Consider the following 460,122-nt stretch of genomic DNA (forward strand, 5'->3'; position numbering starts at 1 on the left):
GCCGCGGTCAGCGCCGCGGTCGCGTCCGCCAGCGCCTTCGCCGCGTCGCCGCCGCCCAAGATCGCCCGCGCCGCCACCCCCAGCGCGCGGGGCAGCGCCACCGCCTTCTGACGCTCCTCGGGCAGCAGGTAGACGTTGCGCGACGACAGCGCCAAACCGTCGTCCTCGCGCTGCGTCGGCACGCCGGTGACGTCGATGTCGAAATCGAGGTCGGCGACCATGCGGCGGATCACCGCCAGCTGCTGGAAATCCTTCTCGCCGAAATAGGCGCGCGCCGGGCGGACCTGGTTGAACAGCTTCGCGACGACGGTCGCCACGCCGTCGAAATGGCCGGGGCGCGCCGCGCCGTCCAGCCCCTCGCTCACCCCCGCGACCGAGATGTTGGTCGCGAACCCCTCCGGATACATCGCCTCCACCGGCGGCAGCCACAGGATGTCGCAGCCCGCATCGGTCAGCATCGCGATGTCCCCCATCTCCTTGCGGGGGTAGCGCGACAGGTCCTCGTTCGCGCCGAACTGCTTCGGGTTGACGAAGATCGATGCCACCACGCAGGCGCCGGGGCGCCGCGCGGCCTCCACCAGCGCGATGTGCCCGGCATGCAGCGCGCCCATCGTGGGGACCAGCGCGACCTCTCGCCCGTCGCCGCGCGCCGCCCCCAGCGCCTCGCGCAATGCGGCGAGCTCCCGATATACTTCCACCCGTTACCCCCGGCATTACCACTCGAAACTCGCGGCGGCGCGTTCTATGATCGCGACCAAGGGCAGGCAATCAGGGATGCGACGAATTGACGGAAAGTGTGCCGAAGACGCACGTCATCGTGTTCGCCAACGAGAAGGGCGGCACGGGCAAGTCGACCACCGCGGTCCATGTCGCGATCGCGCTGGCGGCGAAGGGGGCGCGCGTCGCGTGCATCGACCTGGACCATCGCCAGCGCACGCTGGGGCGCTACCTCGACAATCGCGAGGCGACGGTGGCGCGGTCGGGCATCGACCTGCCCACCCCCCGGCACGAAACCGGCGACGGGCGCGCGGACGGCAATTTTCCCGGACTGTTCCAGGAGTTCACGTCCGGCTACGACTTTCTGGTGATCGACACGCCGGGGCGCGACGATCCCGCCGCGCGGATCGCGGCGGCGCTGGCGGACACGCTGGTGACGCCGATGAACGACAGCTTCGTCGACTTCGACCTGATCGGGCAGGTCGACCCGGAGACGTTCAAGGTCGTCCGCCCCAGCTTCTATTCGGAGCTGATCTGGGACGCGCGCAAGGCACGCGCGCGCGAGGACGGGACCACGATCGACTGGGTCGTGCTGCGCAACCGCCTGCAATATCTGGAGGCGCGCAACATGCGCCGCGTGTCGGAGGCGCTGGACCAGCTGGCGCGGCGCGTCGGCTTCCGCATCATCCCGGGTCTGGGCGAGCGCGTGATCTACCGCGAGCTGTTCCCCAAGGGGCTGACGCTGCTTGACGCGAAGGCGTTCGGCGGCATGGGGCTGAGCCACGTCGCGGCGCGCCAGGAGCTGCGCGAGATGATGGCCGCGCTGGCGCTGCCCGAGGTGGCGATGCCGCTGTTCGCGGATTGATGCGGTGAGCCCGCCCCTATGAAATGGATCGTCGCCGCCGCGATCATCGCGGTCGTCTGGCTGCTCCTGCGCAAGCCCGCGCGGCGCAAGCCCTCCGCCGTGGCGACCGCGCGCGGGCTGCTGGGGGTGGCGAAGGATGCGGATGCTGCGACGATCCGCGCGGCGCATCGCCGGCTGGTGGCCGACGTCCACCCCGATCGCGGCGGTTCGGCGGAGGCGACGCGGCGCGCGAATGCGGCGCGCGATCTGTTGCTGGAGCGGTTGCGACGGGAATGAGCCTCGTCCCGATCCGTTCGGACTGAGCGCCATCGAAGGCCATGCGACACGGCGGCAGCATGGCTTGCGGCTGGTACGCAGATCGGACGTTAGGACCCCATGACCCACCATTTCGACCCCGTCATCCTGCGCGAATACGACATCCGCGGCACCGTCGGTGCGAACCTCCACCCCGCCGATGCGCATGCGATCGGGCGCGCCTTCGCCACGCGGGTGCGGGCAGCCGGCGGGCGGCGGGTCGCGGTCGGTTACGACGGGCGGACGCATTCGCCGATGCTGGAGGCGGCGCTGATCGCGGGGCTGGCGGCGTCGGGCGTCGATGTCGTCCGCATCGGCCTGGGCCCCACGCCGATGCTGTATTATGCCGAGGCGACGCTAGAAGTGGATGGCGGCATCCAGGTAACCGGCAGCCATAATCCCCGCGAGGACAATGGCTTCAAGCTCGTACTTCGCCGCGACAGCTTTTTCGGCGAGGACCTTCAGGACCTGGCGCGGATCGCGGCGGCGGGGGCGTTCGGCGAGGGGGCGGGGACGGTCGAGCAGGCCGATGTCCGCGATCTCTATGTCGGCCGGCTGATGGCGGGCTATGCCGGCGGGACCTTCCGCATCGGCTGGGATGCCGGCAACGGCGCCGCCGGCCCGGTGATCGAGCAGCTCGTCCGGCACCTGCCGGGGGAGCATCATCTTCTGTTCTGCGACGTCGACGGTGAATTTCCGCATCATCATCCCGATCCCACGGTCGAGGACAATCTACGCGATCTCCAGGCGCTGGTGGCGGACAGAAAGCTCGATTTCGGACTGGCTTTCGACGGCGACGGCGACCGCATCGGACTGGTCGACGGGCGCGGGCGGATGCTGTGGGGCGACGACATCCTCGCCATCCTGGCGCGGCCGACGCTGGCGGAGCTGCCCGGCGCGACGATCGTCGCCGACGTGAAGTGCAGCGACGCGCTGTTCGAGGGGATCGCCGCGGCGGGCGGGCGCCCCGTGATGTGGCAGACCGGGCACAGCCGGATGAAGGCCAAGCTGAAGGAGCTGGGCGCGCCGCTGGCGGGCGAGCTGTCCGGGCATATGTTCTTCGCGCACGATTATTACGGCTTCGACGATGCGCTGTACGCCGCGGTGCGGCTGATCCGCGCGATCCACCTGTCGGGCCGCTCGCTGGCGGAGCTGCGCGATGCGATGCCGCCGCGCTGCGCCACGCCCGACCTGCGCGTGCCGGTGGCGGAAGCGCGCAAGGCGGCGGTGGTGGAGGAGGTCGCGGCGCGGCTCGCCGGTACCGACGCGCGGGTCGATACGACGGACGGGCTGCGCGTGTCCGACGACGACGGCTGGTGGCTGCTCAGGGCATCGAACACGCAGGCGGCGCTGACGCTGCGGGCCGAGGCGCGCGACGCCGCGGGGCTGGCGCGGCTGCTGGCGGCGGTGGATGCGCAGCTGGGGGAGAGCGGGGTGCGGCGGGAATAGGGTGGGGATCGTCGGGGCCGCCCGACGCGGCGTCGACCCGGCCCGGCCTGGTGGAACACAGCGTTCGCTTCCTTGCCGTCACCCCCGGGTCAGGCGGGGCCTTTGCAAAACAGGTGCAGCACGGTGCAGCCTTTTGCAAAGGTCCCGCCTTCGCCGGGGAACGAAGGAGGTTGCGGACTTATGGAAACGTCCCGGTCAGGCCCGGGACGGTATCCAGGAGCCGAAGTCCTTGTTGGGGGGACTAGGCGCCGGTCGCCGGCAGCCATGACAGGTCCACCCCCGCCAGCCGGTTGACGTAGTTCGCCGCCCGCATCAGCGCGGGTTCGTCGAGCACGGTGACGCGGCCCGCGGTGCGCGCGATCATCCCCTGTTCCTCCAGCTGGCGCAGCATGCGGTTGACGTGGACCGCGGTCAGCCCGGTGGCGTCGCCGATCTCCTCCTGCGTCAGTCCCAGCATGAAGCTGGCGCCGATGGTCGGGTCGCAGCGGCGCATGCGGTCGCGGATGTCGAGCAGCACCGCCGCGACGCGCGCGCGTGCCGACAGCCGCCCGACCCCGGCGAGCCGGTCGGTCAGCGCGGTGCGCTCGACCTGCTCCAGCGCCACCATCGCCATCGCCAGACGCGGCTGGCGGTACATCAGCGCCGCCAGCTGGGTGCGGTCGACGACCGCGATCACGCTGTCGGCCAGCGCGACCAGCGTCTGCGGCGCCTTGCCATAGGCGCACACCGCGGCCCCCACCATGTCGCCGGGAAAGAGGAAGCGCAGCACCTGCCGGCTGCCGTCGTCGAGCAGGACATAGCCGAGCATCATCCCGCTCTTCACCGCGAACAGCTCGGTCGAACGCTCGTTCTCGCGGACCAGCGTCGCGCCGCGCCGGACGGCGCGTTCGCGCTCCAGCAAGCGGTCGAGCGCGCGTCGCTCCTCCGCCGTCACGTCCAGAATGCCGCCGATCTTGTCGGCGAAGCTACGCACTGGCACCCGTCTGCTGTCCCCCGGTTTGTTCCGGATCGTTACGCGGGGGCCGGTCCGGTGCGCATTAAAACCGATCAAGCGGCCTGTCGCGGCCTGCCGGGCGGTCGCTTGGCGACACCGGCGGGTTTGGATACAGCGGGCGGATGGACCGTATCCTCATCCGCGGCGGCCGCCGCCTGTCCGGCAAGCTGCCGATCTCCGGCGCGAAGAATGCCGCCCTCACGCTCATGCCCTGCGCGCTGCTGACCGACGAGCCGCTGACGCTGCGCAACCTGCCGCGGCTGGCCGACGTCGACGGGTTCGGGCACCTGCTGAACCAGCTGGGCGCGTCGACCACGATCGAGGGCAGCCGGCCGGAGGATTTCGGGCGGGTGATGACGATCCGCGCGGGGCAGCTGACCTCGACCGAGGCACCCTACGACATCGTGCGCAAGATGCGCGCCTCGATCCTGGTGCTGGGTCCGATCCTGGCGCGCGCGGGGCAGGCGCGGGTGTCGCTGCCGGGCGGCTGCGCGATCGGCAACCGCCCGATCGACCTCCACCTGAAGGCGCTGGAGGCGATCGGCGCGACGCTGGAGATGAGCGCGGGCTATGTCACCGCGACCGCGCCGGGCGGACGGCTGTCGGGCGGGCGCTACAGCTTCCCGGTGGTGTCGGTGGGCGCGACCGAGAACGTTCTGATGGCCGCCGTCACCGCGAAGGGCGGCAGCCGCATCCAGAACGCCGCGCGCGAGCCGGAGATCGTCGACCTGTGCCGCTGCCTGGTCGCGATGGGCGCGCAGATCGAGGGCATCGGCACCGAGACGCTGGAGATCGAGGGCGTCGACGAGCTGCACGGCGCGACCTATGCCGTGATGCCCGACCGGATCGAGGCGGGCAGCTATGCCTGTGCGGCGGCCGTCACCGGGGGCGAGGTGGAGCTGATGAACGTCACCCCCGCCGACATGGGCGCGACGCTGGACGCGCTGCGCGAGGCGGGCGTGGGGATCGAGGAGCGGCGCCACTCGATCCTGGTGACCAGCGATGGCCGGCTGAAGCCACTGACGCTCTCGACCGCGCCCTATCCGGGCTTCGCCACCGACATGCAGGCGCAGTTCATGGCGATGCTGTGCAAGGCGGCGGGGGCCAGCATGCTGACCGAGACGATCTTCGAGAACCGCTACATGCACGTGCCCGAGCTCGCGCGGATGGGGGCCGACATCCAGGTGCGCGGGCGTACCGCGATGGTGCGCGGGGTCGACCGGCTGGTCGGCGCGCCGGTGATGGCGACCGACCTGCGCGCGTCGATGAGCCTCATCATCGCGGGGCTGGTCGCGGATGGCGAGACATCCGTGTCGCGCGTCTATCACCTCGACCGCGGCTACGAGCGGCTGGAGGAGAAGCTGTCCGCGGTCGGCGCCGATATCGAGCGCGACGGGGGCGGCTGATTTGATAACCGGACATCTTGTCCGCTTAAGAGCGGGCGCCTAGATGCGCGCGCATGACCGACGCGACCGATGACGATGCCGACGATGCGCCGCCGCCCCGCCGCCAGCTGAGCGCGCGCGCGAAGCTGATCCTGCTCGCGCTCGCCGCGATCGTGCTGGTGGCCGGCGGCCTCTGGTTCGTGCGCTACCAGACGGTCGGCCGATACGCCCAGGAAACCGACGATGCGCGGGTCGAGGCGGACATGGTGACGGTCGCGCCGCGCGTCGCGGGCAATGTCGCCGCGCTGCTGGTGGCGGAGAATCAGGACGTCGCCGCCGGCCAGCCGCTGCTGCGGATCGATCCGCGCGACGCGCGCGCGCAGGCGGCGCAGGCGCAGGCGCAGATCGCGGTCGCCGCGGCACAGGCCGATGCCGCGCGCGCGCAGGTGGCGGAGCAATATGCCACCATCGCGCAGGCGCGCGCGCAGCTGGACGCGGCCCGTGCCAAGGCCGCCTATGACGCGGGCGAGGTCGCGCGCTATCGCCCGCTCGCCGCATCGGGCGCGGAGACGCGGCAGCAGCTGGCGCAGCTGGAGGCGACCGCGCGCCAGTCGGCCGACAATGTCCGCGCCCAGTCCGCCGCGCTCGCCACCCAGCAGCGCCGCGTCGCCGCGCTGCGCAGCCAGATCCGCCAGGGCGAGGCGCAGGGGCAGGCGGCGCGCGCGCAGCTGTCCGCCGCCGATGTCGATGTCGGCGCGACCGTGCTGCGTGCGCCGATCGCCGGGCGCGTGGGCGACCGCACCGTGACGGTCGGCCAATATGTCCAGCCCGGCATGCGGCTGATGTCGATCGTCCCGCTCCAGTCGCTGTACGTCACTGCCAATTTCAAGGAGACGCAGCTGGCGCTGATGCGCCCCGGCCAGCCCGCGCGGATCAGGGTCGATGCGCTCGACGGGCTGGAGATCGACGGCCGCGTCGCCAGCATCGCGCCGGGCACCGGCGCGCAATTCTCGATCCTGCCGCCGCAGAACGCGACCGGCAACTTCACCAAGATCGTCCAGCGCGTGCCGGTGCGGATCGCGATCGCGGCGGCCCCGGCGGCGCGCCGGCTGCTCGTGCCGGGGCTGTCGGTGACCGTCACCGTCGACACGATCGGCGCCAAGGGCGATCTGGACCGCATCCGCGCGCAGCAGGAACGCTGACGTGGCGAGCGCCGCCGCCGCCGCCGCCGCCGCGACTCCGTCCGCGGAGCGTGCCGACCTCACCGCCTGGCTGGCGGTGGCGGCGGGCACGCTGGGCGCGTTCATGGCGACGCTCGACATCTCGATCGTCAATTCCGCGCTGCCCACGATCCAGGGCGAGATCGGCGCGAGCGGGACCGAGGGGACGTGGATCGCCACCGCCTATCTGGTCGCGGAGATCGTCATCATCCCGATGGCGGCGTGGCTGGAGCGGGTGCTGGGGCTGCGCACGTTCCTGCTGCTCGCCGCCGGGCTGTTCACCGCCTTTTCGGTATTGTGCGGGGTGTCCACCACGCTGTCGATGATGATCCTGGGTCGCGTCGGGCAGGGGTTCACCGGCGGCGCGATGATCCCGACCGCGCAGGTCATCATCGCGCAGCGGCTGCCGCCCGCCCAGCAGCCGGTCGGCATCGCCGCGTTCGGCGTCACCGCGATCCTGGGCCCGGTGCTGGGGCCGCTGATCGGCGGCTGGCTGACCGAGAACATCAGCTGGCATTATGCCTTCTTCATCAACGTGCCGATCTGCGCCGTGCTGGTCACGCTGCTGCTCGTCGGGCTGCCGCACCGGCCCGCGAAGCTGCACCTGTTCGCGCAGGCCGACTGGCTGGGCATCGCCGGGCTCGCGCTCGGGCTGGGCGGGCTGACCGTGTTCCTGGAGGACGGCCAGCGCGAGCAATGGTTCGCCTCCGGGCTGATCCGCGCGATGTTCGTCACCTCCGCGGTCGGCTTCCTGTTGCTGGCGCTGGGGCAGCTGACCGCGCCGCGCCCGATCATCAAGCTGCGCCTGCTACGCGACCGGCAGTTCGGCGCGGTCGCGCTGATGGGGATGGTGCTGGGCGTCGTCCTGTACGGCACGAGCTATGCCATTCCGCAGTTCCTGGCCACGCTGGCGGGGTACAATGCGCTGCAGGCGGGCAAGGTCGTGCTGCTGTCCGGGCTGCCCAGCCTGTTCATGATGGCGATCGTCCCGATCCTGCTGGTGCGCATCGACATCCGGATCGCGGTCGGCGCGGGGCTACTCATCATGGCGGGCTCCTCCTTCCTCGATGCGCACCTGACCGCGACATCGACCGGGGCGGACTTCACCATCGGGCAGCTCGCGCGCGGCGTCGGCCAGATACTGGGAATGCTGTTCCTGAGCCAGGCGACGGTGCGATCGGTGCCGCCGGAGGATGCCGGGGACGCCTCCGGGCTGTTCAACGCGGTGCGCAACCTGGGCGGCAGCTTTGCGCTGGCGGGCATCTCGATCATCCAGGACAAAAGGGTCTATTTCCACTCGCGCCGGCTGGAGGAGAGCATGTCCGCCAACGATCCCGCGGTGCAGGCCTATGTCGACGGACTGTCGCGGCAGCTCGGCGATGCGACCGCCGGGATGCGGCTGCTGGGGCAGCAGATTCAGGCGCAGGCGCTGGCGATGACCTATAACGACATTTTCTGGATCATGGGGATGGGTACGCTCGCCGTGCTGCCGCTGGTCCTGTTCCTGCGGCCCCTGCCCCGGCGCAGCGGCCCGGCCATGGTGCATTGATGCGATACCCGTCCCTCCTTCTCGCCACCGCTGCGCTTGCGGGGTGCACCGTCGGCCCGGACTATGCCGGACCGCCTGCCACGGCCGCCGATGCGGTGACGCGCGGCACGTTCGTGCGCGGCGCGCAGGCCGCGCCCGTGCCGCCGGTCGCGCGCTGGTGGGAGACGCTGGGCGACGCGACGCTGACCGCGCTGGTCGACGACGCGCTGGCGCACAGCCCCACCATCGACCAGGCGACCGCGCGCCTGCGCGAGGCACAGGCGAAGCTGGGGCAGCAGCGCACCGCCGCGCTCCCCTCCGCGAGCGCGAACGCCACTGTCCTCAACGCGCGCGTGCCGGGGATCGGCGGGGGCGGCGGCAGCACCGACCTGACCTTCTACAATGCCGGACTCAACGCCTCGTGGGAGCCCGACCTGTTCGGCGGCACGCGGCGTGGCACCGAACAGGCGAAGGCGAACGTCGGCGCGCGCGTCGCCGATCTGGCGGATGCGCAGGTGTTGCTGTCCGCGCAGGTGGCGCAGGCCTATGTCGACCTGCGCGACGTGCAGGAGCGGATTCACCTCAACACCGCGTCGGCCGGGCTGCAACGCCGGCAGCTGGCACTGACCCGCCAGCGGTTCGCGCAGGGCACCGCCTCGCAGCTGACGGTTGAGCGGCTGGGCAATCAGCTGGAGAATACGCAGGCGCAGGCGATCCCGCTCGCCGCGCAGCGCGACGGGCTGCTCGACCGGCTCGCGCTGCTGACCGGGCGGACACCGGGTGCGCTCGACGCGACGCTGACCCCCGACGCCGCGATCCCGCTGCCGCCGGCGCGGGTCGCGGTCGATACGCCCGCCGCGCTCATCGCGCGCCGTCCCGACGTCCGATCGGCGGAGCGGCAGCTCGCGGCCGTCACGGCGGGCATCGGGGTGAGCAAGGCGAAGGAACTGCCCGGCATCCGGTTCCTGGGGCTGCTGGGGCTGGGGGGCACGTCGCCGGGCGACGTGCTCGATCCCGCCAAGCTGACGACGCTGCTGGCGCCGTCGCTCAGCTGGCCGTTCCTCGATTTCGGGCGCGCGCGGGCCGCGACGCGCGCGTCGGAGGCGCAGCGCGATCAGGCGGATGCCGCCTATCGGCAGGCGGTGCTGGCGGCGTTGCAGGATGCCGAGGCGTCGCTGTCCCGCTTCGCCAACGCCCGTTCGCAACTGGCGCAGCTGCTGGAGGCGGAGGCGAGCGCGACGCGCGCGGCGACGCTCAACCGGCAGCGTGTCGCCGCGGGGACGAGCACGGTGATCGATCAGCTGGAGATCGAGCGTCAGCAGCTGGCGGCGCGGATCGCGGTGTCTGAGGCGCGGGCCGGGCTGACCGACAGCTATATCGCGGTCAACAAGGCGCTGGGTCTGGGGTGGAGCGAGCCGGGCGGCTGAGGGGCTCCGGCCACGCCCGGGACATCCGGCGTGGGCTGGGCCTCAGCAAAGATCATGGTTCCCCGGCGGAGGCCGGGGCCCAGTTTGGGCTCGGTTTCAGCATCTTACGAGCATGTCGATACTGGGCCCCGGCCTCCAAGCGACCTTCGCAAAACAGGTGCAACGGCATTGAACTCACGCCGTGCTCCTGCGAAGGCACGAGCCCAGGGACCCAGCAGAACAACGCCTTATGGGACCCGCAACTCCGGGCTCCTGCCGTCGCAGGAGCACGGCGTAGCATTTTGCAAGGGTCCCGCCTCCGCCGGGGCACAGACAGGGGCTTCTTGCAACGTTCCTGCGAGGCCGAAAGCCAGTCGGGCGAACTCTTTTGGTCGAAGGCCACTGCCCCCCCGCCACCCCGGCCTGCGCCGGGAGGCGTGGGTTGGGGGACCGTTTCTTCTCGAACCCCGCTTATTGCGGCGGGGTCGTCGGGGTTCCGGTGGTCGCGCCCATGCCGCCGCTCGCGCCCATCGGCGGGGTCGTGACGGTCGCGCCCGCGCTGCCGGTCGTGCCCGACATCGTACCGCCCGGCGTCATGGTGGTGGAGGTGTCCGCGCCGATCGTCGCATCGGCGCTGGTGCCGGTCGTCATGTCGCGCGTGCGATCCGTGGCGCTTCGCGCGGTATCGCGGGTACGACTGGTCGTGCGGGCGGCGCGATCCCTCGTGCGCTGCGTGGCGCGGGTCGTGGTGTCCTGCGTGCGCTGCATCGTGGTGGCGGTGTCGGGGACGCCGACCTGTCCGCCCATCGCGCCGCCGACGGTGCCGCCGGTCTGACCCATGGTCGAGCCGACCGTGCCGCCTACGCCGCCGCCGGCGGTGCCGCCGGCCAGCTGTGCCGTCGCTGCGCCCGGCAGCATCACCACGGCGGCCGCGGTCGCCAGAATATAGTTACGCATCGTGATCTCTCCTACGTATGCGGGGAGATGAACGAGGCCGGTGCGCCGATGTTCCCCGAGGCGACAGGAGTCGCCGACGTGGATCATCGATGTCGCTGTTCGTCGCGTGACGATCGCACGACTTCGCCGGGTCCGCCATTTACCTTGGGCCCGACGAGCGAACGTTTGCCGTCGTCTCAGCCGCATTGTGCGCGGTGCAGCAGCATCTGGTCCGCCAGTACGAGCGCCATCATCGCCTCCACCACCGGCACGCCGCGGATGCCGACGCAGGGGTCGTGGCGTCCCTTCGTCATGATCTCGGCCGCCTCGCCGGTCCGGGTGACGGTGGGGACGGGGGTGAGGATCGAGCTGGTCGGCTTGAACGCGACGCGCACGCGGATCGGCTGTCCGGTCGCGATCCCGCCCGCGATCCCGCCGGCATGATTGGCCATGAAGAGCGGGCCGTCGTCGCCGGGGCGCATCGCGTCGGCGTTCTCCTCACCCGACAGCGTTGCCGCGGCGAAGCCGTCGCCGATCTCGACCCCCTTGACCGCGTTGATGCTCATCATCGCGGCGGCCAGTTCGCTGTCCAGCTTGGCATAGAGCGGGGCGCCCCAGCCCGCCGCGACGCCCGTCGCCTCGCACGCGATCACCGCGCCCAGCGAGGAGCCGGCCTTGCGGGCGGCGTCGACCTTCGCCTCCCAGCGCGCCGCGGCGGCGGCGTCGGGGCAGAAGAAGGGGTTGGCGTCGATCTGCGCATCGTCGAAGGCGGCAGGGTCGATCGCGTCGCCGCCGATCGCCTCCACCCAGGCGCGGACGCGCACCTGCGCAATGACGGCGCGCGCCACCGCGCCGGCCGCGACGCGCGCCGCGGTCTCGCGCGCCGACGAGCGCCCGCCGCCGCGATAGTCGCGAAAGCCGTATTTGGCGTCATAGGCATAGTCGGCATGGCCGGGGCGATAGGCCTTGGCGACCTCCGAATAATCCTTCGAGCGCTGGTCGACATTCTCGATCATCAGGCTGATCGGGGTGCCGGTGGTCCGCCCCTCGAACACCCCCGACAGGATGCGGACCCGGTCCGGCTCCTGCCGCTGCGTGGTGAAGCGCGACTGGCCCGGGCGGCGCCTGTCCAGCCACGGCTGGATATCGTCCTCCGACAGCGCGATGCCCGGCGGGCACCCGTCGACCACGGCGCCCAGCGCGGGGCCGTGGCTCTCCCCCCAGGTGGTGAAGCGGAAGACGCGGCCGAAGGTGTTGAAGCTCATGGGCGTGCGCCATGGCAGATTGCGTGCCATTGGGACAGGGGGGCGGGTGTCGCCCCCCTTCCGTCATCCCCGCCTGCGCGGGAATGACGAAGAAGGGTCAGCCCAGCGCCGCGAACGCCCCGGCATGGTCCGCCGCGCCGCGCACCCCGCACGGCATCAGCCCGCCTTGCAGCGGCAGCGCCATGAAGTAATCGCCGGCGTAGGGCGAGGCGAAGTTGCGTGCGTAATCGGCGTGGAAGCCGAAGCGCGCGTAATAGTCCGGCTCGCCCAGCACGAAGCACAGGACGACGCCGGCGGTTTCCAGCGCCTCTAGCCCCGCCTGCACCAGCGCCTCCGCCACGCCCTGCCGCCGCCACGCGGGCGCGACCGCGAGCGGGGCGAGCGCGACGGCGGGGACGGCCTGCTCGTTGACGACGACCTGCATCCGGCTGAACGCGATCGCGCCCGCCAGCGCGCCCGCGTCCTCGTCGATCGCGACGAGCATCAGCACCATGTCGCCGTCGACGCACAGCCGGCGCACCAGATCGGCCTCGTCGGGCGCGGGGAAGCTGGCGCGCAGCAGCGCGTCGATCGCGGCGACGTCGGGCGCGCCGGCGGGGCGGATCGCGATCGCCATGTGGCGGTCAGGCGAGCGCGATGTCGGGCGCGTCCTCCGCCTTCATTCCGATGACGTTGTAGCCGGCGTCGACGTGGTGGACCTCGCCGGTCACGCCGCTCGCCAGGTTCGACAGCAGGTACAGGCCGGCGCCGCCGACATCCTCGATCGTCACGGTGCGGCGCATCGGGGAGTTCAGCTCGTTCCACTTCAGGATGTAGTTGAAATCGCCGATGCCGCGCGCCGCCAGCGTCTGGATCGGGCCGGCGGAGATGGCGTTGATGCGGATGTTCTCCGGCCCCAGATCGACCGCGAGATACTTCACGCTCGTCTCCAGCGCCGCCTTCGCCACGCCCATGACGTTATAGTGCGGGATCACCTTCTCCGCGCCATAGTAGCTGAGCGTCAGGATCGCGCCGCCCTGGGGCATCATCTCCCGCGCGCGCTTCGCCACCGCGACCAGCGAATAGGCGGAGATGTTCATCGTCATCAGGAAATTGTCGAGCGTGGTGTCGTAGAACTTGCCGCGCAGCTGCGACTTGTCGGAAAAGCCGATCGCATGGACGACGAAGTCGATCGTCGGCCATTCCTGCGCCAGCGCGCCGAACGTCGCGTCGAGCGCCGCCATGTCCGACACGTCGCAATCGTACAGCCGCGCGACGCCCAGCTGCTCCGCCAGCGGGCGCACGCGCTTCTCCATCGCCGCGCCCTGGTAGGAGAAGGCCAGTTCGGCGCCCGCCTCGCTCAGCTGCTTCGCGATGCCCCAGGCCAGCGACTTGTCGTTCGCCAGTCCCATGATGAGCCCGCGCTTGCCCGCCATCAATCCGTTCACGCCGTCACCGCCTCTTCGTTCGTTACCGGCCCCTCTACAATCGGTTCCGGGGGCTCCGCCAGCGCCGCGTTCAGATGCGCGCCGAAGACGAGGCCCAGGCCGATCAGATAGAAGAACAACAGCATGACCACAACGCCGGCGAGGCTGCCGTAGGTCAGGTCGTAGCCGCCCAGCTGCGCCAGCACGAACGGCAGCGCGGCGGTCATGCTGACCCACCAGATGGTCGTGAACAACGCACCGGGCCATTTGCGGCTGTCGGAGCGGCGATACCTGCCCGGCGTGACCGAGTAGAACAGCATGTAGAGCGCGCCGAACATGATCGCCGCGGGCACCAGCCGCGCGATGCCCAGCCAGCTGGCCACCTCCTGCGCGACGGGCAGCAGGCGATAGATGAACTGTTCCGCCGCGGTCAGCAGCCCCTGCACCAGGAAGGCGACCAGCGCGATCACCACCGAGCCGATGATCGCAAGGCTGAGGCCCAGCCGCGCACGCCACAGCGACTGCGTGCTGCGCGTGCCGTAGGCGCGGCGGAAGATGTCGCGGATCGTCTCCGCGAAGCTCCCCACCGTCCACAGCCCGACGAGCGCGCCCAGCCACAGCAGCGAGCCGGTCCGCGCGACGAGCACATCGGCGATCGGCTTGCGCAGGATGTCGGCGACGTTGGGTGGCAGCACCGACAGGAAGCTGGCGACGCCGTGCTGCACCTCCGCGCTCTGCCCGAAGACCGAGGCGATCGCGGCGGCGACGATGAAGAACGGGAATACCGTCATCAGCGCCAGATAGGCGAGGTTGCCGGCGTGCATGAAGCCGTCGTTATAGACCCCGATCAGCGCGCGCTTGAGCACTTCCCGGGCGTAGGTGCCCGGCCGCACCCGCGCCAGCTGACGGTCGAGCCGGCGCCGCGCCGCGCCGTGATGGCGCGCGCGATCCTCCGGGGTCAGCGCGATCGGGCCGTCATCGGTCACGGATCGTCAGACGCCCATCCCCTCGCGCGGGTTCCCGCCGCCGTCCCAACCGGCCACGAACGCCTTCAGCGCAGCGTCGTCGGCGGGCACGTCGACCACCAGCGTCACCAGCTGGTCGCCACGCTCGCCGCCCTTGCGGTGGAAGCCCTTGCCCTTCAGACGCAGCGTCTTGCCCGACGTGCTGCCGGCGGGAACGGTAATCATCACCGCGCGCTCGACCGTGGGGCATTTCACCGCCCCGCCCTCTACCGCTTCCCTGAGCGTGATCGGCAGGTCGAGGCGCACGTCGTCGCCGTCACGCGTGAAATAGCGGTGCGGCAGGACCTCGATCGTGACGATCGCATCGCCGGCGCCGCCGGGTCCGGGCTCGCCCTTGCCGGCGAGGCGCATCTGCGTCCCCGTCTCGACCCCGGCGGGCAGCTTGAGGTCGATGGTGCGACCGTCGCCCAGCGTCACCCGCTGCGGCGCGAGCGCGGCGGCATCGGTGAAGGAGACCGGGAGGCGATAGGCCAGGTTCTCGCCCTTGGGCGGTGGCGCCGCGCGCCGCCCGAACCCGCTGGCGAAGCCGCCGCCGGTGCGCGCGCCGAACAACCCCTCGAACAGGTCGGAGACGTCGGGCCCTTCGCCGCCGCCGAAATCGAACTGCTGCGAGCGGAACCCGCCGCCGGGCGCGCCGCGCGGGGCCCCGCCGCCCCCGTACCCTCCGTAGCCGAAGGGCGAGGTGGGGTTGCCGTCGCCGTCGATCTCCCCGCGGTCGAAGCGCGCGCGCTTGTCCTTGTCGGTCAGCAGGTCGTAGGCGGACGTGACCTGCGAGAAGCGCTCCGACGCCTTGGGATTGTCCTTGTTGCGATCGGGATGCAGCTCCTTGGCGAGCTTCCGATACGCCTTCTTGATGTCAGCTTCGCTGGCGCCGCGCGCCACGCCCAGCGTCGCATAAGGATCGGCCATAGAGTCCCCGGTTGGTGTGTTACTCAGCTATGTGGGGCAGCCGCGGCCACAGCGCAATCGTTCGCGGGTGCCAGCGGGGCGACATCGACGCTGACGTCCATGTCCTGCGCCCCCGCGCCCAGCACGACGCCGTCGACCGGCGCGATCTCCGCATAATCGCGCCCGATCGCGACGACGATATGGTCGCCCGCCATCCAGATGCCGTTGGTGGGATCGACCCCGACCCAGCCGCGCGCCGGCCCGCACCACAAAAGTACCCAGGCGTGGGTCGCGTCCGCCCCGACCAGCCGTTCCTCGCCCGGCGGCGGGATGGTGCGGATGTAGCCCGAGGCATAGGCCGCGGGCAGCCCCGCGGCGCGCAGCCCGGTAATCATGATCTGCGCGAAATCCTGACACACCCCGCGGCGCTTCAGGAACGCCTCGTGCGGGGGGGTGTCGACCATCGTCGCGGACCCGTCGAAGACGAAGTCGCGCTGGATCCGCTGCGCGAGCGCGATCCCGGCCTCCAGCGCGCCGCGGCCGGGCGACAGGTCGGGCGCGCAATAGTCCGCGATCGCGCGGTCGAGCGGGATCAGCGGGGACGGGTAGAGATAGGCCGCCGGTCCGGCGGCGGACAGGTCGCCCGAGGCGCGCGCCATCGCCGCGATCTCGCCCAGCGTCGGATCGTCGGCGGCGGGGACGGGGACGAGGCGGTCGACCGCGATCCGCGCGCGGCTCTCGATCGTCAGCCGGCGGACCGGCTCCTCCACCACCAGCCGGGTGACGTGCGCCAGCCCGGCCTCCGCGCGCGCGGGCATCGCCCGGCCGGACGGGGCGACGATCAGGTCGTAATGCTCCAGCGTCTGGCCGGGCCAGTCGATCGGCTTCAGCCGCAGGTTGCAGCGCGCGAACCGCACCGCATTGCCGTAGTTGAAGCGGGTGACGTGGCGGATGTCGTAGCGGATGATGGTCATGCCAGCGTCAGTCCGCCGGCACGCAGCGGCTCCGCGCCCTGGAGGAAATAGCGCCGCGCGATCGCGTCGGACACGCGCCCCAGCCGTCGCTCGACCTCGTACAGCGTGGTGATGTCGAGCGTGGTGGCCTGCGCGGTGGACACCAGCGCGTGGAGCGCGGTCGCCTCCACCTGCTGCGGCTCCGCCATGCCGTCGTCGTCGAGCACCGGGAGATGCGCCAGATGATCGCGGATCGCCTCCACCTGAAAGGCGAGCGCGCGCGGGTTCCCCGGATCGAGCAGCGTCAGGTCGACCACCGGCACGCGCGCGATCCCGGTCAGATAGCGCTGGCGATAGCTGATCTGGCTGTTGCCGAGGTCGAGCAGCGTCGACAGATCGTCGAGCGACGCGCCCGCCATGCCGAATGCGCGCGCGGCTCGGGCGATCGCCATCGCGCGCTCGATCCGCCGACCCAGGTCGTGGAACCGCCACACCGCGGTGCGTCCCATATGCTCCGCCGACAGCCCGGCGATCGCGGCATAGCGGCGCTGGAGCGAGCCGGCGCGGTCGAGCATCCCGCGGTGCGTGGGGAAGGGGGCGTCGAGCAGGCGGAACATGTCCGCCGACAGCCGGTCGCGCGACCCCGCGGCGATGCGCCGCGCGTGCGCGTTGATCGCGGCGACCGACTGATGGTCCTCCGCGGGCGCCTCCATCGCGGTACGCGCCATCTGGGTCAGGTCGGCGCGGCGCAGCGTCTCGGGGTGCGGTGCGGCGCCCGCATTGACGATCTCCCCCACCAGCCGCCCGACAGTGGGCGTCCCCAGCGCCGCGCCGGCATCGGCGTCGATCGAATTGCCCAGCATCACGCGGATGACCGCCAGCAGCGCCTCGCCCCGCTCCAGATAGCGACCCAGCCAGAAGAAATTGTCGGCGACGCGGCTCGGCAGCGTGCCGGGGTTGCGGCGGACATGGACCGAGTCGGTTGCAGGGAGCAGCGAGACGGGGGCGACCGGATCGGGGCCGTGGACGCAGACGTCGGCGGACCACGTCCCCTCGCCCAGCACCGCGGCGCGGGGGTCGGGATGCTCGCCGATGCGCGCGAAACCGCCCGGCAGCACCTGCCAGTCGCCGTTCGCATCGCGCGCGGCGAAGACGCGCAGCGTGAAGGGGCGTGGCTCCAGCGCGTCGCCGATCACGACCGGCATGGTCGACAGCCGCACGACCTCCTGCCCGACGTAATCCTGCGGGCGGCGGGTCATGTCGGCGAGCAGCGCGGCGCGCTCCGCACGCGACAGGTCCGCGCCGGCGACCTGCGCCGCCTGCGGCAGCCCGAGCGTGCGCGCGCCGAACGCGGAGGACAGCAGCATCGTGTCCAGCTCCGCGGCGACATGCTCCGCCTCCGCCGGCTGGCCGCACCACCAGGTCGCGATATTGGGCAGGATCAGGTCGGCGCCGGTCAGCCGCGTGGCGAGCTGCGGCAGGAAGGCGCCGAACGCGCGGCTCTCCAGCGCGCCCACGCCTGGCGCGTTGGCGAGCACGACATTGCCCTGCGCATAGCTGTCGATCAGCCCGGGCACGCCGATGCGCGACTGCGAATCGAACGCCAGCGGGTCGAGCAGCCGCGGGTCGAGCCGCCGCCACAGCGCGTCGATGCGCTTCAGCCCGCCGATGGTGCGGACGTAGAGCCGGTCCTCCAGCGCGGCGAGGTCGTCCCCCTCCACCAGCAGGAAGCCCAGGTACCGCGCCAGATGCGCCTGTTCGGCATAGCTGGGGTTCCACCGCCCCGGCGTCAGCAGCCCGATGCGCGGATCGGCGCGGTGGCACGACGCCGCCAGCCCGGCGCGGAATGCGGCGAAGAAGGGCGCATGGCGGCGCACGTTGAGGCGGTTCTGCAGGCCCCCCAGCGTGCGGCTGACCGCGAGCCGGTTCTCCAGCGCATAGCCCGCACCGACGGGCGCGCGCAGGTGGTCGGCCAGCACGCGCCACTCGCCGCCGGGGCCGCGCCCCAGGTCGAAGGCGACGAAGTGCAGGTGTCGCCCGCCCGGCGGCTCCAGCCCGACCAGCGGGCGCAGGTAATAGGGGCTGCCGGTGACGACGGTCGCGGGCAGGTGGCCCCGCGCGACGAGCGTGGCCGGGCCGTAGAGATCGGCGAGGATCGTCTCCAGCAGCCCGGCGCGCTGCACCACGCCGCGCTCGATCGTCGCCCAGTCGTCGGCCTCGATCAGCAGCGGCACCGGGCTGACCGGCCAGGGGCGCTCCGCCTCCTCGCCGATGATGCGAAAGCCGGTGCCGATGTCGGCGGCATGGCGCTGCACCCGCTCGCGCGCATGGCCCAGGTCGTCGCCGGCGACCGCGGACAGCTCCTCCAGCATCGCCAGCCACGCCGGGTCGGCGGCGTCGTGCAGCACGTCGGCGGACGCACCGCCGGCGCAGTAGCGCTCCGCCCAGCGGCGCGCATGGATCGCGGCATCGAACAAGGCGGGCTGGGTCGCCAAATCACTCCCCCCTATGGCGGCGTGCGACCGTAGGGGATGCTGCGGTGCAAGACAAAGGAATTGGTGTCCCGTCACCCCGGACCTGATCCGGGGGCACGCTTTCGTACCAACGTCGCGCAAGAAGCGGGACCCCGGGTCGAGCCCGGCGTGACGACGTTGGCGCACCCCTCTCCCCCAGCGGTCATTCCCGCGAAGACGGGAATCCATAACCTCTGACGTTCCGCCCCTTGCGAAAACCTGCGCGTATGGATCCCCGCCTCCGCGGGGATGACGATGGTTGGTGGTGTCGAGCGGGTGGCCTCACAAATCCGGCAGCACCTGCTCCGCTGCGCCCCACCCCTTCAGCGCGCGCCCGCCGGCGCGTTCCAGCAGCTCGTCCAGATCGGTCACGTGCCAGCGCGCCGCGGTGTCGAGGTCGCGCAATTCGCTCCACGTCACCGGAACGGCGACCGGCGCGCCGGCGCGCGCGCGGGCGGCATAGGGCAGGATCGCGGTCGCGCCGCGCTGGTTGCGCAGCCAGTCGATGAAGATGCGGCCCTTGCGCTTCGCCTTGCTCATCGTCGCGGTGAAGCGGTCGGGCTCGGCCTGCGCCAGCGCGCGCGCGAAGCGATCGGCGAAGTCCTTCACCGCGGGCCATTCCGCCTGCGGGGTCAGGGGCACGACGACATGGACGCCCTTGCCCCCCGACAGCATCGCGAAGCTCGCCAGCCCCAGTTCGGACAGCTGCGCGTTCAGATGCGCGGCGGCCTTCTTCGTATCGGCGAAGTCGAGCCCCTCGTCGGGGTCGAGATCGAAGACGAGGCGGTCGGGCTTCTCCACGTCGGCGACCAGCGAACCCCAGCCGTGGAACTCGATCGTCCCCATCTGGACGCAGGCGACCAGCCCTTCGGCGCTGTCGACGTAGAGATAATCCTCGGTCGACCCGTCCTTTTCGCGGATCGGCACCTTGTGGACCTGCTCGCCGAACGACCCGGCGTCGTGCTTCTGGAAGAAGCATTGCTTCGCGCGCCCTTGCGGACAGCGCACCAGGCTGACCGGGCGATGCGCGACCCACGGCAGCATCGCGGGCGCGATGCGGGCGTAGTAATCGGCCAGGTCGCCCTTCGTCACCTTGCTCTCCGGGAAGATCAGGCGGTCGGGGCTGGATACCTTAACGGTGGTGACGGGCGGCGGCGCGGGGGCGGGCTGCTCCACCACCACCTCGCCGGCGGACTTGTCGCCGCGCAGCCCCAGGAAACCGGGGTGGCGCAGCACGCCGTCGGGCGTCGTCTCGGTGAAGGCGACCTCCGCCACCAGCCGGGGCGTGACCCAGTGTGCGCCCCGCACCGCCGCGCGTGGCGCCTCGACCGTGGGGGTCTTGCGCGTCAGCCGGTCCAGCCGCCCGCGCAGGTCGTCGATCATGGCGGCGGAGAAGCCGGTGCCGACCTTGCCGGCGTAGCGCAGCCTGCCGTCCTCGTGCACGCCCAGCAGCAGCGAGCGCAGCCCGCGGTTCTTGGCCGAAGGGAGCCAGCCGACGACGACGAATTCCTGCCGGCGGGTGCATTTGATCTTCAGCCACGCGCTCGTGCGCTGCCCGCGATAGGGGGCGTCCGCCTTCTTCGAGACGACGCCCTCATAGCCCTCGCGGCACATCGTCTCGAACAGCTGCTCGCCCGAGCCGAGGATATGCTCGGCGAACTGGAGCCGGGGGTCGGCCCCCGCCAGCAGGCCGCGCAGCCGCTCCTTGCGCTGGACGGTGGGCAGGGCGCGCAGGTCCTTGCCCTCCAGCGACAGCAGGTCGAAGGCGAAGAAGGTCATCTCGCCGCCGGTCGATATGGCCTCCTTCAGCGTCGAGAAATCGGGGCGCCCGTCCCTGAACGCGACGATCTCGCCGTCGATCAGCGCGGGCGGCAATCCCGCCGCGGCCGCGGCGACGCCGGCGAACCTGTCGCTCCAGTCGAGCCCGGAGCGGGTGTGCACCACCGCCTTCCCCCCGCCGGTCGCGATCAGCGCGCGATATCCGTCGTACTTCACCTCGTGGATCCAGCCGCTGCCGGTGGGGACGGCGTCGACCAGCGTGCACAGTTGCGGCGGTTCGAACGCGGGCGGCGCGCCGGTCGCGCTGCGCGTCTTCGCGGTCGCCGCCCGCTTCCTCGCCGCCTTGCCCTCGGCGATCTCCTGCATCGTGCGGCCGGTCGCGACGCTGGTGAGCGCGGTCTCGGTGAGTGCGTCGGTGCCGCCGGCGTGCGCATCGTCGATCTTGCGCAGCAGCCAGTTCTCGCGCTTCTCCCTTCCGCGCGGCTTGAGACGGACGAGCAGCCACTCGCCCTTCATCCGCTCCCCCTCCAGCACGAAATGAAGGTGTCCCTTCTCCAGGTCCGTCGCGCTCTTCCCCGCGATCGGTGCCCAGGTGCCGCGGTCCCAGAGCATCACCGTGCCGCCGCCATATTCGCCGTCGGGGATCGTCCCCTCGAACGTGGCGTAGGACAGCGGATGATCCTCGGTACGGACCGCCAGGCGCTTCTCGTCGGGATCGAGGCTGGGCCCGCGCGTCACCGCCCAGCTCTTCAGCACGCCGTCGATCTCCAGCCGGAAGTCCCAGTGGAGCCGGGTGGCGTCGTGCTTCTGGACGATGAACGCGTTGCCGTGCCCCGGCGCGAGCGTGCCCGCGGGCTCCGCGGTGCGGGTGAAATCGCGCTTCGCGTTATAGCGGGCGAGGGGGTCGCTCACGCTCCCCTCTCTGTCGGAGATCGTCGCGAAGCTGTCCGCATCACGACCCCGCTACCACCCCGGCGCAGGCCGGGGTCCAGTGGCGCCAGCGTTTGCTGGCTGTCGGCAACGTCCCCCAACTGGACCCCGGCCTGCGCCGGGGTGGCACAAGGATGAGCAGCGGAGGGGAGAAGGTCGCGTCAAGCACGTTTCTTCGCCGGGGCTTTGGCGGGGGCTTTCCGGGTCGCCGGCTTCTTCGCGGGCGCCTTCTTCGCCGCCGTCGTGGCGCCGCCCTCCATCGACTTCTTCAGCGCCGCCATCAGGTCGACGACGTTCGAGCCCGAGCGACCGCCGCCGTCGTCCTTGTCCTCGATGATCTTGCGCCCCTTCGCCTTGCGCTTGCGCTCGATCAGGCCCTTCAGCGCATCGACATAGCGGTCGTGGAAGCCCTGCGGGTCGAAGTCGCCCGACTTCTTCTCGATCAGCGCCTCGGCCAGTTCGAGCAGCTCCGCATCGGGCTTCGCATCGGGGATGTCGCGGAAATATCCCTGCGCCTTGTGGACCTCGTCGGCGTAGCGCAGCGTCTCCAGCACCATGCCGCGCCCGCATGGCTTCAGGCTGACGACATATTCGCGCCCGCGCATCGCCAGCTGCCCCAGCCCCACCTTCTTCGTCCGCTTCAAGGCCTCGCGCAGGACGATGAACGCTTCCTCCGCCAGGTCGTCCGCAGGAACGACGAAATAGGGTTTTTCGTAATAGAGGACGTCGATGTCGCCGGCGTCGACGAACCGGGTCAGCTCCAGCGTCTTCTTCGATTCCAGCTTCACCGCGTCAATCTCGTCCTGATCGAGCAGGACATATTCGCCCTTCTCGATCTCGAACCCCTTCATGATCTCGTCGGTGTCGATCGCGCCCAGCCCGGGGACGACCTTCTCGTACTTCACCGGCTTGCCGCTGGGCTCGTGGATCTGCCGGAACGCGATCGACGCGCCGGAGCGGGTCGCGGTGTAGATCTCCACCGGGATCGACACCAGCGCCAGCCGGATCTGCCCCTGCCAATATGCACGCGCGGCCATCGTCACGGTCCCTCGTTGCGAGGGCGATTCAATCCGTCGCGGGCGCTGCGGTTCCGCGCCCTCCCCCCGCCCGCGGATATGCCGCGATCCCGACGGGTCCGACGGCGATCGTCCCGTCGTCGCGAGGGATTGATCGGGATCAATCCGTCGCATTTCCGGCGATGGACGGCGCGCAGGGCTGGACGCGGCGCGATCAACCTGTTCCTGCGCTGTCATGCTTTCCGCGCCCGCCCCCAGCGACGATCTCGGCTTCCTGGCCGGCGGGGGGAAGGCGACGGCGCTGATCCGCGCGCGCGACTGGGCCGCGCACCCGCTCGGCCCGCCCGCGACATGGCCGGTGCCGCTCAAGACCGCGCTCAGCCTGATCCTCAATTCCCCCGAATCGATGATCCTGTGCTGGGGTCGCGAGGAAATGTTCTTCTTCTTCAACGAGACGTATTTTCCGCTGCTCGGCCCCCGGCTGCCCTGGGCGATGGGCACGCCGATGCGCGAGGTGTGGGCCGACGGCTGGGATCAGGCCTGGCCGATCATCGAGGACGCCTATGCCGGGCGCAGCCAGCGCTTCGTCGACCTGCCGTGGAAGCTGGCGACGGATCGCGGCGCGGAGGATACGTGGTGGAGCTTCTCCTATTCGCGCATCCTGGATGACGCGGGGGACATCGCGGGCCTGTTCATCTTCACCAACGAGACGACGACCCGCGTCCTCTCCGACCGCGCGCTGATCGACAGTCAGCACCAGCTGCGCATGCTGAACGACACGCTGGAGCAGCAGGTCGAGCAGCGGACCGCCGAGCGCGACCGGATGTGGAACACCTCGCCCGACCTGATGGTGACGCTGGATCTGGAGGGGCATTATCGCCGCGTGAACCCGGCGTGGGCGACGATCCTGGGCTATGACCCGGCCGAGATGATCGGGCGCCACGCCTTCGACCTGGCGCATCCCGACGACATGGAGGCGACGCGTGCCGCGCTGGGCACCGTCCGCGCGGGGACGCTGCCCAGCTTCGAAAACCGCTTCCGCCACAAGGACGGCAGCTATCGCTGGATCCAGTGGGTCGCGGCGCCCGGCGAGACCGAGATCTTCGCGATCGGCCGCCACGTGTCCGCGGCGAAGGACGCCGAGGCGCGGCTGCGGGAGGCGACCGAGCAGTTGCACCAGGCGCAGAAGATGGAGGCGATCGGCCAGCTGACCGGCGGGGTCGCGCACGATTTCAACAATCTGCTGACGATCATCCGCGGCTCGGTGGAGCTGCTGCGCCGCCCCCACCTGACCGAGGCGCGGCGCGAGCGCTATATCGACGCGATCGGCGAAACCGCGGATCGTGCCGCGCGGCTGACCGGGCAGCTGCTCGCCTTCGCCCGGCGCCAGGCGCTGACCCCGCAGCGCATCGACGTCGCGCAGGAGGTGACGGCGGTCGCCGGGCTGATCGAGACGCTGGTCGGGGTCCATGTCGCGGTGCGCGTCGGGCGGCCGCCGCACGCCTGCGTCGCGGAGGTCGACCGCAGCCAGCTGGAAACCGCGATCGTCAATCTGGCGATCAACGCGCGCGACGCGATCGAGAACGGGCAGGGCGAGGGGCAGGGGGAGATCGCGATCCTCGTCGGCTGTGCCGACGCGATCCCCGCCGCCCATGGCCGCGGGCACGTGGCCGGGCGGTTCGTCACGATCGCGGTGCGCGACGACGGCACCGGGATCGATCCCGACGCGCTGCCGCGCATCTTCGAGCCTTTCTTCACCACCAAGGGCGTCGGCAAGGGCACCGGGCTGGGGCTGAGCCAGGTGATCGGCTTCGCGCAGCAATCGGGCGGCGACGTGGTGGTGGAGAGCGTGCCCGAATGCGGCACCACCTTCACGCTGTTCCTGCCCCGGATCGACGGCGCGGTGGAGAGCGGCGACGCTGCCGCGATGCCGGAGGCGGCGGCGGACACCGAGGGCCTGCGCATCCTGCTGGTCGAGGATCACCCCGATGTCGGCGCCTTTGCCACCGAGGCGCTGGCGGAGCTGGGGCACAGCAGCGTCCATGTCGCCGCCGCGACCGAGGCGATCGCGCGGATCGAGGCGGCGCCGGGGCGGTTCGACGTCGTCTTTTCCGACGTGATGATGCCGGGGATGAACGGCGTCGCGCTGGCGCAGGTCATCGCCGCGCGCTTCCCGCAGCTGCCGGTCGTGCTCAGCAGCGGCTATAGCGAGGTGCTGGCCGATAATGCGCATCACGGCTTCGACCTGTTGCAGAAGCCGTATTCGGTCGAGCAGCTGTCGCGCGCGCTGCGTCAGGCGGTGGCGCAGCGGCGGGGGTGATCGGTCGCGGGGCGGATCAGTCCCGCTTCGCGCCGTGACCGCGCAGCAAGACGCCGTCGCGATGCGGCGTCGCCTCCAGTTCGTCGAGCCGATCCAGCAGATCGGCGAACATGTCGTCGCGCGTGACCGGGAACAGGCGGTCGAACCCGGCGCCCAGCACGTGGAGGTCGTGCCGGGTCAGAAAGCCAATCGCCACAACGGGTTCTCTCTCCGACATGACGTCAACAAAGCGCCAATGCGACTTTTGTTGCGGCACATCAGGCGCCTGAGTCGCAACGTTGCCGCGCGTGTCGCGGCGGTCACACCGCCGTCACACCGCGAGGCAGCACTTCTTGTGCTTGCGGCCCGATCCGCAGGGGCAGGGATCGTTGCGCCCCGGCGCGCGCGCCGCCGGCCCCTGATCGTGCGACAGCCGCCAGCGATCGAGCATCGCGATCCACCCTGCGATCAGCGTGGTGGCGGTGCGATCATAGTCGTCGATCTCCGCATCGGTCAGCTCGACGTTGCGATCGGCGGTCGCGATCAGCCGGCTGATGCCCGCCATCGCCGCCGCGCCATCGGCATCGCGCGTCACGCGCAGCCGGTTCCACCCGGTGGGGGCAAGCGCCATGCCCTCGGCGAAGCCCTCGATCCAGATCTCCCACATCACCTCGCCGGTGCGGTCGTCGATGTCGACCAGCGGTTCGAACGTACCGTCCGCGATGGCGATGCGGACCCCCTCGTAATGGTGCATCACGAGATCGAGGAAGCGCTGCACCTCCGCCTCGTCCGCCAGCGGCACGGCGCCGCCGTCCCAGATGCGCGGCAGCCAGCGCGACGGCGGCACCGGATCGGGCGCGATCACGAGCGCGGTCAGATAGCCGTCCAGCTCGGACAGGATCATGCCGCTGTCGAGCCGGTCGAGCAGCACATGCTCCAGCGCGGCGAGCGGATCCTGCTCGCGCGCCGCGCCGGCAGGGGTCATCGCGCGATGCCGCCGGCGGCCAGCACCGCCAGCGTCACCAGCTCGCTGGCGGTCGAGACCATCGGCGCGATCTGCACCGGCTTCTCCATGCCGACCAGCATCGGGCCGATCATCTCGTCGCCGCCCAGCTCGCGCAGCAGCTTCGCGGAGATGTTGGCCGATTGCAGCCCCGGCATGACCAGGATGTTGGCCGGACCCGACAGCCGCGCGAAGGGATAGTTCGCCAGCTGTTTCGGGTTCAGCGCGACGTCGGGCGACATCTCGCCTTCATATTCGAAGCCGACCTGCCGGTGGTCGAGGACGTTCACCGCCTCGCGGATATTGTCCAGCCACTGGCCCGCGGGGTTGCCGAAGGTGGAGTAGCTGAGGAAGGCGACGCGCGGTTCGTGCCCCATGCGACGCGCGACCGCGGCGGTCTGCTCCGCGATGTCGGCCAGTTCCTCCGCGTTCGGACGCTCGTTGACGGTGGTGTCGGCGATGAAGACGGTGTGCGACTGGCCGACCAGCACGTGGATGCCGAACGCGGTGCGACCCGGTGCGGGGTCGATCACGCGCTTCACCTCGCGCATCGACTGCGCCCAGGGGCGGGTGACGCCGGTAATCATGGCATCGGCCTCGCCCAGCTGGAGCAGCACCGCGCTGAAGATGTTGCGGTCCTGGTTGATCATCCGCTCCACCTCGCGGCGCAGGAAGCCGCGGCGCTGGAGGCGGGCGTAGAGGAAGTCGACCATCCTGGGCACCAGCGGCGACACGCGGCTGTTGTGCAGCTCGTATTCGTCGGGGTTTTCGACCCCCAGGGCGCGCAGGCGGTCGTACACGTCCTCGCGCCCGACCAGCACCGGGGTGCCGTAGCCGCCCTCCTTGAACGCGATCGCGGCGCGCAGGACCACTTCCTCCTCGCCCTCCGCGAACAGCACCCGCTTGGGATGCGCCTTCGCCCCCTCGTAGGCGAGGCTGAGCACCGACGTGGTCGGGTTCATCCGGGCGCGCAGCGCGTCGCGGTACGCGTTGATGTCCAGGATCGGCTTGGTCGCGACCCCCGAATCCATCGCCGCCTTCGCGACCGCAATCGATACCACTTCCATCAGGCGCGGGTCGAAGGGGGCGGGGATGATGTAATCGGGGCCGAACGAGTGGCGCACGCCGTAGGCCGCAGCGACCTCTTCGGGCACGCGCTCGCGCGCCAGCTCGGCGATCGCCTGCGCCGCGGCGATCTTCATCTCCTCGTTCACCGCGGTCGCGCGCACGTCCAGCGCCCCGCGGAAGATGAACGGAAAGCCCAGCACGTTGTTGACCTGGTTGGGATAATCCGACCGGCCGGTGGCGATGATCGCATCGGGGCGCGCGGCCTTCGCCAGTTCGGGGCGGATTTCCGGCTCCGGATTGGCCATCGCGAAGATGATCGGGGCGGGGGCCATGTCCTTCACCATCTCCGGCTTCAGCGCACCCGCCGCCGACAGGCCCAGGAACACGTCCGCGCCGTGCAGCGCCTCGGTCAGCGTGCGGCGATCGGTGCTGGCGGCATGCGCCGACTGCCACTGGTTGACCCCGTCGCGCCCCTGGTAGATCACGCCGGTGCGGTCGCAGATCAGGACGTTGTCGTGGCGCACGCCCATCGCCTTGATGAGGCTGGTGCACGCGATCGCGGCCGCGCCCGCGCCGTTCACGACGACCTTCACGTCGGCCAGATTACGCCCGGTCAGCAGGCAGGCGTTGATGAGCCCCGCGGCGCAGATGATCGCGGTGCCGTGCTGGTCGTCATGGAAGACGGGGATGTTCATCCGCTCGCGCAGCGTCTGCTCGATGATGAAGCATTCGGGCGCCTTGATGTCCTCCAGGTTGATCCCGCCGAAGCTCGGCTCCAGCAGCTCGACCGCGTCGATGAAGCGGTCGACGTCCTCGGTCTTCAGCTCCAGATCGATCGAATCGACATCGGCGAAGCGCTTGAAGAGGACCGCCTTGCCCTCCATCACCGGCTTGGACGCGAGCGCCCCCAGATTGCCGAGCCCCAGGATGGCGGTGCCGTTGGAGATGACCGCGACCAGATTGCCCTTGGCGGTATAATCGTAGGCGGTGGCGGGGTCGGCGGCGATCGCCTGCACCGGGACCGCGACGCCCGGCGAATAGGCCAGCGCCAGGTCGCGCTGCGTCGCCATCGGCTTGGATGCGACGATCTCGATCTTGCCCGGGCGTCCTTCGGAGTGGAAGAGCAACGCCTCCCGCTCGGAAAATTGCAGGTTGCGGTCTTCGGTCGGAACCGGGGCGGGCGCGCGATCGTCGGTCATGCTGCTGCCCTTAGGGAAGGCGGCGGAAAATGGAAACGGGCGCGCGCTAAGTATCTCGGCTTTCGAGGCCCAGCAGCAGACGTTTTGTCGCGAGCCCGCCCGCGAATCCGGTCAGCTTGCCCGACGCGCCGATCACGCGGTGGCACGGCGTCACGATCGAGATCGGGTTGCGCCCGTTCGCCGCCCCGACCGCGCGCGAGGCGGAGGGCCGCCCGATGGCGCGCGCGATATCCGCGTAGCTGCGCGTTTCGCCATAGGGGATCGCGTCGAGCGCGCGCCAGACCGCGCGCTGGAAGTCGGTGCCGATCGGGGCGAGCGGCAGGTCGAACGTCGTGCGGGTGCCCGCGAAATACTCCGCCAGCTGCACCGCGGTGGCGGTCAGGACGGGATGGTCGGGCGTATCCTGCACGTCCGCCAGTCGGACGCGGCCGGGCGGATCGTCGGGCCACAGGATCGCGACGAGGCCCATGTCGGAAGCGACCAGCGTCAGCGTGCCGACGGGCGAGGGGATGGTGGTGCGGTGGAGCATGACGCCGGGTGTACCGGCTCGCGCGGGGTGGTGCATCCCGTTGCTTGCGGTCAAACCGGCGATGGTCAACGCGCGGCGCGCGGCGTATGGTGCCGGCATGAAGCACGAGCCCGGCATCTTCGAGGAGTCCGATCCTGCGGCGGAGGCCGCCGCCATCGCCCGCGCCCGCGCGGACGTCGCCGCGGGGCGCATTCACTCGCACGAGGTCGTCAGGGAATGGCTGATGACCTGGGGTACGCCGGGCCGTCTGCCGTTCAGGGAGTGGCTCGCCGCGCGCAATGGCGAGCGTTGAATGGGCCGATCAGGCGCTCGACGACGTGGACCTGATCGTATCCTATATCGAACAATTCAATCCCGCCGCCGCGCGCCGAGTGGCTCAGCGGCTTCATGCCCTCGGCAACAGCCTCTCCGATTTTCCGCGGCGTGGTCGGCCCATGGATGACGGAACGCGGGAAATGGTGACCGTGGTGCCCTATGTTCTGCGCTACGATACCGACGGCGATCACGTCTTCATCCTCTCCGTTCGTCATGGTGCGCGACTTCCGGACTGACCCCGCATGACCGATACCCCCGCTCCCACGCCGATGATGGCGCAGTATCTCGCGCTCAAGGCGGACGCCGAGGACTGCCTGCTGTTCTATCGCATGGGCGATTTCTTCGAGCTGTTCTTCGACGATGCGCGCATCGCCAGCCAGGTGCTCGACATCGCGCTGACCGCCCGCGGGGAGCATGCCGGCGAAAGGGTGCCGATGTGCGGCGTGCCGGTCCATGCCGCGACCGCATATCTGCAACGCCTCATCAAGGCCGGGCACCGCGTCGCGATCGCGGAGCAGACCGAAAGCCCGGAGACGGCGCGCAAGGCGCGCGGGTCGAAGGCGCTGGTCAACCGCGCGATCGTGCGCGTCGTCACCGCGGGCACGCTGACCGAGGAGACGCTGCTCGATGCGCGTGCCGCCAATTGGTGCGTGGCGGTGGGCGAGGCGGGGGGCGAGGTGGCGCTGGCGGCGGCGGACGTGTCGACCGGGCGGTTCGAGGTGATCGCCGCCACCCCCGCGGCGCTGGGCGCGGAGCTCGCCAGGCTGGCCGCGGCGGAGGTGGTCGCGGCGGAGGGGGGCGACGTGCCCGCGACGGTGTGGCGACCGCGCGGTGAATTCGACAGCGCAGCGGGCGAGGCGCGGCTGAAGCGGCTGTTCGGGGTCGCGACGCTCGACGGCTTCGGGCAGTTCGGGCGCGCGGCGCTGGCCGCGGCGGGCGGGCTGGTCGCGTATCTGGACCATACCGCCAAGGGGCAGCTGCCGTTTCTGCGTCCGCCGGTCCTGGCCGCGTCGTCCGACACGATGGCGATCGATGCGGCGACGCGCGAGAGCCTGGAGCTGACCGCCACCGCGGCCGGGCAGCGCAGGGGCAGCCTGCTGGATGCGGTCGATCGCACCGTTACCGGGGCGGGCGCGCGGTTGCTGGCGGCGGACATCGGTGCGCCGCTGATGCAGCGCGCGGCGATCGACGCGCGGCTCGATCTGGTCGCGCTGTTCCATGACGATGCCGCGCTTCGGGAGCGGACGCGCGCGGCGCTGCGCGCGTTGCCCGACGTCGGGCGGGCGCTGGGGCGGCTGGCGGCGGGGCGGGGAAGCCCGCGCGACCTGGGGCAGCTGCGCGACGGGCTGGATGCCGCCTGGGCGCTGGGCGACCGGCTGGACGCGGTCGCGCCCGCGCCCGCCCTGCTGGCGGAGCTGACGCCGCGGCTGCGCGGGCATGGCGCGCTGATCGACCTGCTGAAGCGCGCGCTGGTGCCCGCGCCGCCGATCGATGCGGGTGACGGCGGCTATATCGCGGCCGGGTACGACAGCGCGCTGGATGCGCTGCGCGAGACGGGCAGCGGCGGGCGGCGGGCGATCGCCGCGCTGGAGGCGACGTTCCGCCAGCGCACCGGGATCGCCGCGCTCAAGATCCGCCACAACGGCGTGCTGGGCTATCACATCGAGGTGCCGGCCAGGGTCGCCGATCCGCTGATGAAGGCGGACTCGGGCTTCACCCATCGCCAGACGCTGGCGGGGGTTGTCCGCTTCAACGCGCCCGAACTGCACGAGGTGGCGGCCAGCGTGACGCAGTCGGGCGCGCATGCGCTGGCGGCGGAGGCGGCGCATCTGGAGGACCTGACCGCACAGGCGCTGGCGGTGCGCGAGGGCGTGGCCGCGACCGCGGACGCGCTGGCGCGGATCGACGTCGCCGCCGCGCTGGCGGAGCGTGCGGTCGAGGGGGCGTGGACGCGGCCGGCCTTTGCCGAGGATGCCTGTTTCGACGTGCGCGACGGGCGGCATCCGGTGGTGGAGGCGGCCCTGTCGCGCAGCGGCGACCGCTTCGTCGCCAACGACTGCGTGCTGGGCGAGCGGTCGCGATTGTGGCTGGTGACGGGCCCCAACATGGGCGGCAAGTCGACCTTCCTGCGGCAGAATGCGCTGATCGCGGTGCTGGCGCAGGCGGGCGCCTATGTGCCCGCGTCGGCGGCGCGGCTGGGGCTGGTCGACCGGCTGTTCAGCCGCGTCGGCGCGTCGGACAATCTCGCGCGCGGGCGCTCGACCTTCATGGTCGAGATGGTCGAGACCGCCGCGATCCTGGCGCAGGCGACGCAGCGCAGCTTCGTGATCCTGGATGAGGTGGGGCGCGGGACGTCGACCTATGACGGGCTCGCCATCGCCTGGGCGGTGGTGGAGGCGATCCACGAGGACAATCGCTGCCGCTGCCTGTTCGCCACGCACTATCACGAGCTGACCCGGCTGGCGGAGCGGTGCGACGCGCTGTCGCTGCATCACGTGCGCGCGCGCGAGTGGAAGGGGGAGCTGGTGCTGCTCCACGAGGTCGCCGACGGGCCGGCGGACCGAAGCTACGGCCTCGCGGTGGCGCGCCTCGCCGGGATGCCGCCGGCGACGGTGCAGCGCGCCAAGGCGGTGCTGGCGAAGCTGGAGGCGGGGCGGGCGAAGACCGGCGGGCTGGCGGCAGGGCTGGACGACCTGCCGCTGTTCGCCGCGGCGGCGCAGGCGGAGGAAGCGCAATGCGACGCCATCCGCGCCGAGGTGGAGGCGATCGACGTCGATGCGCTGACCCCGCGCGAGGCGCTGGAGACGCTGTATCGGCTCAAGGCGCTGGCGCGGGAGGGTTGAGGTTAGCGACGCGGGGGGGATAATCCTTATCCGTCATTGCGAGCGTAGCGAAGCAATCCAGAGTCCAGCGCGCGACGCCCTGGATTGCTTCGCTACGCTCGCAATGACGGTATTACCCATCCAGTTCGCGCAGGTCGCGCCCGCGCGTCTCGCGGCCGAACCAGACGATCAGCGCCAGCGACAGCGCGGTCGGGATCATCGCCAGCAGCGAGGCGGTGCCCATCGACAGCGCGATCCCGCTGATCGTCAGCGCCTGTGCCAGCAGCCCGCCCGCCTTGGTACATGCCGCGACCCAGCCGGTGGCGCGCGCACGGACGCGCAGCGGGAAGCTCTCCGCGGCATAGGGCAGGACGATCGCGATGATGCCGTTGGTTCCGACGATCAGGAGCGCGACCGGCCAGACCGGGCTGCCGCTGCCCGCCAGTTCCAGCCGCAGCACCAGCAGCAGCCCGGCCAGCGTCAGCGCGATCATCGTCGCCAGCGCCCATTTGGTGCTCCACCGGCTGTAGAGCAGCGCCGCGACGAAGACGGTCGGGAAGGCGATCAGCGCGCTTTCCGCCAGCAACCGGCTGGACACGCCGACGGAATAGCCCTTCGCCACCAGATCGGCGGGCAGCCACAGCAGCAGCCCGAAGTTGATGAGCCCCCAGGACAGCGCGCAGATGCTCAGCGCAGCGAGCTTTCCGTGCAGGTGCAGCCCCGTCAGCGGGTGCGATCGATCGCGCGCGGCGACCACCGCGGCACCGCGCCGCGCGGTCGCGCCGAAGCGGCGCATCACCGCCTCCGCCTCCGCCACGCGCCCGCGCGCCAGCAGGAACTTCGCCGATTCCGGGATCAGCCCGCCCAGCAGCACCAAGGTCAGCCCGGTGGGCAGGTTGGACAGCCACAGGATGCGCCAGCCGAAGATCGGTTGCAGCACCGCGGAGATGCCGCTGGCGGCGAAATAGCCCCCCACCGCGCCCAGCCCGCCGACCAGCACCAGGCTCCACCCGCGGTGGCGGCTGGGCATCATCTCCGCGAGCAGCGCATAGGTGACGGGCAGCATCCCGCCCGCCGCGGCCCCCATCATGAAGCACATCGCGATGTTCCACGCGAGGCTGGGCATCGCGCCGCAGATCGAGGTGCCGACGAACATCACCGCCGACAGCAGGATCGTCGCCTTGCGGCCGTAGAGGTCGGCGACCCAGCCCCACAGCACCGATCCCGTGACGGTGCCCGCCAGGGCGAAGAAGGGGACGAGCGACACGGTCTTCTTCGGCACGCCGTATTCGGCCACCATCCCGGGCACCGTGAAACCGAGCGAGGCGGGCTTCATCACGTCGATGACGAGCGCGACGACCAGCACCGCCATCAGCCGCCAATGCGCGGGCGACAGCGCCGCATCCTCCGGTGCGGCGACGACGATGTCCGCGGCGGCGGCGCGCTGTGCGGCGACATCGCGGGGCAGCAGCCCCCAGGCGGCCACCAGCGTGCCCGCGACGATCAGCCCCATGCCGACCAGCATCGGCGCGTCCATCGGCATGCCGGCGAGGCGATAGTTCATCGCGCGCGCCATCGCGAACATCGGCAGATGTGCGACGACGCCGATCGTGACCGCGACGCAGCCGAGCACGAACGCCCATATTGCCTGGCGGTCCGACAAGGTGGATTTCATTCGACTGTCCCGATTATCGCCTCGTTCGTCATTGCGACGAGAGATAGCCGATAGCAGCGCCCGCGCTCCGCGTGGAGGGGGGCGACGGCGCGGCGGCGATCCTTTATGGCGCACCGCATGAGCGGCCGCTTCGATCACCTTCCCCACCGTCGTGCCATCGTCGACCACCGCGCGCTGGGGGAGTCGCTGGGGCGGATCGACCCCGGCGACAAGGCGGCGGCACGCAAGGAGGCGGGGACCGTCCTGCGCGCCGCACTCGACGCCGGTCGCGCCGAGATCGCACGCCGGCTGCTGGCGAGCCCGTCGCGCGGGCTGGAGGCCGCCAACGGTCAGGCGTATCTGGTCGACCGGCTGCTGATCGCGCTGGCGGACTTCACCACGCAGCGGCTGTATCCGCTGAGCAACCCGACCGCGGCGGAGCGGCTGCTGCTGCTGGGCGTGGGCGGATACGGGCGCGGCGAGATGGCGCCGTTCTCCGATGTCGACATCGGCTTCGTCACGCCGTGGAAGCAGACGCCGTGGGCGGAGCAGGCGATCGAATCGATGCTCTACACGCTGTGGGATCTGGGGCTGAAGATCGGTCATTCCAGCCGCTCGCTGGACGATGTCGTGCGGCAGGCGAAGGCGGACGTGACGGTGCGCACCGCGCTGCTGGAGGGGCGCTACGTCTGGGGCGACGAGGGGCTGTATGCCGAGGTCGCCAGGCGTTTCCGCGACGACGTGCGCGCGGGCACGGAGCGGCAGTTCATCGCCGACAAGCTGGACGAGCGCAACCAGCGCCACATCCGCATGGGCGACACGCGCTACGTCGTCGAGCCCAATGTGAAGGAGGGCAAGGGCGGCTTGCGCGACCTGCACGCGCTCTTCTGGATCGGGAAATACGCTTATGACGTCCAGCGCGCGGTCGAGCTGGTCGAGCTGGGGCTGTTCACGCGCGAGGAATATCGCCTGTTCCACCGCGCGGAGAACTTCCTTTGGGCGGTGCGCTGCCACCTGCACCTGATCGCGGGGCGGGGCGAGGACCGGCTGACGTTCGACTATCAGCGCGAGATCGCGGAGCGGATGCGCTACGCCGCGCGTCCGGGGAAGCCCGCGGTCGAGCGGTTCATGCAATTCTACTTCCTGCAGGCGCGTACCGTCGGCTCGCTGACGGGGCTGTTCCTGGCGCATCTGGAGGAGCGCTATTCGCGCCGCGCGCGGCTGCCGAAGATGACGCGCGCGCCGCGGCGGCTGAACGGGTTCGTCATCGATCGCGGGCGCATCGCGCTGCCCGACGATGCGTTCTTCCGCGACGATCCGGTGCGGCTGGTCGAGGTGTTCGCGATCGCCGCGCAGGAGAAGAAGGAGATCCACCCGCTCGCACTGCGCTGTGCGACGCGCGATGCGAAGCTGGTGGCGGCGGTGCGGCGCGACGCGCGCGCCAACGCGCTGTTCCTGGAGGTGCTGACCAGCCGCAACGACCCCGAGCTGGTGCTGCGCTGGATGAACGAAACGGGCGTCCTGGGGCGGTTCGTGCCCGATTTCGCGCGCGTCGTGGCGCAGATGCAGTTCGACATGTACCACCATTACACCGTCGACGAGCATACGATCCGCGCGATCGGCCTCGTCGCGCGGCTGGAAAAGGGCGAGTTGAAGGAGGCGCACCCGCTGCCGACCGCGCTGATCGAACAGATCGTGTCGCGCCGGGTGCTGTATGTCGCGGTGCTGCTGCACGATATCGCCAAGGGGCGGGGCGGCGATCACTCGATCCTGGGCGCGGAAGTGGCGGAGCGGCTGTGCCCGCGATTCGGGTTGACGCGGGCGGAGACGGAGACGGTGGCGTGGCTGGTGCGCTGGCACCTGCTGATGTCCGCCACCGCGTTCAAGCGCGACCTGGCCGACTTCAAGACGATCCTCGATTTCGCGGAGGTGGTGCAGAGCCCGGAGCGGCTGCGGCTGCTGCTGGTGCTGACCGCGGTCGACATCCGCGCGGTGGGGCCGGGGACGTGGAACGGGTGGAAGGGGCAGCTGCTCGGCGACCTGTACGACGCGGCGGAGGAAGTGCTGCGGCTGGGGCACAAGCAGCGCGGGCGCGGCGAGCGGCTGGAGGCCAAGCAGGACGGATTGCGCACCGCGATGGGCTGGGACGCGGAGACGCTGGCCGCCTATGCGCGCCGCCTGCCCGAGGCCTATTGGATCGCGGAGCCCGGCGACGTGCTGGCGCACAACGCCGGCTTCGTCACGCAGGCGCAGGACGTGCCGTTGTCGATCGATGCGCAGGTCTATCCCGATCGCGGCGCGACGCTGGTGACGGTCTATGCCGCCGATCACCCGGGACTGTTCAGCCGCATCGCGGGCGCGATCCACGTCGCGGGCGGCAACATCATCGACGCGCGCATCCACACCACCCGCGACGGCATGGCGCTCGACAATTTCCTGGTGCAGGATCCGCTGGGGCGTCCGTTCGACGAGGCGGGGCAGCTCGACCGGCTGAAGACCGCGATCGCCGACGCGCTCGCCGGGCGGGGCAAGATGACCGACCGGCTGAAGGCGAAGCCGCTGCCGCGCACCCGCGCCGATGCCTTCCGCATCGAGCCGAGCGTGCTGGTGGAGAACAAGGCGTCCAACCGCTTCACCGTGGTGGAGGTGGCGGCGCGCGACCGCCCGGCGCTGCTCAACCAGCTGGCCTATGCGCTGTTCGTGTCGAAGGTGACGATCCACTCCGCGCACGTCGCGACCTATGGCGAGCGCGCGGTCGACGTCTTCTATCTGACCGACCTGACCGGCGACAAGCTGGCGCCGGGGGCGCGGGTGCGCACGCTGGAGAAGCGGCTGCTCGCCGCGGCGGCGGGGGTGCCCTACGAGGAGGTGGCGTAGGGCGACGGCGCCTCCATCGCCACCTGCGCGCGCCGGCGGAACAGCGCGTCGGGCATGTCCTCGCGGATGTAGGCGAGCAGCGCCTCCCGCACGTCGCAGCGCAGGTCGAACGCGGTCGAGGCGTCCTTCGCGGTCATCAGCCCGCGCACCTCGATCGAGCCGTCGGCCTTCGTATCGGTCACCTGCAGGTTCCAGAAGCGGCCGTCCCAGCGCGGGTTGGCGGTGACGATCAGCCCCAGCCGCTCGCGCAGGCGCGGGATGTCCGCGGCGGGATCGAGATACCAGAAGACGCTGCCCAGCAGCGCGCTCGACTGCCGCGTCCAGTTCTGGAAGCTCTGTTCGAGGAATTTGGACACGGGAACGACCAGCCGGCGCTCGTCCCAGATCTTCACCACGACATAGGTCAGGCGGATTTCCTCGATCCGGCCCCACTCGCCGTCGATGACGACCACGTCGTCGATGCGGATCGGCTCGGTGAAGATCATCTGGAACCCCGCGATCAGGTTCTTGAGCGCGGGCTGCGCCGCGGCACCGACCGCGAGGCCCGCCAGACCGGCGGAGGCGACCAGCGTGACGCCGAGCGTGCGGACGCTGGGGATCGTCATCAGCATCGCGCAGATCGTGACCAGCAGGATGACCGACACGATGATGCGCTGGAACAGCCCCAGCCGCGTGCGCCGGCGACGCGCGCGCAGATTGTCCGCGACGCTGATGTCGGCATGACGGATCATGACGTCGATGACGGTGCCGACCGCGACGATCGCGCACCAGCCGAGCAGCCCGGGCACGATCAGGGCGGCGGCGCGTGCCCACAGGGTCGCGGCGGTGCGCGTCAGGTCGAGCGCGGGCTGAACCGCCGCCAGCGCGATGACGATCGCGAGCCAGCGCAACAGCTTGCGGATACGCTCGATGAAGACCGCGCCGGTCCCCTCCGGTCGCGAAGCGGTGGCGCGCCGCGCGAGCCAGATGAGGATGCGGTGGATGACCAGCGCGGCCCCGACGGCGGCGGCGACGTAGAGGATTCCCGATGCCCAACCGGGCACGTCGCGCAGCCACGCCTGCGCAGGCTTCGACCACCCCGCCATCGGCTCTCCGTAGATCATCCCGAACGGCGGCAACGTCGCGGTGCGGCGGGTGTTCCCGGGGACGCCGGACACGGCCTGCGCGCCCCGTCACCCCGGACTTGTTTTAAGGCGTTGTTCTGCTTGGCCCAAGGCTCCTGCCTGCGCAGGAGCACGGCGTGGGCTCGATGCCGTTGCACCCGTTTTCGCAACAGCCCCGCCTCCGCCGGGGAACGGCAAAATTGTCGAGCGATCCACGACTTTCGCAGAGGTTTCGACTTGTTCCGGGGTCCAGGGTTCCGCAAACCGTCAGGCGCGAGGTGCGCGGCGCCCCGGATGCCGGAACAAGTCCGGCATGACGGATGAGACTCAATCCCTGAGTTCGATCACGCCTTCGCCCGCCGGGTCCGCATAGAGCGCGGCGACCGTGTCGGCCCGCGCCTCCAGCGTCGCGCGCTGGTTGACGTAACCCTTGTCGGTGATCTCGCCCGCATCGATCGAGGGCGGCGTGCGCAGCAGCGTGAAGCGCGCGACGCGGCGCGAGCTGCCGCCGGCGGCGTCGTTGTGCGCGCGCAGCTTCTCCGCGACCAGTCCCTCCAGCGTGGGGAAGGGGTCGCTGCCCGGCGCGGCCTCGGCCAGCATCTGGAGCGCGGCGGCGGACGGCCAGGCGAGCACCGCGACGAAGGGGCGGTCCTGCCCCGCGATCACCGCGTCCTGCAGATAGGGCGAGCAGGCGGCCAGCAGGTCGGGGCGCAAGGTGCCGACCGACACCCATGTGCCCGAATCGAGCTTGAAATCCTCCGTCACGCGGCCGTCGAAGATCAGCCCCTGCGCGGGATCGTCCGGATCGATGAAGCGGGCGGCGTCGCCCAGGCGGTAGAAGCCTTCCTCGTCGAAGGCGGCGGCGGTTTTTTCCGGGTCGCGGTGATAGCCGGTGGTGACGGTGGGGCCTTTCACGCGCACCTCCATCTTCGCGCCCGAGGGCACCAGTTTCAGCGTGGTGCCCGGCAGCGGCAGCCCGATCAGCCCGACGCGCTCGGTGATCCAGTGAACGACGGTGACGCCCTGCGTCTCGGTCGCGCCGTACATGGTGGTCAGCGGAATGCGCCGCCCGGTTTCGGCCACCGCCAGCGCCTGGATCCGGCGCGCGACATCGTCCGACAGCGTCGCCCCGCCATAGCCGAGATAGGTGAGATTGCGGAAGAAGGAGGCGCGCAGCGTCGCGTCGCGCTCCATCGCCTCCGCGAGCATCGCGAAGGCGATCGGCGCGGAGCCGAACACCATCGGCGAAATCTCGTAGAGGTTGCGGATCGTCGTCTCGAACAGCCCGGGCACCGGCTTGCCTTCGTCGAGATACAGCGTGCCGCCGGCGGCGATATTGCCGTTGAACGCGATATTGCCCGCGGAGATGTGGCTCCACGGCATCCATTCCAGCGACTGCGGCACGGGGCGGTCGGCGGGATCGTCGTCGCGCAGCCCCTCCTGCCCGGCGATGACATGGACCATCATGCCGTGCGTCTGCGGCACGCCCTTGGGCAAGCCGGTGGAGCCGGAGGTGAAGAGATATTTGGCGACGCTGGCGTGGGTCAGCGCCTCGCGCGCGGCGGCGACCGCGGCGGTCGGCTCGGTCGCGGTCAGTTCCGCGAGCGCGGTGGTGCCGGAGCCGCCATCGACGGTGACGAAGGTGAGCTGCGGGTCGAGTTCGCGCAGCGTGTCGAACGCGCGGGCGAAGGCGGCGGAATCCTGCGCGAAGACGACGCGGGGACGGACCGTCCGGAAGGCGTGGCGCAGCTTGGCATGATCGGTCGAGATCAGGCTGTACGCCTGGCTGATCGGGGTGACGGGAACGCCCGCGGTGTAGCAGCCGAGCGTCACCAGCGCGTGCTCGACCGAATTGCCGGACACGACCAGCACCGCGTCATCGGCGCCCATGCCGCGGTCGAGCAGCCACTGCGCGATCCCCTCCGCCGCGCGCAGCGCCTCGCCATAGCTCAGCCCGCGCCAGGGGCCGTGGCCGGGCTCGCGCTGGTGGATGAAGGGGCGCTCGGGGTGTTCGGCGGCGCGCTCCGCGAAGAGGTGCGCGATCGAGCGCGCGCGCGGCGCGAGCGGGTGGCGCTGGCGGATCAGGACGCAGCCGTCGTCGCGCCGCTCCACCTCCACGTCGGGCGCCTTCTGCGGCAGCGGTCGGAAGGGGACCGTTTCGATCGGGTCGGCGCGCGACATCGGCTATCCTCTCGTGGGCGCTCCCGGCTCTCGGGGAGTCGGTGGAGAGGGTAAGCCGGGCGGCTTAACGGGGCAAGGGGGTGGGGTGGCGCTTCGGACGCGTGGCGGGGGAGAAGCGGCACCCCCGGGGCGAGCCCGGGATGCCGGGGTGGGGTTTTGTCGCGCACTTCGTCATGCCGGGCCCGTCCCGGCATCCAGGGCGCCGCGCACCGACCAATGGCGATGCGTGCGGAACCCTGGACCCCGGTACAAGCCGAGACCTCTGCGAAACTCGGTTCCTTGTTCCCCGGCGAAGGCCGGGGTCCAGCTGGGGGACGGTGGTAACAGACGGAGAAGCCACGCCAACTGGGCCCCGGCCTTCGCCGGGGAACGGCGCAATTATCGAGCGATCCACGACTTTCGCAGAGGTCTCGGACAAGCCCGGGGGCACGGGCAGAGGGGGCTAGGCCGCGAGTTCCGGCAGGCGGTAATCGGCCATCTGCTGGCGCAGCAGCTTCTTGTCGATCTTGCCGGTCGCGCCCAGCGGGATGGTTTCCAGCACGACGACGTCGTCGGGCATCCACCATTTGGCGATCTTGCCGTCGAGGAACGCCAGCAACGCGTCGCGCGACGGCGTGGCGCCGGGGGCGGGCTGGACCAGCAGGATCGGGCGTTCGTCCCATTTGGGGTGGTGGACGCCGATGACCGCGGCGATCGCGACGTCGTCGTGCGCGACCGCGATATTCTCGATCTCGATCGAACTGATCCACTCGCCGCCGGACTTCACGATGTCCTTCGCCCGGTCGGTGATCTGCATATAGCCGGACGCGTCGATGGTGGAGACGTCGCCGGTATCGAAGAAGCCTTCCTCGTCCAGCACGTCGCCGCCTTCGCCGCCGAAATAGCCCGAGGTGATCGTCGGCCCCTTGATCTTCAGCCGGCCCGCGGTCTTGCCGTCGTGGGGCAGGCGGTTGCCGTCGTCGTCGGTCAGCTTCAGCTCCAGCCCGCAGACCAGCCGCCCCTGCATCCCCTTGCGGCGGACCTGCTCGTCATACGGCTGCTCCAGCACCTGCGCGGTCGCGGTCGACAGCGTGGCGAGCGGGGACGTTTCGGTCATCCCCCAGCCCTGGATGACCTCGACGTTGTAATCGTCCTGGAAGGCGCGGATCAGCGCCTCGGGGGGAGCGGAGCCGCCGATGACGACGCGCTCCAGCGTGGAGAATTTCTGCCCCGTCGCGCGCAGATGCTGGAGCAGCCCCTGCCACACCGTCGGCACCGCGGCGGAGAAGGTGACGCCTTCCTGCTCGATCTGGTCGAAGATCGACTGGCCGTCCATCTTCATCCCCGGCAGCACCAGCTTCGCGCCGACCGCGGGCGCGGAATAGACCACGCCCCAGGCGTTGGCATGGTACATCGGCACCACCAGCAGGATCGAGTCGCGCTGCGACAGGCTTAGCGTGTCCTTCTGCAGCGTCATGAGCGTGTGCAGATAGTTGGAGCGGTGCGAATAGAGCACGCCCTTGGGATTGCCCGTCGTGCCCGAGGTGTAGCACAGGCCGCACGCCAGCCGCTCGTCGAACCCGCCCCACGCGAATTCGGGCGCGTGCGGCGCGATCCAGTCGTCGAAGGCGACGGCGGGATAGTCGGTCGCGGGGAGCTGATCGGCGGCGCACAGGAAGATCACGCGCTCGATCGAGGGCGCTTCCTTCAGCAGCGGGCCGACCAAAGGTGCGCAGGCCGGATCGACCAGCAGGAGCCGGTCGCCGGCATGGCTGGCGATATAGGCGATCTGCTCCGGGAACAGCCGCGGGTTCAGCGTGTGGAGTACCGCGCCCATGTTGGTCGCGCCGTACCAGGCCGCTAGGTGACGCGCGCCGTTCCACGCCATGGTCGCGACCCGGTCGCCGCGCGCGATCCCGGCGGCGGCGAGCGCGGCCGATACCTGTTTGGCGGTGCGATGCAGCCCGGCATAATCGGTGCGCTCCACCGCGCCATGGGCATCGCGCGAGACGATCTCGCGCGTGCCGTGCCATGTGCCTGCGTGATCGAGGATACGATCCACCGTCAGCGGCACGTCCTGCATCAGACCGAACAATTCAGACATCGGCTCTCCTCGGCTTGGTCGCCCGATCAGGCTTGGGCGTGTTTCCAGTCGCGCTTGATCTTCTTCGCGAGGCTCCATTTGTGGACCTCGGTCGGGCCGTCGTAAATGCGGAAGGCGCGGATCTCGCGGAAGACCTGCTCGACGATGGTATCGCCGGTCACGCCGGTGCCGCCCATCACCTGAACGCAGCGATCGGCGATCCGCATCAGCGCCTCGCTGACCGCGACCTTCGCCATGCTGCTCTCCGCGGTGCCCAGATGCCCCTCGTCCAGCACGCGCGCGCACCAGTCGATCATCAGCTCGGCCTGCTTCAGGTCGATCAGGTTCTCCGCCAGCATGAAGCCGACGCCCTCGTGGTCGATCAGGGCCTTTCCGAAGGCGTGGCGGCGGTTGGCATAATCGGTCGCGATCTCGTTGGCGCGGATGCACGCGCCCAGCCACCTCATGCAATGCGTGAGCCGCGCCGGCGCGAGGCGGACCTGCGCCAGCTGGAAGCCCTCGCCCGGATTGCCCAGCATCTGGTCGGCGGGGATGCGCAGGTTCTCGATCGCGACGACGGCATGGCCGCCGGGCATCGAGCTGTCGATCGTGTCGAGCACGCGTTCGATGCGGATCGCCGGATCGGGCAGGTCGACGAGGAACATGGTCGCGCCCTCATCGGCCTTGGCCATGACGATGCCGACCTGCGCGCCTTCCGCGCCGGTGATGAACGCCTTGCGCCCGTTGACGACCCAGTGGTTGCCGTCCTTCACCGCGGTCGTCTGCATCATCGACGGGTCGGATCCCGCGCCGCCGTCCGCGGCGGGCTCGGTCATGAAGAAGGCGGAGCGCGCCTCTCCGCGCACCATGGGGTCCAGGAAGCGGGCCTTCTGCTCGGCACTGGCGCGGCGGCCCAGCAGGTACATGTTGCCCTCGTCCGGGGCAGCGACGTTGACCGCCACGGGGCCGAGCGGGGAGAGGCCGGCGGCGCGGAGCACCACGGCGACGTCGGTATGGTGGAGGTGGGTGCCGTCCGACAGGACGTGCGGGGTGAGCACGCCGGCATCGCGGGCGAGGCCGCGCAACTCGGCGACCATCTCGTCCGACGGGCCATGTGCGCCCTGTCGGGGATCCTTCTCATACGGCGCCACGATGTCGCGCACGAAGCGCTCCACACGGGCCGCGATCGCCGTTGCGTCCGTCATCATCCTCTCCCCCAGCTACATACCGATTCCGCGCCGCTGTGTCGTGTTTCGTTTCGTGTCGCTAGGGGGGTGGCGTAACTTTTGTTCGGGCTGAGTTTGGATCCCACCGCCGTTCGTGCTGAGGAGGCATCGAGCAACGTCGAGTGATCGGGTGAACATGCCCCCGGCATGTTCAGGATCGTCCGGGGGACGATCCGACCCGATCACCCGTCTCGAAGCACAAGCGTGACGCTTGCCCTTCGAGACGAGGCTTCGACAAGCTCAGCCTCTCCTCAGGGCGAACGGAAGGGGGTGGGCGGTAGGGGATTACTCTTTTGACGCCGCGGCCTTTTTCTTCGCAGGCGCCTTCTTCGCGGCTGGCTTCTTCGCCGCAGCCTTCCTGGCGGGCGCCTTCTTCTTCGCCTTCGCCGGTGCCGCGGCGGCGCGATCGTCGATCAGTTGCGCGGCTTCCTCCAGCGTCAGCTGGTCGGGCGCGATCGTCTTCGGCAGGGTGGCGTTGGTGGTGCCGTCGGTGACATAGGGGCCGTAGCGCCCCTCCATCAGCCGCAGCTCCGCCTCGGTACGCGGGTGCGCGCCCAGCACCCTGAGCGGCGCGCGGGCCGCGCCGCGCGCGGGGCGGCCACCGCCGGCGGCGGCCTCGGCCAGCTTGACCACGGCGGCGTTCATGCCGGTCTCGAACACCTCCGATGTTGACGAAAGTCGCGCATATTTGCCGTCGTGCAACAGGTAGGGCCCATAGCGGCCGATCGCCGCCGTGATGGGGAGCCCCGTCTCCGGATGTTGCCCGATGGTGCGCGGAAGGTTCAACAACCGCAGCGCCATGTCGAGATCGAGCTCGCCGATGTCCTTCGGAATGGAGGCGCGCTTCGCCTCCTTCCCGTCGCCCAGCTGGATATAGGGGCCGAAGCGACCCGACTTGCGCTCGACCGGCAGCCCGGTGTCGGGATCCTGCCCCAGCGTCTCCGGCCCGGCTGTATCGGCCGCGGCGTCGCCGCCCTGCGCGAAGCGGCGGGTGAACTTGCACTCGGGATAGTTGCTGCACGCGATGAACGCGCCGAAGCGGCCGCCGCGCAGCGCCAGCTGGCCTGCGCCGCACGCCGGGCACAGCCGGGGATCGCCGCCGTCCGCCTTCTCCGGGAAGAGATAGGGGGCGAGGAACTGGTCGAGCGCGGCGGTGACCTCGCTCGGCTTCTGCTCCATCACCTCCGACGTGCGCGGCTTGAAATCGCGCCAGAAGGCATCGAGCACCGCCTGCCACTGCGCGCGCCCGCCGGACACGTCGTCCAGCTCCTCCTCCAGCTCGGCGGTGAAGTCGTAGCCGACATACTTCTCGAAGAAGCGCTCCAGGAACGCCGTCACCAGCCGCCCGCTCTCCTCCGCGAAGAAGCGGTTCTTCTCGACGCGGACATAGGCGCGGTCCTTCAGCGTCTTGATGATCGAGGCGTAGGTGGAGGGGCGGCCGATGCCGAGCTCCTCCATCCGCTTGACCAGCGACGCCTCGGAGAAGCGCGGCGGCGGCTGGGTGAAATGCTGCTCGGCCAGAACGTCCTTCTTCGCGGGCGCGTCGCCTTCGCGCATGCGCGGCAGGCGCTTCGCATCCTCATCCTGCGAATCGTCCTGTCCTTCCTCGTACAGCGCGAGATAGCCGGGGAAGAGGACGACCTGACCCGTCGCGCGCAGGACGTGGCGGCCGGTGCCGTCGGCCATGTCGACGGTGGTGCGCTCCATCCGCGCCGACGCCATCTGCGATGCGAGCGCGCGCTTCCAGACGAGGTCGTAGAGGCGGGCGTGGTCGCCCGAGCCGACGCGGTCCTTCGTGAAATCGGTCGGGCGGATCGCCTCGTGCGCTTCCTGCGCGTTCTTCGCCTTGGTCTGATAGTGCCGCGGCTTGTCGGGGACGTAGCCGCCGTCGTAGCGGTCCGCGATCGCGGCACGCGCGGCGGAGATGGCGCTGCCGTCCATCTGCACGCCGTCGGTCCGCATATAGGTGATCGCACCGTCCTCGTAGAGCTGCTGCGCGATCCGCATCGTGTGATCGGCGGAGAAGCCGAGCTTGCGCGCCGCCTCCTGCTGGAGCGTCGAGGTGGTGAAGGGGGGCGGGGGGTTGCGCGTGGCGGGGCGCGTCTCGACCGACTGGACCGAGAAACGCCCGTCCTGCACGGCCTGCTTCGCCTTCTGCGCGTCGCCCTCGTTGCCGATCGACAGGCGGTCGAGCTTCTTGCCGTCCCATTGCACCAGCCGCGCGGTGAAGGGGGTGCCGTCCTGCTCCATCGCGGCGGTGACGGACCAATATTCCTGCGCGCGGAACAGCTCGATCTCGCGCTCGCGCTCGACGATCAGCCGGAGTGCCACCGACTGGACGCGACCCGCCGACTTCGCGCCGGGCAGCTTGCGCCACAGCACGGGCGAAAGCGTGAAGCCGACGAGATAGTCGAGCGCACGGCGCGCGCGATAGGCGTCGATCAGGTCGGTATCGAGCGCGCGCGGCTCCGCCATCGCCTTCAGGATCGCCGGCTTGGTGATGGCGTTGAAGGTGACGCGCTGGACGTCCCTGGGCAGCGCCTTGCGCTTGGCGAGCACCTCCTGCACGTGCCACGAAATCGCCTCGCCCTCGCGGTCGGGGTCGGTGGCGAGGATCAGGCGGTCGGCGGACTTGGCGGCATCGGCGATCGCCTTCAGCTGCTTGGTCTTGTCGGCGTAATTCTCCCATTCCATCGCGAACCCCTCGTCGGGGTTCACCGACCCGTCGCGCGGCGGCAGGTCGCGGATATGGCCGTAGCTCGCGAGGACGCGATAGTCGGAGCCGAGGTATTTTTCGATGGTTTTCGCCTTGGCGGGCGATTCGACGATGACGAGCTGCATGGTGCCTTAAATGGGAAGCCTCACGTATACGCGCGAGGGTGGCGGGGTGCGGTGGGGGGCGTCAAGCGGTTCGGACCGTGGAAGACAATGGTTCACGCGAAGACGCGAAGCCGCGAAGATGTCCCCCGCGCGTCAGCGCGCCGTCCCTTCGACAACCACAACGCCTTCGCGTCTTTGCGTCTTTGCGTGAGTCGTCGACGTTCCGGCCCGGGGGACGGTGTTGATTCACGCGAAGGCGCGGAGGTGTCGGGGGGACCGCGAAGGCGGTCTGTCTATCGTGGGCGTCGGGCGGGCGTCGTCTCTCTGCGCCCTCTGCGTGCTCTGCGCGCATCGATGTGTTCGCGCAGAGCACGCGGAGGACGCAGAGGGATTGGGGGCGCTTCGCGCCGGGCGACTCTCCGCGCCTCCGCGCGAACCCGTTCTACCCGCGCGGCGTGGCGCGCCAGGCGGCGAGGAAGCCGGCGCCCAGGATCAGGTCGATCGTGCCGAACAGCGCGGCGGCGGGCTCGGCGCTGCCCTGTGCGGTCAGCCACAAGGCGGGGACGCCGAACGCCAGTTTCTCCGCGACGCCCGCCAGCATCAGCGGGCGGTAGCGGACCGGCTCCACGCCGACGACCCAGAACACCGCCTGGAACGCGAGCGCGGTGAAGGTGAAGCCCAGCTGCGGCAGCCGTCCCGGTGCGGGGATGGCGGGGGCGAGCAGGCTGAGCGTCAGCGCGATCGCGCCGTAGATCGCGGCCCCCTTGAACCACAGCGATACCCAACGCGGCGCGCGTGTCAGCACAGGCTTACCCTCCCTCCGGCATGCCGCTCCAGCCGGGCGGCGAGTTCCAGCTCCAGCAATACCATCTGCACCACCGCGGGCGCGAGCGCGGACTGGCGTACCAGTTCGTCGACCGCGACCGGCACGGGGCCGAGCAGGCGCGCGACCGTGCGGCGGTCGGTGTCGGTGGCGTCGGCGGGCGGGGGCGCGCCCCAGCCGGCGGCGGGGCTGCGCACCGCGGAGAGCCGGGCGGCGCGTGCGTCGATCGGGCGGACCTGTTCCAGCACGTCGTCGGCGTTCTGCACCAGCGTCGCGCCGTCGCGGATCAGCAGGTTGCAGCCCTGCGCGCGCGGGTCCGACGGGTGGCCGGGGACGGCCATGACCTCGCGCCCCGCCTCCCCCGCCAGCCGCGCGGTGATGAGCGAGCCGGAGCGGGGCGCGGCCTCCACCACCACGGTGCCCAGCGACAGCGCGGCGATGATGCGGTTGCGGTGCGGGAAGTGGCGCGCGCGCGGCTGCGTACCGGGCGGCATCTCCGCGATCAGCAGGCCATCGGCGGCGATGCGCTGTTGCAGTTCCTCGTTCTCGGGCGGGTAGAGCGTGTCGATGCCGCCGGCGATGACCGCGATCGTGGCGGGCAAGGCGCCCTGATGCGCGGCGGTATCGATCCCGCGTGCGAGGCCGGAGACGACCGTCGCGCCGCGCTCCGCCAGCGACTGCGCCAGCTGGCGCGCGAAGCGGCAGGCGGCGGCCGACGCATTGCGCGCGCCGACCATCGCGACCGGCGCGCGTGTCGCCAACGCGATGTCGCCGCGGATGGTGAGGACGACGGGCGCATTGTCGGCCTGCGCCAGCAGCGGCGGATAGTCCGCGTCGTCGAGGAACAGGTGGCGCGCGCCGGCGCGGGCGAGCAGCGCCTGTTCGCGCTCGGCGACCGCGGCGGGCGGCACCACGGGGGGCGGGCCGCCGCCCGCGCGTGCGAGATCCGGGATCGCGTCGATCGCCGCGGCGGCGCTGCCGAAGCGGCGGACGAGCTGGCGGTAGCTGACCGGCCCGATCGACGGCGTGCGGATCAGCCGCAGCCGCGCGGTCGCATCATCCATCGACGGGGGCGGTCTCGACCGACTTGCCGCCGCCGACGCGCGGCTCGGTCCCGTCGATCAGCCGCGCGATATTGGCGCGGTGCTTCCACAGCACGATCCCCGCGAGCGCCATCAGCAAGGGCACGAGGTCGAACCGTCCCAGCATCGCGGCGGTGACCGGCGTGCTGAGCGCGGCGCCGATCCCCGCGAGCGAGGAGATGCGCGTGATCGCAAGCAGTCCCAGCCAGAGGAGCGCGAAGACGAGGCCGAGCGGCCAGAACAGCCCCAGCACCACGCCCATCATCGTCGCCACGCCCTTGCCGCCGCGAAAGCGCAGCCAGACGGGGTAGCAATGGCCGACGAAGGCCGCGGCGGCGGCGACCGGGCCCATGCCGGGCAGGACGTGCTCGACCAGGAGGACCGCGACCAGCCCCTTGGCGAGATCGAGCAGCAGCGTCGCGGCGGCCAGCCCCTTGCGCCCGGTGCGCAGCACGTTGGTGGCGCCGATATTGCCCGACCCGATGCTGCGCAGGTCGCCCGCGCCGGCCATGCGCGTCAGCAGCACGCCGAACGGGATCGCGCCCAGCAGATAGCCGAGCACGACGGCGACGAGCAGCGGTGTCCAGGCGATGGTGGTCGTCAAGCTTGCCCCCCTTTTGTTCGGTTCTACTCCATATGGAGGGGGTGTGCCAACTCCCCCGCGCTCCCCTCGCCGCCGCGGGTCACGTCCGGGGTGACGGCGGGGGCGGTTCGCCGTAAGCGCACCGCATGCGCGACGCCCGCCCGATCCTGTTCTTCGATTCCGGTGTCGGCGGGCTGTCGGTGGTCGCGCCGACCCGCGCGCTGCTGCCGCAGGCGCCGATCGTCTATGCCGCCGACTCGGCCGGTTTTCCCTATGGCACCCGCAGCGAGGGCGAGATCGCGGCGCGCGTGCCCGCGCTGCTGGGGCGGCTGGTGGAGCGGTATCGGCCGCGGCTGGCGGTGATCGCGTGCAACACCGCCTCCACGATCGCGCTGCCGGCGGTGCGCGCGGCGCTGGACGTGCCGGTGGTGGGCACGGTGCCCGCGATCAAGCCGGCCGCGGCGATGAGCGCGACGCGCGTCATCGGCGTGCTGGGGACCGAGGCGACGGTGCGCCAGCCCTATGTCGACGATCTGGCGGCGCGGTTCGCGGGCGATTGCACGGTGCTGCGGCACGGCTCGGCGGCGCTGGTCGAGCTGGCGGAGGCGGCGCTGGCGGGGGAGGCGCCGTCCCCGCAGGCGGTGGCGGCGCAGCTTGGGGGACTGTTCGGCCAGCCCGGCGGCGAGCGGATCGACGTGATCGTCAACGCCTGCACGCATTTCCCGCTGCTGGAGGCGGCGATGGCGGCGGCGGCGCCGGGGGTGCGCTTCGTCGACGGCGGGCCGGGGATCGCCCGGCGGATCGCGGCGTTGACGCAAGGACAGGACTGGCCCGAATCGGTGCCGTCCGCGCGGCTGGTCTTCACCCGCGTGGGCGACCGCGAGCGCCGGATCGCGCGGCATCTGGCGGCGCGCGGATTCGGCGATGCGGAGGCGCTGTGACGGGGGCGGGGCGATGTGTCCGGCCGCCCGATCGCCGAAAGCGCGCATCGGCGCTGGAAATCGCAACCTTTGCCGGGTAATGCGGCGCGCATGATAAGCGAGGGCAGAGAGGCGCGCGCGGTGGATTATTCCCGCGTGTTCACGCAGGCGATCGACCGTCTCCACGCGGAGGGCCGCTATCGAGTCTTCATCGACATCCTGCGCAACAAGGGCATGTTCCCCAATGCGCGCTGCTTCGCCGGGCACAACGGGCCGAAGCCGATCACGGTGTGGTGCTCCAACGACTATCTCGCGATGGGGCAGCACCCCAAGGTGATCGCGGCGATGGAGGAGGCGCTCCACGACGTCGGCGCGGGCTCCGGCGGCACCCGCAACATCGGCGGCAACACGCATTACCACGTCGACCTGGAGCATGAGCTGGCCGACCTGCACGGCAAGGAAGCCGCGCTGCTGTTCACCAGCGGCTACGTCTCCAACGAGGCGACGCTGTCGACGCTGGCGAAGGTGCTGCCGGGCTGCATCATCTATTCCGACGAGCTGAACCACGCCTCGATGATCGCGGGCATCCGCAACGCGGGCTGCGAGAAGCGGGTGTTCCGCCACAACGACGTCGCGCATCTGGAGGAACTGCTGGCGGCGGACGATCCCGCCGCGCCGAAGCTGATCGCGTTCGAGAGCGTCTATTCGATGGAGGGCGACGTCGCGCCCGTGGCGGCGCTGTGCGACCTGGCCGACAAGTATAACGCGCTGACCTATCTGGACGAGGTCCATGCGGTCGGCATGTACGGCCCGCGCGGCGGCGGCATCTCCGAGCGCGACGCGGTCGCGCACCGGCTGACGATCATCGAGGGGACGCTGGGCAAGGCGTTCGGGGTGATGGGGGGCTATATCGCCGCCGATCGCACGATCGTCGACGTGATCCGCAGCTACGCGCCCGGGTTCATCTTCACGACGTCGCTGTCGCCGGTGCTGGTCGCGGGCGTGCTGGCGAGCGTGCGCCACCTGAAGCAGTCGAGCGTCGAGCGCGACGGGCAGCAGGCGGCCGCCGCCACGCTGAAGGCGATGATGCGCGACGCCGGGCTGCCGGTGATGATCGGCGAGACGCATATCGTCCCCGTCATGGTCGGCGATCCGGTGAAGGCGAAGAAGATCAGCGACATCCTGCTCGCCGAATACGGCGTATACGTGCAGCCGATCAATTACCCGACCGTGCCGCGCGGCACCGAGCGGCTGCGCTTCACGCCGGGACCGGCGCATGACGAGGCGATGATGCGCGACCTGACGCAGGCACTGGTCGAGATCTGGGACCGGCTGGAGCTGCGGCTGGCGGCATAATCCGCCGCAGGTCCCGGCCGCGTGGCAGCCGGCCGGGGTTGCCGGGGCGGCGCGGGGACGCGATGGTGCGGCCTCGAAGAGGAGCCTCGCCATGCGTGCCATGATCGTCCGTACCCCCGCCACGCTCGATACGCTGACGGCGGTCGACCTGCCCGATGCCGGCGCGCCGGCGGCGGGGGAGATCGCGGTGCGGCTCCATGCCAGCTCGCTCAACTTCCACGACTATCTGGTGGTCAACGGGACCATCCCGACCGGGGATCGCCGTATCCCGATGTCGGACGGCGCGGGCGAGGTGATCGCGGTCGGGGACGGCGTGAGCGAGTTCGCGCCCGGCGATCGCGTGGTGTCGATCTTCCACCCGCGCTGGCAGGCGGGCGCGATGCCGGAGGCGCATTTCCGCCACGTGCCGGGCGACGGCGTCGACGGGTATGCGCGCGAGGCGGTGGCCGCCCCGGCGACGTGGTTCACGAAGGCGCCGGAGGGCTATTCGCATCTGGAGGCGGCCACGCTGACCTGCGCCGGGGTGACAGCGTGGCGCGCGCTGGTCCCGGACGGGCCGACGCTGGCGGGGCAGACGGTGCTGGTGCAGGGCAGCGGCGGCGTCTCCATCTTCGCGTTGCAGTTCGCGAAGGCGATGGGGGCGAGGGTGATCGCCACGTCGTCCAGCGAGGCGAAGCTGGAGCGGCTGACCGCGCTGGGTGCGGACCATGTCATCAACTATCGCACCACGCCCGACTGGGGCCGCGCCGCCTTCGCGCTGTGCGGCGGGGTCGACCATGTCGTCGAGATCGGCGGGCCGGGGACGCTGCCGCAATCGATCGAGGCGATCGGGATCGGCGGGCATATCGCGCTGATCGGGGTGCTGACCGGGGTGTCGGGCGAGATCCCCACCGCGCGACTGATGGGCAAGCAGGGCCGGTTGCAGGGGGTGAGCGTCGGATCGCGACGCGACCAGCGCGACATGATCGCCGCGATCGAGGCCAACGACCTGCGCCCGGTGATCGATCGCAGCTTTCCGCTGGAGGCGCTGGCGGACGCGTTCCGCCATCAGGAAAGCGGGGCGCATTTCGGCAAGATCGGGGTGGAGATCGGCTAGGTCGAATCGATATCGGGGCACGAAGCAGCCCCGTGATCGGGGATATCGGCTGCCGTCGACCCGGCGCCGGTCGGGACCTTTGCAAAAAGGCCATACCGTGCTCCTGCCTGCGCAGGAGCACGGCGTAGGCCCGGAGCTGGCTCGATCGCCCTGCCGCCGCCGTCCGGGCCGGTGCAGGCAAGAATCGCTGCCGATCGGCATAGCGGCGCTGCACCGCGGCGCGACGAAAGGCTGGTAGGAGGCGGCATGGCCGATCCGCTTTCGTCCACGACACCGCTCCTCCGGCTCTCGTCCGGCACCTTCGCCGGCACGCTGAACGCCGGGGTCGAGGTGTTTCGCGCCATCCCCTACGCCCTGCCCCCGGTCGGCGAGCGCCGCTTCGAGCCGCCGGTGCCGGTGCCGGCGGGCGATGCGCGGCACGACGCGACGCAGCCGGGCGCCACCGCGCCGCAGCGGACGCGCGCGGTGCCGGGGCTGGATGTCGTGCCGCTGATCGGCACCGGCTGGCGCGAGGGCGACGATTACCTGACGCTCGACCTGTACCGCCCCGCGGTGCGCGCCGCGCCGTGCCCGATCATGGTCTTCATCCATGGCGGCGGCTTCGTGGTCGGGGCGAAGGACGCGCCGGTGCAGGACGGCGCCACCTTCGCGCGCGACGGGGTGATCCATGTCGCGCTCAACTACCGGCTGGGGGTGGACGGGTTCCTGCCGATCCCGGGCGTCCCGACCAACCTGGGGCTGCGCGACATGATCGCGGGGCTCCGGTGGGTGCGCGAACAGGCCGCGGCGTTCGGGGGCGATGCGGGGAACATCACCGTCTTCGGCGAATCGGCGGGGGCGATGGCGATCGCGGACCTCGTCACCTCGCCGCTGGCCGAGGGGCTGTTCCGCCGCGCGATCATCCAGAGCGGGCACGGCGCGATGACGCGCGACATCGCGGTGGCGCGGCGGCTGGTGACGAAGCTGGCGGGGCTGCTGAAGGTTGCGCCCGACCGCGCGGGCTTCGCCGGCGTCGCGCCGGGCGAGACGCTGGACGCGGTGGAGGCGGTGTCGGCGCCGACGATGCGGCTCGACCTGCGCGACGGCGAGGGCCGCGAGCCGGTGTTCGGGATCAGCCGCTTCATTCCCGTCCACGGCGACGACGTGCTGCCGCGCGCGCCGCTCGACGCGCTGAAGGACGGTGTGGGGGCCGGGATCGACGTGCTGGTCGGCAGCAATGCCGAGGAGATGAACCTGTATTTCGTTCCCGCCGGGGTGCTGCCCAAGGTGAACCGGCTGCTCGCCTGGGCGATCCTGCGCAAGTCGCAGCCGCGCGCGTGGCGCGTGCTGAAGGCATACGGGCTGGGGCGGGAGCCGGCGGGGCGGGTGCTGTTGCGGGCGCTCAGCGATCTCGTCTTCCGCTGGCCGGCGCGGCGCTTCGCGGAGGAGCATCGCGGGCGGACGTGGATGTACGAGTTCGACTGGCGCAGCCCGCGCTACGATGGCGCGCTGGGCGCGGGGCACGGGATGGAGCTGCCGTTCGTGTTCGACAGCCTGGCGACGGCGACGGGCGCGCAGGGGCTGTGCGGCGAGGCGCCGCCGCAGGCGCTGGCGGACCGGGTGCATGCGACCTGGGTCCGTTTCGCCACCGACGGCACGCTGCCATGGCCCGAGTTCACGCGCGAGGCGCGGCACGTGCACCAGCTGGCGGCGGATCGGACGGTCGAGGAGCCGGTGATGCCGGCGGCGCGGTTCCTGCCGTGAGGTCGGATGGCGCTGCGGCCGTGCTCCTGCGCAGGCAGGAGCCCAGGGCCCGGCAGAACAACGCCTGACGGGGCCGGCAACCCTGGGCTCCTGCCTCCGCAGGAGCACGGGCAAGCGCCGGATGCAGGCATGACGACGACAGACGAAGGACTTTCTCCCATGTATCTGAATCGTTTCCATGTCGAGGGGCGCACCGCCTTCGTGACCGGGGGCGCGCAGGGGATCGGCTTTGCCTGTGCCGAGGCGTTGAGCGAGGCGGGGGCGCGGGTGACGATCGCGGACCGGGATGCCGCGCTGCTGGAGCGGGGCGTTGAGAGCCTGCGGGGCAAGGGATATGCGGTGGAGGGCGTGATGCTCGACGTCACCGATGCCGCCGCGGTCACCGCGATGGCGGAGCGGCTGGGGGCGCAGGACATATTGGTCAACAACGCCGGGATCGCGCGCAGCGACACCGCGGCGGAGGAGGTCGCGGACGAGCATTGGCTGAACGTGATCGACGTGAACCTCAACGGCACCTTCTGGTGCGCGCGCGCCTTCGGGCGGCACATGCTGGCGGCGGGGCGCGGCAGCATCGTCAACGTCGGGTCGATGTCGGGGTTCATCGTCAACCGTCCGCAGCCGCAGAGCTATTACAATGCGTCCAAGGCCGCGGTGCACCAGCTGACGCGCAGCCTAGCGGCGGAATGGGCGGCGCGCGGGGTGCGGGTGAATGCGGTGGCACCGACCTATATCGCCACCCCGCTCAACGCCTTCGCCGACCGGCAGTCCGAGATGTACCGCCGCTGGATCGACGGCACGCCGCAGGGGCGACTGGGCGAACCGGAGGAAGTGGCGAGCATCGTCCTGTTCCTCGCGTCCGACGCGTCGAGCCTGATGACGGGCAGCATCGTGCTGGCGGACGGCGGCTATACCTGTTGGTGAGGGCGGATCGGCGAACGGGTTGATCCGATCGGCACAGCGGCGACACCTTTCAGATAGGTTGCGGATGCGATAGACCTTTCAGACAGGTGGACGAGCGATCCACCCGCCACAGGAGAGGTTTTCGTCCATGCGTCTGGTTCTGCTCGCCTCCACCGCCGTCATTGCCCCTTTCTCTCTCGTGGCCGCTTCGCCCGCGCTCGCCCAGACCGATCAGCGCGCCGCCGCCGCGACCGGGCAGGATTCGCCGCAGCAGACGCAGGCGCAGGCCGCCGCCTCCACCTACGATTCGGGCGAGATCGTCGTCACCGCGCGAAAGCGCGAGGAGACGCTGCTCGACGTGCCGATCGCGGCGACCGCGATCACCGGCACGGTGCTGGAGAACCGCGGCATCACCTCCGTGCGCGAGGCCGCGGCGCTGACCCCGGGGCTCAACATCAATTCGGACGGCGCGGGGCGTGCCTTCGTCGCGATCCGCGGCGTCGGCGTGACGCTGGTGCAGACGGTGCAGCCGGGCGTCGGGCTGTTCATCGACGGCGTCTATCAGCCCAATACCTCTTACCTGAACAACCCGCTGCTCGACGTCGAGCGGATCGAGGTGCTGCGCGGGCCGCAGGGGACGCTGTACGGCAAGAACACGCTGGGCGGCGCGATCAACGTCATCACGCGCCAGCCCGGCAACGAGCTGGAGGCGCGCGTCATCGGCAGCTATGCCGGGCCCGACGACAGCTGGCTGCTGTCGGGATCGATCGGCGGGCCGATCGTGAAGGACGTGCTGGCGGTGCGCGTCGCCGCGTCGCACCGGCAGCAGGACGGCTTCCTGCGCAACACCGTGATCGGCGGCGACGCCAACCCGTTCAACACCGATTCCGTCAACGCCACGATCCGCTTCACCCCCGGCGAGACGACGCGGCTGACGATCAAGGGCGCCTACGACTGGGTCGACGGCGTCAACACGCCCTATGCGCGCGTGACGGGGCCGACCGACTATTCGCGCAACGTGCAGTTCAATACGCCCAACCGCGTCACCTTCCGCTACAAGGATGCGAATGCGCGGCTGGAGCAGGACCTGGGCGACAGCACGCTGACGCTGATCGGCGCCTATAACGAGCGGACCAGCCGCGTCGCGGACGGCGAGGGCGACTTCGGCCCGGTCGACTTCGTGCGTTCGCGTGGGGGAGACGTGCTGCGCACGCGCACCGCGGAGGCGCGGCTGGACAGCAAGTGGAGCGACACCGTCTCCTCGCTGGTCGGGCTGTTCTACAGCCGCGAGACGTTCGACGCGGCGAGCACGACGACGATCGTGCCGATCGCGCGCTCCGTGCCGCAGACCAGCGCGACGAAGGCGGACACCTATGCCGCGTTCGGCACGCTCTTCTGGAAGCCGAACGGCGATTACGAGGTCGCGCTGGGGCTGCGCTACGATCACGAGGATCGCACCGCCGACGGCACGGTCGGCGGCGCAGCGGTGCCGCAGGCGGCGATCAAATCGGACCAGTGGGAGCCGCGCATCACGGTGACGCGCCACTGGGATCCGGAGTTCATGACCTATGCCTCGATCTCGCGCGGGTATCGCGGCGGCGGGTTCAACGCACCGACCGCGCCGACGCGGACGTACAAGGGCGATTCGGCCTGGGTGTACGAGGCGGGCGCGAAATACGCCTCCGCCGACCGGCGGTCGTCGCTGTCGGCGGCGCTGTTCTACAGCGATTACCGCGATTACATCGGGCTCAACTCGATCGCCCCGTCGTCGGCGGGCGGGCTGGTGACGGTCGATCTGAACGCCGGCGACGTCGCCAGCTACGGCATCGAGGTCGAGGGATTCTTCAAGCCGGTGCCGGCCTGGACGATCAGCGGCGGGCTGACCGTGATGCACGCGCGGCTGACCGACAGCAGCCCGTACACCGCGATCACGCGGCGGCGGCTGTCGTCCGACCGGCTGACGTTCCAGCCCGACGTGTTCGGCAACATCAGCAGCGACTATACGATCCCGCTGGCGAGCGAGCGCTCGATCACGCTGTCCGCGGGGCTGACGGGCAAGAGCAAGCGGCTGGCCGCGACGCTGAACGAGACGACGCCGACGCTGCTCGACGGCTATATCCTGGGCAACGCGTCGGCGACCTACCGGGTCGGCGCGGTCGAGGTGGGCGCGTTCGTCAACAACCTGTTCAACACGCGCTATTTCGAATCCTATATCGAGAAGACGACGCTGCTGCTGGCGGGGATCAACTTTCCCGGCGCGCCGGCGAGCGACCTGGGGATCATCGGCGACCTGCGCCGCTACGGCGTGCGCGCCTCGATCCGCTTCTGACCGCGAAGGGCGACCCGCCATGCATCACGACGCCATCCCGCCGCGCGCACCGCTCGCCCCCGATCTGATCGCGGCGCTGGAGGCGCGGTTCGGGCTCCAGCTGCACCTGACCGATGCGATGCGCGAGCAGCATGGCCGGTCGGAGGCGCATTTCGCGACCGCGCTGCCCGATGCGGTGGTCTATGCCAGGTCGACCGAAGATGTCGTCGATCTGGTGCGGTGGTGCACGCAGCATGACGTGCCGATCGTCCCCTTCGGCGCGGGCACCTCGATCGAGGGCAATGCGCTGCCGGTGCGCGGCGGGGTGAGCGTCGACCTGTCGGAGATGAACGCGATCCTCGCGGTCCATGCGGAGGATTTCGACTGCACGGTGCAGGCGGGGTGCCGGCGCGAGGAGCTGAACCTGCACCTGCGCGACCAGGGGCTGTTCTTCCCGATCGATCCCGGCGCCAACGCCACGATCGGCGGCATGGCGGCGACACGCGCGAGCGGGACCAATGCGGTCCGCTACGGCACGATGCGCGAGGCAGTGCTGTCGCTGACCGTCGTCACCCCCGATGCCAGGGTGATCCGCACCAGCCGCCGCGCGCGCAAGTCGGCCGCGGGCTACGACCTGACGCGGCTGTTCGTCGGGTCGGAGGGGACGCTGGGCATCATCACCGAGGTGACGCTGCGGCTGCACCCGATCCCGGAGCAGATCTCCTCCGCGGTCTGCGGGTTCGCGACGTTGCAGGGCGCGGTCGATACCGTGGTGCAGTCGATCCAGCTCGGCGTGCCGCTGGCGCGGGTCGAGATCCTCGACGCGATGCAGATCCGCGCGGTCAACCGCTGGTCGAAGCTGGCGCTGCCCGAGGTGACGACGCTGTTCTTCGAATTTCACGGCTCGCCCGCGGGGGTCGCGGAGCAGATCGCGACCGTCGAGGCGCTGGCGGCGGACAATGGCGGCGGTGCGTTCGCCTGGTCCAACCTGCCCGAGGAGCGCGCGCGGCTGTGGAAGGCGCGGCACGAGGCCTATTATGCCGCGGTGAACCTGCGCGCGGGCGCGGTCGGCTGGACCACCGACGTGTGCGTGCCGATCAGCCGGCTGCCCGATTGCATCACGCAGACGCAGGCCGATCTGGCCGCGTCGGGCGTGCCCGCGACGATCCTGGGGCATGTCGGCGACGGCAATTTCCACGTCATCTTCTCGGTCGACCCTACCGCCCCGCACGAGATGGAGGAGGTCGCCGCGATCAACGCGCGACTGGTCGAGCGCGCGCTGGCGATGGACGGCACCTGCACCGGCGAGCACGGCATCGGCCTGGGCAAGCAGGAATGGCTGGTCGCCGAGCTGGGTGACGCGGTCGACGTGATGCGGACGCTGAAGCGCGCGCTCGATCCGCGCGATCTGTTCAACCCCGGCAAGATCTTCGCGCTGTGAGCGAAACGGGTGCGCCGCGCGCCGGCTGGTCGCTCGGCGTGCTGGCGCTGGGGCTGGCCGCGGGGTTCGCGGCGATGGGATCGTTCGGAACGATACAGGACAGCGCGAAGGCGGAGCTGGCGCTCAGCGACCAGACGCTCGCGCTGGTGCAGGGCGTCGCCGCGGCGGTGCCGCTGGCGCTGCTGTCGGTGCCGGTCGGCATCCTGGTCGACCGGCGCAACCGGGTCCGGCTGTTCCTGGGGCTGGCGGTGCTGTGGACGCTGGGCACGCTGCTGACCGCGGTCGCGTCCTCTACCGCGATGCTGTTCGCGGCGCGGATGATGACGGGGACCGGGACCACCGGCGCGCTGACCGCGGCGCTGTCGCTGGGGGCGGACCTGTATCCGCCCGGCAGGCGCGGGCGCGCGATGCTGGTGATGACGCTGGGCAAGTCGCTGGGGATCGCTGCCGGGTTCGCGCTGTCGGGCACGCTGTTCGGCTGGGTCGGCGGCGGCGCGTTCGGGGTCAGCGGGTGGCGCGCGGTGCACCTGGTGCTGGGCGGTCTGTTCGCGCTGTGCCTGCTGCCGCTGCTGACGTTGCGCGAGCCGGTGCGGCGCGAGGTCGTCGCCGCGGGCGCGCCGCTGCGCGTGGTGGCGAAGGAATTGTGGGCGCGGCGCGGGTTCCTGCTGCCGTTGTTCGTCGGGCAGGTGAGCGTGGTGATGGCGGACAATTCCGCGCTGATCTGGGCCGCGCCGGTGCTGGGGCGACGCTATGGCCTGACGCCGGACCAGTTCGCGGGCTGGATGGGGGCGCTGGTGTTCGCCACCGGCATCGGCGGCGCGGTCCTGGGCGGCGTCGCCGCCGACTGGGGGCAGCGCAGCGGGCGGCGTGGCGGCGTCCTGCACGGCGCGCTGATCGCGGCGGCGCTGGGTGCGCCGGCGGCGCTGTTCCCGGTCGCGGGATCGGTGCCGCTGTTCGCGCTGTGCCTCGGCTGGCTGGTGCTGTGCGGGACGGTCACGGGGCTCATCACCTCGGTCGCGCTGACGGTGCTGATCCCCAACGAGGCGCGCGGCCTGTGCATCGGGCTGTTCATCGCGGTGGCGGGGGTGATCGGGTTCGGCGTGGCGCCGAGCGCGGTCGCCTGGGTCAGCGCGTGGCTGGGCGGCGAGGTGCATCTGGCGACCGCGCTGGCGGCGGTGGGACTGGCGACCGGCGTGCTGGCGATCGCCGCCTTCGCGCAGGCGATCCGCGCAGCGCCGGTGCAACCTATCAGATAGCTGTTGACCGGCACCTATCAGACAGGTTACGTCCGTCTGCGAGAGGATGCCGATGACCAAGCAATGCGTCGACGTATCGGGCGAGATGCGCTCCTATATCGGAGCGGGCGCCGCCATGCCGGCGGTGCCGCACGGGTGGCGGCTGTTCGCGCTCGGCGGGCTGGCGGAGGCACCGGCGCGGGTCGCGATCGTGGCGGCCGAGGCAGGGGCCGAATTGTGCGCCGCCGATCTGGTGCTGGCGGTCGATGCCGCGGCGTGCCGGCGGCTGGTCGGGGACGCGCCGGGGGGCGCGTGCCGCTGGTACCTGCCGACCGACCTGCGCAGCGTGGCGCTGGCGATCACCGACTGCGCGCTGCCCGAGCCCGCGCGCGCGACCCTGCGGCTGGCCAAGAGCATCGAGCTGCTGCTGGCGCTGCTGACGCGGGCGGCGGCGGGGGAGCTGGTGGCGGCGGATGCGGCGGGGGAGCTGCTGGAGGGGGATGCGGTGCGCATCCTCGCCGCGCGGCGGCTGATCGACGAGAACTGGCGCGAGAAGCTGACGCTGGACGAGATCGCGCGCAGCTGCGGCGTCAACCGTGCCAAGCTGACGCGCGGGTTCCGCGCGATGTTCCGATGCTCGGTCGCGGATGCGCTGACCGAGAACCGGCTGACGCGGGCGCGCCACATGCTGCGCGAGACCGATCTGGCGGTGTCGTCGATCGGCTATGCCTGCGGCTACCGCAACAATGCCAGCTTCACGCGCGCCTTCTCGCGCCGCTTCGGCATGCCGCCCAGCCAGTTGCGGCAGGTGGCGGCGTGAGCGCGATCGACGCGGGCGGCTCGCTGGCCGATCATGCCGCGCGCCGCGTGCGCGAGCATATCCGCGCGCACGACCTGAAGGTGGGCGATCCGCTGCCCGGCGAGGGCTGGTTCGCCGCCGACCTGGGGGTCAGCCGCGCGGTGATCCGCGAGGCGTTCGGCGCGCTGGCGGCGCTGCGGCTGATCGATGTCGCCAACGGGCGGCGCGCGCGGGTGGGCGCGATCGACGGGTCGGTGATGGCGACCTCGATCGAACATGCGGTGGCGACGGCGCAGGTGTCGGTCGCGGAGGTGTGGGACGTCCGCCGCACGCTGGAGATGCGCACCGCCGAGCTTGCCGCGCGGCATCGCACGCCGGCCGACGCGGACGAGATCGCGCGCGCGGCCGACGCGATGGTGGCGGCGGGCGATGCGTTGCAGGAGGTGACGCGCCACGACATCGCCTTCCACCAGGCGATCGCGCGCGCCAGCGGCAACGCGCTGTTCCGCCAGATCGTCCGCTCGTTCGAGCCGCTGATGACGGTCGCGGTGCCGGTGGCGTGGCGCACCCGCGTCACCCCGGAGCAGCGCAGCGACATCCTGCGCACGCACCAGCAGATCGCGGACGCCATTCACCGCGGCGACGCCGCCGCGGCCGCGGCGGCGATGGACGCGCATTTCGTCGCCTCGATCAGCGAGCTGCTCGATCGCTGACATTTGCCCCGCGTCAGGGGCCTCGCATCTGGGGCCCGGCCTCAAACGGCGCGGCGGGACGCGATCCAGTCGTCCACCTTGCGCTCCAGGATCGGCAGCGGCAGCGAGCCGGATCCGATCAGCAGGTCGTGGAAGCCGCGGATGTCGAACCGCGCGCCCAGCTCGCGCTCCGCCTTGCGCCGAAGCTCGACGATGCGGATCATGCCGATCTTGTACCCGGTCGCCTGCCCCGGCAGCGTGATGTAGCGCCGCACCTCCGAACGCCCCTGGTCGGGCGCGGCGCGGCCGGTCCGGACGAGGTAGTCGATCGCCTGCTGCTCGGTCCAGCCCTTGGCATGGATGCCGGTGTCGACGACCAGCCGCGCCGCGCGGAACAGCTCGGCATCGAGCCGCATGAAATCGTCGGATGCCTCCGGGAAGGCGCCCATCTCCTTGCACAGCGCCTCCGCATAGAGCCCCCAACCCTCGCCGAAGGCGACGTAGCGCGTGCTCTGGCGGAACTGCGGGCCGCCGCTCTGCCCGACCTGGATGTCGCCCTGCATGACGTGCCCGGGCACCCCCTCGTGGCACATCAGGTCGCGCATGGCGGAGGGCGGGGTCGCATCGGTCGTGCCGAGCAGGTGGACGTAGACGCGGCCGGGACGTGCCCCGTCGCGGCTGGGGCCGGCGGCATGCGCCGCGCCGCCCGCGACCTCGCTGAACGACGGCTCGCGCACCACCTCCATGGCGTGGACCGGCAGCTTGTTGAAATAGTTCGGCAGCAGGGTGCGGTTGAACGCGATCGCGGCGTTGGCATCCCGGAGGTATTTTTCGCGCAGCGCATCGGTCCACGGCACGACGGGGAAGCGGCGCGCGATATCGGCGTAGAAGGCGTGGCGGTCCTTCATGCCGACGCTGCGCGCGAGCGCGTCCTGCTCGCCCTCGATCCGCGTCACCTCGGCCAGCCCGATGGCGTGGATCTGATCCGCGGTCAGGTCGGTGGTGGTGTTGAGCCGGAGCGCGGCGGTGTACCAGGCCACGCCGTCGGGCAGCGTCAGCGCGCCGACGCGCCCTGACGGCGCGGTGGGCAGGTCCGCCTGCGCCCAGGCGATGACCCGGTCGTAGGCGGGACGGATCGTCAGCAGCGCGGCGCGCGTGTCGGCGAGGAGCGCGGCGGCCTGCGCCGCATCGACCGTGCCCGCGGATTGCAGCCGGGCGACCTTCGCCTGCGCATCGGCCCACAAGGGGGAGGGCGCGCCGCCGTCGAACGGCGCGCCGGTGACGATCGCGCGGCTGCCCGCGATGACGCGCTCGATCTGGAACTTCGGCGCGCGTACGCCCGCGGCGTCGGCCTCCCTGCTCTGCCGGATCGCGGTGTCGAGGACCGCCGGGATCGCCCGGATGCGCGCGGCATAGGCGCGCATGTCGGCCGCATCCTTCACCGTGTGCGTGTTGATGAGGAAGTCGGGCAGCTGCGCATGGATCGAATAGAGGAAGGAATAGAAGGGCGGCGCCTGGCGGCGGAAGCGATAGCCCAGCTCCGCCCGGTCCAGCTCCAGCGCCCAGATGTCGTAATTCTCACGCCCCTCCGCCGACAGCCGGCCGCGATCGAACGCCGCCTTCATCCGCGCGACGCTGGCGCGGCGCCATTCGAGCCGGCGCAGCGCGGCGGCGTCGCTTATGTCGTCGAGCCGGTCCTGCCCGGTCTTCAGCCCCAGCCGGGTGGCAAGCTGCGGGCGGTCGCGCAGCTCCTCGGCGAATTCCCGGTCGAGGAACGCGTAGAGGCGCGTATCCTCGGCGTTCGCGCCGGGGGATGCGGGCGTGGCCGGCGTCGTCGCTGCCGCAACCGCGCCCGGGGCGGCGAGTACGAGGGCGGCGGGCAAGAGGGCGGCGGTAGCCAGCAAGGCGAGTTTCGTCATTGGAATCCCTCGATAGTCCGAGGTCAGCCTATCGACGGTCGTGCCTCCGGTGAAGACGCAAACCAGCGCCGCGCGACGTCACGCCGCAGCGGCGGCGGTGGCCTGATCGGCGTTCAGGAAGGAGACGAACAGGTCGGTGGACTGTCGCAGCGCCTGCGCGCTGCCGGCGAGGTCGCGCGTGCTGCCGCGGACCTGCGTCGACAGGTTGGACGCCTCACCGATCGCGGTGGCGGCGCGGCCGATCTCGGTCTTGATCAGCGAGGTCTGCCGCACGACGCGCTCGGCGCCGTCGTTGACGGCTTCGGTGCCGCGGCGATGCTCGACGATCGCGGTGGCGATCGACGAAGCGGCGGCGGAGACTTCGCCGATCGCGCCGTTGACGCCGTTCAACCGCCGGCTCGTCTCCGCCACGCCGTCGCGGATCGCGGCGACCAGGTGGCGGATACGGTCGCTCGCGCGGCCGGTTTCGCCGGACAGCGACTTGATCTCGCCCGCGACCACGCTGAAGCCGCGGCCGGCGTCGCCGGCGCGCGCGGCCTCGATCGTGGCGTTGAGCGCGAGCAGCGTGGTCTTCGCCGCGATCTGCTGGATATCGTCGAGGAACCCCTCGATCTGGACCGCGCGCTCCTCGAGCGAGTGGATCGTCGTCACCGTCCGTTCCGCCTCCGCGCTGGCGACGGCGGTCACCTTCGTCTGCGCATCGGCGGTCAGCGCGACGGTGCGGATCGACCCCGACAGCGTGCGGATCGAGGCGGCGACCGCGGCGATCTCGGTCGCGGTCTGCGACGCGCCCGCGGCGACGTTCACTGCGTCGCGCGTCGCGTCGCCGCTCACGCTTTCCAGCCGGACTGCGGCTTCCTCCAGCTTGTCGATCGCCTGCCCGATCACCTTCACCACCGACGATACGGACGCGTCGAACTCGTGCGCCAGCGTGACCAGCTCGCCGCGGCGTTCCTCCGCCAGCCGCGCGGCCTGCGCCTCGCGCGCGCGGCGCTCCTGCGCGGCGACCTCCTGCGCGACGCGCGCCTCCTCCATCGCCAGCTCGGTGCGGCGGCGTTCCTGCTCCGCCTGCGCCGCCGATTCGCGGGCCTGCGCCAGCGACCGTCCGTGCGAGCCGAACAGCCGCACCAGATGCGCGGTGACGAGCGACAGGGCGCCGAACTGCAGCAGCACCGCCACCGCGTGGAAGATCACGCGCGCCAGATTGCCGCTGCCGGCGAACACCCATTCGGGCGCCAGCCATTCGAGCGCCAGATGATGGAGCGCGGTCAGCAGCGTCGCGACCAGGATCGGCCGCCAGTCGGCGACGACGACGAGCGCCGCCATCGCGACGAAGAAATACATGTGCGCGTCCATCTGCCACGCATGCCCCTTCAACAGGAACACGAGCAGCGCGGGCAGCATCGCCGCGGGCACGCCCAGCGTCAGCCGCGCCTGCGCATCGTAGCGCCGCCGCAGCGCCATCAGCGTCGGCACCGCGTTCACCAGCGCGCCGATGACGAGGATGGGCAGGACGATACCGCGATCCATCACGACGGCGGCGGCAACCATCAGCAGCAGGACGGTCCAGCCCATGACGGCCCAGGCGCGCACGCCGAAGCGGCGCAGCCGGTCGACCTCGGGCAGGCGGGTGCCGGTAGCGGCGTCGGTCATGCCGTCACCCCCGCAGCGATGGACGTACCGCAGCCGGCGGGTGTCGGTGCCAGCATCACCACGCTCCCGGGCGCGAACAGCGCGGCGATCGCGGCGCGGTCGCCGCGCACGACGAGCGATCCCGGCAGCCAGCCGCGGCCCATGACGGGGACGTGCCCGTCCAGCATGCGGACCAGCGTGCGGTCGGCGTCCGCGCCGTCGATGGGGACGATCGTCATGCTTCCCGTCGCAGGCGGCCACAGCGCCATCGCCAGCAGTCCGGCGACCGCAACCGCCATCTGCGACGCGATCAGGATGATGGAGGCGTGTCGGCGCATGGCGCGGATATCGCCCGGAATGGTAAAGAATTGCCGACCGGAATGGCACTATTTATCCCCGTTATCCATTCGATGTCCTGTATGACGGGGGCACCGGGGAACCGGCGCGCGCCGTTAGCCTGGATCAGGAAATCCGCGTGCGACAGGAGGCGATTTGGTGGCTAGATCAGCCCCTTGGCTATTCGGGAGAGGTGGCTGGTGGATGCGCTGATCCTGATCGTCGAAGACCAGCCGCTGCACGCGAAGCTGTTCGTGGAGGTCGCGCGCGCCAACGGGATGAAGGCGATCGCCACCGCCAGGGGCGAAGAAGCGCTCAAGCTGATGGCCAGCGTGCGGCCGACACTGGTGCTGATGGACGTCTATCTGCCTGACGGCGACGGGCGCCACGTCATCGCGCACATGCGCGGCGACGACCGGATGCAGGCGATCCCGGTCGTCGCGATCTCCGCGCTGTCCGACCGCGACACGATCGACGGCAGCCTGTCGGCGGGCGCGGACGGTTTCCTGTCCAAGCCGGTGTCGATCAAGGCGCTGTCCGCCGAACTGCGACGCCTCGCCCCGCCGCGCTGACCGGGCGGACGGCCGGCGCGGGTTCGATCCGGATCAGCGCAGGATGACGTCGGCGCCGTGCTTGTGCGCGCGGATTTCCTCTTCGCTCAGGCCGTTGATCTCGTGCGGGAAGATGAGCCATTCGCTGGTTTCGTGGACGAAATAGTCGGGCCGCCGCCCGGTCACGTTGCGCGACGGCTTGAAATAGACGGTCGCGACCTTCACCTCGCGCGGCAGGTTGTTGCGGCAACGCTCCGCGAGCTCCTTCAGCACGGCGCGGATCGATCGGCCGGAATCGAACACGTCGTCGATCAGGAGCAGGCGATCCTCCGGGTTGAGCACGTCGATCAGATAGCCCAGGCCGTGGATGCGCACCTGCGGCTCCTGTCGGTCGATCCCGGTATAGGAGGCGGTGCGGATCGCGATATGGTCGCTGTGGACGCCGCGATATTCGAGCAGTTCCTGGACCGCGATGCCCACCGGCGCGCCGCCGCGCCAGATCCCGACGATATGGGTCGGCCGGAATCCCGAATCGAAGACCAGATTGGCGAGGCGGAACGAATCCTCGAGCAGGCGGTCGGCGGACAGATAGACTTTGGTGACCACGGAATTTCCATCATGGTTGCAGGACCGGGGGACGGGCATGTTGTCCAGCGACGGCCCGGAGAGCAACCGCGGAGACGGGCCGGGAGTCGTGGGCGGGGACGGCCGCCCTCTCGCACGATAGCCGAAGAAAATCGGGACCCCGGGTCAAGCCGAGACCTCTGCGAAACTCAGCTCCTTGTCCCCCGGCGAAGGCCGGGCCCAGCTGGGGAACGGCAGTAACAGACGGAAAAGCCACGCCAACTGGGACCCGGCCTTCGCCGGGGAACGGCGAAATTGCCGAGCGATCCGCGACGTTCGCAGCGGTCTCGGTCAAGCCCGGGGTGACGGCAAGGAACCGAACCTCTGTTCCACCAAGCTAAGCGAGCAGGCGGCGCACGATCGAGTCGAAGCGCGTGGCGATCGCGTCGCGGTCGTGGTGACGACCGTTCGCGACCACCTCGACGCCGCGCCGCCAGACGCGATCCACCGACCCGCGCGCGAAGACCCATGCGTCGAGCGCGCGGTCGCCGGCGTCGCAGGGCACGGCGCGGAGCGCGACCAGATCGGCGCTCTCGCCCACCGCGATCCGGCCGCCCGCCCCCAGCGCGGCGCGACCGCCCGCCCCCAGCGCGGCGCGACCGCCCGCCCCCAGCGCGGCGCGACCGCCCGCCCCCAGCGCGGCGCGACCGCCCGCCCCCAGCGCGGCGCGACCGCCCGCCATCGCCTCCTCCACCAGCAGCCGGCCGGTGGAGCGGTGGCCGCTCGCCAGCACGGTGCGTCGCTCGCGCGTCAACCGCTGGCCATATTCCAGCGTACGCAGCTCCTCCGCCGCGTCGATCCGGACGTTGGAATCGGTCCCGATGCCGATGCGCCCACCCGCCGCGACGAACTCTTCCGCGGGAAAGATGCCGTCGCCCAGATTGGCCTCGGTCACCGGGCACAGCCCCACGACCGCCCCTGCCGCGGCGATGGCGTCGCGCTCCGCCGGCGTGACATGGGTGGCGTGGACCAGGCACCAGCGCGCATCGACCGATTGCGCCTCCAGCAGCCATTCGACCGGCCGCCGCCCGCTCCATGCGACGCAATCCGCCACTTCCCGGCGCTGCTCGGCGATATGGATGTGGATCGGCGCGCCGGGCGCCAGCGACGCCAGCGCGCCCAGTTGCCCCGGCGCGACCGCGCGCAGCGAGTGCGGCGCCACGCCCACCACCGCATCGGGCAAGGTACTGCACGCGCGGACGCTGGCGGCATGCAACCGCGCATAGCCGTCGAGATCGGTGACGAACCGCCGCTGCATCTCCTGCGGCGGCTGTGCACCGAAGCCGGAATAGGCATAGAACACGGGCAGCAGCGTCAGCGCGATGCCGGTCGCCTCCGCCGCGCTCGCCACCGCCGCCGCCATCTCCGCGGCGTCGGCGAAGGGCGTGCCGCCCGGCGCGTGATGCAGATAGTGGAACTCGCCCACGCGAGTGAACCCGCCCTCCAGCATCTCGCAGAAGGCCATCGCCGCGATCCCCGCCAGATCGTCGGGAGCGATCGCGCCGACCAGCCGGTACATCAGGTCGCGCCAGCTCCAGAAATCGTCGCCGGCCGGGCCGGAGCGCGCCTCCGCGTATCCCGCCATCAATCGCTGGAACGCGTGGCTGTGGAGGTTGGGCATCCCGGCGACCGCGGTGGCGTATCGCGCCTCGCCCGCGGCGGGCGGCGCGTCCGCCTCGATCCGCGCGATGCGCCCGTCCGCGATGCCGATCCGCACATCGCGCGCCCAGCCGTCGGGAAGCAGTGCCTGCCCGAACCACATGCAACTCGCCATCGCTCACTCCCGCCGTGTCGGGGATGGACAATATCTTCGACTCGTGGTTTTGTATATACAATTGGAGGCGGGATGATCGAGCGACTGTGGCATAATGCGCGGCTGGCGACCATGGCCGACGATGCGCTCGGCCTCGTTGAGGACGGCGTGGTCGCGTGCGCGGGCGGCCGGATCGTCTTCGCCGGTCCGGCCGCCGGGGCACCGTCCGCCGCGGGAGCCGAGCGCATCGACTGCGGCGGTCGCTGGATCACCCCCGGGCTGATCGATTGCCACACCCATCTGGTCCACGGCGGCGACCGCGCGACTGAATTCGCGATGCGGCTTGCCGGCGCGAGTTACGAGGACATCGCGCGCGCCGGGGGCGGGATCGTCTCGACGATGCGTGCGACCCGCGCCGCGGGCGAGGAGGAGCTGGTGGCGCAGGCGCTGCCCCGGCTCGATGCGATGCTCGCGGAGGGCGTCACCACGATCGAGGTGAAGTCGGGCTATGGCCTGTCCACCGACGACGAGCTGCGGATGCTGCGCGCGGCGCGGGCGCTGGCGACCGCGCGCGACGTGCGCGTCGCCACCACCTTCCTCGGCGCGCATGCGCTGCCGCCCGAATATGCCGGCGATGCCGATGGCTATGTCGCGCTGGTTTGCGACACGATGATCCCCGCGGTCGCGCGCGCCGGGCTCGCGGACGCGGTCGACGCGTTTTGCGAGGGGATCGGCTTCACCCCGGCGCAGACCGAACGTGTGTTCGCAGCCGCCAGGGCGCATGGACTGCCGGTCAAGTTGCACGCCGAGCAATTGTCCGCGCTCGGCGGTGCCACGCTCGCCGCCCGCCACCGCGCGCTGTCGGCGGATCATCTGGAGCACGCCACCGATGCAGACGTCGCGGCGATGGCCGCGGCGGGCACGGTGGCGGTGCTGCTCCCCGGCGCCTTCTACTTCATGCGCGAGACGACCTTGCCCCCGGTCGCCGCGCTCCGCGCCGCCGGGGTGCCGATCGCGCTCGCGACCGACTGCAACCCCGGCACCTCCCCGCTTACCTCGCCGCTGCTGGTCCTCAACATGGCGGCGACGCTGTTCCGGCTGACCGTGGTGGAGGCGTTGCGCGGCATGACCGTCAACGCCGCCCGCGCGCTGCGCCTTTCGGACGAGATCGGCACGCTGGAACCGGGCAAGGCGTGCGACCTCGCGATCTGGTCGATCCGGGATCCCGCGGAGCTGGTCTACCGGATCGGCTTCAATCCCCTCCACTCCCGTATCAGGAACGGTCGATGATCCTCACGCCGGGGCACGTCCCCTATGCCGACTGGCGCGCCATCTATCTGGGCGCCGCCCCCGCGCTCGACCCCGCATGCCACGACGCGATCGCGGCGAGTGCGGCGGCGGTGGAGCGGATCGTCGCCAGGGGCGCGCCGGTCTATGGCATCAACACCGGCTTCGGGAAGCTGGCGAGCGTGCGGATCGACGCCGCCGATCTCGCCACGCTCCAGCGCAACATCGTGCTCAGCCACGCCGCGGGCGTCGGCGCTGCCATGCCGGTTCCGGTCGCGCGGCTGATGATGGCGCTGAAGCTCGCCAGCCTGGCACAGGGCGCGTCGGGCGTCCGCCCCGCCACCATCGCGCTGCTGGAGGCGATGCTGGCGCGCGGACTGACCCCGATCGTGCCCGCGCAGGGGTCGGTCGGCGCCTCGGGCGATCTCGCCCCGCTCGCGCATATGACCGCCGCGATGCTCGGCGTCGGCGAGATCGACGTCGGCGGCGCGGTGATGCCGGCGGATCGCGCGCTCGCCGATGCGGGCCTGACGCCCCTGGAGCTCGGACCCAAGGAGGGTCTGGCGCTGCTCAACGGCACGCAGTTCAGCACCGCCTATGCGCTCGCCGGACTGGTCGAGGCGGAGCGGCTGTACCGCTGCGCGCTGGTGACCGGGATCGTCGCGACCGAGGCCGCCAAGGGGTCCGATGCGCCGTTCGACCCGCGCATCCACGCGCTGCGCGGGCACCGCGGGCAGATCGACACCGCCCACGCGCTGCGCGCCATGATCGAGGGGTCCGCGATCCGCGCCAGCCACCGCGAGGACGATGTGCGCGTGCAGGATCCCTATTGCCTGCGCTGCCAGCCGCAGGTGATGGGCGCGATCCTCGACCTGCTGCGCCAGGCCGCGACGACGCTGGTGACGGAGGCGAACGGCGTCAGCGACAATCCGCTGATCTTCCCCGATACCGACGAAGCGCTGTCGGGCGGCAACTTCCATGCCGAGCCGGTCGCCTTCGCCGCCGACACGATCGCGATGGCGCTGTGCGAGATCGGCAGCCTGTCGGAGCGCCGCATCGCGATGCTGGTCGACCCGGCGCTGTCCGCGCTGCCGGCGTTCCTGACGCCGCGCCCGGGGCTCAACTCCGGCTTCATGATCCCGCAGGTGACCGCCGCCGCGCTGGTGAGCGAGAACAAGCAGCGCGCCTATCCCGCCAGCGTCGATTCGATCCCCACCTCCGCCAATCAGGAGGATCACGTCTCGATGGCCGCGCACGGCGCGCGCCGGCTGCGCGACATGGCGGCGAACGTCGACGCGGTGCTGGGCATCGAACTGCTCGCGGCGGCGCAGGGGTGCGACTTCCACGCGCCGCTGACCTCCAGCACCTGCGTGGAGGCGGTGCGCGGCGTGCTGCGCGCCGCGGTGCCGATGCTGGGCGAGGACCGCCACATGGCCCCCGACATCGCGCACGCCACCGCGCTGATCGCCGGCGGCGCCGTCGTCGATACCGCCACCACCGCCCTGGGGCACGCGCTGCCGGGGGTCGCGGCATGACGCCCGACTGGCTGTCGGTGCGGCGCGCCGACACGCCGCTGATCCTGTGCATGCCGCACGGCGGCACCGACCTTGCGGGTCTCGACGACGTCTACGTGTCGCCGTGGCTCGCCCGGCGCGACGCCGACTGGCACATCGCCGCGCTTTACGACGGGCTGGCGGAGGCGACCGTCGTGTCGACCGCGATCTCGCGCAGCGTCATCGACGTCAACCGCGACCCGTCGGGCGCGTCGCTCTATCCCGGGCAGGCGACGACCGAATTGTGCCCGACCACGACGTTCGACGGTGAGCCTCTGTATCGCGGCGAAGGCCCCGGTGCGGCGGAGATCGCGCGCCGCCGCGCCGCCTTCTTCGACCCGTATCACGCCGCGCTCGCGCATGAGATTGCGCGGCTGCGCACACGGCACGAGCGCGTCGTCGTCTACGATTGCCATTCGATCCGCAGCGTCGTCCCGCGGCTGTTCGCCGGTCTGCTGCCCGTCTACAATATCGGCACGAACGCGGGCACCACCTGCGATCCTGCGCTGAGCGATGCCGTCGCGACGGTCTGCGCCTCCTCCGGGCGCAGCTATGTCGTCGATGGTCGGTTCCGCGGTGGCTGGACGACGCGCCATTATGGCCGCCCATCGGAGGGCGTGCATGCGATCCAGATGGAGATCGCGATGCGCGGCTACGTGCGGTCCGATCGGTCGCCCACGCCCGACGTCTGGCCTCCCGACTACGATGCGACCGCCGCGACGCAATCCCGCGCCACCCTCGCCAATATTCTGTCCGCCTGCCTGGAGTTCGCCCGATGAGCCGCCACGACCCGTCCCGCGTCATTCGCCCCGCCACCGGCACCGCGCGCACCGCCAAGAGCTGGCAGACCGAAGCCGCGCTGCGCATGCTGATGAACAACCTGCATCCCGATGTCGCCGAACGGCCGGAGGATCTGGTCGTCTATGGCGGGATCGGGCGCGCCGCGCGCGACTGGGACAGCTACGACCGGATCGTCGACACGCTGCGCCGGCTCGACGACGACCAGACGCTGCTGATCCAGTCGGGCAAGCCGGTCGGCGTCTTTAGCACCCATGCCGATGCGCCGCGCGTGCTGCTCGCCAATTCCAACCTGGTGCCCAAATGGGCGGACTGGGAGCATTTCGACGAGCTGGATCGCAGGGGGCTGGCGATGTACGGCCAGATGACCGCGGGATCGTGGATCTACATCGGCACGCAGGGCATCGTTCAGGGCACCTACGAAACCTTCGTCGAGATGGGGCGCCGGCACCACGGCGGCGACCTGTCGGGCAAGTGGCTGCTGACCGCCGGCTTGGGCGGGATGGGCGGTGCGCAGCCGCTGGCGGCGGTCATGGCGGGCGCGTCGTGTCTCGCGATCGAATGCCAGCAGAGCCGGATCGATATGCGGCTGCGCACCGGCTACCTCGACCGCGCCACCGCCGATCTGGACGAGGCGCTGGCGATCGTCACCGGCGCGACCACGCCGACGTCGGTCGGGCTGCTCGGCAACGCCGCGGAGCTGCTGCCCGAGATGCTGCGGCGCGGCATCCGACCCGATCTTCTGACCGATCAGACCAGCGCGCACGATCCCGTCAACGGCTACCTCCCCGCGGGCTGGACCGTGGAGCGCTGGGTCGCGACGCGCGAGCAGAACCCCGCCGCGGTGGCGGAGGCCGCGCGTGCATCGATGGCGCGCCATGTCGAGGCGATGCTGGCCTTCCAGGCGCAGGGCGTTCCCACGGTCGATTACGGCAACAACATCCGACAGGTGGCGAAGGACGAGGGCGTCGCCGATGCCTTCGCCTTCCCCGGCTTCGTGCCCGCCTATATCCGCCCGCTGTTCTGCCGCGGCATCGGTCCGTTCCGCTGGGTTGCGCTCTCGGGCGATCCGGAGGACATCTACCGCACCGACGCGAAGGTGAAGGAGCTGCTGCCCGACGACGCGCCCCTCCACCGCTGGCTCGACATGGCGCGCGAGCGTATCCGCTTCCAGGGCTTGCCCGCGCGCATCTGCTGGGTCGGGCTGGGCGATCGCCATCGCCTGGGCATGGCCTTCAACGAGATGGTCGCGTCGGGCGAGCTGAAGGCCCCGGTGGTGATCGGTCGCGATCATCTCGATAGCGGGTCGGTCGCGAGCCCCAATCGCGAAACGGAGGCGATGCGCGACGGCAGCGACGCCGTCAGCGACTGGCCGCTCCTCAACGCCCTGCTCAACACCGCCAGCGGAGCGACCTGGGTGTCGCTGCACCACGGCGGCGGCGTCGGCATGGGCTATTCGCAGCACGCCGGCATGGTGATCGTCGCGGACGGCACGCCGGAGGCGACCCGGCGGCTGGAACGCGTGCTGTGGAACGACCCCGCGACCGGCGTGATGCGCCATGCCGATGCGGGATATGACATCGCCCGGGATTGCGCGCGCGCGCGGTCGCTGGACCTGCCGGGCATCCTGGCTTGAGGCTCCTGCCCGCGGCCGGACGATCGACCGTGTCGTGGAAGAATGGCGGCGGCACGACGGAGGAAGTCTGCCGCTCGCCGCTCGTCGGGATGCCCGACTGGCGCGTGAGCATCGCCACGATTGCCCAAGACGGCCCATTCTCACGGTTCGACGACCTGGACCGTCACCTTGCCGTCCTGTCGGGACGCCTGCTGCTGCAAGGGCTCGGACACGGACCCGTGCTCCTCGAACCGGGCAGCGCCCCGGTGCGCTTCCCGGGCAGCGCGCCGGTCCTTGCGCGGCCGCTCGGGGGCCATGCGATCGCGCTCAACCTGATGACCGGACGCGGGCGATTCCTCGGTTCGGTCGTGCCGCTGCGAGACGACGGGATCGTGACGGGCGCCGCGGCGACCGTCATCGTCGCTTCCCGCGACGCCCGCTTCCGGATCGACGGCACGACGCATCACCTGAAGCGCCTCGATGCCGCCGCGGTCGGGATCGGCCGCCATCTGGCGGGGGACGCGTCCGTCCTGATGGCGGAGATCGACCCGCTTCATCCTTGAAGGTCTCGCGACGAGGTCCCGGCCAGCGCGAAGAAGGCCGAGCACAACCAGCGCAGCGTGCTGCCCCTCCGCTGAACCCCTTCGCAAACGAACCCGTTGCGATGGGCGGCAGATAGGCATAGGGGGTATGGCTATGTCGCACCTTACCGGGACCAACTCCGATCTCGTCGCGCGCGTTCGTCGCATCGCAGGTCAGGTGAACGCCGTGGAACGCGAACTGATCGCCGACGCCTCGTGCACCAAGGTGCTGCATCTCGTCGCCGCCGTTCGTGGCGCGGTGAACGGCCTGATGGACGAGATCATCGCCGAGCACCTGGAAGCGCATGTCGCGCGCGCCGGGCTGAGCGACGAGGAGCGTGCCGAGGGCGCAGACGAACTGCTGGCGGTGATCCGCCGTTACGCGAAGTAGGACCGCCGATGGCCACCCTGTCAGAGCTCGACCCCCATACCCACGATCACGTCTTCCTGGGCGCGGCGCACGATGAACATGCCCGCCGGACGCGCTGGGTCGTCGCGCTCACGGCCGTCATGATGATCGGCGAAATCATCGCGGGCTATGCGACCGGCTCGATGGCGCTGCTGGCGGACGGCTTTCACATGGCGACGCACGCCGGCGCGCTGACCGTTGCGGCCGCCGCCTATTCCTATGCGAAGCGCCATGCCCGCAATCCGGCCTACAGCTTCGGGACCGGCAAGGTCGGCGATCTCGCCGGGTTCGCGTCGGCCATGGTGCTGGGCCTGATATCGCTTGCGATCGGCGTCGAGTCCGTCGCCCGCCTCTTCCAGCCCATCGACGTCGCCTTCGGTGAGGCCATCTGGATCGCGGTCGTCGGCCTGCTCGTGAACATCGCCTCCGCCTTTCTGCTGTCGGGCGGACACGGGCACGATCATGGTCACGACCACCATCACGGGCACGGGCACGGGCACGGGCACGGGCACGGGCACGGGCACGGGCACGGGCATCATCACGGTCATGCCCATGCCGGCGACAACAATCTGCGCTCGGCCTACATCCACGTCCTTGCCGATGCCCTGACCTCGGTGCTCGCCATCGGTGCCCTCGTCGCGGGGCGATATCTGGGCTGGGTCTGGATGGACCCGGTCATGGGGATCGTCGGCGCGATCGTCATCGCGCGCTGGTCGTGGACGCTGATGCGCGACACATCGGCCATCTTGCTCGACCGGACGGACGATCACGTCGCCGACGAAATCCGCGAGCTGGTCGAGGCATCCGGCGATGCGCGGATCACCGATCTTCACGTCTGGCGGGTGGGCCCGCAGGCGCATGCCGCCATCGTCAGCGTCGTCGGACAGGCCGACGTGACGCGCGATCTGATCGAACGCCGGCTCGCGCCGGTCCACGAACTCGCCCACCTCACGATCGAGCGGCGCTAGTCTGGTGGAACAGAGGTTCGGTTCCTCGCCGTCACCCCGGGCTTGACCCGGGATGACGGTAGTGCAGCGTCCCTCCGGGACGCGGGCACCGCACAGCGCGCGGAACCGCCGTTTGCAGGCGGTAGGGCCGAATGTCGATCCGGCCCGGGTCGCTACCAGGAGGGGCGGAACTGCCCCTCCAGCCGATGATCCCCGCCCGGATACCAGAAGCGCACCAGCGTGACCGGGACCTCCTCGTTCCAGGTCCGGCGCTCCACCACCAGGCAGGCGTCGTGCTGCGGGAGGGCCAGATGCGCGGCCACCTCCGGCGGTGCGCCGCGCGCCGTCACCGCATGGCGTGCCTCCGTCCAGGGGACATTCGCCAGCAACCATTGGCCGGGGCTGACGTCGTCGAGCGGCTGGCAGGTGATGCGCGGCGCGGCGGCGATGTTGATGAGCCGCTCCTCCAGCTGAAACGGGCGACCGTCCGAGGAATGCAGGCACAGCATGCGGATCGCGGGCACCCTGGCGGCCAGTCCGAGCTCCTCGCGCATCGGTTCGTCCGCGCCCGCCATGCCGCATTCCAGCAGCCGGTATCCGTAATGGCCGCCGACCCGCCGCACGGCATCGGCCGCATCCCAGATCTCGAACACCGGCCGCTCGCGCGCCCGCGACGTGACGACGGTGCCCAGCTTGGGCCGGCGCGCGACCAGACCCTCCGTCGCCAGGCTCTGGATCGCCTTGTTCACCGTCATGCGCGAGGTGTCGTAATGCCGGGTCAGCGACAGCTCCGGCGGCACCTTCGTTCCCGCCGGCCAGTCGCCGCTCAGGATCGCCTGCGCCAGCGAACGGCGGATCTGGAGCCACAGCGGTCCGTCGCCGTCCAGTCGCGGGATGCGCAGGTCGGCCCCGCCGTTGCCCGTCGCGATCTCGTCGGGTGTATGCGCCAGCATCCAAGCTCCTAAATTCCGATCGGCGGCCAGCGACGATGCTGCCGCGTTCGCCGCCCGCCCGCAAACGGCATCGGGCGATTATTTCGCAGGTGCGACAATTCCCGCCTTGACGACCGGCCTTAGCCCGGTCACGCTCTATTGACTATACAAATATAAGAATATCGCAGCCGGGGAATGATTCGATCACCATCGGGGGGTTTGACGATGCATGCCTTGCTTAAGAACCACGTCGTGCGAACATCTTTGTTCGCCCTTGCCGCCTGCATCGCCGGTCCGGCGCTGGCGCAACAGGCGCCGCGGGACACCGCCGGCGCCGGCGATCAGGCCGACAGCGAGATCACGGTCACCGGATGGCGCCTGCGCCAGCTGGACGAGGAGACGGGGACGGGAAGCCGTCTGGGCCTGTCGATCCGCGAGACGCCCGGCACGATCGACCAGATCGGCGCGGACGAAATCCTGACGCGCGGCTTCCGCACGGTGGAGGAGGCGACGGTCAGCCTGCCGGGCGTCACCTCCGGCGGGACACCGGGCGGCCCGGCGATCTTCTCGATGCGCGGGTTCGAGGGGAGCCAGATCACGCTGCTGCGCAACGGCCTGTACGTCGGCCCGGCGGATATGATCAACCGGCCCGGCAACACGTTCAACCTGGCCAGCATCGACGTGCTGAAGGGGCCGGCGTCGGTCCTCTACGGACAGGGTGCCGTCGGCGGCGTGGTGAACGTCGTGACGAAGAGCCCGGACTTCCGCGCCGACAGCCTGCAGGCGCTCGCGTCCTACGGCACGTTCGACACGGTCAGCCTGGGCATCGGCGGCAACCACATCCTGAGCGATACGCTCGCGCTGCGCACCGACGTCAGCTACCATCGCTCCAGCGGCTATGTCGACGATTCGGGCTCGAACTCGTTCAACGCCACCGGCGCGCTGCTGTACAGGCCGGGCAGCGACCTGTCGGTCGAGCTGAGCGTCGATTACCTCCAGGACAATCTGTCCAATTACTTCGGCACCCCGCTGGTGCCCGCGTCGTTCGGCACCGATCCGATCCGCGGCATCCTGTCCTCGTCGAAGGGGCTCGTGGTCGATGCGCGCACCCGCTTCGTCAACTACAACGTGTCGGACAGCCGCGCGCACAGCTGGCAGGTGTGGCCGCGGCTGGTGGTCAACTGGTCGCCGTCTGACAGCGTGACGCTGTCGAACACGGCCTATTACTTCCATGCCGAGCGGCAATGGATCAACGCCGAGAACTTCGTCTTCAATCCGACGACGCAGAGGATCGACCGCGATCGCTTCTTCGTCTTTCACAACCAGGACATCGTCGGCGACCAGCTGTCCGCCACCTTCGCGCACAAGCTGGCGGGGCTGGACAACAAGCTGATCGTCGGCATCGACTACAGCCACCTCGACTTCGTCCGCTCGCGCGGCTTCCCCGATGGCGACAGCGTCGATCCGTTCCGCCCGACCCCGGGCACGTTCGGTCCGCTGGTCAAGCGCGTCAGCCCGACGCGCTGGGATCAGGGCGCGCTCTTCGCCGAGGACATCCTCAGCCTGACCCCGGCGCTGAAGCTGGTGACGGGCGGGCGCGTCGAGCGGCTGATGCTGACGCGCGAGAACTACAACGTCGACGGCAGCTTCAATACCGGAAGCAGCTTCCAGCGCACGTACAAGCTGTTCAACGCGCGCGTCGGCCTCGTCTACGACGTCGCGCCGGGCGTCAGCACCTATGCCTCGTTCACTACCGGCAAGGACCCGGTCGGCAACAACATCTTCCTGGTCAACGCAGGGCAGAACTTCGGCCTGAGCAGCTCGCGCCAGTTCGAGGCGGGGGTGAAGGCGGACCTGATGGGCGGGCGCGGCTCCGTCACCTTCTCCGCCTATGACATCAGGCGCAACGACATACTGACGCTGATCGGGACCGACACGCTCAGCAACGTCGGCAGCCAGAAGTCGCGCGGGCTGGAGCTGTCGAGCGAGTTCAAGGCGACCCCGACCTGGACGCTGATCGCCAGCGGCGCCTACACCGACGCCGAATACGGGCGCTTCGTCGATCCCAATGCCGGGATCGATGCCACCGGAAACCGTCCGCCCAACGTGCCGATGTGGACCGGCAACCTGTGGACCACCGTCCAGAAGCTGGCCGGGCTGCCGCTGGAGGCGGGCGGGGGCGTGCGCTACATCGGCAAGCGCTACGGCAACACCGCCAACGACCTCGTGCTGAAGCCGTATGCCACCGGCATCGTCTATCTGACATGGGCGATCGATCCGCGCTGGTCGATCACGGGACGTGTCAACAACGTGTGGGACAAGAAGTTCGTGCAATGGGCGAGCGTCTTCTACCCCTCGCAGGTGATGCTGGGCGAACCGCGCCGCTTCGAGGCCAGCCTCCTTGCGCGCTTCTGACCTGCGGCGGCTGAAGGAGCGGGCGACGCGCAACGTCGCGTGGCTCCACCGCTGGCTGGGCGTCGCCACCTGCGTCATCTTCGCCTTGTGGTTCGCGAGCGGCGCGGTGCTGCTGTTCATGCCGTTTCCCTCGCTGCCGCGCGCCGATCAGCTCGCGCTGGAGCGTGCGGTCGACGTGGCTGCGGTGCGGGTGTCGCCCGGCACCGCGATCGCGGCGGCCGGAACGCGCGCTGCCGGCGTACGGCTGGTGCAGCGTGGCGAGCGCCCCGCCTATGTCGTGACGGGGGAAAATGATATTTCCCGGGCGATCGACGCGCGCACCGGGGCCGCGCTGCCGCTGCTGTCTGCCGGTGCGGCGCGGCGGATCGCCGTCGACGCGATCGGGCCCGGCGCGACGGTCGGTCCGCCGGCGGACTACGATCAATGGATCGTCCACAACCGCTTCGACGCCTTTCGCCCCTTCTACCGCATCGACGCGAACGATGCAGCGGGCACGCGTTACTATCTCTCCGCGCGCAGCGGGGAGCTGATGCAGCGCACCGATGCCGCGGGGCGGGGCTGGAACTGGATCGGTGCGGTACTGCACTGGGCCTATTTCACGCCGCTGCGCGCCGATTTCACCGCCTGGGACCGGACGGTCTGGTGGGTGTCGCTGGTGGCGCTGATCGTCGCGGTCACCGGCACCGTGCTCGGCATCGTCCGCACGATCGCCGCGCAGCGGCAGCGGCGGCCTTCGCTCACCTTCTACCGGCTTCGCTGGATGCGCTGGCATCACCTGCTCGGCCTGTTCGCCGGCATCTTCGTGCTGGGCTGGATCCTGAGCGGCTGGCTGTCAATGGATCACGGCAGGCTCTTCTCGCGCGGGCAACCGCTAGAGGCGCAGGCGCGCCGGTACCAGGGCATGACGGCAGGACGAGGCTTCGCGATCGATCCGCAGGCGTTGCGGGCCCTTGGCGGTGCGCACGAGATCGGCTTCACCCAGGTCGCCGGACGTGCGCTGGCGACCGGATGGTGGCCCGCGGGCACCGCGCGCCGCGTCCTGGGCGACGGAGTTGTGGTCCCTGACGCCGCGCTGCTCGATTTCGCGCGACAGGGCGTCGCTGCCGGGTGGCCCGGCGGCCCTGGATCGGTTTCCCGACGCGTCCCACCCACCAGCCTCTATGCGCTGGCCGAGGGCTGGCCCGCGACGGCCATCCTGATGACCGATCCCGGGGGTATCAGGCCGGACATCGCCATCGACGGCGCGGACGGCAGGATCCTGACGGTGATGGATCCCAGTCGCAAGGCATATGCCTGGATCTACTATGCGCTTCACACCTTCAACGTGCCGGGGCTTTCGGACCACCAGCGTTGGCGGAAGGCGACGGTTCTGGTTCCCCTGGTATTCGGCTTTATCTTCAGCGTGACCGGCGTCGTGCTCGGGATGGAGCGGATAAGAAAACAGCTTCGACAAGGAAAAGTTAGATGAAAGATGCCCTGTTTCTCATGAAGCCCGGTTTCGTCAATGCCGGACTGGGCCCGTTCTATTGCGGCGATTCCGTCTCGGTCGAGGGCATGCTGGGCTTCTTCCCCGAACTTCGCGATCGGATCGACGTGCATTACATCGACTTTCCCAGGCCTCGCCGGGCCATTGCGGACCTGATCGGCGCCGATCACCAGTCGGTGCCGGTACTGATCCTCGCCGACGACGCACAGACGGACGACGACATCGAACATCGTGTCGGAAACGGCCGACGGTTCATCGATGACGAGAAGGTCATCCGGCACTATCTGTCGCGGTCCCATGGCCTCCCCGAAGCGGGCTGAGGGAATTTTCCGTAAAGGGCCGCTGTCATGCCGGGCAGGCTGGATCGCCATTCGGCCCTGACGGCCTGCCGCATCCCGGCCTGTGGCCGATCCGGGCAGCGACGGTGAAAAAGCGACATCTATATGCCAGCACTATGCGATTTCCCGGAATCGCTCTCGAAATGCTACGCGATATGGGCCTAATCGCGCGTCCCTGAAGGCGGTCGTCACGTGACGATCGCTCCGTAAGGGGTGCAGGAATGAAGGTGTATCAAGCGGTCGTCGCCGTCGCGGTTCTCGCGCTCCCGGCGGCGGCTCAGGCGCAATCGACGCCCGACGACAAGGCGGAGGCAGCGGCCGAGACGGCGCCGCCCCCCGCCCTTACCGTCAGCGGCTCTGCCACGATCGCGTCGGACTATCGATTCCGCGGCGTGTCGCAGTCCGACCAGCAGATGGCGGTGCAGGGCGGGATCACCGTCGCGCATGAAAGCGGCCTCTATGTCGGCACCTGGGCGTCGAACCTCGCGGGCTGGGGCACGTTCGGCGGTGCCAACATGGAGCTCGACCTGATCGGCGGCTACAAGGCGGAGCTGGCCGACAATGCCACGCTCGACGTCGGACTGACCTGGTACATGTACCCGGGCGGCGCGGACAGGACCGACTTCGCCGAGCCCTATGCCAAGCTGACCGGCACCGCCGGTCCGGCCACGCTGACCGCAGGCGTCGCCTATGCGCCCAGGCAGCAGGCGATCGGCAAATGGTACGACACCGGGAACGATGCCGCGAACGGGGTCTACAACCATCCCGGCGCGAAGGACGATAACCTCTACCTGTGGGGCGATGGCGCCGCGGCGATCCCGGGCACGCCGGTCACGGCGAAGGCGCATATCGGGCATAGCTGGGGACAGGATGGCCTGGGTCCGAACGCGACCGCCGTCTCGCCGACGGGCAGATACTGGGATTGGTCGCTCGGCGCCGATGCCACGTACAGGAACCTGATCGTCAACGTCAGCTACGTCGACACCGACATTTCCGACCGGGAGGCGACGTACCTCCGCCCCAGCTTCAGCAAGGGCCAGGACGGCACCGGCAACATCGCCGGCGGCACCGTCGTGGTCTCGCTGACGGCCGCCTTCTGACCATCGGAGGACTTCCATGCAGGACCTGCTCTGGATCGCGATCATCATCGGGCTGTTCGCGCTCACCCTCGCCTATGCCCGCCTGTGCGACAACGCGTGAAGGAGGCCCGGCCATGACGCTCGATCTCTGGCTGGCGGCGCTGACCGCGATCGGCCTTCTCGTCTATCTGGTGGCGGTGCTGATCCGCCCCGAACGCTTCTGAAGGGAGGCGATCCATGACACTCCAGGGCTGGTTCCTGATCCTTCTCTTCGTCGGCATCCTGCTGGCGCTCACCAAGCCCATCGGGCTATGGCTCCACGCGCTCTACGAGGGGCGGCGGACGCCGTTGCACATGGTGCTCGGCCCCGTCGAGCGCGGCTTCTACAGGCTGTCGGGCATCGATCCGGACGCCGAGCAGGGCTGGCGCCGCTATGCGATCCACATGCTGCTGTTCAACGTGGCATTGCTGATCCTGACCTATGCGGTTCTCCGCCTGCAAGGCGTGCTGCCCGGCAACCCGCAGGGGCTGGCCGGCCTCTCGCCCGACCTCGCGTTCAACACCGCGGTCAGCTTCACGACCAACACCAACTGGCAGAGCTATGGCGGCGAAAGCACCATGTCGAACCTCAGCCAGATGCTGGGGCTGACGATCCACAACTTCCTGTCGGCCGCGACCGGCATCGCGCTCGCCTTCGCGCTGTTCCGCGGGTTCGCGCGGCGCAGCGCGGCGACCATCGGCAATTTCTGGGCCGATGTGACGCGCGTCACGCTCTACCTGCTGCTGCCGATCTGCATCGTCTACACGCTGTTCCTGATCGCGTCGGGCGTGCCGCAGACGATGGCCGGCGCCGTCGACGTGAACACGCTGGAGGGTGCGCGCCAGTCGATCCTGCTCGGCCCCGTCGCCAGCCAGGAGGCGATCAAGATGCTCGGCACCAATGGCGGCGGCTTCTTCAACGCGAACAGCGCGCATCCGTTCGAGAACCCGACCGCGCTCACCAACCTGGTCCAGATGCTGTCGATCTTCCTGATCGGCTTCGGCCTGACCTGGACGTTCGGCAAGGCGGTCGGCAACACGCGGCAGGGCTGGGCGATCCTCTCCGCCATGGTCATCCTGTTCCTCGCCGGCGTCACCGTCACCTACTGGCAGGAAGCCGCGGGCAACCCGATCCTGCACCAGCTCGGCGTCGCAGGCGGCAACATGGAGGGCAAGGAAGTCCGCTTCGGCATCGCCGCCAGCGCGCTGTTCTCGGTCGTGACCACCGCCGCCTCGTGCGGTGCGGTCAACAGCATGCACGACAGCTTCACGGCGCTGGGCGGCATGATCCCGCTCTTCAACATCCAGCTGGGTGAGGTCGTCATCGGCGGCGTGGGCGCAGGGATCTACGGCTTCCTGCTGTTCGCCATCCTGGCGGTGTTCGTCGCGGGCCTGATGGTCGGCCGGACGCCCGAGTACGTCGGCAAGAAGATCGAGAGCCGCGAGGTGAAGCTCGCGGTGCTGGCGATCGCGGTGCTGCCGCTCGTCATTCTGGGGCTGACGTCGCTGTCGTCGGTACTGCAACAGGGTCTGGCCGGGCCGCTGAACAAGGGGCCGCACGGCTTCTCGGAGATTCTCTACGCCTTCACCAGCGCGGTCGGGAACAACGGTTCGGCGTTCGCGGGTCTGACTGCCAACACGCCGTACTATAACGGCCTGCTGGGCGTCGCGATGTGGTTCGGGCGCTTCTTCGTGATCGTGCCGATGCTGGCGATCGCCGGCAGCCTGGCGGCGAAGAAGTACACGCCGGAAAGCGCGGGGTCGTTCCCGACCACCGGCGGCCTGTGGGTCGGGCTGCTCGTCGGCATCGTGCTGATCCTGGGCGGTCTCACCTTCCTGCCGAGCCTCGCGCTCGGTCCCATCGCCGATCATCTCGCGATGATCCGCGGCCAGCTGTTCTGACACGGGGGCCATCATGGCAAAAGCCCAATCCAAGAGCCTGTTCACCGCCGACCTGGTCGTGCCGGCGATCAAGGCATCGTTCCTGAAGCTCGATCCACGCGAGCTGGTCCGCAATCCGGTCATGTTCGTGACCGCGGCGGTCGCGGCGCTGATGACGATCCTGCTGGTCATCGGTCATGACGACCTGACCTTCGCCTTCAAGGCGCAGCTGGCGGTCTGGCTGTGGCTGACGGTGCTGTTCGGCACCTTCGCCGAGGCGCTCGCCGAAGGGCGCGGCAAGGCGCAGGCGGCGTCGCTGCGCGCGACCAAGGCCGAACTCGTCGCCAGGCGGCTGAAGGGTGACGGGCGGCACTATGACGACGTGCCCGCCAGCCAGCTGAAGGTCGGCGACATCGTGCTGGTCGAGACGAACGACCTGATCCCCTCCGACGGCGAGGTCGTCTCGGGTGTCGCAAGCGTCAACGAGGCCGCGATCACCGGCGAAAGCGCGCCGGTGATCCGCGAGGCGGGCGGCGACCGTTCCGCCGTCACCGCGGGCACGCGCGTCATCTCCGACGAGATCCGCGTGCGAGTGACGGTCGAGCCGGGCAAGGGCTTCCTCGACCGCATGATCGCGTTGGTCGAGGGCGCCGAGCGGCAGAAGACCCCCAATGAGGTCGCGCTGACGATCCTGCTCGTCGGGCTGACGATCATCTTCCTGATCGCGGTCGGCACGATCCCGGGGTTTGCGAGCTATGCCGGCGGCGGCATCCCGGTCGCGATCCTGGCCGCGCTGCTCATCACGCTGATCCCGACGACGATCGCCGCCCTGCTGTCGGCGATCGGCATCGCGGGCATGGACCGTCTCGTCCGCTTCAACGTGCTGGCCAAGTCGGGCCGTGCGGTCGAGGCGGCGGGGGACGTCGACGTGCTGCTGCTCGACAAGACCGGGACGATCACGATCGGCGACCGGCAGGCGAGCGAGTTCCGCAGCGTCGGGGGCACCAGCGACGCCGAGCTGGCCGAGGCGGCATTGCTCGCCAGCCTGGCCGACGAAACGCCCGAAGGCCGCTCGATCGTCGTGCTCGCCCGCGACAGGTTCGATCTGCAGCGGCCGATGCCGCAGGGGGCGGAGGTCATCCCGTTCACCGCGCAGACCCGCGTGTCCGGCGTCCGCTTCGGCGACACGCTGATCCAGAAGGGCGCGGTCGATTCGATCCTGCGCGCCAACGAAGGGTCGGGTGCGACCGCCGCGGCGACCGAGTTGCGCCGCATCACCGACGAGATCGCGCGCGCCGGGGGCACCCCGCTCGCGGTCGCCAAGGACGGCCGGCTGCTCGGCGCGATCTTCCTGAAGGACGTGGTCAAGGCGGGCATCCGCGAGCGCTTCGGCGAACTGCGCACGATGGGCATCCGCACGGTGATGATTACCGGCGACAACCCTTTGACCGCCGCCGCGATCGCCGCCGAGGCGGGGGTCGACGACTTCCTCGCGCAGGCGACGCCGGAGGACAAGCTGGCGCTGATCCGCAAGGAACAGCAGGGCGGCAAGCTCGTCGCGATGTGCGGCGACGGCACCAACGACGCCCCCGCGCTGGCGCAGGCCGACGTCGGCGTGGCGATGAACACCGGCACGCAGGCCGCGCGCGAGGCGGGGAACATGGTCGACCTGGACAGCGATCCGACCAAGCTGATCGAGGTCGTCGGCCTCGGCAAGCAGTTGCTGATGACCCGCGGCGCATTGACGACCTTCTCGGTCGCGAACGACGTGGCGAAATATTTCGCGATCATCCCGGCGATGTTCGTCGCGCTCTATCCGGGGCTCGGCGTGCTCAACGTCATGGGGCTGGCGACGCCGCAATCGGCGATCCTCAGCGCGATCATCTTCAACGCGATCATCATTCCGCTACTGGTGCCGCTGGCGCTCAGGGGCGTGGCCTACAAGCCGATGGCGGCCGGGCCGCTGCTCGCGCGCAACCTCGCCGTCTATGGCCTCGGCGGCCTCTTCGCCCCGTTCGTCGGCATCAAGATCATCGACCTGGTGGTCGGTGGCCTCGGCCTCGCGTAAAGGACGCATATCATGGGTAAGGATTTTTCCTCCGCACTCCGGCCCGCGATCGTCATGACGATCCTGTTCGCGGCGCTCCTCGGGCTCGCCTACCCGCTGGCGATGACCGGCATCGGTCAGACGCTCTTCCCCGCCCAGGCGAACGGCAGCCTGATCCGCGACGCCGGTGGCAAAATCGTCGGATCGACGGTGGTCGGTCAGGCCTTCGTCGCCGATCGTTACTTCCAGACCCGCCCGTCTGCCGCCGGCAAGGGCTATGACGGGCTGGCGTCGTCGGGCTCGAACCTCGGCCCGACCGCGCAGGCATTGGTCGACCGGGTGACGCCCGATGTCGCCAGGCGTCGGGGCGAAGGCGTGACCGGATCGTTGCCGGCGGATCTCGTCACCGCGAGCGGTTCGGGCCTCGACCCCGATCTGTCGCCGGCCGCGGCGCTGGCACAGTCCGGGCGCATCGCCCGGGTCCGCGGGCTGCCCGTCGAGCGCGTTCGCGGCCTGGTGACCGCGAATACCGGGACATCGCTGCTCGGCGACCCGCACGTCAACGTCCTGGCGCTCAACCGCGCGCTCGACGCCGCGGCGCCCGCGCGCTGATGCCGGCGGGGTTGGGACCAGAAGCGGGCCGCCCCGATCCCGACGCCCTCCTGCGCGCCGCCGCGCAGGAGGGCAGGGGCCGCCTCAAGATCTTCCTCGGTGCCGCCCCCGGCGTCGGCAAGACCTACGAAATGCTGTCGGAGGGCGCCGCGCGGAAACGCGACGGCGTCGACGTCGTCATCGGCGTGGTCGAGACCCACGGCCGGGCCGAAACCGAAGCCCTGATCCGCGGACATGAGATCATCCAGCGTCGCCATGTGCCCTATGAGGGGCGCACGCTGCGCGAGATGGATATCGACGCCATCCTCGCCCGCCGTCCGCGGCTCGCGCTCGTCGACGAGCTGGCCCACACCAATGCACCGGGCAGCCGCCACCCGAAGCGGTATCAGGACGTCGAGGAACTGCTGGCAGCCGGCATCGACGTCTATTCGACCGTCAACATCCAGCACGTCGAGAGCCTGAACGACATCGTCGCCAGCTTCACGCGCGTGCGCGTCCGCGAGACGGTGCCCGACAGCATCCTCGAAGCGGCGGAGATCGAGGTCGTCGACATCCCGCCCGACGAGCTCATCGATCGGCTGAAGGCCGGCAAGGTCTATCTCCCTGCGGAGGCGACCCGCGCGCTCGGCCATTTCTTCTCCAAATCGAACCTGTCGGCCTTGCGCGAACTCGCGTTGCGCCGCGCGGCACAGGTGGTCGACGCGCGGATGCTGGACGATGTGCGCGCGCTGGGCCTCGGCGGCACATGGGCGGGCAGCGAGCGGATCGTCGTCGCGATCAGCGAGCTGCCGGGATGCGACGCCCTCGTGCGCGCCGCCAAGCGGGTTGCCGATGGCCTTCGCGGCCCATGGACGGCGGTCTTCATCGAAACGCCTCGCGCCGCGCATTTCACCGACGAGCAGCATGCCCGGGTCGCCGCGACGATGACGCTGGCCACGCAATTGGGCGGCGCGGTGGCCACCGTCCCGGCCGAAAATGTCGTGACCGGCATCCAGTCGGTGCTGCTCGACCTGCGCGCCACGCAGCTGGTGCTCGGCAAATCGAACCGATCGCGCTGGTTCGAGCTTCGCCATGGTTCGGTGGTCGACACGTTGGTCCGCGACACGCCGGACGTCACCGTCCACGTCCTGCCGATGCCGGCCGCCCCGCAACCGCGACCGTCGGCGCCACGTCGGGCGGGCCAGTGGGGCTCGCCCTGCGGCTATGCGATCACGACCGCGATGGTCGGGGGCGTCACCGGGCTCGCCACGGCGCTGTTCCAGATCCTCAATCTCGGCAACGTCGCGCTGCTGTACCTGCTGCCGGTGATGGCGGCCGCCAGCTTCTTCGGCCTGAGGACGGGACTGTTCGCCGGGATCGCTTCGAGCCTCGCCTACAATTTCTTCTTCCTGCCGCCGACCGGCACGCTGACGATCAACAACCCGGAGAATGTGATATCGGTCCTGGTGCTGCTCGGCATCGCCGTCGCCACCAGCCAGTTGACCGCGCGGGTGCGCGCGCAGGCTGACCTCGCCGCGGCCAGCGCGCGCACCAACGCCATCCTCGCGGGCTTCCTGCGCCAGATCGCCGGGGTCAACGACCTCGACCTCGCCGCGCAGATGATCTGCGACGATGTCCGACGCTTGCTCGATGTTCAAGTCGTGCTGCTCGGACGGACGGACGGTTCCGAACTGGAGATGCTGGCAGCCAGCGATCCCGGCTATCGCCTCGATACGATGGACCATGCCGCTGCCAGCTGGGCGTTCGATACCGGCAGCCCGGCCGGCAAGGGTTCCGGCACGCTCGCCGCGTCTGAGTGGCTGTTCCAGCCCATGAAGGCAGGGGATCGCGTGCTCGGCGTGCTGGGTGTCGCCAGCGACAAGGCCGGTAGTCCGGTTCGGGCCGACCAGTTGCCGCTCCTCAGCAGCCTGATCGACCAGTCGGCCCTCGTCCTCGAACGCCTGCGCCTGCAGACCGAGATGCGCGACGTCGACGTGGTGCGCACCCGCGATCGGCTGCGCGCGGCCTTGTTGTCGTCCGTCAGCCACGACCTGCGCACGCCCCTGACAGCCGTGATCGCCGCCGCGGCGCAGCTGCGTCACGGCGCGACGCCCGATCTGATCGGCACGATCGAGAGCGAGGCGCAGCGGCTCAACCGCTTCGTCGCCAACCTGCTCGACATGGCGCGGGTCGAAGCCGGGGCGCTGAAGCTGAATATCGAGGCGATCGACCTGAGCGACGCGGTGACGAGTGCCGCGCACGATGCCCGGCGTGCGCTGGAGGGGCATGCCGTACGCCTCGATGTCCCGCCCGACCTGCCGCTGGTGCGCGCCGATCCGCAGCTGCTGCACCATTGTCTGCTCAACCTTCTGGACAATGCCGGGCGCTATGGCGAGCCGGGTACGGACGTCGTCATCGAAGGCCGCAACCGCTTCGGCGAGCTGCGGCTTGCCGTGCTCGACCACGGCCCCGGCCTGCCGCCCGGTCGCGAGAGCGAGGTGTTCGAGACCTTCAGGCGCCTCGAGGGGTCCGACCGCGCGATCGGCGGCACCGGGCTGGGTCTGGCCATCGTCAAGGCATTCGCCGAGGCGATGGGAATGATCGTCGAGGCGACCAACCGGCCGGACGGCAGCGGTGCCGCCTTCGCGCTGGTCTTTCCACCCGCCCTCATCGTTCGCGATATCGCGCCGGAAAGTACCTCCTGACATGCCCGCCAAAATTCTCGTGGTCGATGACGATGCGGCGATCCGCCGCCTGTTGCGCACCACGCTGATCCGGGCGGACTATACCGTCGTCGAGGCCGAGGATGCCAAGGGCGCGCTTCGCCAGGCTGCGGTCGAACATCCCGGCGCGATCCTTCTCGACCTCGGCCTCCCCGACCGGGACGGCCTGGCCATCATCCCGCAGCTCCGCGCGCACGGCGACCTCGTCATCCTCGTGGTGTCGGCCAGGGACGCCGTCGACGAGAAGGTCACGGCGCTCGATCTCGGCGCCGACGATTTCGTGACCAAGCCGTTCGACACGGAAGAGCTGCTTGCCCGCCTGCGTGTCGCCTTACGTCATCGGGGATCGTCGGAGACGACGCAGAAGATCGTGCGCCGGGGCGATCTGAGCATCGATCTCGATCGGCGGATCGTCTGCCGCCATGGGGAGGAGCTCCACCTGACGCGCAAGGAGCACGAGGTACTGGGCATATTGGCACGCCACATCGGGCGCGTGGTGACCCACGAACGCATACTCGCCGCGTGCTGGGGGGCGGAAGAGGATCCACGTGTCGAATATCTGCGGATCGTCATCCGCAATCTGCGCCAGAAGCTGGAGTCGCCGGGCCCGGTCGGCAGCGTCATCGCCAACGAGCTCGGCGTCGGCTACCGGCTTCGATCCGACCTCTGATCGTGACACCGACAGATTCCCCTGCCTTGACGGGGAAGGTCCGACATCGCGGCCGGTGGCCCTTGCGGCGGATCTGGACAAACCATCCATCCGCCCGCTTGCTGATCGCCGCCCCCTGGCACGCCCCTGTGTCCGGTCGGTGTCACGGAGCCATCAAAGCTGCCGATCGCCGGGGGCGTCCGTCGGCAGCGCTGCGGAAACCGCCTTGAAACGGCAACCTGGGCAAGGATGGTGCTGGCGCACCCGACAGGATTCGAACCTGTGGCCTCTGCCTTCGGAGTGCAGGGGGTAGCCGTTCGGGGTGGTTCGCCGCCGTCCAGTTTCCCTTGTAAATCAGTCGTTATCATTCATAGATGTTCGCCTACGTTTTACCGGACGGCTACCGGATGTTACCGGGCGTACGAATGGAGACAGATGGATGGCAGGACGCGACCTAAGTCGGGTCAAGGATCGAGAGGCGCTGCGCGCGAATGCCAACGCTGAGCCATACTGGCAGCGGCTGCGCCCCGGTTGCTTCGTTGGCTACGCGCCATCGGCCAAGGGTGGTGACGGAGCGTGGTTTGCCCGAGCCTATGACGCTGACACCAGCCGCTACCAGAAGAAGCGGTTGGGCGCGTTCCCCGGCGTACCCGGCAGCGCCAAGTTCGCAGCGGCGAAGCTGGAGGCGGAGCGCTTTGCGGAATTGACCGAGGCGGGCGGACACACCGAAGAGAAGATCGAGACCGTGGGCGATGCTTGCCGCGCTTACGCCGCCGATCGTCCAGAGACGGCGGCGCGCTTTCGTCGCTATGTGTACGACGATCCTATTGCCAAGCGTCGCCTCGATAAGCTGCGCCGCAAGGACTTGGAGGAGTGGCGTAAGCGGCTGGCGGATCAACCGTCGTTGGTGAGCCGGAACAAAGATGGGGAGCGGCGCACCCGCGACCGCGCGCTGTCCACGATCAATCGCGATATCGCGGTGCTGCGGGCGGCACTCAACCGCGTGCTTCGTCCCGGACTGCCGGGCAGCGCGGGCGCGTGGCAAGAGGCGTTGAAGGCGCATAGCAATGCCGATGGTCGGCGCACCCTGTATCTCGACCGGGCGCAGCGGCGTAGCTTGCTCGACCACCTCGACGCTGAGGCAGCGCCGTTCGTCAAAGCGCTGTGCCTGCTGCCGATGCGTCCGGGCGCGATGGCGGCCCTTGATGCGGGCAGCTTCGACAAGCGCACTTCCGAACTGACTATCGGCAAGGACAAGGCTGGCAAGGCTCGGCGGATCAAGGTTCCGGTGGAGGCCGCGAAGCTACTGGCGTCACAGATCGCCGGGAAGTTGCCTACGGCTCCCTTATTTATGCGGGCCAACGGCAGCCGGTGGAACAAGGACAATTGGAAGCAGCCGATCGGAAAGGCGGTTGCAGCGGCGGGGCTGCCCTCCAACGCCACCGCGTACACGTTGCGGCATAGCACCATCACCGACTTGGTTTCGGCTGGCCTGCCGTTGCTCACCATCGCGCAGATTTCCGGCACAAGTGCGGAGATGATCGAACGTCACTATGGGCATCTCGCAAGCGACGCCGCCCTCAACGCGCTAAGCGGGTTGGCACTGTAAGCCTATTCACGACCGGAAACGTTGTTACTGCTTATATCTTTTATATCTGGGATTTGGTGACTTACCGGGTAAAATAGTAAATCGCAGCACGTTAAATGCTGTTAGGTCTTGGGTCTTTTCGAAATCGCCTAGTTACCCGGTAGGTTCGTCGGCGCGATGTTCCCATTCATTGGACCTGTGCGTATTCGCTCGATCACAGGAGATCGAGAATGAACAACGATAACGAACCTCGTAGCGGCACGCCGGATGGCCTTGGCAAGCTGGCCTACAGCGTAATGGAGGCCGCCGCCGTCACCGGCTTAGGCAGGACCACGTTGTATGCACTCATGCGCGACGGCACGCTTTCATCTTTCACCGTCGGAAAGCGCCGCCTGATTGCCACGGCAGACCTCGAAAGCATGATCGCGCAGGCACGCCGGGCGGCGTGAGACGCGGCAATCACCGCCGCCGTCAGGGCACAAACTTGATGGCTTTACCGCTCGCCTCCCGCGCTCCGACCTTGCCCAGCTCCGTTTCAGGTGCGGCATAGTCAGCGAGGATGACCGCATCCGCACCCATGCGCCGCGCTCGCTCCCACAACTCCCTGTAGACCTTCACCTCTGACACGGGCTTGTCGAAGATCGTTGTTTTCCGGACCGTCGCGCGTACCGGTCCGAGAACCCGGTAGGGACGATCTAAAATGTCGCCAGCTGTCACGGGCTGGGGCTTGGCGAGAACTGCGGCCACCGGCTCATTCGCGCGCGGCGTCACGTCCTGCGCCGCCGCCGGGGAGGCGAGCAGCACGGCGGCGAGAAGGAACGGCTTGTTCATATAATGCTCCCGACCATTGTCAGGGGCAGCCCGGTCGAGCCGGGTGTTGGATTCCCGATACGCTGCATCAGGCCCGCCGCTTTTGGGACGAGTCCTTGGACAGCACGACGGCACCCGGCCGAGAAACTCGACCGAGCAGCGTATCAAGGGGAATCCACGCCCCACGCGCGGGACAGACCGCAGCGCGTCACTGTCGTTGCACATGATGTCGGGTACATCAACGAAGAACTCGATCGACAATAAAGAACTTAAGAACTATTTGCGCAACCACGCGCAACCACGCAGTCACTACAATATTCACGAAGAACTATGCGCGTTACAGCCCCGTCCGACACAATCGTGATGGAGCTTGCTATGACTGAATCACCCTTTTTGACCGAGGCCGCCGCCGCTGACTATCTCGGTCTTGCGCCTGCTACTCTAGCCCGCTGGCGTTCTGTTGGCGCACAAGGCCCTGCCTACCGGAAGTTCGGCGGCGCGGTGCGCTACGCCAAGGCCGATCTTGATGCCTATGTGAGCGCGGCGGAGGTGCGGCGATGAGCCGGTCACCTACCGCCCCACTCTGGGCTGACGACATGAACCTATGGTTCACCGAAGAAAGCTACGCCGAGCATGTCGGCTTGGTACCCCGTCTATGGCAGACGCTTTGGATGGAACATGAGCACCCGCGACATGCGCGGAGCTGGCTTCGCCAGCCGTGGTTCAGTCAAACGAAGCCGACAGCTAACGGTGAGTGGTTCAGCTTTCGCGCCATCGACAGATTTCTTTGTGTGAGGCAACTGCCGAGCGGACCGATCCGCAAGCTGTCAGACTGGGAACAACTCGACGTCGGAAGGTCGATCCTGTGGCATCCCGAGGCGGATGACGGAGCGATCAGCCTGGCAGAGGGACGCGCTGCCCGCCTGCGAAGGCAGGGCCGGGGGCACTTCGACGTTCAACACCGCGACGATGGAACTTTGTGGGTCACCCGGACTGAACGGCTGCAAAGCGACCTTGCTACGGAGTGCCAGCGATGACGGCGAAGGTGGAGGCGGTCACGGCGCGCTGGCGAGCGCCTTACCTTCGCAGCATGCTGGACCTGCAAGTAGGCGACTCCGTCGACCTGCGCCCAGATGAGGGCGACACGCTGAAAGCGCTCTGGGAACGGGTGAAAAAGCAGTCGGCAAGGTATCGGCCAGCCGGATACCATTTCCACCTTCACAAGCGAGCCGATTACATTTTCGTGCAGCGGGTTGAGTCCGAGCAACGCAGGAAATTGGCACCATTCTTTCGGCTGCGAGTGGGCGATAAAATGCGTTGCACAGAGCCGTTCGAGACAGAGCAGCAACAAAGAAATCTCCGCCGCAAGCTCTTATACCTTTGCGACGAAAAGGGCTATTTCATTTGGGTCGAGCAGCACAGTGACGGGCTTTTGTATTATCGCTGCATTGACCGTCGAGATAATCGATTGGCACTTTGGTATGAGCAGCCATCGGATGACGGTTCGGTTTCACGAGGGACAAGGCTTGTTTGCTGCCCGTCCGAGCTAATGTGCTTTCAAGCCGAGTTTGAGCGGGTCAAGGCCGCTATCCTCGCCAGCCGTGCCGCCGCTGCCGCCGCTGCCGCCGACATTACAGGTGCTATATCTGAGTGATACACTCGGGTACTTTTCTCGGTGTTCTATACCTACTCTCCCCATTCGCGACCATAATTACAAAAAAGGGACAAAGAGATAGGAGTGTAATTATGGGTCATACAGAGAAGGAGATATGTTCGTGATCGCTCCCTCTGGTCACTGCCCCGGAGAGTTTGACGACCGTTGCCGCCAAGAGGCGACATGAAGCGGTTCAGGAAGGCCGTACAAGCCTATTACGCAACGGCCCGCCCGGATTTCCCCGCCGCCGCCGATCGGTGCTCCTGAAGAATCTGAGCGGTCACCGCGACCATCTCGTGATAGCCTGCCAGAAAGGGGACGCCGGGAATGTCGTTACGCAGTGCTGGCATTGGATTTCTCGGTGCGGTCATCGGCGGCGCGATCGTGTGGATCGGGCAGGCTGGTAGTTTCAGTCTCCGCCCGGTGGGCATGTCATACGCCGATCTGGCCGCGACGCTGCTGTCAGCGGTAGGCGTCATCGTTGCCATTTTCGGCGGCGTGCTGGCGCTGGCTGCACTCTGGGGCTTCAACCAACTCAAGCGCGATGCGATTGCCGCCGCAGAGAACGCGGGATCGACCGAGATACGCGAACAGATTGAGAACGGCGCGATCCGAGATTATATCAAAGGGGAAATCGAGCGGCTGACCGCTGAGGAGGTCAACTCCGAGCGGATGGATCAGCGGATCAAACAGCGTGTGGACGCTGTGACCTTTGGCCGACCCGATGACGACAGATTGTTGGAGGAAGACGAATGAGTCCGGAATGGAACAGGCTGGACCCTGCCGTCCGCGCCCAGATTGAGGCGTTTCAAGATGCGCCGCCGGTGAGGCTACCCGAGCTAGCGCGTGCCTTGGGCGTGCCTATCAAGGCCGCGACGTTGGGGCCGGGCATATCCGGTGAAATCCGACCTGACGACGGCGGGGGCTTTGTGATTCGGATCAACCGGCACGACCCTGCCAAGCGGCAGCGGTTCACCGTGGCGCACGAGCTTGCGCACTACCTCTTGCACCGGGACGAGATTGGCACCGGGATTGAGGATGACGTGCTGTACCGGTCAAGCTTGTCCGATCGCCGTGAGCAGCAGGCGAATCGCTTGGCAGCGGACATTCTGATGCCGGGAGAGCTATTGGCAGAAGCTCGTGAGGCAGCGGAAGAGAAAGGCGTCGGCGACGTGGTTCTATATCTTGCTGACCTGTTTGCGGTTTCCGAAGCCGCGATGCGCATCAAGGTGGGGCAATAACAGGGAGAGAAGCCGGTGCCAGTTGAATGGAGTGACGTCCCCTATCTGCCATTGCTTTCGATCCGGCCAGCCGAAATGAGGGCGCTGGAGGAGCTACCAAACACGACCAAGGACCGACTTCTACCGATTGTTCATCTTCGGCCTTGGGTTGGCTCGCATCGACTAGAGAACGCAACAGGACGCATTGCAGAGGCATATGGTGAGCGTCGGGTCGTTATAGCGATGGGCGAGCGCGAGCAGCCCAATGAACGCCCCGTCCACGCTGAGCTAGCGACACTTCGTCAACCCGCCCACGGCTTCCGTGAATGGTGCAGCTTCTTCGAGCGAAACGAGAATTACATCCCCGCGATGCAGTTCTCGCCCGAGGTGCCAGAAGAAGAAGCTCAGATTGCAAGATTGTTCGGCTTGGAGCGCGGGCTTGTCGTCATCATCGAACGCCCAGCGTTCGGCTTCATGAGCGTTATCGCGCGACGCGTGGGAGAACGGTCAGACGGAGGTCAGGACGTTTGCTTCGTTATCGACTTCGGCATCGCCAGTCGTGACCACCTACAGGTCGCCGCAATCGCAACCGGCTATATCAACACGATACGGGAGCACGCACCCGCAGCTTTTGTGGCCCTCTCAGCGTCGTCGTTTCCAGACAGTTTTGTGGGCGTCAGCGATCAGCCGATCTACGAACGCCGCTTGTTCGACACGATGGCTGGCACCGACCGCTTGATCTACAGTGACCGGGGTAGCGCCCGCGTCGAACGGCAGACGGGTGGCGGGGGCCAGCCTGCGCCACGCATTGACTATCCGTTGTTCGATCTTTGGGACTTCTACCGCTCGGACGACCTCGTCGGCTTTCCCGGCTATCAGCAGCAAGCCATCAACGTCATGGCAGGGGCCAACTGGAATCCCGCACTGCGGGTCTGGGGGACGCAGATGATCGAGCGGACCGCCGCAGGTGACATGTCGGCGATCGGAAGCCCACAGAAAGCGACCGCCGCCCGGATCAACCTGCATCTGCAACTGCAAACGTTCTATGGTGCCCCCGACGACGCCGAGGACACCGACGAAGATTGGAGTGGCTAGAGATGGCCACCTCTTGTTTCATTTCAAATCTTGGACCGCGAAAATGGCAAATTACATCGTGTCATATGATCTTAATGGTCCATCCCCTTCGCACAAGCAGATGGATGACCACATCGGTAAGTCCGGCTGGACACGAGGGCGACTACTAGAAACCGTATGGTACGTTGCGACAAACCAAACAGCCTCTGAGGTTTACGCTTACATAAATTCTATTCTAGGCTTGAATGACAGACTGATTGTCATCAAAGCCGAAACCGCCTCGTTTAGAAATCTCTTGATAAACAACGACAGCCTTAAGAACGCGTGGATGTCTAATGGAATGTGATTACGGGGGCGGCCATCGCCCCCGTGGCTATATCATTTCAGCTCGACATGGTGGCATGCACGAGCTTGATGGTTGTTTACCGGCTCTCGCCAACGGTCATCAAGCACCATCTCCCTACCCATTCGCCTCGCAAGCCTTTGCGCGGTATCCGCGACTTTTAGAATCGTTTCGACGTTGCGGGCGTCGTCATATGGCATCATTTTTTCTCCCCAAAGCGCTTGCGTTCGTAGCGCGTCCGACGTTCGGTACGCTAGCGCCTTATCGCTCAGGGGGTTCCTTTGTCCGACGAATTTGAAGCAAGCCTGTTTCCCGAGTTGGTCGTTGGGATCGCCGGGCCGATCGGAATCGACATCGATGAGATCGCAGGCACATTGGACAAGGCGCTTAAAGGTGTGGGCTATAGCTCGTCCACCATACGGATTACTGACGAAATAGCATCCGAAACAACTTCCATTGAACTGCCAACTTCGTCCGATTTCTACGATAAAATGGTCTACAAAATGGATCATGCTAGCGAGGTTTGTCGCAGACGCCAGTCGGCTGATACCCTTATGAGGATTGCTATAAGAGCGATCCGGAGAGAGCGGGGATTGCTAGCTGAGGCGAAGTCGGCCCAGCCGGGCCAACAGCTTCTGAAAGCCGATGACGAACCTGAGGATCAAGTTCAAGCACGGCACGCGTTCATAATTCGACAGCTTAAGAGACCTGAAGAAGTCAACCTTCTACGGAAGGTTTACGGAAAGCAATTCATTCTCGTATCTGCATACGGATCAATCGAGAGCCGCAAGGCAATTATTGAGACAAAGATACGTCGTTCCGCACCGCTAAACGTAGCAGATCACGACATCAGCCACAAAGCCGATATGCTTATTGATCGAGATGCCAATGAGAATGCGGATGCGCATGGGCAGCATCTCCGTGAGACGTTTCATTTGGCTGACGTATTTATCGATGGCATTCAAAAATCTGCTATGACGCAAATGTCGAGGCGGTTTGTAGAGGCGTTGTTTGGTCGGAACGACGTCGCACCATCTAAGGCAGAGTATGGCATGTACGCCGCCAAGGCCGCTTCATTTAGGTCTTCCGACCTTTCGCGACAGGTGGGCGCAGCCGCATTCAGCCCCGAGGGCGAGATCATAGCACAGGGGTGCAATGAAGTACCAAAGGCGTTTGGCGGCACCTACTGGGATGGTGAAAGCCCGGATTTTCGGGATGTGAAGTTAGGGCATGACCCAAATGACATTCTGAAGAAAGAGGTTATCCGCGACTTTCTTGAGCGGCTTGAAAACTCATCTCTGTTATCACCGAATGCGAAGAAGTTTGGCGACTCAGCGAGCCTTGTCGAAGCGTTGATAACTAAGAAGTCTATTCTACCCCCAATGCCCGGCCAAGGGGCATTGGTGGGTGCAAAAATCAATGACTTGACAGAGTACGGGCGCGTGGTCCATGCAGAGATGAGCGTTGTCTGTGACGCCGCTAGGCTGGGCAAGCCTCTTAAGGGGGCCACGCTTTATGTTACCACCTTTCCGTGCCATAATTGCACCAAGCATATTTTAGGCGCAGGTGTCGCACGGGTCGTTTTCATGGAGCCTTATCCGAAGAGTAAGGCAAAAGAATTGCATGAGAACGAAGTGGAACTGGAGAAGGAAAGTCAAGATAGAGTAAGCTTTATACCATTCCTTGGAATATCCCCGGAGATATATCAAAACATTTTCAAAAAGGGGAAAAGAAAAAGGGATGGTTATGCAACGGCATGGTATCATGGCGAACCTAGACCGATGATAGGACCGAAATATGCTTCATATGTTCAGACAGAAGCGCTTGAGGTGTTTTCTCTATACAGCAGCTTGAAAAAGTCATCGAGCACCCAATCAGACGCATTATTGGATGCGATCACACCCGATCCAGCAGAACAACAAGGCCCAAGTGAGGGAGAAGATATAACGCAGTAGTGTAAAGCTTTATGCGGCGATGGTGGCGAGGCTTGAGTTCTGCGCCTCAGCCCATTGTACCCAGTATGCCATGCGCTCTTCGACAAGCTTGCGAGCTTGCATCCTGCCTTCTGCGAAACGGCTCAACAGCGGCAGGTCTGCCGATCGTATCGACCGCCGGGACACAGCGGCCCAGAACTGGCGGCTAGTAGCGTCGTACCGCGCCGCGATCGCGGCGCGGAAGTCGCCCCTGCGCCGCTCGGCCTGCGTCATCAGGTCGATTAACGCTTCGTCAGCGACCACGTTGACCTGTCCGTCCACCAGCGGTTGCAGGACGCCATCCTCATCATACGTCCAAAGCGAACCGCCGTGCAGCGCGTCCGGTGCGACGTTCGGCACATGGCATGGCGCAACGATCGCAACAGCATGATCGAAGTATCGGGCATATGCCGCCATCTGCGCTGGCAAGCGACGCAACGTGTCCTTGGCCGTCTTGATCTCGAACCCGATGGAGGTCTCTGCAAACACTGCGAGGTCCGCACGCACACCGCTGCTACCCAGCGTAAACTCCGCAGTGACGATCGGCTTCCGACGGCGGCCAGTGGCTTCCCGCACGTGCGTCAGTACCGCAGTCTTGACCTGTCCTTCGTTCATCGGTTCTCCCTCGACGCGGGCGTTTGATAATCTGCCCTTTGGCCGTCAAGGCGCAAGCGCTGATGCGAGTCCCAAAAACGCCGAAAAATATAACGCGACCGGCTGGCACACTATTGCATTAGGCGTGGAGTTTATCCGGAAATAAGGGTGTTACCCTTCCTGGCACGTCCGCGCTGGTCGCCGCCTGTCGATAATTGGCAGCAAGGATTCGAGGGGTTACCGACCCGAGAGCACCCGCTAGCCCGACCCGCAGCCATCCTCATGCCGCAACACACCCCAATTTACCGGATCATTACCGGAAAAGCTGTGCTGCGACCGCTAAGTCGTTAATTAGTGGCGCACCCGACAGGATTCGAACCTGTGGCCTCTGCCTTCGGAGGGCAGCGCTCTATCCAGCTGAGCTACGGGTGCCTGGGGCGTCGCGTAGCAGGCAGCGGCCTGCCGCGCTACCCCGCTTTTAGCGTCGGCGCGCGATCGTTACCGGCTGGAACGGGGCGAGGCCGCAGCTGGCGCCGCGCATCGGCGGGTTCTGCGTGAAGACGGTGATGATGTCCTGCGCGCACAGCTGGCTGAGCGAGGTGGCGTAGGAGAAGCGGCGCTCGAAGCCCAAGCCGGGGCAGGATTGCGGCAACGTCACGCGGTAGAAGCGGTCGCCGTTGGTGCGGAAGTCGATGACGCGGTCGTTGCGTACCAGGCTCTCGCGGATCGACTGGATCGGGATGCAGGTCTGCGGCTTTCCGGCGGGCGTCGCGGCGGGCGCGGCATTCCGGTCGCGCGCGACGCTGGGCGCGGCGAGTGCGGCGGCGGCGATGCAGGCGAGGAGGATCGGGGCACGCATGGTCACTCTCCCTTGCCGGCGTTCCTCGCTGCGGATCGGGGGGCGGGCGCCGGGGTCTTGGGCTTGAACGCGCACAGGTCGATCTCGATGCATCGCCAGCATTCGGGCCGTCGCGCCTTGCAGACGTAGCGACCGTGCAGGATCAGCCAGTGGTGCGCATGGACGCGGAAGGGGGCGGGGGTCGCCCTGTCGAGTGCCCTCTCGACCGCCAGCACCGTCTTTCCCCTGGCCAGCCCGGTGCGGTTGCCGACGCGGAAGATGTGGGTGTCGACGGCGAACGTCTCCGCCCCGAAGGCGACGTTCATGACGACATTGGCGGTCTTTCGCCCCACCCCGGGCAGCTTTTCCAGCGCGTCGCGGTCGGCGGGCACCGCGCCGCCGTGGTCGCGGATCAGCGCCTCGCTGAGCGCGATGACGTTCTTGGCCTTGGTATTGAACAGCCCGATCGTCCTGATGTGGTGCCTCAGCGCGTCGAGGCCGAGCGCCACCATCTTCTCGGGCGTATCGACCTCGGCGAACAGCCGCCGCGTCGCCTTGTTGACCCCGGCGTCGGTCGCCTGCGCGGAGAGCACGACGGCGACCAGCAGGGTGAAGGTGTTGACCGATTCCAGCTCGGTCTCCGGGTGCGGGTTCGCCTCCGCCAGCCGCCGGTAGAATTCGACGATATCGGCTTTTTTCACGGGGCCTTCTTCACCTACAGCCCCAGCACTTCGGCCATCGCGTAGCGGCCCGGCGCGCGCCCGGCGAGCCACAGCGCCGCCTTGACCGCGCCGCGGGCGAAGATGCTGCGATCCTCGCCGCGGTGGCCGATCTCGATCCGCTCGCCCTCGCCCGCGAAGACGACCATGTGATCGCCCACCACCGAGCCGCCGCGCAAGCTCGCGAAGCCGATCGTCCCCTCGCTGCGCGCGCCGACCAGGCCCGCGCGGCTGTCGACGCGCACCTCCGCCAGCCGCGTGCCGCGCCCGGCGGCGGCCGCCTCGCCCAGCAGCAGCGCGGTGCCCGACGGCGCGTCGACCTTGTGGCGGTGGTGCATCTCCGCGATCTCGATGTCCCAGTCGGCGCCGAGCCGCGCCGCGGCCTCGCGCACCAGGATGTTGAGGAGCGTGACGCCCAGCGAGGTATTGCCGGTCTGGAGCACCGCGATTTCGTCCGCGGCCTGCTCGATCAGCGCCTGATGCGTCGCGAGCAGCCCGGTGGTGCCGATGACGATCGGGGTGCGGGCGGCGACCGCCGCGGCGAGGTGCGGCTCCAGCGCGGCGGGGGTGGAGAAATCGACCAGGACGTCCGCGCCCTGCGCCAGCGGCAGCGGATCGCCGCCCGCGTCCACGCCGCCGGCGATGCTCGCGCCCTCCGCCTCGGCAATGGTCGCGATCGCGCGGCCCATGCGGCCGTTGCTGCCGTAGATGCCGATGCTGGTCATGCGCGGTGCCCGGTGATGGTGGGGAGGTAGGTCATGGTGCGCGCTCCATGACACAGGTGGGCGCCGGGGGACAGGGTGCGACGCGGGTTTGCGCGTCCCACCCGCGCGATCACCCCACCGACAGCGCGAGCCGGCCGTCGCCCTCGTCGACATGGACCGTCGCCCCGTCCTTCACCTCGCCCCGCAGGATCAGCTCGGCGAGCGGGTCCTGGAGGTGGCGCTGGACCGCGCGCTTCAACGGACGCGCGCCGTAGACGGGATCGTAGCCGACGCGGCCGAGCCACGCGCGCGCGGCATCGGTCAGGTCGAGCGTCACCTTGCGGTCCGCCAGCAGCTTGCCGACGCGGCCCACCTGGATGTCGACGATCGGCCCCATGTGCGCCTGCCCCAGCCGGTGGAACAGGATGATCTCGTCCAGCCGGTTGAGGAATTCCGGGCGGAAGTGCGCGCGCACCACGTCCATCACCTGCGGCTCGACGGTGGCCACGTCCTCACCCTCGCCCATGTTGGCCAGATACTGGCTGCCCAGGTTCGACGTCAGGATGATGAGCGTGTTCGAGAAGTCGACCGTGCGCCCCTGTCCGTCGGTCAGGCGACCGTCGTCCAGCACCTGCAGCAGGACGTTGAAGACGTCGGAATGCGCCTTCTCCACCTCGTCGAACAGCACGACCTGATAGGGACGGCGCCGCACCGCCTCGGTCAGCACGCCGCCTTCCTCGTAACCGACATAGCCCGGGGGGGCGCCGATCAGGCGGGCGACGGCGTGCTTCTCCATGAACTCGCTCATGTCGATGCGGACCATCGCATTGGCGTCGTCGAACAGGAACTCCGCCAGCGCCTTGGTCAGTTCGGTCTTGCCGACGCCGGTGGGGCCCAGGAACAGGAAGCTGCCCAGCGGCCGGTTGGGGTCCTGAAGGCCTGCGCGGGCGCGGCGCACCGCGGTGGAGACGGCGCGCACCGCATCGGCCTGCCCGATGACGCGCCGGCCGATCACCTCCTCCATGCGCAGCAGCTTCTCGCGCTCGCCCTCCAGCATGCGGTCGACCGGCACCCCGGTCCAGCGGCTGACGACGCCGGCGATATCGTCGCTGGTCACTTCCTCGCGCAGCATCGCGCCCTTGGTCGCGCCCGCCGCCTCCGCCAGCTCGCGTTCCAGCGCGGGAATGCGGCCGTAGGAGAGCTCGCCCGCCTTGGCGAGGTCGCCCTGGCGCTGCGCCTGCTCCAGTTCCAGCCGCGCGGCGTCGAGCTGCTCCTTCAGCTTCGCCTCGCCCGCGATCTTGTCCTTTTCCGCCTGCCAGCGCGCCGTCAGCTCGGCGGACTGCTGCTCCCAGTTGGCGAGCTCGCCCTCCAGCGTCTCCAGCCGGTCGAGCGAGGCGGCATCGGTCTCGCGCTTCAACCCCTCGCGCTCGATCTTGAGGCGCAGGATGCGGCGGTCGAGCGTCTCGATCTCCTCGGGCTTGCTCTCCACCTCCATGCGGATGCGGCTGGCGGCCTCGTCCATCAGGTCGATCGCCTTGTCGGGCAGGAAGCGGTCGGTGATGTAGCGGTTCGACAGCGTCGCGGCGGACACCAGCGCACCATCGGTGATGCGCACGCCGTGGTGCAGCTCGTACTTCTCCTTGAGCCCGCGCAGGATGCTGATCGTATCCTCGACCGTGGGCTCGCCCACGAAGACGGGCTGGAAGCGCCGCTGGAGCGCGGGGTCCTTCTCGACATGCTTGCGATATTCGTCGAGCGTGGTCGCGCCGACGCAGTGCAGCTCGCCGCGCGCGAGGGCGGGCTTGAGCAGGTTGGACGCATCCATCGCGCCGTCGCCCTTGCCCGCGCCGATCAGCGTGTGCATCTCGTCGATGAAGAGGATGATGTCGCCCTCGGCCTGCTTCACCTCGTCGATGACGCCCTTCAGCCGCTCCTCGAACTCGCCGCGGTATTTCGCGCCCGCGATCAGCGCGCCCATGTCGAGCGCCATCAGCGTCTTGTCCTTGAGGCCGTCGGGCACGTCGCCGTTGGCGATGCGCAAGCTCAGGCCCTCGGCGATCGCGGTCTTGCCGACGCCGGGTTCGCCGATCAGGACCGGATTGTTCTTGGTGCGGCGCGCCAGCACCTGGATCGTGCGGCGGATTTCCTCGTCGCGGCCGATCACCGGGTCCAGCTTGCCGTCGCGCGCCGCCTGCGTCAGGTCGCGCGCGAACTTCTTGAGCGCGTCGTAGCGATCCTCGGCCGACTGCGTATCGGCGGTGCGGCCGCCGCGCAGCTGGACGATCGCGGCATTGAGCGCCTCGGGCGTCGCGCCTGCGGCCTTCAGCGCCTTGCCCGCCGCGGTATTGAGCGACAGCGCGAGCGCGACCAGCAGCCGCTCGACGGTGACATAGCTGTCGCCGGCCTTCTGCGCGATCTGCTCCGCCTGATCGAGCACGCGGACCGCATCGGCGGACAGGCCGGGCTGGTTCTGTGCGCCCGAGCCGGATACCGCGGGGATCTTCGCCAGCGCGGCGTCGGTTTCGGTCAGCGCGCGCTGCGGGTCGCCGCCGGCGGACCGGATCAGTCCGGACGCCATGCCCTGCTCGTCCTCCAGCAGCGCCTTCAGCAGGTGCTCGGGCGCGATCTGCTGATGCGACAGCCGGATCGCGACGGTCTGTGCCGACTGAAGGAAGCCGCGTGCGCGGTCGGTGAATTTCTCTAGGTTCATCTGTAAGCCCTGTTGCTCTTGGGTGTCAGATGGTGTTGCTATCGGGCAACACAAGAGCGGAGTGCGATCGCCTCATCGAAGATCTCCAGATAGCGCCGCGCCGACGCGTCTGCCGTGTAGCCCGCGACGATATGGGGGCGCACCCCGCCCGAGGTGAAGGGCTGAGCGAGGGTCGCGCGCATCGCGGCGGCGAGCGCGGGCGCCGTGGCATGATCGACGATGGTGCCGTGGAGCGGGGTAGGGAGCAGCCCGCGCAGGACGGGGGAGCAATCCGTCGCGACCACGGGCACGTCCGCGGCCAGCGCCTCGACCGGCGCGGCGGGGAAGCCTTCGTAGCGCGAGGTCAGCAGCAGCAGCGACGCCGCCGCCAGATGCGGCGCGATGTCGTCGACGAAGCCCGGCATGGCGACATCCGCCGCGATGCCGAGCCGCCGCGCCAGCGCCTCCAGCCGCGCGCGTTGCGGGCCGTCGCCCAGGATCGTCAGCGTCGCGGGCCGGTCGCGGCGCAGGACCGCGAAGGATCGTAGCGCGAGCGCGAGGTTCTTTTGCCGCTCCATCCGTCCGATCGCGAGGATGTGGGGGATGGCGGGGGGTGCTTCGCGCGACAAAACATGGTGGTCGGTGGCGAGATTGGGCTCCGGCGCGATCCGGATCGGGCGATGGGGAATGAGCGGACGGTCGCGCGTGGCCAGTTCGGGCGACATCGCGACGAACACGTCGATCGCATCGGTCAGCCGCCGCAGCGTCCGCTGCGCGATTCCCGAAACGACGCGCGGCAGGTCGGGCAGCAGCGGATTGCTGATCTTCGCGACGATCGGCAGGCCGGGCAGCGCCCGGCGCAGCGCCGGCGCGATCCAGAAGTGGAAGTTGCCGGTGATATAGGCGACGTCGGGCGCGACTTCGCGCAGCACCGGGGCCATCGCCGCGCCCAGCCGCAGCCGCGACGTGGCGGCGCGCGGGATCTCGGGCGAGAGGAGGCGGAGGTCGGCGCCGGCGGGGACGCGGTCGCGCATGGCGCCGCGATCCGCGCCGGCGACGATCGTGACGCGGTGACCGAGCGCGATCCATGCCGTGGCGAGGCGGAAGGCGGTCGCTTCGGTGCCGCCGGAGTTGAAGTCGTGGATCAGGATCGCGATGGCTTTGGTCGTCACGCTCATGGTGCTAACGGGCCGCATCATGAAAGTCGCGATCTTCCTGCCGTCTCTGGCCGGCGGCGGTGCCGAGCGGATCGCGCTGTTCGTGACCGGGCGGCTGGTCGCGGCGGGGATCGATGCGCGGCTGGTGGCGGCGGTGGGCGAGGGGGCGCTGGCCGGGCATCCCGTCTATCGCGCGCACGGCGTCGACCTGCACGCGCCCAACGAAATGCTGAGCCTGCCCGCGCTGCTGCGCTACGTGGATGCGGAGCGGCCCGACCTGCTCTTCGCCTTCGTCCACAGCGCGAAGATGATGGCGGGGCTGGCGGCGAAGCGGCGCGCCTGGCTGCGTCTCGCGATCAGCGTCCACAACGCGCTGGAGGTGCCGCGCCGCGCACGCTTCTGGCCGCGCGCCGCCTTCGGCTATGCCCCGGAGCGGTGGCTGTACCGCGACGTGGTCGCGGCGCATGCGGTGTCGCGCGATCTGGCCGCGCAGGTGGTGCGGCAGTTCGCGCTGCCGCCGGAGCGCGTCCACACGATCTACAACCCGCTGCCCGACCGCCCCGCCGCCGGTGCGATCGACCCGGCGCATGAGCCGCTCTTCGCCCGCCCGGTAATCGCCAACGCGGGGCGGATGGTGGCGCAAAAGGATCAGGCGGCGCTGCTGCGCGCGTTCCAGGCGAGCGGGCTGGCGGGGAACGCTCGACTGCTGATCCTGGGCGAGGGACCGCTGCGCGGCTTGCTGGAGGCGCAGGTGCGCGAGCTGGGGCTGGCGGACAGCGTGGCGATGCCCGGGTTCGTCCCCGACGTGCGGCCGTACATGGCGCGCGCGGCGGGGTTCGTGCTGTCGTCGCGGAACGAGGGCTTTGGGCTCGTGCTGGCGGAGGCGCTGTCGGTCGGCTGCCCGGCCGCCTCCTTCGATTGTCCGAGTGGCCCGCGCGAGCTGTTGGCAGATGGCGCGCTGGGGCGATTGCTGGCGGCGGGGGACGAAGGCGGGCTGGCGCAGGCGATGCGGGACATGGTCGCGGGGACGTTCCCGCGACCATCGGACGAGCTGTTGGCCGCGCATCTGCGGCAATTCGATCCGGAGACGATCGCCGCGCAATATGTCGCGCTGATCCGGAGCATAGGTCCGTCGCCGCGGACGTGATCGGGACCTTTGCGAACGTGTCACCGTGCTCCTGTCTGCGCAGGAGCACGGCGTAGTCGTTTTGCAAAGGTCCCGCGAAGGCCGGGGTGACGGGTCAGCGCGTGACCTGTACCGACAGCAGTGCCGCCACCAGCGCCTTGTCCTCCGCCGGCGCGATCGGCGCCTTGTACGCCTCGCGCATCTTGGTGACCGTCGCCTGCCATTTCGCGGCATCCAGCGGCGGCTGGCGGGTGATGAGATCGGCGGAGTGGCAGGCGGTGCAGCGCGCGGTCAGCAGCTCGCCCGCGGGGGTTGCGGGCAGCGCGGCGGTCTCCGCGGGCAGCCGGATCGACGATATCGCCGCGGTGTTCGCCGCCGGCGCATCGGGCTGTGCCGAGCAGGCGGCGAGCGGTAGCAGGAGCAGGAGCGCCCTCATGCCGCGCGCACCGCGATCGACGGGGCGGGGTTGCGCATATAGCCGCCGGGGTTCCAGATCGGCTTCATCCCCTGTACCTCGCCGGCGGTGTTCACCGCGCGCGCCCACAGGCGATAGCCGCCCGGGCGCAGCGCTGGCAGCGTCGCCTCCCACAGGCGGAAGCCGTAGCGGCCCCTGTCCGGGCCCAGCGTCGCGGCGTGCCACGAGGCGCCGGCGTCCATCGACAGATCGACCCGCGCCACGCCGTGCGCGCCGCCCATCGCCAGCCCGCGGACGTAGAAGGGGTCGCCCGCGACGACCTTCGTGTCGCCGGCGGGGCCGGTGAAGAAGGCGCGCGGCACCATCCGGCCGATCGGCACGGTCGCAAAGTCCTTCGATCCCGGGGCGACGTCCGCGCCCGGCGTGGCGGGAATGCGATACGCCTTCGCCATCCAATATCCGGCGTCGGGCGCGGTCAGCACCTCGATCCGGTCCAGCGCCTTGATCCAATAGGTCGAATACCAGCCCGGCACGACGAGCCGCAGCGGGAAACCGTTGAGCAGCGGCAGCGCCGCGCCGTTCATCGCCCAGGCGATCATCACCTCGCCGTCGCGCGCATGGTCGATCGCCAGCGACTTCTCGAACCACGGCGCGCCGGGCGGCGGGCGGTCGAGCCCCGCGACGCGCACCTCCACCGCGCCCGGCGCGATGCCGGCGAGGTCGAGCACGTCGCGCAGCCGCACTCCCGTCCACAGCGCGTTGCCGATCGCGCCGTCGCCCCATTGCGCGCCGGGCACGCGCGGGGTGAAGAGCCCGCGCGAATTGCCCGAGCATTGATTCACCGCCGCGATCTCGACGCGCGGCAGCCGGCGCAGCGCATCGAGCGACAGCGCCAGCGGCCGGCGCACCGCGCCGCCGACGCGCAGCCGGAACGCCGCCGGGTCGACCGACAGCGGGATGTCGTCATAGTGCCAGCGCACGAAGAAGCGGTCGTTGGGGGTGAAGACCTCCCCGTCCATCGCGCTCATCGGGGTTTCGAGCAGCGGCGCGCGCTCGCGCAGGACGATCATCGCGCCCTTCTGCGGCCAGTCGCCCGACAGCTGTCGCGTGCCGCCGGCAAAGCCCAGGTCGACGGCCTGCCCAAAGGCCGGGGCGCCCGCGCCCGCCGCCAACCCCGCGCCGCCGAGCCCGATCAGGCCGAGCGCACGCCGACGACCCGGCAGCGCGCGGTCAGGCATGAGCCGCGACGGGGGCGAAGCGCGCGACCTGCTTGCCGACCAGCCGCAGCTGCTCGACCACCGCGGGGTCGCTGGCGCCGCCGTCCGCGTCGAACTTCGTCTGCGCGGAATTGACCGCGGCGGCGAACGGCGTCGGCCAGCCGCGCAGCGCATGGACGATCGAGCGCAGCGCCGCGATCGTCGAGCCCGTCGCCTGCCAGCCGTAGGCGGTCGCGATCAGCCCGACCGGCACATCGGCCAGATACGGGCGCGGCGTGTCCTTCGACGTTTCCTCCAGCAGGTCGAGCGCGTTCTTGACCACGCCGGAAATGCTGCCGTGATAGCCCGGACTGGCGATGATGACCGCGGAGGCGTCGCGCACCGCGGCGACGAACTCCTGCTCCTCTGCCGTCCGCTCGGGTGCGCGCGGGTCGTACAGCGGCAGGCGCCCCAGCGCCTCGCCCCCGAACAGGACGGTGCGATACCCCTCCGCCTGCGCCGCGGCGAGCGCGATGCGCAGCGCATGTTCGGTGGAGGAGGGCCCGCCCACCGTGCCGCCGATCCCCACGACCAACGGCTTCGTCCCGGCGTCACTCACGGCATCTTCCCCTTATAGCGGTGCGTGGTCGATGTTCGGCAGCACGTGGCGTGCGAACAGATCGGCTTCGGCGGCGTGAGGGTAGCCCGACAGGATGAAGGCGTCGATTCCCATCTCGCGGTACATCTCCAGCTTGGCGCGAACCTGGTCCGGATCGCCGACGATCGCCGCACCGCAGCCCGAGCGCGCACGCCCGACGCCGGTCCACAGATTCTCCTCGGCATAGCCGTCGTCCGCCGCATTCTCGCGCAGCGCCGCCTGGGCGGCGACGCCGACCGAGGTCGAATCGAGCGACTTGGCGCGGATTTCGGCGCCCTGCTGCGCGTCCAGCTTCGACAGCAGGCGGTCGGCATAGGTGCGCGCCTCGGCCTCCGTCTCGCGGACGATGACGTGCGCGCGGTAGCCGAACTTCAGCTCGCGGCCGTATGTCGCGGCGCGCTCCTTCATGTCGGCGATGATCGCGGCCACGTTTTCCTTCTTGTCGGGCCACATCAGGAACACGTCGCACGCGCGCGCGGCGGCGTCGCGCGCGTCGGGCGACAGGCCGCCGAAATAGAGCGGCGGCGCCTTGCCCGACACGGTGCCGACGCGCGGCGGGTCGATGTCCAGCTTCCAGAATTCGCCCTGGTGGTTCAGATGCTCGCCGTTCAGCATCGTCTTCAAGATCTCCATCGCCTCCACCGTGCGGCGATAGCGCGGCGCGGACGCCAGCGTCTCGCCGGGCATGTCGGAGGAGATGATGTTGATCTTCAGCCGCCCGCCGGAGATGCGGTCGATCGTGGCGATCTGGCGCGCCAGCTGCGGCGGCCACGCCTCGCCGATACGCGTCGCCATCAGCAGGTGGATCCTGCGGGTCAGCGTGGCGATCGCCGCGGCGAAGGCGGTGGTGTCGATGCCCAGCGCATAGCCCGACGGCAGCAGGATGTTGTCGAACCCGCCGGTTTCCGCCTGCATCACGATGTCGCGGCAATGCTCCCAGCTGGATTGCAGCCGCGGATCGGGCTGGCCCAGGAACTCGTAATCGTCGTCGCACAGCGCGGAGAACCACGCGATCTCGCAAGGGGTGCTCACATCCGTCTCCCTGTCTTGGTTATCGTCACCCCGCCCGCCGTCATTCCCGCGAAGCCGGGAATCCAGAGGCGCTGACCGTCGCGGGACTGAATGAGGTCGGCCTGTCTGGATCCCCGCCTTCGCGGGGATGACGGGAGGGCAGGAAACTACGGCAGCTTCTCGCCGCGCGCCGCGACCAGCACGTCGTACCAGTCCCGGCGCGTCCACGTGATCCTGAAGGCGTCCGCCAGCTCCGCGATGCGGCCCGCGTTCTGCGTCCCAACGATCGGGATGACGCGCGCCGGATGCGCCATGATCCAGCTGTAGGTCGCCGCCGCGCGGCTGACCCCGGCGCGCTTCGCCACCGTGTCGAGCGCCGCGGCGACCGCTTCCTCGCGCGGCGTGCCCGGCGTGCCGATGCGCCCGCCGCCCAGCGGCGACCAGGCGAGCACCGCCAGGTCCAGCTCCATCGCCTGATCGATCAGCCCGTTGGTCAGCGGATCGAGGAACAGCGGCGAGAATTCCGGCTGCTGCGACGACAGCGGCACCGACAGGAACGACGCCAGCGTGCGCGTCTGGTCCGCGGTATAGTTGGATACGCCGATCGCGCGCACCTTGCCCGAGGACACCATGTCCTCCAGCGTGCGCGCGACCTCCTGCGGGTGGGTCAGGATGTCGGGGCGGTGGATCTGGTAGAGGTCGACCTGTTCGGTCCGGAGGCGGCGCAGCGAATCCTCCAGCGCCTTCGTCAGATAGTCGCGGCCCGAGTCGTAGGGCACCGGCGGGGTGATCCCGCCCTTCGTCGCCAGCACCATGGCACCCCGCAGCGACGGCGTCCCGGCCAGGATGTGGCCGAGCAGCGACTCGGCATCGCCGAACCCGCCGTCGCCGTCGAAGCCGTAGATGTCGGCGGTGTCGAACAGCGTCACGCCCGCGGCGAACGCCGCCTCGATCAGCGCGCGTCCCTCCTTGGGGCCGACGCCGGCGAAGCGCCACATCCCCCATGCAATCGGGCTGACGGTGATTCCGCTCTTGCCGAGCGGTCTCGAATCGGGCGATAGGATCATTTCAGACATCGTTGTCATACATAGGGACAAGAACCTTGGGAGAGCAAGTCCGCTACGGCCTCGTCGGCACCGGCATGATGGGTGTCGAGCATCTCAACAACCTGGCGATCACGCCGGGCGCGGTCGTGACCGCGATCGCCGATCCGGTCGAGCGCTCGCTCGGCTGGGCACGCACGGCGCTCGGCGACAAGGCGGACGGCGTGCAGGCGTTCGACTCGGCCGCCGCGCTCGCGCAAAGCGGCCTCGTCGATGCGGTGATCGTCGCCAGCCCGAACAACACGCACCGCGAGGTGCTGACCCCGCTGTTCGACGCCGGCCTCGCCATCCTGTGCGAGAAGCCGCTGGCGACGACGATCGAGGACGCGCGCTGGATCGTCGAGCAGGCGGAGGCGAGCCAGGCGCCGTTCTGGACCGCGATGGAATATCGCTACATGCCGCCCGCCGCGGAGTTCATCGCCGCGGTGCACAGCGGCAGCGTCGGCGCGCTCAGGATGCTGTCGATCCGCGAGCATCGCTTCCCGTTCCTGGAGAAGGTCGGCGACTGGAACCGCTTCAGCGCGAACACCGGCGGCACGATGGTGGAGAAGTGCTGCCACTTCTTCGACCTGATGCGGCTCATCACCCGCTCGGAGGCGGTACGCGTCTATTGCTCGGGCGCGATGGACGTGAACCATCTGGACGAGGCCTATGACGGCCGCCGCCCCGACATCATCGACAACAGCTATACCACGGTCGATTTCGCCAACGGCGTGCGCGCGATGCTGGACCTGTCGATGTTCGCGGACGGCGCGGAGAACCAGGAGGAGATCACCGCGGTCGGCGACCAGGCGCGGCTCGACGTGCTGATCCCGGAGGGGGCGATCGTGCGCAGCCCGCGCGTCGGCTTCATGAATCCGAAACAGGTCGAGCGCCGCGTCGTCCATGTCGATGCCGCCGCGCTGAACGCGGGCAGCCATCACGGTTCCACCTTCTACGAGCATCAGCGCTTCAACGCGGCGGTGCGCGGGGCGGGCGAGGTCGAGGTGACCGCGCGCGACGGCCTGATGGCGGTGGCGATCGGCACCGCGGCGGAAATCAGCGCGCGCGAGAAGCGCGTGGTGGAGATGGCGGAACTGGGTTTCACCGCCTAAAGATCAACTTGGATGACACCGTAGTCAGACGTGATACCCCACCGACAGAGTGGGGTTTCAACCGATACGTTCTCGGGGAGGTAAGATAGTGAAGAAGCAGATATTGATGGCCGGCGCGGCGCTGGCCGTGCTGGCGGCGCTGCCCGCGAGCGCGCAGGGCGCCGCTTCGCAGGAGGGCGGCACCGCCACGGGTGCCGCGACCGCGCCGGAGGAAGCGACGGAGCCCAACGCGGGCGACATCGTCGTCACCGCGCAGAAGCGCTCGGAGCGGTTGCAGGACGTGCCGGTCGCGATCTCGGTCGTGTCGGGCGATGCGCTCGCCGCGCGCGGATCGGTCAATCTTGAGGGCGCGCAATATCTCGTCCCCACGCTCAACTTCCGCAAGTCGGGCACCGCGATCAACCAGTCGCTGTTCCTGCGCGGCGTTGGCACCTCGACCTTCTCGATCGCGGGCGAGCCGTCGATCTCCACCGTCGTCGACGGCGTGGTCTACAGCCGCGCGGGCGAGGCGTTCAGCGACCTGATCGACATCGACCGGATCGAGGTGCTGCGCGGCCCGCAGGGCACCTTGTTCGGCAAGAACACGTCGGCGGGCGTCATCAACATCGTCACCAAGCGTCCGGGCAAGGACCTGGGCGGCTTCGTCGAGGGCGGCTATTACTTCGGCAACGGCAACGAATATCGCGTCCGCGGTGCGCTCGACCTGCCGGTCACCAGCGATGTCGCGCTGCGCGTCACCGGCTTCTACGGCAATTACGACGGCAACATCCGCAACCAGGCGTACGGCAACCGCCGCGTCAACGGCTACGAGCATTACGGCGCGCGTGCGATGCTGGTCGCCAATCTGGCCTCCAACTTCACCGCGACGATCATCGCCGATTATCGCGAGTCGAAGGACGATTGCTGCGCCGAGGTGATCGGCACGACGCCGACCGGCGCCGTCGGCAGCGCCGGTGCGTTCGCGGCGACCGTGCTGCCGCCCGCACAGGGGGACCGCACGCGCTTCATCAATCAGGACCTCATCACCCGTACCACGGAGAAGAGCTGGGGCGTCAGCGGTCAGTTCGACTGGGAGCTGGGGAACCAGACCGTGACGTACATCGGTTCGTACCGCGAGTATGACAACACCGAGATCCGCGACGGCGACTGGCTGTCGCAGGCGTATTCGGGCCTCAACCAGCTGCACGATTTCGGCCCGCAGGTGTCGAACACGATCACGCAGGAGCTGCGGCTGACCAGCCCGGCGGACCAGTTCTTCAGCTACGTGCTGGGCGCGTTCTATTCGCGCGCGGAGACGACGCGGACGTTCACCCGCAACGACATCGTCTGCAACAGCGCGCCGGTCGGCACGCCGTGCAGCACCGTGCCCGCGCTGACCACCCGTCCGACCGGCACCGCGGTGTTCGGCTCGGTGTTCAAGAACTTCGCGCTGTTCGGGCAGGGGACGCTGAACTTCACCGATCGCTTCCGCGGCATCGTCGGCATCCGCTACACCACCGATCAGCTCGATGTGTTCCACAGCCGCAACACGACGCTCGCGGGGCCGGGCATCCAGCCCAGCTTCGGGCCGTTCACCGGCAAGACGACCAACGACAATTGGTCGGGCAAGGCGGGCGTCCAGTACGACCTGCTGCCGCAGTCGACCAGCTACGCCACCTATGCGCGCGGCTACAAGGGGCCGGCGTTCAACATCTTCTACAACCTGACCGCGACCGGCACGAACGTGATCGAGCCGGAGACCGCGGACAGCTACGAGATCGGCCTGAAGAACACGCTGTTCGGCGGCAAGCTGGTCGTCAACATCGCGGGCTATTACGCCAAGTACAACAACTTCCAGGCGAACAACCCGGACGAGGTCGCGGGCGTGCTGGTGACGCGCTTCACCAATGCGGGGCGCATCTCGACCCGCGGCGTGGAGCTGGACATGCTGTTCCAGCCGGCGCGCGACATGACGTTCAGCGGCGGCCTGGCCTATACCGATGCGCGCGTCGACCAGTTCAGGGTGCCGACCAACGGCGTCGTGACCGGCGTCGTGCCCTCGGGCACGCCGCTGGGCTATGCGCCGAAGTGGAAGGGGTCGCTGGGCGCGGACTATCGCGTGCGCACCGGCGGTCCGGTCGACGTCGCGCTGGGTGCGCAGGGGTCCTACCAGTCGAGCCAGCTGTCGCAGCTCGATGCGAGTGCGGCGGTACGCGCGGCGACCACGATCAAGGCCTATGGGCTGGTCGATCTGTCGGCGGGGCTGGTCGACAGCGAGGACCGCTACCGCGTGACCTTCCAGGTCAAGAACCTGTTCGACCAGAGCTTCGCCGCGGCGATCACCTCGGGCGGGCCGGGCGGCAGCTACCGCTACATCATCCCGCGCGACGCCGATCGCTATTATGGCGTGACCGCGCGGGTGAATTTCTAGGGCACCCCGACAGGCACAATTTCGTCACCCCGGATCAAGTCCGGGGTGACGTGTTTCACGGCTCGCTCAGTGCCCCACTACCAGCGGCGCGCTGCCGTCGCTTTCCACCGCGACGATACGCGGGATCAGCAGGTGGACCGCCAGCAGTGCCAGCAGGTACGACGTCGCGCAGATCACCAGCGCGGGCGTGTAGCCGAGGCCGTGCCCCAGCGCCCACGCCTGGAACTGGATCATCCCGATCGAACACAGATTGCCGCAGAAGGCCGCGATCCCGATCGTCGAGCCGACCGCGCGCGCCGGGGTCACGTCGGTCGCCACGCCGAACACGTTGGTGGAGAAGCCCTGATGCGCGAACAGCCCTAGGCCCAGCAGCAACGCGGCCGCCCACGGGCTCTCGACCGACAGCACCAGCGGCACCGGGGTGACGAGCAGCGCGTAGATCAGCATCGTCGTCTTGCGCGCGCGGTTGACGCTCCACCCCCGCGCCATCAGCCGCGTCGGCAGCCATCCGCCGGTCAGCGCGCCGCACGCGGCGAGGCCATAGGTCAGCGCGATCGGCCAGCCCAGCGTCCCCTGCGGCAGCCCGAACAGGCGATGGAACAGGTCCGGCAGCCACAGCAGCATGAAGAACCACACCTGATCCGACAGGACCTTCGCGATCGCGATGGCGAGCGTGGTGCGGCGGCGCAGGATGTCGCCCCAGCGGATCGGGGCGGCCTCCATCGCGTCGAGGGCGACCGGCGTCACGCGCAGCGCGAACCACACCGCGACCCAGACGAGCCCCAGCCCGCCCGCGAGCAGGAACGCCGCCTGCCAGCCGAAGGCCACCGCCAGCGGCGGGATCAGCGCCGGGGTCAGCACCGCGCCGACATTGGGCGCGGTATTGCCGATGCCGAGTGCGATCTGCCGGTCGCGGTGGTTGAAATAGGTCGCGGCGGTCTTCACCGCGGCGGGCGTGCCGATCGATTCGGCCACGCCCAGCACGACGCGCGCGCCCAGGAATCCGGCAACGCTGACCGCGAAGGCATGGGCCATGCCGGCGAGGCTCCAGACGCCCACCCCGATCCCGAACCCGCGGCGCAGGCCGACGCGATCGATGAACCAGCCCGTGCCCAGGAACGCAAACGCGGTCGCGATCTGGAACGCGGTGCCCATGTTGGCGTAATCCTGGTCCGACCAGCGGAATTCGGCCTCCAGCGTCGGCTTCAGCAGCGCCAGGATCTGGCGATCGACATAATTCAGCATGATCGCGAGGAAGACCATCGCCACGATCACCCAACGTGCGCGGTTTGCGCTTTCCGTCATCCTCTTACCCCTGCTGTCCGGCTTTCAGATAACGTTGTCATATGCGGCCTGCCTGCGCTAGTCCTGACGGCATAGCAAAAAGACGGTACAGGGGCGGCCATGACGATGACGCGAACGCGACCCACCTTGCCGATGGCGGCGGATCTCTACGGCGACCTGACGCCGCTGCCGCACGCGACGTGGCGCGACCATGTCCCCGGGCTGGTCGTGGTGGCGGCGGGTACGCTGTCGGCGGCGTTCATCTCCGACCATTACGGCGCGCCGCTGACGCTCATGGCGCTGCTGATCGGGCTGGCGCTCAACTTCCTCTCCGCCGACAAGAGGCTGGCGACGGGGACGGCCTTCGCCAGCCGCGCGCTGCTGCGCTGGGGGATCGTGCTGGTCGGGGTGCGCGTCACCTTCGGGCAGATCTGGGCGCTGGGGCCGGTGGCGCTGCTGTCGGTGCTCGCGATCGTGGCGCTGACGATCGGCGCGGGCGTGCTGATCGCGCGACGGCTGGGGTTCAGCGACGCGTTCGGGACGCTGGCGGGGGGCGCGGTCGCGATCTGCGGGGCGAGTGCGGCGCTGGCACTGGCGACGACGCTGGGCGAGCGGCGCGCGAACCAGGCGCAGCTGACGCTGGTGCTGGTCGGCATCTCCGCCCTGTCCGCCACCGCGATGGTGACCTATCCCTTCGTCGCGCACTGGCTGCACATGAGCGACCTGAAGGCGGGGTTCCTGCTGGGGGCGTCGATCCACGACGTCGCGCAGGCGCTGGGTGCAGGCTATTCCTATTCGGACGGCGCAGGCCAGATCGCCGCGATCGTCAAGCTGACGCGGGTCGCGCTGCTGGCCCCCGTGCTGGCGGTGGTGGCGCTGTTCCTGCCGCGCGGCGAGGCGGGGAAGGGGCAGGGGCTGCCGTGGTTCGTCGTCGGCTTCTTCGTGCTGGCGGGGGTCAATTCCACCGGCATCATCCCGGCGATCGTGACGAACGCGGCGCAGACCGCGGCGACCGCGCTGCTGGCGGCGGCGGTGACGGCGACCGCGATCCGCTCTCCGTTGCCGCAACTGCTCGAAGCGGGGGTGCGGCCGATCATGGTGATCGCGGGGGCGACGGTGGTGGCGTTCGCGCTGTCGCTGGCGGCGGCGGTGTTCCTGGTGGGGTGAATAGTAGGTAGAACCTCCGTTCGCCCTGAGCGCAGTCGAAGGGCAGGCGTAACGGCTGTGCTTCGACTTCGCTCAGCACGAACGGATGCCACGCCTATCGGCTAGGGTGTGTGGGGATACACGAAGCTGCGCGGATGTGATTCACGCTGTGGATGGATCGAGACGTACTGACGGATGCGCAATGGGCGAAGATCGAGCCGCATTGCCTGGGCAAGCGGAGTGACCCTGGACGGAGCGGTCGGGACAACCGGCTGTTTGTAGAGGCGGTGTTGTGGATTGCGCGTACGGGCAGCCCGTGGCGCGATTTGCCGGAGCGGTTCGGGAACTGGAGCACGGCGTTCAGGCGTTTCCGCGACTGGCGCGAAGCCGATGTTTTCAGGCGGATATTCGATGCCCTGTCTGACGATCCTGACCTTGAATATGCAATGGTCGATGCGACGATCGTTAAAGTCCACCGTCACGGTCAGGGCGCAAAAGGGGGACTCAGAGCCAGGCCATCGGTCGCTCCAGAGGCGGCATGACGACCAAGATCCTCGCGTTGACCGACGCGCTGGGCAACCTCGTGCGGTTCCGGCTGATGCCGGGCCAGCGCTACGACAGCGTCGAGGTGCCGCCGCTGATCGAGGGCATCGCCTTTGACGGGTTGATCGCCGACAAGGCTTTCGACAGCAACGCGCTCGTCGCCGAGTTGAACGAACGCGGCGCCAGGATCGTCATCTCACAGCATCCCGGCCGTGCGCAGAAGCTCAAGATCGATGCTGCGATTTACGCGTGGCGACACCTGATCGAGAACTTCTTCTGCAAGCTCAAGGAGTTCAAGCGCATCGCCATGCGCGCCTGCAAGACCGACCGCAGCTTCGAGGCCATGATCTACATCGCCGCAGCCGTCATCAACTCACGATGAATCCCCACAGACCTCAGCGTGGCTCGCGCGGCGTCGCCGTCGAATCGCGCAGCACCAGCACATGCTCCAGCCGACGCTGCTCGTGCGTGTCCTCGGGGGCGAGCAGCAGGTCGGCGGCATGCCAGGCCAGGTCGCGGACCGGCTGGCGCATCGTGGTGAGCGCGGGCCAGACGTAACCCGCCAGCGGATCGTCGCCGAACCCCGCCACCGACAGATCGTGCGGGATCGCGACGCCGCGGCGATGCGCCGCCGCCAGCGCGCCCGCGGCCATGTCGTCCGACGCGGCGAAGATCGCGGTCGGCGCGTCCGGCAGGTCGAGCAGCGATTCCGCCGCCGCCGCGCCGCTGGGGAAGTCGTAGAAGCCGGTCCGCACCAGCGCGGGGTCGAGCGCGACGCCCGCCGCCGTCAGCGCCGCCTCATAGCCCGCGCGACGCTGCGCGCTGGTGGCGTAATCGGGATGGCCGGCGACATGGCCGATGCGGCGGTGCCCCAGCGCGAGCAGATGCGCGGTCATCTCGCGCGCGGCGGTCTGGTTGTCGATCGATACCGAGGCGCTGGTTTGCGCGTGCGTGCCGGGGGAGACGCGCACGATCCGCACCTCGCGCCGGGCGAGCAGGTCCAGCACCGCCGCGTCGTCGCTGGCGGGCGGGGTCAGCACGACGCCGTCGGGCCGGCTGGCGTCGATCAGCGCCTCGACCTCCTCGACCAGTCGTTGCGACGCGCGGTCGTAGGGCTGCGCGATCATCCGCACGCCGTCGGCCTCGCAGCGGTCGCGGATGCCGGTCTGCATCGCATAGACGTAATTGGGGCTGGGATTGTCGCACACCAGCGCGATCTGGAAGCTGCGCCGCCCCGCCAGCGACCGGGCGGCGAGGTTGGGGCGGAAGTTGAGCGCCGCGACCGCATCCTGCACCCGCGCGCGGGTTTCGGCGCCGACGTAGCGTTCGTTGTTGAGCACGCGGCTGACCGTCTTGATCGAGACGCCCGCACGCTGCGACACGTGCCGGATCGTCGCGCGGCGCGGGGTGGCGGGCGGTTCGTCCATCGCTGCGGCTCTGCATGACCCGCGCGGTCGCGGCAACCGCCGGGTCGCTACGATTCGGCGAGCGCGGCGATTTCACGCTCGATCAGGTCCATCAGCATGTCGACCACGGGTGCGGCGGGGCCCTTCCCCTCGGACAGCCAGTGGTGGAAGCTGCCGCCCCCCATGATCCGCACCGCATCGGTGAGGCAGGCGACCCGCTCCGGCGCGGCCCCCGGCGGCGCCAGCGCGGACAGCGCCGCCGTCAATTGCGCGCGCATCAGCGAATCGACGCTGCGAAACACCTCCTTGATACGGTCGTTGCGCGCGCTTTCGGCCATGATCTCCATCACCAGCCGCACGTCGGTGACCTCGGAACCCGCCAGATAATTGCGCAGCCATGCGCGAATCGCGTCGCGATCGCCCGACCCGCCCGCCGCGCACAGTTCGTTCGGCCGCAGGCAGCGGTCGAGATCCTCCACCACCAGCGCGGCGACGATCGCCTCCTTATTGGCGAAATCGCGGTAGATCTGCCCGACCAGCACCCCCGACGCCTGTGCGATCCGTGCGATGCCGGTGGCGTGGAACCCGTGTTCGATAAAAAGTTCCCGTGCCGCCTGAACCACTTTCATGCGTCGTGCGTTGACTTTGCCGTCCCGGTTCCGGGGCGAGGTGCATGCGTCCCGGATCGCTGTCCCCACTATCTTCGACGTCTCGCCGATCATTGCCTCTTCCATATTGACGTCGCCATTTCTTCGCAGTAGCAGCATTTGTGAGTGAGCGATCACTCACGCCATCATAAAAGAGACACACATGCCGAACAAGGGGTTTGCGCTCTCCGCGCTGCTGTTGCTGCCGCTCGCCGCCTGCGGGGGGAAGCAGGATGCGCAACAGCAACAGCCGGCGGGTCCGCCGCAGGTGGGCGTGGTCACGGTCGCGACTCAGCCGGTGACGCTGACGACGACGCTGCCGGGCCGCACCACCGCCTACGAAATGTCGGAGGTGCGCCCGCAGGTCAGCGGCCTCATCACCGCGCGGCTGTTCACGGAGGGCGATTCGGTGCGCAAGGGGCAGGCGCTCTATCGCATCGATCCGCAGCCCTATGTGACGCAGGTCGCCAATGCGCGCGCGGCGCTGGCCCGCGCGCGTGCCGCCATCTCCTCGACCTCCGCGCTCCAGCGCCGCTACGGCGAACTGGTGAAGATCAACGCGATCTCGCGGCAGGACTACGACAATGCGATCACCCAGGCGCAGCAGGCGCAGGCCGATGTCGCGGCGCAGTCCGCCGCGCTGCGCAGCGCGCAGATCGACCTGGCGCGCACCACCGTCCGCGCGCCGATCTCGGGCCGGATCGGGCGCTCGGTCGCGACCACCGGGGCGCTCGCGACCGCATCGCAGACCGACCCGCTGACCACGATCAGCCGCCTCGACCCGATCTATGTCGACGTGCCGCAGTCGAGTGCGGACCTGCTCAGGCTGCGCCAGCAGATCGCCGCCGGCGACCTGTCGCGCGGCGGCGGGGCGGCGCGCGTCCGGCTGCGGCTGGAGGACGGCTCGGTCTATCCGGTCGAGGGCACGTTGCAGTTCGCCGATGTCAGCGTCGATCCCGCGACGGGTACGCAGACGATCCGCGCGCTCTTTCCCAATCCGCGCGGGCTGCTGCTGCCGGGCATGTACGTCCGCGCCGAGCTGGTCGAGGGAACGCAGAGCGACGGCATCCTGGTGCCGCAGCGCGCGGTGTCGCGCGACGAGAAGGGACGCGCCACCGCCATGATCGTCGGTGCCGACGGCAAGGTGCAGCCGCGCCAGCTGACGACGTCGCGCACGATCGGCGACAATTGGCTGGTCACCGCCGGGCTGAGGCCGGGCGACAAGGTGATCGTGGAGGGCGGCATGATGCTGCGCCCCGGCATGGCGGTGAAGGCCATGCCGTGGTCGCCGAACGCCCGGCAGGCCCAGCAGCCCGGCCAACCGCAACAGCAGCCGTCCGCGGCGCCAGCGAAGTAACGCTCCATGTCACGCTTTTTCATCGATCGGCCCATCTTCGCATGGGTCATCGCGATCGTGCTCATGCTCGCGGGCGGGATCGCGATCCGCAGCCTGCCGATCGCGCAATTCCCGCAGATCGCGCCGCCCGCGGTGTCGATCACCGCCACCTATCCCGGCGCCGATGCCGAGACGCTGGAACGCACGACCACGCAGGTGATCGAGCAGCAGCTGAAGGGCATCGACAACCTGCGCTACTTCTCGTCCTCGTCCTCGTCCGCGGGGCTGGTGACGATCACGCTGACGTTCGAACAGGGCACCGACCCCGACATCGCGCAGGTTCAGGTCCAGAACAAGCTGCAGGCGGCGACCCCGCTGCTGCCGCAGGAAGTGCAGCAGCAGGGGCTGCAGGTCCAGAAATCCACCGCGAATTTCCTTCTGGTCGTCGGCCTCTATTCGCAGGACGGGTCGCATAGCGCCAACGACCTCGCCGACATGATCGTGTCGCGGATGCAGGACCCGATCAGCCGGGTGAGCGGCGTGGGCGAGATCCAGACCTTCGGCTCGCAATATGCGATGCGCATCTGGGTCGATCCGCTGAAGCTCAACAGCTACCAGCTGACCATCGCCGACGTGCAGGGCGCGGTGCAGGCGCAGAACGCGCAGGTCTCCGCCGGGCAGATCGGCGCGCAGCCGGCCCCCAAGGAGCAGATGCTCAACGCGACCGTCTCGGTCCAGTCGCGGCTCCAGACGCCGGAGCAGTTCGCCGCGATCCGGCTGAAGAGCGGGGCGGACGGCGCGATCGTGCGGCTGGGCGACGTCGCGCGGATCGAGCTGGGCGCGGAGAATTACGGCTTCGACAGCCGCTACAACGGCAAGCCCGCGGCGGGCTTCGGCGTGAAGCTGGCACCGGGTGCCAATGCGCTGTCGACGGTCGAACTGGTGAAGGCGCAGACCGCCGAGCTCGCCAAGCAGCTGCCGAGCGACGTCAAGGTCGTCTATCCCTATGACACCACGCCGTTCGTGCGGCTGTCGGTGGAGCAGGTGGTCCACACGCTGATCGAGGCGGTCGTCCTCGTCTTCCTCGTGATGTTCCTGTTCCTCCAGAACTGGCGCGCGACGCTCATCCCGACGATCGCGGTCCCGGTCGTGCTGCTGGGCACCTTCGCGGTGATGGCGATCGCGGGCTATTCGATCAACACGCTGACGCTGTTCGGCATGGTGCTGGCGATCGGCCTGCTGGTCGACGACGCGATCGTCGTGGTCGAGAACGTCGAGCGCCTGATCGTCACCGAGCATCTGAGCCCCAAGGAAGCCGCGCGAAAGTCGATGGACGAGATCAGCAGCGCGCTGATCGGCATCGGTCTGGTGCTGTCCGCGGTGTTCCTGCCGATGGCGTTCTTCGGCGGGTCGACCGGGGTCATCTACCGTCAGTTCTCGATCACGATCGTCTCGGCGATGGTGCTGTCGGTCCTGGTCGCGCTGATCCTGACGCCGGCCCTGTGCGCCACGATCCTGAAGCCGCACGACCCGGCCAAGAAGGAGGGCAACGGCCCGCTCGCGCGCTTCTTCCGCTGGTTCAACGAGAAGTTCGACAACGGCCAGCGCCGCTACGAGGCGGGCGTGAAGCGCACCGCGCGCAGCTGGAAGCGGTCGCTCCTGGTCTATGCGCTGATCGTCGCGGGCGTCGCGGTGCTGTTCGTCCGGCTCCCCTCGGGCTTCCTGCCCGACGAGGATCAGGGCACCGTCATCGCGCTGGTGCAGGGGCCCTCGGGCGCCACCTCGGCGCGGACCGACAAGGGGCTGAACCTCGTCCTCGATCACTTCCTGGGCGCGGAGAAGGCGAACGTCGACGGCGTGTTCACGATCAACGGCTTCAGCTTCGCCGGACAGGGGCAGAATACGGGCCTCGCCTTCATCGCGCTGAAGGACTGGGGGGATCGCTCGGGCGCGCAGAACAAGGCGCAGGCGATCGCGGGCCGCGCGATGGGGGCGTTCAGCCAGTACAAGGACGGCATGATCTTCGCGCTGGTGCCGCCTGCGGTGCAGGAACTGGGCAACGCCACCGGGTTCGACGTCCAGCTGGTCGATACCGGCGGCATCGGGCACGAGCGGCTGATGCAGGCGCGCAACATGATGCTGGGCATGGCCGCGCAGGACAAGACGCTGGCGCAGGTCCGCCCGCTGAGCCTCGACGACGCGCCGCAGCTGAAGGTCGACGTCGACCAGGACAAGGCGCGCGCGCTGGGCCTCGACCTGTCGCAGGTCAACAGCACGCTCGCGGCGGCCTGGGGCGGGGCGTATATCAACGACTTCATCGACCGCGGTCGCGTGAAGCGCGTCTATGTCCAGGCCGATCAGCCGTTCCGCGTGAAGCCGGAGGACATCGGCTCCTTCTTCGTGCGCGGCACGAACGGCGGGATGGTGCCCTATACCGCCTTCTCGACGCTGGAATGGGCCAATGCCCCGGTTCAGCTCACGCGCTACAACGGCCAGCCCGCGATGCAGATCCAGGGCAGCCCCGCGCCGGGGCAGAGCACCGGCGCGGCGATGGACGCCCTGGAGGCGATCCATGCCAAGCTGCCGCCGGGGACGACGCTGGAATGGACCGGCCTGTCCTATGAGGAACGGCTGTCGGGGGGGCAGGCGCCCGCACTCTACGCGCTGTCGCTGCTGATCGTGTTCCTGTGCCTTGCCGCGCTGTACGAAAGCTGGTCGGTGCCGATCTCGGTCCTGCTGGTGGTGCCGCTGGGCGTGCTGGGCGCGCTGCTGGCGGCGGCGATCACCGGGCTGAACAACGACATCTACCTCCAGGTCGGGCTCATCACCACGATCGGCGTGTCGGCCAAGAACGCGATCCTGATCGTCGAATTCGCCGAGGAGCGTATCGCCGAGGGGATGAGCGCGTTCGATGCGGCGGTGGAGGCGGCGAAGCTCAGGCTGCGCCCGATCCTGATGACCAGCCTCGCCTTCATGTTCGGCGTGCTGCCGCTGGCGGTTTCGACCGGCGCGGGCGCCGGCGGGCAGAATGCGATCGGGCGTGCGGTGGTGGGCGGCATGTTCACCGCGACCGTGCTCGCGATCTTCCTGGTGCCGATGTTCCTCGTCGTCGTGCTGCGGCTGTTCGGGCAGCACGAGAAGGAGCCTGCCCGCGACGAGCACGCCGGCGGCGACCATCAACCGGCTCATGAAGGGGCCTGACGTGACCAAGCGTATCTCCACCCTGGCGCTGCTGGCGCTGTCCACCGCGCTCGCCGGGTGCAATCTGGCACCGAAATACGAGCGGCCGACCGGCGCCGTCCCGGTGGCGCTCCCCTCGGGCGGGGTGTACCCGGCCGCGGCCAGCGACGCGGCCGACGTCAGCCGGATCGGCTGGCGCGACTTCTTCCTCGACGACCGGCTGCGGCAGGTGATCGACACCGGGCTCGCCAACAACCGCGACCTGCGGGTGGCGGCGGCGAACGTGCTCCAGGCGCGCGCGCAATACCGCGTGACCCGCGCCGATCTGGTGCCGAATACCACGCTCAGCGGCTCGGCCACCTTCACCAACAACCTGTTCGGTGCGGCGGGGGCGCAGGGCGGGGCGGCGGGCGGCGGTACCGGCGGCAGCGCCGGCGGCGGCGCGGGGACGGGCGGCAATGCCGGCGGCGGCGGGGTCGGTGCCGGGGTGGGTGCCGGTGTGGGCGCCACCTCGTCCAACATCGAATTCTATTCGGTCAACGCCGGTTTCTCCGCGTTCGAGCTCGACCTGTTCGGGCGCGTCCGCAACCAGAACCGCGCCGCGCTGGAGAGCTATTTCGCGTCCGAGGAAGCGCAGCGCGCCGCGCGGATCAGCCTGATCGCGGAGATCGCCAGCGCCTGGCTGACCCTGGCGTCGGACCAGGAGCAGCTGCGCCTGGCGCGCGAGACGCTGAAGGCGTTCGCCGAGACGCAGCGGCTGACCAGCGCGCAATTCCGCATCGGGGTCGCCTCCGAGCTGGAGGCGCGGCAGGCGGAGACCAACTATCAGTCGGCGCGCAACGACATCGCCGCGCTGACCGCGCAGATCGCGCGCGACCAGAATGCGCTGAACCTGCTGGCCGGGACCACCGTCCCCGCGGAGCAATTGCCGACCGGGCTGGCGGTGGAGACGGTGACGCGCGACGCGCTGCCCGCGGGCATCTCGTCCGACGTGCTGCTGCGCCGCCCGGACGTGCTCCAGGCGGAGCATCAGCTGATCGCACAGAACGCCAATATCGGCGCGGCGCGCGCGGCGATGTTTCCGACCATCTCGCTCACCGCGACGCTGGGGACGATCTCGACCGCGCTGTCGGGGCTCTTCGGCGGGGGCAGCTTCACCTACACCGGATCGCCGTCGATCGGGCTGCCGCTGTTCGACGGCGGGCGGCGGCAGGGCAATCTCGACTATGCCCGCGCGTCGCAGCAGGCGGCGGTCGCCACCTATGAGAAGACGATCCAGACCGCCTTCCGCGAGGTGGCGGATGCGCTGGCGCAGCGCGGCACGATCGGCGAGCAGGTGTCGGCGCAGACCGCGCGTGCCAATGCGGCACAGGTGGCGGCGCGGCTGTCGGACGCGCGCTACCGCGCCGGGGTCGATTCGTTCCTCGTCTCGCTCGATGCGCAGCGCACCGCCTATGCCGCGCAGCAGCAGCTGGTGACGACCCGCCTGACGCGGGCGAGCAACCTGGTGGAGCTGTACCGTTCGCTGGGGGGCGGGCTCGACTGAGCCTCTTGCGTGGGGGAGCGTTTGGCGTACTCTCTCGTTCGTCTTTACAGGACGAGGAGAGAGCCGATGATGCCGCAAGAGCGCAACGGCGACGAAGCGATGGTCATTCTGCAGACGCTGCTATGCATGCTGCGGGAAAAGAACCTGCTGTCGCGCGCCGATATCGAGGAATTGTGCGACCGCGTCGCCATGCGCGCGGCGCAGGCCGAACGCGACCCCATCCCCTGCTGCGCCACCGCCGCGCGCGCCGCCGCCGACGAAATGGCGAAGATCGGCACGTATATCGGGCGGCATTACGGGGGCAAGCACCGGCGGATGTGAGGGGCGCCTGACCTCCGTTTTCACGTCACTCCGGACGTGTTCGAAACCTCTGCGAACGAAACCTCTGCGAAACGTCGTGGATCGCTCGACGATTTTGCCGTTCCCCGGCGCAGGCTGGACCTTTGCAAAAGCCCTTTCCCATGCGCCGGCGCAGGCCGGGGCCGAGCATCGGCACGCTCGTACGATACTGAAACCGGGGCCCGACGAGCCCCCGGCCTTCGCGGGACGTTTGCAAAATGCCATGCCGTGCTCCTGCGAAGGCAGGAGCCCAGGGTTGCAGGTCCCATAAGGCGTTGTTCTGCTGAGCCCTGGGCTCCTGCCTGCGCAGGAGCACGGTGCGGGCTCGGTGCCGTTGCACCTGTGTTGCAAAGGTCCGGCCTTCGCCGGGGAACAACGATCTGAGTTTTGCAGAGGTCTCGATCAAGTCCGGGGTGACGAGAGTGCCCTCAATCCAGCCGCTTCGCCAGTTCCACGTTCAGCCCCAGCGCCAGCAGCGTACCCAGCGCGCCCGACAGCAGGTAACCGCCCGCCGCGACCAGCCCGAACGCCTGCGTCAGCGCCAGCGCCGCGAGCGGCGCGAAGCCGGCGCCGAACAGCCAGGCCAGATCGGAGGTGATCGCCGCCCCGGTGTAGCGCGCGCGCTTGGGGAAATTGTTGGTCACCGCGCCCGACGACTGGCCGAACGAGAGCCCCAGCAGGATGAAGCCCATCACCATGAACAGCACCTCGCCCGCGCTGCCCGCGCCCAGCAGCTGCGGCGCGAAGCCGCTGAACGCCGCGATGCCCGCGGCGGTATAGCCCAGCAGGCTGCGACGCCCGATCCGGTCCGCCAGCACGCCCGACAGTACGATCGCGCCCAGCCCGAAGGCGGCGCACACCATCTCGATCACCAGGAAGCGCGCGATGCTCTCCTGCGTGTAGAGCGCGACCCAGGACAGCGGGAACACCGTGACCATGTGGAACAGTGCGAAGCTGGCGAGCGGGGCGAAGGCGCCGATGATGATGTTGCGCCACTGCGCCTTCACGGTCGCGGTGACGCGCGACGGGGTCAGCTCGCGGTTCTTGAACATTTCCGAATATTCGGGCGTCACGACGATGCGCAGTCGCGCGAACAGCGCCACGACGTTCAGCGCGAAGGCGACGAAGAAGGGATAGCGCCAGCCCCAGGACATGAAATCCTCCGGCGGCAGCACCGACACGAAGAAGGCGAACAGCCCGCTGGCCACCATCAGCCCCATCGGCGCGCCGAGCTGCGGCACCATCGCCCACCAGCCGCGCTGCCTGTCGGGCGCGTTGAGCGCCAGGAGCGAGGGCAGACCGTCCCATGCGCCGCCCAGCGCGATCCCCTGGCCGATGCGGAACAGCCCCAGCAGCACCGCGGAGGCGATCCCGATCGAGGCGTAGCTGGGCAGGAACGACATCAGCACGGTCGAGGTGCCGAGCAGGAACAGCGCCATCGTCAGCTTCGTGCCCCGGCCGTAGCGGCGGTCGAGCGCCATGAAGATCTGCGTGCCCACCGGGCGCGCGATGAAGGCGAGCGGGAAGATCGCGAACGACCACAGGGTCGCGCTGATCCGGTCCATGAAGGGAAAGACCACGGTCGGGAACACCAGAACCGAGGCGATGGCATAGACGAAGAAGTCGAAGAATTCCGACGTCCGCCCGATGATGACGCCGATCGCGATCTCGCCCGGACGGACCTGATGCTCCGCATGGGTGTTGACGGCGCGGGCGTCGCGTTCAAGCGATGCGGATGAGGCGGTGGTCATCGACATGGTTCCGATCGGACGTAATAGGCTCGCTGTAGCGCAACGCCCACAACGATGGGATGGGACAAAATGTCCTATTCCGCTGCACCGCACAAAAGCCTAGGCGCCGGATCATGACCCGCCGTCCCCTCCGTCGCCCGTCGCCCGCCCGCCTGGGCGCGGTGGCGGCGCTCGTCGCGCTCGCCGGCTGCAACACCGTGGTGATGAACCCGGCGGGCGATGTCGCGCGCCAGCAATCGTCGCTGATCGTGTGGTCGACGGTGCTGATGCTGCTCATCATCGTCCCCGTCATGGCGCTGACCGTGCTGTTCGCATGGCGCTACCGCGAGGGGGCGAAGGACGCCAAGTACGAGCCGAACTGGGACCATTCGACCGGGCTGGAGCTGGTGATCTGGGCCGCGCCGCTGCTCATCATCATCGCGCTGGGTGCGCTGACCTGGGTCAGCACGCATTTGCTCGACCCCTATCGCCCGCTCGACCGGGTCGCGCCGGGCAAGCCGGTGACCGCCGCGATCCGCCCGCTGGAGGTGGAGGTGGTGTCGCTCGACTGGAAATGGCTGTTCATCTATCCCGAACAGGGCGTCGCGACCGTCAACGAGCTGGTGGTGCCGGTCGACCGCCCGGTGCGGTTCCGCATGACCTCGTCCAGCGTCATGAACACGCTGTGGATTCCGGCGATGGCGGGAATGATCTATACGATGCCGGGGATGGAGACGCAGTTGCACGGCGTCCTCAACCGCACCGGCAAGTTCGAGGGGCGGTCGGCCAATTACAGCGGCGCGGGCTTCTCCGACATGTGGTTCTGGACCCATTCGGTGACGCCGGCGCGGTTCGACCAGTGGGTGGCCGGCGTGAAGCGCCAGCCGCGCGCGCTGAACCGGGCGACCTATCTCCAGCTGGAGAAGCCCAGCGAGAAGGTGCGCCCGATCGGCTTCGGCACGGTCGACCCCGGGCTCTTCCGCCGCGTCGTCGGCATGTGCGTCAAGCCCGGCACCGACTGCATGCAGGGCATGTCGCACGGCGGCCCCGCGGTGAACGACCGCGCGCCGCGCGCGGGCGAGGCGGAGGGCGCGCTGACCCGCGAGCCGGGTGAGAAGGGCGACAGCCCGCACTTCACCGCGCCGCGCGGCCAGCCCGGCGGCGCCAGCGACACCGATAGCGGCGCCAACCGCAACATGACGCGCAGCATCATTCACCTTCCCGCGCCGATCGCCGGCGCCACCGCCCGTACGGAGGGCTGAGGACACCATGTCGGACGACCTCATGAAGACGATCTTCGGGCGCCTCTCGCTCGACAGCCTGCCGCTCCACGAGCCGATCGTCGTCGGCACCTTCGTGGTGGTGGCGCTGGGCGGGTTCGCGCTCGTGGCTGCGCTGACCTACTTCAAATTGTGGCGCTACCTGTGGACCGAATGGTTCACGAGCGTAGACCACAAGAAGATCGGGATCATGTACATCATCCTGGCGATCGTGATGCTGCTGCGCGGCTTCTCCGACGCGATCATGATGCGCATCCAGCAGGCGATCGCGTTCAACGGCAGCGAAGGCTATCTGAACGCGCATCACTACGACCAGGTGTTCACCGCGCACGGCGTCATCATGATCTTCTTCGTGGCGATGCCGTTCGTCACGGGCCTCATGAACTATGTCGTCCCGCTCCAGATCGGCGCGCGCGACGTCAGCTTCCCCTTCCTCAACAATTTCAGCTTCTGGATGACCGCGGCGGGGGCGGTCACGGTGATGGCCAGCCTGTTCGTCGGCGAGTTCGCGCGCACCGGCTGGCTGGCGATGGCGCCCCTGTCGGGGCTGGACTATTCGCCCGACGTCGGCGTGGATTATTATATCTGGGCGCTCCAGATCGCGGGCGTGGGCACCTTGCTGTCGGGCGTCAACCTGATCGCGACCATCGTGAAGATGCGCGCACCGGGCATGGGGCTGATGAAGATGCCGATCTTCACTTGGTCGGCGCTGGTCACCAACGTGCTGATCGTCGCCGCCTTCCCGGTGCTGACCGCGGTGCTCGCGATGCTCAGCCTCGACCGCTACGTCGGCACCAACTTCTTCACGAACACCGGCGGGGGCAACCCGATGATGTACGTGAACATGATCTGGATCTGGGGCCACCCGGAGGTGTACATCTTGATCCTGCCCGCGTTCGGCGTGTTCTCGGAAGTGGTCTCGACCTTCTCGGGCAAGCGGCTGTTCGGCTATACGTCGATGGTCTATGCGCTGATCGTCATCTGCATCCTGTCGTATCTCGTCTGGCTGCACCATTTCTTCACCATGGGGTCCGGCGCCAGCGTCAACAGCTTCTTCGGCATCACGACGATGATTATCTCGATCCCCACGGGGGCGAAGATCTTCAACTGGCTGTTCACGATGTACCGCGGGCGCATCCGCTTCGAGCTGCCGATGATGTGGGCGATCGCCTTCATGCTGACGTTCGTGATCGGCGGGATGACCGGGGTCATGCTGGCGGTCCCGCCGGCCGACTTCCAGTTCCACAACTCGCTGTTCCTGGTCGCGCACTTCCACAACGTCATCATCGGCGGCGTGCTGTTCGGGATGTTCGCGGGCGTGAATTACTGGTGGCCCAAGGCGTTCGGGTTCAAGCTGGACAGGAAGTGGGGCACGATCAGCTTCTGGTGCTGGGTCGTCGGCTTCTGGGTCGCGTTCGCGCCGCTCTACCTGCTCGGCCTGATGGGCGTGACGCGCCGCCTGCGCGTCATCGGCGACCCGTCGCTCCAGCCGCTGTTCGTCATCGCCGGGATCGGCGTCGCGATCGTCGCAGCGGGGATCGGCGCGATGCTGATGCAATTCTACGTCAGCATCCGCGACCGCGAGCGCCTGCGCGACGTCACGGGCGATCCGTGGAACGGGCGCACGCTGGAATGGGCGACCTCCTCGCCCCCGCCGGCGTACAATTTCGCCTTCACGCCGGTCATCCACGACCTGGACGCCTGGTACGACATGAAGGAGCAGAAGGCGGCGCGGCCGACCAGCGGCTACCGCGCGATCCACATGCCGAAGAATACCGCCGCGGGCGTGGTGCTGGCCGGGCTGTCGCTGGTCTTCGGCCTCGCGATGATCTGGTACATCTGGTGGCTGGCCGCGGTGTCGTTCGTCGGCATCGTCGGCTACGCGATCTGGCACACGTTCGACTATGACCGCGACTTCGACATTCCGCAGGAGGACGTGACCCGCGCCGAGGATGCGCGCACCCGCGCGCTCCAGACGGCGGAGGTGTAGGGCGATGAGCACGCAGACACCCCCCGCCGCCCACGCGCCCGTCTACTACGAACTGGACGAGCATCCCCATGCGCCGGGCGCCAGCACGATGCTGGGCTTCTGGCTGTACCTGATGAGCGACTGCCTCATCTTCGCGATGCTGTTCGCCGCTTACGGCGTCTATGGGGGCAGCTTCGCGGGCGGGCCGGGGCCGCGCGAGCTGTTCGACCTGAGCCTCGTGGCGGTCAACACCGCCATGCTGCTGCTGTCGTCGATCACCTACGGCTTCGCGATGATCGCGATCGACGAGAAGCGGCAGAAGGCGGTGCTCGGCTGGCTGGCGGTCACCGCGCTGTTCGGTGCGGCGTTCCTCTGCATCGAGCTCTATGAATTCAACCACCTGATCCACGAGGGCGCGGGGCCGACGCGCTCGGCGTTCCTGTCGTCCTTCTTCCTGCTGGTCGGCACGCACGGGCTGCACGTCACCTTCGGCATGATCTGGCTGGCGGTGCTGATGGTGCAGGTGGTGCGCCGCGGGCTGATCGCGGACAACGTGCGCCGGCTGCAATGCCTGTCGATGTTCTGGCATTTCCTGGACGTCGTCTGGATCGGCGTCTTCACCTTCGTCTATCTGCTGGGAGTGCTGCGGTGAGCGCGCGCAACGATACGCCGTTCCACGGCGCCGACGATCATCAGCACGGGCATGACGCGCACGGCGGTGCCGCGCACGGCACGCGCCGGGGCTATGTCATCGGCTTCGTCCTGTCGGTGCTGCTGACGGCCCCGGCGTTCGCGCTGGTCATGACCGGGGTGATCGCCGATCCGCGCATCACCGCCGGGATCGTCACCGTGCTGGCGGCGGTGCAGATCGTCGTCCACATGGTCTACTTCCTCCACATGAACAGCAAGTCGGAGAGCGGCTGGACGCTGATGGCGCTGATCTTCACCGCGATCATCGTGCTGATCGCGATCGCGGGATCGCTGTGGGTGATGTTCAACATGAACTTGAACATGATGCCGAAGGGAATGATGGACGCGATGTGATGCGCGCGCGCTGGCCCCTCGTCGCGCTCGCGGTGACGGCGGCGGTGCTGCTCGCGGGGCTGGGGGTGTGGCAGGTCGAGCGTCGCGCGTGGAAGCTGGCGCTGATCGCGCGGGTGGAGGCGCGGCTGGCGGCCCCGCCGGTCGCCGCGCCCGGCACCGCGTCGGCCGATGACGCCTATACGCGGGTGCGCGCCACCGGGCGCTGGGTGCCGTGCCCGCCCGTCTATGTGCAGGCGGTGACCGATCTGGGCCCCGGCTTCTGGATCGTCGCCCCGCTCGCGACCGGGCGCGCGACGATCCTGGTCAACCGCGGCTTCGTGCCCGCGGGGATGCGCGTCCCTGCCGCCACCGGACCCGCGGCCGTCACCGGCCTGTTGCGCGTCAGCGAGCCCGGCGGCGCCTTCCTTCGCCGCAACGATCCGGCCGCCGACCGCTGGTTCTCGCGCGATGTCGCCGCGATCGCGGCGGCGCGGCGGCTCGGAGCCGTAGCACCCTATTTCATCGACGCCGATGCGCGCACGTCGCCCGCGTGGCCGCGCGGTGGGCTGACCGTGGTGCGTTTCCGCAACAGCCACCTGGTCTATGCGCTGACATGGTTCGCGCTGTCGGCGATGACCGCGTGGTTCGCGTGGCGGCTGGCGCGGATGGGGCGGCTGGCGCGGATGGAGCGGGTGGCGCGCGGATGATGCCGCTGCGCGCCTCGCTGCCCGCGGGGGAGGGCAACGTCCGCCTGCTCGCGATCCTGCGCTGGCTCGCGGTCGGCGGGCAGCTGGCGACGATCCTGAGCGTCCATGTCGGGTTGGGCGTACGCCTGCCTCTGGCGCCGATGCTGGGCGCGCTGGGGGTGCTGGTCGCGCTCAACCTCGCGTTGCTCGCCTCGCCGTGGCTGGGCGCGCATGCCGGGCCGCGGCGGCTGTTCGCGATGCTGCTGGTCGACGTCGCCTGCCTGACGACGCAATTGTACCTGAGCGGGGGCGTCGCCAACCCGTTCGTCACGCTGTATCTGTTGCAGGTCGTGCTGGCGGCGGTGCTGCTGCCCGCCTGGGCCAGCTGGACGCTGGTCGCGATCACGGTCGCGCTGTTCGCATGGCTGGCGATGTTCGCGCCGCCTTTCGCGCTGCCGCCGCAATGGGCCTCCACCCTGTCGGTGCCCTATGTCGCGGGCAGCTGGTTCAACTTCGCGCTCGCCGCATCGCTGCTGGTGCTGTTCGTCACCCGCATCGTCCGCAACCTGTCGCAGCACGACGCGCGCCTCGCCGCGCTGCGCCAGCGCGCGGCGGAGGAGGAGCATATCGTTCGCATGGGGCTGCTCGCCAGCGGCGCGGCGCACGAACTGGGCACCCCGCTCAGCTCGATCGCGGTGATGCTGGGCGACTGGCGGCACGAGCCCGCGATCGCCGCCAATCCCGCGCTGGTCGCCGATCTGGCCGACATGGCGGCCGAGGTCGCGCGCTGCAAGGACATCCTGTCGCAGGTGCTGCTCGCCTCGGGCGAGGTGCGCGGCGACGCGCCGGTGCGCGCCACGCTGCGCCATTTCCTGTCCGGACTGGTCGCCGACTGGCGCAACCCGGGGGTGGAGGCGGTGTACGAGCATCTGATGTCGGGCGATCCGCGCATCGTCGCCGATCGCGCGCTGGCGCAGACGATCACCAACCTGCTCGACAATGCCGCGGAGGCGGGCGCGACGCGGATCGCGCTGTGCGCGGCGCTGGACGGCGACCGGCTGATCCTGTCGGTGCGCGACGACGGGCGCGGCTTCGCACCCGACATCCTAGAGGGCATCGGCAGGCCCTATGTCAGCACGAAGGCGCGCCGCGGTGCCGGGCTGGGGCTGTTCCTGGCGACCAACGTCCTGCGCACGCTGGGCGGCACCGTCGCCGCGCGCAACCGCGCCACCGGCGGCGGCGAGGTGGTGCTGGCGCTGCCGCTCGCCGCGGTCGCGGTGCCGGGGGAGGGCGCATGACCGCGGCGCGACGCCTCATCGTCATCGAGGACGACGCGGTCTTCGCGCGCACGCTGGCGCGATCGTTCGAGCGGCGCGGCTATGACGTCGTCGCGATCCCCGGCCCGGCGGCGCTGGACGAGACGCTGGCCGCGCTGCGTCCCGATCATGCGGTGGTCGACCTCCGGCTCGGCAACGCCTCCGGCCTGACCTGCGTCGAGCGGCTCCACGCCTTCGACCCCGCGATGCGGATCGTCGTGCTCACCGGCTTCGCCAGCATCGCCACCGCGGTGGAGGCGGTGAAGCTGGGCGCGACCAACTACCTCAGCAAGCCCGCCAATTCCGACGATATCGAGGCCGCGTTCCAGGCGACGACGGAGGGCGACGCCAGCGTCGACGTGGTCGCCGCCCCCACCTCGCTGCGCACGCTGGAGATGGAGCATATCCACCAGACGCTGGCCGACTGCGACTTCAACGTGTCCGAGGCCGCGCGCCGGCTGGGAATGCACCGCCGCACGCTGGCGCGCAAACTGGGCAAGCGGCACCTGTGATAAGCCCTTTCTCACTAACACAGGCTAGCGTCGCGTCCCATCTTGCGACATCATGCGGCTCCAAGCGTTGATGCGGCGACCGGGCGTTTACTGGTCGTCAACGCGCTCGGGAGTAGACGAGTGATGTAAGGGCACGCAGAAGGACCGTCTCATGGCATTGGTAGCCACTCTCTACAGCGACGATGTCCGTGGGTCGGAGCGCCGTCAGGTGGAGCTGGACGGCACGTTGCGCGGCCCCGCGCACACGCCGCACGACGTTCTGGTCAGCGAACTGTCCTCCACCGGATTTCGCGTTCCCGCCACCGGCGCGCTGGCGGTCGGCTCGCGCATCACCCTGGGGCTCAGCGGCGTCGGCGCACGCGCGGCGCGGATCGTCCGCCTGGCCGGCGACGAGCAGTTCGGCTGCGAATTCATTTCGCCGCTGTCCCCCGGCGAGCTGGCGGCCGCGCTGGAGGCGCCTCCGGCAGAGCTGATCCGCTTTCCGCAGACCGCGATGGTCGCCCCGGCCGACGTCATGCCGGAGCCCGACGTCGGGCAATTCCCCGGTCCGGTGCGGCTCGCCATCCTGATGGGCGGCGGACTGGCGGCCTGGGGCATCACGATCGCGGCGGCGGTGGCGCTGTTCTGACCCGCGAGGCGGGTTCGACAGGCGCAGGATGACGGGCCGGAAACGGTGATGCCGCCGGAACCGCCGTGCGGCTCGTCCGATCTGCGCGGCCCTCCGGGCGTCAGGCCGCGCCGGTCAGCATCCGCGCGACCTGCGCGGTAAAGGCGTCGATCGCGAACGGCTTCGTCGTCAATTCCATGCCGTCGTCCAGAAAGCCGGAGCGCAGCCGTGCCTGCTCGGCATAGCCGGTGACGAACAATACCTTCAGTTCCGGCATCGCCGCGCGCGCGTGATGCGCGACCGCGCGTCCGCTCACCCCCGGCAGCCCGACATCGCTGACCAGCAGGGACAGGTCGGGCCGCGCGTCCAGCAGCGCGATGGCATCATGCCCGTTCGCGGCCTCGATCACGCGGCATCCCAACCCTTCGAGCAGTTCGACGATCAGCATCCGCACCGCGGGCTGGTCCTCGACCACCATCACCAGCGGCTCGCCCACGATCCGCTCCGGCGGGGCCGGCGGGGCCGGCGGGGGCGGGGCCGGCGGCTCGTCCGTCGCATCGTCCGTCGCGCGTCGCAGGTAGAGGGTGACGACCGTGCCGGCGCCCGGTCGCGAGGCGATCCGCGCGCGCCCGCCGGTCTGGTGCATGAAGCCATAGATCATCGACAGACCCAGCCCGGTGCCCTGACCGATCGGCTTGGTGGTGAAGAACGGCTCGAACGCCTTGGCGATGGTCTCGGGCGACATGCCCGCGCCTGTATCGCCGACGCTCAGCGCGACATAGTCGCCCGGCTCCAGCGCGTCCGGCGCCGCTGCCTCGTGCCGGGCGACGTGGTGGATCGCGGTGGCGATCGTCAGCCGTCCCCCCTGCGGCATCGCATCGCGCGCATTGATCGCCAGGTTCAGCAGCGCGCTTTCCAGCTGGTTGGCATCGGTCGAGGCGGCGCCGGCGTCCACGGCCAGGTCCAGCTCCAGCTCGATCGCCTCGCCCAGCGTACGGCGCAGCAGGTCCTCCAGCGACACGACGGCGCGGTTCACGTCGACGACGCGCACATCGAGCGACTGCCGCCGCGAAAACGCCAGCAACCGCTGCGTCAGCCCGGCGGCGCGCTGCGCGGAACCGGCCGCCGCATCGATATAGCGGTCGACGCGCTCCAGCCGCCCGTCGCCGATGAAGCGCCGCACCAGCTCCAGGCTGCCGATCACGCCGGTCAGCAGATTGTTGAAATCGTGCGCGATCCCGCCCGTCAGCTGCCCCACCGCCTCCATCTTCTGGCTCTGGCGCAGCTGGTCCTCGGCCTGCGCCAGCGCGCTGCGCTGGCGGTGCTCGACGGTCACGTCGCGCAGCACGGCATAGGTCATCCCGTCGCGCGGCACCGCATGCCAGGCCAGCCGGCGATAGTCGCCATCGCGCCGCCGGTACCGCACCTGCAACCCGGTCACGCGCTCGCCGCGCGCCAGCATCGCCAGCGCATCGGCGACCGCGGGCCGATCCTCGGCGTGGACGTGATCGGCGACGCGGCGGCCGGTCAGCTCGTCCAGCGTCCAGCCCAACGTGTCCTGCCACGCCGGGTTCAACTCCACGTAGCGGCCGTCCGCGTCGATGACGCACAGCAGGTCGGGGGTCGCCTGCCAGATCTGGTCGCGCTCGCGGGTGCGCTCCGCTACCGTCTCCTGCAGCGCGCGTTCGAAGTCCTTGCGATCGGTCTGGTCCAGCATCGCGCCGATCATCCGCAGCGCCCGCCCCGCGGCATCGCGGATCACATAGCCGCGGTCGCGCACATCGGCGTAGCTGCCGTCGGCCCGGCGGAAGCGATATTCGCCCGACCACGCGCTGGCGCTGCCGTCGATCACCGCATGGATGCTGTGGTCGATCCGCGCGCGGTCGTCGGGGTGGATATGGTCGAGCCACCATTGCCCGCTGCCCTCCGCCCCGGCGCGGTCGTGGCCGTAGGCGGAGGTCAGCGCCTCGTTCCACTGCACCTGGTCGCGCACCAGATCCCAGTCCCAGATCGCGTCGTTGGTCGCGCGATTGGCCAGCCGCAGCCGCTCCTCGGTCTCGCGCAGCGCCGCCTCCGCGCGGCGCTCCGCGGTGACGTCCTGCACCGTGCCGATCAGGCGGACGGGCATGTCGCCCTCGAACATCACGATGCCGCGCGCGCGGACGTGGCGCTCGATGCCGTCGGTCAGCCCGATGGTGCGATAGCCGTGATCGAACAGCCGCGATCCGACCGGGTCCAGCGCCGCCTGGACCGCGGCGACCGCCCCCTCGCGATCGTCGGGATGGAGCGCCGCGACGAACGCGCCCTCGTACGTGACGGGGGCGCCCGGCGGCAGCCCGAACAGCTCGCGGCAGCGATCGTCCCATTCCAGCCGGTCCTGATGCGGCGCATAGTCGAACTGTCCCAGCCGCGCCGCGCGCGTGGCCAGCTCCAGCCGCTCGCGGTGCGCCGCCAGCGATGCGCGCGCGTCGTGCTCGCGCGTCACGTCCTGCGCAAAGCCGAACCACTCGACCAGCGTGCCGTCGCGGTCCAGCATCGGGACCGCGCGCGACCGCGCCCAGCCGATCGACCCGTCGGCGCGGCGGACGCGATGCTCCATCTCCAGCGCGCGTCGTTCGCGCAGCGCGTCGGCGGCCTGTGCCATCACCGCGTCGCGCTCGGACGGCAGCAGGTAGCGCTCGGTCCAGTCGGTCGACGGCGACAGCGTGTCCGCCAGCAGCCCGCGCCCCTCCAGCATCCGCAGCTCGCGCCAGTCGGGGCTCATGCGATAGATGATGTCCGCGCCGGTCGCCGCCAGCGCGCGGAACCGCGCCTCGCTGTCGCGCAGCCGCTCGGTCTCGCGCTCCAGCTGCTGCGTGAGGCGAACCCGCCCGGTCACCTCGGTCACGCAGTCGAGGAAGCCGACCACCGCGCCCTGCTCGTCGTGCAGCGGGCTGAAGCCGAAGCTCCACCACGTATCCTCGCGCCCGTCGTCGCGACGCGTACGGAACGGCACGTCCTCCAGCAGCATCGCGCGCCCCGCCAGCGCTTCGGCGATGAGCGGGGAGAACGACGCCCACACGTCGTCCCACACCTCGCGCACCGGGCGGCCGATCGTATCGGGGCGCCGGCCCTCGATGATCGCGGCATAGGCGTCGTTGTAGAGGAAGGTGAGCTCGGGCCCCCAGCCGATGCACATCGCGATGCGCGACGACAGCATCATGTCGACGATCGCGCGCAGCGACGCCGGCCAGACGGCCATCGCGCCCAGCGGCGTGCGCGACCAGTCGAACGCCGCGATCGCCGCCCGCATCGTCGGGCGCGGCGAGGCGCCGCCCGTCGCAATAGATTCGCTGTCCGACCCCGGCGCCATGCGCGGATCATATCGCCTGAGTCATAACAAGCTACTCGAATCGGACCTTTTGTACGCTTGTCTTCGCCGGGACCGGCGATACGCTGACGCGGAACGACGATGACGAGCGTCGGGACGGATTTCGGGGGCGCGGCGATGCGATACGGGACGACGATGATGATGGTGATGATGGCGGCGGCAGCCGGGGCGGTCGCCGCCCCGGCGTCCGCCGCCCCGGGTGCCGCCCCGCGCGCCGGCGGCGATGCCGCGGCGCAGGCGCAGGCGCTGGACATCGCCCGCCGCGCGATCGCGTTCCGCAGCGTGGCCGGGCCGGGCAACCAGACGCCTCAGCTGGCCGCCTATCTGAAGTCGGTGCTGGTCGCGGGCGGGTTCGCCGCGGACGAGGTGACGGTCACCCCGCTCGACGACACCGCCTATCTGGTCGCGCGCTGGCCGGGCAGCGATCGCACGGCCAAGCCGCTGGTCGTGTCCGGCCATATCGACGTGGTCGAGGCCAAGCCCGCCGACTGGCAGCGCGATCCCTTCACCCCGGTGGTGGAGAACGGCTATCTCTACGGTCGCGGCGCCACCGACATGAAGCTGGACGCCGCGGTCGCGATGGCGGCGCTGATCGCGATGAAGCGCGACGGCTACCGCCCGCGTCGCGACATCGTGCTGGAATTCTCCGGCGACGAGGAAACGCGCATGAAGACCAGCGCGATCATCGCCGAGCAGCTGAAGAACGCCGAGATGGTCATCAACATCGATGGCGGCGGCGGTCGCTTCGGCGAGGACGGCAAGCCGCAATTCTTCACCTGGAACGGCGCGGAGAAGACCTATGCCGATTTCGAGCTGACCGTCACCAACCCCGGCGGCCATTCGTCCGCGCCGCGCCCGCTCAACGCGATCAACCAGCTGTCCGCCGCGCTGGTGCGCATCGGCGACTATCGCTTCACCCCGCAGCTGTCGGACCTGACCCGGACGTTCTTCCTGGAAGCCGCCAAGCAGAAGACGGGCGAGCTGGCCGCGGCGATGCGCGCCTTCGCCGCCGATCCGACCGATCGCAAGGCGATCGCGACGCTGGCCGCGGACCCCGCCTATGTCGGGCAGATCGGCACCACCTGCGTCGCGACGATGGTGTCGGGCGGCCATGCGATCAACGCCCTGCCGCAGCGCGCGACCGCCAACATCAACTGCCGCATCTTCCCCGGCGTGAAGCCCGCGGACGTCATGGCGACCCTACGCCAGGTCGCCGCCGATCCAGCGGTGACGATCCGCGACGTGACGGAAGGGTCGGTCGCCAACGACGCCTCGCCGATGCGCCCCGATTTCGTCGCCGCGGTGACGAAGGCGATGGCGAAGACGCGCCCCGGCGTTCCCGTCTTCCCCAGCATGTCCGCGGGCGCCAGCGACAGCATGTGGTTCCGCTACCACCATGTGCCCAGCTACGGCGCCAGCCCGACCTTCATCAAGGAATCGGACGATTTCAGCCACGGCCTGAACGAGCGGACGCCGATCGAGAACATCGCGCCGGGCATCGCCTACTATCGCTCGCTGTTCACCGATCTGTCAAAATAACGTATTGATCCCCATCAGCTTTCTGGAGAAAGCCGGGAACCGACGATCGACCCCTCCGGTTCAGCGCGCACCATCGCTGCACAGGAGGGATGATCCATGAAAGCCGTATCGATCGCCATGATGGCCGCCATCGCCGGGTTCGCCGCGCCCGCGGTCGCGCAGGCGCCCGCCACACCCGCGGGCTATGTCGCCGCCGCGGGGGCGGGCGACCTCTACGAGCGCCAGTCGAGCCAGCTGGTGCTGCAGACGACCGCCGATCCGAAGGTGCGCTCGTTCGCGCAGATGATGCTGACGGACCACGCCAAGAGCACCGCGCAGGTCAAGGCCGCCGCGGCGCGCGCGAAGGTGCCCGTCGCGCCGCCGAAGCTGATGCCCGATCAGTCAAAGATGATCGCCGACCTGCGTGCGCAAAGCGGCACCGCGCGCGACGCCGCTTATGTCGCACAGCAGAAGACGGCGCATCAGAAGGCGCTCGCGCTCCACCGCGGCTATGCCGACGCGGGCACCTCCGCACCGCTGAAGGCGGCCGCGGCGGGGATCGCGCCGGTGGTCCAGCATCATATCGAGATGCTGAACGCGATGTGATCGCGGCAACAGGACTGTTGCATAAGTCCGAAACCTCCGTCGTTCCCCGGTGAAGGCGGGACCTGCGCAAAGGGCTACACCGTGCTCCTGCGCAGGCAGGAGCCCAGAGTTGCAGGTCCCATAAGGCGTTGTTCTGCTGGGCCCTGGGCTCCTGCCTGCGCAGGAGCACGGTGTAGCCTTGCGCCAGGGTCCCGCCTCCGCCGGGGCACGGGATGGAGCGCCCGCGGCGGTGTCGATCGAGCCCGGCGCCGCGATCAGCTCCGTAACCTACGCCGGGGCGCCCACCACGGTCTTCACCTCCATGAAGTCCGCCAACCCGTACTTCCCGTTCTCGCGCCCGTTGCCCGACTGCTTGTAGCCGCCGAACGGCGCTGCGATGTCGGGCGACCAGCTGTTGATCGTCACCAGCCCGGCGCGCAGCTTGCCCGCGACCTCCGCCGCCTTGGCGGGATCGCCTGAGACGGTGGCCGACAGCCCGTATTCGGTGTCGTTGGCGATCCGCACGCCCTCCGCCAGATCGTCGTAGGTGGTGATCGTCGCCACCGGGCCGAACGTCTCCTCGCGCGCGATGCGCATGTCGGGGGTCACGTCGGTGAACAGCGTGGGCTGGATGAAGAAGCCGGAATTGCGTCCGTCCGGCCGCCCCGGGCCGCCCGTGACCAGCGTCGCGCCTTCGTCGATCGCGGACTGGATCAGCCCCTGGATCTTCTCGTATTGCGCCTTGTTGACGACCGGCCCGATGTGCTGCCCCTCCTCCAGCGGGTTGCCGACCTTCGTCTGCTCCATCATCGATTTCACGATCGCGGTCGCGTCCGCCACCTGCGTCTTGTGGACCAGCAGGCGGGTCGGCGCGATGCAGCTCTGCCCGGAATTGGCGAGCACGCCCGCGACCGTCGGCGGCAGCACCTTCGCCAGGTCGGCGCCCTCCAGCACCAGGTTCGCCGCCTTGCCGCCCAGTTCCTGATGCACGCGCTTCACGGTCGCGGCGGCGGCCTGCGCCACCGCGATCCCGGCGCGGGTCGATCCGGTGAAGCTCACCATGTCGACCTGCCGGTGCGCCGACAGCGCCGCGCCCACGCCGGGCCCGTCGCCGTTGACCAGGTTGAACACGCCCGCGGGCACCCCCGCCGCGTCCATGATCTCCGCCAGGATCGCCGCGCAGCCCGGCGCTTCCTCGCTCGGCTTCAGGATCATCGTGTCGCCCGCCGCCAGCGCCGGCGCGACCTTCGCGCAGATCTGGTTGAGCGGCCAGTTCCACGGGGTAATCATCGCGACCACGCCCAGCGGCTCGTGCACGACCTTCGCCTTGCCGACCGTCTCCTCGAAGGTGAATTCGTCCAGCGCCTTCAGCGTGGCGGCGAAATGCGCGAGTCCCGTGGGCGCCTGCGCCGCCATGGCGAGCCCGAGCGGCGCGCCCATCTCCTGCGCCATCGACCTGGCGAGATCGGGGATGCGCTTCTTGTATTCGGCGATGATCGCGCTCAGCAGCGCCTTGCGCTCGTCGATCGAGGTCTGCGACCACGTCTCGAACGCGCGCCGCGCCGCGGCGACCGCCTTGTCGACGTCGGCGGCGGTGCCCAGCGTGATCTCGGTACAGGGCTGCTCGGTCGCGGGGTCGATCACCTGATAGGGGCGCCCGCCCTCGCTCTCGACCCACGCGCCGTCGATATATTGCTTCAGATAGCTCTGCATCGCTCTCTCCATGATCGATTTGGTGCGATCATGCGGTGCGGGCGATTGGGTTGCAAGGCGAAACGGGATGCCGCGTGTCGGCCCCGAAGGCCACTACCGACCTCGCGCCCGGCCGTCATTCCCGCGAAGGCGGGAATCCAGACACGCATGTGGAGCGACCCGGTCCGCGACCTGAGCGTATATGGATCTCCGCCTCCGCGGGGATGACGAAGGGAGGGGGGGCGGGGCTGCGCCCTCGACCTGCTACGCCCGCCGCAAGGCCCAGCGCACCACCCGGCTCATCCCTCCCGCCCCCGCGCGGATCGCGGGGCGCGCCAGCCGCGGCGGACGCCGCCCGTGCATCGCCGCGGCCCAGTCGGGCAGCAGGTCGACCGCCGCCGCGCTCGCCAGCGACAGGCCCGCGGCCTGCGCCGCGTCCTCGCCCGGCGCCAGCAGCGCGTCCGCCACCGCGCGGACGCGGTGGTCGCCGCGCAGCTGCGGGCGGACCCGCGCGAAATAGGCCGCCACCTCGGCGCGCGACCGCGGCACGTCGCGCGCGCCCAGCCGCTCGGCGACGATCGCGACATCGGCGAGGTAGCGGTCCTGTTCGCCCCCGCCCAGCGCCGGGTCGCGGTAGCGCAGATAGGCGCGCAGGAAGCTGTCCACCTCCGCGACATGGACCCAGGTCAGCAGCGCGGGGTCGTTGGCGTCATAGGCGGTTCCGTCGGGCAGCGTGCCGTGGACCCGGTCGTGGATCGCGCGGACGTGGGCGATCGCCTGTTCTGCCGCCGCGGTCGCGCCGAAGGTGGTGACCGCGATGAACTGCGCGGTCCGCCGCAGCCGCCGCAGCCGGTCGTGGCGGAAGTCGCTATGGTCCCACACGCCTGCCAGCGCGCCGGGGTGGAGCATCTGGAGCAGCAGCGCGGAGATGCCGCCGATCATCATCGCGGCGAAATCGCCATGGACGGCCCAGGCGGGCGACCCGGGCGCGATCAGCCCCGGGTCGCCGGGCGGGCGGGTGAGGTCGAGCTCGCCGCTGCCCACCAGCTGTCGGAGCCGGGCGGCCACCGCGTCGCGCATCGGGGTCGCGATCGCCATCCACCCGGCTCCCCATCCGGCTCCGTCGCCGTCCTTATGCCTCCGTCGGCGCCGCCTTGCGGCGGCCGCGCGGTGCCGGGGCCGCCGCGGTGGCGTCCGCCGCGCCGCCCTCGCCGCCGCCGCGGCGCTGGCCGGGCTTGCGGCCGAGGCCGATCTTCTTCGCCATGTCGCGGCGCGCCTGCGAATAGCTTTCCGCGACCATCGGGTAATCCGACTTCAGCCCATAGCGCGTGCGATAGTCGTCCGGGGTCAGGCCATGGCCGGCCAGATGACGACGCAGCGTCTTGTACGGCTTGCCGTCGATCAGCGAGATCAGGTGATCCTTCGACGCAAGCGACTTACGCACCGACACCGCGGGCGTATATTCGGTCGCGCTTTCCTCGACCGGGTCGGGCGAAGTGGTCGACGACAGGTTCGTCACCGCGTCGTGCATCGTGCGCAGAAACGCCGGCACATCCTCACCCGACGCGCGGGTGTTGGGATTGGACAGCCACGCGATGGTCAGTTCGGTGGCAAGCTCCACCGCGTTGGTGCCGGTCGGATCTTCGGACATATGGGTGCTCCTGAAAGAGAATGGACGTCGTCTAGTCATACGTCCGGGCAGGGTCAACGGTGCCCGTCAAAGAAGCTGATCGACATTTATCTTTCCCTATAAAGTAAAACATTTCGGGATGTGCAGGAGGTCGGCGATGCGGCTTGACGTCGGCGCGGGCGCACCGGATGTCGTGAAGGATGGCCGATCCCCTCGTCTCTTTCCTCGCCGATCGTTTCGCCCGCGTTCCGCTGGCATCGGCGATCGGTATGCGGCTGGAGCAGGCGGACGATACCGGCGCGCGCGCCCGACTGCCGGCGACGGCGTCGGTGGCGCTGGCAGGCGGGCGGGCGATCGATCCGCTCGCGCTGCTGCCCTTCGTCGACCAGCTCGCCAGCGCGCCGCTGATGGCGCGGGGCGGCGCGGAGGCGACGATGGCGACGATCGATCTGGCGGTCCACATCGCCGCCGCGCCGGGCGAGCGCGACCTGATCGGCAGCGCGCGGGCGGTCGGCCCGGTCGCGGCGGGGGCGGGGCTCGTCACCGCGCACGTCCACGACACCGCCGGGACGGCGATCGCGACGGGCACCGCGTGGTTCGCCATGGGGAAGCCGCCGGGCGGCGGCGGGAGCGTCGAGCGCGTCGATCGCGCGGTGGTCGCGACCGGCCCGTTTGAGGCGCTGATCGGGCTCGCGGGCCACGGCGAGGACGGGGCGACGCTCGCCCCGCGGGTGTGGGAGGCGATCGGCTGGACCGGGCTGCCCGCGCTCCACGGCGGCGCGGTCGCCGCGGCGCTGGCGCGCGCCGGGCAGCAGCGCGTCGCCACGCTGGGGCGCGGCGACCTGCGGCTGGCGAGCATCGCGGTGCGCTACCTGCGGGCCGCGCACGACAGCGGCGCGCAGGCGGTGGCGAGGGTCGATGCGATCGGTCGGCGCACCGCGCGCCTCTCCGCCGCGCTGACCATCGCCGGCGACGTGGCGGCCAACGCGCAGCTGCTGTTCGTCGCCGACGCTTGACCTGCGGCGACGGCGCCATGCATGGTCGCGCGCATCAGGGAGCGCCAAGACAAAAGATGTTGATGTGCAGCAGGATGGCGCGGGCGATGCTCGCGCTGACGATCGTCGCCGTGCCGCTGGCGGGGTGCGCCGGGAAGAGGGAGCGGCCGCAGCCCGCCGCAGCGAAGGCGCCCCCGGTGCCCTATGCGCGCGATCCCTATCCCTCCACCTACCGCGCCTATCCCGGCGTGCCGACGCTGGTGCGCAACGTCACCGTGTTCGACGGCGAGGGGGTGCGGATCGACGACGGATCGGTGCTGTTCGCGGACGGCAAGGTGGTCGCGGTCGGCCGGGCGCTCGACGCCCCCGCCGGCGCGCAGGTGATCGACGGGCAGGGCAAGTATCTGACCCCCGGCATCGTCGACATCCACAGCCATCTGGGCGACTATCCCAGCCCCGGCGTGCAGGCGCATTCCGACGGCAACGAGGCGACCGCCGCGGTCACCGCCGACGTCTGGGCCGAGCACAGCGTCTGGCCGCAGGACCCCGGCTTCGGCCGCGCGCTCGCCAACGGCGGGGTGACCACGCTCCAGATCCTGCCCGGCTCGGCGAACCTGATGGGCGGCCGCTCGGTCGTGGTGAAGAACGTCTACGCCCGAACGATGCAGGCGATGAAGTTCCCCGGCGCGCCGTACGGGCTGAAGATGGCGTGCGGCGAAAACCCCAAGCGCGTCTACGGCACCCGCAACCAGAAACCGTCGACCCGCATGGGCAATGTCGCGGTCGATCGCCAGACCTGGGCCCGCGCCGCCGCCTACAAGCGCAAGTGGGACAAATATGAGAAGGAAGGCGGCGACCCGCCCGAGCGCGACATCGCGATGGACACGCTGCGCGGCGTGCTGGCGGGCGAGATCCTGGTTCAGAACCACTGCTACCGCGCCGACGAGATGGCCATCGTCCTCGATATGGCCCGGGAGTTCGGCTACAAGGTCACCGCGTTCCACCATGCGGTGGAGGCGTACAAGATCGCCGACCTGCTCAAGGCCAACGGCACCTGCGCGGCGGTCTGGGCCGACTGGTACGGGTTCAAGATGGAGAGCTTCGACGGCATCGGCGAGAATCTCGCCATCCTCGACCGCGCCGGGGCCTGCGCCTTCATCCATTCGGACGACGCCAACGGCATCCAGCGGCTCAACCAGGAGGTGGCCAAGGTCATGGCCTCCGCGCGCCATGCCGGCATGCCGGTGACGCCGGAGCATGCCTGGACCTGGCTGTCGATCGGCCCGGCGAAGGCGCTCGGCATCGACCGCGTCACCGGCAGCCTGCGCCCCGGCAAGATGGCCGACGTGGTGCTGTGGAACGGCGATCCGTTCAGCGTCTACACCCGCCCCGAAAAGGTATGGGTCGACGGCGCGCTCCTCTACGATGCGAACGATCCGCGCCGCCGCCCGGTGAGCGACTTCGAACTCGGCCAGCCGGGCATGGGAGACGTCAAGTGACGCGCGCGCTCCTGCTGCTGGCGACCATGCTCGCCACCCCCCGCCGCCGCGCAGACGGTGGCCATCACCGGCGGCACCGTCGCGATCGGCGACGGCAGCGCGCCCGTCGAGCGCGGCACCGTCGTCATCGCGAACGGCCGCATCGTCGCCGCCGGGCGCGGCGTCGCGGTCCCCGCGGGCGCGCAGGTGATCGACGCGACCGGCAAATGGGTGGCGGCGGGCATCGTCTCGGCGATGAGCGACCTGTCGCTGATCGATGCCGATGGCGTGTCCGAAAGCAACGACGTCGGCGCACGCAACTCGCCGTACAAGGCGTCGATCGACGTCTCCGTCGCGGTCAATCCCGCCGGCGTGAAGGTCGCCAACGAACGGCTCGGCGGCGTCACCCGCGCGATCGTCTCGCCGTCCGCCGGCGGCTCGATCTTCGCGGGGCAGGGTGCGGTGATCGATCTCGGCGCGGATGCCGATGCGGTGACGCGCCCGCGCGCATTCCAATATGTCGAGCTGGGCGAGGACGGCGGGCGTCTGGCGGGGGGCAGCCGCCCCGCCGCCTATGCGCTGCTGCGCGATTCGCTGGCGCAGGCGCAGGACTATCGCCGCAGCCCGGCCGCGTTCGACGGCCGCTCGGGCGATGCGCTGCTCAAGCGTGCCGATGCGCAGGCGCTCCTGCGCGTGCTCGACGGCACGGTGCCGCTGCTGGTCCATGTCCAGCGTGCCAGCGACATCCGCATCGTGCTGGGGCTCAGGCGCGACTATCCGCGGGTGAGGCTGGTGCTGGTCGGCGCCAACGAAGGCTGGCTGGTCGCGCCCGAGATCGCCGCCGCCGGCGTGCCCGTCATCGCCGACGCGCTCGCCGACCTGCCGATCGCGTTCGAGAGCCTGGCCGCGACCGAATCCAACGTCGGCCGCCTGCGCGCCGCGGGCGTTCGGGTCGGGCTGATGGGCGGGGGGACGCAGTCGGGCGATCACGTCCTGCGCCAGTTCGCGGGCAATCTGGTCGCGATCACGCGCATCCCCGGCGCCACGGGGCTGGAGTGGGGACAGGCGTTCGCCGCGATCACCAGCGGCCCGGCGGCGGCGATCGGCATGGACGGCGAGATCGGCTCGCTGCGCCCGGGTCGCCGCGCCGACGTCGTGCTGTGGGACGGCGACCCGCTGGAACTGTCCAGCGCGGCGGAGGCGGTCTGGATCGACGGCCGGCCGCAACCGATGGACTCGCGCCAGAAGCAGCTGCGCGACCGCTATCTGGTGCCCGTGGAGGGCGCGCTGCCGAAGGCGTACGAGCGGCGCTGACTCTTTCCCCGTCACCCCGGGCTTGACCCGGGGTCCCGCTTCTTCTGCAAGGGTGGTGAGAAAGCGGGACCCCTGCTCAGGGCGGGGTCTTTGCAAACGGGTGCGACGGCATCGAGCCCGCGCCGTGCTCCTGCGAAGGTCCCGCTCAAGGCCGAGGCGACGCGGATACCTGTCACCCGGTGAGTTCCGACAGATCGCGCCACTCCGGGTTCCCGCGCTCGATCAACGCGAACTTCCATTCGCGCCGCCACCTTTTCAACCGCTTCTCGTGCGCGATGCAGTCGGCGATATCCTCGCTGCGTTCCGCCCAGACCAGCCGATGAAGCCGATAGCGTGCACAGAAGTCCGACCCGTCGCCAGTCCTGTGCTGATGCACCCGTGCAGCGAGGTGGGCGGTGACGCCGACATACATGGTCCCGCGGTAACGGTTCGTCATGATGTAAACCCAGCCCCCGCGCCCCATCCGCGAAGGGTGGAGAGAAGCGGGACCCCGGGTCAAGCCCGGGGTGACGCGGTACGAGAGGGAACATCACCCCGGCCTTGAGCCGGAGTCCCGCTTCTTCTCTCAGCCACCCACCTTCCGCCCCCCGCATTCCCCCGCTACAGCACCCGGCGTGACCACCCGCCGCCGCCCCGCATGACCGCCGAGACCGGCCTCGCCGCGCTCTGGCTCGCCGCTGCGCTGGCGGCGTTGCAGGTGTTGCTCGCCGCGCTCGCGCTGCGGCGCGACGACGGGGACGCCGCGGCCGCGATCCGTGCCGTCGCGATCGTGCAGGGTGCGCTGAGCGCGATTGCGATGGGGGCGCTGATCGCCGCCTTCCTCGCCTCCGACATGTCGGTCGCGCTGGTCGCCGCCAACAGTCATTCGCAAAAGCCCTGGCTCTACAAGTTCGCCGGTGCTTGGGGTAACCACGAAGGCTCGATGCTGCTGTGGGTCACCATCCTGGGCATCGCGGGCGCTGCGGTGGCGCGGTTCGAGCACCGTCTGGCGACGCGCACCCTCGTCGCCACGCTCGGCGCGCAGGCGGTGATCGCGCTCGGCTTCTTCGCCTTCCTGCTCTTCGCCTCCAACCCCTTCGCGCGGCTCAGCCCCGCGCCCGCGGACGGCGCCGGCCTCAACCCGCTGCTCCAGGACCCCGGGCTCGCCTTCCACCCGCCCACGCTCTACGCCGGCTATGTCGGCCTGAGCGTCGCGTTCAGCTTCGCGGTCGGCGCGCTCGTCACGCGCGACGTCGGGCCGGCCTTCGCGCGCGCGATGCGGCCGTGGGTGCTGGGCGCGTGGGTGTTCCTGACGCTCGGCATCACCGCGGGCTCCTACTGGGCCTATTACGAGCTGGGCTGGGGCGGCTGGTGGTTCTGGGATCCGGTCGAGAACGCGTCGCTGATGCCGTGGCTGGCCGCGACCGCGCTGCTCCATTCGGTCACGGTGCTGGCGACCCGCGACGGGCTGCGCGCCTGGACCGTCATGCTCGCGGTCGTCGCCTTTTCGATGAGCATGATCGGCACCTTCCTGGTCCGCTCGGGCATCCTCACCAGCGTCCATGCCTTCGCGGTCGATCCCACGCGCGGGTCGTTCATCCTGGCGCTGCTGGTTCTCTATATCGGCGGTGCGCTGGCGCTGTTCGGCGCGCGTATCGGCACGGTGCGGCAGGGCAAGCTGTTCGAGCCGGTCAGCCGCGAGGGCTCGCTGGTCGCCAACAACCTGCTGCTCACCGTCATCCTGGGCATCGTGCTGATCGGCACCTTCTATCCCATCGTCGCGGGTGCGTTCGGGACGCAATTGTCGGTCGGGCCGCCGTTCTTCGACAAGGCGACGGGGCCGATCGCGCTCATCCTCGTGGCGATCATGGCGGCGGGGCCGCTGATGCGGTGGCGGCGCGACGACGCGAGCGAGGTGCTGTCGCGGTTGTTCCTGCCGCTCGCCGCCGCGCTGTTCGCGGGGGCGGGCGTGTTCGTGCTGGGCGGCGCGATCGGCGTCCTGCCGCTCGCGGGCGTCGCGCTCGCCGCCGGGCTGGCGGTCGCCAGCGTCGCGCCGCTGGCGAAGCGCAACCTGCGCCGCGCGCCGCTGCACCTGTGGGGCATGGTCGTCGCGCACCTTGGCATCGCGGTGTCGCTGGCCGGGATGGCGATCAGCAGCGCCTATACGCAGGAGACGCTGGTCGCGGTCGGCATCGGCCAGCCCGCGCGCGTCGGCGACTTTACCGTGCGGCTGGCCGGGGTGCGCCCGGTCGTGGGGCAGAACTGGTCCGCGCTGGAGGGCCGGCTGGAGGTGACGCGCGGCGAGGATGCCGAGCCGTTCGTGCTGCGCCCGCAGGTCCGCTATTTCACCGATCCCGTGACGACCACCAACGAAAGCGCGATCGCGACGCGCTGGGACGGCCAGCTCTACACCGTCCTCGGCACGCTGGGCGATGACGGACGCTGGCAGCTGCGGCTGTGGTGGAAGCCGTTCGTGACGCTGATCTGGGCCGGCGGCGCGCTGATCGCGATCGGTGGCGTGCTGTCGCTGGTCGGGCACCAGTGGCGCCGTTTCCGGCTGGGCCGCCGGCAGGAGGGGTTCGCATGAAGCGCTGGGTCATCTGGGTGCCGCTGCTGTTCTTCGTGCTGCTGGCCGGCGTCATCGCCTGGGGGCTGTACAGGCCGGCCGACCGCACCGTCTGGTCGGCGATGGTGGGCAAGCCCGTGCCCGATTTCGTGCTGCCCGCGATGATCCCCGGCAAGCCCGGCGTCGCCGGCGCCGATTTCCGTCAGGGCAAGCCGCGTCTGCTCAACGTGTTCGCCAGCTGGTGCGTGCCGTGCGTCGCGGAGGCGCCGCAGCTGATGGCGCTGAAGGCCGCGGGCGTGCCGATCGACGCGGTCGCGATCAAGGACACGCCGGGTGCCATCACCGATTTCCTGCGCCGCAACGGCGATCCCTATGCCCGGATCGGCAACGATCCGCACAGCCGGGTGCAGCTGGCGCTGGGCTCGTCCGGCGTGCCCGAGACGTTCGTGGTCGACGGCCGCGGCATCATCGTGAAGCAGCACGTGGGCGACATCCGCGCCGATGACGTGCCCGAGCTGCTGCAGGCGCTGGCGGAGGCGAAGTGAGCGGCCTGTCCCAAAGCCGTCATTGCTTCGCTGCGCTCGCAATGACGATCATGGTCGCTCTCGCCGCGCCCGCCGCGGCGCAGACCTCCAACGCGCCGCTCGCCTATCAGCAACTCCGCGATCCCGCGCAGGAGAAGCAGGCGCGTGCGCTGATGGAGACGCTGCGCTGCCTGGTCTGCCAGAGCCAGTCGATCGCCGATTCGGACGCCGACATGGCGGGCGAGATGCGCGCGCTGGTGCGCCAGCGGATCGCCGCGGGGGAGACGCCGGCGCAGGTGCGCGACTGGCTGATCCAGCGCTACGGCGACTATGTCACCTACGATCCGCCGCTGGGGCGCGCCACGCTGGCATTGTGGCTGGCGCCGCTGGCGCTGCTGGCGCTGGGCGGCTGGCTCGCACGCGGATCGTTCCGCCGCCGGCGATAGCCGCGACCTCATTTTTCTCTTGGACTCTGCCGCCGTCCGACATAGCATAAGTACCAGAACAAAACTTATGCTGAGGATTGCGGGATGGCCGATCGGCTGCGCTTCGGGGCGTTCATCGCGCCGTTCCACCCCCTGGGAGAGAACCCCACGCAGGCGATCGAACGCGATCTCGACCTTGTCGTCCACATGGACAGGCTGGGCTATGACGAGGCGTGGATCGGCGAGCATCACTCCGCCGGCTACGAGCTGATCGCCAGTCCCGAACTCTTCATCGCCACCGTCGCGGAGCGGACGAAGCACATCCGGCTGGGCACCGGCGTCTCCTCGCTGCCCTATCACCACCCGCTGATGCTGGCGGATCGCATCAACCAGCTCGACCACGTCACGCGCGGGCGCGTGATGTTCGGCGTCGGGCCGGGCGCGCTGCCGTCCGACGCGTTCATGATGGGCATCCCGGTCGCCAAGCAGCGCGACCGCATGGACGAGGCGCTCGACGTGCTCGTGCCGCTGCTGCGCGGCGAGGTGGTGACGAAGGAAACCGAGTGGTTCACCCTGAACGAGGCGCGGCTGCAGATGCGCCCCTTCACCCGCCCCTCGGTCGAGATCGCGGTGGCAAGCCAGGTGTCCCCCACCGGCGCGCAGGCGGCCGGGCGGCACGGCGTCGGCATGCTGTCGATCGGCGCGACGCAGGCGGGCGGGTTCAACGCGCTCGCCAGCAACTGGGCGATCGCGCAGGCGCAGGCGGAGGAGGCCGGGCGGACGATGGACCGCGACGCGTGGCGGCTGGTCGGCCCGATGCACGTCGCCGCCACGCGCGAGGAGGCACGCGCGCAGGTCCGCTACGGCATCGGGCAGTGGCTCTATTATTTCCGCGAGGTCGCCGCCCTGCCGCTCGCGCCCGATGACGGCAGCGATCCGGTCGATGCGCTGGTCAACAGCGGCATGGCGGTGGTCGGCACCCCCGAGGATGCGATCGCGCAGATCGCGCGATTGCAGGAACAGTCCGGGGGCTTCGGCGCGTATCTGACGCTCGACACCAACTGGGCGGAATGGGACGCCAAGAAGAAGAGCTACGAGCTGATCGCGCGTCACGTCATGCCGACGTTCCAGGGCGCGAACGCCAACCGCGACGCCTCGCTGCGCTGGGCCGCCGACAACCGTCCGCGCTTCATCGGCGAGGCGCAGGCCGCGGTCGGCGCGCGCGTGGCGCAGCATGTCGCCGCCAGGGGCACCGGGAACATCCGGCCCGAGATCCTGGCCGCGATGGGTCTCGACAAGAAACCCGAGGCCGCGGAATGAAGGCCGTCGTCCGGCGCGGCCCCGCATTGGTGGTCGATACGATCGCCGATCCGGTGCCCGCCGCCGGACAGGTGGTCGTCCGGACGCTGTGCTGCGGCATCTGCGGCTCCGACCTGCATGCGGTCCACGCGATGGAGGCGATGGTCGAGCTGGGCCGGCGCAGCGGCGAGCCGTCGCCGGTCGATCCCGCGCGCGACATCGTCTTCGGCCACGAATTCTGCGCGGAGGTCCTCGATCACGGCCCCGGCACCGACCGCCGGCTGAAACCCGGCACCCGCGTCGTCGCGCTCCCCGTCATGCCGACCGCGCGCGGGATGGAGACGATCGGCTATTCCAACACCTTCCCCGGCGGTTTCGCGGAGGCGATGCTGCTGGCCGAGCCGATGCTGATCGAGGTGCCCGGCGGCCTGTCGGACGCGCAGGCGGCGATGACCGAGCCGTTCGCGGTCGGCGAACATGCCGTCGCCGAATCCGACGCCGGCCGCGACACCGTCCACCTCGTCGTCGGCTGCGGCCCCGTCGGCCTCGCCGTGATCGCCGCGCTCAAGGCACGCGGGCTCGGCCCGGTCATCGCCGCCGACTTCTCGCCCGCGCGCCGCCGCATCGCCGAGGCGTTCGGCGCCGATGCCGTGATCGATCCGGCGCGCGAGAATCCGCACGCGCGCTGGGCCTCCTATGGCGTGCCCGTCAGCCGTGCCGAGCGCTCCGTCCTCGCCCAAAGAGAGATGGGGTCCGGCCAGCCGGGCAAGCGCGCGATCGTGTTCGAATGCGTCGGCGTCCCCGGCGTCATCCAGTCGCTGGTGGAGGCGGTGCCCCCGGCCACGCAGATACTGGTCGCGGGCGTCTGCATGCAGACCGACACGATCGAGCCGTTCCTGTGCATCAACAAGGCGATCGAGCTGAAGTTCGTGCTGGGCTACACCCCCGACGAATTCGCCGCCACGCTGCGCCACATCGCCGATGGCCGCATCGACGTGGCGCCCGCGATCACCGGAACCGTCGCGCTGGACGGCGTGGCGGGCGCCTTCGCCGCGCTCGCCGACCCCGACCGGCATTGTAAAATTCTGGTGCGGCCATGATGCCGCACCGGGGCAAGATCCTCGTCACCCCCCAGGAGTGAATCCATGCGCCTCGTCAGCGATCATATCGTGGAGGGCCGCGCCGGCCCCACCTTCGGCCAGACCTATCCGACGCTGCCCGGCGTCGACCTCATCGACATCAAGGGGTTTACCCGCGGCCAGCCATGGGCCGATTTCGCCCGGATGCGCGAGCAGGCGCCCGTCATGTGGCACCCCGAGCCGCGCGGCGGCACCGGCTTCTGGGCGCTGACCGGCTATGAGGACGTGAAGCGCGTCAACGGCGATCCGGAGACCTTTTCCTCGGAGACCGGCGGCATCCTGATGGCGCTCGGGCCGCAGGAGACTCGGCATCCGACGCTCTTCTCCGCCTCGACCAACAGCATGATAAACCTCGACGGCCGCCCGCACCGTCAGCTCCGCAAGGAGCATATGCCCTATTTCACCGCCACCTACATGCGCGGGCTTCGCGACCGTGTCTCGGCGGAGGTGACGCGCCTGCTCGACACCATGGCCCCGCTCGGCAAGTGCGATTTCGTCGAGAAGTTCGCGCAGCGGCTGCCGATCTTCACGCTGTGCGAGATGCTGGGCGTGCCGGTCGAGGACCGCGAGCGCTTCATCAACTGGATCCATTTCCTGGAGATGGCGCAGCAGATCGCGATGGAGCAGATCGACCAGCTCGCCGGCCTCTCCGAACCCAGTCCGCAGATCGCCGCCTTCATCGAGCTGTTCAACAAGAACGTCGCCGAGATGTTCGAATACGGCCGCGACATGCTGGCGAAGCGCCGCCGCGACCCGCAGGCCGACCTGATGAGCGCGATCGCCAATGCCGAGGTGGAGGGCGAGAAGCTGCCCGGCGAATATCTCGACGGGGCGTGGCTGCTGATCGTCTTCGCGGGCAACGACACGACGCGCAACTCGCTGTCCGGCGCGATGAAGCTGTTCACCGAAAACCCCGAGCAGAAGGCGCTGTTGCAGGGCGACGGCGCGCTGCTGACCAATGCGGTTCACGAGATCACGCGGATGGTCTCGCCCGTGATCTACATGCGCCGCACCGCGACCGCCGATGTCGAGGTCCACGGCCAGAAGATCGCCCAGGGCGAGAAGGTCATCATGTACTACGGCGCCGCCAACCGCGATCCCGCGATGTTCCCCGATCCCGACCGCTTCGACATCACCCGTGCGAACGCGGAGAAGAACATCGCCTTCGGCTACGGCCCGCACATCTGCATCGGCCGCATGACCGCGCAATTGCAGCTGGAGGAAGCCTACCGCCAGATCTTCAACCGCTTCCCCGACATCCGCTGGTCCGGCGACATGGACATCGCGCCGAACAACTTCGTCCACGCGATCAAGCGGCTGGAGGTGGAATTCACCCCCGAGCGGAAGGCGGCGGCCGCCTGACCCTCTCGTCACCCCGGGGCTTTACCCCCCACCGTCATTCCCGCGAAGGCGGGAATCCAGAAGCGCTGCCGTCTCGGCCCTTGCGAGCACCTGCGCGTCTGGATCCCCGCCTCCGCGGGGATGACGGCCTTAACGGATGACTGCCCCCACATTGTCACCCGGGCCTTGAGCGGGACCCTTGCCAAAATCTCCACCGTGCTCCTGCGAAGGCAGGAGCCCAGGATTGCCGGTCCCCGCAGTTGTTCCGCGTGACCCTGGGCTTCTGCCTGCGCAGGAGCACGGCCGGTACGCTGCGCTGTTGCATCAATTTCGCAAAGGTCCCGCTTGCGCCGGGGTGACGATAAGTTTGCAGACCCCCCCCGTCATTCCCGCGGAGGCGGGAATCCAGAAGCGCTGCCGTCTCGGCTCCATCGAGAACCCGCGCGTCTGGATCCCCGCCTCCGCGGGGATGACGGGAGGGGCAGGAACACCCACGCCACGCGCATCACCCCGGACCCGTTCCGGGGGCCACCACGGCGCGCACCTTGCCGCCACAGTTAGCGTGGCACGGTGGATGCCGGAATCAGTCCGGCATGACGAACATGGCACGCAGCGCCAACCCCCACTTTCCCGCGCACACGGCAAACTTGCTGGCGACACCCGTGCCTTCTCGCCACATACCCGCATCATGATCGAATTCACCGACCGCCGCGCCCTGATGGCGCTGCTCGTCACGCTGGCGGAATCCGCCGGCGACGTCGTCTGGCGGCATTTCGTCGCCGGCTGCACCGTGATGCACAAGGCGGACGAGAGCCCCGTCACCATCGCCGATCGCGAGGCGGAGGCGGTGATCCTCACCGGGCTCGCCGCCATCACTCCCGCGATTCCCGTCGTCGCGGAGGAGGAAGCCGCCGCCGGTCGCCTGCCCGACGCCGCCGACGCCTTCTTCCTCGTCGACCCGCTCGACGGGACGAAGGAGTTCATCAAGCGCGGCGACGATTTCACCGTCAACATCGCGCTGGTGGAGGGCGGGGTGCCCACCATGGGCGTCGTCTATGCCCCCGCGCGCCACGCGGTCTATTGGGGCGACGTAGCGCTCGGCGCATGGCAGGCGGTGCGCGCGCCGGATGGCGAGCGCCACGACGCGCGCGACATCCACGTCCGCGCATGCAGCGACGCCCCATGCGCCGTCGCGTCGAAGAGCCACGCCATGCCCGGTCTCGACGCCTGGCTCGACGCCGGCGGGATCGCCGCGCGCGTTTCGGTCGGCTCCAGCCTGAAGTTCGTGCTGGTCGCCAGCGGCGAGGCGGACGTCTATCCGCGCACCGGCCCGACGATGGAGTGGGACACCGCCGCGGGCGATGCCGTGCTGCGCGCCGCGGGCGGGCGCACGCTCGACGCCGATGGCGAGCCCTTCCGCTATGGCAAGCCGGGTTTCCGCAACGCCGGCTTCGTCGCCACCGGCGGATACGAACCCGCCCCGCTGCGGCCGTTCATCGCATGACGCTGACGCATCTCGACCGCCTGGAGGCGGAGAGCATCCATATCATCCGCGAGGTCGCCGCGGTCGCGGACAAGCCGGTGATGCTCTATTCGGTCGGCAAGGATTCGGCGGTCATGCTGCATCTGGCGCGCAAGGCCTTCTACCCGGCGCCGCCGCCGTTCCCGCTGCTCCATGTCGACACCACGTGGAAGTTCCGCGCCATGTACGAGCTGCGCGACCGCGCCGCGCGCGAGGCGGGGATGGAGCTGCTGGTCCACCGCAACCCCGATGCGCTGGCGCAGGGGATCAACCCGTTCGACCACGGCGCGCTGCATACGGAGATGTGGAAGACCGAGGGGCTGAAGCAGGCGCTCGACCTCCACGGCTTCGACGCCGCCTTCGGCGGCGCGCGCCGCGACGAGGAGAAGAGCCGTGCCAAGGAGCGCATCTTCTCCTTCCGCACCGCCTCCCACCGCTGGGATCCCAAGGCGCAGCGCCCGGAGCTGTGGCACCTCTACAATGCGCGCCATGCCAGGGGGGAGAGCATGCGCGTCTTCCCGATCAGCAACTGGACCGAGCTGGACGTGTGGCAATATATCGCGCGCGAGGGGATCGAGATCGTGCCCCTGTACTTCGCCGCGCCGCGCCCCACCGTCGAGCGCGACGGGCTGATCCTGATGGTCGACGACGATCGCTTCCGGCTGGAGCCCGGCGAGGTGCCGGTCGACCGCTCGGTCCGCTTCCGCACCCTGGGCTGCTACCCGTTGTCGGGGGCGGTGGAGAGCGAGGCGGCGACGCTCAACGACGTGATCCGCGAGATGCTGCTGACCACCACCAGCGAACGCCAGGGCCGCGCGATCGACAAGGATGCCGGCGCCAGCATGGAGCAGAAGAAGCAGCAGGGGTATTTCTGATGGGCACGACTGTTTCTTCCCCCCTCCCTTCCAGGGAGGGGCCGGGGGTGGGTGCTTGGGAAGCGGTACGTCACCACCTGCGCCAACCGAACCGTACCGCCCGGACCGCACCCACCCCAACCCCTCCCTTCCAGGGAGGGGCAGAGTGACCGCCTACCAGCCCGACGCGCTCATCCGCGACGACATCGCCGCCTATCTCGCGCAGCACGAGGCGAAGTCGCTGCTGCGCTTCATCACCTGCGGCTCGGTCGACGACGGCAAGTCGACGCTGATCGGCCGCCTGCTCTACGATTCGAAGCAGATCTTCGAGGATCAGCTCGCCACGCTGGAGGCCGACAGCAGGCGCGTCGGGACGCAGGGGCAGAACATCGACTTCGCGCTGCTGGTCGACGGCCTCGCCGCGGAGCGCGAACAGGGCATCACGATCGACGTCGCCTATCGCTTCTTCGCAACCGGGAAGCGCAAGTTCATCGTCGCCGATACGCCGGGGCACGAACAATATACCCGCAACATGGTGACCGGCGCGTCGACCGCCGATCTCGCGGTCATCCTGGTCGATGCGCGCAAGGGCGTGCTGACGCAGACGCGGCGGCATTCGTACCTCGCGCACCTCATCGGCATCCGCAACATCGTGCTGGCCGTCAACAAGATGGACCTTGTCGGCTATGATGCGCAAACATTCGAGCGCATCAGACTGGCCTATCGCGCCTTTGCGAGCGAGATCGGCATCACGAATTTCACCGCCATCCCCGTTTCGGGGCTCGCCGGTGACAACATCGCCAACATCCGGTCCGCGGCGATGCCCTGGTACCGCGGCCCCACCCTGATCGAGCATCTGGAAACGGTCCCCGTCGACGCCGACCGCGACGCGCGCGGCGCGTTCCGCCTGCCGGTGCAATGGGTCAACCGCCCCGATCTCGACTTCCGCGGGTTCGCGGGCACGATCGCCGGCGGCGTGGTGAAACCGGGCGACCCGGTCCGCATCGTCCCGTCGGGCCGCACCACCTCGGTGGCGCGGATCGTCGCGCTGGGCGGCGACCTGGAGCATGCGCAGGCGGGCCAGTCGGTCACGCTGACGCTGGCGGACGAGGTCGATTGCTCGCGCGGCGACATGATCGCCGCCGCGGACGATCCGCCCGAGGTCGCCGACCAGTTCGAGGCGACGCTCGTCTGGATGGCGGACGAGGCGATGCTGCCGGGCCGGTCCTATGCCTTCCAGCTGGGCACACAGGCGGCGTCCGCGACGCTGCGCACGCCCAAATATCAGGTCAACGTCAACACGTTGGAGGAGACGGCGGCACGCACGCTGGAGCTGAACGCGATCGGCGTCGTCACGCTCGCGCTCGACCGGCCGGTGGTGTTCGCGCCCTATGCCGACAGCCGCGAGCTGGGCGGGTTCATCCTGATCGACAAGGCGACCAACGCGACCGTCGCGGCGGGCATGATCCGCTTCGCGCTGCGCCGCGCCGCCAACGTCCACCGCCAGCATCTGGACATCACGCGAGAGAAGCGCGCGGACCTGAAGAACCAGCGCCCCGCGGTGGTCTGGTTCACCGGACTGTCGGGCGCGGGCAAGTCGACGATCGCGAATCTGGTCGAGAAGAAGCTGGTGCGGATGAACCGCCACACCTTCCTGCTCGACGGCGACAACGTGCGCCACGGCCTCAACCGCGACCTGGGCTTCACCGACGCCGACCGGGTGGAGAATATCCGCCGGATCGGCGAGGTCGCGCGGCTGATGACCGACGCCGGGCTGATCGTGCTGACCGCCTTCATCTCCCCCTTCCGCGCCGAGCGCGACATGGTGCGCCAGATGCTGGCAGGCGGCGAGTTCGTCGAGGTCCATGTCGATACCACGCTCGCCGCGGCGGAAGCGCGCGACGTGAAGGGGCTCTATGCCAAGGCCCGGTCGGGCAAGCTCGCCAACTTCACCGGCATCGACAGCCCGTACGAAGCGCCCGAGGCCCCCGAAATCCGCATCGACACCGCGGCGGAGGATGCCGAGTCCGCGGCGGACCGCATCGTCGCCTGGCTGCTGGCGCGCGAGGAGGGGTAAGGATCCGTCACCTCTCATCCTCCGTCACGCCGGGCTTGACCGAGACCTTTGCGAAACTCGGTTCCTTGTCCCCCGGCGAAGGCCGGGGCCCAGCTGGGGGACGGTGGTAACAGACCGAAAAGCCACGCCAACTGGGCCCCGGCCTTCGCCGGGGAACAAGAAAGGATTTTCGCAGAGGCACGACGTGCCGGGCCAAGCCCGGCATGACGGAATGCCGCTATAGTGGCGGCTTCGACCCCCGCACCGCCGCCGACAGGATCGCGCGCGTGCCCGCATGCGCCGGATCGTATTCCACCACCGTGTCCAGGCTTTGCGCCATCGCGCGGATCAGCCGGGTGCCGACTCCGGTCCCCTTGGGCGGCGCGTCGCCGATGCCGACGCCGTCGTCCTCGACCGTCAGGCGGAAGCGGTCGTCGTCATGCCGCGTCAAGGCGATGCGGACCTGCCCCTCGCCATCGGGATAGGCGTATTTGCACGCGTTGCTGACCAGTTCGGTGACGATCACCCCCAGCGACACCGCGCGGTCGGTCGGCAGGTTGAGCGGCGTCGCCTCCAGCTTCAGGTCGCGCGGGCGGTCGGTGGTGGACCAGGTCGCGGCCAGCTCGCGGATCAGCTGCGCCAGATAGTCGCGCATGTCGACATGCTCGACGTCATGCCCGCTGTACAGGCGGCGGTGGACGTGCGCGATCGCGGCAATGCGGCGCTCGGTATCCTCCAGCGCGGCACGCGCGGCGGGATCGGCGACCGCGCCCGCCTGCATCCGCACCATCGCGGAGACGATCTGGAGCGAGTTGGCGACGCGGTGATTCACCTCCGCCAGCAGCGCCTCCAGCCGCGCATTACTCGCGCGCAGTTCGTCCTCGGCCTGCGACTTCGCGGCCGTCAGCGCGGTCCGCGCCAGCACCTGGCGGAACGCGGCGTCGAGCAGGTCGAAGAAGTCCTCGCCCGGCGTCTTCACGACATAGTCCGCCGCGCCCGCGCGCAGCGCCGCCACCGCGACCCGGCTCTCCTCAGACCCGGTGACATAGACTACCGCCGGGGGGTGCGGCAGCTGCGCCAGCCGCGCCATCGTCTCCAGCCCGTCGATCCCGGGCATGTAATGATCGACTGCGACCAGGTCGAACCCCTCCGCCGCGGCCGCCGCCACGCCCGCCTCGCCGCCGTCCGCCGCGGTCACCGCATAGCCGCGCCGCTCCAGCGCGCGCGTCACCAGCCGCCGGATGCCGGCGTCGTCGTCGATATAGAGCACGCGCGGGGCCGCGGGGAGCGTCATCCGTCGAAGTCCGGGACCTGGATCACCGACAGGAACAGCCCTAGCTGGCGGATCGCGGTGGCGAAATTCTCGTAATTCACCGGCTTGGTGATATAGACGTTGGCGCCCAGATCATAGCAGCGCTGGATCTCGCGCGCGTCGTCGGTGGTCGTCAGCACGACGACGGGCGTCCGCTTCACCGCCCCGTCGCCGTTCTTGATCCGCGCCAGGATGTCGGTCCCGCTCATGTCGGGCAGGTTGAGGTCGAGGAGGATCAGCGCCGGCCCGTTGCGCGCCGGTCCGCCATCGTCGTTGAAGATATAGTCGAGCGCGCTGGTGCCGTCGGTGAAGTGGCGGATCTCGTTCATGATGCCGGCACGGCGGATGTTCTTCTCGATCAGCCGGGCATGCCCCTCGTCGTCCTCGATCATGATGATGTTGACGGATTGCTGCGTGTTCACTGCGGGTTGTCCTGAACGTTGTCGGGATGGGCGAGGGTGCGGGGGAGGGACAGGCGGAAGGTCGTGCCCTCGCCGAGCGTGGAGGTAAGGTCGATCAGCCCGCCGAGACGGAAGACGAGCGCACGCACGGTGGCGAGCCCGATCCCCTCGCCCGGGCGATCCTGCGCGCCCGAACGGCGGAACAGGTCGAACACGCGCGCATGGTCGGACGCGGCGATGCCGCGGCCGTTGTCGGCGATCTCGTAGACGACGCGCGGGCCCTCGTACCGGCCGCTGACGACGATACGGCCGGGGACGCCGGGGCGCAGATACTTGACCGCATTCTCGATCAGGTTGGACAGGACCTGCTCGATCGAGAAGCGGTCGCTGACCACATCGGGCAGGCGCCCCGACACCTCCAGCACCGCCTCCGCCTCCGCCAGCCGGTGCGCCAGCGTGTCGCGCACCTGACCGACGATCGCGCTCACGTCGAGCCGTTCGGGCGACAGGACGCGGCGGCCGTAGCGCGACAGCTGGAGGATGGCGTTGATGAGCCGGTCCATCCGCTGCGTCGAGGACCGGATGAAGCCGATCGCCTCGGGCAAATCCTCGCGCGCGGCGAGTGCGGCATCCGGGGAGGCGAGTGCGGGCGCCTCCGCCTCGACGCGATCGACCAGCGTGCGCAGCGACCCCGCCGCGGCCTCCAGCTCCGCGGTGAAGCCCATCACGTTGACCAGCGGAGAGCGCAGGTCGTGGCTGACGATATAGGCGAAGCGCTGGATCTCCTCGTTGGCGCGCGTCAGATCCTGGGTGCGATCCGCGACCATCTCTTCCAGATGCGCGTTGAGCGAGGCCAGGGCATCGCGCGATCGACCGAGATCGCGGGTATAGCCCAGCACGGTGGCCAGCGAGGTGATCGCCACGATCAGCAGCAGCACCGCCGACAGCACGAGGACGGCGTAGAACATCCGCTCGCTGTCGACGACGTCGCGCTCGCGCACGTCGAGAAGCTTCTGCTCGGCGGCCGACATCCGGTCCAGCGTCTCCCGGATGTCCGCCATCGGCACGGCGGAATGCTCGGTATTGAACGCGCCGCGCGCCTCCGCCACGCGCCCTGCCGCGATCAGGTCGAGCGAGTGTTCGCGGATCGCCGCCAGCCGCTGCATCTGCGCCAGCAGGAGGCGGTAGAGCGCGGTCTGCTCCGGATTGTCCCGCACCAGCCGACGCAGATGCTTCAGCCGCAGCGGCACCGCATTGGCGCTGTTGCGATAGATGGCGAGGAAATCGGTCTGACGCGGCGCCAGCAGATAGCCGCGGCGCGAGGTTTCGCCGCGCTCGATCGTCTGGCGCGCGTCGAGGATCGCGTTCTGAACCTCGTAGGAATGCGCCAGCCAGCGGATGTGCGTCTGCCCGCGGCTGGTCGTCCACGCCGCCGCCAGTCCGACCGCGAGCAGCGCCAGGAAGCCAACGACCATGAAGCCGGTCAGCCTGCGCCCGATGCTCTCGTCACTGCCCCTGATGCCGGCCATATTGTCCGGCGGGGTATCGCGCGGGCCGCCGCCACGCCAGCGTTACTTTCGTAAAGCCGGTTAAGCGTCCGCGCGGATCACAGCAGCAGCTCCTGCGGATTCATGCGCCCCACGTGCCCGCCGCCGCGCCGCCGCGCCATCTCCGTCTCGGCGGTGAAGCGGATGTCGGGATCGCGGTCGGTCATGAACTTGACGAGGCTCTCCTCCTCGATCTCGCGCCACTCCTTGCCGCGGTCGGGGCCGTAGCGGACGCGCGGGAGCAACCCCGGCTCGCTCGACCATTGCACCAGCTGCGCCACCGACGCCTCGTTCAGCTGGTCGCGCAGGTGGTGCGCGGTGACATAGGCGTCGGGGAAGGCGCGGTGCGCGGGCAGGCCGCGCTCGTGATCCAGCCCGGCGGGCTTGCGCCAGTAGCGCAGCACCTGGTTGGAGAAGCTGGGACTGTCGGGCCACAGCCGCAGCGCGCATTTCCACGTGCAGATCCAGTCCGCACCGTGCGTCAGCGCGGGCGTGCAGAACTGCTCCTCGAACGCGGCGCGGTGCGCGGCGAGCGCGATGCGGCGCGGATAGGGGTCCAGCACCTGCCGCGCGACGTCGTGCCACCACGGGGCATCGGCGACGTCCTCGTCGCGGATATGGTGGATCGCCTGGGTGATCGGCGGCATCGAGCGACCGGGGTTGATGAGGATGTTGCCACCCTCGCCATACAATTCCCAGCGGCCGCCCTCGCCCAGCGCGACATCCTGCCACCCCACCTCGCACACCGCATGCGCGGGCGGGGCGGAGCCGGTGGTCTCCAGGTCGACGACGCGGATGATCTGCTGCGTCTGGCGGCGGGGGTACATCATGCCCGACCCATGTGGGCCCTTACGCGCGCGAATACCACCATATGCCGTCGCGGACGTCGCGCCGGGCGCGCCCGGTGACCTCCAGGTGGCGCAGGTGCGCCAGTGCCTCGCCGGTCGCCATCGCGACCACGTCGGGGCCGATCGGGCGGCGGAACAGCTGTCCGAAGCAGTCGACCGCGCGGCGCGGCTCGCCCATGTGCGCGACCAGCGCGTCCAGCCGGTCGCGATGCTCGCGCTCCAGTGCATCCAGCCGCGCGTGCAGCCCGTAGAAGGGATCGCCATGACCCGGCAGCACCAGCAGGTCGTCGGACAGGTCGCGGAACCGCTCGATCGAGGCGAGCCATTCGCCGAGCGGATCGGCGCCCGGTTCGTTGGCATGGAGCGAGATGTTGGAGCTGATCCGCGGCAGCACCTGATCGCCCGCGATCAGGATGCGGCGTTCCTCGTCGAGCAGGCACGCGTGCTCCGGCGAATGGCCGCTGCCGACAACCACGCGCCAGTCGTGGCCGCCGATCCGCAGCATTTCGCCGTCGCGGATGCGGACATAGCCCAGCGGCAGCCGCGCGATCATCTTCGAGAAATTGGCGAAACCGCCCTTCGAGGCGGTGGCGATCTGCTCCACGTCCCAGCCCGCGCCGCGCCAGAAGGCGACCTGTTCCTCGGGCACCTCGGTCCGGGCATCGGCCGACAGCATCCGCGCCATCAGCCATTCGGTCCGCGTCATCAGGATCGGGGCATCGTCCGAACGGCGCGACAGCCACCCCGCCAGCCCGATATGGTCGGGGTGCATGTGCGTCCCCAGGATGCGCGTCACGCGCCTGCCCGCCAGCGGCCCCTCCAGGATCGTCCGCCACGCCTCGGTCGAGCGCGGCGAGGCGGTGCCGGTATCGATCGCGAGCAGCTCGTCGTCGCCATCGTCGAGGATCAGGCCGTTGACGTGCTTGAGCGGCCCGCTCATCGGCACGCGCCACCAGCGGATGCCGGGCGCGATCGTCAGCAATTCGCCCGGCTGCGGCGCGCGGTCGCCGAAGGGGAAGGTGAGCCCCTCGCTGCTGGTCGGGGTCAGCCCTTCGTCGCCGATGAGCGCGCGCTGGTAATGCGTTGCCATGGCAACGGCGTAGCGCGTGTCGGGGGGCGCCGTCACGCGGTAAATGAAGCGAACGGCTTAGGGGCTCACGTCATCCCGGCTCAAGGCCGGGGTGACGAAGGACGTGACAGCGGCCAGGTTTCAGCGGCGGAACGGGTCCTCGAACGCCGGGCGCGGCGCGTCGCTGTCCACGCCGTTCTCCGCATCGCGCGCCGCCTGCTCGCGCTGCGCGCGCAGCGACGCGATCAGCGCCTCGCGGTCGCCGTCGAGGCGGGTGTCGGTCTGCTGCTGCTCGATCCCGGCGGCCTTGGCGGCCTTGGCGACGGCGGCGTCCAGCTCGCGCTGCGTCGTCAGGCCCAGCGTCACCGGATCCTTCGGCGTGATGTTGGCGATGTTCCAGTGGCTGCGGTCGCGGATCGCCGCGATCGTGGTGCGCGTGGTGCCGATCAGGTTGCCGATCGCGCCGTCCGAGATTTCCGGATGGTTGCGGATGATCCAGGCGATGCCGTCGGGTTTGTCCTGCCGCTTGCTGACCGGGGTGTAGCGCGGCCCCTTGGTACGGCGCACCTGGTCCGGACCCTTGGTCATCTTCATGCGGTAATCGGGATCGGCCTGCGCCTTGTCGATCTCGTCCTGCGTCACCTCATGCGCGCGAACGGGGTCGCGCCCGGTCAGCTTGGTCGCGGCGGTGTCGTCGGCGATCGCCTGCACCTCCAGGATGTGCAGCCCGCAGAAATCGGCGATCTGCTCGAAGGAAAGCGCGGTATTGTCGACCAGCCAGGAGGCGGTGGCATGGGGCATGAGCGGCTGGTTCATGCGGGGAACTCCATAAATGCAAAGGGCCGCCCCTTCCCGGAGCGGCCGCTATCACGGGCAGACTTAATGCGTGGCGTGCGTCAGGGCAAGCCGCTCACGCAGCGAGCGCGTGTACGCTCGCGATCGGTTGCAGCGCGTCGAGGAACTGGCGCGCGCTCGCGGCCCAGGTGAAGCGCGCACCCGCTGCCGCACACACGCCGCGGTCGAGCGCCAGCGCGCCGGCGATCGCGGTGGGCAGATCGTCGTGCATCGCCCCCGTCTCCGGCGTCAGCACGTCGACCGGGCCCGCGACCGGATAGGCCGCGACCGGGGTGCCGCAGGCCAGCGCCTCGATCATCACCAGGCCGAACGTGTCGGTCCGGCTGGGAAAGACCAGCGCATCGGCGGCGCGATAGGCGGCGGCCAGATCCTCGCCGAACAGCGCTCCCGGGAAGATGGCTTGCGGATATTGCCGCTCCAGCGCCGCGCGCGCCGGGCCGTCGCCGACCACCACCTTCGTGCCGGGGACATCGGCGGCGAGGAAGGCGGCGATGTTCTTTTCCACCGCGACGCGGCCGACGTGGAGCAGCACCGGGCCCGGCAGCGCCGCCAGACGCGGATGGCGCGGACCGTACGCGGTGAATTCGCGCGCGACGCCGCGGCCCCAGCGGCGCACGTGCGGCAGGCCGTGCGCGTTCAGCGTGCGCTCGATCGTCGGGGTGGAGGCCAGGATCGCCGCCGCGGGGGCGTGGAACCAGCGCACGTAGCGCCAGATCCACGCCGGGTCGGCCCCGGTGCGCGCCGCGACGTAATCGGGGAATTGCGTGTGATAGGCGGTGGTGAAGGGCAGGCGGCAGGTCAGACACCAGCGCCGCGCCGCCAGTCCCAGCGGTCCCTCGGTCGCGATATGCACCGCCTCCGCCCCGAACCGGGCGATGCGCCGGCCGATCGCGGCGGGCGTCATCAGCGCCAGCCGGATTTCGGGATAGGTGGGGCAGGGGAGCGAGCGTATGCCGGCGGGGGACACCACCAGCACCTCATGCCCGTCGCCGCGCAACTCGGCGATGACCGATTCCAGCGTGCGCACGACGCCATTGACCTGCGGCGCCCAGGCGTCGGTGACGATCGCGATCCGCATCACGCGGCCAGCGCGGGCGTGGCGTCGGGGTTGCGCTTCGCGATCTCGTCGGCCCAATGGACGATCTCCATACGGCCGTCGAAATGCTCGACCAGTGCGGTGCAGCCCTCCACCCAGTCGCCGTCGTTGTAATAAGCGATGCCGGCGATCTCGCGCATTTCGGCGGTGTGGATGTGCCCGCACACCACGCCGTCGACGCCGCGCGCGCCCGCGGCCTCCGCCACGATCTCCTCGAAGCGGGAGATGAAGGCGACCGCGTTCTTCACCTTGGCCTTGGCATGCTTGCTGAGCGACCAATAGGGCATGCCGAACCGCCGCCGGATCGCGCTGACCCAGCGGTTGAGCCCCATCAGCAGCGTGTAGGCGGCGTCCCCGACGTGCGCGAGCCAGCGGTGCGAGAGCGTGATCGCGTCGAATTCGTCGCCGTGGAGCACCAGCAGCCGCCGCCCGTCCGCGGTTTCGTGGATCGCCTTGCGCCGGATCTGGATGCCGCCGAAGTCGAGACCCGCGAACTGGCGGAACATTTCGTCGTGATTGCCGGGGATATAGACCATCTTCGTGCCGCGGCGCGCGCGCTTCATCAGCCGCCAGATGACGTCGTTGTGCGCGGCGGGCCAGAAGAACCGCTTCTTCAGCTGCCAGCCGTCGATGATGTCGCCGACCAGATACATCGTGCGGCTGTCGACATGATCCAGGAAGTCGATCAGCAGGTCGGCGTTGCAGCCGCGCGTGCCCAGATGGACGTCGCTGATCCAGACCGTGCGATAGCGCTGGCGTTCCCCGGTCGCGACCTCGGGCCGCTGCGGACGCGACTCGGCGAAGTCGAACAGGTCGGTGACCTCGGCCAGATGGGTGCCGGTGGTTGACTCGAAGCTGGATCGCATGACGCCCTCCCTCGACACCGCCCTATGCCCCGGCGGTGTGACACGGGCATCACGACGGCGTGACGGATGCGCGGCGCAGGCGTGACGGTTTCGCGTCGCGGCGATGGCGACGGCATGACGATCCCGGGGGCGGCGGCGCCGCGGGCGCGGGTTACATCGTCAGCACGATCTTCCCGACATGGTCGCCCGCCTCCATCCGGCGGTGCGCGTCCGCGGCCTGCGCCAGCGGGAAGGTGCGGTCGATCACCGGGCGCAGCTTGCCCGCTGCCGCATGCGGCCAGACGGTGCGCGCGATCTCGTCCGTCACCAGCGTCTTGAACCCGGCGTCGCGTGCGCGCAGCGTCGATCCGGTCAGCGTCAGCCGGCGACGCATGATGTCGAAGATCGGCACCGTCGCGGTCGCCCCGCCCTGTACCGCGATCGAGACATGACGCCCGTCCTCGCCCAGGCACTTCAGGTTGCGCGGGACATAGTCGCCTCCGACCATGTCGAGCACCGCGGCGCAGCCCTTGCCCCCGGTGATCTCCTTCACCCGCTCGACGAAATCCTCGCTGCGGTAGTTGATCGCGTGATCGGCGCCGAGCCGCAGCGCCGCCGCCTTCTTCTCGTCCGAACCGACCGTGACGATGATCTCCAGCCCGAACAGATTGGCGAGCGTGATCGCGGTCGTCCCGATCCCGCTGGTGCCGCCATGGACCAGCACCGTATCCCCCTCGACCGCGAAGGCGCGTTCGAACAGGTTGGTCCAGACGGTGTACAGCGTCTCGGGCAATGCCGCCGCCTCGATCATCGACAAGGCGTCGGGCACCGGCAGGCACTGGCCCGCGGGGGCGACCGCATATTCGGCATAGGCGCCGCCCGCGACAAGCGCGCAGACCGGCTGCCCCATCATCGCCGCGTCCACGCCCTCGCCCAGCCCGATGATCTCGCCCGCGAACTCCAGCCCCAGCGTGGAGGGCGCGCCCGGCGGCGGGGGATAGCCGCCCAGCCGCTGGAGCACGTCGGGTCGGTTGACGCCCGCCGCGGCGACACGGACCAGCACCTCGCCCGGCGCCGGCTGCGGCACCGGCCGCTCGACCGGCACCAGCACCTCCGGTCCGCCGGATGTGTCGGGATCGATCGCCAGCATCGTCGAAGGGCGGTCGGTCATGCGGGGGAAACCTTTTCGGAACAGCAATCGCGGCCTTATTGACTTCGGCAGCGTGGCGGTCAACGCTGTGCCCCATGGACCTGGACGATATCCTGGGGCCACGCCCCGACGATCCGCTGCCCGCGCTGCTGCGCGAGGATCTGGACCGGCTGTCCGTCGCCGAACTGCATGCCCGCATCGCCGCGCTGGAGGGGGAGGTCGCCCGTACCCGCGCCAAGATCGAAGGCGCCGTTAACCATCGCGCAAGCGCCGACGCGCTATTCAGACGGTGAGCGCCGGCGTTCCCGGTCGGGGGCGGTGCCGCCGCCTCCCGCGGGCCGATGCCGTCCAGCTTGATGAAGGGCCTTGCCGTCCCGACATAGGGTCAAGGGCCGCGTGTCCACACGCGTGCCGCCAGGAGTAAACGTCCCATGCCGTCATTCGCCAGCGCCCTAGAGACCACGCTGCACAAGGCGCTGGAGGCTGCGTCCTCGCGTCGCCACGAATATGCCACGCTCGAACATCTGCTGCTCGCGCTGATCGACGACGAACATGCCAGCCAGGTGATGTCGGCGTGCGGGGTGGAGCTGGGCGACCTGCGCACCACCGTCGCGCATTATCTCGACACCGAGCTGGGCGCGCTGAAGGTCGATGCCGCGACCGATCCCTCCCCCACCAGCGGGTTCCAGCGCGTCGTCCAGCGGGCGATCCTGCACGTCCAGTCGTCGGGCCGCGACGAGGTGACCGGCGCCAACGTGCTGGTCGCGCTGTTCAGCGAGCGCGAGAGCTACGCGGTCTATTTCCTCCAGCAGCAGGACATGAGCCGGCTGGATGCGGTGAGCTTCATCAGCCACGGCGTCGGCAAGGGCGCCGCGGCCGGTTCGGAGGCGCCCGCGGTCAAGGGCGCGGCCGAGGAGGAGAAGAAGGAAAAGCCGGTGGACGGCAAGAAGGGCGAAAGCGCGCTCAAGCAGTTCACCGTCGACCTGAACGAGAAGGCGAAGATCGGCAAGGTCGATCCGCTGATCGGGCGCTCGGCCGAGGTCGATCGCACCGTCCAGATCCTGTGCCGCCGCAGCAAGAACAACCCGCTGTATGTCGGCGATCCCGGCGTCGGCAAGACCGCGATCGCGGAAGGACTGGCGCGCAAGATCGTCGAGGGCGACGTGCCCGACGTGCTCAAGGAAGCCGTGATCTACTCGCTCGACATGGGGGCGCTGCTCGCGGGCACGCGCTATCGCGGCGATTTCGAGGAGCGACTGAAGGCGGTCGTCAACGAGCTGGAGAAGCTGCCGCATGCGGTGCTCTTCATCGACGAGATCCATACGGTGATCGGCGCCGGCGCGACCAGCGGCGGCGCGATGGATGCGTCCAACCTGCTGAAGCCCGCGCTGTCGGGCGGCACGATCCGCTGCATCGGCTCGACGACCTACAAGGAATTCCGCAATCACTTCGAAAAGGATCGCGCGCTATTGCGCCGGTTCCAGAAGATCGACGTCAACGAGCCGACGATCGAGGACACGATCAAGATCCTGGCCGGGCTGCGCAGCGCGTTCGAGGATCACCACAAGGTGAAGTACACCCCGGACGCGATCAAGAGCGCGGTCGAGCTCAGCGCGCGCTACATCAACGACCGCAAGCTGCCCGACAAGGCGATCGACGTGATCGACGAGGTGGGCGCGATGCAGATGCTTGTGGCCCCCAGCAAGCGCAAGAAGACGATCACCGCCAGGGAGATCGAGCAGGTCATCGCGACCATGGCGCGCATCCCGCCCAAGAGCGTGTCGACCGACGACAAGAAGCAGCTGGAGACGCTGGAAACCGACCTGAAGCGCGTCGTCTTCGGGCAGAATGCGGCGATCGAGAAGCTGGCGAGCGCGATCAAGCTGGCGCGCGCGGGCCTGCGCGAGCCGGAGAAGCCGATCGGCAACTATCTCTTCACCGGCCCGACCGGCGTCGGCAAGACGGAGGTGGCCAAGCAGCTGTCGACGATCCTGGGCATTCCGCTCCAGCGGTTCGACATGTCCGAATATATGGAGCGCCATTCGGTCAGCCGGCTGATCGGCGCGCCCCCGGGCTATGTCGGGTTCGACCAGGGTGGCCTGCTGACCGATGCGGTCGACCAGAATCCGCACTGCGTGCTGCTGCTGGACGAGATCGAGAAGGCGCACCCCGACCTGTTCAACATCCTGTTGCAGGTGATGGACAACGGCCGCCTGACCGATCAGCACGGCAAGACGGTCGACTTCCGCAACGTCATCCTCATCATGACGACCAATGCGGGCGCGGCCGACATGGCGCGCGAGACGATCGGCTTCGGCGCGCTGACGCGGGAGGGCGAGGACGAGCAGGCGGTGCAGAAGATGTTCTCGCCGGAGTTCCGCAACCGCCTCGACGCGATCGTCCCGTTCGGCTATCTGCCGCCGGACGTCGTGGCGCGCGTGGTCGACAAGTTCATCCTCCAGCTGGAGCTGCAACTGGCCGACCGCGACGTCCATATCAAGCTGGACGACGAATCGAAGGCGTGGCTGACGGAGAAGGGCTACGACAAGCTCTATGGCGCGCGTCCCATGGGCCGCCTGATCCAGGAGAAGATCAAGCAGCCGCTGGCCGAGGAGTTGCTGTTCGGCAAGCTGGTCCATGGCGGCGAGGTGACGGTGAAGATGAAGGACGGCGCGCTCGCCTTCGCGATCGAGCCAGCCGCGCCCAAGAAGCCGGGCAAGAAGAAGGGCGGCAAGGCCGCACCGGCGGAGGCCGGCTGACCGGCCCGGCCGCGCGTCGGGAGGATCATTTGGGGCGCGGGCCGGGTGGCGACACCCGGCCCGTCGCGTGTCGGGCGGAGGCGGCGGTGCGGGCAATGGTTTTCGTTAACCCTCTTTTACGCCGGCTGGGCTAGTCCTTTCAAATGGTTCCGGGAATCGCGGCACGCCTGATGATGGCGCTGGGGGTGATGCTCGCCTTCGTCGTCGCTGTGCCCGCGGCGCAGGCGGATGCCGGGCGCGCGCTGGCCACCTGCATCCGCCCGATCCGGTCCGGCGATAGCGCCGCCGCGATCATCGCGCGTCCCGCCGGTTTCGATTGTTCGGGGGATCAGAAGCACTGGGGATCCGGGGATTTCTGGGTAGTGTCGCAGCCGCTGCCCGCGGATGCCGGGGGGCTGGTCCGCTCGCTGAGCCTCTATCAGCAATCGGCGACGCTCCATGTCCGCTATGCCGACGGGACGATCCGTACCCGGCGCTTCGACCATGGCGATGCGTGGCGCCATCTGAAACTGGGGTCGGTGTTCCAGCTGGCGATCCCGCAGCATGCGGCGCGGCCCGTGCGGCTGCTGTGGGAGATCAGGGGCGCGGCCAATACCCGCGGCATCCTGCTCAGCCCGCATATCGCGACGGTGGAGGAGGCGCAGACCCGCGAGGTGACGCTGGCGGCGCTCTATGCGGCGTTCGGTGGAATCTGCCTGTCGCTGCTGGTGTCGAACGTCGCGCTGTGGCGGTCGCTGCGTCACGGCTTCCGGCTGCCGTATTGCGCGATGGTCGCCACCCTGCTGCTCTACGGTCTCAGCACGTCGGGCGTGCTGGGCCCGATGCTGCGGATGGACAACAACCTGCGGCTGAAGATCAACATGGTCCTGCTCGCGCTGACGCTGACCTTCGCGCTCGGCTTCGCACGATCGTTCTTCGGATCGCCGGTGCTGTCGCGCCGCATGCGGCAGGTGGCGAACGTGGTGACCGGGCTGCTGGTGGCGGCGGCCTGCGCCTTCGCGGTGCTGATGCCGTGGCAGGCGGTCCTGCTGGATCGATTGGCCGTCGTCACCTTCGGGATGGCGCTGACGCTGGTCGTGCCGGTGCTGTGGGGGGCGTGGCGCGCCGGTGTGCCCTATGTCCGCGGGTTCGCCCTCGCCTGGGCGATCCCGGTCGTCGTCGCGGGGCTGCGGATCGTGCAGGCGCTGGGGCTGGTCGGCTGGAACTTCTGGCTCGACAACTCCACGCTGTTCGCGATGGTGATGGAGGCGACCACCAGCTCGATCGTGATCGCATGGCGGATCAGGCTGGTCTCCGAGGAGCGCGATGCGGCGCGCGAAAAGGAATCGCAGGCGCTGCGGCTGGCGGATCGCGACCCGCTGACCGGGCTGCTCAACCGACGCGCGCTGCTGCGCGAGGTGCTGGCGAGCGGCGGGGTTTCCCCGCGGGTGCTGGTCCTGGTCGACATCGACCACTTCCGTCAGGTCAACGATGCGCTGGGGCATGACGGCGGCGACGAGGTGCTGCGCGTGTTCGCGGCGACGCTGCAGAACGCCGCGCCGGCGGACGCCCTGGTCGCGCGGCTGGGCGGCGAGGAGTTCGCGGTCATCTCTCCGTCGCAGACGACGGTCCTGCCCGACCGGCTGCTCGACGCCATCCGCGGCGCACGGATGCCGTTCGACCTGCGCGTGACCGCATCGCTGGGCAGCAGCATCGGCTATCTGGAGACGGAGGGCGACTGGACGCGGCTGTACCGCGAGGCCGATCGCGCACTGTACGTCGCCAAGAATGCCGGCCGCGACCGGGCGCGCTGGGCGCAGGCCGCCTGACGAACCCCCTGTCGCCGGCGCCGCAATCGGGTTAGGATCGCGGTGGACGCCACAGCCGAAACACCTCGCCATGACGCCTACGCCCCCGGAGCTTCGTCGTCGCCGCCTGGCACTGGCGCTGATGACGTTCGGTGTCCTGATCGTATCGCGGCTGCATGACGAGCCCATGATCGGTACCCTGTCCTTCTCGTTCGATGCGGGGCGTCTGCCGCAGGTGGAGGCGTCGCCGACGCCGCTGGTCGCCACGGTCGCCGGACTGCTGGTCGAGGGGGCGCAACGCCTGATCCGGTAACGCTTGCCGTCCACGGCCGCCTTGCTTACAGCCGTGTCAATGACGCACGACGACGCCTGGCGTAACGCCTATCGCCACCCCGTTCCCTGGGACCAGGCGTTCGCGCCGCAGTCGATGTCGGCACTGTTCGAGGACGCGACCGCGCGCTTCTTGCAGCGCCCCGCGATCGAATTCATGGGCCGCCGTTATTCCTATGCCGAGCTGGCCGATGCCGCACGGCGCGTCGCCACCGGGCTGGCGCGGATGGGCTATGGCAAGGGCGATCGGATCGGGTTGTTCCTGCCCAACGTGCCGCACTATCTCGCGGCCTATTACGGCGCGCTGTGGCTGGGCGCCACGGTCGTCAATTTCTCGCCGCTCTACACCGTCGACGAGCTGTGCCATCAGGTCGAGGATTCGGGCACGCGGCTGCTGGTGACGCTGTCGGCGAAGCAGCTGCTGCCCACCGCGCTGGCGGTGCTGGAGAAGAGCGGGCTGGAGCGCGTGGTGGTCGGCTCGGTCGCCGGCGCGCTGCCGCCGGCCAAGGCGCTGCTGTACCGCCTGTTCAAGCGCGGCGAGACGGCGCCGCGGCCGGACGACGCGCGCGTCACCGCCTTCTCCGCGCTGATCGACAATGCGGGCGATCAGCCGCGCGCCGAGGTCGATCCGCTGCGCGACGCCGCGCTGCTGCAATATACCGGCGGCACGACCGGCGTGCCCAAGGGTGCGGTGCTGACCCACGCCAATATCGCCGCCAACGCGCGGCAGGTGGCGATGCTCGACCCCCACGTCGCCGCGCACGACCGCATCCTGGGCATCCTCCCGCTGTTCCACGTCTTCGCCAATACCTGCGTGATGAACCGCACGATCGTCGCGGGTGGCGAGATCGTGCTGCTGCCGCGGTTCGAGGCCGGGCAGGCGCTGGCGACCATCGCGCGGACGCGGCCCACCTCGCTGCCCGGCGTGCCGACCATGTACCGCGCGCTGCTCGATCATCCCGCGCTCGCGACCACCGACCTGACGTCCCTGCGCACCTGCATCTCCGGGGGCGCACCGCTGGCGGCGGAGTTGAAGGAACGGTGGGAGGCGACGACCGGCTCGACGCTGGTCGAGGGCTATGGACTGTCCGAATCGAGCGGCGTGCTGAGCGTCAATCCGTACGAGGGGTTGCAGAAGCCCGGGACGATCGGTCAGCCGCTGCCCGGCACCCGCCTCCGATTGGTCGACAAGGAGGACCCGTCGCGGGACGCACCGCCGGGCGAGCCGGGTGAGATCGTCGCCGCCGGACCCCAGATCATGGCCGGTTACTGGAATCGCCCCGATGCCGATGCGGACACGTTCGTCGTCGATGCGCACGGCTGGCGCTGGCTGCGGACCGGCGACGTCGGGACGATCGATGCGGACGGCTATGTCGCGATCGTCGACCGGCTGAAGGACATGATCGCGGTCGGCGGGTTCAAGGTCTTCCCCAGCCAGATCGAGGCGATCCTGTACCACCACCCCGCGGTGCGCGAGGCGCTGGTCATCGGCATGCCCGACCCGTACCGCGGCGAGGTGCCGCGTGCCTATGTCAGCCTCACGCCCGGGGCGGAAGGGGAGGGCGCCGCGATCCGCGACTGGCTGAACCCGCAGCTGGGCAAGCACGAGCGCGTCGACGCCGTCGTGGTGCGTGACGCGCTGCCCAAGACGATGATCGGCAAGCTGAGCCGCAAGGACCTGATCCTGCAGGTGCAGGAGGAAGCGCGCCAACCGCTTCCTTGACCGGCCTGACCCTGCGTCGCATAGCGCGGACATGGAGCAGGACATCGAAGAATTGTCGTTCGAGGCCGGTCTGCGCGAGCTGGAGGCGATCGTCGCGCGGCTGGAATCGGGCGACACCCCGCTGGAGGAAGCGATCCGGCTCTACGAGCGCGGCAGCGTGCTGCGCGCGCGCTGCGCCGAGCGGCTCGACGCGGCGCAGGCGCGGATCGAGGCGATCCGGCTGGGACCGGACGGCAAGCCTGCGGGCGTCCAGCCGTTCGCCGCCGGATGAGCATCACCGCTGCCGCCAGTCCGGCGTTGAAGGCCGCCCTCAAGGAAGTGTCGGCCGAGATGGACCGCCGCTTCGACGCGCTGCTGAGGGTGCCCGACGATGCGCGCGCGCCGCTGTACCAGGCGATGCGCCATGCCGCGATCGGCGGGGGCAAGCGGCTGCGCCCGCTGCTGGTCTTCGCCACCGCACGGCTGTTCGACGTGTCGCGCGATGCCGCGGGGCGGGTCGCGACCGCGCTGGAGGCGATCCACGTCTATTCGCTGATCCATGACGATCTGCCCGCGATGGACGACGACGACATGCGCCACGGCAAGGCGACCGTCCACAAGGCGTTCGACGAGGCGACCGCGATCCTGGCGGGCGACTGCCTCCATGCGCTGGCGTTCGAGGTACTGGCGGACCCGGCGACGCATGCCGATCCGTTCGTGCGGGCGGAGCTGATCGCGGACCTGGCGCGCGCGTCCGGCCCGTCGGGGATGGCGGGCGGGCAGGCGATGGACCTGGCCGCGGACGGTGCGAAATTCGATCTCGGCACCGTCACCCGGCTGCAGCAGATGAAGACCGGCGCGCTGATCGCGGCGGCGGTCGAGGCCGGCGCGATCCTGGGGCGGGTCCCGCCCGAGGGGCGCCGGCATCTGCGCGGTTATGCGCACGATCTGGGGCTGGCGTTCCAGATCGTCGACGACCTGCTCGACGTCGAGGGCGACGAACAGCTGGCGGGCAAGAAGCTGCGCAAGGACGGCGAGCAGGGCAAGGAGACGTTCGTCTCGCTGCTGGGCGTCGAGCGCGCGCGACAGCAGTCGCAGATGCTGGTCGACCAGGCGATCGACCACCTGCGCTCCTATGGCCCGGAGGCCGACCTGCTGCGTGCGATCGCGCGCTTCGTGACCGACAGGCGAGGATGAAGACGGCATGACCACGACACCCCGCATCGGCGTCTATCCCGGCACGTTCGATCCCGTGACGCTGGGCCATATGGACATCATCCGCCGCGGCGCGAAGCTGGTCGACCGGCTGGTCGTCGGGGTCACCACCAACGCCAGCAAGTCGCCGATGTTCTCGCTCGACGAACGGATGGCGATGGTGCGGCGCGAGGTGGAGACGATCGGCGGCGACATCCGCGTGGTCAGCTTCGATGCGCTGCTGATGAAGTTCGCCGAGCGCGAAGGCGCCAGCGTGATCGTGCGCGGGCTGCGCGCGGTCGCGGACTTCGAATATGAATATCAGATGGCGGGGATGAACCAGCAGCTGAACGATCGCATCGAAACCGTCTTCCTGATGGCCGACGTCAGCCTGCAACCGATCGCGTCGAAGCTGGTGAAGGAGATCGCGCTCTTCGGCGGCGAGATCGCGAAGTTCGTCAGCCCGGCGGTGCGTGCCGAGGTGGTGGCGCGCGTCGAGAAGATCGGCCGGCGGGGCGACTGATCCCTGCCTGGATGCCCGGACGGCCGGCGCCATTCAGTTTGGCGCAAGCGCGGATTTGCTCTAGGAGCGCCTGGTTCATCCTGCTCGCGAAAGTCCCGATGCGTCCCTTCGCCCTGCTTGCCGCCGTCGTCGCGGCCTTCGTTGCCACCCCCTTGCTCGCGCAGGCGGCCGCCCCGACGCCGGCCCCCGCCGCGATCGACAAGGAGAACGTCTGGCTGCTCGACCTGTCGAGCGGCGGGCGGGTCGAGATCCTGCTGCGCCCCGATGTCGCGCCGAAGATGGTGGAGCGGATCAAGACGCTGACGCGGCAGCATTTCTACGATGGTCTCGTCTTCCACCGCGTGATCGACGGCTTCATGGCGCAGGGTGGCGACCCGCGTGGTGACGGCACGGGGGGCAGCACGCTTCCCGACCTGCCGGCGGAGTTCAATTACCTGCCGCACGTCCGCGGCGCCGTCGCGGCGGCACGGGCGGAGAAGGAAGACAGCGCGAACAGCCAGTTCTATATCGTCCTCCAGCCGCGGCTCCAGCTCGATCGCAAATATACCGTGTTCGGCCGCGTGATGTCGGGCATGCCCGCGGTCGATGCGATCCAGCGCGGCGAGCCGCCGGCGAACCCGACGCGGATCCTCCACGCCTATATCGCGAGCGACAATCCGCCCGCCTATATGCCCGCCCCCGCGCCGACGCTCGCCCCCGCGACGCTGCCGACGCTGCCGACCGGCAAGGCGCCCGCTCCGCCACGGAAGCGCGCGCCCAGGCGCTGATCCGCGGCATGAACGTCGACCTCTTCGACTTCGCGCTGCCAGCGGAGCGGATCGCGTTGCGCCCGGCGTCCCCGCGCGATGCGGCGCGGATGCTGGTGGTGACGCCCGGCGGCGTGTCCGACCGTCACGTCGGCGACCTGCCGTCTCAGCTGCGCAGGGGCGACCTGCTGGTGTTCAACGATACCCGCGTCATTCCGGCGCAGCTGGAGGGGACGCGCGGCGACGCCCGCATCGGCGCGACGCTCCACAAGCGCGAAGGGCCGCGCCGCTGGCGCGCCTTCATCCGCAACGGGCGCCGCCTCCGCCCCGGCGATGCGATCGATTTCGGTCGCGAGGTGAGCGCGATGGCGCTCGACCGCGGCGACGATGGCAGCTGGGCGCTCGAGTTCGCGGGCGACGATCCGGTCGAGCTGCTGCTGGAGCGCGCCGGGCGAATGCCGCTGCCGCCCTATATCGCGGGCAAGCGCGCGACCGACGCGCGCGATGCCGACGATTACCAGACCATGTTCGCGAGCGAGCCCGGTGCGGTCGCCGCCCCGACCGCGGCGCTCCACTTCACGCCGGCGCTGATGGCGGCGCTGGCGGCGGAGGGGATCGACCATGCGACGCTGACGCTGCACGTGGGGGCGGGAACGTTTTTGCCGGTCAAGGCGGAGGATACCGCGGACCACCGCATGCACGCCGAATGGGGCCGTATCGACGCCGCGACGGCCGAGCGTCTCAACGCGACCCGGGCCGCGGGTGGCCGGCTCGTCGCGGTGGGCACGACGTCGCTGCGGCTGATCGAGAGCGCCACCGGCGAGGACGGCGTCGTGCGGCCGTTCGATGGCGATACCGCGATCTTCATCACCCCTGGCTACCGCTTCCGCGGCATCGACGGGCTGATGACGAACTTCCACCTGCCGCGGTCGACGCTGTTCATGCTGGTCTCCGCGCTGATGGGGCTGGACGCGATGCAGGCGGCGTACGCGCATGCCATCGCGGAGGGATACCGCTTCTACTCCTACGGCGACGCGTCGCTGCTGCTGCCGTAGGGGGAGCGGCGCCGTCCGGCGACGCTCCCGCCCGGTTCAGCGGCTGCACGCGCGCGGATTGTCGGTGCGGGCGACGGCATTGCCCGCCAGCGCACCGGCGCCCGCACCGATCACCGTCCCCAGCGTGCGGTCCCCGCGACGGTCGATCGTCCGGCCCAGCAGGCCACCCGCGATCGCGCCGACCACCGTGCCGACGGTGCCGTCCTGGCACCGGCGGTCGCGGTAGCGATAGCGCGCATCGCGGTCGTCGCCGCGGCGGTCGTATTCGGCATAGCGCGGGCCGCGGTTCCAGCCATCGCGATAGGCGCGGTCGTGATCGCGGTAGCCGTCATCGTCATAGCCGCGCGCATCGTAGCGGTCGCCGTAATAATAATCCTGCGCCTGCGCCGCGACCGGCATCATGGCGGTGGTCGCCAGTGCCATCGATCCCAGGGCGATCGACATCGACTTCAGCATGTTCGTGCTCCACCATACGCAGCGTGGCACCACCGCCACGACCCGCCGGTGGTAGAAGCCGTTGCGTGAGCGGGTTCTGAATACCCCGTTATCACGCGTTCAGGGACGCATCCGCCAGCCGTCGCGCCTGCGCGTAGAGCAGCGTCGCCAGCCCGGCGAACACCGCGATGCCGAGCAGCAACGGCGCGACGCCCGCGCCGGAGAACAGCGCGAGCGGCGCGTCGGTGCCCGCCTCGTAGACGATGCCGGCGAAGACGACGTTCCACAGGCTTTCGCCCACGATCATCCCCGTCGCGGTCAGCACGCCGAGCCGCCGGGCACTTTCCGCATCGCGGCGGCGGTCGGCCCAGCGGTCGTAGAGATGCCCGACGACCGCACCGACGACGACGGTCAGCGTCGCCGCCATCGGCAGGTAGATGCCGAGCCCGACCCCCAGCGGCGGCAGCCGCATCCGCCCTGCGCGGCCCAGCGCCTCGTCCGCCACGATCGCCAGCGCGCCCACCGCCGCGCCCCAGCCGATCATCGTCCAGTTGAGATCGCCGCCCAGCACCCCCTGCGCCAGTGCGGAGATCAGCGCCGCCTGCGGTGCGGGCAGCGCATTGGGCCCGGCGCCCGGCATCCCGGCAAAGCCGAAGGACGTGTAGAGAAGCTGCATCACCGGCGGGACGACCAGCGAGCCGAAGCCGACGCCGATCACCAGCGCGACCTGTTGCTTCCAGGGTGTCGCACCGACCAGCTGCCCGGTCTTCAGGTCCTGGAGGTTGTCGTTCGAGATGGTCGCGATGCCGAAGACGATCCCGGTGACGATCAGCGCATAGGCGACCAGCGCCGAGGCCTGGGCCGGATCGCCCGCTGGGCGACCGAACCAGCCCACCAACATCAGCGACGAGGCGATGACCGCCAGGATGCCGATCCCCGACACGGGCGAATTCGACGCCCCGATCAACCCGGCCATATACCCGCACACCGCCGCGATCACGAGCCCGATGACGAGGATGAAGATCAGGCTGGCGGCGATCAGCAGCAGTTCCGCCCCCGCCAGCGGTCCGCCCGCGACGACATGGTGGAGCAGGATCGCGATCGGCACCAGCATCGCCAGTGCCCCGCCCGCGACGATCGCGAAGGGCAGGTCCCGCTCCTCCAGCGCCGTCGCCTCGCCCGGCGCCCTGCGGCTGCCGGCGAGCGAGGCGCGCAGGCCGCCGACGACCGGCCCCGCTATCCGCAACAGCGTCCAGATCGCGGCGACGCCGATCACGCCCGCGCCGAAGAAGCGCACGTCGTTGCGGAAGACGGTGTTGGCCCATTGCGCCACGTCGCCCGCCTGCGGCGCCGCCGCGGTCAGGATCGGCAGCACGACCCACCACCCGATCGCCACCCCCGTCAGGATCGCCATGCCGGCCGACAGCCCGATCAGGTGGCCTGCGCCCAGCAGCGCGAAGGACAGCCCGCCGACAAAGCCCGTCGCGCCGCCGCCGACGCGGAAGAAGGTCGCCGCCTCCGCCGCGACGATCCTGGTCTGGGTCAGGATCGCGAAGCCGGCGGAGGCCAGCGTGCTGGTAACGATCGCGCGCATGCCGCGCGCGCTGTCGGCACCGCCCTGTCGGCTTTCCTCGCCCACTTTCAGCACCTCGGCCGCGGCGCGTCCCTCGGGATAGGGCAGGTCGGTGTCGACCACGAGCGCGCGGCGCAGCGGCACGGAGAACATCACCCCCAGCACGCCGCCGGTCGCGGTGATCGCCGCGGTCGTGACGAAGGGGAAGCCCTGCCAATAGCCGACCATGACCAGTCCGGGCAGCACGAAGATGATCGCCGCGAGCGTCCCGGCGGCGGAGGCCACCGTCTGGACGATGTTGTTTTCCAGGATCGACGAGCCGCGAAACGCGCGCAGCACCGCCATTGAGATCACCGCCGCGGGGATGGACGTGGCGAAGGTCAGCCCGATCTTCAGCCCCAGATAGACGTTGGCGGCGGTGAACAGCAGCGTGATCGCCCCGCCCAGCAGGATGCCGCGCAGCGTCAGTTCGGCGGGGGAGGCGGATGGTCGCGAAGCAATAGGGGTGGACATGCCGCGAGCGTGGCACAGTTGCGCCGGGGCGGGAAGCGGGAGGATATCGATCCAGGAAGCTGGGCCGGGGGGAGCGAATCCGGCGTCGCTCACCCCCGTCTGGCCGCTATGGCCGGTCCTACCGGCGACATCCCATCCTGCGCGCTGATCTGTTTTCGGGTGCGAGCGAATGGTCGATAGACCAGCGCGGGACCAAAAAAAAGGCCGGGCAGGGCCCGGCCGAAAAGTTTTTAGGAGAGGATGCCTGAAAGGCACACTCCTTGTGCATCGCAGCACGTTTCTGTGCAAGTGCAATATGCATCGATTGCGGATGCAAAGCGTGCAACTGTATCGATCCGGGCCCATCTCGACACATGATGGCGAACCGCCTAACCGGGCCGCCTGACAGGAGGCGGGAATGGCGGACGCGTTGCGGGTGGCTTTGGCAGGGCTGGGGACGGTGGGCGGCGGCGTCATCCGCGTGCTGGACGCCAATCGCGACCTGATCGCGCGCCGTGCGGGCCGCCCGATCGAGGTCGTCGCGGTGTCCGCGCGCGATCGCGCCAAGGACCGCGGCGTCGATCTGACGCGTTTCGACTGGATCGACGATACCGCGTCGATGGCGGACGTCGATGCCGATGTCGTGGTCGAGCTGATCGGCGGATCCGATGGTCCCGCGCTCGCGCTGGCGCGTCGCACGCTGGCATCGGGCAAGGGGCTGGTCACCGCGAACAAGGCGCTGCTCGCGCATCACGGGCTGGAGCTGGCGCGCGTCGCCGAGGCCAACCGGGCGCCGCTGAAGTTCGAGGCCGCGGTGGCGGGCGGTATCCCGGTCATCAAGGGGCTGCGCGACGGTGCGGCGGCGAACGTGATCGCGCGCGTCTACGGCATCCTGAACGGCACCTGCAATTTCATCCTGTCGAAGATGGAGGCGGAGGGGCGCGACTTCGCCGAGGTTCTGGCGGAGGCGCAGGCCCTCGGCTTCGCGGAGGCCGATCCGTCGTTCGACATCGATGGCGTCGATGCCGCGCACAAGCTGTCGATCCTGGCGAGCGTCGCGTTCGGCACGGCACCCGCGTTCGGCGAGGTCGCGATCTCGGGCATCCGCCATCTGCTGGCGGCGGACATCGCGGAGGCGGCGGCGCTCGGCTATCGGATCCGCCTGGTCGGCGTGGCCGAAGCGGGGGCAGCCGGCCTGCTGCAGCGCGTCCACGGTCATCTGGTGCCGACCGACCATCCGCTGGCGAACGTGACCGGCCCGACCAACGCGGTGGTGGCGGAGGGCGACTTCGTCGGCCGGCTGCTGTTCCAGGGCGCGGGTGCAGGCGAGGGGCCGACCGCCAGCGCGGTGATCGCCGACCTGATCGACATCGCCCGCGGAGAATTCGGCGCTCCCTATGCCATGCCGGCGGATGCGCTGGCGCCCGCGAACAAGGCGGATGGCGGCGAACGGCGCGGCCGTGCGTATCTGCGCTTCGCGGTGCCCGACCGCGTCGGCGTGCTGGCGGAACTGGCGGCGGCGATGCGCGATGCCGGCGTGTCGATCGAGAGCCTGATCCAGCGCGGCGCGCAGTCCGACGGCAACGTCCTGGTCGTGATCGTCACGCACGAGGGGCCGGAGCGCTGCGTCGCGGGTGCGCTGGAGCGGCTGCGCGGGTCGCAGAGCGTGATCGGCGAGCCGATGTGGATGCCGATCCTCGCCTGATCCCGGGCGGTCGTGTCAGGGGGAAACGCGCCCGGTCATGACGGGATCGTCGATCGGAATGGCGACGCGGTTGCCCTTGTCGGGACGGCGGCGGAAGAGCTTCGCCGCGCCTTTCCCGGCGTCGACCACCAGCCGGCCGGTGCTGGTGCCTTCGCCGGGGTCCTCGCAACAGCTGCCGGGCGCGACCAGCCGCTGGACGCCGCGAATGAGCACGGTCCCCATCCCCAGAATGTCGACGCCGGTCTGACAACCGCGCGCGACCGTGGCGCAGGGCGTGTTTTCGGCCGCGAGCGCGCCAGTGCCCGTCATGCTGCGGTTGACCGGAACGGCATCGGGGGAGATCGCCTCGTCCGGTAAGGGAAGCGACTGCGCCGGCAGCGGATCCGCGCACACCACGATCTCGTCATCCGCACGCTGCCGCGTACAGGGCTGGTTCGCCACCGGCGCCAGGATCGAGAAACGTGCCGGCACTGGCGGAGCGTGAGCGGTTGCCGCCTGCAACAGGATCGCCGCGAGCATCATCGCGTCAACCTGCCCGCAGGCGGGAGGGCCGTCAACGCTACGGCTTCAGCGCGGCGTCGTCGCGGTCGTCGAGGTCGCCATCCTCCGCGACGGCATCGTCGTCGAAATCTTCCTGCAACTCGTCCTCGGCGACATCGGCTTCGTCCTGTTCGACGGTCGCGTCGGTCACGCCGGTTTCGGTATCGGTCAGGTCGAGCTCGTCCTCGCTCTCCTGTTCGTCATCCTCGCCCATGTCGGGATCGAGGTCGACGATGATCGTCCCGTCGCTCGGCCCGTCGCGGGTCGCCTCCAGGATTTCGGCGCGCTGGCTCTCGTCATAGCCGTCCTCGTCGTAACCGTCGTCGCCCGAACCATGGCCATGGATATGCTGACCGCCCATGATGAACCTCCTGCTGGGTGGGCGAGGAACGGCAGACCGACGCGCGCGGTTCCGTGGCGCGGCTGGCGCACCGCGTGCGGAACCCCTATCTGTCGGGCGACAGTGAACAGGATCGCATGATGCTCGATTCCCCCGCCGCCCAGGTTCCGACGCTGAGCCTGAAGGATCAGGACAGCGACCCCGACGCCTTCGCGGCGGCGCTCGGCGGGTCGTTCGAACGCTTCGGTTTCGCGATCGTCGCCGATCACGGCGTGCCGCAGCCCCTGATCGACCGCGCGTGGCGGGAAACGGCCGAGCTGTTCGCGCTGCCGGAAGAGGAGAAGCGCGGCTATCATGTCGCCGGGGGCGGCGGCGCGCGCGGCTACACACCGTTCAAGACCGAAATCGCCAAGGACGCACGCCACGTCGACCTGAAGGAATTCTGGCACGTCGGCCGCGAACTGCCCGCGGGGCGCCGCTATGCCGACGAGATGCCCGCCAACGTCTGGCCCGCGCGGCCGGAAGGGTTCAGGGATACGTTCCTCGAACTGTTCTCGGCGTTCGATCAGGCCGGCGACCGGCTGCTGTCGGCCATCGCGCGGCATCTGGGGCTGGCCCCGAACTGGTTCGATCCCGCGGTGAAGGACGGCAATTCCGTGCTGCGCCTGCTCCATTACCCGCCGATCCCCGCCGATGCGGAGGGCGTGCGTGCCGGCGCGCACGAGGACATCAACCTCATCACGCTGCTGCTCGGGGCGGAAGAGGCGGGGCTGGAACTGCTCGATCGCGCGACCGGGCAATGGCTGGCGGTCAAGCCGCCGGAGGGGGCGATGGTCGTCAACGTCGGCGACATGCTCCAGCGGCTGACCAACCACGTGCTCCCGTCGACGACGCACCGCGTCGTCAATCCGCCGCCCGAGCGTCGCGGCCATTCGCGCTATTCCATGCCGTTCTTCCTGCATCCCGCGCCCGATTTTCTGATCGAGACGCTGCCGCAGACGATCACGGCGGAGAACCCCGACCGCTATCCGCAGCCGATCACCGCCAACGGCTATCTGCGCGAGCGGCTGATCGAGATCGGGCTCATCAAGCCGTGACCCGCGGCATCGTCGACGGCGACGTCCGTATCGCGCACGACGGCGTCGTGCCGGGCATCGTCGGCGGGTCGGTGATCGTCGCCGCGGGCTGTCGCGTCGAGGTGAGCGGGATCGTCGAGGGTGACGTGGTGGCCGAACCGGGCGCGCGGGTGCTCGTGTCTGGCATCGTCAGCGGCGAGGTACGCGCGCTCGGCGATGCCGCGGTCGAGGTGACCGGCATCGTCGGCTGATGCGGGGCGGCGAACCGCGCAGACCCTGATCCCTTCCAACTGAAGCACCTCCCCGGCGCAGGCAGGAGCCCAGTTGGGAAGGCTTGGGTGAGGAAGTCAGCAACGGATCACCAGCGCTGCCCAACTGGACCCCGGCCTTCGCGGGACTTTTGCAAAATGGCTGCAGCAGTGCCGCGTACCGGCCGTGCTCCTGCGCAGGCAGGAGCTCAGGGTCAGGCAGAACAACGCCTGTAGGGGCCGGCAACCCTGGGCTCCTGCCTGCGCAGGAGCACGGTGGAGACTTTTGCAAACGTCCCGCCTTCGCCGGGGAGGCGGTTGCGGCCGGTTCAAGCCGCGTCGATCAAACTCTAGCGCCGCAGCAGGCCGCCCAGGACGCCGCGCACCACCTGGCCCAACAGCCCGCCGCCGCTCTTGCCGCGTCCCGATCCCAGCACGGCCTTCGTCACCTCGTTCGCGACGCTGCGGCCGATCGCGGAGGAGGCGGAGCGGGTGGCGGAGGTCATCGCCTTGTTCCACGGGTTGTTCGCCGCCTCCCGCTCGGCGGCACGGCGCGCGCGCTCGTCCTCGCGCGCCTGCCGGTCGGCATCGCGCTGCGCGGCGATATGGGCGCGCTCCGCCTCCTTCGCCGCTCTGGCCTGCTCCTTCGCGGCGAGCGCAGCCGCCTTTTCCGCGTCGTCCCGAGCGCGGGCGGCGGCCAGCGCGGCGGCGGCCTCGTGCGTCTTGGCGGCGAGCAATTCCTCCGCCGATTCGCGATCGACGACGGTGTCGTACTTGGCGCCAATGCGGTCGGTCTGGATCAGGACGCGGCGCTCGTCGGCGGTGACCGGGCCGACGCGGCTCGCGGGCGGGCGGATCAGCGTGCGCTCGACGGGGGCGGGGGCGCCGTCGCGCTGGAGCAGCGACACCAGTGCCTCGCCCGTCTTCAGCTCGGTGATCGCGCTGGCGACATCGACCGCGGGGTTGGCGCGGAACGTGTCGGCGGCGGCGCGCACCGCCTTCTGGTCGCGCGGGGTGAAGGCGTTCAGCTTGTGCTGGATACGATTGCCCAGCTGGCCGGCGACCTTGTCGGGGATGTCGATGGGGTTCTGCGTGATGAAATACACGCCCACCCCCTTCGAGCGGATCAGGCGGACGACCTGCTCCACCTTCTCCATCAGCGCCTCGGGTGCGTCGTCGAACAGCAGATGCGCCTCGTCGAAGAAGAAGCACAATGTCGGCTTCTCGGGATCGCCGACCTCGGGCAGATGCTCGAACAGTTCGGAGAGCAGCCAGAGCAGGAAGGTGGCGTAGAGTTTCGGCGCGGCCATCAGTCTGTCGGCGGCCAGCACGTTCACGATGCCGCGTCCCCGCTCGTCGGTGCCGAGGAAGTCGTCGAGCTCCAGCGCGGGTTCGCCGAAGAAATTGCCCGCTCCCTGCGAGCGGAGCTGGAGCAGCGCGCGCTGGATCGCGCCGATCGACTGTCGGGAGACGTTGCCGTAGGTGGTGGTCAGTTCCTCCGCCCGCTCCGCGCAATGCGCCAGCATCGCCTGGAGGTCGTCGAGGTCGATCAGCAGCAGCCCCTCCGCATCGGCGACGTGGAAGGCGATGGTCAGGACGCCCTCCTGCACCTCGTTCAGTCCCATCAGCCGCGCGAGCAGCAGCGGCCCCATTTCGCTGACGGTGGTGCGGACGGGGTGGCCCTGCTCGCCGTAGAGATCCCAGAACTGGACCGGCGTATCGGCGTAGCGCCAGTCGGTATCGCCGATATCGGCGGCGCGCGCGGCGAAGGCGGCGTGGGTCTTCGCGGCGGGCGAGCCGGCGAGCGCCAGGCCGGAGAGGTCGCCCTTCACATCGGCGACGAAGCAGGCGACCCCGGCCGCGGAGAATCCCTCCACCACGCCTTGCAGCGTCACGGTCTTGCCCGTGCCGGTCGCACCCGCGATCAGGCCGTGGCGGTTGGCGCGGCGCAGGTCGAGCCGTTGCGGCGCCGTTCCGCCCGCGCCCGCGCCGATGAAGATGCTGCCGTCGTCGCCCATGCCCGGTCCCTCCGCTGGCGGGACCTTAAACCGCGGAATGCCGCACGTCATCCCGAACCGACGCCGTCATGCCGGGCCTGTCCCGGCATCCAGGGTCCAGCGCACCTTACGACGATCGGTGCGCGGAACCCTGGACCCCGGAACAAGTCCGGGTTGACGGGTGCGTGCGGCAGGCGATCAGCGGATCTTGACGGGGACGAAGACGCCGCTGGTCCGCTGGCGGGTGATGTTCAGCAACACCTGCGGACGGCCCGCCGCCTTCGCCGCGGCGACGACGCGCGCGACATCCGCGGCGGTACGGACCGGCTGCGAGTTGATCGACGAGATGACGTCGCCGCGCTTCAGCTTCTGCCCGGCGTCGCTCGACGGATCGACCGATCCGACGACCACGCCCTGCACCGTCGAATCGACGCCCACCTGACGCGCGATCTGCGGGGTCAGCGGCTGGACGGTCACGCCCAGCGAGCTGGGCGCCGTCGCCTCGTCGCCATCGTCGGGCAGCGGGCCGTCGTCGTCGCCCGTGCCGGTCAGCGAGGCGAGCTGATCCTCCGACGGACGCGTCGATACCGTGGCGGACAGCGTCGTCGGCCTGCCGTCGCGGATGACGTTCATCCGGATCGTCGAGCCGGGGGCGGCATTGGCGACCAGATAGGACAGGGTCCGATCCGGGGTCACCGCCTGGCCGTTGATCTGCGTCACCACGTCGCCCGCGCGCAGGCCGGCCTTCGCGCCGGGGCCGCCCGGCTCGACCCGGCCGATGATCTCGCCCTGGTTCTTGGGCAGGCCGAGCGCGGCGGCGATATCGTCGGTCACCGGCTGGATGCCGACGCCCAGATAGCCGCGCTGGACCTTCTGACCCTTCATCAGCGTATCGATGATTGGACGCGCCTCACTGGCGGGGATCGCGAAACCGATGCCGATGTTGCCGCCCGACTGCGAATAGATCTGGCTGTTGATGCCGATCACGTCGCCGCTCATGTTGAACATCGGGCCACCGGAATTGCCCTGATTGATCGCGGCGTCGGTCTGGATGAAGCTGTCGAACGGGCCGTTGCCCGTCGCGCGGTGCACCGCCGAGACGATACCGGCCGTCACCGTACCCCCGAGCCCGAACGGCTGGCCGATCGCGACCACCCAGTCGCCCACGCGCGCCTTCGTCGAATCGCCCAGCCGGACGAACGGGAGCGGGGTGGAGGATTCGATCTTCAGCACCGCCAGGTCGGAGGTGGGATCGCGGCCGATCAGCTTCGCCTTGTATTCCTTGCGGTCCTGCAAGGTGACGGCGATCGACTCCACGGTCGCGCCGCGGGCCGCGGGGGCGATGACGTGATTGTTGGTGACGACATAGCCGTCGGCCGAGATCAGGAAGCCCGAGCCGAGCGATTGCCCCTCGCGCGTGACGGGTGCGCCGCCACCGCCGCCGCCGAACTGGCCGAACAGCTCGCCGAAGGGCGTGCCGGCGAAGGGGTTCGCCTGCTGCTGGACGGTCACCTTCTGCGTGGTGGAAATGTTGACGACCGCGGGCTGCAGCTTCGCGACCATATCGGCGAAGCTCATCGGTGCGCCGACCCGCGGCGCGGCGGCGTTGATCGCGCCGGGCTCGTTCTGCGCGACCTGCGCGGTCGCCGGGTTCTGCAGCGTCAGCGACGCCGCCGTGCCGCCGAGAAGGATGGCGCCGGTAAGGGCGTAAGCATACCGCACTTTCTTCATGTCCTCTCAATCACCCGTCATAAAAGGGGAACGACGCGTCGCACTGTGGCTGTCGTGCGATGAACGCCGATTGAATATGAACGCCCGACAACGCCATTCTGTCCGTGGCCGGTCCGGCCGATCTCGCCCCCGATGTTTGCGAAGTCAGCGCCCACGGCCAGTGAATTCGCGCAGATAGGCGTTGTTCGGGCTGAGGATGACGTTCGTCGACCCCTCCGGACGTGGCCCGCCATCGGCGCCGAAAGTATGCCGATAGCTCTGCATCGCGCGGTAGAAGTCGTAGAAGTCGGCATCCTTGCTGAAGGCATCGGCATAGATGCGCGCGGCCTGCGCGTCGGCCTCGGCCCGGACGATCTGCGCCTGCTTCTGCCCCTGCGCGCGGATCGTGTTCGCCTCCTGCTGACGGGCGGTGCGCATCCGCTGGAGCGCGCTGTCGAGCGGGCTGCCCTCCGGCAGGTCGGCATGCTTGATGCGGACGTCGACGATCTCCGCCCCGTACTGGCGTGCGTAGCGCTGGAGCGAGGCCTGGATCGCGTCCATCACGCGGCCGCGCTCCGGGCTGAGCAGCATCGAGAAGGGCACCTTGCCCAATTCGTTGCGCAGCGCGGTGCCGAGCAGCGGGCGCAGCTGATCGGCGACGCGCTCCTCCGTGTTCGACGTGCTGCCGGTCGAGGTCACCGCGCGCAGCGGATCGACGATGCGGAAGCGCGCGAAGGCATCGACGTTGAGCCGCAGCTGGTCGGTCGACAGCACCAGCGTGTTGTCGAGATCGGCGTCGAGCACGCGCTTGTCGATCCACACGATCTTGTCGACGAACGGGATGCGCGCGATCACGCCCGCGCCGGTGCGGCCGATGACCTGCCCCGGCTGCCACTGGTTGACCAGCCGCACCGGATTGTTGAGCCGCAGGACGACCGCCTGCTGCGTTTCCGGCACGATCGCGAAGGTCGCCGCGGCAAGGATGACGAGCACCAGCGCCAGCAGGCCGGCGGCGACGGGGTTGCGCAACCAGTGCGGCATCAGCGCTGCCCCCCCTGCGGCTGGGCCTGCGCGGGCGCGGGCGCGTCGGCCTGCTCGCCCGGTTCGGGCAGCTTGCGCAGGCGGTCCAGCGGCAGATACGGCGTCACGCCCGGCACTTCCACGATCGTCTTGTCGGTCCTGGCCAGCACGGCCTCCATCGTCTCATAATACATGCGGCGGCGCGTCACCTCGGGGGCGAGGCGATATTGTTCGTACACCTGGTCGAAGGCGGAGGCCTCACCCTGCGCGCGCGCGATCACCTGCTGCGAATAGCTGCGCGCGTTGTTGAGGTTGCCGACCGCCTCCTGCTGCGCGGCGGTGACGGCGTTGAAGTCGTCGGCCAGCTGCTGCGGCGCGGAGGCCTGCTTGATCGACACGCCCTGCACGCGCACGCCCGCCTGATAGCTGTCGAGGATCTGCTGCATCATCTGCGCCACGCGCGCCTCGATCGTGGTGCGACCCGCGCCGATCGCCTCGTTGAGCGTCGTCGTCGCCAGCACCGCGCGCATCGCGCTTTCGGCGGTGGCGCGCACGGTCTGCTGCGGATCCTTGATCTCGAACACGTAGTTGCGCGCATCCGATACGCGCCAGCGGACGGTATAGGCCAGGTCGATGATGTTCTGATCGCCGGTCAGCACCATCTCGCCGCCGTCCTGCGGGAATTCGTCGGTGCGGACCTGCTCCACGTCGACCTTCACCACGTTGACGAAGGGCGCAGGCAGGGTGAGGCGGATGCCCGGCTCCAGCTCGCCCGAATAGCGGCCGAGATAGGTGACGACGCCGCGCTGCTGCGGGCCGATCTGATGCACCGAGGTGAAGATGACCCACAGCCCGACCAGCAGGGCCGCGCCGATCAGCCACAGGGCGCGCGCGTTCGCGCCCAGCGGCAGCTGCGGCCCGCCGCCGCCCCCGCCACCGCCGAACCCGCCGCCACCGCCGCGCGCCTTCTTCAGGAAATCGTCGAGCGCGGTCGGCCGGGCGGTGGAGCGCTTGCCGCCGGGCGGCACCGCCCACGGATTGCGCGGGCCGGCATTGTCGTCGTTACCGCCCCCCCACGGGCCATTCGAATTGTCGGCAGCAAGGATGATCGGGCGCCGGAGCCAGCGTCGCAGGATGGTCATGACGTCTTTATAGGTGTCGCGGTGACGAAAAACAGTGGCAAGGCGCGTCGCGCTGCGTAACGGATCGTGTCCATGGACGAAGAAGCGATCAGGGCGGCCGTCGCGGCGGTGGCGGGGACGCGCGCGACGGTGCGCGTCGAGGGGCAGCGGATCGGCGTGGTGATCGACGCCAGCGGGCTGGACGTGCCCGCGCGCGACGCGCTGGAGGCGAGCGTGCGGATGGCGGCGGCGGTGCCGGGCCATGAGGTACGCACCGTCGTCACCGCGGAGCGCGCGACGCGCCGCATCGTCGCGGTCGCCAGCGGCAAGGGCGGGGTGGGCAAGTCCACCGTCTCCGCCAACCTGGCGATCGCGCTGGCACGGGGCGGGCGGCGCGTCGGACTGGTCGATGCCGATATCTACGGCCCGTCGCAGCCGCGGCTGATGGCGGTGGAGGGCATCCGCCCGCAGGCGCGCGAACAGGTGCTGCTGCCGGTCGCGACGCCCTATGGCGTGCCGCTGCTGTCGATGGGGCAGCTGGTGGAGCCGGGCAGGGCGCTGGCGTGGCGCGGGCCGATGACCGCGGGTGCGCTGGGGCAGATGGTCGAGGCGGACTGGGGCGTGACCGATACGCTCGTCGTCGACCTGCCGCCCGGGACCGGCGACGTGCAGCTGACGATGGTGCAGAAGCATCGCCCGGCGGGCGCGGTGATCGTGTCGACGCCGCAGGACCTGGCGCTGATCGACGCGCGCCGCGCGATCGACCTGTTCGACAAGGCCGGCGTGCCGATCATCGGGCTGGTCGAGAACATGGCGGGCTATGCCTGCCCGCATTGCGGCGAGGTGTCGGACCCGTTCGGGCGCGGCGGGGCGGAAGCCGCGGCGCGCGAGGCGGGGATCACGTTCCTGGGGCGCATCCCGCTCGACATCGCGATCCGGACCGCGTCGGACGCGGGGCAGCCGCCCGCGGCGGGGGCGGAGGACCGCGTGTTCCTGCCGCTGGCGGCGCAGGTGGCGGGGTGGCTGGCGACGCATTGAGGGCGCGCGCCTCACCCTGGAGGCGATCGAAACCCGTGCGAGCATCGCGTATCGCTCGGCTCTCACCGTTCCCCGGCGAAGGCGGGACGTTTGCAAAAGGCGTGGACCCGTTGCTGCTGCACTCGTTTTGCAGAGGTCCCGCGAGGGCGGGCTCAGTTGGCGCGGCTTTTCCGTATGTTACCAACGTCCCCCAGCTGGGCCCCGGCCTGCGCCGGGGAACAAGGAGCTGAGGTTCGCAGAGCTCTCAAGCTGATCCGAGGTCCCGCCATTCGCCGCCCCGGTCGAAGCGGCACCCCGGCTCGAGGTGGGACCTTTGCAAAAGGTTACACCGTGCTCCTGCGCAGGCAGGAGCCCAGGGTTGCAGGTCCCAAAAGGCGTTGTTCTGCTGGGCCCTGGGCTCCTGCCTGCGCAGGAGCACGGCGGGTATGCGGCGCCGTTCTCGCCATTTTGCAATGGCACCGCTCAAGGCCGGGGTGACGTCGTGGAGGGAGGATCGGTCGACGCGCTACGGCGTTCTTTCCCGAAGGAGACCCGTCATGCCGTTGACTGCCGATGCCGAGATCAAGGCGCTGCTGGAGGAAACCCGCACCATCGCGCTGGTGGGCGCGTCCGACCGGCCCGAGCGGCCGTCCTATGGCGTGATGGCGACCTTGCAGGCGCACGGCTACCGCGTGATCCCGGTCAATCCGCAGATCACCGGCGAGCATGTCCATGGCGAATTCGTCTTTCGCGACCTGACCCAGTTGGGCGATCCGATCGACATGGTCGACATCTTCCGCCGCTCCGACAAGGTCGGCGAGGTGGTGGACGAGGCCATCGCGATCGGCGCGAAGGCGGTGTGGATGCAGCTGGGCGTGATCGATCCGGCCGCCGCGGCGCGCGCGGAGGCGGCGGGGCTGAAGGTGGTGATGGATCGCTGCCCGGCGATCGATATTCCACGGCTGGGTGTGGCGCCGGTCGGGGAGGGGTGAGGGGGGCGAGGCGTAGTCCGCTCCCCTCTCCGTCATTCCCGCGCAGGCGGGAATCCAGACACGCAGGTGGTGCGGCTGGAGCCGCGAGGGCAGCGTATCTGGATCCCCGCCTGCGCGGGGATGACGGCCAATAGTGACGGGTGGCCGAGCGCCTATTCCGCCTCGATCCTCGCCAGCAGCGTGCCCTCCGTCACCTGCGCGCCCGTCGCGACGTTCAGCTCCGCCAGCGTGCCGTCGAACGGGGCGGTCAGGCTGTGTTCCATCTTCATCGCCTCCAGCGTCAGCAGCTTCTGCCCGCGCGTCACCGTCGCGCCGGCGGCGACCTCGACCGCGATCACGCGGCCGGGCATCGGCGCCAGGATCGCGCCGTCGGCGGCGCCCCCGGCCGCCCCGCCCGCGGCGCGATAGGGGGCGAGCGCCCACGTCTGGCCGCCCTCTGAGATCAGCACCGCGGTGTCTTCACGCTGGTCGGCCGCGGGCTCGTCGGCAAAATCGATCGCGACGGGTGCGCCGTCGAGCAGGAACATCCCCTCGCGACGCGCGGGCGCGTTGAGGCGGAAGCCGGGGGCGAAGGCGGGACCCGCCAGCGCGGCGGCGGCGGCGGAGAGCGCCTCTTCGCTGGGCTGCGCGGGCGGCATCAGCGCCTCGCCCTCGCGCGCGATCAGCCCGGTATCGACGCGCCCGGCGACGAAATCGGGGTGGTCGAGCGCCTCGACCAGGAAGCCGGCGTTGCTGCGCACGGGCCAGACGATCGCCTCGTCCAGCGCATCCGCGAGCCGCTCGCGCGTCTCCTCGCGGGTATCGCCGTGCGCGATCAGCTTGGCGATCATGGGATCGTAGAAGGGCGAGATGACGCTGCCCTGTTCCACCCCAGTGTCGACGCGGACGTCCTCCCCCAGGTCGAACGCCTCCAGCGTGCCGATCGAGGGGAGGAAGCCCCTGGCGGGATCCTCGGCATAGAGCCGCGCCTCGATCGCATGGCCGTGGATCGCGAGCTGGTCCTGCGTGCAGGGCAGCGGCTCGCCCGCGGCGACGCGCAGCTGCCATTCGACCAGGTCCTGCCCGGTGATCGCCTCGGTCACGGGGTGTTCGACCTGGAGGCGGGTGTTCATCTCCATGAACCAGATGCGCCGCGCATCGAGGCCCTCCGACGCATCGGCGATGAACTCGATCGTGCCTGCGCCGACATAGTCGACCGCGCGGGCGGCCCTGACCGCGGCGTCGCAGACCGCGGCGCGGGTGGCGGGGTCCATGCCGGGGGCGGGGGCCTCCTCGATCACCTTCTGGTGGCGGCGCTGGAGCGAGCAGTCGCGCTCGAACAGGTGGACGACGTGGCCGTGGCGGTCGCCGAACACCTGCACCTCGATATGGCGCGGCGAGAGGATGTACTTCTCGATCAGGACGCGGTCGTCGCCGAACGACGCCGCGGCCTCGCGCCGGCACGATGCGAGCGCGTCGGCGAAGGCGGCGGCGTCGTCGACCTGCCGCATCCCCTTGCCGCCGCCGCCCGCCACCGCCTTGATGAGGACGGGATAGCCGATCGCGGCGGCCTCCGCGGCGAGCCGGTCGGGGGACTGGTCCTCGCCCAGATAGCCCGGGGTGACGGGGACGCCGGCCGCGATCATCCGCGCCTTGGCGGCATCCTTCAGCCCCATCGCGCGGATGCTGTCGGGGTTCGGGCCGACCCAGATGAGCCCGGCGTCGATGACTCCTTGCGCGAAATCGGCATTCTCGCTGAGGAAGCCGTAGCCGGGGTGGATCGCATCGGCGCCGCTCGCGCGCGCCGCGGCGAGGATGCGCTCGGGCACGAGGTAGCTCTCGCGCGCGGGCGCGGGGCCGATCGCGACCGCCTCGTCCGCCTCGCGTACGTGGAGCGCCTGCGCGTCGGCCTCCGAATGGACCGCGATCGTGCGCACGCCCATCGCGCGCGCGGTGCGGATGATGCGGCAGGCGATCTCGCCGCGGTTCGCGATCAGGAGGGAATGGATCATGGGTGGCTCCTGTTCCTCCCCGAGCTTGTCTCGGGGAGGGGGACCATGCGAAGCATGGTGGAGGGGTGGATGCGATGCTCAAGGACGTGGCGCCGCGGGCGCGGCAAGGAGGCGTCCGGCGCGCGCGAACGCTGCGGCGGAAGATGACCTTGCCGGAGGTGCTGCTTTGGCAGCGGCTGCGCGGGGGAGTGCACGGATGCAGGTTTCGGCGTCAGCATCCGTCGGGGCCGTACGTACTCGACTTTTATTGCGTCGATGCGCGGTTGGCGATCGAGGTCGACGGGGCAGGTCACGATACGCGGCGGGAGCGCGACGCGCGGCGGGACGCCTGGTTCGCCGAAGCGGGGATCAGGACCGTTCGGATCGCCGCAGCCCGCGTGCTGGCGGACGCCGACGGCACCGCGGCGGCGGTACTGGCGTTGGCGACGGCGCGCCTGCCCCTCCACCACCCGGCTAAGCCGGGCGGTCCCCCTCCCCGAGACGAGCTCGGGGAGGATCGATAGCCCTGCCCCCCTCACATCCGGAACACGCCGAAGGCGGCGCGCTCCGGGATGGGGGCGTTGTGGCAGATGCGCAGCGCCAGGCCCAGGACGTCGCGGGTCTGCGCGGGGTCGATGACGCCGTCGTCCCATAACCGCGCGGTGGCGTAATAGGGGTTGCCCTCGTCCTCGTACTTGGCGCGGACGGGGGCCTTGAACGCCTCGGCCTCGTCGGGCGTCCAGGTGTCGGCGTCGCGGTGGACGGTGGCCAGCACGCTGGCGGCCTGCTCCCCGCCCATCACGCTGATCCGCGCATTGGGCCAGGTGAAGAGGAAGCGCGGGGAATAGGCGCGGCCGCACATGCCGTAATTGCCCGCACCGAAGCTGCCGCCGATCAGGATCGTGATCTTCGGCACGCTGGCGGTGGCGACCGCGGTCACCAGTTTCGCGCCATGCTTGGCGATCCCCTCCGCCTCGTAGCGGCCGCCGACCATGAAGCCGGAGATGTTCTGGAGGAACAGCAGCGGCACGCGCCGCTGGCAGGCGAGCTCGATGAAATGCGCGCCCTTCTGCGCGCTTTCGCTGAACAGGACGCCGTTGTTGGCGAGGATCGCGACCGGCTGGCCATGGATCTGCGCGAAGCCGCAGACGAGCGACGCACCGTACAGCGACTTGAATTCGTGAAAGGTGCTGCCGTCGACCAGCCGCGCGATCACCTCGTGCACGTCATAGGGCGCGCGGACGTCCTGCGGCACGATGCCGTAGAGGTCGTCGGCGGGATAGAGCGGCGCGGCGCCGGCGGGGAAGGTGGCCGGGGGCGGCGGCAGCGTCGCGACGATGTCGCGGACGATCGACAGCGCATGCTCGTCGTTCTCCGCGACGTGATCGACCACGCCGGAGCGGCGGCCGTGCGTCTCCGCCCCGCCCAGTTCCTCCGCCGAGATGACCTCGCCGGTCGCGGCCTTCACCAGCGGCGGTCCGGCGAGGAAGATCGTGCCCTGGTTGCGGACGATCACCGTCTCGTCGGACATGGCGGGGACATAGGCGCCGCCCGCGGTGCAGCTGCCCATGACGCACGCGATCTGCGGGATGCCGAGCGCGGACATGTTCGCCTGGTTGAAGAAGATGCGCCCGAAATGCTCGCGATCGGGGAAGACCTCCGCCTGGTGCGGCAGGTTCGCACCGCCCGAATCGACCAGGTAGATGCACGGCAGGCGGTTCTCCTGCGCGATCTCCTGCGCGCGCAGGTGCTTCTTGACGGTCAGCGGATAGTAGGTGCCGCCCTTCACCGTCGCGTCGTTGCACACGATCATGACCAGCCGGCCGCTGACGGTGCCGATGCCGGCGATCATCCCCGCCCCCGGCACCTCTCCGTCATAGAGGCCGTTCGCGACCAGCTGCCCGATTTCCAGAAAGGCGGTGCCAGGATCGAGCAGGCGCTCGACGCGGTCGCGCGGGAGCAGCTTGCCGCGCGACACGTGGCGCTCGCGGCTCTTGGCGTTGCCGCCGAGCGCCGCTTCGGCGACGCGGGCGCGCAGCTCGTCGGCGAGCGCGCGATTGTGTGCGGCGTTGGCGCGGAAGGTCGCGTCGTCGCGCGAGAGGGCGGTGGAGAGGGCGGGGCCGGTCATCGGGCGATCCTTCCGAGATAGGCGGGCGCCTTGCCCCTCCACCACGCTCCTGCGGAGCGCGGTCCCCCTCCCCGAGCGAGCTCGGGGAGGATCACGACGCTGCTCCGATCAGTTCGCGGCCGATCAGCATGCGGCGGATTTCGTTCGTCCCCGCGCCGATGTCGAGCAGCTTCGCGTCGCGCAGGTAGCGCTCGACCGGCCAGTCCTTCGTATAGCCCGCCCCGCCCAGCGCCTGCACCGCCTCGCCCGCGACGCGGAACGCGTTCTCGCTGGCGTAGAGGATCGCGCCCGCGGCGTCGAAGCGCGTCGTCTTGCCCGCGTCGCACGCCTGCGCGACCGCATAGACATAGGCGCGCGCGGAGTTGAGCGCGACGTACATGTCGGCGACCTTCGCCTGCATCAGCTGGAACCCGCCGATCGGGGTGCCGAACTGCTGCCGCTCGCGCACATAGGGCAGGACGGTGTCGAGGCAGGCCTGCATGATGCCCAGCTGAATCCCCGCGAGCACGGTGCGCTCATAGTCGAGCCCGCTCATCAGCACGCCGACGCCGCCGTTCTCCGGTCCCATGACGTTGGCGGCCGGCACCTCGCAATCGGTGAAGACGAGCTCGGCGGTGGGGCTGCCGCGCATCCCCATCTTGTCGATCTTCTGTCCGATCGCGAAGCCGGGCATGTCCTTTTCGATCAGGAAGGTGGTGATCCCGCGCGAGCCCTCGCCGGTCCTGGCATAGACGACGAGGACGTCGGCATAGGGCGCGTTGGTGATCCAGAATTTCGTGCCGTTGAGGACATAGCCGGCGTCGGTCCGCTCGGCGCGCAGCTTCATCGAGACGACGTCGGAGCCGGCGCCCGCCTCCGACATGGCGAGGCTGCCGACATGCTCGCCGCTGATGAGCTTCGGCAGATACTTCGCCTTCTGCTCCGGCGTGGCCCAGCGGCGGATCTGATTGACGCACAGGTTGGAATGCGCACCGTAGCTGAGGCCGATCGAGGCGGAGGCGCGGGCGACCTCCTCCTGCGCGACGACATGCTCCAGATAGCCGAGACCCAGCCCGCCATCGGCCTCGTCGACGGTGATGCCGTGCAGGCCCAGCTCGCCCATCGCGGGCCACAGCTCGTCGCGGGGGAACCAGTCGTCGGCATCGATGCGCTGGCTGAGCGGTGCGATGCGTTCGTCGGCGAAGCGGCGCGTGGTGTCGCGGATCATCTCCGCGGTCTCGCCCAGCGCGAAATCGAGGCCCTGCATGCGTCTCTCCTGCTCGTCCTGCGCGACATCTAGGCGAGCGGCGGACGATAGTAAAATTGCCGCGAGCCGCGCCAAACGATAGACACCGTCTATGCTCGACCGCTCGCTGCTGCGCTATTTCCTCGCCGTCGTCGATCAGGGCAGCTTCACGCGCGCCGCGGCGGCGTGCCGGGTGACGCAGCCGACGCTGTCGGCGGGGATCGCGAAGCTGGAAGGGCTGCTGGGCGAGCCGGTGCTGATGCGTACCAGCCGCCGCGTCGCGCTGACCGCGGCGGGCAGCCGGCTGCTCGGACATGCGCGGCGGATCGAGGCGGAGTTCGCGCGCGCCGAGGGCGCGCCGACCGAGGCCAGCGCGCGGCTGATGCGGGTGGGGATCGTCTCGACCATGCCGGCGCGGCTGATCCGCGCGGCGGTGGCGCAGGCCCTAGCGGCGGCGCCGGGCGAGCGGCTGGAACTGATCGAGGGGCGCGACCGCGAACTGGCGGCGGCGCTGGACCGCGGGCGCGTCGATGCGGTGGTGGCGCCGGACGCGGTCGAGCGGGGCGGGGGCGGCACGGCGCTGTTCGAGGAAGGCTATGGCGTGGCGATGGCGGCGCGCCACGCGCTGGCGGGCGAGGCGCAGGTTGCGGCGGAGCGCGTCGCGGCGGAGCCGATGATCGTGCGGCGGCACTGCGAGGCGCTGAGCGAGGTCAGCCGGCACTTCACCAGCCGCGGGGTGCGCCCGTTCATGGCGGCACGCACGACGAGCGACGATCGCGCGGCGGCGTTCGTGGCGGCGGGGCTGGGCGTGACGGTGATGCCGGAATGCTTCGCGGGCGACGGCGTCGCGGTCGTGCCGCTGGAGGGGTTCGCACGGCGGCGGGTGGTGGGGCTGGTGACGGCGGCGGATTCGGCGCGGCGGGTGGCGGACAGCCGGCTGGTCGAGGCGCTGGTGGCGGCGTTGCGGGAATGAGGGGCGCCGTTCCCCGGCGAGAGCGGAACCTTTGCAAAAGGCTGCACCGTGCTCCTGCGCAGGCAGGAGCCCGGAGTTGCAGGTCCCATAAGGCGTTGTTCTGCTGGGCCCTGGGCTCCTGCCTGCGCAGGAGCACGGCGTGGGCTCGGTGCCGTTGCACCTGTTTTGCAGAGGCCCCGGCCTTCGCCGGGGAACAAGGAACTGAGTTTTCGCAGATGTCTCGACCTGGTCCGGGGCCCCGGATGCCGGGACAAGCCCGGCATGACGGTCAGGATCGACCCGGGGTTTCGCGCCCCGTCCGCACGGCCTACACGTATCCGCTGCAACCATAAGAGAAGGGGAACGATGAGCCTGTTTCGCAGGAAGCCGATCGGGGTGGAGCAGCATGCCGGCACGGTGCTGGCGCGGACCTTGTCCTGGCCGCATCTGGTCGCGCTGGGCGTGGGGGCGATCGTCGGGACGGGCATCCTGACGCTGATCGGGGTCGGGGCGGACCGTGCGGGGCCGGCGGTGATCCTGTCGTTCGTAATCGCCGGCGCGATCTGCGCCTGCGCGGCGCTCGCCTATGCCGAGATGGCGACGATGATCCCGGCATCGGGCAGCGCCTATACCTATAGCTACGTGGCGCTGGGCGAGGTGATCGCCTGGGTCATCGGCTGGTCGCTGATCCTGGAATATTCGCTGGTCGTCTCCACCGTGGCGGTGGGCTGGTCGGGCTATGCCAGCGCGCTGCTGACGCCGTGGGGATTCCCGGTCGCGCTGACGCAGGGGCCGGAGCTGGGCGGCATCGTCAACGTGCCCGCGGTGTTCATCATCGCGGTGGTCGCGGGGCTGCTGTCGCTGGGGACGAAGGAGAGCGCGACGCTGAACGCCGTGCTGGTGGTGGTGAAGCTGATCGCGCTGGCGGTCTTCGTCGCGGTGGCGGTGCCGCATTTCGACGCGGCGAACCTGCATCCGTTCATGCCGTTCGGCTTTGCCAAGTCGGTGTCCGCCGACGGCGCGGAGCGCGGCGTGATGGCGGCGGCGGCGATCATCTTCTTCGCCTTCTACGGCTTCGACGCGATCTCCACCGCGGCGGAGGAGACGAAGAACCCGGGGCGCGACCTGGCGATCGGGATCGTGGGGTCGATGGTGGCGTGCGTCGTCATCTACATGGGCGTCGCGGTGGCGGCCGTCGGCGCGCTGCGCTTCACCGCCTTCGCCGACAGCCCGGAACCGCTGGCGCTGATCCTGCGCGGTATCGGCCAGCCGGGGTTCGCGACCTTCCTGGCGGCGAGCGCGGTGATCGCGCTGCCGACGGTGCTGCTGGGGTTCCTGTTCGGGCAGAGCCGCATCTTCTTCGTGATGGCGCGCGACGGGCTGCTGCCGGCGTCGCTCGCCAAGGTGTCCGCGCGGGGTACGCCGGTGCGCATCACGGTGCTGACCGCGGTGCTGGTATCGGTGATCGCGGGGGTGATGCCGATCGACGCGATCGCGGCGCTGGCCAATGCCGGCACGCTGGCGGCGTTCGTCGCGGTGTGCGTCGCGATGCTGGTGATGCGGCGGCGTGCGCCGGAGGCGAAGCGGACGTTCCGCACGCCGCTAGCACCGCTGGTGGGGGCGATCGGGGTGCTGGGATGCCTGTACCTGTTCTTCAGCCTGCCGTCGAAGACGCAAGGATATTTCGTGGTGTGGAATGTCGTCGGGCTGGCGGTGTATTTCCTGTGGGGCCGCAAGCGCGCCGGGGAGGCGTTGGGGGCGTGATGCGGCCTATCGACCGGGCACGATCCCTTCCCACAGCGCGCGGTGGTCGGCGTCATGGCCGTCCATGCCGGGCCTGGTCAGGTAGCCGCGCGCCTCGGGGATGTGGCTGTAGATCATCCGCAGCGGCCGTTCGTGCCATTGCAGGTTGAACGCCCAGCGGACGGGGAAGAATTCCATCGCCGAATAGGGCAGATGGTCGTGCACCCACCACGCGATCCGCTTCCAGTCGTCGGGCGCGGTGAAGGCCTGCGCGAAGCCGGGGACGACGATGCAGGCGGTGGCGCCCATGTGGCCCGCGGCATCGCGCCGGTCCCAGATGTGCCCGGCGAAGTTGCGCTCGTTGGAGGCGCAATTGTAGCCCTTCGCGTTGCCGAGCGCGTTGACCTCGGCCGAGCGGAAGGCGGAGCGGATCGCGATGCGCCCGAAGGCGTCCTGCAGCGGCTCCAGCAGCTCCTGGCACAGCCGCGTGCCGGCCGCGATCGCCAGGTCGGGGTCGTCGGGGATGTTGGCGAGGCCGTGGAGTGCCGCGATTTCCGAATAGAGGAAATCGCGCATGTAGAAGCTCTTGGATAGCTGAACCCGGCCCAGTTCGTTGAGCCGGGAGACGGTCTGCGGTTTCTTCACGTCCACTCTCCCCGGCCGGCAGCGTAACCGGATCGTCCGGCGAAGGCGAGATCAGCGCTTCCTGACGAACTCCGCGCGCAGGACGAGGCCCTTGATGCCGTCGAACCTGCAATCGATCTCCTGCGCGTCGCCGGTCAGGCGGATCGATTTGACGACCGTGCCGCGCTTGAGCGTCTGGCTGGTGCCCTTCACCTTCAGGTCCCGGACCAGCGTCACGCCGTCCCCGTCCGTCAGCAGATTGCCCACCGCGTCGCGCACTTCCACCGCCTCGACCGCGGGCGTCGCCGCGCCGGCGGCGACCCACTCGCCGGTCGCGTCGTCATAGACGTATTCGTCGCTCATATGGCTCCCCCGGAACGAAGAAGGGAGGGCGCGGCGGCCCTCCCTTCCCACGGTCGATGATGTGCGCGTCGCCTACGCGGCCAGGTTGCGCAGCACGTACTGGAGGATGCCGCCGTTGAGGAAATATTCCAGCTCGTTGACGGTATCGATCCGGCAGCGGGTCAGGAACTTCTCGGTGGTGCCGTCCGGGCGCGCCAGCGCGACCTCGACGTCCTGACGCGGGCGCAGCTTCGCGACGTTGTGGATCGTGAAGGTCTCGTCGCCGGTCAGCTTCAGCGTCTCGCGCGTGGCGCCATCGGCGAACTGGAGCGGCAGGACGCCCATGCCGACCAGGTTCGAGCGGTGGATGCGCTCGAAGCTCTCGGTGATGACCGCGCGGACGCCGAGCAGGTTGGTGCCCTTCGCCGCCCAGTCGCGCGACGAGCCGGTGCCGTATTCCTTGCCCGCGACGATGACGAGCGGGGTGCCGTCCGCCTTGTGGCGCATCGCCGCGTCGTAGATCGGCATGACCTGGCCGTCGTAGCGGCTCATCCCGCCCTCGACGCCGGGCACCATCTCGTTCCTGATGCGGATGTTGGCGAAGGTGCCGCGCATCATGACCTCGTGATGGCCGCGGCGCGCGCCGTAGCTGTTGAAGTCCTGCTTCGACACCTGATGCTCCTGGAGCCAGGTGCCTGCGGGGCTGTCCGCCTTGATCGAACCGGCGGGCGAGATGTGGTCGGTGGTGATCGAATCGCCCAGGATCGCCAGCGGCTTCGCCTCGATGATGTCGGTCACGGGCGCCGGGGTCATCCCCATGCCCTCGAAGTACGGCGGGTTGGCGACATAGGTCGACCCGGCGCGCCACGAATAGGTGTCCGATCCGGTCACGTCGATCGCCTGCCACTTCGCATCGCCGGCATAGACGTTGCCGTAGCGGGCGCGGAACATGCCGTCGTCGATGTTGGCGGTCATGAGGTCCGACACCTCCTGGTTGGTCGGCCAGATGTCGCGCAGGTACACGTCATTGCCGTCCGATCCCTGGCCGATCGGCGTCTCGTTCATGTCCGACGTTACCGTACCCTTCAGCGCATAGGCGACGACCAGCGGAGGCGAGGCGAGGAAGTTGGCGCGCACGTCGGGGCTCACGCGGCCCTCGAAGTTGCGGTTGCCCGACAGGACCGAGGCGGCGACGATGTCGTTGCCGTTGATCGCGGCCGAGATCGGTGCCGCCAGCGGACCCGAATTGCCGATGCAGGTGGTGCAGCCGTAGCCGACGAGGTTGAACCCGATCGCGTCGAGGTCCGCCGACAGCCCGGCCTTGTCGAGATAGTCGGTGACGACCTGCGACCCCGGCGCGAGCGAGGTCTTCACCCACGGCTTCGGCTTCAGCCCGAGCGCATTCGCCTTGCGCGCGACGAGCCCGGCGGCGACCAGCACCGACGGGTTGGAGGTGTTGGTGCACGAGGTGATCGCGGCGATCACGACATCGCCGTCGCCGATGTCGTGCCCGCGATCGTCGACCGCGACGCGCGCCGGCGCGGCCTTCTTGTAGGTCTTCGCCAGATCGGCGTTGAACACGTCGTCGACCTGGTCGAGCGCGACCTTGTCCTGCGGACGCTTCGGGCCGGCGAGCGAGGGCACGACGGTCGACATGTCCAGCTCCAGCGTGTCGGTGAACACGGGATCGGGCGCATCGGCGTGGCGCCACATGCCCTGCGCCTTGGCATAGGCCTCGGTCAGTGCGACGACCTCGTCCGGGCGGCCGGTCAGGCGCATATAGTCGAGCGTCTTGTCGTCGACCGGGAAGAAGCCGCAGGTCGCGCCGTATTCGGGCGCCATGTTGGCGATCGTCGCGCGGTCCGCCAGCGTCATCTGGTCGAGCCCGGGGCCGTAGAATTCGACGAAGCGGCCGACCACGCCCTTGGCGCGCAGCATCTGCGTGACGGTCAGCACCAGGTCGGTCGCGGTGATGCCCTCCCTAAGCGCGCCGGTCAGCTTGAAGCCGACGACCTCGGGGATCAGCATCGACACCGGCTGGCCGAGCATCGCGGCCTCCGCCTCGATCCCGCCGACGCCCCAGCCGAGCACGCCGAGGCCATTGACCATCGTGGTGTGGCTGTCGGTGCCGACCAGCGTGTCGGGATAGGCGATCGTCGCACCGTTCCCGGCGTGGTCGCCGGTCTCGGTCGAGGACCAGACGGCGTGCGCGACATATTCCAGATTGACCTGGTGGCAGATGCCGGTGCCCGGCGGCACGACCTTGAAATTGTCGAGCGCCTTGCTGCCCCACTTCAGGAACTCGTAGCGCTCCGCGTTGCGGGCGTATTCGAGATCGACGTTATCCTCGAACGCCTTGGGCGTGCCGAATTCGTCGACCATGACCGAGTGATCGATGACGAGGTGGACGGGGACCTGCGGATTGATCTTCGCCGCGTCGCCGCCCAGCTTCGTGATCGCATCGCGCATCGCGGCGAGATCGACGACGCACGGCACGCCGGTGAAATCCTGCATCAGCACGCGCGCGGGGCGATACTGGATCTCGCGGTCGGAACGGCGCTCCTGCTGCCAGTCGACGATCGCCTTGATGTCGGCCTCGGTCACGGTCACGCCGTCCTCGAAGCGGAGCATGTTCTCCAGCAGCACCTTCATCGAGAAGGGCAGCCGGCTGATGTCGCCGAACTTCGCCTCCGCGGTCTTGAGCGAGAAATAGTCGTAGGACTGGCCGCCGGCCTGAAGCGTGGTGCGGGCGTTCAACGTATCCTGGCCGATGGCCGTCATGGGCGTGGTCCTCTTCTCAAGGGCCGTCGGGCGGCGGGCGCGGGCGGAGCGCGCGGGGCCGCGACGACGGGAACGAAACTCTCGGTCGCCGCGGGCGATAGCAGCGGTGCCGCATGTGCGAAAGGGGGGGCGGTTCGTTGGCGGTGGTGGATCGTCGGCGGGGGGAGTCTCGGAAGGGATCGAGTTTCGGGAAACGCTTGGCCATCTCAAATCTCGCCTACGACGTCCGAGTTGATACGCCGGCAACGTCAATCTGCGACGCGAAGGCCGCTGCCGGCGCACATGCTTAGCCTCGAAGTATTTCCATCACGATCTTCTGACGTTCGAGCGGAGCGCTATGCGGGTTGCCCGTTCCAAAGGGTGGTTTTGGATCATATTCCATCGCCAGTTCGACCGCTGCCGCCATGTCGTCCCCGGCGATATAGGCACAGAGTGCGAGGCCAAGGTCGATTCCTACCGTGACACCGGCAGAGGTCCAATACTTGTCGTCCCGTGTCACCCTCTCTCCGGTGTATTTAGCGCCAAAGCGAGCAAGGTAGTCCTTCGCACGCCAGTTGGTGGTGGCCTTGCGATCGCGAAGCAAACCGCAAGCGCCAAGGATCAGCGATCCCGTGCATACAGAGGCCGTGAGCTTCGTGCCTTGATCGAGCCGCACCACATTCGAGCGCACGAGTTCGCTGGCCATGCACTGCCGCAACCCCTCGGTGCTGCCGCCCGGTATGAGCAATATGTCGGTTTCGCCGATGTCTGCGATTGCAGCGGCAGGCGCGAGAGAAAGAACGCCATCGCCGGTCCGGCAAGGACTACCTGTTTCGCTTACAAAGGTAATTTGGGTGTCGGGTAGTCGCGCGAGCGGATCATACACGCCGATCGGATCAAGAGCCGTGACACCATCGAACAAGAATACTGCAATCTTCATGCCGCTTCCTTCCGTGGAGCGGCCCAGGCGAGCGGCCTTCTGTAGAACCGCGCTCCCCGATGGTTGCCCATCTACGTCGCCAGTCACGCAGCGAGGGCAGCCTACCGCTAACCTGACCTGATGCAAGATCGGAAACGAGGGGCAACCGAGTGACCTTCCCGATAACGAACGTGACATGGGACGTCCGTCGTGCGGTAGCGCCCGCTGGCCTTCGTTGGGGAGGGCAGTCCCAAAACCCGTTCCCGATCTCTTTTTCCCGAACCAGCCACCCGCGGACGCGGAAGCGGGAAGGTCCTGCGGGTTTGCGCTGTCCTACACGCATTTCGCTGCGGTATTTCCGGGCGGAGCGGTGTGGGAGACAGGGGTATGGACGGCGATAAAGGCAACAACGGCGGCGAGGGCGTGGCCGCGTTCCGGCATCGGCATGACGGGTGGACGCCGGCGCGGCAGGTGGCGTTCCTGCGCGCGCTGCGCGAGACGGGGTGCGTGAAGGCGGCGTGCCGGCACGTCGGGCTGACCACCACCTCGGCGTACCGGGTGAGGCGGCGGATCCCGGCGTTCGGGGAGGCATGGGATCAGGCACTGGTCTTCGTCGCGCCGGTGCTGGAGCGCGCGGCGATGGAGCGGGCGGTGACGGGCTGGCTGGAGCCCATCGTCTACAAGGGCGAGGTGGTGGCGCACCGGCGGCGCTATTCGGATGCGATGCTGCGGATGCTCTTGCTGCGCGAGGATGCGCGCAAGGTCGCGCCGCCGCCGCGCGCGCGCGATGAACGGCGCGAGGCGGCCGCCGCGCTGCTGAAGCAGCTGCGCGCGCAGGCGCGGCGCGGGGGAACGCCCGAGCCGGTGTGAGGGGATGGCGAGTGAAACGGCCGCCGGGGCGTGGTCCCGGGGTTGATGCGGGACCGTGGTTCTGGCGCGGCCGGGAGGAAGAGGCAGGGCGCCTGTCGGGTTCGTCACCCCGGGCTTGACCCGGGATCCCGCTTTCGGCGCGGCGGAAGAAGAAGCGCGACCCCGGCGCAAGGTGGGGCCGTTGCGACATGGATGCACGGCGCCGCGTACCGATCGTGCTCCTGCTTTCGCAGGAGCACGGTGGAGACTGTTGCAAGGGTCCCGCTGAAGGCCGGGGTGACGGGATGATGTCATTTCCACCGTCGTCCCCGCCTTGGCCGGAAGGACCGGGGGTTACTGGGCGGCGCCGCCCCAATCGAGCGTGACGGACCTCGCGGGGCCGCGCTCGGCGGTGGCATCCACGCCCTTCTGGCGCAGCGCCTCCACCACCGGCGCGGTGCGCGCGGGGGCGCCGCGCACGATCACCGGCTGCCCGCGCGTCGTCGCGGCCCAGCCCGCCAGCGACACCGCCGTCGCATCCGGCGTGTCGCCGTCGAAGGCGATCGGCGGCAACGCCGTGACCGGGGGCACCATGGTCAGGCGCCAGCCGTCGAGTTCGGCGGCGGCGCGGTCGGCGAGCGCGCGGTAGGTCGCGAGCGTCGCGCCCGGCAGCGGGGCCATGCGCACCAGCGCGCGGCGGGTCGCGCCGTCCACCAGCACCGCGTCCGGCGCGACGCCGGCGAGCAGCGCGATGCGGCGCGCGACGCGGTCGCGCTCGCCGGTGGCGGGGGTGGCGCCCAAGTCGGTGGTACGGGCGGCGGCGATCTGCGCGGCCTGCGGACCGCCTTCGTCCTCGCCCACGCGCAACTGGTCGATGTGGAGGTCGAGCCGGCGGCCGACCGCGCTGCCCGCGGCGCGGATCGCAGCGCCGTCGGCGTTGCGCGCGAATCGCGGGGTGAGCACCGCGGCGCGCACCGTCACCGGCTGCGTATCGAAGTCGATGTCGAGCTGGCTGATCCGCGCCTCCCTGGGGAAGGGGGCGAGCACCGCCTCGCGGATCTGGCGGCGGGCGACCGATTCCCAAGCGATCTGGCGCAGCGCGATGCCCAGCGGCACCGCGAGCGCGAGCAGCCCGACGACGATCAGCGTCCCCTGCAGCCGCGTCTGCTGCGGCGACAGGTGCGAGCCGAAGCCGTAAAGCCGCGCCATCCCGCCCGCGACCAGCGCCATCGAGACGAGGTTGGTCATGAACAGCAGCAGCGCGCCGCCCGCCACCGGCCCGTTCCAGGTCGCGATGCCGAAGCCGACGACCGCGAGCGGCGGCATCAGCGCGATGGCGATGGCGACGCCGACGACGGTCCCGCCCTGCCCCCGGATGACGCCGTAGGCGCCCGCGATCGCGGAGAGCATCGCCACCATGAGGTCGAAGAGGTTCGGGCGGGTGCGCGCGGCGATCTCGCTGGTGACGGTCTGGAGCGGGGACACGGCGACGAAGGCTGTCGAGAGCACGATCGCGATCAGCGAGCCGAGCGCGAGCGCCAGCCCCGCGCGGCGGATCTCCGCCAGGTCGAAGGTGGCGATGCCGAAGCCCAGCCCCAGGATCGGCATCATCAGCGGGGAGATGAGCATCGCGCCGATCAGCACCGCGGAGGAGGGCAGCAGCAGCCCCAGGATCGAGATGCCCGCGGCGATGACGATATGGAAGAGATAGCGCCCCGACCAGCCCGACTGCGCGGTGAGGCGGTCCAGCACCTCGGCATGGGCGACGCCGCCGGTCACCTTCATCGACCACCAGCGGCGCAGCGTGGCGCCGGTGGACCGTCGTCGCCGCACGGACGCGCCCGTCGTCGCCATGTCGGTCACAGCGTGTCGATCATCCCGGCCAGCACCTCCAGGCAGGACACCGCGAGCGTCTTCGACCGCTCCCCGCTCCACGCGAATTCGGGGTCGGGATTGGGGTCGTGGTCCTTGAACGGCATTTCCAGCGTCACCGACACCGCGCCGAAGCGCTCGGCGAGCTGGTTGGTCGACATGGCGAGGTTGGCGGTGCCCGGCGCGGCGCGGTCATAGCCCTTCTCGGTCTGGAAATCGGGGGTGTGCGCGGCGAGTCGCCTACCGAAATCGGTGAATTTCGCGCCGTGCGCGTCGGTCCAGGACGGAATACCCTCGAACCCGGCGATGAAATTGGCGGGGATCGCCTCGTCGCCGTGGACGTCGAGCGCGAAGGTGACGCCGGTGCGGTCCATCTCCGCCAGGACGCAGGCGACCTCGGGGCTGCGCTCGGCGGTCGGGTGCGACCATTCGCGGTTGAGGTTCACCCCCGCCGCATTGGTGCGCAAATGGCCGCGCCGCGTGCCGTCGGGGTTCATGTTGGGGACGACATGGACCGTCGCCGCCGCCAGCAGCGCCGCCGCGGCGGGGCTGGTCAGCCACTCCAGCGCGCCCTCCATCCACCATTCGGCCATCGATTCGCCGGGATGCTGGCGCGCGTAGAGCCACACCTGCTTCGCCCCCGTGCCGAGCCGGAGATAGTCGATCGGCTGGCCGTCGAGCGACTGGCCCAGTTCGCGGTAGGCGACGCCCGGACGCGCGGCGATGCGCGCGATCAGGCGCTGGTGCATCTCCATCGTATAGGGCGCGAAATAGGCGAACCACGCGAGGTCCTGTCCCTCCGCGCCGGTCCAGTCGAACGACAGCACGCCGCCCTCGTACCGGGTGTCGATGGTGCGCCATGCGGCGAGGTCGGTCGAGGCGCGGGTGCGATAGCCCGGCCAGCCGAACGGATAGGCGCTCTGCCCCGCGTTCAGGATGCGGAACGTCACGCGCCGCCCGGCGACGCCCGCGGCGCGGAAGTAGAACCACTGGAAGAAGTCCGACTGCTGATCGTGGACGATCTCCAGGTCGCAGCGGACACGATCGCCCGACTCCTCGATGGCGACGGTGCGGATGTTGCCGCCGTCGAAGGCGGCGTTGATGGACAGCGTCATTTCACCTCGATCGTGCGGCCCGATTCGCCGGGGAAGTCCTTGAACAATGCCGACGCCAGCCGCGCGGCGACCGAGGCGGCATCCGCGTCGGGGGCGGTGGTGTCGGTCAGCGACTGCGCCTGACCCTCCCACACCGCATCGGCGCCGTGGCGGATGCGCACCGCCAGCTCGGTGACGACGCCCCAGCGCGCGGGCGAATTGCCGATCGGGAAATTGATCCCCCCGCCGATCCCGCCGCCGCCGCGCCAGCCGCCGCTGCCCGCGCCCGCGCCCAGCCCGATCCGCACCGGCGACCCGCGCGGCGGCAGCGCGCGGTCGGCGCGGGTGAAGCCGACGGTGGCGATGAAGTCGGGCTTCGCGCCCGCCGCGGGGCTGGTGAAGCCGTTCTTCAGCAGCTCGGCCTGCACCGCGGCGGCATAGGTCTTGTACTCCAGGCTGGCCGAGGAGGGGCCGGCGAGCGGCTCCACCGCGATCGTGCCGCGCTGCGCGACGGCGTCATAGTGGAAGCGCGTGGCCTCGACCGGAAAGGTCTGCGGCCCGGTGGCGCAGGCGGCGAGCGGCAGGCCCGCAAGGAGGACAAGGACGGCGCTGCGCATGACGGACCCCCGCAAAAAACGTGTATCGTTGCGACATAGCAACGCCGCAGCGACCCGCAAGCTCCGTGGGCCGCGGCCGCGAGTCAGGTTGACTTTCGCAGGCGCGCTCTCTAGGCGGCGCGCTTTCCAGATTTCCAGCCGAAGAAGCCCGTATCATGAAGATCCGCAACAGCCTGAAGTCGCTCAAGGACCGCCATCGCGACAACCGCGTGATCCGTCGCCGCGGGCGCACCTACGTCATCAACAAGACGAATCGCCGCTTCAAGGCCCGCCAGGGCTGATCGGTCTTGGGGGAGCGGTCCGGTGCCGCTTCTGCCGATACGACACCGACGTCGGTCATCTTCGACGTCGGGCACGTCCTGTACGACTGGGACCCGCGGGTCCTGTACGAGCGCCTGTTCGACAACGAACGGGCGCTCGACGCGTTCCTGTCGACGGTCGTCACGCGGGAATGGCATTTCCAGCACGACGCCGGCCGCCCCTTCGCGGAGACGTCGGCGGAGCTGAGCGCGCTCCATCCCGAACATGCCGCGATGATCGCGCTGTGGGGGCCGCGCTTTTCCGAGCAGATCCCGGGGCCGATGCCCGGCATGGCGGCGCTGGTCGACGAGCTGGAGGCAGCGGGCGTGCCGCTGTTCGCGATCACCAATTTCTCGGGCGAGTTCTTCGCCGATTTCCGCGTGCGCGAAGCGGGGATGTTCGACCGTTTCCGCGACATCGTGGTGTCGGGCGACGAGAAGATGGTGAAGCCCGACCCGGCGATCTTCCGGCTGGCGCTCGACCGATTCGGGCTGGCGCCGGCGGATGCCTGTTTCGTCGACGACAATGCCGCCAATGTCGCCGCCGCGACGGCGCTGGGCATCCGCTCGCATCTGTTCCGGGACGCCGAGACGCTGCGTCGCGAGATGGTGGCGCTGGGGCTGCTGGGCGGCTGATCCGGAACGTTCGCCGGGCCCGCGCGCTGTCGCGGCTCACCACGACGGAGCCGGATGATGGAAGACGACCGCGTATGGGCCTTCGAGGAGAGCCTGTGGACCGGCGACGCGCAGCATTACCGCGAGTCGATCGACGACAGCTGCCTGATGGTCGTGCCGATGCCGCCCTATGTGCTGGAGGGCGAGGCGGCGGTGAAGGCGGTCAGCGACACGCCGCGCTGGGACAAGGTCGCGCTGAGCGACCGCCGCATCGTGCGTCCGCAGGAAGGGCTGATCGTGGTCGGCTATACCGCCCACGCACAGCGCGGCGGGGAGGGCGGCGAGGAAGGCTATGTCGCGCACTGCACCTCGACGTACCGCCGGCTGGCGCATGACGAATGGCGCGTGGTGCAGCACCAGCAGACCCCGCCGCTGGTGGCGGAGGTGCGGGGGTAGGCGTGATGCCGGCGGACGCGAGCTCGATCGGCTCCGCGAGTGGTCGGCCATGATCCCGATCGAGCAGGTGGGGCGCGACCTGACACGATAGCGGTCACGCGGCCGATCTGATGAGAGCGCCCGATTCTGCCAGGCGCCTATGGAGGCTGGCCGCCGACAGTTCGAAGCCGTTGGGCCATGCCAGCGCGCCGCCCTCGATGAAGGCGCGCGCGAAATAGCCCGCGTCGCCGAGCGGGCGCGTCATGACCGTGTCGCGCGCGATCAGGTCGTCGGCGCACCACGTCGCATGGCTGCCATCGGAGAAGGCGAGCGACAGGCTGGTCGGGCCCGTCACGGCGAGCCGAACGATCTTAATCATCGAGGTCCGCTCCTGCGATCATCTCCATCGGCAGCAAGTCCACGCCGCGCTGCCAGTTTGCCATAAGCTCGTCCCGGTGGTCGAGCGCCCATTGCCGCACGATCCGGGCGGCCTTGCGCGGCAGGCTCCCCTGCGTGATCTCGCCATCCTCGATCCGCACGAACGCCTCGAAGCCCTGGTAGCTTGCATGGAAGTGCGGCGGCGGATGATCGTCGAAATACATCCGGATCACGATGCCGAAGAAGAGGGAAATGACGGGCATTTGCGCTGTCTATATCAACGAGGTGTCGAGTTTCCCATCTTGTCGGCTTCTGCTGGCAAAGAGATGACCGTGACGCGAGTTATTCTGCGCCAGCGGCAAGAGCGGCGGCACCTCACTCCGCCGCCACGCCCGCCCGCGCGAACATGTCGCCGGTTTCCTCGTTCGCGGGGCCGGTCGGCAGTGCGCCGGCCTTCGCCTTGCGGCGCTTGTCGAACGAATCCCATACGTCGTTCCACTGGCCCCTGGTCGCGGCCTTCGAATATTCCGTCGCGCGCTGTTCGAAGAAATTGGCGTGCTCGACGCCGTTCAGCATCGGCGTCAGCCAGGGCAGCGGATGCTCGTCGATCATGTAGATCGGCTTCAGCCCCAATTGTCCCAGTCGCCAGTCGGCGATGAAGCGGATGTACTTCTTGATCTCCTTGGGCGTCATGCCGTTGACCGGGCCCATTTCGAAGGCGAGGTCGATGAAATTGTCCTCCAGCCGGATCGTCGTCTGGCAGACGTCGGCGATATCGTCCTTCACCGCCTTGGTCAGGCACTGGCGCTCGGCGACGAAGGTGTGGAACATCTTGATGATGCCCTCGCAATGCAGGCTCTCGTCGCGGATCGACCAGGTGACGATCTGCCCCATGCCCTTCATCTTGTTGAAGCGCGGGAAGTTCATCAGCATCGCGAACGACGCGAACAGCTGCACCCCTTCGGTGAAGCCGCCGAACATCGCGAGCGTGCGCGCGATATCCTCGTCGGTGTCGACGCCGAAATTCTGCATATAGTCATGCTTCTCCTTCATCTCGGCATATTCGAGGAAGGCGCCATACTCGCTCTCGGGCATGCCGATCGTGTCGAGCAGGTGGCTGTAGGCGGCGATATGGACCGTCTCCATGTTGCTGAACGCGGTCAGCATCATCTTGATCTCGGTCGGCTTGAACACGCGGCCGTATTTCTCGTGGTAGCAGTCCTGCACCTCGACATCGGCCTGGGTGAAGAAGCGGAAGATCTGCGTCAGCAGGTTGCGCTCGTGATCGGACAGCTTCTGCGCCCAGTCGCGGCAATCCTCGCCCAGCGGCACCTCTTCGGGCAGCCAGTGGAGCTGCTGCTGGCGCTTCCAGAATTCGAACGCCCAGGGGTATTCGAACGGCTTGTACTGCTTGGATGCTTGGAGGAGGGACATGGGAGGACTCCGACGGCAGGATCAGAAGATCAGGGATGTGATGAGGAGGAACCAGGCAAGGGCGATCAGCCCGGCGACCGCGCCGCCGATGCCGAGCGCCGCGTTCAGCGTGTGGCGCGCCCACCGCGAAGAGGGCTCCAGCCGCCCGGACATGCCGGCCCAGAACAGCAGGGCCGCGATGCCGAGCGCCAGGGCGACGGTGAAGGACGCGCTCATGCCGCCACGCTCCACCGCCAGATCGCGGTGGCGCTCATCGCGAGGACCACGCCGCCCGACAGCGCCATGATGCCGGTCATGCGATAGGCATAGACGCGCCCGGCGCCGAGCGGACGGCGCAGCTGGAGGAGGAGCCACGCCCCGGCCAGCGACAGGACGGCGGCGACCGCGAACATGATCGCGGCCTGAAGCGGCAGGGTTTCGAGCGCGGGGAACGCGGGCGTCATGCGACCAACGCCGTGTTGGCGCGTTGCGCAGGCGGGTTTTGCAAAGGAGAATGACGATGGCCGATGCCAGCCAGATCAAGGAACATGCCGAAGTGATCGGTGCGGACGGCGTGCATGTCGGCACCGTCGACCATGTTGACGGCGACCGTATCAAGCTGACCAAGAACGATTCGCCCTCGACGCAGGACGGGCAGGGCGCGAAGCATTATTACATCCCGCTCGGGCTGGTGGCCGAGGTGGAGGGCGACACGGTGCGCCTGTCCGCCACCGCGCAGAACGCGCAGGACATGTTCGAAGAGGCGGAATGAGATGCGGGCGGCCCCGGATGGCATCGCCATCCGGGGACTCGCCACGGCGGGCAGCGGAGCCGCATCGCGGCTCCGACTGACGGCGTGGCACGAGAAGGTGAGGGCGCTGCGGGTCATGCCGTGGCGCCCTTGTTCGTGGGCGGGGCGCCCTTCACCCTTCCCACGGCCGATGGCCGCGGGCCCCTTCCCTCTCCCACAAGGGGAGAGGGCGATGCAGGTCGCCGTCCCTCTCCCCTTGTGGGAGAGGGAGGGAGCGGTCGAAGACCGCGGAAGGGTGAGGGGGGCGTGGGTCACGGGCGGCCGTCTTCGACGAGCGCGTGCGCGATCGACGCTAGAACCGCGTCGATCATCTGCATCACCTCTGCGTTCGTGAAACGGATCACCCGATAGCCTTCGTCAGTCAGGAAGCGCGTCCGCGCCTCGTCGGTTGCAATGCGTGTCGCGTGGTCGTCGCCGTCGACTTCGACGATCAGCCTGGCGCCGTGCGAGCAGAAGTCCGCGTGGTACGGGCCTAGCGGCACCTGTCGGCGGAACTTCGTCTCGGGCAGCGATTGGCGGAGCACGTGCCAGAGGCGTCGTTCGGGCTCGCCGGCCTCCCGGCGGAGGCGGCGCGAGCGGACGACGGTGTCGGCGGCGAGGTTGCCGCGCCTCCCCCTCACCCTTCCCACGGCCTGCGGCCGCGGGCCCCTTCCCTCTCCCACAAGGGGAGAGGGAGAGCAGTCCCCGTGCCCCTCTCCCCTTGTGGGAGAGGGACGGAGCGCCGGAGGCGCGGAAGGGTGAGGGGGCGTCCCCGTCATCGCCTCACCTCATTGGCAAGCGAGACACTCGTCATAGTCCGTGCTCTCGCCGAATTCGTACTTCGGCTTCTCGATCGTATTGTCGTTCTCCACGCCCCCGGCGAAGCCCGCACGCTGGACCGACTTCGAGCGGAGATAGTAGAGCGACTTGATGCCCAGTTCCCACGCGCGATAGTGGAGCATCAGCAGGTCCCACTTCTCGACGTCGGCGGGGATGAACAGGTTGAGCGATTGCGCCTGGTCGATGAAGGGCGTGCGGTCGCCCGCCAGTTCGAGCAGCCAGCGCTGGTCGATCTCGAACGAGGTCTTGTAGCAGTCCTTCTCCTCCTGCGTGAGGAAGTCGAGATGCTGGACCGAGCCGCCGTGCTCCAGGATCGAATTCCACACGGTGTCGGAATTCTTGCTCTTCTCGATCAGCAGCTTTTCGAGATACGGGTTCTTGACCGAGAAACTGCCCGACAGCGTCTTGTGGGTGTAGATATTGGCCGGGATCGGTTCGATGCAGGCGCTGGTGCCGCCGCAGATGATGCTGATCGACGCGGTCGGCGCGATCGCCATCTTGCAGGAGAAGCGCTCCATCACCCCCATGTCGGCGGCGTCGGGGCAGGGGCCGCGCTCCTGCGCGAGCATCATCGACGCCTCGTTCACCTGCGCGTTGACGTGGCGGAAGATGCGCAGGTTCCAGCTCTTGGCCATCGCCCCCTCGAACGGCAGCCCGCGCGCCTGGAGGAAGGAGTGGAAGCCCATGACGCCCAGGCCCACCGAGCGCTCGCGCGCGGCGCTGTAGGCGGCACGCTCCATGCCGGGCTCGTGACGGTCGATATAATCCTGCAGCACGTTGTCGAGGAAGCGCATCACGTCCTCGATGAAGCCCTTCTCGTCCTTCCACTCGTCCCACGTCTCGAGGTTGAGCGAGGACAGGCAGCAGACCGCGGTGCGATCGTTGCCGAGATGGTCGCGCCCCGTGGGCAGCGTGATCTCGCTGCACAGGTTCGACGTCGACACCTTCAGGCCCAGCTCGCGGTGGTGCTTGGGCATGTTGCGGTTCACATGATCGGCGAAGACGATGTACGGCTCGCCGGTGGCCAGCCGCGTCTCGACCAGCTTCTGGAACAGCGCGCGCGCATCGACCTTGCCGCGGACCGACTGGTCCTTCGGGCTCTTGAGCTCCCATTCCGCGCCGTCGCGCACCGCCTCCATGAAGGCGTCGGGGATGAGGACGCCGTGGTGGAGGTTGAGCGCCTTGCGGTTGAAGTCGCCCGAGGGCTTGCGGATCTCCAGGAACTCCTCGATCTCCGGGTGCGAGATGTCGAGGTAGCAGGCGGCCGAGCCGCGGCGCAGCGACCCCTGCGAGATCGCGAGGGTGAGCGAATCCATCACGCGGACGAAGGGGATGATGCCGCTGGTCTTGCCGTTCAGGCCGACCGGCTCGCCGATGCCGCGGACGTTGCCCCAATAGGTGCCGATGCCGCCCCCGCGCGAGGCGAGCCAGACATTCTCGTTCCAGGTGTCGACGATGCCGTTGAGGCTGTCGGGGACCGAATTGAGATAGCAGGAAATCGGCAGGCCGCGGCCGGTGCCGCCGTTCGAGAGCACCGGCGTCGCGGGCATGAACCACAGCCGCGAGATATAGTCGTAGATGCGCTGCGCGTGCGCGGCATCGTCGGCATAGGCCGAGGCGACGCGGACGAACAGGTCCTGATAGCTCTCGCCCGGGAGCAGATAGCGGTCCTGGAGCGTCTCCTTGCCGAAATCGGTCAGCAGCGCGTCGCGGCCGTGGTCGACCTCGACCGGATACGGCTTGTTCAGCGCGCCCTGCGTGGTGGTCGCGCCGGTCGTGTCCGGGCCCGCGGTCTGGGTTGCCGCCTCGATCGTGTCGGTGGTCATCGCCTCGCCGTCCGTTCCTCTGAAATCCATGCCCGCCTACGCTCCCGCGTTCCTGTATCGTTCGCGAATCGGGTGCTGGCCCGATCCTACAAGCTCTTAGAACAAAACGGGAATAAAAAGGTCGCGCCGACCGTTTGCCTTCCCGTCGCGGCGGGATGCCCGCCGGCGTCGTTCTACCACATCTGGGTCCGCCGATCGGCGTGACGACTAGTGATTGTGTCAGTTTGGCGAACGGCACAAGACGGTAAAAGGGTCCGCAACCGGCTCTACCCCATAGGGATGAGGGGGCGGCGGGCAGGCGACGCGTGGACTTCCGCGGGGTTCAGCGATTGCAAGGGAACGGGGCGCGAACGCAAATATTTTGGAGACGCGGCGAGGCGGGCCCTGTCGGCGGTGGGGCGGGGGGCGGCCAGGCATGCGGAATAAGCGGGACCCCGGGTCAAGCCCGGGGTGACAATGGGGAGAGGGTGGGCGGGGTGTGTGCGGAACGGTGGAGGCCGGAACGGGTCCGGCATGACGGAAAGGTCAGCGACGGCCCTTGATGGCGCGCCGGACCTTCGGCTTCGCCCGGGAGACGGCGGCGGCGGCCGGGGGCACGTAGCCGACCGGGCCCATCCACGCGCGCTCGCGGAACCACTTGGTGACGATGTACTTGTCGCCGCGGATCACCGGCTTGCCCTGGTGCAGCGTGTAGCGATTGGGCTTGCCGTCGGGGCCGATGTTGTTCCAGCACACCGCCATCCCGCGCGTCGGCACGAATTCGTGCTGGAGATAGTGGAAGCCGGTCTCGCCGCCTTCCTCCGGCTCGTTGAGGTAGATCATCGCGGTCCAGGTGCGGTTGCCGCAGCGGTGGCGGTTGCTGGCGGTGTCGGGGTGGTGATCCTCGAAATAGTCGTGGTGCAGCTTGAACTCCTGCCCCACGGCATAGCGCTGGCCCTGGATCGGCTCGCCGCAGCCGGGCGGGATGCCGAGCAGCATCGACAGCCGCAGGTCGAGCAGCTGGACGACGGGGGTGGTGTTGTCGAACACGCACGTCTCGCTGGTGCGCGCGCCGGCATCGCCGTAGGCGACGCGCGACGGCTCCTTGTTGGCGTCGATGTAGCGCATCAGGATGTCGCATTCCTCGGGCGCGAGGAAATCGGGCATGGTCCACAATTCGACATGCGGGCTGGGGAAGCGCTGCGCCCCCATGAAACGCGTCGCGCGCAGCATGTCCCCGGTGATGAGCGACGCCATCGACGCGCCGGGAGAAGTGGCGCCGGCATCGGCGGCGATCGGTTGCTGGACAGTCACGCGCTATCTCCGTCGCGGTCGCATCGCGCGACCGTCGTCCACCGGACGGTAAGCGAACAGGGTAAAGCGGGCGTTAACGACGCCCGCCGGCCGCGGCCGGCAGGGTGGCGGCGCCCGCGGTCCCGGCGCACGGGATGGTGGTGGGGACGGGGGCTGGGGCTGGGGCTGGGGCGGGGGCGTGGCCGAGGCGCTCGACATCGATCGCGTGATCGAAGCGCAGCCCGGCGCGCCCGTCGCCGATCCAGCTGATGATCGCGGGCGTCCATTGCCCGTCGGTCAGCTCGGCGCGGACCGGATGGCCGATCGCCTCCTCGGGCAGGTCGACGCCGTCGATCATCGCGCCGGTCTCCGACAGGTTGCGCAGGCGCACCTCCGCGCTTTCCGCCCCCAGCGCCAGCCGCACGGTGCGCAGCATCCGCTGGCGCGGCGCGCGGCTGGTCTTGTGACCGATCGGCACCGCGAAGCCGCCGGCCGCCCCCAGCTGCTCGCGCACCTGCGCGCTGCGCGCGGGGCGGCCATAGACGAACCCCTGGATATGGCTGCACCCCAGGTCGCGGATCAGCGCGATCTCGTCCTGCTGCTCCACGCCCTCCGCGGTGGTCTCCATCCCCAGCGTCTGCGCCAGGCTGACGATCGCCTTGATGATCGCGGCGTTGCGGTTGCCGGGCTGGATCGCGCCGCGCACGAAGCTCTGGTCGATCTTGATCTTGTCGAACGGCGCCTTCTTCAGATAGCCGAGCGACGAATAGCCGGTGCCGAAGTCGTCGAGCGCGAGGCGGACGCCCAGCCCCTTGAGCGACCTGAACATCCGCTCCGACGAGGCGTCCTCGTTGAGGAACACGCCCTCGGTGATCTCCAGCTCCAGCCGGTGCGCAGGGAGGCCCGAGGCGGCGAGCGCGCTGGCGACGATCGCGGGGAGCGCGGGATTGGCGAACTGGATCGGGGAGACGTTGACCGCGACGCGGACGTGGTCGGGCCAGGTCGCGGCCTCCATGCAGGCGCTGCGCATGACCCATTCGCCGATCGTCTCGATCAGCCCGCATTCCTCCGCCACCGGCACGAAATCGGCCGGGCTGATCGCCCCGCGCTCGGGATGATCCCAGCGCAGCAGCGCCTCATACCCCATGATACGCTCGTCCGCGGTGGAGACGACCGCCTGGTAGGTGAGGTGGAACTGGTCGCCGCCCAGCGCCTGTCGCAGGTCGTCCTCCAGCCGCTTGCGGTTCTGCGCGCCCTCCAGCAATTCCTCGCGGTAGAAGCGGTGGACGCCGCGCCCGTCGGCCTTGGCGGCATAGAGCGCCAGATCGGCGTTGCGCACCAGCGCTTCGGGCGTGTCGCCGTGGAGCGGGGCGACCGCGACGCCGACCGAACAGCCGATCGACAAGGTCGCGGACTGGATGTGGTACGGCAGCGACAGCGCGGCGATGACGCGGTCGGCGAGCATCCCCAGCCGGTCGCGATTGCCCTCCCCCGGGATCACCACCTGGAATTCGTCGCCGCCCAGCCGCCCCACCAGGCCCGCGTCGCCGATCGTGCGCTGCAGCCGCTGGGCGACCTCCTTCAGCAGCTCGTCGCCCATCTGGTGGCCGAGCGTGTCGTTGACCGCCTTGAAGCGGTCGAGGTCGAGCAGCAGCAGCCCGGTCGACATCGACGCGCCGCTGCGATGGGTCAGCGTCTGTTCGAGCGACAGCCGCATCCGCTGGCGGTTGGCGAGCCCGGTCAGGCTGTCGAACAGCGCCAGTCGCTTGATCTCCGCCTCCGCGCGGCGCTGCTCGGTCAGGTCGGAGCCGGCGCCGGCGAACCCCTGGAACCGGCCCAGATCGTCGATCACCGGGCGGCCGGAGATCGACCACCAGCGCTCCGGCGCGTCCTCGATCGCGGGGCGGACGCAATAATCGGCGAACGAGGTGCGCGAGGACAGGTGAAAGGTCAGCGTCCGCTCGGTATCGATCAGCGCGCTGTCGACGCGGAAGACCGAGGACAGCGCCGCGCCGATCGGCTCGATGCCCAAAGCGCGCATCTCCGCGGCGACCTTGTCCGACAGGTAGCGGATGCGCCCGGTGCGATCCGCCTGCCAGAACCAGCCGGGGCCCTGCTCCTCGACGCTGGCGACGAGCAGCCGCGCGCGCTGCTGCTCCTCCAGCGCGAGGCAGCGCAGCGCGACGGCGCGCTGGTCGGCCAGCGCGAGCCGGATCGTCGCCACGCCATGCGCACCCGCGACCACGATCGCGGCGAGCGAGGCCGGCGTCGGGCCGTGCGTCGCCATGACCATCGCCGCCAGCGTCGCGGCGAAGGCGATCGCGGCGGCGCGGGTGGGCTGGAACGCGATCGCGGTGAGCATGGTCGCGCCGAGCAGCGCGATCTGCCCCGTTTCCGCCGCGGGCGGGGGCAGGGCGGCGGCCGAATCGAGCATCAGCCCGATCGAGATCGCGATCCAGGTCGCCGCCAGGATCATCGCTGCGACGCGCCGGACGGAGGGCTGCGCGGCGGCGCGCGGATGGGCCAGCATCGCCCAGCCGGCGAGCGCCAGCGTCACCGCAGGCGCGGCGCGCGCCATGATCGCCGCCGGCAGGTCGCCCGGCATCGGTCCCGCCGCCGATCCCGACGCCCGCAGCGCCAGCATCACCAGCGCGATCGCGGCGGCCAGCAGCGCCAGCGCGGCGGGCGGCCACAGAGCGGCGCTGGCGGCCAGCGCGGCGCGGCGTTCGTCCTCGATGATGTCCTCGCGCGCGCCGCGCAGCCCGACCGCGTCGACGACGTCGCGCAGCGAGGGCAGGGCGGCGGAGGATCGGAGCAGGCGGCGCATGGAATACTGTTAGGCGGCGGGTGGTTACGGAAGGGTTTGCGGGCGGCGCGGCCACGATCTACAGCATCGCGCCATGACGACGACGATCCGCGAAGCCGACCTGATCGAGAGCGTGGCCGATGCGCTCCAGTTCATCAGCTACTACCACCCGATGGATTACATCCGCGCGCTGGGCGATGCGTACGAGGCAGAGCAGGGCCCCGCGGCGAAGGATGCGATCGCGCAGATCCTGACCAACAGCCGGATGTGCGCGGAGGGGCATCGCCCGATCTGCCAGGACACCGGCATCGTCAACGTGTTCGTCAAATGGGGCATGGACTGCCGTCTGGACGTGACCACCCGCTCGCTGCAGGAGGTCGTCGACGAGGGCGTACGCCGCGCGTACCTGCACCCCGAGAACAAGCTGCGCGCCTCGGTACTGGCGGACCCGGCCTTCACCCGGCGCAACACGCGCGACAACACCCCTTGCGTCCTGCACGTCGAGATGGTGCCGGGTGCCAAGGTATCGGTCGACGTCGCGGCCAAGGGCGGCGGGTCGGAGAACAAGTCGAAGTTCAAGATGATGAACCCCAGCGATTCGATCGTCGACTGGGTGGTCGAGATGCTGCCGCAGATGGGCGCGGGCTGGTGCCCGCCGGGCATGCTGGGGATCGGCATCGGCGGGACCGCGGAGCATTGCGTGCTGCTCGCCAAGCAGGCGCTGATGGAGCCGATCGACATGGGGCCGCTGAAGGCGCGCGGCCCCCGCAACGACATCGAGGCGCTGCGCATCGAGATCTTCGACAAGGTCAACGCGCTCGGCATCGGCGCGCAGGGGCTGGGCGGGCTCTCGACGATCCTGGACGTGAAGATCAAGGACGCGCCGTGCCACGCGGCAGGCAAGCCGGTGGCGATGATCCCCAATTGCGCCGCGACGCGCCACGCGCATTTCACGCTCGACGGATCGGGCCCCGCCTATCTGGAGGCGCCCAAGCTCGACGAATGGCCCGACGTCCACTGGACGCCCGACAAGGCCGCGATCCGCGTCGATCTCGACACGCTGACGCCGGAGGTGGTGCAGGGCTGGAAGCAGGGCGACCGGCTGCTGCTGAGCGGCAAGATGCTGACCGGGCGCGATGCCGCGCACAAGCGCATCGCCGACATGCTGGCGGCGGGCGAGCCGCTGCCGGTCGAGTTCAAGGGCCGCGTGATCTATTACGTCGGGCCGGTCGACCCGGTGGGCGAGGAAGTGGTCGGCCCGGCGGGGCCGACGACGGCGACGCGGATGGACAAGTTCATGCGCATGATGCTCGACCAGGGCCTGCTCGCCTGCGTCGGCAAGGCCGAGCGCGGCCCCGCCGCGACCGACGCGATCCGCGATGCGAAGAGCGCGTATCTGATGGCGGTGGGCGGCGCGGCCTATCTGGTCGCGCGCGCGATCAAGGGCAGCAGGGTCGTCGGGTTCGAGGATTTGGGGATGGAGGCGATCTACGAGTTCGAGGTCAGCGACTTCCCCGTCACGGTCGCGGTCGACAGCGAGGGCAACAACGTCCACCAGCTCGCCCCGCTGGTATGGCGCGAGAAGATCGCGAAGGAAGGGCTGCTGGTCGGGGTGTGAGGGGAAAGTCTGACCTTATCAGCTATCGTGCCGGTCGAACGCCGATGTCCTCGTAAAATCGCAGCAGATATCCGTCGGGATCGGCAACCACGAACCGGCGGTTGCCGCGCTCTATGTCGCCTTGGCGATACCAGCGATCTTCGAGCGGTACGACGATCGCGAGGCCTGCGCCGCGTGAACGGTCATGGCATCCGGTCACGCCCGCCATGCGTAATTGGAAGTTGACGCCGCGGCCGTGAGGGCGCTCGAGGGGGGCGGTGCGAAAACGACGGCCCGGCCCGTTCGATTGCTGGAGCATCAGGTGAGCCGCGCCGAGCGCAAGATTGGCAAACGCTTCTTCCGGTCGTTCCGCCATCACTCGAAAACCGAAAACGGTGCGATAGATCGTAACGGATGCGGCAAAGTCCGTTACGTCGATCTCGGGGACGAGCGCGGGCGTGTCGATCATCCTGCATCATACCATCGCTAAATGGTGCGCGCGATCCGAACCACGTTCGCCGTCATTCCCGCGAAGGCGGGAATCCAGAGACGCCGACGTTGCGCCTCTTTCGTCAGACTTGCGCGTCTGGATCCCCGCCTGCGCGGGGATGACGGCGGGAAAAGCGGGCGAGACGGCGGGAAAATAGGCAGCGCTGCGACCTGTCCCGGATATGAGAAGAGGTTGCCGGATGCCGCCGCGGCGGCACCCGACAACCCCTAAACATGGTCAGCGGCCGGAGAGCTCCAGCCCGGGAGACCATGCAGGCCTCCAAGAACCTTTGGGCCCCTGCGTTGACTGGGGGAGGATACCCCCCGCGGGCGCCCGGCGATCCTTAGAAGCGCGTCCCCCGAACGAACTGAACCGACCCCATTGCTGAACCATGAGACATCGGATCACCTCCTTTCGCTGGTTGATAACGTGCGCGGCCTGGTCGACCGCATCCCCAATGTGCGGCGGCGGCGGGCGAGTTGCAAGCCTTGTCTTCGGCACGTGCGACGGACCGTTAGCCGCGGCAATCCTCCACCACGCGGGCGAGCTCCGCCCAGGGCGGCAGGACGGTGGGCGCGGTGCCGGGCTGCTCGACGGTGAAGCGTCCGCGGCTGAAGATCATCGCGTCGAGCAGCCGGTCGTTCACCTCGAACCGCGCGGCCATATAGGGCGGCTGCGCGCCGGTCGGCTGGGCCGCGACCGCGCGGGTGACGGAGGTGGTGCGGATGGTGAAGGGCGCGGGCGACCGCCCCGCGCGCGACAGGAAGATCGCACGCGCGGCGCGGTCGCAGCGGACCAGCACCGCGGCATCCTCCCCCGGGCGGCCGTAGAGCGCGCGGCTGCCGCGGGCGTCCTGCGCATAGGTCCAGGTGCCGGGGGTCCAGGCGCGGTCCTGCCAGTCGACCGGGGCCGGCGCCGCGACCGTGGGCACCGGGGTCGGGGAGGGGGCCGGCGCGGGTGGCGGCGCCGCCGGGGGCGGGACGCAGCCGGCCAGCAGGATCGCGGCGGCGATGGCAGCGTGGGTCGGGCGGAACGCGGAACGGGTCACGCCGATGGCTATGCCGGAAGCCGCGCGCAGGCTCAACCATGCCCCCCGGAACCGCCGCGGCAGACCGTGGGTTTGTCGCGGCAACGATGACGTTCCCCACTCCGGAGGCTCCATGAGCGACGACGCGCCGACGCAGATCCTGATCCAGGCCAACGTGCCCGGCACGATGAAGGTGGACAGCCGCGACGGCGACCACCTCGGCTCGGTCAGCGCGTTCATGGTTCACAAGACGACCGGGCGCACCACGCATGCGGTGCTGAGCCTGGGCGGGTTCCTGGGCATGGGGAAGAGCTATTATCCGCTGCCGTTCTCGCTGCTGCAGTTCGATCCGGTGCGTGACCTGTATGTCGTGACGGTCGACCGGCGGCTGCTGGAGGGCGGGCCGAGCTGGGCCAATAACGCGCCGGTGTTCGACCAGGCCTATGCCGACCGCGTGGCGAGCTACTATCAGGTCGAGCGGGAGAATCTGGCGCTGGCGTGACGTTCCTCTCCCGACCTCCGCAGGCCGGGGCTCGGGAAATGTCTAACGGGGTCGGTGACGTCGCGCTCCTGGCTGCGCGGGAGCACGATGGACACGGTTGCGAACTTTGTGGATCGCTCGGCCATCCCGCCGTTCCCCGGCGAAGGCCTGGGCCCAGCATCGGCACGCCCGCAAGATGCTGAAACCGCCCCCCCAACTGGGCCCCGGCCTTCGCCGGGGAACCGAGGAGGTCTTGGATTTATGCTGACGTCCCGCCTCCGTCGGGCCGTTGCAAAACGGGTGCAAGGCATCGAGTCCATGCCGTGCTCCTGCGCAGGCAGGAGCGCAGGGCCCAACACATCAACGCCTTATGGGACCTGCAACCCTGAGCTCCTGCCTGCGCAGGAGCACGGTGTAGCGTTTTGCAACGGTCGCGCCCCCGCCGGGTCGATCGAGCGATGCGCGGCGGTTGCGCAGGACTTGCCTCAATCGCCGCGGATGACCCATTCGTGGTTCTCGATCAGCCACGCGGGCACCGGCCTCCCCTCGCCGTCGAGCGAGGGGCGGTAGCGGAAGCGCTTCTGGATCAGGCGGCAGGTCGTTTCATCGAGGGTCGGATTGCCGCTCGACCGCGCGATCTGGCAGGTCCGGACGCGGCCGTCGGTCCAGACCATGAACTTCACGGTGACGGTGCCGTGGATGCCCGCCTCCCCGACCTCGCCGGGATAGTCGCCGTCATCGAGCCGCCCGCGCAGCCAGCGCGGCGGCGTCTCGTCCATGCCGCCGCCGTCGCCGTCGCCATCGCCCCAGCCGCCGCTGCCGGTGCCGTCGCCCACGCCGCCCGCGCCGGTGCCGGGGCCGGCACGCGGCGCGGCCCCCTGCGTCGCGTCGTTGCCGGCGAAGGGCTTGAGCGCGACGACGACGGGGGGCGGGGGCAGCGGCACGACGACCACCGGGCGCGGCGCCGCGACCTGCGTCGCCTGCGATCGGATATTGGGGGGCGCCGCGCGGCCGGAGGGACGCGAGGTGCGCGTCTTCTTCGGTACGACCTTCGCGGGCGGGCGCGGCGGCGGTGGCGGCACGACCCGGAACAGCGCCAGCCCCTCGTCCACCTTCGCGCGCACCGCGCCGCCGGCGAGCCCGGTCAGCAGCGCCCAGCCCACCGCTGCGGTCACCGCAGCGGCGGCGAGCGCGGCGCCGATGCGTTCCTGGCGGGGCTGGGCGTACATGGCGGTGGTGCTAGGCGGTTCGGGATGAATGGGGGCTGAGGGCGGCTCCCGGTGTCGTCGCCCCGGCCTTGAGCGGGACGCTTGCATAAGTCCGAAACCTTCTTCGTTCCCCGGCGAAGGCCGGGGCCCAGTTGGCGTGGCTTTTCCGTCTGTTACCACCGTCTCCCAGCTGGGCCCCGGCCTTCGCCGGGGAACAGGGAACTGAGTTTCGCAGAGGTCTCGATCAAGTCCGGGATGACGGATGGCGAAGAGGTTAGCGCTTGCCGAACTTGCGCTGGGTCTTGCCGAAGCGGGTCTTGCGGGTGCCGGGCTTGCCCTCGTTGCTGCGGCCCATCATCGGCGCCCTGTGCTGCTCGACCGGCAGGCCGAGCTCCTCCTGCTCCAGCTGGCGGATTTCGTCGCGCAGGCGGCCGGCCTCCTCGAACTCCAGGTCCGCGGCGGCCTTGCGCATCTTCTTCTCGAGCTCCTCGATATAGGCGCGCAGGTTGTGGCCGACCATGTGCGGGCGGTTCTCGTCGATCTCGACCGTCACCTGATCCTTCGACGCGACGTGCGCGATGATGTCGCCGATGTTCTTGCGCACCGTCGTCGGGGTGATGCCGTGCTCGCGGTTGTACGCCTCCTGCTTCTCGCGGCGGCGCGCGGTTTCGTTCATCGCGCGCTCCATGCTGCCGGTGATGCGGTCGGCATAGAGGATGACGCGCCCGTCGACGTTGCGCGCGGCGCGACCGATCGTCTGGATCAGCGAGGTCTCGGAGCGCAGGAAGCCTTCCTTGTCCGCGTCCAGGATCGCGACCAGCCCGCATTCGGGGATGTCGAGCCCCTCGCGCAGCAGGTTGATGCCGATAAGGACGTCGTACACGCCCAGCCTGAGGTCGCGGATCAGCTCGATCCGCTCCAGCGTCTCGACGTCGGAGTGCATGTAGCGGACCTTGATCCCCGCCTCGTGCATATATTCGGTCAGATCCTCCGCCATCCGCTTGGTGAGCGTGGTGACGAGGGTGCGGTAGCCGAGCTCGGTCGTCTTGCGGCACTCGACGATCAGGTCCTGCACCTGCTCCTCGACCGGCTTGATCTCGACCGGCGGATCGATGAGCCCGGTGGGACGGATGACCTGTTCGGCGAAGACGCCCGCGGTCTGGTCCATCTCCCATTGCCCCGGCGTGGCGGAGACGCAGACCGTCTGCGGGCGCATCGCGTCCCATTCGTTGAAGCGCAAGGGGCGGTTGTCGATGGCGGAGGGCAGGCGGAAGCCGTATTCGGCCAGCGTGATCTTGCGGCGATGGTCGCCGCGCGACATGCCGTTGATTTGGCCGATCGTCTGATGGCTTTCGTCGACGAACAGCAGCGCGTTTTCGGGGAGATATTCGAACAGCGTGGGCGGCGGCTCGCCGGGGAGGCGGCCGGTCAGGAAGCGGCTGTAATTCTCGATCCCGTTGCAGCTGCCGGTCGCCGCGATCATCTCCAGGTCGAAATGCGTGCGCTGCTCCAGCCGCTGGCGTTCGAGCAGCTTGCCCTCGATCTCCAGCTCCTTGAGCCGCTCGGTCAGCTCGTGGCGGATCGCGTCGGCGGCCTGCTTCATCGTCGGCCCCGGCGTGACGTAATGCGAATTGGCATAGACGCGGATCGAGTTGAGCGAGGCGCTCTTCTGCCCGGTCAGCGGATCGAACTCGACGATCTCCTCGATCTCGTCGCCGAAGAAGGACACGCGCCACGCGCTGTCCTCGTAATGCGAGGGGAAGATTTCGAGGTTGTCGCCCTTCACGCGGAAGTTGCCGCGCTGGAAGGCGGCGTCGTTGCGCTTGTATTGCAGCGCGACCAGCTTGCGCACGATCTCGCGCTGGTCGACCGTCTGCCCCTTCTTCAGGTCGAAGATCATCGCCGAATAGGTTTCGACCGAGCCGATGCCGTAGAGGCAGCTGACCGAGGCGACGATGATGACGTCGTCGCGCTCCAGCAGCGCGCGCGTGGCGGAGTGGCGCATCCGGTCGATCGATTCGTTCACCGAGCTTTCCTTCTCGATGTACGTGTCGGACCGCGGCACATAGGCCTCCGGCTGGTAGTAATCGTAATAGCTGACGAAATACTCGACCGCGTTGTTGGGGAAGAAGCCCTTGAACTCGCCGTAGAGCTGCGCGGCGAGGATCTTGTTGGGCGCCAGGATCAAGGCCGGACGCTGCAACGCCTCGATCACCTTGGCCATCGTGAAGGTCTTGCCCGAGCCGGTGACGCCCAGCAGCACCTGATCCTTCTCCCCCGCCAGCGCGGCATCGACCAGCTCGCGGATCGCGCCCGGCTGATCGCCCGACGGTTCGTAGTCGCTGACCAGTTCGAAACGCTTGCCGCCCTCCACCTTCGCCGGGCGCTGCGGGCGGTGGGGGACGAACGACTCGCCGGTTTCGGGTTCGGCCAGGTTGGTGCGGATCTGGATCGCCATCGCGCTGATATGGGGCGGGGCGAAAAGGGGAACAACCCGGCGACGGTTTGCGAAGGGTTCGCAAAAAATGCTTGCATCGGGTGTGGAAGGAGTATCTTGCGGGGGCGGGCGCAAGCGGCCAGAGGGCGTATGTTGCGTCGCAGCGCGCGAACCCGCGCGCCATGCGCCGGTAGCGGGAAGACCGCGCCGGTGCGGTGAAGTCGATACGTCGATCCGTTGGAGACAGAGTTTCGTGAACATGCATGTCCGCGCGCCCGTGCTGATCCCCGATAGCGCCGCCTTCACCACGGTGGCGGTGAAGTGGGTCAAGCATTGGAACGAGCATCTGTTCAGCTTCGCGGTGGAGCGGCCGGCGTCGTTCCGCTTCCGCTCGGGCGAGTTCGTGATGCTGGGGCTTCCCGGGCTGCCGGGCGAGGACGGAACGCCGGGCAAGCCGGTGATGCGCGCCTATTCGATCGCCAGCCCGTCCTGGGCCGAGGAGCTGGAGTTCCTGTCGATCAAGGTGGCCGAGGGGCCGCTGACGGGCCGTTTGCAGGCGGTGAAGCCGGGCGACCAGCTGTACCTGGGCAAGAAGCCGACGGGCACGCTGGTGCTCGACGCGCTGCTGGGCGGCAAGCGGCTGTTCATGCTGTCGACCGGCACCGGCCTCGCGCCGTTCCTGTCGGTGGCGCGCGACCCGGACGTGTACGAGCGGTTCGAGCAGGTGGTGATCGTCCACGGCGTGCGCCGCGTCGACGATCTGGCGTGGCGCGACATGCTGACCGCGCAGCTGGCCGACGATCCGCTGGTGGCGGACCAGGCGCTGCTGCAGTTCCACTATCTGCCCGCGGTGACGCGCGAACAATTCCACACGATGGGGCGGATCACGACGCTGATAGAGGACGGCCGGCTGTTCGACGCGCCGGTGGTGGGCGAGCGGCGGTTCGATCCGGAAACCGACCGCGTGATGCTGTGCGGCTCGACCGAGATGATCCGCGAGACCGCGGGGATGCTGGAGGCCGCCGGGCTGGTCGAGGGGTCGAACGCGAACCCCGGGCAGTTCGTGATCGAGCGGGCGTTCGTGGGGTAATGCCGGGCGTCATGCCGGGCCTGTCCCTCGCGATCGGTGGGTGCGCGGAGCGTTTGACCCCGGAACGCGTCCGGGGTGACGGGGGGTGGGGCAAATGCCTCGCGACATCGTCACCCCGGCCTTGAGCGGGACCTTAACAAAAGGCTGTACCGTGCTCCTGCGAAGGCAGGAGCCCAGAGTTGCAGGTCCCATAAGGCGTTGATGTGCTGGGCCCTGGGCTCCTGCCTGCGCAGGAGCACGGCGTGGGCTGGGTGCCGTTGCACCTGTTTTGCAAAGGCCCCGCCTTGAGCCGGGGCCCCCCGCTTCTCCGCTGGCGTCGTTAGTAAGCGGGACCCCGGGTCAAGCCCGGGGTGACGGGTGGTGGTGGCTGTTACTTTCGCCCTCACCTTCACCCTCACCCTCACCCTTCCGTCCGGCCCGGCACAGCCGGGTGGGAAGGATCCGTAGCAGCTACACCCGCACCATCCCCTTCATCACCTTGTCGAGCGTCAGCGGATAGTCGCGGATGCGCGCGCCGCAGGCGTTGTAGACCGCGTTCGCGACCGCCGCGCCCGCGCCGCACAGCCCCAGCTCGCCCACGCCCTTGGCCTTCATCGGCGAGGTCTTGTCGTCGAGCGTGTCGAGGAAGACGACCTCCTGGTGCGGCACGTCGAGGTGGACGGGGACGTGATATTCGGCGAGGTCGTGGTTGACGAAATAGCCGAAGCGCGGATCGACCACAGCGTCCTCCATCAGCGCCGCGCCGACGCCCATCGCCATGCCGCCGATCACCTGGCTGCGCGCGGAGACCGGGTTCAGGATGCGCCCGGCGTCGAACACGCCGGACATGCGGCGGACGCGGACCTCGCCGGTATAGGCGTCCACCCCGGCCTCGACGAAATGCGCGCCGAAGGTGGCCTGCGCATAACGTTCGTCCAGGTCGCCGAACTCGATCGTGTCCTCGCCGCTCAGCCCCGCGTCGCCTGCGGCCTTCACCAGATCGACCGAGCGGCTGCCGCTCGTCACCTTCCCGTCGGCGAAGGTGACGGAGTCGGCGTCGAACCCCAGCTTCTGCGCGATGCGGCGGCGCAGGTCGACGCAGGCGGCATAGACGCCCGCGGTCGAGCTGTTGCCGCCCCATTGCCCGCCCGAGCCGGACGAGACGGGGTAGCGGCTGTCGCCCAGCAGGACGACGACCCGGTCGAGCGGCACCCCCATCATCTCCGCCGCCGTCTGCGCGATGATCGTATAGCTGCCGGTGCCGATGTCGGTCATGTCGGTGGCGACCGTGACCACGCCCTTGCGATCGACACCGACACGCGCGCCCGACTTCATGTTCATGTTGTTGCGGAACGCCGCCGCGACGCCCATGCCGACCAGCCAGCGACCGTCGCGAACCTGCCCCGGTTTCGGATTGCGGCGGGACCAGCCGAAGCGGCGCGCGCCTTCCTCCAGACAGCGCACCAGGTGGCGGTCGGAGAAGGGGCGCTCGGGCTTCTCCGGATCGACCATCGTGTCGTTGATGATGCGAAAGCGCACCGGGTCCATCCCCAGCTTCTCCGCCATCTCGTCCATCGCGACTTCCAGCGCCATCAGCCCCGGCGCCTCGCCCGGCGCGCGCATCGCGTTCGCCTCGGGCAGGTCGAGCACGGCGAGCCGCGTCTCGGTCAGGCGGTTGGCGCCGGCGTAGAGCAACTGCGTCTGGTTGGCCGCCGTCTCCGGCCCGCCGCCGGGCAGGTCGCCCGACCACGTCTGATGCGCGATCGCGGTGATCCTGCCGCCCTTGTCCGCGCCGATCCGGATGCGCTGGATCGTGGCCGGGCGGTGGGTGGTGTTGTTCATCATCTGCGGCCGCGCGAGCGCCACCTTGACCGGGCGTCCCGCCGCGCGTGCGGCGAGCGCGGCCATCACGGCATCGGAGCGGACCCACAATTTGCCCCCGAAGCCGCCGCCGATATAGGGCGACACGACGCGGATCTTCTCCTTCGGGATCAGCAGCGTCTCGCTCATGTCGCGCACCGCCCAGGCGATCATCTGGTTGGAGGTCCACAGCGTGACCGCATCGCCCTCCCACGCGGCGATGGTGGCGTGCGGCTCCATCATCGTGTGGCTCTGGTCGGGCGTGGTATAGGTCGCGTCGAGCGTCACCGGCGCCGCGGCGAAGGCGCCGGCGAAGTCGCCGCGCGCGGTCTTCATCTTCTCGCCCGGCGCGATCGGCGCGCCCGCCTTCACGGCGGCGAGGTCGTACCGGCCCTTGGCGCGGGCATAGTCGACGCGCACGCGCTTCGCGGCATCGCGCGCCTGTTCGAACGTCTCCGCGACGACGATCGCGACCGCCTGATCGTAATGTTCGACCGCCGGTCCGGCGAGCATGGCGGCAGTATGCGCCTTGGCCTTGCCCAGCCTGCCCGCATTTTCGTGCGTGACGATCGCGATGACGCCGGGCGCGCGCTTCGCCTCCGCGGTGTCGATGCGCGTGATGCGGCCCTTGGCGACCGCGCTGCCGACGATCACGCCGTAAGCATGGCCGGGGGCGACGTCGTTGCGCTCATAGGCATAGGGGGCGGTGCCGCTGACCTTGAGCGGACCGTCGATGCGCGGCGTGGGCTTGCCGACGACGCGGCCCCGGTCGATCGGATTGGTGCCCGCGGGCGTCTCGAACTTCATGCGCGCGCTCCCTCGGCCAGCACCGCGGCGAGCGTGCGCTCCGCCAGCGGTATCTTGAACGCATTCTGCTCGGTGGGGGTGGCGCCGGCGAAGGCGGTATCGGCGATCGCCTTCGACCCGCCGTCAACGCGCTGCTCCGCGGCGGCGACGCGCCACGGCCGGGGCGCGACGCCGCCGAAGGCGATGCGGGCGGGACCCTCGTTCGGGCGCAGCACCGCCGCGACCGACACCGCGGCGAACGCATAGGAGGCGCGGTCGCGCACCTTGCGATAGATATGCGTGCCGCCGATCGGCGCGGGCAGCGTGACCGCGGTAATCATTTCCGCCGGCTTCAGCGCGGTTTCCACCCAGGGCGTGGCGCCGGGCAGGCGGTGGAAGTCGGCGATCGCGATGCGGCGGGTCGCGCCGGTGGCGTCCACCGTCTCCACCACCGCATCGAGCGCGCGCATCGCCACCGCCATGTCGCCGGGATAGGTGGCGATGCAATCCCTGCTGGTGCCGATCACCGCCAGATTGCGGCTGAACCCGCCGATCGCGGCACAGCCCGACCCCGGCTGGCGCTTGTTGCACGGCTGGTTGGTGTCGTAGAAATAGGGGCAGCGGGTGCGCTGGAGCAGGTTGCCCGCGGTGGTCGCCTTGTTGCGCAGCTGGCCCGAGGCGGCGGACAGCAGCGCACGCGAGAGCACGCCATAGTCGCGCCGCACCCGCGGGTCGGCGGCGAGCGCGGTGTTGCGCACCAGCGCGCCGATGCGCAGCCCGCCCTCCGGCGTGGCGTCGATCGTATCGAGGCCGAGGCGGTTGACGTCGACCAGATGGCGCGGCGTCTCCACCTGCAATTTCATGAGGTCGAGCAGGTTGGTGCCGCCCGCGACGAATTTCGCGCCCGGCGTCTTCGCCACCGCGGCGGCGGCAGCGGCGGGGGTGGCGGCGCGCTCGTAGGTGAAGGGCTTCATGCGATGTCCTTTCCAGCGACATCGGCGATGGCGGCGATGATGTTGGAATAGGCGGCGCAGCGGCAGATGTTGCCGCTCATCCGCTCGCGCAGTTCCTCGCCCGACAGCGCGGGCGCCGCGGTGAGGTCGGCGGCGACATAGCTGGGGATGCCGTCCTTCACCTCCTGCAACACCGCGACGCTGCTCATGATCTGCCCCGGCGTGCAATAGCCGCACTGATAGCCGTCGTGACGGACGAACGCGGCCTGCATCGGATGGAGGTCGCCCGGGCGGCCCAGCCCCTCGATCGTGGTGATCGCGTCGCCGTCGTGCATCACCGCGAGCGTCAGGCAGGAGTTGATGCGCCTGCCCTCCACCATGACGGTGCAGGCGCCGCACTGGCCATGGTCGCACCCCTTCTTGCTGCCGGTCAGCGACAGATGCTCGCGCAGCGCGTCGAGCAGGGTGACGCGCGGGTCGACCTCCAGCGTGCGCTTGCGGCCGTTGACGGTGAAGCTGACGGGCAGGGTGGGGGCGGGCGGCTCCGGCGTGGCGGGCTGCGCGTCCACGTCGAGCGGGACCGCGCCCGCCGCCGCCGCGGCCGCGCCGCCGATGAGCGCGCCGCGGCGCGAGAGGGTGAAGCCGGTGTCGTCGGTCATGATGGCCCTGATCGTGGCATGCTGTTCATCCAGCAGCAAGCAGGGGAACGATGCGAACCGGGATGGTATCCGACTGTATCCGAAGGGATATTGCCGCGAGTCGGCGAGCGTACCGTTCGTCACCCCGGCCCCGGGGTTCAGGCCCCGGGGTGACGCGCCAAAGCGGGACGGATAACCTTGTCCGAAACAGGAGAGACCCGATGGACGCCGTCACCCCGCACCCCTTCGCCTTCCCCGACGGCGCACTGGCCGACCTGAAGGCGCGGCTGGCGGCGACGCGCTGGCCCGAGCGCGAGACGGTCGATGGATGGCAGCAGGGCGCGCCGCTGGAGCGCGTGCAGGCGCTGTGCGCGCATTGGCGCGATCGGCACGACTGGCGCGCCTGCGAGGCGCGGCTGAACGCGCTCAACCCGTGCATGACCGAAATCGACGGGCTGGACATCCACTTCCTCCACGTCCGCTCGCCCGAGCCGGATGCGACCCCGCTGATCCTGACGCATGGCTGGCCGGGATCGGTGATCGAATTCCTCGACGTCGTCGGGCCGCTCAGCGACCCGCGCGCGCATGGCGGCGATGCGGCGGAGGCGTTCCACCTCGTCATCCCCTCGCTGCCCGGCTTCGGCCTGTCGGGCAAGCCGCGCGAGACGGGCTGGGGCGTGCAGCGGATCGCGGGCGCGTGGATCGCGCTGATGAAGCGGCTGGGCTATGACCGCTTCATGGCGCAGGGCGGCGACTGGGGCTCGGCGGTGACCCATGCGATCGGCGCGAGCGGCGATCCGGCGGTGACGGGCATCCACGTCAACATGGTGGTGGCGGGGCCGGCCGAGGATCAGACGGGCGACCTGACCGAGGCCGAGAAGGCGGCGATCGCGGCGGGGCGCTATTATCAGGAATGGGGCAACGGCTATGCCGTCCTGCAATCCACCCGGCCGCAGACGATCGGCTATGCGCTGACCGACTCGCCCGCGGGGCAGGCGGCGTGGATCTACGAGAAGTTCGGCGACTGGACCGATCGGGGCGAGGGTGAGGGCGGCGGCGGCGGGCCCGGTGCGCCGGAGGCGGCTCTGCCGATCGACCGGATGCTCGACAATATCACGCTCTACTGGCTGAGCGCGACCGCGGCCTCGTCGGCGCGCTTGTACTGGGAGAGCTTCCGCACCTTCGCGGGCGACGCCGTCACGATCCCGGTGGGGTGCAGCATCTTCCCGCGCGAGATCATGCGCCCGTCGCGGCGCTGGGCGGAGCGGCGCTATCCGCAGATCGTGCACTGGGGCGAGCCGGCGCGCGGCGGGCATTTCGCCGCGTTCGAGCAGCCCGCGCTGTTCGTAGAAGAGGTACGCGCGACGCGGCGGGCGCTACCCTGATGGGCTGGTCGCGCGCTCGACGATGCGGTATGGCATGTGCCCAGCAAACGACCGGCTGACAGGAGAGCGATGATGGCGACCGTGGCGACGATGGATACCCCGCATTATGCCCCCGGCGAGTGGGAGGCGCGGGTCGATCTGGCGGCGGCCTATCGGCTGGTGGCGCTGTACGGCTGGGACGACCTGATCTTCACGCACCTGTCGGCGCGCGTGCCGGGACCCGAGCACCATTTCCTCATCAACCCCTATGACATGATGTTCGAGGAGATCACCGCCTCGTCGCTGGTGAAGATCGATGTCGAGGGCCATCCGGTCGGCCCGACCACGCATCCGGTCAACCCGGCGGGGTTCACGATCCACTCCGCGATCCACATGGCGCGCGAGGATGCGCAGGCGGTCATGCACCTCCACACGCCGCACGGGCAGGCGGTGAGCGCGATGGAATTCGGGCTGCTGCCGCACACGCAGACCGCGATGATCGCGAGCCACGATGTCGCCTATCACGATTACGAGGGCATCGCGACCGACCTGGAGGAGCGCGAGCGGCTGGTCGCGGACATCGGCGACAGGAATGCGATGATCCTGCGCAACCACGGCACGCTGGCCGTGGGCGACAGCGTCGCGTCGTGCTTCCTGCGGCTCTATTTCCTGGAGCGTGCGTGCGAGGCGCAGGTGATGATGCTGTCCGCGGGGCACGAGCGGCTCAACACCCCGCCGCAGGGGGTAGAGCACAAGGTCGCGGGGCAGTCGAACCCCAAGGGGATGGCCGGGCTGGCGCAGAAGCTGGCGTGGCCGGCGCTGCTGCGCAAGCTCGACCGGATCGATCCCGGCTATCGGCACTGAGGGCATGTGCTCCTGCGAACGCAGGAGCCCAGGGTCACGATCGCTGCCGCCCGCGTTCGCGGCCCTGGGTTCCGGCGTGCGCCGGAACACGGTGGCTCACCACCACGGATAGCCTTTCGGCATGTCCGTCGCGATGCGACCCGGAAAGTCCGGCGCGCGCTTCTCCAGGAACGCCGCCACCCCCTCGCGCACGTCCGGCCCGGCGCCGAGGCGCTGTGCCAAGGGGCCGTCCACCTCCAGCAGCTCGAACGGCAGCGGCGCGCCGGCGAAGCGCCACAGCATCTGTCGCGTGAGCGCGATCGAGACGGGGGCGGTGTGGTCCGCAATCTCCTGCGCGATGGCACGGGCGCGGGGGATGAGCGCGTCGGGGGCGAGCACCTCGCTCACCAGACCGCCCGCCAGCGCCTCGGCCGCGTCGAACACGCGGCCCGACAGACACCAGCGCAGCGCCTGCGGCAGCCCGACCAGCTGCGGCAGGAACCACGCGCTCCCCGCCTCCGGCACCAGCCCGCGGCGCGCGAAGACGAAGCCGATCCTGGCGGTATCGGCGGCGACGCGGATGTCGCACGGCAGCGTGAGGGTGATGCCGACGCCCACCGCGGGGCCGTTGATCGCGGCGATCGTCGGCTTGGCGCTGTCGAACAGCGCACCGACGAAGCCGGCGCCGTCGCGCGGACGATCGGGCGCGGCGAAGTTCGGCCCGCCGCTGCCGAAGCTGTCCGCCCCGCCCGAGATATCCGCCCCCGCGCAGAAGCCGCGCCCCGCGCCGGTCAGGATGATCGCGCGCACCGCGTCGTCGGCATTGGCCTCGCCGATCGCCGCGGCGATCTCAGCGCCCATGACCGCGGTATAGGCGTTGAGCTTGTCCGGGCGGTTGAGCGTGATCGTCGCGACCGCATCGTCCACCGCATAGTCGATCTGCTCATAGGCCATTGAGCGCTCTCCCTTATGATTAGGTCGATCGACTTATATGGCGATGGTTCGAATGGCGAGCCCGGATGTTGCAAAATTGCTGTGTTCATGATATGTTCCATTGCTGATCTGAGCAGAGCACTGGGATTGTAGCAACACGCAGCAAGGACAGCGCCTTCGGTCACTGGCTGAGAACGGGGATGGTTCCCCGCATACGGTCGCCCGATGGCGTCGAGTTGAAGTTCAATCCTTGGCACGATCCGACGAATGGGCAGTTTACATTCGCCGGTAGTGGAAACCACTTTCCTCAAGGATCTAGTGGTAGCTCGCACCGAGGTTACGGCGGCGGGGGTGCTTCGGGAAGCTGGACCGATAGACCAAAGCCGGTAAAGTCTCCCCGTGCATCTCCGCGGAGGGGAAGCTCCGGTGTAAGAACAACGGCTGTCCTGTCGAGATCGGCCGAGGCGCCATCGCGCGAGATCAGCCGCAACGGATATACCTATGTCATAGACGATCGCGACAGAACGCGACGTGTTTCAGGGTCACTCATGACCGGAATGGTTGCGCCGCGATCCAAGCGAGCGCAATTGTCAGCCGGGGGTGCCGACCGTCGCGGCACCGATGATGGCGGCCACTATATCGCCGCGCGCTTCAACGGTCCGTCAGACGCCTTCAATCATTTTGCGCAGGGCTCAAAGGTCAACCGGGGCAATTATCGCGCGCTTGAGGACGAATGGGCGCGCGAAAAGCGTGCAGGCAAGGTGGTGACGGTTAAAATCCTCCCGGTCTTCGATGACGGATCGCAACGACCGTCTCGTCTCGAAGTGATCTTCTTCGTCGATGGTAGGAAGAAGAGTGTTGCTATTACAAATGACTGATCGGACCGGTGACATGGAAAAGGAAGAAGAAAGACGGTACATAGATGAGATAACCGCGCTGTTGGCAGTGGATACGGAGTATCCCTTGGACGGTACTCTCTTGCATGTAACGGCTTGGGACGACCACGTATCGCCAGCGATATTCAAGAGCACAGGGAATCACATCATGTACCGAGATCCGGATATGAACCTGCTTGTAAAAAAACTTTGGGATTTTTGGAGAAGTCAGACTGAAGATATGCGATGGTGTGAAATCGAGTATTTTGCCAAAGATGGAAATTTCACGTTATCTTATACCTATCCTGATGAAGTGGACGCGGACGAAACTTCGCTTGATCGCCGTGATCGAATAGTAAAGAAGTATTTTGGCGAACGTCCGGTCATCTATCCTCCATGGGACGAGAATGATGACGAAATCATCTATAACGTGTGATCTGCCTCAACAAGGAAAGGCCCCGGCATCGCTGCCGGGGCCTTTCCTTCGTCAGCCTGCGAGGCGGTCGCTTAGTCGCGGTCGCCGGTCAGGAAGGCGGGGGCGAACGCCGGGGCGTCGCCCTCGTCCCTGGTGCCTTCGCTGCGCTCGCGGCGGGGGCCGCGGTCACCGCGGGGGGCGCCGTCACGCCCACCTTCACGATCGCCGCGACCTTCGCGGCGCGGGCCGCGGCCGCCGCCGTCACGATCGCCACGCGGGCCGCCCTCGCGGCGCGGGCCGCGGTCGCTGCGCTCGCCACGATCGCCGCGCGGTTCGCGCGCGGGACGGGTGTCCTCCAGCTCGGCGCCGGTTTCCTGATCGACGACGCGCATCGACAGGCGCACCTTGCCGCGCTGGTCGATCTCGAGCACCTTGACCTTCACGGCCTGACCCTCGGTGACGACGTCGCCCGGCTTCTCGACACGCTCGTTCTTCATCTCGGAGACGTGAACGAGCCCGTCCTTGCCGCCCATGAAGTTCACGAACGCGCCGAAGTCGACGATGTTGACGACCTTCCCGTCGTAGATCTTGCCGACCTCGGCCTCCTCGACCAGGCCCTTGATCCACTTGATCGCGGCCTCGATCTGCGCGTTGTCCGACGACGACACCTTGATGACGCCCTCGTCGTCGATGTCGACCTTCGCGCCGGTGGTGGCGACGATCTCGCGGATCACCTTGCCGCCGGTGCCGATGACGTCGCGGATCTTCGACTTGTCGATCGTGAAGGTCTCGATCCGCGGCGCGTGCGCCGACAGTTCGGTCCGGGTCGACGACAGCGCCTTGGCCATCTCGCCCAGGATGTGCGCGCGGCCCTCATGCGCCTGCGCCAGCGCGACCTTCATGATCTCCTCGGTGATGCCGGCGATCTTGATGTCCATCTGAAGGCTGGTGATGCCCTCCGACGTGCCCGCCACCTTGAAGTCCATGTCGCCCAGGTGATCCTCGTCACCCAGGATGTCGGACAGGACCGCGAAGTTCTTGCCCTCCAGGATCAGGCCCATCGCGATGCCCGAGACGGGGCGCTTGATCGGCACGCCGGCGTCCATCAGCGACAGCGAGCCGCCGCAGACGGTGGCCATCGAGGACGAGCCGTTCGATTCGGTGATGTCCGACGTGACGCGGATGGTGTAGGGGAACTCCTCCTTCGTCGGCAGCACCGCGTGCAGCGCGCGCCAGGCGAGCTTGCCGTGACCGACGTCGCGCCGCGACGGCGCACCGAAGCGGCCGACTTCGCCGACCGAATAGGGCGGGAAGTTATAGTGCAGCATGAAGTGCTGGTAGGACAGGCCGCCCAGACCATCGATCATCTGCTCCGCATCGCGCGTGCCCAGCGTCGTGGTGGCGATGGTCTGCGTCTCGCCGCGGGTGAACAGCGCCGAACCGTGCGCACGCGGCAGGAAGTGGACCTCGGCCGCGATCGGGCGCACCGTCTTTGTGTCGCGGCCGTCGATACGGCGGCCGGTCTTCAGGATCGCGGTGCGGACGATCTCCGCCTCCAGCTTCTTCACCAGCTTCAGGCTGGCGAGATAGGCCTGCGGATCGCTGTCCTTCAGGTCCGCCATGCCCTCGCGCGCCTTGGTGCGCGCGTCGTTGATCGCGGTCTGGCGCGCCTGCTTGTCGGTCAGCTTGTACGCCGCCTCCAGGTCCTTGCCGATCAGCTTCTTCAGCTTGGTCTTGACCGCCGCGCTGTCGGCCTGGACCTTCAGCTCCCACGGCTCCTTCGCGGCCTGCTCGGCCAGGCGGATGATCGCCTTGATGACGTCCTGTGACGCCTTGTGCGCGAACATGACCGCGCCCAGCATCACGTCCTCGGACAGTTCGTTCGCCTCGGACTCGACCATCATCACCGCGTCGTGGGTGGCGGCGACCATCAGGTCCAGATCGCCCTCGGCGACCTCCGCGTCCGACGGGTTCAGCTGATATTCGCCGTCCTTGTAGCCGACGCGCGCCGCGCCGATCGGGCCCATGAAGGGCACGCCCGACAGCGTCATCGCGGCCGAGGCGGCGATCATCGCCAGCAGGTCCGGCTCGTTCTCGCCGTCATACGACATCACCTGCGCGATGCAGTTGACCTCGTTGTAGAACCCTTCCGGGAACAGCGGGCGCAGCGGGCGGTCGATCAGGCGGCTGACCAGCGTCTCACGCTCGGTCGCGCCGCGCTCGCGCTTGAAGAAGCCGCCGGGGATGCGACCGGAGGCGGAGAACTTCTCCTGATAGTGAACGGTCAGCGGGAAGAAGTCCTGGCCTTCCTTCACGCTCTTGGCGGCGGTGACGGCGCACAGCACAACCGTTTCGCCGAGCGTCGCGAGCACCGCGCCGTCGGCCTGACGCGCCACGCGGCCCGTCTCCAGAGTGAGGGTCTGTCCGCCCCACTCGATTTCCACCTTCTTGGTATCGAACATATCGTTTCCTTACACCCGCGCGCCCGATGCGGCGGGGGCCTGTGAGTGAGCCGTTGGTGGCTCAGGGAAGCGACCGGATTGTCGCTTCCATGTGCTCCTGCGAAGGCAGGAGCCCAGGGTTGCGGGCCGAAGCGCCTGTGGCCCTGGATCCCGGGTCAAGCCCGGGATGACAAAAAGGCGACCCTAGGGCCGCCTTTCCGTCACTTGCGAAGACCCAGCTTCGCGATGAGGGCGACGTAACGATCGCCCTCGGTCTTGCGGAGATAATCCAGCAGCGAGCGCCGCTTGTTGACCATCATCAGCAGGCCGCGACGCGAGTGGTTGTCCTTCGCATGGCCCTTGAAATGCTCGGTCAGGTTCTTGATCCGCTCGGTCAGGATGGCGACCTGCACCTCGACGGACCCGGTATCGCCCTCGTTGCGGGCGTGTTCCTTGATGACTTCCTGACGGCGTTCGGCGGTAATGGTCATTCTGTTCCCTTCGACATCTTCTACAGGTTGAAGCCGCGCACGACGCGGACGTTGCCGTCCTGCACCTCGACCAGCGCCACGGGGTTCTCTCCCAGCATGGCAAAGGCCTGACCGTCACCGGCGGCGATCCCGGCCAGCACGCGCCCCTGACGGAGCGCCCCTGCCTGGTCGGGGGTGAGCGGGAGAGCCGGGATGTCGTCCAGCCCTGCGCTCAACGGCAGGAGTAGGTGTTCAAGGCTGCGCGCCTTAGCGGTTTCGTCGAGTTTGTCCAGCGTTATCGCCTGCGCGAGCGTGAACGGCCCGGCGCGGGTGCGGCGCAGATAGGTGACGTGGCCGACCGTGCCGAGCGCCAGCGCGATGTCGCGCGCGAGGCTGCGGATGTAGGTGCCCTTGCTGACGTGAGCGGACAGGGTGATGTGATCGAGGCCGTCATCCCCCTCACCCTTCCCACCGCCTTCGGCGGCGGGCCCCTTCCCTCTCCCACAAGGGGAGAGGGAGTGAGGTGCCGCTTTTCCCTCTCCCCTTGTGGGAGAGGGAGGGAGCGCCGCAGGCGCGGAAGGGTGAGGGGGAGTGAGGCTGTGCACCGTCACCGCACGCATGGCCAGCACCACCTCCTGGCCCGCCCGCGCGAGATCGTAGGCGCGCTGGCCATCGACCTTCAGCGCGGAATAGGCCGGCGGCATCTGTTCGATCGGGCCGGTGAAGCGGGGCAGGACGGCCTCGATCTCCGCCCGCGTCGGGCGCACGTCGCTGGTCGCGATCACCTTGCCCTCGGCGTCCAGCGTGTCGGTCTGCTCGCCGAAGCGGATCGTGACGTCATACGCCTTGTCGCTGTCGAGCATCCGCCCGGCGAGCTTCGTCGCCTCGCCGATCGCGATCGGCAGCACGCCGGTGGCGAGCGGGTCGAGCGTGCCGCCGTGGCCGACCTTGGCCTTGCCATAGCCGCCGGTGCGCAACGCGCGCTTCACCGCGGAGACGCCCTGCGTCGAGCCCAGGCCCAGCGGCTTGTCGAGGATCAGCCAGCCGTGCACGCGCTTACCCGCCGATCGCGGTGGCGATCGAGAGATACACCTGCGTCAGCGCCTGCGCGGGGGGCGCGACGAGGCGCTGGACGATGTTGGCGCTCGGCACCAGCGCCGGGATCACGAACAGCAGCAGGATGAGCAGCAAAAAGCCGAACCGCGCGAGCCGGTCCCAGCGCTGCGCCAGCGGCTCCGGCAGCAGCCCGGCGACGACGTGGCCGCCGTCGAACGGCGGCAGCGGGATCAGGTTGAAGATCGCGAGGAAGACGTTGATGAGCAGGAAGTTGACGAGGTTGGACGCGACGAACGCACCCAGGCTGCCGGCGGGGGCGGTGTCGACCGTCTGCGCGAAGAGGCCGAGCAGGACCGCGCCGACCAGCGCCAGCGTCAGGTTCATGCCCGGCCCGGCGAGCGCGACCAGCAGCATCCCCCTGCGCGGGTCGGGCAGGTTGCGCGCATCGACCGGCACCGGCTTGGCCCAGCCGAACACCGGCGCCTTGGCGATGGCGAGCATCAGCGGCAGGACGATGGTGCCGATCGGATCGACGTGGCGCAGCGGGTTGAACGACAGCCGGTTGAGCCGCGCCGCGGTGGGATCGCCCAGCGCGCGCGCGGCGAGACCGTGCGCGACCTCGTGGAAGACGATCGCGATCACCAGCGGGATGAGCCACACCGCCGCCGACCAGATGATGCCGTTTGGATCCATGGGGGCGCAGATAGGGGCGGGGCGGGGGGAAGGCTAGGTGGAGGGCGCGCCTGTTTCACCCGTACCGTCATTCCCGCGAAGGCGGAATCCGGATGCTCCGCGGCCGCGCCTCTATCGCCCGACCTGCGCGCCTGGATCCCCGCCGGCGCGGGGATGACGGGGGTGGTATGTCATTCGCCCCCCAACGCCGCCACGAAATGCCGCCGGCACAGCGCGACATAGCGATCGTTGCCGCCGATCTCGGTCTGCCGCCCCTCGCTGACCGGGCGGCCTTCGGCATCGACGCGCAGGTTCATCGTCGCCTTGCGCCCGCATGCGCAGACCGACTTGATCTCGATGAGCGCGTCGGCCAGCGCCAGCAGCCGCGCGGAGCCGGCGAACAGGCGGCCCTGGAAGTCGGTGCGCAGGCCATAGGCGAGGACGGGGATGTCGGCGTCGTCGGCCAGCCGCGCGAGGCCGTCGACCTGGTACTCCGTCAGGAACTGCGCCTCATCCACGAGCACGCAGGCGAGCTTCCCCTTCGCATGGCGATCGAGCGCGAGGGCGGCGAGGTCCGTCGCGGGGTCGAACGTCGTCGCCGCCGCCACCAGCCCGATGCGCGAGGTGATCGTGCCCGCGGCGAAGCGATCGTCCACCGCGGCGGTGAACAGCATCGTGCGCATCCCCCGCTCGCGATAGTTGAAATCGGCCTGCAACAGCGTGGTCGATTTGCCCGCGTTCATGCTGGCATAATAGAAATAGAGCTTCGCCATCAGGCGAGCGTTTCGACCGGCACGGGTGAGTTCGACCCCGCCCGGCGTGCCAGACGGCGCTCGAATGTCGCGAAACGACCTGCCACGCGCGCCGACGCAATGTGGAGATAGTCGGCGAGTTCTCCCGACAGCGCGTACCGCTCGATCGCCCAGCGCGCGTCGTCGTCATCCTCGTATCGCAGGATGACAAGGTCGGCGAGCGCACGAAGCGCGTGAACGATCTGGTCCCGCCCATAGCCGAAGCGCGATCTCAACACCCATTCCACCTCCTCCAGCACCGTGAAAGAGACATAGAACGCGTCACGCTCGGCGAGCTTCAGCGCAAGCGCGACCTGATCCGGATCGTCGCCGACGATCAATCGAACGACGACGTTGGTGTCCACCGCAATCACCGCAGGCTTACTCTTCCCAGCCGCGAAAGAGGTCGCCCACCCGGCTCGTCATATCCTCGACCGCAACCGTTGGCCCATCGTACCGGGGAACGCGCCGCCGGAACTCCTCGTAGGTGATCCGCGGACGCTGGGGCTGGGGGGCTTCCAAGATAAGGCGGTTTCCGGAACGCTCGAGCATCAGCTTGCCACCGGCCTGTAGACCCAAGGCGTCGCGAACGTCCTTAGGAATGACGATCTGCCCCTTCGACGACACGGTGATCTCAATACCCATCGAGGTAAGATGCGTCTTACCTCATTCACCGTCAAGGTCGCGCGCGACGTGATCCGAGCGGAGCAGCGCGTCGATGTGGCTGCCCTCGTCGAAGCTCTCGTCCGCCAGGAACTTGAGCCGCGCGGCATATTTCATCTTAATGCGGTGCGCGACCTCGCGCTGCAGGTAGGCGGTGTTCGTGCGCAGCGCCTTGAGCACCGCATCCTCGTCCTTGCCCAGCAGCGGCTTCACGAAGACGGTGGCGTGGCGCAGGTCGGGGGACATGCGCACCTCGGTCACGCTGACCATGTGGCTGGCGAGCGTATCGTCGTGGACGTCGCCGCGTTGCAGGATCTCCGACAGGATGTGGCGGACCTGCTCGCCGACGCGCAGCGTGCGGACGGATTTTTCGGGTTTTTCGGTCATCGTCTGGACCCTTCACGGCGCGGGGGAGCGAGGCGCGCTAGTACGCCTCACTCCCCCTCGCCCTTCCGCTGCCTGCGGCAGCTCCCTCCCTCTCCCACGCGGGGAGAGGGAATGATGGCTTACAGCGTGCGTTCGCGCAGCTCGACCTCGAACGTCTCCAGGAAGTCGCCCGGCTTGATGTCGACGAAGTTCTGCGAGAACGTGACGCCGCACTCCAGCCCCGCGCGAACCTCCGGCACGTCGTCCTTGAAGCGGCGCAGCGACGCGATCTCGCCATTGTAAATGATGACGTCGTCGCGCGTGATGCGGGCCTTGAGCGCCTTGCGGATCGCGCCCTCGACCACCAGCAGACCGGCGGCCTTGCCGTGCTTGCCCGCGGAGAAGACCTCGCGGATCTCGGCGCGGCCGACGACCGTCTCGAACGCCTCCGGCCCGAGCTCGCCCGCCATGCCGGCGCGGATCTCGTCGATCAGGTCGTAGATGACGTCGTAATATTTCAGCGCCACCTTCTGCCGCTCGGCGATCTCGCGCGCCTTGGCATTGGCGCGGACGTGGAAGCCGATGATCGGCGCCCCCGATGCGCCCGCCAGCGTCACGTCGCTCTCGGTGATGCCGCCGACCCCCGAATGCAGCACGCGCGCGCGGATGAGATCGGTCGAGATCTTGTTGATCGACGCCACGATCGCCTCGACCGTGCCCTGCGTATCGGCCTTCACCACCAGCGGATATTCGATCGCCGCATTGGCGCGCAGCGCGGAGAACATGTTCTCCAGGCTGGTCGGCGCCGAGGTGGTGCGCTTCTGCGTGAGCACGCTCTGGCGATATTCCGCCACTTCGCGCGCCCGGCCCTCGCTCTCGACCACCTGCAGCTGATCGCCCGCGGACGGCGTGCCGGAAATGCCCAGCACCTCGACCGGCATCGACGGCCCGGCGACCTTGAGCTGGCGCCCCTTGTCGTCGACCAGCGCGCGCACCTTGCCGCTTTCGGCGCCGACGACGAAGATGTCGCCGACCTTCAGCGTGCCGCGGGTGACGAGCACCGTCGCGACCGGACCGCGGCCCTTGTCGAGCTTCGCCTCGATCACGCTGCCCTCGGCCGCACGATCGGGGTTGGCGCGCAGGTCGAGCAGCTCGGCCTGGAGCTGGATCTTCTCGATCAGCTCGTCCAGTCCGGTCTTCTTGAGCGCGGACACCTCGACGTCCTGCGTCTCGCCGCCCATCATCTCGACCTGGATGTCATGCTCCAGCAGCCGCTCGCGCACCCGCTGCGGGTTCGCGTCGTGCTTGTCGACCTTGTTGATCGCGACGATCATCGGCTTGCCGGCCGCCTTGGTGTGGTTGATCGCCTCGATCGTCTGCGGCATCAGCCCGTCGTCCGCGGCCACCACCAGCACCACGATGTCCGTCACGTCGGCCCCGCGCACGCGCATCTGCGTGAACGCCTCGTGGCCCGGCGTATCGAGGAAGGTGATCTTCGACTTGTCCTTCAGCGTCACCTGATACGCACCGATGTGCTGCGTGATGCCGCCGGCCTCGCCGCGCACCACGTCGGTGCCGCGCAGCGCATCGAGCAGGCTGGTCTTGCCATGGTCGACGTGGCCCATGATCGTGACGACCGGCGGGCGCGTCTGGAGCGTGTCCTCCGCATCCTCGGTCGTGTCGATCGCGAGATCGATGTCGGAGTCCGACACGCGCACGATGTTGTGGCCGAACTCGGTCACCAGCAGCTCGGCGGTGTCCTGGTCGATCGTCTGCGTCATCGTGACGGGCATGCCCATCTTGAACAGCGTCTTGACCAGGTCCGCGCCGCGCTCCGCCATCCGGTTCGCCAGCTCCTGGACGGTGATCGCCTCGGGCACCTGTACGTCGCGGACCTGCTTGGCCTGCGGCTCGCGCGGACCGCCGAAGCCACGCTTCTCCTTCTCGCGCGCGCGCTTCAGCGCAGCGAGCGAGCGGGCGCGCGCGCCATCCTCGTTGAGCGCGCGGTTGACGGTCAGCTTGCCGCCACGACGCTCGTCACCCTTGCGGTCGCGCTGTTGCGGTCGCGCGGGCGGCGCGCTGCGCGCCGGGGATGCGCCGCCGCCAGCCATCGGGCGCGGTGCCGCGCCACCGCCCGACGCCGTCGTGGCGGCGGCAGCGGGCTTGGGCTCCGGCTTCGGCTCGGGCTTGGGCTGCGGCTTGGGGATCTCGGGACGCGCGACCGGCGAGAAGCGGCGCGGCGCGGGCATCGCGGGATCGCGCGCCAGTTCCAGCACGGGCGGCGGGGCCGGGGGCGGCGGGGGAACGGCCGGCGTCGGCGCGGGCTTCGGCGCGGCGGCGACCGGCGCAGGAGCCGGCTGCGGGGCGGGCGCGGGCTCCTCGGCGACCGGAGCAGGCGCAGGGGTCGGCTCCGGTGCCGGGGTCGGCGCGGGCTGAGCCACCGCTTCGGGGGCCGGGGCCGGAACAGGGGTGGGCGTCGGCGACGGCGCGGCGGCCTCCGCCTCGGCGCGGGCGCGCTCCTCGGCCTTTTCCTCGGCGCGGCGGCGCTCGTCCTCGGCGGCGCGCTGGCGCGCGGCCTCCTCACGACGGCGCGCATCCTCCAGCGCGTGCATGCGCTGGTCCTCGGCCTCGCGCAGCAGGCGGGCCTGGCGCTCCTGCGCCGTCTCGTTGGAGACGGGCGCGCGCGGGGCGGGCGCGGCGGGGGCGGGTGCCGGGGCCGCGACGGGCTCGAGCGCCGGGGCCGGCGTCGCCTCCGCCGGCGCGCCCGCACCCTGCGGACCGAGCACGCGGCGACGCTTCACCTCGACCACCACCGTATTGCTACGGCCGTGGCTGAAGCTCTGCTTCACCTTGCCGGTCTCGACCGTGCGCTTCAGCCCCAACGGCTGGCGCATCCCGAGTTTCGGCTTGTCGTTGTCGGTCTCGCTCACTCAATATCCTCGTCTGTCGTCACGGCCGGTCGTGCCGGCGCGGAACCGGGCGCCGATGCGCCTTGCGCGGCCGTAGCGCAAGGTGCGGGGGTCAGATCGGGGCCGATAAAATGCAGCCAGCGGTCGAGCGCCTCGCTCAACCGTCCGGCAGCCGCGCGGTCGTTGACGCCGATGTGTACCACATTTTCGCGGCCCAGCGCCAACGACAATATGGTGCGGTCGACGGGCAACGCCAAGCCCCTCAGGTCACTTCCTTCGGCATCGCTGCCGACTCGCCACGCCTGCGCCAGCTTGCGCCGCCCGTCCTCGCGCGCGTCGGCGGCGTGATAGAGCGCGTGGAGCTTGCCCGAGCGCGCCGCGGTCTCGATCCGGTCGGCGCCGGTCAGCAGCGTGCCGGTGCGCGACTCCAGCCCCAGCCGGTCGAGCGCGTTGCGCTCCAGCGCGGCGGCGATCAGCGCGGGGAGGTCGTCGGGAATGATGATGTCGGTGTCGCGCAGCGTCCGCGCGAGCTGCCCGCGCAACCGGCCCTTGGCGATCGCGGTTTCCAGTTCCGCGCGCGCGACGCCGATCCACGCGCCGCGCCCCGGCGCCTTGGCGCGCACGTCGGGCAGGACACGCCCGTCGGGGGCGAGCGCGAGGCGGACGAGCGCCGCCGGTGCGGCGCGCTCGCGGGTGAGGATGCAGGAGCGGACGGAGTCGGTCATGTCGTCGTCACCTCCCCGTCATGCCGGGCTTGTCCCGGCATCCAGGGCGTCGCACGCTGTGGCCGATGCGCGAACGGCAACCCTGCGTCTATATCATGGCGAGCGGGCGCAACGGCACGCTGTATGTCGGCGTGACGTCGAACCTGCTGGCGCGCGTCATGCAGCACCGGGAGGGCAGCTTCGGCGGTTTCACCGCACGATATGGAGTTCACCGCCTCGTCTGGTACGATGTCGCCGATACGATGGAGAGTGCCATCTCCGCGGAGAAGCGGATCAAGAAATGGCCGAGGCGGTACAAGCTCAACGTGATCGAGCAGCGCAATTCGCGTTGGCGCGATCTGGCGGTCGAGCTGGGGCTGCCGCCGCTGGATCATCGCGACGACAGTGCGTGAGGCCCTGGATGCCGGGACGAGCCCGGCATGACGGAGGGGGCGACCTAGCGGCTCATTGCGAGGGTTCCGCATGTGCGTCCTCCCTCGATGGCGTGGCGGCGGGTTGGTCGCGGTGCGCGATCAGGATACCGCCCGCGCCGTAATTCTCCGTCGACACTTCCTCGATCACGACCTGGACCGCGGCCGGGTTCTTGCCCAGCCGCGTGACCAGCGAGGACGTGACATCGGCCACGATCCCCGCCTTCTGCTCGACACTCGCGGTGCCGGCCAGTCGGATCGATACGAACGGCATCAGGCCTCTTCCGACTCCGTGCCGGCGTCGGCATCCGCGGCCGGTTCCTCGTCGAACCAGTGCGCGCGCGCGGCCATGATGATCTCGTTGCCCTGCTCCTCGGTCAGGCCATATTCGCCCAGCACGCCGCCCTTGTGCTCGGGACGCTTGGGGGCATCCTCGTTGCGGCGGCGCGGCTCCTGGCGCTTCTTCTCGATCAGCTCGTCGGTGGCGAGGTCCGCCAGATCGTCGAGCGTCCTGATCCCGGCCTTGCCGAGCGTGACCAGCATCGCCTCGGTCATGTACGGCAGCTCGGCGAGCGCATCGTCGACGCCCAGCGCCCGGCGCTCCTCGCGGTTGGCCTGTTCGCGGCGATCCAGCGCCTCCTGCGCACGGCTCTGCAGCTCCTGCGCCAGATCCTCGTCGAAGCCCTCGATCCCGGCCAGCTCGTCGAGCTCGACATAGGCGACCTCTTCGAGCGCGCTGAAGCCCTCGGCCACCAGCAGCTGCGCCAGCGTCTCGTCGACGTCGAGCTCGTTCTGGAACGTCTCGGAATTCTTGACGAACTCGTTCTGCCGCTTCTCCGACGCGTCGGTCTCGGTCAGGATGTCGATCGCCTTCGCGGTCAGCTGCGAGGCGAGGCGGACGTTCTGCCCGCGGCGGCCGATGGCGAGGCTCAGCTGGTCGTCGGGGACGACCACCTCGATCCGGTCCTCTTCCTCGTCGATCACGACGCGCGCCACGTTGGCGGGCTGGAGCGCGTTGACGACGAAGGTCGCGGTGTCGGGCGACCAGGGGATGATGTCGATCTTCTCGCCCTGCATTTCCTGCACGACGGCCTGCACGCGGCTGCCCTTCATGCCGACGCACGCGCCGACCGGATCGATCGACGAATCGTGGCTGATGACGCCGATCTTGGCGCGGCTGCCCGGGTCGCGCGCCGCGGCCTTGATCTCGATGATGCCGTCGTAGATCTCGGGCACTTCCTGCGCGAACAGCTTCTTCATGAAGTCGGGGTGCGCGCGCGACAGGAAGATCTGCGGCCCGCGGTTCTCGCGCACGACCTTCAGGATCAGCGAGCGGATGCGGTCGTTGACGCGCACCACCTCGCGCGGGATCTGCGCGTCGCGGCGGATCACGCCCTCGGCACGGCCCAGGTCGACGACGATATGGCCGAACTCGACCCGCTTGACGACGCCGGTGATGATCTCGCCCGCGCGGTCCTTGAATTCCTCATACTGGCGCTCGCGCTCGGCATCGCGGACCTTCTGAAAGATGGTCTGCTTGGCGGCCTGCGCCTGGATGCGGCCGAACTCGATCGGGGGCAGCGGGTCGACCAGATAGTCGCCGATCTGCGCGCCGGCCTGCAGCTTCTGCGCGCCCTTCACGTCGACCTGCTTGTAGAGGTCGTCGACCTCCTCCACCACCTCGACCACGCGCCACAGCCGCAGGTCGCCGTTGTTGGGATCCAGCTTCGCGCGGATGTCCATTTCCTGGCCGTAGCGCGTGCGCGCCGCGCGCTGGATCGCATCCTCCATCGCCTCGATGACGATCGCCTTGTCGATCATCTTCTCCGAGGCGACCGAGTTCGCGATCGCGATCAGCTCCGCACGGTTGGCGGTGACGCCCGTGGCCATCAGTGATTTTCCTCTTCGTGAAGCTCTTCTTCGTCCGCACCCTCGACCGAGAGCGGGACGGTTGCTGCGATCAGTTTGTCGGTCAGGACCAGCTTGGCATCCGCGATCAGCGCGAACGGCACCTGCGCCAGCTCCCCCGTGCGCGGGTGGCGGATCGCGATCAGGCCGCGCCCATTGTCACCGGCGGCGTCGATGCCTTCCAGCTCGCCCTTGAACTGCTTCTGCCCGTCGACCGGCTCGGTCAGGACGATGCGCGCCTCGTGCCCGGCCCAGTCGGTGAAATCCTGCACGCGGGTGAGCGGACGGTCGATGCCCGGCGACGACACCTCCAGCCGGTACGCGCCCTCGATCGGGTCGCGGCCCGCTTCCTCCAGCGCGTCGAGCGTGTCGGACAGGCGGCGCGACAGCTCCGCGCAGTCGTCGATCGTCAGCTGGCGCGTGTCGGGGCGCTCCGCCATCACCTGCAACGTGCGCTCGTCGCCCTTGCCGAACAGCCGCACGCGCACCAGCGCGAAGCCGAGGGCCTGCGCGTCGGGTTCGACCAGCTGGAAAAGGGCGGTATTGTCGGCCAAGCGGATGTCCTGTGGATGCGTTTGTTGCCGCCGCGGAGCGAGCCCCGCAGCCCCTTGCACCTTGCGATGTAAGAGAAAGCGAGCGGGATATAGCGCCCTCGACGCCTGTCCGCAAGCCGTTGCCGCGGAGTCGCGCGCTTCCTAGATCGCGCCCGATGACCGGCAGCTACGGCCCCCCCGACCGTTTCAACGAGGAAACCGCGACCTATACCGTGCGCGGCGCGGACACGCCCGACCTGGAAACGGGGGTGGCGGCGATCCGCAACGTGCTGGCCACGCTGCCGATGAAGCCCGGCGTCTACCGGATGCAGGATGCCAAGGGCGACGTCCTGTACGTCGGCAAGGCGCGCGCGCTGAAGAATCGGGTCGGCAACTACGTCCAGGTCGACCGGCTGTCGAAGCGGTTGCAGCGGATGGTGTCGCTGACGCGGTCGATGACGATCGTGACGACCAACAACGAGGCGGAGGCGCTGCTGCTGGAGGCGCAGCTCATCAAACGCTACCGCCCGGCGTACAACGTGCTGTTGCGCGACGACAAATCGTTCCCGTTCATCCTGTTGCGCGCCGATCACGACTTCCCGCGGATCCAGAAACACCGCGGCGCCCGGCGCGCGAAGGGCGATTATTACGGCCCCTTCGCCAGTGCGGGGAGCGTCAACAACACGCTGAACGCGCTCCAGAAGCTGTTCTTGCTGCGCAGCTGCACCGACGGCTTCTTCAAGACGCGCGACCGGCCGTGCCTGCTGTACCAGATCAAGCGCTGTTCGGCGCCGTGCGTGGGGCGGATCGATGCGGCCGGGTACGCCGAACTGGTGGGGGACGCGAAGAAGTTCCTGGCGGGCAAGGCCACCGACGTCCAGGCGAAGCTGGGCGCGCAGATGCAGGCGGCGTCCGATGCGATGGATTTCGAGCTGGCGGTGGTGCTGCGCGACCGGCTGAAGGCGCTCACCTTCGTGCAGGGAACGCAGTTCATCAATGCGGAGGGGGTGGGCGACGCCGATATCTTCGCGCTGGCGAGCCACGAGGGGCTGCTCGCGATCGAGGCGTTCTTCATCCGCGGCGGGCAGAATTGGGGGCATCGCAGCTTCTTCCCCGCGCATACCGCGGACGTGCCGGAGGACGAGGTGCTCCAGCTGTTCCTGATGCAATTCTACGACGAGGTGCCGCCGGCGCGGACCGTCTTCATCGACCGCGTGCTGCCCGAGGCGGAGGTGCTGGCGCAGGCGCTGAGCGAGCAGGCGGGGCGCAAGGTGGAGCTGACGGTGCCGCAGCGCGGGGTGCGCCGCCGCCTGCTGGATCAGGCGACGCGCAACGCGCGGGAGGCGGTCGAGCGGCGGCTGGCGGAGAGCACGACGCAGGCCAAGCTGCACCGCGAGGTCGCCGAATTGTTCGAGTTGCCGGAGTCGCCCGACCGGATCGAGGTGTACGACAACAGCCATATCCAGGGCGCGCATGCGCTGGGGGCGATGGTGGTCGCGGGGCCGGAGGGGTTCCGCAAGGGGCAATATCGCAAGTTCAACATCAAACAGGCCGCGACCGACGACGATTTCGCGATGATGCGCGAGGTGCTGACGCGCCGTTTCGCGCGCGCGCTGGAGGAGGACCCGGACCGCGACAACGGGACCTGGCCCGACCTGGTGCTGCTGGACGGCGGGCGCGGGCAGCTGAACGCGGCGAAGGCGGTGCTGGAGGATCTGGGGATCGAGGACGTGTGCCTGGTCGGGGTCGCCAAGGGGCCGCACCACGGGCGTGACGGGCGCGAGGTCTTCCACCTGATGGACGGGCGCGAGATCACGCTGCCGGTGAATGCGCCGGTGCTGTTCTACCTCCAGCGGCTGCGCGACGAGGTCCACCGCTTCGCGATCGGCGCGCACCGGGCAAAGCGCGCGAAGGCGATCGGCGCGAGCCCGCTGGACGAGGTGCCCGGCATCGGCCCGGCGCGCAAGAAGGCGCTGCTGATGCACTTCGGCACCGGCAAGGCGGTGCGCAACGCGTCGCTGGAGGATCTGCGCAAGGCGCCGGGCGTATCGGCGGCGGTGGCGCAGCAGGTGTACGACTTCTACCACGCGCGATGAGCAGCCGTCACCCCGGGTCAAGCCCGGGGTGACGAGGAAGCAAGGCGTTTACCTTCCGCCGCTACACCGCCCCGCATCATGCCCGCGGTGTTCCTGACGATCGATACCGAGTTCCGCTGGGGGCATCACGCCGCCGGGCTGGCGCTGCCCGCGATCGGGGCGCGGTCGATCGAGCCGGCGGGGGTGGGGCTGGCGTGGCAGCTGGACGTGCTGGCGCGCCACCAGCTGAAGGCGTGCTTCTTCGTCGATCCGATGCCCGCGCTGGTCTATGGCGCGGACGCGATCGCCGCGGTCGTCGCGCCGATCCTGGCGGCGGGGCAGGAGGTGCAGCTGCACCTGCATCCCAATTGGGTCGGCGCCTGCGCCGGCGACGGCGGCGCGCGACACGGGCGGTTCGAGCTGATCGACCATTCGCAAGGCGCGCAGGGTGCGCTGCTGGCGAAGGCGATCGCGCTGCTGACCGCGGCGGGTGCGCCGGCGCCGGTCGCGTTCCGCGCGGGCAGCTATGCCGCGAACGACGATACGCTGTCGGCGCTGGCGATGCTGGGCATCCGTTACGACAGCAGCCACAACGGCGCGCATGCGCCGTGGCCGAGCGCGATCGGGCTGCCCCCGTCGCGGATCGCGCCGGTGGCGCGGCGCGGTGTGGTGGAGGTGCCGGTGACGGTGATCGAGGATCGCCCGGGCCGCTATCGCAACTTCCAGATCTGCGCGCTGTCGATCGCGGAGATGCGCGCCGCGCTGGATCATGCGGTGGCGCACGACCATGCGGCGGTGACGATCGTCAGCCACAGTTTCGAACTCGCCAACCGCGCCGGCACCGCGCCGAACCGCGTCCATGTCCGCCGGTTCGAGGCCTTGTGCGCGATGCTGGCGGCGCGCGCGGACGCCCTGCCGACGCGGCACTTTTCGGAGCGGCCCTGCCTGCCCCTTGACTGCGCCGACCGGCCATTGCCGCACAGCGCGGTACGGCGGCACTGGCGGCAGGTCGAGCAGGCCTGGTCGACGCTGGTCGCCGAACGCGCGGCGTGACGAATCCTCTGTCGTTGCAGGTCGGCGCGCGGACGCTGGCGACGATCCCGCGGCGGCTGGTGCGCGTTGCGCTGTCGCTGGATGCGGCGCTGGCGGGCGCCGCGCCGGCGCTGCCCGCACTGGGCGGGGCGGATGGATGGTACGTCACCTCGCTGCCCGAGGAGGCGGTGCTCGACGCGGCGGGACCGACGTGGGTGCGACAGCGCTACGTGCGCCGTTTCGTCGACCTGGCGGCGGGGGAGGCGGCGTGGCGCGCGGGGCTGTCGGCGGCGACGCGGGCGGCGATGAAGCGCAAGGCGAGGAAGCTGGCGGCGGCGAACGGCGGGCATATCGACGTCCGCTGCTATCGGACGCGCGCGGAACTGGCGCTATTCCATCCGCTGGCGCGCGCGGTCGCGGCGACGACCTATCAGGAGCGGTTGCTGGGCACGGCCTTGCCCGCGGATGCGGCGGGGGTGGTGCGTGACGATGCGCGCGGGTGGCTGCTGTTCGTCGGAGAGCGTCCGGTCGCCTATCTGTGGTGCAGCGCGCAAGGGACGGCGTGGCGCTACGATCATGTCGGGCACGATCCGGCGTTCGCGGCGCTGTCGCCGGGGGCCGTGCTGATGGAGGCGGCGCTGCGCGACCTGTTCGGCGGGCCGATGGCGCGGTTCGACTTCCTGGAAGGGGACGGGCAGCACAAGCGCACGCTGGCGAGCGGCGGGGTGGCGTGCCGTGACGTGGTGGTATTGCGCGAGAATTGGGGCAATCGGGCGGCGTTGGGGGCGATGCGCGGGTTCGATGGCGCGGTGGCGGCGGCGAAACGGGTGGCGGTGCTGCGCGCGCTGGCGGGACGGTTGGGGCGGTAGGCCTGGCTTTCCCCGTCATCCCCGCCTTCGCGGGAATGACGGTGGGGTATGGCGCGCCGGTCATGTATCACCGTGCGCGATGCACCTGATCGCCGATGCCATCGTCCTGTCGGTTCGCGCGCACGGCGAGCATGGCGCGGTCGTGCGGGCGTTGACGCGCGATGACGGGGTGCGGGCGGGCTACGTCCGCGGCGGGCATTCGCGGCGGTTGCGGCCCGTGCTGCAACCGGCGAACCTGGTTCGCGGGGAATGGCGCGCGCGGAGCGACGAGCAGCTGCCCGCGCTGACCGTCGAGCTGGTCCACAGCCGCGCCCCGCTCCATGCCGAGGCGCTGCCGGCGGCGGCGCTCGACTGGTCGACCGCACTGACCGCGGCAGCGCTGCCGGAGGCGCAGCCGTATCCGCGGTTGCACGACGCGCTGGGCGGCGTGCTGGATGCGGTGGAGGCGGCGCCCTCCGCGCGCGGCTGGGCGGCGGCGCTGGCGCGCTACGAGCTGTTGCTGCTGGCGGAGCTGGGATTCGGGCTCGACCTGACCGGCTGCGTCGTGACGGGGGCGGCCGACGATCTCGCCTTCGTCAGCCCGAAGAGCGGCGGGGCGGTGAGCCGGGCGGCGGCGGCGGGGTATGAGGCGCGGCTGTTCGCGCTGCCGCGGTTCCTGGTCGCGGGCGGGGCGGCGTCGGGGGAGGAGGCGCTGGCGGGGCTGGCGATCACCGGGCATTTCCTGGCGCGCGACGTGCTGAGCGATCGGCGGCGCGATGTACTGGCGGCGCGGGAGCGGCTGGTGGCGCGGTTGCAGCGCGCGGTTGCGTAACGTCGCGCGCCGCGCCATGCGGTGCCGCCATGAGCAAGACGATCGCGATTCTGCCCGGCGACGGCATCGGCCCCGAAGTGACGCGCGAGGCGCGCCGCGTGCTCGATGCGCTCGACCTCGGCCTCACGTTCGCGGAGGCGCCGGTCGGGGGCGCGGCCTATCACGCGCACGGGCATCCGCTGCCGGAGGCGACGCTGGATCTGGCGAAGCGCGCGGACGCGATCCTGTTCGGCGCGGTGGGCGATCCGTCGTGCGACGCGCTGGAGCGACATCTGCGCCCGGAGCAGGCGATCCTGGGGCTTCGCAAGCACCTCGTCACCTTCGCGAACCTGCGCCCGGCCCGGATCTTCCCCGGGCTGGAGGACGCCAGCACGCTGAAGCCGGAGATCGCCGGCGCGATCGACCTGGTGATCGTGCGCGAGCTGAACGGCGACGTCTATTTCGGCGAAAAGGGGCAGCGCACGACCGATGCCGGCCTGCGCGAGGGCCACGACCTGATGCGCTACGACGAGGCGGAGGTGCGCCGCATCGCGCATGTCGGCTTCCAGACCGCGGCGAAGCGGCGCGGCAAGCTGTGCTCGGTCGACAAGGCGAACGTGCTGGAAACCTCGCAGCTGTGGCGCGACGTGGTGATCGAGGTCGCGGCGGAATATCCGAACGTCGAGCTGACGCACATGTACGTCGACAATGCCGCGATGCAGCTGGTGCGCAACCCGGGCGGGTTCGACACGATCGTGACCGGCAATCTGTTCGGCGACATCCTGAGCGATCAGGCGAGCATGTGCGTCGGCTCGATCGGGATGCTGCCGTCGGCGTCGCTGGATGCGCAGGGCAAGGGCCTGTACGAGCCGATCCACGGCTCCGCACCCGACATTGCCGGGCAGGGGAAGGCCAATCCGTGCGCCGCGATCCTGTCGGCGGCGATGATGCTGCGGCACTCGCTCGACATGGCGGCGCCAGCGGACCGGATCGAGGCGGCGGTGGCCGCCGCGCTGCGGTCGGGCGTGCGGACGCCGGACCTGGGGGGCGGCGCCTCCACGGGCGGGATGGGGGATGCGGTCCTGGCGGCGCTGTAATTCGATCATGACCCGCCCGCTCGACCTCGCGGTCGTCATCCCGACCTTCAACGAGCACGGCAATGTCGCGACGGTGGTCGCGCGGCTGGACGCGGCGCTGGCCGGGCTCGCGTGGGAGGCGATTTTCGTCGACGACGACAGCCCCGACGGCACGGCGGAGGCGGCGCGCGCGCTGGCGCGGGTCGACCGCCGCGTCCGGGTGATCCAGCGGATCGGGCGGCGCGGGCTGTCGACCGCGTGCATCGAGGGGATGTGCGCCACCGCCGCGCCGCTGGTCGCGGTGATGGACGGCGACCTGCAGCACGACGAGACGCTGCTGCCGAGGATGGCGGCGGCGTTGCAGGCGGATGCGAAGCTGGACCTCGCCGTGGGATCGCGCTTCGTCGCGGGCGGCGGCACGGGGGAGTGGGACAGCGACCGCGTCGCCAAGTCCGCCTTCGCGACGCGGCTGGCGGGGATGGTGCTGCGCTCGGCGCTGAGCGACCCGATGAGCGGGTTCTTCATGATCCGCACCGCGATTCTGCGCGACCTGGTGCCGGGGCTGGGCGGGATCGGGTTCAAGATCCTGCTCGACATCATGAGCGCCAGCCCGCGGCCGCTGAACGCGGTCGAGCTGCCCTATACGTTCCGCGTGCGCACCGTGGGGGAGAGCAAGCTCGATCACGTCGTGGCGCTGGAATATCTGATCGCGCTGTACGACCGGAAGCTGGGACGCGTGGTGCCGGTGCGGTTCGCGATGTTCTCCGCCATCGGGGCGCTGGGCGCGGCGGTGCACATGGCGGTGCTGACGCTCACCTATGTGCTGGCGGGGTGGTCGTTCCTGGCGGGCACGATCGCGGCGACGTCCGTGGCGATGACGTTCAACTTCTTCCTGAACAACGCGCTGACCTATCGCGACCGGCGGCTGAAGGGGGCGCGGGCGCTGCTCGACGGGTGGGTGGCGTTCTGCCTGATCTGCGCGGTGGGGGCGGTGGCGAACGTCGGCGTCGCGGCGTTCCTGCACGACGTGCGGCAGGGGGCGTGGGCGGCATCGGCCCTGCTGGGGGTCGCGGTGGGGGCGGTGTGGAATTACGCGCTGTCGTCGCGCTTCACCTGGGGGCGGTATCGGTGATTTCCGTTCGCTCGGGCCGAACGGAGTGGGGTGGCTAGATCCAGCTCGAAAACCACGTCCAGCGGCTGAACGCGCCGGCGTGGGCGAGCGCCTGCGCCGACAGCACCGGCAGGAAATAGAGCGTCAGCGCGAACGCCAGCAGCAGATACGCCTCCACCCCGCGCCCCACGGGCACGCGCCATTCGTCGAGCGCCACCGCCAGCGCGACCGCGACGAACACGCTGGCGGGATAGTAATAATAATAGAAGCCCAGCGACTTGGGGATCACCGCGAAGATGCCGACCGCGAAGGTCCACAGCATCGCGGGCGCCAGCAGCCGCGCCGCGCCCGTCTTCACCCAGCCCGCGAAGCAGGCCGCCACCGCGACCAGCCCGCCCCACATCACCGCGGGGTTGCCGATCAGCAGGATGCCGCGCTGCGCCTCGTCCGCGCGTTCGTACAGGTACCAGATCGGGCGGATCATCAGCGGCCACGTCCACCAGTTCGACTGATAGGTGTGCGGCGGCAGGACCTGCGTCTGGCGCTGGTACATCTCGTACTGGAACGGCAGGAGCGTGCGCGGCGTCAGCGCGTCGGTGGTATAGAAGAAGGCGGGCGCGAAGGTCAGGAAATAGGTCGCGACCGACACCCCGCCGAGCAGTGCGAGCGCGGGGAGGGTGCGCATCCCCGGCCAGCGATCGGTGCGTCCGCGGCGCAGCACCAGGAAGGCGACGCCCGCCGCGGCGACATAGGGCGCGGCGGCCCATTTGCACGCGGTCGCGAGCCCCAGCAGCACCGCCCCCGCGGTCCAGCGCGTCACGCTGCCGCCGCGCATGCTGCCCGCCAGCACGACGATGCCCCAGATGAGGAAGGCGAGCATGAACGTGTCCAGCATCGCGATCCGCGCCTGGACATAGACGGTGAAGCCCAGCAGCGTGAGGATCGCCGCGAGCAGCCCCGCGCGAACCCGGCGCGTGACGACCAGCGCCAGCGCGAACGCGCCCGCCACGGTCGCCGCGCCCGCGATCGTCGAGGCGAAGCGCCAGCCGAACGGGGTATCGCCGAACGCCAGCATCGAGGCGGCGATCAGTTCCTTCGCCAGCAGCGGATGCTCGATGTTGGTCGGGCCGGACAGCGCGATCAACTGCCGCGCGGCGGCGACATAATGGATCTCGTCGAACACGATCATGTGCGGGACGGACAGGCGGAACAGGAACAGCGGCCACGACGCGAGCGCGATGAGGAGGGCGAGGAGCGCGGGGCGGCGGGCGAGGGCGGGCATCGTCGTCCTTCTTCATCGTCATGCCGGGCTGGTCCCGGCATCCACCGTTCCGCAGGCGCAGCGGTGGAAGCTCTTGCGGCACAGTGGATGCCGGAACAAGTCCGGCATGACGGGTGGCCCTTGTATCCGCCGCCCCCCTTGTGTCCGCGGCCCCCGGAAGGCAAAGCGGCGGGCATGAAGCGGCGCACCGGACAGGACCGATCGATCACCCAGCATTGGCGTCCCGCGACGCTGGCCGTGCGCGGGGGGACCGCGCGGTCGGAATATGGCGAGACGTCGGAGGCGCTGTTCCTGACGTCGGGCTATAGCTACGACCGGGCGGAGGATGCCGCGGCGCGCTTCGCCGGTGAACAGCAGGGGATGACCTATTCCCGGCTCCAGAACCCGACCGTCGAGATGCTGGAGCAGCGCATCGCGCTGCTGGAGGGCGCGGAGGCGTGCCGCACCATGGCGACCGGCATGGCGGCGATGACCGCGGTGCTGCTGTGCCAGTTGCAGCAGGGCGACCATGTCGTCGCGGGCCGCGCCGCGTTCGGATCGTGCCGCTGGCTGGTCGATACGCTGCTGCCGAAGTTCGGCATCCAGACGACCACGGTCGATGCGCGCGACCCGCAGGCGTTCCAGGATGCGGTGAAGCCGAACACGAAGGTCTTCTTCTTCGAGACGCCGGCCAATCCGACGATGGACGTGGTCGACCTGCGCGCCGTGTGCGCGATCGCGCGCGAGCGCGGGATCACCAGCGTGGTCGACAATGCCTTCGCCACGCCCGCGCTCCAGCGGCCGATGGACTTCGGCGCGGACGTCACCGCCTATTCCGCGACCAAGATGATGGACGGACAGGGGCGCGTGCTGGCGGGCGCGGTGTGCGGGACCGAGGATTTCGTCCTCAACACGCTGCTGCCCTTCACCCGCAACACCGGGCCGACGCTGAGCGCGTTCAACGCCTGGGTGGTGCTGAAGGGGCTGGAGACGCTGGACCTGCGCATCCGGCGCCAGTCGGAGAATGCGCTGGCGGTCGGGCGCTTCCTGGAGCCGCGGGTGCCGCGCATGCTGCATCCGGGGCTCGCCAGCCACCCGCAGCACGATCTCGCCATGTCGCAGATGGCGGCGGCGGGGCCGATCTTCGCGTTCGAGGTGGCGGACCGGGCGCAGGCGCAGGCGCTGCTCAACGCGCTGGAGCTGATCGACATCAGCAACAACATCGGCGATTCGCGCTCTCTGATGACGCATCCGGCCTCCACGACGCATTACGGCGTGGCGCCGGAGGCGCGCGCGGAGATGGGCGTGACCGAGGGGCTGCTGCGGCTCAACGTCGGGCTGGAGGATCCCGCCGACCTGATCGAGGATCTCGACCGCGCGCTGACCGCGGTGGGGCTGTAGCAGGGTGATCGAGGCGCTGTTCCCCGATGCCGAGACCACGGGCACGGTGACGGTCCGCGTCTCGGTCAGCTATCTGCCCGAACAGTCGGAGCCGGCGCGCGGGCGCTGGTTCTGGGCCTATCATATCCGCATCGAGAACGAGGGCGCGGGCGCGGTGCAGCTGCTGACGCGGCACTGGATCATCACCGACGGGCGCGGCGCGCGCCATACGGTGGAGGGCGAGGGCGTGGTCGGCGAGCAGCCGCTGATCGCGCCGGGCGCCAGCTACGATTACGTGTCCGGCTGCCCGCTGGCGACGCCGACCGGATCGATGCAGGGCAGCTATCGCATGATCGCGCAGGACGGGCGGACGTTCGACGTGGCGATCCCGAAGTTCGCGCTGACCGCCCCCGCGGGGGTCCAGTGAAGCGGACGCACCTGCCGCTCAACGGGCTGCGCGTGCTGGATGCCGCCGCGCGCCACCTGTCGTTCACGCGCGCCGCGGACGAGCTGGCGGTGACGCCCGCGGCGGTCGGGCAGCAGATCCGCGCGCTGGAGGATACGCTGGGCGTCGTCCTGTTCCGCCGCACGACGAAGGGGCTGGAGCTGACGCCGGAGGGCGAGGCGGGGCTGGCGCCGCTCAGGCAGGGGTTCCTGGAATTCGAGGAAGCCGTGCGCGCGATGCAGGCGGGGCAATCGTCCAAGTCGCTGACGATCGCGGCGCCGCGCGACGTGATCGAGAAGTGGCTGCTGCCGCGGCTGGCGGAAGTGTCGGCGAGGGACGGCGACGTCCGCTTCGCGCTGGTGACCGCGGACGAGGCGATCGATTTCACCGAGGCGAACCTGGATCTCGCGATCCGCTGGGGCGAGGGGCCGGGCGGGATCGAGGGCGAGGCGATCGAGAGCGAGGGGTTGGTCACGGTCGAGCGCCCCGGCGGCGGGGCGGATACCGTCATCCTGTGGCCGGGCGCGCCCGGTGCGGACGCCGCCGCGTTGATCCGGGTGGGCGATGCCGGGCTGGCGATCGATGCCGCCGCCGCCGGACTGGGACGCGCGACGGTGCCCGAACTGCTCGCCGCGCGCGACGTGGCCGAGGGGCGCGTTGCGGTGCTGGGCACGCCGGCGCCGTCGCGGCTGGGATACTGGCTGGTCGCGCCGACCCCGCAGTGGCGCCAGAAGAAGGTGCAGGCGCTGGTCGAGGCGCTGGCGGGGTAGGGGATGGTGGTCCCGCCGTCATGCCGGGGCGGTCCCGGCATCCGGGGCGCGGCGCGCCTTCCGAGCGTTGGGTGCGCGGAACCCTGGACCCCGGGACGAGCCCGGGGTGACGGGGCGGGCGTGGCGCTGTCAGGTCGTCACCCCGGCCCCTTCGACGAAGCTCAGGACGGGCTTGAGCCGGGGTCCCGCTTTCCTCGCGACCCCGGAGAAGAAGCGGGACCCCGGCTCAGGGCCGGGGTGACGGGGTGTGTCGAGTGACGCTCCTGCCCCTCATCACGCGCGTGCAGGCGTGGGCGGAAACGCCCGGCGCGAAGCGGCTGGGCCGGGTCGCTCGCGCGCTCTTCTTCGTCGCGATCATCGCGATCCTGCTGCTTCAGCTGCGCGCGATCGGCTGGGCCGAGGTGCTGCGGTCGCTGCCGGCGAATCCGTGGTTCTACATCCTGTTCTTCGTCAATTTCATGGTGCTGCCGGTCAGCGAGCTGCCGATCTTCCGCCTGCTGCTGGGGCAGCGGATCCCCGGCGCGCTGCCGGTGATGATCCGCAAGCGCATCGTGAACGCGGTGCTGGTCGACTATTCGGGCGATTTCTACCTCTACAGCTGGGCGAAATCGCGGCTGGGGATCGATTCGCGCACGCTGCTGCTGGCGGTGAAGGACAATGCGATCCTGTCGTCGCTGGCGGGCGCGGCGGCGGCGGGGGCGCTGATCGTCACCTTCATCGCGCGCGCGCCGACGGGGCGGATCGCGTCGTGGCTCGATTCGAGCTGGGGAGTGCTGATCGCGGTGGTGCTGGCGGGCAGCCTGACGCTGCCGCTGCTGCTGCGCTTCCGCCACGCGATCCTGTCGGTCAGCGGGCGCGTCGCGGGGCAGGTGTTCGGCATCCATGTCGCGCGCACCGTCATCAACCTGACGATCCAGGTGGTGCAGTGGGTGATCGTGCTGCCCGGCGAGCATTGGACGACCTGGCTGAGCTTTCTGACGGCGCAGCTGGTGATCGCGCGGCTGCCGTTCATCCCCAACCGCGACCTGCTGTTCATGGCGGCGGGGTTGCAGATGAGCGGCGGGCTGACGGTGCCGCGCGATGCGATGGCGGGGCTGCTGGTGGCGGGGGCGGCGCTGACGCAGGGGACCAACCTGATCCTGTTCCTGCTGACCGCGCTATGGATGACGCCGCCGCCCGCAGTCGAAAACGACCCGTCGCTTGATCCCGATCAACCTGTTCGCGCGGAACCCTGAGGCGGTTCGCCGATTGGGGCGCGCATGACCGACAGCAATCGCGCCAGCGCCTATCCGCTCCTCGCCGTTCCCCACATCCAGCTGCACGGCACCGTGGACGGCGCGATGTACGACAATTTCAAGGCGCAGCTCGCCGCCGCGCCCGGCGACGGGCCGGTGGTGGTGTCGATCACCACGCTGGGCGGCGACCCGGAAATGGCGCGCGCGATGGGCGATTCGATCCGGCTGCTGCGCGAATATACGGGGCGCGAGGCGCTGTTCCTGGGGAAGGTCGCGGTCTATTCCGCGGGGGCCACGTTCATGTCCGCCTTCCCCGCCGACAAGCGCTTCCTGACCAAGAATTCGCGCATCATGATCCACGAGCGGATCATGAACTCGACCATCACGCTGTCGGGCCCGCTCAACACGCTGTCGCCGCTGCTGATGGCGAAGCTGCACGAGATCGAGGATTCGATCCGCATCCAGGAGGAAGGCTTCGCCGCGCTCGTCGAGGGGACGCAGGTGACGCTGGAGGAGCTGAAGGAGCGCGCGCCCAAGAACTGGTATATCGAGGCGGAAGAAGCGCGGCGGCTGGGGCTAGTGCTGGATATCATCTGAGGCCGCGCTCGCCATGACGAGCGATCAGGCGAACGCCGGGGCCTGGCGCAGCTGCTGGTAGGCGGCGATGACCTTCGTCAGCTTCGCCTCGTGGCTGCGGTCGCCGCCGTTGCGGTCCGGGTGATAGCGACGCACCAGTTCCGAATAGCGCTTGCGCAGCGCGCCGCGGTCGGCGTCGGCGGGAAGGCCGAGGACGTCGAGGCTGCGGCGGTCCTCGCCCGACAGTGGTTTGCCATCTGTGCGCTCGGGCGCGTGGGTGCGGCGGAAGCGCGCCCCGATCGCGTCGAGCGGGTCGGCGTAATCGGCCCAGCGCGGGCCGGCATCGCCCATGCCGGCGCGGGCGAAGGCACGGGTCTCGCGCTCCCAGCCGGCCATCGGGCGCTGCGCGTGGTGGATCTCCTCCGCGCTCATGCCGTCGAAGTAATTGTACCCCGCGTTGAACGCGCGGACATGCTCCAGGCAGAAGAAGCGGAAGCGCGGGCGCGCTTCGCCGTCGCCCGGCCCCTCGAGCGGGGGGGCGCGGAATTCGCCGGCCTCCTGGCAGCCGGGGTGCGCACAGGGCTGGCCGGTGTCTTCCATCCGGCCGTGGAAGCGCGTGTGCGGGCGATCCTTGCTAACTGCCACTTTTCGACCGTCATCCTTGCGTCAATTCGCCTATATGGGGCGGATGACCGATACCGCTACCGGGCCCGTCGCGGCCGAGATCGCCGCCCGCCTCACCGCCGCGCTGTCGCCGACGCGGCTGGAGGTCGTCAACGAAAGCGCGCAGCACCGCGGGCATATGGGCGACGACGGCAGCGGGGAGAGCCATTTCCGCGTCGTGGTGGAAAGCGCGGCGTTCGTGGGGCGCTCGCGGGTGGACCGCCAGCGGCTGGTGAACCGCGCGCTGGCGGACCTGCTCGCGCAGAAGGTGCATGCGCTGGCGATCGTGGCGCGCGCGCCGGGGGAGTGAGCGTCGCGCGTCGGCCGCCTGCTTTCGCGGGAATGACGGTGAGGATCAGAAGCGGGTCCTATCTTGTTCCCCCCGCCGCGGCAGCGCCGCCAGCGCGGGGAGGACGAACAGCGTCAGCAGCGTGGCCGACAGCAGCCCGCCGATGACGACGGTGGCGAGCGGCTTCTGCACCTCCGCGCCGGCGCCGTGGCCGAGCGCCATCGGCACGAAGCCGAGGCTGGCGACCAGCGCGGTCATCGCCACCGGGCGCAGGCGCTGGAGCGCGCCGGTGCGCGCCGCGGTGACGCGGTCGAGCCCCGAACGCATCAGGTCGCGGATCGAGGAGATCATCACCAGCCCGTTGAGCACCGCGATCCCCGACAGCGCGATGAACCCGACCGCGGCGGAGATGGAAAAGTCCATGCCGCGCAGCGCCAGCGCCAGCACGCCGCCGACCAGCGCGAGCGGCACGCCGGTGAAGACGATTGCGGCATCGCGCACCGAACGCAACGCGCCGTAGAGCAGCAGCAGGATCAGCCCGAGGCAGGCGGGGACGACGAACTGCAACCGCGTCCGCGCCGATGCGAGATTCTCGAACTGGCCGCCCCATTCCAGATAGCTGCCCGGCGGCAGGCGGACGTCGCGCGCCACCGCGGCCTGCGCGTCCGCGACCACGCTGCCGACGTCGCGTCCGCGGACATTGGCCTGGACCACGATACGGCGCTTGCCGTTCTCGCGCCCGATCTGGTTGGGCCCGTCGACGATGCGGATGTCGGCGACGCCCGCCAGCGGCACGAACGCGCCCGAGGGGGTGGGCACCTGCACCCGGCGCAGCAGGTCGAGGTCGGCGCGCTCGCCCTCCGACAGGCGCAGCACGACGGGGAAGCGGCGGTCGCCCTCGAAGATGATGCCCGCCTCGCGCCCGCCGACGGTCGCGCTGACGGTGTCCTGCACGTCCTGCGCGGTGACGCCGAGCCGCGCCATCGCGTCGCGGTTGACGCGGATGTCGAGCATCGGCAGCCCCTCGGTCTGCTCCACCTTCACATCCACCGCACCCGGCGTGCGGCGCAGGATCGCGGCGATCCGCTCCGCGGTCTGCCCCATCGTGGCGAAGTCGTCGCCGAAGACCTTCACCGCGACGTCGCCGCGCACCCCCGCGATCAGCTCGTTGAAGCGCATCTGGATCGGCTGCGTGATCTCGTAGGCGTTGCCGGGGATCGCGGCCAGCTTGCCCTCGATCCGCTCGACCAGTGCCGCCTTCGACAGCGACGGGTCGGGCCATTGGTCGCGCGGCTTCAGGATGACGAACATGTCGGTGGCGTTGGGCGGCATCGGGTCCGACGCCAGTTCGGCGGTGCCGGTCTTGGAGAAGATGAAGCGCACCTCCGGCTGGCGCGCCATCAGGCGCTCGATCGGCACCTGCATCGCCTGGCTCTGGCGCACCGACGTGCCCGGAATGCGCAGCGCCTGGATCAGCAGGTCGCCCTCGTCCAGCTGCGGCACGAACACCTGGCCCAGCGACAGGAAGGCGGGGACGGCGAGGACGACGCCCGCGATCCCCGCAGCGACGGTCGCCTTCGGCCGCGCGATGGCGCGGGTCAGGCCGGGTTCGTAGCGGCGCTTCAGCCACGCGACGATGCGGCCGTCCTTTTCCTCCACCGGCTTCGTCAGCAGGCAGGCGATCATCGCGGGGACGAAGGTGATCGAGAGCACGAAGGCGAAGGCGAGCGCGATGATGACGGTCAGCGCCATCGGTACGAACGTCCGCCCCTCGACGCCGGTCAGCGTCAGCAGCGGGATATAGACGAGGATGATGATCGCCTGTCCGTAGACGCTGGGGCGGATCATCTCGCGCGCGGCCGAAGTGATGGTGGCGAGCCGTTCGCCCTGGTCGGGCGCACGCCCCTCGCGGTGGCGGAAGTCGGCGAGGCGGCGCAGCGCATTCTCGACGATGATGACCGCGCCGTCGACGATCAGCCCGAAGTCGAGCGCGCCGAGGCTCATCAGGTTGGCCGACACGCCCGCGTGGAGCATCCCGAACCCGGTCAGCAGCATCGTCACCGGGATCACCAGCGCCGCGATCAGCGCCGCGCGGAAGTTGCCGAGCAGCGCGAAGAGCACGGCGATGACGAGCAGCGCGCCTTCGGTCAGGTTGCGCGCGACCGTGCGGATGGTCGCGTTGACGAGGTCGGTGCGGTCCAGCACCGGCTGTACCACCACGTCGGGCGGCAGCGAGGCGTTGATCGACGCCAGCCGGTCGGCGACCGCGGTGGCGACGGTGCGGCTGTTCTCGCCGATGCGCATGATCGCGGTGCCGACGACGACCTCGGTCCCGTTCTCCGACGCGGAGCCCATGCGGATCGCCTGCCCCGTGCGGACGCTGGCGACCTGATCGAGCGTGACGGGAACCCCCTCGCGCGTGGCGACGACGGTGCGCGCCAGCTCGTCGGCGTTGCGGATCAGCGCGTCGGAGCGGACCGCCAGCCCCTCGCCGTTGCGCTCCACCACGCCGCCGCCGATGCTGCTGTTGTTGCGCTCCAGCGCGGTGGCGACGTCGGTGAGCGTGAGGCGCATCGCTGCCAGCCGCGCGACGTCGGGGACGACCAGATATTGCTTGGCATAGCCACCGATCGAATCGATCCCCGCCAGGCCGGGCGTGTTCTTGAGGAGCGGCGTGACGATCCAGTCCTGCGCGGTGCGCAGGTACGTCGCCTTGTCCTCCTCGGTCGTCAGCCGCTCGCCCTCGGGCGTGATGTAGCTGCCGTCGGGCTGCATGCCGGGCTCGCCGGGCATGTGGCGGTCGTCGGCGCGGTGGTCGAGCCGGACGGTCCACATATAGACCTCGCCCAGTCCGGTCGCGATCGGGCCCATTTCGGGCTGGACGCCCGCCGGCAGGCTTTCCGCCGCCTGCGCCAGCCGCTCGCCGACCTGCTGGCGCGCGAAATAGACGTCGGTCGAATCGTCGAACACCGCGGTCACCTGCGCGAAGCCGTTGCGGCTGAGCGAGCGGGTGTGATCGAGCCCGGGGATGCCCGCGAGCGCGGTCTCGATCGGGAAGGATACCTGCTTCTCGACCAGTTCGGGCGACAGCGCGGGCGCGCGGACGTTGATCTGCACCTGGTTGTTGGTGATGTCGGGCACCGCGTCGATCGGCAGCCGGTAGAGCGCGAACGCGCCGATGACGGCGGCGACCGCAGTGAGCGCGAGGACGAGCCGGCGCTGCGCGACCGCCCAGGTCACGATCCGTGCGATCATGGCTCAATGATCCTCGTGCGTCGCTTCGCCCTTGCCGAGTTCGGCCTTCAGGGTGAAGCTGTTGACGGTGGCGATCTGCTCGCGCCCGGTCAGACCGGTGCGCACGATCATGCTGTCGCCCGCGGTATCGCCGATCGTGACGGGGACGGTGCGGAAGCCGGCGGGCGTGCGGACGAAGACGACGCGGCGACCCTCGATCGACTGGACCGCGGTCAGCGGCACGCGGATCGTGCCCGCGGCATCACCGCCGGCGAGCCGGATCGCGGCGGTCACCGCCTCGCCGATGCGCCACGCGCCGGCGCGGTTGTCGAGCGTGGCGATGGCGGGGACGAGCCGCGTCTGTTCGTCGAGCGCGGGGGAGACGAAGCCGACCCGCGCGGTCGCCTGCCGTCCCGGCGCGCGGACGGTGACGGTCGCCCCCGGCGGCACGCGGCCGGCATCGGCGGGCTGGAGGTTGAGCGCGACCGATACGCTGCCGAGCGCGGCGATGCGGTAGAGCTCGGCATCGGGGGCGACGCTCTGCCCCAGAACCGCGGTGCGCGCGATGACGCGGCCGGCGATGGGCGCCGCGATGGCGAGGCGGTTGAACCCGACCGCGCCGCCGGTGCCGGCGGCGGCGACCTGCCCCTGCGCCTGGCGCAGCGCGATGCGCGCCTCGGCCGCGGCGGTGCGCGCGGCGATCAGGTCCTGCTCCGGGGTGACGCGCTCAGCGAACAGGCGCTGCTCGCGCGCCAGCGTGGACTGCGCGAGCGACAGGCGCGCGCGCGCGGCGGCGACCTCTCCGTTCAGCTGTGCGGCCTCGCGGCTTTCGATCACCGCCAGCGTCTGGCCACGGGTGACGGCCTCGCCCAGGTTGCGGGTGAGCGCGACGACGCGCCCGCCGGTGCTGGCGGACACGACCTGCGTCGCGGCGGGATCGCCCTCGATGACCGCGGGGACCTCGATCGTCGCGGCGCCGCCGACGGTGGGGCGCTCCAGCTTGATCCCGGCGGCGGCGATCTGTTCGGCGCTCAGTGTTACGGTGTCCTCGTCGTGATGCTCGCCGGCCTCGTCCTGATGTTCGGCGCTCCGGTTCGCCTGATCGGCGGCGCCGCAGCCCGCCAGCAGGAGGAGCGCGGCGGCGGCGGTGATGGATCGGATCGTCATGGGTCAGTTTCCCTCCGGGGCGGGCGCGGTCAGGCGCTGGAGCCGGGCGTGGGCGAGGCGATAGGCGGCGAGCGCGTCGATCGCGGCGAGGCGGGTCTCGGCGAGGGTGCGTTCGGCATCGAGCAGGTCGAGCTGCGCGAACTTCCCCTCGCGGTAGCCGATGCGCGCGATCCGCGCCGCTTCCTGCGCGGCGGCAAGCGCCGGGCCGCTGGCGGTGCGTGCGGTGACGGCGGCATTGTCCGCCTCCGCCTGCGCATCGGTGATCGCCTGTTCGACGTCGAGGCGGGTGGCGCGGCGCTCCGCGTCGGCGCGGGTGCGCTCGGCCGCGGCCTGTTCGACCGCGCGGCGGCCGGTGTCGAAGACGGGAATCGGGATCGCGACGCTGATGACCGCGGCGGTGTCGCCCGTCTGCGACAGGCGGCGCAGCGCGGGGCCGATGGCGAGGTCGGGGACGCGCTGCGACCGGGCGAGGCGGACGCCGGCATCGGCGACCGCGAGCTCGGCGTCGGCGGCGGCGAGCGCCAGCGTGCGCTCGATCTCGATCGGGCGCGGCGGTCCGGCCGGGGGGAGGGTATCGAGCCAGGCGAGGTCGAGCGTCGCGGGATCGCGGCCGATGCGGCGCGCGAGATTCTGCGCGGCGGCCCGGGCGAGGCGGCGGGTACGCTCGACCTGCGCCTCCGCGTTGAGGCGTGCCACCTCGGCGCGCTGGCGTTCGAGCGGGCTGGCGCGACCCGCCTCGACGCGCAGCCCGGCGACGCGCGCGGCGTCGGCGGCGATGCGCAGCTGGTCGGTCGCGATCATGGCGCGGCGTTCGGCGGCGACCGCCTCGACGAAGAGCTGCGTCACCTGCTGGCGGATGTCGGCGCCGGCGATGGCGGCTTGCAGGCGCGAGCGCAGCAGCGCGGCATCGGCGGCGGCGACGCGGGCGCCGCGCTTGCCGCCCAGTTCGAGCGGGATCGAGATGCCGATGGTCGTCTCCGCGCTGCGCAGGCCGGCATACGCCCCGCTGCCGGCGATATTCTCGACCTGCGCCTGGAATTGCGGGTTGGGGCGCAGGGCGGCGACGTCGCGCGCGGCCTGCGCCGCGGCGAGCGCGGCGGTGGCGGCATCGGCGGCGGGGGCGGCGGCGCCCGCCGCGACGAGCGCCTGGTCCAACGTCAACGAGGTGGGCGTCAGCTGGGCGGATACCGGCGTCGCGAGGACGCAGGACGCAGCGGCCGTGACGGCCGCGACGAAGGACTTCATGGCAATGGATCTCCTGACGACGGACGTCAGGGCGCGATCGCGCGCCCCGGCGGGTCGTCAGGCTCGTGGAGGGCGCGGCGTGATCGTGGCGCGGGTGCCGTCCAGTCGCGCGACGCGATCGGGTTCGGCGCAGGCCCCGGCGGCGCCCTGCATGGGGCCGGCCGCGGCGTGGACGGGCGCGCCCGCGTCATGGCCATGGCATCCGCCGTGATGATGCGCGACGCCCGAATCGGCATCCGCCGGCACCTCGTCGCCATCGCCGTCGCTGTGGACCCAGAAGCTGACCCCGCCCAGCGTACCGCCCGCCGCCTCCGCCGCATGCGCCGCCCCGGCCAGCCCCGTCAGGAGCAGCATGAGGCACGCCAGATAGGGCAGCAGGATGCGCATCATGGCTGGCGCGTATCACGGGCGGCGGCGGGCGTCACCCCGTCAGCTGCGCCTCGCTGCGGTGGCACAGCACGACATTGCCGGTGCTGAGCGCGCGCAGCGGCGGGGGCGCGGTGTCGCACCGGCCGGCGATCGCGACGGGGCAGCGCGGCAGGAAGCGGCACAGCTCCGACGTCATCGCCGCATCGGCGAAGGGCATGGCGGCGCGCTGCGTCTCGTCCGCCAGCCAGCCGCGGCGCATCTCCGGCACGGAGGCGATCAACAGGTCGGTGTAGGGATGGTAGGGAGCCGCATCGTAGGTGGCGCTGGCGCCGCTTTCGACGCGCGTGCCCTTGTAGAGGACGACGATCTCGTCGCACAGCGCCTTCACCGTCGCGATGTCGTGGCTGATGAACAGGTACGCCAGCCCCAGGTCGCGGCGCAGGTCGGCGAGCAGGTCGAGGATCGCGCCGCGGACCACCGTGTCGAGCGCGGAGGTGACCTCGTCGCACAGGATCACTTCCGGATCGGCGGCGAGCGCGCGCGCGAGGTTCACGCGCTGCTTCTGCCCGCCCGACAGTTCGTCGCAGCGGCGGTGCATCGCGGTGGCGGGCAGGCGGGTGAGGTCGAGCAGCTCGCCGACGCGGCGGTCGATGTCCGCACCGCGCATCCCGTGGTAGAAGCGCAGCACGCGGCCCAGGATGTCGCGGACGCTGTGCGCGGGATTGAGCGCGACGTCGGCGTTCTGGAAGACGATCTGGACGCGGCGCAGCTGTTCGCGGGTGCGGCCGGCGATGGTCGGGGCCAGTTCCTCGCCGTCGAGGACGACGCGGCCCGCGGTCGGCGCCAGCAGCCCGGCGACGACTCGCGCGACGGTCGACTTGCCCGATCCCGACTCCCCGATCACGCCCACCGCCGCGCCGCGCGCGATGGTGAGGCCGACGTCGCTGAGCACCGGATGGGCCGGGCGCCCGGCGCGATCGACCGGGCCGTAGCCGGCGAAGACGCCGTCGATCGTCAGCAGCGACGTGTCGCCGGGCACCGGCTTCGCGGAGGCGACGACGGGGTGCGCCGCCGCCATCAGCATCCGGGTATAGTCGTCCGCCGGGGTCGCGATCAGCGTCCCGGCGCGGTTCTGCTCGCATACCCGGCCGCGTTGCAGGACGAGGATATGGTCCGCGACCTGCGCGACGACGGCGAGGTCGTGCGAGACATAGACGCCGGTCGAGCCTTCCTCGCGGAAGACGCGGCGGAAGGCCTGCAACACCTCGACCTGCGTCGTCACGTCCAGCGCGGTGGTCGGCTCGTCGAAGATGACGAGATCGGGTTTGGTGACGAGCGCCATCGCCGCCATCAGCCGCTGGAGCTGCCCGCCCGACAGTTCGTGCGGATAGCGCTCGCCGATCGTCTCGGGCGTGGGGAGCGCCAGCGCGCGGAACAGCGCGACCGCGCGCTCGCGCGCCGCCGCGGCGGTGGCGGTACGGTGGATCAGCGCGGGCTCGATCACCTGGTCAATGATGCGGCGCGACGGGTTGAACGCGGCGGCGGCGCTCTGCGCGACATAGGCGATGCGGTGGCCGCGCTGCTGCGCCAGGCCGGGGCTGCCGTCCAGCGTGGCGTCGCCGACGCGGACATGGCCGGAGATCGCCGCGCCGCCGCGGGCATAGCCCATCAGCGACAAAGCGATGGTCGTCTTGCCCGAGCCGGACTCGCCGATCAGCGCCAGTACCTCGCCCCGCGGGATCGCGAAGGACACGTCGTCGACGATGCGCAGCGGCCGGCCCTCCGGCCCGCGCACGGTGACGCACAGGCCCTGTACGTCCACATGCGGTGGCGCGGTCATCGCACCTTCCCCTGCGTCGCGGCGTCGATCAGCAGGTTGACGCCGACCGTCAGGCTGGCGATCGCGACCGCGGGGACCATGATCGCGGGCGCGCCCTCGCCCAGGCCCGACACGTTCTCGCGCACCAGCGACCCCAGATCGGCGTCGGGCGGCTGGAGCCCGAGGCCGAGGAAGCTGAGCCCGGAGAGCAGCAGCACGACGAAGACGAAGCGGAGGCCGATGTCGGCGAGCAGCGGGCGGATCATGTTGGGCAGCATCTCCACCAGGGCGAGGTGGATGCGCCCCTCACCGCGGGCACGGGCGACCTCGACATAGTCGAGCTTCGTCAGGCCCACGGCCAGCGAGCGCGCGATGCGGAAGTTGCCGGGGACGTAGGTGATCGCGACGATCAGCGTCAGCAGCACCAGCGACGAGCCGAAGGCGGCGACCAGCACCAGCGCGAAGATCTTGCTGGGGATCGAGATCAGCGTGTCCATCGCGCGCGCCAGCAGCTCGTCGAGCCAGCGCGGGCCGACCGCGGCGGTGAGCGCGAGGCCGGTGCCGAGCGACCCGGCGATCGCCACCGCGACCGCCGACAGCCCCACCGTGAAGCGCGCGCCCATCAGCAGCCGGCTGAGCACGTCGCGCCCCAGAAAGTCGCTCCCGAACCAGAAGCGCCCGCTCATCGGCGCGAACACCTCCTCGCTGACGAAGGCGCCGGGGGAATAGGGGGCGAGCAGCGGGCCCAGCAGCGCCGCGAGAATCCAGAAGGTGACGAGCGCCAGCCCGACTTTCCCCCGACAGCGGCAGCGCGGCGGCGGCGCGCAGGAGTTTCGCCGGGCTCATCCGTGGCGCAGTCGCGGGTTGGCGAGGATCGCGATCGTGTCGGCGATCAGCACGAGCAGCAGGTAGGTCGCGCAGAAGATCATCGCGCACGCCTGCAGCAGCGGCATGTCGCGCGAGGTGACGGCATTGACCATCAGGCTGGCGAGGCCGGGATAGCTGAAGATCGTCTCCACGATGATCGCGCCTCCGAACAGGTTGGACAGGCTGAGCGCCATCGCGTTGACGATGGGGCCGACCGCATTGGGCAGGACGTGGCGGACGATCAGCCGGGCCGGCCGGACGCCCTTCAGCCGCGCCATCTCGACATAGGGGCGGTCGAGCTCGGCGATGATCGCGGCGCGGATCATGCGGCTCAGCTGCGCGATGACGCCGATCCCCCAGCACCAGCACCGGCATGGCATAGGCGCGCGCGAACGCCGCCGGGGTGGGGTCCTGCGGCACCAAAGTGATCGCGGGCAGCCACAGCAGCTTCACCGACAGGATCAGCACCGCGATGGTCGCGATCAGAAACTCGGGCAGCGCGACCATCGACAGCGTCAGGACGTTGAGCGCGCGGTCCAGCTTGCTGCCGCGGCGGATCGCGGCGGAAATGCCGATCAGGAAGGCGAACGGCACCGCGAACAGCGCGGAGAGCGCGGCCAGCGTCAGCGTGTTGGGCAGGCGTTCGGAGATGATCTCCGCCACCGGCTTGTTGGCGACGATCGAGGTGCCTGGATCGCCCGCGACGATCGCGCCGAGCCAGCGGACGTAGCGGACCGGCCCGGGCCGATCCAACCCCATTTCGTGGCGCAGCGCCGCGACCTGGTCCGGGGTGGCGCCCTGTCCCAGCACCTCCTGCGCGGCATCGCCGGGCAACAGCCCGCTGATCGTGAAGATGACGACCGAGACGAGCAGCAGGGTGAGCAGCGCCAGGGCGACGCGCTTCGCGATCAGCCGCGCGGCGCCGCCGAGGGCGGGGCGCGGGGCGGTGGCGCCGCTCATGCGTCCCACCATACGTACTCGCCGAAGGTATAGGCCATCAGCCCCCCCCAGCGGGATCGACGAAAGCCCCTTCAGCCGGCGGTCGTAGCCGTCGAGCAGGCTGATGAAGACGGGAATGCCGACCGCGCCCCTGTGATGGACCAGCGACTGCATCTCGCCGTAGATCGCCTTGCGCCGCGCGGCGTCGGTGGTGGCGCGCGCCTCCAGCAGCCACCTGTCGAAGCGCGCATTCTTCCACCCCGCCTCGTTCATCGAGGCATCCGACTGGAAGAACAGGCTGAACATCAGGTCGGTGGTCGGGCGCTGGTTGGTATTGCCCACGGTCAGCGGGTGCTTCATCCAGTGCGTCGCCCAATAGCCGTCGGCGGGCACGCGGTTGACCGCCAGGTTGAGGCCGATCCGCGCGCCATATTCCTGCAGGATCGAGCCCATGTCGATCGACCCGTTGGCGGCCGGCGAGACGTAGATCGGGATGCGCGTGCCCATGAGGCCGGCGCGGCGCAGGTGGAACTTCGCGCGATCCAGGTCGAACGGGCGCTGCGGGATCGACGGGTTGTAATGGGGGTCGACGGGCGAGATCGGCTGGTCGTTGGCGACGGTGGCGAAGCCGCGGTACAGCGCGCGCTTCATCAGCTCGCGGTCGAGCAGGTATTTCATCGCGAGCACGAAATCGGGATTGCCCGTGGTCGGGTGATCCTGCCGCATGATGATGTCGGTGTAGAGACCCGATTTCGTCTCCATCACCGCATGGGCGGGCGAGGAGCGGACGCGCTTGACCGAGCCGGGATTGACCGCGAGCACCGCCTGCACGTCGCCCGACAGGAGCGCGTTGACGCGCGACAGCTCGTCGGGGATCGCGATCAGCTCGATCTCCGCCAGATAGGGGCGGCCGGGCTTCCAGTAGTTCGGATTGCGGCGCACGACGGTGCGGATGCCGGGGGCGAAGGCGGCGAGCATGAACGGGCCGGTGCCGTTGGCGACCCTGAAGTCGCGGCGCCCGTGCTCGACGATCAGGAAGTTGGAGCCCGCCAGGATGACCGGCAGGTCGGGATTGGGGCCGGTCAGCCGCAGCTCGACCTCATGCGGGCCGGTGCGGCGCGCGCTCGCGAACTGCTCGGCGACCGCCTTCACCTTGGACCCGGTCGCGGGATCGCGGTGGCGCATCAGCGAATGGACGACGTCGTCCGGCGACAGCGCCTTGCCGTCGTGGAAATGCACCCCGCGGCGCAGCCGGATGCGCCAGGTGACGTTGTCGCGCGTCGCGATCGATTCGGCGAGGCCCGGGCGCGCGCGCAGCTGCCCGTCATATTGCGTCAGCCCGCTGTACAGCATGTAATGCCGCATATAGTCGAGCGCGGTATTGCCCTTGGCCGGGTCCAGCGTGTCGGCGGTCGAGGAGGTGATGCCCGCCACGCGGATGCGGCCGCCGATGCGCGGGGTGCGGCCGATCGCCTCGGCGCTACCCGTCGCCAGCCCCACCGCCAGCCCGCCGAGCAGGGTACGTCGGGAGATGTCGCTGGATAACGTCTCGATCATCGCGGCTCCCTCATCGCGTGAACCCTAGCGGGTTATGCCGCACGTCCCTGCCAATTCGCACGCCGGATGCGGAAGAGTGCCGCATTTGCGGGGGCGTGCCGCGGCATATCGTGCGGCACGCCGGCCCTCAGCGAACGAGGTCCTGATATTTGTAATAGGCGCCGACGAACGGCAGGAACCACGGCGTGCCGAAATAGCCCGGCACCGCCTTCCACTCGCCGCGATCGGCCAGCGGGTTGAGGTCGGCGCGACCGTCCAGCACCTCCGCCATGATCGACCCCATATAGGTCGCCATCTGCGTCCCGTGCCCGCTGTAGCCCATCGAATAGAACACCCCGTCGCGCTCGCCCGCGCGCGGCAGCCGGTCCTGCGTCATGTCGACGAGGCCACCCCAGCAATAATCGATCCGCGTATCGGCCAGCTCCGGGAAAACCGCGATCATCGACTGGCGCAGGATCGCGCCGCTCTTCGCATCGGAGCGCGGATCGGTCGACGAGGAGAAGCGGGCGCGTCCGCCGAACAGCAGGCGGTTGCCCGGCAGCGTGCGGAAATAGGTGACGAAATTGCGCGTGTCGGTAGTGTTGCGGCGGTGCGGGGTCAGCCGGTCGAGCGTCTCCTGCGGCAGCGGCTCGGTGGCGATCAGGAACGCGCCCACCGGCACCAGACGGCGGCGGAACCAGCCGAGCGGGCCGACGCGCGACGTGCCGGTGGCGAGCAGCACCTGATTGGCGCGAACGCTGCCGTGCGGGGTCGATACCTCGTGCACCGTACCGCTGATGCGCTTCAGCCGGGTGAGCGGATTGTTCTGGTAGATGCGCGCGCCGTGACGGGCGGCGGCCCCGGCCAGGCCCTGCCCGTACTCGCCCATGTGCATGCTGGCGCTGCGCGGGTACAGCATCCCGCCGAAATAGCGGTCGGAGCCGATCTCCGCGCGCATCCCGGCGCGCGGGATCATCCGCGTGTCGGGGTCCGGGCCCGCCGCCAGCAGCGCCTGCGAGCGCGCGATCCTGTCGTAATGTTCGGGCTTGGCGGCGACCTTCAGCTTGCCGACGCGGTGGAAGTGACAGTCGATGCCCTCCTCCGTCACGATCGATTCGACCTTGTCGACCGCGGCGTTGAACGCCTGGTACAGCGTGGCGGCACGCTCCGCGCCGATCGCGCCGACCATGCCGGCGTAATCCTGGGCGAAGCCGTTGTTGCACATGCCGCCGTTGCGCCCCGACGCCTGGCCCGCGACCCGGTCCGCCTCCAGCAGGACGACGCTGGCGCCCTTCTTCGCCAGCGCCAGCGCGGCGGACAGTCCGGTGAAGCCGCCGCCGACGATCGCGACGTCGCACGTCCCCTCCGGCCCGCCGGGTGCCGCACCGGCGAAGGGCGTCGCGGTGTCGAGCCAATAGGAGTGCATCTTCATGGGATCAGCCCTTCTGACCGGGGGCGGCCGCGATCGCGTCGATCTCGACCAGATAGCCGTAGTGGAGCTCGGGCACCGGAACGACGGTGCGCGCGGGGCGATGGTCACCCATCACCTCGGCATAGATCGCGTCGAAACGCGGCCAGTTGTCGACGCCGACGATATAGGCGGTGACCTTCGCGATCCCCTCCCGCCCCGCGCCGCCGGCCTTTACCGCGGCGAGCATGTTGGCGAGCGCCTGGCGCACCTGATCTTCGAACGGCAGGTCGGCGGTGTGCGAGCCGTCGGGGCGGATGCCGAGCTGGCCGGCGGTGAAGATCAGCCCGCCGGCCCGCGCGACATGGCTGTAATGGCCGCCGGGGCGGGCGAGATCGGTCGTCGTCGTCATCGTCACCATCCCCGGATGCGCGGCAGGACCGCGGCGACGCCCGTGCCGGCGGCGTCGAGCACGTGGTAGCGATCGTGCTGGGCGCTGGTGGCGCAGGCGTGGTTGGGCAGAACGCGGACGCGCGTGCCGACGGGCAGGTCGGGCAGCGCCGCCCCGCTGCCGGGGCGCACGGTCAGGATGCCGTGTTCCTGGCTGGCGTCGCCGACGATCAGGTCGGGATAGGGCGTGCCGTCGAGCGCGCAGACGAGGCCATAACCCTGATCGACCGGATGCTTCGCGGTGCCGCGGTCGCGCGACATCGCCATCCAGCCGGCGTCGGTCAGGATCCAGCCCTTGTCCACGCGGTGCCCGATGACGGTCGCGAGCACCGACACCGCGATATCGTCCACCGCGCACACGCCGATGCCGTGCATGACCAGGTCGAAGAACATGAACACCCCCGCGCGCACCTCGGTCACGCCGGTCAGATCGCGCGCGAAATGCGCGGTCGGGGTGGAGCCGACGCTGACCACGGGGCAGGCATGGCCGCCGGCGCGCAGCAGCCCGGCGGCAGCGACCGCGGCGGCGCGCTCGGCCTCCGCCATCTCGGGCAGGCCGACGCCGCCGCGCGCGTTGTAGGATTCGCCGGCATGGGTCAGCACGCCGCGAAGGGCGACGCCGCCCGCGGCCAGTACGTCGGCGATGGCGACGATCGTGCGGTCGTCGGGGAGCAGCCCGCCGCGGTGCCCGTCGCAGTCGATCTCGATCAGAACGCCCGGCATCGCCGCGCCGTCCGCGGCGGCATCGGCCAGTGCCCGCGCCTGTTCGACCGAGTCGATCAGCACGTCGAGCGCGACGCCGCGCGCGACCAGCGCACGGGCGCGGGCGATCCTATCGGGCGACAGCCCGACGGCGTAGGTGATGTCGGTGATGCCGCCATCGGCGAAATATTCGGCCTCCGCCAGCGTCGAGACGGTGATCGCGCCGCCGCCCTGCGGGAATAGGCGGCGGGCGAGGTCGATCGACTTGGCGGTCTTCACGTGCGGGCGCAGCGTCACGTCCAGCGGGGCGAGGTGCGCGCGCAGCCGCGCCACGTTGCGGTCGAACCGGCCGAGGTCGAGCAGCAGCGCGGGGGTTTCCAGGTCCGCCAGCGCAACGGCGGCGGCGGGGGCGGCGGTGTCGGGTCGGGTCGGGGTGTCGAGCATCGACGGGGTCCTTCGCTCTTCAGCCGAGCGACTGGTTCGACAGCGCGTAGAGGCGGGCGTCGCGACCGGGGGGCGGCGGCGTGCCGCGAACCATCGCCACCGCATCGTCGACATGCGGCAGGCCTAGCGACTCCAGCCACGGCGACAGCCCGGTCGAGACGGCGGTGTCGATCCGGACGAAGATGCCGATATGCGCCCGGGCGAGCGCCGCGATCAGCGCACGGGCGACGTCGGCATCGGATGCCGCGACCGGGCCGACCACCACTCCGCGGCCCCAGGTGCGGACGGCGCCGTAGCCGATCACGCGGCCGCCGCGCTCCGCCACCACCACATCCGCGGTCGGCAGCAACGCGCCGAGCAGCGCGCCGCGCTCCATTCCCGCCGCATCGCGGTCGAGCGCGTGGATCGCGGACAGGTCGTCGGCGGTCGCCGCGCGCACGGTCGCATCGACGGCGACGGGGGCGGGCGCGGCGGTCAGCACCGCCTGATGCTGGTGGATGGTGTCGACCTCGACAAAGCCCAGCCGTTCGTACAGCGCGCGCCCGGCGACGGTCGAGGCGAGGAACAGCGAGCGTGTCCCCGTGTCGGCCAGCATCGCGTCCATCATCGCCGCGCCGATGCCGCGCCGCTGCGCTTCCTGGGCGACGACGATCATCCCCAGGGAGGCGTAATCCTCGCCATACGGCCACCAGAAGGCGGTGCCGGCGAGGCAATCGTCCAGCTCGACCGCATAGCCGCGCCCCAGCCGGTGCGCGAACGCCCAGTCCTCCAGCCGGTAGGGCCAGCGCAGCGCCCGGGTCAGCGCAAGGCCCTGCGGCAGGTGGTCGTCGCGGAACGCGGTGATCGCCACGGAGGGGGCGAGCATGGCCATCAGAAATACTTCAGCCAGGCGATGTCGCGGCGGCGGCGCTTCAGCCGCGAGAACCACGCGGTCGGGAAGTAGAGCGGCACGATCAGCGCGACGTACCAGACCAGGATCCAGTTGTAATTGTCGACGCCGATGAACGAACCGTGGTTGGGGCCCCAGATCGCCAGCGCGCTGTGATAGAAGATGCGCAGGACGGCGAGGTGGAAGATGTAGAAGAACATCGGCGCGCCGCCGAACACCGCCAGCGCGCCGATCAGCTTCGACGCGTTGATCCGCTCGAACAGCGCCAGCAGCAGGAGGCCGCCGCCCAGCGTCGGCATCAGGAACAGCAGCGACGCCGGATATTTGGTCAGCGAAATGAAGCTCAGGACGGTGCGGACGGGGTCGCCCTCCACCACGAACCACGGCTTGTCGCCGTAGACGTTGAGCAGGCGCAGCGCGACGAACCCGACGAGGATCGACACGCCCAGCGTCACCAGCCGGCGCTGGCGCACCGCCGGATCCCGATCCGGGCGGAACCACGGGCCGATGCCGAAGCCGAGCATCATCACCCCCAGCCACGGCATGATCGGATAGGTCGTCTTCGCGACGAAGCCGAACGGCAGCGCGAACGTGTCGCGCTGGTGGATCATCGCCCACAGCGGGAAGAGCGGATCCTGCGCGGTCAGCCGGATCGGGTCGAGCAGGTTGTGCAGGCACACCAGCGCGAGGCCGATGCCGATCAGCACGGGGCGCGGCAGGTGGCGCAGCGCCGCCAGCGCGATCATGCACAGGCCGATGCACCAGATCACCTGCAACCAGAAGGTCGGCTGCGGCACGATTCCCCAATAGAGCGGGGAGAGCAGGAACAGCTCCATCGCCATCAGGATCAACCCGCGCTTCACGAGGAAGGCGGTGGTTTCCTCGGACGAATGGCTGATGCTGAACATATAGGCGCCCAGCCCGGTCAGCGCGACGAAGATGGGCGCGCAGAAGCTGGCGGCGAAGCGGGCGAAGCCGAGCGCGGGGATGATCGTGCGCGCGTCGACCGGATCGAGGACGGTGTAATAGACGAACCACGTCTCGCGCAGGTGGTCCAGCAGCATGAGCACCATCACGAACCCGCGCAGCGCATCGATGTTCTGCAACCGGACGCGTGCGACCGGCGTTTCGCGCGGCGGTGCGATCCCGATCGGGATCGATCCCGCGGCGATCGATGCACTCCCACCCATAAGGTCCCCCCTTCGGTTCACCAACGACGATCATCTTGATCGCATCGAACTGGCACCATGTATCGACTTTTCACGGGATCGTGCGTCGCGATGCCGTGTCTTCCATAGGTCACGGGATAAGATTCCGCTTCCTCGGGCCGCTGCCGGCCGTTTGCGGAGCGGCGGCACCTGCGGGCGGCATGATCCGCGCTGGCCGTGGCGGGAAACGGCATCATCGACCCGCGGGCGGGGAGTCTTCGAAAGGGTCTTTCGATCGGCTGGGCTAGACCGGAGTACGCAAGAGCGAGGCCGATGGCGGCCGATCCAGCGGGGGTGGCGATGCACGTCGACGGCATGTCATGCGTCTATATCGACGGGCGGTGGGACGAGCGCGCGGACGCGCAGCGGCTGCCCGTGGTGGACCCCGCGACCGGCGCGACGATCGGCGCGGTGGCGGCCGGCACCGCCGGGGACGTCGATCTGGCGGTCACGGCGGCGCGGCGCGCGTTCGACGCCTTCTCGCAGACGCCGGTGGCGGAACGGCTCGCGCTGCTGACGCGGATGCTGGACCTGCTGGAGGCGCGCGCCGAGACCTTCGCGCAGGCGCTGTCGATCGAGATGGGGGCGCCGATCGCGTTCGCGCGCGCGTCGCAGGTGCCCTTCGCGATCGCGCACGTGCGCGCCGCGATCGAGGTGCTGGAGCGCTATGCCTTCACCCGCGAGGAGGCCGGCTATGCGGTGGTGAAGGAGCCGATCGGCGTCTGCGCGCTCATCACGCCGTGGAACTGGCCGCTGTATCAGATCACCGCGAAGGTGGCGCCGGCGATCGCGGCGGGGTGCACCGTCGTGCTCAAGCCCAGCGAGCTGTCGCCGCTCAGCGCGCTGCTCTTCGCGCAGCTGATGCACGATGCGGGGACCCCGGCGGGCGTGTTCAATCTGGTCAACGGTACCGGCGAGGTGGTGGGTGCGGGCCTGTCGGCGCACCCGCAGGTCGACATGATCTCGATCACCGGGTCGACCCGCGCGGGCGTGCTGGTGGCGCAGGCGGGGGCGGTCACGGTCAAGCGGGTGGTGCAGGAACTGGGCGGCAAGTCGCCCAACGTCTTCCTGGACGATGCCGATTTCGCGACGGCCGTCGCGAAGGGCGTCCAGTCGGGGATGCGCAACACCGGCCAGTCGTGCAGCGCACCGACGCGGATGCTGGTCCCGGTGCATCGGCTGGCGGAGGTCGAGGCGCTGGCCAAGGCGGCGGCCGAGGCCTTCGTGCTCGGCGATCCGCGCGACGAGGCGACGACGATGGGGCCGATCGCCAACGCCGCGCAGCATGGCCGCGTGCTGGCGATGATCGCCGCGGGCGAAGCGGACGGGGCCCGGATGATCTGCGGCGGCGCGTCGCCGCCCGCGGGGCTGGAGCACGGCTTCTTCGTGCGTCCGACGATCTTCTCCGGCGTGACCCCGGACATGCGGATCGCGCGCGAGGAGATCTTCGGCCCCGTGCTGTGCATCATGCCGTATGCGGACGAGGAGGAGGCGATCCGGATCGCCAACGACACCCCCTACGGCCTGGGCGGGCACGTCCAGTCTGGCGACCGGGAGCGCGCGCGGCGCGTCGCCCGCCGCATCCGCACCGGACAGGTCCTCATCAACTATCCCGCCTGGACCGCGCACGCGCCCTTCGGCGGTTACAAGACCTCGGGCAACGGACGCGAATACGGCGTCCACGGGTTCGAGGAATATCTCGAGACCAAGGCCATCCTCGGTTACTGATCTTCTGCTCGTTCGGAGTTTCCGCTCATGCCGCCTCTCGACCGCCTCACTTCGTCGCCGGTGCTGCCGGCGTCCGCGGACGTCGTCGTCGTCGGCGGCGGGATCGTCGGCTGCTTCACCGCCTATTACCTCGCCCGGCGCGGGATGACGGTCGCGCTGGTCGAGAAGGGGATCGTCGGCGGCGAGCAGTCGAGCCGCAACTGGGGCTGGTGCCGCCAGCAGAACCGCGACGCGCGCGAACTGCCGATGGCGCGCGCGGCGATCGACCTGTGGGAGGCATTCGGGCGCGAGACGGGCGAGCAGACCGGGTTCCACCGCTGCGGCCTCGTCTATCTCAGCAACAACCAGGAAGAGATCGACACCTGGGCCAGCTGGGGCAGTTTCGCGAAGAGCGAGGGCGTCGAGACGTACATGCTGTCCGCAGCCGACACGCTGGAGAAGGGCCGCGCGACCGGGCGGCAGTGGAAGGGCGGCGTCTATTCGCCGACCGACGGCTCCGCCGATCCGTCGATCGCCGCGCCCGCGGTGGCGCGCGCGATCATGAAGCTGGGCGGCACCGTGATGCAGAATTGCGCGGTGCGCGGGCTGGAATTGCAGGGCGGGCGCGTCGCGGGCGTGGTCACAGAAAGCGGGACGATCCGCACCACCAACGTCGTGCTGGCGAACGGCGCCTGGGCCTCGTCCTTCTGCCATCAATATGGCGTCCGCTTCCCGCAGGCGTCGATCCGGCAGACCGCTTTGCAGGTCGGTGCGGGCGACAACAGCGCGATCCCGGCCGCGCTCTACACGTCCGACGGCCATGCCAACGTCGCGATGACGCGGCGGTCGAACGGCCATTATGCGCTCGCGATCAGCGGCGCGGCCTGCGTCGACCCGACGCCGCAGTTCCTGCGCTTCTCCGCGCAGTTCATGCCGATGTTCCTGAAGCGCTGGCGCAAGCTGAAGATCGGCGGGCTGCAGGGCGTGACCTCCGGCCACGAGACGCTGTCGAAGTGGCGGCTGGACCGCGAGACGCCGATGGAGCGGATGCGGATACTGGACCCGACGCCCGATGCCGCCTCGGTCAGGAAAACGCACAGGCGCGCCGTCGACCTCGTTCCCGAACTGGGGTCGCGCCCGATCGTCGCCAGCTGGGCGGGCTTCGTCGACAGCACGCCGGACGGCGTTCCGGGGATCGGCGCGCTCGACGCCATACCGGGCGTGATCCTGGCGGCGGGGTTCAGCGGGCACGGGTTCGGCATCGGCCCCGGTGCGGGCCATCTGATCGCCGATCTCGTCAGCGGCGCCGCGCCGATCGTCGATCCCAAGCCCTATCATCCGGATCGTTTCCAGTCGTCGGCATGGGGCAAGGTCGCCGAATTCTAGGGGGTCTTGATCGCCTGCGCCATCGCCGGCCACGCCCGCCGGCCTTGACGAAGGCGGGCGGCGTGTGGTTTCGCCCCGTCCGGAATAGCCGGGGGGCAGCAGCGATCGAACGGCCGGGCGATGACGAGCGGGTGCCGACCCGGCTGGTGGCGCGACAGGTCAGCGAGCTGCTGTCCGCGCGCGGCCGGCGCTGGGGCGCGTTGCTCGGCGTCGGCCCGCTGACCGCGTTCATTCATGCCGTCATCATCAGCGCGGGGATGCAGCATCTGCCGTATCGCCGCGACGACGGCGAATGGCTGCCGATCGGCGGGGCCGGAGTCGGGGCCGAAGCCCGAGAGAGGCTGGCCCGGCCGGTCAGCGGCAGCGCGATCGCGCATTCGATGGGCATCCCGCTCACCACCGTGCGCCGCCACGCCGCCGATCTGGTCGCCGCGGGGCTGGTCGAGCGGCATGCACGGGGCTTCGTGGTGACCGATGCCTTTCGTCGAGATCCGCGGCTGCTGGCCTTCGCGGAGGCGGACGTCGCCGATCTGTCCCGCATGATCGAGGCCCTGGCGCAGGCGGGATATGCACCCGCACGGTCATGGTCGCCGTGGGTGTTCGACATCGTGCCGGCGGGCGTGGTCGAACGGGCGATCCAGACGTTCGCGCTGCGCGTGCTGGAGACGTTCACGACGAACTACGACGGCTTCCTGCCCGGCGGGATCGTCGCGGCGATCGTGGCGGCGAACGTCCGTGCGATCACGGCCGACCCGGGGCTGGCGGCGCGCTACGGAACGGACGACTCGCCGCCGCCCGACGATTTGCGCAAGCCGGTATCGGTGCGGGCGCTGGCGCAGGAACTGGACATCCCGTTCGAGACGGTGCGCCGCCGCGTCGCCGCGCTGGAGGAGGCGGGAGTGGTGCTCCGCGGCGCGCGCGGGGTGATCGTGCCGGGGCGGATGCTGCGGACGCCCGAGCATCTGGCCAACAACCGCCGGATCACGGCGCATTTCGACCAGTTGCTCGGCACGCTGGCGGCGCTCGCGCGGCCCGCGGCACGCGTGGCGTGATGGAGACCGCGACGATCGGCGGGCGGCGGACGCTGTTCGTGATGGCGACCGAGCACGAATACGGCCCGCAGCTGCGCGCCCGGTGCCGCCCGCTGGTCACGGGCGTGGGCCCGATCGAGGCGGCGATCGGGACGACCGCGTGCCTGGCGGCCTGCGCCGCGGCGGGCGGGCTGCCGGAGCGGATCGTATCGCTGGGGTCGGCGGGCTCGCGGCGGTGCACGCTGGGGCAGGTCTATCAGGTGGAAAGCGTCTCGTGGCGCGACATGGACGCCTCCGCGCTGGGTTTCGAACGCGGGGTGACGCCGTTTTGCGATCATCCGGCGCGCATTTCGCTGCCCACGCCACTACCGAACGTGCCGGTCGCGACGCTGTCGACGGGCGCCGACATCGTCTCGGGCACGCGCTACGACGCGATCCACGCCGATCTGGTCGATATGGAAACCTTTGCGGTGGTGCGCGCGGCGTCCCGGTTCGCGGTGCCGGTGATCGGGCTGCGCGGCGTGTCGGACGGGCCGGACGCGATCGCGGGGCTGTCGGACTGGACCGCGCTGCTCGGCGTGCTGGACGCGCGGCTGGCGCAGGCGGTGGACGCGCTGTCGCGGGTCTAGGCCTGGCGTCTTGACGGTGCGCGGGGTGCGGCCCACGCTGCGCGCCATGACCATGCTTGCCCGCCTCGCGCTCCTGCCGCTCGCTCTCGCCGCCACCCGCGCCCCGCCGCTGGCGGCGCAGCAGACGCCGACGATGCTCGACGAGCGGGTGAAGCAATATGACTGGGTCCGCCCGCAGGCGGATTTCGTGCGGCGCACGGTGATGATCCCGATGCGCGACGGGACGAAGCTGTACACCGTCATCGTCTTCCGGAAGGGCACGACCGACGCGCCGATCCTGCTGACGCGCACGCCGTACGATGCCGATGCGAGCACCAGTCGCAAGCGCAGCCAGAAGCTGAGCGAGATCGTCCGCGTCGGCGACGTCCCCTTCGTCGAGGACGGCTACATCCGCGTCTATCAGGACGTGCGCGGGCAGCATCATTCGGAAGGCGACTATGTCATGAACCGGCCGCTGCGCGGGCCGCTCAACCCGACGAAGGTCGACCACGCCACCGACGCCTACGACACGATCGACTGGCTGGTGAAGAACGTGAAGGAGAGCAACGGGCGCGTCGGCGTGACCGGCGTGTCCTATGACGGCTTCACCACGCTGATGGCGATGATCGATCCGCACCCGGCGCTGAAGGCGGCGGTGCCGTCCAGCCCGATGGTCGACGGCTGGATCGGGGACGACTGGTTCCACAACGGCGCGTTCCGCACCTTCGGCTTCGACTACGACCTGGAGCAGACGGTGGGGAAGGGCGCGGGCGAGGTGCCCAAGGGGACGGGCGACGATTATGCCGCCTATCTCGCCGCCGGGTCCGCCTACGACTATGCCCATGCCTACGGGCTGACCGCGCTGCCGGTGGTGCGCAAGGTGCTGGAGCGTCCGGCCTACGATGCGTGGTGGCAGGGGCAGGCGGTCGACAAGCTGCTGGCGGCGCGGACGCTGACGGTGCCGACGATGCTGGTCGTCGGGCAGTGGGACCAGGAGGACAGCTATGGCGCGCCCGCGGTGTATCGCGCGCTGATGGGATCGGGGCGGCCGAACGCGCCGGTCAGCCTGGTGATCGGGCCGTGGTTCCACGGACAGAACATGAGCGACGGCCGGCAACTCGGCGCGCTGAAGTTCGAGGGCGATACGGGCCGGCAGTTCCGCGACCGGCTGATGAAGCCGTTCCTCGATTGCCGGCTGAAGACGGTGGCGCCGCCGCCGTGCGCGCCCGCCGGCGTCTTCACCTATGCCACCGGCGCGGATCGGTGGGAGACGTCGGCGACGTGGCCGGCAGGCACGCCGACGCCGCTGTACCTGGCGGGCGGCGCGACGCTGTCGTGGACGAAGCCCGCGGCGGGGAGCGACAGCTACGTCTCCGACCCCGCCAAGCCGGTGCCGATGCTGCCGCGACCGATCAAGCTGTCGGGCGACGAATGGCGCACGTGGCTGGTGCGCGACCAGCGCTTCGTCGACGGGCGCCCCGACGTGCTGAGCTACACCACCCCGGTGCTGAACAGGGCCGTGCATATCAAGGGCGCGCCGCGGGTCGACCTGCACGCCGCGACGACCGGGCGCGACGGCGACTTCGTCGTCAAGCTGATCGACGTCTATCCCGAGGAATATGCCGCCGATCCGACGATGGCGGGGTATCAGCTGGGGGTGGGGATCGAGATTTTCCGCGGGCGTTACGTCAACGGTTTCGCCACCCCGGCGCCGCTGGAGCCGGGCAGGACCTATGCCTTCGGCTGGTCGCTGCCCAATGCGGACCATGTGTTCAAGCCGGGGCACCGCATCATGGTGCAGGTGCAATCGTCGCTGTTCCCGCTCTACGATCGCAATCCGCAGTCGTGGGTGCCCTCGATCATGGCGGCGAAGCCCGGGGATTACGTGAAGGCGACGCAGACGATCCGCTGGGGCGGGGATGCGGCAAGCGCGGTGTGGCTGCCGGTGGCGGCGGATTGATCCTTTCGTCACCCCGGGCATGACCCGGGGTCCCGCTCTATCCCGCCCGTCCCTGAAAAGGAGCGGCGCCCCGGATCAAGTCGAGACCTTTGCGAAAGTTAGCTAGTTCCTTGTTCCCCGGCGAAGGCCGGGGCCCAGCTGGGGTACGGTGGTAACAGATGGAAAAGCCACGCCAACTGGGCCCCGGCCTTCGCCGGGGAACGGCGAAATTGTCAAGCGATCCACGGCTTTCGCAGAGATCTCGATCAAGTCCGGGGTGACGCGCGCCGGAACGTCACACCGGCGCCTCGATCTCGAACCGCACGCCCTCCGGCGGGTAGGCGATGGCGGCGCGGCCGTCGACGTGGTGGGACAGGACGCGCTCGATCATCCGCGTGCCGAAGCCGGTGCGGGTCGGCGGCACGACCGCGGGGCCGCCCGCCTCCACCCAGGAGAACAGGAAGCGGCGCGCGCTTTCGCTGCCGGTCAGCGCCCAGCGGATCGTCACCACCCCCTCCGGCGTCGACAGGGCGCCGTATTTGATCGCGTTGGTCGCCAGTTCGTAGAGCGCCATCGACAAGGCCAGCGTCAATTCGGGGGTGAGCCGGATCGGCGGACCGTCGACCACGAACCGCTGCCCGTTGCGATCGATGAACGGCGCCAGCACCCGCTCGACGATGTCGCCGATCGCGGCGCCTTCCAGTTCGTCCTGCACCAGCAGTTCGTGCGCGGTCCCCAGGCTGGCGATGCGCCCCGCCACCGTCCGCTTCGCATCGTCCAGCGAGGCGGCGTCGCGCAGCGTCTGGCCGACCACGGCCCCCACGGTGGCGAGCGTGTTCTTCACCCGGTGCGTCAGCTCGCGCGCCAGCACCGCGCGGTGTTCCTCCGCGAACTTGCGCGACGACACGTTGGTGGAAAAGCCGGACATCATCAATGGCGTGCCGTCGGCCCGGAATTGCATCGCCCCCTGCACATGCACCCACCGCTGCTCGCCCGCAGGGGTCAGGATGCGATATTCGATGTCATAGGGGGTGCCGTGCGCGATCGTGTCGTGCACGGCGCGCTGCTGACGGGGCAGATCGTCGGGATGGATGCACGACACCAGTTCTTCATAGGTGAAGGGCTCGGCGAGCGGACGGCCGAACGTCTTCTTGCACCCGTCCGAGGCGCTGAGATGCCCGGTGTCGGGATCGAACGACCACGTGCCGAGCCCGCCGGCCTCCAGCGCCATCGTCAGCCGCAGCTCGCGCTCGGCCAGCTTCGCCTCGCGGTCGGCGAGTTCCGCCTCCAGCGTCGCGCGATCCTGCTGCAATTGCGCGACACGGTGGCGCTCGATCGTGACGTCCAGCTGCGCCGCGACGAACCAGCGCAAGCCGCCCGCAGCGTCGAACACCGGCGCGACCATCAGCCGGTTCCAGAAGGGCGTGCCGTCGCGGCGGTGGTTGAGCAGGTCGATCTCGATCCGCTCGCGGCGGCGGATCGCGTCGCGCAGGCGCTCGACATCGGCCGGGTCGGTCAGCGGCCCCTGCATGAAGCGGCAGTTGCGCCCGAGCACCTCCGACGCGGCGAAGCCGGTCAGCCGCTCGAACGCGGCATTGACGTAGACGAGGGGATTGTCGGGCAGCGTCGGGTCGCTGACGACCATCGGCGTCAGGCTGAGGTCGAACGCCGCCAGGATCGGGTCGCTGGCATCCAGCCGGCGCGCAAATTCCTTGATCGCCGCCCGCGCGCTGGCGGGAGGATCGAATGGATGCAGCGGTACGGGAGGAAGGGGCGGACGATCCATTGTCCGTCAGGTAACCCACTGCGGCAGCTCCGACAACGTACCGCGACCGTACCGATCGGCGGTGCCGCGGTCGCGGCAACCAAGGCGACCGCGGCCGTCCGGTCCGGGATCAGCCCGCATTCGCCTCCCGGAAGCGGGCGGTGCGCGCCGCGCGGTCGGCCATCGCCAGCCACGCCGATTCCGATCGACGGCAGCGATCGCGCACATGGACGAGCGTCGCGGCTTCGGCGTCGCGCGCGCACGAGGCGGCCTGTTCGCGGTAATAATCTTCCATTGCTCGCTCTCCTTGCAAGATCAGCCGACGCCGGTCGGCCCGTCGATCACCTGTCGCACCTTGGTGGCGAGGTCGGTGCGGCGGTACGGTTTCTGGATCAGCTCGAACTCCGCGCCGCGCGCGTCGACGCGCTCGATCGAGCTTTCGGCATAGCCGGTGGTCAGCAGCACGCGGATGCGCGGCCGCCGCCGCTTCACCTCGCGCGCCAGCATGACGCCGTTCATGCCGCCGGGCATGATGAGGTCGCTGAACAGCAGGTCGATCGAGGCGTCGCCGTCGAGCACCGCCAGCGCGGCATCGGCGTTGTCGGCGCGCACCACGTCATAGCCGAATTCGGTCAGCACCGCCTCGGCATAATCGCCGACGTCGGCCTGATCCTCGACCACCAGCACCGTCTCGGTCCCGCGCTTGTCGGGGAGCGCGCGCGCGGCGGTGGTCGCCTCGGCGTCGACGCGCGCATTCTCGCACGGGAACAGCATGGTCACGGTCGTGCCGCGCCCGACCTCCGATTCCAGCCGCAGCGCGCCGCCCGACTGCTTCATGAAGCCATAGACCATCGACAGCCCGAGCCCGGTGCCCTTGCCCTGATCCTTCGTGGTGAAGAACGGCTCCGTCACGCGCGCCAGGATTTCGGGCGACATGCCGGTCCCGGCGTCGGTGATGGTCATCGCGACATAGTCGCCGGGCTCCATCTCGCCCGAACCGGGGGCACCCGGCGCGACATGGTGGTTGTCGATATCGATCGTCACCGTCCCGCCGTCGGGCATCGCGTCGCGTGCGTTGAGCAGGATGTTGATGATCGCCAGTTCCGCCTGCGTCGGGTCGATCCGCGCATTGCAGGTGGCCGGCCCCTTGCGGATGTCGATCGTCACCGCGCCGCCCGCGGTCCGCTCGATCAGCGGGCGCAGATGATCGACCAGGTCGACCAGATTGACGACGCGGCCCGACAGCTTCTGCTTGCGCGAGAAGGCGAGCAGCTGCTGCGTCAGCGTGGCGCCGCGCTCCGCGGCCTGGAGGATCGCGCGCATCGAGCGCGCCGCGCGGCGGCGGTCGAAGGCGTCGTCGTCCCGTTCCAGATTGTTGAGGACGATGTCCCCGAACCCCTGGATGACGGTGAGCAGATTGTTGAAATCGTGCGCCACCCCGCCGGTCAGCTGGCCGACGGCCTCCATCTTCTGCGCCTGGCGCAGTGCCTCCTCCGCATCGCGGCGCCGCGTCACGTCGAGCTGCGAGGCGAAGAAATAGATCAGCCGGTCGTCGGCGTCGTAGACCGGCGAGATGAACAGCGCGTTCCAGAAGGCGGCGCCGTTCTTCTTGTAATTGAGGATCTCGACCGAGGTTTCGCGGCGCTGCTCGATCGCGCGGCGTACCTCCGCGACGGTTTCGCGGTCGGTATCGGGGCCCTGCAACAGGCGGCAGTTGTTCCCGACGAGCTCGTCCCAGCCATAGCCGGTCATCGTGATGAAGGCGGGGTTGGCGAAGACGATCGGATTGTCGGGGCGATTGGGATCGGTGACGATCATCGGCATGCGCGTCGTCTTCACCGCGGCGAAGAAGATCGTGTTCTGGTCGTCGCCCATGTCGTGATTGACGATGCCGGCGAGATGCGGCGGCGGACCGCCGCGGGAGGTTTCGCTCGTCTCGTCGGGCATGCAGGTCCGTGCGCTGGAGTGAGGCGTCAGCGCAAAGCCCCTGCCGTCACCCCGTAACGGATGTCGGGGGCGTTGGTTCCCGCAAACCAAGGCGGGGCGTGGCGTCAGAGGTTCGCCTGTTCCTCCTGCGGCAGGTCGGCATCGGGGGGATAATAGAGCGACGCGCATTCGTCGCGCAGGCAGCCGCCCTCGATCACGATATCGTCGCGGTAGGCGTCGGCGATGAAGGCGAGCGTATCGACGTGGCGTGCCTCGAAATACATCTCGTGCACGTCGTCGCGTCCGGCGCCGTAGACGACGCGGCCGACCTTCGACCAGATCGACGCCATGGTGCACATGCCGCACGGCTGGAGCGTGGAATAGAGCGTCGCACCGCGCAGTTCCTGCTCGCCGATCCCCTCGCACGCGCGTCGAATCGCCATCATCTCCGCATGGGCGGTGGCGTCGGGCAGTTCCTCGGTCTGGTTGCGCTCGCCCGCGATCACGCGGCCGTCGAGGACGATCACGCTCCCCAGCGGAGAGGAGGCGGGGTCGGAGCCCCCGGACCGGGCGATCGCGATCGCCTCGCGCATCCAGCGTTCGTCGTCGTTCGTCATCCGGCCCCAACGAAGCAGCGCGTCACAATGTCCCGGGCGGGGTCCCCGGCGGCGGCGCGAGGTCGTAGGCGTGGCCGACCTCCGCCGCGACGAAGCGTTGCGCGGGGATGCCGTCCGCCGCGAGCGCATGCGCCAGGTCGTCGCGCGGCGCCTCGCGCGGTTCGTCGGTCAGCTGGAACGTGCCCCAGTGGATGCCGAGCGCGCGCGCCGCGCCGACATCGCGGAAGATGCGCACCGCCTCCGCCGGATCGACGTGCTGCGCGGTCATCAGCGCGCGCGGTTCGTAGGCGCCGATCGGGATCAGCGCGACATCGGGCGCGCCCAGCCGGTCGCGAACCTGCGCGAAGATGCGGCCGTCGCCATAGCCGGTGTCGCCGACGAACCAGACCGAGCCCGCGGGGCTGTCGAGCCAATGCCCGGCCCACAGCATCATCCGCGCGTCGCCGGGCCAGCGGTTGGACCAGTGACAGGCGGGGGTCAGCGTCGACGTCACGCCCTCGGCGAGCGCGATGCGCGCCCACCAGTCGCCCGCGACGCAGCGCGCGCCGGCGACCCCCTGGCGGACGATCGTGTCGTTGCCGAGCGGCATCGCCATCAGCGGCGCGTCGCGCGCGTGCAGCCGGCGCAGCGTGTCGATGTCGAGATGGTCGTAATGGCCGTGGCTGAGCACCACCGCGTCGATCGGCGGCAGGTCGTCGAAGGCGATGCCGGGGGCGGTCACGCGCTTCGGGCCGATATGGCGGAACGGGCTGACACGCGGCGACCAGACCGGATCGGTCAGGATGTTGACGCCGGCGGCCTGTACCAGCAGCGAGGCGTGGCCGACCATGGTCACGCGGATGCCCGCGACGCGCGCGTCGGGCCGCGCCGTGTCGACCGGGACCGACCGGGGCCAGCGCGCGGCGCTCCCCGACAGCCGCCACTTCAGCACCGCGCCCAGCGACAGGTTGCCGGCGGGCGGCAGCCCGGGATTGGAGAATCGCTCGCCGTCGAAATGGTCGCTCGGCGGCCCCTGATAGTAGCGGTTGCGGGTCATGCCGGAGCGTCGCGCCCGATCGCCGCGGCGGCAAGCCCGCGGACGTCGACGCGCGCCTTCAGCCGCGCGGCGAGCAGCGCGGTGCCGCTCACCTTGCGCTGGACGAACAGGGTCTCGACATGGGGCACGTGCCACGTGGCGCGATCGGCGATCATCGGCTGCGCTTCCTCGCGCACCACCGGCACGAAGGCGCGGTCGCCGAAGTCGAACGGACCGGGGCGGTTGAGCGCGTCGTCGATCGCGGCGATGATGCGGTCGATCGCGGCGCGGTGCGCGGTGGCGGCGGCGGCGCCGACGAAGCCGGTCTCCACCGCGACCTCGCGGATGCGGTCGCGGTCGCGGTCGAGCCCCGCCTCGATCAGGCGGCGATAGGCGGCGGCGGTGTCGGCGGGTACGTCGCGCGCGGCACCGAAATCGAGCAGGACCAGCGCGCCGGTGTCCGGCTGCCAGCGGTAATTGGCGAAATTGGGATCGGTCTGCATCATCCCGAAGTCGAACAGCTCGCGCAGCACCAGCGTGACGAGCGATGTCATCGCGGTGTCGCGCGCGTCCTGCGGTGCGTCGGCGAGCGCCTCGATCGGCTGGCCGGGGAGGAAGTCCATGGCCAGCACGCGGCGGGTGGTCAGCGCTTCCTCCAGCGCGGGCACGACATAGCGGGGATCGCCCGCCAGCCGCTCGCGGTAACGGCGCATCTGCCCGCCCTCGCGCACATAATCGGCCTCCTCCGCGAGCTGGCGCTTGGCCTCGCCCAGCAGCGGCGCGAGATCGAGCCCGGGCGGCAGCAGGCCCGAGACGCGCAGCAGCGTCGCGACATTGTCGACGTCGGAGCCGATGCTGTCGGCGACGCCGGGATATTGCACCTTGATCGCCAGCTGCCGCCCGTCGGGCAGCGTGGCGCGGTGGACCTGACCGATCGACGCGGCGGCGATCGGCGACGCCTCGAAATGCCGGAAGCGGCGGCGCCAGTCCGCACCCCATTCGGCGCGCAGTACGCCATCGAGCTGCCGCGGCGGCATGCGATAGGCCTGGTCGCGCAGCCGTGCGAGGATCGCCGACAGCTCCGCGGGCAGCAGGTCGCCCGCGTCCATCGAGATCATCTGCCCCAGCTTCATCGCGGCGCCGCGCAGGTGCGAGAGCCGGTCGGCGACGCGCGTGGCGTTGGCCGGGGTGAGGACGAGATCGCTGACCCGCGGGCGCTCCCCCGCGGCGAGACGGCGCGCGCCCTCCGCCAGCATCCCGCCCGCCACCCCGCCGGCGAGCCGCCCGAAGCCGCCGATGCGCGCGAGGCGACCGCTGGGGACGGGGCGGTGGCGGTGAGTGTCGTCGGTCATGGCGCGACAGCGCGGCGGGCGGGGGAGGGTTCCCGCTCACCGTCGTCACCCCGGGCTTGTCCCGGGGTCCAGGGTTTCACGAACCGACGCTATACGCCTCCCCGGCGAAGGCGGGGCTTTTGCGAAAACGGGCGCAACGGCATCGAATCCACGCCGTGCTCCTGCGCAGGTAGGAGCCCAGGGGCCAGCACATCAACGCCTTATGGGACCTGCAACCCTGGGCTCCTGCCTACGCAGGAGCACGGTGTAGCCTTTTGCAAAGGTCCCGCCTTCGCCGGGAAGTGCTTCAGTTCGAATGAATCGGGGTGCCGGGACAGGCCCGGTATGACGAAGAAGGCATTCCCGTTCAAGGAACCAGCACGACCTTCACGCAATCGCCGCGCGCCTGTGCCGCGATCGCTGCGTTGATGTCCGCCAGCGGGAAGGTCGTCACCAGCCGGTCGAAGGGGAAGCGGCCGGCGCGGTGGGCGGCGATCAGCTCGGGGATGAAGGTCTGCGGATCGCTGTCGCCCTCCATGATGCCGATGACGCGCTGGCCATAGGTAATCATGCCCGCGATGTTGATCGACAGCGCCTCGTCCGCGCGGTGGGGTACGCCGACCAGCCCCAGCATCCCGCGCGGGGCGAGCGCGGCCAGCGCGGCCTCGATCGCGGGGACGCGGCCGCTGGTGTCGAACGCGAAATCGGTGCCGCCGGGCAGGATCGCGCGGATCGCGTCGGTCACGTCGCCCGCGGCGGGATCGATCACATGGGTCGCGCCCAGTTCCATCGCGAGGTCGCGGCGGGCCGCGACCGGCTCGACCAGGATGATCGTCGCGCATTCGCGCAGCGCCGCGCCCATGACGGCGGCCAGGCCGACCGGGCCACCCCCGACGATTGCGATCGACGAACCGGCATGACACGCCAGCGAGCGCATCACGCCGCCCGCGCCGGTCTGGAACCCGCAGCCGAGCGGGCCGAGGATGTCGAGCGGGGCGTCGTCGTCGGTCACCTTCACGACGTTGCGCGCCCGCACGATGGTGTCGGCGGCGAAGCTGGACTGGCCGAAGAAGTGCGACGAGATCGCCTCATCGCCGCCATCCTTGTCCTGGCCGGCAAATGCCTTCGACCCGTCCTCCAGCCGCATCCCGGCATAGTTGAGCGGGGGGAAGTCGCGGCAATAGCTGGGCAGATGCTCGGCACAGCGCTCGCAATGGCCGCAGCTGGAGAAGCCGAGCACGACGCGGTCGCCGACCGCCAGCCCCTCGACCCCCTCGCCGACCGCCGCGATCGTGCCCGCGCCCTCGTGGCCCAGCACCGCGGGGAGGGGGTAGGGCGCGAACTGGTCGCGGAAGATGAGATCGGTGTGGCACAGCCCGACGCCCGCGATCCGCACCTGCACCTCACCCGCGCGGGGCGCCTCCACCTCCACCGTCTCGATCGAAAAGTCGCCCTGCGGCTGGCGGGCGACGGCGGCGGTGGTCTGCATGGCGGGTAGGTTCCTCTACTGGATCGTCTGGCGCCAGCCGCTCGGGGTCTGGCCGGCATATTGGCGGAAGGCGCGGGTGAAATGGCTCTGGCTGGTGAACCCCAGCTGGTCGGCGATCGCGGCGATCGGCAAGTCCGACCCGCCGAGCAGTTCCTGCGCACGGTCGAGCCGCGCCTTCATGACATATTGGTGCGGGGTGGTGCCGGTCGCCTTCTTGAACACGCGGCAGAAGTGCGACGGCGTCAGTTCGGCCTGCCGCGCGAGCGCCTCCAGGCTGTGTTCCGCCTCCGGACGCGCCAGAATCTCGTTCATGATCTGATGGATGCGATAGGCCGACGCGTCCGCGCTGGGGATCGGCGCCTCGGTCGGGCCCATGCTGCCGCGTAACGTGTGCGCGCGCAGCGCGTCGAGCAGGGTACTGATATAGGCCTCGCGTTCGTTCGTCGGGGCGGCGTAAAGCTCGCCCAGAATCTGCCGCGTGAGCGCGATGCCCAGCGGGTCGGCGAAGGCGAAGCGCATCGCCTGGAACTGCTCGACCGCACTCGCCCGGCGCAGCTCGGCCAGCGGCACGGAAACGGTGACCACGTCGAGCTCGCCGTCGATCCGCCAGCCGGTGCTGACATCGGCCGGCACGATCGTGGCGCAGCCGGGCACCGAGCGCTCGCTGCTCCAGTGATCGGCCTGCCACAGCCGGGTATCGGGCTTTCCGCCGACATGGACGACGAAAACGGGATCGACCAGCGCGGGCAGCTCGTAGCTGCCGATGAACTGGCGCCAGCGCGCGAACTGCCACGCGCCGATGTTCACGCTGCGATCGGGGGCGCGCCCGATCGTCTTGGCGATGATCGTCTCGTTGGTCGGCATCGCGGGCAGCCCTCCTCTCATCATGCAGGCCGCAGGATGACGTCGAGGTTCTTCAGGCCGTTGATGAAGTTCGACCGGAAGCGTCGCGGCGGCGCTTGCACCGCGAAGGATGTAACACGCTCGGCCAGCATGTCGAAGGCGATGCGCAGCTGCATCTCCGCCAGCCGCGAGCCGACGCAGACGTGCTGGCCGGCGCCGAAGCCGACATGCTGCGCCCCCCGTCGCCGCACGTCGAAGCGGTCGGCATCGGGGAAGACCGCCTCGTCGCGATTGGCGGCGATATACCACAGCACGACCTTGTCGCCCTTCGCCACGGGACGCCCGCCGATGGTCGTGTCCTGCGTCGCGGTGCGGCGCATGTGCATGACGGGGCTGGCATAGCGGACGATCTCGGGAGCGGCGGTCTTCAACAGGTCGCGGTCGGCGCGGATCGCATTCCATTGGTCGGGATGCGCGGCGAAGGCGGCGACCCCGTGGCTGAGCGAATTGCGCGTCGTCTCGTTGCCGCCGACCAGCACCAGGATCAGGTTGCCGACGAAATCGCCGAACGGCACGGGCACGCCGTCGATCTCGGCATTGGCGAGGAGCGAGGCGATGTCGCCGCTGGGCTCGGCGCGGCGCGCCTCGAACAGCCCTTGCGCAAAGGCGAAGAACTCGCCCAGCGTCGCCGCCATCGCCTCCGGGCTCTGGCGGAATTCGGGATCGTCCTCCCCGACGAAGGCGTTGGTCCAGTCGTACAGCTTCGGCCACAGGTCGATCGAGACGCCGAGCAGCTCCGCCAGCGTCATCAGCGGCAGGGGCGCCGATAGCGCCGGGACGAGGTCGATCGGCTCGCCCGGCGGGATGTCGGCGATCAGCGCGGCGACGCGCTCGCGGATGCGCGCCTCGATCCCGTCGAGCCGCACCGGGGACAGCGCGGGCATGACGAACCTGCGGTAGCGGGTGTGGATCGGCGGATCGCGCGAGATGAAGGGGATGCCGATCGCGGACTCGCCCGCGCCGGTCAGCCCGACCTCGTTCTCGTTGAAGATGCGGTGGCCGCCGTTCTCGTGCGCGGAGGAAAACAGCTGCGGCTGGCGCGATACCTCGACGATGTCGGCGTGGCGCGTCACCGCCCAGAAGCCCGCGCCGTCGCTCTCCGGGTTCCAATGGACCGGATCGTCGCGGCGCAGCGCGGCGAACGTGTCCCACGGGACCCCGGCCTCGTAGAGCGCGGGGTCCTTCAGATCGACGGTCATGGTCAGAACGCCACCCGGATCGAACCGCCATAGGTGCGCGGCGTCGAGGGGACGAGGAAGTTGTACGGGAAGCCCGCGCCGCGCAGGTCGAGGCCGTAAGCGTAGGTGCGCGCGTTGAAGAGGTTGTTGGCGAACGCCTTGAACGTGATCCGCCCGGTCGTCAGCGCGGCGGTCAGGTTGACCTTCGCATAGCCCTCCTGCTGCAGTTCGCTGTTCTGCTGCGCGGTGCCGACGGCGTTGACGGTGTTGAAGGGCGAGAAATACTGGCGCAAGAAATAGGCGACGCTGGGCGATACCGTCAGCCCGTCGGTGCCGTTCCTGAACAGCGTCAGGTCGACCCCGCCCTGCGCGGTGAAGCGGGGGGCGAAGGGCAAATCGTTGCCGTTGAGCACCGTGTTCTGGAGCGTCAGCTCCTTGTACTGGGCATGCAGATAGCCGGCCGCCGCGGTCAGCGTGATGGCGGGCGACACGCGCAGCCGCGCCTCACCCTCGGCGCCGTACACCTCCGCCTTGGGTGCGTTGACCAGGAACGACACCGGGCCGGGGCGCGTGTCCTGCACCTGCTGGTTGCTGTAATCGTAGTAGAAGCCGGCGGCGGTCAGCGTCAGCGCATTGTCGAAATAGCGCCCCTTCACGCCGACCTCATAGGCGTTGACCCGTTCCGGCGCGATATAGTTGATCCCCGCCGACGAGGTGTAGCCGCCGCCGTTGAACGCGCCCGAGCGATAGCCGCGATTGTAGCTCGCATAGACCAATGTCCCGCCGTCGAACGTATAGGCGAGCGAGACGCGCCCGGTCAGCGCGTTGTTGCGGCCGTCGAGCGCGAAGCGCGCGGCCGGATCGTAGGGGCAGGTGCCGGGCACGCCCGCGCACGGCACGGTGGTGGCGAGCGGCGTCTGCGCGCCGCCGACATCGCCGGCGAAGAGATAGGCATAGCCGTCGCTGTAACGACTGCGATCCCAGGTGTAGCGCGCGCCCAGCGTGAGGACGAGCTTCTCGGTCAGGTCGTAGTCGCCCTGCGCGAAGACCGCATACGAACGGCGTGTCTGGCGGTAATGCTGGAAGAAGCCGCCGTTGACGCCAGGCCCGAGCGCCTGCCCGATGTTGAAGGTGTTGTCGGTGGTGACCTGGTCCCAGCCGTAGAAGCCGCCCGCGACCAGCTTCAGCCGGTCGCCCGCATAGTTGACGCGCGCCTCCTCGCTGAACTGCTGGAAATTCGAGCGCCAGTTGATGTCGAGCACGTCGAGCGGCGAGCCGTCGGCGGCCTGTTGCAGGTTCTGCGCGCCGCCGTCGCGCGAGGTGATCGAGGTGAAGGTGAGCGTCGGCGACAGCTCGTAGGCGATGGTCGCGGAGGCGCCGTACGCCTCGGTCCGGTTCAGGCCGATGCGGTTCTCATTGGTCTGGAAGAAGCCGAGCCCGGTGCGGAACGGCTGGAGCCCGTGGACCGCCGCCTGCGTGCCGCGGTCGCGCCCGCCATAGACCTTCAGCCTGATGTCGAGCGGGCCGTCGCCCGGGCGGATGCGCAGCACGGCGCGGCCCTGAAGCGTGTTCTGCGAATTGGCGTCGCGGCCGCCGGGGAAGACGTTGTCGATCTGCCCGTCGCCCTGCGCGTAATTGCCCGAGATGCGCAGGCCGAGCTGGTTCTCGACCATCGTCGTCTCGATCGCGGCCTGCGCGGTATAGGTGTCGAAATTGCCGTAGCCGCCCTCGGCATAGCCGCTGTTGCCGTTCAGCGCGGGCGCCTTGGTGATGAAGTTGATCGCGCCGCCGGTGGTGTTGCGGCCGAAGAGCGTCCCCTGCGGTCCGCGCAGCACCTCGACCCGCTCCAGATCGAACAGCCCCATGCCGTGCGCGGTACGGCTGGCGAGGTAGATGTCGTCGATATAGACGCCCACCGGCGAGGCCTGGTTCGAATTGTATTCGTTGGCGACGGAGATGCCGCGCAGCGAGAAGTTGGGCTGGGTGTTGCCGTAGGGGCTGCTGATCTGGAGGTTGGGCACCGCCGCGGCGAGGTTCGCCGAGTTGTTGATACCCTTCGTCGCGAGCGTGTTCCCCGCGATCGCGGAGACGGCGATCGGCACCGACAGCACCGATTGCTCGCGGCGCTGCGCGGTGACGACGATGTCGCCGTCGCCATCGCCGGCCACGCCCGTCTCCTGCGGCGCGGCGGTCGCGGTGACGGGGGCGGCGGAGGTGTCGGGGGAGGGGGCCGTGGCGGGGAGCGGGTCCGCGGACTGGGCATGCGCGACCGCAGGACATGCAAACGATACCCCTGCCAGCAGGACGGCGGTGATCCTGGCGCTCATGGCCCTCTCCTTGATGTCGAGGCGCTGAGACGGCCCCTTTTCATACCCCGGCTGTAGCGCAGGGCCGGGCGACGGGCGTTACATCGCCTTGCCCTGCTTTTTGACGTTTCTTGCGCTGCGCGGCGACGGCGGACGACGTAGGCGCGCGGCGGAATGGGCGGCAAGTCGTTGCTATCGCGCGATTACGATCACGAATGCGCCGAAGCGTGGGGAATCGGCGGGAAGCCGTGCGGCGGCGGGCGGCCAGCGGATGGTCGATGTCATCGTTGCATCACATAGAGGTCGCGGCGGTGACGATGCCGCCGGGGGTGGGGACCTTCCGATGCTTTCACTACTGGCGGCGCAGGCGATCGCTGCGTCGGCACCCAGGACGATCGTGCCGAAACATGCCGCGACGTTCAGCGAGAATTTCGTGACATGGGACGCGGGCCCGGATGCGTCCGCCACATCCTGGCCGCTGCACCGCTGGCGCACGATCGAGAAGAGCGGGTCGACGACGATGTTCGGCAATGCCACCCAGCCGGTCGACACCGCCTTCCGCCGCACGGCGCATTATCTCGCGGTCACCGCGATCAAGGGCGCGGACGGCAAGTGGCGCAGCGGGTACGCCTCCACCAAGTTCAGCTTCAGCCAGTTGCGCGGCTATTTCGAGTTCGACGCCAACGTGCCCGTCTGCACGAAGGGCGCCTGGCCGGCCCTGTGGATGATCCCGGCGGAGGCGTCGTTCGTCTGGCCGCAACATGGCGAGATCGACGTTCTGGAGGCGGTCGGCGACGGCAGGATCTACCAGACGTTTCACAGCATCGCGGCCCCCGGCGGCGGCGTCAGCCGCAACACGCGCGTGCCGTGCCAGCGCGGCTGGCATACCTATGGCGTGTTGTGGCGCAAGGACACGCTCAGCTTCTACATCGATCGCAAGCTGACGCATTCGGCGCGCACCCCGTCCGACTATACGCGGCCGATGTACCTGATCTTCAACCTGGCGATGGGCGGCAGCTGGGCGGGCAAGCCCGGTGTCACGCGCGAACAGATGCTCGTCCGACGCGTGACGGTGTGGCCGGAGCAATAAGGCCTGATGCTCGCGCCTAGGCGACGTCGACCGGCTGCGTCGCGATGATCGTCGGGCGCGCGGCGGCCAGATCGCGCGCCGCGAGGCCGAACGCCTTGAAATGGTCCGACGTCATGTGCGCCTGCACCGCGGCCTGATCGGCGTAGAGCTCGTTGAAGACGTAGCGACGCTCACCCTCGGCCTCGCGCCACAGGTCGTAATGGAGCACGCCGGGCTCCGCGCGCGATGCGGCAACGCAGGTGCGCGCGGCGGCCTCGAACGCCTCTTCCCGGCCTTCCTTCACGCTGACGAAGGCGATCACTTTCACGGACATGCGGCTCTCCTTTTGCGATCCCCCGCTGTGCGGCGTCGCCGGAGCGGAGGCAAGCGCGCGCGAAAGTTTCATTTCATACTATCCTGCGCTATCCTCGCGCCATGGCCACCGATCTGCTCAACCCGCCCGAGGGCGCCGCCGCCGACTGGACGATCCCGCAGGGCTGGGACCGCTACACGGCCGAGGAACATGCGACCTGGGACACGCTGTTCGAGCGGCAGGCGCGGCTGCTCCCCGGTCGGGTGACGCCCGAGTTCCTGGAGGGGCTCGACGTGCTGCGGCTGTCGAAGCCGGGCATCCCCGATTTCGAGGAACTGTCCGACCGGCTGATGAAGGCGACCGGGTGGCAGGTGGTGGCGGTGCCCGGGCTGGTGCCCGACGACGTCTTCTTCGACCATCTCGCCAACCGCCGCTTCGTCTCGGGCAATTTCATCCGCCGCCCCGATCAGCTCGACTATCTGGAGGAGCCGGACGTCTTCCACGACGTGTTCGGCCACGTGCCGCTGCTGACCAACCCGGTGTTCGCCGATTACATGCAGGCCTATGGCCGCGGCGGGCAGCGCGCGGCGGCGATGGGCGCGATCGGGCGCTTGTCGCGGCTCTATTGGTACACGGTCGAGTTCGGGCTGGTGCGCTCCGGCGACGCGCTGAAGCTGTATGGCGCCGGCATCGTCTCGTCCTACACCGAATCCGTGTTCGCGCTGCAGGACCCGTCGCCCAACCGGATCGCGTTCGACCTGCAGCGGGTGATGCGCACGAAATACCGGATCGACGACTTCCAGCAGAATTACTTCGTCATCGACAGCTTCGACGACCTGCTCGACCAGACGCTGAACACCGACTTCGCGCCGCTGTACGCGGCGATGACGGACCAGCCCGACATCGAAATCGAGACGATCCTGCCCGAGGACCGCGTCTATACCCGCGGCACGCAGGCGCGCGCGCGCGCCGCGGGGTGAGGCGTCAGGCGTTCCTCTTCACGCTGTCGGCCATGCGGGCGAGCTGTTCCGGCGTCGCCTCCTGCTGGTGCGCCGCTTTCCACTCGGCATAGGGCATGCCGTAGATCGCCTCGCGCGCGGCGTCCCTGTCGATGTCCGCGGCCTCTGCCGTCCAGTCCGACAGGCAGTTGCGGCAGAAGCCGGCGAGCCCCATCAGATCGACGTTCTGGGCATCGCTGCGGTGGCGCAGATGGCGCACCAGCCGGCGGAAGGCGGCCGCCGCCGCGGCGTCCGGGACGGTGTCGAGCGGGTCCATGCAAACGTCTCCAAATAGCCTGATCGAGGTTGATCCCGGCGCGTTAACCGCTAGAGCGCGGGCGGCAAAGCAGGAACGCGCATGACCCACATCCCGACGCTCGATGCGAACACGATCCTCCCGCGGTCGCGCAAGGTGCGCGTGCTCGCGACGCTCGGCCCCGCCAGCAGCACGCCCGAGATGATCGCGACGCTGTTCCAGGCCGGGGCGGATGCCTTCCGCGTCAACATGAGCCACGGCGATCAGGCGTCGAAGGTGGAGGTGATCCGCGCGATCCGCGACATGGAGACGCGCTTCGGCCGGCCGACGACGATCCTCGCCGACCTGCAGGGGCCGAAGCTGCGCGTCGGCCGTTTCGCGGGCGGGCGCACGGTGCTGGAGACGGGCAGCACCTTCGTGCTGGACCACGACCAGACACCGGGCGATGCGACGCGCGTACGCCTGCCGCATCGCGAGATCTTCGCCGCGATCGAGCCGGGCGCGCGGCTGCTGCTGGACGACGGCAAGCTGGTGCTGCGCGTGACGGATCACGACGCCGAGCGCATCGTGACCAATGTCGAGGTCGGCGGCGCGCTAAGCGACAACAAGGGGCTGAACGTCCCCGACGTCGTCGTGCCGATGGCGGCGCTGACCGACAAGGATCGCTCCGACCTCGCCTTCGCGATCGAGCAGCAGGTGGACTGGATCGCGCTGTCGTTCGTCCAGCGTCCCGAGGATCTGGCGGAGGCGCGCCGGCTGATCCAGGGGCACGCGGCGCTGATGGCGAAGATCGAGAAGCCCGCCGCGATCGAGCGGCTGGAGGAGATCGTCGAGCTGTGCGACGGCGTGATGGTGGCGCGCGGCGACCTGGGCGTCGAACTGCCGCCGCAGTCGGTGCCGCCGCTCCAGAAGCGCATCGTCGAGACCGCGCGCAAGATGGGGCGCCCGGTGGTTGTCGCGACGCAGATGCTGGAATCGATGATCCAGTCGCCCTCGCCGACGCGTGCCGAGGTGTCCGACGTCGCCACCGCCATCTACGACGGAGCGGATGCGATCATGCTGTCGGCGGAGAGCGCGGCGGGGGCGTGGCCGGTCGAGTCGGTGGCGATGATGAACGCGATCGGCGACGCGGTGGAGCGCGACCCCGCGCACGGCGACCGTATCCATTTCACCGTGACGCGCCCCGACCCGACCACCGCGGACGCGCTGGCGGAGGCGGCGAAGAATATCGCCGCGACGGTATCAGCCTCCGCGATCATCTGCTTCACCACCTCCGGCTCGACCGCGCGGCGCATCGCGCGCGAGCGGCCCGCGGTGCCGATCCTGGTGCTGACGCCCAATCCGGACACCGCGCGGCGGCTGGGGCTGTTGTGGGGGACGCACAACGTGTCCACGCGGGACGTCGGATCGTTCGAGGAAATGGTCGCCAAGGCGAAGCGGATCGCGCTGCGTCAGGGAATCGTGAAGGCGGGCGACAGCGTGATCGTGATGGCGGGCGTCCCGTTCCGCACGCCGGGATCGACCAACGTGCTGCACGTGGTGCGGATCATCGGCGACGAGCTGAAGAGCTACAAGGGGCCGGACGCGGGGTAAGCCCCCCTGTCATGCCGGTCTCGTCCCGGCATCCAGCGCGGTGCGATGCCGATGTTGAGATGCGCGGGAGCACGGTGTAGCCTTTTGCAGAGGTCTCGAACACGTCCGGGGTGACGGGTGGGTGGAGGCAGCGTGGCGAGCCTCAGGTGAGCAGCGCGAGCGCGTCGGTGTCGATCGCCTGCGCGCAGCCGCCGCGCGCCATGGCGAGGAACATCGCGTCGCCGCGTTCGGTCCGTTTGGTGCTGGCGCTGGCGAAGACCGCGGTGGAGACGCCCGACAGCAAGGTCAGGCGATAGTCGCGGTAGAGATCGTCATAGCCATAGTCGCGCACGCCGCGCGCGCGCAGCCGGTCGAGATAATAGTCGAGCAGGTGGCGCTCGTGGCGGCGGCGATCCTCGATCGAGAGGGCGAGGCCGAGGAAATAGGCGACGTCGACCGCGCCCTTGCCGATCGCGGGCGACTGCCAGTCGAGGATCGCGAGGCGATCGTGTCCGCCGTTCGCGTCGAACAGCATGTTGTCGAGGCGGAAATCGCCGTGGGTGAGCGTGAAGGGGCCCTCCGGCGCGGCCATCGCGACGTGGATGCGCGCGGCATAATCGTCGCACACCGCCATATATTCGGGCTCCAGCACGCCGTCGTAGCGGCGGTGGAACTCGGCGAGGCAGTCGGGAAACACCTGCAACACGACATCGCGCGCGGCGCTGGTGTCGAGGAAGTCGTGGGCGCGCAGGGTGTCGTCGTTCCAGCGCGGGGCGTGGAGCGCGGCGGCCTGCTCCATCGCGGCCTCGGCATCGGCGAGGTCGCAGCCGGTGAGCTGGTTGCCCGGGCGTGCGGGGGTCAGATCCTCCAGCAACAGTGCGAAGCTGCCGTCGCTCGCGTCATAATCGGCGACGTGGCAGCGCGGCGTGCGCACCGCGACGGTGTGCGCCAAGTGGCGGTAGAAACCGACCTCGCGCGCGTAGAGGCCGAAGTCGCGCCCGGTGGCGCGGCTGACCGGATCGGCGGCGGCGAACTTGCCGACGAAGCTGGCGGGCGCGCCCTCGTCGCGGTCGTAGGTGACGGCGAAGCGGATCGAATCGCCGAGCATCCCGACCCCGACCGCCTTCGCTTCGACCGCGACCACGCGCGCGTCGCGGATCGTGCCCGCGGTGCGCAAGTGCTGCGTCAGCCAGTCCGCATCGACCGCGCGGGCCTCCAGCGCCGCGCTCATCGCCGGCCTCCGTCGCAGCGCACCACGGTGCCGGTGACGAAGGAGGACGCGGGGCTGGCCATCCACAAGGCGGTGGTCACGATCTCCTCGGGCCGTCCGGGGCGGCCGAGCGCATTGGCCGCGCGCTCGCGGGCCTCCTCGGTCCAGGCCTTGGCGATGTCGGTCAGGAAGGGGCCGGCGGCGATCGCGTTGATGCGGACGCTGGGCGCATATTCCGCCGCCATGCCGACGACCATGGCGTTGAGCGCGGCCTTCGCCCCGGCATAGGCGACGACCGCGGGCATCGGCTCCAGCGCGGCGATCGAGGAGGTGGCGATGACGCTGCCGCCGTGCCCACGCGCCATGCGATCGGCGATGTTGGCGATCAGGCGGAAGGGCCCCTTGAAGTTCAGCGACACGACGCTGTCGAACAGCGCCTCGCTCACCTCGTGGCTGGGGGTCATCGGCCCCATGCCGGCGTTGGCGACCAGCAGGTCGACGCGCCCGAACTCGCGCCACGCGCGCTCGGCCAGCGCGTCCATCTCCTCCCAGCGGCCGGCGTGCGCAGGCATCGCGGCGGCGCGGCGACCCCTGGCGCGGACCTCGTCGGCGACCGCCTCGCACGCGTCGGCCTTGCGGCTGGAGATGATGACGTCGGCGCCGGCATCGGCGAAGGCCAGCGCCATCTGACGCCCCAGCCCGCGCGATCCGCCGGTGACGAGCGCGACCTGACCCGACAGGTCGAACAGGGGGTGGCGCCGGGGGTGGGGCATGGCTTTTCCTCTCCGCTGCGCCGCGTTGCGCGGGGTCGCCGTAACTCCTGTTATGCACATTGCGGCGGGAACGCCAACCCGGTCGTGCGCGCTGTCGGCGCATGACCGGACGGGTGAAGCGCAAGGCGGGGCTGGCGGAGGCGGCGGCCCGGGCGGCGGCGACACGCGACGCGCCCGCCGCCTGCGCCTTGTGCGGGCGACCGCTGGGGCTGCGGGTCGAGTGGCATCACGTCGTCCCGCGCAGCGAGGGCGGGGTGAAGACCGCGCCGCTGCATCCGATCTGCCACCGTGCGCTGCATGCCGCGGCGGACAATGCGACGCTGGCACGCGCCGGAACGCTGGAGGCGGTGCGCGAATGGCCCGCGATCGCGCGGTTCCTGCGCTGGGTCGCGGGCAAGCCGGCCGACTTTCACGCACCGACACGCCGCGGCCGGTGATGTGGCGACGATGCGGCAGGGACGCCGCATCGCTGCCATAATGACACGATGTCGTTCATGCAGGCGACAGAAACCGTGGCGGAACGGCAACAGGTGCGACCCCGATCGCGATCATTGTGCGTTTGCGAGCAACCAAGCCCGACGAGCGCGGTTAGCGCAGTCCAAGCCCGGCCCTGCGGTGCGGCAGATCGGGCGACAACAGTAAAGATTTGAGGGATCGTATGCGTAAGCTCGTTCTTGCGGCCGTTGCCGCTTCGGCCGCGTTCGTGGCCACCCCGTCGCTGGCGCAGGACATGGCGTCGGACACCGGCACCACCGCCACCGCACCCGATGGCACCCGCGCGTTCGGGATCGAGCCGTATTTCGGCATCCGCGGCGGCTGGGAGGAATTTTCCAAGGACAGCGTCCCCGGCGCGCCGATCGGCGACAAGCTGAACGGGTCGCTGGTCGAGGGTCTGCTGGGCGTCAACGTTCCGCTCGGCGCGTTCTTCGTCGGTGCCGAGGGCAATGTCGCCAAGGGCGTGTCGGGCGACATCGACTGGCAGTATGGCGCCGCCGGCCGCTTCGGCCTGCGTGCCGGCGAAAGCGGCATGATCTACGGCAAGGTCGGCTACCAGTGGGTGAACTTCGACAAGCGCGTCGACACCAACCAGGACTTCCACGACGTGACCTACGGCGTCGGCTTCGAGGTGGGGCCGAAGGAGATCGGTCTGGGCGGCATCACCGGCAATTCCGGCGTGCGCCTGCGCGGCGAGGTGTCGACCTTCGGCTGGACCAACAGCTTCCGTCCGACGCTGGGCATCATCGCCCATTTCTGACGAACCCGTTCCGGTCGCCCGGCACGTTCCGGGCGACCGGCCGCACCAGTGGCGTTTCGTGCGGGCAAACAAAGGGGGGCGGTGCCGTGTGGCACCGCCCCCCTTTTCATTGGGGTCGGCCGATCAGTCGTTCGCCACCCGACCAGTTCCCTGGCCCGTGACGAGGACATCGCCGTCGGCACCGAAGCTGGCCGCGGGCAGGGTCGATACCTGACGCCCGACCGCGACGTCGACCGCCTCCACCCGACCCTGCGCATCGCGGCGCACCTGCTGGACCCGACCGACCAGCCGGCCGCGCGCATCCTCGATCCGGGCGCCGGGGGCGAGCGCCTGCGGCGAGGCGGCGTCGAGCGAGACGAGGCCGTTGCCGCTCGCCGTGCCCGAGGCCCCGTCGTTGCCCGCGCTGCCCGTGCCCGAGCCCGTGCCCGACGCGGTGCCGGAGACGGCACCGGCCAGCCCGCGCGCGGTGCCGGCGGCATTGCCCGCGGTGTCGCGCGCGCGGCCTGCGACCGCCTGTGCCCGATCGCGTGCGGTGCCGGCCGCCGTCGTCGCACGGTCGCGCACGCGGCCCGCGGTGTCGCGGACCGCATCGGTGCCGATCAGCTGCGCATCGAGCGCCGCCGACCCGCGGCCCGATCCGGCCGCGCTGCCCGATCCGGACAGCGGGGCGCCCAGCGCCTGCGTCTCGTTCGTCAGCCCGGCGACCGCGCTGCCGGTGGCGTCACCGCCGGCGCTGACCTTGCCGCTGCGGCGATCGATGCTGCGGCGGGTCTGGACGTCGCCGCCGACGTCGCGGCCGGTGCGCGTCGTGCTACGCGCGGTATCGCGCACGCGATCGGTGCCGCGCTCGAGGGTCGGGCGGAGCGAGCCCATCGTGGTGCCCATGCCGCCACCGCCGAGGCTGCCGCCCAGACCGCCCGCGAGTCCGCCGCCCAGGCCACCACCGCCGCCGAGCAGCTGCGCCTGGGACGGGATCGCCGCGAGCATCGCCAGCGTCGCACTGGCGAGGAAGAGGGCTTTCATCGTTCGTCTCCTTCTTTCGAATGCTCGCGCACCGCTTGCGATGCGCGTCGAAAGGACAACGGAGGCCAATTTCGGTTTAATCCCGTCCGCTGCGATTTTTTTTCCAGTCAGACCTTAGAGCGTGATGACGTGATGTTGACCCGTCGGGACGGAGCGGAATGTCGTTCGTGGATAGGAGCGAGGAGGGAACGGGGCTTTGCCCCCGTGACTGACGAGGGACGACGCCACGAACGACATTCCGCCCGCCGCAAAGCGGTTGTCCTGAGCCGCCCGCCGGACGACGTCGCGCCGCTGGCACGGGCTACCAGCCCGCGCTGCACGTCGCTCCTCGCCGACGAACGGCTCAGGACAATCACGACGGGTCAACATCATGTCATCACGCTCTAGCGCGGCGGCGTGCGGCAGTCGGTGCACAGGATGCCGCGACCCGTGGCGCGACCGCCGCGCTGCGCCTCGCGGTCGAGCGCGGCGAGCGCGCGGTCGAGGTCGGGCAGGTGCGCGGCGAGGCGGGCGGCGACGAACGGGGCGGCGAAGGAGGTGCCGCGCACGCTGCGGGCGCGGCCGTTCCGGTCGAGCGCGAGCAGGTCGGCGCCCGGCGCGGCGTAATCGAGCTTCGTCGCGTGCCCGGCCTCGATCAGGGGGCGCCCGCGGGCGTCGACGCCGGTGACGGCCAGCGCCTGCGGGTAGGAGGCGGGATAGGCGGGGGGCGCGGCGGGGCCGTCGTTGCCGACCGCGGCAACGACGATCGTCCCGCGCCGGCGTGCCGCCGCGACGACGCGCGCCAGCAGCGGGTTGGCGGGGCCGACGAGGCTGACGACCGCGACCGGCACCTGCTCGCGCGTCAGCCAGGCGAGCGCGCGCGCGATCGCGACCGCGTTGCCGCCCGCGGGGTCGCTGCCATAGACGTCGGCGACAAGGAGCGCGGCGCCGGGCGCGCTGGCACGGATGCCGCCGCCGCCGGTGAGCAGCGAGGCGATAGCGGCGGCGTGGTCGTTGGGGCGCGGCGCGCCGGCGGCGAATGCCTGTTGCCGGATCAGGCCGGGCGTGCCGGCGCGCACCCCGCCGTCGATGAGGCCGATCCGTGCGCCGCCTGGCGCAGCGGGGGGCGCGGCCATGGCGAGGGTCGTCGTGCCGAGCGCACCGCCGGGGAAGTGGAGCGGGTCGGCGCTGACCTCGCGTCCGGGCGCCAGCGCGCGCAGACGGGGCAGCGCACGGTCGACCGACTGGCCCTGCGGCGTGCGAAAGCGGGCATAGCCGATGCCGAGATCGCCCAGATCCTCGCGGGCGATCAGGCGGAAACCCTGCGCCTGTGCCGCGGCGACGACGGTGTCGTCGGGGTCGACGACGACCAGTTCGCCCGCGCGGACCGCGTCGCCCGCGCGGTCGATTTCGATGCGGTCGGGATAGCGCCGCGCTAGGTCGCGGACACGGCGCAGCTGGTCGCGTGCGAGGGAGCGCGCGTCCGACAGCGTCGCCTCCACGGGAGAGAGCGTCTGCGCGACGCCGCTTAGCGTGCGCCCGACGACGCCCCCCAGCGGCGGGACGAGCTGCGCGGCGGCGGCGGCCGGCAGCGCCAGCAGCATGGCGGCGGCGAGGAGAGGACGGGGAGGGCGCATCATCGGAGGCGTTTTAACCCGGATCGCATTCGTGTCATGCTGGATGAAACGGCGCGGGCGGTTCGTTTCATCCAGGAAAGGCGGGGTATCGGTGCCGGGATCGTCGAGCTTCACGGACGAATTGCTGACGCTGATACCGCGCCTGCGCCGCTTCGCGCACGCGCTGGCACGTGACGGTGCCGATGCCGACGACCTGTTGCAGGCGTCGGTCGAGCGCGCGCTGGTGCGGCAGGATCAGTGGCAGCCGGGCACCCGGCTCGACAGTTGGATGTACCGGATCATGCGCAACCTGTGGATCGATACCGCGCGCGCCACGCGGCGCCGCAGCGAGACGTTCGTCCCGCCCGACGCGGGGGAGGAGGTGGGCGCGATGGGCGAGCAGGAGGCGAGCGTGGAACTGCACCACGTGATGCGCGCGATGCAGACGCTGCCCGCCGAACAGCGCGAGGCGGTCGCCCTCGTGGTGGTGGAGGGCTTCGCCTACAAGGAGGCGGCCGAGATCCTGGACGTGCCGATCGGCACGCTCACCTCGCGGCTGGTGCGCGGGCGCGAGGCCCTGATGACGCGACTGGGAGAAGCGGCATGACGATCGAGCCGGAGACCCTGATGGCCTATGCCGATGGCGCGCTGGACCCGATCGCGGCGAAGCGCGTGGAGCGTGCCATCGCGGAGGATCCGCGGCTGGGCGAGGACGTGGCACGCCACCGCGCGCTCGCGGCGCGGCTGCGCGGCGGGCTGGCGCCGGCGGCGACGGTCCCCGATGCGATCGCGCGGAGGCTGGCGGATGCGGGCAAGGTGACGCCGCTGCGCCGCCCGGAGCGTGCGCCGATGCGGCGCTGGGCAAGGAACTGGGCAGGCGGCGGGGCGGTCGCGGCCAGCCTGCTGGTCGGCGCGATGGTCGGGCAGATGCTGCCGCGCGACACGGGAGCGATCGCGCTGGACGATGGGCGCGCGGTGGTGCGCGGCGACATCGCGCGGGCGCTCGACACGCAACTGGCCTCCACCCAGCCGGCGGATGCGCCGGTACGCGTCGGCCTGACGTTCCGCGACGCCGGGGGGGCGCTCTGCCGCACCTTCGAGCGGCAGGCGGTGGCGGGGATCGCCTGCGCCGCCCGCGACGGCTGGGGCGTGGCGCGGCTGTACGGCGGGGCAGCGCAGGAGCGCAGCGAGTTCCGGCAGGCCGCATCGGCGCAGGCGGCAATGATGGCGGATGTCGACGCGATGGCGAAGGGTGATCCGATGGACGCCGCCGCAGAACGGAAAGCGCTGGCGGAGTTGAGATCGGATCGCGACTGATTATCATCTTCACGACTTCGGCCGTGCGAAGGGCGTGTTCCGGCGTGAAACACGCCATCGGCCGCATACTTTAGCTTCATATATCGCGGTTATCATCGCAACCTTCCGGAAGGATTGGGGGATGCGGTGCTGCGGTCGTCGATCGGGACTATTGTCGGTGCGCTGACACTGCTGATGGCGGTGCCCGCCTCCGCGCAGGACGAGGATCCGGCGGAGCCCGCGGTCGCGTTCAACCTGCGCTACAAGGCGGATGTGCTGGGCGTGGTCCATGGCGGGGTGCGCAAGGGCGTGCGCTATCTCGACAATCTGGACGCGACGATGGCGGTCGATCTGGAGCGGGTGGCGAAGCTGTCGAACACCCGCGCCTTCGTCTATCTGCTCTACAACAACGGCACCAGCTTCTCGCCCGCGCTGGCGGGCGATGCGCAGATCGTGTCGAACATCGAGACCGGCGTGCAGGCGGTGCGATTGTACGAGGCATGGATCGAACACGGCGACGAGCGGCTGGCGGCGCGGGTCGGGCTGTACGACGTCAGCAGCGAGTTCGACATGCTCGAATCCTCGGCGATGTTCGTCAACAGCGCGTTCGGGACCGGGACCGACCTGTCGCAGACGGGCAATAACGGACCGTCGATCTTCCCGGTGACGGCGCCGGGCGTGCGCCTGCAGGGCATGATCGGCGAGCATCTGACGCTGCGCGGCGCGGTGCTGGAGGGGACGCCCGGCGATCCCCGTCATCCGGGGCGCACCGTGATCGCGCTACAGCCGCGTGACGGCATCTTCGCGATCGCGGAGGCGGACGTGCATGCCGGGACGGCGCGGCTGATCGCGGGGACGTGGCGCTATACCGCCAAGTTCGAGATCCAGCGCGGACCCGATGACGGCGAGACCGGGCGGGAGCCGGCGATGGGCACCGGCAACGCGGGCGTCTACATCCGCGGCGAGGCGCAGGTGGCGGGGAACGAGGAACGCTCGCTCGCCGCGTTCTTCCGGCTGGGCACCGCGGCGGGGCGCTTCAACCTGTTCGACCATTTCGGCAGCGTCGGCGTCAATGCGCGCGGGCTGTTCGAACGCGAGGGGCAGGGCGAGCTGGGCGTCGGCATCGCGCACGCGAGAACCTCCGCGCTGACGCGGTCGGTGACGCCCGATACCGCGCTGGGCGAGACGGCGTTCGAACTGTCCTATCGCACGAAGCTGACGCCGCATCTCGCGGTCCAGCCGGACGTGCAATATATCATCGATCCGTCGGGCAGCACGCGGCAGCGCGACGTGCTGGTGGTGGGTATCCGCTTCGACGCGATCCTGCGACCCTGACATACCCGGGCCTTTGCAAAACAGGTGCAACGGCATCGGGTCCACGCCGTGCTCCTGCGCAGGCAGGAGCCCAGGGCCCAGCAGGACAACGCCTTATGGGACCTGTAACTCCGGGCTCCTGCCTTCGCAGGAGCACGGTGTCGCCTCTTGCAAAGGTCCCGCGACGATCGGGGAGGGGAACGGGTCCCGGTCGATGCGGGATGGCGGACCGGACTGCGTCCGCCATCCCGTTCGGGCCGGTATCAGAAGAAGGAATAGTCGCCCGCGGTCAGCTTGTTGGTGCCGTCCGCCATCTGGACCAGCAGCTGGCCCGCCACGCCGGCGTCGGTGACCACGCGGTAGATCTGCGTGGTGGCGTTGCCGCCCAGGTCGCGGACATATTCCAGCCGCGCGGTCGCGCCGAAGCCGGTGAAGGACAGGAAGTCCTGCTCCCCGGTGCCGCTGGTGCCCGCGCCGTGGAAGTCGATGACGTGGTCGAACTGTCCGCCGTTGGCGGCGGGGTCGGCGAGATCGCCCGCCAGGAACACGAACGTGTCGTTGCCCGCACCGCCGTGGACGCGATCCGCCCCGGTGCCGCCGCGGATCGTATCGTTGCCGGCACCGCCGCGCAGGCGATCCGCCCCCGCCCCGCCGAACAGCGTATCGGCGAAGGCCGAGCCGGTGACCGCATCGTCGCCCGCGCCCGCATTCACGGTCACCGCCCGTGCCGCCCGCGCGTAGCCGACGTCGTCCGCGCCGCCGCCCAGCACGATCGCGGCATCGACGCGGAAGCGGGCCAGCGTCGGATCGTGATCGCTGACCGGATCGGCGAAGCCGGTGTTGAGATGGACGATGTCGAACTGCGAATCCGCCGCCAGCCCGGAGGAGGCGAGGATGTGGTCGAGCTGCTGCGAATTGCCCTCGAAGATGGTGGTGTAGCGTTCCTCGGGCGACAGCTGACGCGTCAGGTTCGTCAGGCTGCCGTTCTGCTCCAGCACGGTGAGCGACTGTTCGAAGTAGAAGCCGTTGAAGTCGCCCGCGACCGCGATCTTCGCATTCGGGTCGGCGAGCTGGAGCTTCTGGATATAGGCCGCGAGCGCCGCGCTCTGATCGTTGCGGACCTGCTCGCCCGCGTTCGCCGGCGGCTGCACCGCGCCGAACAGCGGGTCGCTGCCGATGCGCGCCTGGTTGTGGACCGCGACCGTGGTCACCGTCTGGCCGTTGAAGGTGAAGTCCGCGACCAGCGGCTTGCGGCTGTTGCGGAAGGCGTCGCCGTTCGAAAGGTCGGGATCGGCGACCAGCCGCGCGCTGCCGTCGACATAGCCGACGCGGTCGGTGTTGTAGAGGAAGCCGTTGCGGATGTTGCCGTTGTTCTGCCCGCCGTTGGTGTTGGCGACGGTCGGCGCGACCTCGACATAGGCGTAGCGCGGGCCGCCGGCGGCGACGATCGCGTCGATCAGCTTCTGCGCGCTGGCGGTGCCGGTCAGGTCGGTGCCGTTTCCGGGACCGTCATTGTCCTGCACCTCGACCAGCGCGACGATGTCGGGCGCCTTCAGATTGTTGGCGATGTCGCTGGCACGCTGATCGATGTCGGCCTGCGGCGCGACCGCGCTGAAATTCTCGATATTGTATTCGGCGAAGGTCAGGTGGTCGCCATCGCCGACCAGCGCCGTCGTCTCGCGCGGGGGGATCGCGGTCGACGTGGTGTTCTGGATCGAGGTGGCGATCAGCTCGTAATTGCCGCCGAAATAGTGGATGACGCCGGTCACGTCGCCCAGTCTGTCGCCCATGACGTAGTTCGGGCTGAAGTTCGCCAGCACGCCCGAGTCGACATAGACCTGGATCCGCTCCGGGTTGAAGTCGGCGGTGACGATGTCCCCGCCGGTCAGCGTGATGCCGCCGCGGCCGTTGACGCCCGTCGCGCCGATGCCGCCGTCCGCGATGACCCAGGTCGAGCCCCCGCTGCTGGGCGCGACCGCGGTCGCGCCGTGGATGGTGACGACCATGCCCTCCAGCGCCTCGTAGAAATCGGCGCCGTCGGTCTGCGGATCGAAGCTGGAGAAGCCGTCGTTCTCGATGACGGAGGTCGGCGGCAGCAGCTTGCCCGCGCCGATCTCCGTCGCGGTGACGGTGCCCAGCGGGGCGGCGAGCGTGGTGATGACCGGCGCGGTCAGCTGCGTCACCGGCAGGTTGGTGGCGATGCCGGCGGTATATTCGTTGACCACGCCCTGCACCTGCACCGACTGGCCGACCGTGACGGTCGGCGCCGCGCCGGTGAAGACGAAGATCGCGTCCGATGTCCGCGCGTTGCCGTCGCCGTTCGGGTCCTGCATCCAGAAGCCGCGCGAGCCGGTGGTGTCGATCGCGGTGACCACGCCCTGTGTCAGGACGGTGGCGCCGACGAACTCGGACACGTGCCGCTCGCCCTGGATGGTGCCGATCGCGATCTGCTGAAGCGGATTGGCGACGGTGAAGTCGATCGGGTCGCCCGCGGTGCCCGCATAGGCGTTCTTCGCGACGTCGACGAGCACGCCGGAGGCGACCTGCACCTGATAGCGGACGCCGCCGGCGAGGTCCGCGGCGGGGTTGATCGTCACGGTGCTGCCCGAAATGGTCACCTGGCCGGTGTCGCCCACCGCGATGGTGCGGGTATCGCCATTGTCGCCGGCCAGCACGATGTCGCCGGTGCCGGCATAGACCGGCTCCGAAAAGCGCAGGACGATGTTCGCGTCGGTCGCCACGCCCGCGGCGTCGTCCGCCGGGGTTGAGCCGGTCAGCGTCGGCGCGACGGTGTCGCTGACGCCGCCCGCGACCGAGGTGACGCGGATGTTGTCGACACCGACCCATTCGTCGCTGCCGGTCGCGTTGGACGTGGCGAAGCGGATCTGGATCTGGCTCTGCCCGTCGAGCGCGGAGGGAAGCGCGATGTCGGGATAGTTCACCGACTTCGTCAGCGAGGGTCCGTCGGACGCGTCGACGACATATTGCAGCGTGGTCCAGGTGCCGCCGTCGCCGACGCGATACTGGACGGCGAAGCTCTGCGACGCGTTGTCGGCGGTCGAATCCACGTCGCGCAGGTCGAACGACAGCGTCAGGCCCGACCGGCCGGTGGCGTCGAGATGCAGGACGAGGCTGGGGGAATCCGCGGTGCCGGAGCCCTGCAGCGCGACGATCGGATCGGCGAGCGACTGGAACACGCCCACGCCGCCGCTGGTGCTGGCGACGTTGCTGCCGAGGATCACCGCGTCGATGTTGCCGAGATCGGTGATGGTGGTCGAATTGGCGGGGACCGCGTTCGCGCTGGTCGAGCTGGAGACATCGCCGAGATAGCCGACCCAGTAAGGGGCCTTGCTCCAGTCGTCGGCGGCGACGTTCGCGGCCGTCGTGCTCCAATCCTCGAAGAAGTCGCTGTCGCCGAGCTTGAAATAGCGCGTGTATTCCGGCGTCGTCACCATGGTCTATGCCCCGTCCCGATAGGTATCCCCCGGCGACTATGAGCGCCAGATGACAGGTTCGCGACAGCGATCTGCATCCTGGCGCGTCGGTTCGTCGCATCGTCGTCCCGCAGGGGGACGGGCCCGCGTCCACCGATCCGGGTAGCGAAAGGGCGCGTGGTTAACGGGTTGTTCGCCGTCCTCGCGTATCGGGCGGGCGATCCATCGGCGATGAACGGGACAGGCGTGGCGATTTTCTACGATGCCAGCGGACGGCGCGGGCGGCGGGTGCGGATGCTGGTGATCGTCGCGGCGGCGGTGCCGGCGCTGCTGCTGGCGCTGCTGGCGGCCGCGGTGCTGCGCCCGATGGCGGCGGCGGCCCCGCGCTTCGCCGCGGCCGCCGATGCGCCGCGCGGGCTGACCCCGGCCGGGGTCGCGGTGGAGCGCGGCGCCTGGCTGCCCGGGGCGGCGGGCGGCACGCTGACCGGGGGCACGATGGGCTTCTACATGCCGTGGGACGATGCCTCGCGCCGGTCGCTGGAGGCGCATGTCGGCGAGCTGGAATGGCTGGTCCCCGGGCTCGCCACCGTCACCGGGGCGGATCATCGCTTCGTGGCGGAGGGGGACGAGCATCTGCGGAGCGTGCTGGCGCGCGCGCCGAAGCGACCGCGCGTGCTGCCGATGGTGCAGAATGCGGCGGCGGACGGGTCCTGGGACGGTGCGGGGACCGCCGCGCTGCTCGCCGACGCCGCGGCGCGCCGGCGGCTGGCCGGGCAGATCGAGGCGCTGGTCGCGCAGGAGAAGGGTGCGGGCGTGCTGCTCGACCTGGAAAGCCTGCCGGCGAGCGCGCAGCGCGACTATCGCACCTTCCTCGGCGAATTGCGCGCGCGGTTCCGGCCGAAGGGGTGGGTGGTGACGCTGGCGGTGCCGGTGGCCGATCCGGACTGGGACATGGCGGCGATCGCCCGGGTCGCGGACCGGCTGGTGCTGATGGCCTATGACGAACATTGGATGGGGGGCGAGCCGGGACCGATCGCGTCGCAGCCGTGGTTCGCGCGCGTGGTCGACGCCGCGGTGCGGCAGGTGGGCGCGGACAAGGCGATCGTGGCGATCGGCAGCTATGCCTATGATTGGGTGGGCCAGGGAACCGCCCGCCGGACGACGCCGCTGAGCATCGCCGACGCCTGGGCGCTGGCGGCGCGCGCGGGGGTGGTGCCGACGTTCGATGCCGCGAGCGGCAACAGCCGGTTCGCCTACCGCGCGGACGGGCAGGATCATCAGGTGTGGCTGCTCGACGCGATGAGCGCGGCCAACCAGATGGCGGTCATCCGTCGCACCGGCGCCGCGGGCGTCGCGCTGTGGCGGCTGGGCAGCGAGGATCCCGGCGTGTGGAACGCGCTGTCGGACGCCACCCGCCCCGACATGGCCGCGCTGCCGGCGCCGGCGGGGATCGCGGTCAGCGGACACGGCGAGATCATGCGGATCGCGGGCGAGGCGACCGATGGCGCGCGCGCGGTGCGCTGGGACGGGGCGCTGATCCGCGCGGCGCATTATGCGCGGCTGCCGCAACCCGACCGGGTGGAGCGCACGGGCGCGCATCGCAGGCTGGTGGCGCTGACGTTCGACGACGGACCGGACCCGGCGTGGACGCCCGCGATCCTGGACGTGCTGGCGCGCGAGAAGGCGCCGGCGACCTTCTTCGTCACCGGCGCCAATGCGCTGGGGCAGGGCGACTTGCTGCGGCGGATCGTCGCGCAGGGGAGCGAGCTGGGCAATCATTCCACCTCGCACGCCGATCTGTCGAAACGCTCCGAGGGCGCGATCGCGCTGGAGCTGAAGGCGACCGAGCGGCTGGTCGAGGCCTATACCGGGCGCGCGATGACGCTGTTCCGTCCGCCGTTCCTGGGCGATGCCGATCCCGACCGCCGCGAAGAGCTGCACGCGACGCGGGTCGCGGCGCGGCTGGGCTATTGGACGGTCGGGCTGAACGTCGACCCGCTCGACTGGCAGGGCCCCGCGGCGGCGACGATCGCGGCGCGCACCATCGCGAAGGTCGAGGCGGGAACCGCGACGCGGCCGGCGCAGATCGTCCTGCTCCACGATTCGGGCGGCGACCGGACGCAGACGATTCTTGCGCTGCCGCTCATCATCCGGGGACTGCGGATGCGCGGTTACGAGCTGGTCGGCGTCTCCAGGCTGGCGGGGGTGTCGCGCGACGAGGTGATGCCGGTGCTGGCTGCGGGCGAAGCGGGCAGCGCGGCGGGGACGCGCGGGCTGTTCGAGACGCTGGCGTGGCTGCGCGATGCGGGGGCGATGCTCTTCGCCGCGATCATCGCGATCGGGATCGCGCGCGCGCTGGCGCTGACCGCGCTCGCGCTGTGGCGGCGGCGTCGCGAGGTGGAGCCGGTCGCGGCACCGCATCTGGTGCCCAATTTCGTCACCGTGCTGATCCCCGCGTTCAACGAGGCGCGCGTGATCGAGGCGTCGGTCCGCCGGATCCTGTCCAGCCGGGGGCCGCGCATCGAGGTGATCGTGATCGACGACGGGTCGACTGACGGCACCAGCGACGTCGTCGCCGCCGCGTTCGGGATCGACCCGCGCGTCCGGCTGCTGACGCTGGCGAACGGGGGCAAGGCGCGTGCGCTCAACATCGCGCTCGCACGCGCCAAGGGCGACGTGGTGATCGCGCTCGACGCCGATACGCAGTTCGAGGACGATACGATCGCGAAGCTGACGCGCTGGTTCGCGGACCCCGCGATCGGCGCGGTCGCGGGCAATGCGAAGGTGGGCAACCGCACCACGCTGATCGCGCGCTGGCAGGCGCTGGAATATGTCACCGCGCAGAACCTGGAGCGGCGCGCGCTTTCCGCGCTGGGGGCGGTGACGGTGGTGCCGGGCGCGGTCGGCGCGTGGCGGCGCACCGCGCTGGACGCGGTCGGCGGCTATCCCGAGGACACGCTGGCGGAGGACCAGGACCTGACCATCGCGATCCAGCGCGCCGGGTGGCGGGTCGCGTGCGACAATGACGCGATCGCCTGGACCGAGGCGCCGGAGACGGTGCGCGCGCTGTTCAAGCAGCGGTTCCGCTGGGCGTTCGGGACGCTGCAATGCCTGTGGAAGCACCGCGCGCTGATGGGGCGGCGCGGCGGACTGGGGCGCGTCGGATTGCCGCAGGCGGTGCTGTTCCAGTTCCTGTTCACGCTGGCCGCGCCGCTGATCGACGTGGCGCTGTTGCTGAGCATCGGCGGCACCGCCTGGCGCGTGCAGGATCGCGGCTGGGACGCGGCGGGGGGCGATGCGCTGGCGATGGCGGGATTCTGGGCGGCGTTCGCGGCCGTCGACCTGGCGTGCGGATGGATCGCGTTCCGGCTGGACGGGCGCGAGGAGCGCTTCCCCGCGCTCCGGCTGCTGATGCAGCGGTTCGGCTATCGCCAGCTGCTGTACGCGGTGGTGCTGCGCGCGATCTATGTCGCGGCGACGGGGCCGAAGGTGGGCTGGGGCAAGCTGGAGCGGACCGGGAGCGTCGCGGTCGCGCCGGTATCAGAGCCCGCGACCTTAACCTATCCGCAGGCAATCGCGGCCTAGCGTCATGCCCATGAGCTTCGAACCCACCCCCGCCATCCTGCCGCGCTGGCTGGAGCGCGACGCGCGCACCGTCGAACGTTACCTGTCGGGGAGCCATGTCGGCGTCCGGCTCGGCATGGCGGAGCCGCGGCTGCTGCGGCTGATCGACGTGTCGCTGCTCGGCTGCCGCACCGAGCGGCCCGAGCAGGCGCTGGTCGGGCGCAGCGTGACGGTGGCGTTCGCGGGCGCGGTCGAGACGCACGGCTGGATCGTGTGGTCGGACGGCGAGGAATGCGGCATCGACTTCGCCGAGCCGCTGGCGGACCACGACCTGTCGCGGATCGCCCGGCCGCGGCAAAAGCGCGACGACTGACGCGACCGGCGCGGACCTGACGCGTTCTAACCGCTCCCTGGCAGGAGGAGTGGACGATGCAGCAGGACCCAGAGGAAAACGACGGCGTGCGGCCGACCCCGGCGGACGAGGTGGCGCATCCCGAGCAGCCGCCGATGGACGACGACGCGTCCGGGCTGCCGGAAGGCGAGGCGGACAAGCTGGGAGATTTCGCGTGAGGTGAGAGCGCGCGGTTTGCGGTCCCGTCGCCCCGGCCCCTTCGGCGAAGGCGGGACCTTTGCAAGAGCCCACGCCGTGCTCCTGCGCAGGCAGGAGCACGGCGTGGGCTCGGTGCCGTTGCACCTGTTTTGCAAAGGCCCCGCCGTCGCCGGGGAACGAAGACTTTCGCAAAGGTCCCGCCTCCGCCGGGGAGGCGGTTGCGCCGGTTCAGTCCACGCGGATCAAACTCCCAGAGGGGAGAAGCGGGACCCCGGGTCGAGCCCGGGGTGACGTTCATCGGAACTAGAACGCATCCGCCGGCAGGTCGTACAGCACCTTCGCGGGGGCGTTCGCGGCCGCTTCCAGCCCCAGTGCTTCGGGCACCAGCTGGTCGAGGTAGAAGGCCGCCGCCGTCTTCCGGACGGCATCCGCGCCGTCGACGCGGGCGGAGCGTTCCATCAGCCAGCCGCACGACGCCACCGACAGCATCGTCAGGAACGGGTAGCTCGCCGCCTGGCGGTCGTCGCTTTCCGCGGTCTGGAGGCGGCGGCCGACACTCTCGCAGGCATCGATCAGCTTCACGAGCCGGGGGTGCTGCGCCTCCGCGCGCATGTCGGCGATCAGGTCGGCGAAGGCGCCGCCGTTGGACATGGCGAGCTTGCGCCCGACCAGGTCGGCGGCCTGGATGCCGTTGGTCCCCTCGTAGATCGGGGTGATCCGCGCGTCGCGGAAGAACTGCGCCGCGCCCGTCTCCTCGACATAGCCCATGCCGCCATGGATCTGGACACCGATGCTCGCGACCTCGTTGCCCAGGTCGGTGGCATGCGCCTTGGCGAGCGGGGTCATGATCTCCAGTCGCTCCTTGGCCTTCGCATCGCCGAGGCCGGCGCGGTCGACCATGCCGCAGGCGTAATAGACGAGCGCGCGCGCGGCGAGCGTCTGCGCCTTCATCCGCAGCAGCATGCGGCGGACGTCGGCATGTTCGACGATCGCGGCGGGCCGGCCGTCGCGCGCGCCCTGAACCCGCTCGCGGGCATAGGCGGCGGCCTTCTGCGTCGCCCCCTCGGCGACCTGCACGCCTTGCAGCCCGACGTTGAGGCGGGCGTTGTTCATCATCGTGAACATCGCGCGCATCCCGCCATATTCGGCGCCGATCAGCTCGCCGAGGCAATCGTCATGGTCGCCGAAGGAGAGCACGCAGGTGGGCGAGGCATGGAGGCCCATCTTGTGCTCGATCGAGACGACGCGGACGTCGTTGGGCGTGCCGTCGAGCCGCACCTTGGGGACGAGGAACAGCGATATGCCGCGCGTGCCCGCGGGCGCGCCGGGGGTGCGCGCGAGGACGAGGTGGACGATGTTCTCCGCCATGTCGTGGTCGCCGAAGCTGATGTAGATCTTCGTGCCCTTGATCGAGAAGGTGCCGTCGCCCCTCGGCGTGGCGGTGGTGCGCAGCGCACCGACGTCGCTGCCCGCCTGCGGCTCGGTCAGGTTCATCGTGCCGGTCCACTCGCCGGTCGCGAGCCTGGGCAGGTAGGTTTCCTGCTGCTGGGGCGAGCCGTGGTGCGCCAGCGCCTCGATCGCGCCGACCGACAGGATCGGGGCGAGCGCGAAGCCCATGTTGGCGGTGCCCAGCGTCTCCAGCACCGCGGCCTGGATGACGAAGGGGAGGCCCTGTCCGCCGAACTGCTCGGGCACGCCGATCGTGCCCCAGCCGCCCTCGACATAGGCGCGGTATGCCTCCGGATAGCCGGCGGGCATGACGACGCCGTCGGGGGTCCATGTGGCGCCCACCGTATCGCCCGCGCGGTTGAGCGGCGCCCATTCCCCTTGTGCGAATTGCGCGATGCCGTCGAGCACCGCATCGACCACGTCCGGGCTGGCTGCGGCGAAGCGATCGGTGGCGGCCAGTTCGTCCAGGCGGACGATGTGATCGAGGACGAAACGCTGGTCGGCGACGGCGGCGGTGAAGGTCATTTCTCTCTCCCGGATCGTGCCGCTATAGCCGCTCGCCATGTACGCTCAACTCCCCGTCATCCGACGCTACGGCGAGGCCGCGGTCGCCGCGGCGGCGGCGGCGATTCGCGGCGGCGGCATCGTCGCGCTGCCGAGCGAGACGGTGTATGGGCTGGCGGCGGATGCACGCGATTCGGATGCGGTGGCGCGAATCTATGCGGCCAAGGGACGGCCGTCGTTCAATCCGCTGATCGTGCACGTGCCGGACCTTGCCGCGGCGGCGGCGATCGCGGTGTTCGACGAGGATGCGCGGGCGCTCGCGGCGCGGTTCTGGCCGGGACCGCTGACGCTGGTGCTGCCGCTGCGCGAGGGGGCGGGGATCGCGTCGCTGGTGACGGCGGGGCTGGAGACGGTGGCGATCCGGGTGCCGGCGCACCGCGCGTTCCGCGCCGTGCTGGCCGCGTGCGGCGCGCCGCTGGCGGCCCCGTCGGCCAATGCCAGCAACGGCATCAGCCCGACCCGCGCCGGGCATGTCGCGGCGAGCCTGGGCGAGCGGGTGCCGCTGATCCTGGACGACGGCGCCACCGCGGCGGGGGTGGAATCGACGATTCTGGCGGGGCGGACGATCCTGCGCCCCGGGCCGGTGACGGCGGAGATGCTGGCGCAGGTGCTGCCGGTGATGCCGGGGCGGACCGCGCATGTCAGCGCGCCGGGGCAGCTGGCGGTGCATTATGCGCCGTCGAAGCCGGTGCGGCTGGGGGCGACGTCTGCGTGCGAGGGGGAGTGGCTGATCGGCTTCGGCGATGTCGCCGGGGACGATACGCTGTCGGCGAGCGGGGATGTCGTGGAGGCGGCGGCGCGGCTGTTCGACGCGCTGCACCGGGGGGATGCGAGCGACCGCACCGCGATCGCGGTGGCGGCGGTGCCGGCGGTGGGGGTGGGCGTGGCGATCAACGACCGGCTGCGGCGGGCGGCCGGGGCGGAATGAATCTCCGTGCTCCTGCGCAGGCGGGAGCCCGGAGTCGGGCAGAGCCACGATCGTTGCGATCGATAACCCTGGGCTCGTGCCTGCGCAGGAGCACATCGGGTTGCCTCCGCGCCTACCTTGTCGTGCCGGGCCCGTCCCGGCATCGGAACAAGTCCAGGGTGGCGAACGTGCGCGGAAAACCTACGCCGTGACCGCCTTGCTGCGCGCAGCGAAGCTCTTGCGCAGCTTCTGGAGCTTGGGCGGGATGACGGCGAGGCAATAGGGATTGCGCTGGCCCTCGGTGTCCCAATAGTCCTGGTGATAGTCCTCGGCCGGGTACCAGTCGCCGAATTCCTCGATCGTGGTCACGATGGGCTGGGGCCAGTCGGCCTGCGCGCGCCGGATCGCCGCGTTCGCCTGTTCCTCCTGCATCACCGTCTCGGGAAAGATGGCGGAGCGATATTGCGTGCCGACGTCGTTGCCCTGGCGGTTGAGCTGCGTCGGGTCGTGCGTGGCGAAGAAGATGTCGAGCAGGTCGGCATAGCTCACCTGCGCGGGATCGAACCCGACGCGGATCGCCTCGGCATGGCCGGTGCTGCCCGAGCAGACCTGCTTGTAGGTCGGGTTGGCGACATGGCCGCCGATATAGCCGCTCTCGACGCTTTCCACGCCGATCACGTCCTTGAACACCGCCTCGGTACACCAGAAGCAGCCGCCGGCGAGTGTGGCATATTCGGTCATGTAAGCGTCTCCTTTACCGCCCATGTAGGAACGCGCTAGGCGCACGACAAAGGGAGATGCGCGACGATGCTCGACGGCAAGGTGATGGTGACGGGCGGGGCGGGCTATATCGGCAGCCACGCGGTGCTGGCGCTGCTGGACGCCGGGTTCGAGGTCGTGGTGATCGACAACCTCGTCACCGGGTTCGACTGGGCGGTCGACGGGCGCGCCGCCTTCGTCGAGATGGCGGTGGAGGACCCGCGCGTCCCGGGCGTGCTCGCCGAGCACGGGGTGAGGGCGATCATGCACTTCGCCGGATCGGTGGTGGTGCCCGAATCGGTCAGCGACCCGCTCAAATATTATCGCAACAACACCGCCGCGACGCGCAGCCTGATCGAGAGCGCGGTGACGGCGGGGGTGCCGCATTTCATCTTCTCCTCGACCGCGGCGACCTATGGCACGCCCGAGCGGGTGCCGATCAGCGAGAGCGATCCGACGCGCCCGATCAACCCGTACGGCATGTCGAAGCTGATGACGGAGACGATGCTGCGCGACGTCGCGGCGGCGCATCCGATCAATTACGCCTGCCTGCGCTATTTCAACGTCGCGGGCGCGGACCCGCAGGGGCGCAGCGGGCAGTCGACCGTGGGGGCGACGCACCTCATCAAGATCGCGGTCGAGGCGGCGACGGGGAAGCGCGACGCGGTGTCGGTGTTCGGCACCGATTTCGAGACGCGCGACGGCACCGGCGTGCGCGACTATATCCACGTCAGCGACCTGGCGGAGGCGCATGTCGCCGCGCTGAAGCTGCTGATCGCGCAGCCGGGCGAGAGCCATATCCTGAATGCCGGCTATGGCCGCGGGTTCAGCGTGATGGAGGTGCTCGACGCGGTCGACCGCGTGACCAACATGACGATCGAGCGGAGGCTGGAGGGGCGGCGTGCGGGCGATCCGGCGGAACTGGTGGCGGACAATAGCGCGATCCTGAAGACGATCGACTGGGCGCCCAAGCGCGACGACCTGGACGGGATCGTAAAGGATGCGCTCGCGTGGGAGAGGGCCTTGGCGGAACGCGCGCCGGCGGAACGCGGGCGGTGAGGCTGCGCTCGCTGCTGTTCGTGCCCGGCGACCGGCCCGAGCGGATGGCCAAGGCGCTGGGGCTGGGCGCGGACGCGCTGATCCTGGATCTGGAGGATGCGGTCGCGCCCTCCGCCAAGGCGGCGGCGCGCGCGGCGGTGCGCGCGTTCGTCGACGCGAACGCCGGCGCCCAGGCGAATGGGGGCCCCGCGCTGTTCGTGCGGGTCAATCCGCTGGACGGCGAGCTGGTGGGGGACGATGTCGCCGCGATCGCGGGCGCGGCGATGGCGGGCCTGGTGCTGCCCAAGGCGGAGGGGCGCGCGTCCGTCGCGGCGCTGCGCGCGATGCTGCCCGGCGACTATGCGGTGCTGCCGATCGCGAGCGAGACGCCGCGCGCGGTGTTCACGCTCGGCGATTACGACGCGGCGGGGCTCGCGGGGCTGACCTGGGGGGCGGAGGACCTGCCCGCCGCGATCGGGGCCGCGACCTCGCGCGAGGCGGATGGGGGCTATACCGATCCGTATCGCGTGGTGCGCGCGCTGACCCTGTTCGGCGCGCATGCCGCGGGGGTGCCCGCGATCGAGACGGTCTACCCCGATTTCCGCGATCTGGACGGGCTGGCGCGCTATGCCGCGCGGGGGCGGCGCGACGGCTTCACCGGCATGATGGCGATCCATCCGGCGCAGGTCGCGGTCATCAACGACGCCTTCTCGCCGTCAGAGGCGGAGCTGGCGCACGCGCGCGCGGTGGTGGCGCTGTTCGACGCGCATCCGGGGGCGGGCGCGCTCCAGCTGGACGGCAGGATGGTGGATGCGCCGCATCTGAAGGCGGCGCGGCGGCTATTGGCGGCGGCGGGCGAGTAAGACACGGGCCTGCGCGCCCAGCCACCACCACAAGGCGGCCCAGCCGGTGCCCGCGCACCAGCCCGCGACCACGTCCGACGGCCAGTGGACGCCCAGATAGACGCGGCTGATGCCGATCGCGCCGACCAGCAGGACCGCCACCGCCATCGTATAGGTGCGTGCGCCGCGGCCGCGCTCGACCTGCACCAGCAGCCCGGCGAGCGTCAGGAAGACGATCGCGCTGTTGGTGGCGTGGCCGCTGGGGAAGCTGAGCCCGGTGACGGGGACGAGGTGATCGACCAGCTCGGGCCGGGTACGGTGGAAGAAGAATTTGGCCTGCGCCGCCAGCAGTGACCCGCTGACCGTCGCGGCCACCACCAGCGCGGCGGTGAGCCACAGCCGCCGCACCAGCAGCAGTCCGGTCACGAGGACGACCGCGAGCGTCAGGATGGTGCCGCTGCCGACCGCGGTGATGTCGACCATCGCCTGGTGCAGCCATTCGGGCCCGATCGGCTGCCGGGTGTCGCCCGGTACGCGCAGGCCGAGGATGATCGCGCGGTCCCAGCGAAACGTCTCCTGGTCGAGGATCGCGAATCCCAGCAACAGCAGCGCCAGAAGGCCGGCCGCGGCCATCGCGATCCAGGCGGCGCGGGGGGCGGGCGGGACCGCGGCGGGTTCTTCGTCGGGGATCAGGGGGGTCCGGGGCATCCCCGCGGGCTGCCACAGGTGTTGCACCCGGTTCAAGGATGGCCTTAACGCAGGGGCATGATCGCGCATCTGAAGGGACGGCTGGAGGCCACGGGGATCGACCATGCGGTGATCGATGTCGGCGGCGTAGGCTATCTGGTCGGCGCATCGGCGCGGACGCTGGCGGCGATCGGGCCGGTGGGCGAGGCGACGACGCTGTTCACCGAGATGCTGGTGGGGGAGGATTTCATCCGCCTCGTCGGCTTCGCGCACGCGAGCGAGCGCGACTGGTTCCGGCTGCTGACCGGGGTGCAGGGGGTGGGCGCGCGGGTGGCGCTGGCGATCCTGTCGGCGCTGGAGCCGGCCGACCTGTCGCGCGCGGTGATGGCGCAGGACAAGGCGACGGTGGCGCGCGCCAACGGCGTCGGTCCGAAGCTGGCCGAGCGGATCGTGCGCGAGCTGAAGGACAAGGTGGGCGGAGTGGCGCTGGGCCCGGCCGCGGCGGCGCAGGTGGTGCCGGTCGGCGCGGGCGCGGATGCGGTGTCGGCCTTGCTGAACCTGGGCTTCCGCCCGGCCGAAGCGGCCAGTGCGGTCGCATCGGCGGAGGAGGAAGTGGGCGCGGGCGCTTCGCTGGATGCGCTGGTGCGGCTGGCGTTGAAGAAGGCGGCGAAGGGGTGATGTTGCGCTTCGTCATGCCGGGCTTGTCCCGGCATCCAGCGTTTCCGGTCCCAACGGGTGTTGGGCGTGTGGCACCCTGGACCCCGGCACAAGGCGGGATCCTTGTAAAACGGCTGCTGCATTGCCGAGTTCATGCCGTGCTCCTGCGAAGGCAGGAGCCCAGGGTCAGGCAGAACAACGCCTTGTGTGACCTGCAACCCTGGGCTTCTGCCTTCGCAGGAGCACGGTGACACTTTTGCAAAGGTCCCGCACGAGGCCGGGGTGACGGGATTTGGCGAGGGTTCTCGACATCACCGGGCGGCCTCCGCTACGGAACGAAGCGTGACCGAGGACGACGATCGCCTGCTCTCCCCGCTGCGTGCCGCGGAGGATGTGGATGCCGCGCTGCGGCCCAAGCATCTCGACGACTTCGTCGGGCAGAAGGCCGCGCGCGAGAATCTGCGTGTGTTCATCCAGGCGGCGAAGTCGCGCGGCGATGCGCTGGATCATGTGCTGTTCTTCGGTCCCCCCGGCCTCGGCAAGACGACGCTGGCGCAGATCGTCGCGCGCGAGATGGGGGTCGGGTTCCGCGCGACCTCGGGGCCGGTGATCGCCAAGTCGGGCGATCTGGCGGCGTTGCTGACCAATCTGGAGGACGGCGACGTCCTCTTCATCGACGAGATCCACCGCCTCCAGCCCGCGGTGGAGGAAGTGCTGTATCCCGCGATGGAGGACCGCGCGCTCGATCTGATGATCGGCGAGGGGCCGTCGGCGCGGTCGGTGCGGATCGACCTGCCGCGCTTCACTCTGGTGGGCGCGACGACGCGACAGGGGCTGCTGACGACGCCGCTGCGCGATCGCTTCGGCATCCCGATCCGGCTGCAATTCTATACGGTCGAGGAGCTGGAGCGCGTGGTCAGCCGCGCGGCGCAGCTGCTGGGGCTGGGGATTGCGCGCGACGGCGCGATCGAGGTGGCGCGGCGCTCGCGGGGGACGCCGCGGATCGCCGGGCGGCTGCTGCGCCGGGTGCGCGACTTCGCCAATGTCGCGGGCGCGACCACAGTCGATGCGCGGGTGGCGGATGCGGCGCTCAACCGGCTGGAGGTGGATGCGCTGGGGCTGGACGCGATGGACCGGCGCTATCTGACGATGATCGCCGATATCTATCGCGGCGGGCCGGTGGGGGTGGAGACGCTGGCCGCGGGCCTGTCGGAGCCGCGCGACACGATCGAGGAAGTGATCGAGCCGTATCTGATCCAGCTGGGGCTGGTGGCACGCACCGCGCGCGGGCGCGTGCTGAACGCGGGCGGGTGGAAGCACCTGGGGCTCAACCCGCCGGCGGGGTCGCAGGACGGGCTGTTCGACTGACGCGGCCCGGCGGAGCGTTCCGGCGGACGCCGGAACCCAGGGTCCGACAGAGCAACGTCTGTATCGGGTCAGCAACCCTGGGCTCCTGCGCTCGCAGGAGCACAAGACTGCAGTGCCGCCGCCCTACCTCACGTCGATGTCGGCGCTGATGCGGCGGACGTAACCGTCGGAGTTCGCGTTCTGGAACACGACATGGTCGTGCCCGCGGAAGCCGGGGTCGGGGGTGTAATAGACGACCTTGCCGGGCACCTTCACGCGGTCGCACGCGACGCGGGGGTTGGGGGGCATGTAATTGGGGAAGACCGCGTCGTCGACGATATCGGCACGGCCATGGCGCGGGGTGTCGATCAGTGCGGAGGTGATCGTGCCCGAGGGGGTGCAGTCCGGGTTCACCATCGTCGACATCCACAGCCGGATCTTCTGCCCGTCGGTCGACACCTTCGACAGGTGGATCGACTGCATGCCCCGGGGCTGTTGCGTCGGGGAGATTTGATGGACCACATAGGTCTGCGCCGCGGCGGCGGTGGCGGTGAGCGCGCCGGTCAGGAGCACGGCGAGCGGCAGGCGGAATCGTTCAGGCAGCATGTTCGTCACCTCGCTTCCCGGCCCGTCCGGCGTAGCAGCGCGCGCGCGCGGCGAGAACGGGCGCGCGCGACATTACGGATATTTCATCCGCGTCGGCGGCGGCGCGAAATGCTGCGTGGCACCCAAGCCTTCGGTCTGTTAGCCACGATGCCATGCCTGTCTCCGCCGCCCGTTCCGCCCGCGACATCCTGGTCAACCTGCATGACGTGATGGCGGCGCGATCGAACGCGCAGGCGAAGCTGAATTCGGTCGTGGAGATCATCGGCGAGGCGCTGGATAGCGAGGTCTGCTCGATCTATCTGCTGCGCGAGGGGGTGCTGGAGCTGTATGCGACGCGCGGGCTGGCGCCCGAGGCGGTCCACGTCACCAAGCTGGCGATGGGCGAGGGGCTGGTCGGCACGATCGCGGCCAACAACGAAGTGCTCAACCTGGACGAGGCGGCGAGCCACCCCGACTTCGCGTACAAGCCGGAGACGGGGGAGGATCGCTACCACAGCTTCGCCGGGGTGCCGATCATCCGGCGCGAGCGCTCGGTCGGGGTGCTGGCGGTGCAGCATGCCGATCCGCGCCGGTACGAGGATGTCGAGATCGAGGCGCTGCAGACCGTGGCGATGGTGCTGAGCGAGCTGATCGCCAATGCCGGGCTGATCGACCAGGGCGGGCCGAAGGACCGGCCGCAGTCGACCGCGGCGATGCGGATCGCCGGCCAGAAGCTGGTCGACGGGATGGCGGCGGGTTGCGCGGTGTTCCACCAGCCGCGCATCCATATCGAACATACCGTGGCGGAGGATACCGAGGCGGAGCGCCACCGCGTCTATGCCGCGTTCGACAAGATGCGCGAGCAGATCGACCGCATCGCGCGCGAGGCGGAGTTCGGCGTCGGGGACGAGCATCAGGAGGTCATCCAGACCTACAAGATGTTCGCCTATGACGAGGGATGGTCGCGGCGGATCAACGAGGCGATCGACAGCGGGCTGACCGCGGAGGCCGCGATCGAGCGCGTCCAGCAGCGCACCCGCCAGCGCATGCGCGAGATCGACGATCCGCTGCTGGCCGACCGGATGCACGACCTGGAGGACCTCTCCAACCGGCTGCTGCGCATCGTTTCCGGACAGATGGGAACCGCGGCGCAGCTGGGTCTGCGGCAGGACACGATCCTGATCGCGCGCAACCTGGGCCCGGCGGAACTGCTGGAATACGACCGGCGGCGGCTGAAGGGCGTGGTGCTGGAGGAAGGGTCGCTGACCGCGCACGTCACGATCGTCGCGCGCGCCATGGGCGTGCCGGTGCTGGGGCGCGTGCGCGACGTGCGCCGCCTGATCGCGGAAGGCGACATGCTGTTGCTCGACGTGGTCGAGGGGACGCTGATCGTGCGCCCGTCGAGCGCGATGGAGGAGGCGTTCGACGCCAAGCTGATGGCGCGGCAGAAGCGCAGGGCCGCCTATGCCGCGCTGCGCGAGGTGCCGCCCGAGACGAAGGACGGGCACCGCGTCACCGTGATGGTCAATGCCGGGCTGCGCGACGACGTCGCCGCGCTGGACCTGACCGGCGCGGACGGGATCGGGCTGTTCCGCACCGAATTCCAGTTCCTGGTGTCCGCCACGCTGCCCCAGCGCGAGCGCCAGCAGCGGCTGTACAAGGAGGTGCTGGATGCCGCGGGGCAGCGCCCGGTGATCTTCCGCACGGTCGATATCGGTGGCGACAAGGCGCTGCCCTATCTGATCCACGCCGAGGACGAGGAAAATCCCGCGATGGGCTGGCGCGCGCTGCGGCTCGCGCTGGAGCGCGACGGGCTGATGAAGGCGCAGGCGCGCGCGCTGATCGAGGCGGCGGCGGGGCGCACGCTGAACGTGATGTTCCCGATGGTGTCGGAATCGTGGGAGTTCGACGAGGCGCGCGCATTGTTCGAGGCGCAGCGCGCGTTCCTGGCGACGCGGGGCAAGCGCCTGCCGCTCGACATCCGCTACGGCGCGATGCTGGAGGTGCCGGCGCTGGCGTATCAGCTGGACCTGTTGCTGCCGCAGGTCGATTTCCTGTCGGTCGGCACCAACGACCTGACGCAATTCCTGTTCGCGGCGGATCGCGCCAATCCGAAGCTGGCGGAGCGCTACGACTGGCTGTCGAGCGCGATCCTGCGCTTCCTGCGGCAGGTGGCGGTGCCCGCACGCGCGGCGGGCGTGCCGCTGGCGGTGTGCGGCGAGATGGGCGGGCGCCCGCTGGAGGCGATGGCGCTGATCGGGATCGGGATCGACCGGCTGTCGATCACCCCCGCCGCGGTGGGGCCGGTCAAGGCGATGCTGCGGTCGCTGGACCGGGCCGCGCTGATGGCGTTCATGGACGGGCTGCTCGCCGCGCCGCCGCGCGACATGCGGGGCGCGTTGACGCAGTGGGCGGCGCAGCAGGGCGTGGAACTGGCGTAGCGGTGCGGCGAGCCGAGCGGGCCGGGGGCGCGCGTCGGTTGACACTCAACCGGCGCTTTGGGAGACGAACGCTTTCCCGTGGCGCGAACGGGCGGTGCGATACGGGGCGGAGACAGGAATGAGCGAAGGTCAGCAACCCGCACCAGCGGCACCGGCCCCGGGACCGGCCTCGGTCGGGGCCCGGCTGCGCGCCGCGCGCGAGGCGCAGGGGCTGTCCTTGCCCGAGGTCGCCGCGCGCACCCGCGTGACGCAGCGCTTCCTGGAGGCGCTGGAGAACGACCGGCTGGATCAGCTGCCCTCGCCCACCTACGCCTCCGGCTTCGCACGCGCCTATGCGCGGGCGGTCGGGCTGGACCAGGCGGAGATCGGGCGCGCGATCCGCGGCGAGCTGGCGAGCGGGGCGATGCCGATCCGCCACCATCATATCGAGGAGATCGCCGACCCCGCGCGCGGGCCGTCGCGCGGGCTGGTGATCGTGGCGGCGGGCGTGGCGCTGGCGGTGCTGGTGCTGGGCGCGCTGTGGCTGACGACGGGCATGTTCCGCGGCGTGCGCGAGGCGCCGGAAGCGGGGCAGGTGGTCGCGGCGAGCTCGCCGGTGCCGGTCCGCGCGATCACGCCGACCCCGACCCCGGTCGGCAAGGTGGTGCTGACCGCGCGCAGCGACGTGTGGATGCGGATCTACGACGCCGCCGGGCAGACGCTGTTCCTGGGCACGAAGAAGCCGGGCGAGACGTTCGAGGTGCCGCTGAACGCGAACGGGCCGATGATCAACGTCGGGCGGCCGGACCAGCTGACGATCACGGTCGACGGACGCGAGGTGCCGCCGCTGGGCGACGGCAAGCGCGCGATCAAGGACGTCGGCATCAGCGCGACCGCGCTGGCGGCGCGAGCAGGCGGTAACGCGCCCGTAGCGGCGGCGACGCCCGCCGCCCGGACGGCGCCACCGCGCCCGCGCGCCTCGGGCAGCCCGGCGGCGACGCAGGCGGTGCCGGCGGCGTTCCAGGATGCGCCGGGCAACAGCGCGCCATAATGACGGGCTTCAGGCTGGAGACAGCCGGCGGGGTTCAGGACGGTTCGGGTGCATCGGCGCATTCGGGGGTGAGGGCATGAAGAAGTTTTGGCTGGCGGCCGTATCCGCCGCGATCGCGGCCCCCGTGCTGGCGCAATCCGGCGCGCCGCTGGAGGGCCGCGTGGTCAAGCTGGAAAGCGAGATGCGCGCGGTCCAGCGCAAGGTCTTCCCCGGCGGATCGGGCCAGATGATCGAGCCGCAGATCGCGCCGAGCACGCCGCCGGTGACGCCCGAGGGCGTGCCCGCGACCAGCGCGATCGCGGACGTCTCCGCGCGCGTCACCTCGCTGGAACAGCAGATGGCGACCATGACCGGCCAGATCGAGCAGGCGCAATATCGCCTGCGCCAGCTGGAGGAGCAGTTCGCGGCATACCGGAAAGCGACCGATGCGAGGCTGACCGCACCGATCGCGGCCGCGGCTCCGGCGAGCGAGGCGGACGTGGTCGTGCCGACCGCGCCGAAGCCGGCCGCGTCCGCGTCGAAGCCTGCCGCCAGGCCGGCAGCCGACGCGCCGGTCGATGTCGCTGGGGTGGATAAGCCCGATACGGGCGATGCGGCGGAGGATGCGTATCTCTACGGCTATCGGCTGTGGGCGGCGAAGAAGTATGCCGCGGCCGAGGCGCAGCTGAAGCGCGTGGTCGCCGATTTCCCCAAGCACCGCCGCGCCAGCTGGGCGCAGAACCTGCTGGGCCGCGCCTATCTGGACGACGGCAAGCCGAGCCTGGCGTCGATCGCCTTCTACGACAATTACAAGAAATATCCCGACGGCGAGCGCGCACCCGACAGCCTGTTCTATCTGGGCAGCGCGCTGGTGAAGCTGAAGAAGCCGGCGGATGCGTGCAAGGTCTATGGCGAGCTGACCGACGTCTATGGCGCGACCATCTCCGCCACGATGAAGGCGGACATCGCCAAGGCACGCGCCGCCGCCAAGTGCGCGTGAGGTGACGCCGCCGCCCGACGCGGCGGTCGAGCGGTTCCGCGCGACGTTCCGCCGGTTGCGCCCGACGGACCGCGAGGCGCCGGTGGTGGTCGCGGTATCCGGCGGCGCGGATTCGCTCGCATTGCTGCTGCTGGTGCATGGCGAGATCGGCGCGGGGTGTCTGGCGGCCACGGTGGATCACGGCTTGCGGCCCGAGGCGGCGCAGGAGGCCGCCTATGTCGCCGGGCTGTGCGCGGGTCGCGGGATCTCGCACGTCACGCTCAGGGACGCGTTGCCCGACCGCGCCGGGGCGACGGCCAATGTATCGGCGCGGGCCCGGGCGCTGCGCTATCGGCTGCTGGAGACGTATCGCGCCCGTGCGGGGGCGGCGTGGATCGCTACCGCGCACCATGCCGACGACCAGGTCGAGACGCTCGTCATGCGGCTGAACCGCGGCGCGGGGGTCGGCGGGCTGGCGGGAATCCGCGAAACCAACGGGTGCGTCATCAGGCCGCTGCTGGAATGGCGGCGCGATACGCTGGCGGGGATCGTGGCGGCGGCGGGATGGGAGGCGGTCGAGGATCCCAGCAACAGCGACGAGCGCTACGACCGGGCGCGGCTGCGCGCATCGCTCGGCGGGGTCGACTGGCTGGACCGGGAGCAGGTCGCCTTCAGCGCGCACAACCTCGCCGCGGCGGACGAGGCGCTCGACTGGGCGGCGGACGACCTGTTCGCGCGGCAGTGTCGCGGCGATGCGGCGGGCGTCAGCTATGTGTGGCGCGCGGCGCCCCGGGAATTGCAATGGCGGCTCGTCGCGCGCTGCGTGCGCGCGGTGGCCCCGGAGTCGGCGCCGGGCAAAGCGGCGCTCGTCCGCACCGCGCTGGCGCTGCTGCGCGGCGAGCGCGTGACGGTCGCCGATGTGCTGTGCAGCGTGCGCCGGATGCCGCAGGAGGACGGGGGCATCGCCGCGCTGTGGCGGTTCGAGCGGGCTCCACCGCGTCGATCACACTGACCGGCGTTCTTCGCGCCCGCGTTCCATTGCCATTAACCCACTTGTGCCTACATTGTCGGCGACGAAAGGTATCGCATGAACGACAACGATCGGCAGAACAGCGGTGGCGGTGATCCCAGCGGCGGCGGGGGCAACCCCAATCCGTGGATGAAGAGCCTGTTGATCTGGGTAGGCGTGCTGCTGTCGCTCGCGGTGGTGGTCACGCTGTTCGACGGCCGCTCCACGGCCGGCTCGGGCAATACGGTCGCGTATTCCACCTTCCTCGACAAGGTCGACGAGGGGACGGTCAAGGACGTCAACGTCTCGCGCGACATGATTACCGGCACGTTCAGCAGCGGCGACAAGTTCCGCACCTATCCGGTGCAGGACAGCGGGCTGATCGAGCGGCTGCGCAAGGCCGGCGTCGAGGTGGCGGGCAAGCCCGAGGAGGGCCCGTCGATCTGGATGCTGATGCTGTACAATTCGCTGCCGTTCCTGCTGTTCATCGGCATCGCCTTCTTCGTGCTGCGCCAGATGCAGAAGGGCGGCGGTGCGGGCGGCGCGATGGGCTTCGGCAAGAGCCGCGCGCGGATGCTGACGCAGAAGGAAGGCAAGGTCACCTTCGACGACGTGGCCGGCATCGACGAGGCGCGCGCCGAGCTGACCGAGATCGTCGACTTCCTGAAGGATCCGTCGAAGTTCGCGCGGCTGGGCGGCAAGATCCCCAAGGGCGCGCTGCTGGTCGGCTCGCCGGGCACCGGCAAGACGCTGCTCGCGCGCGCGATTGCGGGCGAGGCGGGCGTGCCGTTCTTCACCATTTCGGGTTCGGACTTCGTCGAGATGTTCGTCGGCGTCGGTGCCAGCCGCGTGCGCGACATGTTCGAGCAGGCCAAGAAGAGCGCGCCGTGCATCGTCTTCATCGACGAGATCGATGCGGTCGGCCGTCACCGCGGCGCGGGGCTGGGCAACGGCAACGACGAGCGCGAGCAGACGCTGAACCAGCTGCTGGTCGAGATGGACGGGTTCGAGGCGAACGAGGGGATCATCATCGTCGCGGCGACCAACCGCCCCGACGTGCTCGACCCCGCGCTGCTGCGTCCGGGCCGTTTCGACCGTCAGGTCGTGGTGCCGCGCCCGGATATCGAGGGGCGGATCAAGATCCTGGAAGTCCATATGAAGAAGGTGCCGCTGGCGCCCGACGTCGATGCGCGGGTGATCGCGCGCGGCACGCCGGGCTTCTCGGGCGCGGACCTCGCCAACCTCGTCAACGAGGCGGCGCTGATGGGCGCGCGCAAGGGCAAGCGGCTGGTCGCGATGGCCGAGTTCGAGGAGGCCAAGGACAAGGTCATGATGGGCGCCGAGCGCCGTTCCATGGTCATGACCGAGGACGAGAAGCGGATGACCGCCTATCACGAGGCGGGACATGCGATCGTGTCGATCCACGAGCCGGCGTCGGACCCGATCCACAAGGCGACGATCATACCGCGCGGCCGCGCGCTGGGCATGGTGATGCGCCTGCCGGAGCGCGACAGCTACAGCTACCACCGCGACAAGATGTACGCGAACCTGGCGGTCAGCATGGGCGGGCGCGTCGCGGAGGAGATCATCTTCGGCTACGACAAGGTGTCGTCGGGCGCGTCGGGCGACATCCAGTACGCCACGGGTCTGGCGCGCGACATGGTCACCAAATGGGGCATGTCGGACAAGGTCGGCCCGGTGGAATATGCGCAGCCGGAGGGCGAGAGCTTCCTGGGCTATTCCAACAGCCAGCCGGTGCGCATGTCCAACGCGACCGCGCAGCTGATCGACGACGAGATCAAGGGCATCGTCGAGGGCGGGCTGGTGCGCGCCAAGCAGCTGCTGACCGACCATGTCGACCAGCTCCACCTGCTGGCGGGTGCGCTGCTGGAATATGAGACGCTGTCGGGCGAGGAGATCAAGCGCCTGATCGCGGGCGAGGATATCGGCCGCAACGACCCGTCGCGGACGACCAAGTCGGTGCCGACGGCGGGGACCTCGATCCCGAAGACGAAGCGGCCGTCGGGGCCGTTCGGAAATCCGTCGCCCGCGGGGGCGTGACCCTGGGTTGAGATGATGTTGAAAGGGCGGCCTTCGGGTCGCCCTTTTTTTGGTTCACGCGGAGGCGCGGAGGTGTTGCGCGTCGGGCAGCGTGGTGGCCGCCGTGGGCAATGTCTGGCGGACGATTTGGGGCGGAACGTGCGGTGAGTCGTGAGCTTTCTGCGTTTCCGCGTAAACCTTCTTGTTTCTCTCGCGAAGACGCGAAGACGCGAAGATGTCGGGTCCGGGTGGGCGGCTGTTCGGCTCTCGTGTGTGCTCCGCGCAAATGATCTGGTTCGCGCAGAGCACGCGGAGGACGCACAGGGTTTGAGAGGCGCTGCGCGCCGGGGATACCTCTTCGCGTCTTCGCGTCTTCGCGTGAATCCTCAACCGCCGCGGAAGCGCAGGCCGAGCCAGACGGTGCGGGGGGTGGCGCGTTCGATGACGTCGGCGCCGCTGATGCCGGCCTCGACACGGGTGTCGAAGAGGTTTTCGGCGCGGGCTTCCAGTGCCAGCGTGGCGGTGAGCGGGAAGGCGAGCGCGGTGTCGAGCGTGGTGGCGGGGGCGAGGGTGCGGGTGTTGGCGTCGTCCTCGAACTGTCGCGCGACGTGGCGCAGGGTGGCGGACAGGGAGCGCTCGCCATCGCGCCAGCCGAGCGTGGCGGACAGCTGATCGAGCGGCGTCTGTGCCGGGCGCAGACCATCGAGCGCGGCGGCGGGACCGGCGGCGGCGACGCGCGGATCGACGTGACTCCAGGAGGCGAGCGCGGTGATCGCGCCGATGGTGCCGCGCGCCTCCACCTCCACGCCGGAGGAGCGGATCGCGTCGAGATTGCGACGGACGCGGTAGGTCCCCGCGACGAAGCCGACGCCGGGGAAGGTGCCGGGGCCGGTGCCCGCGGTAACGTTGGCGATCGCGCCGGCCAGATGGTTGCGGAACACGCCGGCGGACAGCGAGAAGCCGGCGCGCGGGGTGAGCGTGACGCCGGCGTCGACGCCGGTCAGCCGCTCCGGCGAGAGCGCGGCATTGGCGGCGGTGGCATCGGGGCCGACGCGGAACGGGCGATAGAGCTCGTTGAGCGTGGGCAGGCGCCAGCCGCGATAGCCCGCCGCGCGCAGCGTCAGCACGGAGGCGGGCGACCAGGCGAGACCGGCGCGGCCGGTCGCCTGCGTCCCGCTGCGGTCGGGGAAGCGTGTATCGGTGAGCGCCGCGCCGCCGGCGAGGGGGGCCTCAAAGAGCATGCCGCGCGTGATCTGCCATCGATCGACGCGCCCGCCCAGGGTGGCGACCCACGCGCCGCGGGTGATGCTGGCGTCGGCGAACACGCCGGTGGTGCGCGTGTCGCCGCCGGCCATGCGGCGGCGGGTGGGGCGGGCGGTGACGAAGGTGTAGAATTCCTGCGTCCGCCCCGACAGCGCCCGGACGTCGGCGCCGAGGCGCAGGTCGTTGCCGGCACCGACGGGCGGCGCCATCTCGAGACGGGCGCCCAGCCCGGTGGCGGGGGTGCTATACTGGTCCAGCGTCTGCGTCGCGGTCGTGCGGGCGGCGTCGACGCCGGCGAATTGCGACGCGAAGGCGCGGGTCTGGAGATAGGCGAGCGCGGACCAGCCCCACGCGCCGCGCCCGACGAGGCGCAGCGAGGCATCGGCCCCCTGGCTGCGGTTGCGGGTAAAGGCGGTGCCGCGATCGCGCGTGTCGGTGAAGGCGGCGGCATTCGCCTGAAGCTCGGCGGTGGTGCCGAGCGCGACGATCGTGCGCAGCGCGACCGAGGCCTGCTCATAGGGGGCGGCGCGATCGGCGGGGCCGCGATCTTCCGCGACGGTGGGGATGAAGCCGTCGCCGCGGGCATAGGCGGCGGAGAGGGTCGCGACGCCCGCGCCCCGGACCAGCGCGGCGCTGGCCCGCGCATCGGTCGACTCGCGGCTGCCGTAGGCGAGGCTGGCACGGAGCGGGGCGGCGGCGGTCGGCGTGTCGCTGTCGAGCTCGACCGTGCCGGCAAGCGCGCCGGGACCGAGATAGCCGCTGCCCCCGCCGCGGGTCACGCGGATGCGCGCGATGCGATCGGTGGCGTAGGCGGGGAAGGCGACCCAGCCGCCGAAGGGATCCGCCTGCGGCACGCCGTCGAGCACCAGCAGCGCGCGGCTGGACGCGTTGCCGCCGATGCCGCGCAAGGAGATACCCTGGCTGGTGGGGTTGGCGGAACGCGAGTCGGAGCGGCGGAACTGCTGGAGCCCGGCGACATCGGCGAGCACGTTCTCCAGCCGGGCGCTGGCGCTGGCGGCGATCCGATCCGCCGCTATCGTCACGGTGTCGAAGGCGCGGTCGCCGGGGCGATCGGACAGGCCGCGCCCGGTGACGACGATGTCCTGCGCCGCGGCGGGGGCGGCGGAGAGCAGGGGGACGAGGAGGAGAAAGTGACGCATTCGCCGCGCTCTCTAGGCGAGGCGAGGGCGCATGCGAAGCACGCGGTTGACCCGCGGGCGCGGATCGTGGCAAGCGAAGCCGGAGCGGGCGGGTATAGCACAATGGTAGTGCAGCAGCCTTCCAAGCTGAATACGCGGGTTCGATTCCCGCTACCCGCTCCACATCCCCGACATTCGTGTTTCCGCCGCGCGCCGTCGACTTGGCGCTTGACATCGTCACGCTGCTTGTGTACAAAACAGGAACATCGAGATGATGCGAACGGGCCGGGCGGCTCGGAACCGGGTGACGGTTCCGCCGCGCCGGCCCTTTTCATGTCCGGCGAGTGCGGGGGAGCGACATGGCGGAACAAGGACGGGCGTGCGGCATGACGATCGCGGGCCAGGAGGCGCGCAGCTGGGATGCGGGGGGCTGGGACGGGCGCTGGACGAAGACGAAGCGCGAGACGTTTCTCGATCACCTGAGCATGACGGGCGACGTCGCCAGCGCGGCGGCGGCGGCGGGGGTGCCGGTGATGGCAGCCTATGCCAAGCGCCGCCGCGAGGCGGGGTTCGCCGCGGCGTGGCAGATGGCGGCGGCGGGCGCCTATGAGCGGCTGGAGGCGGCGATCGTCGCGCAGGTGCTGGGCGGCGGCAGCGGCATCGATCTCAAGACCGCGATGCTGCTGCTGGCGCAGCGCCCGGCGCCGGTCGCCCCGCCGGCCCGGCCGCGCGACGATCGGCGCGAGGCCGCGGCGGCGCTGCTCAAGCAGTTGCGCGCGCAGGCGAAGCGGGGCGGCACGCCCGAGCCGGCATGAGCGCGGGCGCGGAGGGCGCGCTGCACCGGGTCGTCAAGTGGATGGTCGCCTCCGACGCGGGCGAGCAGGTGCGGGCGACCGACCCGGTCGAGGACGGGCTGCTGCGCAGTGTCCACGAAGCATGGGAATTGTGGGCGCACGAGGGGCAGCTGCCGCCGCCGGGCGACTGGACGGTGTGGCTGATGCAGGCGGGGCGCGGCTTCGGCAAGACCCGTGCCGGCGCGGAATGGGTGAGCGCGATGGCGCGCACGCATCCGGACGCCCGGATCGCGCTGGTCGGTGCGACGATCGAGGACGCGCGCAAGGTGATGGTGGAAGGGCCGAGCGGCGTCGTCGCGGTGGCGCGCGCCGCGGAGCCGGTGGTGTGGCGCCCGACCAGCGGGGAGGTGCGCTTCTCCAGCGGGGCGGTGGCGCAGGTTTATTCGGCGGTGGCCGCGGAGAAGTTGCGCGGTCCCGAGCATCATTTCGCCTGGGCGGACGAACTGGCGAAATGGCGCGGGTGCGATGCCTGGGACAATCTGATGATGGGGTTGCGGCTGGGGGAGCGGCCGCGTGCATTGGTGACGACGACGCCGCGGCCGACCGCGCTGATGCGACGGGTCGCGGCGCTGCCGGCGACGCATGTCACGCGCGGGCGAACGCGGGACAATCCGCATCTGCCGGATGCGTTCGTCGCGGCGGTGGCGGCGACCTATGGCGGAACGCGGCTGGGGCGGCAGGAGCTGGACGGCGAGCTGATCGGCGATGTCGCGGGCGCGCTGTGGCCGCGCGCGCTGATCGAGCGGCAGCGCGCGGCGCGCGTGCCGGCGCTGGTGCGGGTGGTCGTGGGCGTCGATCCGCCGGCGGGGACGGACGGCGACGCCTGCGGGATCGTCGCCGCCGGTCTGGGCGAGGACGGCCATGGCTATGTCATCGAGGATGCGAGCGTCGTGGGCGCGACCCCCGAAGGCTGGGCACGCGCGGTGGCGGCGTGCAGCGCGCGGGTGGCGGCGGACCGGGTGATCGCGGAGGCGAACCAGGGCGGCGCGATGGTGAGAAGCGTGCTCCAGGCCGCCGAGGCGGGGCTGCCGGTGCGGCTGGTCCATGCGACACGGGGCAAGGCGGCGCGCGCGGAGCCGGTGGCCGCGCTCTACGAAGCGGGGCGGGTGTGGCATGCGCGGCCGTTCCCGCAACTGGAGGACGAGCTGGCGGGGCTGTCGGCGGGGGGCGGATACGACGGCCCGACGCGCTCGCCGGACCGCGCGGACGCGTGCGTCTGGGCGCTGACCGCGCTGATGCTGGAGCGGCAGGGCACGGCGCGGGTGCGGAGTTTCGAGGGGTAGGTGCACGTCACCCCCGGCTTGTCCCGGGGCTCAGGGTTCCGCGCGTCAACGCGGGGTGAGGTGCGTGGAGCCCTGGATGCCGGGACGAGCCCGGCATGACGGCGTGGGCGGAAAGGAACAATCGGATGGCTTGGTTCGGATGGAAGTCCGGGCGCGATGACGCGCGTCCGGCCCTTTCGGGGGCATTTGGGGCGACGGCCGCCGGTGCGGCGCGGCCGGTCGGGCAGTGGCCGCAGGGGTATGAGGCGCAGGTGCGGGCGGGCTATTGCGGCAACCCGATCGCGCAGCGCGCGGTGAAGCTGGTGGCGGAGGGCGTTGCGGGCGCACCGCTGGATGCCGGCGATGCGCGGCTGGGGGCGATGGTCGCGGCGGTGCTGGAGGCGGTGGCGGCGCAGGTGCTGCTGCACGGCAATGCGTTCGTCCAGATCCTGCGCGACGACGAGGGCGGGGTGGCGGAGCTGTTCGCGCTGAGGCCCGAGCGGGTGACGGTGGAGCTGGGCGCGGACGGGTGGCCGGCGGCGTATCTCTACCGCGTCGGCGTGCGCAGCATGCGGCTGGACCCGGCGAGCGTGGTGCACGTGCGGCGGTTCAATCCGATCGACGATCATTACGGGCTGGGGTGCCTGGACGCGGCGTCCGGCGCGGTGGCGATCCACAATGCGGCAAGCGCGTGGAGCAAGGCGCTGCTGGACAATGCGGCGCGACCGTCCGGGGCGCTGGTCTATGATGCCGGGGACGGATCGGTGCTGTCGCCGGACCAGTTCCGGCGGCTGCGCGAGGAGATGGAGGCGGGCTTTTCGGGCGCGGCCAATGCCGGGCGGCCGATGCTGCTGGAAGGCGGGCTCAAATGGCAGGCGATGAGCCTGACGCCGGCGGACATGGACTTCGCCGGTACCAAGGCGGCGGCAGCGCGGGAGATCGCGCTCGCCTTCGGGGTGCCGCCCATGCTGCTGGGGCTGCCGGGCGACAGCACCTACGCCAATTACAAGGAGGCGAACCGCGCGCTGTGGCGGCTGACGGTGCTGCCGCTGGCAGGCGCGATCCTGACCGCGCTGCGCCAGGGCCTCGCGCCGTGGTTCGCGGACGCGACGCTGGCGATCGACCTGGACCGGGTGCCGGCGCTGGTCGAGGACCGCGAGCGGCTGTGGCGGATGGTCGCGGCGGCCGATTTCCTGTCGCCCGAGGAGAAGCGGCAGATGGTGGACTGGCAATGACGGCCGCCACTCTGGCGCAGCTGATGGCGCAGGAGCAGGCGCGCGGGGTCGACATGGAGACGCTGCGCGCGATCGTGGAGGAAGCGGGCGAGCTGGGCGCGACGCGCGCGCTGACGCGGCTGGGGCTGGCGGACGAGGGCGCGGCGGGGGACGTGGCGGAGCTGCGCGAACTGCTGAAGGCGTGGCGTGAGACCAAACGCTCGGCATGGCGCGCGCTGGCGGCGTGGATCGTGCGCATGGTGTGGGCGGCGCTGCTGGTCGGCATCGCGGTCAAGCTGGGCTTCGCCGGGTGGATCGAGGGGGCGGGATCGTGAGGATCGCGGGCTATGCCGCGGTCTACGACCGGGTCGACCGCGCGGGCGACGTGATCCGCGGCGGTGCCTTCGCGGGCGCCGGGCGCGTGCCGCTGCTGATGCAGCATCGCGGGGGCGCGGTGGGCGTGCTGACCGCGGTGGCGGAGGATGCGCGCGGGCTTCGGATCGAGGGCGAGGTGGCGGACGCGGCGGTCGCGCGGCTGGTGCGCGCGGGCGCGCTGCCGGGGCTGTCGGTGGGGTATCGCGCGCGGGCGACGCGGCAGGGCGTCTGGCGCGAGATTTTGCGCGCCGACCTGGCCGAGGTGAGCCTGGTGGCGGTGCCGATGCAGCCCGCCGCGCGCGTCGAGCGTGTGTCCTAACGGGCGGGGCGACCGAGTTTTTTGCGGACCTCGCGGGCGGGGTCCATCTTCAGGAGAATGGTATGAGCGAGACGGTGGTGGCGCGCCCGGTGCTGGACGGCGCGCGGGCAGCGGCGGCGGATGCGGCGTTCGACGGCTTCGTGCGGACGGGTGCGGCGATCGAGATGAAGGCGTTCACGGGGGTGAGCGGCGACCAGGGCGGCTATGCGATCCCGCGCGAGATCGACCAGCAGATCGATGCGGTGCTGAAGAGCGCCAGCCCGATCCGCAGCATCGCGAACGTGGTGCAGGTGGGGTCGGCTGGCTATCGCAAGCTGGTGACGACGGGGGGTACGCCGTCGGGCTGGGCGGGGGGAAACCGACGCGCGGCCGGTGACGGGCACGTCGACCTTCGTCGAGATCGCGCCGCCGATGGGGGAGCTGTACGCCAACCCCAGCGCCAGCCAGGCGATGCTGGACGATGCGCAATTCGACGTCGAGGCGTGGCTGGCGGGCGAGATCGCGGCGGAGTTCGCGAAGGCGGAGGGCGCGGCCTTCGTGGGCGGAAACGGGACGAACCGGCCCAGGGGGTTCCTGCAGGCGCCAACCGCGGCGACCGCGGATGCGACGCGCGCGTTCGGGACGCTGCAATATCTGGCGAGCGGGGCGGCGGGCGATTTCGCCGCGAACGGCGCCGACCGGCTGATCGATCTGGTGCAGGCGCTGCGCGCGCCGTACCGGCAGGGCGCGGCGTTCGTGATGAACGCGAGCACCGCGGCGCGCATCCGCAAGTTCAAGACCAGCGACGGCCAGTTCCTGTGGCAGCCGAGCCTGGTGAGCGGGCAGGCGGCGACGCTGCTGGGCTATCCGGTGGTCGAGGCGGAGGACATGCCCGACATCGCCGCGAACAGCCTGTCGATCGCGTTCGGCAACTTCCGCGCCGGCTATCTGATCGCGGAGCGCAGCGAGACGAGCATTCTGCGCGATCCGTACAGCAACAAGCCGTTCGTCACCTTCTACGCGACCAAGCGCGTGGGCGGGTGCGTGACCAACAGCGAGGCGATCAAGCTGATGAAGTTCGCCGCGAGCTGACGGGTTGCGGTGGGGGCGGCGAAGCGGCCGCCCCCGATGCGGGGACGGGCAAGCGAAAGGATGGACATGGCGATCGTGACGGGAGGGCCGGGCACGGTAACGCTGGGCGCCGGCGACCGGGTCGGCGCGCTGGCGGCGGTGAAGGCGCAGCTGCGCGCCGGGCTGCCGGACGACGATGTGTTGATCGTCGCCTATGCGGAGACGGCGCTGGGGCTGGCGGAGGGGTTTACCGGGCAGGTGCTGATCGCGCGCGACGTGACGGTCGACGTGCGTGGCCGCGCCGAGTGGCAGCTGCTGCCGGCGCGGCCGGTGCGCGCGATCACGGCCGCAGGCGCGGGGGTCGACATCGACGCGGGCGGCAACGGGTGGGTGCGGACCATCGTCGATGCGCGGGTGACGCTGTCCGCCGGCGTGGCGGCGGACTGGGCGTCGCTGCCCGCGGCGTTGCGGCAGGGCGTGGTGGTGCTGGCGGCGCATCTGTTCACCGACCGCGAGGGACGCGCGCCCATACCGGCGGCGGTGTCCGCGCTGTGGCGGCCCTACCGGGTGATGGCGCTGGCGCAGGCGGCGCACGCATGAGGGCGGCGGACGGGGCCGTCGCGCGGTGGCGCGCGCGGGTGGCGGCGCGCGTGCGCGCACTGCTGCCGGATGCGCGGGTCGAGGAAAGCGACGCGGGCGTGTCGATCGAGGCCCGCGGGCTCAGGCGGCGATGGGTCGAGGACCCGGCGCTGTCGTGGTGGCGGCAATGAGCGGCGTGGCCGTGCTGCGCGCCGCCGTGCTGGCGCGGTTGCGCGGCGATCCCGCGGTGGCGGCGCACCGGGTGGTGGAAGGGGCGGCGGCGCGCGCGGCGGCGGTGCCGTTCGTGGTGCTGCGCGATGTCGCCGCCACCGACTGGGGCACCAAGGACCGTGACGGGCGCGAGGTGGGCGTGAGCCTGGCAGTACGCGACGAGGGCGAGAGCGGGGCGCGGGCCGAGGCGATCGGCGCGGCGGTCGAGGCGTCGCTGCTGGCGATGCCGCGAACGCTGAGCGGGTGGCGGGTAGTGACCGTCGTGCCGGTGCGCGCCGCGCTGCTGCATGAGGGCGGGCAGCGCTGGGCGGCGCTGGTCGATGTGAGATGTCGGATGCTGGAGGAGCTGTGATGGCGGCGGAGAAGGGAAGCGCGTTCCTGCTGAAGGTGGGGGATGGCGGCAATCCGGTGACGTACCGGACGGTGGCGGGGCTGCGCACGACGCAGCTGAGCATCAACGGCGAGGCGGTGGCGATCACCAGCAAGGATTCGGGCGGATGGCGCGAACTGCTGTCGGGCGCGGGCGTGCGGTCGGTCAGCGTGTCGGCGGCGGGCGTGTTCACCGGGTCCGCGGCGGAGACGCGGGTGAAGGCGAGCGCGCTGGCCGGAACGCTGGACGATTACCGCCTGACGTTCGAGGGCGGTGAGGCGATGACTGCGCGCTTCGTGGTGACGCGGCTGGACTATGCCGGCGATTACAACGGCGAGCGCAGCTACACGATCGCGCTGGAGAGCAGCGGCGTGGTGGTGAGCGCATGAACCCCGGCCCCAATCCGGTCAGGGGAGAGGCGGCGATCCGGGTGGCGGGGGAGGCGGTGGTGCTGCGACCGACCTTCGCCGCGCTGGTCGCCGCCGAGCAGGAGCTGGGGCCGCTGTTCGCCTTGGTCGAGCGCGCGGCGCAAGGCCGGCTGACGCTGGCGGAGACGGTGGCGCTGTTCTGGCACTGCCGCGCTGCCGCACCCGAGGCGCTGACGCGCGAGGCGATCGGCGAGGCGGTGGTGGCGCAGGGCGTGGCTGCGTGCGCGCCGGTGCTGAACACGCTGCTGCGCCAGATCCTGGCGGGGCGGTGAACTTCGCCGATCGGGCCGCGCGACTGGCGGGGCTGGCGGGCGTGGCGTTCGGGTGGCGGCCCGACGAATTCTGGTGCGCGACGCCCGACGAGTTGGCGGCGCTGGTCGCCGCGCTGGCGCCGGAGGAGGCGACGCCCCCCGATGCGGGGCTGATCGCGCGGATGCAGGAGGCATTTCCGGATGGATGAGGAGATCGAGCGGCTGGTGATCGGCGTGCGTGCCGACACCGCCGCCTTTGCGCGCGACGTCGATGCGATGCGCGACACGCTGGAGGGGCCGTTCGCGCGCGGCGCGGATCGCGCCGGACGGGCGGTGGAGACGGCGCTGATACGCGCGGTCCGGACCGGCAAGCTGGGGTTCGACGACCTGAAGTCGGTCGCGTCGAGCGCGCTGGCGGAGATCGCCGCGGGCGCGATCCGCGCCGGGATCGGCAGCGTGATCGGAGGCGGAGGCGGGGGCGGGGTCGGGGGCGGCGTGGGCGCGGGGCTGGTGGGCGGATTGCTGGGCCTGCTGGGGTTGCCGGGGCGCGCCACCGGCGGGCCGGTCAGTCCGGGGCGCGCCTATCTGGTGGGGGAGCGGGGGCCGGAGGTCTTCGTGCCGACCAGCAGCGGGCAGGTGGCGGTGCCGGGCGCGGGCAGTGCGCGCGACGTGCGGGTGGCGATCACGGTGCAGGCCGGCGGGGGCGAGGCGCCCGCGGCGCTGGCGCGATCGGGCCGGCAGGTGGCGCGCGCGGTCCGCGCCGCGCTGATGGAGGGGCAATAGATGGGATATTGGCTGGCGACCGAGCGGGTCGGGCAGGCGAGCGACGTCGTCACCCGCTTCGATCCGATGTTCTGGACGGTCAATTTCCCGCGGCCGATGATGGCGGCGGTGACGACGACCGCGCCCGATGCGCTGCGCGTGGATGCGGTGTTCTACGCCCGCGACGATCTGGCGGGGCTGATCTGGGAAAGTGCCGACTCGCACGACCATCCGCTGCTGCGCTACGACACGAACCGCGACTATCGCGATTGCCGGCTGTCGTTCCGCTGGCGATCGGCGGGGGTGCTGCCGCTGGACGCGGTCAACGGACCCGTCCTGACGATCGAGGGGCGCGATGCGCAGGGGCAGCAGCGCGCCTGGTACGTGCGGCTGTGGAACTATGCGCAGGGCACGCCCACCGATGCGCGCGTGACGATCGATTTCGCGACCGTGCGCGGCGGCTTCCTGCTGCCGGGCGAGGCGGATCCGGTGTGGGCCGGGGACATCGAGCGGATGTTCGTGTCGCTGGTGGCGCCGGGATACGACGCCGCTGGCGGCGCGCTGCCCGCGGCGGTCGAGGGGTGGGTCGAACTGTCGGAGATGGCGTGCACCGGCGCGGGCGCGGTTCTGCCGATCGGCGACGTGGTGGTCCCGGCGCACGACCTGCGCATCGCGAGTGGTTACGACGACAGCTATCACCTGACCCCGGCGCGGCTGCTGCGCAACGCGCTGCACCTGGGGTATCGCGGCGCGATCGTCCATTATGTCGGGATGAGCCATTATTTCCGGCTCGATGCCGCCGGGCTGGCGACGACCGCAGGGGGCGCGCTGAACGTCGCGTGTCGGGCGTGGCATCGCGATTTCGCGTCGCGGGCGGGGGCGCTCGGCTATGACGTGATCTGGTCGCTGTCCTACGAATTGTTCGATGCGCATTGCCCCGCGGCGTGGAAGCAGCGCGCGGCGGACGGGTCGCCCGCGCTGACCGGGTGGGTGCCGCCGTCCACCCTGCTGTCGCCGACGCACGGCGCGGCGATGGCGTATCTGCAGGCGGTGGCGCGCGCGTTCGTCGCGATCGGGGCGGCGGCGGGGCTGGCGCCGCATTTCCAGGTGGGGGAGCCGTGGTGGTGGGTGACGCCGGACGGGGCGCGCCCGTGCCTCTACGATGCGAGCGCGGTGGCGGCGCTGGCGCCGGTGCCGATCGCGACCGTGCGGGGCGCGCTGGACGCGGCGCAGCGTGCGACGCTGGACCGGGCGGGCGCGGCGCTGGCGGCGTCGACCGCGGCGCTGGTCGCGGCGGTGAGGGCGGAGCGCGGCGACTGCCGCACCTACCTGCTGACGTATCTGCCGACGGTACTGGATGCCGCCGCGCCCGAGGCGAAGCGGATGAACATGCCGACCGGGTGGGCGACGCCGGCGTTCGACGTGCTCCAGCTGGAGGATTACGACTGGGTCACCGCGGGCGACACCGCGTCGAGCGCGGCCGGGGTGGCGGCGGCGGTGGCGCGGCTGGGCTATCCGGCGGCGCGACAGGATTATCTCTCGGGCTTCGTGCTGTCCGCGGCGGATCGCGGGCAGTGGCGCGCGATCGTCGCGGCGGCGGGGACGGCGCAGCGGCGCGGGGTGGCGCGCGTGTACCTGTGGGCGCTGCCGCAGGTGATGCGGGACGGGCTGATCTATTGGCAGGAGGAGGCGCGGGTGGACGCTTTCGATGACGTGACGTTCCCGCTGGCGCTGGGCCGCGAGGCGGAGGTGACGCCGGGCTTTTCGACCAACATCACCACGAGTGCCGGCGGGCGCGAGACGCGCAACGTCGCCTGGACGCAGGCGCGCACGCGCTACGATGTCGGCCCCGGCGTGCGCGGCGAGGCGGACGTGGCGACGCTGCTCGCCTTCTTTCGCGCGCGGCAGGGGCCGGCGCGCGCGTTCCGGCTGCGCGATCCGTTCGACTGGCGCGCGAGCGGCGAGGCGATCGGGACCGGCGACGGGGTGCGGCGCACGTTCGCGCTCGCCAGGAATTACGGCGCCGCGGTGCGGCGGATCACGCGGCCGGTGGCGGGGACGGTGCAGGTGACGGTCGACGGTGTCGCGACGCAGCGCTTCGCGATGGCGGCGCTGGGCGAGGTGGTGCTGGATGCCGCACCCGCGGCGGGCGCGGTGGTGCGCGCGTCGTTCGACTTCGACGTGCCGGTGCGGTTCGCCGAGGACCAGCTGAGCGTGGCGCGCGCGACGCATCTGGCGGGGACCGCGCCGAGCGTTCCGCTGATCGAGGTGCGGGAGGCATGAGCGCCGATCGGGTGACCGCGCTGTCGCTGTGCTGGCGGATCGAGCGGCGCGACGGGGTGACGGTCGCGCTGACCGATCACGACCGGGATCTGGACGTGGACGCGGTGACGTACCGCGCCGCGCCGGGGATGACCCCGTCGGCGATCGTGCGCGCCGGAGGGGTGGAGGCGGATACGATGGAGGCGACGGGCGCGCTGGATGCGGCGGCACTGACCGCGCGCGATCTGGGGGCGGGGCGCTGGGATGCGGCGCGGGTGGTGATGTTCGCGTGGCGCCGCGACGACCCGTCCGCTGCGCCGATCCCGCTCGGCGAGGGGCGGATCGGGGAGGTGGAGATGCGCGACGGCACCTTTACCGCGGAACTGCGCGGCGCGGCGGCGGCATTGGCGCGGCCGGTGACGGAGGCGACCGCGCCGGCGTGCCGTGCGCAACTGGGCGATGCGCGCTGTCGCGTGCCGATGGCGCCGCGGCGACGGTTCGCACGCGTGGCGGCGGCGCTGGGTGAGGTTGTGACGCTGGAGGCGGGCGAGCCGGTCGCCAATGCGTACGGCGAGGGGCGGCTGCGTTGGTTCGGCGGCGCGAACAGCGGACTGGAAAGCGTGGTGACCGCATCCGCCGGGGCGACACTGACGCTGCGCCATGCCCCGCCCTTCGCGGTGGAGGCGGGGGTGTTGGTCGAGGTGGTGGAGGGGTGCGACAAGACGATCGCGACCTGTGCCGCGCGCTTCGGCAATGCGATCAACTTCCGCGGCGAACCCTATGTGCCGGGGATCGACCTGCTGACGCGTTATCCCGGGGCATGACCGCGGGGGAGCAGGTCGCGGCGGCGGCGCTGGCGACGGTAGGGTCAAGGTTTCGGGCACAGGGGCGCGATCCGGCGCTGGGGCTCGATTGCGTGGGCGTGGTGGCGGTGGCGCTGGGGGAGCGCGGGCTGCCGCGAGACTATCCGCTGCGCTCGGCGACGTGGCGGGTGGAGCAGGTGCCGGGCGGGATGGTCGCGTGCGACGGCGATGCCATCGGCGACGTGCTGCTGTGCCGGGTGACGGTGGCGCAGCTTCATCTGGTGGTGCGCACGGCGGGCGGGTTCGTCCACGCCGATGCGGGGCTTCGCCGCGTCGTCGAGCGGCCGGGCAAGGTACCGTGGCCGGTCGTGGCGGCCTGGCGGAAGGAGGGGTGAGATGGCGACGCTGGTACTGACGGCGGTGGGCACCGCGATCGGCGGGCCGATCGGGGCGGCGCTGGGCGCGGCGATCGGGCAGACGGTCGACCGCGCGTTCCTCTCCCCGGGCGGGGGGCGGCAGGGACCGCGGCTGAGCGACCTGCGGGTGCAGACATCCTCCTACGGAGCGCCGATCGCGAAGGTGTTCGGCACGATGCGCGTCGCGGGATGCGTGATCTGGTCGACCGACCTGATCGAGACGCGGGGCCAGGCGGGGGGCGGAAAGGGGCAGCCGAGCGTCACCACCTACAGCTATGCCGCATCCTTCGCGGTGGCGCTGTCGGCGCGGCCGATCCAGGGCGTGGGGCGGATCTGGGCCGACGGCAAGCTGTTGCGCGGGGCGGCGGGCGACTGGAAGAGTGCGACCGGGTACCGGCTGCACCGCGGCGGGGAGGATCAGCCGCCCGATCCGCTGATCGCGAGCCTGGAGGCGGCCGCGCCGGCGCATCGCGGCATCGCCTATGCGGTGTTCGAGAATTTGCAGCTCGCGGACTTCGGCAATCGGATACCGTCGCTGACGTTCGAGGTCGTCGCGGATGAGGTCGCGCCGTCGATCGGCGACGTCGCGCGGGCGCTTGCGCCGGAGGTGATCGCAGGGCCGGGGCCGACGCAGCCGGTGCCCGGCTTTGCGGCGACGGGGGATAGCGCGGCGGCGGCGCTGTCGACGCTGGCGTCGCTGGGGGGCGCGTGGCTGGTCCCCGAGGGACGCTCGATGCGGATCGCGGACCGCCTGCCGGCCGCGACGATGCTGGATGCCGATACGGACGTGGCGGAATCGCGGCGACCGATCGAGACGGTGCCGCGCACGCTCGCGCTGTCCTATTACGATCCGGCGCGCGACTATCAGATCGGGGTGCAGCAGGCGCGGCGTGGCGGCGGCGGCTGGCGCGAGGAGACGGTCGCGCTGCCGATGGTGCTGAGCGCGGCCGCCGCCCGCGGCGCGGTGGAGGCGGCGTTGCGGCGGGCGGAGCGCGACCGCGTGACGCGGCGGGTGACGCTGGATGCCACGTCGATCGGGGTGGCGCCGGGGGCGGCGGTGCGCCTGCCGGCGGTGCCGGGGATCTGGCGGGTGACGCGCGCGAGCGTCGAGGCGTTCCGGGTGACGCTGGACCTGTCCCCCGGCGAGCGCGATGCGCCTGCGGCGGTGGTGGCCGATCCGGGGCGCGGCGCGGCGGCGCCGGACGTGGTGATCGGCGCCACGAACCTGATCGCGGTCGAGCTGCCCGGGCTGGACGAGCGGCTGGCGGCCGAGGCGTCGCTGACGGTCTTCGCCGCGGGCGGGGATGCGGGGTGGCGGCAGGCCTCGGTACTCTTCAGTCGCGATGCCGGGGCGAGTTGGGAGGCGGTGGGGACCAGCGCTGCGCCCGCCGTCATGGGCGCGCTGGCGAACGACATGCCGCTCGTGCCGGGTGTGCTGGAGGACCGGGTCAGCGCGATGGAGGTGGCGTTGCTGCACGATGCGATGACGCTGCAATCCGCCACCCCGGCGGCGCGGGACCGGGGCGCGAACCTGGCGCTGGTCGGCGACGAGTTGATCCAGTTCGGCGAGGCGGTTCAGGTGGCGCCGTGCCGCTGGCGGTTGTCGCGACTGTGGCGGGCGCGGCGGGGGACACCGGCGGCGGCGCATGGGGCGGGCGCGCGCTTCGTGCTGGTGGAGCGGGATGCGATGCTGACGATCCCGCTGGCGGGCGCGGTGGCGGGTTCCGCGGTGCAGGTGCTGGCGAGTGGGGTGGGCGACGTCGCCGGGCCCGTCGCCGCCTCCGCCACGGTAACGGGTATGTCGATCGCGCCCCCCTCGCCGGTGCGGCTGCGGGGTGTGCGGCAGGCGGACGGCACCGCCATGCTGTCGTGGACGCGGCGAAGCCGGTCCGGCTGGTACTGGCGCGACGGAGGCGATGCGCCGCTGGGCGAGGAAGCCGAGCGCTATCTGGTGACGATCGAGGAGGGCGACGGCGCGCGCCGCTTCGTCACCGGGATACCGCGACTGACCGTCGCCATCGGTGGCGGGCCCGCGGTCGTGTCGGTTCGGCAACAGGGCACCGTCGCGGCGTCGGCCGCCGCGACGCTGACGATATAGGAGACGGGTGGTGGACGACGGAACCGTTCGATTGGCGCTGCCGCTGCTGGAGGCGGGGCAGGCGCAGAAGGAAGTGACCCACAACGAAGCGCTCGCGGTGCTGGACATCGCGGTCCAGGCGGTGGTGCAGGGTGGCCCGGTCGACCAGCCACCGGCGGCGCCCGCCCCCGGCCAATGCTGGATCGTCGGCACCGCGCCGCAGGGACCCTGGGCGGGGCGGGCCGGCGCGCTGGCGGGCTGGACCGACGCCGGCTGGCGCTTCGCGCCGGCGGCGAACGGCTGGCGGGTGTGGGATGCGGTCGCGAACCAGCCGTGGCGGATGACCCCGACCGGGTGGGAGCGCGGCATCGTCCGGGCCGAGCAGGTGAGGATCGGCGGCAGGCAGGTCGTCGGTGCGCAGCGGCCCGCCATTTCCGACGTGAGCGGCGGTGCCACGATCGATGCCGAAGGCCGCGCTGCGCTGGCTAAAATACTGGATACGCTGCGTCAGCACGGCCTGATCGCGACATGAGGCCAGGCGGCGGCCGCGCCTGTGGTGTGTCGAATGTGCAACAGTGGCTGCCTTTTGTCAGCTTGTCGGGAAACCATCGTTCCGATAGTGGGTTTGGCTGTCCGTAGTGACACCATGGAAAGGGGATTATGATGCGTAAGCTTGCCATTTTGGCGGTGCTTGCCTCCACCGCCCTCGCCACGCCCGCGCTCGCGCGCGACAAGGCGTGGTATGTAGGCGTTGAAGGCGGTGCGATGATCGTCGAGGACATCGATTATTCGATCGTCGGCGCAACTGGCACGGGCCGCTCGGGCGTCGGCACGGTCGACCACGACTACGGCTATGACGTCGATGGCGTCATCGGTTACGACTTCGGCGCGTTCCGCCTCGAGACCGAGGTCGGCTACCGCTCGGCCACGATCGATGCGTATCGCAACACCGGCGTGACGCCGAACGGCGGCACCGGCCTGCCCGCCGGCACGTACAACGGCGTCGGCGGCCGCACCTCGGCGCTCAGCTTCATGGTCAACGGCCTGCTGGACTTCGGTCCGGACGACGGCCTGCAGGGCTTCGTCGGCGGAGGTGCCGGTGTCGCCCGCGTGAAGGCGCGCACCGACGTGAGCCGTGCGTATCGTCTGGTCGACGATTCCGACACGGTCTTCGCCTGGCAGGCGCTGGCGGGTATCCGCGCTCCGCTGAGCGAGAACGTCGACGTGTCGCTGAAGTATCGCTTCTTCAACGCCGACAACGTCAAGCTGTTCGACCGCGTGGGCAGCTCGTATGACGGCCGCTTCCGCTCGCACTCGCTGCTGGGTGGCCTGACGTACAACTTCGGTGCTCCGGAGGAGGCTGCTCCGCCGCCGCCCCCGCCGCCGCCGCCCCCGCCGCCGCCTCCCCCGCCGCCCCCGCCGCCCGCGGTGGTCTGCTCGCCGGGTCCGTTCATCGTGTTCTTCGAATGGGACAAGTCGGACGTCACCCCGGAGGCCGCGTCGATCCTCGACAACGCCGTCACCCAGTACCAGAACTGCCAGAACGCGCAGGTCATGCTGGCCGGTTACACCGACACGTCGGGCTCCGCGCAGTACAACGTGGGCCTGTCCCAGCGTCGTGCGGACTCGGTGAAGGCGTACCTCGCGTCGAAGGGTATCCCGGACGGCGTGATGACGACCGAAGCGTTCGGCGAAACCCGCCTGCGCGTCGAGACCGCCGATGGTGTGCGCGAAGTGCAGAACCGTCGCGTGGAGATCACCTACGGTCCGGGTTCGGGCCAGTAAGGTCGATCGCCTCGGCGAACGAATTGGGGAGGTCGGCATCCGCCGGCCTCCCTTTTTCTTTGCCTCCCGCGCGTGAAGCCCTGCGCGTCCGGCAGCGTTACCTCCCAAGGAGGTTCGCATGTCCATTCCCAAGCTGGTCGGTTTGCTGGAAACCGCGATCTATGTCGACGACATGACGCGCGCGTGCGCCTTCTACCGGGAGGTGATGGCGATGCGCGCGATGCTGGAGACGCCGCGGCTGACGGCGTTCGATGCGGGATCGGGGGGCGTGCTGCTGATCTTCGCCCGGGGGCAGTCGCTCGACGACATGCCGGGGCCGGAGGGCGTGATCCCCGGGCACGATGGCGCCGGTCCGTTGCATCTCGCCTTCGGCATCCGTGACGAGGATGTCGCGTCGTGGCGCGCCCGGCTGGAGACGGCCGGCGTGGCGATCCGCAGCGAGGTGGCGTGGCCGCGCGGCGGGCGCAGTCTCTATTTCGACGATCCCGACGGCCATGTCGTCGAACTGGCGACGCGCGGGCTGTGGCCGAACGATCGCGATCGCCCGGCCTGAACAACCGGCATCCGCCGGGTTGAACCGCAAATGCCTTTGCGTTCATGATGATGTGCGACGCGCCGTAGCGCGCGCATGTCACGATCGGTGCGGAGACGGGGTGAGAGGATGGCGATGGATTTCGATGAGGTCGTGCTCGGCCGACGCAGCATCCGCGGGTACAAGCCCGACCCGGTGCCGCAGCCGCTGATCGAGGAGATCCTGACGATCGCGATGCGGGCGGCTTCGTCGATGAACAGCCAGCCGTGGAATTTCTACGTGGTGACCGGCGAGCCGCTCGACCGCATCCGGCGCGGCAATACCGAGCGGATGCTGGCCGGCGTGCCGCAGTCGCGCGAGTTCAGGATCGGCAACGCATTCGAAAATCAGCATCGTGACCGGCAGGTGGGCGTCGCGAAGCAATTGTTCGCCGCGATGGGGATCGCGCGCGACGACAAGGAAAAGCGGCAGGATTGGGTCATGCGCGGGTTTCGGCAGTTCGACGCGCCGGTGTGCATCATCGTGACCTACGACCGTGCGCTGGACGGCAGCGACGATGCGCCGTTCGATTGCGGCGCGGTGGCGAATGCGCTGGTCAATGCGGCGTGGTCGCGCGGGCTGGGGACGGTCATCAACAGCCAGGGGATCATGCAATCGCCGGTCGTGCGCGAACATGCGGGCATCGCCGCCGATCAGGTCATCATGAAGAGTATCGCACTGGGCTGGCCGGACGAGGACTTCGCCGCCAACGCGGTCGTGTCGGAGCGCAGGCCGGTGCAGGAGGCGGCGGTCTTCGTCGGCTTCTGACCCGTCAGGCGGGGGCCGCATCCTCCGCCAGCGCGCTGGCCAGCCAGGGCGGGATCGACGCGTCACCCAAAGCGTCCACCCGGCGCAGCGTCACCATCACGCCCAGGTCGTCATAGATCGCACGGTGGCGCGCGTCGGCGGCGTCGGCAGGGGCGACGACCAGGCGCCGGTTGACCTTTGCCCGGTGGTGCATCCGCGCGGTGTTCTCCTGCCCGACATAGCAGCCCTTGGTGAAGCTGACGCCGTTCAATTCGCGCGCATTGCATTCCAGCCACAGCGTGTCGCCGGCGCCCAGTTCCGCCACCCCCTCCGCGACGCCCAGCGACAGCCGGTGCGCCCGCCAGCTATCGGAGGGCAGGGCGGGTGGCGCGATCCAGCGCCAGCCCAATGCGTCCAGCCGGGGATCGCGCGTGGCGTCGATGCCGGCGGGCGCGTCGAGGCTCCAATGAACGGCGAGCCGCTCCTCCGCGGCGATATCGATCGCGCGACGAAGGCGGTACATGCCCAGTCGCCGCACCAGCGCATCGGCCTGCTCCCGCTCCACGTCGAGCATGACGTCGTCGCCATCGGGCCAGACGATCAGGTCGAACAGCGCCTTGCCCTGCGGTGTCAGCAGCCCGGCCCAGACCGGGGCGGGCGTGGCGACGTCGTTGGTCAGCAGGCCCTGGAGGAAGCCGCGGACGTCGTCGCCCGACAGGCGGAGCAGGGCGCGGTCGGCGAGCATCGTGCGCGGGGTGGTTTCGTCCATCGCGGCAAGGTAGGGAGGCGACCGATCGGACGAAAGAGCCAGAAAGGCGAGAGATGGCGACCTACGACCTCCTGCTGCGCGGCGGCACGGTACATACCCCGGGCGGGCCGGTGCGCGCGGATGTCGGCGTCAGCGACGGGCGGATCGTGGCGATCGGCGCGACCGGCGACGCGGGGCGGGTGGTCGACTGCACCGGGCTGGATGTGCTGCCCGGCGTCATCGACACGCAGGTGCATTTCCGCGAGCCGGGGCTCGAGCACAAGGAAGACCTGGCGAGCGGGAGCGAAGCCGCGGTGATGGGCGGGGTGGTCGCGGTGTTCGAAATGCCGAACACCAAGCCCAATACCGATTCCGCCGATGCGATCGCGGACAAGCTGGCGCGCGCGAAGGGGCGGATGTGGTGCGACCACGCCTTTTATGTCGGCGCGACCAACCACAATGCCCGCGACCTGTCCGAGCTGGAGCGGCTGCCGGGCACCGCGGGGGTCAAGATCTTCATGGGCGCATCGACCGGCGACCTGCTGGTCAGCGAGGATGCGCGGCTCGCCGAGGTGCTGGCGCATGGGCATCGCCGGGTTGCCATCCACGCCGAGGACGAAGACCGGATGAACGCGCGCGTCGACCAGCGCGTCACCGGCGATCCCGCCTCGCATCCGGTGTGGCGCGACGACGAGAGCGCGCTGCTGGCGACGCGGCGCATCCTGCGGCTGGCGCGCGCGGCGCGGCGCCGGATCCATGTGCTCCACGTCACGACTCCCGCCGAGCTGGAATTGCTGGGGCAGAACAAGGACATCGCCACCTGCGAGGTGACGCCGCAGCATCTGACGCTGGCGGGCGAGGAGGCCTATCCGCGGCTGGGCACGCTGGCGCAGATGAACCCGCCGATCCGCTCGGGCGCGCATCGCGACGGTCTGTGGCATTGGCTGAACCAAGGCGTGCCGGACGTGATCGGCTCCGACCATGCGCCGCACACGCTGGAAGAGAAGGGCAAGCCGTATCCGGCCAGCCCGAGCGGGATGCCCGGGGTGCAGACGCTCCTGCCGCTATTGCTGAACCACGCCGCGCACGGACGGCTGACGCTCCAGCGCGTGATCGAATTGACCAGCGCCGGCGCGCAGCGCGTGTTCAACCTGTCGGGCAAGGGGCGGATCGCGAAGGGGTATGACGCCGATTTCACGATCGTCGACCTGAAGAAGCGCTGGACCGTGACCGAGGACTGGCTGGCATCGCGCGCCGGCTGGTCGCCGTTCACGGGGATGGAGTTGACCGGCAAGGCGGTCGGCACGATCGTCCGCGGCCATGTCGCGATGTGGGAGGATGCGCTGGGCGACGCGCCGCAGGGCGCGCCGATCCGGTTCGAGGCGACGGAGTTTCCCGGCGGCGCATGATCGCCGCCGGCCGGTATCGCCTCAGAACGGGAGCCACTTCGAGGTTTCGGTGAACTTCATGTAGCCGACGTTGACCCCGGCACGCCAGCCGACGCCCAGGCGCACGGGGATCAGCACCACATTTCCCTTGCGCAGATAGGTCGCGGCGAAGCCGCCGACGAAATACAGCCGTCCCTCGGCGCCCGGGAAGCGCTTGAACAATTCCTGCGAGTCGTAGAGGTTGTAGACGAGGACGAAGACCTTGTTGGCGTCGCCGCCGACATCGAACCCGACCGACGGTCCGGTCCAGTAGACGGGACGCTGCCCCTCCACCTTGTGCGTCATCACTCCCGAGCCGTAGCGCAGGCCGACGACGAACGCGCCCGCCGCCTCGCGTCCCGCGATATAGGCGTTGGGCTCGCCCTGGTCCTTCAGAATCTTCTCGATGATCTGAGCGAACCCTTCCGCACCCTTGCCGAACACGTCCTCGCCCGCGGCGATCAGGTCGTCGCGCTTGTAGGTGTCGGCCGCGTTCGTCGTGGCATTGGCGCGGGTTTCGGCGGCGGGGGAGGGGACGCTCGGCGCGGTGGCCGGTGCCTGCGGCGCGGCGGTCGGGGCGTCGGGATACGCGGGCGTGGGCGCCTGCGCCGGGGTGGGGGCAGGCCGCGCGGCACCACGCGGCGCGACGTCGCCATCGATCGCGGCGTTGGGATCGATCGTGCGTACCTGTGCAGAGGCCGGCGCGACCAGCATCGCCCCGGTGACCGCCAGTGCCACCCACCGCTTCATCGCCATCTCACGTTACCCCGCCACACGTTTGGCGAACCTAGCCACGGATCGCCTGTCGCCGCAATGAACGGGCGACGATGCGAGTCCGCCGCGCGCCGGGCGGAATTTGCGCGCCCTCGGTTGATCCCGCCCCAATGCCTCGTTATAGCCCGGCCCACGCCAGCCCGGAGACGTGGGTGAGTGGCTGAAACCAACGCTTTGCTAAAGCGTCGTACGGGAAACCGTACCGAGGGTTCGAATCCCTCCGTCTCCGCCACCTGTCCTCGCCACTCCGACAAGCATCTCCGTCGGCCGCCGGGGTATATGGTGGGGGCGACATGCGGACATCGATGTCGAGGACGCGGGCGGCCTGAGGTGCGGCGGTGGCTGTGGGCGCGCGGCGCCAGGCTAGGTCGGCACGACGCGACGCAGAGGTCTGGTCTAGCCGCGATACCGGCCGAGATCGATGCCGAGGCGCTGCACCTTGTAGTAGAAGGTCTTGCGCGGCAGGCCGAGCGCGCCGCAGGCGCGGGTGACGTCTCCTTCCGCGGCGATCAGCGCCTCCTCGATCGCTTCCGCCTCGAAGCGGTCGACGCGCTGCTTCAGGTCCTGCGTCGGCGCGGCCCCGTCGTCGTGCGGATCCGACCCCGTCAGCCCCAGCACGACATTGTCCGCGAAGCGCAGTAGCTCGCGCACGTTGCCGGGCCAGTCGTGCCGCTCCAGATGGCGGAACACCGCGCCGCTGAGCGGCGGCGGCGCGATCCCCAGTCGCGCTGCCGCCCTGGCGACGAAGGCGCGGAACAGCGGTGCCACGTCCTCGCGCCGCTCGCGCAAGGGCGGCAGCCGCAGCGTGACCCCATTGACGCGGTAGAAGAGCGACGCACGAAACCGCCCCGTCGCGACCAGTTGCTCCAGATCGCTGTTGCTGGCCGCCACCACGCGCAGGTCGAGCCCGCGCGCGACCGAAGCGCCGAGCGGAGTCACCTCGCGCCGCTCCAGCACGCGCTGCATGCTCAGCTGCATCCCCTCCGACAGGGCATCGACATCGTCGAGGAACAGCGTCCCGCGATGGGCCTGTTCGACCCGGCCGGTGCGCGGCATCGCGTTGCCCGGTACCGCACCCGCGACATGACCGAACAGCTCCGCCTCGGGAAACCCCTGCGGCAGCGCGCCGCAGTCGACCGTGACCATCGGTCCGCGGCGGCGCGAGCGGGCATGCAGCATGTCCGCCACCACACTCTTGCCGGTGCCGGTCTCGCCCTGGATCAGGACGTCGATCTCCATCGGCGCGATCTGCGCGATGGCGCGGCGCAGCTGCTCGATCGCGGGGGACCGGCCCAGCAGCGGCCCTTCGTCGGCATCGAAGGAGGCGGCGCGCAGCCGGGCGTTTTCGACCACCAGCCGCCGCCGCTCCATCGCGCGAGCGATCGAGGCGATCAGCTGATCGACGACGAAGGGCTTTTCCAGCACGTCGCACGCGCCGTGCCGCAGCGCGCGTACCGCGGTGCCGACGTCGGCATGGCCCGAGACGAGGACGACCGGCAGGTCAGGATCGCGCGTGACGATTCGCGACAGCAGCTCCATGCCGTCCATCCCCGGCATGCGGATGTCGGTGACGACGACGCCGTCGAAGCCGTTGTCGACCTCGCGCAGCGCCGCCGCCGCATTGGCGACCGCGGTCACCGCATAGCCGGCGAGGTCGAGGGCCTGCGCGGTGGCCCGCCGCAGGTCGTCGTCGTCGTCGACGAACAAGACGCCGTTCATTCGCTCCGCTCCAGTTCGACGATGAATTCAGCCCCCTTCGCCGGATGCCCCGCGGTCAGCGTGCCGCCGAGCTCGGCGACGATATCGCGCGAAATGACGAGGCCGAGGCCGAGCCCGCTCTGCTTCGACGTGCGGAACGGCTGGAACAGCGCGTCGCGCATCCCGGGGTCGATCCCGGGACCGTCGTCGGTGATGACGATGCGCACCCGGTCCCACGTCTCGACGGTGGTCGCCGTGATGGTGCGCGCGCCGGCGTCCAGCGCGTTCTGCACCAGGTTCAGCAGCACCTGCTCGACCCGCACGCGCTCGGCGCGGACGCAGACGTCCGGTCCGCTCGTCACGAACTCCGCCCCCAGGATCGTCAGTCGGTCGCGCAGCAGCAGGCGGATGCCGTCGAACACGTCGTTCACCGACAGCCGCCCGATCTCGCCGGGCGCGCGGCGGGCGAAACCGCGCATCTCGCGCGTGATGCTGCCGATCCGCTCGGTCAGGGCCGCGATATGCCCGATCGCCTCGCGCGCCTCGGGCAGGCGGTCGCGGTCGAGCAGCAGCGTGGCGTTGTGCGCATAGGCGCCGATCGCGGCGACCGGCTGGTTGATCTCGTGCGCGACGCCTGCGGTCACCTGCCCCAGCGTGGCGAGCTTGTTCGCCTGGATCAATTGCTCGCGCAGCGCCGCCAGCCGCTTGTCGGCGGCGGCGGCGATCCGCGTCTCCTCGTTGCGGCGGCGATGACGCCACAGGAGGTAGAGCGCGACGATGCCCAGCGCCGCGATCCCCACCGCCAGCCGCGCGAAGGTGATCGCGGAGGCGACGGCCGCCGCGGTGCCGACGATGACATGGACCTGCCAGCCATGCACCGGCTCGACCGCCTCGACGAAGGCGGCACGGTGCAGCCCGGCCTGTCCCTCCCGTCGCACCACCGCGCTGCGGAACAGCGCATTCTCGACCAGCGGGGCGGCGCCATATTCCAGCGATCGCCGCGCCGTCGCGCGCTCCTCGTCGCTGAGCGGCCTGATCGTCTGGAACCGCCACGCCGGGTCGGCACTCACCAGGATGATGCCGCGGCCGTCGGTCACGAAGGCGGCGTTGGTCGCCTCGCGCCACTCGCGTTCCAGCGCGCGGAAATCCACCTTCACCACGAAGACGCCCAGCGCCTGCCCGCCCGCGTCGATCCGGCGGGTGATGTAGAGGCCCGGCTTCCGACTGCGCTGACCGAGCGCGAACTGCTGCGCCGACTGCGCGCGCATCGCATCGCGGAAATAGCCGCGGAACGAATAATCGTCCCCGACGAAGCTGCCCGGCAGCTGCCAGTTGCTCGCCGCCACGGTTCGGCCGCGCGCATCGAGCAGATAGACGTTGGCCGCGCCGGTCTCGGCACTCAGCGCCTCCAGCTTGCGGTTGACCACCCCGATCAGCGCCGGGTCACGCGTCAGCAGCGCGGCGCGCGCCTCCGCGTCACCGGCCAAAGCGATCGGCAGCAGGTTGAACTTGTCGAGCTCGCGCCGATAACCGGATGCGAGCAGGATCGCGGACGCACGCGCCCGCTCGGCGACGCCGTCGACCGCACGGGCGGTCGCCAGCCGCTCCGCCAGCAACAGCGCGCCCGCCAGCAGCCCGGCGAACAGCAATGCGACGCCGACCAGCAATCTCGTACGCGAGGACGTGACCCGGAACAGCACGATTCGAGGGTGGCGAATTTCGGCACACTGCGCAACGGCAGGCGGGCAGGAAACAGCACGCAAGCCATGATAGCCTTGTCATTAATCGTGTGATTACAGCGTGCTAGGCGCGTGGAAACTTTTGTTGTTCCCCTCCGCGATTTGCGGAAGATTTCGACACAGATCATGCGCCGGAACGAGGTGGAGGGGGATCCCCGCGGCTCCATCTCGCGCCGGCAGCACGACGACCGAGAGGATGAGGGGCAATGATGAAAGCGACCTTGGTGTGCCTGCTGGCCGGCACTGCGATGACGATGAGCGTACCTGCGCTGGCGCAGGAGGTGCCGGGCCTTCGCCCCGCGCCGGACGCGCCCGACGCACCGCCGATGTCCGCCACGCCGGAAGCTCAGGTCGAGCCGCCCGCCCCCGACGCACCGCCCGCCATGGCCGAGCGCAACGCCGGCGACATCGTCGTCGTCGGCTCCCGCGGCAAGCCGCGCACCGACGTCGACCGTCCGGTTCCGGTCGACGTGGTCAGCAACGTGGAACTGCGCGCGACCGGGCAGACCGATCTGGGTCAGCAGGTGCAATTCTCCTCGCCCTCGTTCAGCTCGTCGAAGTACGGCGTGAACGGCGCCACCAACTTCGCCGACCCGGCATCGCTGCGCGGGCTGGCGCCCGATCAGGTGCTGGTGCTGGTGAACGGCAAGCGCCGCCACCAGTTCTCCGCGCTGAACCTGAACGTCGCGCCGGGGCTCGGCACGGTCGTCACCGATCTGAACTCGATTCCGACGGGCGCGGTGAAGCGGATCGAGGTGCTGCGCGACGGCGCGGCGGCGCAATACGGTTCCGACGCGATCGCGGGTATCGTCAATCTGGCGCTCAACGACCAGATCGGCGGCACGATCGACGTGACCGGCGGCATCCACAAGGAAGGCGACGGCTTCACCAACAAGATCAGCCTGAACCACGGCCTGGCGCTGGGCAGCGACGGCGGATTCGTGAACTATACGCTCGAATATTTCGGGTTCGAGGGCACGAACCGCTCCGACACCTATACCGGCGCGCTGTATCCCGCGACGCCCGCCAACTACGCCGCCACCGGCCCGACGCCCAACTTCCCCTACAGCACCGCCAACCCCCGCGCGGACCGCAACGTCTATCCGCAGACGCCGTTCGTGGTCGGCAACTACGGCTCCAACCGCAACCGTACCTATCAGGCGTTCCTCAACGCCTCCTATCCGATCGCGGAGAACACCAACCTCTATACCTTCGGCGGATACAGCCGGAAGGACATCCTGGCCTACGGTTTCTTCCGCTCCGCTGCGGTCTTCACCAATTCCGCGCTCGGCATCTTCCCCGACGGCTACGTGCCCAAGCTGCCCGGTACGTCGACCGACTGGTCCGCGACCGGGGGCATCAACAGCGAGGTGGCAGGCTGGAAGCTCGACTTCAGCGTCGGCTACGGCATGAACAAGCTCGATCAGAATGCCTACGACACCGTCAACGCCTCGCTCGGCAACGCCAGCCCGACCAACTTCTACGTCGGTCGTACCGCATTCAACCAGTGGCTGGTCGACCTCAACGCGTCGAAGGACTTCGGCGCGGTCGGCATCATCGGAAAGAGCCTGAACGTCGCCTGGGGTACGCAATTCCGCCGCGACAATTTCATCGTCACCCGCGGCAGCCCGGCGTCCTACGCCATCGGCCCGCTCGCCGCGTCGGGCAAGGCGCCGGGCACCAACGGGCGCCCGGGCTATGCACCGGCGGACGAGAACAACGTCGCCCGCCACAGCATCGGTTACTATGTGGATGCGGAGGCGGAGTTCAACGACGCGCTGCTCGTTGCCGCGGCGGTGCGGTTCGAGGATTACTCCGACTTCGGCAGCAACATCTCGGGCAAGCTCGCGGGCCGCTACAAGTTCACCGACGCCTTCGCGCTGCGCGGATCGTACAACCGCGGCTTCCGCGCCCCATCGCTCCAGCAGACCGGCAACCGCGTCAACACCTCGACCGTGCAGAACAACCAGATCCTCATCACGCAGCAGGTGTCGAGCGACGATCCGCGCCTCGCCGCGCTGGGCGTGCCGCGGCCCAAGGCGGAGATTTCGAACAGCTATTCGCTGGGCATCACCGGGGACATCCCCGACCTGGCCGGCGGGCGCGTCAGCCTGACGATCGACGCGTTCCAGATCGACATCACGGATCGCATCGTCATCTCTGAAGGGCTGCTGACCGCGCAATATCCCGCGGTGCGCGCGCTGTTCCCGGAGGCACGCGAGATCCGCTTCTTCACGAACCAGATCGACACGCGCACCCGCGGCATCGACGTGGTGGCGACGTACAAGGCGAACGTGGGCGAGGGGAAGAATTTGACGCTGACGCTCGCGGGGACGCACGCCAAGACCGACGTCCAGCGCCAGCGCCCGACGCCCGCGCCGATCATCGCGGGCGCCTCGGCCGCCGCGCAGCAGATCAGGCTGCTGGGCGAAACCGCGACCGAGCTGATCGAGGTGGCGCAGCCGCGCACGAAGATCCTCGCTTCCGCCAATTATGCGGTCGACAAGTTCAACGTGGGGGTGCGCGCGTCCTACTTCGGAAACGTGAAGGCGTTCTCGACCGGGCTGTCGGGGCAGGACAAGGACGTGAAGTGCGACGCCAGCAACCGCTGCGTCCAGACCTTCCGCGGCAAGACGCTTACCGACGTCACGCTGACCTATGCCTTCACCGAGCAATTCTCGCTGACGGTGGGCGCCAACAATATCTTCGATATCTATCCGGACAAGTGGAAGAACACGCGCGACGGCGCCGTCGGTCAGGCGGCCTCCTATTCCGATGGTCAGACACCGTACACGCGCAACGCCAGCCAGTTCGGGTTCAACGGCTCCTATTATTTCGTCACCGCCAACGTGAAGTTCTGAGGAGGTTTGCGATGTCCCGACAGTTGAAGATGGGTACGATCAGCCCGGAGGAATTCCTGCAGTTCCGTCGCCACATTCCGGCGGTGACGAAGCAGGGCGTCATGGACACCTACCGGATCAGCCAGCACAGCTGGTACAAGTTGCGCGACGGCAAGCCCGTGAAGCAGGACGTCATCGATCGCCTGCGGGCGCGCTACGCGGCGACATCGGCCTGATCCTCTCCCTCCTGCGGGCGTCGTCATCCGGCGGCGCCCGGTCGTTTCCCGTTTCCGTCAGCGTTGGATGACATCATGATCCCAGCCTCCCCTCTGCTCCACGATCCCGCCCCCCGGCCATGGTATCGGCACCTCTACGTCCAGGTGCTGGTCGCGATCGTGGCGGGGGTGCTGCTGGGGCATTTCGCGCCGGCCACGGGGGAGGCGCTGAAGCCTTTGGGCGATGCGTTCATCAAGCTGGTGAAGATGATTATCGCGCCGGTGATCTTCCTGACGATCGTGACCGGGATCGCGGGGATGCGCGACCTGGCCGCGGTGGGGCGCGTCGCGGCCAAGGCGTTCGGCTACTTCCTGTTCTTCTCGACGCTGGCGCTGATCGTCGGGCTGGTCGTCGCCAACGTGGTGCGGCCGGGGGCGGGGCTGAACATCGATCCGGCCACGCTCGATGCGGGCAAGGTCGCGGACTATGCCGCCAAGGCGCACGACAGCACGCTGACCGGCTTCCTGCTGGGGGTCATCCCCGACAGCTTCCTGTCGGGGCTGACCGGGGGCAACATCCTCCAGACGCTGTTCGTCGCGATCCTGTTCGGCATCGGCCTCGCGATGATCGGCGAGCGCGGCGCGCGGGTGCTCCACGCGCTGGAGGACCTGTCGCTGGCGGTGTTCAAGGTGGTGGCGATCCTGATGAAGGCCGCGCCGATCGGCGCGTTCGGCGCGATGGCGTTCACCATCGGCAAGTACGGCGTCGGCACGCTCGCCAACCTCGCCGCGCTGGTCGGCACCTTCTACCTCACCTCGCTGCTGTTCGTGATCGTCGTGCTGGGCGCGGTGGCGCGGTTGTGCGGCTTCTCGATCCTGAAGCTGATCGCCTATCTGAAGGCGGAACTGCTGCTGGTGCTGGGGACGTCCTCGTCGGAAAGCGCGCTGCCGAGCCTGATCGAGAAGATGGAGCGCGCGGGCTGCCCCAAGTCGATCGTCGGGCTGGTGGTGCCGACGGGCTATTCGTTCAACCTGGACGGTACCAACATCTACATGACGCTGGCGGCGCTGTTCATCGCGCAGGCGTGCAACGTCGAGCTGACGCTGGGGCAGCAGCTCTTGCTGCTGGGGGTCGCGATGCTGTCGTCGAAGGGGGCCGCGGGGGTGACCGGCGCGGGGTTCATCACGCTGGCCGCGACGCTGTCGATCGTCCCGAGCGTGCCGGTCGCGGGCATGGCGCTGATCCTGGGCGTCGACCGCTTCATGAGCGAGTGCCGCAGCCTCACCAACTTCATCGGCAATGCGGTGGCCACCGTCGTCGTCTCGCGCTGGGAAGGAAAGCTGGACCGCGCGCAGTTCGATGCGGCGATGCACGGGCAGATGCCGCTCCCCGCCGATGACGACACCGCGGCGACGATCCACGCCGCGATCGTGGCGGAAAGAGGCCGGGCGCTCTGACGCCGGCCGCGGCGGCCGGGGCGGATCGATACGATCTCCGGCCTAGAACCACTCGCGCGCGGCGATCCACAGCGCCAGCAAGGTGCCGCACGCGATGACGACGAAGCGCAGGCGGGCCGGATCGATGCGGTCGATCAGCCGCGTGCCCGCCAGCCCGCCCACCAGCGCGCCCGCGCCCAGCGGCACCGCGATCCCGACCGCCACCGCGCCCGAGGCGACGAAGATCAGCGTCGCGGCCGCGTTGATGAGCAGCACCAGCAGGTTCTTCGCATGCGCCGCCGCGCGCGGCGGGACGCGCAGCCTGGCGAGCAGCGCCAGCACCAGGAAGCTGTTCCCGCCGCCGTAGAAGCCGCCATAGACCGCCAGCGGGGCGAGCCGGACCGCGATCGCGCCCGCGCCGAGCGCCATGGCGCCCGTTGCCGCGGGCGCTCCCCCGGCCCGGCTGTTCCACGCGTAGAGCCCGGTGGCGAAGAGGATGAGCGCCGGCAGCGCCAGCCCGAACATCGCGGTCGGCGTGACGAGCAGCAATCCCGCCCCGACCGCGCCCCCCAGCAGCGCGACCGCCGCGACGGTCCGCCGCACGGGTGACGGACCGATCGGGACGAGGCTGTGCCGCGCATACCAACCGCTCGCGATCTGCCCCGGCAGCAAGGCGACGGTCGAGGTCAGGCTGGCGATATCCGCCGGCTGTCCCAGCGCGGCTAGTGCGGCGACGACCAGGATCGGACCGCCCCCTGCCAGCGCGTTCATCGCCCCGGCCATGAGCCCCAGCAGGAAGATCGCATACCATGCGTCGAGCATCCGTCCTTCCCCTCAGGCGATCATGTCGAACCTGCGCGACAATCGTCGTTCCGGATGGAACATCACCCTCTCCCGGCGTACCGGATGTCGCCGGGCCGGGGCCGGGATATCAGATCGATCGGCATCGTCCATGGCGCGGCCGGCCCGCCGCGACGATCCATCCAGCACCGGACCAGCGATCGGCGCGGCCGATCGGTGACGGGCCGATACCGATCGGACGCGGCCGATGCGACCCAGCATCACGGCCCGCGCAGGAGGATCGGTGCACCCGCATCGGGCCGGCGCGCGTTGGTCGCGCGATGAGCGATGACGACAAACGGCTGGCGGCCGAAGCCGCGATGGCGGAAGTATGCGACGGGATGCTCGTCGGGCTGGGTACCGGCTCGACCGTCGCCTTCGCGATCGCAGCCCTCATCCGCGCCCGCCGGCGGATCGAGACGGTCGCTACCAGCGAGGACAGCGCCGCGAAGGCGCGCCGCGGCGGGCTGACGGTGCGCGACTTCGCGAACGTATCGCGGGTCGATCTGACCATCGACGGCGCGGACGAGATCGACCCGCACCTGCGCGCGATCAAGGGGGCGGGTGGTGCCCTTCTGCGCGAGAAGATCGTCGCCGCCGCCTCCGATCGCATGATCGTCATCGCCGATGGGTCGAAGCGTGTCGCGGCGCTGGGCGTCGCGAAGCTGCCGGTGGAGGTCCTGCCCTTCGCGCGCACCTTCGCGTCCATGCGTCTTGCCGCGCTCGGGGCGACGGTCGAGAGGCGCGGCGGCCCGACCGACAACGGCAACATCATCCTCGACGCGCATTTCGGCGCGATCGCCGACCCCGCGGCGCTGGCGCTGGCCATCGCGGAGGTCCCGGGCGTGCTGGGCCACGGCCTGTTCCTCGACGAGGTGGATGCCGCCTATATCGCCGAAAAGGGCGTCGTTACGCGGCTGGAACGCGGGCGCGCGAGCGGTTAAGGGGGCGGGGACTCGGCAACCGGCGTGCCGCCGGTGCGTTCCTTGACCATTCCCGACACGAGGTTGTTCATGACCGATACCGCCACCCCGCCCGCCGGCGTTCACGAGGACGGCAGCGCCGAGCGGCTCCAGATCGACACGATCCGTACCCTGTCGATGGACGCGGTGCAGAAGGCCAATTCGGGCCACCCCGGCACGCCGATGGCGCTGGCCCCGGTCGGCTGGACGGTGTGGACGCAGTTCCTGCGCTACGACCCCGCACATGCCGACTGGCCCAATCGCGATCGTTTCGTGCTGTCGGTCGGCCATGCCTCGATGCTGCTCTACAGCCTGTTGCATCTGGCCGGGGTCGAGGAGATCGACAAGGACGGCCGGAAGTCCGGCAATGCCGCGGTCAGCCTGGAGGACATCCGCCAGTTCCGACAGCTTGGCTCGAAGACCCCGGGCCACCCAGAATATCGCCACACCACGGGCGTCGAAACCACGACCGGCCCGCTGGGCGCCGGCTGCGGCAATTCGGTCGGCATGGCGATCGCCGAGCGCTGGCTGGCGGCACGCTACAACCGGCCCGGCTTCACGCTGTTCGACCACGACGTCTATACGCTGTGCGGCGACGGCGACATGATGGAGGGCGTCTCCGCCGAGGCCGCCAGCATGGCCGGCCACCTGAAGCTCAGCAACCTGTGCTGGATCTACGACGCCAACCAGATCTCGATCGAGGGGGCGACCGATCTCGCCTTCGACGAGGACGTGGGCAAGCGCTTCCAGGCTTATGGCTGGAACGTCATCCACGTCGACGACGCCAACGACGTCGAGGCGCTCAAGCGTGCGCTCCAGGCGTTCCGTGACGAGAACGAGCGTCCGACCTTCATCGTCGTCCACTCGGTCATCGGCTGGGGCAGCCCGCGCGCGGGCAGCGAGAAGGCGCATGGCGAGCCGCTGGGGGCGGAGAATGTCGCCAAGACCAAGGAAGCCTATGGCTGGCCGGTCGATCAGGACTTCTTCGTGCCCGATGGCGTGAAGGAAGCCTTCACCGCCGCCGTGCGCGATCGCGGTGCCAAGGCGCGCGACGAATGGGTCGCCACCTTCGATCGTTATCGCAGCGAGCATCCCGACCTCGCCGCCGAGCTCGACCTGATGCTCAAGGATGAGCTGCCCGAGGGCTGGGACAGCGAGATCCCGACCTTCGACGCGGACGAGAAGGGCGTGGCCAGCCGCGATGCGGGCGGCAAGGTGCTCAACGCCATCGTCAAGAAGGTGCCGTGGCTGCTCGGCGGCTCGGCCGACCTCGCCCCGTCGACCAAGACCGACATCAGGGGTGCCGCGTCGTTCGAGGCGGGCAATTACGGCGGCAGCAACCTCCATTTCGGCGTGCGCGAACATGCGATGGGCGCGGTGGTCAACGGCATGGCGCTGTCGCACCTGCGCAGCTACGGCTCCACCTTCCTCGTCTTCCTCGACTATATGCGCGCGCCGGTACGGCTGTCCGCGCTGATGGAGATCGGCGCGGTCTGGGTCTATACGCACGATTCGATCGGCGTGGGCGAGGACGGCCCTACCCACCAGCCGATCGAGCATCTCGCCACGATGCGCGCGATCCCGGGGCTCGACACGATCCGCCCGTGCGACGCGAACGAGGTGGCGGAGGCATGGCGCGCGGTGATGCAGGATGCCTCCACCCCCGCCGCACTGGTGCTGTCGCGCCAGGCGCTGCCGACGCTCGATCGCTCCAAATATGCGCCCGCCTCGGGGCTGGCCAAGGGTGGCTATGTCCTTGCCGGCGGCGAGGAAACGCCCGACGTCATCCTGATCGCGACCGGCTCGGAAGTGTCGCTGGCGGTACAGGCCTATGAGAAGCTGATTGCGGAGGGTGTGAAGGCGCGCGTCGTATCGCTGCCCAGCTGGTACCGCTACGAGCTGCAGGACGCCGCCTACAAGGAAAGCGTTTTGCCGAAGGCGGTGCGCGCGCGCGTCGCGATCGAAATGGCGGGCGAGCTCGGCTGGGACCGCTATGTCGGCACCGACGGCGCGACGATCACCATGTCGACCTTCGGCGCGTCGGCCCCGATCGCCAAATTGCAGGACAAGTACGGCTTCACGGTCGATAACGTCGTGAAGGTCGCGAAAGAGGTGATGGCATGAGCAGGCTCCAGGATCTCGGCAACGCCGGCACCGCGGTGTGGCTCGACTTCGTCGACCGCAAGTTCCTGAACGAAGGTGGCTTGCAGAAGCTGGTCGACGACGACGGCCTGACCGGCGTGACGTCCAACCCGACCATCTTCGAAAAGGCGATGGGATCGGGTGACGCCTATGACGAGGGTTTCGCCGCCTTCGACAAGGCGCACCCGGGCGCGACCGCGATGGAGCGCTACGAGGCGCAGGCGATCCAGGATATCCAGGCCGCGTGCGACACGCTGTTGCCGGTCTACGAGAAGCTGGACGCCGCCGATGGCTATGTCAGCCTGGAGGTGTCGCCCTATCTCGCGCTCAAGGGCCCGGAGACGGCCGAGGAGGCCGAACGGCTGTGGAAGGCGGTCGACCGGCCCAACCTGATGATTAAAATTCCCGGCACCGACGACGGCGTGCGTGCGATCCGCGACACGATCGCCAAGGGGATCAACGTCAACGTCACGCTCCTGTTCTCGATCGATGCCTATAAGAAGGTGGCGATGGCCTATGTCGAGGGGCTGGAGGAGCGCGTCTCGAAGGACCTGCCGATCGACCGTATCGCCAGCGTCGCCAGCTTCTTCATCAGCCGCATCGACGGCAAGATCGACGAAGCGATCGATGCCGGCAAGGGCGGTGACGAAGCGAAGCCGCTGAAGGGCAAGGTCGCGATCGCCAATGCCAAGGTCGCCTATGCCTGGTACGAGGAGTTCATCGCCTCCGACCGCTGGCAGAAGCTGGCCGCGAAGGGCGCCCGCCCGCAGCGGCTGCTGTGGGCATCGACCGGCACGAAGAACCCCGACTATCCCGACACGCTCTATGTCGATACGCTGATCGGCCCCGACACGGTCAACACCATGCCGCCCAAGACGATGGACGCCTTTCGCGACCATGGCACCGTGGCACGGACGCTCACCGCGGATGTCGACGATGCGCGGCACGTGCTGGCGGAGGCGGAACGGCTGGGCCTCGACCTCGACGGCGTCACGACGACGCTGGTCGAAGAGGGTGTGGCGAGCTTTTCCAAGTCGTTCGACGACCTGCTCAAGGTGATCGAGGCGAAGCGGCCGAAGTAAGCTGCTACCTCCGTTCGTGCTGAGCGAAGTCGAAGCACAGCCACAGCGCGTGGCCTTCGACTTCGCTCAGGCCGAACGGGCCTCGGGATCAGATGGCCTTGTACCCCCGGAACCATTCCACGAACGCGGGCAGCCCCACGTCGATCGGCGTCGTCGGCGCATAGCCCAGGTCGCGCTGGATCGCGTCGATGTCGGCATAGGTCGCACGCACGTCGCCGGGCTGCATCGGCTGGTAATCCCTTACCGCCGTACGACCGCACGCCGCCTCCAGCACCGCGATGAACCGCCCCAGTTCCTCGGCGCGATTGTTGCCGATGTTATAGACGCGGTGCGGGCCGGCGCTGCCGCCGGCCTTGATCGCGCCGTCGTCCGCCGGCGGATGGTCGTGCGCGGCGACCACGCCGCTGACGATATCGTCGATATAGGTGAAGTCGCGGCTCATCCGCCCCTCGCCGAACACCTTGATCGGGCGCCCGCCCAGGATCGCGTCGGTGAACAGCCACGGCGCCATGTCGGGCCGCCCCCACGGGCCATAGACGGTGAAGAAGCGCAGCCCCGTCTGCGGCAGGCGATAGAGATGCGCATAGGTCTCGCTCATCAGCTCGTCCGCGCGCTTCGTCGCGGCATAGAGCGAGACGGGATGATCGACGCGGTCCTCGACCCGGAACGGTAGCTGCGTATTGCCGCCATAGACCGACGACGAAGAGGCATAGACCAGGTGCCGCACGCCGCGATGACGTGCCATTTCCAGCACGTTGACATGCCCCATCAGGTTGGAGCGCACATAGGCATGCGGGTTTTGCAGCGAATAGCGCACCCCGGCCTGCGCGCCGAGATGGATGATGCGGTCGATCTCCTCGCCCGCGACCGCCGAATTCAGCGCCTCCATGTCGGCAAAGTCGATGCGGTGGCACACCGTGCGCTCGCCGAACTGCCGCGCCAGATGCGCGAGGCGATCCTCCTTCAGCTGCGGGTCGTAATAATCGTTGAACGAATCGACCCCGATCACGCGCTCGCCGCGCGCCAGCAGCCGCTCGGCCACCGCCATGCCGATGAACCCGGCCATGCCGGTGACGAGGGTGGCCATGCTCGAAACGCTCCCGTGCTGCGCGGTCGCTCTATGCGCGCAAGGGTTAAGGGGAGGCAATCACCGCTCACGTCACCCCGGGGCGAGACCTTTGCAAAAGTGTCACCGTGCTCCTGCGAAGGCAGGAGCCCAGGGTTGCAGGTCACACAAGGCGTTGTTCTGCTTGGCCCTGGGCTCCTGCCTTCGCAGGAGCACGGCATGAACTCGGCACTGCTGCAGCCGTTTTACAAAGATCCCGCACGATGCCGGGTGGCAGCCTACCGCCCCACACCCGTATACGCGAACCCTGCGCGCTCCACCTCGGCCAGCGAGTAGATGTTGCGCAGGTCGACCATCACCGGCTGCGTCATCAGCCCGGCCAGCCGCTTCAGGTCGAGCGCGCGGAACACGTTCCACTCGGTGACGATCACTACCGCATCCGCCCCGGTCGCCGCGTCATAGGCGTCGCGGCAATAGGTGATGTCGGGCATCAGCGCGCGCGCCGCCTCCACGCCCTCGGGATCGAAGGCGCGCACCGCGACCCCCGCGTCCTGCAGCGCCTGGACGATCGCGAGGCTGGGCGCATCGCGCATGTCGTCGGTATCGGGCTTGAAGGTGAGGCCGAGCACCGCGACCGTCTTCCCCTTCGCTCCTTCGATACCGTCTGCGTTCAGCGCGTGGAGCACCTTGCGCCCCATCGCGCGCTTGCGCGCGTCGTTGACCTTCACCACCGCCTCGACGATCCGCACCGGCGCCTCGAAATCCTCGCCCGTCTTCAGCAGCGCCAGCGTGTCCTTGGGGAAGCACGATCCGCCATAACCCGGCCCGGCGTGGAGGAATTTCGAGCCGATGCGATTGTCGAGGCCGATGCCGCGGCTGACATCCTGCACGTTCGCGCCCACCGCCTCGCACAGGTCCGCGATCTCGTTGATGAACGTGATCTTGGTCGCGAGGAACGCGTTGGCGGCATATTTGATGAGCTCCGCGGTGCGCCGCGCGGTGAACAGGATCGGGCTCTCGTTGAGGTAGAGCGGGCGATACACCTCGCGCATCACGCCGCGCGCACGGTCGTCTTCGGTCCCGATGACGATGCGGTCGGGCCGCTTGAAGTCGCCGATCGCGGCGCCTTCGCGCAGGAATTCGGGGTTCGACACCACCGCGACCGCGCCGGCGTCATGCCCCGCCTCGCGCAGGATCGCCTCCACCTTGTCGCCGGTGCCGACGGGAACGGTGGATTTGGTGACGATCACGGTCGGCCCGGTGATCGCGGCGGCGATCTCCTGCGTCGCGGCGAAGACGTAGGAGAGGTCCGCATGGCCGTCGCCGCGGCGCGACGGCGTGCCCACCGCGATGAAGATCGCGTCCGCGCCCGCGACGGCGCCGGTCAGGTCGGTGGTGAAGGTCAGCCGCCCGGCCTCGACGTTGGCGGCGACCAGCGCGGCGAGCCCGGGCTCGTAGATCGGCATCCGCCCCGCCTTCAACGCGTCGATCTTGCCGGCATCCTTGTCGACGCAGGTCACGTCGTGTCCGAAATCGGAGAAGCAGGCGCCGGAGACGAGGCCGACATAGCCCGAGCCGATCATCGTGATCTTCATGTGCGATCCCTTTGCCGCAGTGGCGGTGACGCGCGCCCTCTACGGGCTGCGATCGGGCGCGGCAACGACCGCGATCACCCGAGGAAGGGTGCCGCGATCTCCGGCCGCACGCGCAGCAGTCGCCCGGTGGCGCGATCGAGCAGCGCCCAGGTGGTGACGCCCTCCACCCGCACCCGCCCGTCGCGCCCGGTGAAGCGGAAATGCCGGTCGAACCGGGCACCGCGCGGCGCCTCGGGTACCCAGGTTTCGCCCGTCACCGTCTCGCCCTCCGCCACATTGCCGCGATAGTCGATCTCGTGCCGCGTCACGACCCACACGAACGCCGCCTGCTGCTCCGGCGGCGCGACCGCGGCCCAGTGCGCGACCGCCAGATCCTGGATCCAGCGCACCCATACCGCATTGTTGACGTGGCCCAGTTCGTCGATGTCCGCGGCCTGCGCGGTGAAGGAGCGGGCGAAGGTCATGCGGTTCGGCTCCGATGGCGATGGGCGAGCGCAGCGGCGATCCCGGTCGCGACCAGCCCGCCGACCACCCACCACAAGCGATGATCCTCCGCCAACCGCCCGATCACCGCCTCGAACGCATGACCGAACCAATAGCCGATCGAACAGAAGATCACGCCCCAGGTGACGGCCGATGCCGCGTTTACGATCGCGAACAGCCGCGGCGACACGCCCGCGGTGCCGATCGCGATCGGGCTGATCGTGCGAAAGCCGTAGATGAACCGGAAGGCGAAGATGAACGCGATCGGCCGCCGCGCCAGCATCGCCATCGCGCGGGCGAAGGCCGGCTTGGCGCGGGCCGCGGCGACCCAGCGATGGTCGCGCATCCGCCGCCCCGCAAAGAACCACGCCTGATCCGCGCCGAACGACCCCGTCGCCGCCGCCAGCATCGCCGCCCACAAGGGGAACAGCCCGTGATGCGCGAGGACGCCGCCCGCGATGACCGCAGCCTCACCCTCCAGTGCCGCGCCGGCGAACAGCGCGGCGAGCCCGTATTTGGCGACGATGGCTTCGATGGTCATGGGCGCACGTGCGCCTGTTCCCCGGCGAAGGCGGGACCTCTGTGAAGGTCACTTCCTTGTTCCCCGGCGAAGGCCGGGGTCCAGTTGGGGGACGGTGGTAACAAACGGAAAAGCCACGCCACCTGGGCCCCGGCCTTCGCCGGGGAACGGCGAAATTGTCGAGCGATCCCCGACTTTCGCAAAGGTCCCGCGAAGGTCGGGGTCCAGCTGCGGACAGAGAGCGTATGCCACCGTCCGTCCCACACGCGCGTCACCCCGGACGTGTTCCGGGGTCCAGGGTTCCGCGCGCCTGACGCCGGAAAAGCGCGCGGAGCCCCGGATACCGGGACAAGCCCCGCATCACGACGCGCGGAAACGCTCACCCTTCCACCCCCAGCTGCCACAGCACGAAGGCATGTTCCTCCGCCGCCTCGCGCAGGCTCTCGAACCGTCCCGACTTGCCGCCATGCCCCGCGCCCATATTGGTCTTCAGCAGCAGGATATTGTCGTCGGTCTTGGTCGCCCGCAGCTTCGCGGCCCACTTTGCCGGCTCCCAATAGGTCACGCGCGGGTCGTTGAGCCCGCCCGAGATGAACATCGGCGGATAGTCCTGCGCCCGGACATTGTCGTACGGCGAATAGCTGCGGATCAGCTCGAACGCGGCCTTGTCCTCGATCGGATTGCCCCATTCGGGCCATTCGCCCGGCGTCAGCGGCAGCGTCTCGTCCAGCATCGTGTTCAGCACGTCGACGAACGGCACGTCCGCGATCACCGCGCCCCACAATTCGGGATCGGAATTGACCACCGCGCCCATCAGCTCGCCCCCGGCGGAGCGCCCCGCGATCGCGATCCTGCCCGCGCTGGTCCAGCCGTCCGCGACCAGCGCGCGCGCCACGTCGACGAAATCGGTGAAAGTGTTGGTGCGCTTCTCCAGCTTGCCGTCGTGATACCATTGCTGGCCCAGGTCGTCGCCGCCGCGGATATGCGCGATGGCATAGGCGAACCCGCGGTCGAGCAGGCTCATCCGCCCGGTCGAGAACCCCGGCGCGATCGCATGGCCGTAGGCGCCGTAGGCGTAGAGGAACAGCGGCCGCGACCCGTCGCGCGGGAATCCGGCGGGGTAGACGATCGACACCGGCACCTTCGTCCCGTCGCGCGCCGCGATCTCCAGCCGTTCGGTCGCGTACCGCGATGCGTCGTATCCGCTGGGTATCTCCTGCACCTTGCGCACCGTCATCTCGCCGGTCGCGGTGTCGTAATCGTAGATGGTGCCCGGCGTGACCATCGATTCGTAGCCCAGCCGGATGACGGTCTGGTCGTATTCGGGGTTGTCGCCGGTGCCGGCGGTGTAGCTCGCCTCCTGAAACGCGATCCGCTTGGGCGCCGCGCCCGCGTCGTAGGAATGCAGTTCGATCTGGTCGAGCCCGTCCTCGCGCCCCTCGACGATGAAGAAGTCGCGGAAGCACTCCACCCCGGTCATGTAGAAACGGGGGCTCGGCGCGATCCGCTCCCGCCATTCGCCCGGCGCCTCGATCGATGCGGTGCACAGCCGCCACATCGGATTGGTGTCGTTGGTGTGGATGAACAGCGTGTCGCCATGCGTATCGACGTCATATTCGCGCCCGGCGACCCGCGGCGCGATCAGGATCGGTTCGGCGAAGGGATCGTTCGCGGGGTAGAGGCGGATCTCGCTGGTATCGTGGCTGCTCGTCACCAGCGCGATCCAGCGCCGGTCGCTCGTCTCGCTCACCCCGACCGAGAAGACGGGATCGTCCTCGTAGTAAAGCGTCACGTCGTCCGCCGGGTCGCTGCCCAGCCGATGCACCTTGATCGTGCGGGTGCGCCAATGCTCGTCGGTGAGCCCATAGAGGATGTGCCGCCCGTCGCTGGTGAAGACGATGTTGCCGATCGTCCCCTCGATCGACGTCTCGCCCCATTTGCCCGAGGCGCCGGGGATCACCTCGCCCAGGTCGGCGGACCCGTCCAGGCTCCTGAACCGGATCGTATAGCGCTCGCCGCCGTCGTCGTCGGTGGAATAGGCCATGACGCGTCCGTCCTCGCTGATCGCGATCGCGCCGACGCGGAAATATTCCTTCCCCTCGGCCAGCTTGGGCTCGTCCAGGATCAGCTGGTCCTCGCCGCCTGCGACGGGCTTTCTCCACCACAGCCGGTACTGCCCCCCGGTCTCGAAGGCGGTCCAGTAGAGCCAGTCGCCGTCCTTCTGCGGCACGCTCGATTCGTCTTCCTTGATGCGGGCCTTCATCTCGTCGTACAGGCGGTCGACCAGCGGCTGCTGCGGCGCCATCTGCGCCTCGAAATAGGCGTTTTCCGCCTCCAGATATGCCAGAACGTCGGTGTCGGTGACGTCCGGATAGTTCGGATCGCGCAGCCACGCCCACGGATCCTCGATCGTCATGCCATGGCGGGTGAAGGAATGCGGACGCGTCGCGGCGACGGGAGGGGTGAGGGTCATGACGGCGTGATAGCCGCGGACTTGATCGCGGGTCCATGCCCGCGCACATCCGGGCGATGGTGACGACACGCTTCGCGCCGTCGCCGACCGGGCGGCTGCACCTTGGCCATGCCTATTCCGCGATCCTGGCGCACGATGTCGCGCGCGCGAGGGGCGGGCGGTTCGTGCTCCGGATCGAGGACATCGACGGCACCCGCAGCCGGCCCGAGCATGTCCACGCCATCATCGACGACCTCGCCTGGCTGGGGCTGACCTGGGACGGCCCGGTGGTGTTCCAGTCGCAGCGGCTGGACCGTTACGCCGCCGCGCTCGACCGGCTGCGCGGGCTGGGCCTCCTCTACCGCTGCTATTGCACCCGCGCCGAGATCGCCGAGGCGATGAGCGCGCCGCACGGGCCGGCCGCGGTGTATCCCGGCACCTGCCGCAAAGCGCCGAAGCGCGATGCGCCGCATTGCTGGCGGCTCGACATGGCCGCGGCGGTGACGCGAACGGGCCCGCTGACGTGGCAGAACCATGGCCGCACCATCCTCGCCGACCCGCAGGCGCAGGGCGATGTCGTGCTCGCGCGCAAGGATGCGCCCGCCAGCTATCACCTCGCGGTCACGGTGGACGATGCCGCGCAGGGCGTGACGGACATCGTCCGCGGGCGCGACCTGTTCGAGGCGACGCACATCCACCGCCTGCTCCAGGCGCTGCTCGACCTGCCGGTGCCGGCGTACCACCACCACGACCTGCTGACCGGGCCCGATGGCGAACGCCTCGCCAAACGTCACGGCGCACCGTCACTGGCGGCGATGCGAGAGGCGGGGGAGGATGGCGCTGCGCTGGCGGAGAGGTTGCGGGCGGGCCAAGCCTAGCTCCACCCACGTCGTCATTCCCGCGCCGGCGGGAATCCAGACGCGCTGCCGTTTCCGCTCCTGCCGCGACGTTCGCGTATCCGGATCCCCGCCTCCGCGAGACCTCTGCGAAAGTCGTGAGTCGCTCGACAATTCCGCCGTTCCCCGGCGAAAGCAGGACCTTTGCAAAAGGCTACACCGTGCTCCTGCGTAGGCAGGAGCCCAGGGTTGCAGGTCCGATAAGGCGTTGTTCTGCATGGCCTTGTGCTCCTGCCTGCGCAGGAGCACAGCGCGGGCTCGGTGCCGTTGCACCTGTTTTGCAAAGGCCTCGCGAAAGCCGGGGGCCAGTTGGCGTGGCTTTTCCGTCTGTTACTACCGTCCCGCAGCTGGGCCCCGGCCTTCGCCGGGGAGCAAGTAGCTGAGTTTTGCAAAGGTCTCGTCCGCGCGGGGATGACTCTCATGTTCCGGCGTTGCCCGCCGCCCCACCAACCCCTACATTCCCCCCATGAACACGTTCCTCGTCATCCTGCTGGTCGCGGCGATGATCGCCACGGTGGTCGCGCTGGTGCGCGGCATCGTCACCTTCCTCCAGACCGCCTCGCTCGAGGCGCGCGGACAGGGCGAGGGGCCCACCGCGGCACAGCTGAAATCGAACAAGATGATGCAGATGCGCATCTTCTTTCAGGCGCTGGCGGTGCTTATCGTCGTCGTCATCCTGTTCGCCGCCGGGCGGACCTGACGCGCCCACATGGTCCGGCTCAACCGTATCTACACCCGCACCGGCGATGCGGGGACGACCGGGCTCGTCGACGGCAGCCGCGTGTCCAAGAGCGACGCGCGGATGCAGGCGATCGGTGACGTGGACGAAGCGAACAGCACGATCGGCGTCGCGCTCGCCACGCTGACCCACGAGGCCGTCCGCGCCGAGCTGGCGCTGGTGCAGAACGACCTGTTCGACCTCGGCGCCGATCTCGCCACCCCGGGCCGCGGCGCGGACGAGGATTTCGCGCCGTCCGAGATGGTCTTGCGCATCGTGCCGGCGCAGGTCGAGCGGCTGGAGCGCGCCATCGACGCGCTCAACGAACACCTGGAACCGCTGCGCAGCTTCATCCTGCCCGGCGGGGCGGCCGCGCATCTCCACGTCGCACGTTCGACCGTGCGCCGCGCCGAGCGATCGGCGGTGGCGATCACGCACGGCGCCAACCCGCAGGCGCTCAAATACCTCAACAGATTATCGGATTTTTTGTTCGTCGCCTGCCGCGTGGTGAACCAATCGGCTGGCGGGGACGTTCTGTGGGTTGCGGGGGCCAATCGATAAATCGGTGACGCCTGCACCCGCCGCCTCCCGCGGCGGCAGGAGCAGATGTCATGGAAGCTATTCGGCCCGCGCCCGACGACGCGACGACGCTCGCGTCGCGCTACGATGCGGTCCGCTCGCTGACGGAGGCGCTGGTCGCGCCGCTGTCCGATGCCGATGCCACGGTCCAGTCGATGGACGACGCCTCGCCCGCCAAGTGGCATCTGGCGCACACCACCTGGTTCTTCGAGACGTTCGTGCTGCGCGATCATGTCGTGGGCTACCGCGCCTACGACGACCAGTTCGCCTTCCTGTTCAACAGCTATTACGAGGCGGAAGGGAAACGCCATGCCCGCGCCCGCCGCGGCATGGTGACGCGCCCCTCGCTGGCGGAGGTGCTCGCCTATCGCGCCGCGGTCGACGCCGCGCTGCTCGACGCGCTCCCCACGCTGCCGTCCGCGGCGGTCGAACTGGTGGCGCTCGGCTGCCACCACGAGGAGCAGCATCAGGAACTGCTGGTCACCGACATCCTCCACCTCTTCTCCGAAAATCCGGTCGAACCCGCGATATGGCCCGCCGCGCCCAAGGTGCCGGTGGCGATGCCCGCGCCGATCGCATGGATCGAATCCGCCGAGCATGTGGTCGAGGTCGGCCACGCCGGGCGCGGCTTCGCCTTCGATTGCGAAGGTCCGCGCCATCGCACGCTCGTCCCCGCGCACGCCATCGCCGACCGCACCGTCACCAACGGCGAGTGGGCGGCGTTCATCGCCGATGGCGGCTACGCCGATCCGCGCTGGTGGCTGTCCGACGGCTGGGCATGGGTCCAGCGCGAGAGCGTTGCGGCACCGCTCTATTGGGAGCAGCAGGGCGGCAGGTGGACGCGCTTCGGACTCGACGGCCGCCGCCCGATCGATCCCGCCGCGCCGGTGACGCACGTCAGCTTCTTCGAGGCGGATGCCTATGCCGCCTGGGCCGGCGCCCGCCTGCCGACCGAGGCCGAATGGGAGGCGGCCGCTGCCGCGCATGACGCCCATGGCGGCAACCAGATGGACGCGGCCGGCCCGGTCGAGCCGCGGCCCGCCGCCGGCGGCCCGGCCTTCTTCGGCGACGTGTGGGAATGGACCGGCTCGGCCTACCGCCCCTATCCCGGTTTCGTCGCGGCCGAGGGCGCGGTCGGCGAATATAACGGCAAGTTCATGAGCGGCCAGTTCGTGCTGCGCGGCGGCAGCTGCGCCACCCCGCGCGGCCATGCACGGGCCAGCTACCGCAATTTCTTCTACCCGCACCAACGCTGGCAATTCACCGGCGTGCGGCTTGCAAAGGACCTGTGACATCATGCTGAAGCCGGAGATCGAGGATGGTCAGGCGAGCCTCGCCGACCCGCAGTTCCGCGCCGACGTCCTCGCGGGGCTGACGCGCCGGCCGCGCGCCATCCCCGCGCGCTGGTTCTACGACCATCGCGGATCGCAATTGTTCGAGGAGATCACCGCCCTTCCCGAATATTATCCCACGCGGACCGAGACCGCGTTGCTCCGCTCGCTGTGCCCGGAGCTGCGCGCGCTGATCGGGGAGGGGCGTGCGGTGGTCGAATTCGGCTCCGGCTCCTCGGTGAAGACGCCGATCCTGCTCGATTGCGTCCACCCGTCGGCCTATGTTCCGATCGATATCTCGGGCGAATTCCTGCGCGAATCAGCACGTGACCTCGCGCAGCGCTTCCCGGAGCTGCTGGTGTTGCCGTTCGAGGCCGACTTCACCCGCCCGCTGACGCTGCCGCGCACGATCGAGAACGCGCCCAAGCTGGGCTTCTTCCCCGGCTCCACCATCGGCAACCTGATCCCGCTCGCCGCGATCGACCTGCTGCGGGCGATGCGCGCGTCGCTGGGGGAGGGTGCGATGCTGCTGATCGGGATGGACCGGATCAAGAGCGCGGACGTGCTGGTCCCCGCCTATGACGATGCGCAGGGCGTGACGGCGGCGTTCAACCTAAACCTGCTGCAGCGGATCAACCGCGAACTGGACGGCAATGTCCCCGTCGACGCCTTCGCACACAAGGCGGTATGGAACGACGACCGTGCCCGGATCGAAATGCACCTGGAGGCGCAGCGCGACGCCGCGTTCGAGGTCGACGGCCGCGCCTTCGACATCGCGGCGGGCGAGACGATCCATACGGAGAACAGCCACAAATACGGCGAACGCGACGCCCGCATCCTGCTGCGCGCCGGCGGCTGGACCCCGGTGCGCGAATGGACCGACGACGAGGGCAAGTTCGCGGTGATCCTGGCGGAGGCGCAGGCGGAGCGGCCCGCGCCGTAAATGGAAAGGGCCGGGGGCGGGTGGCGTGCTCGTGGTACGGTGGGACACGCCGGTGCCTGCCGTACCGTCTCGCCTCCACCCACCCCAATCCCTCCCTGAGAAGGGGGGGGCTTATTCCTCGCTCACTCTACCACCACCCGCGCCCGCCACGTCGTGATATATTCGCGCGCGCCGCGACATTCGCCCATCGACGATTGCTCGACCAGCCGGAAGCGCGCGCCGTCCCAGGCGAACGCCTGCATCGACCCGCAATCGCCGATCCCGCGCCCGCGCACGTAGCTGGTCAGGCGCCGCGTCCGTCCGTCCCAGCCGCCCGTGACGACCTGATGGCCCGGCGTCTCGCCGAACCCGGATGGCGCATCCAGCACCGCGGGGACCGGCTTGCCCTTCTCCGACATCACGAACACGCTGGTATAGAGATTGTAGGCGCCGTTGCCGCATGGGTGATCGATCGTCACCAGGCTGTGCGTCGCATCCAGCCGATACGCTTTTGGCGCGACCGGGCCGTTTGCGTACGGGCATACCGCGGCATCCCGCCCGATCAGCTTTACCGCATCCTTGGCCGAGATCGTCCGCGGCGGTTTGCCCGTCACCGGCGGCTGGTGGACGACCGGCAGTGGCGGGGGCGTCGGCACCTGTGACGCGGGAGCGCTGCCGGCGCGGCGCAGCGCGGTGCGCGTACCGACGCGGCGTTGCGCCTCGTCGATCGCCAGCACGCTCGCGGCGAGGCCGGCGAGCGAGGCCTGCGCGACCGGCCGTCCGCGCGCGTCGGTCAGCGTCACCTGCCGTCCCTCCATGAGCGCGGCGGCGAGCGCCCCCTGGAACGGCAGCGCCAGCCCGCCGCCCTTGCCCGGGGCGACGACCTGCGCCAGCACCTTGCCGTCGACGCTCAGCGACAGTTTGGTGGCCTTGGCGACGGTCTCCGGGATCGGCAGCGTCAGCCGCGCCAGCGCGGTGGCGGCGGCATCGCGTCGCAGCACCAGCATCAGATAGTCCTCGCCCCCCTGCGCCTCCGGCACCAGCGCCACCGCGCTGCACATACGCTGGTTGTCGCAGCCCATCGTCCAGTCGGCGAAGGTGCGCAGGTCGCCGGGGGCGGGCATCGCCGCCTGCATCGCGGCGGCGATCAGGAGCGGCGTCATCGCCGCACCACCTTCGCGCGCCACACCGTCAGATAGTGCGGGTTGCCGCGACACTCGCTCATCACCTTCTGCTCCGTCAGCCGAAAACGCGCCCCGTCCCAGGCGAACGATTGCGCGATCCCGCAATCCCCCAGCCCCCGCGCCTTGCCATAACTGCCCAGCAGCCCGCCGTCGAAGCTACCGTTGATGACGCTGCGCACCGGCGCGGTCGCTTCCTGCGCGTCGGGGGCGAAGCCCGATGGCGCATCGACCTGCGCCGGCGTCACCTTTCCGTCGCGCAGGACGAAAAGGGCGTCGATCTCGTTGTACGCGCCTGCCGAGCAGGGCAGCAGGATCAGCGTCGCGCCGCCGCCAAGAGCGTGCAGCCGCGGTTTCCAGCCGTCGCTCTCGCTCATCCGGTCGTCGCATTGCGCGACCCGGCGCATGTCCCCCCATTGCGGAACGCTGGGGGACGCGGCGGTCCCGCCGGGGGTGATGGCGACGACCGTCGGCAGCGGCGGCGCCGGTGGCACCGCGGCTGCCGGGCCGGTGGCGACGGTGGCGGTCACGGTGCCTGCCCGCCCCTGCGCCGCATCGATGAAGCGCAACGCCGCCGACGCGCCCTTGAGCGAGACGGTGGCGAGCGTCGTGCCCGCCGCGTCGTGCAATGTCAGCGCGCGCCCCGTCGCCAGCGCGCCGGCGATGGTCGCGGCGGCGGGGCCGGACAGGCCATTGCCGGCCACCGCGTGTCGCCTCCCGTCGATGACGATCGTCGCCGGCGTGCCCTTGTCGTCGTTCAGGCTGTCGAGCGCGATCTCATACGCCCCCGCCGGCCCTGCGCCGCGGGACAGCGCCATCGTCCATGTCGGGAAGCCGCCGCCCTCCGCCCCCAGCGACGCCATTTCGCAACGCAGGCCGTTGTCGCAGGCCACCGCCCAGTCGCCGAACGTCCTGGGCTCCGCCGGGGCGGGGCGCGCGTTGCTGTCGCGGGGGGCGGCGATGGGCGTGGCGCTCGGCGATGCAGCGGGGGAGGGCGGCGGCGCGGGCTGCGCGCCGCACGCTGCCAGCAACAGCGCCGCCATGACGACTCGCGACATCTTTCCTCCGCCACTGGTGCAAACATCCGCAGCCTGTTTAGAGGGGATCGAAGCTGAACAGGAGATGGGTATGCAGGCTGTCGGGGTGATCGGCGCGGGCCAGATGGGCGCGGGCATCGCACAGGTGAGCGCGGCGGCGGGCTATCGCGTCCTGCTCAGCGACGTCGACCAGCCCCGCGCCGAGGCGGGCAAGGCCGGCATCGCCAAGCGGCTGGCCCGCGATGTGGAAAAGGGCAAGATCGACGCCGACGCCCGCGACCGCCTGCTGGAGCGGATCGAGCCGGTCGGGGACGTCGCCGCGATGGCGCCGTGCGGCCTGGTGATCGAGGCCGCGACCGAGCGGGAGGAGATCAAGCGCGCCATCTTCGCACAGGTCGGCAAGGTGCTGGGCACCGACGCGGTGCTGGCGTCGAATACATCGTCGATCCCGATCACGCGGCTGGCACAGGCCGCACCGGACGCGGGGCGGTTCATCGGGGTGCACTTCTTCAACCCCGTGCCCGTGATGGGTCTGATCGAGGTGATCCGCGGGCTGGCGACGTCCGATGCCACGGTGACGACGATCGAGAGCTATGCCGCGGCGCTCGGCAAGCAGGTGGTGCGCGCCAACGATGCGCCCGGCTTCATCGTCAACCGCATCCTGATGCCGATGCTGAACGAGGCGTGCTTCGCGCTGGGCGAGGGCGTGGCGACGATCCGCGATATCGATCTGGCGTGCCAGCTGGGGCTCAACCACCCGATGGGGCCGCTGACGCTGGCCGATTTCATCGGGCTCGACACCTGCCTGGAGATCACCCGCGTGCTGTTCGAGGGCACCGGCGATCCCAAGTTCCGCCCCGCGCCGCTGCTGGTGAAATATGTCGAGGCGGGCTGGTACGGCCGCAAGACCGGGCGCGGATTCTACGACTATTCGGGTAGCGAGCCCGTGCCGACGCGGTGATCTTTCCCGTCGCTCCGGGGCCGCGCCTCAGCCCGCAAACCCCGCCAGCCGTTCGCGCACCCGCTCCAGCACCGTCGTCCCCGCCATGTCGGGGGCGAAGCGCTCGCCGGTGATCGTCTCATAGGCCTCGATATAGACCTGCGAGGTCCGGGCGATCATCTCGTCCGGGATGGCGGGGAGGGGGTCGCGATACGGGTCGCACCGTGCCGCGACCCAGGCGCGCACCACGTCCTTGTCGAAGCTGTCGGGCCGCTCGCCGCGCTCGAAGCGTGCGTCGTAGGTCGCCGCCTTCCAATAGCGGCTGCTGTCGGGCGTGTGCACCTCGTCCGCCAGCAGGATGCGGCCGTCCGCATCCACGCCGAATTCGTACTTCGTATCCGCCAGGATCAGGCCGCGCTCCGCCGCCATCCGCTGTCCGCGGTCGAACAGCGCCAGTGCGACCGAGCCGATCTCGTCCCATTGCGCCACCGTCAGCAGGCCGTTCGCCAGGATCTCGTCCGGGGTCAGCGGCGCGTCGTGCCCGCCGTCGAACTCCTTGCTGGTGGGGGTGATGATCGGGGTCGGCAGTCGCTCGTTATCGCGCATCCCGTCGGGCAGGGTGGTGCCGTACATCGTGCGCTCGCCGGCCTTGTACAGCGTCAGGATCGAGGTGCCGGTGGTGCCCGCCAGGTAGCCGCGCACGACGATCTCCACCGGCAGGATGGTCAGGCGGCGGCACAGCAGCACGTTGGCGTCGGGATAGTCGATGACGTGGTTGGCGCAGATGTCGGCGGTCTGCTCGAACCACCAGCGTGCGGTCTGCGTCAGCACCTGCCCCTTGAACGGCACCGCGCACAGGATGCGGTCGAACGCGCTCAGCCGGTCGCTGGCGACGATCAGCCGGCGATCGCCCGGCAGGTCGTAATTGTCGCGCACCTTGCCGCGGTAATGGTTGGGCAGGAACGGCAGGTCGACGGTGTCGAGCGTGCGCGACAGCGTGTCGGGGGAAGGGGTCATGCCGGGATCTGCTGGCTGATGCAGTGGAAGCTGCCGCCGCCGGTCAGGATGGCATCGGCGCGCAGCCCGTGCACCTCGCGGTCGGGGAAGATGGCGCGGATGGCGGCGACCGCGGCATCGTCCTGCGCGGTGCCATAGACCGGCACCACGACCGCGGCATTGCCGATGTAGAAGTTCATGTAGCTGGCCGGCACCACGTCATCGTCGCGAAGCACCCGGCCGGGGGAGGGGATCTCCACCACCTCCACCCCGGCGGCGCGGGCCCGTTCCGCCGCGTCCTGATAGACGCGCCAATTGGGGTCGTTCTCCGGCGACCGGGGGATCGCCAGCCGGTTTTCGCCCACGAAGCGGGCCAGATTGTCGACATGGCCGTCGGTGTGATCGTTGAGCAGCCCGTCGCCCAGCCACAGCACGCGGTCATAGCCCAGGTCCTGCCGCAGCAGCCGCTCGATCCCGGTCTTGCTCAGCCCTGGATTGCGGTTGGGATTGAGCAGGCATTGCTCGGTCGTGACGACCAGCCCGGTGCCGTCGCCGTCGATCGCGCCGCCCTCCAGCACCCAGTCGCACGGCAGGATCGTGATCCCGCGCCGCCGCGCCAGCCGCGCGCCGATGTCCTCGTCACCGGGCAGGTCGTACTTGCCGCCCCAGCCGTTGAAGCCGAAATCGCGGGCACGGCCGCTGCCGTCGATGATCGGCGCGGTGTCGCGCAGCCAGATGTCGCCGAACAGCTCGACCGTGACGTCGGCGAACGGCGCCAGCTTGCGGGCGGTCGCGGCGGATTCCTTGTCGGCGGCGACCAGCACCACTTCCTCGCCGCGCCCCTCGGCATGGACAGCGCGGGCGAAGGCGACGACCTCCGCCTGGGCCTGGTCCAGATCCGCTTCCCACAGATCGGGATGGCTGGGAAAACCGATCCACACCGCCTTGTGCGGCGCCCATTCCGGCGGCGGGGTGATCTGGCCGAGCGTGCTCACGTTGCTGTCGTTCCCTTACTTGCCGCCGCCGGCGCGGCTCTTGTCGCGGATGGCGCGGAATTCGTCGCCCGCCACCCAATTGGGCCAGGCGTCGCCTTCGGCCAGCGCACGGCCGACCGCATAATAGATGCCGACGTCCTGCACCACGCCCGACCAGTTCCAATCGGGGTCATATTCGTCCTTGGGACCGTGGTAACGGTGCGCCTCGTAATCCTCCGCCGCGGCCTTCCCCGCCGCCTTGCCCCCGGCGATCAGGTCGTCGCCGGCATCGAAATAGAGCATCGGCACGCCCCGCTTCGCCAGGCTGAAATGGTCGGAGCGATAGTAGAAGCCCTTTTCCGGGGTCGGCTCGGCGGTGGCGACGCGGCCCTGCGCGGCGAGCGCACGGTCGAGATAGCCGTCCAGCTCCGACTTCCCCTTGCCGACGACGACGACGTTCCGGGCCGGTCCCGCCATCGACAGCGCGTCCATGTTCACCCCGCCGACCGTCTGCGCCAGCGGCACGACCGGGTTGGCGGCATAATAGGCCGAGCCGAGCAGCCCCGATTCCTCGCCGGTCACCGCCAGGAACATCTGGCTGCGCGGCGTCGGGCCTGCGCGCCTGTTGGCCTCCGCCAGCGCGACCAGCGCCGCGGTGCCGGTGGCATTGTCGATCGCGCCGTTGCAGATGTCGTCGCCGTCGGGCGCCGCCTCGCAATGCCCCAGATGGTCCCAGTGCGCGGTGTAGAGCACGTATTCGTCCTTGCGCGTCGTCCCCGGCAGGACGCCGACGACGTTGCGCGACATGTGGCGGCGGATCGTGTTGTCGAACGATACCGAGGCGGTCGTCCCCGGCAGCGCCACCGCACGGAAGCCCCGGCGACCCGCCGCCGCGGTCAGCGCGGCGAGATCCAGACCCTTGCCGGCGAACAGTTTCTGCGCCGCGTCGTGCTGGATCCAGCCGATCGCCGCGCTCTGGTCGGCGCCGTCGTTCTTCGTCGCGGCGACCTGCTGCGCGCCGGTCCAGCTCGACTGCACCACGTTCCAGCCATAGGCCGCGGGCTCGGTCTGGTGGATGATGATCGCCGCGGTCGCGCCCTGCCGCGCGGCCTCCTCGAACTTGTAGGTCCAGCGGCCGTAATAGGTCATCGCGCGCCCGCCGAACGGGCCGTCCAGCCCCGGCGTCTGCCAGTCGGGATCGTTGACCAGGATCAGCACCGTCTTGCCGCGCACGTCGACCCCGGCATAGTCGTTCCATCCCTTCTCCGGCGCGACGATGCCGTAGCCGACGAACACGACCGGGCTGTCCTTCACCGCGACATGCGGGGTAACGCGGTAGCTGCCGATCACCGCCTGCGGGCCATAGGCCAGCGAGATCGGCGCGCCGGCGCCCTTGAACACCAGCGGCGAGACGTTCTTCGCGGTGATCTCCACCAGCGGCACGTCCTGATACCAGCTGCCCCTGTTGCCCGGTTGCAGCCCGGCGGCGGCGAAGCGCTTCGCCAGATAGGCGACGGTCTTTTCCTCGCCCGCGGTGCCGGGGGCGCGGCCTTCGAACGCGTCGGACGACAGCTCCTTCGTCACGTCCTTCAGCGTCTGTTCGGAAATGACGGGCGCGGTCTGCGCGATCGCCGGGGCGGCGGTGGCGAGGAGGAGAAGCGGGAGGAAATGGCGACGCATGAACGAACTCCGCGAGGGATGTGCGCGCCTTGTGCCAAGGTGGCGGGCGCGTGTCCACGCGGCGGTTGCGGACGGACAGGGGCGCGGAAGTTGACAAAGTTGACGCCACGTCGGGCTCGCAATCCCTTCCCCGCGAGGGTGGCGTGCCGGGGGCAGGCGGATCGACGCTGAGAAGGAACGGCGCGATGATGACCGATCCGGGGCGTGTAGGACAGCGAAAAGAAAAGGGCGGCCCCGCGAGGGAGCCGCCCTTTTCTTTTCTGCCAGCACCGCCACGGCGAAGCCGCCCTTCGACTGCCTGCCAAGGCAGGCGCTCAGGACAGGCTTCGTCGGTCCTCGCCTGGGCGAGGCCGGCCGGGCCGCTGACGGGGTGCTGGCCGCAGCTTGCGCTGCGGCGTCGCGTCAGCGGCTGTAGAATTCGACGACCAGGTTCGGTTCCATCTTCACCGGATAGGGCACCTCGTCCAGCGTGGGCACGCGGATGAAGGTGACCTTGGCATTGCCGTCCGGCGCGACGTAATCGGGCACTTCGCGCTCGGCGAGCTGCTGCGCTTCCATCACCAGCGCCATCTCGGTCGCCTTGTTGCCGAGCGAGATTTCCTCACCGACATGGACGCGGCGCGACGCGACGTTGCACTTCACGCCGTTGACGCGGATGTGGCCGTGGCTGACCAGCTGACGCGCGGCGAAGATCGTCGGCGCGAACTTCGCGCGATACACGATCATGTCGAGGCGGCGCTCCAGCAGGCCGATCAGGTTCTGCGAGGTGTCGCCCTTCATCCGCGACGCTTCCTCGTAGCAGTGACGGAACTGCTTCTCGGTCACGTCGCCGTAATAGCCCTTCAGCTTCTGCTTGGCGCGCAGCTGGATGCCGAAGTCCGACATCTTGCCCTTGCGGCGCTGGCCGTGCTGGCCGGGGCCGTATTCACGCTTGTTCACCGGGGACTTGGGACGGCCCCAGATGTTCTCGCCCATGCGGCGATCGAGCTTGTACTTGGCGCTCTGGCGCTTCGACATGTGTATTCCTTGCAATCGAACGAACGACGGTATTCCCGGTATCGCGCTGCCTATCTCGTGAAAGATGCGCAGGCCCACCGCTTCACCGGGGTACGGGGGCAATTGCGAAGCGGCGCGCCTAGCCGCGGGGGCGGCGAGAGTCAAGCTGGACGGACGCCGCGGCGGCGCCTAGCAGCGCGGGGATGAGCGACATCCTGCCCGGCCCCGACTGCACCACGATGGCGGAGGTGCGCGCGGGCGTCGACGCGCTCGACCGCGAACTGGTCGCGCTGCTGCGCCGCCGCTTCGACTATATGGACGCCGCCGCGCGCATCAAGCCGGAGCGCGGCCATGTCCGCGACGAGGCGCGCAAGGCGCAGGTGATCGCGCAGGCGCGCGCCGAAGCCGAGGCGCAGGGGCTGCCGGGCGAGGTGATCGCGGATCTGTGGGAGCGGCTGGTCGAGGCGTCGATCGCGTACGAGCTGGCGTCGTTCGACGAGCGGGCTTCGGGATAGTTCAAGCTACACGTCACCCCGGGCTTGACCCGGGGTCCCGCTTTGGTCGCCCGCGTCCAGAAGAAGCGGGACCCCGGCTCGAGGCCGGGGTGACGTGTCGCCTCACACCTTCGCGGCGTAGATCATCCGGCCCGGCCCGAGGCGCGCGAAGACCTCGGCCAGCTCGCGCTCGCCGACCGCGAAGCACCCCTGGCTGCGCCCCAGCATGCCGCGCCGCGCGATCATGTCGGGATTGGCGTACCATGCCGCGTGGACGACGATCGCGCGTTCCAGCGCGTTGTTGTTGGTGGGGTCCAGCCCGATCAGCCGCTGCGACCGGCCGTGCTTGCCGATGTAGTAGTCGTCGGTGACGAACGCCCCCTCGCACGATGCGTTGGAGCCGTTGCCGTTGGAGAAGCGCTGCACATAGCCGGTGTGCGCGGGGTCGGAGCCGCTGCCGTGCGCCACCAGCTTGCTGGTGACGCGCCCGTCGCCCAGATCGATGAGGTGGAAGCGCGGCGTGCTCGACCCGGCGGAGAAGTCCGCGACCGCGATCCGGTCGCGGTGCGCGATGCGGCTGCCGTGGCGATCCAGCGCGGCCATCGCGCGCTGCATCAGCCGCTGGTTGACGCCGGGCGCCAGCACGCTGCGCGACACCGGCTGCACGCTCGCCACCGCAGCGCTACGCGGCGTGTGGAACGTGTCCGGCGGCAGGAGCGATTCAGGCTTGCCCCGCATCGCGCGGCCGTCGCGCATCCCCGCGGACACCGCACCCGGGATCATCAACGTGCCGGCAAACAGACCGCCGGTCTTCAACAATGCACGGCGCGACGGCGCCGCATCCTGCGACCACTTCATCGGTAGTAAAAATCCCCGCTTGAATGGCGCGTAAATAGCATGAAAAGGGTGAACAATCCGCAACCCGTACGACTGCTTGCGTACGCAGCGCCAGCATACGGCGCAAAATCCCAACGCTTCGTCGCCCGGCACCAATTCGCGCGTGGCACGTTCCCCATCGTGACGCCCGCCCGGACTGTTCGGGCGAGCATGGACGAAAGGGATCCGGGATGCGGCGATTCGCCCCCTGTCTGATCGCGCCGGTCCTTGCCGGCATCATGGCCGTCGCACCGGCGCAGGCGCGCGCCGCCGGGGCCGCGATAGACGAATATGCGCTGACGGAGGCGGCGGCGGAGCTGTCGCCCGGGCGCTTCCTGTGGGCCGATACGAAGGCGGCGGGGCCGGTCAGCGTGCTGATCTCCATCCCCGACCAGCGCGCCTATGTCTTTCGCGGCGAGCGGCTGATCGCGGCGTCGACCGTCTCGACCGGCACGGACGACAAGCCGACGCCGGTCGGCACCTTCACCATCCTGCAGAAGAAGGCGATGCACAGGTCCAACCTCTACGACGACGCGCCGATGCCCTATATGCAGCGGCTGACGTGGGACGGGGTGGCGCTGCACGCCGGGCGCAATCCGGGCTTTCCGGCGTCGCACGGCTGCGTCCGGCTGCCGACCGCGTTCGCCAAGAAGCTCTTCGAGATCACGCAGCTGGGCGCGACGGTCGAGGTGACCGATGCGGCCTATGTCTCCGGTGGCGGCGCGCCCTTGGCTCTCGACCCGCTGCTGGCGAGCCGCTAGCTTCCCTCCCCGAACGGGCCGCCGCACGAGCGGCCGGACGGGAGACGAGAGGATGCGCACGCCGATCTGCGCGATGCTGGGGATCGACTTTCCCCTGCTCGCCTTCAGCCATTGCCGCGACGTGGTCGCCGCGGTCAGCCGCGCGGGCGGGTTCGGCGTGCTGGGCGCGACCGGGCATACGCTGGAGAGCCTGGAGACCGAGCTCGCCTGGATCGACGCGCATGTCGACGGCAAACCCTATGGCCTGGACGTACTGATCCCCGAGAATCTCGCGACCGGCGGGGCGAAGGGGATCAACCGCGCGTCGCTGGCGGACAAGGTGCCGCCGGAGCACCGCGCGTTCGTCGAGGCGCTGGCGCAGCGGCACCATTTCGCGATGCCCGCGGAGCGCGCCGACAGCGACGCGCCGGCGCCGTTCGACCCGCATCTGGCGCTGGCGATGCTCGACGTCGCGTTCCGCCACCCGATCCGGCTGATCGCCAACGCGCTGGGCGTGCCACCGCCCGCGATGATCGAGATGGGCAAGGCGCACGGCGTCCCCGTCGCGGCGCTGGTGGGCGCGAAGGAACATGCGCTGCGGCAGGTCGCGGCGGGGGTCGACATCCTGGTGGTGCAGGGCGGCGAGGCCGGCGGGCATTGCGGCGAGGTGTCGACGATGGTGCTGGTGCCCGAGGTGATCCGCGAGCTGGAGAAGCGCGGCGCCCGCGTCCCCGTGCTGGCGGCGGGGGGCATCATGACGGGCGAGCAGATGGCGGGTGCGATGGCGATGGGCGCGGACGGCGTCTGGACCGGCTCGGTCTGGCTCGCGACGCCCGAGAGCGAGTGTTCCGACGTCTTCCGCGAGAAGATGGTCGCCGCGACCAGCCGCGACACGGTACGCTCGAAGAGCCGCACGGGCAAGCCCTCGCGCCAGCTGCGCTCGGCGTGGACCGACGCTTGGGAGGGGGAGGGATCGCCCGGCTCGCTGCCGATGCCGTACCAGAGCCTCATCAGCGAACCCGCGATCCGCGCCTGCGAGAAGGTGGCGGAGCGCGGCGATGCGGAGGCGCGCGCGATGGTGACCTATTTCGTCGGTCAGGGCGTCGGGCTGGTCGAGCAGGTGCGCCCCGCCGGGCAGGTGGTGCAGGACTTCAAGCAGGGCTTCGCAGCCGCGATGGAGCGGATGATGGGGATGGTGGAATAGAACGCCGTCAGGGCGTCGGGCGCGTCTCCACGGTGGATACGATCCGCCAGCCACGCCCGCGTTTCACCCAGGTGTCCACACCCGCCAGCCGCCCCGCGGCGACGGCGGCGCCGGGGGCGGTCCACGATTCCTGCCACGCGACGGTCGCGACACCGTCCAGGATGCGGACGGTCGCGCGATCCAGCCGCGCGGTGGCGCGGCGATCGTCGCGGCGCACCGTGTCGATCAGCTGTGCCGCGCTGCGGATGTCGCCCGACGCGCCGATCCATAGCGCGCGCGGATCGAGGTAGCGCTCGAAGGGGGCCGGGTCGCCGCTGGTCAGCATGGTCGTCAGCTCGCGCGTGGCGTCCAGGATGAACCGGCAATCCCGGCGATCGCCGCCGTGGCAGGCCGTGACCGCGCTCCCCGGCGAAGCCGTCGGTGCCGTCGCGATCATCGCCAACAGGGCCGCTGCCACCTTCGCCATCATCCCGCCCCCCGGCCGATCGTGCGACAGCAGCGCGACACGCGCGCCGCGCCCCGGGCAGCGACTATCGTCCCGGCGCCGATCGCCCTATCATCACGCGGATGGACGGCATCCGCAACATCGTCATCCTCACCGGCGCCGGTATCTCGGCGGAGAGCGGCATCGCGACCTTCCGCGGCCCCGGCGGGCTGTGGGAGGGGCACCGCGTCGAGGACGTCTGCACGCCCGAGGCGCTGGCGGCGGATCCGGTGCTGGTGCATCGCTTCTACGACCTGCGCCGCGCCGCGCTCGACACGGTGCGGCCCAATGCCGCGCACGAGGCGCTGGCGCGGCTCGACCGCGAATGGCCGGGCGAGCTGCTGATCGTGACGCAGAATGTCGACGACCTGCACGAGCGCGCAGGCGCGCGGCGGATGCTGCATATGCATGGCGAGCTGCGCTCCGCCTTGTGCGCGGCCTGCGGGGAGCGGCGTGCGTGGAGCGCCGATCTGCCGCCGGGGACGGCGTGCGACGTGTGCGGTGCGGCGGCGCTGCGGCCCGACATCGTGTTCTTCGGCGAGATGCCGTATCAGATGGAGCGGATCGAGGCGGCGCTGGCGCGCGCCGACCTGTTCGTGTCGATCGGGACGTCGGGCGCGGTCTATCCCGCGGCGGGGTTCGTACGCGGCGCGCAGGCGTACGGCGCGGCGACGCTGGAGCTGAACCTCGAACGGTCGGAGGGGAGCGCGTGGTTCGACGCGACTCGGCTGGGGCCGGCGGGCCGGCTGGTGCCCGCGTGGGTGGCGGAGGTGCTGGGCTCCTGAGACGCCGTCATGCCGGGCTCGTCCCTGGACCCGGAACAGGTCGAAACCTCTGCGAAACGGGTGCAGCAGCACCGGGTCCACGCCGTGCTGCTGCGCAGGCAGGAGCCCAGAGCCGGGCAGAACAACGCCGTATGGGACATGCAACCCCGGGGCTCCTGCCTGCGCAGGAGCACGGTGTAACCTTTTGCAAAGGTGTCGAACAGGTCCGGGGTGACGGGGTGGTCGGGTCAGGGGGTTCGACCCATCACACGTCCAGGTTGGCGACGCTCAGCGCATTCTCCTGAATGAACTCGCGGCGCGGCTCCACCACGTCGCCCATCAGGCGGGTGAAGATCTCGTCCGCGACATCGGCCTGGTCGATCGCGACCTTCAGCATCGAGCGGTTCGACGGGTCGAGCGTGGTTTCCCACAGCTGTTCCGCGTTCATCTCGCCCAGCCCCTTGTAGCGCTGGATCGACAGCCCCTTGCGCCCCGCGGCCAGGATCGCGTCGAGCAGCTGCGACGGGCGCGCGACCAGGGCCTCGCCCTTGCCGGTCCTGAGCTGCGCCGAAGCGCCGACCGCCACCGTATCCTCGCCCTCCTCGTCGGTGTCGACGGCATCGGCGGGGGCGTCCGCTGCCGCCCCCCCCTCGGCTGCGCTCGGGACAGGCTTCACCGGCACCAGCTTGGCCGCGTGCGCGAACACCTCGGCCTGCTCGGCGGCCAGCGTGTGGAGCTTGCGCGCCTCCGCCGAGGCGAGGAACGTCGCCTCGACGATGTGATGGTCGGTCACGCCGCGCCACAGCCGCTGGAAGTGGATGCTTCCCTCCCCGGTCAGCTGCGCGGTCCAGGTCGCCTCGGTATCGCCCTGGTCGAGCCGGCGCGTCACCTCCGCCACCGCGCCCTCGCGGCGGTCGCGCGAGGCGTCGGGGTCGAGCGCGCCGCCCAGCGCGAGCGCCTCGATGATGACGGGGTCGTAGCGGCGCGGCACGTAGCGCATCAGCGTGCGCATGCGGCGCGCATGCTCGACCAGCGGACGCAGGTGCGCGCCGGTCAGCGCCTCGCCCCCGCGCTCCAGCGCCATCGCCAGCAGCCCGGCATCGACCAGATAATTGTCGAGCGCGGCGTCGTCCTTGAGATAGACCTCCGACCGCCCCTTGGTCGCCTTGTAGAGCGGCGGCTGCGCGATGTAGAGGTGCCCCGCCTCGATGATCTCGGGCATCTGACGGTAGAAGAACGTCAGCAGCAGCGTACGGATATGCGCGCCGTCGACATCGGCGTCGGTCATGATGACGATCTTGTGGTAGCGCAGCTTGGCGAGATTGAAGTCGTCGCGCCCGATGCCGGTGCCCATCGCCTGGATCAGCGTGCCGATCTCGCGCGAGGCGAGCATCCGGTCGAAGCGCGCACGCTCGACGTTCAGGATCTTGCCGCGCAGGGGCAGGATCGCCTGGAAATGGCGGTCGCGCCCCTGTTTCGCCGAGCCGCCCGCGGAATCGCCCTCGACCAGAAACAGCTCGGAGCGGGCGGGATCGCGCTCCTGGCAGTCGGCCAGCTTGCCGGGAAGCGAGGCGATGTCCATCACCCCCTTGCGCCGGGTCAGCTCGCGTGCCTTCTTCGCGGCCTCGCGCGCGGCGGCGGCGTCGATCACCTTCTGCACGATCGAGCGCGCGTGCTGGGGGTTCTCCTCCAGCCATTCCGCCATCTTGTCCGCCATCAGGCTTTCGAGCGGCTGGCGCACCTCGGACGAGACCAGCTTGTCCTTGGTCTGCGACGAGAATTTCGGGTCGGGCAGCTTGACCGAGACGATCGCGGTCAGCCCCTCGCGCATGTCGTCGCCGGTCAGCGACACCTTCTCCTTCTTCAGCAACCCCGATTTCTCGGCATAATTGTTGAGCGTGCGCGTCAGCGCGGCGCGGAAGGCGGCGATATGCGTGCCGCCGTCGCGCTGGGGTATGTTGTTGGTGAAGGCGAGGACGTTCTCGTAATAGCTGTCGTTCCACTCCAGCGCGACCTCGATCGTGACGTGGTCGCGCGTGCCGGACACGGAGATGGGATCGGGGAACAGCGGCTGCTTGTTGCGGTCCAGCCACTTCACGAAGGCGGCGATCCCGCCCTCGTAATACAGCTCGACCGACTTCCTCTCCTCGTGCCGGGCGTCGTTCAGGAACAGGCGGACGCCCGAGTTCAGGAACGCCAGTTCGCGGTAGCGGTGCTCCAGCTTCTCGAAATCGAATTCGACGATCTTGAACGTGGCGGGGGAGGGGAGGAAGGTGACGCGCGTGCCCTTCGTGCCGTCCGGCGCGGGGCCGACGACCTTCAGCGGGGCGACCGCGTCGCCGTGGGCGAAGCGCATGTAATGCTCCTGCCCGTCGCGCCAGATGGTGAGGTCGAGCCATTCGGACAGCGCATTGACCACCGACACGCCCACGCCGTGGAGCCCGCCGGACACCTTGTACGCATTGTCGTCGGAGGTGTTCTCGAACTTGCCGCCGGCGTGCAGCTGGGTCATGATGACCTCGGCCGCGGACACGCCCTCCTCCGGGTGGATGCCGGTCGGGATGCCGCGCCCGTTGTCGGTGACGGATACCGATCCGTCGGCGTTCAACGTGATGTCGATACGGTCGCAATGCCCCGCCAGCGCCTCGTCGATCGCATTGTCGCTGACCTCGAACACCATGTGGTGGAGGCCCGAGCCGTCGTCGGTATCGCCGATGTACATGCCCGGACGCTTGCGCACCGCGTCCAGACCCTTCAGCACCTTGATCGAGGAGGCGCCGTAATCGCTGGTATTCTGCTGTTCTGCCATGCCCATCATATAGGCACGGCGGGGCGGCAACGAAAGCGAAATAGGGGCGTTTCAGGCCGCCGCGGCGGCGCGTACGCGGGGCAGGGGCCGCTCCCGCAGCGAGAGATACAGCAGCGCGGTGAGCGTCAGCGCGCCGGATGCGATGCCGAGCGCCACGTCGTAGCTGCCGGTGGCGTCGTACAGCCGCCCGAAGCCGACGATCCCGGTCGCGGTCCCCGCCAGCGCCATCAGCACCAGCCAGCCGTAGATCTCGCCATACGCACGCAGCCCGAACAGCCGCACGGTGAAGAAGGGGAGCAGGTCGTTCTCCGCGCCGTTCATCATGCCGGCGAAGAAGACGAGCACGACCAGCAGCGCGAAACCGGGCGCGCGGATCTCCAGCAGCGCGAAGCCGAGCGCGGAGAGCAGCGCGACGACGGCGGCGATCACCTGCGGCGACCAGCGGTCGATCAGCGCGCCGATCGCGATGCGCGCCACGACCTGCGCCGCGCCGAAGGCGGCGAGCAGCAGCGCCGCCTGCCCCGCGGATAGCCCGCGCTCCAGCCCGAACGGCACCAGTTGCGTGACGAGGCCGGCGGTCGCCAGGTTGATGCAGAAGGCGCTGGCGCCGAGCCGCCAGAAGCGCGCGTCGCGGCGCGTCTCCGCTGCGGTGGGGCCCTCGACCGGCGCCTGCGCGGCGGCGGCGCCGGCGTCGGGGCGGGTGGGGGCGGTCGCGGCGCCCCGTATCGCGATCAGCGCCAGCGGCATCGCGATCAGCGTCGTCACGATCGCCAGCGCGACGAACCCGCCGCGCCAGCCCCAGCCCGCGATGACCCATGCCGCGAGCGGGGGCAGCAGCACGGTCGTGATCGACAGGCCCGACGTGGCGATCCCCAGCGCCAGCCCGCGATGCGCGCGGAAGCACGCCGCCAGCGGCTTGCCATAGACGATCGAGCTGGTGCCCGGCACGCCGAGCGCCAGCAGCAGGACCAGCAGCTGATACTGCCAGATCTCGCCCCGCATCATCGCGAAGCCGGCATACGCCACGCCGAGCAGCGTCATGCACAGGATGATGACGGGGCGGATGCCGAGGCGATCGGCGGCGCGCCCCAGGAACGGCGAGCCGACCGCGCCGATCAGCCCGACCCCGGCGGCGGTCGCGATCTGCCCGCGGGTCCAGCCGAATTCCGCCATCATCCCCGGGGTGAACAGGCTCGACAGGTTCTGGAACAATCCCGGTCCCGCGCCGATCCCGATCAGCGCGCCGAGCACCAGCGGCCACCCGCGACGCCATTCGGCGCGCGCAGTGACGCGATTCGCGTTCCTCTCCATGATGTTAGCGTAGCAGGCGCGGGGGCGGCGTCACCCCCTGCCGGTGCCGACCCGCGACAGGGCGACGAAGCAGCCCGCCGCCAGCAGCAGCGCGCCGCTGCCCGCGGCCAGCGCCAGCGCATAGCTGCCGCTATGGTCGTGCAGCCGCCCGAAGCCGACGATCCCGATCGCCGAGCCGGCCAGCGCGATCGGCATGGCGGTGCCGTAGATCTCCGCGAAGGCGCGCAGCCCGAACAGCCGGGCGGCGAGGAAGGGGAGCAGGTCGTTCTCCGCCCCGTTCATCAGCCCGCACAGGAAGACGATCGCGAGCAGCGTCGCCAGCCCGCCCGGCGCCCAGCCGAGCAGCAGGAAGGCGGCGGCGGAGACGATCGCGATCGATCCGGCGACGGGGAAGGCGGGGAGGCGGTCGACCAGGACCCCGACCAGGATCCGCCCGGCGATGGCGCTGACGCCGAAGCCGGTGAGCAGCAGCGCCGCCTCCGCCGCGGGCAGGCCGCGCTCGATCCCGATCGGCACCATCTGTGTCACGAGCCCGGTGGTGGCGAAGTTGATGAGCACCGCCGACGCGATCAGCAGCCAGAAGCGCGGGTCGCGCCGCGCCTGTGCCGCGGTCATCCCCGGCGGGACCGGGGCGGGGGCCGCGTCGCCCGCGGGCGGCGCCTCCGCCAGCGGCGCGTCGCGGATCGCCAGCAGGATGGGGGGCAGCGCCACCGCCAGCGACGCCACGCCCATCGCCACCAGCGCGGCGCGCCAGCCATAGGCGTCGATCACCACGCCCAGCAGCGGGGCGACCACCACCGTCATGGCGGCGAGGCCCGAGGTGCCGAACGCCAGCGCCATGCCGCGATGCGCGACGAAGCGCGCCGCGATCAGCTTCCCGAAGGACAGGCTGCTGGTGCCCGGCAGCGCGAGCACCACGAGCATGACCCCGACCGTATAATGCCACAGCGCCCCCGCGACCGAGGCGAGCCAGAGATAGCCGAGCGCCAGCACCAGCATCGAGGCGACGACCACCGGGCGCACCCCCAGGCGATCCGCCGCGCGGCCGATCGCGGGGGCGGCGAGCGCGCCGATCATGCCCACCCCCGCCGCGGTCGCGATGTCGCCGCGCGACCAGCCCATGTCGCGTTCGAGGCCGGGGACGAACAGGCTCGACAGGTTCTGATAGAGGCCCGGCCCCAGCCCGGAGCCGAGCATCGCCGCGGCGACGATCGGCCAGCCGCGGCGCCATTCGCCGGCGGCGACGTCGTCGGCCGGGCGCGCGGTCCGGCGCATGTTCCACAGCCCTGCCATCACTCCTCCTACGGCGGCGGACCATGGCGAAGTTTCACGACGATGTCATAGTCCGAACGAAGTAGATGCCGCGTCAAAGCGCGATGGTGGTGGCGGTTCCGATCGCGGAGAAGAGCGCGGGCTCCGTCCCGGTCATCCAGGTCTGCCCCAGCGGTTCCAGCCGGCGGAACAGCGCGGCGCGGCGCGCGGGGTCGAGGTGCGCGGCCACCTCGTCCAGCAGCAGCACCGGCGCGCGGCCGACCCGGCCTGCGACCAGTTCGGCATGGGCGAGGACGAGGCCGAGCAGCAGCGCCTTCTGCTCGCCGGTCGAGGCGGTCGCCGCCGGGCGCACCTTGTCGACATGCGTCACCGCCAGGTCGACGCGGTGCGGCCCGGCGAGCGTGCGTCCCGCCGCGGCGTCGCGCGCGCGCCCGGCACGCAGCGCGTCGGCGAGCGCCCCCGCATCGCCGCGCCACCCCTCCAGCGCGAGGCGCGCGCGCGGCAGGGCGCCCGCGGGCTGTGCCGCCAGCGCGGCGTCGAGCGCGGCGACGGTGCGGTGGCGGGCGGCGTCGAGCGCGCAGCCGTGCTGCGCCATCTGCGCCTCCAGCGCGGCGAGCCAGTCGGCGTCGGGCGCGGCGTCGGCGAGCAGGCGGTTGCGGTCGCGCATCGCCGCATCGTAGCGCGCGGTATGGCGTGCGTGCGCCGGCTCCAGCGCGAGCGTGAGGCGGTCGAGGAAGCGGCGGCGCTCGCCGGCGGTATCGGTGAACAGCCGGTCCATCGCCGGGGTGAGCCACAGCACCGCCGCGCGCTCCGCCAGCGCGGCCGCATTGGCCGCGGCGCCGTTGACGCGCACGACGCGGCGCTCGGGGGCGGAGGCGAGCGTGCCGGTCGCGAGCTCGACCCCGTCCGCCAGCGTCGCGGCGACGCCGAACCCGCCGGGACCGTCGCCGCGCGCGATCTGCGACAGCGCGGCGCGGCGCAGTCCCCGGCCGGGGGCGAGCAGCGACACCGCCTCCAGCACGTTGGTCTTGCCCGCACCGTTCGCGCCGGTCAGCACGACGAACCCCGCCCCCGGCGTCAGCGCCAGCGCGTCATGATTGCGGAAATCGGTGAGGACGAGGCGCGACAGCATCCCGTACGCGCCGCCTCAGAACGGCAGCGTCATCGCGTAGAACGCCGCGCCGATCGCCGCGGAGGCGGGGATGGTGATGATCCAGGCGGTGACCACGTTCTGCGCCACGCCCCAGCGAACGGCCGAGGCGCGCCGCGCGACGCCCGCGCCGATGATCGATCCCGTGATGGTGTGCGTGGTCGACACCGGGATGCCGAGCGCGGAGGCGGTGAACAGCACGATCGACCCCGCCGCGGACGCGCTGAACCCCTGGTGCTGGGACAGCTTCGTGATGCGCGATCCCATCGTCTCGATGATCTTCCATCCGCCCGTCATCGTGCCCGCCGCGATCGCGATATAGCAGCTGATCGCGACCCAGTGCGGCACCTCGAACGGCCCCGTGAGATAGCCGGTCGAATAGAGCAGGACGGTGATGATCCCCATCGTCTTCTGCGCATCGTTCAGCCCGTGGCTGAGCGAATAGGCAGCGGAGGAGACGAGGTGGAGCGCGCGGAAGCTCCGTTCCGCGCGGTGCGCGGTCGAGCGGCGGAAGAGCCAGCTGGTGGCGAGCATCACCATCATCGACAGGATCATGCCCAAAGTCGGCGACAGCACGATCGCGAGCAGCGTCTTGTTCAACCCCGACCAGTGGACGCCGTTCAGCCCGGCGTGCGTCACGCCCGCGCCGATCAGCCCGCCGATCAGCGCGTGGCTGCTCGACGAGGGGATGCCGCGCAGCCAGGTGATGACGTTCCACGACATCGCGCCGCCCAGCGCGCCGAAGATGACCGCGGGCGTGACGACATCCTTGTCGATCAGGCCCTTGCCGATCGTCTCCGCCACCGCGTGCAGGCTGGGAAAGGCGATGGTGAGGAAATAGGCCGCGAAGTTGAAGAAGGCGGCGAACAGCACCGCGGCGACCGGCGACAGCAGCCGCGTCGCGACCACGGTGGCGATCGAATTGGCCGCATCGTGCAGCCCGTTGAGATAATCGAACGCCAGCGCGACGACGATCAGCGCCACGAGCAGCGGGAAGGCGATCTGGTGCATGGGGGGGCGATGCGTCAGGCGTGGTCGATGACGATGCCGTCGATCTGGTCGGCGACATCCTCGAACGCGTCGACGATGCGCTCCAGATGCTTGTAGATTTCGCGCTCGACGACGAAGCGCAGCGTGTCGCTGTGCCCGTGCTGCTGGAGCGAGCGGCGCAAGCCGGCGGCGTGGATCTCGTCGGCATGGCCCTCGATCCGGATCAGCCGCTCGGTCAGCTCGTGCAGGCGGTCGCCGTTGCGGCCGATGTCGCGCAGCAGCGGCATCGCCTCGCCCGCGAGGCGCGCGGCGTCGACGATGATCGCGGCCATGTCGCGCATCTCGGGCGCGAAGTCGCGCACCTCGTACAGGTCGATCGCGGAGGCGGCGGCGTGCATTTCGTCGATCGTATCGTCCAGCGCGCCGATCAGCGCGGTGATCGCACCGCGGTCGAACGGGGTCAGGAACGTCTTGCGGACGGTGGTCAGCACCTCGCGCGTGATATTGTCGGCGTCGTGCTCGCGCTCGACGATCTCGCGGATATGCTCGCGGGCGGTGGCGCCGTCGGACGACAGCAGCCGCGCGGTCGCCTCCGCCCCCGCCTGCACCGTCGCGACATGCGCCTCGAACAGCTCGAAGAAATTGCCCGTCCGCGGCAGCAGACGTTGAAACCAGCCGAACATCGAACCCAATCCCGATCCCTGTTGCGCGCTGCGCGCCGCACCCGGGCGACGCAGCGCGGCCTTGAACTCCGTCGGCGCGAACGACCGAAGCAGGTCGCGCAGGTCGGGCTCATGGACGACCTCGACCGCTTCCGCGAGAGCGAACCAGCGCCGTTCGCGCTCGTCCTGCTCCTTCCAGGCCGTCAGCTCCTGCGTGACGGCCAGCGGAAACACCTCGACATCTGCCATCAGCGAGGCGCCACTACTACGCCGCTTGCGATAGCGATAGGTGCCCAGTGGAATCGGGCACAGCGCGCCGATGACCCCCGCTTCCTCCTGCGCCTCCTGCGCGGCGGCGTCGTGCGGGGACATGCCGGGTCCGATGTTGCCCTTGGGCATCACCCAGCGACGCGTGCCGCGCGACGTGACCAGCAGGACGCGGACGACGGCGGTGTCGACCGATTCGCCGTCGAGGCGATAGGGAAGGGCGGCGATCTGGCGAATGGGACGGGATCCTGTGAGGGTGAGCCCGATGTCATAGCGCATCGCGGCAGTTTGTCAGTGATTTAGGCGAAGACGGCGCACCTGTCAGCTGTGTCAGGGGACGCCGCGCGGGCGCCTGCTAGGCTGGCGCGCATGACAGGGAAGAGCGAACTGCCCGCCACCTTCGGCGCCGCGCTGGCGCATCATGCGCGCGAACGCCCGGCGCAGGTGGCGCTGCGCCACGGCGACCACGTGACCGATTATGCGACGTTCGACGCGCATGCCTCGCAAATCGCCAACGGGCTGCGCGCGCTGGGGCTGACGAAGGGCGACCGCATCGCCTATGTCGGCAAGAACAGCGACCAGGCGGTGGAGCTGGCGCTGGGCGTGGCGCGCGCGGGCATGGTGTTCGTGCCCGTGATCTGGCGGCTGGCCCCGGCGGAGGTCGACGCGATCCTGGAGGATGCCGCGCCGGGCGCGCTGTTCGTGGAGCCGGCCTTCGCCGCGCGCGCGGTCGCGTCCGCGCATGTCGTCGCGATGGGCGACGACTTCGCCGCCTGGCGCGATGCGCAGCCCGACACGATGCCCGACGTCGCCGTCGACGAGCGGGACGTGGTGCTCCAGCTGTACACCTCCGGCACCACCGGCAAGCCGAAGGGCGTGATGCTGACCCATGCCAACGGCATCCGGTCACGCGCGAACCAGATCGCGGCCGGGGTGGAATGGCTGCTGGCCGAGCCGGGCGATGCGGCGATCCTTGCCATGCCCTATGGCCATATCGGCGGCGTCGGGGTCGCGTTCGGCGCGGTCAACAGCGGGCAGGAACTGATCGTCCATGCCGAATATGACGCCGCGCAGGTGATCGCGACGGTCGCCGAGCACCGGGTGAAACGGCTGTTCCTAGTGCCCGCCGCGATCGGCCTCCTGCTGGCGCATCCGGACGCCGCGGACGCCGATTTCTCGTCGATCCTGACGCTGTCCTACGGCGCGAGTCCGATCCCGCTGCCGCTGCTGCAACAGGCGGTGGAGCGGATCGGGTGCGGGTTCGTCCAGGTCTATGGCATGACCGAGACCTGGGGGTCGGTGGTGGCGTTGCCGCCCGAGGATCATCTGCCCGGACGCGAGGCGAAGATGACCGCGGCGGGCAAGGCGCTACCCGGGGTCGAGCTGCGCATCCAGGACGAGGAGGGGCGCGTCCTGCCGCCGGGCACGATCGGCGAGGTCGCGATCCGCAGCCCCAACAACATGGCGGGATATTGGGCGCGCCCGGAGGAAACGGCGCGGACGCTGTCGGCGGACAACTGGCTGCGCACCGGCGATGCGGGGCTGCTGGACGAGGAGGGCTATCTCTTCATCCAGGACCGCATCAAGGACATGATTATTACCGGCGCGGAGAACGTCTATCCCGCGGAGGTGGAAAGCGCGATCTATGCGCATCCCGCGGTCGCCGATGTCGCGGTCATCGGCGTGCCCGACCCCAAATGGGGCGAGGCGGTGAAGGCGGTCGTGGTGCTGCATCCCGGGGCCGAGGCCGATGCCGCGGCGATCATCGCGCATGCGCGGACGCGGATCGCGGGGTTCAAATGCCCCAAGACGGTCGATTTCATCGCGGCGCTGCCGCGCAACCCCTCCGGCAAGATCCTGCGCCGCGCGCTGCGCGAGCCGTTCTGGGCCGGTCACGAAAGGCGGGTGAACTGATGACCTTCGCATCGAGCGACGAACAGCGGCAGCTGGCGGACATGCTGGACGCGCATCTGGCGCGCGGCGACGCGCACTGGGCGCGGGCGGTCGAGGAAAGCGGCGTCGGATCGCTGGGGATCGCGGAGGATGCGGGCGGTCTGGGCACCGACCTGCGCGACGGTGCGGTGGTGGCGGCGGCGTTCGGGCGCGCCAATGCGGGGCTGGACTGGGCGGAGCATTGGGCGCGCAACCGCTACGGCGCGACGAACGAGGCGGCGCGCGACGCGCTGGCGATCCTGCATTCGGCGGAAATGGTCGGGCTGTGCACGACATTGCTCGCCGATACCGCCGCGTTCCTGAAGGAGCGGCGGCAGTTCGGGGTGGCGATCGCGTCGTTCCAGGCGCTGCGGCACCGGATGGCGGACATGGCGATGGCGCTGGCGCTGGCCGACGCCGCCGTCGGGGCGGCGATCGACACGCCCGACGACGCGCGCGCGGTCGCGGCGGCGCGGGTGCTGGCGGAGGAGGCGGCGCGCATCGTCGGCGAGGGCGCGGTGCAGCTGCACGGTGCGATGGGGCTGACCGCGGAGCTGCGCGTTGGTGGCTATTTCCGGCGGCTGCGCGTGCTGATGCAGGGCGACGGGACCGCGCGGGGGATGTTGCGGCGGATGGCGGTTTAGAGCGTGATGACGTGATGTTGACCCATCGTGATTGTCCTGAGCCGTTCGTCGGCGAGGAGCGACGTGCAGCGCGGGCTGGTAGCCCGTGCCAGCGGCGCGACGTCGTCCGGCGGGCGGCTCAGGACAACCGCTGTGCGGCGGGCGGAATGTCGTTCGTGGCGTCGTCCCTCGTCAGTCACGGGGGCAAAGCCCCGTTCCCTCCTCGCTCCTATCCACGAACGACATTCCGCTCCGTCCCGACGGGTCAACATCACGTCATCACGCTCTAGGTTCGATTTGAACGTCCGTTCGTGCTGAGCGAAGTCGAAGCACAGCCATTGTCGTGCGTGGCCTTCGACTTCGCTCAGGCCGAACGGGGAGGGGGATTGTCGTCGAGTCGCTGATCCCGGCCCCCTCACGCGTCGATCGCTTCCTCGTCCAGCCGGGCCGCATTCTCCTGGATGAAGGCGAAGCGGTGCGCGGGGTTCGTGCCCATCAGGCGGTCGACCAGGTCCTTCACCCCGGCGCGCTCCTCATATTCCTGCGGCAGCGTGATGCGGATCATGCTGCGCCTGGCCGGGTCCATCGTCGTCTCGCGCAGCTGCGCGGGGTTCATCTCGCCCAGGCCCTTGAAGCGCGCGACCTCCACCTTCTTGCCGCGAAAGGCGGTGCGCTCCAGCTCGGCGCGGTGCGCGTCGTCGCGCGCGTACAGGCTCTTTGTCCCCGCGGTCAGGCGGTAGAGCGGCGGCTGCGCCAGATGCAGGTGCCCGCGGCGGACCAGGTCGGGCATCTCCTGGAAGAAGAACGTCATCAGCAGCGTCGCGATATGCGCGCCGTCGACATCGGCGTCGGTCATGATGACCACGCGTTCGTAGCGCAGATTGTCCGGGCGGCAGTCCTTTCGCGTGCCGCAGCCCAGCGCGAGGATCAGGTCGGCGATCTCCTGATTGGCGAGGATCTTCGCGCTGGTGGCGGATGCCACGTTCAGGATCTTGCCGCGGATCGGCAGGATCGCCTGCGTCTTGCGGTCGCGCGCCTGCTTGGCCGAGCCGCCGGCCGAATCGCCCTCGACGATGAACAGCTCGGTCCCCTCCGGGCTGTCGGCGGCGCAGTCGGTCAGCTTGCCGGGGAGGCGCAGCTTGCGCGACGAAGTGGCGGTCTTGCGCTTCACCTCGCGCTCGGCCTTGCGACGCAGCCGCTCGTCCATCCGCTCCAGCACATAGCCGAGCAGCGCGCGCCCGCGCTCCATGTTCTGGCCCAGCCAATGGTCGAAATGGTCGCGCATCGCCTTTTCGACCAGCCCCGCCGCCTCGGGCGAGGTCAGCCGGTCCTTCGTCTGCGACTGGAATTGCGGTTCGCGGATGAAGACGCTGAGCATCAGCTCGCTGCCGACCATCACGTCGTCCGCGGTCAGCTCCCTGGCCTTCTTGTTGTTCACCAGCTCGCCGAACTGGCGCAGGCCCCGGACCAGCGCCTGGCGCAGGCCCTGTTCGTGGGTGCCGCCGTCGGGGGTGGGGATGGTGTTGCAATACCAGCTGTAGCTGCCCTCGCTCCACAACGGCCAGGCGACCGCCCATTCCACCTTGCCCTGGCTGTCGGCGAACTCCTGCTGCCCGGCGAAGAAATCGGCGGTGGCGCATTCGCGGCCGCCGATCTGCTCCTTCAGATGGTCGGACAGGCCGCCGGGGAATTGGAACACCGCCTCCGCGGGCGTCTGGTCCTGGATAAGCTCGGGCGCGCATTTCCAGCGGATCTCGACGCCGGCGAACAGATACGCCTTCGACCGCGCCAGCTTGTAGAGGCGCGCGGGCTTGAAGTGCAGCTCGGGGCCGAAAATCTCGGTATCGGGCACGAAGCTGACGGTGGTGCCGCGGCGGTTGGGGGCGGCGCCGACAGTCTCCAGCGCGCCCATCGTCACCCCGCGCGAAAAACGCTGGCGATACAGCTGGCGGTCGCGCGCCACCTCCACCACCGTCTCCGACGACAGCGCGTTGACCACCGACACGCCGACGCCGTGGAGGCCGCCCGAGGTCGCATAGGCCTTCCCCGCGAACTTGCCGCCCGAGTGGAGCGTGGAGAGGATCACCTCCAGCGCGGACTTGTCGGGAAATTTCGGATGCGGGTCGACCGGGATGCCGCGGCCGTTGTCGACGATGGTCAGGCGGTTGCCCGGCTCCAGCGTGACCTCGATCCGGGTGGCGTGGCCCGCCACCGCCTCGTCCATCGCATTGTCGAGCACCTCCGCGGCGAGGTGGTGCAGCGCGCGCTCGTCGGTGCCGCCGACATACATGCCCGGACGCCGCCGTACCGGCTCCAGCCCCTCCAGCACCTCGATCGAGGAGGCGTCGTAGCTGGGGGACCCGGCGGTAGCCGGCGAGGCGAAGAGATCGGACATGCGATCGTCATATAGCGAGCGGGGCGGAAACCCAAACCGCGCCGCGGGACATCAAACGTCACGCAACCCGATCCTCATCAGCCCCGTTGCGCGGGCGAGACAACAGGGAGTTGACGATGAAGGCGTATCTCTTGGCGGCGGGCGCGCTGCTCGCGGGCACCCCGGCGCTGGCGCAGGACATGGCCGGCGGCGATCCGGCCGTCACCACCGGGTTCAGCGGAATCTACATCGGCGGCGCGGGCGGCTATGACGTGCAGGGCAACGACGGCGGCTCGCGCATCCTGTTCGACCGCAACCTGGACGGGCGGTTCAACGACAGCGTTCTGACCGGCACCGGGGGCAACGCCTTCGCCCCCGGTTTCTGCGGCGGCGGTGCGACCAGCGCCAATGCGCCGGGGCAGACGAGCGCCAACGCGCCGGCGCTGGCGGCGGGCACCGGATGCCGCAAGGATCGCGATTCGTGGGGCTATTACGGGCGGATCGGCTTCGACCAGCAGATGGGCGCGATCGTGGTCGGCGTGGTCGGCGAGTTCGGCAAGACCGAGATCAACGACAGCGTCTCGGGCTTCTCCGTCACGCCCGCCAATTACGTGATGTACCGCGACATCTCGTGGGAAGCGGGCATCCGCGCGCGCGCCGGGTTCACGCCGAACGACTCGACGCTGTTCTACGGCACGTTCGGGCCGGGCTATGCGCGGATCAACCGCAGCTTCTCGTCCAGCCAGAGCACCAACACCTTCACCGGGCGCGGCGATCGCAACCAGTTCGGTATCCAGGGCGGTGGCGGCATCGAGCAGCGGATCGGGAACAACTTCTCGATCGGGCTGGAATATCTGTACCACCAGTACCGGGACGACGATTACCGCGTCCGCGTCGCGGGGCCGGCGGGGACGCCGTTCACCAACGCGGCGAACGGCGGGACGGTCAACGGCACCGACCTGCGCCGCTCCGACGACAAGTTCCGGTGGCACAGCATGCGCGCCACCGCCGCGTTCCGGTTCTAGGCGGAGCGTGGCCTGCGCCGGCCCGTCCGGCGCAGGACTCACGCCCGCCCGGCCGGCGTGCCGCACGGCACGACCGACGGCGCGGCTTTGCCGCGGCGGTGGTGCATCTAGCGGATGCTGTTCGCAGGCGGGAGCGGCGCCTTCGCGACCGTCTGCTGTGCTCCTGCCTGCGCAGGAGCATGGCGTAGCCTTTTGCAAACGTCTTGCCTTTGCCGGACCTCTGCAAAAGCCTTCGTTCCCCGGCGAAGGCCGGGGACCAGTTGGGGGCCGGCTTCAGCATCTTGCCAGCGTGCCGATGCTGGGCCCCGGCCTCCGCCGGGGCACAGAAAAGAGCTTTCGCAAAGCTCCCGCCTTCGTCGGGGCACGGGTTTCAGAGAAGTCTCGAAGCACCTCTCACGCCCGTCATGGGAGTGAATCCCATGACGTCGGATGCGGCTTTGGCCGCGCCGGCCGGGCGGGCGGGCGGGCGCTGGCCCGGCTTTGCCGGGCCTAGCGGGCCCGCGGCCCGCCGAACGGCAGCGGCGGGGCGCGCCGGTCGCGGCGCGGCAGCTGCGCCTGATACGCATGACCGCAATGCGCGACGCAATAGGGGAAACCGGGGTTCACCTTCTCGCCGCAGAAGTGGAAGTCGGGCTCGCCCGGATGGCCGAGCGGCCATTTGCAGATCTTGTCGTTGAGATCGAGCAGCGAGGTCTTGTTCGCGAACTCAGGCGCCACCTTCGCGGGCACCAGGCGGCGCGGCGGGGCCGGCGCGATCGGCGGCTGCTGCTCGCCGGGCGACTGGCGGACGAAGCCGCCGGGGCCGACCGAGCGCAATACCGGCTGCTGCGGCGGCGGGGGCGCGGCGGCGACCTGATCGGACGTGGTGGCCTCCGTATCGTCCCCGTCTTCCTGGTACTCTTCCTCGTCCTCATCCTCGACCGCGGCGGGCGCGGGGCGCGGCGCGGAGGCGGTCAGGAACGGGGGCGGCGTCGCCGGCTTCGGCGCGGGCGGCGCCGACTCGACCACGGGTGCGGGCTCGGGTTCCGGAGCCCCCGATAGAGGGGGCGCTGCCGCCGCCGCCGGGGCGGCAGCGGGCGCGGCCTTCGCGCGCGCCTCGTCCTTGCTGACGACGGGGGACGGGCGCGACTGGAGTCCCAGGCGATGCGCCTTGCCGATCACGGCGTTGCGGCTAACCCCGCCCAGCGCCTCGGCAATCTGGCTGGCGGTCTGTCCCGCTTCCCACATCGTCCGGAGCGTATCGATGCGCTCTTCCGTCCACGACATTCGTCACTTCCTCACAACAACTTGGCCGGCGAGAGCCGGTGGCAGCCTGGCCGGCACCAGCCGGTTGCGGGCGGCGGCGGCAGCGTCTACCCGCAGACGCGATGAGCAGCCAGCCCCCCCTTGGTCAGATCCCCTCGGCGATCCGCAGCGCCCCCGGCGAGCCGGTGATCCGCAACGTCAACTGGGGCGGTCTGAAGACCCTCTATGTGAAGGAGGTGCGCCGTTTCTTCAAGGTGCAGCTCCAGACGATCTGGGCGCCCGCGGTCACGACGCTGCTGTTCCTGGTCATCTTCACGATCGCCAACGGCGCGCGCCGCCCGGTGATGCTGGGGGGCGAGACGGTGCCGTTCGCCGATTTCGTCGCGCCCGGGCTGATCGTGATGGGGATGCTCAACAACGCCTTCGCCAACGCCAGCTTCTCGCTGCTGGTGGGCAAGATCCAGGGCAATATCGTCGACTATCTGCAACCCCCGCTGTCGTCGGCGGAGGTGCTGGCGGCGCTGACCGGGGCGGCGGTGACGCGCGCGTTCCTGGTCGGTCTCGCGGTGTTCCTCGCGATGTCGCTGTGGCCCGGCGTCAACGTGGTGCCGCGGCATCCGGGTGCGGTGCTGTGGTTCGGGCTGCTGGGCGCGCTGTTCCTGGCGCTGGCGGGCGTGCTGACGTCGATCTGGGCGGAGAAGTTCGATCATGCCGCGGCGGTGACCAATTTCGTCATCGCGCCGATGACGCTGCTGTCGGGCACCTTCTATTCGGTCGATCACCTGGCGCCGGCGTTCCGCGCGTTCAGCCATGTGAACCCGTTCTTCTATGTCATCTCCGGCTTTCGCTACGGGTTCCTGGGGACGGCCGACTCGCCGGTGCTGCTGGGCAGCGTCGTGATCCTGGGGATCGACGTGGTGCTGGGCGTGCTGTGCTACGTGCTGCTGAAGCGCGGGTGGAAGCTGAAGAGCTGACGCCGAAACCCGGTTCGTGCCGGGCGAAGTCGAAGCACATGCGGTGCATGTGCCGCATGCCCTTCGACTTAGCTCGGGGTGAACGGACGGAGGAATTAGCCGAGATACGGCGTCAGTGCCGCCACCAGCGGGTCGATCATGTCGGGATGCAGCCCCGCCAGGTTCGCGCGGCCGTCGTCGGCGATGTAGATCGCATGGTCGCGGCGCAGCGCCAGCACCCCGTCGTGCGCGATGGGCAGCAGCGCGAACATGCCGGTCTGCGCCGCGAGCGGGGCGAGCGCGGGGTGGGACGCGGCCAGCCGCTCGCGCAAGCCCAGCACGCGCCGCCGCATCACCTCCAGCTCCTCGCGCCAGATCGCGGTCAGTTCCGTCGATTCCAGGATGACGCGCACCACCGCCGCGCCGTGGTCCGGCGGCATCGACCAGCAGGTGCGCGCGGGGTTGCGGATGCCGCTGCGCACCTTCGCCAGCGACGCGGCGTCGTTCACCTGCGCCCAGAGCGCGCCGGTCCGCTCGCGGTAGAGCCCGAAATTCTTGTCGCAGCTATAGGCGACCACCACCGCCTCGACCCGGTCGGCGAGCAGGCGAAGCCCCGCGGCATCCTCGTCCAGGCCGCGGCCCAGCCCCTGATAGGCGAGGTCGACGATCGGCAGCAGGCGGCGGCGCGCGACCAGCTCCGCGATCCGCTCCCACTGCGGCAGCGTGAAGTCGACGCCCGCGGGATTGTGGCAGCAGCCGTGGAGCAGCAGCGCCTGACCCGGCTGCGCGGCCTCCAGATCGGCGAGCATCGCGTCGAGGTCGAACCGCCCCGCCATCGCATCGTAGAAGCGGTGGGTGCGCACCTCCACGCCGGCGGCGCGGAACAGGGGCACGTGGTTGGCCCAGGTCGGCTCCCCCACCCAGACGACGGGGGTGTCGGACATGGCGGCGACCAGCTCCGCCGACAGCCGCAGCGCGCCGGTGCCGCCGGGCGTCTGCATCCCGACGCGGAAGGGATGCGCGGCGTCGCCGAATACGATCGGGGCGAGGCGATCGACGAAGGCGAGGTCGCCGTCGAGGCCGAGATAGACCTTCGTCTCCTGCCGTTCGAGCAGGATGCGCTCGGCCGCCTTGACCGCCGCCATGACCGGGGTGTTGCCCCGATCGTCGCGGTAGACACCGACGCCCAGGTCGACCTTTCCGGCGCGCGGATCGGCGCGGAACGCCATCATCAGCGCCATCAGGCCGTCGGGCGCCTGCTCGCGCAGGTTGGCGAAAAGACTGTCGGTCACGGCGTCGTCCCCCATATGATCGTCGCGATCGTTACTATCGCGGGCGGCGCGCACAAACTTGCCGAATAGCGCCCGACAATCGCATGGAAATGGCGCGGCGGAGCGCTTAGCCCATCATGACAATCCAGGGAGCAGCGCGATGCGCCTCACGCGACGTCAGTATCTCGCCGCCAGTGCCGCCGCCGCGGCGCTGCCGGCTGCCGCACGGGCGGCGACGCCGGGCACGCTGGCGCGCCCGGGGGATTTCGCCGCGACCGATATCGCCTATCTGGACAACGGGTCGCAGCACCCGATGCCGCTGGTCGGCAAGGCCGCGGTCGACGCGTATCTCGCCAAACGCACGCTCGATCCCGCGGCGCAGTCCTATTCGCTCGACGACGAGGGGCCGCGCGCCGCGTTCGCGACGCTCATCAACGCCGATGCGGACGAGATCGCCTGGGTCCAGAGCACGACCGCGGGCGAGCAGATGGTGCTGCGCGCGCTCGATCTGCCCGCGTCGGGGGGGCATATCGTCACCGATACGCTGCATTTCTTCGGCTCGATCCCGCTGTACGAGGAGATGGCGCGGCAGGGGTGCGAGGTGACGTGGCTGCGCCCGGTCGACGGGCGCATCCGCATCGAGGACATGCGCCGCGCAGTGAGGAAGGGCACGAAGCTGGTCGCGCTGTCGCTCGTCTCCACCGTCAACGGATTCGAGCACGACCTGAAGGCGGTGTGCGACATCGCGCATGCCGCAGGCGCGCTGGTCTATGCCGATATCATCCATGCCGCGGGCGCGGTGCCGGTCGACGTGAAGGCGAGCGGCGTCGATTTCGCGGCCTGCGCGACGTACAAATGGCTGATGGGGGACTTCGGACTGGGGTTCCTGTACGTCCGGCGCGACGTGCTGCCGCGGTTGAAGCGGACCAATTACGGCTATTACGGGATCGGCGACTTCGCGACGCACGTCTATCCGCTCGATCCGCCGGGGGCGACGATCGCGGATTATGCGTTTTCGAAGGATGCCAGCGGTGCCTTCGCGCTGGGGACGCATGCGCATGCGGTGATCGCGCAGCTGGGCGCGACGCTGCCGTATATCGCGGAGCTGGGCGTGCCGGCGATCCAGCGCCACGCGCAGGAGCTGACCGACCGGCTGAAGCGGGAACTGCCGAAGCGCGGCTATACGCTGATGACGCCGCCGGAGGCGCGCACGCCGATCGTCACCTGCGTGCTGGAGAAGGCGCGCGACCGGCTGGCGGCGCCGATGGCGGCGGCGAAGGTGCGCCTGACGGTCTCGGCCAACCGCTTCCGGCTGACGCCGTCGGTGCAGAACGGGCACGCGGACATCGATCGGTTTCTGGCGGCGCTGCCGAGGGCGTGAGCCGTCACCCCGGCCTCTTTGCGGCAATCTCCACCGTGCTCCTGCGCAGGCAGGAGCCCAGAGCCAAGTGCAACAACATCTTATGGGAACTGCAACCCTGGGCTCCTGCCTGCGCAGGAGCACGGCCGGTATGCGGCGCCGTCCAGCCGTTTTGCGAGGCCGGGGTGACGGAGAGACTACAGCGCGCGTGTCCCCCGTACCGGCAGGGCGGTGGTGTATTTCATCTCCGACAGCGTCACCGTCGACTGGATGTCGATGACGCCGGGGAGCTTCAGGATCGTCTTGAAGATGAAGTTCTGGTACCAGTCCATCGACGGGGCGATGACCTTTATCATCAGGTCGCGCTCGCCGAAGATCGAATAGCATTCCAGGATCTCGGGCGTCAGTTCCAGCTTGCGCAGGAAGTCGGCGCGCTGCTCCTCGGTCAGGGTCGCGATCTTGAGCGTGGCGAAGATGAACAGGTTGGGGCCGAAGCGGGTGCGGTCGACCAGCGCGACCTGCCCCTTGATATAGCCCTCCTCGCGCAGGCGGGCGAGGCGGCGCCAGCACGGCGACTGCGACAGGCCGACGCGATCGGCCAGTTCGCTGGTCGATAGCGAGCAATCGCGTTGCACCTGTTCGAGGATCTTCAGGTCGATGGTCGTCAGTTCTTCGCTCATCGCGGCATGATTATGCGGCGGGTAGGGCAGATCAAGCATGATCTGGCGGCTGGGGGCGGGCAGAGTGCGGCGATGGCGCCATTTCCCTTCTTCGATCACGATGCGGTGGTGGCCGCGCTCGACTATCCCGGCTGCATCGCCGCGGTGCGCGAGGCGATGCGGCGGTTCAGCGTCGAGGGCGTCGACCAGCCGCTGCGCCAGATCGTCGAGACCGCGCCGGGCAAGCTCTTCGCGCTGATGCCCGGCGGGCTGGGCGGGGGCGAGGCGTTCGGCGCGAAGGTCATCACCGCGTTCGCCGATCCGGCGCGCGCCGGGCGGTCGGCGCATCGCGGCGTGGCGATCCTGTTCGACCCCGCCAGCGGCGAGGTGGCGGCGATCGGCGATGCCGCCGCGATCACCGACATCCGTACCGCCTGCGCCAGCGCGGTGGCGACCGGGGCGCTGGCGCGCGCGGATGCGACGACGCTGGGGCTGTTCGGTTGCGGCGCGCTCGCGGCCTCGCACCTGCGCGCGCTGGCGCTGGTGCGGCCGCTGTCGGAGGTGCGGGTATGGGGGCGCGACGCCGCGCGGGTGGCGGCGTTCGTGACGCGCGAGGCGACCGCGACCGGGCTGCCGCTGCGCGCGGCGGGCGACCCGCGCGAGGCGGCGGCGTGCGATATCGTGACGACGGTGACGGGCGCCGCGACGCCGATCCTGCTGGGTGAATGGGTGCGCGAGGGGGCGCACGTCAACATCGTCGGCTCCAGCCATGCCGGGCCGGTGGAGGTGGATACCGCGCTGGTGGCGAGGAGCCGCTACATCGCCGACAGCCGCCGCTCCGCGCTGGCCGCGGCGGCGGAATTCCTGGTGGCGAAGGCGGCGGGAGCGGTCGGCGACGACCATATCGCGGGCGAAATCGGCGAGGTGCTCGCGGGCATGGTGCCGGGGCGCGAGAGCGCGCGGCAGGTGACGCTCTACAAGTCGCTCGGCCATGTCGTGCAGGATCTGGCGGCGCTGCGGTATCTGGTGGGGCGGTAGGAACCTCGCTCGTCATCGCGCGCGCAGCGAGGCCGGATGGCTCCGCTGCGCGCGAGATAACGTCGGTTTCAGAAGCGCACGCGGCCGGTCACGCCATAGGTGCGCGGCGGCCCGAGGAAGGTGCCGTAGGTGCCCGACTGCAGCGGCTGATCGACGACGACCTGCGTGAATTCCGCATTGGTCAGGTTCTGCCCCCAGACTTCGAGCGACCAGGCCTTGCTCTCCGGCCCGATGCCGAGCCGCGCGTTGACCAGCGCGAACGGCTGCTGGATCTTGAGCGGGTCGAGGTTGGAGCCGGTGTTGTAGGACGAGGTCCACTTCACCGACGCGCTCGACGTCAGCTCCAGTCCGGCCCCGACCGGCTGGGTGGAGGTGAAACCGCCGGTCACGTTCCATTTCGCCGCATAGGGCAGGGTGTTGCCGGGCAGCCGCGCGCTGATCCCGGCGGGGGGCGTGAAATTGCCGAATTTCGTATCGGCATAGGTCGCGCCGGCGTTCAGCGTCAGCCCCTGGACGCCGGTGTTCCAGAGGAAGTCGAAATCGACGCCCTTGCTGGTCACGACCGGGATCGACGCCACCAGGAAGCTGATGCCGGTATAGGTGTTGAGCTGGAACCCGGTATAGCGCTGATAGAAGCCCGCCAGGTTGGCGAGCACGCGGCGGTCGAACAGCGTCGTCTTCGTGCCGATTTCATAGGCGTCGACCTTTTCGGTGTCGAACTGCGTATCGGGGTTGATGACGCCGGGGCTGAAACGCGCGCGGTCGAGGTTCATGCCGCCCGACTTGAAGCCGTTGGCGTAGGAGCCGTACACCATGACCTGCGGCGAGAAGCGATATTGCACCTTCGCGGAGCCGTTGAAGCGACGCTCCGTGCGGCGCTGCTGCGTGGTCACGTTGTCGAACGCGAAATCGGCGGTGGGGGCGCACAGCGCGGTCCGCGCCGCGGCCGGTATCGGGCGGGAAAGCGCGGCGCGGCAGGCGTTGCCGGGGGTCAGGTTCGAGAAGATCGAGGTGACGTTCTTGACCTCATCGGAATAGCGCAGCCCCAGCGTGACATCGAGGCCGTCGGTCAGCGTCAGCGTGTTCTCCGTAAAGGCCGCGAACGACACCGCCTTGTGGAAGTGACGATCGTAGGCGCCGGAATCGGGGATGAAATTCTGCCCCGCCGGCAGCCCGGTCAGGGCGGAGACGGTATTGCGGTTCGCCCCGGCCGACAGCAGCAGCCCGAAATAATTCTCGTAGTCGCGGCCGAAGCGCGTGCCGGCCTCCGAGAACAGTCGCTCGTTCGAATAGAAGGCGCCGACGATCGATTTCAGCCGCTCGCCATTGTAGGCGAGACGCGCTTCCTGGCTGAAGACGTTGAAGGTGTTCTGGTTCTGCTCGATCGGGCGGTACCAGATGTCGGCCGAGGAATAGTCGATGTCGGATCCGAATGCGCCCTTGTAATAGCGCCATGCGGTGATCGACGTGGCGGAGAAGTCGCCGCCCAGGTCATAGTCGAGCTGCCCCGACACGCCCCAGTCGGTGATGACGTTGGGCGTATCGCGATTGGCATAGGCGATGCGGGTATAGGGGCGGCCGTTCTGCAACAGCCCCTCGTCCGGCGACAGCGCATCGACGAAGGCGCGCGTGGGCCCCGCGATCAGCACCGTGTTGACGCAGCAATTCTCGTCGCGCTTCGAATAGTCGCCGATGATGCGGATATCGAGCCCGTCGATCGGGCGCGCCAGGATCTGGCCGCGCAGCGCGTAATTGTCGACGTCGGCATCGCGGGTGTTGGTGCGCGGGCCGCCGCCCGTGCGGACGGTCATGATGCCGTCGCGCTCGCGCTTCAGCCCGAAGACACTGACCGCCAGCCTGTCGTCGACGATTCCCGTCGTGGCGCTGCCCGAGACGGTCCAGGCGTTGTAATTGCCGTAGCTGGCGATGAACTCCGCCTTCGGGGTGAACGACGGCGCGGCGGTGACGACGTTGATGACGCCCGCGGACATGTTCTTGCCGAACAGCGTCGATTGCGGTCCCTTGAGCACCTCGACGCGTTGCAGGTCGCCCAGATCGCCGAACGCGACCGAGGAGCGCGCGCGATAGACGCCGTCGATGATCGTGCCGACCGAGCTTTCCAGCCCCGGATTGTCGCCGACCGTGCCGATGCCGCGGATGCGGATCGAGGTCTGCGCCTGGCTGGTGGACGAGGTGACGTTGAGGCCCGGCGTGATCGTCTGCAGGTCCTTGATGTCGCGCACGCCCGCGCTTTCCAGCTGCGCCTGGTTCAGCACCGAGACGACGACGGGGACGTCCTGAAGGTTCTGCTCGCGCTTCTGCGCGGTGACGACGATGTCGGCGATGCCGCTGTCGGACGGCGCCTGCGCGGGGCGACGCGGATCGACGTTGGAGGAGGCGCCGGGCGACGACGGCGTCGCGGGCTGGTCCTGCGCGGTGGTGCCCGCGTCGTTGGCGTTGGCGGCGTCCTGTGCCCAGGCCGGTGTCGCGCCCAGTCCCGAGGCCAGCCCCGAGGCCAGCACGACGGCCAGCGTCAGCAGCGATACGGTCGTACCCTTCATCCCATCCTCCCGGTCGACGCGGTTTACCCGCTTGTCGATGCCGAGGATCGCTTACGCGGGCGCGTAAATCAACCCGATTAAATGGATGTAAAAGGAATCGGTGCTTTCAGGACGCTGTGCAGCAGCTGTGCGGTGATGTGATCGGCGTAGCGGCGGCGCAGCGCGTCGTCGATCGCGCCCACGCCGAACGCCCATTTCAGCGCGTGGCGCGCGGTGAAGAGATAGTCGCAGGCGCCGATCAGCGAGAAATGGAACAGCATCGGGTCGATCGCGCGAAAGACGCCCTCGCGCTCGCCCTGCTCCAGGATGGCGCGCTGCGCCGCGGCGAGCGGGCGCGTGAACCGCTCGGACATGAAGCGCGCGGTGTCCGAATCGGTCTCCACCGCCAGTGCGGCGATCAGCCGGTTCATATAGGGGTGGCGGAAATAGACCTTGATGACGCCGTGGATATGATGCGTCAGCTTGTCGATCGCGGGCAGGTCGGCGGCCACCAGCCGCTCCAGATGGGGGAAGGTGGCGCCGGCGTCGCGTTCCAGCAAGGCACGGAAGAGGCCCGCCTTTCCGCCGAAGCGATAATGGATCAGCGCCGAATTCAGCCCCGATCGCGCGGCGATGTCGGTAAAGGTGATGTCGACCGAATTGCGCTCCGCCATCAGCGCGCCGGCCGCGTCCAGCAGCACGTCCGCCGACGTCCGCGATCCCTCCTGCGGCGCCGTGGCGCGCGCCTTCCCCCGTGTCATGCCCACTTCGATACCAAAGCCGCGGGCCGCCCCCAAGCGTTTACGTGCTTGCGTAAATAGCCGCTTCGGGACATGTTCCGGCGATGGCGAGGGGCGACGACGATCACGCCTGGACACAGGTGGACGCGCTGGCGGACGAGGTGGCGGCGCTGGGCGTCGCGGCCGAGCTGCCGTATCTCGCCGCGCAGAGCGACCTGGGCGATCCGGGGGCGATGGCGGACCGCGACGGTCGGCCGTTCGCGGCGCGCTTCCGCTGGATCGCGCGCGACGCGGATTACTGGCGCAACCGCCGCCTCGCGCTGGAGGCGACGCTGCTCCATGCCGCGCGGCTGATCGCGGAGCCGTTCTGGTATCGCGAGGGGCGCGTGGGGACATGGCGCGCGACGCGGCTGCTCGACGGCGTCGACCTGGCGCAGGTGACGCCGCGCACCGGGGTGGCGGCGGCGATCGTCGCGCCGGTCCACCTGCCCGGCGGGCGGCTGGGCGCGGTGGTATGGGCCGACGAGGTGCCGGGCGATGTCGCGGCGGTCTTCGCGGCGCGGGGGGGCGAGATGTATGCCGCCGCGACCCGTTTCCTGGCGGCGCATGCGGAATGGTCCGCGCCGCGGCACCGTGCGCCGCTCCAGCAATTGTCCGCGCGCGAGGCGCAATGCGTGCGCTGGGCCGCGGCGGGGAAGACCAATGCCGAGATCGGGACGATCCTGACGCTGTCGGTATCGACCGTCCGCTTCCACCTGCGCAACGCGGGCGACAAGCTGGGCGCGGCGACCCGCGCGCGGATGATCCAGCTGGCGACGGGGCACGGCTTCGTGGGGACGCTGGGGTGACGGGGAGGCGACGTGGCGCGCCCTGACACCTGCGTCAGGTGCGCCGGCACCGCCGCCGCGCCATCCTGCACCCTATGGAGCCCTTGCTGACCCCCGCCGACCGTGCCTTTCGCGACGAGGTGCGCACCTTTCTGGCCGAGAAGCTGCCGCCCGAGCTGGCGCGTGCGGGGCGGCGCGCGACGAGCGTGTTCTTCCACCCCGACGTGACGCGGCCGTGGCAGGCGATCCTGCACGCTCAAGGCTGGGCGGCACCTGACTGGCCGGAGGAATATGGCGGGCCGGGGTGGAGCGACGTGCAGCGCCACATCTTCGCGGAGGAGACGGCGCGGGCGCACGCCCCCTCGCTGCCGCCGCAGGGGCTGAAGATGGTCGCGCCGGTCATCATGCACTATGGCACGCCCGAGCAGAAGGCGACGTTGCTGCCGCGAATCCTGTCGGGCGAGGATCTGTGGTGCCAGGGCTATTCGGAGCCGGGCGCGGGGTCGGATCTGGCCGCGCTGCGGCTGCGCGCGGTGCGCGACGGCGACGATTATGTGCTCAACGGGTCGAAGATCTGGACCACGCACGCGCACTTCGCCAACCGCATCTTCTGCCTGGTGCGCACCGCGACGGAGGGACGGCCGCAGCAGGGGATCAGCTTCCTGCTGTTCGACATGGACCTGCCCGGGATCACCGTCTCCCCGATCCTGACGCTGGCGGGGGAGCATGAGTTCAACCAGGTATTCTTCGACGACGTGCGCGTGCCCGTGGCGGGGCGGCTGGGCGAGGAGAACGACGGCTGGACCGTCGCCAAGCACCTGCTGACGTTCGAGCGCGGCGGGCGCTACGCGCCGTCGCTGTCGGCGTGGCTGGACCTGGTGCGCGAGGCGGCGCAGGCGACCGGCTGGTGGGACGATGCCGCCAACCGCGAGCGCTTCGCGCGCGAGGAGGTGGCGGTCGCCGGGCTGCGCGCGATCGAGCTGGCGGCGCTGGCGGGCGGAGGCCCTTCGGCGGCGGTGCGGCCGTCGATGCTCAAGGTGCTGGGAAGCGAGACGTCGCAGCGGATCGATCACCTGGCGCTGGACGTGGCGGCGGGGTGGACGGGCGATGCGGAGGACGCGCCCGACGCGATCGCGGTGGCGATGCCCAAATATCTCAACAACCGCGCGAGCAGCATCTATGCCGGGTCGAACGAAATCCAGCGCGACCTGATCGCGCGCGCGGTGGTGGGGTAGGGCGTCCAGGCAGCGTCATTCCCGCGAAGGCGGGAATCCGGAAACGCCGACGTTTCGGATCCTTCGACGACCTGCGCGTCTGGATCCCCGCCTCCGCGGGGATGACGGATGTTGTGAGGTGATGGGGAAGCATAGCTTTGCCGGTCGATGCGGGCGGTGGCGGGGTGGCCTCTCTGTCGTCACCCCGGGCTTGACCCGGGGTCCCGCTTTTTCAGGCAATCTTTGCGAGAGGAGGCGGGACCCCGGCTCGAGGCCGGGGTGACGGCGGTGGGTGGGGTGGGGCGCCCAAGCACCGGCGGTGGAACGCCTCACCGCTCGCCGGGAACCGTTCGTCGTCGCCCCTGTTATCCGCGGCACGGGGGACAGGAGGAGGCGGCAATGCGTGCTGGTTCTCGTAAGACCTTGATCCTGCTGACCTTGGCCGCAGGGATCCCGCTCAGTCTGGGTAGCGGCGCGATGGCGGGCGAATATGCGGTGTCGGGGATCAACCCGATCTATACGGCGGGCTATGCGATGCCCGAGCGCGCGGTCGCGAGCGAGGACATGCTGTATCCCGGCGCCGGCAGGGATGGCGTGCGCGTGATGCCCGCTTCGGTTTCATTCGATCCGTCGGGGCAGGATCGCTTCGACATCGCGCCCGATCTGACTTGAACATTCCGCGGCGGCACCGCGGCGCGGTGTTGATTCGCGCGCCGCTTTGCCGGTATCAGCGCATCTCGGGCGATCCGTTTGGGGTCGCCCTTGCTCTTTTCAGGAGGAGACTGCCCCGTGTCCGTCGCCGCAACCGTTCCCGCGCTGATGCCCGTCTATCCGCGGTGCGATGTGCGGCCGGTCCGAGGGGAGGGGGCGTACCTCTATGGTGAGCGCGGCGAGAAGTATCTCGACTTCGCCGCCGGTATCGCGGTCAACGCGCTGGGGCACGGCCATCCGGCACTGGTGAAGGCGATCGCGGATCAGGCCGCGACGCTGATGCACGTCAGCAACCTGTACGGCAGCCCGCAGGGCGAGCATTTCGCGCAGCGGCTGGTCGATGCGACCTTCGCCGATACGGTGTTCTTCACCAATTCGGGCGCGGAAGCGGTCGAGTGTGCGATCAAGACCGCGCGCCGCTATCACTATGCCAACGGCAACCCGGAGCGGCACGACCTCATCACCTTCGACACCGCCTTCCACGGGCGGACGCTGGGCGCGATCTCGGCGACCAACCAGGCGAAGATGCGCGACGGGTTCGAGCCGCTGCTGCCGGGCTTCAAGTACGCGACGTTCAACGACCTGGAGGGTGCGCTCGCACTGATCGACGGCAACACCGCCGGCTTCCTGGTCGAGCCGATCCAGGGCGAGGGCGGCATCCGCCCGGCGTCGATGGAGTTCCTCCAGGGGCTGCGCAAGGCGTGCGACGAGCATGGCCTGCTGCTGGTGCTGGACGAGGTGCAGGCGGGCTATGGCCGCACCGGCAAGCTGTTCGCGCACGAGCTGTACGGCATCGTGCCGGACATCATGGCGTCGGCCAAGGGCATCGGCGGGGGCTTCCCGCTGGGCGCCTGCCTCGCCACCGCGGAAGCGGCGAAGGGGATGGTCGCGGGGACGCACGGCTCCACCTATGGCGGTAACCCGCTGGCGATGGCGGCGGGCGAGGCGGTGCTGGACGTGATCCAGGGCGACGGGTTCCTCGACCATGTCACGCAGATGGGCGAGCGGCTGCGCTCCGCGCTGGAGCAGCTGATCCCCAACCACGATCACCTGTTCCATTCGGTGCGCGGGCACGGGCTGATGCTGGGGATCAAGCTGACCAGCGACAGCCGCCGCTTCGTGGCGCATTGCCGCGACCATCACGGGCTGCTGCTGGTGTCGGCGGGCGAGAATGTCGTGCGCGTGCTGCCGCCGCTCAACATCGAGGAAGCGCATGTCGCCGAGTTCATCGAGAAGCTGAGCGAGGCGGCGCGGGTCTACGTGCCCGTCGCGGACGAATAACCATTGATCCTCCCCGAGCTCGCTCGGGGAGGGGGCCAGCGAAGCTGGTGGAGGGGGAGATACGGAGCGGTGGCCGCATCCACCCCTCCACCACTCGCTTCGCGAGCGGTCCCCCTCCCCGGGCGAGCCTGGGGAGGACCCGAGATGCGTCATTTCCTGAATCTTTCCGATGCCGGCGCGGAGGCGATCGCCGCGATGCTGGACGATGCGCTGACCCGAAAGCAGGCGCGCAGCGGCTGGCCCAAGGGCAAGGTCGATGCCGACGCCCCGCTCGCCGGACGCGTGCTGGCGATGATCTTCGAGAAGAATTCGACGCGCACCCGCGTCAGCTTCGATATGGGCGTCCGTCAGCTGGGCGGACAGTCGATCGTGATGGAGGCGGGGCAGATGCAGCTCGGCCGCGGCGAGACGGTGGCGGACACGGCGCGCGTGCTGTCCGGCTACGTCGACGCGATCATGATCCGCACCGACGACCATGCCAAGGTGGAGGAGATGGCGGCGCACGCGACCGTCCCCGTCATCAACGGGCTGACCGATGCGTCGCATCCGTGCCAGATCATGGCGGACCTGCTGACGATCATCGAGAGCGGCAAGGCGCTGCCCGGGCTGAAGGTAGCGTGGCTGGGCGACGGCAACAACGTGCTCGCCTCGATCGTCGAAGCCGCCGGGCTGATGCAGTTCGACGTCGTCGCCGCCTGTCCGCAGGGGTTCCAGCCCGAGGAGGAGGCGATCGTCCGCGGCAACGGGCGCGCGCGCGTGGTATCCGATCCGCGCGAGGCGGTGGCGGGGGCGGACGTGGTCGTCACCGACACCTGGATCTCGATGGGGCAGGCGCATGCCGAGACGAAGCTGGCGGCGATGATGCCGTATCAGGTCGACGCCGCGCTGATGGCGGCGGCGAAGCCGGACGCGAAGTTCCTCCACTGCCTGCCCGCGCACCGCGGCGAGGAAGTGACCCCGGAGGTGATCGACGGCGCGCAGTCGCTGATCTGGGCGGAGGCGGAGAACCGGCTCCATGCGCAGAAGGCGGTGCTGCGCTGGTGCTTCGGGCAGATCGGTTGATCGGACGACCGGGCGCTCCCACATTCTGCTACGTCTGTTACGTCGTCACCCCGGGCTTGACCCGGGGTCCCGCTTATCCTGCGCCACGAAGTGAGCGGGACCCCGGGGTCAAGCCCGGGGTGACGAATGTGTGGCTGATGGAATCCCTGCATGACCGACACGACCCCCGATCTCGACCGCGCGCTGGGCTTCACCATTCCCGGCCGTCATGCGCGCGGGCGCGTGGTGCGGTTGGGGCCGGTGCTGGACACGATCCTGGCCGCGCACGCCTATCCGCCCGCGATCGAGAAGCTGCTGGCGGAGGCGCTGACGCTGACCGCGCTGATCGGCGCGACGCTCAAGGACCCCAGCGGGCAGCTGACGTTGCAGACGCAGACCGAGGCGGGGGTCGTGACGCTGCTGGTGTGCGACTACCGCGACGGCGAGGTGCGCGGGTACGTCCAGTACGACGCCGGACGGCTGGCCGCGGCACCGGCGGAGCCGTCGCTGTTCGCGCTGTTCGGCAAGGGGTATCTGGCGATCACCTTCGACCTGGCGTCGACGGGCGAGCGCTATCAGGGGATCGTGCCGCTCGACGGCGATACGCTGGCGGATGCGGCGCAGAGCTATTTCTACCAGTCGGAGCAGATCCCCACGCTGGTGCGGGTCGGCATGGCCAAGGATGCGGACGGGCGCTGCGTCGCGGGCGGCTTGCTGCTCCAGCACCTGCCCGAGGGCGAGGTGGGGCGCGAGCGGCTCCACACCCGGCTCGACCATCCCGAATGGGAGCATGTCGAGGCCTTGGGACGGACGATCGCGGTCGACGAACTGACCGACACCGCACTGCCGCTGGAGACGTTGGTGTGGCGGCTGTTCAACGAGGAGAGCGAGGTCCGCGTGCTGGCCGCGCAGCCGATCGTGCGCGGGTGCCGCTGCACGATCGAGCATATCCGCTCGGTGCTGGCGAAGTTTCCCGCGGACGAGCGCGCGTCGATGGCGGACGAGGACGGGGTGATCGGGGTCGACTGCGCCTTTTGCGCGACCGTGTTCCCGCTGCGCGCGGAGGATCTGACGCTACAGCCGTCGCCGACGCGGCATTGAGGGGCGCGCGGTCCGGTGAACACGGACGCTCAGCACGGTCCCCATCCCCATCCGTCATGCCGGGCCTGTCCCGGCATCCACGGTTCCTGGCGGCAAGTCGCGTCGGCGCGCGCAACCCTGGACCCCGGAACAGGTCCGGGGTGACGGCGGGGGTGGGGCGAGTGCTCGTGCGTGCATCGGGCTGTTGTCCGCCGGAGAAGGCCGGGGCTCAGTATCGGTACGCTTGTAGGATGCGGAAACTGAGCCCCAACTTTCGCGAGACCTTTGCAAAAGGCTGCACCGTGCTCCTGCGAAGGCAGGAGCCCGGAGTTGCAGGTCCCATAAGGCGTTGTTCTGCTGGGCCCAGGGCTCCTGCCTGCGCAGGAGCACGGCGTGGACCCGATGCCGTTGCACCTGTTTTGCAAAGGTCCCGCCTTCGCCGGGGTGCCTTCCCTCACTCCTCCTCGAGCAGCGTCCAGCCGCGCGGGCCCAGCATTTCGATCGGGCGGTAGCGGGTCTTGTAGGCCATCCGCGCCGAGCCCTTCACCCAATAGCCGAGGTAGACGTAGGGCAGCGACGCCTCGCGCGCGCGGGCGATGTGGTCGAGGATGATGAAATTGCCCAGCCCCGGGCGCACGTCCTGATCGGTGTCGAAGAAGCTGTAGATCATCGACAGCCCGTCCGCCTGCCGGTCGGTCAGGCAGCAGCCGACCAGCCGCCCCGGCATGCCGCCGGTGCCGGGCTCGCGATATTCGACGATGACCGAATTGACCGGCGACTGCTCGACCATGTCGGCATAGTCCATCTCGTCCATGCCGACCATGCCGCCGCCGGGGTGCCGGGCGGCCAGATAACGGCGCAGCAGCTGGTATTGCTCGTCGGTCGCCCAGGGGCGGCAGGCGCTCACGTCCAGATCGGCGTGGCGGCGCATCAGCTTGCGCTGGGTGGCGTTGGGCTGGAACTGCGACGCGATGACGCGCACCGACACGCACGCGGCGCAGCCCGCGCAGCTGGGGCGATAGGCGACCGACTGGCTGCGGCGGAAGCCGATTCGCCCGAGCGCGTCGTTCAGCTCGGTCGCGTCGGGGCCGGACAGCTCGGTGAAGACCTTCCGCTCCTGCCGTCCGGGCAGATACGGGCACGGCTGCGGGCTGGTGACGAAGAAGCGGGGGAAACGAAAGGGCGCTGTCACCGCCGCTCATCCTTGGTCATCGATACGCCCCCACACCGCCTGAACGCGGTATCCACGGGGACGAAGCGCATGAAAAGCCGGTTAACCACGAAAGAGGATTAATCCCCCCGCGCGCGCCGGAAAAGCGGATTCAGGCGAGCTCGATCAGCTTCACGTCGTACGAGGCGACCTCCAGCGCGGCGAGCAGCCGGTCAAGATGCGCCCGGTCGCGCGTCTCGCACTCGACGTCGAGGCTGAGGCCCTTGGCCGGCAGGTTGGTGAAGATGCGCTGGTGCGACAGCTCCAGGATGTTGACCCGCTCCTGATCGAAGATGCGCGCGACGTTGTAGAGCGCGCCGGGCTGATCCTGCAGCCGGACGCGCAGCCGCGCCAGCCGGCCCGACCGCGCCAGGTCGCGCAGCAGCACGTTGGCGAGCAACCGCGTGTCGATGTTGCCGCCGCACAGCACGATGCCGACGGTGCGGCCAGCGAATCGCTCCGGATGCTCGATCAGCGCGGCGAGCCCGGCGGCGCCGGCGCCCTCGACCACCGTCTTCTCGATCTGGAGCAGCAGGCTGACCGCCTTTTCCAGCGAACGTTCGGAGACCAGGACGATGTCGTCGACCAGCGCGCGCACCATGCCGGAGGTGATCGCGCCGGGCTCCTTCACCGCGATCCCCTCAGCCAGCGTGTCGCCCGCACAGGCAAGCTCGGTGCCCTTGATGCGGTTGAACATCGACGGATAGAGTTCCGCCTGGACGCCGACGACCTCGATCTCGCGCCCGGCGGCGCGCGCCACCGTCGCCATGCCCGACAGCAGCCCGCCGCCGCCGATCGGCACCACGATCGTGTCGATGTCGGGCGCATCCGCCAGCATCTCGACCGCGACCGTGCCCTGCCCCGCGATCACGCGCGGATCGTCGAACGGGTGGACGAAGGTGAAGCCGCGCTCCGCCTCCAGCGTGCGGGCATGCGCATAGGCGGCGTCGAACGTGTCGCCCTCCAGGATCACGGTCGCGCCGTGGCCCTGCGTCTGCACCACCTTCACGATCGGGGTGTTGCGCGGCATCACGATCGTGGCGGGGACGCCCAGCCGGTTGGCGTGATAGGCGAGGCCCTGCGCGTGATTGCCCGCCGAGGCGGCGATGACGCCCTTCGCGCGCGCCTCCGCGGAGAGTTGCAGCAGCGTGTTGAGCGCGCCGCGCTCCTTGTAGGCGGCGGTGAATTGCAGGTTCTCGAACTTCAGATACACGGTCGCGCCGGTCATCTGCGACAGCGTGCGGCTGATGAACGTCGGCGTGCGCACGATCGCGTCGCCGATGCGGGCATGCGCGGTGCGCACGTCCTCGATCGAGACGGGCAGGGCAGGGGCGGACGCAAGCTGAGTGGCCATCGGGAGCGCCTAGCCGATCGCGCGCGCGAACGGAACACCCGGCCCCTAGCCCGTTGTCCGCGAAGCGCTTATCAGCTCGCCCCCATGAAGATCGCATTCATCGGCACCGGGGTGATGGGCGCCCCCATGGCGCGGCATCTGGCGGCGGCGGGGCATGACGTCACCGTCTACAATCGCACCCGCAGCAAGGCGGAGGCGACCGGGCTGGCGGTCGCCGCAACCCCCGCCGCCGCCGCAAAGGGGGCGCAGGCGGTGGTCGCGTGCGTCGGCAACGACGCCGATCTGGAGCAGGTGACGCTGGGCGCGGACGGCGCGTTCGCGGCGATGGATGCGGGCGCGGTGTTCATCGACCACACCACCGTGTCGGCGCATATCGCGCGCCGTCTGGCGGCGGCGCGGGCGCTGTCGGTCGATGCGCCGGTATCGGGCGGGCAGGCGGGCGCGGAGGCGGGCAAGCTGTCGATCATGTGCGGCGGCAGCGACGCCGCGCTGGCCGCGGCGCGCCCGGTGATGGAGGCCTATGCCGCGCGGATCGTCCATGTCGGCGCGGCGGGCGCGGGGCAGCAGACCAAGATGGTCAACCAGATCTGCATCGCGGGCGTGTTGCAGGGCGTGGCGGAGGGACTGCGGTTCGCGCAGAGGAGCGACCTGGACCTCGACCGCGTGCTGGAGGCGATCTCCGGCGGCGCGGCGCAGAGCTGGCAGATGGTCAACCGCTGGCAGAGCATGGCACAGGACCGCTTCGACTTCGGCTTCGCGATCGACTGGATGCGCAAGGACCTGGGGCTGGCGCTGGAGGAGGCGAAGGCGAACGGCGCGGTCCTGCCGGTGACGGCGCTGGTCGACCAATTCTATGCCGAGGTGCAGGCGATGGGGGGCAGCCGGCAGGACACCAGCGCGCTGGTGCGGCGGTTGCCGCGGTAGGGGTGCTGAGGGTCGGCTGAGACCGCTGCGAAACTCCCCTCGTTGTTCCCCGGCGGAGGCCGGGGGCCAGCTGGGGGACGTCGGCAACATGCTGCAAGGCCACGCCAACTGGGCCCCGGCCTTCGCCGGGGAACGAACGTGCGTCACCCCGGCCTTGAGCCGGGGTCCCGCTTCTTACGAACCGTCGGCGAATTAGCGGGACCCCGGATCACGTCCGGGGTGACGGGCACGGGTGAGATGGGCCTACCGCCCCAGCGCGAACGCCGCCCGATACTCCGGCCGTACCGCGGCGAGCACCCGCGGCGTCACCGGCAGCGTCACCTCGTACATCCCCTCCGCATAGGGTCCGGCGACATATTGATCCGCCAGCAGGCCGACGCGGTCGATCGCGCGGCGGTCGGTGGAGCCGAGGATCAGCGTCGCCTCCGCCACCTTCGGGCAGTTGGAGAAGGTGTCGGTGCCGCGCCTGACGGGTTCGCCGCGGCGTTTCGCGCGCTCCGTGTCGAGCCGGTCGCAGAAGGCGGCGCCGAGCGCGGACTGGATCGCGGCCGGGGACGTGAATATCGCGGTCGGCGCGAGGCGGCGCTGCGTGCGCTTGTCCCACAGCAGCGCGAGCGAGGCGGTGCCGCCGTGCGCGCCGCCGGTGAAGGTGTACAGGCTGCCCGAGAGGCTGAGGAAGCGCGGCGTTTCGGTCACGACGGACCATTCCTTCTGGAAGTCCCAGTCGCGGTAGGGGTAGCCGTCCCTCTTCGCCTCGCGTTTCGCGGCGCGCACGTCGGCGAGGAAACGCGCGTTGAGCGTCTTGCGATCCGCCTCCAGCCAGGCGCGCAGGGGCGCGATCCGCGCAGCGGCCGCGGGATAGGTGTAGCCGAACCCGCTCGGCGCCGCGGCCGCCGATGCGGCCCAGATGGCGACGAGCGTACCCAGTGATCGCAACCGCATCTCAATCCCCTCGCCAAGCCACGCCGGCCGCCATATGGCGGACCCCATGTCCGCTTTCCATGCTTTCCGCTGCCTGACCGCGCTTCTCGCGCTGGCGCCGCTGCCGGCGACCGCCGATGCGCTGATCGATAACCTGCGCGGCGTCACGCTGGACCGCGACCAGCGCGTGGTGCGCTTCCAGGCGATCGTCATCGACGCGCAGGGCAAGGTCGTGCGGCTGGTGCCGGTCGGCGAGCAGCCGCCCAGGCCGACGAAGAAGAACCCCGGCCCGCGCTACGACTGGCGCGCGGACATGAAGGGGCGGGTGGTGCTGCCCGGAATGATCGACGCGCACGGCCATGTCATCGAACAGGGGCTGGCGGCGCTGTCGCTCGACCTGTCGGACACGCGCACGCTGGCGGAGGCGCAGGCGAAGATCCGCGACTATGCGCGCGCCAACCCGGAGCGGCAGTGGATCGTCGGGCGCGGCTGGAACCAGGAGCAATGGGGGCTGGGCCGCTTCCCGACCGCGGCGGAGCTGGACGTGGCGGTGCCGGATCGCCCGGTATGGCTGGCGCGCGCCGACGGCCATGCCGGCTGGGCGAATACGGCCGCGCTGAAGGCGGCGGGCGTCACCGCGGCGACCGCGGACCCGGCGGGCGGGCGGGTCGAGAAGCCGCTGGGGGTGCTGGTCGACAATGCGCAGGCGCTGATGGAGCGGGTGGTGCCCAGGGTGGGGCCCAAGGACCGCACCGCCGCGTTCCTGGCGGCGCAGCAGATCCTGCTCGGCTACGGCGTGACCGCGGTCGCGGACATGGGCACCTCGGTCGACGACTGGATGACCTATCGCCGGATGGGCGACATCGGCGCGCTGCGCGTGCGGATCATGGCCTATGGCGCCGGGATCGACACGACGGTGACGATCGGCGGCACCGGGCCGACGCCGTGGCTGTACGACGACCGCCTGCGGCTGGAGGGGGTGAAGCTGTACGCCGACGGCGCGCTGGGATCGCGCGGGGCGTGGCTGAAGGCGCCCTATGCCGATGCGCCGGGGCAGCGCGGGCTGCCCTTCCTGAGCGACGACAAGCTGCAGAACTGGATGAGCCGCGCCGCGATGGACGGCTATCAGGTGGCGGTCCATGCGATCGGCGACCGCGCGGACAAGCAGGTGCTCGATGCGATCGCGGAATTGTCGGAGACCTACAAGGGCGACCGGCGCTGGCGGATCGAACATGCGCAGGTGCTCGATCCCGCCGACATGGCGGCGTTCGGCCGCTACGGCATCGTCGCGTCGATGCAGCCGACGCACCAGACCAGCGACCGCGCGATGGCGGAGGCGCGGCTGGGCCCGGCGCGGCTGGCGGGCGCCTATGCCTGGCGATCGGTGATGGCGGCGGGGGCGAAGCTGGCCTTCGGCTCCGACTTTCCGGTGGAGAAGCCCGACCCCTGGGCGGGCTGGGCCGCGGCGTTCACGCGGCAAGATGCGCAGGGCCAGCCGCCGGGCGGATGGCAGCCGCAGGAGGCGGTGACGCGGGAGCAGGCGTGGTGGGGCTTCACCGGGGGGGCGAGCTATGCCGGGTTCGCCGACGCCAAATTCGGTATCCTGGCGCCGGGGCAGCGGGCGGACTTCATCGTGGTCGACCGCGACCCCGTCACCGCGACGCCCGCCGACTTGCGCCGGACGACGGTGCAGGAGACGTGGATCGGCGGGCAGAAGGCGTGGGAACGGAAATAGGGGGAGCGCAAGTAGGGGAGCGCGAACAATATGCCGCTGGTGATCGTGGGGACGGTGCGGGTGCCGGTCGACCGGCGCAGGCGGGACCTTTTGCAAAAGTCACTTCCTTGTTCCCCGGCGGAGGCCGGGGCCCAGCATCGGCACGCTCGCAAGATGCTGAAATCGGGCTCCAACCGGGCCCCGGCTTTCGCGGGACCTTTGCAAAAGGCCACTCCATGCTCCTGCGCAGGCAGGAGCCCAGGGTTGCGGGTCCCCAAAAGCATTGTTCTGCCTGGCTCTGAGCTCCTGCCTGCGCAGGAGCACGGCAAGGACCCGGTGCCGTTGCACCCGTTTTGCAAAGATCTCGCCTCCGGCGAAATGGTGCCGTAGGGGTAGGCGCCTTATTCATCACGGCTCGAAGCGCGCCAGTTCGTCGGGCGTGTTCGCATTCGCGACGGTAAGGCCCGGCAGGATCGCCGCTATCCCCGCCCCTGCCGCCCAGCGGCGGATCGAGCGGTCGCCGCCGGCGTGCAGATGCGCGATGAGCGGCGCGGCGAGGCGGACCGGCCACAGCCCGACGGTCGGCGCCTCCGCGGCATGGGCGCCGTCGCTCGCGAGGAGCGCCGCCACCAGATCGGGCGGCAGCGCCGGGGTGTCGCAGGCGGTGGTCAGCACGGCGTCGAATCCCGTTGCCGCGGCATGGTCAAGCGCGCCGGCGATGCCGCCGAGCGGGCCGAGATCGGGTGCGGGGAGGTCGGGCGTCGTCGCGACCGGCGCGGTGAGCCGGCCGACGACGATCAGCGCATCGGCATGGGGACGCAGGCTGCCCAGCGCATGGTCGAGCAGCGTCGCATCGCCCCAGCGTGCCAGGGCCTTGTCGCTGCCGAAGCGGGTGGCGCGCCCGCCCGCGAGGACGGCGCCGAGAATGCGGGTCATGCGCCCCCTTCTCGCAGGTACATGCGCCAACGCAAAGCGGCTTCGCCGCCCCCCGGGACCGGGGGGCGGGCGAAGCTGAGCTCGAACCTGAGGATCAGGGCTGGAGGGTCAGAGCGTGGTGAAGACCACGCCGACCACCAGCGCCTGAGCCGCGAGGACCAGCGCCGTGCTGGCCGCGGTTTCGAAGATGCGCATATGGGGTCTCCCGTCGTCGGAAAGGTCCGACGCGGCGATATCTACGGATCGTTGCGCCGCAACGCAACAAACGTGCGCAACAATCTTGCTTGCACGTGATGCAATCGTACACGCGAACGATCCGCCCTGCGTTTTGGTCGTGCCGGCGAGATTCGATCTTGTGCGCTGCCGCAAATCTGCAACCTTCTGTGTCACCACTGGTTCAACCATTCGACCCATGCAGCGTCCATGCGAATGCTGCGTAAGCGAAGAGACGGACATGACGCAGTCGCCCACCGTGCAGGACGTCGGCCATATCGCGCTGATCGGTAACTACCTGCCGCGCAAGTGCGGGCTGGCGACCTTCACCACCGATACGCATCAGGCGCTGCGCGTGCGCTTTCCGAACATGCGCGTCGACGTCTATGCGATGGACGACCATCCCGGCCGCTATGATTATCCCGCGGGCGTGACCGCCGCGATCCCGCAGCACGATCGCGCCGCCTATATCGCCGCCGCGCGCGCGATCGAGGACAGCGGCGCGCAGGCGCTGTGGCTCCAGCACGAATACGGCATCTACGGCGGCGAGGCGGGGGCGTTCATCCTGGCGCTGCTCGACCGCGTGACCATTCCGGTCGTCGTGACGCTGCATACCGTGCTGGAAAAGCCGAGCGTCGCCGAGCGCACCGTGCTGGAAGGCATCCTGCGCCGCGCGTCCAAGGTGATCGTGATGGCGGAGCGCGGGCGCGAGATACTGGAGAACGTCTGGGGCGCCAATCCGAAGTCGATCGCGGTGATCCCGCACGGGGTGCCCGACCGCGAGCTGGCCGACCCCGACACGTTCAAGCCGCGCTTCGACTGGGTCGGGCGGCAGGTGATCCTGACCTTCGGGCTGCTGGCGCCGGGCAAGGGGATCGAGACGCTGATCGAGGCGATGCCCGCGGTCGTCGCGAAGAACCCGGACGCGATGTACGTCGTGCTGGGCGCGACGCACCCCAATCTGGTCGCGCACGAGGGCGAACGCTATCGCGATTCGTTGAAGGCGCAGGCGGAGGAACTGGGCGTCGGCGACAACGTCACCTTCGTCGACGCGTTCGTCGATCACGAGGATCTGATCGACTATCTCCAGGCGGCGGACATCTATGCCACGCCCTATCTGAACCCGGCGCAGATCACGAGCGGGACGCTCAGCTACGCGGTGGGGGTCGGCAAGGCGGTCGTCTCGACCCCCTATGTGCATGCGACCGAAATCCTGGCGGACGGTCACGGCGTATTGGTCGACTTCCGCGACTCGGCGGCGTTCGCGCGCGAGATCAACGATCTGCTCGGCAATGCGCGCAATCTGACGCGGCTGTCGGCGCGCGCCTATGCGCGCGGGCGGACGATGATCTGGTCGCGCGTGGCGGAGGATGCCATGAGCGAGATCGCCACCGCCGTCGCCACGCGCCCGGCACGGCTTCCCGCCGGCCCCGCCGGGGACGCCAAGGTGCTGCGCCCCGACATCGCCGCGGTCGAGCGGATGAGCGACTCGACCGGCATGCTGCAGCATTCGATCTATTCGATCCCGGACCGGCGCCACGGCTATTGCATCGATGACAATGCGCGTGCGCTGATCCTGATGAGCGCGGTGCCCGATCTGGATCCCGCGACGCGCGATCGCTGGACCAGCGTCTATGCCGCGTTCGTGCAATATGCGTGGAACCCGGACGCGCGGCGCTTTCGCAACTTCATGAACTACGACCGCAGCTGGTGCGAGGATGTCGGGTCGGAGGATTCGAACGGCCGCACGTTGTGGGCGCTGGGCGTGACGGCGCGCGATGCGGCGGAGGCCAAGCATCGCGACTGGGCGACCGCGATGTTCGATTCGACCGCCACGCTGGCGCTGGAGCTGGAGAGCCCGCGCGCGCAGGCGTTCGCGATGCTGGGCGCGGCGGCGATGCTGGAGGCGTCGCCGGGGCACCAGCTGGCGTTGCAGATCCTGCGCCGCTTCCCCGACGAGCATCTGGCGCTGCTGGACGCCGCACGGCGACCGGCATGGGGCTGGTTCGAGATCGTGCTGGCCTATGACAATGCGCGCCTGCCAGAGGCGATCATCCGCGCCGGCATCGCGCTGGAGCGGGCGGACCTCGTGGCGTGCGGGCTCGATACGCTGGGCTGGATCATCGAGAAGCAGACCGCGCCGGAGGGTCACTTCCGTGCGGTCGGTTCGGAGAGCTTCGGTCGCGTCTATGCCGAGCCGCTGCCGTTCGACCAGCAGCCGCTGGAGGCGCAGGCGACGGTGGATGCGTGCTGTGCCGCGTTCGATGCGACCGGCGACCGGCGCTGGTTCGTCGAGGCGAAGCGCGCCTACGACTGGTATCTGGGGGTCAACGACCTCGACCTGCCGCTGGCGACGCAGCGCGACGGCGGCTGTTTCGACGGTTTGATGCCGACGGGGCTGAACCGGAACCAGGGCGCGGAATCGATTCTGGCGCTGCAATTGGCGTCATGTGCGATTTCGGGGCTATCAAAGCGCGTCGAAAGCGTGGCAGGGACAGGACGCGCCGTCGCCTGACGGGCGTTGGCGCGGGGCACGACGTTAAAAGGCGAGGCTGGTCCTTGGAGTTGTTCAACCACCGGCTGCGCCTGCATGCCGATCCGTCGCGCGTTGTGGTGCGCCCGTTCCATATCGGCTGGATGGCGCCGCAGCCCGGCGGTGTCAGCCGGTCGGAGCGGCTGATCGCGGAGGTGCTCGACCTGCCGCCGCAGGCCGCGCGCGACCAGCTGGAGCTGGTGCTCAAGGACTTCGAGGCGCGCCACTGGCAGACGCGGCGCGTGTTCATGACCCGCTACGACGAGATCGCCGCCGCCCACGGACTGGACGGCAGCCGCATCTCGGACGAGAAGCGCCAGCTGATCGGCGCCTATTTCTGCCACGAATACAGCTATGCCGCCGCCGCGCTGATGAACCCCAGCGTAGTGCCGCACCCCGATCAGAGCGGGATGGACGACGGCGCGCAGCGCATCCTGATGTCGCTGCGCGCGGTGGGGGAGGGGCATATCTCCTCCGTCGCCTTCCGCGAGGGCATCATCACCGGCGACGACGAGCTGAAGCTGGCGCCCGAACCGCCGTTCGCCACCGCGACCGACGCGGTCGGCAGCGACGAGGGCGAGATGCCGTCGGGGCCGGTCACCGTCTATCGCCACCGCGACAGCACGCTGTCGGGCACGGTGATCTTCCCGATCACCGAGGCGCAGTCGAAGGGTCTGGAGGACCTGCGCCTCGTCCAGTTCGCGCATGGGGACGGCACGACCGAGTGGCTGGGCACCTACACCGCCTATAACGGCAGCGCGATCCAGTCCGAGCTGATGCGGACCAAGGACTTCCGCGCGTTCGATCTGGTGCCGATGACCGGCAGCGCGTCGCGCAACAAGGGGATCGCGCTGTTCCCGCGCAAGGTCGGCGACCAGTATATGGCGATCGGGCGGCAGGACGGCGAGAACCTGTACCTGCTCAAGACCGACGACCTGACGCACTGGGACGACGGCGAGCTGATCCTGAAGCCCGTCTTCCCGTGGGAGTTCGTGCAGATCGGCAACTGCGGCCCGCCGATCGAGATCGACGAAGGCTGGCTGCTGCTGACGCATGGCGTGGGCGCGATGCGCAAATATTCGATCGGCGCGGCGCTGCTCGACAAGGACAATCCGGCGCGCGTGATCGGGCGGACGCGCTCGCCGATCCTGGCCGCGGCGGATCAGGACCGCGAGGGGTATGTCCCCAACGTCGTCTATACCTGCGGCGCGATGAAGCACGGCGAGAAGCTGTTCATGCCGTACGGCATCGCCGACAGCTCGGTCGGGTTCGCCTTCGTCGCGATCCGCGACCTGCTGGAGAAGATGTAGGCGGGCTGCGATTCGGGGGCGGGGCATCGGCGGTCGGCGACCCGCGGCCTTGCGATGGGAACGCCGCGATGCTCCTGCGACGGCGGGAGCGTGGGCATTTTGGAGCGCCGATCGCCGGATTTCGCGGCCCTGGGCTCCTGCGTGCGCAGGAGCACGGTGGGGCGCCGGTCGAGAACTGAGTGCTTCGGCCGTCGATGTGACGGCTGCCGTGCTCCTGCGGAGGCACGAGCCCAGGGTATCGCAGGGCGACGATCGCCGGTTCTCGCGGCCATGCCCCCGCCCGGCGCAGGAGCATCGTGCCGGCGGTGCGACCGTTATCCTTCGCCGCGCCAGTCGATCCATGCGCCATAGGCGTGGCAGGTCGCCAGATCGATCGTGCGGCCGTCGGGCCATATCGTCAGGCGCAGGCGCACCGCGTCGCGCGCGGGGGTCCATTCGAACGCGATGCGGGCCAGCGGGCGGTCGGCGGTCGCCCGGGCTCCCGCGTCCGCCATCGCCGCATCGACCGTGGCGCGGTCCGCGGGCGAGAGATATTGCATCACCATCGAGTGAACGACGACGCGGGCCAGGCCCGCGGGTTGCGACCGCGCCAGCTGCGCGGGCAGCCACGCCAGGATGTCGCCGCGATCGACCCGTGGCGGAGCGTGGCGCGCGATGCCGAGCGCGGCGGTGAGGCGATCGGCGCGCGCGGCATCGTCGGGCCAGACGAACGCCAGCAGCCGGTCGCGGGCGCCCGCCTGCGTCACTGCGAGCGGGTGCAGGTCGACGCCGCGCGCGGTCGCGACCTCGATCGCCCCCGCGGGCGGGGGCGGGCCGCGCCAGTCGGGTGCGACCCGCACCGGCGATGCGGCGTCACCCGCGCGCACGCCCCCCAGATCGTGCGCATAGGCGGTCAGGTTCAGGTTCAGCCCGGCGCTCGCGCCCAGTTCCAGCAGCGCGACCGGCATGGCGTGATGCGTCCGCAGCACCATCAGCGCGGCCATGGTGGCGGCGGTGCGACCGACCTCGTTGGTCTGCGGCGGGTCGCGGATCCAGTCGGCGACGAACGCATCCGCCCGCGCCAGCGCATCGCCGATGGTGCGGTCCAGGTCGCCCTCGCGATCGCGATACAGCCGCGTCAGCGCCGCATCCTCGCCGGTGCGGGCGAACGCGTGGAGCGCCCCGGCCACCCGCATCGCCAGCGCATCCGCCGCCTCGTCGCCCGGCCAGCCGGCGACCCGCGCGCAGGTGAGAGGGGCGCGCGGTAACTGCCGCCCGACCGCGTCGAGCACCGCGGCGACGAAGGGCGAGCCCATCGCGCGCACCGCGGCGGCCTGATCGTGGAAGGGTTTCGCGGTCACGTCCGGCAGGTCCATCGACATCGCTTCGACGCGGCGCGCGGTCAGAAGCTGTCCCAGCCGTCGCCTCCCGCCGCGGCACGGCGCGCGGGGGCGGGGGCGGGGGCGGGCGCCACCCGGCCCTCGACGCGGCGGGCCGGCATCCGCGTGACGTTCGCGGGCGCGGCGGCCTGCTCGTCGATCGCGAAGGTCGCGACCGAGGCGGCGAGCAGTTCCGCCTCCTTCACCAGATTGCGCGCGGCGGCGGAGGTTTCCTCGACCATCGCGGCGTTCTGCTGCGTCATGCCGTCCATCTCGCCGATCGCGATGTTGATCTCGCCCAGGCTCTTGGCCTGATAGTCGGCGGAGCGGGCGATGCCGTCGATCGCCCCGCTGACGCTGCCGACGCTCTCGATGATGCGCGACAGCGCCTGCCCGGTGCGGTCGACCAGTTCGACGCCGGTGCGGACATGGGTCGAGGCGGAGGTGACCTTCGCCTTCACGTCGGTCGCGGCGTCGGCGGCGCGCTGCGCCAGCGCGCGCACCTCGCTCGCCACGACCGCGAAGCCCTTGCCCGCCTCGCCCGCGCGCGCCGCCTCGACGCCCGCGTTGAGCGCGAGCAGGTTGGTCTGGAAGGCGATGCCGTCGATCAGCGAGATGATCTCGGCGATCTCGTTGCTGGCCTGCTCGATGCCGTTCATCGCGCCGATCGCCTGACGGACGATCTCGCCGCCGCGCTCGGCCTCGCTCTGCGCCGCGGTCATCGACGCGCTGGCCTTCTCCGCCGCACTCGCACCGGCGCCGACCGACCTGGTGATCTCGTCCAGCGCGGAGGCCGATTCCTGGAGGCTGGCGGCCTGGCGCTCGCTGCGATCCGACAGGTCGGACGCGGCGTGGCTGATCTCGCCGGTGTCGCGCTTGATCGATTCGACGCTGCGGCGCACGCCCGCCAGCACGCCCGACAGGCTGCTGGTGGCGGCGTTGTAATCGTCGGACAGCGTCTGGAACGCGGGCGGCACGTCGTGGATGCGCGCGGTCAGGTCCGCCTCCGACAGGCGGTGGAGCGCGCCGCCGATCGCGCCCAGCGCCGCCTCGCGGTCGCGGTCGTCGACCACCTTCGCCACCGCGGTGTCGCGGAAGACGGTGATCGCGCGCGCCATGTCGCCCAGCTCGTCGTTGCGGTTGGCGGCGGGCACCTTGATGTCGTGCCGCCCCTTGGCCAGGTTGACCATGACGTCGGTCAGCCCGGTGATCGGGCGCGCGATCTGGCGGCTGAGCACGCGGCTCAGCGTCACGGCGATGCCGATCAGCGCGATGGTGCCGAGCGCGAGCACGATCAGCGCGATCTCGATCGCCTTCTCCTGGCTGGCGGCGGCGGCCTCGATGTCCTTCGTCTCCTCGGCCCGCAGCGCGCGCAGCGGCAGCGCGACCTTGCTCACCAGCACCGCGGCACCGGCGCCGCGCACCGCCTCCTGCGCGGCGTCGCGGTTGCCCGCCTTCACCGCGGCGATCAGCCGGTCGCCCCAGTCGCGGCGCCACTTCAGCGTCTCCGCGCGGGCCTCCGCCACCATGGCGCGCTTGGCGGGATCGGTCAGCAGCCGGTCCAGCTCGGCCGCGGTTTCGTCGAACTCCTTGCGGCCTTCCTCATACGATTTCAGATAGGTCGGGTCGGCGGTCACCAGGAAGCCGCGGAACTGGCTGTTCTGACGCAGGATCGAGGTTTCCAGCGTCAGCGCCTTGGCGAAGATCGACTGGCTGAAATTGCTGCGCTCGGTCGATCCCGAAATCATCATGATGTTGGCGAGGAACACCGCCATCACCAGCGCCGCGGTGGCGTTGATGGTGAGGAAGGACAGTCCGAGCTTGCGCGGTATCTTCATGGTTCTCGCTAATCCGTCATAGGGGGGGAGGGTGGCGTCCACCCTCCCCCGTAAGGGCGATCAGAAGCGCGAGCGCAGCGTCACGCCGTAGGTGCGCGGCTCGGCCAGGAACGAGCCGAACAGCGTGTTCGCCGTCGCGAACGTCGGCGCACCGAAGCGCTGCACCTGCGACTGGCTGTTCGCGCCCTGGAACGGCAGGTTGAATGCCACCTGCTGATAGTTGGTGTTCAGGATGTTCTGTCCCCAGAACTCCACTGCCCAGCGCTGCCCGTCGCCGCGCAGGCCGATGCGCGCGTTCATCACGAAGAAGCCGTCCTGCGTCTTCTCGACGAACAGGTCGGAGCCCGTGTTGTAGTCGCTGGTCATGCGGCCATCGACGTAGAACAGCGCGGTGAGGCCGGTGCCGGCGATCTCCGGCGACCAGGTGGCCGAGGTCGTGACGACGTGGCGCGGCGCGTTGGACATCATGCTGCCGGGCAGCAGGAACAGCGCGTTGTTCAGCGGCTCGCCCGCATTGCTGCCGACCAGGTTGTTGCGGTAGTTCGTCTCGGCATAGGTGTAGCCCAGGTTGAACGTGACGTCGGGCGCGGGATACATGCCGGTCTCGATCTCGACGCCCTGGGTCACCACGCCGGCCTTCACCGAGCCGTTGCACCGGCCGGTGTTCGAATCGTTGTCGCGGTCGGCCCCGGCCAGGTCGGTGCTGCACGAGCCGATGTTCTGGACGATGTAATTCGCCCCGTTGAAGGTGTTCAGCTGGAAGTTCTTGAACTCCGAGCGGAACGCCGCGACGTTCGCGGTGAACTTCGCCGAGGTGAACTTCACGCCCAGCTCATAGGCGTTCACCGTCTCCGGATCGAAGCGCAGGTTGACCGCCTGCGCCGCGGTCGGCGTGGAAAGCGCGTTCGCGGTCAGGTCCGAGCGGTCGAGGTTGTAGCCGCCCGCCTTGTAGCCGCGCGCGTACGAGCCGTAGAGCAGGGTGCTGGACACCGGCTTCCACGAGACGACCGCGGTACCCGTCAGCTGGCCCTCGTCGATCTTGTCGGCGATCGGCAGCCCGGTGATCGCCGAGGAGGAATTGCCGGTGCAGCTGAGCGTGATGACCCCGCCCGCCAGCGCCGCCAGCGGCGTCGCCAGCAGCGAACGCAGCTCGGCCTGCTGCGTCGGGCAGGCGGTGTTGTTGTTGTTGAAGCTGGCGCGCAGCTTCTTGTGCTCGCTGGTGTAACGCAGGCCGCCCGTCAGGCTGAGCGTGTCGGTCAGGCGGAAGATGTTGTGCGTGAAGAAGGCGTAGTTGCTGCTGGTCTGGTCGTACAGGTCGCGCACCGCGCCCACGTTCCGGATCGTGCTCAGGCGGTCGATGCCGTTGATGAGCGTCTGGCCGAGCGCCGCGGTCAGCGCGGTGCGGCCCGCGGTGCTGAGGCAGCCCGGATTGGCCGGGTTCTGAAGCGCGGCGGCGGGGTTGACGGTCGCGACGATGCGGCACGCGGCGAAGGCACCGTATTGCGCGCCGAACTTCAGATTGTCCGACACCTGCAGATCCTCGTGCGCGTAATAGCCGCCGACCAGCCAGTCGAGGCGGTTGCCGAAGAGGGATCCGCTGAGGCGCGTTTCCTGGGTGAAGGTCTTGAACTGGCGATACGACAGCCCGTCGTCCGCGCGGTAGATCAGGTCGACATTGCCGTAATCGACATCGGCGGCGCCGCCCGCCTTGTATTCGCGATAGGCGGAGATCGAGATGAGCTGGACGTTGTCGAAGTTCCACCCGATACGGGCCGACACGCCGTAATCCTCGGTCACGTTGGAATAGGCGCGGCCCGTCGTCTGCGCGATCTGGCGGTTATAGGGATTGCCGTCGCTGGGCAGGACGCCGCCCAGGCTCTTCAGGATGTTGACGATGCGGTTCTGCGGCGCGACCGCGAAGTCGCCCGGAACGCCCGGGGTGGGATCGGTCTTCTCGCGCGTGTCGATATAGACCGCGCCGCAGCACTTCTCGTCGCGGTGCGTATAGTCGCCGATCAGGCGGACCGAGAAGTCGGTCGTCGGCTTCCAGAACAGCTGCCCGCGCACGAAGACTCGGTCGCGGTTGTTGTAGTCGGTGTTGTTGACGACGTCGCGGTAGAAGCCGTCGCGCTTGCCGTAGACGCCGTCGACGCGGAAGGCGAGCGTGTCGCCGACGACCGGGCCGGTCACCGCACCGGCGACGCGGACCGCGTCGTAATTGCCGTAGCTGACCTCGCCATAGCCGCCGAACTTGAACTCGGGGTATTTGGTGTAGATGCTGATCGCGCCGGCGGAGGAATTGCGCCCCGACAGCGTGCCCTGCGGGCCGCGCAGGACCTCGATCCGCTCCACTTCGCCCAGGTCGTTGAGGCCCGAGCCGGTGCGGCTGCGATAGACGCCGTCGATGAAGACCGCGACCGAGCTTTCCAGGCCCGGATTGTCGCCGACGGTGCCGATGCCGCGGACGCGCGCGGTGGCGTTCGCCTCCGAGCCGGTCGAGGCGACCAGCAGCGAGGGCGCCAGCTGCGTCATCTGGCGGATGTCGGTCGCACCCGAATTCTGGAGCGCGGCCGCGCCATAGGCGCTGACCGCGATCGGCACGCTCGACAGACGCTGCGAGCGGCGGGTCGCGGTGACGACGATATCGGCGGTGTTGGCCGATTCGGCCTGCGGCGTCGCCTCTGCCGCCTTGTCCTGAGAGGTCGGCGCGACGGTGCGCAGCCCCTGCGCCGACGCCGTTCCGGCGACCGTCAGTGCCGCCGTCGATGCCAGAAGAATACCCCAGAGTCGCATTCAAAGCCCCCAAACGTTCGATGTTCGCTGGGGGCGTGGTAAGCGCACAATCATACCCGACCGTTAACCGCGGCGGGCAAGTCGAGGATTCTACGACGAAAGTCGGTGTCGATCCGGAGGTATCGCGCGCCGTGGGCTCAGAAAACCTCTCCGGCGCGCAGCAGGATGCCCATCGTGGCGACCAGCAGGAAGCCGAGATAGATGATCCCGGCGTGGATCGGGGGGCCCGAATTCCTGCCGAAGGCATCCTCGGCGGTCGGTTCGGGGGCGCCGGGTTGGGGGGCGCCGGGTTGGGGGGCGGGGGATTCGGGGCGTGTGTCGGCGTCGGTCATGCGCGTGGGAACGCGCGTGCGGTCAGGCGGGTTGCCGCGTCGCGCGCCGCATGACGTCGATATAGCCGAAGGACAGCGAATCGTGGCCGTCGTAGAAGCCGCGCGCGCGCAGCAGTCGGTGCATCTGCGCGAGCCGGTACGGGGGGACGCCGGCGGTCATGTGATGCTCGACATGATAATTGACGTGGTTGGGGGCGATGAACAGCCGCTCCCACCAGCGCACCAGCGTCGTCGCGGTGTTGCTACGCGGGTCGGGATCGCCGCGGTCGGGCACGACGCCATGCTCGCCGATCTGGCGCAGGCGGACGATCGCGGGATAGACGAACAGCTGCGCCACCCACCACAGCGCATACGCCCACCAGCCGCCGGCCGCCGCGAGACCCGCCATAAGGCCCGCGTGAAAGGCGAGCCAGGGCCATTGCCGCTGCAGCCGGAACCGGCGCAGCGAGCGCATCAGGTCGCGCACGCCCGTCTGCCCCGAGATGTCGCGCCACAGCTTGCGCCGCAGCGCGGTGCGCGTGATCGGATAGTGACGCACGAAGCCCAGATCGGGGTCGTCGGGCGTCCCGGCATGGCGGTGATGCGCGAGGTGATAGGCGCGATAGGCCGCCAGCGACACGTCGATCGGGGTGCCGGCGAGCCACTGCCCGACGCGCTCGTTGGTGCGGCGCTCGCGGAACAGCGCATGGTGCGCGCAGTCGTGGACCAGGATGCCCAGCCCCAGCTGCCGCGCGGCGATCAGCAGCACCGCGAGCGGGATCGTCACCACGTTGGGCCAGCCGATCGCGAGCGCGAAGGCACCCGCGATGATCGCCCAGTTGACCGTGACGGTCCACCACGCGCGCGCGTCCGAACGGCGCATCAGCGCGGCAAGTTCGTCCTTCGACAGATAATCCGTTACGGTCATCGCGGGCAGCCTCCTGCGATCGCGATAGTAACCGTAAATGCCAGTATGAGTCAAAAGATGTTATATGACTGGCGCCAGCCGGTGACGCCGCGGTCGCTGGCGCTGTGGTTCCTGTCGACCGCCGCGCCCGCGCCGCTGCGCACCGCGACGCTGATCGGGCGGGCGGCGATCTTCGGGATCGAGGCGGCGGCGATGCGCGTCGCGCTGGGGCGGCTGGTGCGCGAGCGGATGGCGGTGCAGCCCGAACGCGGCGTCTATGCGCTGGGGCCGGCGGCGGGCGCGCTGCACGTCCGCGCGCGCGGCTGGATGCGGGCGGAGGAGCGGGTGCGCGACTGGTCGGGGGCGTGGATCGTCGTGCTGACGCACCACCTGGGGCGGACCGATCGCGCGCGACTGGCGGTGCGCGAGCGCGCGCTGCGCCTCGCCGGGCTGGCGGAGGCGGCGCCGGGGATGTGGGTGCGCCCCGACAATCTGACCGTGGCGGTCGCCGACGAGGCGCGCGGGCTGGGGCTGGAGGCGGAGGCGATCGTGCTGACGCGCGCGCGTGCGGAGGCGCGGGAGGAGGCGGCGTTCCGTGCGCTATGGCCGGTCGCGGCGCTGGAGGAGGGCTATCGGTTCTGGTGCGCGGAGATGGCGGCGAGCAGCGCACGGCTGGCGGACGCGCACGCGATCGATGCGGCGCGGGAGACGTATCTGCTGGGCCAATCGGTGCTGCGCGCGATCAACTCCGATCCGATGCTGCCGGGGGAGCTGGTCGACGTGGCGCTGCGGCGCGGGATGGTCGCGGCGATGAAGCGCTACAATGCGATGGCGCTGGGGTGGTGGGACCAGGTGGGATGAGGCGGGAGGCGCGCTTCCGTCATGCCGGGCGTGTGCCGGCATACAGGGTAGCACGGGGAGCCGCCGGCGTCGGTGCGTGACGCCCTGGACCCCGGAACGAGTCGAGTCCTCTGCGAACGTCGTGGATCGCTCGACAATTTCGCCGTTCCCCGACGCAGGCCGGGGCGCGGTTGGCATGGCTTTTCCGTCTGTTGCCACCGTCCCCCAGCTGGGCCCCGGCCTTCGCGGGACCTTTGCAAAAGTCTCCACCGTGCTCCTGCGCAGGCAGGAGCCCAGAGTTGCAGGTCGCATAGGCGTTGTTCTGCTGGGCCCTGGGCTCCTGCCTGCGCAGGAGCACGGCGTGGGCTGGGTGCCGTTCCACCCGTTTTGCAAAGGTCTCGCCTTCGCCGGGGAACAAGGAGCTGAGTTTCGCAGAGGTCTCGAACGAGGCCGGGGTGACGGGTGGGCGGGATCGTTCCGGCATCCACCGTGCCGCCCGCCCGCCCGCGGCGGCGTGGCGTCACTCCCCCTCCAGCAGCGCCTGCACCCGCGCCAGCCGCGCGCCCGCGTCCCCGATCCGTTCGCGCAGGAGCCAGCGGTCGTCGCGTCGCTCCAGCCCCGCCGCCGCGGTGTCGAGCGTCGCGTCGTCGCGCAGCGTCAGCGCGATCGCGGCGGGGCCGGCGTCGATGCGGGCGATGCCCGCGGCATGCGCCTCGGCCCGGATGCGGGCGATGGCGAGCAGCGTCGCGGCCTCGGGCGGGATCGTGCCGAAGCGATCCTCCAGTTCCTCCTCGAACGCGTCGAGCGCGGCGGCATCGGCGAGCCGCGCCAGCCGGGCGTAGAGCGTGACGCGCAGCTCCTCCTCGGGGATCCACGCCGCAGGCAGGCATCCCGCGATGCCCAGCCGCAGGTCGGGAGTCCAGCGCTCCACCGTCTCGCCGCGCGCGGTGCGCAGCCCGGCCTCGAGCAGCTGCTGATACAGATCGATCCCGATCAGCTTCATATGCCCGGCCTGCGTCTCGCCCAGCAGGTCGCCGGCGCCGCGCATGTCGAGGTCGCGCGCGCTGATCGCGAAGCCCGCGCCGAGCCGGTCGAACGCCTCCAGCGTGCGCAGCCGCTTGAGAGTACGCGGCGCGATGTCATGCGCCGGGTCGGTCAGCAGCAGCACCTGCCCGCGCCGGTTGCCGCGACCGACGCGCCCGCGCAGCTGGTGCAGCTGCGACAGGCCGAAGCGGTCCGCGCGCCAGATGACCATCGTGTTGGCGCGCGGCACGTCGAGCCCGGCCTCGATGATGTTGGTCGCGAGCAGCACGTCGCCGCCGCCGCCGCCGAAGCGCACCATCGCCTCGTCGATGTCGCCCGCGGGCATCTTGCCGTGCGCCTGAAGCACCTCCAGCTCGGGCACCAGCGTCGCCAGCGTGTCGGCGAGCGTGGCCATGTCCTCGATCCGCGGCACGACGACGAAGCTCTGCCCGCCGCGGCTCTTCTCGCGCAGCAGCGCGGCGCGCACCGTCTCCGGGTCGAACGCGCCCACCGCGGTGCGGATCGGCTGGCGGCGCGCGGGCGGGGTGGCGATGACCGACAGCTGCTGCAGCCCGATCAGCGCGGCCTGGAGCGTGCGCGGGATCGGGGTGGCGGACAGCGTCAGCACGTGCCCCGCCGACAGCGCGCGCAGCCGGTCCTTGTCCGCGGCGCCGAAGCGCTGTTCCTCGTCGATCACGACCAGCGACAGGTTCGCATACGCGACGCCCTTCGCCGCGACCGCGCCGGTGCCGACGACGATGTGGATGCTGCCGTCCTTCAGCCCCGCCTTGACGCGCCTCTTCTCCGCCGGCGTGGACAGGCGCGACAGCCCGGCGACGACGATGCCGGTGCCGTCGAAGCGGGCGGCGAACGTCTCCAGATGCTGACGCGCGAGAACCGTGGTGGGGGCGGCGACCGCGACCTGATGCCCGGCGAGCGCGGCGACCGCGGCGGCGCGCAGCGCGACCTCGGTCTTGCCGTAGCCGACGTCGCCGACGACCAGCCGGTCCATCGGGCGGCCGCTGGCGAGATCGCTGCGCACCGCCTCGATCGCGCGCGCCTGATCGGCGGTTTCGGTGAAGGGGAAGGCGGCGGCGAAGCGTTCGTAGGCGGCGGTGTCGGGCGCCAGCACCGGGGCGGTGCGCGCGTCGCGCTCGCGGGCCAGTTCGGTCAGTGCGCGCGCGCTCTCCGCGATGGCGGCGTCGATCGCGCCGCGGCGCTTCTGCCAGCTGCTGCCGTCGAGGCTGTCGAGCGTCACCGCATCGGCCTCCGCCCCGTAGCGCCAGATGCGGTCGGCCTCCGCCACGGGGACCAGCCGCACGCCGTCCTTCGCATAACGCAGCCGGATCGCGTCGCCGCCGTCATCCTCGGGCAGCGGCTCCAGCCCGTCGATGACGCCGATGCCGTGATCCTCGTGCACGACGACGTCGCCGACGCGGAACTCGCCCAGATCGAATACGGCAGTGTCGCCCGGGCCGGCGGCGGTGTCGCCGCGATCGGCGCGGCTGCCGAGCAGGTCGGCGGCGGCGACCGCCATCACGCCGCGGCGGCGGAAACCGCGCTCCGCGGCGATGGCGAGCGACACGATCGTGCCTGCCTTCGCGCGACGGACCGCGCGCCAGCTGTCGACGGGCACGACCTCCGTCTTGAGCGCGCGGACGACGCGGGGGCCGAGGAAACGCAGGTCGCGCGCGCTGCCGAGCAGGGCGACGCGCTCGCCCGCGTCGATCGCGCCGCGCGCGTCCTTCGTGAAGGCGCGCAAGGGAGCGCGCGCCTCGACGAAGCGGGGCGGGGGATCGCCGGCTCGGGTGAGGTCCAGCGTGTCGCGCCCGGCGAGCGCGCCGTGCCAGCCCGCGTCGTCGATCAGCTCGCGCACCGCGCGTGCCGGGCGGCGGCGTGCGGCATCGGCGGCGAGGTCGAGGAAGCGGCGGCGGCGCTCCTCCGCGCCGGCTTCGATGACGAGGCGCGCGTCGGGCAGGTGGTCGGCGATCGACACGCGGTCGTCGCCCGGCGCGGGCTCGCTGACGCGGCCCAGCTCGCGCCGGTCGCATTCGCCGGTGGTGCGCTGGTCGGCGGGGTCGTAGCTGCGCAGCGACGCGACCCTGCCGTCTGCGATCTCGACGCGCAGCGGCTGGTCGGCATCGGCGGGGAAGACGTCGAGCACCTGTCCGCGCCACGCGACCTCGCCGGGTTCGTCGACGCGCTCGTCGACGATATAGCCGATCGCCTGAAGCTCGGCGAGCAACGCCGCGCCATCGGCGGGCGCGCCGACCGCGACGCACGGCGGCTCGGCATCGAAGGCGGCGGGGGGCGGATACGCGCGCGCCAGCGCCTCGCCGGTGGTGATGCAGGCCAGCCTGCCGCGTCTGGCGGCGGCGTGGCACTGGCGCAGGCGGCGCAGCGCCGACACGCGCTGGCCGACGTTGATCGGGGAGGCGGGGGCGGCATCCCCCGGCAGCGCGTCGCTGGCGGGGCAGAAAACGACCGTCGCCCCGGGCGCGGCGATGGCCAGCGCGCGCGCGATCGCCTCGCCACGCGCCTCGTCCACGGTGGCGAAGAGGAGGTCCCCCTTCTCCAGAGCCTCGGCGAGCGCGGCGGCGGTCTCGGCGATGCCGACGGGGGGCGTTCTGGTCATGTGGCGCGGACAAAGCGCGGGGCGGGCCAGGAGTTCCGCTGCGGCTGATCTGGATTATGGCATGGAAACAGGTGGTTGGTGCCGTCGTTTCAGCCGGGTCAGATCGGGAGAGATGCGATGGCGACGACGAGCAGGGACGGCGTGCTGGGCGAGGTGGCGACTCCGGTCGCGATCGGTGCGGTGGCGGGCGTGGCGACGGGGCTGATGGCGAACCTGCTCCGCAAGGCGGTGGTGCAGGCGCCGACCGTCTTTGCGGGCAATTGGGACGAGGCGCTGGCGGCGGAACATGCCGCGACGCTGAAGATCTTCGATGCGCTGGAGAAGACCGACGATACGCAGGCGACGAAGCGCGGGTTCCTGCTGATGCAGCTGAAGCATGCGCTGGGCAAGCACGCGTTCCAAGAGGAGAACGTCATCTACGCGATGATGCGCGATCACGACCTGAAGGAGGCGGCGGATCACCTCAACCACGATCACGGCTATGTGAAGCAATATCTCTTCGAGCTGACCGAGCTGCCGCGCGACGATGCCGCTTGGCTGCCGAAGGTGAGCGACTTCCGCACGATGATCGAGAAGCACATGCGCGAGGAGGAGGACGAACTGTTCCCCAAGCTGCGCGGCGGGCTGACCGCGGAGCAGAACAGGCACGTGACGACGGCGATGAACAAGGAAGGGTTGAAGCTGGCGTAAGCTTCCGCCGTCATGCCGGGCTCGTCCCGGCATCCAGGCCGCCACGCGTCTCACATCGTATTGTTTGCGGGACCCCGCACTCCAGAACATGTCGGGACATCCGCGATAGTCCGCTTTGTGCCCCGGCGAATGCGGGGCCTTTGCAAAACAGGTGCAACGGCACCCAGCCCACGCCGTACTCTTGCGCAGGCAGGAGCCCAGGGCCCAGCAGAACAACGCCTTATGGGACCTGTAACTCTGGGCTCCTGCCTGCGCAGGAGCACGGCGTAGCCTTTTGCAAAGGTCTCGCGAAGGCCGGGGTCCAGTGACGGACGGCTCGTAAGATGCTGAAACGGCGCCTAACTGGGCCCTGGCCTCCGCCGGGGAACGAAGAAGGCTTCGGACTTTCGCAGCGGGCTCGATAACGCCGGGGAACGACGAGACGGTCAGCTCGTGCCGACCACGCCCGCGTCCACCAGCCGCGCGATCTCGGCATGGGGGAGGCGCAGGCGCTCGGCCAGCACCTCCTCGCTATGCTGGCCGTTGCGCGGCGCGGGGGCGGGGGGCTGGCGATCGTGCTGGGGCAGGGTCGCGAAGGCGCCGGCGGCGGGATAGTCCATGCCGCTGGGGTTCGCGACGCCGGGGGCGAAGATCGGGTTGTCGCGCACCAGCCGCGGGTCGTGCGCGGCGTCGTGCATCGTGCGGTAGGCGGAGTGGACGATCCCCGCGGCGTCCAGCAGCGGGGCGAGCGTGGCATGGTCGCGCGCGGCGATCGCGCGCTCGAACAGCGGGAACAGCGCGTCGCGGTGGCGGAAGCGCTCTCCGTCGTCGGTCGCGAAGCTGACGCCGCGCTCCGCCTCGATCGCGGCCACCGCCCCGGTCAGGCCGAGTGCCGCCAGCAGCTGGCGCCACTGCCGCGGGGTGACGACGACGATCATCACGCGCTCGCCGTCCGCGGTCGCGAAGTCGCGCCCGAACAGTCCGTACACGGTGTTGCCCAGCCGCTCGCGATTCTCCCCCGCGGCCAGCACCTCCGCGATGCCGCCCAGGTTGGCGACGGTCCCGATGGCGACGTCGGACAAGGGCACGCGGATCTCGCCGCCCTCCCCCGTGGCGTCGCGGTGGCGCAGCGCGGCCATCATCGCGAAGGCGGCATAGGCGCCGGTCAGCAGGTCCCAGGCGGGCAGCACGTGGTTGACCGGCTCCGGCCCCGGGCCCGTCATCATCGGGTAACCGACCGCGTTGTTGACGGTATAGTCGAGCGCGGGGCTGCCGTCGGCCCAGCCCATGACGCGCACCGTGACCAGGTCGGCACGCTTCGCCGCCAAGGTGTCGTGCGAGAGGAAGCCATGGACGGGGAAGTTGGTGACGAACTGTCCCGTCGCCTGCACCAGCGCCTGCAGCAGCTCGCGCCCCTCTGGCCGCGACAGGTCGAGCGCGACCGACTTCTTCGCGCGGTTGAGATTCTCCCAATAAAGCGAATCGTTCGCCGCCGTCACCGGCCAGCGGCGGAAGTCGGGGCCGCCGCCGATCTGGTCGACGCGGATCACCTCCGCGCCCATCTGCGCCAGATAAAGCCCGGCGGTGGGGCTGGCGACGAAGGACGATGCCTCGATCACCGACAGGTCGGGCAACAGCCGGTACATATCCTCTCCCGTCAGACTTCGGTCTAATCGCGCGCCCCGCGGATGGGCGATGCAAGGGTTCGGTAGCATCCGGCGCCGACGGTGTCGCGCATGACCATGCGAGGCGTCCTGCGACTGTTGGCGGCGGGTGCGGCGGCCTATGCCGCGCCGGTGCAGGCGGGGTGCGCGGTGAACGCGGGCGCGCTGACGCTGGCGCCGTCGACCTCCTACGACGTGCGCGCGGGGGCGGTGCCGGTGGTGGCGGGACCGGCGGGGCTGACGTGCACGGGGGCGGCGATCAGCCTGCTGGGCGGCAGCTATGCGCGCGCCACCGTGACCAGCGCCAACGCCTTCGCGCTGAAGGCGCCCGGGGGCGCCAGCCTGCCCTATGCGGTGTCGGCCGACGCCGCGGGGCAGCAGACGTTCACGCAGGGCGGCACGGTGGACTTCGCCAGCGGCACGCTCTTGTCGTTGCTGGGGATCGGCAGCGGGGGCGGCTTCAATACCGCGCTGTATGCGCGGCTGGCGGGGCAGCCCAACCTGCCCGCGGGCACGTACCGCGACACGCTGACGGTGGTGTGGGACTATTCGATCTGCAACGGCGTGCAGGTGGCGCTGGTGTGCGTCGACTACGAACGCGCGCGGGTGACCACGACGATCGCGGTGACGATGGTGGTGCAGAACGACTGCCGCATCGCCGCGCCCGCGCTGGCGTTCGGCAGCGTGGCGCTGGTGCGGCAGTTCACCGCGGTGACGCAGTCGGTGCTGGTCGATTGCACCCTGGGCACGTCGTACAAGGTCGCCTTCACCGCCGGACGCGGCGGCTCCGCGCGGCCGTGGCGCACGATGAGCGACGGCGCGGGGGGCGTGCTGCAATATAACCTGTACCGCAGCGACGGGGTGACGATCTGGGACGAGAGCAACCCGCTGTCCGCGGCGGCGGCGGGGACGGGCGCGGTGACGCCGGCGCAGGCGCAGACCTATGTCGCGAAGGTGAACCCGGCGCAGGCGACGCCCGCGGCGGGGGCGTATGCGGACCAGCTGACGGTGGTGGTGAGCTTCTAGCGGGGAGGGTATCGACGTACCACCGTCCGAAGACGAGGTGCGGAGGTGCGATGTTCGCGCAGGGCACGCAGAGGACGCAGAGGGGTGGGGCACGCGGCGCGCCCGCTCCTCCGCGTGAACGTCATCGCCATGGCGGGCGGGGTCAGCGGCAGACGATGGTGCCCACATCGGGGAGGACCCCCGGCGTTTCCGGCACCTGCGCCGTCGCGTGGCACGGGCGGCCGTCGGCCAGCGTCGCCGCGACCGTCACCGCGCCGCGCAACCCCTCGATCAGCAGCACGCCGTCCCAGCCCACTACCGCTTCGGTCGCGCCGTCGAGCGTCGCGGGAGTGCCGGGCGGAAGGGGGGCGTCCTGCGCATCGACCAGCCGCGCGGTCACGCTGCGGCGATAGACCACGGGCAGGCGGATCACCGCGCCGGTGCCGCCGCGCAGCGTCGCGCGCGCCTGCGTCGCGCGGGCGATCGCGTCGGCGGGGAGCCTGACCGGGTCGATCGCGAAGCTGCCGGGGTGCCAGGCGGTGACCGCGGGCACGAACATCCGCCCGTCGCGCCCGGTGCGCCCCATCTGCTGGTTCTCGTAATAGACGGGAACGTCGGCCATGTCGGTCGCGACCACCGCGAACGCGCCCGGCAGCGAATTGGCGGCATAGGCGCGCCCGTCGAGCCAGGTGACCGACCCCGCGACGCCGCCCCATATCGACGTGGCGCGGCCGTTGCCCGCGATCCCGGCGTCCAGCTGCACCGCGCGTCCGCGCCAGGTCGCGCTGCCCTGTCCCAGCACGCTGCCGTCCGGCGCGCGCGCGAGGTCGGCGGCATAGCCCAGGCCGCCGTCGGACGGCATCGCCTGCGCCGTGCCCAGCTGGATGCGCGTGCCGCCGCTCGCGTCGCGCGCCACCCCGGCACTCGCCAGCGCGCGCGTGCCGAGCGGTACCACCAGCCGCAGCTGCGCGCTGAAGCGGCGGGCGAGGTCGTGGTCGACCGCGGCGAAGAGCGATGCGCCGCGCCCGACCGGCATCGACCAGGACAGCGACGCCAGCCGCAGCCGGGCGCCGTCGCGCGCGCGCGCCGCGATCAGCGCCGCACCCAGGCTGGCGTTGCCGGGGGCGGGGACGCTGAGCGTCACGCGGTCGCTGCGCCGGCTGCCGGCGTAGCCGCCCAGGTCGAAACCCGCGATGTCGCCGAACCCCGATGAGCGCGCGACATGTTCGACGCCCACGGTCACGTTGCGCGCGACATAGCCATAGCCGGCGGTGACCTGCGTTCCGGTCGCGCCGGCGGTGCGCGAGGCGAGGACGGAGCCGCTGAGCGCGCCCCAGCGTCCCGGCGCCCAGGCGACGCCCGCGCCGGCGGCGACGAGCCCGCGCGTCCCCTCGACATGCGCGGACAGCGTCAGCGTGCGGTCGACGCCGTGGCGCAGCGAGGCGGAGGCGACCGCGCGGCCATAGTCGAACCCGGCGGCGCCATAGCGGTGGCGCAGCGCCCCCGCCTCGACGCTGAAGTCGGTGAGGCCGGGGCGCAGCAGTTCGGGCGCGACGTAGAAGGGGATGACCGTCGCCATCTGCCGCCCGACCGCATCGGTGGTGACGACGCGCGCCTCGCCCGCGCCGTTCACGACCGGAACCGAATCGAGCACGAAGCGTCCCGGCGCCACCTCGCTGCGCGCCTGGCGATAGCCGTTGATGAAGAGGTCGACCGCGCTCGGCACCGCGGCCTCCCCCGCGAAGCTGGGGAGCGGCACGGTGACGAGGTCGGGGCGGATCGCGAAGTTGCGCGACAGCTGCACCCCGCCCATCCGCACCGCGGACGTCCAGGGCAGCGCACGGGAGATCAGGTCGCCCGCGGTCGCATCCAGCGCGCGCCCCTCGTCCACCCACGCATAGCGGGTGTCGAGCCGGACATAGCCGCGCCGCGCCCAGACCCCGGTGTTGGAGGCGGTGCCGAAGCGGCCGAACACGCGCTGCTCGCTCCACAGCGAGACGGTCGTGCGGCGATCGATGCGCTGCGCGTAGAGATCGTAGTTCAGCAGCGCGCCGGTATCGACGACCGGGGTGACGCGGGCGTCGTGCTCGGCGGCGATGCGGCGCACCGGCAGCAGCGATGCGGGCGCGTCGATCGACAGCCGCAGCGCGCTCGCGTCGTAGCGCACGCGCAGCGACGGGTGGTGGGCGACGTCGACGGGGGCGGCGCCGGGAACCGAAAGGCCGGCGCGTCGCAGCACGTCGGGGGCCAGGAGCAGGCGGTCGCCCTCCTGCTGCATCTCGACCGCCGGGCCGCCGCTCTGGCCGTTGACGACCAGCTCGACGAACAGCGTCGCGACCGCAGGCATGAAGGTGGCGGGCGGCACCGCGCTGTCGGCGCGGGCCGCGCCGGGCAACAGCAGCGCGAGCGCCGCCCACCACAGCAGGAACCGTCGCATCGCCGCCGCGCGCGCGTCAGGCGCGCTCGTCCAGCACCCGGTCGGTGCCGTTGACGCCGACCTTGATCCGCCCGGTCTCGCCCGCCGGCAGCGCGAAGGTGGCGACCGCGCCGGGCAGGACATAGCCGGCCAGCCCGCCATGGACCGTCACCTCCCGCGCGCCGGTGACGAGGCGCAGGTCGGTGAGCCGCGCGTGCGCGGTGCCGGTGTTGCGGATCGACAGCATGCGCCCGCCGGCCCCCGCGACGATGCGCGCGTCGAGCTGCACCGTACCGGGCACGGCCGCATCGTGGGTGAACAGCGGGATCGAATAGCGCATCTGCACCGCCAGCCGCGCCTGCACCGCGCCGTCCGGCCCCGCGGGTGCCGGGCGGGGCAGTTCGTCGATCAACAGGCGATAGGCGTTTTCGGGCGCGCGGTCGGGCGTGCGGCGGATGATGCGGACCAGCTGGCGCGCGCCGGGGGCGACGGTCGCGATGGGGGGGCTTGCCACCACCACCTGTTGCGCGTCCAGCCGGTCCTCGCCCCCCGCCTGCGACCAGGCGAAGGTGCGAACCTGCAGGGTGACGGGCTCGTTGCCCTTGTTCTCCAGCCACATCGCGGTGCTCTGTTCGCCCGCGCGGATGACGGGATCGACCGGCCAGATCACGACGGTGGCGGCCCGTGCCGCCGGGGTCAGCGCGGCCATGGCGAGCAGCAGGGCGAGGAAGAGGCGCATGGCAGGTCGGTTCCCGTGCGTTACCAGGTGAGCGTGATGCGGACGGTGTCGGTGTAGGTGCCGGCCCGCGCGGGCGTCGTCAGCGTGGCGCGCGCGCGGACCGGCAGCCGCCGGGTGCCGCCGGTGGCGAAGGACAGCGGCAGCGCGCTGCCCGCCCAGGGGGTCGCCGACCCATCGGCGAAGAGGCGATAGGGTATCGTGTCGGTGCCGCCGCCGCGTTGCAGCCGCCGCTCGCCGGACGCGGGATGGTCGCCCGTATCGGCGGTGACGTTGACCGCGAGCCCGGGGGTGCACTCGATCGACAGGCCGGCACCGGCGGTGGAGACCAATGTCGCGTCGCCGATGCTGCCGGGCACGCCCGCCACCTGCCCCATGTCGATCGTGCCCCACCGCCCGCCCGCGTCGGTCGCCACCAGGCAGCCGGGCAGGATTCGCGCGGACACTTCGAACGGCTTCGCCGTCTCCGCCGCGGCGGGGGCCGCGATCAGCGCAAGGGGCAGGGCGCAGGACGGGAGGGGCCGCATCACCAGCTCAGCGTGACCTGCACCGTGTCGGTGTAGCGGCCCGCGGCGATCACCGCGCCGCCGCTGTTGACGCGCGCGTAGATGGGGACGGAAAAGGGCGTGGTGCTGGCGGTGCCCAGCGTAATGCGGCTGCCGATCGTCAGCTCCGCGGTGCGCTGCGCATCGGTGAACAGGCGATAGTCGAGCATGTTGCCGCTCGACGCCATGCGGCGCTTCCCCGCGGCATCGTTGCTGCCCGCGCCGATCGTCAGTTGCGGTGCGACGCCCGGCGAGCACAGGATCTGCAGCGCGCCCAGCGACCCCACCAGCTGGCCGTCGACATTGCCGAAGATGCCGGGCTGGTCGGGGAAGGTGATGTCGCCGAGCGACCCCAGGCTCGCCTGCGGCGTTGGCGCGCCGTTGACGACGCAGGCGTTGGTGACGGTGACCGCGACCGCGATCGTCCCCGTGGCGGTGTCGGCCGACGCGGGCGCCGCGACCAGGGCGGCGCTGACGAGCGCGAGGACGGCGGGTGGCAGGAAGGCGGTGGTCCGTGGCATAAGCGAGGTTCCTGTTCGCGATGGCACGACGAACCTCCGCCCGGCTGGTAAAGGGGACCTTACCCGCGCCCGTTCAGCTTTTGCCGCTACGACCTAAGTCGAAGGAAGGGCGCCATTTTCCGGCGCGAGCCGGCGGTCGATCAGCGCGATCGCGCGGCGGGCCTCGCGCCGGGCGGCGGCCTGTACCGCGGCGTCGCCGCCGTCGGCGTCCGACAGCGCGCGCCACGCCTGCCCGACGCGGGCGAACCCCAGCGTCCCCGCCACCCCGGCGATGCGATGCGCCAGGTCGCGCACCTCGCCGCGATCGATCGCGACGACCGCGGTGGCGAACAGGTCGCGCAGCCGCGCCGCCATCGAGGCGATCTGCGCGGCGCCGAAGCTGTCGGCCAGCCGGTCGAGCGAGCGGTTCTCCTCCCCCGGATGCCAGTCGGCGGACAGGCGGGCGAGATCGTCGGGCGTGGCGGGACGCGGCAGGACGCCGTCGAAGCCGTGCGCGGTCAGTACCGACAGCCCGGTCGGGCGCGTCGTCGTCAGCGCGACGACGGGGATGGAGCCCGCGGGCAGCGGCGATCGCCGGATCGCCGCGATCGTATCCAGCGCATCGGGCCCGGCCACGCGCAGGTCGAGCAGGATCAGCGCGGGGCAGGGCGCCGCGGGGGGCAGCACGTCGCGCCCCTGCCCGCAGGTCGTCACCGCCCAGCCGGACCGGGTGAGGGCCGTCGCCATCGCCGCGCGCGTGACCTCGTCCGGGTCGGCGACCGTCACCGCCGGCGAGGCAGATTGTAAGATTTTTTCATGTTCCTTTCGGGTCGACATCTGCGTTCTTCCCTGAAACAATGCATATAGATCAATATGTTCGGATAAGCGACCGGGCAATGGGACGAAGCGAAAGAATAGGCGGCCACGTCTTGGTCGCCGACGATCATCCGCTGACGCGCGAGGGGCTGTCGCTCGCGGCGCGGGCGGCGATGCCGGGGGCGATGATCGTTTCCGTGGGAAGCGTGGCGGAGGCGGTGGCGCAGGCGGAGGCGCGGGGCCGGTTCCGCATGGTGCTGCTCGACTTTCAATTGCCCGACGCGCGCGGCTATTCCGGGCTGCTGGCGCTCCAGATGCACGATCCCGCCGTCCCGATCGTCGTCGTCACCGCGCACGAGGATCCCTCGCTGGTCGAGGCGGCGCGCGCGCTGGGGGCGGCGGGGTTCCTGTTCAAGAGCCTGCCGCTCGACACGATCGCGGCGAAACTGCGCGAGGTGGATGCCGGTCGCGTCACCTTTCCGGCGGATGTCGCGCCGCATGCCGCGGTCGCGGCGGCGCGCGCGCGGATCGACAATCTGTCGCCCGCGCAGCACCGCGTGCTGATCGCGCTCGCCGATGGCCGGTCCAACAAGCATATCGCCCGCGAGCTGGACGTGACCGAGGCGACCGTGAAGGCGCATCTGTCCGCGATCTTCCGCCGCATGGGGGTCGCCAACCGGGCGCAGGCGATGCTGGCCATGCAGCCGTTGCTGGGCGACGTGGCGGCGGCCCCGCCCGAGTCATGACGGCACGACGGCAACGCGTTTCGTTGCCGGTCAGGGCGCCGTCGCTGCGCCTGTTCCTGCTGGCGGCGGCGGCGGTGCCGCTCCTGCTGCTGGCGCTCGTCACCTGGCTCGACGCGGAATGGGACCATGCCGAGCTGGTCCGCGTCGCCGCCGAAACGTCGGCCGACCGGCGGGCGGCGCGCCTGACGCTGCTGTCGCGGCTGGTCGACGCCGAATCGGCGCAGCGCGGCTATCTGCTGACCGGCAACCCGGCGTTCCTGGGCCAGTACGAGCCGGCACGCCACGCCGCGGCCCGTCATATCGCGGCCTATCCGGCGGACCGGGCGATCGCGCCGCTGGTGGCGGCGAAGTTCGCCGAGCTCGATTCGACCATCGCGCTGTTTCGCCGCGGCGATCGCGAGGGCGCGGGGGCGGTCGTGGCGCAGGGCGGCGGGCGGCAGCTGATGCAGCGGCTGCGCGCGGCGCTGGGCCGCATGATCGCCGACGACGAGGCCCGCTACATCGCGCAGCGCGCCGCGTACCTGCGCGACCGCGATCGGCTGGAGAATTTGTTGTGGGGGGCGGGTGCGGCGCTGATCGCGCTGGTCGCGGCGGCGCTGCTGCATATGTGGCGGCTGCGGCGGCAGCGCCACGCCGCGCTGATCCGCGCCTTCGAATCGGCGGAGCGCAACGCCACCGTGCTGGACAGCACCACGGATGCGCTGCTGATCCTGAACCCCAGCGGCACGGTGGAGAGCATGAACGCCGCGGCGACGCGGATGCTGGGATACGGCCCGGCGGAGCTGGAGCGGCGCGACATCGCGACGGTCGTCGATCTGGCGCCGGGGCAGGGCAGCTTCCACCGCCGCATCGGCCTGGTCGACGGCCAGTTGCGCCGGGCGCTGTTCCCCGATCGCGCCGCCCGCCACCGCGACGGGCGCGAGGTGACGGTCGATGTCGCGATCGGGGTCATGCATCTGCCCAGCGGCGTGCATCTGGTGCTGTCGCTGCGCGACGTATCGGAACGCAAGCGCGTCGAACGGGTGAAGGACGAGCTGATGTCCACCGTCAGCCACGAGCTGCGCACGCCGCTGACCTCGGTCGTCGGATCGCTGGGGCTGCTGCGCGCCGGGGCGGCGGGCGACCTGCCCGACGACGCGGCGCGGCTGATCGACATCGCGGAGAACAACAGCCGCCGGCTGATCCGCCTCATCAACGACATGCTCGACATCGATCGCATCGAGTCGGGGCGGCTGGAGATCGCGCGCGCGCCGGTCGACCTGTGCGCGCTGCTCGACGAGGCGTGCGAGGGGAGCGAGGGGCTGGCGCGCGCGGCGGACGTGACGCTCGACGGCGTCCGCCCGCCCGATCCGGTGATCGTCACGGGCGACGCCGACCGGCTGCTTCAGGTCGCGACCAACCTGCTGTCCAACGCGATCCGCGCCGCGCCCGCCGGGTCGCGCGTCGGCCTGACGCTCAGCGTCGACGACGGGCGCGCGGCGATCGCGATCGACGATCGCGGACCCGGCATCCCGATCGCGTTCCGCGACCGCATCTTCGGCCGGTTCGAGCGCGCGACGCCGGACGACGGCGCGACGGGCACCGGGCTGGGCCTCGCCATCTCGCGCGAGATCGTGGCGCGCCACGGCGGCAGCATCTGGTTCGAGGATCGTGCCGGCGGCGGCACCCGCTTCGTCTTCGCGCTGCCGCTGACGCCGCACACCGATCGCGGCGCGCCGGGATGCGCCACCGTCCTCGTCTGCGAGGCGGACGAGGAGGCGGCGCGCGCGCTGGTCGCGCTCGTGGCGGAGGAGGGATGCGGCTACGACCTCGCGCATTCGGTCGCGGAGGCGTGCGACGCGATGGTGCGCCACCGCTACAGCGCGCTGTTGCTGGGCGCCGCCTTCGCCCCGGCGGGCGACTGGACGACGGCGGCGGTGCCGGTGGTCGTGGCCGGCGCGGAGCCCGCCGACACCGTCCGCGCCTTGCGCGCGGCCCTGTCATGCGGCCCGGCGGCGCGGCGGGTCGTCCTCCACCTCGACGACGACCGCGACCTGCTGGCGGTGGTCGCCGCCGCGCTGGAGCCGGAGGTGCGGGTCACGGCCGCGACCGATCTGGCCGCGGCGCGCGCGCTCCTGGCGCGGATCACGCCCGATCTCGCGATCCTGGATGTGAAGCTGGCGGTGGGGCTGGGCCCCGACCTGCTGCCGCTGCCCGCGCGCGACGGCCGCGCCGCCATCCCGACGATCATCTATTCGGCGCAGGACGTGCCCCCTGCTGTCGCGGCGCAGGTGGACGCGGTGGTGATGAAGGGCGGCGACACGCTGCCCCGGCTGAAGGCGACGGTCCGCCGTCTGCTGTACGGGGAGAAAGGAGGGCCGGCATGAAGCGGCTCGTGCTGCTGTACGTCGACGACGACGACGATATCCGCACGGTGGTGACGATGGCGCTGTCGCTCGACCCCGACATCGCCTTGCGCGCCGCCGCCTCCGGCGAGGAGGCGCTGACCGCGGTCGCGGCGGGCTTTCGCCCCGATGCGGTGGTGCTGGACGTGATGATGCCGGGGATGGACGGGCCGGCGCTGCTGGAGCGGCTGCGCCGGCTGCCCCCCACCGCGGCGACGCCGGTGATCTTCATGACCGCGCGCGGGCGGCAGGCCGACATCGACTTCTACCGCGCGCGCGGCGCGGCGGGGGTGATCGTCAAGCCGTTCGATCCGATCACGCTGGCGCAGCGGGTGCGTGCGCTGTTGTAGCGATGGTGCGGTTCACCGGCGGCGCGTGCCGCGTCCCTTCGTCATCGGATCGGGGCGCGGCGGCGGCGTCCAGCCGGGCGGCGGCGCGACGCGCTGCTGGCTGGTGCCCAGCCCCATCGCGCCAGGCCGCTGGCGCACCAGCCCTTCGGTGTCCGCGGCGGAGGCGGCCGCCGCGCTGGCGCCGCCGCGCATCAGCGTGATCCGGTCGCGCAGCCGCGACGCCTCCTCGAAATCGAGCGCGCGCGCGGCCGCCTCCATCCGCTCCTGCAACGCGGCGATCGACTCGGTCACCGTCACCAGCCCATGCTGCCGGGCACGCCCTTGAACGGCCCCGCAAGGTCGGCGGTGATCCATCCGCCGTAGAAGCCGCCGGGCTGCGCGCGCACGCGCTCGCCGTCGACGGTGCATTCGTCGAGCGGCGCGGCGTAGAAGGCGAGGTGATCGCGCAGCACCGCGAAGGCGGGGGTGGGGCTGGCATAGCTCCATGCCACGTCGCGCCATTCCCGGCCGTCGATGACGAGGTGCCAATAGGTCGCCTCCCCCTTCCACTCGCAAAAGGAGCGGCGATCCGAGCGGCGCAGCAGCCCCGCGTCGACGTCGGCGGGCGGAATGTACCAGCTGGGCGGATGGCTGGTCTCCAGCGTGCGCACCGCGGCGCGGGTGTCGGCGACGGTCAGCCCGCGGTGGCGGATGCGGACGTGGCGCTCGCTGGGTTCCGCGATCGCCGGGCGGGGATAGTCCCAGACGCTTTCCTGGCCGGGTGCGGGGGTATCGGGGTACGGCCTCATGCGGTCTTCTCCGTCAGCCAGCGCCGCAACCGGGGGCGGATACGCAGGAAGGCGACATAGGCGCGCTCCAGCACCGCCAGCACCGGCCGATGCCGTGCCAGCAGCCCCAGCGGGCGCAACGGCGGGATCGCCCGCCACATCGCGGCGAAGGCGGCGGCGCCCGACAGCAGCGGGCCGTCCCCCTCGCGCGCATGGAACCGCGCCAGCATCTGCGCGCGATCGATCGGGCAGGCGCCCGTCGTCGCATCGACGACGTCGATCCGCCCGCGACGATCCAGCCGCCGCATCAGCGCGATCTCGCGGCGGCACAGCGGGCACGCGGAATCGTACCACACGACCACGCGGGCGTCGGCGCGTGCCTTGGTGCGATCGGCGGCGACGGCGGTGGACATGCGGCGAGGATCCCTTCGCCACGCACAACGCGGCAGGCGGGGAAAGTTACCGGGCGGGGATGCCCCGCATCGACGGCGGGAGACGAAAAATGGTGCTGCCGGTGAGGATTGAACTCACGACCTCAGCCTTACCAAGGATGCGCTCTACCACTGAGCTACGGCAGCACTCACCACCTTCGCGGCGGGAGCGGGCCTAAGAGACGAGGGCGGGGCGATTGTCAAGGCGGATCGCGCGTATTAGCGTCGAAAAACCATGAGCGACCGGGACGAACGCGCCGAACGACTGGCGGCGCAACTGCGCGAGAACCTGAAGCGCCGTAAAGCGCAGAGCCGGGAGGGCGCCCGCGTCGCAGCGGACGATCGGGCGTCCGCTACGGGGCGGACGCCGCATAATGGCCCAGGCTGAAGGCGGCGGCGATCCCGGCCCAGGTGCCGAGCGACGCGGCCCCCATCAGCCCGGCGAATCCGGCCAGGATCAGCGTGCGACGGGCGAACACCTTGATGCGAGCCATGCTGCGTCCTCCGCGCCCAGCGCCGGTGCCAGTTCCGCGGCCACCCGGGCGTGATAGGCATTGAGCCACGACAGCTCGTCGTCCGTCAATAGGGCGGCCTCGATCAGGTCGCGGTCGATCGGCGCCAGCGTCAGCGTCTCGAACGCCAGCATCACCGCCTCGCCGCGGTCGATCGCCCGCTCGACCACCAGCAGCAGGTTCTCGATCCGGATGCCGTACTCGCCCGCCTTGTAATAGCCCGGCTCGTTGGAGAGGATCATGCCGGGCAGCAGCGGCTCGAACGGGGCGGGGCCGCCGTACGTGGGCTTGGCGATCCGCGCCGGGCCTTCGTGGACCGACAGGAAGCTGCCGACGCCGTGGCCGGTGCCGTGCGCGAAATCGAGCCCGGCCTGCCACAGCGGCGCGCGGGCGAGCGCGTCGAGCTGTGCGCCGCAGGTGCCGCGCGGGAAGACCGCGGTGGCGAGCGCGATATGCCCCTTGAGCACGCGGGTGAAGCGGTCGCGCATCTCCGCGGTCGGCGTGCCGATCGGGACGACGCGGGTCACGTCGGTGGTGCCGTCCTGATACTGGCCGCCCGAATCGATCAGATACAGCTGGCCCGGCTCGATCGGCAGGCTCGATTCGTCGGTGACGTGGTAATGCGGGATCGCGCCGTGCGGGCCGGTGGCGGAGATGGCGTCGAAGCTCAGGTCCCTGAGCACCCCCGTCTCCTGGCGGAAGGCGTGGAGGCGCGCGGCGGCGGACAGCTCGGTCTGTCCCCCCTTGGGCGCCTCGTCCGCGATCCAGCGCAGGAAGCGCGACAGCGCGGCGCCGTCGCGGATCGAGGCGGCGCGGTGGCCCGCGATCTCGACCGGGTTCTTGGTCGCCTTCGCCAGCACGATCGGATCGCGCAATGCCAGCGCGGTGCCGCCGGCCCGCTCCACCGCATCGAAGATCGCCGACACGGCGAAGC

403 protein-coding genes, 4 tRNA genes, 3 pseudogenes and 1 riboswitch (2 of these 411 only partly in view) are annotated in these 460,122 nt (G+C 70.0%); of the genes and pseudogenes, 210 read left to right on the forward strand and 200 right to left on the reverse strand.

Annotated elements, in window-relative coordinates; translation table 11 throughout:
- Positions 1-698, reverse strand: the 5' portion of a protein-coding gene (gene panC / locus PGN23_RS03230; protein WP_335301398.1) for a pantoate--beta-alanine ligase. The gene continues 148 nt to the left of window position 1, outside the view; 698 of the gene's 846 nt are visible here — the first part of the coding sequence; the start codon lies at positions 696-698; the stop codon falls past the left edge of the window.
- 98 nt (positions 699-796) lie between these two features.
- Here panC and PGN23_RS03235 point away from each other — a divergent pair, with 98 nt between their 5' ends.
- The 3 genes from PGN23_RS03235 (at position 797) to pgmG (ending at position 3,325) form a co-directional block, all read left to right on the forward strand.
- A complete protein-coding gene (locus PGN23_RS03235) occupies positions 797-1,582 on the forward strand; it encodes a division plane positioning ATPase MipZ (RefSeq protein WP_335301399.1) in 786 nt (261 codons plus the stop codon).
- A gap of 18 nt (positions 1,583-1,600) precedes the next feature.
- The gene (locus tag PGN23_RS03240) at positions 1,601-1,858 is read left to right on the forward strand and encodes a J domain-containing protein (RefSeq protein ID WP_335301400.1); all 258 of its coding nucleotides are present in this window, start codon (positions 1,601-1,603) and stop codon (positions 1,856-1,858) included.
- Between the two features lie 99 nt (positions 1,859-1,957).
- Positions 1,958-3,325 carry a phosphoglucomutase/phosphomannomutase PgmG gene (pgmG, locus tag PGN23_RS03245; RefSeq protein WP_335301401.1) on the forward strand — a complete coding sequence of 456 codons (1,368 nt, stop codon included), beginning with the start codon at positions 1,958-1,960 and terminating at the stop codon, positions 3,323-3,325.
- A 241-nt stretch (positions 3,326-3,566) separates the two neighbouring features.
- On the opposite strand, the gene PGN23_RS03250 is transcribed toward pgmG, so the two are convergent.
- Positions 3,567-4,298 (reverse strand): Crp/Fnr family transcriptional regulator, encoded by a 732-nt coding sequence (locus tag PGN23_RS03250; protein ID WP_335301402.1) that lies wholly within the window; start codon positions 4,296-4,298, stop codon positions 3,567-3,569.
- A gap of 143 nt (positions 4,299-4,441) precedes the next feature.
- On the opposite strand from PGN23_RS03250, the gene murA reads away from it, so the two are divergent.
- From murA to PGN23_RS03270, 4 genes are read left to right on the forward strand one after another with little or no spacing between them, the layout of a single operon-like run.
- Complete coding sequence (murA, locus tag PGN23_RS03255; protein ID WP_335301403.1) at positions 4,442-5,725, forward strand: UDP-N-acetylglucosamine 1-carboxyvinyltransferase; 1,284 nt, start codon at positions 4,442-4,444, stop codon at positions 5,723-5,725.
- Between the two features lie 53 nt (positions 5,726-5,778).
- On the forward strand, positions 5,779-6,906 hold the full coding sequence (locus tag PGN23_RS03260) for an HlyD family secretion protein (RefSeq protein ID WP_335301404.1): 1,128 nt from the start codon (positions 5,779-5,781) through the stop codon (positions 6,904-6,906).
- 1 nt (position 6,907) lies between these two features.
- Positions 6,908-8,473, forward strand: coding sequence for an MDR family MFS transporter (locus PGN23_RS03265; RefSeq protein WP_335301405.1), 1,566 nt, complete (start codon positions 6,908-6,910; stop codon positions 8,471-8,473).
- Positions 8,473-9,879: an efflux transporter outer membrane subunit gene (locus tag PGN23_RS03270; RefSeq protein ID WP_335301406.1), complete on the forward strand. Its 1,407-nt coding sequence runs from the start codon at positions 8,473-8,475 to the stop codon at positions 9,877-9,879. The genes PGN23_RS03265 and PGN23_RS03270 overlap by 1 nt, the downstream gene beginning before the upstream one ends.
- A gap of 450 nt (positions 9,880-10,329) precedes the next feature.
- On the opposite strand, the gene PGN23_RS03275 is transcribed toward PGN23_RS03270, so the two are convergent.
- From PGN23_RS03275 to ku, 10 genes are all read right to left on the reverse strand, one after another.
- Complete coding sequence (locus tag PGN23_RS03275) at positions 10,330-10,815, reverse strand: hypothetical protein (RefSeq protein WP_335301407.1); 486 nt, start codon at positions 10,813-10,815, stop codon at positions 10,330-10,332.
- 176 nt (positions 10,816-10,991) lie between these two features.
- Entirely contained in the window at positions 10,992-12,059 is a 1,068-nt protein-coding gene (gene aroC / locus PGN23_RS03280) for a chorismate synthase (protein WP_335301408.1), read from the reverse strand.
- A 97-nt stretch (positions 12,060-12,156) separates the two neighbouring features.
- The gene (locus PGN23_RS03285; RefSeq protein ID WP_335301409.1) at positions 12,157-12,675 is read right to left on the reverse strand and encodes a GNAT family N-acetyltransferase; all 519 of its coding nucleotides are present in this window, start codon (positions 12,673-12,675) and stop codon (positions 12,157-12,159) included.
- Between the two features lie 7 nt (positions 12,676-12,682).
- On the reverse strand, positions 12,683-13,474 hold the full coding sequence (fabI, locus tag PGN23_RS03290; protein ID WP_335302066.1) for an enoyl-ACP reductase FabI: 792 nt from the start codon (positions 13,472-13,474) through the stop codon (positions 12,683-12,685).
- Positions 13,475-13,482: 8 nt separating this feature from the next.
- Complete coding sequence (locus tag PGN23_RS03295; protein WP_335301410.1) at positions 13,483-14,451, reverse strand: YihY/virulence factor BrkB family protein; 969 nt, start codon at positions 14,449-14,451, stop codon at positions 13,483-13,485.
- A 6-nt stretch (positions 14,452-14,457) separates the two neighbouring features.
- Positions 14,458-15,399: a J domain-containing protein gene (locus PGN23_RS03300; RefSeq protein WP_335301411.1), complete on the reverse strand. Its 942-nt coding sequence runs from the start codon at positions 15,397-15,399 to the stop codon at positions 14,458-14,460.
- A gap of 23 nt (positions 15,400-15,422) precedes the next feature.
- Positions 15,423-16,343, reverse strand: a complete 921-nt coding sequence (locus PGN23_RS03305) for a transglutaminase family protein (protein ID WP_335302067.1) — start codon at positions 16,341-16,343, stop codon at positions 15,423-15,425.
- Positions 16,344-16,348: 5 nt separating this feature from the next.
- Entirely contained in the window at positions 16,349-18,826 is a 2,478-nt protein-coding gene (locus PGN23_RS03310; protein ID WP_335301412.1) for a circularly permuted type 2 ATP-grasp protein, read from the reverse strand.
- A 300-nt stretch (positions 18,827-19,126) separates the two neighbouring features.
- Complete coding sequence (gene ligD / locus PGN23_RS03315; protein WP_335301413.1) at positions 19,127-21,535, reverse strand: DNA ligase D; 2,409 nt, start codon at positions 21,533-21,535, stop codon at positions 19,127-19,129.
- 179 nt (positions 21,536-21,714) lie between these two features.
- Positions 21,715-22,590: a non-homologous end joining protein Ku gene (gene ku, locus PGN23_RS03320; RefSeq protein WP_335301414.1), complete on the reverse strand. Its 876-nt coding sequence runs from the start codon at positions 22,588-22,590 to the stop codon at positions 21,715-21,717.
- 214 nt (positions 22,591-22,804) lie between these two features.
- Between ku and PGN23_RS03325 the strand changes: the two genes are divergently transcribed.
- Positions 22,805-24,889: a hybrid sensor histidine kinase/response regulator gene (locus PGN23_RS03325; RefSeq protein ID WP_335301415.1), complete on the forward strand. Its 2,085-nt coding sequence runs from the start codon at positions 22,805-22,807 to the stop codon at positions 24,887-24,889.
- A gap of 16 nt (positions 24,890-24,905) precedes the next feature.
- Here the strand turns inward: PGN23_RS03325 and PGN23_RS03330 are convergent, their stop codons facing one another.
- The 4 genes from PGN23_RS03330 to PGN23_RS03345 form a co-directional block, all read right to left on the reverse strand.
- Positions 24,906-25,085 (reverse strand): hypothetical protein, encoded by a 180-nt coding sequence (locus PGN23_RS03330; RefSeq protein ID WP_335301416.1) that lies wholly within the window; start codon positions 25,083-25,085, stop codon positions 24,906-24,908.
- Between the two features lie 114 nt (positions 25,086-25,199).
- Positions 25,200-25,853 carry a UPF0149 family protein gene (locus PGN23_RS03335; protein WP_335301417.1) on the reverse strand — a complete coding sequence of 218 codons (654 nt, stop codon included), beginning with the start codon at positions 25,851-25,853 and terminating at the stop codon, positions 25,200-25,202.
- Positions 25,850-28,138: an NADP-dependent malic enzyme gene (locus PGN23_RS03340; protein ID WP_335301418.1), complete on the reverse strand. Its 2,289-nt coding sequence runs from the start codon at positions 28,136-28,138 to the stop codon at positions 25,850-25,852. The genes PGN23_RS03335 and PGN23_RS03340 overlap by 4 nt, the downstream gene beginning before the upstream one ends.
- A gap of 46 nt (positions 28,139-28,184) precedes the next feature.
- Positions 28,185-28,667 (reverse strand): methylated-DNA--[protein]-cysteine S-methyltransferase, encoded by a 483-nt coding sequence (locus PGN23_RS03345; RefSeq protein WP_335301419.1) that lies wholly within the window; start codon positions 28,665-28,667, stop codon positions 28,185-28,187.
- A gap of 97 nt (positions 28,668-28,764) precedes the next feature.
- Between PGN23_RS03345 and PGN23_RS03350 the strand changes: the two genes are divergently transcribed.
- From PGN23_RS03350 to mutS, 3 genes are read left to right on the forward strand one after another with little or no spacing between them, the layout of a single operon-like run.
- Positions 28,765-28,959, forward strand: a complete 195-nt coding sequence (locus PGN23_RS03350; RefSeq protein WP_335301420.1) for an antitoxin — start codon at positions 28,765-28,767, stop codon at positions 28,957-28,959.
- Entirely contained in the window at positions 28,946-29,218 is a 273-nt protein-coding gene (locus PGN23_RS03355) for a type II toxin-antitoxin system RelE/ParE family toxin (protein WP_335301421.1), read from the forward strand. Before PGN23_RS03350 ends, PGN23_RS03355 begins: the two co-directional genes overlap by 14 nt.
- A gap of 33 nt (positions 29,219-29,251) precedes the next feature.
- Positions 29,252-31,825 (forward strand): DNA mismatch repair protein MutS, encoded by a 2,574-nt coding sequence (mutS, locus tag PGN23_RS03360; RefSeq protein ID WP_335302068.1) that lies wholly within the window; start codon positions 29,252-29,254, stop codon positions 31,823-31,825.
- A 112-nt stretch (positions 31,826-31,937) separates the two neighbouring features.
- Here the strand turns inward: mutS and PGN23_RS03365 are convergent, their stop codons facing one another.
- Positions 31,938-33,479 carry an MFS transporter gene (locus tag PGN23_RS03365; RefSeq protein WP_335301422.1) on the reverse strand — a complete coding sequence of 514 codons (1,542 nt, stop codon included), beginning with the start codon at positions 33,477-33,479 and terminating at the stop codon, positions 31,938-31,940.
- 117 nt (positions 33,480-33,596) lie between these two features.
- On the opposite strand from PGN23_RS03365, the gene PGN23_RS03370 reads away from it, so the two are divergent.
- Positions 33,597-36,335, forward strand: coding sequence for a [protein-PII] uridylyltransferase (locus PGN23_RS03370; RefSeq protein ID WP_335301423.1), 2,739 nt, complete (start codon positions 33,597-33,599; stop codon positions 36,333-36,335).
- Here the strand turns inward: PGN23_RS03370 and PGN23_RS03375 are convergent.
- The 8 genes from PGN23_RS03375 to plsY all read right to left on the reverse strand — a co-directional run bounded on the left by PGN23_RS03375 (position 36,317) and on the right by plsY (position 48,236).
- Entirely contained in the window at positions 36,317-37,492 is a 1,176-nt protein-coding gene (locus PGN23_RS03375) for a mechanosensitive ion channel family protein (RefSeq protein ID WP_335301424.1), read from the reverse strand. The two genes, PGN23_RS03370 and PGN23_RS03375, sit on opposite strands and share 19 nt — an antisense overlap.
- Before the next feature lie 273 nt (positions 37,493-37,765).
- Positions 37,766-39,619: an AMP-binding protein gene (locus PGN23_RS03380; protein WP_335301425.1), complete on the reverse strand. Its 1,854-nt coding sequence runs from the start codon at positions 39,617-39,619 to the stop codon at positions 37,766-37,768.
- Positions 39,620-40,061: 442 nt separating this feature from the next.
- A complete protein-coding gene (locus PGN23_RS03385; RefSeq protein ID WP_335301426.1) occupies positions 40,062-41,702 on the reverse strand; it encodes a long-chain-fatty-acid--CoA ligase in 1,641 nt (546 codons plus the stop codon).
- 26 nt (positions 41,703-41,728) lie between these two features.
- The gene (locus PGN23_RS03390; RefSeq protein WP_335301427.1) at positions 41,729-42,889 is read right to left on the reverse strand and encodes an acyl-CoA dehydrogenase family protein; all 1,161 of its coding nucleotides are present in this window, start codon (positions 42,887-42,889) and stop codon (positions 41,729-41,731) included.
- A gap of 303 nt (positions 42,890-43,192) precedes the next feature.
- A complete protein-coding gene (topA, locus tag PGN23_RS03395) occupies positions 43,193-45,748 on the reverse strand; it encodes a type I DNA topoisomerase (RefSeq protein WP_335301428.1) in 2,556 nt (851 codons plus the stop codon).
- A gap of 421 nt (positions 45,749-46,169) precedes the next feature.
- On the reverse strand, positions 46,170-46,532 hold the full coding sequence (locus PGN23_RS03400) for a hypothetical protein (protein ID WP_335301429.1): 363 nt from the start codon (positions 46,530-46,532) through the stop codon (positions 46,170-46,172).
- Positions 46,526-47,614, reverse strand: coding sequence for a DNA-processing protein DprA (gene dprA / locus PGN23_RS03405; protein ID WP_335301430.1), 1,089 nt, complete (start codon positions 47,612-47,614; stop codon positions 46,526-46,528). Before dprA ends, PGN23_RS03400 begins: the two co-directional genes overlap by 7 nt.
- Complete coding sequence (gene plsY / locus PGN23_RS03410; protein WP_335301431.1) at positions 47,607-48,236, reverse strand: glycerol-3-phosphate 1-O-acyltransferase PlsY; 630 nt, start codon at positions 48,234-48,236, stop codon at positions 47,607-47,609. Before plsY ends, dprA begins: the two co-directional genes overlap by 8 nt.
- Positions 48,237-48,361: 125 nt before the next feature.
- Between plsY and murI the strand changes: the two genes are divergently transcribed.
- The 10 genes from murI to PGN23_RS03460 all read left to right on the forward strand — a co-directional run bounded on the left by murI (position 48,362) and on the right by PGN23_RS03460 (position 60,726).
- Positions 48,362-49,156 (forward strand): glutamate racemase, encoded by a 795-nt coding sequence (murI, locus tag PGN23_RS03415; protein WP_335301432.1) that lies wholly within the window; start codon positions 48,362-48,364, stop codon positions 49,154-49,156.
- Between the two features lie 90 nt (positions 49,157-49,246).
- Positions 49,247-50,491, forward strand: coding sequence for a 5-aminolevulinate synthase (gene hemA, locus PGN23_RS03420; RefSeq protein WP_335301433.1), 1,245 nt, complete (start codon positions 49,247-49,249; stop codon positions 50,489-50,491).
- Positions 50,492-50,582: 91 nt separating this feature from the next.
- Positions 50,583-51,587 carry a zinc-dependent alcohol dehydrogenase family protein gene (locus PGN23_RS03425; RefSeq protein WP_335301434.1) on the forward strand — a complete coding sequence of 335 codons (1,005 nt, stop codon included), beginning with the start codon at positions 50,583-50,585 and terminating at the stop codon, positions 51,585-51,587.
- Positions 51,588-51,833: 246 nt separating this feature from the next.
- On the forward strand, positions 51,834-53,330 hold the full coding sequence (locus PGN23_RS03430; RefSeq protein WP_335301435.1) for a carboxylesterase/lipase family protein: 1,497 nt from the start codon (positions 51,834-51,836) through the stop codon (positions 53,328-53,330).
- A gap of 159 nt (positions 53,331-53,489) precedes the next feature.
- On the forward strand, positions 53,490-54,251 hold the full coding sequence (locus tag PGN23_RS03435; RefSeq protein ID WP_335301436.1) for an SDR family NAD(P)-dependent oxidoreductase: 762 nt from the start codon (positions 53,490-53,492) through the stop codon (positions 54,249-54,251).
- Between the two features lie 127 nt (positions 54,252-54,378).
- Entirely contained in the window at positions 54,379-56,559 is a 2,181-nt protein-coding gene (locus PGN23_RS03440) for a TonB-dependent receptor (RefSeq protein ID WP_335301437.1), read from the forward strand.
- A gap of 19 nt (positions 56,560-56,578) precedes the next feature.
- On the forward strand, positions 56,579-57,979 hold the full coding sequence (locus tag PGN23_RS03445; RefSeq protein WP_335301438.1) for an FAD-binding oxidoreductase: 1,401 nt from the start codon (positions 56,579-56,581) through the stop codon (positions 57,977-57,979).
- Positions 57,976-59,235 carry an MFS transporter gene (locus PGN23_RS03450; RefSeq protein WP_335301439.1) on the forward strand — a complete coding sequence of 420 codons (1,260 nt, stop codon included), beginning with the start codon at positions 57,976-57,978 and terminating at the stop codon, positions 59,233-59,235. Before PGN23_RS03445 ends, PGN23_RS03450 begins: the two co-directional genes overlap by 4 nt.
- Before the next feature lie 52 nt (positions 59,236-59,287).
- Positions 59,288-60,034: a helix-turn-helix domain-containing protein gene (locus tag PGN23_RS03455; RefSeq protein WP_335301440.1), complete on the forward strand. Its 747-nt coding sequence runs from the start codon at positions 59,288-59,290 to the stop codon at positions 60,032-60,034.
- Entirely contained in the window at positions 60,031-60,726 is a 696-nt protein-coding gene (locus PGN23_RS03460; protein WP_335301441.1) for a FadR/GntR family transcriptional regulator, read from the forward strand. Before PGN23_RS03455 ends, PGN23_RS03460 begins: the two co-directional genes overlap by 4 nt.
- Before the next feature lie 41 nt (positions 60,727-60,767).
- On the opposite strand, the gene PGN23_RS03465 is transcribed toward PGN23_RS03460, so the two are convergent.
- From PGN23_RS03465 to PGN23_RS03475, 3 genes are all read right to left on the reverse strand, one after another.
- On the reverse strand, positions 60,768-62,624 hold the full coding sequence (locus tag PGN23_RS03465) for a DUF885 domain-containing protein (RefSeq protein WP_335301442.1): 1,857 nt from the start codon (positions 62,622-62,624) through the stop codon (positions 60,768-60,770).
- A gap of 78 nt (positions 62,625-62,702) precedes the next feature.
- Positions 62,703-64,277 (reverse strand): methyl-accepting chemotaxis protein, encoded by a 1,575-nt coding sequence (locus tag PGN23_RS03470; protein ID WP_335301443.1) that lies wholly within the window; start codon positions 64,275-64,277, stop codon positions 62,703-62,705.
- Positions 64,274-64,594 (reverse strand): hypothetical protein, encoded by a 321-nt coding sequence (locus PGN23_RS03475; RefSeq protein ID WP_335301444.1) that lies wholly within the window; start codon positions 64,592-64,594, stop codon positions 64,274-64,276. Before PGN23_RS03475 ends, PGN23_RS03470 begins: the two co-directional genes overlap by 4 nt.
- A gap of 198 nt (positions 64,595-64,792) precedes the next feature.
- Here PGN23_RS03475 and PGN23_RS03480 point away from each other — a divergent pair, with 198 nt between their 5' ends.
- The gene (locus PGN23_RS03480; protein WP_335301445.1) at positions 64,793-65,164 is read left to right on the forward strand and encodes a response regulator; all 372 of its coding nucleotides are present in this window, start codon (positions 64,793-64,795) and stop codon (positions 65,162-65,164) included.
- Between the two features lie 33 nt (positions 65,165-65,197).
- Here the strand turns inward: PGN23_RS03480 and PGN23_RS03485 are convergent, their stop codons facing one another.
- Positions 65,198-65,788 carry a phosphoribosyltransferase gene (locus PGN23_RS03485; protein WP_335301446.1) on the reverse strand — a complete coding sequence of 197 codons (591 nt, stop codon included), beginning with the start codon at positions 65,786-65,788 and terminating at the stop codon, positions 65,198-65,200.
- 316 nt (positions 65,789-66,104) lie between these two features.
- Entirely contained in the window at positions 66,105-67,541 is a 1,437-nt protein-coding gene (locus PGN23_RS03490) for a formimidoylglutamate deiminase (RefSeq protein WP_335301447.1), read from the reverse strand.
- Positions 67,542-67,613: 72 nt separating this feature from the next.
- Between PGN23_RS03490 and hutI the strand changes: the two genes are divergently transcribed.
- The 7 genes from hutI to dmeF all read left to right on the forward strand — a co-directional run bounded on the left by hutI (position 67,614) and on the right by dmeF (position 74,731).
- A complete protein-coding gene (hutI, locus tag PGN23_RS03495; RefSeq protein ID WP_335301448.1) occupies positions 67,614-68,810 on the forward strand; it encodes an imidazolonepropionase in 1,197 nt (398 codons plus the stop codon).
- Positions 68,807-70,342 (forward strand): histidine ammonia-lyase, encoded by a 1,536-nt coding sequence (gene hutH / locus PGN23_RS03500; RefSeq protein WP_335301449.1) that lies wholly within the window; start codon positions 68,807-68,809, stop codon positions 70,340-70,342. Before hutI ends, hutH begins: the two co-directional genes overlap by 4 nt.
- Entirely contained in the window at positions 70,339-71,139 is an 801-nt protein-coding gene (hutG, locus tag PGN23_RS03505) for an N-formylglutamate deformylase (protein WP_335301450.1), read from the forward strand. Before hutH ends, hutG begins: the two co-directional genes overlap by 4 nt.
- Entirely contained in the window at positions 71,136-72,794 is a 1,659-nt protein-coding gene (gene hutU / locus PGN23_RS03510; RefSeq protein WP_335301451.1) for a urocanate hydratase, read from the forward strand. The genes hutG and hutU overlap by 4 nt, the downstream gene beginning before the upstream one ends.
- Before the next feature lie 29 nt (positions 72,795-72,823).
- On the forward strand, positions 72,824-73,336 hold the full coding sequence (locus PGN23_RS03515; protein ID WP_335302069.1) for a HutD/Ves family protein: 513 nt from the start codon (positions 72,824-72,826) through the stop codon (positions 73,334-73,336).
- A 133-nt stretch (positions 73,337-73,469) separates the two neighbouring features.
- The gene (locus PGN23_RS03520) at positions 73,470-73,745 is read left to right on the forward strand and encodes a metal/formaldehyde-sensitive transcriptional repressor (RefSeq protein ID WP_335301452.1); all 276 of its coding nucleotides are present in this window, start codon (positions 73,470-73,472) and stop codon (positions 73,743-73,745) included.
- Between the two features lie 8 nt (positions 73,746-73,753).
- Complete coding sequence (dmeF, locus tag PGN23_RS03525) at positions 73,754-74,731, forward strand: CDF family Co(II)/Ni(II) efflux transporter DmeF (protein WP_335301453.1); 978 nt, start codon at positions 73,754-73,756, stop codon at positions 74,729-74,731.
- Positions 74,732-74,883: 152 nt separating this feature from the next.
- Here the strand turns inward: dmeF and PGN23_RS03530 are convergent, their stop codons facing one another.
- Positions 74,884-75,663 (reverse strand): UTRA domain-containing protein, encoded by a 780-nt coding sequence (locus PGN23_RS03530; RefSeq protein WP_335301454.1) that lies wholly within the window; start codon positions 75,661-75,663, stop codon positions 74,884-74,886.
- 231 nt (positions 75,664-75,894) lie between these two features.
- Here PGN23_RS03530 and PGN23_RS03535 point away from each other — a divergent pair, with 231 nt between their 5' ends.
- From PGN23_RS03535 to PGN23_RS03590, 12 genes are all read left to right on the forward strand, one after another.
- Positions 75,895-78,057 (forward strand): TonB-dependent receptor, encoded by a 2,163-nt coding sequence (locus tag PGN23_RS03535; RefSeq protein WP_335301455.1) that lies wholly within the window; start codon positions 75,895-75,897, stop codon positions 78,055-78,057.
- Positions 78,044-79,525 (forward strand): PepSY domain-containing protein, encoded by a 1,482-nt coding sequence (locus tag PGN23_RS03540; RefSeq protein ID WP_335301456.1) that lies wholly within the window; start codon positions 78,044-78,046, stop codon positions 79,523-79,525. Before PGN23_RS03535 ends, PGN23_RS03540 begins: the two co-directional genes overlap by 14 nt.
- Positions 79,522-79,863, forward strand: a complete 342-nt coding sequence (locus tag PGN23_RS03545) for a DUF3088 domain-containing protein (RefSeq protein WP_335301457.1) — start codon at positions 79,522-79,524, stop codon at positions 79,861-79,863. The genes PGN23_RS03540 and PGN23_RS03545 overlap by 4 nt, the downstream gene beginning before the upstream one ends.
- 239 nt (positions 79,864-80,102) lie before the next feature.
- A complete protein-coding gene (locus tag PGN23_RS03550) occupies positions 80,103-80,981 on the forward strand; it encodes a TorF family putative porin (protein ID WP_335301458.1) in 879 nt (292 codons plus the stop codon).
- 113 nt (positions 80,982-81,094) lie between these two features.
- Positions 81,095-81,184: a K(+)-transporting ATPase subunit F gene (gene kdpF / locus PGN23_RS03555; RefSeq protein ID WP_019517694.1), complete on the forward strand. Its 90-nt coding sequence runs from the start codon at positions 81,095-81,097 to the stop codon at positions 81,182-81,184.
- Between the two features lie 13 nt (positions 81,185-81,197).
- A complete protein-coding gene (gene kdpA, locus PGN23_RS03560; protein WP_335301459.1) occupies positions 81,198-82,901 on the forward strand; it encodes a potassium-transporting ATPase subunit KdpA in 1,704 nt (567 codons plus the stop codon).
- Positions 82,902-82,914: 13 nt separating this feature from the next.
- A complete protein-coding gene (gene kdpB, locus PGN23_RS03565; protein WP_335301460.1) occupies positions 82,915-84,948 on the forward strand; it encodes a potassium-transporting ATPase subunit KdpB in 2,034 nt (677 codons plus the stop codon).
- 12 nt (positions 84,949-84,960) lie between these two features.
- On the forward strand, positions 84,961-85,539 hold the full coding sequence (kdpC, locus tag PGN23_RS03570) for a potassium-transporting ATPase subunit KdpC (protein WP_335301461.1): 579 nt from the start codon (positions 84,961-84,963) through the stop codon (positions 85,537-85,539).
- Entirely contained in the window at positions 85,539-88,223 is a 2,685-nt protein-coding gene (locus PGN23_RS03575) for a sensor histidine kinase KdpD (RefSeq protein ID WP_335301462.1), read from the forward strand. The genes kdpC and PGN23_RS03575 overlap by 1 nt, the downstream gene beginning before the upstream one ends.
- 1 nt (position 88,224) lies before the next feature.
- The gene (locus PGN23_RS03580) at positions 88,225-88,911 is read left to right on the forward strand and encodes a response regulator transcription factor (RefSeq protein ID WP_335301463.1); all 687 of its coding nucleotides are present in this window, start codon (positions 88,225-88,227) and stop codon (positions 88,909-88,911) included.
- A 418-nt stretch (positions 88,912-89,329) separates the two neighbouring features.
- Positions 89,330-90,499 carry a tyrosine-type recombinase/integrase gene (locus tag PGN23_RS03585; protein ID WP_335301464.1) on the forward strand — a complete coding sequence of 390 codons (1,170 nt, stop codon included), beginning with the start codon at positions 89,330-89,332 and terminating at the stop codon, positions 90,497-90,499.
- Between the two features lie 209 nt (positions 90,500-90,708).
- Positions 90,709-90,927 (forward strand): helix-turn-helix domain-containing protein, encoded by a 219-nt coding sequence (locus PGN23_RS03590; RefSeq protein WP_335301465.1) that lies wholly within the window; start codon positions 90,709-90,711, stop codon positions 90,925-90,927.
- A gap of 22 nt (positions 90,928-90,949) precedes the next feature.
- Here the strand turns inward: PGN23_RS03590 and PGN23_RS03595 are convergent, their stop codons facing one another.
- Complete coding sequence (locus PGN23_RS03595; RefSeq protein WP_335301466.1) at positions 90,950-91,309, reverse strand: hypothetical protein; 360 nt, start codon at positions 91,307-91,309, stop codon at positions 90,950-90,952.
- A 354-nt stretch (positions 91,310-91,663) separates the two neighbouring features.
- On the opposite strand from PGN23_RS03595, the gene PGN23_RS03600 reads away from it, so the two are divergent.
- From PGN23_RS03600 to PGN23_RS03625, 6 genes are all read left to right on the forward strand, one after another.
- Positions 91,664-91,849, forward strand: a complete 186-nt coding sequence (locus PGN23_RS03600) for a helix-turn-helix transcriptional regulator (RefSeq protein WP_335301467.1) — start codon at positions 91,664-91,666, stop codon at positions 91,847-91,849.
- A gap of 472 nt (positions 91,850-92,321) precedes the next feature.
- Complete coding sequence (locus PGN23_RS03605) at positions 92,322-92,942, forward strand: hypothetical protein (RefSeq protein WP_335301468.1); 621 nt, start codon at positions 92,322-92,324, stop codon at positions 92,940-92,942.
- A gap of 327 nt (positions 92,943-93,269) precedes the next feature.
- Positions 93,270-93,698, forward strand: coding sequence for a hypothetical protein (locus PGN23_RS03610; RefSeq protein ID WP_335301469.1), 429 nt, complete (start codon positions 93,270-93,272; stop codon positions 93,696-93,698).
- Positions 93,695-94,183, forward strand: coding sequence for an ImmA/IrrE family metallo-endopeptidase (locus PGN23_RS03615; protein ID WP_335301470.1), 489 nt, complete (start codon positions 93,695-93,697; stop codon positions 94,181-94,183). The genes PGN23_RS03610 and PGN23_RS03615 overlap by 4 nt, the downstream gene beginning before the upstream one ends.
- Before the next feature lie 15 nt (positions 94,184-94,198).
- Positions 94,199-95,257 (forward strand): beta family protein, encoded by a 1,059-nt coding sequence (locus PGN23_RS03620; RefSeq protein WP_335301471.1) that lies wholly within the window; start codon positions 94,199-94,201, stop codon positions 95,255-95,257.
- A gap of 603 nt (positions 95,258-95,860) precedes the next feature.
- Positions 95,861-97,534: an anti-phage dCTP deaminase gene (locus PGN23_RS03625; RefSeq protein ID WP_335301472.1), complete on the forward strand. Its 1,674-nt coding sequence runs from the start codon at positions 95,861-95,863 to the stop codon at positions 97,532-97,534.
- 9 nt (positions 97,535-97,543) lie between these two features.
- Here the strand turns inward: PGN23_RS03625 and PGN23_RS03630 are convergent, their stop codons facing one another.
- The 7 genes from PGN23_RS03630 to PGN23_RS03660 form a co-directional block, all read right to left on the reverse strand.
- Entirely contained in the window at positions 97,544-98,167 is a 624-nt protein-coding gene (locus tag PGN23_RS03630; RefSeq protein WP_335301473.1) for a sce7726 family protein, read from the reverse strand.
- Positions 98,168-98,501: 334 nt separating this feature from the next.
- Positions 98,502-98,578: transfer RNA gene (locus PGN23_RS03635), tRNA-Arg, on the reverse strand.
- Positions 98,579-98,624: 46 nt separating this feature from the next.
- Positions 98,625-99,005, reverse strand: a complete 381-nt coding sequence (locus tag PGN23_RS03640) for a hypothetical protein (protein ID WP_335301474.1) — start codon at positions 99,003-99,005, stop codon at positions 98,625-98,627.
- Positions 99,006-99,007: 2 nt separating this feature from the next.
- Positions 99,008-99,685 carry an endonuclease III gene (gene nth, locus PGN23_RS03645; protein WP_335301475.1) on the reverse strand — a complete coding sequence of 226 codons (678 nt, stop codon included), beginning with the start codon at positions 99,683-99,685 and terminating at the stop codon, positions 99,008-99,010.
- A 14-nt stretch (positions 99,686-99,699) separates the two neighbouring features.
- Positions 99,700-100,428: a 4-hydroxy-tetrahydrodipicolinate reductase gene (dapB, locus tag PGN23_RS03650; RefSeq protein ID WP_335301476.1), complete on the reverse strand. Its 729-nt coding sequence runs from the start codon at positions 100,426-100,428 to the stop codon at positions 99,700-99,702.
- A 109-nt stretch (positions 100,429-100,537) separates the two neighbouring features.
- A complete protein-coding gene (clpB, locus tag PGN23_RS03655; protein ID WP_335301477.1) occupies positions 100,538-103,117 on the reverse strand; it encodes an ATP-dependent chaperone ClpB in 2,580 nt (859 codons plus the stop codon).
- A gap of 38 nt (positions 103,118-103,155) precedes the next feature.
- Complete coding sequence (locus PGN23_RS03660; RefSeq protein ID WP_335301478.1) at positions 103,156-104,268, reverse strand: glycosyltransferase; 1,113 nt, start codon at positions 104,266-104,268, stop codon at positions 103,156-103,158.
- A gap of 25 nt (positions 104,269-104,293) precedes the next feature.
- Here PGN23_RS03660 and PGN23_RS03665 point away from each other — a divergent pair, with 25 nt between their 5' ends.
- On the forward strand, positions 104,294-105,400 hold the full coding sequence (locus PGN23_RS03665) for a glycosyltransferase (protein ID WP_335301479.1): 1,107 nt from the start codon (positions 104,294-104,296) through the stop codon (positions 105,398-105,400).
- A gap of 94 nt (positions 105,401-105,494) precedes the next feature.
- On the opposite strand, the gene PGN23_RS03670 is transcribed toward PGN23_RS03665, so the two are convergent.
- The 5 genes from PGN23_RS03670 to PGN23_RS03690 all read right to left on the reverse strand — a co-directional run bounded on the left by PGN23_RS03670 (position 105,495) and on the right by PGN23_RS03690 (position 109,735).
- Positions 105,495-105,815: a cytochrome C nitrite reductase gene (locus PGN23_RS03670; protein ID WP_335301480.1), complete on the reverse strand. Its 321-nt coding sequence runs from the start codon at positions 105,813-105,815 to the stop codon at positions 105,495-105,497.
- On the reverse strand, positions 105,812-107,032 hold the full coding sequence (locus PGN23_RS03675; RefSeq protein ID WP_335301481.1) for a molybdopterin-dependent oxidoreductase: 1,221 nt from the start codon (positions 107,030-107,032) through the stop codon (positions 105,812-105,814). Before PGN23_RS03675 ends, PGN23_RS03670 begins: the two co-directional genes overlap by 4 nt.
- Positions 107,025-107,609 (reverse strand): NADPH-dependent FMN reductase, encoded by a 585-nt coding sequence (locus tag PGN23_RS03680; RefSeq protein WP_335301482.1) that lies wholly within the window; start codon positions 107,607-107,609, stop codon positions 107,025-107,027. Before PGN23_RS03680 ends, PGN23_RS03675 begins: the two co-directional genes overlap by 8 nt.
- A gap of 12 nt (positions 107,610-107,621) precedes the next feature.
- Positions 107,622-108,680 carry an LLM class flavin-dependent oxidoreductase gene (locus PGN23_RS03685; protein WP_335301483.1) on the reverse strand — a complete coding sequence of 353 codons (1,059 nt, stop codon included), beginning with the start codon at positions 108,678-108,680 and terminating at the stop codon, positions 107,622-107,624.
- A 146-nt stretch (positions 108,681-108,826) separates the two neighbouring features.
- Positions 108,827-109,735 (reverse strand): aldo/keto reductase, encoded by a 909-nt coding sequence (locus PGN23_RS03690; protein ID WP_335301484.1) that lies wholly within the window; start codon positions 109,733-109,735, stop codon positions 108,827-108,829.
- A 26-nt stretch (positions 109,736-109,761) separates the two neighbouring features.
- Here PGN23_RS03690 and PGN23_RS03695 point away from each other — a divergent pair, with 26 nt between their 5' ends.
- On the forward strand, positions 109,762-110,856 hold the full coding sequence (locus tag PGN23_RS03695; protein ID WP_335301485.1) for a Gfo/Idh/MocA family protein: 1,095 nt from the start codon (positions 109,762-109,764) through the stop codon (positions 110,854-110,856).
- An 88-nt stretch (positions 110,857-110,944) separates the two neighbouring features.
- Positions 110,945-113,266, forward strand: coding sequence for a TonB-dependent receptor (locus tag PGN23_RS03700; protein WP_335301486.1), 2,322 nt, complete (start codon positions 110,945-110,947; stop codon positions 113,264-113,266).
- A gap of 66 nt (positions 113,267-113,332) precedes the next feature.
- On the opposite strand, the gene PGN23_RS03705 is transcribed toward PGN23_RS03700, so the two are convergent.
- Complete coding sequence (locus PGN23_RS03705) at positions 113,333-114,571, reverse strand: MFS transporter (protein ID WP_335301487.1); 1,239 nt, start codon at positions 114,569-114,571, stop codon at positions 113,333-113,335.
- A gap of 132 nt (positions 114,572-114,703) precedes the next feature.
- Between PGN23_RS03705 and PGN23_RS03710 the strand changes: the two genes are divergently transcribed.
- On the forward strand, positions 114,704-115,717 hold the full coding sequence (locus PGN23_RS03710) for a YeiH family protein (RefSeq protein WP_335302070.1): 1,014 nt from the start codon (positions 114,704-114,706) through the stop codon (positions 115,715-115,717).
- Between the two features lie 152 nt (positions 115,718-115,869).
- A pseudogene (locus tag PGN23_RS03715) lies at positions 115,870-116,621 on the forward strand (IS5 family transposase).
- Between the two features lie 13 nt (positions 116,622-116,634).
- On the opposite strand, the gene PGN23_RS03720 reads toward PGN23_RS03715, so the two are convergent.
- Positions 116,635-117,666 (reverse strand): LacI family DNA-binding transcriptional regulator, encoded by a 1,032-nt coding sequence (locus PGN23_RS03720; protein WP_335301489.1) that lies wholly within the window; start codon positions 117,664-117,666, stop codon positions 116,635-116,637.
- A 47-nt stretch (positions 117,667-117,713) separates the two neighbouring features.
- The gene (locus PGN23_RS03725) at positions 117,714-118,367 is read right to left on the reverse strand and encodes a TetR/AcrR family transcriptional regulator (protein ID WP_335301490.1); all 654 of its coding nucleotides are present in this window, start codon (positions 118,365-118,367) and stop codon (positions 117,714-117,716) included.
- A gap of 88 nt (positions 118,368-118,455) precedes the next feature.
- Here PGN23_RS03725 and PGN23_RS03730 point away from each other — a divergent pair, with 88 nt between their 5' ends.
- The 4 genes from PGN23_RS03730 (at position 118,456) to PGN23_RS03745 (ending at position 124,675) form a co-directional block, all read left to right on the forward strand.
- Positions 118,456-119,649, forward strand: a complete 1,194-nt coding sequence (locus tag PGN23_RS03730) for an efflux RND transporter periplasmic adaptor subunit (protein ID WP_335301491.1) — start codon at positions 118,456-118,458, stop codon at positions 119,647-119,649.
- A gap of 6 nt (positions 119,650-119,655) precedes the next feature.
- A complete protein-coding gene (locus PGN23_RS03735) occupies positions 119,656-122,829 on the forward strand; it encodes an efflux RND transporter permease subunit (protein ID WP_335301492.1) in 3,174 nt (1,057 codons plus the stop codon).
- Entirely contained in the window at positions 122,816-124,354 is a 1,539-nt protein-coding gene (locus PGN23_RS03740; RefSeq protein ID WP_335301493.1) for an efflux transporter outer membrane subunit, read from the forward strand. The genes PGN23_RS03735 and PGN23_RS03740 overlap by 14 nt, the downstream gene beginning before the upstream one ends.
- A 66-nt stretch (positions 124,355-124,420) precedes the next feature.
- On the forward strand, positions 124,421-124,675 hold the full coding sequence (locus PGN23_RS03745) for a hypothetical protein (RefSeq protein ID WP_335301494.1): 255 nt from the start codon (positions 124,421-124,423) through the stop codon (positions 124,673-124,675).
- Between the two features lie 446 nt (positions 124,676-125,121).
- On the opposite strand, the gene PGN23_RS03750 is transcribed toward PGN23_RS03745, so the two are convergent.
- On the reverse strand, positions 125,122-126,450 hold the full coding sequence (locus PGN23_RS03750) for an MFS transporter (protein ID WP_335301495.1): 1,329 nt from the start codon (positions 126,448-126,450) through the stop codon (positions 125,122-125,124).
- 107 nt (positions 126,451-126,557) lie between these two features.
- Here PGN23_RS03750 and cyoA point away from each other — a divergent pair, with 107 nt between their 5' ends.
- From cyoA to PGN23_RS03790, 8 genes are all read left to right on the forward strand, one after another.
- A complete protein-coding gene (gene cyoA, locus PGN23_RS03755; protein ID WP_335301496.1) occupies positions 126,558-127,685 on the forward strand; it encodes a ubiquinol oxidase subunit II in 1,128 nt (375 codons plus the stop codon).
- Positions 127,686-127,692: 7 nt separating this feature from the next.
- A complete protein-coding gene (gene cyoB, locus PGN23_RS03760) occupies positions 127,693-129,693 on the forward strand; it encodes a cytochrome o ubiquinol oxidase subunit I (RefSeq protein WP_335301497.1) in 2,001 nt (666 codons plus the stop codon).
- Between the two features lie 4 nt (positions 129,694-129,697).
- Positions 129,698-130,324 (forward strand): cytochrome o ubiquinol oxidase subunit III, encoded by a 627-nt coding sequence (gene cyoC / locus PGN23_RS03765; protein ID WP_335301498.1) that lies wholly within the window; start codon positions 129,698-129,700, stop codon positions 130,322-130,324.
- Positions 130,321-130,716 (forward strand): cytochrome o ubiquinol oxidase subunit IV, encoded by a 396-nt coding sequence (gene cyoD / locus PGN23_RS03770; protein WP_335301499.1) that lies wholly within the window; start codon positions 130,321-130,323, stop codon positions 130,714-130,716. The genes cyoC and cyoD overlap by 4 nt, the downstream gene beginning before the upstream one ends.
- Positions 130,716-131,402 carry an SURF1 family protein gene (locus PGN23_RS03775; protein WP_335301500.1) on the forward strand — a complete coding sequence of 229 codons (687 nt, stop codon included), beginning with the start codon at positions 130,716-130,718 and terminating at the stop codon, positions 131,400-131,402. Before cyoD ends, PGN23_RS03775 begins: the two co-directional genes overlap by 1 nt.
- On the forward strand, positions 131,399-132,679 hold the full coding sequence (locus PGN23_RS03780; RefSeq protein ID WP_335301501.1) for an ATP-binding protein: 1,281 nt from the start codon (positions 131,399-131,401) through the stop codon (positions 132,677-132,679). The genes PGN23_RS03775 and PGN23_RS03780 overlap by 4 nt, the downstream gene beginning before the upstream one ends.
- Entirely contained in the window at positions 132,676-133,209 is a 534-nt protein-coding gene (locus PGN23_RS03785; protein ID WP_335301502.1) for a response regulator transcription factor, read from the forward strand. Before PGN23_RS03780 ends, PGN23_RS03785 begins: the two co-directional genes overlap by 4 nt.
- A 151-nt stretch (positions 133,210-133,360) precedes the next feature.
- Complete coding sequence (locus tag PGN23_RS03790; protein WP_335301503.1) at positions 133,361-133,837, forward strand: PilZ domain-containing protein; 477 nt, start codon at positions 133,361-133,363, stop codon at positions 133,835-133,837.
- Between the two features lie 100 nt (positions 133,838-133,937).
- Here PGN23_RS03790 and PGN23_RS03795 read toward each other — a convergent pair whose 3' ends face one another.
- Positions 133,938-137,168, reverse strand: a complete 3,231-nt coding sequence (locus PGN23_RS03795; protein ID WP_335301504.1) for a PAS domain-containing protein — start codon at positions 137,166-137,168, stop codon at positions 133,938-133,940.
- A gap of 159 nt (positions 137,169-137,327) precedes the next feature.
- On the opposite strand from PGN23_RS03795, the gene PGN23_RS03800 reads away from it, so the two are divergent.
- Positions 137,328-138,725, forward strand: coding sequence for a M20/M25/M40 family metallo-hydrolase (locus PGN23_RS03800; RefSeq protein WP_443019742.1), 1,398 nt, complete (start codon positions 137,328-137,330; stop codon positions 138,723-138,725).
- Positions 138,726-138,821: 96 nt separating this feature from the next.
- Entirely contained in the window at positions 138,822-139,310 is a 489-nt protein-coding gene (locus tag PGN23_RS03805; RefSeq protein WP_335301506.1) for a DUF4142 domain-containing protein, read from the forward strand.
- A 267-nt stretch (positions 139,311-139,577) separates the two neighbouring features.
- Here PGN23_RS03805 and PGN23_RS03810 read toward each other — a convergent pair whose 3' ends face one another.
- From PGN23_RS03810 to PGN23_RS03820, 3 genes are all read right to left on the reverse strand, one after another.
- A complete protein-coding gene (locus tag PGN23_RS03810; protein ID WP_335301507.1) occupies positions 139,578-141,002 on the reverse strand; it encodes an aldehyde dehydrogenase family protein in 1,425 nt (474 codons plus the stop codon).
- 243 nt (positions 141,003-141,245) lie between these two features.
- On the reverse strand, positions 141,246-142,079 hold the full coding sequence (locus tag PGN23_RS03815; protein ID WP_335301508.1) for an oxygenase MpaB family protein: 834 nt from the start codon (positions 142,077-142,079) through the stop codon (positions 141,246-141,248).
- Between the two features lie 34 nt (positions 142,080-142,113).
- Positions 142,114-142,632, reverse strand: a complete 519-nt coding sequence (locus tag PGN23_RS03820) for a MucR family transcriptional regulator (RefSeq protein ID WP_335301509.1) — start codon at positions 142,630-142,632, stop codon at positions 142,114-142,116.
- 179 nt (positions 142,633-142,811) lie between these two features.
- On the opposite strand from PGN23_RS03820, the gene PGN23_RS03825 reads away from it, so the two are divergent.
- The 3 genes from PGN23_RS03825 to PGN23_RS03835 all read left to right on the forward strand — a co-directional run bounded on the left by PGN23_RS03825 (position 142,812) and on the right by PGN23_RS03835 (position 146,398).
- On the forward strand, positions 142,812-143,627 hold the full coding sequence (locus PGN23_RS03825; protein ID WP_335301510.1) for an acyl-CoA thioesterase domain-containing protein: 816 nt from the start codon (positions 142,812-142,814) through the stop codon (positions 143,625-143,627).
- Positions 143,628-143,701: 74 nt separating this feature from the next.
- Positions 143,702-145,105, forward strand: a complete 1,404-nt coding sequence (locus tag PGN23_RS03830) for an amidohydrolase (protein ID WP_335301511.1) — start codon at positions 143,702-143,704, stop codon at positions 145,103-145,105.
- A gap of 57 nt (positions 145,106-145,162) precedes the next feature.
- The gene (locus PGN23_RS03835) at positions 145,163-146,398 is read left to right on the forward strand and encodes an amidohydrolase family protein (RefSeq protein WP_335301512.1); all 1,236 of its coding nucleotides are present in this window, start codon (positions 145,163-145,165) and stop codon (positions 146,396-146,398) included.
- Positions 146,399-146,570: 172 nt separating this feature from the next.
- Here PGN23_RS03835 and PGN23_RS03840 read toward each other — a convergent pair whose 3' ends face one another.
- The gene (locus PGN23_RS03840; protein ID WP_335301513.1) at positions 146,571-146,861 is read right to left on the reverse strand and encodes a GIY-YIG nuclease family protein; all 291 of its coding nucleotides are present in this window, start codon (positions 146,859-146,861) and stop codon (positions 146,571-146,573) included.
- A 174-nt stretch (positions 146,862-147,035) separates the two neighbouring features.
- On the opposite strand from PGN23_RS03840, the gene PGN23_RS03845 reads away from it, so the two are divergent.
- The 9 genes from PGN23_RS03845 to cysN all read left to right on the forward strand — a co-directional run bounded on the left by PGN23_RS03845 (position 147,036) and on the right by cysN (position 158,124).
- The gene (locus tag PGN23_RS03845; RefSeq protein ID WP_335301514.1) at positions 147,036-148,964 is read left to right on the forward strand and encodes a heme lyase CcmF/NrfE family subunit; all 1,929 of its coding nucleotides are present in this window, start codon (positions 147,036-147,038) and stop codon (positions 148,962-148,964) included.
- Positions 148,961-149,488: a DsbE family thiol:disulfide interchange protein gene (locus tag PGN23_RS03850; protein WP_335301515.1), complete on the forward strand. Its 528-nt coding sequence runs from the start codon at positions 148,961-148,963 to the stop codon at positions 149,486-149,488. Before PGN23_RS03845 ends, PGN23_RS03850 begins: the two co-directional genes overlap by 4 nt.
- 41 nt (positions 149,489-149,529) lie before the next feature.
- A complete protein-coding gene (locus PGN23_RS03855; protein ID WP_443019715.1) occupies positions 149,530-149,913 on the forward strand; it encodes a cytochrome c-type biogenesis protein in 384 nt (127 codons plus the stop codon).
- 84 nt (positions 149,914-149,997) lie between these two features.
- Positions 149,998-151,212 (forward strand): LLM class flavin-dependent oxidoreductase, encoded by a 1,215-nt coding sequence (locus tag PGN23_RS03860; RefSeq protein ID WP_335301516.1) that lies wholly within the window; start codon positions 149,998-150,000, stop codon positions 151,210-151,212.
- Complete coding sequence (locus tag PGN23_RS03865; protein ID WP_335301517.1) at positions 151,209-152,291, forward strand: zinc-binding dehydrogenase; 1,083 nt, start codon at positions 151,209-151,211, stop codon at positions 152,289-152,291. Before PGN23_RS03860 ends, PGN23_RS03865 begins: the two co-directional genes overlap by 4 nt.
- Positions 152,292-152,336: 45 nt before the next feature.
- Positions 152,337-153,692, forward strand: coding sequence for a cytochrome P450 (locus PGN23_RS03870; RefSeq protein ID WP_335301518.1), 1,356 nt, complete (start codon positions 152,337-152,339; stop codon positions 153,690-153,692).
- Positions 153,693-154,359: 667 nt separating this feature from the next.
- Entirely contained in the window at positions 154,360-155,175 is an 816-nt protein-coding gene (cysQ, locus tag PGN23_RS03875) for a 3'(2'),5'-bisphosphate nucleotidase CysQ (protein ID WP_335301519.1), read from the forward strand.
- Positions 155,172-156,068, forward strand: a complete 897-nt coding sequence (gene cysD / locus PGN23_RS03880; RefSeq protein ID WP_335301520.1) for a sulfate adenylyltransferase subunit CysD — start codon at positions 155,172-155,174, stop codon at positions 156,066-156,068. Before cysQ ends, cysD begins: the two co-directional genes overlap by 4 nt.
- 145 nt (positions 156,069-156,213) lie before the next feature.
- Complete coding sequence (gene cysN / locus PGN23_RS03885; RefSeq protein WP_335301521.1) at positions 156,214-158,124, forward strand: sulfate adenylyltransferase subunit CysN; 1,911 nt, start codon at positions 156,214-156,216, stop codon at positions 158,122-158,124.
- A gap of 217 nt (positions 158,125-158,341) precedes the next feature.
- Here cysN and PGN23_RS03890 read toward each other — a convergent pair whose 3' ends face one another.
- The 9 genes from PGN23_RS03890 to PGN23_RS03930 all read right to left on the reverse strand — a co-directional run bounded on the left by PGN23_RS03890 (position 158,342) and on the right by PGN23_RS03930 (position 167,247).
- Positions 158,342-159,397, reverse strand: a complete 1,056-nt coding sequence (locus PGN23_RS03890; RefSeq protein ID WP_335301522.1) for a sensor histidine kinase — start codon at positions 159,395-159,397, stop codon at positions 158,342-158,344.
- Positions 159,394-159,837: a response regulator gene (locus PGN23_RS03895; RefSeq protein ID WP_335301523.1), complete on the reverse strand. Its 444-nt coding sequence runs from the start codon at positions 159,835-159,837 to the stop codon at positions 159,394-159,396. The genes PGN23_RS03890 and PGN23_RS03895 overlap by 4 nt, the downstream gene beginning before the upstream one ends.
- The gene (locus PGN23_RS03900) at positions 159,834-161,345 is read right to left on the reverse strand and encodes a sensor histidine kinase (RefSeq protein ID WP_335301524.1); all 1,512 of its coding nucleotides are present in this window, start codon (positions 161,343-161,345) and stop codon (positions 159,834-159,836) included. The genes PGN23_RS03895 and PGN23_RS03900 overlap by 4 nt, the downstream gene beginning before the upstream one ends.
- Before the next feature lie 77 nt (positions 161,346-161,422).
- Positions 161,423-162,193 (reverse strand): 3'-5' exonuclease, encoded by a 771-nt coding sequence (locus PGN23_RS03905; RefSeq protein ID WP_335301525.1) that lies wholly within the window; start codon positions 162,191-162,193, stop codon positions 161,423-161,425.
- Between the two features lie 19 nt (positions 162,194-162,212).
- Complete coding sequence (locus PGN23_RS03910; protein ID WP_335301526.1) at positions 162,213-163,301, reverse strand: MBL fold metallo-hydrolase; 1,089 nt, start codon at positions 163,299-163,301, stop codon at positions 162,213-162,215.
- A 120-nt stretch (positions 163,302-163,421) separates the two neighbouring features.
- Positions 163,422-164,096 carry a DUF1013 domain-containing protein gene (locus PGN23_RS03915; protein ID WP_335301527.1) on the reverse strand — a complete coding sequence of 225 codons (675 nt, stop codon included), beginning with the start codon at positions 164,094-164,096 and terminating at the stop codon, positions 163,422-163,424.
- A gap of 94 nt (positions 164,097-164,190) precedes the next feature.
- Positions 164,191-165,213: a glycosyltransferase family 4 protein gene (locus PGN23_RS03920; protein WP_335302072.1), complete on the reverse strand. Its 1,023-nt coding sequence runs from the start codon at positions 165,211-165,213 to the stop codon at positions 164,191-164,193.
- Positions 165,213-166,097, reverse strand: a complete 885-nt coding sequence (locus tag PGN23_RS03925; RefSeq protein ID WP_335301528.1) for a UDP-2,3-diacylglucosamine diphosphatase — start codon at positions 166,095-166,097, stop codon at positions 165,213-165,215. Before PGN23_RS03925 ends, PGN23_RS03920 begins: the two co-directional genes overlap by 1 nt.
- Before the next feature lie 151 nt (positions 166,098-166,248).
- The gene (locus PGN23_RS03930; RefSeq protein WP_335301529.1) at positions 166,249-167,247 is read right to left on the reverse strand and encodes an NAD(P)H-quinone oxidoreductase; all 999 of its coding nucleotides are present in this window, start codon (positions 167,245-167,247) and stop codon (positions 166,249-166,251) included.
- Between the two features lie 74 nt (positions 167,248-167,321).
- On the opposite strand from PGN23_RS03930, the gene PGN23_RS03935 reads away from it, so the two are divergent.
- From PGN23_RS03935 to queA, 10 genes are all read left to right on the forward strand, one after another.
- Positions 167,322-167,519, forward strand: a complete 198-nt coding sequence (locus PGN23_RS03935; protein WP_335301530.1) for a DUF1192 domain-containing protein — start codon at positions 167,322-167,324, stop codon at positions 167,517-167,519.
- 138 nt (positions 167,520-167,657) lie between these two features.
- A complete protein-coding gene (gene clpA, locus PGN23_RS03940) occupies positions 167,658-169,985 on the forward strand; it encodes an ATP-dependent Clp protease ATP-binding subunit ClpA (RefSeq protein ID WP_335301531.1) in 2,328 nt (775 codons plus the stop codon).
- Positions 169,986-170,155: 170 nt separating this feature from the next.
- On the forward strand, positions 170,156-171,793 hold the full coding sequence (locus PGN23_RS03945; protein WP_335301532.1) for a sensor domain-containing diguanylate cyclase: 1,638 nt from the start codon (positions 170,156-170,158) through the stop codon (positions 171,791-171,793).
- A gap of 70 nt (positions 171,794-171,863) precedes the next feature.
- A complete protein-coding gene (locus tag PGN23_RS03950; RefSeq protein WP_335301533.1) occupies positions 171,864-172,085 on the forward strand; it encodes a hypothetical protein in 222 nt (73 codons plus the stop codon).
- Between the two features lie 39 nt (positions 172,086-172,124).
- The gene (locus PGN23_RS03955) at positions 172,125-173,825 is read left to right on the forward strand and encodes a long-chain-fatty-acid--CoA ligase (protein ID WP_335301534.1); all 1,701 of its coding nucleotides are present in this window, start codon (positions 172,125-172,127) and stop codon (positions 173,823-173,825) included.
- Positions 173,826-173,856: 31 nt separating this feature from the next.
- Positions 173,857-174,096, forward strand: coding sequence for an exodeoxyribonuclease VII small subunit (locus PGN23_RS03960; protein WP_335301535.1), 240 nt, complete (start codon positions 173,857-173,859; stop codon positions 174,094-174,096).
- Positions 174,093-175,001, forward strand: coding sequence for a polyprenyl synthetase family protein (locus tag PGN23_RS03965; protein ID WP_335301536.1), 909 nt, complete (start codon positions 174,093-174,095; stop codon positions 174,999-175,001). Before PGN23_RS03960 ends, PGN23_RS03965 begins: the two co-directional genes overlap by 4 nt.
- A 7-nt stretch (positions 175,002-175,008) precedes the next feature.
- Positions 175,009-175,521 carry a pantetheine-phosphate adenylyltransferase gene (gene coaD / locus PGN23_RS03970; protein ID WP_335301537.1) on the forward strand — a complete coding sequence of 171 codons (513 nt, stop codon included), beginning with the start codon at positions 175,009-175,011 and terminating at the stop codon, positions 175,519-175,521.
- Positions 175,522-175,619: 98 nt separating this feature from the next.
- A complete protein-coding gene (locus PGN23_RS03975) occupies positions 175,620-176,288 on the forward strand; it encodes a peptidylprolyl isomerase (protein ID WP_335301538.1) in 669 nt (222 codons plus the stop codon).
- Positions 176,289-176,296: 8 nt separating this feature from the next.
- Complete coding sequence (queA, locus tag PGN23_RS03980; RefSeq protein WP_335301539.1) at positions 176,297-177,322, forward strand: tRNA preQ1(34) S-adenosylmethionine ribosyltransferase-isomerase QueA; 1,026 nt, start codon at positions 176,297-176,299, stop codon at positions 177,320-177,322.
- A gap of 36 nt (positions 177,323-177,358) precedes the next feature.
- Here the strand turns inward: queA and PGN23_RS03985 are convergent, their stop codons facing one another.
- Entirely contained in the window at positions 177,359-177,778 is a 420-nt protein-coding gene (locus tag PGN23_RS03985) for a glycine zipper 2TM domain-containing protein (protein WP_443019716.1), read from the reverse strand.
- 91 nt (positions 177,779-177,869) lie between these two features.
- The gene (locus PGN23_RS03990; RefSeq protein ID WP_335301541.1) at positions 177,870-179,843 is read right to left on the reverse strand and encodes an OPT family oligopeptide transporter; all 1,974 of its coding nucleotides are present in this window, start codon (positions 179,841-179,843) and stop codon (positions 177,870-177,872) included.
- Positions 179,844-180,240: 397 nt separating this feature from the next.
- Between PGN23_RS03990 and PGN23_RS03995 the strand changes: the two genes are divergently transcribed.
- On the forward strand, positions 180,241-181,527 hold the full coding sequence (locus PGN23_RS03995) for a homoserine dehydrogenase (RefSeq protein ID WP_335301542.1): 1,287 nt from the start codon (positions 180,241-180,243) through the stop codon (positions 181,525-181,527).
- Between the two features lie 15 nt (positions 181,528-181,542).
- Here PGN23_RS03995 and PGN23_RS04000 read toward each other — a convergent pair whose 3' ends face one another.
- Together PGN23_RS04000 and PGN23_RS04005 are read right to left on the reverse strand one after the other, a co-directional pair.
- A complete protein-coding gene (locus tag PGN23_RS04000; RefSeq protein WP_335301543.1) occupies positions 181,543-182,046 on the reverse strand; it encodes a hypothetical protein in 504 nt (167 codons plus the stop codon).
- Between the two features lie 40 nt (positions 182,047-182,086).
- Complete coding sequence (locus PGN23_RS04005; protein WP_335301544.1) at positions 182,087-182,428, reverse strand: DNA primase; 342 nt, start codon at positions 182,426-182,428, stop codon at positions 182,087-182,089.
- Between the two features lie 119 nt (positions 182,429-182,547).
- Here PGN23_RS04005 and PGN23_RS04010 point away from each other — a divergent pair, with 119 nt between their 5' ends.
- Both PGN23_RS04010 and PGN23_RS04015 read left to right on the forward strand, forming a co-directional pair.
- Positions 182,548-183,504 carry an isopenicillin N synthase family dioxygenase gene (locus PGN23_RS04010; RefSeq protein ID WP_335302073.1) on the forward strand — a complete coding sequence of 319 codons (957 nt, stop codon included), beginning with the start codon at positions 182,548-182,550 and terminating at the stop codon, positions 183,502-183,504.
- Positions 183,501-183,734, forward strand: coding sequence for a hypothetical protein (locus PGN23_RS04015; RefSeq protein WP_335301545.1), 234 nt, complete (start codon positions 183,501-183,503; stop codon positions 183,732-183,734). Before PGN23_RS04010 ends, PGN23_RS04015 begins: the two co-directional genes overlap by 4 nt.
- Before the next feature lie 347 nt (positions 183,735-184,081).
- On the opposite strand, the gene PGN23_RS04020 is transcribed toward PGN23_RS04015, so the two are convergent.
- The 4 genes from PGN23_RS04020 to hflK all read right to left on the reverse strand — a co-directional run bounded on the left by PGN23_RS04020 (position 184,082) and on the right by hflK (position 189,600).
- The gene (locus PGN23_RS04020) at positions 184,082-185,749 is read right to left on the reverse strand and encodes a helicase HerA-like domain-containing protein (protein ID WP_335301546.1); all 1,668 of its coding nucleotides are present in this window, start codon (positions 185,747-185,749) and stop codon (positions 184,082-184,084) included.
- A gap of 177 nt (positions 185,750-185,926) precedes the next feature.
- Positions 185,927-187,450, reverse strand: a complete 1,524-nt coding sequence (locus PGN23_RS04025; RefSeq protein ID WP_335302074.1) for a Do family serine endopeptidase — start codon at positions 187,448-187,450, stop codon at positions 185,927-185,929.
- Between the two features lie 153 nt (positions 187,451-187,603).
- Positions 187,604-188,479: a protease modulator HflC gene (gene hflC / locus PGN23_RS04030; protein ID WP_335301547.1), complete on the reverse strand. Its 876-nt coding sequence runs from the start codon at positions 188,477-188,479 to the stop codon at positions 187,604-187,606.
- Positions 188,479-189,600, reverse strand: a complete 1,122-nt coding sequence (gene hflK, locus PGN23_RS04035) for a protease modulator HflK (protein WP_335301548.1) — start codon at positions 189,598-189,600, stop codon at positions 188,479-188,481. The genes hflC and hflK overlap by 1 nt, the downstream gene beginning before the upstream one ends.
- Positions 189,601-189,672: 72 nt before the next feature.
- Between hflK and PGN23_RS04040 the strand changes: the two genes are divergently transcribed.
- Positions 189,673-190,617 carry an Mrp/NBP35 family ATP-binding protein gene (locus PGN23_RS04040; protein WP_335301549.1) on the forward strand — a complete coding sequence of 315 codons (945 nt, stop codon included), beginning with the start codon at positions 189,673-189,675 and terminating at the stop codon, positions 190,615-190,617.
- Positions 190,618-191,153: 536 nt separating this feature from the next.
- Positions 191,154-191,588, forward strand: a complete 435-nt coding sequence (locus PGN23_RS04045) for a CoA-binding protein (protein WP_335301550.1) — start codon at positions 191,154-191,156, stop codon at positions 191,586-191,588.
- A gap of 152 nt (positions 191,589-191,740) precedes the next feature.
- Here the strand turns inward: PGN23_RS04045 and PGN23_RS04050 are convergent, their stop codons facing one another.
- Positions 191,741-193,579, reverse strand: coding sequence for an acetyl/propionyl/methylcrotonyl-CoA carboxylase subunit alpha (locus PGN23_RS04050; protein ID WP_335301551.1), 1,839 nt, complete (start codon positions 193,577-193,579; stop codon positions 191,741-191,743).
- A gap of 74 nt (positions 193,580-193,653) precedes the next feature.
- On the opposite strand from PGN23_RS04050, the gene PGN23_RS04055 reads away from it, so the two are divergent.
- Positions 193,654-194,082, forward strand: a complete 429-nt coding sequence (locus PGN23_RS04055) for an endonuclease domain-containing protein (RefSeq protein ID WP_335302075.1) — start codon at positions 193,654-193,656, stop codon at positions 194,080-194,082.
- An 11-nt stretch (positions 194,083-194,093) separates the two neighbouring features.
- On the opposite strand, the gene PGN23_RS04060 is transcribed toward PGN23_RS04055, so the two are convergent.
- Together PGN23_RS04060 and PGN23_RS04065 are read right to left on the reverse strand one after the other, a co-directional pair.
- Entirely contained in the window at positions 194,094-195,686 is a 1,593-nt protein-coding gene (locus tag PGN23_RS04060; protein ID WP_335301552.1) for a carboxyl transferase domain-containing protein, read from the reverse strand.
- 91 nt (positions 195,687-195,777) lie between these two features.
- The gene (locus tag PGN23_RS04065; RefSeq protein WP_335301553.1) at positions 195,778-196,932 is read right to left on the reverse strand and encodes an acyl-CoA dehydrogenase family protein; all 1,155 of its coding nucleotides are present in this window, start codon (positions 196,930-196,932) and stop codon (positions 195,778-195,780) included.
- A 91-nt stretch (positions 196,933-197,023) separates the two neighbouring features.
- Between PGN23_RS04065 and PGN23_RS04070 the strand changes: the two genes are divergently transcribed.
- Together PGN23_RS04070 and PGN23_RS04075 are read left to right on the forward strand one after the other, a co-directional pair.
- Entirely contained in the window at positions 197,024-197,884 is an 861-nt protein-coding gene (locus PGN23_RS04070) for a LysR family transcriptional regulator (protein ID WP_335301554.1), read from the forward strand.
- Between the two features lie 345 nt (positions 197,885-198,229).
- Positions 198,230-199,627, forward strand: coding sequence for an amino acid permease (locus tag PGN23_RS04075; RefSeq protein WP_335301555.1), 1,398 nt, complete (start codon positions 198,230-198,232; stop codon positions 199,625-199,627).
- Between the two features lie 6 nt (positions 199,628-199,633).
- Here the strand turns inward: PGN23_RS04075 and PGN23_RS04080 are convergent, their stop codons facing one another.
- The 4 genes from PGN23_RS04080 to PGN23_RS04095 all read right to left on the reverse strand — a co-directional run bounded on the left by PGN23_RS04080 (position 199,634) and on the right by PGN23_RS04095 (position 204,272).
- Positions 199,634-200,251: a hypothetical protein gene (locus PGN23_RS04080; protein WP_335301556.1), complete on the reverse strand. Its 618-nt coding sequence runs from the start codon at positions 200,249-200,251 to the stop codon at positions 199,634-199,636.
- 51 nt (positions 200,252-200,302) lie between these two features.
- Entirely contained in the window at positions 200,303-200,593 is a 291-nt protein-coding gene (locus PGN23_RS04085) for an alkylphosphonate utilization protein (RefSeq protein ID WP_335301557.1), read from the reverse strand.
- Positions 200,594-200,665: 72 nt separating this feature from the next.
- Entirely contained in the window at positions 200,666-203,353 is a 2,688-nt protein-coding gene (acnA, locus tag PGN23_RS04090) for an aconitate hydratase AcnA (protein ID WP_335301558.1), read from the reverse strand.
- Positions 203,354-203,639: 286 nt separating this feature from the next.
- Entirely contained in the window at positions 203,640-204,272 is a 633-nt protein-coding gene (locus PGN23_RS04095) for a DJ-1/PfpI family protein (RefSeq protein WP_335301559.1), read from the reverse strand.
- A gap of 14 nt (positions 204,273-204,286) precedes the next feature.
- Positions 204,287-204,369, reverse strand: a riboswitch (ZMP/ZTP riboswitch).
- A 269-nt stretch (positions 204,370-204,638) separates the two neighbouring features.
- On the opposite strand from PGN23_RS04095, the gene PGN23_RS04100 reads away from it, so the two are divergent.
- Entirely contained in the window at positions 204,639-205,121 is a 483-nt protein-coding gene (locus PGN23_RS04100) for a hypothetical protein (protein WP_335301560.1), read from the forward strand.
- 333 nt (positions 205,122-205,454) lie between these two features.
- On the opposite strand, the gene PGN23_RS04105 is transcribed toward PGN23_RS04100, so the two are convergent.
- From PGN23_RS04105 to PGN23_RS04115, 3 genes are read right to left on the reverse strand one after another with little or no spacing between them, the layout of a single operon-like run.
- Positions 205,455-206,954 carry a DUF389 domain-containing protein gene (locus tag PGN23_RS04105; RefSeq protein WP_335302076.1) on the reverse strand — a complete coding sequence of 500 codons (1,500 nt, stop codon included), beginning with the start codon at positions 206,952-206,954 and terminating at the stop codon, positions 205,455-205,457.
- Positions 206,955-206,959: 5 nt separating this feature from the next.
- Positions 206,960-208,087: a M14 family metallopeptidase gene (locus PGN23_RS04110; protein ID WP_335301561.1), complete on the reverse strand. Its 1,128-nt coding sequence runs from the start codon at positions 208,085-208,087 to the stop codon at positions 206,960-206,962.
- A complete protein-coding gene (locus PGN23_RS04115; protein ID WP_335301562.1) occupies positions 208,084-208,683 on the reverse strand; it encodes a DUF4136 domain-containing protein in 600 nt (199 codons plus the stop codon). Before PGN23_RS04115 ends, PGN23_RS04110 begins: the two co-directional genes overlap by 4 nt.
- 155 nt (positions 208,684-208,838) lie before the next feature.
- Between PGN23_RS04115 and ykgO the strand changes: the two genes are divergently transcribed.
- Genes ykgO through PGN23_RS04130 form a run of 3 tightly spaced genes read left to right on the forward strand, consistent with a single transcriptional unit; the run spans position 208,839 to position 210,053 of the window.
- The gene (ykgO, locus tag PGN23_RS04120) at positions 208,839-208,964 is read left to right on the forward strand and encodes a type B 50S ribosomal protein L36 (protein ID WP_003046794.1); all 126 of its coding nucleotides are present in this window, start codon (positions 208,839-208,841) and stop codon (positions 208,962-208,964) included.
- A gap of 6 nt (positions 208,965-208,970) precedes the next feature.
- On the forward strand, positions 208,971-209,618 hold the full coding sequence (locus PGN23_RS04125; RefSeq protein WP_335301563.1) for an HAD-IA family hydrolase: 648 nt from the start codon (positions 208,971-208,973) through the stop codon (positions 209,616-209,618).
- A gap of 54 nt (positions 209,619-209,672) precedes the next feature.
- Positions 209,673-210,053: a DUF4440 domain-containing protein gene (locus PGN23_RS04130; protein WP_335301564.1), complete on the forward strand. Its 381-nt coding sequence runs from the start codon at positions 209,673-209,675 to the stop codon at positions 210,051-210,053.
- 94 nt (positions 210,054-210,147) lie between these two features.
- On the opposite strand, the gene PGN23_RS04135 is transcribed toward PGN23_RS04130, so the two are convergent.
- The 5 genes from PGN23_RS04135 to PGN23_RS04155 form a co-directional block, all read right to left on the reverse strand.
- The gene (locus PGN23_RS04135) at positions 210,148-210,411 is read right to left on the reverse strand and encodes a DUF2442 domain-containing protein (protein WP_335301565.1); all 264 of its coding nucleotides are present in this window, start codon (positions 210,409-210,411) and stop codon (positions 210,148-210,150) included.
- The gene (locus PGN23_RS04140) at positions 210,404-210,673 is read right to left on the reverse strand and encodes a DUF4160 domain-containing protein (protein ID WP_335301566.1); all 270 of its coding nucleotides are present in this window, start codon (positions 210,671-210,673) and stop codon (positions 210,404-210,406) included. The genes PGN23_RS04135 and PGN23_RS04140 overlap by 8 nt, the downstream gene beginning before the upstream one ends.
- Positions 210,674-210,785: 112 nt before the next feature.
- Entirely contained in the window at positions 210,786-211,844 is a 1,059-nt protein-coding gene (locus PGN23_RS04145; RefSeq protein WP_335301567.1) for a ribonucleotide-diphosphate reductase subunit beta, read from the reverse strand.
- A gap of 21 nt (positions 211,845-211,865) precedes the next feature.
- Entirely contained in the window at positions 211,866-212,060 is a 195-nt protein-coding gene (locus PGN23_RS04150) for a hypothetical protein (RefSeq protein WP_335301568.1), read from the reverse strand.
- Positions 212,057-212,287, reverse strand: a complete 231-nt coding sequence (locus tag PGN23_RS04155) for a hypothetical protein (protein WP_335301569.1) — start codon at positions 212,285-212,287, stop codon at positions 212,057-212,059. Before PGN23_RS04155 ends, PGN23_RS04150 begins: the two co-directional genes overlap by 4 nt.
- 56 nt (positions 212,288-212,343) lie before the next feature.
- On the opposite strand from PGN23_RS04155, the gene PGN23_RS04160 reads away from it, so the two are divergent.
- Positions 212,344-212,595: a DUF2171 domain-containing protein gene (locus PGN23_RS04160; RefSeq protein ID WP_335301570.1), complete on the forward strand. Its 252-nt coding sequence runs from the start codon at positions 212,344-212,346 to the stop codon at positions 212,593-212,595.
- A 290-nt stretch (positions 212,596-212,885) separates the two neighbouring features.
- Here PGN23_RS04160 and PGN23_RS04165 read toward each other — a convergent pair whose 3' ends face one another.
- The 4 genes from PGN23_RS04165 to PGN23_RS04180 all read right to left on the reverse strand — a co-directional run bounded on the left by PGN23_RS04165 (position 212,886) and on the right by PGN23_RS04180 (position 219,378).
- A complete protein-coding gene (locus tag PGN23_RS04165; protein ID WP_335301571.1) occupies positions 212,886-213,254 on the reverse strand; it encodes an endonuclease domain-containing protein in 369 nt (122 codons plus the stop codon).
- Between the two features lie 147 nt (positions 213,255-213,401).
- Positions 213,402-215,309, reverse strand: coding sequence for a ribonucleoside-diphosphate reductase subunit alpha (locus PGN23_RS04170; RefSeq protein ID WP_335301572.1), 1,908 nt, complete (start codon positions 215,307-215,309; stop codon positions 213,402-213,404).
- A 495-nt stretch (positions 215,310-215,804) separates the two neighbouring features.
- Positions 215,805-216,572: a prolyl hydroxylase family protein gene (locus PGN23_RS04175; RefSeq protein WP_335301573.1), complete on the reverse strand. Its 768-nt coding sequence runs from the start codon at positions 216,570-216,572 to the stop codon at positions 215,805-215,807.
- Between the two features lie 73 nt (positions 216,573-216,645).
- Positions 216,646-219,378 carry an EAL domain-containing protein gene (locus PGN23_RS04180; RefSeq protein ID WP_335301574.1) on the reverse strand — a complete coding sequence of 911 codons (2,733 nt, stop codon included), beginning with the start codon at positions 219,376-219,378 and terminating at the stop codon, positions 216,646-216,648.
- Positions 219,379-219,451: 73 nt separating this feature from the next.
- On the opposite strand from PGN23_RS04180, the gene PGN23_RS04185 reads away from it, so the two are divergent.
- Positions 219,452-220,975, forward strand: a complete 1,524-nt coding sequence (locus PGN23_RS04185; protein WP_335301575.1) for a fumarate hydratase — start codon at positions 219,452-219,454, stop codon at positions 220,973-220,975.
- Between the two features lie 22 nt (positions 220,976-220,997).
- Here PGN23_RS04185 and PGN23_RS04190 read toward each other — a convergent pair whose 3' ends face one another.
- Both PGN23_RS04190 and PGN23_RS04195 read right to left on the reverse strand, forming a co-directional pair.
- Positions 220,998-221,423 (reverse strand): VOC family protein, encoded by a 426-nt coding sequence (locus PGN23_RS04190; protein WP_335301576.1) that lies wholly within the window; start codon positions 221,421-221,423, stop codon positions 220,998-221,000.
- A gap of 535 nt (positions 221,424-221,958) precedes the next feature.
- On the reverse strand, positions 221,959-222,492 hold the full coding sequence (locus PGN23_RS04195; RefSeq protein WP_335301577.1) for a hypothetical protein: 534 nt from the start codon (positions 222,490-222,492) through the stop codon (positions 221,959-221,961).
- 112 nt (positions 222,493-222,604) lie between these two features.
- Between PGN23_RS04195 and PGN23_RS04200 the strand changes: the two genes are divergently transcribed.
- Positions 222,605-222,973 (forward strand): PRC-barrel domain-containing protein, encoded by a 369-nt coding sequence (locus PGN23_RS04200; protein WP_335301578.1) that lies wholly within the window; start codon positions 222,605-222,607, stop codon positions 222,971-222,973.
- Between the two features lie 464 nt (positions 222,974-223,437).
- On the opposite strand, the gene PGN23_RS04205 is transcribed toward PGN23_RS04200, so the two are convergent.
- Both PGN23_RS04205 and uvrB read right to left on the reverse strand, forming a co-directional pair.
- Positions 223,438-224,181, reverse strand: a complete 744-nt coding sequence (locus PGN23_RS04205; protein WP_335301579.1) for an energy transducer TonB — start codon at positions 224,179-224,181, stop codon at positions 223,438-223,440.
- Between the two features lie 253 nt (positions 224,182-224,434).
- Positions 224,435-226,618 (reverse strand): excinuclease ABC subunit UvrB, encoded by a 2,184-nt coding sequence (gene uvrB / locus PGN23_RS04210; protein WP_335301580.1) that lies wholly within the window; start codon positions 226,616-226,618, stop codon positions 224,435-224,437.
- 238 nt (positions 226,619-226,856) lie between these two features.
- Between uvrB and PGN23_RS04215 the strand changes: the two genes are divergently transcribed.
- On the forward strand, positions 226,857-227,687 hold the full coding sequence (locus tag PGN23_RS04215) for a ferredoxin--NADP reductase (RefSeq protein WP_335302077.1): 831 nt from the start codon (positions 226,857-226,859) through the stop codon (positions 227,685-227,687).
- A gap of 450 nt (positions 227,688-228,137) precedes the next feature.
- Here the strand turns inward: PGN23_RS04215 and paoC are convergent, their stop codons facing one another.
- From paoC to paoA, 3 genes are read right to left on the reverse strand one after another with little or no spacing between them, the layout of a single operon-like run.
- Entirely contained in the window at positions 228,138-230,333 is a 2,196-nt protein-coding gene (gene paoC, locus PGN23_RS04220; protein ID WP_335301581.1) for an aldehyde oxidoreductase molybdenum-binding subunit PaoC, read from the reverse strand.
- Positions 230,330-231,286 carry an FAD binding domain-containing protein gene (locus PGN23_RS04225; protein WP_335301582.1) on the reverse strand — a complete coding sequence of 319 codons (957 nt, stop codon included), beginning with the start codon at positions 231,284-231,286 and terminating at the stop codon, positions 230,330-230,332. The genes paoC and PGN23_RS04225 overlap by 4 nt, the downstream gene beginning before the upstream one ends.
- A complete protein-coding gene (gene paoA / locus PGN23_RS04230; RefSeq protein ID WP_335301583.1) occupies positions 231,283-231,924 on the reverse strand; it encodes an aldehyde dehydrogenase iron-sulfur subunit PaoA in 642 nt (213 codons plus the stop codon). The genes PGN23_RS04225 and paoA overlap by 4 nt, the downstream gene beginning before the upstream one ends.
- Positions 231,925-232,124: 200 nt before the next feature.
- On the opposite strand from paoA, the gene PGN23_RS04235 reads away from it, so the two are divergent.
- Together PGN23_RS04235 and PGN23_RS04240 are read left to right on the forward strand one after the other, a co-directional pair.
- Positions 232,125-233,288 (forward strand): epoxide hydrolase family protein, encoded by a 1,164-nt coding sequence (locus tag PGN23_RS04235; RefSeq protein WP_335301584.1) that lies wholly within the window; start codon positions 232,125-232,127, stop codon positions 233,286-233,288.
- Between the two features lie 72 nt (positions 233,289-233,360).
- Positions 233,361-234,131, forward strand: coding sequence for a class II aldolase/adducin family protein (locus PGN23_RS04240; protein ID WP_335302078.1), 771 nt, complete (start codon positions 233,361-233,363; stop codon positions 234,129-234,131).
- Positions 234,132-234,227: 96 nt separating this feature from the next.
- Here PGN23_RS04240 and PGN23_RS04245 read toward each other — a convergent pair whose 3' ends face one another.
- Positions 234,228-235,064, reverse strand: a complete 837-nt coding sequence (locus PGN23_RS04245) for an enoyl-CoA hydratase-related protein (RefSeq protein ID WP_335301585.1) — start codon at positions 235,062-235,064, stop codon at positions 234,228-234,230.
- 179 nt (positions 235,065-235,243) lie between these two features.
- Here PGN23_RS04245 and PGN23_RS04250 point away from each other — a divergent pair, with 179 nt between their 5' ends.
- On the forward strand, positions 235,244-235,921 hold the full coding sequence (locus tag PGN23_RS04250) for a DNA/RNA non-specific endonuclease (RefSeq protein WP_335301586.1): 678 nt from the start codon (positions 235,244-235,246) through the stop codon (positions 235,919-235,921).
- Positions 235,922-235,934: 13 nt separating this feature from the next.
- Entirely contained in the window at positions 235,935-236,354 is a 420-nt protein-coding gene (locus PGN23_RS04255) for a hypothetical protein (protein WP_335301587.1), read from the forward strand.
- A gap of 71 nt (positions 236,355-236,425) precedes the next feature.
- Here the strand turns inward: PGN23_RS04255 and pnp are convergent, their stop codons facing one another.
- The 10 genes from pnp to PGN23_RS04305 all read right to left on the reverse strand — a co-directional run bounded on the left by pnp (position 236,426) and on the right by PGN23_RS04305 (position 246,426).
- Entirely contained in the window at positions 236,426-238,795 is a 2,370-nt protein-coding gene (pnp, locus tag PGN23_RS04260; protein ID WP_335301588.1) for a polyribonucleotide nucleotidyltransferase, read from the reverse strand.
- 200 nt (positions 238,796-238,995) lie between these two features.
- Entirely contained in the window at positions 238,996-239,265 is a 270-nt protein-coding gene (gene rpsO / locus PGN23_RS04265) for a 30S ribosomal protein S15 (protein WP_335301589.1), read from the reverse strand.
- Positions 239,266-239,285: 20 nt separating this feature from the next.
- Positions 239,286-240,296 (reverse strand): tRNA pseudouridine(55) synthase TruB, encoded by a 1,011-nt coding sequence (truB, locus tag PGN23_RS04270; RefSeq protein ID WP_335301590.1) that lies wholly within the window; start codon positions 240,294-240,296, stop codon positions 239,286-239,288.
- Between the two features lie 4 nt (positions 240,297-240,300).
- Complete coding sequence (locus tag PGN23_RS04275; protein WP_335301591.1) at positions 240,301-240,993, reverse strand: site-2 protease family protein; 693 nt, start codon at positions 240,991-240,993, stop codon at positions 240,301-240,303.
- A gap of 170 nt (positions 240,994-241,163) precedes the next feature.
- Positions 241,164-241,745 carry a thymidine kinase gene (locus PGN23_RS04280; RefSeq protein ID WP_335301592.1) on the reverse strand — a complete coding sequence of 194 codons (582 nt, stop codon included), beginning with the start codon at positions 241,743-241,745 and terminating at the stop codon, positions 241,164-241,166.
- Positions 241,745-242,128 (reverse strand): type II toxin-antitoxin system VapC family toxin, encoded by a 384-nt coding sequence (locus PGN23_RS04285; RefSeq protein WP_335301593.1) that lies wholly within the window; start codon positions 242,126-242,128, stop codon positions 241,745-241,747. Before PGN23_RS04285 ends, PGN23_RS04280 begins: the two co-directional genes overlap by 1 nt.
- Positions 242,129-242,144: 16 nt before the next feature.
- Entirely contained in the window at positions 242,145-242,408 is a 264-nt protein-coding gene (locus PGN23_RS04290; RefSeq protein ID WP_335301594.1) for an AbrB/MazE/SpoVT family DNA-binding domain-containing protein, read from the reverse strand.
- A 21-nt stretch (positions 242,409-242,429) separates the two neighbouring features.
- Positions 242,430-242,813 carry a 30S ribosome-binding factor RbfA gene (rbfA, locus tag PGN23_RS04295; protein ID WP_335301595.1) on the reverse strand — a complete coding sequence of 128 codons (384 nt, stop codon included), beginning with the start codon at positions 242,811-242,813 and terminating at the stop codon, positions 242,430-242,432.
- A 119-nt stretch (positions 242,814-242,932) separates the two neighbouring features.
- Positions 242,933-245,722 (reverse strand): translation initiation factor IF-2, encoded by a 2,790-nt coding sequence (gene infB / locus PGN23_RS04300; protein ID WP_335301596.1) that lies wholly within the window; start codon positions 245,720-245,722, stop codon positions 242,933-242,935.
- Positions 245,719-246,426, reverse strand: a complete 708-nt coding sequence (locus PGN23_RS04305; RefSeq protein WP_335301597.1) for a DUF448 domain-containing protein — start codon at positions 246,424-246,426, stop codon at positions 245,719-245,721. The genes infB and PGN23_RS04305 overlap by 4 nt, the downstream gene beginning before the upstream one ends.
- 65 nt (positions 246,427-246,491) lie before the next feature.
- Between PGN23_RS04305 and PGN23_RS04310 the strand changes: the two genes are divergently transcribed.
- Complete coding sequence (locus PGN23_RS04310; RefSeq protein ID WP_335301598.1) at positions 246,492-246,818, forward strand: GIY-YIG nuclease family protein; 327 nt, start codon at positions 246,492-246,494, stop codon at positions 246,816-246,818.
- 52 nt (positions 246,819-246,870) lie between these two features.
- Here PGN23_RS04310 and PGN23_RS04315 read toward each other — a convergent pair whose 3' ends face one another.
- From PGN23_RS04315 to rimP, 3 genes are read right to left on the reverse strand one after another with little or no spacing between them, the layout of a single operon-like run.
- The gene (locus PGN23_RS04315) at positions 246,871-247,110 is read right to left on the reverse strand and encodes a tautomerase family protein (RefSeq protein ID WP_335301599.1); all 240 of its coding nucleotides are present in this window, start codon (positions 247,108-247,110) and stop codon (positions 246,871-246,873) included.
- Positions 247,110-248,726: a transcription termination factor NusA gene (nusA, locus tag PGN23_RS04320; RefSeq protein ID WP_335301600.1), complete on the reverse strand. Its 1,617-nt coding sequence runs from the start codon at positions 248,724-248,726 to the stop codon at positions 247,110-247,112. The genes PGN23_RS04315 and nusA overlap by 1 nt, the downstream gene beginning before the upstream one ends.
- The gene (gene rimP / locus PGN23_RS04325; RefSeq protein WP_335301601.1) at positions 248,726-249,298 is read right to left on the reverse strand and encodes a ribosome maturation protein RimP; all 573 of its coding nucleotides are present in this window, start codon (positions 249,296-249,298) and stop codon (positions 248,726-248,728) included. Before rimP ends, nusA begins: the two co-directional genes overlap by 1 nt.
- A gap of 155 nt (positions 249,299-249,453) precedes the next feature.
- Between rimP and uvrC the strand changes: the two genes are divergently transcribed.
- The 6 genes from uvrC to PGN23_RS04355 all read left to right on the forward strand — a co-directional run bounded on the left by uvrC (position 249,454) and on the right by PGN23_RS04355 (position 256,251).
- On the forward strand, positions 249,454-251,373 hold the full coding sequence (gene uvrC / locus PGN23_RS04330; protein ID WP_335301602.1) for an excinuclease ABC subunit UvrC: 1,920 nt from the start codon (positions 249,454-249,456) through the stop codon (positions 251,371-251,373).
- A 78-nt stretch (positions 251,374-251,451) separates the two neighbouring features.
- Positions 251,452-252,405 (forward strand): polysaccharide deacetylase, encoded by a 954-nt coding sequence (locus PGN23_RS04335; RefSeq protein ID WP_335301603.1) that lies wholly within the window; start codon positions 251,452-251,454, stop codon positions 252,403-252,405.
- The gene (locus tag PGN23_RS04340; protein WP_335301604.1) at positions 252,402-253,253 is read left to right on the forward strand and encodes a GNAT family N-acetyltransferase; all 852 of its coding nucleotides are present in this window, start codon (positions 252,402-252,404) and stop codon (positions 253,251-253,253) included. The genes PGN23_RS04335 and PGN23_RS04340 overlap by 4 nt, the downstream gene beginning before the upstream one ends.
- A gap of 79 nt (positions 253,254-253,332) precedes the next feature.
- On the forward strand, positions 253,333-254,064 hold the full coding sequence (gene recO, locus PGN23_RS04345; protein WP_335301605.1) for a DNA repair protein RecO: 732 nt from the start codon (positions 253,333-253,335) through the stop codon (positions 254,062-254,064).
- 29 nt (positions 254,065-254,093) lie between these two features.
- The gene (gene leuB / locus PGN23_RS04350) at positions 254,094-255,140 is read left to right on the forward strand and encodes a 3-isopropylmalate dehydrogenase (protein WP_335301606.1); all 1,047 of its coding nucleotides are present in this window, start codon (positions 254,094-254,096) and stop codon (positions 255,138-255,140) included.
- Between the two features lie 7 nt (positions 255,141-255,147).
- Positions 255,148-256,251, forward strand: coding sequence for a glycosyltransferase family 2 protein (locus PGN23_RS04355; protein ID WP_335301607.1), 1,104 nt, complete (start codon positions 255,148-255,150; stop codon positions 256,249-256,251).
- A gap of 34 nt (positions 256,252-256,285) precedes the next feature.
- On the opposite strand, the gene PGN23_RS04360 is transcribed toward PGN23_RS04355, so the two are convergent.
- On the reverse strand, positions 256,286-257,512 hold the full coding sequence (locus PGN23_RS04360) for a glycosyltransferase family 39 protein (protein WP_335301608.1): 1,227 nt from the start codon (positions 257,510-257,512) through the stop codon (positions 256,286-256,288).
- 174 nt (positions 257,513-257,686) lie between these two features.
- Here PGN23_RS04360 and PGN23_RS04365 point away from each other — a divergent pair, with 174 nt between their 5' ends.
- From PGN23_RS04365 to PGN23_RS04385, 5 genes are all read left to right on the forward strand, one after another.
- A complete protein-coding gene (locus PGN23_RS04365) occupies positions 257,687-258,892 on the forward strand; it encodes a trans-sulfuration enzyme family protein (protein ID WP_335301609.1) in 1,206 nt (401 codons plus the stop codon).
- A 7-nt stretch (positions 258,893-258,899) separates the two neighbouring features.
- Positions 258,900-259,298 (forward strand): Co2+/Mg2+ efflux protein ApaG, encoded by a 399-nt coding sequence (gene apaG / locus PGN23_RS04370; RefSeq protein ID WP_335302079.1) that lies wholly within the window; start codon positions 258,900-258,902, stop codon positions 259,296-259,298.
- Positions 259,295-260,086, forward strand: a complete 792-nt coding sequence (locus PGN23_RS04375) for a LysR family transcriptional regulator (protein ID WP_335301610.1) — start codon at positions 259,295-259,297, stop codon at positions 260,084-260,086. The genes apaG and PGN23_RS04375 overlap by 4 nt, the downstream gene beginning before the upstream one ends.
- A gap of 254 nt (positions 260,087-260,340) precedes the next feature.
- On the forward strand, positions 260,341-261,321 hold the full coding sequence (locus PGN23_RS04380) for a hypothetical protein (protein WP_335301611.1): 981 nt from the start codon (positions 260,341-260,343) through the stop codon (positions 261,319-261,321).
- Positions 261,322-261,345: 24 nt separating this feature from the next.
- Positions 261,346-261,918: a ClpP family protease gene (locus tag PGN23_RS04385; protein WP_335301612.1), complete on the forward strand. Its 573-nt coding sequence runs from the start codon at positions 261,346-261,348 to the stop codon at positions 261,916-261,918.
- A 24-nt stretch (positions 261,919-261,942) separates the two neighbouring features.
- On the opposite strand, the gene PGN23_RS04390 is transcribed toward PGN23_RS04385, so the two are convergent.
- The gene (locus tag PGN23_RS04390) at positions 261,943-262,497 is read right to left on the reverse strand and encodes a J domain-containing protein (RefSeq protein WP_335302080.1); all 555 of its coding nucleotides are present in this window, start codon (positions 262,495-262,497) and stop codon (positions 261,943-261,945) included.
- 88 nt (positions 262,498-262,585) lie between these two features.
- On the opposite strand from PGN23_RS04390, the gene PGN23_RS04395 reads away from it, so the two are divergent.
- Positions 262,586-262,870, forward strand: a complete 285-nt coding sequence (locus tag PGN23_RS04395) for a BolA family protein (protein ID WP_335301613.1) — start codon at positions 262,586-262,588, stop codon at positions 262,868-262,870.
- A 45-nt stretch (positions 262,871-262,915) separates the two neighbouring features.
- Here the strand turns inward: PGN23_RS04395 and PGN23_RS04400 are convergent, their stop codons facing one another.
- The 13 genes and pseudogenes from PGN23_RS04400 to PGN23_RS04460 all read right to left on the reverse strand — a co-directional run bounded on the left by PGN23_RS04400 (position 262,916) and on the right by PGN23_RS04460 (position 279,108).
- The gene (locus tag PGN23_RS04400) at positions 262,916-266,104 is read right to left on the reverse strand and encodes an efflux RND transporter permease subunit (RefSeq protein ID WP_335301614.1); all 3,189 of its coding nucleotides are present in this window, start codon (positions 266,102-266,104) and stop codon (positions 262,916-262,918) included.
- 3 nt (positions 266,105-266,107) lie between these two features.
- Positions 266,108-267,250 carry an efflux RND transporter periplasmic adaptor subunit gene (locus tag PGN23_RS04405; RefSeq protein WP_335301615.1) on the reverse strand — a complete coding sequence of 381 codons (1,143 nt, stop codon included), beginning with the start codon at positions 267,248-267,250 and terminating at the stop codon, positions 266,108-266,110.
- A 3-nt stretch (positions 267,251-267,253) separates the two neighbouring features.
- Entirely contained in the window at positions 267,254-268,495 is a 1,242-nt protein-coding gene (locus PGN23_RS04410) for a TolC family protein (protein ID WP_335301616.1), read from the reverse strand.
- Positions 268,496-268,552: 57 nt separating this feature from the next.
- Positions 268,553-268,885, reverse strand: coding sequence for a hypothetical protein (locus PGN23_RS04415; protein ID WP_335301617.1), 333 nt, complete (start codon positions 268,883-268,885; stop codon positions 268,553-268,555).
- A gap of 31 nt (positions 268,886-268,916) precedes the next feature.
- Positions 268,917-270,704 carry an ABC transporter ATP-binding protein gene (locus PGN23_RS04420; RefSeq protein ID WP_335301618.1) on the reverse strand — a complete coding sequence of 596 codons (1,788 nt, stop codon included), beginning with the start codon at positions 270,702-270,704 and terminating at the stop codon, positions 268,917-268,919.
- Positions 270,701-271,369 (reverse strand): ABC transporter permease, encoded by a 669-nt coding sequence (locus PGN23_RS04425; RefSeq protein ID WP_443019719.1) that lies wholly within the window; start codon positions 271,367-271,369, stop codon positions 270,701-270,703. Before PGN23_RS04425 ends, PGN23_RS04420 begins: the two co-directional genes overlap by 4 nt.
- 156 nt (positions 271,370-271,525) lie before the next feature.
- The gene (locus PGN23_RS04430; protein ID WP_335302081.1) at positions 271,526-271,930 is read right to left on the reverse strand and encodes an ABC transporter permease; all 405 of its coding nucleotides are present in this window, start codon (positions 271,928-271,930) and stop codon (positions 271,526-271,528) included.
- A gap of 295 nt (positions 271,931-272,225) precedes the next feature.
- A pseudogene (locus PGN23_RS04435) lies at positions 272,226-274,046 on the reverse strand (ABC transporter substrate-binding protein); the annotation flags it as partial.
- 127 nt (positions 274,047-274,173) lie between these two features.
- The gene (locus PGN23_RS04440) at positions 274,174-275,457 is read right to left on the reverse strand and encodes an NAD(P)/FAD-dependent oxidoreductase (protein ID WP_335301620.1); all 1,284 of its coding nucleotides are present in this window, start codon (positions 275,455-275,457) and stop codon (positions 274,174-274,176) included.
- Positions 275,458-275,461: 4 nt separating this feature from the next.
- Positions 275,462-275,845 carry a RidA family protein gene (locus PGN23_RS04445; protein ID WP_335301621.1) on the reverse strand — a complete coding sequence of 128 codons (384 nt, stop codon included), beginning with the start codon at positions 275,843-275,845 and terminating at the stop codon, positions 275,462-275,464.
- A gap of 2 nt (positions 275,846-275,847) precedes the next feature.
- Positions 275,848-277,029, reverse strand: a complete 1,182-nt coding sequence (locus PGN23_RS04450) for an alanine racemase (protein ID WP_335301622.1) — start codon at positions 277,027-277,029, stop codon at positions 275,848-275,850.
- 19 nt (positions 277,030-277,048) lie between these two features.
- On the reverse strand, positions 277,049-277,900 hold the full coding sequence (locus PGN23_RS04455) for a GNAT family N-acetyltransferase (protein WP_335301623.1): 852 nt from the start codon (positions 277,898-277,900) through the stop codon (positions 277,049-277,051).
- The gene (locus tag PGN23_RS04460; RefSeq protein ID WP_335301624.1) at positions 277,900-279,108 is read right to left on the reverse strand and encodes a DUF1624 domain-containing protein; all 1,209 of its coding nucleotides are present in this window, start codon (positions 279,106-279,108) and stop codon (positions 277,900-277,902) included. The genes PGN23_RS04455 and PGN23_RS04460 overlap by 1 nt, the downstream gene beginning before the upstream one ends.
- Positions 279,109-279,399: 291 nt before the next feature.
- Here PGN23_RS04460 and PGN23_RS04465 point away from each other — a divergent pair, with 291 nt between their 5' ends.
- The 5 genes from PGN23_RS04465 (at position 279,400) to PGN23_RS04485 (ending at position 285,818) form a co-directional block, all read left to right on the forward strand.
- Positions 279,400-280,854 carry an aldehyde dehydrogenase family protein gene (locus tag PGN23_RS04465; protein WP_335301625.1) on the forward strand — a complete coding sequence of 485 codons (1,455 nt, stop codon included), beginning with the start codon at positions 279,400-279,402 and terminating at the stop codon, positions 280,852-280,854.
- Positions 280,855-280,881: 27 nt separating this feature from the next.
- On the forward strand, positions 280,882-282,219 hold the full coding sequence (locus PGN23_RS04470; protein ID WP_335301626.1) for an NAD(P)/FAD-dependent oxidoreductase: 1,338 nt from the start codon (positions 280,882-280,884) through the stop codon (positions 282,217-282,219).
- A 131-nt stretch (positions 282,220-282,350) separates the two neighbouring features.
- A complete protein-coding gene (locus PGN23_RS04475; RefSeq protein ID WP_335301627.1) occupies positions 282,351-283,271 on the forward strand; it encodes an ArsR family transcriptional regulator in 921 nt (306 codons plus the stop codon).
- Positions 283,271-283,879 (forward strand): 5'-methylthioadenosine/S-adenosylhomocysteine nucleosidase, encoded by a 609-nt coding sequence (locus tag PGN23_RS04480; protein WP_335301628.1) that lies wholly within the window; start codon positions 283,271-283,273, stop codon positions 283,877-283,879. The genes PGN23_RS04475 and PGN23_RS04480 overlap by 1 nt, the downstream gene beginning before the upstream one ends.
- Before the next feature lie 46 nt (positions 283,880-283,925).
- Positions 283,926-285,818 carry a CocE/NonD family hydrolase gene (locus PGN23_RS04485; protein ID WP_335301629.1) on the forward strand — a complete coding sequence of 631 codons (1,893 nt, stop codon included), beginning with the start codon at positions 283,926-283,928 and terminating at the stop codon, positions 285,816-285,818.
- Positions 285,819-286,092: 274 nt separating this feature from the next.
- On the opposite strand, the gene PGN23_RS04490 is transcribed toward PGN23_RS04485, so the two are convergent.
- The 10 genes from PGN23_RS04490 to PGN23_RS04535 all read right to left on the reverse strand — a co-directional run bounded on the left by PGN23_RS04490 (position 286,093) and on the right by PGN23_RS04535 (position 298,348).
- Positions 286,093-287,583, reverse strand: coding sequence for an HWE histidine kinase domain-containing protein (locus tag PGN23_RS04490; protein WP_335301630.1), 1,491 nt, complete (start codon positions 287,581-287,583; stop codon positions 286,093-286,095).
- 109 nt (positions 287,584-287,692) lie between these two features.
- Positions 287,693-287,857 (reverse strand): hypothetical protein, encoded by a 165-nt coding sequence (locus tag PGN23_RS04495; RefSeq protein ID WP_335301631.1) that lies wholly within the window; start codon positions 287,855-287,857, stop codon positions 287,693-287,695.
- 20 nt (positions 287,858-287,877) lie between these two features.
- Positions 287,878-289,509 (reverse strand): histidine kinase famiy protein, encoded by a 1,632-nt coding sequence (locus PGN23_RS04500; protein ID WP_335301632.1) that lies wholly within the window; start codon positions 289,507-289,509, stop codon positions 287,878-287,880.
- Between the two features lie 104 nt (positions 289,510-289,613).
- Positions 289,614-290,105, reverse strand: coding sequence for a nucleoside deaminase (locus tag PGN23_RS04505; RefSeq protein ID WP_335301633.1), 492 nt, complete (start codon positions 290,103-290,105; stop codon positions 289,614-289,616).
- 22 nt (positions 290,106-290,127) lie between these two features.
- A complete protein-coding gene (locus tag PGN23_RS04510; RefSeq protein WP_335301634.1) occupies positions 290,128-291,141 on the reverse strand; it encodes an MBL fold metallo-hydrolase in 1,014 nt (337 codons plus the stop codon).
- Complete coding sequence (locus PGN23_RS04515; protein WP_335301635.1) at positions 291,138-292,472, reverse strand: ABC1 kinase family protein; 1,335 nt, start codon at positions 292,470-292,472, stop codon at positions 291,138-291,140. Before PGN23_RS04515 ends, PGN23_RS04510 begins: the two co-directional genes overlap by 4 nt.
- A 346-nt stretch (positions 292,473-292,818) precedes the next feature.
- On the reverse strand, positions 292,819-293,940 hold the full coding sequence (locus PGN23_RS04520) for an NAD(P)-dependent alcohol dehydrogenase (RefSeq protein WP_335301636.1): 1,122 nt from the start codon (positions 293,938-293,940) through the stop codon (positions 292,819-292,821).
- A 15-nt stretch (positions 293,941-293,955) separates the two neighbouring features.
- On the reverse strand, positions 293,956-294,804 hold the full coding sequence (locus tag PGN23_RS04525; RefSeq protein WP_335301637.1) for an AraC family transcriptional regulator: 849 nt from the start codon (positions 294,802-294,804) through the stop codon (positions 293,956-293,958).
- 20 nt (positions 294,805-294,824) lie between these two features.
- Positions 294,825-296,042 carry a cytochrome P450 gene (locus PGN23_RS04530; RefSeq protein ID WP_335301638.1) on the reverse strand — a complete coding sequence of 406 codons (1,218 nt, stop codon included), beginning with the start codon at positions 296,040-296,042 and terminating at the stop codon, positions 294,825-294,827.
- A 2-nt stretch (positions 296,043-296,044) separates the two neighbouring features.
- Positions 296,045-298,348: a TonB-dependent receptor gene (locus PGN23_RS04535; RefSeq protein WP_335301639.1), complete on the reverse strand. Its 2,304-nt coding sequence runs from the start codon at positions 298,346-298,348 to the stop codon at positions 296,045-296,047.
- A 322-nt stretch (positions 298,349-298,670) separates the two neighbouring features.
- Between PGN23_RS04535 and PGN23_RS04540 the strand changes: the two genes are divergently transcribed.
- Positions 298,671-299,417, forward strand: a complete 747-nt coding sequence (locus PGN23_RS04540) for a glycoside hydrolase family 16 protein (RefSeq protein WP_335301640.1) — start codon at positions 298,671-298,673, stop codon at positions 299,415-299,417.
- Positions 299,418-299,433: 16 nt separating this feature from the next.
- Here PGN23_RS04540 and PGN23_RS04545 read toward each other — a convergent pair whose 3' ends face one another.
- The gene (locus tag PGN23_RS04545; protein WP_335301641.1) at positions 299,434-299,730 is read right to left on the reverse strand and encodes a putative quinol monooxygenase; all 297 of its coding nucleotides are present in this window, start codon (positions 299,728-299,730) and stop codon (positions 299,434-299,436) included.
- Positions 299,731-299,831: 101 nt separating this feature from the next.
- Between PGN23_RS04545 and phhA the strand changes: the two genes are divergently transcribed.
- Positions 299,832-300,689: a phenylalanine 4-monooxygenase gene (gene phhA, locus PGN23_RS04550; protein ID WP_335301642.1), complete on the forward strand. Its 858-nt coding sequence runs from the start codon at positions 299,832-299,834 to the stop codon at positions 300,687-300,689.
- Between the two features lie 4 nt (positions 300,690-300,693).
- Here phhA and PGN23_RS04555 read toward each other — a convergent pair whose 3' ends face one another.
- A complete protein-coding gene (locus PGN23_RS04555) occupies positions 300,694-300,984 on the reverse strand; it encodes a DUF1244 domain-containing protein (RefSeq protein ID WP_335301643.1) in 291 nt (96 codons plus the stop codon).
- Between the two features lie 81 nt (positions 300,985-301,065).
- On the opposite strand from PGN23_RS04555, the gene pyk reads away from it, so the two are divergent.
- Positions 301,066-302,556: a pyruvate kinase gene (gene pyk, locus PGN23_RS04560; RefSeq protein ID WP_335301644.1), complete on the forward strand. Its 1,491-nt coding sequence runs from the start codon at positions 301,066-301,068 to the stop codon at positions 302,554-302,556.
- Between the two features lie 142 nt (positions 302,557-302,698).
- Here the strand turns inward: pyk and PGN23_RS04565 are convergent, their stop codons facing one another.
- Together PGN23_RS04565 and PGN23_RS04570 are read right to left on the reverse strand one after the other, a co-directional pair.
- A complete protein-coding gene (locus tag PGN23_RS04565) occupies positions 302,699-303,766 on the reverse strand; it encodes a phosphotransferase (RefSeq protein ID WP_335301645.1) in 1,068 nt (355 codons plus the stop codon).
- Positions 303,763-304,518 (reverse strand): SDR family NAD(P)-dependent oxidoreductase, encoded by a 756-nt coding sequence (locus PGN23_RS04570; protein WP_335301646.1) that lies wholly within the window; start codon positions 304,516-304,518, stop codon positions 303,763-303,765. The genes PGN23_RS04565 and PGN23_RS04570 overlap by 4 nt, the downstream gene beginning before the upstream one ends.
- Positions 304,519-304,631: 113 nt before the next feature.
- Between PGN23_RS04570 and PGN23_RS04575 the strand changes: the two genes are divergently transcribed.
- Positions 304,632-304,955 (forward strand): HNH endonuclease, encoded by a 324-nt coding sequence (locus PGN23_RS04575; protein WP_335301647.1) that lies wholly within the window; start codon positions 304,632-304,634, stop codon positions 304,953-304,955.
- A gap of 221 nt (positions 304,956-305,176) precedes the next feature.
- A complete protein-coding gene (locus PGN23_RS04580) occupies positions 305,177-305,773 on the forward strand; it encodes an opacity protein (RefSeq protein ID WP_335301648.1) in 597 nt (198 codons plus the stop codon).
- 123 nt (positions 305,774-305,896) lie between these two features.
- Here PGN23_RS04580 and PGN23_RS04585 read toward each other — a convergent pair whose 3' ends face one another.
- Together PGN23_RS04585 and PGN23_RS04590 are read right to left on the reverse strand one after the other, a co-directional pair.
- Complete coding sequence (locus PGN23_RS04585) at positions 305,897-306,796, reverse strand: hypothetical protein (protein ID WP_335301649.1); 900 nt, start codon at positions 306,794-306,796, stop codon at positions 305,897-305,899.
- Positions 306,797-307,179: 383 nt separating this feature from the next.
- Complete coding sequence (locus tag PGN23_RS04590) at positions 307,180-308,415, reverse strand: S8 family serine peptidase (RefSeq protein WP_335301650.1); 1,236 nt, start codon at positions 308,413-308,415, stop codon at positions 307,180-307,182.
- An 88-nt stretch (positions 308,416-308,503) separates the two neighbouring features.
- Here PGN23_RS04590 and PGN23_RS04595 point away from each other — a divergent pair, with 88 nt between their 5' ends.
- The 3 genes from PGN23_RS04595 to PGN23_RS04605 all read left to right on the forward strand — a co-directional run bounded on the left by PGN23_RS04595 (position 308,504) and on the right by PGN23_RS04605 (position 311,022).
- On the forward strand, positions 308,504-308,998 hold the full coding sequence (locus PGN23_RS04595) for an RNA polymerase sigma factor (protein WP_335301651.1): 495 nt from the start codon (positions 308,504-308,506) through the stop codon (positions 308,996-308,998).
- Positions 308,995-309,708, forward strand: a complete 714-nt coding sequence (locus PGN23_RS04600; protein ID WP_335301652.1) for an anti-sigma factor family protein — start codon at positions 308,995-308,997, stop codon at positions 309,706-309,708. The genes PGN23_RS04595 and PGN23_RS04600 overlap by 4 nt, the downstream gene beginning before the upstream one ends.
- 126 nt (positions 309,709-309,834) lie before the next feature.
- Entirely contained in the window at positions 309,835-311,022 is a 1,188-nt protein-coding gene (locus tag PGN23_RS04605) for a carbohydrate porin (protein WP_335301653.1), read from the forward strand.
- A gap of 242 nt (positions 311,023-311,264) precedes the next feature.
- On the opposite strand, the gene PGN23_RS04610 is transcribed toward PGN23_RS04605, so the two are convergent.
- Positions 311,265-314,456, reverse strand: coding sequence for an Ig-like domain-containing protein (locus PGN23_RS04610; protein ID WP_335301654.1), 3,192 nt, complete (start codon positions 314,454-314,456; stop codon positions 311,265-311,267).
- 210 nt (positions 314,457-314,666) lie between these two features.
- On the opposite strand from PGN23_RS04610, the gene PGN23_RS04615 reads away from it, so the two are divergent.
- The 3 genes from PGN23_RS04615 to PGN23_RS04625 are packed head-to-tail and all read left to right on the forward strand — an operon-like array spanning position 314,667 to position 318,569.
- Positions 314,667-318,020, forward strand: coding sequence for a glycosyltransferase (locus tag PGN23_RS04615; protein ID WP_443019720.1), 3,354 nt, complete (start codon positions 314,667-314,669; stop codon positions 318,018-318,020).
- Between the two features lie 10 nt (positions 318,021-318,030).
- On the forward strand, positions 318,031-318,372 hold the full coding sequence (locus PGN23_RS04620; RefSeq protein ID WP_335301656.1) for a PilZ domain-containing protein: 342 nt from the start codon (positions 318,031-318,033) through the stop codon (positions 318,370-318,372).
- A 56-nt stretch (positions 318,373-318,428) separates the two neighbouring features.
- Positions 318,429-318,569, forward strand: a complete 141-nt coding sequence (locus PGN23_RS04625; protein WP_335301657.1) for a hypothetical protein — start codon at positions 318,429-318,431, stop codon at positions 318,567-318,569.
- A 283-nt stretch (positions 318,570-318,852) separates the two neighbouring features.
- Here PGN23_RS04625 and PGN23_RS04630 read toward each other — a convergent pair whose 3' ends face one another.
- Positions 318,853-320,523 (reverse strand): acyl-CoA dehydrogenase, encoded by a 1,671-nt coding sequence (locus PGN23_RS04630; protein WP_335301658.1) that lies wholly within the window; start codon positions 320,521-320,523, stop codon positions 318,853-318,855.
- A gap of 37 nt (positions 320,524-320,560) precedes the next feature.
- On the opposite strand from PGN23_RS04630, the gene PGN23_RS04635 reads away from it, so the two are divergent.
- Complete coding sequence (locus tag PGN23_RS04635; protein ID WP_335301659.1) at positions 320,561-321,490, forward strand: L-threonylcarbamoyladenylate synthase; 930 nt, start codon at positions 320,561-320,563, stop codon at positions 321,488-321,490.
- A 180-nt stretch (positions 321,491-321,670) separates the two neighbouring features.
- Here PGN23_RS04635 and msrA read toward each other — a convergent pair whose 3' ends face one another.
- Positions 321,671-322,210, reverse strand: a complete 540-nt coding sequence (gene msrA, locus PGN23_RS04640) for a peptide-methionine (S)-S-oxide reductase MsrA (protein WP_335301660.1) — start codon at positions 322,208-322,210, stop codon at positions 321,671-321,673.
- A 66-nt stretch (positions 322,211-322,276) separates the two neighbouring features.
- On the opposite strand from msrA, the gene galE reads away from it, so the two are divergent.
- On the forward strand, positions 322,277-323,287 hold the full coding sequence (gene galE, locus PGN23_RS04645; protein ID WP_335301661.1) for a UDP-glucose 4-epimerase GalE: 1,011 nt from the start codon (positions 322,277-322,279) through the stop codon (positions 323,285-323,287).
- A complete protein-coding gene (locus PGN23_RS04650) occupies positions 323,284-324,129 on the forward strand; it encodes an HpcH/HpaI aldolase/citrate lyase family protein (protein WP_335301662.1) in 846 nt (281 codons plus the stop codon). Before galE ends, PGN23_RS04650 begins: the two co-directional genes overlap by 4 nt.
- Here PGN23_RS04650 and PGN23_RS04655 read toward each other — a convergent pair.
- Positions 324,106-324,816, reverse strand: coding sequence for a phosphatase PAP2 family protein (locus PGN23_RS04655; RefSeq protein WP_335301663.1), 711 nt, complete (start codon positions 324,814-324,816; stop codon positions 324,106-324,108). The genes PGN23_RS04650 and PGN23_RS04655 overlap by 24 nt on opposite strands.
- A 57-nt stretch (positions 324,817-324,873) precedes the next feature.
- Between PGN23_RS04655 and ruvA the strand changes: the two genes are divergently transcribed.
- Positions 324,874-325,473: a Holliday junction branch migration protein RuvA gene (ruvA, locus tag PGN23_RS04660; protein ID WP_335301664.1), complete on the forward strand. Its 600-nt coding sequence runs from the start codon at positions 324,874-324,876 to the stop codon at positions 325,471-325,473.
- A 321-nt stretch (positions 325,474-325,794) separates the two neighbouring features.
- On the forward strand, positions 325,795-326,820 hold the full coding sequence (ruvB, locus tag PGN23_RS04665) for a Holliday junction branch migration DNA helicase RuvB (protein WP_335301665.1): 1,026 nt from the start codon (positions 325,795-325,797) through the stop codon (positions 326,818-326,820).
- Positions 326,821-326,943: 123 nt separating this feature from the next.
- Here ruvB and PGN23_RS04670 read toward each other — a convergent pair whose 3' ends face one another.
- Positions 326,944-327,405 carry a hypothetical protein gene (locus PGN23_RS04670; RefSeq protein ID WP_335301666.1) on the reverse strand — a complete coding sequence of 154 codons (462 nt, stop codon included), beginning with the start codon at positions 327,403-327,405 and terminating at the stop codon, positions 326,944-326,946.
- Positions 327,406-327,557: 152 nt separating this feature from the next.
- Between PGN23_RS04670 and ptsP the strand changes: the two genes are divergently transcribed.
- The 5 genes from ptsP (at position 327,558) to ftsH (ending at position 334,883) form a co-directional block, all read left to right on the forward strand.
- Positions 327,558-329,825, forward strand: coding sequence for a phosphoenolpyruvate--protein phosphotransferase (gene ptsP, locus PGN23_RS04675; protein ID WP_335301667.1), 2,268 nt, complete (start codon positions 327,558-327,560; stop codon positions 329,823-329,825).
- 118 nt (positions 329,826-329,943) lie between these two features.
- Positions 329,944-330,855: a helix-turn-helix domain-containing protein gene (locus tag PGN23_RS04680; protein ID WP_335301668.1), complete on the forward strand. Its 912-nt coding sequence runs from the start codon at positions 329,944-329,946 to the stop codon at positions 330,853-330,855.
- Positions 330,856-330,931: 76 nt separating this feature from the next.
- The gene (locus PGN23_RS04685) at positions 330,932-331,834 is read left to right on the forward strand and encodes a hypothetical protein (protein WP_335301669.1); all 903 of its coding nucleotides are present in this window, start codon (positions 330,932-330,934) and stop codon (positions 331,832-331,834) included.
- 1 nt (position 331,835) lies between these two features.
- A complete protein-coding gene (tilS, locus tag PGN23_RS04690; protein WP_335301670.1) occupies positions 331,836-332,825 on the forward strand; it encodes a tRNA lysidine(34) synthetase TilS in 990 nt (329 codons plus the stop codon).
- A 75-nt stretch (positions 332,826-332,900) separates the two neighbouring features.
- Positions 332,901-334,883: an ATP-dependent zinc metalloprotease FtsH gene (gene ftsH, locus PGN23_RS04695; protein WP_335301671.1), complete on the forward strand. Its 1,983-nt coding sequence runs from the start codon at positions 332,901-332,903 to the stop codon at positions 334,881-334,883.
- A 365-nt stretch (positions 334,884-335,248) separates the two neighbouring features.
- Here ftsH and PGN23_RS04700 read toward each other — a convergent pair whose 3' ends face one another.
- Positions 335,249-337,285 carry a TonB-dependent receptor gene (locus PGN23_RS04700; RefSeq protein WP_335301672.1) on the reverse strand — a complete coding sequence of 679 codons (2,037 nt, stop codon included), beginning with the start codon at positions 337,283-337,285 and terminating at the stop codon, positions 335,249-335,251.
- An 88-nt stretch (positions 337,286-337,373) separates the two neighbouring features.
- Between PGN23_RS04700 and PGN23_RS04705 the strand changes: the two genes are divergently transcribed.
- From PGN23_RS04705 to PGN23_RS04810, 22 genes and pseudogenes are all read left to right on the forward strand, one after another.
- A tRNA-Gly gene (locus tag PGN23_RS04705) sits at positions 337,374-337,447 on the forward strand.
- 203 nt (positions 337,448-337,650) lie between these two features.
- On the forward strand, positions 337,651-338,079 hold the full coding sequence (locus PGN23_RS04710) for a hypothetical protein (protein ID WP_335301673.1): 429 nt from the start codon (positions 337,651-337,653) through the stop codon (positions 338,077-338,079).
- On the forward strand, positions 338,076-339,401 hold the full coding sequence (locus PGN23_RS04715) for a DNA-packaging protein (protein ID WP_335301674.1): 1,326 nt from the start codon (positions 338,076-338,078) through the stop codon (positions 339,399-339,401). Before PGN23_RS04710 ends, PGN23_RS04715 begins: the two co-directional genes overlap by 4 nt.
- Before the next feature lie 125 nt (positions 339,402-339,526).
- The gene (locus tag PGN23_RS04720) at positions 339,527-340,615 is read left to right on the forward strand and encodes a phage portal protein (protein WP_335301675.1); all 1,089 of its coding nucleotides are present in this window, start codon (positions 339,527-339,529) and stop codon (positions 340,613-340,615) included.
- On the forward strand, positions 340,612-340,929 hold the full coding sequence (locus PGN23_RS04725) for a DUF6127 family protein (protein ID WP_335301676.1): 318 nt from the start codon (positions 340,612-340,614) through the stop codon (positions 340,927-340,929). The genes PGN23_RS04720 and PGN23_RS04725 overlap by 4 nt, the downstream gene beginning before the upstream one ends.
- Positions 340,926-341,288, forward strand: coding sequence for an HK97 family phage prohead protease (locus PGN23_RS04730; protein ID WP_335301677.1), 363 nt, complete (start codon positions 340,926-340,928; stop codon positions 341,286-341,288). The genes PGN23_RS04725 and PGN23_RS04730 overlap by 4 nt, the downstream gene beginning before the upstream one ends.
- Before the next feature lie 62 nt (positions 341,289-341,350).
- Positions 341,351-342,359: pseudogene (locus PGN23_RS04735) on the forward strand (phage major capsid protein).
- A 66-nt stretch (positions 342,360-342,425) separates the two neighbouring features.
- Entirely contained in the window at positions 342,426-342,938 is a 513-nt protein-coding gene (locus PGN23_RS04740) for a hypothetical protein (protein ID WP_335301678.1), read from the forward strand.
- Positions 342,935-343,108, forward strand: coding sequence for a hypothetical protein (locus tag PGN23_RS04745; protein WP_335301679.1), 174 nt, complete (start codon positions 342,935-342,937; stop codon positions 343,106-343,108). The genes PGN23_RS04740 and PGN23_RS04745 overlap by 4 nt, the downstream gene beginning before the upstream one ends.
- Positions 343,105-343,500 carry a tail completion protein gp17 gene (gp17, locus tag PGN23_RS04750; protein WP_335301680.1) on the forward strand — a complete coding sequence of 132 codons (396 nt, stop codon included), beginning with the start codon at positions 343,105-343,107 and terminating at the stop codon, positions 343,498-343,500. Before PGN23_RS04745 ends, gp17 begins: the two co-directional genes overlap by 4 nt.
- Positions 343,500-343,907 (forward strand): phage major tail protein, TP901-1 family, encoded by a 408-nt coding sequence (locus PGN23_RS04755; RefSeq protein WP_335301681.1) that lies wholly within the window; start codon positions 343,500-343,502, stop codon positions 343,905-343,907. Before gp17 ends, PGN23_RS04755 begins: the two co-directional genes overlap by 1 nt.
- A complete protein-coding gene (locus PGN23_RS04760) occupies positions 343,904-344,218 on the forward strand; it encodes a gene transfer agent family protein (RefSeq protein ID WP_335301682.1) in 315 nt (104 codons plus the stop codon). The genes PGN23_RS04755 and PGN23_RS04760 overlap by 4 nt, the downstream gene beginning before the upstream one ends.
- A complete protein-coding gene (locus PGN23_RS04765; protein ID WP_335301683.1) occupies positions 344,215-344,406 on the forward strand; it encodes a phage tail assembly chaperone in 192 nt (63 codons plus the stop codon). The genes PGN23_RS04760 and PGN23_RS04765 overlap by 4 nt, the downstream gene beginning before the upstream one ends.
- Positions 344,399-344,980: a tail tape measure protein gene (locus PGN23_RS04770; protein WP_335301684.1), complete on the forward strand. Its 582-nt coding sequence runs from the start codon at positions 344,399-344,401 to the stop codon at positions 344,978-344,980. The genes PGN23_RS04765 and PGN23_RS04770 overlap by 8 nt, the downstream gene beginning before the upstream one ends.
- The gene (locus PGN23_RS04775; RefSeq protein ID WP_335301685.1) at positions 344,981-347,242 is read left to right on the forward strand and encodes a DUF2460 domain-containing protein; all 2,262 of its coding nucleotides are present in this window, start codon (positions 344,981-344,983) and stop codon (positions 347,240-347,242) included.
- Positions 347,239-348,045, forward strand: a complete 807-nt coding sequence (locus tag PGN23_RS04780; RefSeq protein WP_335301686.1) for a DUF2163 domain-containing protein — start codon at positions 347,239-347,241, stop codon at positions 348,043-348,045. The genes PGN23_RS04775 and PGN23_RS04780 overlap by 4 nt, the downstream gene beginning before the upstream one ends.
- Positions 348,042-348,419, forward strand: coding sequence for a peptidoglycan endopeptidase (locus tag PGN23_RS04785; protein ID WP_335301687.1), 378 nt, complete (start codon positions 348,042-348,044; stop codon positions 348,417-348,419). Before PGN23_RS04780 ends, PGN23_RS04785 begins: the two co-directional genes overlap by 4 nt.
- A 1-nt stretch (position 348,420) precedes the next feature.
- Positions 348,421-350,538, forward strand: a complete 2,118-nt coding sequence (locus PGN23_RS04790; RefSeq protein ID WP_335301688.1) for a GTA baseplate fiber-binding domain-containing protein — start codon at positions 348,421-348,423, stop codon at positions 350,536-350,538.
- Between the two features lie 10 nt (positions 350,539-350,548).
- Complete coding sequence (locus PGN23_RS04795) at positions 350,549-351,049, forward strand: DUF2793 domain-containing protein (RefSeq protein ID WP_335301689.1); 501 nt, start codon at positions 350,549-350,551, stop codon at positions 351,047-351,049.
- 131 nt (positions 351,050-351,180) lie between these two features.
- Positions 351,181-352,302 (forward strand): OmpA family protein, encoded by a 1,122-nt coding sequence (locus PGN23_RS04800; RefSeq protein ID WP_335302082.1) that lies wholly within the window; start codon positions 351,181-351,183, stop codon positions 352,300-352,302.
- Positions 352,303-352,420: 118 nt separating this feature from the next.
- Positions 352,421-352,855, forward strand: coding sequence for a VOC family protein (locus PGN23_RS04805; RefSeq protein ID WP_335301690.1), 435 nt, complete (start codon positions 352,421-352,423; stop codon positions 352,853-352,855).
- Positions 352,856-352,969: 114 nt separating this feature from the next.
- Entirely contained in the window at positions 352,970-353,641 is a 672-nt protein-coding gene (locus tag PGN23_RS04810; protein ID WP_335301691.1) for a nitroreductase, read from the forward strand.
- Between the two features lie 4 nt (positions 353,642-353,645).
- Here the strand turns inward: PGN23_RS04810 and ygfZ are convergent, their stop codons facing one another.
- Complete coding sequence (ygfZ, locus tag PGN23_RS04815) at positions 353,646-354,389, reverse strand: CAF17-like 4Fe-4S cluster assembly/insertion protein YgfZ (RefSeq protein WP_335301692.1); 744 nt, start codon at positions 354,387-354,389, stop codon at positions 353,646-353,648.
- Between the two features lie 53 nt (positions 354,390-354,442).
- Between ygfZ and PGN23_RS04820 the strand changes: the two genes are divergently transcribed.
- Positions 354,443-355,777, forward strand: coding sequence for a dihydroorotase (locus tag PGN23_RS04820; RefSeq protein WP_335301693.1), 1,335 nt, complete (start codon positions 354,443-354,445; stop codon positions 355,775-355,777).
- A 21-nt stretch (positions 355,778-355,798) separates the two neighbouring features.
- Here PGN23_RS04820 and PGN23_RS04825 read toward each other — a convergent pair whose 3' ends face one another.
- Positions 355,799-356,551 carry a DUF1134 domain-containing protein gene (locus PGN23_RS04825; protein ID WP_335301694.1) on the reverse strand — a complete coding sequence of 251 codons (753 nt, stop codon included), beginning with the start codon at positions 356,549-356,551 and terminating at the stop codon, positions 355,799-355,801.
- A gap of 160 nt (positions 356,552-356,711) precedes the next feature.
- On the opposite strand from PGN23_RS04825, the gene PGN23_RS04830 reads away from it, so the two are divergent.
- Positions 356,712-356,801, forward strand: a tRNA-Ser gene (locus PGN23_RS04830).
- 164 nt (positions 356,802-356,965) lie between these two features.
- On the opposite strand, the gene PGN23_RS04835 is transcribed toward PGN23_RS04830, so the two are convergent.
- The gene (locus tag PGN23_RS04835) at positions 356,966-358,288 is read right to left on the reverse strand and encodes a sigma-54-dependent transcriptional regulator (protein ID WP_335301695.1); all 1,323 of its coding nucleotides are present in this window, start codon (positions 358,286-358,288) and stop codon (positions 356,966-356,968) included.
- A complete protein-coding gene (locus tag PGN23_RS04840) occupies positions 358,285-359,934 on the reverse strand; it encodes a sensor histidine kinase (RefSeq protein WP_335301696.1) in 1,650 nt (549 codons plus the stop codon). Before PGN23_RS04840 ends, PGN23_RS04835 begins: the two co-directional genes overlap by 4 nt.
- Before the next feature lie 278 nt (positions 359,935-360,212).
- Between PGN23_RS04840 and PGN23_RS04845 the strand changes: the two genes are divergently transcribed.
- The 3 genes from PGN23_RS04845 (at position 360,213) to PGN23_RS04855 (ending at position 364,519) form a co-directional block, all read left to right on the forward strand.
- A complete protein-coding gene (locus PGN23_RS04845) occupies positions 360,213-362,867 on the forward strand; it encodes a TonB-dependent receptor plug domain-containing protein (protein WP_335301697.1) in 2,655 nt (884 codons plus the stop codon).
- An 11-nt stretch (positions 362,868-362,878) separates the two neighbouring features.
- On the forward strand, positions 362,879-363,082 hold the full coding sequence (locus PGN23_RS04850; RefSeq protein WP_335301698.1) for a hypothetical protein: 204 nt from the start codon (positions 362,879-362,881) through the stop codon (positions 363,080-363,082).
- A gap of 75 nt (positions 363,083-363,157) precedes the next feature.
- On the forward strand, positions 363,158-364,519 hold the full coding sequence (locus PGN23_RS04855; protein WP_335301699.1) for a dicarboxylate/amino acid:cation symporter: 1,362 nt from the start codon (positions 363,158-363,160) through the stop codon (positions 364,517-364,519).
- Positions 364,520-364,561: 42 nt separating this feature from the next.
- Here the strand turns inward: PGN23_RS04855 and PGN23_RS04860 are convergent, their stop codons facing one another.
- On the reverse strand, positions 364,562-365,320 hold the full coding sequence (locus PGN23_RS04860) for a sulfite exporter TauE/SafE family protein (protein WP_335301700.1): 759 nt from the start codon (positions 365,318-365,320) through the stop codon (positions 364,562-364,564).
- Positions 365,321-365,619: 299 nt separating this feature from the next.
- Here PGN23_RS04860 and rpiA point away from each other — a divergent pair, with 299 nt between their 5' ends.
- From rpiA to tal, 3 genes are all read left to right on the forward strand, one after another.
- Positions 365,620-366,282 (forward strand): ribose-5-phosphate isomerase RpiA, encoded by a 663-nt coding sequence (gene rpiA, locus PGN23_RS04865; RefSeq protein WP_335301701.1) that lies wholly within the window; start codon positions 365,620-365,622, stop codon positions 366,280-366,282.
- A gap of 69 nt (positions 366,283-366,351) precedes the next feature.
- Positions 366,352-368,424, forward strand: coding sequence for a transketolase (tkt, locus tag PGN23_RS04870; RefSeq protein WP_335301702.1), 2,073 nt, complete (start codon positions 366,352-366,354; stop codon positions 368,422-368,424).
- Entirely contained in the window at positions 368,421-369,524 is a 1,104-nt protein-coding gene (tal, locus tag PGN23_RS04875) for a transaldolase (protein WP_335301703.1), read from the forward strand. The genes tkt and tal overlap by 4 nt, the downstream gene beginning before the upstream one ends.
- An 88-nt stretch (positions 369,525-369,612) precedes the next feature.
- On the opposite strand, the gene PGN23_RS04880 is transcribed toward tal, so the two are convergent.
- The 5 genes from PGN23_RS04880 to PGN23_RS04900 all read right to left on the reverse strand — a co-directional run bounded on the left by PGN23_RS04880 (position 369,613) and on the right by PGN23_RS04900 (position 375,661).
- Positions 369,613-370,611, reverse strand: a complete 999-nt coding sequence (locus tag PGN23_RS04880; RefSeq protein WP_335301704.1) for an NAD-dependent epimerase/dehydratase family protein — start codon at positions 370,609-370,611, stop codon at positions 369,613-369,615.
- Positions 370,612-370,868: 257 nt separating this feature from the next.
- Positions 370,869-372,185, reverse strand: coding sequence for a UDP-glucose dehydrogenase family protein (locus PGN23_RS04885; protein WP_335301705.1), 1,317 nt, complete (start codon positions 372,183-372,185; stop codon positions 370,869-370,871).
- A 74-nt stretch (positions 372,186-372,259) separates the two neighbouring features.
- Complete coding sequence (locus PGN23_RS04890; protein ID WP_335301706.1) at positions 372,260-372,649, reverse strand: acyl-CoA thioesterase; 390 nt, start codon at positions 372,647-372,649, stop codon at positions 372,260-372,262.
- Positions 372,646-373,209, reverse strand: a complete 564-nt coding sequence (locus PGN23_RS04895) for a DedA family protein (protein WP_335301707.1) — start codon at positions 373,207-373,209, stop codon at positions 372,646-372,648. Before PGN23_RS04895 ends, PGN23_RS04890 begins: the two co-directional genes overlap by 4 nt.
- 358 nt (positions 373,210-373,567) lie before the next feature.
- Entirely contained in the window at positions 373,568-375,661 is a 2,094-nt protein-coding gene (locus PGN23_RS04900) for a S9 family peptidase (RefSeq protein WP_335301708.1), read from the reverse strand.
- Between the two features lie 35 nt (positions 375,662-375,696).
- On the opposite strand from PGN23_RS04900, the gene gluQRS reads away from it, so the two are divergent.
- From gluQRS to egtD, 5 genes are all read left to right on the forward strand, one after another.
- Entirely contained in the window at positions 375,697-376,518 is an 822-nt protein-coding gene (gene gluQRS / locus PGN23_RS04905) for a tRNA glutamyl-Q(34) synthetase GluQRS (RefSeq protein ID WP_335301709.1), read from the forward strand.
- Positions 376,519-377,002: 484 nt separating this feature from the next.
- A complete protein-coding gene (locus PGN23_RS04910; RefSeq protein ID WP_335301710.1) occupies positions 377,003-377,236 on the forward strand; it encodes a twin transmembrane helix small protein in 234 nt (77 codons plus the stop codon).
- A 9-nt stretch (positions 377,237-377,245) separates the two neighbouring features.
- On the forward strand, positions 377,246-377,815 hold the full coding sequence (locus PGN23_RS04915) for a cob(I)yrinic acid a,c-diamide adenosyltransferase (RefSeq protein WP_335301711.1): 570 nt from the start codon (positions 377,246-377,248) through the stop codon (positions 377,813-377,815).
- Positions 377,816-377,865: 50 nt separating this feature from the next.
- A complete protein-coding gene (gene egtB / locus PGN23_RS04920; protein WP_335301712.1) occupies positions 377,866-379,125 on the forward strand; it encodes an ergothioneine biosynthesis protein EgtB in 1,260 nt (419 codons plus the stop codon).
- Between the two features lie 4 nt (positions 379,126-379,129).
- Positions 379,130-380,107, forward strand: a complete 978-nt coding sequence (egtD, locus tag PGN23_RS04925) for an L-histidine N(alpha)-methyltransferase (protein ID WP_335301713.1) — start codon at positions 379,130-379,132, stop codon at positions 380,105-380,107.
- Positions 380,108-380,229: 122 nt separating this feature from the next.
- Here the strand turns inward: egtD and PGN23_RS04930 are convergent, their stop codons facing one another.
- Both PGN23_RS04930 and PGN23_RS04935 read right to left on the reverse strand, forming a co-directional pair.
- A complete protein-coding gene (locus tag PGN23_RS04930; RefSeq protein WP_335301714.1) occupies positions 380,230-381,249 on the reverse strand; it encodes a DUF1176 domain-containing protein in 1,020 nt (339 codons plus the stop codon).
- Entirely contained in the window at positions 381,246-382,325 is a 1,080-nt protein-coding gene (locus tag PGN23_RS04935; RefSeq protein ID WP_335301715.1) for a DUF1176 domain-containing protein, read from the reverse strand. Before PGN23_RS04935 ends, PGN23_RS04930 begins: the two co-directional genes overlap by 4 nt.
- A 70-nt stretch (positions 382,326-382,395) precedes the next feature.
- Here PGN23_RS04935 and PGN23_RS04940 point away from each other — a divergent pair, with 70 nt between their 5' ends.
- Complete coding sequence (locus tag PGN23_RS04940; protein ID WP_335301716.1) at positions 382,396-383,265, forward strand: 3-hydroxybutyryl-CoA dehydrogenase; 870 nt, start codon at positions 382,396-382,398, stop codon at positions 383,263-383,265.
- Between the two features lie 27 nt (positions 383,266-383,292).
- Here PGN23_RS04940 and PGN23_RS04945 read toward each other — a convergent pair whose 3' ends face one another.
- From PGN23_RS04945 to rpsD, 4 genes are all read right to left on the reverse strand, one after another.
- The gene (locus PGN23_RS04945; RefSeq protein ID WP_335301717.1) at positions 383,293-384,261 is read right to left on the reverse strand and encodes a phosphoribosylaminoimidazolesuccinocarboxamide synthase; all 969 of its coding nucleotides are present in this window, start codon (positions 384,259-384,261) and stop codon (positions 383,293-383,295) included.
- On the reverse strand, positions 384,258-385,235 hold the full coding sequence (locus PGN23_RS04950) for an agmatine deiminase family protein (RefSeq protein ID WP_335301718.1): 978 nt from the start codon (positions 385,233-385,235) through the stop codon (positions 384,258-384,260). Before PGN23_RS04950 ends, PGN23_RS04945 begins: the two co-directional genes overlap by 4 nt.
- 15 nt (positions 385,236-385,250) lie before the next feature.
- A complete protein-coding gene (locus tag PGN23_RS04955) occupies positions 385,251-386,894 on the reverse strand; it encodes a M28 family metallopeptidase (protein WP_335301719.1) in 1,644 nt (547 codons plus the stop codon).
- A 402-nt stretch (positions 386,895-387,296) separates the two neighbouring features.
- The gene (rpsD, locus tag PGN23_RS04960; protein WP_335301720.1) at positions 387,297-387,911 is read right to left on the reverse strand and encodes a 30S ribosomal protein S4; all 615 of its coding nucleotides are present in this window, start codon (positions 387,909-387,911) and stop codon (positions 387,297-387,299) included.
- Between the two features lie 182 nt (positions 387,912-388,093).
- Here rpsD and PGN23_RS04965 point away from each other — a divergent pair, with 182 nt between their 5' ends.
- Positions 388,094-388,405 (forward strand): chorismate mutase, encoded by a 312-nt coding sequence (locus tag PGN23_RS04965; protein WP_335301721.1) that lies wholly within the window; start codon positions 388,094-388,096, stop codon positions 388,403-388,405.
- Positions 388,406-388,507: 102 nt separating this feature from the next.
- Here the strand turns inward: PGN23_RS04965 and PGN23_RS04970 are convergent, their stop codons facing one another.
- Positions 388,508-389,242 (reverse strand): murein L,D-transpeptidase catalytic domain family protein, encoded by a 735-nt coding sequence (locus tag PGN23_RS04970; protein ID WP_335301722.1) that lies wholly within the window; start codon positions 389,240-389,242, stop codon positions 388,508-388,510.
- Between the two features lie 209 nt (positions 389,243-389,451).
- On the opposite strand from PGN23_RS04970, the gene PGN23_RS04975 reads away from it, so the two are divergent.
- The gene (locus PGN23_RS04975; RefSeq protein WP_335301723.1) at positions 389,452-390,021 is read left to right on the forward strand and encodes a L,D-transpeptidase family protein; all 570 of its coding nucleotides are present in this window, start codon (positions 389,452-389,454) and stop codon (positions 390,019-390,021) included.
- Positions 390,022-390,073: 52 nt separating this feature from the next.
- A complete protein-coding gene (locus PGN23_RS04980) occupies positions 390,074-391,204 on the forward strand; it encodes an NAD(P)H-dependent flavin oxidoreductase (protein WP_335301724.1) in 1,131 nt (376 codons plus the stop codon).
- A 7-nt stretch (positions 391,205-391,211) separates the two neighbouring features.
- On the opposite strand, the gene PGN23_RS04985 is transcribed toward PGN23_RS04980, so the two are convergent.
- Positions 391,212-391,661 carry a nuclear transport factor 2 family protein gene (locus PGN23_RS04985; protein WP_335301725.1) on the reverse strand — a complete coding sequence of 150 codons (450 nt, stop codon included), beginning with the start codon at positions 391,659-391,661 and terminating at the stop codon, positions 391,212-391,214.
- A gap of 110 nt (positions 391,662-391,771) precedes the next feature.
- Between PGN23_RS04985 and PGN23_RS04990 the strand changes: the two genes are divergently transcribed.
- A complete protein-coding gene (locus PGN23_RS04990) occupies positions 391,772-392,473 on the forward strand; it encodes an NAD-dependent deacylase (RefSeq protein ID WP_335301726.1) in 702 nt (233 codons plus the stop codon).
- Between the two features lie 244 nt (positions 392,474-392,717).
- On the opposite strand, the gene gyrB is transcribed toward PGN23_RS04990, so the two are convergent.
- The 6 genes from gyrB to PGN23_RS05020 all read right to left on the reverse strand — a co-directional run bounded on the left by gyrB (position 392,718) and on the right by PGN23_RS05020 (position 401,192).
- Positions 392,718-395,261: a DNA topoisomerase (ATP-hydrolyzing) subunit B gene (gene gyrB / locus PGN23_RS04995; RefSeq protein WP_335301727.1), complete on the reverse strand. Its 2,544-nt coding sequence runs from the start codon at positions 395,259-395,261 to the stop codon at positions 392,718-392,720.
- Positions 395,262-395,312: 51 nt separating this feature from the next.
- Positions 395,313-396,572, reverse strand: coding sequence for an MFS transporter (locus PGN23_RS05000; protein ID WP_335301728.1), 1,260 nt, complete (start codon positions 396,570-396,572; stop codon positions 395,313-395,315).
- Positions 396,573-396,602: 30 nt separating this feature from the next.
- On the reverse strand, positions 396,603-397,865 hold the full coding sequence (locus PGN23_RS05005) for an MFS transporter (protein ID WP_335301729.1): 1,263 nt from the start codon (positions 397,863-397,865) through the stop codon (positions 396,603-396,605).
- Between the two features lie 73 nt (positions 397,866-397,938).
- Complete coding sequence (gene recF / locus PGN23_RS05010) at positions 397,939-398,976, reverse strand: DNA replication/repair protein RecF (protein WP_335301730.1); 1,038 nt, start codon at positions 398,974-398,976, stop codon at positions 397,939-397,941.
- 15 nt (positions 398,977-398,991) lie between these two features.
- The gene (locus tag PGN23_RS05015) at positions 398,992-400,005 is read right to left on the reverse strand and encodes an inorganic phosphate transporter (protein ID WP_335301731.1); all 1,014 of its coding nucleotides are present in this window, start codon (positions 400,003-400,005) and stop codon (positions 398,992-398,994) included.
- 14 nt (positions 400,006-400,019) lie between these two features.
- A complete protein-coding gene (locus PGN23_RS05020; protein WP_335301732.1) occupies positions 400,020-401,192 on the reverse strand; it encodes a DUF47 family protein in 1,173 nt (390 codons plus the stop codon).
- Between the two features lie 90 nt (positions 401,193-401,282).
- On the opposite strand from PGN23_RS05020, the gene PGN23_RS05025 reads away from it, so the two are divergent.
- Positions 401,283-402,827, forward strand: coding sequence for a long-chain-fatty-acid--CoA ligase (locus PGN23_RS05025; protein ID WP_335301733.1), 1,545 nt, complete (start codon positions 401,283-401,285; stop codon positions 402,825-402,827).
- Entirely contained in the window at positions 402,827-403,489 is a 663-nt protein-coding gene (locus PGN23_RS05030) for an acyl-CoA dehydrogenase family protein (RefSeq protein ID WP_335301734.1), read from the forward strand. The genes PGN23_RS05025 and PGN23_RS05030 overlap by 1 nt, the downstream gene beginning before the upstream one ends.
- A gap of 394 nt (positions 403,490-403,883) precedes the next feature.
- Here the strand turns inward: PGN23_RS05030 and parE are convergent, their stop codons facing one another.
- A complete protein-coding gene (gene parE, locus PGN23_RS05035; protein ID WP_335301735.1) occupies positions 403,884-405,863 on the reverse strand; it encodes a DNA topoisomerase IV subunit B in 1,980 nt (659 codons plus the stop codon).
- A 116-nt stretch (positions 405,864-405,979) separates the two neighbouring features.
- On the opposite strand from parE, the gene PGN23_RS05040 reads away from it, so the two are divergent.
- Positions 405,980-406,867, forward strand: coding sequence for an outer membrane protein (locus PGN23_RS05040; protein WP_335301736.1), 888 nt, complete (start codon positions 405,980-405,982; stop codon positions 406,865-406,867).
- A 489-nt stretch (positions 406,868-407,356) separates the two neighbouring features.
- On the opposite strand, the gene PGN23_RS05045 is transcribed toward PGN23_RS05040, so the two are convergent.
- The gene (locus PGN23_RS05045; protein ID WP_335301737.1) at positions 407,357-408,133 is read right to left on the reverse strand and encodes a GcrA family cell cycle regulator; all 777 of its coding nucleotides are present in this window, start codon (positions 408,131-408,133) and stop codon (positions 407,357-407,359) included.
- Between the two features lie 101 nt (positions 408,134-408,234).
- Between PGN23_RS05045 and PGN23_RS05050 the strand changes: the two genes are divergently transcribed.
- Entirely contained in the window at positions 408,235-409,086 is an 852-nt protein-coding gene (locus PGN23_RS05050; RefSeq protein WP_335301738.1) for an ABC transporter permease, read from the forward strand.
- A 95-nt stretch (positions 409,087-409,181) separates the two neighbouring features.
- Here PGN23_RS05050 and PGN23_RS05055 read toward each other — a convergent pair whose 3' ends face one another.
- Complete coding sequence (locus tag PGN23_RS05055; RefSeq protein WP_335301739.1) at positions 409,182-410,357, reverse strand: aromatic amino acid transaminase; 1,176 nt, start codon at positions 410,355-410,357, stop codon at positions 409,182-409,184.
- Between the two features lie 139 nt (positions 410,358-410,496).
- Here PGN23_RS05055 and PGN23_RS05060 point away from each other — a divergent pair, with 139 nt between their 5' ends.
- Positions 410,497-411,717, forward strand: coding sequence for an aminotransferase class V-fold PLP-dependent enzyme (locus PGN23_RS05060; RefSeq protein WP_335301740.1), 1,221 nt, complete (start codon positions 410,497-410,499; stop codon positions 411,715-411,717).
- A 176-nt stretch (positions 411,718-411,893) separates the two neighbouring features.
- On the opposite strand, the gene PGN23_RS05065 is transcribed toward PGN23_RS05060, so the two are convergent.
- Positions 411,894-412,376: an Lrp/AsnC family transcriptional regulator gene (locus tag PGN23_RS05065; RefSeq protein ID WP_335301741.1), complete on the reverse strand. Its 483-nt coding sequence runs from the start codon at positions 412,374-412,376 to the stop codon at positions 411,894-411,896.
- Between the two features lie 72 nt (positions 412,377-412,448).
- Between PGN23_RS05065 and PGN23_RS05070 the strand changes: the two genes are divergently transcribed.
- A complete protein-coding gene (locus PGN23_RS05070; protein ID WP_335301742.1) occupies positions 412,449-413,393 on the forward strand; it encodes an ornithine cyclodeaminase family protein in 945 nt (314 codons plus the stop codon).
- A gap of 68 nt (positions 413,394-413,461) precedes the next feature.
- Here the strand turns inward: PGN23_RS05070 and PGN23_RS05075 are convergent, their stop codons facing one another.
- A complete protein-coding gene (locus PGN23_RS05075; protein WP_335301743.1) occupies positions 413,462-415,954 on the reverse strand; it encodes a TonB-dependent receptor in 2,493 nt (830 codons plus the stop codon).
- A 77-nt stretch (positions 415,955-416,031) separates the two neighbouring features.
- Positions 416,032-416,694, reverse strand: coding sequence for a TetR family transcriptional regulator (locus PGN23_RS05080; protein ID WP_335301744.1), 663 nt, complete (start codon positions 416,692-416,694; stop codon positions 416,032-416,034).
- An 83-nt stretch (positions 416,695-416,777) separates the two neighbouring features.
- Here PGN23_RS05080 and PGN23_RS05085 point away from each other — a divergent pair, with 83 nt between their 5' ends.
- The 6 genes from PGN23_RS05085 to hslO all read left to right on the forward strand — a co-directional run bounded on the left by PGN23_RS05085 (position 416,778) and on the right by hslO (position 422,848).
- On the forward strand, positions 416,778-417,521 hold the full coding sequence (locus tag PGN23_RS05085) for a helix-turn-helix transcriptional regulator (RefSeq protein WP_335301745.1): 744 nt from the start codon (positions 416,778-416,780) through the stop codon (positions 417,519-417,521).
- Positions 417,522-417,595: 74 nt separating this feature from the next.
- Complete coding sequence (locus PGN23_RS05090; protein WP_335301746.1) at positions 417,596-418,735, forward strand: acyl-CoA dehydrogenase family protein; 1,140 nt, start codon at positions 417,596-417,598, stop codon at positions 418,733-418,735.
- A gap of 402 nt (positions 418,736-419,137) precedes the next feature.
- The gene (locus tag PGN23_RS05095; RefSeq protein WP_335301747.1) at positions 419,138-419,386 is read left to right on the forward strand and encodes a hypothetical protein; all 249 of its coding nucleotides are present in this window, start codon (positions 419,138-419,140) and stop codon (positions 419,384-419,386) included.
- Between the two features lie 147 nt (positions 419,387-419,533).
- Positions 419,534-420,706, forward strand: coding sequence for an aspartate aminotransferase family protein (locus tag PGN23_RS05100; protein ID WP_335302083.1), 1,173 nt, complete (start codon positions 419,534-419,536; stop codon positions 420,704-420,706).
- A gap of 144 nt (positions 420,707-420,850) precedes the next feature.
- Positions 420,851-421,768, forward strand: coding sequence for an ornithine carbamoyltransferase (gene argF, locus PGN23_RS05105; protein ID WP_335301748.1), 918 nt, complete (start codon positions 420,851-420,853; stop codon positions 421,766-421,768).
- A gap of 150 nt (positions 421,769-421,918) precedes the next feature.
- The gene (hslO, locus tag PGN23_RS05110) at positions 421,919-422,848 is read left to right on the forward strand and encodes an Hsp33 family molecular chaperone HslO (protein ID WP_335301749.1); all 930 of its coding nucleotides are present in this window, start codon (positions 421,919-421,921) and stop codon (positions 422,846-422,848) included.
- A 433-nt stretch (positions 422,849-423,281) separates the two neighbouring features.
- On the opposite strand, the gene PGN23_RS05115 is transcribed toward hslO, so the two are convergent.
- Positions 423,282-424,019 carry an arginyltransferase gene (locus tag PGN23_RS05115; RefSeq protein WP_335301750.1) on the reverse strand — a complete coding sequence of 246 codons (738 nt, stop codon included), beginning with the start codon at positions 424,017-424,019 and terminating at the stop codon, positions 423,282-423,284.
- Positions 424,020-424,149: 130 nt separating this feature from the next.
- The gene (locus tag PGN23_RS05120) at positions 424,150-425,391 is read right to left on the reverse strand and encodes a threonine ammonia-lyase (protein ID WP_335301751.1); all 1,242 of its coding nucleotides are present in this window, start codon (positions 425,389-425,391) and stop codon (positions 424,150-424,152) included.
- Here PGN23_RS05120 and PGN23_RS05125 point away from each other — a divergent pair.
- Positions 425,326-426,315 carry an NAD(P)-dependent oxidoreductase gene (locus PGN23_RS05125; protein WP_335301752.1) on the forward strand — a complete coding sequence of 330 codons (990 nt, stop codon included), beginning with the start codon at positions 425,326-425,328 and terminating at the stop codon, positions 426,313-426,315. The two genes, PGN23_RS05120 and PGN23_RS05125, sit on opposite strands and share 66 nt — an antisense overlap.
- 243 nt (positions 426,316-426,558) lie before the next feature.
- Here PGN23_RS05125 and PGN23_RS05130 read toward each other — a convergent pair whose 3' ends face one another.
- Entirely contained in the window at positions 426,559-427,257 is a 699-nt protein-coding gene (locus tag PGN23_RS05130; protein ID WP_335301753.1) for a DUF4163 domain-containing protein, read from the reverse strand.
- Between the two features lie 46 nt (positions 427,258-427,303).
- Here PGN23_RS05130 and PGN23_RS05135 point away from each other — a divergent pair, with 46 nt between their 5' ends.
- Positions 427,304-428,971 carry an amidohydrolase gene (locus PGN23_RS05135; RefSeq protein ID WP_335301754.1) on the forward strand — a complete coding sequence of 556 codons (1,668 nt, stop codon included), beginning with the start codon at positions 427,304-427,306 and terminating at the stop codon, positions 428,969-428,971.
- Positions 428,972-429,358: 387 nt separating this feature from the next.
- On the opposite strand, the gene mobA is transcribed toward PGN23_RS05135, so the two are convergent.
- Both mobA and PGN23_RS05145 read right to left on the reverse strand, forming a co-directional pair.
- Positions 429,359-429,886 (reverse strand): molybdenum cofactor guanylyltransferase, encoded by a 528-nt coding sequence (mobA, locus tag PGN23_RS05140; RefSeq protein ID WP_335301755.1) that lies wholly within the window; start codon positions 429,884-429,886, stop codon positions 429,359-429,361.
- 108 nt (positions 429,887-429,994) lie between these two features.
- Entirely contained in the window at positions 429,995-430,276 is a 282-nt protein-coding gene (locus PGN23_RS05145; protein WP_335301756.1) for a hypothetical protein, read from the reverse strand.
- A gap of 64 nt (positions 430,277-430,340) precedes the next feature.
- On the opposite strand from PGN23_RS05145, the gene PGN23_RS05150 reads away from it, so the two are divergent.
- Positions 430,341-432,614 carry a glycosyltransferase family 4 protein gene (locus PGN23_RS05150; RefSeq protein ID WP_335301757.1) on the forward strand — a complete coding sequence of 758 codons (2,274 nt, stop codon included), beginning with the start codon at positions 430,341-430,343 and terminating at the stop codon, positions 432,612-432,614.
- A gap of 44 nt (positions 432,615-432,658) precedes the next feature.
- Positions 432,659-433,942: a glycoside hydrolase family 130 protein gene (locus PGN23_RS05155; RefSeq protein WP_335301758.1), complete on the forward strand. Its 1,284-nt coding sequence runs from the start codon at positions 432,659-432,661 to the stop codon at positions 433,940-433,942.
- Between the two features lie 314 nt (positions 433,943-434,256).
- Here PGN23_RS05155 and PGN23_RS05160 read toward each other — a convergent pair whose 3' ends face one another.
- The 5 genes from PGN23_RS05160 to PGN23_RS05180 form a co-directional block, all read right to left on the reverse strand.
- Entirely contained in the window at positions 434,257-435,297 is a 1,041-nt protein-coding gene (locus PGN23_RS05160) for a DUF2332 domain-containing protein (protein WP_335301759.1), read from the reverse strand.
- 26 nt (positions 435,298-435,323) lie between these two features.
- The gene (locus PGN23_RS05165) at positions 435,324-437,138 is read right to left on the reverse strand and encodes a methyl-accepting chemotaxis protein (protein WP_335301760.1); all 1,815 of its coding nucleotides are present in this window, start codon (positions 437,136-437,138) and stop codon (positions 435,324-435,326) included.
- 60 nt (positions 437,139-437,198) lie between these two features.
- Positions 437,199-439,931 (reverse strand): TonB-dependent receptor, encoded by a 2,733-nt coding sequence (locus PGN23_RS05170; RefSeq protein ID WP_335301761.1) that lies wholly within the window; start codon positions 439,929-439,931, stop codon positions 437,199-437,201.
- Positions 439,932-440,068: 137 nt separating this feature from the next.
- On the reverse strand, positions 440,069-440,263 hold the full coding sequence (locus tag PGN23_RS05175) for a hypothetical protein (protein WP_335301762.1): 195 nt from the start codon (positions 440,261-440,263) through the stop codon (positions 440,069-440,071).
- A gap of 22 nt (positions 440,264-440,285) precedes the next feature.
- Positions 440,286-441,170, reverse strand: a complete 885-nt coding sequence (locus tag PGN23_RS05180; RefSeq protein WP_335301763.1) for a fatty acid desaturase family protein — start codon at positions 441,168-441,170, stop codon at positions 440,286-440,288.
- 57 nt (positions 441,171-441,227) lie between these two features.
- Between PGN23_RS05180 and PGN23_RS05185 the strand changes: the two genes are divergently transcribed.
- Entirely contained in the window at positions 441,228-442,010 is a 783-nt protein-coding gene (locus tag PGN23_RS05185) for a hypothetical protein (protein WP_335301764.1), read from the forward strand.
- 499 nt (positions 442,011-442,509) lie between these two features.
- Here the strand turns inward: PGN23_RS05185 and PGN23_RS05190 are convergent, their stop codons facing one another.
- Positions 442,510-445,647: a TRCF domain-containing protein gene (locus tag PGN23_RS05190; protein ID WP_335301765.1), complete on the reverse strand. Its 3,138-nt coding sequence runs from the start codon at positions 445,645-445,647 to the stop codon at positions 442,510-442,512.
- 117 nt (positions 445,648-445,764) lie between these two features.
- Between PGN23_RS05190 and PGN23_RS05195 the strand changes: the two genes are divergently transcribed.
- Complete coding sequence (locus tag PGN23_RS05195; protein ID WP_335301766.1) at positions 445,765-446,337, forward strand: hemerythrin domain-containing protein; 573 nt, start codon at positions 445,765-445,767, stop codon at positions 446,335-446,337.
- 425 nt (positions 446,338-446,762) lie between these two features.
- On the opposite strand, the gene PGN23_RS05200 is transcribed toward PGN23_RS05195, so the two are convergent.
- Positions 446,763-447,962, reverse strand: a complete 1,200-nt coding sequence (locus tag PGN23_RS05200) for a CoA transferase (protein ID WP_335301767.1) — start codon at positions 447,960-447,962, stop codon at positions 446,763-446,765.
- A 90-nt stretch (positions 447,963-448,052) separates the two neighbouring features.
- On the opposite strand from PGN23_RS05200, the gene PGN23_RS05205 reads away from it, so the two are divergent.
- Complete coding sequence (locus PGN23_RS05205; RefSeq protein WP_335301769.1) at positions 448,053-449,006, forward strand: Csu type fimbrial protein; 954 nt, start codon at positions 448,053-448,055, stop codon at positions 449,004-449,006.
- Between the two features lie 142 nt (positions 449,007-449,148).
- On the opposite strand, the gene PGN23_RS05210 is transcribed toward PGN23_RS05205, so the two are convergent.
- The 5 genes from PGN23_RS05210 to PGN23_RS05230 form a co-directional block, all read right to left on the reverse strand.
- Complete coding sequence (locus PGN23_RS05210; RefSeq protein WP_335301770.1) at positions 449,149-451,422, reverse strand: fimbria/pilus outer membrane usher protein; 2,274 nt, start codon at positions 451,420-451,422, stop codon at positions 449,149-449,151.
- 16 nt (positions 451,423-451,438) lie between these two features.
- Positions 451,439-452,140, reverse strand: a complete 702-nt coding sequence (locus PGN23_RS05215) for a fimbrial biogenesis chaperone (protein ID WP_335301771.1) — start codon at positions 452,138-452,140, stop codon at positions 451,439-451,441.
- Positions 452,141-452,160: 20 nt separating this feature from the next.
- Positions 452,161-452,664, reverse strand: coding sequence for a Csu type fimbrial protein (locus PGN23_RS05220; protein ID WP_335302084.1), 504 nt, complete (start codon positions 452,662-452,664; stop codon positions 452,161-452,163).
- On the reverse strand, positions 452,664-453,203 hold the full coding sequence (locus PGN23_RS05225; RefSeq protein WP_335301773.1) for a Csu type fimbrial protein: 540 nt from the start codon (positions 453,201-453,203) through the stop codon (positions 452,664-452,666). Before PGN23_RS05225 ends, PGN23_RS05220 begins: the two co-directional genes overlap by 1 nt.
- A gap of 93 nt (positions 453,204-453,296) precedes the next feature.
- Positions 453,297-453,929 (reverse strand): response regulator, encoded by a 633-nt coding sequence (locus tag PGN23_RS05230; RefSeq protein ID WP_335301774.1) that lies wholly within the window; start codon positions 453,927-453,929, stop codon positions 453,297-453,299.
- A 182-nt stretch (positions 453,930-454,111) separates the two neighbouring features.
- Between PGN23_RS05230 and PGN23_RS05235 the strand changes: the two genes are divergently transcribed.
- From PGN23_RS05235 to PGN23_RS05245, 3 genes are read left to right on the forward strand one after another with little or no spacing between them, the layout of a single operon-like run.
- Complete coding sequence (locus PGN23_RS05235; RefSeq protein WP_335301776.1) at positions 454,112-454,744, forward strand: response regulator transcription factor; 633 nt, start codon at positions 454,112-454,114, stop codon at positions 454,742-454,744.
- 23 nt (positions 454,745-454,767) lie between these two features.
- Positions 454,768-457,110 (forward strand): sensor histidine kinase, encoded by a 2,343-nt coding sequence (locus PGN23_RS05240; RefSeq protein ID WP_335301778.1) that lies wholly within the window; start codon positions 454,768-454,770, stop codon positions 457,108-457,110.
- Positions 457,107-457,478, forward strand: coding sequence for a response regulator (locus PGN23_RS05245; protein WP_335301779.1), 372 nt, complete (start codon positions 457,107-457,109; stop codon positions 457,476-457,478). Before PGN23_RS05240 ends, PGN23_RS05245 begins: the two co-directional genes overlap by 4 nt.
- A gap of 12 nt (positions 457,479-457,490) precedes the next feature.
- Here PGN23_RS05245 and PGN23_RS05250 read toward each other — a convergent pair whose 3' ends face one another.
- The 6 genes from PGN23_RS05250 to PGN23_RS05275 form a co-directional block, all read right to left on the reverse strand.
- Positions 457,491-457,769 carry a UvrB/UvrC motif-containing protein gene (locus PGN23_RS05250; protein ID WP_335302085.1) on the reverse strand — a complete coding sequence of 93 codons (279 nt, stop codon included), beginning with the start codon at positions 457,767-457,769 and terminating at the stop codon, positions 457,491-457,493.
- Positions 457,770-457,771: 2 nt separating this feature from the next.
- Positions 457,772-458,266, reverse strand: coding sequence for a DUF427 domain-containing protein (locus PGN23_RS05255; protein ID WP_335301781.1), 495 nt, complete (start codon positions 458,264-458,266; stop codon positions 457,772-457,774).
- Positions 458,263-458,658 (reverse strand): thiol-disulfide oxidoreductase DCC family protein, encoded by a 396-nt coding sequence (locus PGN23_RS05260; protein ID WP_335301783.1) that lies wholly within the window; start codon positions 458,656-458,658, stop codon positions 458,263-458,265. Before PGN23_RS05260 ends, PGN23_RS05255 begins: the two co-directional genes overlap by 4 nt.
- 90 nt (positions 458,659-458,748) lie before the next feature.
- A tRNA-Thr gene (locus PGN23_RS05265) sits at positions 458,749-458,823 on the reverse strand.
- Positions 458,824-459,029: 206 nt separating this feature from the next.
- Positions 459,030-459,170 (reverse strand): hypothetical protein, encoded by a 141-nt coding sequence (locus PGN23_RS05270; protein ID WP_335301784.1) that lies wholly within the window; start codon positions 459,168-459,170, stop codon positions 459,030-459,032.
- On the reverse strand, positions 459,134-460,122 hold the 3' portion of the coding sequence (locus PGN23_RS05275; RefSeq protein ID WP_335301785.1) for an aminopeptidase P family protein. 811 nt of this gene lie beyond the right edge of the window; 989 of the gene's 1,800 nt are visible here — the last part of the coding sequence; its start codon lies beyond the right edge, outside the window; it ends in the stop codon at positions 459,134-459,136. Before PGN23_RS05275 ends, PGN23_RS05270 begins: the two co-directional genes overlap by 37 nt.

The organism is Sphingomonas adhaesiva (assembly GCF_036946125.1).
GTDB lineage: Bacteria > Pseudomonadota > Alphaproteobacteria > Sphingomonadales > Sphingomonadaceae > Sphingomonas > Sphingomonas adhaesiva_A.

Coding starts and splice junctions, on each gene's coding strand:
- PGN23_RS04680 (WP_335301668.1), top strand. CDS start 329,944: ATGAGCGAAGGTCAGCAACCCGCACCAGCGGCACCGGCCCCGGGACCG.
- PGN23_RS03590 (WP_335301465.1), top strand. CDS start 90,709: ATGAACAACGATAACGAACCTCGTAGCGGCACGCCGGATGGCCTTGGC.
- PGN23_RS04010 (WP_335302073.1), top strand. CDS start 182,548: ATGCTCGATTCCCCCGCCGCCCAGGTTCCGACGCTGAGCCTGAAGGAT.
- PGN23_RS04855 (WP_335301699.1), top strand. CDS start 363,158: ATGATCCCAGCCTCCCCTCTGCTCCACGATCCCGCCCCCCGGCCATGG.
- PGN23_RS03490 (WP_335301447.1), bottom strand. CDS start 67,541: ATGGCGAGTTGCATGTGGTTCGGGCAGGCACTGCTTCCCGACGGCTGG.
- PGN23_RS04805 (WP_335301690.1), top strand. CDS start 352,421: ATGTCCATTCCCAAGCTGGTCGGTTTGCTGGAAACCGCGATCTATGTC.
- PGN23_RS03240 (WP_335301400.1), top strand. CDS start 1,601: ATGAAATGGATCGTCGCCGCCGCGATCATCGCGGTCGTCTGGCTGCTC.
- PGN23_RS04955 (WP_335301719.1), bottom strand. CDS start 386,894: ATGCGTCGCCATTTCCTCCCGCTTCTCCTCCTCGCCACCGCCGCCCCG.
- PGN23_RS03275 (WP_335301407.1), bottom strand. CDS start 10,815: ATGCGTAACTATATTCTGGCGACCGCGGCCGCCGTGGTGATGCTGCCG.
- PGN23_RS03855 (WP_443019715.1), top strand. CDS start 149,530: ATGACGATCATGGTCGCTCTCGCCGCGCCCGCCGCGGCGCAGACCTCC.
- mutS (WP_335302068.1), top strand. CDS start 29,252: ATGATGGCGCAGTATCTCGCGCTCAAGGCGGACGCCGAGGACTGCCTG.
- PGN23_RS04050 (WP_335301551.1), bottom strand. CDS start 193,579: ATGATCCATTCCCTCCTGATCGCGAACCGCGGCGAGATCGCCTGCCGC.
- PGN23_RS03800 (WP_443019742.1), top strand. CDS start 137,328: ATGGTGATGATGGCGGCGGCAGCCGGGGCGGTCGCCGCCCCGGCGTCC.
- PGN23_RS04685 (WP_335301669.1), top strand. CDS start 330,932: ATGAAGAAGTTTTGGCTGGCGGCCGTATCCGCCGCGATCGCGGCCCCC.
- PGN23_RS04880 (WP_335301704.1), bottom strand. CDS start 370,611: ATGGCCACCCTCGTCACCGGCATGGCCGGGTTCATCGGCATGGCGGTG.
- argF (WP_335301748.1), top strand. CDS start 420,851: ATGCGTCATTTCCTGAATCTTTCCGATGCCGGCGCGGAGGCGATCGCC.
- PGN23_RS04480 (WP_335301628.1), top strand. CDS start 283,271: ATGGAGACCGCGACGATCGGCGGGCGGCGGACGCTGTTCGTGATGGCG.
- PGN23_RS03455 (WP_335301440.1), top strand. CDS start 59,288: ATGACCAAGCAATGCGTCGACGTATCGGGCGAGATGCGCTCCTATATC.
- rpsO (WP_335301589.1), bottom strand. CDS start 239,265: ATGACCATTACCGCCGAACGCCGTCAGGAAGTCATCAAGGAACACGCC.
- PGN23_RS03810 (WP_335301507.1), bottom strand. CDS start 141,002: ATGCAGAGCTATCTGAAGCAATATATCGACGGCGCGTGGGTCGAGAGC.
- PGN23_RS05080 (WP_335301744.1), bottom strand. CDS start 416,694: ATGACACGGGGGAAGGCGCGCGCCACGGCGCCGCAGGAGGGATCGCGG.
- mobA (WP_335301755.1), bottom strand. CDS start 429,886: ATGACCCGCATTCTCGGCGCCGTCCTCGCGGGCGGGCGCGCCACCCGC.
- cysQ (WP_335301519.1), top strand. CDS start 154,360: ATGATCGAATTCACCGACCGCCGCGCCCTGATGGCGCTGCTCGTCACG.
- PGN23_RS04885 (WP_335301705.1), bottom strand. CDS start 372,185: ATGAAGATCACGATGATCGGCTCGGGCTATGTCGGCCTCGTCTCCGGC.
- PGN23_RS03485 (WP_335301446.1), bottom strand. CDS start 65,788: ATGCCCGTCCCCCGGTCCTGCAACCATGATGGAAATTCCGTGGTCACC.
- PGN23_RS05085 (WP_335301745.1), top strand. CDS start 416,778: ATGGCGAGGGGCGACGACGATCACGCCTGGACACAGGTGGACGCGCTG.
- PGN23_RS04570 (WP_335301646.1), bottom strand. CDS start 304,518: ATGCCCCACCCCCGGCGCCACCCCCTGTTCGACCTGTCGGGTCAGGTC.
- PGN23_RS04360 (WP_335301608.1), bottom strand. CDS start 257,512: ATGCCCGCCCTCGCCCGCCGCCCCGCGCTCCTCGCCCTCCTCATCGCG.
- PGN23_RS05190 (WP_335301765.1), bottom strand. CDS start 445,647: ATGACCAGAACGCCCCCCGTCGGCATCGCCGAGACCGCCGCCGCGCTC.
- cyoA (WP_335301496.1), top strand. CDS start 126,558: ATGACCCGCCGTCCCCTCCGTCGCCCGTCGCCCGCCCGCCTGGGCGCG.
- PGN23_RS04070 (WP_335301554.1), top strand. CDS start 197,024: ATGCTCGACCGCTCGCTGCTGCGCTATTTCCTCGCCGTCGTCGATCAG.
- PGN23_RS03430 (WP_335301435.1), top strand. CDS start 51,834: ATGGCCGATCCGCTTTCGTCCACGACACCGCTCCTCCGGCTCTCGTCC.
- PGN23_RS04785 (WP_335301687.1), top strand. CDS start 348,042: ATGACCGCGGGGGAGCAGGTCGCGGCGGCGGCGCTGGCGACGGTAGGG.
- PGN23_RS05260 (WP_335301783.1), bottom strand. CDS start 458,658: ATGTCCACCGCCGTCGCCGCCGATCGCACCAAGGCACGCGCCGACGCC.
- PGN23_RS04975 (WP_335301723.1), top strand. CDS start 389,452: ATGCGGCGATTCGCCCCCTGTCTGATCGCGCCGGTCCTTGCCGGCATC.
- PGN23_RS04625 (WP_335301657.1), top strand. CDS start 318,429: ATGCAGCAGGACCCAGAGGAAAACGACGGCGTGCGGCCGACCCCGGCG.
- PGN23_RS05065 (WP_335301741.1), bottom strand. CDS start 412,376: ATGAGCGAAGAACTGACGACCATCGACCTGAAGATCCTCGAACAGGTG.
- dprA (WP_335301430.1), bottom strand. CDS start 47,614: ATGGATGATGCGACCGCGCGGCTGCGGCTGATCCGCACGCCGTCGATC.
- kdpA (WP_335301459.1), top strand. CDS start 81,198: ATGACACTCCAGGGCTGGTTCCTGATCCTTCTCTTCGTCGGCATCCTG.
- PGN23_RS03975 (WP_335301538.1), top strand. CDS start 175,620: ATGCGTCCCTTCGCCCTGCTTGCCGCCGTCGTCGCGGCCTTCGTTGCC.
- PGN23_RS04600 (WP_335301652.1), top strand. CDS start 308,995: ATGACGATCGAGCCGGAGACCCTGATGGCCTATGCCGATGGCGCGCTG.
- PGN23_RS03390 (WP_335301427.1), bottom strand. CDS start 42,889: ATGATGACGGACGCAACGGCGATCGCGGCCCGTGTGGAGCGCTTCGTG.
- rpsD (WP_335301720.1), bottom strand. CDS start 387,911: ATGTCGAAGCGCCAGAGCGCCAAGTACAAGCTCGATCGCCGCATGGGC.
- PGN23_RS05030 (WP_335301734.1), top strand. CDS start 402,827: ATGACCTTCGCATCGAGCGACGAACAGCGGCAGCTGGCGGACATGCTG.
- PGN23_RS04495 (WP_335301631.1), bottom strand. CDS start 287,857: ATGGAAGATTATTACCGCGAACAGGCCGCCTCGTGCGCGCGCGACGCC.
- PGN23_RS04740 (WP_335301678.1), top strand. CDS start 342,426: ATGGCGATCGTGACGGGAGGGCCGGGCACGGTAACGCTGGGCGCCGGC.
- PGN23_RS04895 (WP_335301707.1), bottom strand. CDS start 373,209: ATGACCATCGAAGCCATCGTCGCCAAATACGGGCTCGCCGCGCTGTTC.
- PGN23_RS04775 (WP_335301685.1), top strand. CDS start 344,981: ATGGGATATTGGCTGGCGACCGAGCGGGTCGGGCAGGCGAGCGACGTC.
- PGN23_RS04140 (WP_335301566.1), bottom strand. CDS start 210,673: ATGCCCGTCATTTCCCTCTTCTTCGGCATCGTGATCCGGATGTATTTC.
- PGN23_RS04470 (WP_335301626.1), top strand. CDS start 280,882: ATGCCGCCTCTCGACCGCCTCACTTCGTCGCCGGTGCTGCCGGCGTCC.
- PGN23_RS04590 (WP_335301650.1), bottom strand. CDS start 308,415: ATGATGCGCCCTCCCCGTCCTCTCCTCGCCGCCGCCATGCTGCTGGCG.
- PGN23_RS05185 (WP_335301764.1), top strand. CDS start 441,228: ATGTTATATGACTGGCGCCAGCCGGTGACGCCGCGGTCGCTGGCGCTG.
- kdpC (WP_335301461.1), top strand. CDS start 84,961: ATGGGTAAGGATTTTTCCTCCGCACTCCGGCCCGCGATCGTCATGACG.
- PGN23_RS03960 (WP_335301535.1), top strand. CDS start 173,857: ATGGAGCAGGACATCGAAGAATTGTCGTTCGAGGCCGGTCTGCGCGAG.
- PGN23_RS03350 (WP_335301420.1), top strand. CDS start 28,765: ATGAAGCACGAGCCCGGCATCTTCGAGGAGTCCGATCCTGCGGCGGAG.
- murA (WP_335301403.1), top strand. CDS start 4,442: ATGGACCGTATCCTCATCCGCGGCGGCCGCCGCCTGTCCGGCAAGCTG.
- PGN23_RS04400 (WP_335301614.1), bottom strand. CDS start 266,104: ATGATCGCACGGATCGTGACCTGGGCGGTCGCGCAGCGCCGGCTCGTC.
- acnA (WP_335301558.1), bottom strand. CDS start 203,353: ATGACGGCCATCGGCCAGGATACGTTGAACGCCCGCACCACGCTTCAG.
- PGN23_RS05165 (WP_335301760.1), bottom strand. CDS start 437,138: ATGAAGATACCGCGCAAGCTCGGACTGTCCTTCCTCACCATCAACGCC.
- gyrB (WP_335301727.1), bottom strand. CDS start 395,261: ATGGCAGAACAGCAGAATACCAGCGATTACGGCGCCTCCTCGATCAAG.
- ftsH (WP_335301671.1), top strand. CDS start 332,901: ATGAACGACAACGATCGGCAGAACAGCGGTGGCGGTGATCCCAGCGGC.
- PGN23_RS04725 (WP_335301676.1), top strand. CDS start 340,612: ATGACGGCCGCCACTCTGGCGCAGCTGATGGCGCAGGAGCAGGCGCGC.
- PGN23_RS04980 (WP_335301724.1), top strand. CDS start 390,074: ATGCGCACGCCGATCTGCGCGATGCTGGGGATCGACTTTCCCCTGCTC.
- PGN23_RS04930 (WP_335301714.1), bottom strand. CDS start 381,249: ATGACGCCGCTCCTGATCGCCGCCGCGATGCAGGCGGCGATGCCCGCC.
- PGN23_RS05220 (WP_335302084.1), bottom strand. CDS start 452,664: ATGCGGCCCCTCCCGTCCTGCGCCCTGCCCCTTGCGCTGATCGCGGCC.
- PGN23_RS05135 (WP_335301754.1), top strand. CDS start 427,304: ATGTCCGCTTTCCATGCTTTCCGCTGCCTGACCGCGCTTCTCGCGCTG.
- PGN23_RS03475 (WP_335301444.1), bottom strand. CDS start 64,594: ATGCGCCGACACGCCTCCATCATCCTGATCGCGTCGCAGATGGCGGTT.
- PGN23_RS04990 (WP_335301726.1), top strand. CDS start 391,772: ATGGACGGCATCCGCAACATCGTCATCCTCACCGGCGCCGGTATCTCG.
- pgmG (WP_335301401.1), top strand. CDS start 1,958: ATGACCCACCATTTCGACCCCGTCATCCTGCGCGAATACGACATCCGC.
- PGN23_RS03900 (WP_335301524.1), bottom strand. CDS start 161,345: ATGGCCGGCATCAGGGGCAGTGACGAGAGCATCGGGCGCAGGCTGACC.
- PGN23_RS05120 (WP_335301751.1), bottom strand. CDS start 425,391: ATGGCCACTCAGCTTGCGTCCGCCCCTGCCCTGCCCGTCTCGATCGAG.
- PGN23_RS03995 (WP_335301542.1), top strand. CDS start 180,241: ATGGCGGACGCGTTGCGGGTGGCTTTGGCAGGGCTGGGGACGGTGGGC.
- hflK (WP_335301548.1), bottom strand. CDS start 189,600: ATGACCATCCTGCGACGCTGGCTCCGGCGCCCGATCATCCTTGCTGCC.
- PGN23_RS04040 (WP_335301549.1), top strand. CDS start 189,673: ATGGACGAAGAAGCGATCAGGGCGGCCGTCGCGGCGGTGGCGGGGACG.
- PGN23_RS03865 (WP_335301517.1), top strand. CDS start 151,209: ATGAAGGCCGTCGTCCGGCGCGGCCCCGCATTGGTGGTCGATACGATC.
- PGN23_RS04545 (WP_335301641.1), bottom strand. CDS start 299,730: ATGTCCGTGAAAGTGATCGCCTTCGTCAGCGTGAAGGAAGGCCGGGAA.
- PGN23_RS04170 (WP_335301572.1), bottom strand. CDS start 215,309: ATGGATTTCAGAGGAACGGACGGCGAGGCGATGACCACCGACACGATC.
- PGN23_RS05200 (WP_335301767.1), bottom strand. CDS start 447,962: ATGTACCGGCTGTTGCCCGACCTGTCGGTGATCGAGGCATCGTCCTTC.
- PGN23_RS04915 (WP_335301711.1), top strand. CDS start 377,246: ATGGTCCGGCTCAACCGTATCTACACCCGCACCGGCGATGCGGGGACG.
- PGN23_RS03710 (WP_335302070.1), top strand. CDS start 114,704: ATGGCGGCGGATCTCTACGGCGACCTGACGCCGCTGCCGCACGCGACG.
- PGN23_RS04190 (WP_335301576.1), bottom strand. CDS start 221,423: ATGATCGACACGCCCGCGCTCGTCCCCGAGATCGACGTAACGGACTTT.
- PGN23_RS04410 (WP_335301616.1), bottom strand. CDS start 268,495: ATGAAGTCCTTCGTCGCGGCCGTCACGGCCGCTGCGTCCTGCGTCCTC.
- PGN23_RS04940 (WP_335301716.1), top strand. CDS start 382,396: ATGCAGGCTGTCGGGGTGATCGGCGCGGGCCAGATGGGCGCGGGCATC.
- PGN23_RS03735 (WP_335301492.1), top strand. CDS start 119,656: ATGTCACGCTTTTTCATCGATCGGCCCATCTTCGCATGGGTCATCGCG.
- PGN23_RS03990 (WP_335301541.1), bottom strand. CDS start 179,843: ATGTCCACCCCTATTGCTTCGCGACCATCCGCCTCCCCCGCCGAACTG.
- PGN23_RS05040 (WP_335301736.1), top strand. CDS start 405,980: ATGAAGGCGTATCTCTTGGCGGCGGGCGCGCTGCTCGCGGGCACCCCG.
- PGN23_RS03615 (WP_335301470.1), top strand. CDS start 93,695: ATGAGTCCGGAATGGAACAGGCTGGACCCTGCCGTCCGCGCCCAGATT.
- PGN23_RS05005 (WP_335301729.1), bottom strand. CDS start 397,865: ATGGCAGGGCTGTGGAACATGCGCCGGACCGCGCGCCCGGCCGACGAC.
- PGN23_RS04000 (WP_335301543.1), bottom strand. CDS start 182,046: ATGCTCGCGGCGATCCTGTTGCAGGCGGCAACCGCTCACGCTCCGCCA.
- PGN23_RS04760 (WP_335301682.1), top strand. CDS start 343,904: ATGAACCCCGGCCCCAATCCGGTCAGGGGAGAGGCGGCGATCCGGGTG.
- PGN23_RS03930 (WP_335301529.1), bottom strand. CDS start 167,247: ATGACCGACCGCCCTTCGACGATGCTGGCGATCGATCCCGACACATCC.
- PGN23_RS04450 (WP_335301622.1), bottom strand. CDS start 277,029: ATGCTCGACACCCCGACCCGACCCGACACCGCCGCCCCCGCCGCCGCC.
- PGN23_RS04420 (WP_335301618.1), bottom strand. CDS start 270,704: ATGACCGCGCCACCGCATGTGGACGTACAGGGCCTGTGCGTCACCGTG.
- PGN23_RS03325 (WP_335301415.1), top strand. CDS start 22,805: ATGCTTTCCGCGCCCGCCCCCAGCGACGATCTCGGCTTCCTGGCCGGC.
- galE (WP_335301661.1), top strand. CDS start 322,277: ATGCTCGACGGCAAGGTGATGGTGACGGGCGGGGCGGGCTATATCGGC.
- PGN23_RS03890 (WP_335301522.1), bottom strand. CDS start 159,397: ATGACGCTCCCCGCGGCCCCGCGCGTGCTCTATATCGACGACGACGCC.
- PGN23_RS03670 (WP_335301480.1), bottom strand. CDS start 105,815: ATGAGGGCGCTCCTGCTCCTGCTACCGCTCGCCGCCTGCTCGGCACAG.
- PGN23_RS05130 (WP_335301753.1), bottom strand. CDS start 427,257: ATGCGGTTGCGATCACTGGGTACGCTCGTCGCCATCTGGGCCGCATCG.
- PGN23_RS04045 (WP_335301550.1), top strand. CDS start 191,154: ATGCCGTTGACTGCCGATGCCGAGATCAAGGCGCTGCTGGAGGAAACC.
- PGN23_RS04500 (WP_335301632.1), bottom strand. CDS start 289,509: ATGCCCGACGAGACGAGCGAAACCTCCCGCGGCGGTCCGCCGCCGCAT.
- cyoC (WP_335301498.1), top strand. CDS start 129,698: ATGAGCACGCAGACACCCCCCGCCGCCCACGCGCCCGTCTACTACGAA.
- PGN23_RS05000 (WP_335301728.1), bottom strand. CDS start 396,572: ATGGAGAGGAACGCGAATCGCGTCACTGCGCGCGCCGAATGGCGTCGC.
- PGN23_RS04770 (WP_335301684.1), top strand. CDS start 344,399: ATGGATGAGGAGATCGAGCGGCTGGTGATCGGCGTGCGTGCCGACACC.
- PGN23_RS04395 (WP_335301613.1), top strand. CDS start 262,586: ATGACCGATACCGCTACCGGGCCCGTCGCGGCCGAGATCGCCGCCCGC.
- PGN23_RS03665 (WP_335301479.1), top strand. CDS start 104,294: ATGAAAGTCGCGATCTTCCTGCCGTCTCTGGCCGGCGGCGGTGCCGAG.
- PGN23_RS05255 (WP_335301781.1), bottom strand. CDS start 458,266: ATGAGGCCGTACCCCGATACCCCCGCACCCGGCCAGGAAAGCGTCTGG.
- PGN23_RS05060 (WP_335301740.1), top strand. CDS start 410,497: ATGCGCCTCACGCGACGTCAGTATCTCGCCGCCAGTGCCGCCGCCGCG.
- PGN23_RS04335 (WP_335301603.1), top strand. CDS start 251,452: ATGCCCGCGGTGTTCCTGACGATCGATACCGAGTTCCGCTGGGGGCAT.
- fabI (WP_335302066.1), bottom strand. CDS start 13,474: ATGGCGGGCAAGCGCGGGCTCATCATGGGACTGGCGAACGACAAGTCG.
- PGN23_RS03585 (WP_335301464.1), top strand. CDS start 89,330: ATGGCAGGACGCGACCTAAGTCGGGTCAAGGATCGAGAGGCGCTGCGC.
- PGN23_RS03915 (WP_335301527.1), bottom strand. CDS start 164,096: ATGAACCAGCCGCTCATGCCCCATGCCACCGCCTCCTGGCTGGTCGAC.
- PGN23_RS03815 (WP_335301508.1), bottom strand. CDS start 142,079: ATGGCGATCGCGACCCCGATGCGCGACGCGGTGGCCGCCCGGCTCCGA.
- ruvA (WP_335301664.1), top strand. CDS start 324,874: ATGATCGCGCATCTGAAGGGACGGCTGGAGGCCACGGGGATCGACCAT.
- hutG (WP_335301450.1), top strand. CDS start 70,339: ATGACGCCCGACTGGCTGTCGGTGCGGCGCGCCGACACGCCGCTGATC.
- PGN23_RS03935 (WP_335301530.1), top strand. CDS start 167,322: ATGGACCTGGACGATATCCTGGGGCCACGCCCCGACGATCCGCTGCCC.
- PGN23_RS03580 (WP_335301463.1), top strand. CDS start 88,225: ATGCCCGCCAAAATTCTCGTGGTCGATGACGATGCGGCGATCCGCCGC.
- PGN23_RS04535 (WP_335301639.1), bottom strand. CDS start 298,348: ATGAGCGCCAGGATCACCGCCGTCCTGCTGGCAGGGGTATCGTTTGCA.
- topA (WP_335301428.1), bottom strand. CDS start 45,748: ATGCAGCTCGTCATCGTCGAATCGCCCGCCAAGGCGAAAACCATCGAA.
- PGN23_RS05195 (WP_335301766.1), top strand. CDS start 445,765: ATGGCGACGACGAGCAGGGACGGCGTGCTGGGCGAGGTGGCGACTCCG.
- tal (WP_335301703.1), top strand. CDS start 368,421: ATGAGCAGGCTCCAGGATCTCGGCAACGCCGGCACCGCGGTGTGGCTC.
- PGN23_RS03845 (WP_335301514.1), top strand. CDS start 147,036: ATGACCGCCGAGACCGGCCTCGCCGCGCTCTGGCTCGCCGCTGCGCTG.
- PGN23_RS04670 (WP_335301666.1), bottom strand. CDS start 327,405: ATGCTGCCTGAACGATTCCGCCTGCCGCTCGCCGTGCTCCTGACCGGC.
- PGN23_RS04910 (WP_335301710.1), top strand. CDS start 377,003: ATGAACACGTTCCTCGTCATCCTGCTGGTCGCGGCGATGATCGCCACG.
- clpB (WP_335301477.1), bottom strand. CDS start 103,117: ATGAACCTAGAGAAATTCACCGACCGCGCACGCGGCTTCCTTCAGTCG.
- PGN23_RS03440 (WP_335301437.1), top strand. CDS start 54,379: ATGCGTCTGGTTCTGCTCGCCTCCACCGCCGTCATTGCCCCTTTCTCT.
- PGN23_RS04095 (WP_335301559.1), bottom strand. CDS start 204,272: ATGAAGATTGCAGTATTCTTGTTCGATGGTGTCACGGCTCTTGATCCG.
- egtB (WP_335301712.1), top strand. CDS start 377,866: ATGGAAGCTATTCGGCCCGCGCCCGACGACGCGACGACGCTCGCGTCG.
- PGN23_RS04250 (WP_335301586.1), top strand. CDS start 235,244: ATGGTTCCCCGCATACGGTCGCCCGATGGCGTCGAGTTGAAGTTCAAT.
- PGN23_RS04810 (WP_335301691.1), top strand. CDS start 352,970: ATGGATTTCGATGAGGTCGTGCTCGGCCGACGCAGCATCCGCGGGTAC.
- PGN23_RS03270 (WP_335301406.1), top strand. CDS start 8,473: ATGCGATACCCGTCCCTCCTTCTCGCCACCGCTGCGCTTGCGGGGTGC.
- PGN23_RS03365 (WP_335301422.1), bottom strand. CDS start 33,479: ATGAAATCCACCTTGTCGGACCGCCAGGCAATATGGGCGTTCGTGCTC.
- PGN23_RS03530 (WP_335301454.1), bottom strand. CDS start 75,663: ATGCTGGCGCATACACCCGACGAGATCGCGACGGGCAACGGCGGGGCC.
- recF (WP_335301730.1), bottom strand. CDS start 398,976: ATGCTGTCGCGCCTCGTCCTCACCGATTTCCGCAATCATGACGCGCTG.
- PGN23_RS03950 (WP_335301533.1), top strand. CDS start 171,864: ATGACGCCTACGCCCCCGGAGCTTCGTCGTCGCCGCCTGGCACTGGCG.
- PGN23_RS03610 (WP_335301469.1), top strand. CDS start 93,270: ATGTCGTTACGCAGTGCTGGCATTGGATTTCTCGGTGCGGTCATCGGC.
- PGN23_RS03725 (WP_335301490.1), bottom strand. CDS start 118,367: ATGATCGGCGAGACGTCGAAGATAGTGGGGACAGCGATCCGGGACGCA.
- PGN23_RS04935 (WP_335301715.1), bottom strand. CDS start 382,325: ATGTCGCGAGTCGTCATGGCGGCGCTGTTGCTGGCAGCGTGCGGCGCG.
- PGN23_RS03385 (WP_335301426.1), bottom strand. CDS start 41,702: ATGTCTGAATTGTTCGGTCTGATGCAGGACGTGCCGCTGACGGTGGAT.
- PGN23_RS04780 (WP_335301686.1), top strand. CDS start 347,239: ATGAGCGCCGATCGGGTGACCGCGCTGTCGCTGTGCTGGCGGATCGAG.
- uvrB (WP_335301580.1), bottom strand. CDS start 226,618: ATGGCGATCCAGATCCGCACCAACCTGGCCGAACCCGAAACCGGCGAG.
- PGN23_RS04580 (WP_335301648.1), top strand. CDS start 305,177: ATGCGTAAGCTCGTTCTTGCGGCCGTTGCCGCTTCGGCCGCGTTCGTG.
- PGN23_RS04145 (WP_335301567.1), bottom strand. CDS start 211,844: ATGTCCCTCCTCCAAGCATCCAAGCAGTACAAGCCGTTCGAATACCCC.
- cyoB (WP_335301497.1), top strand. CDS start 127,693: ATGTCGGACGACCTCATGAAGACGATCTTCGGGCGCCTCTCGCTCGAC.
- PGN23_RS03575 (WP_335301462.1), top strand. CDS start 85,539: ATGCCGGCGGGGTTGGGACCAGAAGCGGGCCGCCCCGATCCCGACGCC.
- PGN23_RS03945 (WP_335301532.1), top strand. CDS start 170,156: ATGATGGCGCTGGGGGTGATGCTCGCCTTCGTCGTCGCTGTGCCCGCG.
- PGN23_RS04105 (WP_335302076.1), bottom strand. CDS start 206,954: ATGGCGACGACGGGCGCGTCCGTGCGGCGACGACGGTCCACCGGCGCC.
- PGN23_RS03745 (WP_335301494.1), top strand. CDS start 124,421: ATGATGCCGCAAGAGCGCAACGGCGACGAAGCGATGGTCATTCTGCAG.
- hutU (WP_335301451.1), top strand. CDS start 71,136: ATGAGCCGCCACGACCCGTCCCGCGTCATTCGCCCCGCCACCGGCACC.
- PGN23_RS03905 (WP_335301525.1), bottom strand. CDS start 162,193: ATGATGTACCCCCGCCGCCAGACGCAGCAGATCATCCGCGTCGTCGAC.
- PGN23_RS04635 (WP_335301659.1), top strand. CDS start 320,561: ATGTACGCTCAACTCCCCGTCATCCGACGCTACGGCGAGGCCGCGGTC.
- egtD (WP_335301713.1), top strand. CDS start 379,130: ATGCTGAAGCCGGAGATCGAGGATGGTCAGGCGAGCCTCGCCGACCCG.
- PGN23_RS04790 (WP_335301688.1), top strand. CDS start 348,421: ATGGCGACGCTGGTACTGACGGCGGTGGGCACCGCGATCGGCGGGCCG.
- PGN23_RS03920 (WP_335302072.1), bottom strand. CDS start 165,213: ATGCGGATCGCGATCGTCACCGACGCCTGGGCGCCGCAGGTCAATGGC.
- PGN23_RS04290 (WP_335301594.1), bottom strand. CDS start 242,408: ATGGGTATTGAGATCACCGTGTCGTCGAAGGGGCAGATCGTCATTCCT.
- PGN23_RS05170 (WP_335301761.1), bottom strand. CDS start 439,931: ATGCGACTCTGGGGTATTCTTCTGGCATCGACGGCGGCACTGACGGTC.
- PGN23_RS04445 (WP_335301621.1), bottom strand. CDS start 275,845: ATGACGACGACGACCGATCTCGCCCGCCCCGGCGGCCATTACAGCCAT.
- PGN23_RS05125 (WP_335301752.1), top strand. CDS start 425,326: ATGCGCGGTGCGCACGTCCTCGATCGAGACGGGCAGGGCAGGGGCGGA.
- PGN23_RS03355 (WP_335301421.1), top strand. CDS start 28,946: ATGGCGAGCGTTGAATGGGCCGATCAGGCGCTCGACGACGTGGACCTG.
- coaD (WP_335301537.1), top strand. CDS start 175,009: ATGACCACGACACCCCGCATCGGCGTCTATCCCGGCACGTTCGATCCC.
- PGN23_RS05270 (WP_335301784.1), bottom strand. CDS start 459,170: ATGGCTCGCATCAAGGTGTTCGCCCGTCGCACGCTGATCCTGGCCGGA.
- PGN23_RS03640 (WP_335301474.1), bottom strand. CDS start 99,005: ATGCGTGCCCCGATCCTCCTCGCCTGCATCGCCGCCGCCGCACTCGCC.
- PGN23_RS04415 (WP_335301617.1), bottom strand. CDS start 268,885: ATGATGCGCATCCTGCTGCCCTATCTGGCGTGCCTCATGCTGCTCCTG.
- PGN23_RS04820 (WP_335301693.1), top strand. CDS start 354,443: ATGGCGACCTACGACCTCCTGCTGCGCGGCGGCACGGTACATACCCCG.
- ku (WP_335301414.1), bottom strand. CDS start 22,590: ATGGCCGCGCGTGCATATTGGCAGGGGCAGATCCGGCTGGCGCTGGTG.
- PGN23_RS05175 (WP_335301762.1), bottom strand. CDS start 440,263: ATGACCGACGCCGACACACGCCCCGAATCCCCCGCCCCCCAACCCGGC.
- PGN23_RS04505 (WP_335301633.1), bottom strand. CDS start 290,105: ATGACGAACGACGACGAACGCTGGATGCGCGAGGCGATCGCGATCGCC.
- cysD (WP_335301520.1), top strand. CDS start 155,172: ATGACGCTGACGCATCTCGACCGCCTGGAGGCGGAGAGCATCCATATC.
- PGN23_RS04100 (WP_335301560.1), top strand. CDS start 204,639: ATGGACGGCGATAAAGGCAACAACGGCGGCGAGGGCGTGGCCGCGTTC.
- PGN23_RS03860 (WP_335301516.1), top strand. CDS start 149,998: ATGGCCGATCGGCTGCGCTTCGGGGCGTTCATCGCGCCGTTCCACCCC.
- PGN23_RS04060 (WP_335301552.1), bottom strand. CDS start 195,686: ATGACCGGCCCCGCCCTCTCCACCGCCCTCTCGCGCGACGACGCGACC.
- PGN23_RS05210 (WP_335301770.1), bottom strand. CDS start 451,422: ATGCGACGGTTCCTGCTGTGGTGGGCGGCGCTCGCGCTGCTGTTGCCC.
- PGN23_RS04385 (WP_335301612.1), top strand. CDS start 261,346: ATGACCGACAGCAATCGCGCCAGCGCCTATCCGCTCCTCGCCGTTCCC.
- paoA (WP_335301583.1), bottom strand. CDS start 231,924: ATGACCGACGACACCGGCTTCACCCTCTCGCGCCGCGGCGCGCTCATC.
- PGN23_RS04655 (WP_335301663.1), bottom strand. CDS start 324,816: ATGCCCCGGACCCCCCTGATCCCCGACGAAGAACCCGCCGCGGTCCCG.
- pyk (WP_335301644.1), top strand. CDS start 301,066: ATGACCCACATCCCGACGCTCGATGCGAACACGATCCTCCCGCGGTCG.
- hslO (WP_335301749.1), top strand. CDS start 421,919: ATGACCGACACGACCCCCGATCTCGACCGCGCGCTGGGCTTCACCATT.
- PGN23_RS04065 (WP_335301553.1), bottom strand. CDS start 196,932: ATGCAGGGCCTCGATTTCGCGCTGGGCGAGACCGCGGAGATGATCCGC.
- PGN23_RS05180 (WP_335301763.1), bottom strand. CDS start 441,170: ATGACCGTAACGGATTATCTGTCGAAGGACGAACTTGCCGCGCTGATG.
- PGN23_RS03520 (WP_335301452.1), top strand. CDS start 73,470: ATGTCGCACCTTACCGGGACCAACTCCGATCTCGTCGCGCGCGTTCGT.
- kdpF (WP_019517694.1), top strand. CDS start 81,095: ATGACGCTCGATCTCTGGCTGGCGGCGCTGACCGCGATCGGCCTTCTC.
- hutH (WP_335301449.1), top strand. CDS start 68,807: ATGATCCTCACGCCGGGGCACGTCCCCTATGCCGACTGGCGCGCCATC.
- PGN23_RS03840 (WP_335301513.1), bottom strand. CDS start 146,861: ATGGGGCGCGGGGGCTGGGTTTACATCATGACGAACCGTTACCGCGGG.
- tkt (WP_335301702.1), top strand. CDS start 366,352: ATGACCGATACCGCCACCCCGCCCGCCGGCGTTCACGAGGACGGCAGC.
- PGN23_RS04365 (WP_335301609.1), top strand. CDS start 257,687: ATGAAGCGGCGCACCGGACAGGACCGATCGATCACCCAGCATTGGCGT.
- recO (WP_335301605.1), top strand. CDS start 253,333: ATGCACCTGATCGCCGATGCCATCGTCCTGTCGGTTCGCGCGCACGGC.
- PGN23_RS04510 (WP_335301634.1), bottom strand. CDS start 291,141: ATGACCCGCAACCGCTACTATCAGGGGCCGCCGAGCGACCATTTCGAC.
- PGN23_RS03445 (WP_335301438.1), top strand. CDS start 56,579: ATGCATCACGACGCCATCCCGCCGCGCGCACCGCTCGCCCCCGATCTG.
- PGN23_RS04110 (WP_335301561.1), bottom strand. CDS start 208,087: ATGACGCTGTCCATCAACGCCGCCTTCGACGGCGGCAACATCCGCACC.
- PGN23_RS04150 (WP_335301568.1), bottom strand. CDS start 212,060: ATGAGCGCGTCCTTCACCGTCGCCCTGGCGCTCGGCATCGCGGCCCTG.
- PGN23_RS03870 (WP_335301518.1), top strand. CDS start 152,337: ATGCGCCTCGTCAGCGATCATATCGTGGAGGGCCGCGCCGGCCCCACC.
- PGN23_RS04235 (WP_335301584.1), top strand. CDS start 232,125: ATGGACGCCGTCACCCCGCACCCCTTCGCCTTCCCCGACGGCGCACTG.
- PGN23_RS03795 (WP_335301504.1), bottom strand. CDS start 137,168: ATGGCGCCGGGGTCGGACAGCGAATCTATTGCGACGGGCGGCGCCTCG.
- PGN23_RS03740 (WP_335301493.1), top strand. CDS start 122,816: ATGAAGGGGCCTGACGTGACCAAGCGTATCTCCACCCTGGCGCTGCTG.
- PGN23_RS03805 (WP_335301506.1), top strand. CDS start 138,822: ATGAAAGCCGTATCGATCGCCATGATGGCCGCCATCGCCGGGTTCGCC.
- PGN23_RS04160 (WP_335301570.1), top strand. CDS start 212,344: ATGGCCGATGCCAGCCAGATCAAGGAACATGCCGAAGTGATCGGTGCG.
- PGN23_RS04720 (WP_335301675.1), top strand. CDS start 339,527: ATGGCTTGGTTCGGATGGAAGTCCGGGCGCGATGACGCGCGTCCGGCC.
- PGN23_RS04565 (WP_335301645.1), bottom strand. CDS start 303,766: ATGAGCGCGGCGCTGGAGGCCCGCGCGGTCGATGCGGACTGGCTGACG.
- PGN23_RS04115 (WP_335301562.1), bottom strand. CDS start 208,683: ATGCGCAGCGCCGTCCTTGTCCTCCTTGCGGGCCTGCCGCTCGCCGCC.
- PGN23_RS04085 (WP_335301557.1), bottom strand. CDS start 200,593: ATGAGCGACGAATACGTCTATGACGACGCGACCGGCGAGTGGGTCGCC.
- PGN23_RS05050 (WP_335301738.1), top strand. CDS start 408,235: ATGAGCAGCCAGCCCCCCCTTGGTCAGATCCCCTCGGCGATCCGCAGC.
- PGN23_RS04075 (WP_335301555.1), top strand. CDS start 198,230: ATGAGCCTGTTTCGCAGGAAGCCGATCGGGGTGGAGCAGCATGCCGGC.
- PGN23_RS03335 (WP_335301417.1), bottom strand. CDS start 25,853: ATGACCCCTGCCGGCGCGGCGCGCGAGCAGGATCCGCTCGCCGCGCTG.
- PGN23_RS04755 (WP_335301681.1), top strand. CDS start 343,500: ATGGCGGCGGAGAAGGGAAGCGCGTTCCTGCTGAAGGTGGGGGATGGC.
- ykgO (WP_003046794.1), top strand. CDS start 208,839: ATGAAGATCCGCAACAGCCTGAAGTCGCTCAAGGACCGCCATCGCGAC.
- PGN23_RS04700 (WP_335301672.1), bottom strand. CDS start 337,285: ATGCGTCACTTTCTCCTCCTCGTCCCCCTGCTCTCCGCCGCCCCCGCC.
- PGN23_RS04180 (WP_335301574.1), bottom strand. CDS start 219,378: ATGCGCCGCCTGCTCCGATCCTCCGCCGCCCTGCCCTCGCTGCGCGAC.
- PGN23_RS03785 (WP_335301502.1), top strand. CDS start 132,676: ATGACCGCGGCGCGACGCCTCATCGTCATCGAGGACGACGCGGTCTTC.
- PGN23_RS04845 (WP_335301697.1), top strand. CDS start 360,213: ATGATGAAAGCGACCTTGGTGTGCCTGCTGGCCGGCACTGCGATGACG.
- PGN23_RS04130 (WP_335301564.1), top strand. CDS start 209,673: ATGATGGAAGACGACCGCGTATGGGCCTTCGAGGAGAGCCTGTGGACC.
- PGN23_RS04515 (WP_335301635.1), bottom strand. CDS start 292,472: ATGACCGACGACACTCACCGCCACCGCCCCGTCCCCAGCGGTCGCCTC.
- PGN23_RS04800 (WP_335302082.1), top strand. CDS start 351,181: ATGCGTAAGCTTGCCATTTTGGCGGTGCTTGCCTCCACCGCCCTCGCC.
- PGN23_RS03750 (WP_335301495.1), bottom strand. CDS start 126,450: ATGTCGATGACCACCGCCTCATCCGCATCGCTTGAACGCGACGCCCGC.
- PGN23_RS03790 (WP_335301503.1), top strand. CDS start 133,361: ATGGCATTGGTAGCCACTCTCTACAGCGACGATGTCCGTGGGTCGGAG.
- gluQRS (WP_335301709.1), top strand. CDS start 375,697: ATGCCCGCGCACATCCGGGCGATGGTGACGACACGCTTCGCGCCGTCG.
- PGN23_RS05020 (WP_335301732.1), bottom strand. CDS start 401,192: ATGCGCTATGACATCGGGCTCACCCTCACAGGATCCCGTCCCATTCGC.
- PGN23_RS03595 (WP_335301466.1), bottom strand. CDS start 91,309: ATGAACAAGCCGTTCCTTCTCGCCGCCGTGCTGCTCGCCTCCCCGGCG.
- PGN23_RS04255 (WP_335301587.1), top strand. CDS start 235,935: ATGGAAAAGGAAGAAGAAAGACGGTACATAGATGAGATAACCGCGCTG.
- PGN23_RS03435 (WP_335301436.1), top strand. CDS start 53,490: ATGTATCTGAATCGTTTCCATGTCGAGGGGCGCACCGCCTTCGTGACC.
- PGN23_RS04490 (WP_335301630.1), bottom strand. CDS start 287,583: ATGGATCGTCCGCCCCTTCCTCCCGTACCGCTGCATCCATTCGATCCT.
- dmeF (WP_335301453.1), top strand. CDS start 73,754: ATGGCCACCCTGTCAGAGCTCGACCCCCATACCCACGATCACGTCTTC.
- PGN23_RS04585 (WP_335301649.1), bottom strand. CDS start 306,796: ATGAAAGCCCTCTTCCTCGCCAGTGCGACGCTGGCGATGCTCGCGGCG.
- ygfZ (WP_335301692.1), bottom strand. CDS start 354,389: ATGGACGAAACCACCCCGCGCACGATGCTCGCCGACCGCGCCCTGCTC.
- PGN23_RS04460 (WP_335301624.1), bottom strand. CDS start 279,108: ATGGGTGGGAGTGCATCGATCGCCGCGGGATCGATCCCGATCGGGATC.
- PGN23_RS03675 (WP_335301481.1), bottom strand. CDS start 107,032: ATGCCTGACCGCGCGCTGCCGGGTCGTCGGCGTGCGCTCGGCCTGATC.
- PGN23_RS05205 (WP_335301769.1), top strand. CDS start 448,053: ATGACCATGCGAGGCGTCCTGCGACTGTTGGCGGCGGGTGCGGCGGCC.
- PGN23_RS04390 (WP_335302080.1), bottom strand. CDS start 262,497: ATGGAAGACACCGGCCAGCCCTGTGCGCACCCCGGCTGCCAGGAGGCC.
- PGN23_RS05230 (WP_335301774.1), bottom strand. CDS start 453,929: ATGGCGACGGCCCTCACCCGGTCCGGCTGGGCGGTGACGACCTGCGGG.
- PGN23_RS04440 (WP_335301620.1), bottom strand. CDS start 275,457: ATGAAGATGCACTCCTATTGGCTCGACACCGCGACGCCCTTCGCCGGT.
- PGN23_RS03965 (WP_335301536.1), top strand. CDS start 174,093: ATGAGCATCACCGCTGCCGCCAGTCCGGCGTTGAAGGCCGCCCTCAAG.
- ptsP (WP_335301667.1), top strand. CDS start 327,558: ATGCCTGTCTCCGCCGCCCGTTCCGCCCGCGACATCCTGGTCAACCTG.
- PGN23_RS05045 (WP_335301737.1), bottom strand. CDS start 408,133: ATGTCGTGGACGGAAGAGCGCATCGATACGCTCCGGACGATGTGGGAA.
- PGN23_RS03850 (WP_335301515.1), top strand. CDS start 148,961: ATGAAGCGCTGGGTCATCTGGGTGCCGCTGCTGTTCTTCGTGCTGCTG.
- rpiA (WP_335301701.1), top strand. CDS start 365,620: ATGAGCGATGACGACAAACGGCTGGCGGCCGAAGCCGCGATGGCGGAA.
- PGN23_RS03825 (WP_335301510.1), top strand. CDS start 142,812: ATGGCCGATCCCCTCGTCTCTTTCCTCGCCGATCGTTTCGCCCGCGTT.
- pnp (WP_335301588.1), bottom strand. CDS start 238,795: ATGTTCGATACCAAGAAGGTGGAAATCGAGTGGGGCGGACAGACCCTC.
- PGN23_RS03465 (WP_335301442.1), bottom strand. CDS start 62,624: ATGACGAAACTCGCCTTGCTGGCTACCGCCGCCCTCTTGCCCGCCGCC.
- PGN23_RS03300 (WP_335301411.1), bottom strand. CDS start 15,399: ATGGCCGATCCTTATGCGACGCTGGGCGTGGCGCGCGGCGCCAGCGAA.
- PGN23_RS04615 (WP_443019720.1), top strand. CDS start 314,667: ATGAACGGGACAGGCGTGGCGATTTTCTACGATGCCAGCGGACGGCGC.
- PGN23_RS04835 (WP_335301695.1), bottom strand. CDS start 358,288: ATGAACGGCGTCTTGTTCGTCGACGACGACGACGACCTGCGGCGGGCC.
- PGN23_RS05160 (WP_335301759.1), bottom strand. CDS start 435,297: ATGGACCTGCCGGACGTGACCGCGAAACCCTTCCACGATCAGGCCGCC.
- PGN23_RS05100 (WP_335302083.1), top strand. CDS start 419,534: ATGCCCGTCTATCCGCGGTGCGATGTGCGGCCGGTCCGAGGGGAGGGG.
- PGN23_RS05150 (WP_335301757.1), top strand. CDS start 430,341: ATGACGCAGTCGCCCACCGTGCAGGACGTCGGCCATATCGCGCTGATC.
- PGN23_RS04155 (WP_335301569.1), bottom strand. CDS start 212,287: ATGACGCCCGCGTTCCCCGCGCTCGAAACCCTGCCGCTTCAGGCCGCG.
- PGN23_RS04215 (WP_335302077.1), top strand. CDS start 226,857: ATGCATGTCCGCGCGCCCGTGCTGATCCCCGATAGCGCCGCCTTCACC.
- PGN23_RS03370 (WP_335301423.1), top strand. CDS start 33,597: ATGAGCGGCCGCTTCGATCACCTTCCCCACCGTCGTGCCATCGTCGAC.
- PGN23_RS04310 (WP_335301598.1), top strand. CDS start 246,492: ATGCGCGAACGGCAACCCTGCGTCTATATCATGGCGAGCGGGCGCAAC.
- PGN23_RS03690 (WP_335301484.1), bottom strand. CDS start 109,735: ATGTCTGAAATGATCCTATCGCCCGATTCGAGACCGCTCGGCAAGAGC.
- PGN23_RS05215 (WP_335301771.1), bottom strand. CDS start 452,140: ATGCGCCTCTTCCTCGCCCTGCTGCTCGCCATGGCCGCGCTGACCCCG.
- PGN23_RS03425 (WP_335301434.1), top strand. CDS start 50,583: ATGCGTGCCATGATCGTCCGTACCCCCGCCACGCTCGATACGCTGACG.
- PGN23_RS05090 (WP_335301746.1), top strand. CDS start 417,596: ATGGAGCCCTTGCTGACCCCCGCCGACCGTGCCTTTCGCGACGAGGTG.
- hflC (WP_335301547.1), bottom strand. CDS start 188,479: ATGCCGCACTGGTTGCGCAACCCCGTCGCCGCCGGCCTGCTGGCGCTG.
- PGN23_RS03830 (WP_335301511.1), top strand. CDS start 143,702: ATGGCGCGGGCGATGCTCGCGCTGACGATCGTCGCCGTGCCGCTGGCG.
- PGN23_RS04280 (WP_335301592.1), bottom strand. CDS start 241,745: ATGGCGAAGCTCTATTTCTATTATGCCAGCATGAACGCGGGCAAATCG.
- PGN23_RS05025 (WP_335301733.1), top strand. CDS start 401,283: ATGACAGGGAAGAGCGAACTGCCCGCCACCTTCGGCGCCGCGCTGGCG.
- PGN23_RS03600 (WP_335301467.1), top strand. CDS start 91,664: ATGACTGAATCACCCTTTTTGACCGAGGCCGCCGCCGCTGACTATCTC.
- uvrC (WP_335301602.1), top strand. CDS start 249,454: ATGACCGGCAGCTACGGCCCCCCCGACCGTTTCAACGAGGAAACCGCG.
- PGN23_RS03780 (WP_335301501.1), top strand. CDS start 131,399: ATGATGCCGCTGCGCGCCTCGCTGCCCGCGGGGGAGGGCAACGTCCGC.
- PGN23_RS04710 (WP_335301673.1), top strand. CDS start 337,651: ATGACGATCGCGGGCCAGGAGGCGCGCAGCTGGGATGCGGGGGGCTGG.
- PGN23_RS04355 (WP_335301607.1), top strand. CDS start 255,148: ATGACCCGCCCGCTCGACCTCGCGGTCGTCATCCCGACCTTCAACGAG.
- PGN23_RS04465 (WP_335301625.1), top strand. CDS start 279,400: ATGGCGGCCGATCCAGCGGGGGTGGCGATGCACGTCGACGGCATGTCA.
- PGN23_RS04485 (WP_335301629.1), top strand. CDS start 283,926: ATGACCATGCTTGCCCGCCTCGCGCTCCTGCCGCTCGCTCTCGCCGCC.
- PGN23_RS03925 (WP_335301528.1), bottom strand. CDS start 166,097: ATGCGATCCAGCTTCGAGTCAACCACCGGCACCCATCTGGCCGAGGTC.
- PGN23_RS04525 (WP_335301637.1), bottom strand. CDS start 294,804: ATGCCGACCAACGAGACGATCATCGCCAAGACGATCGGGCGCGCCCCC.
- PGN23_RS04425 (WP_443019719.1), bottom strand. CDS start 271,369: ATGAGCGGGCGCTTCTGGTTCGGGAGCGACTTTCTGGGGCGCGACGTG.
- PGN23_RS04890 (WP_335301706.1), bottom strand. CDS start 372,649: ATGACCTTCGCCCGCTCCTTCACCGCGCAGGCCGCGGACATCGACGAA.
- PGN23_RS04430 (WP_335302081.1), bottom strand. CDS start 271,930: ATGCCATGCCGGTGCTGGTGCTGGGGGATCGGCGTCATCGCGCAGCTG.
- PGN23_RS03470 (WP_335301443.1), bottom strand. CDS start 64,277: ATGACCGACGCCGCTACCGGCACCCGCCTGCCCGAGGTCGACCGGCTG.
- PGN23_RS03730 (WP_335301491.1), top strand. CDS start 118,456: ATGCCGAACAAGGGGTTTGCGCTCTCCGCGCTGCTGTTGCTGCCGCTC.
- PGN23_RS04610 (WP_335301654.1), bottom strand. CDS start 314,456: ATGGTGACGACGCCGGAATACACGCGCTATTTCAAGCTCGGCGACAGC.
- queA (WP_335301539.1), top strand. CDS start 176,297: ATGAACGTCGACCTCTTCGACTTCGCGCTGCCAGCGGAGCGGATCGCG.
- PGN23_RS05015 (WP_335301731.1), bottom strand. CDS start 400,005: ATGCACCAGATCGCCTTCCCGCTGCTCGTGGCGCTGATCGTCGTCGCG.
- PGN23_RS04745 (WP_335301679.1), top strand. CDS start 342,935: ATGAGGGCGGCGGACGGGGCCGTCGCGCGGTGGCGCGCGCGGGTGGCG.
- PGN23_RS04825 (WP_335301694.1), bottom strand. CDS start 356,551: ATGGCGATGAAGCGGTGGGTGGCACTGGCGGTCACCGGGGCGATGCTG.
- PGN23_RS04630 (WP_335301658.1), bottom strand. CDS start 320,523: ATGACCTTCACCGCCGCCGTCGCCGACCAGCGTTTCGTCCTCGATCAC.
- PGN23_RS04455 (WP_335301623.1), bottom strand. CDS start 277,900: ATGGCCATGCTCGCCCCCTCCGTGGCGATCACCGCGTTCCGCGACGAC.
- PGN23_RS03545 (WP_335301457.1), top strand. CDS start 79,522: ATGAAAGATGCCCTGTTTCTCATGAAGCCCGGTTTCGTCAATGCCGGA.
- PGN23_RS04020 (WP_335301546.1), bottom strand. CDS start 185,749: ATGGGCGACGACGGCAGCATCTTCATCGGCGCGGGCGCGGGCGGAACG.
- dapB (WP_335301476.1), bottom strand. CDS start 100,428: ATGACCAGCATCGGCATCTACGGCAGCAACGGCCGCATGGGCCGCGCG.
- PGN23_RS05225 (WP_335301773.1), bottom strand. CDS start 453,203: ATGCCACGGACCACCGCCTTCCTGCCACCCGCCGTCCTCGCGCTCGTC.
- PGN23_RS04185 (WP_335301575.1), top strand. CDS start 219,452: ATGACGACGACGATCCGCGAAGCCGACCTGATCGAGAGCGTGGCCGAT.
- PGN23_RS03380 (WP_335301425.1), bottom strand. CDS start 39,619: ATGTCGCGCGCCGACCCGATCGAAACGGTCCCCTTCCGACCGCTGCCG.
- PGN23_RS03955 (WP_335301534.1), top strand. CDS start 172,125: ATGACGCACGACGACGCCTGGCGTAACGCCTATCGCCACCCCGTTCCC.
- paoC (WP_335301581.1), bottom strand. CDS start 230,333: ATGAAGTTCGAGACGCCCGCGGGCACCAATCCGATCGACCGGGGCCGC.
- PGN23_RS03775 (WP_335301500.1), top strand. CDS start 130,716: ATGCGCGCGCGCTGGCCCCTCGTCGCGCTCGCGGTGACGGCGGCGGTG.
- PGN23_RS04200 (WP_335301578.1), top strand. CDS start 222,605: ATGAGCGACGACGCGCCGACGCAGATCCTGATCCAGGCCAACGTGCCC.
- PGN23_RS03285 (WP_335301409.1), bottom strand. CDS start 12,675: ATGGCGATCGCGATCCGCCCCGCCGGCGCGCCCGACGTCGCCGCGATC.
- PGN23_RS04965 (WP_335301721.1), top strand. CDS start 388,094: ATGAGCGACATCCTGCCCGGCCCCGACTGCACCACGATGGCGGAGGTG.
- PGN23_RS04405 (WP_335301615.1), bottom strand. CDS start 267,250: ATGACGATCCGATCCATCACCGCCGCCGCCGCGCTCCTCCTGCTGGCG.
- clpA (WP_335301531.1), top strand. CDS start 167,658: ATGCCGTCATTCGCCAGCGCCCTAGAGACCACGCTGCACAAGGCGCTG.
- PGN23_RS04850 (WP_335301698.1), top strand. CDS start 362,879: ATGTCCCGACAGTTGAAGATGGGTACGATCAGCCCGGAGGAATTCCTG.
- leuB (WP_335301606.1), top strand. CDS start 254,094: ATGAGCAAGACGATCGCGATTCTGCCCGGCGACGGCATCGGCCCCGAA.
- PGN23_RS05070 (WP_335301742.1), top strand. CDS start 412,449: ATGGCGCCATTTCCCTTCTTCGATCACGATGCGGTGGTGGCCGCGCTC.
- phhA (WP_335301642.1), top strand. CDS start 299,832: ATGGCCACCGATCTGCTCAACCCGCCCGAGGGCGCCGCCGCCGACTGG.
- PGN23_RS04055 (WP_335302075.1), top strand. CDS start 193,654: ATGCTCAAGGACGTGGCGCCGCGGGCGCGGCAAGGAGGCGTCCGGCGC.
- nusA (WP_335301600.1), bottom strand. CDS start 248,726: ATGGCCACGGGCGTCACCGCCAACCGTGCGGAGCTGATCGCGATCGCG.
- PGN23_RS04555 (WP_335301643.1), bottom strand. CDS start 300,984: ATGGACCCGCTCGACACCGTCCCGGACGCCGCGGCGGCGGCCGCCTTC.
- aroC (WP_335301408.1), bottom strand. CDS start 12,059: ATGAGCTTCAACACCTTCGGCCGCGTCTTCCGCTTCACCACCTGGGGG.
- PGN23_RS03820 (WP_335301509.1), bottom strand. CDS start 142,632: ATGTCCGAAGATCCGACCGGCACCAACGCGGTGGAGCTTGCCACCGAA.
- PGN23_RS04305 (WP_335301597.1), bottom strand. CDS start 246,426: ATGACCGACTCCGTCCGCTCCTGCATCCTCACCCGCGAGCGCGCCGCA.
- PGN23_RS04225 (WP_335301582.1), bottom strand. CDS start 231,286: ATGAAGCCCTTCACCTACGAGCGCGCCGCCACCCCCGCCGCTGCCGCC.
- PGN23_RS04970 (WP_335301722.1), bottom strand. CDS start 389,242: ATGAAGTGGTCGCAGGATGCGGCGCCGTCGCGCCGTGCATTGTTGAAG.
- hemA (WP_335301433.1), top strand. CDS start 49,247: ATGATAAGCGAGGGCAGAGAGGCGCGCGCGGTGGATTATTCCCGCGTG.
- murI (WP_335301432.1), top strand. CDS start 48,362: ATGCGCGACGCCCGCCCGATCCTGTTCTTCGATTCCGGTGTCGGCGGG.
- hutI (WP_335301448.1), top strand. CDS start 67,614: ATGATCGAGCGACTGTGGCATAATGCGCGGCTGGCGACCATGGCCGAC.
- PGN23_RS04530 (WP_335301638.1), bottom strand. CDS start 296,042: ATGACCGTCGATCTGAAGGACCCCGCGCTCTACGAGGCCGGGGTCCCG.
- PGN23_RS04620 (WP_335301656.1), top strand. CDS start 318,031: ATGAGCTTCGAACCCACCCCCGCCATCCTGCCGCGCTGGCTGGAGCGC.
- PGN23_RS04245 (WP_335301585.1), bottom strand. CDS start 235,064: ATGGCCTATGAGCAGATCGACTATGCGGTGGACGATGCGGTCGCGACG.
- rbfA (WP_335301595.1), bottom strand. CDS start 242,813: ATGACCGAAAAACCCGAAAAATCCGTCCGCACGCTGCGCGTCGGCGAG.
- PGN23_RS03345 (WP_335301419.1), bottom strand. CDS start 28,667: ATGCTCCACCGCACCACCATCCCCTCGCCCGTCGGCACGCTGACGCTG.
- PGN23_RS03705 (WP_335301487.1), bottom strand. CDS start 114,571: ATGACGGAAAGCGCAAACCGCGCACGTTGGGTGATCGTGGCGATGGTC.
- PGN23_RS03550 (WP_335301458.1), top strand. CDS start 80,103: ATGAAGGTGTATCAAGCGGTCGTCGCCGTCGCGGTTCTCGCGCTCCCG.
- PGN23_RS03260 (WP_335301404.1), top strand. CDS start 5,779: ATGACCGACGCGACCGATGACGATGCCGACGATGCGCCGCCGCCCCGC.
- kdpB (WP_335301460.1), top strand. CDS start 82,915: ATGGCAAAAGCCCAATCCAAGAGCCTGTTCACCGCCGACCTGGTCGTG.
- PGN23_RS04205 (WP_335301579.1), bottom strand. CDS start 224,181: ATGTACGCCCAGCCCCGCCAGGAACGCATCGGCGCCGCGCTCGCCGCC.
- PGN23_RS04240 (WP_335302078.1), top strand. CDS start 233,361: ATGGCGACCGTGGCGACGATGGATACCCCGCATTATGCCCCCGGCGAG.
- PGN23_RS04945 (WP_335301717.1), bottom strand. CDS start 384,261: ATGACCCCTTCCCCCGACACGCTGTCGCGCACGCTCGACACCGTCGAC.
- PGN23_RS04005 (WP_335301544.1), bottom strand. CDS start 182,428: ATGGGCGGTCAGCATATCCATGGCCATGGTTCGGGCGACGACGGTTAC.
- PGN23_RS05245 (WP_335301779.1), top strand. CDS start 457,107: ATGAAGCGGCTCGTGCTGCTGTACGTCGACGACGACGACGATATCCGC.
- PGN23_RS04540 (WP_335301640.1), top strand. CDS start 298,671: ATGCTTTCACTACTGGCGGCGCAGGCGATCGCTGCGTCGGCACCCAGG.
- PGN23_RS03340 (WP_335301418.1), bottom strand. CDS start 28,138: ATGACCGACGATCGCGCGCCCGCCCCGGTTCCGACCGAAGACCGCAAC.
- PGN23_RS03605 (WP_335301468.1), top strand. CDS start 92,322: ATGACGGCGAAGGTGGAGGCGGTCACGGCGCGCTGGCGAGCGCCTTAC.
- PGN23_RS03630 (WP_335301473.1), bottom strand. CDS start 98,167: ATGAACGAAGGACAGGTCAAGACTGCGGTACTGACGCACGTGCGGGAA.
- PGN23_RS04860 (WP_335301700.1), bottom strand. CDS start 365,320: ATGCTCGACGCATGGTATGCGATCTTCCTGCTGGGGCTCATGGCCGGG.
- PGN23_RS04900 (WP_335301708.1), bottom strand. CDS start 375,661: ATGACCCTCACCCCTCCCGTCGCCGCGACGCGTCCGCATTCCTTCACC.
- parE (WP_335301735.1), bottom strand. CDS start 405,863: ATGTCCGATCTCTTCGCCTCGCCGGCTACCGCCGGGTCCCCCAGCTAC.
- PGN23_RS04715 (WP_335301674.1), top strand. CDS start 338,076: ATGAGCGCGGGCGCGGAGGGCGCGCTGCACCGGGTCGTCAAGTGGATG.
- PGN23_RS03720 (WP_335301489.1), bottom strand. CDS start 117,666: ATGGACGAACCGCCCGCCACCCCGCGCCGCGCGACGATCCGGCACGTG.
- gp17 (WP_335301680.1), top strand. CDS start 343,105: ATGAGCGGCGTGGCCGTGCTGCGCGCCGCCGTGCTGGCGCGGTTGCGC.
- PGN23_RS04315 (WP_335301599.1), bottom strand. CDS start 247,110: ATGCCGTTCGTATCGATCCGACTGGCCGGCACCGCGAGTGTCGAGCAG.
- PGN23_RS04135 (WP_335301565.1), bottom strand. CDS start 210,411: ATGATTAAGATCGTTCGGCTCGCCGTGACGGGCCCGACCAGCCTGTCG.
- PGN23_RS03985 (WP_443019716.1), bottom strand. CDS start 177,778: ATGCTGAAGTCGATGTCGATCGCCCTGGGATCGATGGCACTGGCGACC.
- PGN23_RS04275 (WP_335301591.1), bottom strand. CDS start 240,993: ATGGATCCAAACGGCATCATCTGGTCGGCGGCGGTGTGGCTCATCCCG.
- PGN23_RS04520 (WP_335301636.1), bottom strand. CDS start 293,940: ATGCAGACCACCGCCGCCGTCGCCCGCCAGCCGCAGGGCGACTTTTCG.
- PGN23_RS05075 (WP_335301743.1), bottom strand. CDS start 415,954: ATGAAGGGTACGACCGTATCGCTGCTGACGCTGGCCGTCGTGCTGGCC.
- PGN23_RS03910 (WP_335301526.1), bottom strand. CDS start 163,301: ATGGCAACGCATTACCAGCGCGCGCTCATCGGCGACGAAGGGCTGACC.
- msrA (WP_335301660.1), bottom strand. CDS start 322,210: ATGACCGAATATGCCACACTCGCCGGCGGCTGCTTCTGGTGTACCGAG.